This window comes from Aliivibrio fischeri (assembly GCA_038993745.2).
GTDB classification, from domain to species: domain Bacteria; phylum Pseudomonadota; class Gammaproteobacteria; order Enterobacterales; family Vibrionaceae; genus Aliivibrio; species Aliivibrio fischeri_B.
The window spans coordinates 461369-922741 of sequence record CP160630.1; the positions used below are offsets into that span (position 1 = coordinate 461369).

The 461373-nt window shown below is 37.1% G+C and carries 394 protein-coding genes, 6 tRNA genes, 3 rRNA genes and 31 pseudogenes (2 of these 434 only partly in view); 165 read left to right on the forward strand and 269 right to left on the reverse strand.

Annotation, left to right across the window (positions count from 1 at the left end; genetic code table 11):
* From AAFX60_016105 to deoD, 4 genes and pseudogenes are all read right to left on the reverse strand, one after another.
* Positions 1–140, reverse strand: the start of a protein-coding gene (locus AAFX60_016105) for a hypothetical protein (GenBank protein XDF79921.1). It extends 529 nt beyond the left edge of the window; only the first 140 of its 669 coding nucleotides appear in the window; it begins with the start codon at positions 138–140; the stop codon falls past the left edge of the window.
* Between the two features lie 121 nt (positions 141–261).
* Positions 262–1240 (reverse strand): annotated as a pseudogene (locus AAFX60_016110) (sugar-binding transcriptional regulator).
* Between the two features lie 8 nt (positions 1241–1248).
* Positions 1249–2717 (reverse strand): annotated as a pseudogene (locus AAFX60_016115) (lactate dehydrogenase).
* Between the two features lie 57 nt (positions 2718–2774).
* Positions 2775–3539, reverse strand: coding sequence for a purine-nucleoside phosphorylase (gene deoD, locus AAFX60_016120; GenBank protein XDF79922.1), 765 nt, complete (start codon positions 3537–3539; stop codon positions 2775–2777).
* A 278-nt stretch (positions 3540–3817) separates the two neighbouring features.
* Here deoD and AAFX60_016125 point away from each other — a divergent pair, with 278 nt between their 5' ends.
* The gene (locus tag AAFX60_016125; GenBank protein ID XDF79923.1) at positions 3818–4480 is read left to right on the forward strand and encodes a TrkA family potassium uptake protein; all 663 of its coding nucleotides are present in this window, start codon (positions 3818–3820) and stop codon (positions 4478–4480) included.
* Positions 4477–5840 (forward strand): annotated as a pseudogene (locus AAFX60_016130) (TrkH family potassium uptake protein). The gene AAFX60_016125 and the pseudogene AAFX60_016130 overlap by 4 nt, the downstream one beginning before the upstream one ends.
* Before the next feature lie 233 nt (positions 5841–6073).
* Here the strand turns inward: AAFX60_016130 and AAFX60_016135 are convergent.
* Genes AAFX60_016135 through AAFX60_016145 form a run of 3 tightly spaced genes read right to left on the reverse strand, consistent with a single transcriptional unit; the run spans position 6074 to position 8287 of the window.
* On the reverse strand, positions 6074–7147 hold the full coding sequence (locus AAFX60_016135; GenBank protein ID XDF79924.1) for a mechanosensitive ion channel family protein: 1074 nt from the start codon (positions 7145–7147) through the stop codon (positions 6074–6076).
* An 18-nt stretch (positions 7148–7165) separates the two neighbouring features.
* Positions 7166–7816 carry a cytochrome b/b6 domain-containing protein gene (locus tag AAFX60_016140; GenBank protein XDF79925.1) on the reverse strand — a complete coding sequence of 217 codons (651 nt, stop codon included), beginning with the start codon at positions 7814–7816 and terminating at the stop codon, positions 7166–7168.
* Positions 7817–7831: 15 nt separating this feature from the next.
* Positions 7832–8287: a cytochrome c gene (locus tag AAFX60_016145; protein ID XDF79926.1), complete on the reverse strand. Its 456-nt coding sequence runs from the start codon at positions 8285–8287 to the stop codon at positions 7832–7834.
* A gap of 195 nt (positions 8288–8482) precedes the next feature.
* Between AAFX60_016145 and AAFX60_016150 the strand changes: the two genes are divergently transcribed.
* Complete coding sequence (locus AAFX60_016150) at positions 8483–9010, forward strand: NUDIX hydrolase (GenBank protein XDF79927.1); 528 nt, start codon at positions 8483–8485, stop codon at positions 9008–9010.
* Positions 9000–9221, forward strand: coding sequence for a DUF3820 family protein (locus tag AAFX60_016155; protein XDF79928.1), 222 nt, complete (start codon positions 9000–9002; stop codon positions 9219–9221). Before AAFX60_016150 ends, AAFX60_016155 begins: the two co-directional genes overlap by 11 nt.
* A 118-nt stretch (positions 9222–9339) precedes the next feature.
* Here AAFX60_016155 and AAFX60_016160 read toward each other — a convergent pair whose 3' ends face one another.
* Positions 9340–9618 carry a hypothetical protein gene (locus AAFX60_016160; GenBank protein XDF79929.1) on the reverse strand — a complete coding sequence of 93 codons (279 nt, stop codon included), beginning with the start codon at positions 9616–9618 and terminating at the stop codon, positions 9340–9342.
* Positions 9619–9869: 251 nt separating this feature from the next.
* On the opposite strand from AAFX60_016160, the gene AAFX60_016165 reads away from it, so the two are divergent.
* On the forward strand, positions 9870–10778 hold the full coding sequence (locus AAFX60_016165) for an aldo/keto reductase family oxidoreductase (GenBank protein XDF79930.1): 909 nt from the start codon (positions 9870–9872) through the stop codon (positions 10776–10778).
* 83 nt (positions 10779–10861) lie between these two features.
* On the opposite strand, the gene pyrC is transcribed toward AAFX60_016165, so the two are convergent.
* Positions 10862–11890, reverse strand: coding sequence for a dihydroorotase (gene pyrC / locus AAFX60_016170; GenBank protein XDF79931.1), 1029 nt, complete (start codon positions 11888–11890; stop codon positions 10862–10864).
* A gap of 283 nt (positions 11891–12173) precedes the next feature.
* Between pyrC and AAFX60_016175 the strand changes: the two genes are divergently transcribed.
* The 4 genes from AAFX60_016175 to AAFX60_016190 all read left to right on the forward strand — a co-directional run bounded on the left by AAFX60_016175 (position 12174) and on the right by AAFX60_016190 (position 16516).
* Positions 12174–12371, forward strand: coding sequence for a ribosome alternative rescue factor ArfA (locus tag AAFX60_016175; GenBank protein XDF79932.1), 198 nt, complete (start codon positions 12174–12176; stop codon positions 12369–12371).
* Between the two features lie 151 nt (positions 12372–12522).
* Positions 12523–12597: transfer RNA gene (locus tag AAFX60_016180), tRNA-Gly, on the forward strand.
* A gap of 163 nt (positions 12598–12760) precedes the next feature.
* Positions 12761–15091, forward strand: coding sequence for an AAA family ATPase (locus AAFX60_016185; protein XDF79933.1), 2331 nt, complete (start codon positions 12761–12763; stop codon positions 15089–15091).
* A gap of 195 nt (positions 15092–15286) precedes the next feature.
* Positions 15287–16516 carry a hypothetical protein gene (locus AAFX60_016190; protein XDF79934.1) on the forward strand — a complete coding sequence of 410 codons (1230 nt, stop codon included), beginning with the start codon at positions 15287–15289 and terminating at the stop codon, positions 16514–16516.
* Between the two features lie 74 nt (positions 16517–16590).
* Here AAFX60_016190 and AAFX60_016195 read toward each other — a convergent pair whose 3' ends face one another.
* The 3 genes from AAFX60_016195 to AAFX60_016205 form a co-directional block, all read right to left on the reverse strand.
* Complete coding sequence (locus tag AAFX60_016195) at positions 16591–16932, reverse strand: DOPA 4,5-dioxygenase family protein (GenBank protein XDF79935.1); 342 nt, start codon at positions 16930–16932, stop codon at positions 16591–16593.
* 82 nt (positions 16933–17014) lie between these two features.
* Positions 17015–18046 carry an L-threonine 3-dehydrogenase gene (gene tdh / locus AAFX60_016200; GenBank protein ID XDF79936.1) on the reverse strand — a complete coding sequence of 344 codons (1032 nt, stop codon included), beginning with the start codon at positions 18044–18046 and terminating at the stop codon, positions 17015–17017.
* Positions 18046–19242 (reverse strand): glycine C-acetyltransferase, encoded by a 1197-nt coding sequence (locus AAFX60_016205; protein XDF79937.1) that lies wholly within the window; start codon positions 19240–19242, stop codon positions 18046–18048. The genes tdh and AAFX60_016205 overlap by 1 nt, the downstream gene beginning before the upstream one ends.
* A gap of 122 nt (positions 19243–19364) precedes the next feature.
* Here AAFX60_016205 and AAFX60_016210 point away from each other — a divergent pair, with 122 nt between their 5' ends.
* The 10 genes from AAFX60_016210 (at position 19365) to AAFX60_016255 (ending at position 27856) form a co-directional block, all read left to right on the forward strand.
* On the forward strand, positions 19365–20300 hold the full coding sequence (locus AAFX60_016210; GenBank protein ID XDF79938.1) for a LysR family transcriptional regulator: 936 nt from the start codon (positions 19365–19367) through the stop codon (positions 20298–20300).
* On the forward strand, positions 20284–20664 hold the full coding sequence (locus tag AAFX60_016215) for an AAA family ATPase (GenBank protein XDF79939.1): 381 nt from the start codon (positions 20284–20286) through the stop codon (positions 20662–20664). The genes AAFX60_016210 and AAFX60_016215 overlap by 17 nt, the downstream gene beginning before the upstream one ends.
* Before the next feature lie 418 nt (positions 20665–21082).
* A 16S ribosomal RNA gene (locus AAFX60_016220) occupies positions 21083–22630 on the forward strand.
* A gap of 87 nt (positions 22631–22717) precedes the next feature.
* Positions 22718–22793: transfer RNA gene (locus AAFX60_016225), tRNA-Glu, on the forward strand.
* 2 nt (positions 22794–22795) lie between these two features.
* Positions 22796–22871: transfer RNA gene (locus tag AAFX60_016230), tRNA-Lys, on the forward strand.
* 61 nt (positions 22872–22932) lie between these two features.
* Positions 22933–23008, forward strand: a tRNA-Val gene (locus tag AAFX60_016235).
* Between the two features lie 447 nt (positions 23009–23455).
* Positions 23456–26341, forward strand: a 23S ribosomal RNA gene (locus tag AAFX60_016240).
* 131 nt (positions 26342–26472) lie between these two features.
* Positions 26473–26588: ribosomal RNA gene (rrf, locus tag AAFX60_016245) — 5S ribosomal RNA — on the forward strand.
* The 16S, 23S and 5S rRNA genes sit together here with 4 tRNA genes alongside, the layout of an rRNA operon.
* A gap of 63 nt (positions 26589–26651) precedes the next feature.
* Positions 26652–26728: transfer RNA gene (locus AAFX60_016250), tRNA-Trp, on the forward strand.
* A 207-nt stretch (positions 26729–26935) separates the two neighbouring features.
* Positions 26936–27856: a manganese-dependent inorganic pyrophosphatase gene (locus AAFX60_016255; GenBank protein ID XDF79940.1), complete on the forward strand. Its 921-nt coding sequence runs from the start codon at positions 26936–26938 to the stop codon at positions 27854–27856.
* A 62-nt stretch (positions 27857–27918) separates the two neighbouring features.
* On the opposite strand, the gene AAFX60_016260 is transcribed toward AAFX60_016255, so the two are convergent.
* Together AAFX60_016260 and AAFX60_016265 are read right to left on the reverse strand one after the other, a co-directional pair.
* On the reverse strand, positions 27919–28071 hold the full coding sequence (locus AAFX60_016260) for a nonsense-mediated mRNA decay protein NMD3 family protein (protein XDF79941.1): 153 nt from the start codon (positions 28069–28071) through the stop codon (positions 27919–27921).
* A gap of 258 nt (positions 28072–28329) precedes the next feature.
* Positions 28330–28854, reverse strand: a complete 525-nt coding sequence (locus tag AAFX60_016265) for a DUF2062 domain-containing protein (protein ID XDF79942.1) — start codon at positions 28852–28854, stop codon at positions 28330–28332.
* A 6-nt stretch (positions 28855–28860) separates the two neighbouring features.
* Here AAFX60_016265 and AAFX60_016270 point away from each other — a divergent pair, with 6 nt between their 5' ends.
* The 6 genes from AAFX60_016270 to kdsB are packed head-to-tail and all read left to right on the forward strand — an operon-like array spanning position 28861 to position 34862.
* Positions 28861–30207 (forward strand): ComEC/Rec2 family competence protein, encoded by a 1347-nt coding sequence (locus AAFX60_016270; protein XDF79943.1) that lies wholly within the window; start codon positions 28861–28863, stop codon positions 30205–30207.
* A complete protein-coding gene (locus tag AAFX60_016275; protein XDF79944.1) occupies positions 30177–31163 on the forward strand; it encodes a DNA internalization-related competence protein ComEC/Rec2 in 987 nt (328 codons plus the stop codon). The genes AAFX60_016270 and AAFX60_016275 overlap by 31 nt, the downstream gene beginning before the upstream one ends.
* Positions 31164–31197: 34 nt before the next feature.
* Positions 31198–32946, forward strand: a complete 1749-nt coding sequence (msbA, locus tag AAFX60_016280; protein XDF79945.1) for a lipid A ABC transporter ATP-binding protein/permease MsbA — start codon at positions 31198–31200, stop codon at positions 32944–32946.
* On the forward strand, positions 32946–33932 hold the full coding sequence (gene lpxK / locus AAFX60_016285; protein ID XDF79946.1) for a tetraacyldisaccharide 4'-kinase: 987 nt from the start codon (positions 32946–32948) through the stop codon (positions 33930–33932). Before msbA ends, lpxK begins: the two co-directional genes overlap by 1 nt.
* 1 nt (position 33933) lies before the next feature.
* Positions 33934–34131: a Trm112 family protein gene (locus AAFX60_016290; GenBank protein XDF79947.1), complete on the forward strand. Its 198-nt coding sequence runs from the start codon at positions 33934–33936 to the stop codon at positions 34129–34131.
* Positions 34113–34862, forward strand: coding sequence for a 3-deoxy-manno-octulosonate cytidylyltransferase (gene kdsB, locus AAFX60_016295; GenBank protein XDF79948.1), 750 nt, complete (start codon positions 34113–34115; stop codon positions 34860–34862). The genes AAFX60_016290 and kdsB overlap by 19 nt, the downstream gene beginning before the upstream one ends.
* 68 nt (positions 34863–34930) lie before the next feature.
* Here kdsB and elyC read toward each other — a convergent pair whose 3' ends face one another.
* Positions 34931–35794, reverse strand: a complete 864-nt coding sequence (elyC, locus tag AAFX60_016300) for an envelope biogenesis factor ElyC (GenBank protein XDF79949.1) — start codon at positions 35792–35794, stop codon at positions 34931–34933.
* Positions 35795–35929: 135 nt separating this feature from the next.
* Here elyC and cmoM point away from each other — a divergent pair, with 135 nt between their 5' ends.
* The 5 genes and pseudogenes from cmoM to AAFX60_016325 all read left to right on the forward strand — a co-directional run bounded on the left by cmoM (position 35930) and on the right by AAFX60_016325 (position 43988).
* Positions 35930–36709, forward strand: coding sequence for a tRNA uridine 5-oxyacetic acid(34) methyltransferase CmoM (gene cmoM, locus AAFX60_016305; protein XDF79950.1), 780 nt, complete (start codon positions 35930–35932; stop codon positions 36707–36709).
* 25 nt (positions 36710–36734) lie between these two features.
* The gene (gene mukF / locus AAFX60_016310; protein ID XDF79951.1) at positions 36735–38072 is read left to right on the forward strand and encodes a chromosome partition protein MukF; all 1338 of its coding nucleotides are present in this window, start codon (positions 36735–36737) and stop codon (positions 38070–38072) included.
* Positions 38053–38790 (forward strand): chromosome partition protein MukE, encoded by a 738-nt coding sequence (gene mukE, locus AAFX60_016315; protein ID XDF79952.1) that lies wholly within the window; start codon positions 38053–38055, stop codon positions 38788–38790. The genes mukF and mukE overlap by 20 nt, the downstream gene beginning before the upstream one ends.
* On the forward strand, positions 38787–43259 hold the full coding sequence (gene mukB / locus AAFX60_016320; GenBank protein ID XDF79953.1) for a chromosome partition protein MukB: 4473 nt from the start codon (positions 38787–38789) through the stop codon (positions 43257–43259). The genes mukE and mukB overlap by 4 nt, the downstream gene beginning before the upstream one ends.
* A 112-nt stretch (positions 43260–43371) precedes the next feature.
* Positions 43372–43988 (forward strand): annotated as a pseudogene (locus tag AAFX60_016325) (DNA-J related domain-containing protein).
* Positions 43989–43994: 6 nt separating this feature from the next.
* Here AAFX60_016325 and AAFX60_016330 read toward each other — a convergent pair.
* The gene (locus tag AAFX60_016330) at positions 43995–45344 is read right to left on the reverse strand and encodes a HAMP domain-containing sensor histidine kinase (GenBank protein ID XDF79954.1); all 1350 of its coding nucleotides are present in this window, start codon (positions 45342–45344) and stop codon (positions 43995–43997) included.
* Positions 45325–46002, reverse strand: coding sequence for a response regulator transcription factor (locus tag AAFX60_016335; GenBank protein ID XDF79955.1), 678 nt, complete (start codon positions 46000–46002; stop codon positions 45325–45327). The genes AAFX60_016330 and AAFX60_016335 overlap by 20 nt, the downstream gene beginning before the upstream one ends.
* Positions 46003–46242: 240 nt before the next feature.
* On the opposite strand from AAFX60_016335, the gene AAFX60_016340 reads away from it, so the two are divergent.
* The gene (locus AAFX60_016340; protein ID XDF79956.1) at positions 46243–46644 is read left to right on the forward strand and encodes a hypothetical protein; all 402 of its coding nucleotides are present in this window, start codon (positions 46243–46245) and stop codon (positions 46642–46644) included.
* Positions 46645–46718: 74 nt separating this feature from the next.
* Here the strand turns inward: AAFX60_016340 and nagE are convergent, their stop codons facing one another.
* Together nagE and AAFX60_016350 are read right to left on the reverse strand one after the other, a co-directional pair.
* The gene (gene nagE / locus AAFX60_016345) at positions 46719–48176 is read right to left on the reverse strand and encodes an N-acetylglucosamine-specific PTS transporter subunit IIBC (GenBank protein ID XDF79957.1); all 1458 of its coding nucleotides are present in this window, start codon (positions 48174–48176) and stop codon (positions 46719–46721) included.
* A gap of 155 nt (positions 48177–48331) precedes the next feature.
* On the reverse strand, positions 48332–49516 hold the full coding sequence (locus tag AAFX60_016350; protein ID XDF79958.1) for an NnrS family protein: 1185 nt from the start codon (positions 49514–49516) through the stop codon (positions 48332–48334).
* Between the two features lie 200 nt (positions 49517–49716).
* Between AAFX60_016350 and AAFX60_016355 the strand changes: the two genes are divergently transcribed.
* Positions 49717–50571: an alpha/beta hydrolase gene (locus AAFX60_016355; protein XDF79959.1), complete on the forward strand. Its 855-nt coding sequence runs from the start codon at positions 49717–49719 to the stop codon at positions 50569–50571.
* A gap of 90 nt (positions 50572–50661) precedes the next feature.
* Here AAFX60_016355 and AAFX60_016360 read toward each other — a convergent pair whose 3' ends face one another.
* Entirely contained in the window at positions 50662–51687 is a 1026-nt protein-coding gene (locus AAFX60_016360) for an acyltransferase family protein (protein ID XDF79960.1), read from the reverse strand.
* A 222-nt stretch (positions 51688–51909) separates the two neighbouring features.
* Between AAFX60_016360 and AAFX60_016365 the strand changes: the two genes are divergently transcribed.
* From AAFX60_016365 to AAFX60_016385, 5 genes and pseudogenes are all read left to right on the forward strand, one after another.
* Positions 51910–52296, forward strand: a complete 387-nt coding sequence (locus tag AAFX60_016365) for a hypothetical protein (protein ID XDF79961.1) — start codon at positions 51910–51912, stop codon at positions 52294–52296.
* 252 nt (positions 52297–52548) lie between these two features.
* On the forward strand, positions 52549–53805 hold the full coding sequence (locus tag AAFX60_016370; protein XDF79962.1) for a TolC family protein: 1257 nt from the start codon (positions 52549–52551) through the stop codon (positions 53803–53805).
* A gap of 10 nt (positions 53806–53815) precedes the next feature.
* Complete coding sequence (locus AAFX60_016375; GenBank protein ID XDF79963.1) at positions 53816–55312, forward strand: efflux RND transporter periplasmic adaptor subunit; 1497 nt, start codon at positions 53816–53818, stop codon at positions 55310–55312.
* A pseudogene (locus AAFX60_016380) lies at positions 55281–58399 on the forward strand (efflux RND transporter permease subunit). The gene AAFX60_016375 and the pseudogene AAFX60_016380 overlap by 32 nt, the downstream one beginning before the upstream one ends.
* A gap of 98 nt (positions 58400–58497) precedes the next feature.
* On the forward strand, positions 58498–59064 hold the full coding sequence (locus AAFX60_016385; GenBank protein ID XDF79964.1) for a copper-binding protein: 567 nt from the start codon (positions 58498–58500) through the stop codon (positions 59062–59064).
* Between the two features lie 77 nt (positions 59065–59141).
* Here AAFX60_016385 and AAFX60_016390 read toward each other — a convergent pair whose 3' ends face one another.
* The 8 genes and pseudogenes from AAFX60_016390 to hutC form a co-directional block, all read right to left on the reverse strand.
* Positions 59142–60770 (reverse strand): methyl-accepting chemotaxis protein, encoded by a 1629-nt coding sequence (locus AAFX60_016390; protein ID XDF79965.1) that lies wholly within the window; start codon positions 60768–60770, stop codon positions 59142–59144.
* Between the two features lie 218 nt (positions 60771–60988).
* Positions 60989–62617, reverse strand: a complete 1629-nt coding sequence (locus tag AAFX60_016395; protein XDF79966.1) for a methyl-accepting chemotaxis protein — start codon at positions 62615–62617, stop codon at positions 60989–60991.
* Between the two features lie 183 nt (positions 62618–62800).
* Positions 62801–63046 (reverse strand): DUF2164 domain-containing protein, encoded by a 246-nt coding sequence (locus tag AAFX60_016400; protein XDF79967.1) that lies wholly within the window; start codon positions 63044–63046, stop codon positions 62801–62803.
* A gap of 110 nt (positions 63047–63156) precedes the next feature.
* Positions 63157–64687 (reverse strand): annotated as a pseudogene (gene hutH / locus AAFX60_016405) (histidine ammonia-lyase).
* 41 nt (positions 64688–64728) lie between these two features.
* Positions 64729–66423 (reverse strand): urocanate hydratase, encoded by a 1695-nt coding sequence (gene hutU / locus AAFX60_016410; GenBank protein XDF79968.1) that lies wholly within the window; start codon positions 66421–66423, stop codon positions 64729–64731.
* An 18-nt stretch (positions 66424–66441) separates the two neighbouring features.
* The gene (gene hutG / locus AAFX60_016415; protein ID XDF79969.1) at positions 66442–67479 is read right to left on the reverse strand and encodes a formimidoylglutamase; all 1038 of its coding nucleotides are present in this window, start codon (positions 67477–67479) and stop codon (positions 66442–66444) included.
* A pseudogene (gene hutI, locus AAFX60_016420) lies at positions 67469–68694 on the reverse strand (imidazolonepropionase). The gene hutG and the pseudogene hutI overlap by 11 nt, the downstream one beginning before the upstream one ends.
* A 183-nt stretch (positions 68695–68877) precedes the next feature.
* Positions 68878–69579 (reverse strand): histidine utilization repressor, encoded by a 702-nt coding sequence (gene hutC / locus AAFX60_016425; protein ID XDF79970.1) that lies wholly within the window; start codon positions 69577–69579, stop codon positions 68878–68880.
* A 160-nt stretch (positions 69580–69739) separates the two neighbouring features.
* Between hutC and AAFX60_016430 the strand changes: the two genes are divergently transcribed.
* Positions 69740–70360: a class I SAM-dependent methyltransferase gene (locus AAFX60_016430; GenBank protein XDF79971.1), complete on the forward strand. Its 621-nt coding sequence runs from the start codon at positions 69740–69742 to the stop codon at positions 70358–70360.
* A 67-nt stretch (positions 70361–70427) separates the two neighbouring features.
* Here the strand turns inward: AAFX60_016430 and AAFX60_016435 are convergent, their stop codons facing one another.
* The 5 genes from AAFX60_016435 to AAFX60_016455 form a co-directional block, all read right to left on the reverse strand.
* Complete coding sequence (locus AAFX60_016435) at positions 70428–70901, reverse strand: FKBP-type peptidyl-prolyl cis-trans isomerase (protein ID XDF79972.1); 474 nt, start codon at positions 70899–70901, stop codon at positions 70428–70430.
* A gap of 24 nt (positions 70902–70925) precedes the next feature.
* Positions 70926–71549 (reverse strand): thiol:disulfide interchange protein DsbA/DsbL, encoded by a 624-nt coding sequence (locus AAFX60_016440; protein ID XDF79973.1) that lies wholly within the window; start codon positions 71547–71549, stop codon positions 70926–70928.
* Positions 71550–71667: 118 nt separating this feature from the next.
* Positions 71668–72558: a peptidoglycan binding protein CsiV gene (locus AAFX60_016445; protein ID XDF79974.1), complete on the reverse strand. Its 891-nt coding sequence runs from the start codon at positions 72556–72558 to the stop codon at positions 71668–71670.
* An 89-nt stretch (positions 72559–72647) separates the two neighbouring features.
* Positions 72648–76103, reverse strand: a complete 3456-nt coding sequence (mfd, locus tag AAFX60_016450) for a transcription-repair coupling factor (protein XDF79975.1) — start codon at positions 76101–76103, stop codon at positions 72648–72650.
* A 15-nt stretch (positions 76104–76118) separates the two neighbouring features.
* The gene (locus AAFX60_016455; protein XDF79976.1) at positions 76119–76688 is read right to left on the reverse strand and encodes a PilZ domain-containing protein; all 570 of its coding nucleotides are present in this window, start codon (positions 76686–76688) and stop codon (positions 76119–76121) included.
* A 167-nt stretch (positions 76689–76855) separates the two neighbouring features.
* On the opposite strand from AAFX60_016455, the gene lolC reads away from it, so the two are divergent.
* From lolC to gnd, 9 genes are all read left to right on the forward strand, one after another.
* The gene (lolC, locus tag AAFX60_016460; GenBank protein XDF79977.1) at positions 76856–78064 is read left to right on the forward strand and encodes a lipoprotein-releasing ABC transporter permease subunit LolC; all 1209 of its coding nucleotides are present in this window, start codon (positions 76856–76858) and stop codon (positions 78062–78064) included.
* Positions 78057–78773: a lipoprotein-releasing ABC transporter ATP-binding protein LolD gene (lolD, locus tag AAFX60_016465; GenBank protein ID XDF79978.1), complete on the forward strand. Its 717-nt coding sequence runs from the start codon at positions 78057–78059 to the stop codon at positions 78771–78773. The genes lolC and lolD overlap by 8 nt, the downstream gene beginning before the upstream one ends.
* Positions 78773–80017, forward strand: a complete 1245-nt coding sequence (gene lolE / locus AAFX60_016470) for a lipoprotein-releasing ABC transporter permease subunit LolE (protein XDF79979.1) — start codon at positions 78773–78775, stop codon at positions 80015–80017. The genes lolD and lolE overlap by 1 nt, the downstream gene beginning before the upstream one ends.
* A 164-nt stretch (positions 80018–80181) precedes the next feature.
* The gene (locus AAFX60_016475) at positions 80182–81531 is read left to right on the forward strand and encodes a hypothetical protein (protein ID XDF79980.1); all 1350 of its coding nucleotides are present in this window, start codon (positions 80182–80184) and stop codon (positions 81529–81531) included.
* Positions 81531–82844: a glycosyltransferase gene (locus AAFX60_016480; GenBank protein ID XDF79981.1), complete on the forward strand. Its 1314-nt coding sequence runs from the start codon at positions 81531–81533 to the stop codon at positions 82842–82844. Before AAFX60_016475 ends, AAFX60_016480 begins: the two co-directional genes overlap by 1 nt.
* Before the next feature lie 5 nt (positions 82845–82849).
* The gene (locus tag AAFX60_016485) at positions 82850–83851 is read left to right on the forward strand and encodes an HlyD family efflux transporter periplasmic adaptor subunit (protein ID XDF79982.1); all 1002 of its coding nucleotides are present in this window, start codon (positions 82850–82852) and stop codon (positions 83849–83851) included.
* 181 nt (positions 83852–84032) lie between these two features.
* A complete protein-coding gene (gene zwf, locus AAFX60_016490) occupies positions 84033–85535 on the forward strand; it encodes a glucose-6-phosphate dehydrogenase (protein XDF79983.1) in 1503 nt (500 codons plus the stop codon).
* A complete protein-coding gene (pgl, locus tag AAFX60_016495) occupies positions 85532–86254 on the forward strand; it encodes a 6-phosphogluconolactonase (protein ID XDF79984.1) in 723 nt (240 codons plus the stop codon). Before zwf ends, pgl begins: the two co-directional genes overlap by 4 nt.
* 36 nt (positions 86255–86290) lie before the next feature.
* The gene (gnd, locus tag AAFX60_016500; protein ID XDF79985.1) at positions 86291–87739 is read left to right on the forward strand and encodes a decarboxylating NADP(+)-dependent phosphogluconate dehydrogenase; all 1449 of its coding nucleotides are present in this window, start codon (positions 86291–86293) and stop codon (positions 87737–87739) included.
* Between the two features lie 73 nt (positions 87740–87812).
* Here gnd and AAFX60_016505 read toward each other — a convergent pair whose 3' ends face one another.
* Positions 87813–88478: a DedA family protein gene (locus tag AAFX60_016505; protein XDF79986.1), complete on the reverse strand. Its 666-nt coding sequence runs from the start codon at positions 88476–88478 to the stop codon at positions 87813–87815.
* Between the two features lie 623 nt (positions 88479–89101).
* Here AAFX60_016505 and AAFX60_016510 point away from each other — a divergent pair.
* From AAFX60_016510 to AAFX60_016560, 11 genes and pseudogenes are all read left to right on the forward strand, one after another.
* On the forward strand, positions 89102–89236 hold the full coding sequence (locus AAFX60_016510; protein ID XDF79987.1) for a hypothetical protein: 135 nt from the start codon (positions 89102–89104) through the stop codon (positions 89234–89236).
* The gene (locus tag AAFX60_016515; protein XDF79988.1) at positions 89233–89724 is read left to right on the forward strand and encodes an outer membrane beta-barrel protein; all 492 of its coding nucleotides are present in this window, start codon (positions 89233–89235) and stop codon (positions 89722–89724) included. Before AAFX60_016510 ends, AAFX60_016515 begins: the two co-directional genes overlap by 4 nt.
* A gap of 310 nt (positions 89725–90034) precedes the next feature.
* Positions 90035–90644 (forward strand): annotated as a pseudogene (tcpP, locus tag AAFX60_016520) (toxin-coregulated pilus transcriptional regulator TcpP).
* Positions 90641–91030, forward strand: a complete 390-nt coding sequence (gene tcpH, locus AAFX60_016525) for a toxin-coregulated pilus protein TcpH (GenBank protein XDF79989.1) — start codon at positions 90641–90643, stop codon at positions 91028–91030. Before tcpP ends, tcpH begins: the two are co-directional and overlap by 4 nt.
* A 52-nt stretch (positions 91031–91082) precedes the next feature.
* Positions 91083–92573, forward strand: a complete 1491-nt coding sequence (locus tag AAFX60_016530; GenBank protein XDF79990.1) for an EAL domain-containing protein — start codon at positions 91083–91085, stop codon at positions 92571–92573.
* A 196-nt stretch (positions 92574–92769) separates the two neighbouring features.
* Entirely contained in the window at positions 92770–94116 is a 1347-nt protein-coding gene (locus AAFX60_016535) for a sensor domain-containing diguanylate cyclase (GenBank protein ID XDF79991.1), read from the forward strand.
* Positions 94117–94234: 118 nt separating this feature from the next.
* Positions 94235–95587 (forward strand): diguanylate cyclase, encoded by a 1353-nt coding sequence (locus AAFX60_016540; protein ID XDF79992.1) that lies wholly within the window; start codon positions 94235–94237, stop codon positions 95585–95587.
* Positions 95587–96900: a glycosyltransferase gene (locus tag AAFX60_016545; GenBank protein XDF79993.1), complete on the forward strand. Its 1314-nt coding sequence runs from the start codon at positions 95587–95589 to the stop codon at positions 96898–96900. Before AAFX60_016540 ends, AAFX60_016545 begins: the two co-directional genes overlap by 1 nt.
* A 5-nt stretch (positions 96901–96905) precedes the next feature.
* The gene (locus tag AAFX60_016550; protein ID XDF79994.1) at positions 96906–97949 is read left to right on the forward strand and encodes an HlyD family efflux transporter periplasmic adaptor subunit; all 1044 of its coding nucleotides are present in this window, start codon (positions 96906–96908) and stop codon (positions 97947–97949) included.
* A 68-nt stretch (positions 97950–98017) separates the two neighbouring features.
* Positions 98018–98257 carry a hypothetical protein gene (locus AAFX60_016555; GenBank protein ID XDF79995.1) on the forward strand — a complete coding sequence of 80 codons (240 nt, stop codon included), beginning with the start codon at positions 98018–98020 and terminating at the stop codon, positions 98255–98257.
* 74 nt (positions 98258–98331) lie between these two features.
* Positions 98332–99960: a methyl-accepting chemotaxis protein gene (locus AAFX60_016560; GenBank protein XDF79996.1), complete on the forward strand. Its 1629-nt coding sequence runs from the start codon at positions 98332–98334 to the stop codon at positions 99958–99960.
* A 58-nt stretch (positions 99961–100018) separates the two neighbouring features.
* Here AAFX60_016560 and gltS (AAFX60_016565) read toward each other — a convergent pair whose 3' ends face one another.
* The 8 genes from gltS (AAFX60_016565) to AAFX60_016600 all read right to left on the reverse strand — a co-directional run bounded on the left by gltS (AAFX60_016565) (position 100019) and on the right by AAFX60_016600 (position 109712).
* Positions 100019–101242, reverse strand: a complete 1224-nt coding sequence (gene gltS, locus AAFX60_016565) for a sodium/glutamate symporter (protein ID XDF79997.1) — start codon at positions 101240–101242, stop codon at positions 100019–100021.
* Positions 101243–101397: 155 nt separating this feature from the next.
* Positions 101398–102495, reverse strand: coding sequence for a rod shape-determining protein RodA (rodA, locus tag AAFX60_016570; protein XDF79998.1), 1098 nt, complete (start codon positions 102493–102495; stop codon positions 101398–101400).
* 186 nt (positions 102496–102681) lie between these two features.
* Entirely contained in the window at positions 102682–104388 is a 1707-nt protein-coding gene (locus AAFX60_016575) for a pseudouridine synthase (protein XDF79999.1), read from the reverse strand.
* Positions 104389–104392: 4 nt separating this feature from the next.
* Complete coding sequence (locus tag AAFX60_016580; GenBank protein ID XDF80000.1) at positions 104393–106093, reverse strand: pseudouridine synthase; 1701 nt, start codon at positions 106091–106093, stop codon at positions 104393–104395.
* Positions 106094–106228: 135 nt separating this feature from the next.
* Positions 106229–106465: an RNA-binding protein gene (locus AAFX60_016585; GenBank protein ID XDF80001.1), complete on the reverse strand. Its 237-nt coding sequence runs from the start codon at positions 106463–106465 to the stop codon at positions 106229–106231.
* Positions 106466–106610: 145 nt separating this feature from the next.
* Positions 106611–107534 (reverse strand): porin, encoded by a 924-nt coding sequence (locus AAFX60_016590; protein ID XDF80002.1) that lies wholly within the window; start codon positions 107532–107534, stop codon positions 106611–106613.
* Between the two features lie 173 nt (positions 107535–107707).
* Positions 107708–108574: a (2Fe-2S)-binding protein gene (locus AAFX60_016595; protein XDF80003.1), complete on the reverse strand. Its 867-nt coding sequence runs from the start codon at positions 108572–108574 to the stop codon at positions 107708–107710.
* Positions 108575–108608: 34 nt separating this feature from the next.
* Entirely contained in the window at positions 108609–109712 is a 1104-nt protein-coding gene (locus AAFX60_016600) for an anhydro-N-acetylmuramic acid kinase (protein ID XDF80004.1), read from the reverse strand.
* Between the two features lie 172 nt (positions 109713–109884).
* On the opposite strand from AAFX60_016600, the gene nagZ reads away from it, so the two are divergent.
* Complete coding sequence (gene nagZ / locus AAFX60_016605; GenBank protein XDF80005.1) at positions 109885–110880, forward strand: beta-N-acetylhexosaminidase; 996 nt, start codon at positions 109885–109887, stop codon at positions 110878–110880.
* Positions 110881–110960: 80 nt separating this feature from the next.
* Here nagZ and pyk read toward each other — a convergent pair whose 3' ends face one another.
* Together pyk and queE are read right to left on the reverse strand one after the other, a co-directional pair.
* Positions 110961–112406, reverse strand: a complete 1446-nt coding sequence (gene pyk, locus AAFX60_016610) for a pyruvate kinase (protein XDF80006.1) — start codon at positions 112404–112406, stop codon at positions 110961–110963.
* Between the two features lie 101 nt (positions 112407–112507).
* Positions 112508–113188, reverse strand: coding sequence for a 7-carboxy-7-deazaguanine synthase QueE (gene queE / locus AAFX60_016615; protein XDF80007.1), 681 nt, complete (start codon positions 113186–113188; stop codon positions 112508–112510).
* A 183-nt stretch (positions 113189–113371) separates the two neighbouring features.
* Here queE and AAFX60_016620 point away from each other — a divergent pair, with 183 nt between their 5' ends.
* Positions 113372–114586: an ROK family protein gene (locus AAFX60_016620; protein XDF80008.1), complete on the forward strand. Its 1215-nt coding sequence runs from the start codon at positions 113372–113374 to the stop codon at positions 114584–114586.
* A gap of 77 nt (positions 114587–114663) precedes the next feature.
* Here the strand turns inward: AAFX60_016620 and ltaE are convergent, their stop codons facing one another.
* Positions 114664–115668 (reverse strand): low-specificity L-threonine aldolase, encoded by a 1005-nt coding sequence (ltaE, locus tag AAFX60_016625; protein ID XDF80009.1) that lies wholly within the window; start codon positions 115666–115668, stop codon positions 114664–114666.
* 282 nt (positions 115669–115950) lie between these two features.
* On the opposite strand from ltaE, the gene AAFX60_016630 reads away from it, so the two are divergent.
* Entirely contained in the window at positions 115951–117600 is a 1650-nt protein-coding gene (locus AAFX60_016630; protein ID XDF80010.1) for an ATPase RavA domain-containing protein, read from the forward strand.
* A gap of 18 nt (positions 117601–117618) precedes the next feature.
* Entirely contained in the window at positions 117619–119067 is a 1449-nt protein-coding gene (gene viaA, locus AAFX60_016635) for an ATPase RavA stimulator ViaA (protein XDF80011.1), read from the forward strand.
* Here viaA and AAFX60_016640 read toward each other — a convergent pair whose 3' ends face one another.
* Positions 119068–119310, reverse strand: a complete 243-nt coding sequence (locus AAFX60_016640; protein ID XDF80012.1) for a DUF2960 domain-containing protein — start codon at positions 119308–119310, stop codon at positions 119068–119070.
* A gap of 43 nt (positions 119311–119353) precedes the next feature.
* Positions 119354–119791: a DUF3069 domain-containing protein gene (locus AAFX60_016645; protein ID XDF80013.1), complete on the reverse strand. Its 438-nt coding sequence runs from the start codon at positions 119789–119791 to the stop codon at positions 119354–119356.
* Between the two features lie 208 nt (positions 119792–119999).
* Between AAFX60_016645 and AAFX60_016650 the strand changes: the two genes are divergently transcribed.
* Complete coding sequence (locus AAFX60_016650) at positions 120000–120626, forward strand: OmpA family protein (protein XDF80014.1); 627 nt, start codon at positions 120000–120002, stop codon at positions 120624–120626.
* 53 nt (positions 120627–120679) lie between these two features.
* On the opposite strand, the gene AAFX60_016655 is transcribed toward AAFX60_016650, so the two are convergent.
* A complete protein-coding gene (locus AAFX60_016655) occupies positions 120680–121150 on the reverse strand; it encodes a CreA family protein (protein ID XDF80015.1) in 471 nt (156 codons plus the stop codon).
* A gap of 415 nt (positions 121151–121565) precedes the next feature.
* Here AAFX60_016655 and AAFX60_016660 point away from each other — a divergent pair, with 415 nt between their 5' ends.
* Genes AAFX60_016660 through AAFX60_016670 form a run of 3 tightly spaced genes read left to right on the forward strand, consistent with a single transcriptional unit; the run spans position 121566 to position 124283 of the window.
* The gene (locus AAFX60_016660) at positions 121566–121988 is read left to right on the forward strand and encodes a DUF3010 family protein (GenBank protein XDF80016.1); all 423 of its coding nucleotides are present in this window, start codon (positions 121566–121568) and stop codon (positions 121986–121988) included.
* Positions 121989–122029: 41 nt separating this feature from the next.
* Positions 122030–122515, forward strand: coding sequence for a hypothetical protein (locus tag AAFX60_016665; protein XDF80017.1), 486 nt, complete (start codon positions 122030–122032; stop codon positions 122513–122515).
* A gap of 22 nt (positions 122516–122537) precedes the next feature.
* Positions 122538–124283: an HD domain-containing phosphohydrolase gene (locus AAFX60_016670; protein XDF80018.1), complete on the forward strand. Its 1746-nt coding sequence runs from the start codon at positions 122538–122540 to the stop codon at positions 124281–124283.
* 95 nt (positions 124284–124378) lie between these two features.
* On the opposite strand, the gene gltS (AAFX60_016675) is transcribed toward AAFX60_016670, so the two are convergent.
* The 3 genes from gltS (AAFX60_016675) to AAFX60_016685 form a co-directional block, all read right to left on the reverse strand.
* Complete coding sequence (gene gltS / locus AAFX60_016675) at positions 124379–125602, reverse strand: sodium/glutamate symporter (protein ID XDF80019.1); 1224 nt, start codon at positions 125600–125602, stop codon at positions 124379–124381.
* 220 nt (positions 125603–125822) lie between these two features.
* The gene (locus AAFX60_016680) at positions 125823–126818 is read right to left on the reverse strand and encodes a Solitary outer membrane autotransporter beta-barrel domain (protein ID XDF80020.1); all 996 of its coding nucleotides are present in this window, start codon (positions 126816–126818) and stop codon (positions 125823–125825) included.
* A gap of 176 nt (positions 126819–126994) precedes the next feature.
* Positions 126995–128821, reverse strand: a complete 1827-nt coding sequence (locus AAFX60_016685) for an ABC transporter ATP-binding protein (GenBank protein XDF80021.1) — start codon at positions 128819–128821, stop codon at positions 126995–126997.
* 190 nt (positions 128822–129011) lie between these two features.
* On the opposite strand from AAFX60_016685, the gene AAFX60_016690 reads away from it, so the two are divergent.
* The gene (locus AAFX60_016690) at positions 129012–129983 is read left to right on the forward strand and encodes a GTP-binding protein (protein XDF80022.1); all 972 of its coding nucleotides are present in this window, start codon (positions 129012–129014) and stop codon (positions 129981–129983) included.
* A gap of 54 nt (positions 129984–130037) precedes the next feature.
* On the opposite strand, the gene ylqF is transcribed toward AAFX60_016690, so the two are convergent.
* The 5 genes and pseudogenes from ylqF to AAFX60_016715 form a co-directional block, all read right to left on the reverse strand.
* Positions 130038–130973, reverse strand: a complete 936-nt coding sequence (gene ylqF / locus AAFX60_016695) for a ribosome biogenesis GTPase YlqF (protein ID XDF80023.1) — start codon at positions 130971–130973, stop codon at positions 130038–130040.
* 144 nt (positions 130974–131117) lie between these two features.
* A pseudogene (locus tag AAFX60_016700) lies at positions 131118–131566 on the reverse strand (hypothetical protein).
* A 12-nt stretch (positions 131567–131578) separates the two neighbouring features.
* Positions 131579–133689: pseudogene (locus tag AAFX60_016705) on the reverse strand (LruC domain-containing protein).
* 417 nt (positions 133690–134106) lie between these two features.
* Positions 134107–134907, reverse strand: coding sequence for an EAL domain-containing protein (locus AAFX60_016710; GenBank protein ID XDF80024.1), 801 nt, complete (start codon positions 134905–134907; stop codon positions 134107–134109).
* Between the two features lie 150 nt (positions 134908–135057).
* Entirely contained in the window at positions 135058–135885 is an 828-nt protein-coding gene (locus tag AAFX60_016715) for a DUF2797 domain-containing protein (protein XDF80025.1), read from the reverse strand.
* 145 nt (positions 135886–136030) lie between these two features.
* On the opposite strand from AAFX60_016715, the gene AAFX60_016720 reads away from it, so the two are divergent.
* Positions 136031–137413: a DEAD/DEAH box helicase gene (locus AAFX60_016720; GenBank protein ID XDF80026.1), complete on the forward strand. Its 1383-nt coding sequence runs from the start codon at positions 136031–136033 to the stop codon at positions 137411–137413.
* Between the two features lie 143 nt (positions 137414–137556).
* Here AAFX60_016720 and AAFX60_016725 read toward each other — a convergent pair whose 3' ends face one another.
* The 3 genes from AAFX60_016725 to AAFX60_016735 form a co-directional block, all read right to left on the reverse strand.
* Positions 137557–137838, reverse strand: coding sequence for a pyrimidine/purine nucleoside phosphorylase (locus AAFX60_016725; protein XDF80027.1), 282 nt, complete (start codon positions 137836–137838; stop codon positions 137557–137559).
* A gap of 61 nt (positions 137839–137899) precedes the next feature.
* Positions 137900–138712: a phosphate ABC transporter substrate-binding protein gene (locus tag AAFX60_016730; protein XDF80028.1), complete on the reverse strand. Its 813-nt coding sequence runs from the start codon at positions 138710–138712 to the stop codon at positions 137900–137902.
* A gap of 62 nt (positions 138713–138774) precedes the next feature.
* Positions 138775–139575 (reverse strand): AraC family transcriptional regulator, encoded by an 801-nt coding sequence (locus AAFX60_016735; GenBank protein XDF80029.1) that lies wholly within the window; start codon positions 139573–139575, stop codon positions 138775–138777.
* A gap of 126 nt (positions 139576–139701) precedes the next feature.
* On the opposite strand from AAFX60_016735, the gene AAFX60_016740 reads away from it, so the two are divergent.
* Positions 139702–141414 carry an SgrR family transcriptional regulator gene (locus AAFX60_016740; protein XDF80030.1) on the forward strand — a complete coding sequence of 571 codons (1713 nt, stop codon included), beginning with the start codon at positions 139702–139704 and terminating at the stop codon, positions 141412–141414.
* A 47-nt stretch (positions 141415–141461) separates the two neighbouring features.
* On the opposite strand, the gene AAFX60_016745 is transcribed toward AAFX60_016740, so the two are convergent.
* Positions 141462–142427 carry a coproporphyrinogen III oxidase gene (locus AAFX60_016745; GenBank protein ID XDF80031.1) on the reverse strand — a complete coding sequence of 322 codons (966 nt, stop codon included), beginning with the start codon at positions 142425–142427 and terminating at the stop codon, positions 141462–141464.
* Between the two features lie 102 nt (positions 142428–142529).
* Between AAFX60_016745 and AAFX60_016750 the strand changes: the two genes are divergently transcribed.
* The 7 genes from AAFX60_016750 to mog all read left to right on the forward strand — a co-directional run bounded on the left by AAFX60_016750 (position 142530) and on the right by mog (position 148045).
* On the forward strand, positions 142530–142781 hold the full coding sequence (locus AAFX60_016750) for a hypothetical protein (protein XDF80032.1): 252 nt from the start codon (positions 142530–142532) through the stop codon (positions 142779–142781).
* A gap of 131 nt (positions 142782–142912) precedes the next feature.
* Positions 142913–144358 carry a sensor histidine kinase VxrA gene (gene vxrA, locus AAFX60_016755; GenBank protein ID XDF80033.1) on the forward strand — a complete coding sequence of 482 codons (1446 nt, stop codon included), beginning with the start codon at positions 142913–142915 and terminating at the stop codon, positions 144356–144358.
* A complete protein-coding gene (locus AAFX60_016760) occupies positions 144333–144989 on the forward strand; it encodes a response regulator transcription factor (GenBank protein XDF80034.1) in 657 nt (218 codons plus the stop codon). Before vxrA ends, AAFX60_016760 begins: the two co-directional genes overlap by 26 nt.
* A 76-nt stretch (positions 144990–145065) precedes the next feature.
* On the forward strand, positions 145066–145902 hold the full coding sequence (locus AAFX60_016765) for a DUF2861 family protein (GenBank protein XDF80035.1): 837 nt from the start codon (positions 145066–145068) through the stop codon (positions 145900–145902).
* Positions 145899–146063 (forward strand): YoaH family protein, encoded by a 165-nt coding sequence (locus AAFX60_016770; GenBank protein ID XDF80150.1) that lies wholly within the window; start codon positions 145899–145901, stop codon positions 146061–146063. The genes AAFX60_016765 and AAFX60_016770 overlap by 4 nt, the downstream gene beginning before the upstream one ends.
* 167 nt (positions 146064–146230) lie before the next feature.
* Positions 146231–147430 (forward strand): conjugal transfer protein TraF, encoded by a 1200-nt coding sequence (locus tag AAFX60_016775; GenBank protein ID XDF80036.1) that lies wholly within the window; start codon positions 146231–146233, stop codon positions 147428–147430.
* A gap of 78 nt (positions 147431–147508) precedes the next feature.
* Positions 147509–148045 (forward strand): molybdopterin adenylyltransferase, encoded by a 537-nt coding sequence (gene mog, locus AAFX60_016780; protein XDF80037.1) that lies wholly within the window; start codon positions 147509–147511, stop codon positions 148043–148045.
* A 31-nt stretch (positions 148046–148076) separates the two neighbouring features.
* On the opposite strand, the gene AAFX60_016785 is transcribed toward mog, so the two are convergent.
* Positions 148077–148301: a hypothetical protein gene (locus tag AAFX60_016785; protein ID XDF80038.1), complete on the reverse strand. Its 225-nt coding sequence runs from the start codon at positions 148299–148301 to the stop codon at positions 148077–148079.
* A gap of 316 nt (positions 148302–148617) precedes the next feature.
* On the opposite strand from AAFX60_016785, the gene AAFX60_016790 reads away from it, so the two are divergent.
* Positions 148618–150579 (forward strand): diguanylate cyclase, encoded by a 1962-nt coding sequence (locus AAFX60_016790; GenBank protein ID XDF80039.1) that lies wholly within the window; start codon positions 148618–148620, stop codon positions 150577–150579.
* 290 nt (positions 150580–150869) lie between these two features.
* On the opposite strand, the gene AAFX60_016795 is transcribed toward AAFX60_016790, so the two are convergent.
* A complete protein-coding gene (locus AAFX60_016795) occupies positions 150870–153548 on the reverse strand; it encodes a bifunctional acetate--CoA ligase family protein/GNAT family N-acetyltransferase (GenBank protein ID XDF80040.1) in 2679 nt (892 codons plus the stop codon).
* A 224-nt stretch (positions 153549–153772) separates the two neighbouring features.
* On the opposite strand from AAFX60_016795, the gene AAFX60_016800 reads away from it, so the two are divergent.
* Positions 153773–154339, forward strand: a complete 567-nt coding sequence (locus AAFX60_016800) for an SPOR domain-containing protein (protein XDF80041.1) — start codon at positions 153773–153775, stop codon at positions 154337–154339.
* Between the two features lie 51 nt (positions 154340–154390).
* Positions 154391–155383 (forward strand): D-alanine--D-alanine ligase, encoded by a 993-nt coding sequence (locus AAFX60_016805; protein XDF80042.1) that lies wholly within the window; start codon positions 154391–154393, stop codon positions 155381–155383.
* Between the two features lie 30 nt (positions 155384–155413).
* Here the strand turns inward: AAFX60_016805 and AAFX60_016810 are convergent, their stop codons facing one another.
* Positions 155414–156328: a tyrosine-type recombinase/integrase gene (locus AAFX60_016810; protein XDF80043.1), complete on the reverse strand. Its 915-nt coding sequence runs from the start codon at positions 156326–156328 to the stop codon at positions 155414–155416.
* A 143-nt stretch (positions 156329–156471) separates the two neighbouring features.
* Here AAFX60_016810 and AAFX60_016815 point away from each other — a divergent pair, with 143 nt between their 5' ends.
* The 3 genes from AAFX60_016815 to AAFX60_016825 all read left to right on the forward strand — a co-directional run bounded on the left by AAFX60_016815 (position 156472) and on the right by AAFX60_016825 (position 157842).
* Positions 156472–156822, forward strand: coding sequence for a DUF3319 domain-containing protein (locus AAFX60_016815; GenBank protein ID XDF80044.1), 351 nt, complete (start codon positions 156472–156474; stop codon positions 156820–156822).
* A 39-nt stretch (positions 156823–156861) separates the two neighbouring features.
* A complete protein-coding gene (gene yciH / locus AAFX60_016820; GenBank protein ID XDF80045.1) occupies positions 156862–157173 on the forward strand; it encodes a stress response translation initiation inhibitor YciH in 312 nt (103 codons plus the stop codon).
* A 390-nt stretch (positions 157174–157563) separates the two neighbouring features.
* On the forward strand, positions 157564–157842 hold the full coding sequence (locus AAFX60_016825; GenBank protein XDF80046.1) for a hypothetical protein: 279 nt from the start codon (positions 157564–157566) through the stop codon (positions 157840–157842).
* Positions 157843–157894: 52 nt separating this feature from the next.
* Here the strand turns inward: AAFX60_016825 and AAFX60_016830 are convergent, their stop codons facing one another.
* Positions 157895–158044 (reverse strand): hypothetical protein, encoded by a 150-nt coding sequence (locus AAFX60_016830; protein ID XDF80047.1) that lies wholly within the window; start codon positions 158042–158044, stop codon positions 157895–157897.
* A gap of 291 nt (positions 158045–158335) precedes the next feature.
* Between AAFX60_016830 and AAFX60_016835 the strand changes: the two genes are divergently transcribed.
* Entirely contained in the window at positions 158336–158902 is a 567-nt protein-coding gene (locus tag AAFX60_016835; protein XDF80048.1) for a PhnA domain-containing protein, read from the forward strand.
* Between the two features lie 75 nt (positions 158903–158977).
* Here AAFX60_016835 and AAFX60_016840 read toward each other — a convergent pair whose 3' ends face one another.
* The 10 genes and pseudogenes from AAFX60_016840 to AAFX60_016885 form a co-directional block, all read right to left on the reverse strand.
* Positions 158978–159556, reverse strand: a complete 579-nt coding sequence (locus AAFX60_016840) for a hypothetical protein (GenBank protein ID XDF80049.1) — start codon at positions 159554–159556, stop codon at positions 158978–158980.
* A 212-nt stretch (positions 159557–159768) separates the two neighbouring features.
* Complete coding sequence (gene pntB / locus AAFX60_016845; GenBank protein ID XDF80050.1) at positions 159769–161145, reverse strand: Re/Si-specific NAD(P)(+) transhydrogenase subunit beta; 1377 nt, start codon at positions 161143–161145, stop codon at positions 159769–159771.
* 11 nt (positions 161146–161156) lie between these two features.
* Positions 161157–162713, reverse strand: a complete 1557-nt coding sequence (gene pntA / locus AAFX60_016850; GenBank protein XDF80051.1) for a Re/Si-specific NAD(P)(+) transhydrogenase subunit alpha — start codon at positions 162711–162713, stop codon at positions 161157–161159.
* A 258-nt stretch (positions 162714–162971) separates the two neighbouring features.
* Positions 162972–163247, reverse strand: coding sequence for an HlyU family transcriptional regulator (locus tag AAFX60_016855; protein XDF80052.1), 276 nt, complete (start codon positions 163245–163247; stop codon positions 162972–162974).
* Between the two features lie 79 nt (positions 163248–163326).
* Positions 163327–163881 carry an OmpA family protein gene (locus AAFX60_016860; GenBank protein ID XDF80053.1) on the reverse strand — a complete coding sequence of 185 codons (555 nt, stop codon included), beginning with the start codon at positions 163879–163881 and terminating at the stop codon, positions 163327–163329.
* 109 nt (positions 163882–163990) lie between these two features.
* Positions 163991–165114: pseudogene (locus tag AAFX60_016865) on the reverse strand (ABC transporter permease).
* Between the two features lie 3 nt (positions 165115–165117).
* Positions 165118–166241: pseudogene (locus AAFX60_016870) on the reverse strand (ABC transporter permease).
* A gap of 19 nt (positions 166242–166260) precedes the next feature.
* The gene (locus AAFX60_016875; GenBank protein ID XDF80054.1) at positions 166261–167244 is read right to left on the reverse strand and encodes an efflux RND transporter periplasmic adaptor subunit; all 984 of its coding nucleotides are present in this window, start codon (positions 167242–167244) and stop codon (positions 166261–166263) included.
* 4 nt (positions 167245–167248) lie between these two features.
* On the reverse strand, positions 167249–168607 hold the full coding sequence (locus AAFX60_016880; protein ID XDF80055.1) for a TolC family protein: 1359 nt from the start codon (positions 168605–168607) through the stop codon (positions 167249–167251).
* A gap of 95 nt (positions 168608–168702) precedes the next feature.
* The gene (locus tag AAFX60_016885; GenBank protein ID XDF80056.1) at positions 168703–169164 is read right to left on the reverse strand and encodes a TetR/AcrR family transcriptional regulator; all 462 of its coding nucleotides are present in this window, start codon (positions 169162–169164) and stop codon (positions 168703–168705) included.
* A gap of 457 nt (positions 169165–169621) precedes the next feature.
* Between AAFX60_016885 and AAFX60_016890 the strand changes: the two genes are divergently transcribed.
* A complete protein-coding gene (locus tag AAFX60_016890; GenBank protein XDF80057.1) occupies positions 169622–169918 on the forward strand; it encodes a YfcZ/YiiS family protein in 297 nt (98 codons plus the stop codon).
* A gap of 69 nt (positions 169919–169987) precedes the next feature.
* On the opposite strand, the gene AAFX60_016895 is transcribed toward AAFX60_016890, so the two are convergent.
* Positions 169988–170194 carry a cold-shock protein gene (locus tag AAFX60_016895; protein ID XDF80058.1) on the reverse strand — a complete coding sequence of 69 codons (207 nt, stop codon included), beginning with the start codon at positions 170192–170194 and terminating at the stop codon, positions 169988–169990.
* Positions 170195–170391: 197 nt separating this feature from the next.
* Between AAFX60_016895 and AAFX60_016900 the strand changes: the two genes are divergently transcribed.
* On the forward strand, positions 170392–171006 hold the full coding sequence (locus AAFX60_016900) for a hypothetical protein (protein XDF80059.1): 615 nt from the start codon (positions 170392–170394) through the stop codon (positions 171004–171006).
* A 39-nt stretch (positions 171007–171045) separates the two neighbouring features.
* Positions 171046–171969, forward strand: coding sequence for a LysR family transcriptional regulator (locus AAFX60_016905; protein XDF80060.1), 924 nt, complete (start codon positions 171046–171048; stop codon positions 171967–171969).
* Between the two features lies 1 nt (position 171970).
* Here AAFX60_016905 and AAFX60_016910 read toward each other — a convergent pair whose 3' ends face one another.
* Positions 171971–173098, reverse strand: a complete 1128-nt coding sequence (locus AAFX60_016910) for a 1-acyl-sn-glycerol-3-phosphate acyltransferase (GenBank protein ID XDF80061.1) — start codon at positions 173096–173098, stop codon at positions 171971–171973.
* A 180-nt stretch (positions 173099–173278) separates the two neighbouring features.
* Here AAFX60_016910 and AAFX60_016915 point away from each other — a divergent pair, with 180 nt between their 5' ends.
* Positions 173279–173899 (forward strand): hypothetical protein, encoded by a 621-nt coding sequence (locus AAFX60_016915; protein XDF80062.1) that lies wholly within the window; start codon positions 173279–173281, stop codon positions 173897–173899.
* A gap of 36 nt (positions 173900–173935) precedes the next feature.
* On the opposite strand, the gene AAFX60_016920 is transcribed toward AAFX60_016915, so the two are convergent.
* A complete protein-coding gene (locus AAFX60_016920; GenBank protein ID XDF80063.1) occupies positions 173936–174433 on the reverse strand; it encodes a hypothetical protein in 498 nt (165 codons plus the stop codon).
* An 18-nt stretch (positions 174434–174451) separates the two neighbouring features.
* Entirely contained in the window at positions 174452–174964 is a 513-nt protein-coding gene (locus AAFX60_016925; protein XDF80064.1) for a nicotinate-nicotinamide nucleotide adenylyltransferase, read from the reverse strand.
* A 154-nt stretch (positions 174965–175118) separates the two neighbouring features.
* Between AAFX60_016925 and nadE the strand changes: the two genes are divergently transcribed.
* Entirely contained in the window at positions 175119–175949 is an 831-nt protein-coding gene (gene nadE, locus AAFX60_016930; GenBank protein XDF80065.1) for an ammonia-dependent NAD(+) synthetase, read from the forward strand.
* Here the strand turns inward: nadE and AAFX60_016935 are convergent.
* Both AAFX60_016935 and AAFX60_016940 read right to left on the reverse strand, forming a co-directional pair.
* Positions 175946–176230, reverse strand: coding sequence for a GIY-YIG nuclease family protein (locus AAFX60_016935; GenBank protein XDF80066.1), 285 nt, complete (start codon positions 176228–176230; stop codon positions 175946–175948). The genes nadE and AAFX60_016935 overlap by 4 nt on opposite strands.
* Positions 176230–176883, reverse strand: coding sequence for a DUF480 domain-containing protein (locus tag AAFX60_016940; protein ID XDF80067.1), 654 nt, complete (start codon positions 176881–176883; stop codon positions 176230–176232). The genes AAFX60_016935 and AAFX60_016940 overlap by 1 nt, the downstream gene beginning before the upstream one ends.
* A 151-nt stretch (positions 176884–177034) precedes the next feature.
* On the opposite strand from AAFX60_016940, the gene AAFX60_016945 reads away from it, so the two are divergent.
* Together AAFX60_016945 and AAFX60_016950 are read left to right on the forward strand one after the other, a co-directional pair.
* On the forward strand, positions 177035–177454 hold the full coding sequence (locus tag AAFX60_016945; protein XDF80068.1) for a polymer-forming cytoskeletal protein: 420 nt from the start codon (positions 177035–177037) through the stop codon (positions 177452–177454).
* 99 nt (positions 177455–177553) lie between these two features.
* Entirely contained in the window at positions 177554–177862 is a 309-nt protein-coding gene (locus tag AAFX60_016950) for a DUF496 family protein (GenBank protein XDF80069.1), read from the forward strand.
* 64 nt (positions 177863–177926) lie between these two features.
* On the opposite strand, the gene AAFX60_016955 is transcribed toward AAFX60_016950, so the two are convergent.
* The 4 genes from AAFX60_016955 to AAFX60_016970 form a co-directional block, all read right to left on the reverse strand.
* Positions 177927–178370 (reverse strand): PAS domain-containing protein, encoded by a 444-nt coding sequence (locus AAFX60_016955; GenBank protein ID XDF80070.1) that lies wholly within the window; start codon positions 178368–178370, stop codon positions 177927–177929.
* Positions 178370–179374, reverse strand: coding sequence for a response regulator (locus tag AAFX60_016960; GenBank protein XDF80071.1), 1005 nt, complete (start codon positions 179372–179374; stop codon positions 178370–178372). Before AAFX60_016960 ends, AAFX60_016955 begins: the two co-directional genes overlap by 1 nt.
* Positions 179375–179509: 135 nt before the next feature.
* Positions 179510–179875 (reverse strand): NADH:ubiquinone oxidoreductase, encoded by a 366-nt coding sequence (locus AAFX60_016965; protein ID XDF80072.1) that lies wholly within the window; start codon positions 179873–179875, stop codon positions 179510–179512.
* Between the two features lie 325 nt (positions 179876–180200).
* Positions 180201–180752, reverse strand: a complete 552-nt coding sequence (locus tag AAFX60_016970) for a DUF3332 domain-containing protein (GenBank protein ID XDF80073.1) — start codon at positions 180750–180752, stop codon at positions 180201–180203.
* A 315-nt stretch (positions 180753–181067) separates the two neighbouring features.
* On the opposite strand from AAFX60_016970, the gene AAFX60_016975 reads away from it, so the two are divergent.
* From AAFX60_016975 to AAFX60_016985, 3 genes and pseudogenes are all read left to right on the forward strand, one after another.
* Complete coding sequence (locus AAFX60_016975) at positions 181068–182306, forward strand: OFA family MFS transporter (GenBank protein ID XDF80074.1); 1239 nt, start codon at positions 181068–181070, stop codon at positions 182304–182306.
* Between the two features lie 109 nt (positions 182307–182415).
* Positions 182416–184769, forward strand: a pseudogene (locus AAFX60_016980) (fatty acid cis/trans isomerase).
* 67 nt (positions 184770–184836) lie between these two features.
* Positions 184837–185463, forward strand: coding sequence for a hypothetical protein (locus AAFX60_016985; GenBank protein ID XDF80075.1), 627 nt, complete (start codon positions 184837–184839; stop codon positions 185461–185463).
* A 5-nt stretch (positions 185464–185468) separates the two neighbouring features.
* Here the strand turns inward: AAFX60_016985 and AAFX60_016990 are convergent, their stop codons facing one another.
* From AAFX60_016990 to AAFX60_017000, 3 genes are all read right to left on the reverse strand, one after another.
* The gene (locus AAFX60_016990) at positions 185469–185843 is read right to left on the reverse strand and encodes a hypothetical protein (GenBank protein XDF80076.1); all 375 of its coding nucleotides are present in this window, start codon (positions 185841–185843) and stop codon (positions 185469–185471) included.
* Between the two features lie 192 nt (positions 185844–186035).
* A complete protein-coding gene (locus AAFX60_016995; protein XDF80151.1) occupies positions 186036–187451 on the reverse strand; it encodes an FAD-dependent oxidoreductase in 1416 nt (471 codons plus the stop codon).
* A 165-nt stretch (positions 187452–187616) separates the two neighbouring features.
* On the reverse strand, positions 187617–187850 hold the full coding sequence (locus AAFX60_017000) for a hypothetical protein (GenBank protein XDF80077.1): 234 nt from the start codon (positions 187848–187850) through the stop codon (positions 187617–187619).
* A gap of 164 nt (positions 187851–188014) precedes the next feature.
* On the opposite strand from AAFX60_017000, the gene AAFX60_017005 reads away from it, so the two are divergent.
* Positions 188015–189661: an ABC-ATPase domain-containing protein gene (locus AAFX60_017005; GenBank protein ID XDF80078.1), complete on the forward strand. Its 1647-nt coding sequence runs from the start codon at positions 188015–188017 to the stop codon at positions 189659–189661.
* A gap of 274 nt (positions 189662–189935) precedes the next feature.
* Positions 189936–191303, forward strand: a complete 1368-nt coding sequence (locus AAFX60_017010; protein XDF80079.1) for a YjiH family protein — start codon at positions 189936–189938, stop codon at positions 191301–191303.
* A gap of 397 nt (positions 191304–191700) precedes the next feature.
* On the opposite strand, the gene AAFX60_017015 is transcribed toward AAFX60_017010, so the two are convergent.
* Positions 191701–191955: a DUF3297 family protein gene (locus AAFX60_017015; protein ID XDF80080.1), complete on the reverse strand. Its 255-nt coding sequence runs from the start codon at positions 191953–191955 to the stop codon at positions 191701–191703.
* 198 nt (positions 191956–192153) lie between these two features.
* On the opposite strand from AAFX60_017015, the gene AAFX60_017020 reads away from it, so the two are divergent.
* Positions 192154–192381: a PAS factor family protein gene (locus AAFX60_017020; protein XDF80081.1), complete on the forward strand. Its 228-nt coding sequence runs from the start codon at positions 192154–192156 to the stop codon at positions 192379–192381.
* A gap of 71 nt (positions 192382–192452) precedes the next feature.
* Here the strand turns inward: AAFX60_017020 and AAFX60_017025 are convergent, their stop codons facing one another.
* The 6 genes and pseudogenes from AAFX60_017025 to AAFX60_017050 form a co-directional block, all read right to left on the reverse strand.
* On the reverse strand, positions 192453–192983 hold the full coding sequence (locus AAFX60_017025; GenBank protein ID XDF80082.1) for a beta/gamma crystallin-related protein: 531 nt from the start codon (positions 192981–192983) through the stop codon (positions 192453–192455).
* Positions 192984–193178: 195 nt separating this feature from the next.
* The gene (locus AAFX60_017030; protein XDF80083.1) at positions 193179–193754 is read right to left on the reverse strand and encodes a hypothetical protein; all 576 of its coding nucleotides are present in this window, start codon (positions 193752–193754) and stop codon (positions 193179–193181) included.
* A gap of 1080 nt (positions 193755–194834) precedes the next feature.
* Positions 194835–195528 (reverse strand): annotated as a pseudogene (locus AAFX60_017035) (aspartate/glutamate racemase family protein).
* A 134-nt stretch (positions 195529–195662) separates the two neighbouring features.
* Positions 195663–196112 (reverse strand): YHS domain-containing (seleno)protein, encoded by a 450-nt coding sequence (locus AAFX60_017040; protein ID XDF80084.1) that lies wholly within the window; start codon positions 196110–196112, stop codon positions 195663–195665.
* Positions 196113–196268: 156 nt separating this feature from the next.
* Positions 196269–196607 carry a GNAT family N-acetyltransferase gene (locus AAFX60_017045; protein ID XDF80085.1) on the reverse strand — a complete coding sequence of 113 codons (339 nt, stop codon included), beginning with the start codon at positions 196605–196607 and terminating at the stop codon, positions 196269–196271.
* A gap of 432 nt (positions 196608–197039) precedes the next feature.
* Positions 197040–197402, reverse strand: coding sequence for a hypothetical protein (locus tag AAFX60_017050; GenBank protein ID XDF80086.1), 363 nt, complete (start codon positions 197400–197402; stop codon positions 197040–197042).
* A 222-nt stretch (positions 197403–197624) separates the two neighbouring features.
* Here AAFX60_017050 and AAFX60_017055 point away from each other — a divergent pair, with 222 nt between their 5' ends.
* Together AAFX60_017055 and AAFX60_017060 are read left to right on the forward strand one after the other, a co-directional pair.
* Positions 197625–197897: a DUF1778 domain-containing protein gene (locus AAFX60_017055; GenBank protein ID XDF80087.1), complete on the forward strand. Its 273-nt coding sequence runs from the start codon at positions 197625–197627 to the stop codon at positions 197895–197897.
* A complete protein-coding gene (locus AAFX60_017060; GenBank protein XDF80152.1) occupies positions 197894–198400 on the forward strand; it encodes a GNAT family N-acetyltransferase in 507 nt (168 codons plus the stop codon). The genes AAFX60_017055 and AAFX60_017060 overlap by 4 nt, the downstream gene beginning before the upstream one ends.
* 52 nt (positions 198401–198452) lie before the next feature.
* On the opposite strand, the gene AAFX60_017065 is transcribed toward AAFX60_017060, so the two are convergent.
* The 9 genes from AAFX60_017065 to AAFX60_017105 all read right to left on the reverse strand — a co-directional run bounded on the left by AAFX60_017065 (position 198453) and on the right by AAFX60_017105 (position 206433).
* The gene (locus tag AAFX60_017065) at positions 198453–199181 is read right to left on the reverse strand and encodes a class I SAM-dependent methyltransferase (protein ID XDF80088.1); all 729 of its coding nucleotides are present in this window, start codon (positions 199179–199181) and stop codon (positions 198453–198455) included.
* Positions 199182–199404: 223 nt separating this feature from the next.
* Positions 199405–199875 (reverse strand): hypothetical protein, encoded by a 471-nt coding sequence (locus AAFX60_017070; protein ID XDF80089.1) that lies wholly within the window; start codon positions 199873–199875, stop codon positions 199405–199407.
* Between the two features lie 138 nt (positions 199876–200013).
* Positions 200014–200478, reverse strand: a complete 465-nt coding sequence (locus AAFX60_017075; GenBank protein ID XDF80090.1) for an ASCH domain-containing protein — start codon at positions 200476–200478, stop codon at positions 200014–200016.
* 143 nt (positions 200479–200621) lie between these two features.
* Entirely contained in the window at positions 200622–202055 is a 1434-nt protein-coding gene (locus AAFX60_017080; protein XDF80091.1) for a hypothetical protein, read from the reverse strand.
* A gap of 332 nt (positions 202056–202387) precedes the next feature.
* Positions 202388–202939 carry a class IV adenylate cyclase gene (cyaB, locus tag AAFX60_017085; GenBank protein XDF80092.1) on the reverse strand — a complete coding sequence of 184 codons (552 nt, stop codon included), beginning with the start codon at positions 202937–202939 and terminating at the stop codon, positions 202388–202390.
* Positions 202940–203157: 218 nt separating this feature from the next.
* Complete coding sequence (locus AAFX60_017090; protein XDF80093.1) at positions 203158–203829, reverse strand: DUF2726 domain-containing protein; 672 nt, start codon at positions 203827–203829, stop codon at positions 203158–203160.
* A 233-nt stretch (positions 203830–204062) separates the two neighbouring features.
* Positions 204063–204692: a LysE family transporter gene (locus AAFX60_017095; protein ID XDF80094.1), complete on the reverse strand. Its 630-nt coding sequence runs from the start codon at positions 204690–204692 to the stop codon at positions 204063–204065.
* Between the two features lie 161 nt (positions 204693–204853).
* Positions 204854–205681 (reverse strand): hypothetical protein, encoded by an 828-nt coding sequence (locus tag AAFX60_017100; protein ID XDF80095.1) that lies wholly within the window; start codon positions 205679–205681, stop codon positions 204854–204856.
* Between the two features lie 146 nt (positions 205682–205827).
* Positions 205828–206433 carry a DUF6680 family protein gene (locus AAFX60_017105; GenBank protein ID XDF80096.1) on the reverse strand — a complete coding sequence of 202 codons (606 nt, stop codon included), beginning with the start codon at positions 206431–206433 and terminating at the stop codon, positions 205828–205830.
* Positions 206434–206714: 281 nt separating this feature from the next.
* On the opposite strand from AAFX60_017105, the gene AAFX60_017110 reads away from it, so the two are divergent.
* Both AAFX60_017110 and AAFX60_017115 read left to right on the forward strand, forming a co-directional pair.
* Positions 206715–207089 carry a hypothetical protein gene (locus tag AAFX60_017110; protein XDF80097.1) on the forward strand — a complete coding sequence of 125 codons (375 nt, stop codon included), beginning with the start codon at positions 206715–206717 and terminating at the stop codon, positions 207087–207089.
* Positions 207080–207388 carry a hypothetical protein gene (locus AAFX60_017115; GenBank protein XDF80098.1) on the forward strand — a complete coding sequence of 103 codons (309 nt, stop codon included), beginning with the start codon at positions 207080–207082 and terminating at the stop codon, positions 207386–207388. The genes AAFX60_017110 and AAFX60_017115 overlap by 10 nt, the downstream gene beginning before the upstream one ends.
* Before the next feature lie 161 nt (positions 207389–207549).
* Here AAFX60_017115 and AAFX60_017120 read toward each other — a convergent pair whose 3' ends face one another.
* The 3 genes from AAFX60_017120 to AAFX60_017130 all read right to left on the reverse strand — a co-directional run bounded on the left by AAFX60_017120 (position 207550) and on the right by AAFX60_017130 (position 210197).
* A complete protein-coding gene (locus tag AAFX60_017120; protein XDF80099.1) occupies positions 207550–207963 on the reverse strand; it encodes a hypothetical protein in 414 nt (137 codons plus the stop codon).
* A complete protein-coding gene (locus AAFX60_017125) occupies positions 207950–208831 on the reverse strand; it encodes a hypothetical protein (protein XDF80100.1) in 882 nt (293 codons plus the stop codon). Before AAFX60_017125 ends, AAFX60_017120 begins: the two co-directional genes overlap by 14 nt.
* Positions 208832–208997: 166 nt before the next feature.
* On the reverse strand, positions 208998–210197 hold the full coding sequence (locus tag AAFX60_017130; GenBank protein XDF80101.1) for a DUF3644 domain-containing protein: 1200 nt from the start codon (positions 210195–210197) through the stop codon (positions 208998–209000).
* 827 nt (positions 210198–211024) lie between these two features.
* Between AAFX60_017130 and AAFX60_017135 the strand changes: the two genes are divergently transcribed.
* Entirely contained in the window at positions 211025–211897 is an 873-nt protein-coding gene (locus tag AAFX60_017135; protein XDF80102.1) for a hypothetical protein, read from the forward strand.
* Positions 211898–212064: 167 nt separating this feature from the next.
* On the opposite strand, the gene AAFX60_017140 is transcribed toward AAFX60_017135, so the two are convergent.
* From AAFX60_017140 to AAFX60_017390, 51 genes and pseudogenes are all read right to left on the reverse strand, one after another.
* Positions 212065–212271 (reverse strand): hypothetical protein, encoded by a 207-nt coding sequence (locus tag AAFX60_017140; GenBank protein ID XDF80103.1) that lies wholly within the window; start codon positions 212269–212271, stop codon positions 212065–212067.
* Between the two features lie 292 nt (positions 212272–212563).
* Positions 212564–213373 carry a hypothetical protein gene (locus tag AAFX60_017145; protein XDF80104.1) on the reverse strand — a complete coding sequence of 270 codons (810 nt, stop codon included), beginning with the start codon at positions 213371–213373 and terminating at the stop codon, positions 212564–212566.
* Positions 213374–213514: 141 nt separating this feature from the next.
* A complete protein-coding gene (locus AAFX60_017150; protein XDF80105.1) occupies positions 213515–213955 on the reverse strand; it encodes a hypothetical protein in 441 nt (146 codons plus the stop codon).
* Positions 213931–214509 (reverse strand): DUF262 domain-containing protein, encoded by a 579-nt coding sequence (locus tag AAFX60_017155; GenBank protein XDF80106.1) that lies wholly within the window; start codon positions 214507–214509, stop codon positions 213931–213933. The genes AAFX60_017150 and AAFX60_017155 overlap by 25 nt, the downstream gene beginning before the upstream one ends.
* Positions 214506–215135, reverse strand: coding sequence for a hypothetical protein (locus AAFX60_017160; protein XDF80107.1), 630 nt, complete (start codon positions 215133–215135; stop codon positions 214506–214508). Before AAFX60_017160 ends, AAFX60_017155 begins: the two co-directional genes overlap by 4 nt.
* A 141-nt stretch (positions 215136–215276) precedes the next feature.
* The gene (locus AAFX60_017165; protein ID XDF80108.1) at positions 215277–216062 is read right to left on the reverse strand and encodes a hypothetical protein; all 786 of its coding nucleotides are present in this window, start codon (positions 216060–216062) and stop codon (positions 215277–215279) included.
* A 155-nt stretch (positions 216063–216217) separates the two neighbouring features.
* A complete protein-coding gene (locus AAFX60_017170) occupies positions 216218–216733 on the reverse strand; it encodes a ClbS/DfsB family four-helix bundle protein (GenBank protein ID XDF80109.1) in 516 nt (171 codons plus the stop codon).
* Between the two features lie 133 nt (positions 216734–216866).
* On the reverse strand, positions 216867–217406 hold the full coding sequence (locus AAFX60_017175) for a hypothetical protein (GenBank protein ID XDF80110.1): 540 nt from the start codon (positions 217404–217406) through the stop codon (positions 216867–216869).
* 172 nt (positions 217407–217578) lie between these two features.
* Positions 217579–218022, reverse strand: a complete 444-nt coding sequence (locus AAFX60_017180) for a hypothetical protein (GenBank protein ID XDF80111.1) — start codon at positions 218020–218022, stop codon at positions 217579–217581.
* 265 nt (positions 218023–218287) lie between these two features.
* On the reverse strand, positions 218288–218740 hold the full coding sequence (locus tag AAFX60_017185) for a GNAT family N-acetyltransferase (GenBank protein ID XDF80112.1): 453 nt from the start codon (positions 218738–218740) through the stop codon (positions 218288–218290).
* A 146-nt stretch (positions 218741–218886) separates the two neighbouring features.
* Entirely contained in the window at positions 218887–219510 is a 624-nt protein-coding gene (locus AAFX60_017190; GenBank protein ID XDF80113.1) for a hypothetical protein, read from the reverse strand.
* Between the two features lie 144 nt (positions 219511–219654).
* Positions 219655–220161 (reverse strand): hypothetical protein, encoded by a 507-nt coding sequence (locus AAFX60_017195; protein ID XDF80114.1) that lies wholly within the window; start codon positions 220159–220161, stop codon positions 219655–219657.
* A gap of 156 nt (positions 220162–220317) precedes the next feature.
* Positions 220318–220782, reverse strand: a complete 465-nt coding sequence (locus tag AAFX60_017200) for an ASCH domain-containing protein (protein ID XDF80115.1) — start codon at positions 220780–220782, stop codon at positions 220318–220320.
* Positions 220783–221523: 741 nt separating this feature from the next.
* Positions 221524–222141 (reverse strand): hypothetical protein, encoded by a 618-nt coding sequence (locus tag AAFX60_017205; protein XDF80116.1) that lies wholly within the window; start codon positions 222139–222141, stop codon positions 221524–221526.
* A gap of 139 nt (positions 222142–222280) precedes the next feature.
* Positions 222281–223132 (reverse strand): DUF2971 domain-containing protein, encoded by an 852-nt coding sequence (locus AAFX60_017210; protein ID XDF80117.1) that lies wholly within the window; start codon positions 223130–223132, stop codon positions 222281–222283.
* 157 nt (positions 223133–223289) lie between these two features.
* Positions 223290–224111 (reverse strand): hypothetical protein, encoded by an 822-nt coding sequence (locus tag AAFX60_017215; protein XDF80118.1) that lies wholly within the window; start codon positions 224109–224111, stop codon positions 223290–223292.
* 137 nt (positions 224112–224248) lie between these two features.
* Positions 224249–224953 (reverse strand): aspartate/glutamate racemase family protein, encoded by a 705-nt coding sequence (locus tag AAFX60_017220; GenBank protein XDF80119.1) that lies wholly within the window; start codon positions 224951–224953, stop codon positions 224249–224251.
* A 146-nt stretch (positions 224954–225099) separates the two neighbouring features.
* Positions 225100–225963: a DUF2806 domain-containing protein gene (locus AAFX60_017225; GenBank protein XDF80120.1), complete on the reverse strand. Its 864-nt coding sequence runs from the start codon at positions 225961–225963 to the stop codon at positions 225100–225102.
* Between the two features lie 163 nt (positions 225964–226126).
* On the reverse strand, positions 226127–226750 hold the full coding sequence (locus AAFX60_017230; GenBank protein ID XDF80121.1) for a hypothetical protein: 624 nt from the start codon (positions 226748–226750) through the stop codon (positions 226127–226129).
* A gap of 134 nt (positions 226751–226884) precedes the next feature.
* Positions 226885–227253, reverse strand: a complete 369-nt coding sequence (locus AAFX60_017235) for a molecular chaperone DnaJ (protein XDF80122.1) — start codon at positions 227251–227253, stop codon at positions 226885–226887.
* Positions 227254–227396: 143 nt separating this feature from the next.
* Positions 227397–227885 (reverse strand): hypothetical protein, encoded by a 489-nt coding sequence (locus AAFX60_017240; GenBank protein ID XDF80123.1) that lies wholly within the window; start codon positions 227883–227885, stop codon positions 227397–227399.
* Between the two features lie 834 nt (positions 227886–228719).
* The gene (locus AAFX60_017245) at positions 228720–228893 is read right to left on the reverse strand and encodes a hypothetical protein (GenBank protein XDF80124.1); all 174 of its coding nucleotides are present in this window, start codon (positions 228891–228893) and stop codon (positions 228720–228722) included.
* Between the two features lie 35 nt (positions 228894–228928).
* Entirely contained in the window at positions 228929–229198 is a 270-nt protein-coding gene (locus tag AAFX60_017250; protein ID XDF80125.1) for a hypothetical protein, read from the reverse strand.
* A 186-nt stretch (positions 229199–229384) separates the two neighbouring features.
* A complete protein-coding gene (locus AAFX60_017255; GenBank protein ID XDF80126.1) occupies positions 229385–229708 on the reverse strand; it encodes a hypothetical protein in 324 nt (107 codons plus the stop codon).
* Complete coding sequence (locus AAFX60_017260) at positions 229701–230012, reverse strand: DUF6864 domain-containing function (GenBank protein XDF80127.1); 312 nt, start codon at positions 230010–230012, stop codon at positions 229701–229703. Before AAFX60_017260 ends, AAFX60_017255 begins: the two co-directional genes overlap by 8 nt.
* A gap of 225 nt (positions 230013–230237) precedes the next feature.
* Positions 230238–230865: pseudogene (locus AAFX60_017265) on the reverse strand (LysE family transporter).
* 272 nt (positions 230866–231137) lie between these two features.
* Complete coding sequence (locus AAFX60_017270; GenBank protein XDF80128.1) at positions 231138–231851, reverse strand: hypothetical protein; 714 nt, start codon at positions 231849–231851, stop codon at positions 231138–231140.
* Positions 231852–231994: 143 nt separating this feature from the next.
* On the reverse strand, positions 231995–232459 hold the full coding sequence (locus AAFX60_017275) for an ASCH domain-containing protein (protein ID XDF80129.1): 465 nt from the start codon (positions 232457–232459) through the stop codon (positions 231995–231997).
* A 145-nt stretch (positions 232460–232604) separates the two neighbouring features.
* On the reverse strand, positions 232605–233375 hold the full coding sequence (locus AAFX60_017280; GenBank protein ID XDF80130.1) for a hypothetical protein: 771 nt from the start codon (positions 233373–233375) through the stop codon (positions 232605–232607).
* A 928-nt stretch (positions 233376–234303) separates the two neighbouring features.
* The gene (locus tag AAFX60_017285) at positions 234304–235098 is read right to left on the reverse strand and encodes a hypothetical protein (protein ID XDF80131.1); all 795 of its coding nucleotides are present in this window, start codon (positions 235096–235098) and stop codon (positions 234304–234306) included.
* 719 nt (positions 235099–235817) lie between these two features.
* Entirely contained in the window at positions 235818–236429 is a 612-nt protein-coding gene (locus tag AAFX60_017290) for a hypothetical protein (GenBank protein XDF80132.1), read from the reverse strand.
* A gap of 132 nt (positions 236430–236561) precedes the next feature.
* Positions 236562–237266: an aspartate/glutamate racemase family protein gene (locus AAFX60_017295; protein ID XDF80133.1), complete on the reverse strand. Its 705-nt coding sequence runs from the start codon at positions 237264–237266 to the stop codon at positions 236562–236564.
* Positions 237267–237421: 155 nt separating this feature from the next.
* Complete coding sequence (locus AAFX60_017300) at positions 237422–237868, reverse strand: GyrI-like domain-containing protein (GenBank protein ID XDF80134.1); 447 nt, start codon at positions 237866–237868, stop codon at positions 237422–237424.
* A 133-nt stretch (positions 237869–238001) separates the two neighbouring features.
* Positions 238002–238658, reverse strand: a complete 657-nt coding sequence (locus tag AAFX60_017305; protein XDF80135.1) for a hypothetical protein — start codon at positions 238656–238658, stop codon at positions 238002–238004.
* 162 nt (positions 238659–238820) lie between these two features.
* Entirely contained in the window at positions 238821–239267 is a 447-nt protein-coding gene (locus tag AAFX60_017310; GenBank protein ID XDF80136.1) for a GyrI-like domain-containing protein, read from the reverse strand.
* Between the two features lie 150 nt (positions 239268–239417).
* Positions 239418–239828, reverse strand: a complete 411-nt coding sequence (locus AAFX60_017315) for a VOC family protein (GenBank protein ID XDF80137.1) — start codon at positions 239826–239828, stop codon at positions 239418–239420.
* Positions 239829–240037: 209 nt separating this feature from the next.
* Positions 240038–240390: pseudogene (locus AAFX60_017320) on the reverse strand (tRNA-binding protein).
* Positions 240391–240776: 386 nt separating this feature from the next.
* Complete coding sequence (locus AAFX60_017325; GenBank protein XDF80138.1) at positions 240777–240944, reverse strand: hypothetical protein; 168 nt, start codon at positions 240942–240944, stop codon at positions 240777–240779.
* 683 nt (positions 240945–241627) lie between these two features.
* Complete coding sequence (locus AAFX60_017330) at positions 241628–241933, reverse strand: DUF4145 domain-containing protein (GenBank protein ID XDF80139.1); 306 nt, start codon at positions 241931–241933, stop codon at positions 241628–241630.
* A gap of 70 nt (positions 241934–242003) precedes the next feature.
* Positions 242004–242303 carry a hypothetical protein gene (locus tag AAFX60_017335; protein ID XDF80140.1) on the reverse strand — a complete coding sequence of 100 codons (300 nt, stop codon included), beginning with the start codon at positions 242301–242303 and terminating at the stop codon, positions 242004–242006.
* A 147-nt stretch (positions 242304–242450) separates the two neighbouring features.
* Positions 242451–243323: a hypothetical protein gene (locus AAFX60_017340; protein ID XDF80141.1), complete on the reverse strand. Its 873-nt coding sequence runs from the start codon at positions 243321–243323 to the stop codon at positions 242451–242453.
* A gap of 180 nt (positions 243324–243503) precedes the next feature.
* Positions 243504–244049 (reverse strand): AAA family ATPase, encoded by a 546-nt coding sequence (locus tag AAFX60_017345; GenBank protein ID XDF80142.1) that lies wholly within the window; start codon positions 244047–244049, stop codon positions 243504–243506.
* Between the two features lie 179 nt (positions 244050–244228).
* On the reverse strand, positions 244229–244435 hold the full coding sequence (locus AAFX60_017350; GenBank protein XDF80143.1) for a hypothetical protein: 207 nt from the start codon (positions 244433–244435) through the stop codon (positions 244229–244231).
* A 295-nt stretch (positions 244436–244730) separates the two neighbouring features.
* Positions 244731–245231, reverse strand: a complete 501-nt coding sequence (locus tag AAFX60_017355; protein XDF80144.1) for a cold shock domain-containing protein — start codon at positions 245229–245231, stop codon at positions 244731–244733.
* 139 nt (positions 245232–245370) lie between these two features.
* Positions 245371–245799, reverse strand: a complete 429-nt coding sequence (locus tag AAFX60_017360; GenBank protein XDF80145.1) for a hypothetical protein — start codon at positions 245797–245799, stop codon at positions 245371–245373.
* Positions 245796–246230 carry a hypothetical protein gene (locus tag AAFX60_017365; GenBank protein XDF80146.1) on the reverse strand — a complete coding sequence of 145 codons (435 nt, stop codon included), beginning with the start codon at positions 246228–246230 and terminating at the stop codon, positions 245796–245798. The genes AAFX60_017360 and AAFX60_017365 overlap by 4 nt, the downstream gene beginning before the upstream one ends.
* Before the next feature lie 188 nt (positions 246231–246418).
* Complete coding sequence (locus AAFX60_017370; protein XDF80147.1) at positions 246419–246934, reverse strand: hypothetical protein; 516 nt, start codon at positions 246932–246934, stop codon at positions 246419–246421.
* 757 nt (positions 246935–247691) lie between these two features.
* Positions 247692–248156: an ASCH domain-containing protein gene (locus tag AAFX60_017375; protein XDF80148.1), complete on the reverse strand. Its 465-nt coding sequence runs from the start codon at positions 248154–248156 to the stop codon at positions 247692–247694.
* Between the two features lie 102 nt (positions 248157–248258).
* Positions 248259–248813, reverse strand: coding sequence for a hypothetical protein (locus tag AAFX60_017380; GenBank protein ID XDF78961.1), 555 nt, complete (start codon positions 248811–248813; stop codon positions 248259–248261).
* Positions 248814–248956: 143 nt separating this feature from the next.
* Complete coding sequence (locus AAFX60_017385; protein ID XDF78962.1) at positions 248957–249640, reverse strand: hypothetical protein; 684 nt, start codon at positions 249638–249640, stop codon at positions 248957–248959.
* 139 nt (positions 249641–249779) lie between these two features.
* A complete protein-coding gene (locus AAFX60_017390; protein XDF78963.1) occupies positions 249780–250280 on the reverse strand; it encodes a hypothetical protein in 501 nt (166 codons plus the stop codon).
* Positions 250281–250557: 277 nt separating this feature from the next.
* On the opposite strand from AAFX60_017390, the gene AAFX60_017395 reads away from it, so the two are divergent.
* On the forward strand, positions 250558–252294 hold the full coding sequence (locus tag AAFX60_017395; GenBank protein ID XDF78964.1) for an NACHT domain-containing protein: 1737 nt from the start codon (positions 250558–250560) through the stop codon (positions 252292–252294).
* A 295-nt stretch (positions 252295–252589) separates the two neighbouring features.
* Positions 252590–253573, forward strand: coding sequence for an integron integrase (locus AAFX60_017400; GenBank protein XDF78965.1), 984 nt, complete (start codon positions 252590–252592; stop codon positions 253571–253573).
* 6 nt (positions 253574–253579) lie between these two features.
* On the opposite strand, the gene AAFX60_017405 is transcribed toward AAFX60_017400, so the two are convergent.
* The 3 genes from AAFX60_017405 to AAFX60_017415 are packed head-to-tail and all read right to left on the reverse strand — an operon-like array spanning position 253580 to position 255028.
* A complete protein-coding gene (locus AAFX60_017405; GenBank protein ID XDF78966.1) occupies positions 253580–253753 on the reverse strand; it encodes a hypothetical protein in 174 nt (57 codons plus the stop codon).
* A 2-nt stretch (positions 253754–253755) separates the two neighbouring features.
* Entirely contained in the window at positions 253756–254580 is an 825-nt protein-coding gene (locus AAFX60_017410) for an HDOD domain-containing protein (GenBank protein ID XDF78967.1), read from the reverse strand.
* 22 nt (positions 254581–254602) lie between these two features.
* Positions 254603–255028 carry a hotdog fold thioesterase gene (locus AAFX60_017415; protein XDF78968.1) on the reverse strand — a complete coding sequence of 142 codons (426 nt, stop codon included), beginning with the start codon at positions 255026–255028 and terminating at the stop codon, positions 254603–254605.
* Positions 255029–255172: 144 nt separating this feature from the next.
* Here AAFX60_017415 and AAFX60_017420 point away from each other — a divergent pair, with 144 nt between their 5' ends.
* Positions 255173–255877, forward strand: a complete 705-nt coding sequence (locus AAFX60_017420) for a DUF445 family protein (protein XDF78969.1) — start codon at positions 255173–255175, stop codon at positions 255875–255877.
* A gap of 101 nt (positions 255878–255978) precedes the next feature.
* Here the strand turns inward: AAFX60_017420 and AAFX60_017425 are convergent, their stop codons facing one another.
* The 9 genes from AAFX60_017425 to AAFX60_017465 form a co-directional block, all read right to left on the reverse strand.
* Positions 255979–256179 carry a restriction endonuclease subunit S gene (locus AAFX60_017425; protein ID XDF78970.1) on the reverse strand — a complete coding sequence of 67 codons (201 nt, stop codon included), beginning with the start codon at positions 256177–256179 and terminating at the stop codon, positions 255979–255981.
* A gap of 214 nt (positions 256180–256393) precedes the next feature.
* Positions 256394–256735, reverse strand: coding sequence for a MarR family winged helix-turn-helix transcriptional regulator (locus tag AAFX60_017430; GenBank protein XDF78971.1), 342 nt, complete (start codon positions 256733–256735; stop codon positions 256394–256396).
* A 372-nt stretch (positions 256736–257107) separates the two neighbouring features.
* On the reverse strand, positions 257108–257263 hold the full coding sequence (locus AAFX60_017435; protein ID XDF78972.1) for a hypothetical protein: 156 nt from the start codon (positions 257261–257263) through the stop codon (positions 257108–257110).
* A 417-nt stretch (positions 257264–257680) separates the two neighbouring features.
* A complete protein-coding gene (locus AAFX60_017440; protein ID XDF78973.1) occupies positions 257681–258178 on the reverse strand; it encodes a hypothetical protein in 498 nt (165 codons plus the stop codon).
* Positions 258179–258740: 562 nt separating this feature from the next.
* Positions 258741–260675: a TonB-dependent receptor gene (locus AAFX60_017445; protein ID XDF80153.1), complete on the reverse strand. Its 1935-nt coding sequence runs from the start codon at positions 260673–260675 to the stop codon at positions 258741–258743.
* A gap of 5 nt (positions 260676–260680) precedes the next feature.
* Positions 260681–260878 (reverse strand): hypothetical protein, encoded by a 198-nt coding sequence (locus AAFX60_017450; protein XDF78974.1) that lies wholly within the window; start codon positions 260876–260878, stop codon positions 260681–260683.
* Positions 260875–261894: a putative transporter gene (locus AAFX60_017455; GenBank protein ID XDF78975.1), complete on the reverse strand. Its 1020-nt coding sequence runs from the start codon at positions 261892–261894 to the stop codon at positions 260875–260877. The genes AAFX60_017450 and AAFX60_017455 overlap by 4 nt, the downstream gene beginning before the upstream one ends.
* A gap of 43 nt (positions 261895–261937) precedes the next feature.
* Complete coding sequence (locus AAFX60_017460; GenBank protein ID XDF78976.1) at positions 261938–262081, reverse strand: hypothetical protein; 144 nt, start codon at positions 262079–262081, stop codon at positions 261938–261940.
* 45 nt (positions 262082–262126) lie between these two features.
* The gene (locus AAFX60_017465; GenBank protein XDF78977.1) at positions 262127–262675 is read right to left on the reverse strand and encodes a porin family protein; all 549 of its coding nucleotides are present in this window, start codon (positions 262673–262675) and stop codon (positions 262127–262129) included.
* 1146 nt (positions 262676–263821) lie between these two features.
* On the opposite strand from AAFX60_017465, the gene AAFX60_017470 reads away from it, so the two are divergent.
* Entirely contained in the window at positions 263822–264472 is a 651-nt protein-coding gene (locus AAFX60_017470) for a helix-turn-helix domain-containing protein (GenBank protein XDF78978.1), read from the forward strand.
* 296 nt (positions 264473–264768) lie between these two features.
* Here the strand turns inward: AAFX60_017470 and AAFX60_017475 are convergent, their stop codons facing one another.
* Entirely contained in the window at positions 264769–266682 is a 1914-nt protein-coding gene (locus AAFX60_017475; protein XDF78979.1) for a methyl-accepting chemotaxis protein, read from the reverse strand.
* A 192-nt stretch (positions 266683–266874) separates the two neighbouring features.
* Here AAFX60_017475 and AAFX60_017480 point away from each other — a divergent pair, with 192 nt between their 5' ends.
* The 8 genes and pseudogenes from AAFX60_017480 to tkt all read left to right on the forward strand — a co-directional run bounded on the left by AAFX60_017480 (position 266875) and on the right by tkt (position 277515).
* Positions 266875–267831 carry a MoxR family ATPase gene (locus AAFX60_017480; protein XDF78980.1) on the forward strand — a complete coding sequence of 319 codons (957 nt, stop codon included), beginning with the start codon at positions 266875–266877 and terminating at the stop codon, positions 267829–267831.
* A gap of 48 nt (positions 267832–267879) precedes the next feature.
* A pseudogene (locus tag AAFX60_017485) lies at positions 267880–268838 on the forward strand (DUF58 domain-containing protein).
* Positions 268838–269371, forward strand: a complete 534-nt coding sequence (locus tag AAFX60_017490; GenBank protein XDF78981.1) for a DUF4381 domain-containing protein — start codon at positions 268838–268840, stop codon at positions 269369–269371. Before AAFX60_017485 ends, AAFX60_017490 begins: the two are co-directional and overlap by 1 nt.
* Positions 269364–270329, forward strand: coding sequence for a VWA domain-containing protein (locus AAFX60_017495; GenBank protein XDF78982.1), 966 nt, complete (start codon positions 269364–269366; stop codon positions 270327–270329). Before AAFX60_017490 ends, AAFX60_017495 begins: the two co-directional genes overlap by 8 nt.
* The gene (locus AAFX60_017500; protein XDF78983.1) at positions 270322–272229 is read left to right on the forward strand and encodes a VWA domain-containing protein; all 1908 of its coding nucleotides are present in this window, start codon (positions 270322–270324) and stop codon (positions 272227–272229) included. Before AAFX60_017495 ends, AAFX60_017500 begins: the two co-directional genes overlap by 8 nt.
* Before the next feature lie 5 nt (positions 272230–272234).
* On the forward strand, positions 272235–273896 hold the full coding sequence (locus AAFX60_017505) for a BatD family protein (protein XDF78984.1): 1662 nt from the start codon (positions 272235–272237) through the stop codon (positions 273894–273896).
* A gap of 362 nt (positions 273897–274258) precedes the next feature.
* Positions 274259–275209, forward strand: coding sequence for a transaldolase (gene tal, locus AAFX60_017510; GenBank protein XDF78985.1), 951 nt, complete (start codon positions 274259–274261; stop codon positions 275207–275209).
* Between the two features lie 314 nt (positions 275210–275523).
* Positions 275524–277515, forward strand: a complete 1992-nt coding sequence (gene tkt, locus AAFX60_017515; GenBank protein ID XDF78986.1) for a transketolase — start codon at positions 275524–275526, stop codon at positions 277513–277515.
* A 102-nt stretch (positions 277516–277617) separates the two neighbouring features.
* On the opposite strand, the gene AAFX60_017520 is transcribed toward tkt, so the two are convergent.
* Both AAFX60_017520 and AAFX60_017525 read right to left on the reverse strand, forming a co-directional pair.
* Entirely contained in the window at positions 277618–278565 is a 948-nt protein-coding gene (locus AAFX60_017520) for a Kdo(2)-lipid IV(A) acyltransferase (protein ID XDF78987.1), read from the reverse strand.
* Positions 278566–278773: 208 nt separating this feature from the next.
* Positions 278774–279556, reverse strand: coding sequence for an XRE family transcriptional regulator (locus tag AAFX60_017525; GenBank protein XDF78988.1), 783 nt, complete (start codon positions 279554–279556; stop codon positions 278774–278776).
* Positions 279557–279804: 248 nt separating this feature from the next.
* Here AAFX60_017525 and AAFX60_017530 point away from each other — a divergent pair, with 248 nt between their 5' ends.
* Together AAFX60_017530 and AAFX60_017535 are read left to right on the forward strand one after the other, a co-directional pair.
* Positions 279805–280665 carry a hypothetical protein gene (locus tag AAFX60_017530; protein ID XDF78989.1) on the forward strand — a complete coding sequence of 287 codons (861 nt, stop codon included), beginning with the start codon at positions 279805–279807 and terminating at the stop codon, positions 280663–280665.
* Between the two features lie 32 nt (positions 280666–280697).
* Entirely contained in the window at positions 280698–284789 is a 4092-nt protein-coding gene (locus AAFX60_017535; GenBank protein ID XDF78990.1) for a zinc-dependent metalloprotease, read from the forward strand.
* Positions 284790–284849: 60 nt separating this feature from the next.
* Here AAFX60_017535 and AAFX60_017540 read toward each other — a convergent pair whose 3' ends face one another.
* Positions 284850–285506, reverse strand: coding sequence for an NAD(P)H-dependent oxidoreductase (locus AAFX60_017540; GenBank protein ID XDF78991.1), 657 nt, complete (start codon positions 285504–285506; stop codon positions 284850–284852).
* Between the two features lie 89 nt (positions 285507–285595).
* Positions 285596–286909 carry a GGDEF domain-containing protein gene (locus tag AAFX60_017545; protein XDF78992.1) on the reverse strand — a complete coding sequence of 438 codons (1314 nt, stop codon included), beginning with the start codon at positions 286907–286909 and terminating at the stop codon, positions 285596–285598.
* 321 nt (positions 286910–287230) lie between these two features.
* Here AAFX60_017545 and AAFX60_017550 point away from each other — a divergent pair, with 321 nt between their 5' ends.
* From AAFX60_017550 to AAFX60_017560, 3 genes are all read left to right on the forward strand, one after another.
* A complete protein-coding gene (locus AAFX60_017550) occupies positions 287231–287428 on the forward strand; it encodes a hypothetical protein (GenBank protein ID XDF78993.1) in 198 nt (65 codons plus the stop codon).
* 192 nt (positions 287429–287620) lie between these two features.
* Entirely contained in the window at positions 287621–288148 is a 528-nt protein-coding gene (locus tag AAFX60_017555; protein ID XDF78994.1) for a CatB-related O-acetyltransferase, read from the forward strand.
* Positions 288149–288168: 20 nt separating this feature from the next.
* The gene (locus AAFX60_017560; GenBank protein ID XDF78995.1) at positions 288169–288330 is read left to right on the forward strand and encodes a hypothetical protein; all 162 of its coding nucleotides are present in this window, start codon (positions 288169–288171) and stop codon (positions 288328–288330) included.
* 75 nt (positions 288331–288405) lie between these two features.
* Here AAFX60_017560 and AAFX60_017565 read toward each other — a convergent pair whose 3' ends face one another.
* Positions 288406–289449: a GMP reductase gene (locus AAFX60_017565; protein ID XDF78996.1), complete on the reverse strand. Its 1044-nt coding sequence runs from the start codon at positions 289447–289449 to the stop codon at positions 288406–288408.
* 460 nt (positions 289450–289909) lie between these two features.
* On the opposite strand from AAFX60_017565, the gene AAFX60_017570 reads away from it, so the two are divergent.
* Positions 289910–291214 carry an inosine/guanosine kinase gene (locus tag AAFX60_017570; protein XDF78997.1) on the forward strand — a complete coding sequence of 435 codons (1305 nt, stop codon included), beginning with the start codon at positions 289910–289912 and terminating at the stop codon, positions 291212–291214.
* Between the two features lie 76 nt (positions 291215–291290).
* Here AAFX60_017570 and ppiC read toward each other — a convergent pair whose 3' ends face one another.
* On the reverse strand, positions 291291–291569 hold the full coding sequence (gene ppiC, locus AAFX60_017575) for a peptidylprolyl isomerase PpiC (GenBank protein ID XDF78998.1): 279 nt from the start codon (positions 291567–291569) through the stop codon (positions 291291–291293).
* A gap of 140 nt (positions 291570–291709) precedes the next feature.
* Here ppiC and AAFX60_017580 point away from each other — a divergent pair.
* Positions 291710–292605: pseudogene (locus AAFX60_017580) on the forward strand (chemotaxis protein).
* A 102-nt stretch (positions 292606–292707) separates the two neighbouring features.
* Here AAFX60_017580 and AAFX60_017585 read toward each other — a convergent pair.
* The 3 genes and pseudogenes from AAFX60_017585 to AAFX60_017595 form a co-directional block, all read right to left on the reverse strand.
* Positions 292708–293391 carry a MaoC family dehydratase gene (locus tag AAFX60_017585; GenBank protein ID XDF78999.1) on the reverse strand — a complete coding sequence of 228 codons (684 nt, stop codon included), beginning with the start codon at positions 293389–293391 and terminating at the stop codon, positions 292708–292710.
* A 414-nt stretch (positions 293392–293805) separates the two neighbouring features.
* Positions 293806–294923: pseudogene (gene gcvT, locus AAFX60_017590) on the reverse strand (glycine cleavage system aminomethyltransferase GcvT).
* A 65-nt stretch (positions 294924–294988) separates the two neighbouring features.
* Complete coding sequence (locus AAFX60_017595; GenBank protein ID XDF80154.1) at positions 294989–295597, reverse strand: XRE family transcriptional regulator; 609 nt, start codon at positions 295595–295597, stop codon at positions 294989–294991.
* A 315-nt stretch (positions 295598–295912) separates the two neighbouring features.
* Here AAFX60_017595 and gcvH point away from each other — a divergent pair, with 315 nt between their 5' ends.
* The 3 genes and pseudogenes from gcvH (at position 295913) to AAFX60_017610 (ending at position 301629) form a co-directional block, all read left to right on the forward strand.
* The gene (gene gcvH / locus AAFX60_017600; GenBank protein ID XDF79000.1) at positions 295913–296293 is read left to right on the forward strand and encodes a glycine cleavage system protein GcvH; all 381 of its coding nucleotides are present in this window, start codon (positions 295913–295915) and stop codon (positions 296291–296293) included.
* A 23-nt stretch (positions 296294–296316) separates the two neighbouring features.
* Positions 296317–299183, forward strand: a pseudogene (gene gcvP, locus AAFX60_017605) (aminomethyl-transferring glycine dehydrogenase).
* 412 nt (positions 299184–299595) lie between these two features.
* Complete coding sequence (locus AAFX60_017610; GenBank protein XDF79001.1) at positions 299596–301629, forward strand: EAL domain-containing protein; 2034 nt, start codon at positions 299596–299598, stop codon at positions 301627–301629.
* Between the two features lie 88 nt (positions 301630–301717).
* On the opposite strand, the gene AAFX60_017615 is transcribed toward AAFX60_017610, so the two are convergent.
* Both AAFX60_017615 and AAFX60_017620 read right to left on the reverse strand, forming a co-directional pair.
* Entirely contained in the window at positions 301718–302590 is an 873-nt protein-coding gene (locus AAFX60_017615) for a DMT family transporter (GenBank protein ID XDF79002.1), read from the reverse strand.
* 81 nt (positions 302591–302671) lie between these two features.
* Positions 302672–303529 (reverse strand): AraC family transcriptional regulator, encoded by an 858-nt coding sequence (locus AAFX60_017620; protein XDF79003.1) that lies wholly within the window; start codon positions 303527–303529, stop codon positions 302672–302674.
* A gap of 300 nt (positions 303530–303829) precedes the next feature.
* Between AAFX60_017620 and AAFX60_017625 the strand changes: the two genes are divergently transcribed.
* Both AAFX60_017625 and manA read left to right on the forward strand, forming a co-directional pair.
* Complete coding sequence (locus AAFX60_017625; GenBank protein ID XDF79004.1) at positions 303830–305731, forward strand: fructose-specific PTS transporter subunit EIIC; 1902 nt, start codon at positions 303830–303832, stop codon at positions 305729–305731.
* 71 nt (positions 305732–305802) lie between these two features.
* A pseudogene (gene manA, locus AAFX60_017630) lies at positions 305803–306998 on the forward strand (mannose-6-phosphate isomerase, class I).
* Between the two features lie 116 nt (positions 306999–307114).
* On the opposite strand, the gene AAFX60_017635 reads toward manA, so the two are convergent.
* Together AAFX60_017635 and AAFX60_017640 are read right to left on the reverse strand one after the other, a co-directional pair.
* The gene (locus AAFX60_017635; GenBank protein XDF79005.1) at positions 307115–307900 is read right to left on the reverse strand and encodes a PTS sugar transporter subunit IIA; all 786 of its coding nucleotides are present in this window, start codon (positions 307898–307900) and stop codon (positions 307115–307117) included.
* A pseudogene (locus tag AAFX60_017640) lies at positions 307900–308198 on the reverse strand (PTS fructose transporter subunit IIB). Before AAFX60_017640 ends, AAFX60_017635 begins: the two are co-directional and overlap by 1 nt.
* 204 nt (positions 308199–308402) lie before the next feature.
* Here AAFX60_017640 and AAFX60_017645 point away from each other — a divergent pair.
* Complete coding sequence (locus AAFX60_017645; protein XDF79006.1) at positions 308403–310298, forward strand: fructose-specific PTS transporter subunit EIIC; 1896 nt, start codon at positions 308403–308405, stop codon at positions 310296–310298.
* Between the two features lie 52 nt (positions 310299–310350).
* Here the strand turns inward: AAFX60_017645 and AAFX60_017650 are convergent, their stop codons facing one another.
* Together AAFX60_017650 and AAFX60_017655 are read right to left on the reverse strand one after the other, a co-directional pair.
* Entirely contained in the window at positions 310351–311169 is an 819-nt protein-coding gene (locus tag AAFX60_017650; protein ID XDF79007.1) for a hypothetical protein, read from the reverse strand.
* A 193-nt stretch (positions 311170–311362) separates the two neighbouring features.
* Positions 311363–312640 (reverse strand): patatin-like phospholipase family protein, encoded by a 1278-nt coding sequence (locus AAFX60_017655; protein ID XDF79008.1) that lies wholly within the window; start codon positions 312638–312640, stop codon positions 311363–311365.
* Positions 312641–312916: 276 nt separating this feature from the next.
* Between AAFX60_017655 and AAFX60_017660 the strand changes: the two genes are divergently transcribed.
* The 8 genes from AAFX60_017660 to AAFX60_017695 are packed head-to-tail and all read left to right on the forward strand — an operon-like array spanning position 312917 to position 320452.
* On the forward strand, positions 312917–313519 hold the full coding sequence (locus AAFX60_017660; protein ID XDF79009.1) for a hypothetical protein: 603 nt from the start codon (positions 312917–312919) through the stop codon (positions 313517–313519).
* A 9-nt stretch (positions 313520–313528) separates the two neighbouring features.
* Positions 313529–314986: a type VI secretion system-associated FHA domain protein TagH gene (gene tagH / locus AAFX60_017665; GenBank protein ID XDF79010.1), complete on the forward strand. Its 1458-nt coding sequence runs from the start codon at positions 313529–313531 to the stop codon at positions 314984–314986.
* Position 314987: 1 nt separating this feature from the next.
* Complete coding sequence (tssJ, locus tag AAFX60_017670) at positions 314988–315488, forward strand: type VI secretion system lipoprotein TssJ (protein XDF79011.1); 501 nt, start codon at positions 314988–314990, stop codon at positions 315486–315488.
* Positions 315489–315499: 11 nt separating this feature from the next.
* On the forward strand, positions 315500–316825 hold the full coding sequence (tssK, locus tag AAFX60_017675; GenBank protein XDF79012.1) for a type VI secretion system baseplate subunit TssK: 1326 nt from the start codon (positions 315500–315502) through the stop codon (positions 316823–316825).
* Complete coding sequence (gene icmH / locus AAFX60_017680; GenBank protein ID XDF79013.1) at positions 316822–317613, forward strand: type IVB secretion system protein IcmH/DotU; 792 nt, start codon at positions 316822–316824, stop codon at positions 317611–317613. The genes tssK and icmH overlap by 4 nt, the downstream gene beginning before the upstream one ends.
* A 40-nt stretch (positions 317614–317653) precedes the next feature.
* Positions 317654–319168 carry a PAAR-like domain-containing protein gene (locus AAFX60_017685; protein ID XDF79014.1) on the forward strand — a complete coding sequence of 505 codons (1515 nt, stop codon included), beginning with the start codon at positions 317654–317656 and terminating at the stop codon, positions 319166–319168.
* Between the two features lie 2 nt (positions 319169–319170).
* Positions 319171–319932: an AHH domain-containing protein gene (locus AAFX60_017690; protein ID XDF79015.1), complete on the forward strand. Its 762-nt coding sequence runs from the start codon at positions 319171–319173 to the stop codon at positions 319930–319932.
* The gene (locus AAFX60_017695; protein ID XDF79016.1) at positions 319925–320452 is read left to right on the forward strand and encodes a hypothetical protein; all 528 of its coding nucleotides are present in this window, start codon (positions 319925–319927) and stop codon (positions 320450–320452) included. The genes AAFX60_017690 and AAFX60_017695 overlap by 8 nt, the downstream gene beginning before the upstream one ends.
* A gap of 1 nt (position 320453) precedes the next feature.
* Here AAFX60_017695 and AAFX60_017700 read toward each other — a convergent pair whose 3' ends face one another.
* Positions 320454–320906: a hypothetical protein gene (locus AAFX60_017700; GenBank protein XDF79017.1), complete on the reverse strand. Its 453-nt coding sequence runs from the start codon at positions 320904–320906 to the stop codon at positions 320454–320456.
* Positions 320907–321007: 101 nt separating this feature from the next.
* On the opposite strand from AAFX60_017700, the gene AAFX60_017705 reads away from it, so the two are divergent.
* Both AAFX60_017705 and AAFX60_017710 read left to right on the forward strand, forming a co-directional pair.
* Entirely contained in the window at positions 321008–321499 is a 492-nt protein-coding gene (locus AAFX60_017705) for a hypothetical protein (protein ID XDF79018.1), read from the forward strand.
* A 209-nt stretch (positions 321500–321708) separates the two neighbouring features.
* Positions 321709–322137 carry a hypothetical protein gene (locus tag AAFX60_017710; protein XDF79019.1) on the forward strand — a complete coding sequence of 143 codons (429 nt, stop codon included), beginning with the start codon at positions 321709–321711 and terminating at the stop codon, positions 322135–322137.
* 90 nt (positions 322138–322227) lie between these two features.
* Here the strand turns inward: AAFX60_017710 and AAFX60_017715 are convergent, their stop codons facing one another.
* Positions 322228–330969, reverse strand: coding sequence for an Ig-like domain-containing protein (locus AAFX60_017715; GenBank protein XDF79020.1), 8742 nt, complete (start codon positions 330967–330969; stop codon positions 322228–322230).
* A gap of 246 nt (positions 330970–331215) precedes the next feature.
* Between AAFX60_017715 and AAFX60_017720 the strand changes: the two genes are divergently transcribed.
* The 5 genes and pseudogenes from AAFX60_017720 to AAFX60_017740 all read left to right on the forward strand — a co-directional run bounded on the left by AAFX60_017720 (position 331216) and on the right by AAFX60_017740 (position 337604).
* Positions 331216–332145: a peptidoglycan DD-metalloendopeptidase family protein gene (locus AAFX60_017720; GenBank protein ID XDF79021.1), complete on the forward strand. Its 930-nt coding sequence runs from the start codon at positions 331216–331218 to the stop codon at positions 332143–332145.
* Between the two features lie 235 nt (positions 332146–332380).
* A complete protein-coding gene (locus AAFX60_017725) occupies positions 332381–332965 on the forward strand; it encodes a type VI secretion system ImpA family N-terminal domain-containing protein (GenBank protein XDF79022.1) in 585 nt (194 codons plus the stop codon).
* 152 nt (positions 332966–333117) lie between these two features.
* The gene (locus tag AAFX60_017730; GenBank protein ID XDF79023.1) at positions 333118–333687 is read left to right on the forward strand and encodes a hypothetical protein; all 570 of its coding nucleotides are present in this window, start codon (positions 333118–333120) and stop codon (positions 333685–333687) included.
* A 34-nt stretch (positions 333688–333721) separates the two neighbouring features.
* On the forward strand, positions 333722–337120 hold the full coding sequence (tssM, locus tag AAFX60_017735) for a type VI secretion system membrane subunit TssM (protein XDF79024.1): 3399 nt from the start codon (positions 333722–333724) through the stop codon (positions 337118–337120).
* A 35-nt stretch (positions 337121–337155) separates the two neighbouring features.
* Positions 337156–337604 (forward strand): annotated as a pseudogene (locus AAFX60_017740) (Lrp/AsnC family transcriptional regulator).
* A gap of 71 nt (positions 337605–337675) precedes the next feature.
* Here AAFX60_017740 and tssG read toward each other — a convergent pair.
* The 13 genes from tssG to AAFX60_017805 all read right to left on the reverse strand — a co-directional run bounded on the left by tssG (position 337676) and on the right by AAFX60_017805 (position 353036).
* Positions 337676–338674 (reverse strand): type VI secretion system baseplate subunit TssG, encoded by a 999-nt coding sequence (gene tssG / locus AAFX60_017745; GenBank protein XDF79025.1) that lies wholly within the window; start codon positions 338672–338674, stop codon positions 337676–337678.
* Positions 338671–340419: a type VI secretion system baseplate subunit TssF gene (gene tssF, locus AAFX60_017750; GenBank protein XDF79026.1), complete on the reverse strand. Its 1749-nt coding sequence runs from the start codon at positions 340417–340419 to the stop codon at positions 338671–338673. Before tssF ends, tssG begins: the two co-directional genes overlap by 4 nt.
* Before the next feature lie 12 nt (positions 340420–340431).
* Positions 340432–340842: a type VI secretion system baseplate subunit TssE gene (gene tssE / locus AAFX60_017755; GenBank protein XDF79027.1), complete on the reverse strand. Its 411-nt coding sequence runs from the start codon at positions 340840–340842 to the stop codon at positions 340432–340434.
* A 59-nt stretch (positions 340843–340901) separates the two neighbouring features.
* Positions 340902–342380 carry a type VI secretion system contractile sheath large subunit gene (gene tssC / locus AAFX60_017760; GenBank protein ID XDF79028.1) on the reverse strand — a complete coding sequence of 493 codons (1479 nt, stop codon included), beginning with the start codon at positions 342378–342380 and terminating at the stop codon, positions 340902–340904.
* An 8-nt stretch (positions 342381–342388) separates the two neighbouring features.
* Positions 342389–342898, reverse strand: coding sequence for a type VI secretion system contractile sheath small subunit (tssB, locus tag AAFX60_017765; GenBank protein XDF79029.1), 510 nt, complete (start codon positions 342896–342898; stop codon positions 342389–342391).
* Positions 342899–342956: 58 nt separating this feature from the next.
* A complete protein-coding gene (gene tssA / locus AAFX60_017770; protein ID XDF79030.1) occupies positions 342957–344516 on the reverse strand; it encodes a type VI secretion system protein TssA in 1560 nt (519 codons plus the stop codon).
* A gap of 1 nt (position 344517) precedes the next feature.
* Positions 344518–346503: a protein kinase gene (locus tag AAFX60_017775; protein XDF79031.1), complete on the reverse strand. Its 1986-nt coding sequence runs from the start codon at positions 346501–346503 to the stop codon at positions 344518–344520.
* Between the two features lie 153 nt (positions 346504–346656).
* Positions 346657–347598, reverse strand: coding sequence for a hypothetical protein (locus AAFX60_017780; GenBank protein XDF79032.1), 942 nt, complete (start codon positions 347596–347598; stop codon positions 346657–346659).
* Positions 347598–348575 carry a DUF2169 domain-containing protein gene (locus AAFX60_017785; GenBank protein ID XDF79033.1) on the reverse strand — a complete coding sequence of 326 codons (978 nt, stop codon included), beginning with the start codon at positions 348573–348575 and terminating at the stop codon, positions 347598–347600. The genes AAFX60_017780 and AAFX60_017785 overlap by 1 nt, the downstream gene beginning before the upstream one ends.
* Complete coding sequence (locus AAFX60_017790) at positions 348556–349881, reverse strand: hypothetical protein (protein XDF79034.1); 1326 nt, start codon at positions 349879–349881, stop codon at positions 348556–348558. Before AAFX60_017790 ends, AAFX60_017785 begins: the two co-directional genes overlap by 20 nt.
* An 8-nt stretch (positions 349882–349889) precedes the next feature.
* Entirely contained in the window at positions 349890–350384 is a 495-nt protein-coding gene (locus AAFX60_017795) for a hypothetical protein (GenBank protein ID XDF79035.1), read from the reverse strand.
* The gene (tssI, locus tag AAFX60_017800) at positions 350371–352449 is read right to left on the reverse strand and encodes a type VI secretion system tip protein TssI/VgrG (protein ID XDF79036.1); all 2079 of its coding nucleotides are present in this window, start codon (positions 352447–352449) and stop codon (positions 350371–350373) included. The genes AAFX60_017795 and tssI overlap by 14 nt, the downstream gene beginning before the upstream one ends.
* A 68-nt stretch (positions 352450–352517) precedes the next feature.
* Positions 352518–353036, reverse strand: a complete 519-nt coding sequence (locus AAFX60_017805; GenBank protein ID XDF79037.1) for an Hcp family type VI secretion system effector — start codon at positions 353034–353036, stop codon at positions 352518–352520.
* 464 nt (positions 353037–353500) lie between these two features.
* Here AAFX60_017805 and tssH point away from each other — a divergent pair, with 464 nt between their 5' ends.
* The 3 genes from tssH to AAFX60_017820 are packed head-to-tail and all read left to right on the forward strand — an operon-like array spanning position 353501 to position 358259.
* A complete protein-coding gene (tssH, locus tag AAFX60_017810; protein XDF79038.1) occupies positions 353501–356167 on the forward strand; it encodes a type VI secretion system ATPase TssH in 2667 nt (888 codons plus the stop codon).
* Positions 356154–357758 carry a sigma-54-dependent Fis family transcriptional regulator gene (locus AAFX60_017815; GenBank protein ID XDF79039.1) on the forward strand — a complete coding sequence of 535 codons (1605 nt, stop codon included), beginning with the start codon at positions 356154–356156 and terminating at the stop codon, positions 357756–357758. The genes tssH and AAFX60_017815 overlap by 14 nt, the downstream gene beginning before the upstream one ends.
* The gene (locus AAFX60_017820; protein ID XDF79040.1) at positions 357759–358259 is read left to right on the forward strand and encodes a hypothetical protein; all 501 of its coding nucleotides are present in this window, start codon (positions 357759–357761) and stop codon (positions 358257–358259) included.
* 65 nt (positions 358260–358324) lie between these two features.
* Here AAFX60_017820 and AAFX60_017825 read toward each other — a convergent pair whose 3' ends face one another.
* Genes AAFX60_017825 through AAFX60_017845 form a run of 5 tightly spaced genes read right to left on the reverse strand, consistent with a single transcriptional unit; the run spans position 358325 to position 366050 of the window.
* Positions 358325–363067: an OmpA family protein gene (locus AAFX60_017825; protein ID XDF79041.1), complete on the reverse strand. Its 4743-nt coding sequence runs from the start codon at positions 363065–363067 to the stop codon at positions 358325–358327.
* Positions 363031–363258, reverse strand: a complete 228-nt coding sequence (locus AAFX60_017830; GenBank protein ID XDF79042.1) for a hypothetical protein — start codon at positions 363256–363258, stop codon at positions 363031–363033. The genes AAFX60_017825 and AAFX60_017830 overlap by 37 nt, the downstream gene beginning before the upstream one ends.
* On the reverse strand, positions 363258–364001 hold the full coding sequence (locus tag AAFX60_017835; protein XDF79043.1) for a hypothetical protein: 744 nt from the start codon (positions 363999–364001) through the stop codon (positions 363258–363260). Before AAFX60_017835 ends, AAFX60_017830 begins: the two co-directional genes overlap by 1 nt.
* Positions 363965–364348, reverse strand: a complete 384-nt coding sequence (locus tag AAFX60_017840; protein XDF79044.1) for a hypothetical protein — start codon at positions 364346–364348, stop codon at positions 363965–363967. The genes AAFX60_017835 and AAFX60_017840 overlap by 37 nt, the downstream gene beginning before the upstream one ends.
* Before the next feature lie 4 nt (positions 364349–364352).
* On the reverse strand, positions 364353–366050 hold the full coding sequence (locus AAFX60_017845; GenBank protein ID XDF79045.1) for a hypothetical protein: 1698 nt from the start codon (positions 366048–366050) through the stop codon (positions 364353–364355).
* 895 nt (positions 366051–366945) lie between these two features.
* On the opposite strand from AAFX60_017845, the gene AAFX60_017850 reads away from it, so the two are divergent.
* Positions 366946–370305 (forward strand): Ig-like domain-containing protein, encoded by a 3360-nt coding sequence (locus tag AAFX60_017850; GenBank protein XDF79046.1) that lies wholly within the window; start codon positions 366946–366948, stop codon positions 370303–370305.
* A gap of 230 nt (positions 370306–370535) precedes the next feature.
* Here the strand turns inward: AAFX60_017850 and AAFX60_017855 are convergent.
* From AAFX60_017855 to AAFX60_017875, 5 genes and pseudogenes are all read right to left on the reverse strand, one after another.
* Positions 370536–370610: transfer RNA gene (locus AAFX60_017855), tRNA-Gly, on the reverse strand.
* 197 nt (positions 370611–370807) lie between these two features.
* A complete protein-coding gene (locus AAFX60_017860; GenBank protein ID XDF79047.1) occupies positions 370808–375541 on the reverse strand; it encodes an OmpA family protein in 4734 nt (1577 codons plus the stop codon).
* Positions 375538–376752, reverse strand: a complete 1215-nt coding sequence (locus AAFX60_017865; GenBank protein ID XDF79048.1) for a hypothetical protein — start codon at positions 376750–376752, stop codon at positions 375538–375540. Before AAFX60_017865 ends, AAFX60_017860 begins: the two co-directional genes overlap by 4 nt.
* A gap of 7 nt (positions 376753–376759) precedes the next feature.
* Positions 376760–378484, reverse strand: coding sequence for a hypothetical protein (locus AAFX60_017870; protein ID XDF79049.1), 1725 nt, complete (start codon positions 378482–378484; stop codon positions 376760–376762).
* Positions 378485–378735: 251 nt separating this feature from the next.
* Positions 378736–380276 (reverse strand): annotated as a pseudogene (locus tag AAFX60_017875) (Na+/H+ antiporter NhaC family protein).
* Positions 380277–380606: 330 nt separating this feature from the next.
* Between AAFX60_017875 and AAFX60_017880 the strand changes: the two are divergent.
* A complete protein-coding gene (locus AAFX60_017880) occupies positions 380607–381077 on the forward strand; it encodes a hypothetical protein (protein XDF79050.1) in 471 nt (156 codons plus the stop codon).
* 64 nt (positions 381078–381141) lie between these two features.
* Here AAFX60_017880 and AAFX60_017885 read toward each other — a convergent pair whose 3' ends face one another.
* The 5 genes and pseudogenes from AAFX60_017885 to AAFX60_017905 all read right to left on the reverse strand — a co-directional run bounded on the left by AAFX60_017885 (position 381142) and on the right by AAFX60_017905 (position 385042).
* Positions 381142–382119 carry a Gfo/Idh/MocA family oxidoreductase gene (locus tag AAFX60_017885; GenBank protein XDF79051.1) on the reverse strand — a complete coding sequence of 326 codons (978 nt, stop codon included), beginning with the start codon at positions 382117–382119 and terminating at the stop codon, positions 381142–381144.
* Positions 382120–382149: 30 nt separating this feature from the next.
* Positions 382150–382497: a HopJ type III effector protein gene (locus AAFX60_017890; GenBank protein ID XDF79052.1), complete on the reverse strand. Its 348-nt coding sequence runs from the start codon at positions 382495–382497 to the stop codon at positions 382150–382152.
* A 76-nt stretch (positions 382498–382573) separates the two neighbouring features.
* Positions 382574–382851: pseudogene (locus AAFX60_017895) on the reverse strand (GNAT family N-acetyltransferase).
* Between the two features lie 40 nt (positions 382852–382891).
* A complete protein-coding gene (locus tag AAFX60_017900) occupies positions 382892–384070 on the reverse strand; it encodes an MFS transporter (protein ID XDF79053.1) in 1179 nt (392 codons plus the stop codon).
* An 84-nt stretch (positions 384071–384154) separates the two neighbouring features.
* Positions 384155–385042, reverse strand: a complete 888-nt coding sequence (locus AAFX60_017905) for a LysR family transcriptional regulator (GenBank protein ID XDF79054.1) — start codon at positions 385040–385042, stop codon at positions 384155–384157.
* Between the two features lie 144 nt (positions 385043–385186).
* On the opposite strand from AAFX60_017905, the gene AAFX60_017910 reads away from it, so the two are divergent.
* Positions 385187–386818 carry an alpha-glucosidase gene (locus AAFX60_017910; protein XDF79055.1) on the forward strand — a complete coding sequence of 544 codons (1632 nt, stop codon included), beginning with the start codon at positions 385187–385189 and terminating at the stop codon, positions 386816–386818.
* 69 nt (positions 386819–386887) lie between these two features.
* Here AAFX60_017910 and AAFX60_017915 read toward each other — a convergent pair whose 3' ends face one another.
* The 7 genes and pseudogenes from AAFX60_017915 to AAFX60_017945 all read right to left on the reverse strand — a co-directional run bounded on the left by AAFX60_017915 (position 386888) and on the right by AAFX60_017945 (position 393378).
* Positions 386888–387691 carry a LytTR family DNA-binding domain-containing protein gene (locus AAFX60_017915; GenBank protein XDF79056.1) on the reverse strand — a complete coding sequence of 268 codons (804 nt, stop codon included), beginning with the start codon at positions 387689–387691 and terminating at the stop codon, positions 386888–386890.
* Positions 387688–388740, reverse strand: a complete 1053-nt coding sequence (locus AAFX60_017920; protein XDF79057.1) for a histidine kinase — start codon at positions 388738–388740, stop codon at positions 387688–387690. Before AAFX60_017920 ends, AAFX60_017915 begins: the two co-directional genes overlap by 4 nt.
* A complete protein-coding gene (locus AAFX60_017925; protein ID XDF79058.1) occupies positions 388740–389996 on the reverse strand; it encodes a hypothetical protein in 1257 nt (418 codons plus the stop codon). The genes AAFX60_017920 and AAFX60_017925 overlap by 1 nt, the downstream gene beginning before the upstream one ends.
* 2 nt (positions 389997–389998) lie before the next feature.
* Positions 389999–390718, reverse strand: coding sequence for an outer membrane lipoprotein-sorting protein (locus AAFX60_017930; protein XDF80155.1), 720 nt, complete (start codon positions 390716–390718; stop codon positions 389999–390001).
* A gap of 70 nt (positions 390719–390788) precedes the next feature.
* Positions 390789–392056: pseudogene (locus AAFX60_017935) on the reverse strand (ABC transporter permease).
* Positions 392044–392727: an ABC transporter ATP-binding protein gene (locus AAFX60_017940; protein ID XDF80156.1), complete on the reverse strand. Its 684-nt coding sequence runs from the start codon at positions 392725–392727 to the stop codon at positions 392044–392046. The pseudogene AAFX60_017935 and the gene AAFX60_017940 overlap by 13 nt, the downstream one beginning before the upstream one ends.
* A gap of 9 nt (positions 392728–392736) precedes the next feature.
* On the reverse strand, positions 392737–393378 hold the full coding sequence (locus tag AAFX60_017945) for a hypothetical protein (protein XDF79059.1): 642 nt from the start codon (positions 393376–393378) through the stop codon (positions 392737–392739).
* 185 nt (positions 393379–393563) lie between these two features.
* Between AAFX60_017945 and AAFX60_017950 the strand changes: the two genes are divergently transcribed.
* Positions 393564–394058, forward strand: coding sequence for a GNAT family N-acetyltransferase (locus tag AAFX60_017950; protein XDF79060.1), 495 nt, complete (start codon positions 393564–393566; stop codon positions 394056–394058).
* Positions 394059–394134: 76 nt separating this feature from the next.
* On the opposite strand, the gene AAFX60_017955 is transcribed toward AAFX60_017950, so the two are convergent.
* From AAFX60_017955 to AAFX60_017970, 4 genes are all read right to left on the reverse strand, one after another.
* The gene (locus AAFX60_017955) at positions 394135–394404 is read right to left on the reverse strand and encodes a DksA/TraR family C4-type zinc finger protein (GenBank protein XDF79061.1); all 270 of its coding nucleotides are present in this window, start codon (positions 394402–394404) and stop codon (positions 394135–394137) included.
* Between the two features lie 183 nt (positions 394405–394587).
* Positions 394588–395592, reverse strand: coding sequence for a glycosyl transferase family protein (locus AAFX60_017960; GenBank protein XDF79062.1), 1005 nt, complete (start codon positions 395590–395592; stop codon positions 394588–394590).
* A 122-nt stretch (positions 395593–395714) separates the two neighbouring features.
* Positions 395715–396740 (reverse strand): DUF2955 domain-containing protein, encoded by a 1026-nt coding sequence (locus AAFX60_017965; protein XDF79063.1) that lies wholly within the window; start codon positions 396738–396740, stop codon positions 395715–395717.
* A 12-nt stretch (positions 396741–396752) separates the two neighbouring features.
* The gene (locus AAFX60_017970) at positions 396753–397820 is read right to left on the reverse strand and encodes an HlyD family secretion protein (protein ID XDF79064.1); all 1068 of its coding nucleotides are present in this window, start codon (positions 397818–397820) and stop codon (positions 396753–396755) included.
* Between the two features lie 114 nt (positions 397821–397934).
* Between AAFX60_017970 and AAFX60_017975 the strand changes: the two genes are divergently transcribed.
* Positions 397935–398822: a LysR family transcriptional regulator gene (locus tag AAFX60_017975; GenBank protein XDF79065.1), complete on the forward strand. Its 888-nt coding sequence runs from the start codon at positions 397935–397937 to the stop codon at positions 398820–398822.
* A 330-nt stretch (positions 398823–399152) separates the two neighbouring features.
* Here the strand turns inward: AAFX60_017975 and bioD are convergent, their stop codons facing one another.
* The 4 genes from bioD to bioB are packed head-to-tail and all read right to left on the reverse strand — an operon-like array spanning position 399153 to position 402840.
* Positions 399153–399821 carry a dethiobiotin synthase gene (bioD, locus tag AAFX60_017980; protein ID XDF80157.1) on the reverse strand — a complete coding sequence of 223 codons (669 nt, stop codon included), beginning with the start codon at positions 399819–399821 and terminating at the stop codon, positions 399153–399155.
* Between the two features lie 3 nt (positions 399822–399824).
* Positions 399825–400646 (reverse strand): malonyl-ACP O-methyltransferase BioC, encoded by an 822-nt coding sequence (gene bioC, locus AAFX60_017985; protein ID XDF79066.1) that lies wholly within the window; start codon positions 400644–400646, stop codon positions 399825–399827.
* A 6-nt stretch (positions 400647–400652) separates the two neighbouring features.
* Positions 400653–401804 (reverse strand): 8-amino-7-oxononanoate synthase, encoded by a 1152-nt coding sequence (gene bioF, locus AAFX60_017990; GenBank protein XDF79067.1) that lies wholly within the window; start codon positions 401802–401804, stop codon positions 400653–400655.
* The gene (gene bioB / locus AAFX60_017995; GenBank protein XDF79068.1) at positions 401788–402840 is read right to left on the reverse strand and encodes a biotin synthase BioB; all 1053 of its coding nucleotides are present in this window, start codon (positions 402838–402840) and stop codon (positions 401788–401790) included. The genes bioF and bioB overlap by 17 nt, the downstream gene beginning before the upstream one ends.
* Positions 402841–402968: 128 nt before the next feature.
* On the opposite strand from bioB, the gene bioA reads away from it, so the two are divergent.
* Positions 402969–404249, forward strand: coding sequence for an adenosylmethionine--8-amino-7-oxononanoate transaminase (gene bioA, locus AAFX60_018000; GenBank protein ID XDF79069.1), 1281 nt, complete (start codon positions 402969–402971; stop codon positions 404247–404249).
* Positions 404250–404324: 75 nt separating this feature from the next.
* On the opposite strand, the gene AAFX60_018005 is transcribed toward bioA, so the two are convergent.
* The 3 genes from AAFX60_018005 to tyrR all read right to left on the reverse strand — a co-directional run bounded on the left by AAFX60_018005 (position 404325) and on the right by tyrR (position 406794).
* Complete coding sequence (locus AAFX60_018005; protein XDF79070.1) at positions 404325–404534, reverse strand: hypothetical protein; 210 nt, start codon at positions 404532–404534, stop codon at positions 404325–404327.
* 143 nt (positions 404535–404677) lie between these two features.
* A complete protein-coding gene (gene rimJ, locus AAFX60_018010; GenBank protein ID XDF79071.1) occupies positions 404678–405235 on the reverse strand; it encodes a ribosomal protein S5-alanine N-acetyltransferase in 558 nt (185 codons plus the stop codon).
* Between the two features lie 11 nt (positions 405236–405246).
* On the reverse strand, positions 405247–406794 hold the full coding sequence (gene tyrR, locus AAFX60_018015) for a transcriptional regulator TyrR (protein XDF79072.1): 1548 nt from the start codon (positions 406792–406794) through the stop codon (positions 405247–405249).
* Positions 406795–406932: 138 nt separating this feature from the next.
* Here tyrR and AAFX60_018020 point away from each other — a divergent pair, with 138 nt between their 5' ends.
* The 3 genes from AAFX60_018020 to AAFX60_018030 are packed head-to-tail and all read left to right on the forward strand — an operon-like array spanning position 406933 to position 411210.
* Positions 406933–407877, forward strand: coding sequence for a DUF523 and DUF1722 domain-containing protein (locus AAFX60_018020; GenBank protein ID XDF79073.1), 945 nt, complete (start codon positions 406933–406935; stop codon positions 407875–407877).
* Positions 407867–409306 carry a deoxyribodipyrimidine photo-lyase gene (phrB, locus tag AAFX60_018025; GenBank protein XDF79074.1) on the forward strand — a complete coding sequence of 480 codons (1440 nt, stop codon included), beginning with the start codon at positions 407867–407869 and terminating at the stop codon, positions 409304–409306. The genes AAFX60_018020 and phrB overlap by 11 nt, the downstream gene beginning before the upstream one ends.
* A 50-nt stretch (positions 409307–409356) precedes the next feature.
* Positions 409357–411210 (forward strand): alkaline phosphatase family protein, encoded by a 1854-nt coding sequence (locus AAFX60_018030; GenBank protein XDF79075.1) that lies wholly within the window; start codon positions 409357–409359, stop codon positions 411208–411210.
* Between the two features lie 25 nt (positions 411211–411235).
* Here AAFX60_018030 and AAFX60_018035 read toward each other — a convergent pair whose 3' ends face one another.
* Positions 411236–411373: a hypothetical protein gene (locus tag AAFX60_018035; protein ID XDF79076.1), complete on the reverse strand. Its 138-nt coding sequence runs from the start codon at positions 411371–411373 to the stop codon at positions 411236–411238.
* A 192-nt stretch (positions 411374–411565) separates the two neighbouring features.
* Between AAFX60_018035 and AAFX60_018040 the strand changes: the two are divergent.
* Positions 411566–412512, forward strand: a pseudogene (locus AAFX60_018040) (ChaN family lipoprotein).
* A 70-nt stretch (positions 412513–412582) separates the two neighbouring features.
* Here AAFX60_018040 and AAFX60_018045 read toward each other — a convergent pair.
* The 9 genes from AAFX60_018045 to AAFX60_018085 form a co-directional block, all read right to left on the reverse strand.
* A complete protein-coding gene (locus AAFX60_018045; GenBank protein XDF79077.1) occupies positions 412583–413005 on the reverse strand; it encodes a DUF3833 domain-containing protein in 423 nt (140 codons plus the stop codon).
* Between the two features lie 94 nt (positions 413006–413099).
* The gene (locus AAFX60_018050; protein XDF79078.1) at positions 413100–414119 is read right to left on the reverse strand and encodes a DUF2878 family protein; all 1020 of its coding nucleotides are present in this window, start codon (positions 414117–414119) and stop codon (positions 413100–413102) included.
* An 85-nt stretch (positions 414120–414204) separates the two neighbouring features.
* Positions 414205–415461: a cyclopropane-fatty-acyl-phospholipid synthase family protein gene (locus AAFX60_018055; protein ID XDF79079.1), complete on the reverse strand. Its 1257-nt coding sequence runs from the start codon at positions 415459–415461 to the stop codon at positions 414205–414207.
* Between the two features lie 8 nt (positions 415462–415469).
* A complete protein-coding gene (locus tag AAFX60_018060) occupies positions 415470–416222 on the reverse strand; it encodes a DUF1365 domain-containing protein (GenBank protein XDF79080.1) in 753 nt (250 codons plus the stop codon).
* Positions 416219–417478, reverse strand: coding sequence for an FAD-dependent oxidoreductase (locus AAFX60_018065; protein ID XDF79081.1), 1260 nt, complete (start codon positions 417476–417478; stop codon positions 416219–416221). Before AAFX60_018065 ends, AAFX60_018060 begins: the two co-directional genes overlap by 4 nt.
* Positions 417475–418215 (reverse strand): SDR family NAD(P)-dependent oxidoreductase, encoded by a 741-nt coding sequence (locus tag AAFX60_018070; protein XDF79082.1) that lies wholly within the window; start codon positions 418213–418215, stop codon positions 417475–417477. Before AAFX60_018070 ends, AAFX60_018065 begins: the two co-directional genes overlap by 4 nt.
* Positions 418212–418652 (reverse strand): nuclear transport factor 2 family protein, encoded by a 441-nt coding sequence (locus AAFX60_018075; GenBank protein XDF79083.1) that lies wholly within the window; start codon positions 418650–418652, stop codon positions 418212–418214. The genes AAFX60_018070 and AAFX60_018075 overlap by 4 nt, the downstream gene beginning before the upstream one ends.
* A 102-nt stretch (positions 418653–418754) precedes the next feature.
* The gene (locus AAFX60_018080) at positions 418755–419438 is read right to left on the reverse strand and encodes a ChrR family anti-sigma-E factor (GenBank protein XDF79084.1); all 684 of its coding nucleotides are present in this window, start codon (positions 419436–419438) and stop codon (positions 418755–418757) included.
* Positions 419431–420042, reverse strand: coding sequence for a sigma-70 family RNA polymerase sigma factor (locus AAFX60_018085; protein XDF79085.1), 612 nt, complete (start codon positions 420040–420042; stop codon positions 419431–419433). Before AAFX60_018085 ends, AAFX60_018080 begins: the two co-directional genes overlap by 8 nt.
* Positions 420043–420263: 221 nt before the next feature.
* On the opposite strand from AAFX60_018085, the gene AAFX60_018090 reads away from it, so the two are divergent.
* Positions 420264–420590 (forward strand): cytochrome c, encoded by a 327-nt coding sequence (locus tag AAFX60_018090; GenBank protein ID XDF79086.1) that lies wholly within the window; start codon positions 420264–420266, stop codon positions 420588–420590.
* Here AAFX60_018090 and AAFX60_018095 read toward each other — a convergent pair.
* From AAFX60_018095 to AAFX60_018105, 3 genes and pseudogenes are all read right to left on the reverse strand, one after another.
* Positions 420557–421788, reverse strand: a pseudogene (locus AAFX60_018095) (cysteine desulfurase-like protein). The gene AAFX60_018090 and the pseudogene AAFX60_018095 overlap by 34 nt on opposite strands.
* Complete coding sequence (locus AAFX60_018100) at positions 421772–422428, reverse strand: 2OG-Fe dioxygenase family protein (GenBank protein ID XDF79087.1); 657 nt, start codon at positions 422426–422428, stop codon at positions 421772–421774. The pseudogene AAFX60_018095 and the gene AAFX60_018100 overlap by 17 nt, the downstream one beginning before the upstream one ends.
* A 229-nt stretch (positions 422429–422657) precedes the next feature.
* Positions 422658–423859 (reverse strand): annotated as a pseudogene (locus tag AAFX60_018105) (multidrug effflux MFS transporter).
* Positions 423860–423937: 78 nt separating this feature from the next.
* Here AAFX60_018105 and AAFX60_018110 point away from each other — a divergent pair.
* Both AAFX60_018110 and AAFX60_018115 read left to right on the forward strand, forming a co-directional pair.
* The gene (locus AAFX60_018110; GenBank protein XDF79088.1) at positions 423938–424810 is read left to right on the forward strand and encodes a LysR family transcriptional regulator; all 873 of its coding nucleotides are present in this window, start codon (positions 423938–423940) and stop codon (positions 424808–424810) included.
* Between the two features lie 94 nt (positions 424811–424904).
* Positions 424905–425525, forward strand: coding sequence for a LysE family translocator (locus AAFX60_018115; protein XDF79089.1), 621 nt, complete (start codon positions 424905–424907; stop codon positions 425523–425525).
* Between the two features lie 32 nt (positions 425526–425557).
* On the opposite strand, the gene AAFX60_018120 is transcribed toward AAFX60_018115, so the two are convergent.
* Entirely contained in the window at positions 425558–425737 is a 180-nt protein-coding gene (locus AAFX60_018120) for a hypothetical protein (protein XDF79090.1), read from the reverse strand.
* A gap of 143 nt (positions 425738–425880) precedes the next feature.
* Here AAFX60_018120 and AAFX60_018125 point away from each other — a divergent pair.
* Positions 425881–426626, forward strand: a pseudogene (locus AAFX60_018125) (phosphatase).
* A 57-nt stretch (positions 426627–426683) separates the two neighbouring features.
* Here the strand turns inward: AAFX60_018125 and AAFX60_018130 are convergent.
* The 14 genes from AAFX60_018130 to AAFX60_018195 form a co-directional block, all read right to left on the reverse strand.
* A complete protein-coding gene (locus AAFX60_018130; protein ID XDF79091.1) occupies positions 426684–427856 on the reverse strand; it encodes a hypothetical protein in 1173 nt (390 codons plus the stop codon).
* Entirely contained in the window at positions 427853–428473 is a 621-nt protein-coding gene (locus AAFX60_018135; protein ID XDF79092.1) for an energy transducer TonB, read from the reverse strand. The genes AAFX60_018130 and AAFX60_018135 overlap by 4 nt, the downstream gene beginning before the upstream one ends.
* Positions 428473–428877 carry a biopolymer transporter ExbD gene (locus AAFX60_018140; protein ID XDF79093.1) on the reverse strand — a complete coding sequence of 135 codons (405 nt, stop codon included), beginning with the start codon at positions 428875–428877 and terminating at the stop codon, positions 428473–428475. Before AAFX60_018140 ends, AAFX60_018135 begins: the two co-directional genes overlap by 1 nt.
* The gene (locus AAFX60_018145) at positions 428874–429407 is read right to left on the reverse strand and encodes a MotA/TolQ/ExbB proton channel family protein (GenBank protein ID XDF79094.1); all 534 of its coding nucleotides are present in this window, start codon (positions 429405–429407) and stop codon (positions 428874–428876) included. Before AAFX60_018145 ends, AAFX60_018140 begins: the two co-directional genes overlap by 4 nt.
* Positions 429407–430759 carry a MotA/TolQ/ExbB proton channel family protein gene (locus tag AAFX60_018150; GenBank protein XDF79095.1) on the reverse strand — a complete coding sequence of 451 codons (1353 nt, stop codon included), beginning with the start codon at positions 430757–430759 and terminating at the stop codon, positions 429407–429409. Before AAFX60_018150 ends, AAFX60_018145 begins: the two co-directional genes overlap by 1 nt.
* Before the next feature lies 1 nt (position 430760).
* Positions 430761–431522, reverse strand: a complete 762-nt coding sequence (locus AAFX60_018155; GenBank protein ID XDF79096.1) for a DUF3450 domain-containing protein — start codon at positions 431520–431522, stop codon at positions 430761–430763.
* Between the two features lie 72 nt (positions 431523–431594).
* On the reverse strand, positions 431595–433610 hold the full coding sequence (gene fhuB, locus AAFX60_018160; protein ID XDF79097.1) for a Fe(3+)-hydroxamate ABC transporter permease FhuB: 2016 nt from the start codon (positions 433608–433610) through the stop codon (positions 431595–431597).
* A gap of 2 nt (positions 433611–433612) precedes the next feature.
* Positions 433613–434557, reverse strand: coding sequence for an iron-siderophore ABC transporter substrate-binding protein (locus tag AAFX60_018165; protein ID XDF79098.1), 945 nt, complete (start codon positions 434555–434557; stop codon positions 433613–433615).
* On the reverse strand, positions 434551–435318 hold the full coding sequence (locus tag AAFX60_018170) for an ABC transporter ATP-binding protein (GenBank protein ID XDF79099.1): 768 nt from the start codon (positions 435316–435318) through the stop codon (positions 434551–434553). The genes AAFX60_018165 and AAFX60_018170 overlap by 7 nt, the downstream gene beginning before the upstream one ends.
* Positions 435319–435431: 113 nt before the next feature.
* Positions 435432–437555, reverse strand: a complete 2124-nt coding sequence (locus AAFX60_018175) for a TonB-dependent siderophore receptor (GenBank protein ID XDF79100.1) — start codon at positions 437553–437555, stop codon at positions 435432–435434.
* A gap of 144 nt (positions 437556–437699) precedes the next feature.
* Entirely contained in the window at positions 437700–438599 is a 900-nt protein-coding gene (locus AAFX60_018180; GenBank protein XDF79101.1) for an AraC family transcriptional regulator, read from the reverse strand.
* A gap of 140 nt (positions 438600–438739) precedes the next feature.
* Complete coding sequence (locus AAFX60_018185; GenBank protein XDF79102.1) at positions 438740–440350, reverse strand: PTS transporter subunit EIIC; 1611 nt, start codon at positions 440348–440350, stop codon at positions 438740–438742.
* Between the two features lie 293 nt (positions 440351–440643).
* Positions 440644–442239, reverse strand: coding sequence for an ABC-F family ATPase (locus AAFX60_018190; GenBank protein ID XDF79103.1), 1596 nt, complete (start codon positions 442237–442239; stop codon positions 440644–440646).
* A gap of 97 nt (positions 442240–442336) precedes the next feature.
* On the reverse strand, positions 442337–443119 hold the full coding sequence (locus tag AAFX60_018195; GenBank protein ID XDF79104.1) for a helix-turn-helix transcriptional regulator: 783 nt from the start codon (positions 443117–443119) through the stop codon (positions 442337–442339).
* Positions 443120–443217: 98 nt separating this feature from the next.
* Between AAFX60_018195 and AAFX60_018200 the strand changes: the two genes are divergently transcribed.
* A complete protein-coding gene (locus AAFX60_018200) occupies positions 443218–444336 on the forward strand; it encodes a multidrug effflux MFS transporter (protein ID XDF79105.1) in 1119 nt (372 codons plus the stop codon).
* Positions 444337–444402: 66 nt separating this feature from the next.
* Here the strand turns inward: AAFX60_018200 and AAFX60_018205 are convergent, their stop codons facing one another.
* The 3 genes from AAFX60_018205 to AAFX60_018215 all read right to left on the reverse strand — a co-directional run bounded on the left by AAFX60_018205 (position 444403) and on the right by AAFX60_018215 (position 446344).
* Positions 444403–444807, reverse strand: coding sequence for a hypothetical protein (locus AAFX60_018205; GenBank protein XDF79106.1), 405 nt, complete (start codon positions 444805–444807; stop codon positions 444403–444405).
* A gap of 229 nt (positions 444808–445036) precedes the next feature.
* Positions 445037–445522 (reverse strand): VOC family protein, encoded by a 486-nt coding sequence (locus AAFX60_018210; GenBank protein XDF79107.1) that lies wholly within the window; start codon positions 445520–445522, stop codon positions 445037–445039.
* Positions 445523–445687: 165 nt separating this feature from the next.
* A complete protein-coding gene (locus tag AAFX60_018215) occupies positions 445688–446344 on the reverse strand; it encodes a CatB-related O-acetyltransferase (protein XDF79108.1) in 657 nt (218 codons plus the stop codon).
* An 89-nt stretch (positions 446345–446433) separates the two neighbouring features.
* Between AAFX60_018215 and AAFX60_018220 the strand changes: the two genes are divergently transcribed.
* Positions 446434–447342: a LysR family transcriptional regulator gene (locus AAFX60_018220; protein XDF79109.1), complete on the forward strand. Its 909-nt coding sequence runs from the start codon at positions 446434–446436 to the stop codon at positions 447340–447342.
* Between the two features lie 256 nt (positions 447343–447598).
* Here the strand turns inward: AAFX60_018220 and AAFX60_018225 are convergent, their stop codons facing one another.
* A complete protein-coding gene (locus AAFX60_018225) occupies positions 447599–448792 on the reverse strand; it encodes an acetate/propionate family kinase (GenBank protein XDF80158.1) in 1194 nt (397 codons plus the stop codon).
* Positions 448793–449101: 309 nt separating this feature from the next.
* On the opposite strand from AAFX60_018225, the gene AAFX60_018230 reads away from it, so the two are divergent.
* Positions 449102–450097 (forward strand): response regulator, encoded by a 996-nt coding sequence (locus AAFX60_018230; protein XDF79110.1) that lies wholly within the window; start codon positions 449102–449104, stop codon positions 450095–450097.
* Entirely contained in the window at positions 450097–451059 is a 963-nt protein-coding gene (locus tag AAFX60_018235) for a diguanylate cyclase (GenBank protein XDF79111.1), read from the forward strand. The genes AAFX60_018230 and AAFX60_018235 overlap by 1 nt, the downstream gene beginning before the upstream one ends.
* A 214-nt stretch (positions 451060–451273) precedes the next feature.
* Here the strand turns inward: AAFX60_018235 and malG are convergent, their stop codons facing one another.
* The 3 genes and pseudogenes from malG to malE all read right to left on the reverse strand — a co-directional run bounded on the left by malG (position 451274) and on the right by malE (position 455111).
* The gene (gene malG / locus AAFX60_018240) at positions 451274–452164 is read right to left on the reverse strand and encodes a maltose ABC transporter permease MalG (protein ID XDF79112.1); all 891 of its coding nucleotides are present in this window, start codon (positions 452162–452164) and stop codon (positions 451274–451276) included.
* A 68-nt stretch (positions 452165–452232) separates the two neighbouring features.
* A pseudogene (malF, locus tag AAFX60_018245) lies at positions 452233–453776 on the reverse strand (maltose ABC transporter permease MalF).
* Between the two features lie 150 nt (positions 453777–453926).
* On the reverse strand, positions 453927–455111 hold the full coding sequence (gene malE / locus AAFX60_018250) for a maltose/maltodextrin ABC transporter substrate-binding protein MalE (protein XDF79113.1): 1185 nt from the start codon (positions 455109–455111) through the stop codon (positions 453927–453929).
* A 408-nt stretch (positions 455112–455519) separates the two neighbouring features.
* Here malE and malK point away from each other — a divergent pair, with 408 nt between their 5' ends.
* Together malK and glgX are read left to right on the forward strand one after the other, a co-directional pair.
* Entirely contained in the window at positions 455520–456629 is a 1110-nt protein-coding gene (gene malK / locus AAFX60_018255; GenBank protein ID XDF79114.1) for a maltose/maltodextrin ABC transporter ATP-binding protein MalK, read from the forward strand.
* A gap of 111 nt (positions 456630–456740) precedes the next feature.
* Complete coding sequence (gene glgX / locus AAFX60_018260) at positions 456741–458696, forward strand: glycogen debranching protein GlgX (protein XDF79115.1); 1956 nt, start codon at positions 456741–456743, stop codon at positions 458694–458696.
* 359 nt (positions 458697–459055) lie between these two features.
* Here glgX and AAFX60_018265 read toward each other — a convergent pair whose 3' ends face one another.
* A complete protein-coding gene (locus AAFX60_018265; GenBank protein ID XDF79116.1) occupies positions 459056–459997 on the reverse strand; it encodes a chemotaxis protein CheV in 942 nt (313 codons plus the stop codon).
* Between the two features lie 192 nt (positions 459998–460189).
* Between AAFX60_018265 and sstT the strand changes: the two genes are divergently transcribed.
* Positions 460190–461373, forward strand: the 5' portion of a protein-coding gene (gene sstT / locus AAFX60_018270; protein XDF79117.1) for a serine/threonine transporter SstT. Its footprint extends 58 nt past the window's final position; only the first 1184 of its 1242 coding nucleotides appear in the window; it begins with the start codon at positions 460190–460192; its stop codon lies off the right edge, out of view.

Sequence of the window (461373 nt, forward strand, 5' to 3'; positions counted from 1 at the left end):
TATTTGAAGTGCATTTGTTCTGCACGAACTAATAACGTTTCCGCTTCAGATTTAATTTTATCAGCGTTATCTATACAAGATTCTAATTGTGACTCTAATAGCTTAAGAGCGGAAATAATGGTTCTTTTTGATTGGTTCACAGTGGTATTCCTTACTTCATGACATCAATATAATCTTGCTAATCTATTGATGTCACGAACTAAATTATAGAACTGCGATCGTGCTACGGTATGTTATATTGTGAAAGGGAATAAGTGTGGGTTACTCTTCATTTTCCGCTAAATTCAATAAAGCCATGGCACAACTTACGCTGGTAGCAAGTACGTCTATAACGCCTGTGCGTAAAGCTCCCATAATTGATAAGGCTTTACGACTTTCGCTGGCCATTGCCACAACATTTGGAATTTGACGTAGGTCTTCCATTTCAAGACCAATAACACGGCTCGCATAAGAGTGTCTGCGTCCGTACCATCAAGTTTGAAGAAATCAAAACCGCCAATATCACCCACGATGCCATCGTTTAATCGGGCTTCAACAAATTCTTTAGGTGTGAAGAACCCGAGTTTGACCATATGGCTATTTTCGTCCATATCACCAATACCAACTAAGGCAAATTCCGCTTTTCTAGCTTGGCTTAATGTTTCTTTGATGGTGGCATGCTCCATAAATGCTGATCGTAAGCTTGGGTCATTTACATAAGCTGGCGCGTATAAGGTTTCGCTGCTTCCACCGTATTTTTTGGCTAGACGACGGCAGATATGGTCAGCATTAATAATATCACCGCTGCGATGGGTTCCACCAATCGCTGATACGAAGCGTGCATTACGCTGCGTAACAATGCCTGCATGATCTGCTACTGCTGCAACATTTTGGCCTTGACCAACCGCAACAGCCATTCCTTCTTGTAAGTTATTGTTAAGGTATGAACTTACAAGTGCTGCAACTTGCTTTCGTTGTTCATTTGTATTGGTTGGTCTAACGAAATTAATGCACGTTTTAGGTTAAATTTTTCAACCAGTTTCTGTTCAAGCTGAACACTGTATACAGGGTGAAATTTTACGGTTATTTCAACAATGCCTTCTTCTCGCGCCTTTCTTAGCATGCGACCAACTTTCGCTCGAGATAAACCAAACTTTTTGGATATTTCTTCCTGAGTTGCGCCTTCTTGATAATAAAGAATCGCAATTTCAGTCAACATATCTGTGTTTTCTGTTTGATCTTGAGAGGGTGACATCGTCATAACTTGTCCTAACTTAATAATTCTGCAAGTGTAATTGGTTTTGATATTAACCCTAACTTTTGTGCCGGAGTTATGCCTAGTTTATCTTGATGACATAAATTATGCCAAGCTCTAAAAATATCTAATAGAGGAAGTAGGCTTGCAGGACGTAGTTTGCGTCTTGGTTCATTAACCAAATTGGTAAATTGGTTATAGAAACGAGTTTGATATTCATTAGCAACGGTCGCGGATGCTCGTTTTAGCCAATACGCTTCATTATGTTCTGCACCATTTAAATGGCATATGCCTTTATGTTGTCCGTTGATTTCGGTAAATGCCCAGCGATCACGCCACCAACCAACCAAATGTATATCGATCTTATCACCGCTTTCTTCAGTAGGAAACGCAATATCTTGAGTCACATAGAGTAGGTCGATGCTATTCTCTTTGATTCGTTCTAAAAAGATAGACATAGCGGCAGAACGAAGCATAGGTTCTTGCGGCATATAGATTTCAATAGAGTCACAATGTGAGAATGCTTTTTGAATTTCTAAAAAATGCGCATGCGAAGTATAAGGAGGACGAATTATCGCTCCTTTAGAAGGGTAATTGAGAGAGACGTAATTACCCAGCGGATCTTCAACGTTCGCACGCGCTAAAATTTCTTGATATTTATGATCAACACGTTTGAAAATGGATTTTGAGCCAATGGCTGGTTGTGAATTGGCTTCATTAACAAACGTATTTGATAAATATTGTGCGTTTTCTTGGAAAGGGTCGTGATCCAACAGTGTGCCAGGTTCATCGGTTTCCGAGTAATTGATATGTTGTGCAATGACATATCCAGAGGTTACTTCTGCGCTGGCATACCAAAACACGCCATTATTGCTCAGTGGTTGCAGTGGGGTGGCATTAGAGGCAAGTTGGATACTTGTTCTATCATGCTGAAGTCTTGAGTCAAATAATGACATATGACGACGGCAACGACTGGCAATTTGATTGATATGATCGTAAAAGGTTTTAGGATTTATATGTAAACGACGGCAAATTTCACGAACGGAATAACCAGTAAATAAAAAGCCTAAAAGCTTTTGTTGAATAAGACTCTTTTGGTTTTCACCAGACCATTTATCTACAAAGGTAGACGCACAAGATTTGCAGCGATAACGTTGTCTATCACCACTGTAACCAAATGCATGATATAGCTCGCGATGGGTTAATACATCGAAACCAAAATGTTCGCATTCTGAGTTATTACAAGAGGGTAAGGAGTGTGATTGAACTTGTTGTTGACGTGCAAGTTCGTTCAATACCTCTTGGTTATTGATTAAGGAGGAAAAGCACCACATTTCCGGCAAACTAATGCAGGTCGCTTAGGGTTCGTACGTTGAACTAAATAATGTTGTTCATCGCTATCACCAAAATTGTCACACGCCAATGTTTTACAAAAATTGAGTTGTAACCCTTTAGCAGCCAACGGCAGTTTTTCAGTCGGCACTAGACTCCCCTTATGGATTTTATGGCGCCAGTATTGATGACTGGCGCAAACATCTGATTACAGTTTAATTGCAGTTTCTAATGCAACTGTCATCATGTCATTAAATGATTTTTGACGGTCTTCAGAGCTTAATTTCTCACCACGTTTAATGTGATCAGAAACAGTAAGGATAGTCAGTGCTTTTGCTCCTAGGTCAGCTGCCACACCATAAATGCCTGCCGCTTCCATATCAACACCAAGGATGCCTAATTTTTCCATTTTGTCGAATAGATCAGCTTCTGGTGAGTAGAAAAGGTCAGCAGAGAATACATTACCAACTTTAACCGGAACATTAAGCTCACGAGCTTGACCAACAGCTGTCTCTAGTAGACCAAAATCAGCAATTGCAGCGAAGTCATGATTGTTAAAGCGGATACGGTTAACTTTAGAGTCAGTTGATGCACCCATACCGATAACAACATCCATCAGTTTAACGTCATCGTGTACCGCACCACAGCTACCTACACGAATTACGTTTTTAACACCATATTCAGCGATTAACTCGTGAACATAGATACAACATGAAGGGATACCCATACCGTGGCCCATTACAGATATTTTTTTACCTTTGTAAGTACCTGTGTAACCGAACATATTACGTACGTCACATACTTGCTTTACGTCTTCTAGGAAGTTTTCAGCAATGAACTTTGCACGAAGAGGGTCACCAGGCATTAGAACTGTTTCTGCGAAATCACCAGCTTGAGCATTAATGTGTGGGTAGCCATAATAAGGTCTCCAGTTTACAAATAAAAATTGAGTGTAACTAAAATTGTTGAACATTCCTGTTCGATATGTGGCTATTTTAGGCCTATATTTTAAGGTGTCATGAGATTGGTGTCACATTTTCTACCTGATTCTACATTATTTCCATAATTGATAACTAATTTTGTTGAAACTTAAGGGGCAATCGCATTCTTTTCGGCTATCTTAGTTTTAATACTTGGAATGGTTTTCTTATAACCGATCCTTAATTAGATTGAACTTATGGCGTTCGAGGAGGATGATGCTCTTGAAGGGTAATTCCCCTTAGTGTCATTAATAGTAAAGTGAGTAAATTGATGAAAGCAGAAAATAAACAATATGCAGTAATTGGATTAGGTCGCTTTGGACTTACGGTGTGCGAAGAGTTGCATCAGTATGGCTCTCAGGTTTTAGCAATTGATATAAATGAAGAGCGTGTTAAGAAGGCAATGGACTTTGTCTCTACCGCTATTGTTGCTAACTGTGCAAGTGAAGAAACAGTTGCAGAGCTTAAACTTGATGACTATGACATGGTTATGGTTGCAATTGGTTCAGATATTAATGCCAGTATATTAACCACCTTAGTATTGAAAGAAGCTGGTGTTAAGACTGTTTGGGTTAAGGCTAATGATAAGTTTCATGCCAAAATCTTAACAAAAATAGGGGCAGACCATATTATTATGCCAGAGCGAGATATGGGGATTCGGGTTGCACGTAAAATGCTAGACAGACGTGTGTTTGAATTCCATGAACTCGGTAGTGGACTGGCTATGACTGAGATTGTTATCGGTGGTCAAAATATGGGTAAATCATTAGGGCAATTGGATTTTTGTCAAATGTCCGATGTAAAGGTACTTGCGATAAAACGCGGACCAGAAATTGAAACAGCACCAGATTGGAGTAAAGAATTAGAGATTGGCGATATTTTGATTATCGTTGGACCTGAAGTTCAATTAGCTAAAAAAATTAGAACGTTATGAGTTATTTACCTAAAAGAGGGTTATATCCTCTTCAGCATAATAATGAAGAGAAAGGGTGGTCTGAACCAAAGATTATCCTTTCTTCATTTTTGGCTATTCTATTACCATCTGCATTGCTTTTAACTTTGCCTGTATTTTCCGTTACAGGCTTAAGCTTTATGGATGCGTTGTTTACAGCAACATCCGCCATCAGTGTAACGGGCTTAGGTGTGGTAGATACGGGAACCCATTTCACCACTAGTGGCAAAATTGTCTTAATGTTTTTAATGCAGATAGGTGGATTAGGTCAAATGACTTTATCTGCTGTTCTACTGTATATATTCGGTTTAAGGTTGAGTTTACGTCAACAAGCCTTAGCAAAAGAGGCATTAGGACAAGAAAAGAAAGTTAATTTAAGAAAGTTGATTAAAGGCATTATTTGTTTTGCTTTAATTGCAGAATTGATTGGAATGATAGTGCTTTCCTTTCGTTGGGTACCAGAGTTTGGTATTGCGGAAGGCTTGTTCTACGCTGCGTTTCATTCTGTGTCAGCATTTAACAATGCTGGATTTTCACTTTTCTCTGATAGTTTGATGGGTTATGTTGGAGATCCCCTTGTCATTTTCACGCTCTCATTATTATTTATTGGTGGTGGTTTAGGTTTCACTGTCATTGTTGATCTGGTTAAAAATGGCTCAAAAGGATTTAAACGTCTACAGCTACACACTAAGATAATGTTAATTGCAACGCCAACATTGTTATTAGTCGGGACGTTGTTCTTTTATATTTTAGAATATCAAAATCCTAATACACTGGGTGCATTATCCAGTGGCGATAAATGGTTAGCTGCATTTTTTCAATCGGCAAGTGCTCGAACTGCGGGTTTCAACAGTGTTGATTTAACACAGTTCACTCAACCAGCCTTGTTAATTATGATCATATTAATGTTGATTGGTGCAGGTTCAACATCGACTGGTGGTGGTCTAAAAGTGTCAACAATTACTGTTGCCGCAGTCGCTACATGGACATTTTTACGTCAAAAGAAAAATGTGGTGATGTTTAAGAGAACCATTGGTTGGCCAATAGTAACTAAATCGTTAGCCATTATCGTTGTTAGTGGTTCACTATTATCAATAGCTATGTTTTCCCTAATGCTCACTGAAAAAGCAGGGTTTGATAAAGTCATGTTTGAAGTTATTTCTGCTTTTGCTACTGTGGGATTAACAGCGGTTTAACTGCAGAGTTATCTGAGCCTGGTAAGTTCATTATGGTCATTGTTATGATTATAGGTCGTATCGGTCCCTTAACTTTAGCTTACATGCTTGCAAGACCTGAAGTGTCGAGGGTGAAATATCCTGAAGAGAATGTATTGACGGGGTAATAATACCAATCCACATAAATATTTGATCATTCTTGCTTGTTAAAATCGATTATATCTGCGTTATAAATTTTGCAATTAGAGCCACTAGTTACTGCAATTTATGCCTTGCTTTAATCGATTTTTCCTACGCAATTATCTCATCAACTACTTATCCGGATTGGTATAGTTCAATCCATAAAAGAAAAGGCATACAAAATAGTGTATGCCTTTTTTATGTTTTTCAGATCGTATTTTTATTCAGAAGGGATCTGTTCAACTTTTAGAGTTTGTGTAGGGAAGGCTATTTCAGCATTATTTTGAGCAATAATATCCCCAATTTTTATCAGTACGTCTTGTTTTACTTTATGGTATTCAATCCAATTGACCGTTTTAGTAAAGGTATAAACTAATAAGTCCAAAGACGAAGGACCAAAACCGTTAAAATTCACAATGAGTGTCTGGTTACTATCGATATCATTATGCTCTTGTAACATCGTTTTTATTTCATCAACAATGCGCTCAATGCTATGAATATCATCATATCTAATGCCAATATCCTCTTTAATTCGACGATTAAGCATGCGTGATGGGTTTTCTACGACAATATTGCTAAATACTGAGTTAGGGACATAAAGAGGGCGCTTATCAAAGGTTCTTATTACCGTCATACGCCAACCAATTCTTTCAACCGTTCCTTCTAAAGAACGATCAGGAGAGCGAATCCAATCACCAACTTTGAATGGGCGGTCAAAATAAATCATCATCCCACCGAAGAAATTCGAGAGAAGATCTTTAGCAGCTAGACCGACGACTAACCCACCAACACCACCAAAAGTGAGTAGGCCTGATAAACTCAGTCCAACCCCTTGCATTAAAGAGAGAACGCCCAAGGTGATAAAAATAAGGCGTACTACTTTGCCAAGAGCTAAAACAGTGGTTTCGTCATGTTTAGGGTTCGTTAAAAACTGTTTTTCAATTAAGCTTGTTAACCTTAATGCAGACCAAATAAAACCCCATATTAAAATAAATACTTGTAACTCAGGAAGCCATGTCGAACTGAAATGAGTCTGAGTTGACAGTAAAATCTTAAGTGAAGCAGTTGCAGGCCAAAGCCAAATAACAAGAGTTACAGGAGCGGAGATAGCGGTAATGACAGCATCGTCCCAAGGTAGTTGAGTTTTTGCTGCAATATGATGAAGGCGTTTAATGATTACTCGCCAAGATAGCCAAAGAAATGCACTAAATAGAGTGATCACGATAATATTTTGTGCCCAATCGTGATCTTTAAACTCTAAAAGCGTATTCCACCAATCAAGGAAACGTGTCATTGAAAGTTCTCTTTTATTCTAAAAGAGGTAGCTTATCACTTCATCAGCCCAAATAAAGTAGATAAACACAGATATGACAGCAAAAATGCTCCAAGCTTTAAACGGATGTTTCATTTTTGGTTCTGTTTCATCTAAATCTACTTTCCCTGTAAACATAGGAAGTATTAAATTAACGCCTTTTAATCGATATAAGATAACTGCAATTACATGAACAGCAGTAAAACCTAATATTAAATCAAAATTTAGGTGATGGATCCTAGTAAGAAAGCCACTTGTATCATAACTAACAAGATAAGCTAATGGACCTTCAGAAAGAATATCATCATTGCTAAATAACCCTGTCACTAATTGCACTAATAATAGAAGCAATAATGCCAATACCATGTAACCACCTGCAGGATTATGGCCTTTTGAGTAGTGCAAACCATTGGTATGTGAGGTTTTCAGATAGGTAATAACAGTTTGTGGAGAGCCTAGAAAGTGAGAAAATCGAGCTGTATCACTTCCAATAAAGCCCCAAAGGATTCTTGTTAAGAGTAGGGCCATTAAAAGATAAGCTAGAGTGAAATGTAACTCCATTAGCCCTTCTTCAGCGGTATACCATAAAGAGCCAAGTATAACGACTTGGCTCCAGTGGTAAATTCGGACAAAACCATCCCAAATTTTCACGTGTTAGTCTCCAGATTAACGTGCTTTGTAATCAGAGTGGCAAGCTTTACAGTTTTTCACTGTTTTCCCAAAAGCTTTACGAATCGCCGCTTTATCACCTTTATCTGAAATTTCTGCAAGTGCAGCTGCGTCTTCTTGGAATTGAGCTAAACGAGCTTCAAAATCAGGGAAATTAACCCATACTTTTGGAAGTGCATTTGTTTTTCCCTTATCTGAGCCTTCTACGTAAAAAGCATCAAGAGTCATTAGCGAAAGTTGTGAGAGTTGATTTGCTCTTTTAGCAAAAATAACATCACTCCAATCTGTCTTTCCTTTGACCATATCACCCATTTCACTTACGTTACCAGCGATCATTGTGAATGCAGCTTGACGGTATGCAATGGCTTTATCTGCTTCATTAAAAGTATGCGCAAAAACGGAAGTAGATGCTAAAAGTGATGATGCAATAACCAGTGATTGAAATTTTTTCATATTGAGCTGTCCTTGAATTGTAATTATTTTTCGCATTTATTATATAAAATGATGCATAAAAGAAGTAGATGAATATCACGACATTTACATAATCTTTACATTATCTCATTAAGTAGAAATTAATTGTTAGCTGCATCTGGAAACAAATTGCGTATAATGACATTGTATTTTTCAAATTAGGTTTATCAGTTTTTTATGCGAATTTTAAATATTACAACGCATCCAGATTTAGAGCGTTTAGATAACCATAAAATTCTTCATCGTAATGCAACTCGCGGAATTATTTTAAAAGGCGAAGAGATCCTTCTTTTATACACTGAGCGTTATCAAGATTATTCATTACCTGGTGGTGGATTAGATGACGGCGAAGATGTTATTGCTGGTTTAGTTAGAGAGATCGAAGAAGAGACAGGTGCAAAAAACATCTCAAATATCGAACCATTTGGTATGTATGAAGAATTTCGCCCTTGGTATAAACATGAGTGCAATGTGTTGCATATGATTTCTTATTGTTACACTTGCGAATGTGATAGAGAGTTAGGTGAAACTAACTACGAAAGTTACGAAATCAGAAATGGTATGAAGCCTGTATGGATTAATATTCATGAGGCGATCGCTCATAACGAAGACATTATTTCAAATAGTGATAAAAAAGGAATGAGCATTGAGCGAGAAACGTTTCTTTTGCATTTGATTGCTAAAGAGTGTTTGAATGTTGAATAAAGAACAAATCATTAAACTTACTCAAGTGACCATGCCATTTGGAAAGTATTCAGGAAGAGTGTTAATCGATTTACCTGAAGAATATTTATTATGGTTTGAGCGTAAAGATGGCTTTCCAAAAGGAGAGTTGGGTGAGTTAATGGCTTTAAGTCTCGCGATGAAAATCGAAGGGCTTGATGAAGTTATTCGACCATTAAAATATCGTCGTTAACTTTAGATGGTTCAATTAACATAATGATGTTTGTTAATTGAACCTCTAGATTTCAATCATAGTCTCAATGGTTATTTGAATTGAGATTCCCCTTTTTTTGCTCGTTGAAAATCTTCCGTTAATTCTTCTTGGGGGCATCATTCAATAAGTAGCTTAGTGCAGAACAAAAGCTATTTGTTTCATCATAGACCTCACGAGAGCGATCAATATGACGTTCAGCGGTTCTACGTACTTGTGGATCATTCTGAGGGTTGCTGTATTGGACTTGTTGGTCAAACACGGCTTTAACATATTTTTGCTTACAGATATCTTCATTCTCAGGTGTCGCAACGATATCCGCAAAAGCGTAAGAAGAAGTTAGCCCCATTAATAAGGCGTAAAAAAAGTGTTTTTTCATTATGTTATTGACCTTATTCTTAATTACGAGTGGATTTTACGGATAGCGTACATTGAGTGCAATCTTTATCATTAATAAATTGATTTTGGTTTAAAAAAGTCGTTCAGACATTTTGCCAATCGGTATAAATTTAATTTATTGATGAACTTATTAACTCACTATGTTGATAATTCGACTTCTATCACTGCAAATTTTCTATTGCTACATACTATATACAGCGTTAATAAATTTAGTATACGGTAGAGAATAATATGATTAATAAAACGACAATCGCACCACAAGGACCGCAATTTTCAGAACTTGTTCAAGGGTATTGGCGTCTTGGGGATTGGGGAATGACTCCGCAAGAAAGATTGCGTTTTTTAAAACAGCATATTGAACTTGGGATCACGACTGTTGACCATGCTGACATTTATGGTGGATACCAATGTGAGACTTTATTTGGTGAAGCATTAGCGTTAGAGCCATCATTGCGCGATAGCATGGAGATCGTGACTAAATGCGATATTAATTTATGTACGCCAGATTTCCCGAATCGAAAGATTAATCATTATGATACATCAAAAGCACACATTCTTAATTCGGTAAATAACTCTTTAACACGTTTAAATATTACCGAAATTGATGTGCTATTAATTCATCGATTGGATGTATTAATGAACGCTGATGAAGTAGCTGATACGTTTAATCAGTTACAAAAAGAAGGGAAGGTTAAACACTTTGGTGTTTCAAACTTTACACCAAGTCATTTTGATCTGCTTCAATCCCGATTAGATAAACCATTAGTGACTAACCAAGTAGAGATTAATCCACTTAATTTTGAAGTAGCGCATGATGGCACACTAGATCAACTTCAAATGAATCGAATTAAACCAATGGCTTGGTCATGCTTAGCGGGTGGTGAGATTTTCTTTGGACAATCAGAGCAAGCAATACGTGTACGTAATGTGCTTGAAGAGTTAAAAGAAGAGGTTGGAGCACAAAGTATTGATCAAGTTATTTATGCTTGGGTTCGAAAATTACCATCAAGTCCACTACCAATTATTGGCTCTGGTAACATTGAGCGTGTGAAAGCGGCTGTTGATGCAATGAATATAGAACTTACTCGTGAACAATGGTATCGAGTGTGGGTTGAATCAAAAGGTCACGGTGTGCCGTAGAGCTCTTCTGTGATTAAGTAAGAAACAAAAATGGGATGCAATTTGGCATCCCATTTTTATTGTTAGCTTATTTTATCTATGACTTACTTTACTAGCCACTCAACAGCTTCACCAGCACGAATTGGTACAACAAAGTCATTTCCAAATGCCATTGTCTCTGGTGCAATCCACGCTTCTTTTACAAGCGTTATTGTGTCAGTGTTGCGAGGTAGGTTATAAAAATCTGGACCATTAAAGCTTGCGAATGCTTCTAGGTTTTCTAACTTACCTTCGTTTTCAAATACTTCTGCATAAAGCTCGATTGAAGCGTGGGCAGTATATGAACCAGCACAACCACAAGCCGCTTCTTTTTTGTCTTTTGCATGAGGTGCTGAATCAGTACCTAAGAAAAATTTAGGATTACCGCTTGTTGCAGCTTCCACTAGAGCTTGTTGGTGTGTATTGCGTTTTAAAATTGGTAAACAGTAGAAGTGAGGTTTAATACCACCAACTAACATGTGGTTACGGTTAAACAATAAGTGATGCGCTGTAATGGTTGCAGCAACGTTTGGACCTGCGTTTTTAACAAAATCTGCAGCATCTTTAGTTGTGATGTGCTCAAGTACAATTTTTAGCTCAGGAAAATCATTAACGATAGGCGCTAAAACTGTATCAAGGAAAGTCTTTTCACGATCGAAGATATCAACATCATGAGTTGTTACTTCCCCATGAATAAGTAAAAGCATGCCTTCTTCTTGCATCGTTTTTAGAATAGGGTAAACGTTTTTAACGTCGCTTACACCAGAGTCTGAGTTTGTTGTAGCACCCGCTGGATACAGTTTTGCTGCTACGATATGTCCAGTCGCTTTCGCTTTTCGGATCTCTTCTGATGTTGTCTTTTCTGTTAGATAAAGAGACATAAGAGGAGCAAAAGAATCAGATTTGTTTTCAGCCTGAATGCGTTCACGGTAACTTAATGCTTGTTCGGTAGTTGTTACAGGTGGTACAAGGTTTGGCATGATTAAAGCTCTGCCGTTGTAACGACCAGAGTCACGAACTGTGTCAGTTAACACATCACCATCACGTAAGTGTAAATGCCAATCATCAGGACGAGTAATTGTTAAAGTTGTCATTTGCTGCTCCACCAGTAAAAGAATAATTAAGGAGCCTAAATAATGAAGTTAATCGTTTGCTTAGGCGGTAGGATTCTAAAGCAAAATAAAAGAGAACGATAGAAAAAGTTATAATTTACAACAAAGAAGACACAATAATACGTAAGAAAAAATGAATAGATTACTTTTCGTTTTAAAAATATGTACTGGCTAAATAGAAATGTCTGCTAAGGAATATTATTGACGAAAGCTCTTAAAATAAACACAATCGCTGTGTTTTTATACAAAATAGAAAGAATCTTTTATGAAAAATAAAGCTAAATTAAGGCTAACTGCCACAGATGAACTGGAGCATGGTAGAGGCCAAATTAAAGATAATGCATTAAAAGCTGTCGTAACTAGCCAATTATTTAGAACTCGAATAGTAAAAGCGAAAAAAGGAAAGGGCAGCTATTCACGAAAAGGGAGAGGAGGTAAAGAGCTCTATTCAAAAGCAGCATAAAAATGTTGAGTTTGAATAGGGCTTTTTTTGTGATCAATATTGTGTTTTTTTAGTCGATGAGGTTAAAGAACCATCAATCAATGAGTTAAGTGTAAAAAAGTGCTTTACCTCTGCGCTCAGTATGGCATTATCTATCTCGTTCCAACGATGTGCGTACATCGTATAATGGCTATTACCTCAGCCTTCCAAGCTGATGATGCGGGTTCGATTCCCGCTGTACGCTCCAAATTCTATAAAAAAAGCTCTCGTATTAACGAGAGCTTTTTTATGCCTGTAATTTATACAAATATTAAAATTGTTTCTTTTTCAAATATTTAAGAGTCGATCACTAAATCTAGTTCATTTTCTATCTATACTGATGAAAATCACTGAAATTAAGAGGTCGCCTTATGTCTACTTCACCTCTCTCTTACAAACTAGCATACCGTCCAGCAGCTCTGGATGACGAGCTGTGTAAATCCACTAAAAACATAACTCCAATTGATGAAATTGTCGGACAAGATAGAGCGCAACAAGCGGTTGAGTTTGCGATGTCAATTCCTGACCGTGGTTATAATATCTATGCTGTCGGCCAAAATGGTTTAGGTAAAAGAACCATGGTGTTGCGTTATTTGAAGCGCCACAAACCTGTTGGAAATGGTATGTATGATTGGTGCTATGTTACTAATTTTGATGATACTCGTCGGCCTAAAGTACTTAAATTACCTATGGGTACAGGGACTGAATTTAAAAAAGAAATTGAAAAAATCACGTTAAAGTTAGTGAAGGCCATTCCATTGGCTTTTGATAATGAGCTGTATTACACCCGAACTGGTACATTGAAAAATCAGTTAACGGATCAACAAGAGTCTTTACTTGCCACTTTAACTAAAGAAGCAAAAGGGAAAGGGATCAGCCTTGCAGTAACAACACAAGGTGAGTATCAATTTATTGCTTTAAATGGTGAAGAACTACATACAGAAGAAACGTTTGAAGCCTTAGATCGACAAGAGCAACGAAGTCTCGAATCATCCATTGATGAGCTTGAAATTAAACTTCGTAGTTTGGTTCGTCAATTAACAGAGTGGGAAGATAAATATTCAGCGAAGATTGAAAAGCTGAATGAAGATGTTATTTCTCAGGTGTTAACGGTTAATTTTGAAACGATCAAAACTAAATATAAAGACTCAAAAGTCATTATCCAGCATTTAAAGGATATGGAAAAAGACATCATTGAGAATTTTGATATCTTTATTCAAGAAGGTAACGAAGAGACCGAGCTGGCTTATGCATCATTAGAGAAAAAGCTACCACGTCGATACCAAATTAACTTATTAGTGAATCAAGATAATGAGCAATTTCCATTAATCGTTGAAGAAAGCCCTAGTTATCACAACTTATTTGGTTATATTGAAAATGCGACCTATAAAGGAACGGTTTTCACTGATTTTTCATTGATTCGTCCAGGCAGTTTGCACAAAGCAAATGGTGGAGTGTTATTAATGGATGCGGTAAAAGTGCTAGAGCGGCCTTATGTTTGGGATGGACTTAAACGAGCATTGAGAGCACAAAATTTAAATTTAAGCTCGCTAGAAAAAGAAGTGACATTATCTGGAACTGTTTCGTTGGAGCCTGAGCCTATTCCACTTAATGTGAAAATTATTCTATTTGGTGACCATCAAACGTACCAGTTGCTACAACATTACGATTCAGAGTTTAGTGAATTGTTTAAAGTCACGGCCGATTTTGAAGACGACATGCCAAGAACGGCGGCATCGGAATTCCATTATGCTCAATTTATTTCGAGTATTGTGCAAGATGGCAAGTTATTGCAATGTGACAAGAGAGCGATTGAACGAATTATTGAATACAGTTCACGTCAATCGGGTGATCAAAATAGACTGTCCTTGCATTCAGAAGACATCTCGAATTTATTGAAAGAGACTAACTACATAGCAAGAGCGGCAAACTCAAATATGATCCGCTTAAAACATGTAGAACAAGCGCTTTCCAATAAAGAACATCGTGTAAATCGTGTTCAAGATGGTGTTATGCAAAGCTTCAAAAATGGCACGACATTAATGCAAACCGGAGGTGCTGTCATAGGGCAGATTAATGCGTTGTCTGTATTAAGCACATCTAACCATCAGTTTGGTATGCCAAACCGCATCACAGCAATAACTTCATTCGGTAAAGGTGAAGTGTTTGATATTGAAAGAAAAGTTGAACTCGGAGGGAGTATTCACTCTAAAGGAGTATTCATATTAAGCGCTTACTTAGCTTCATTGTTTGGTAAAAATAAAGCAATACCATTAAAAACCTATATTACGTTTGAGCAATCCTACGGTGGTGTTGATGGTGATAGTGCATCGATGGCTGAGTTTTGTTCTATTATTTCTGCTTATTCAGATATTGCTGCTCGACAAGACTTAGCAATTACCGGTTCTATGAATCAATTTGGTGAGGCACAGCCAATAGGCGGAGTAAATGAAAAGATTGAGGGATTTTATGAAGTTTGCAAAATTAAAGGGCTTAATAAAAACCAAGGGGTAATCATTCCTGAATCAAATGTTCAAAATTTAATGCTGAGCGCTGAAATTGTTCAAGCAATTGAGAAAGGAGAATTTTCAATTTGGCCAGTGAAACACGTAAGTGAAGCTGTTGTATTATTTACTGGAATGCAACTTGAAAATAATGAACAAACAGGCATTTATGATTTAATTAAACAAAAATTAGCCTAGTAGTTGTTAAAGATATTATAAAAATGTACAGGTGTGTTCTGTACATTTTTTTTATATGTTATTTGTAAATTGAAATTATAGTTCAGACGGTGATATAATGAACGGTATGGATAACAATATAGTTAATGGCTTTTCTAACACAATAGCCATTGGTTAATCATGCATCTTGTTTTCAATTAATGTAATGAGGATTTTATGTATCACCCTCTCTCTCCTAATCTTGATTTAGGCTCTTTTCTGTTGGTTCGAGGAAAAAAGACATATATAGAAGAGAACTTATTGCTGCGAGTTAAGCCAATCGATATTGATGGAACGGAATATTGGGTTCCTATCGGTATTAACTGGAATAGTGGTCAATCGACTAAACGCAGAAGAATGGAGTTTGCACAGGTACGATTTGCTCGTAAGGGACAGCCTTATTACAGTAAAGCTTATTATGCTGATTTCGATAACGAAGATGACGACTTAGAAGCTCGTTCTGAGGCTATTATTGAAGCTGCATGGTCTATCGCTGAACTTGTAGAACAAAATGAATATGAAACGGCAGATGATGCACGAAAAACAAAGACGTTTACTGCTAAGTCTGTTTATGAAGGATTACATCCAAATATTCAATTAAAAGTGTCTATGGTAAATGGAACGCCTTACATTAATAGCCATTTTGAGCGTCATGAAAGTAAACGTTGTTATCGTTCACATAACTTCTCGCGTAGCTTATACAGTTTAAATTTTGATGATTTGGCATTGTTCTTGTCTGATTTGAATGCGATAGGAAAAGAAATTGATGCTTTCCTACAAACTAAAGATGCGGATATAAAGAAATTTAAACCAAGTAAGAAGTTGGTGACCGTTCCATTATCAAAATTTGCAATGCGTAATATTGCGGATCAACTCGTTCAGAAATCAATGGACGGGTGTAGAAAAGAATTTGATAAAACGTGGTTTGAATTTAAAAGAAAACCAAAACAAATTCAAATGATTGAAGCAGAAGATAAATCATCTTTTACTGTAAAGAAAGAACATACAAAAATCGGTACTGTAATTAAGTTAGATAAGTTTAAGGCTTGTACTCATCCTACACATGTTTTAAGAAAAGTTGCCTTAATGAAAGCGAATTATAATTGGGCTAATTTTAAAACCGAAAGAAAAGAAGAATCAGCAAAAGGTAAGTATTTTAAAATTGCTCATCCTTCATCAGGTATCGTGGGTGTGGTGGTTAAGAAGACGGATAATGAGACCATTTTTAAAGGTATTATTGGTCAGACACCAAGAAACAGTTATAAATTTAAAACATTTTCGACTAATTCAATGACTGAAAAACAAGCTTTTATCGCCGCGAAACAGGCATTTATTGAAGTAATTGAAAATGAATCATGGTCTGATTATAAATTAACAAAAGAATTTAATTTATATCAAGCGAGTTAATAAATCTTAATTTAAGATAACCTAAAAAATAGAAGCTCCTTAGTTTTATCTTAAAACGAGAGGAGCTTTATTTTTTACTTTTTTGTGAATATGCTTATATCAAGCTTAAGAGGTGTTCCAAGCCAAACGGCTGATTGAGTGTGGTCAAGATATTCATCATCAGTTAATGGGTGAATAAGAATACTTAATCCATTTTGATGCAGAGTTAAATACGCAAGTACTTCATCATAATTTTCTTGTTTAAATGAAACTTGACGACTCCATACAGGATGCGGTCCTACTGGTTTTTTATTAATGCGTCCTAATTCATAACCATACTCTTTATGTACGCTTTCGGTTAATGCGATGGCATAGTCAATATTACTTTCGTCAAAGTAAACATGGATATGATAACCATGGATATCTAATTGCGGCATGTGAAATAGTTCTCTAAAAATGAAAATAAAAAAGGCCAAACCGAAGTTTAGCCTTATTATAGTTCATTTTAAATGAGAATGATTATTCCCAATCTAGAATAACTTTACCAGACATACCAGAGCGCATCATATCGAAGCCTGCTTGGAAGTCATCAATCTTATAGTGGTGCGTGATAATTGGTGTTAGATCTAAGCCTGATTGAATTAAGCTTGCCATCTTATACCAAGTTTCAAACATCTCGCGTCCGTAAATGCCTTTGATGACTAAGCCTTTAAAGATAACTTGGTTCCAATCAACAGTCATGTCTGATGGTGGAATACCTAGAAGAGATATTTTACCGCCATGGTTCATGTTAGTTAGCATGCTATTAAATGCTGATGGATTACCAGACATTTCCAAACCGACATCAAAGCCTTCTGTCATGCCAAGCTCAGACATCACATCTTCAAGCTTCTCGTTCATTACGTTTACGGCACGAGTTACGCCCATTTTCTTAGCAAGATCTAAGCGGTATTCATTCACATCAGTAATCACGACGTGACGTGCACCAACATGTTTTGCAACAGCCGCCGCCATGATGCCAATAGGACCAGCACCCGTGATTAGAACGTCTTCACCAACTAAATCAAATGATAGAGCAGTGTGAACTGCGTTTCCAAATGGGTCAAAGATTGATGCTAAGTCATCTGAAATGCCAGCAGGGATCTTAAATGCATTGAAAGCAGGAATCACTAGGTATTCAGAAAAAGCACCAGTACGGTTTACACCTACGCCTGTTGTATTACGACAAAGGTGAGTACGGCCGCCACGACAGTTACGACAATGACCACAAGTTATGTGACCTTCACCTGAAACGCGGTCTCCAATTTCAAAACCACGCACTTCTTGACCAATACCAACAACTTCACCTACATACTCGTGACCAACAACCATAGGTACTGGAATTGTTTTTTGTGACCATTCGTCCCAGTTGTAGATATGTACATCGGTACCACAGATGGCAGTTTTCTTAATGCGGATAAGAAGATCGTTATGACCCATCTCAGGTTTTTCAACCTCAGTTAGCCAGATACCTTCTTCAGGTTTTAATTTTGAAAGCGCTTTAATTTTCATTATTTAATGATCTCCATGTCTTTACCTACTTCGATAAAGGCATCAATTGCACGATCTAGCTGTTCACGAGTGTGAGCAGCGGACATTTGTGTACGAATACGAGCTTGGCCTTTTGGTACTACTGGGAAAGAGAATGCAATAACATAAATCCCTTTTTCTAGTGCACGTTCAGCAAACTCAACAGCGATTTTTGCATCTCCAAGCATGATTGGAATAATTGCGTGATCAGCACCGCCCATAGTAAAGCCTGCTGCTTCCATACGTGTACGGAAATGCGCTGAGTTCTCCCATAATTTAGAACGCAGGTCACCTGATTCAGCCAGAAGATCTAAAACACGAATAGATGCAGATACAATGGCCGGAGCAACAGAGTTTGAGAATAGGTAAGGGCGAGAACGCTGACGAAGCCAGTCAATCACTTCTTTTTTACCTGAAGTGTAGCCGCCTGATGCGCCACCCATTGCTTTACCAAGTGTGCCTGTGATGATATCGATACGGTCGATTACATCGTGATACTCATGAGTACCAGCACCGTTTTCACCCATAAAGCCAACTGCGTGAGAGTCATCAACCATCACAAGGGCGTCGTATTTATCTGCTAAGTCACAGATTGCAGGAAGGTTTGCAACAACGCCATCCATTGAGAACACACCATCAGTTACGATAAGCGTATGACGAGCGCCAGCTTCTTTTGCTGCAATTAATTGCTCTTCAAGTTCAGTCATGTTGTTGTTTGCGTAGCGGAAACGCATTGCTTTACATAGACGCACACCATCAATGATTGATGCGTGGTTTAGTGCATCTGAGATAATCGCATCTTCTGCACCTAGAATGGTTTCAAACAAACCAGCATTTGCATCAAAACATGATGTGTAAAGAATAGTGTCTTCTTTACCTAAGAAAGTAGATAGCTTTTGTTCTAATTCTTTATGTGAATCTTGAGTACCACAAATAAAACGAACTGATGCCATACCAAAGCCATGCTCATCCATTCCATCTTTTGCTGCTTCAATAAGAGCAGGGTGGTTAGCTAAACCTAAGTAGTTATTTGCACAGAAATTTAGTACTTCTTGGCCAGTAGAAATAGAAACTGATGCTTTTTGAGCTGAAGTAATAATACGTTCTGATTTATATAAACCTTCGTTTTTTACTTCTTCAATTTGGTTTTGAATCTGTGTGTAGAATGCAGAAGACATTGCGGTTCCTTTTTTTAGTTATGTTTGTTGCACGTAAAAGTGTAATCAAAATCCGATAAATAGATTCTAATTCAAATCAATTACGACTATTATCCCTAAAAATGGAAAAGCATTAGTGAATCATGGTCACAAATAAACTTATTACTTTATTACCGGATTTAGCGACGTTTATTGTTGTTGTAAATGAAGGGAGTTTTACCGCTGCAGCAAAGAAGCTAGGTGTTACTCCATCTGCATTGAGTAAATTAATTACTCGGTTAGAGAATGCACTTTCAGTAAAGTTGTTTGAACGAACGACTCGTAGTTTACTGATCACTGAATCAGGAAAAAAAATATATCAGCAATCAGTCATCATGGTTGAAGCTGCGCAACAGGCTGTTGATATTTCAAGCTCTGAACATACAGTTCCTTCAGGAAGTTTAACTGTTGCAGCCCCAAAAGCATTTTTAACTATCGTACTTCAGCCGTTGATTACTCCTTTTTTAACTAAATACCCAAAGATTCAATTAAAACTTAGAGCATCAGATGGTGATATCGATATGATTGCTCAAGGTATTGATGTGGTATTTAGGCTGACAGATAAGCCGACTGAAGGCTTGGTTATGAAAGAAATAGGTAAAGTTAATTTAAGCCTATGTGCAAGTCCTACTTATTTAGAAGAGAGAGGGATTCCTCATCTTCCGCAAGAGTTAGCCAATCATGACTGCTTATTTTTAGGTGAAACAACAACGGACCATATTTGGGAATTTGTTAAAGGCACAGAAAGTCATGTCATTGCAGTAAGCGGTAGATATGCCGTGAATCATTCGCAAATGAGGTTAAATGGTGTAAAGGATGGCTTTGGTATTGGGATTTTCCCAGACTTTGTTATAAAAGAAGCATTAGCGAATAATGAAGTCATATCTGTTTTATCTGATTGGCAAATTAAAGGGAATTACCACGGTGTTATCGCAATGCAATACGCACAAAATAAATACATACCATCAAGGTTGAAAGTATTTACTGAGTTTGTAAAAGAAAACTTGATGAAATCAAAGGTAAATGATGAAAGAACTTGAGTTACGTTTACTAAGAGGGCTACCTGGCAGTGGTAAAACGACATTAGCTCAGTCTTTAGGTTTGATCCATATTGAAGCTGATCAGTTTTTTATGAATGAAGCAGGAGAATACTGTTTTGATGGAAAGTTATTAGGGTCTGCGCATCAATGGTGTCAATCTCAATGTGAATATCACCTTTATCATAATAGAAGTGTCGTGGTTGCAAATACATTTGTTAAACACTGGGAAATTGATGTGTATAGAAAAATAGCTCAAAAATTTGGAGCTAAGATTAAGATAGATGTCTGTAAGGGGAAATTTAAAAGTATTCACAATGTTCCTGAGCAAGTGATTAGCCGGATGAAACGCGAATGGGAAGAATAAATATTATTCGAATTGATGATTTTCAAAACAAGATGTTTGTTTTTTGAACGCTTAAAAGTTTTTTTGAAAAAAATACTTGCAACAAAAATCGAAATCTCTATACTTCGCTTCCGTTGACACAGCAAAGCTTTCTTAGAAAGAGTTGAGGTTCAACAAAGAAGTGAAACATTGACGCGAACGGAGTTTTAAAAAGTTACTTGTAACTTACTTTTAGTAATTTAAATGACACTTCACGCAAAATTAAGCAACGCTTAGTTTTGAGCTCTTTAATAATTTGACCTTAGCAATCTGTGTGGACACTTATGAGTTGGTAGTCACAATAGCTTTACTCATTATTGAGTGAGCAACTATCAATGAACTGAGTGAATACACAAATTAATTTATGTAACAATCAGTATTAATCATTGAGTCAAAACTTTAATTGAAGAGTTTGATCATGGCTCAGATTGAACGCTGGCGGCAGGCCTAACACATGCAAGTCGAGCGGAAACGACTTAACTGAACCTTCGGGGAACGTTAAGGGCGTCGAGCGGCGGACGGGTGAGTAATGCCTGGGAATATGCCTTAGTGTGGGGGATAACTATTGGAAACGATAGCTAATACCGCATAATGTCTTCGGACCAAAGAGGGGACCTTCGGGCCTCTCGCGCTAAGATTAGCCCAGGTGAGATTAGCTAGTTGGTGAGGTAAGAGCTCACCAAGGCGACGATCTCTAGCTGGTCTGAGAGGATGATCAGCCACACTGGAACTGAGACACGGTCCAGACTCCTACGGGAGGCAGCAGTGGGGAATATTGCACAATGGGCGAAAGCCTGATGCAGCCATGCCGCGTGTATGAAGAAGGCCTTCGGGTTGTAAAGTACTTTCAGTAGGGAGGAAGGTGTTGTAGTTAATAGCTGCAGCATTTGACGTTACCTACAGAAGAAGCACCGGCTAACTCCGTGCCAGCAGCCGCGGTAATACGGAGGGTGCGAGCGTTAATCGGAATTACTGGGCGTAAAGCGCATGCAGGTGGTTCATTAAGTCAGATGTGAAAGCCCGGGGCTCAACCTCGGAACCGCATTTGAAACTGGTGAACTAGAGTGCTGTAGAGGGGGTAGAATTTCAGGTGTAGCGGTGAAATGCGTAGAGATCTGAAGGAATACCAGTGGCGAAGGCGGCCCCCTGGACAGACACTGACACTCAGATGCGAAAGCGTGGGGAGCAAACAGGATTAGATACCCTGGTAGTCCACGCCGTAAACGATGTCTACTTGGAGGTTGTTCCCTTGAGGAGTGGCTTTCGGAGCTAACGCGTTAAGTAGACCGCCTGGGGAGTACGGTCGCAAGATTAAAACTCAAATGAATTGACGGGGCCCGCACAAGCGGTGGAGCATGTGGTTTAATTCGATGCAACGCGAAGAACCTTACCTACTCTTGACATCCAGAGAATTTGCTAGAGATAGCTTAGTGCCTTCGGGAGCTCTGAGACAGGTGCTGCATGGCTGTCGTCAGCTCGTGTTGTGAAATGTTGGGTTAAGTCCCGCAACGAGCGCAACCCTTATCCTTGTTTGCCAGCACGTAATGGTGGGAACTCCAGGGAGACTGCCGGTGATAAACCGGAGGAAGGTGGGGACGACGTCAAGTCATCATGGCCCTTACGAGTAGGGCTACACACGTGCTACAATGGCGCATACAGAGGGCTGCAAGCTAGCGATAGTGAGCGAATCCCAAAAAGTGCGTCGTAGTCCGGATTGGAGTCTGCAACTCGACTCCATGAAGTCGGAATCGCTAGTAATCGTAGATCAGAATGCTACGGTGAATACGTTCCCGGCCTTGTACACACCGCCCGTCACACCATGGGAGTGGGCTGCAAAAGAAGTGGGTAGTTTAACCTTCGGAGGACGCTCACCACTTTGTGGTTCATGACTGGGGTGAAGTCGTAACAAGGTAGCCCTAGGGGAACCTGGGGCTGGATCACCTCCTTAAACGATAGATTACGATTTATGAGTGTTCACACAGATTGCAAGGTTGAAAAGTAAAGAGATTTAGAAGGTGCCCAACACCTTCGCAGTGTCCCGTTCGTCTAGAGGCCTAGGACACCGCCCTTTCACGGCGGTAACAGGGGTTCGACTCCCCTACGGGATACCATTGGGTCGTTAGCTCAGTTGGTAGAGCAGTTGACTTTTAATCAATTGGTCGCAGGTTCGAATCCTGCACGACCCACCATTCTTTCCACAGAGAATGGGTTTATTCCTGATAGAGTCAGGAATAAGTTGAAATACTATGTGGGCGATTAGCTCAGTTGGGAGAGCACCTCCCTTACAAGGAGGGGGTCACTGGTTCGAGCCCGGTATCGCCCACCATTTCATATGGATATACTCTTTAAATATTTTTGGAAGGATTCCAAACCAGTTCAAGAAATTGACCCTGGTTAGGATTTTTGCCGTCTGAGAATGATTAAAAAGTATTTTATCACTACAAAAGTAGTGACGTTATACTGCTCTTTAACAATTTGGAAAGCTGACTGATTCAGCTTAATCACAGCTCAGGCTGAGATTAAGTTAAATCAAAATTTAAAAGTTCTTAATATCCTTTATTTTACTCTGTAAAACGAAGAACAACACATTCAAGTGTTCTTGGTATTATTTTGTTTCTACTTTTAAAGTAGAAATAAAGAGCGAATCCGGCGAAAAATCAGAACTCCCTATCTTTTATACAGAGATAGCGACGAGTTCAACCTTGGTTGCTGTTTTGTCTTCACTTTCAAAAGTGAAAGCAAATGGTCCATACGAAACCTCTTGGGGTTGTATGGTTAAGTGACTAAGCGTACACGGTGGATGCCTTGGCAGTCAGAGGCGATGAAAGACGTATTAACTTGCGATAAGCCCAGATTAGGTAGTAAAAACCATTTGAGTCTGGGATTTCTGAATGGGGAAACCCACATGCATAAGCATGTATCGCTACGTGAATACATAGCGTAGCGAGGCGAACCGGGAGAACTGAAACATCTAAGTACCCGAGGAAGAGAAATCAACCGAGATCCCGAAAGTAGCGGCGAGCGAAATTGGGTTAGCCCTTAAGCTTTTAATGAGACAGGTGAAGGCTCTGGAAAGTGCCGCGATACAGGGTGATAGCCCCGTAACCGACATCTCATCATCAGTGAAAACGAGTAAGGCGGGACACGTGATATCCTGTCTGAATATGGGGGGACCATCCTCCAAGGCTAAATACTACTGACTGACCGATAGTGAACCAGTACCGTGAGGGAAAGGCGAAAAGAACCCCTGTGAGGGGAGTGAAATAGAACCTGAAACCGTGTACGTACAAGCAGTAGGAGCACCTTCGTGGTGTGACTGCGTACCTTTTGTATAATGGGTCAGCGACTTATATTCAGTGGCAAGGTTAACCGTTTAGGGGAGCCGTAGGGAAACCGAGTCTTAACTGGGCGTTCAGTCTCTGGATATAGACCCGAAACCAGGTGATCTAGCCATGGGCAGGTTGAAGATTGAGTAACATCAATTGGAGGACCGAACCGACTAATGTTGAAAAATTAGCGGATGACTTGTGGCTAGGGGTGAAAGGCCAATCAAACCTGGAGATAGCTGGTTCTCCCCGAAATCTATTTAGGTAGAGCCTCGGACGAATACTACTGGGGGTAGAGCACTGTTAAGGCTAGGGGGTCATCCCGACTTACCAACCCTTTGCAAACTCCGAATACCAGTAAGTACTATCCGGGAGACACACGGCGGGTGCTAACGTCCGTCGTGGAGAGGGAAACAACCCAGACCGCCAGCTAAGGTCCCAAAGTTATAGTTAAGTGGGAAACGATGTGGGAAGGCTCAGACAGCCAGGATGTTGGCTTAGAAGCAGCCATCATTTAAAGAAAGCGTAATAGCTCACTGGTCGAGTCGGCCTGCGCGGAAGATGTAACGGGGCTAAACTATACACCGAAGCTGCGGCAATACAGTTTACTGTATTGGGTAGGGGAGCGTTCTGTAAGCGGTTGAAGGTGCGTTGTAAAGCGTGCTGGACGTATCAGAAGTGCGAATGCTGACATGAGTAACGATAAAGCGGGTGAAAAACCCGCTCGCCGGAAGACCAAGGGTTCCTGTCCAACGTTAATCGGGGCAGGGTAAGTCGACCCCTAAGGCGAGGCCGAAAGGCGTAGTCGATGGGAAACGGGTTAATATTCCCGTACTTCTTACAATTGCGATGGGGGGACGGAGAAGGCTAGGTGGGCTTGGCGACGGTCGTCCAAGTTCAAGTATGTAGGCTGTGATCTTAGGCAAATCCGGGATCACACTAGGCTGAGATACGATGTCGAGCTACTACGGTAGTGAAGCCATTGATGCCATGCTTCCAGGAAAAGCCTCTAAGCTTCAGATTGTAAGGAATCGTACCCCAAACCGACACAGGTGGTCGAGTAGAGAATACTAAGGCGCTTGAGAGAACTCGGGTGAAGGAACTAGGCAAAATGGTACCGTAACTTCGGAGAAGGTACGCTCCTAGCGGTGATGAGACTTGCTCTCTAAGCTGCCGGGAGTCGCAGATACCAGGTGGCTGCAACTGTTTATTAAAAACATAGCACTGTGCTAAATCGTAAGATGACGTATACGGTGTGACGCCTGCCCGGTGCTTGAAGGTTAATTGATGGGTTAGACTTCGGTCGAAGCTCTTGATCGAAGCCCAAGTAAACGGCGGCCGTAACTATAACGGTCCTAAGGTAGCGAAATTCCTTGTCGGGTAAGTTCCGACCTGCACGAATGGCGTAATGATGGCCACGCTGTCTCCACCCGAGACTCAGTGAAATTGAAATCGCTGTGAAGATGCAGTGTACCCGCGGCTAGACGGAAAGACCCCGTGAACCTTTACTACAGCTTGGCACTGAACATTGACCCTACATGTGTAGGATAGGTGGAGCCTTTGAAGCACGTACGCCAGTATGTGTGGAGGCAATCTTGAAATACCACCCTTGTATGCTTGATGTTCTAACGTTGGCCCCTTATCGGGTTGCGGACAGTGCCTGGTGGGTAGTTTGACTGGGGCGGTCTCCTCCCAAAGAGTAACGGAGGAGCACGAAGGTGGGCTAATCACGGTTGGACATCGTGAGGTTAGTGCAATGGCATAAGCCCGCTTGACTGCGAGAATGACAATTCGAGCAGGTGCGAAAGCAGGTCATAGTGATCCGGTGGTTCTGAATGGAAGGGCCATCGCTCAACGGATAAAAGGTACTCCGGGGATAACAGGCTGATACCGCCCAAGAGTTCATATCGACGGCGGTGTTTGGCACCTCGATGTCGGCTCATCACATCCTGGGGCTGAAGTCGGTCCCAAGGGTATGGCTGTTCGCCATTTAAAGTGGTACGCGAGCTGGGTTTAGAACGTCGTGAGACAGTTCGGTCCCTATCTGCCGTGGGCGTTGGATGATTGAAGGGGGCTGCTCCTAGTACGAGAGGACCGGAGTGGACGAACCTCTGGTGTTCGGGTTGTCACGCCAGTGGCATTGCCCGGTAGCTAAGTTCGGAATCGATAAACGCTGAAAGCATCTAAGCGTGAAGCGAGCCCTGAGATGAGTCATCCCTGATACTTTAAGTATCCTAAAGGGTTGTTGGAGACTACGACGTAGATAGGTCAGGTGTGTAAGTGCTGCGAGGCATTGAGCTAACTGATACTAATTGCCCGTGAGGCTTAACCATACAACACCCAAGGGGTTTTAACGGATTCGTTAACCAAGACACAATATTGAATGTGATTAAGAATTAGTTTTAAATTAGAACAGTTTTCCAGATTATTATTAATCATTAGTATGATTAATAAACAAATTTTGCTTGGCGACCATAGCGTTATGGACCCACCTGATCCCATGCCGAACTCAGAAGTGAAACGTAATAGCGCCGATGGTAGTGTGGGGTTTCCCCATGTGAGAGTAGGACATCGCCAGGCTTTAATTCTTCTTATTTTTAATTAAATAAGAGTTAGACAAAGTTAAGTCTTTAAAAAAACTACAGGGGTGTAGCTCCAATTGGCAGAGCAGCGGATTCCAAATCCGCGTGTTGGGAGTTCGAATCTCTCCACCCCTGCCATATTTAGAAAAGGCTTATATCGAAAGGTATGAGCCTTTTTGCTATCTGATATTTAAGAAAAGAGCCTTTTTACTTTCTACGACTTAAGAAAAGGGAGTGAGTTTGCTTGAATATGAAAGCAGATGTACATCGAAAGTTATTAGCTTTTTCTTTTAAAATGCCTCCAATTTGTTAGAATATCGCGCATATTTAAAGGAGAGTAATACAATGTCAATGTATGTAGTGGGCCATAAGGTTCCAGATTCAGATTCAATTTGTGGTGCGATTGCACTAGCTTACTTAAAAAATCAGATTGGTGAAGCAGCGATTCCTACTCGTTTAGGTGAAGTATCTCCTGAGACTGCATTTATCCTAGAAAAATTTGGCCTTGAAACGCCAGAATTAAAAACAAGTTACGCTGGTGAAGAAGTGTACATTGTTGACCATTCAGAGTTAACTCAAGCACCTGACGATATTGCAGAAGCAACTATCGTAGGTATTGTTGATCACCATAAACTAGGTGACTTAACTACTTCAACTCCTCTTGAGTGCTGGATTCGTCCTGTTGGTTGTAGTAACACAGTTATTAAGATGATGTATGATTTTTACAATGTAGAAATTCCACAAAACATTGCTGGTATCATGTTATGTGCAATTTTAAGTGACACTGTAATTTTCAAATCACCAACATGTACAACGGCTGATATCAAGTGTGTTGAAGCACTAGCTGAAATTGCTGGTGTTGAAGATTTCAAAGCACTAGGCATGGAAATGTTTAAAGTAAAATCAGCAGTAGAAGGTACACCAGTACGTGATCTTGTTATGCGTGATTTTAAAGATTTCAACATGAATGGCGATCTTGTTGGTATTGGCCAATTAGAAGTGATCGATCTTTCTGTATTTGATGAAATTAAAGAAGAGTTAGAAGCTGATATCGCAGCAATGAAAGCTGAAGGTAACCGCCACACTATGATTCTTCTATTAACAGATATCATGAAAGAAGGCTCAGAAATGTTAGTTATCAGTGATAACGAAGAACTAACAGAAAAAGCATATGGTAAAGCGTCTGTAAATGGCCGTGTATGGCTTGATGGTGTTCTAAGCCGTAAGAAACAAGTTGTTCCTCAACTACAAGAAGTATTTGCTTAATCTTTAAATATTAAGTAATAGATAAAAGCCCATGCAAATATGTATGGGCTTTTTTATTGTCTTTAAACCGCTTCTTCTAATTCTAGTTTTCGTTTATCTAGAAAGATCCCATCCTTTTTTATCACACCGCATTCAGAACAGATAATGGTCTCTTGGCTATCAGAAATGAGTAGTTCATTTGATAGACATACTGGGCATTCTTGTACTTCATTCATAAATGTTCCCCTTAGCAAGTGTTGTTGTTGTTGAGCATTAATAGATCTTATTTAGTTTGTATAGTTAGTTTCTCTTAATGGAAGATGAGATTAAATACCAAAAATGAGATTGTTCGATTATTGAGATGCGAATCAATGAAATCATTATAAATTAAAGATGGCTAAGTATTGATTTTATGAAAGGGGATTTTTGTGAACTGACAGCAAAGATTTACTGCCAGTATATGGAGATATTAAAAAAGGGTATTAATTAAATGCCTATCGAGATAGTTTGATTCGTAAAGTTCGCTTTTGCCAACTTCTAACTACCGAGTAGCGCCAAAGTCCACGAATACCAAAGTAACCGATTAGAGCGGATGAAATACCACAAATAGCGCACCCTAATAAGAATGGAGGACCAATCGTCGACATCTGAGAGCCAATAAACTCCCAAGAAAGCTCAAAATGGAAATGTTGAGCAGGAGTTGATAAAACCCATGCACCAAGCTTATAAGCACCATAAAAAAGTACCGGCATAGTTACAGGATTACTAACCCAAACTAGAGCAATAGAAAGGGGAAGGTTGACACTACATAGAATTGCTAAGCCTGCTGCCATGATCATTTGACTAGGAAGAGGAACGAAAGCCATAAATAATCCGACAGCAAACGCGCCTGCTGCTGAGCGACGATTTAAGCACCATAAGTTTGGATTGTATAAAACATTACCAAATATTTTTAAGGCTTTTTGGCGCTTAATGGTTTCGTGGTTTGGTAAAAAACGTTTAATGAGTTTTCTTGGCATTAGTTTATGCTTCTGTTAAATGACATACGTATAAAGATCGTTGTCGTAATTCTTATTCTTTTTTCATCGACTTTTTGGCCGATAAACCTGCCGTCGTCTGTATTTTTTTTGTGTATTATTAGCTATTTAGCAGCTTTAAAATATTCCCAATTAAAAGTGATACAAGGTATCTTTTTGGGATTAATCATCACATCCTTACACATAACTTACTATCAAAACTTAAATAAAAGTCTTTATAGTCAAGGACATGATATTACCATCAAAGGTGAAATTCAAAGTCTAATTGCATTTAAAGAAACGACATCTTCAATTTTAGTACAAGTTACTGAGTTTAATAGTAATAAGTTTTTACCTAATTTTTCCCCGCTAGTAAGGCTGTCGATTCGAGATTTTAAAAAGCAACTGACTGATGATGCATCCATTCTCTTTAAGCAAGGTGAGGTATGGCAGTTTGATGTTTCGTTGAGACCACCGATAGGACGTCATAATGAAGTTGGATATAAACTGGAAGGGTATGCATTATCAAAAGGCATACATGCCTATGGGAAAATAAAGGCAGCAACACGCTTAATGCCTTCAACATCTTATCGAAGTAATTTGTTTATAGAGTCTTATAACAAGACAATTAGTTATGATTATCAATCATTGTTATTGGCACTAACATTTGGATATAAAGGAGATATTGCTGCGAGTGAGTGGCAAATTTTACGTAACTCAGGGTTAGCTCATCTTATTGCGATATCAGGTTTGCATATTGGTTTTGTTTATGGAATCGGATGGTTTGTAGGAAGAGGTTTTAGATCATTAAATCCTACGCATTATCATGTTTGGCTACCTGTTTTATTTGGAGGTATTTTTGCGACAACTTATGCGTGGTTAGCTGATTTTTCATTACCAACCATTCGAGCATTAATTGCGTGTTTTTTAGTTTCAATATTATTGATATTACGTATTAAATGGCCAAAACATCTCTTTTTCTTATGGTGTTTACTGCTTTGCTTAGTTATAAACCCATTTTCATCATTATCGATGAGTTTTTGGCTTTCTTTTTGTGCGGTCAGTGTTGTTCTATTTTCTTTGTATATCTATCAAAAAATAGGAACAGATAAATTAAATGGAAGAGTAAAAAAAGTAACCCAAGTTGTTTTTATTCAATTTGGTTTATTTACGTTGTTGATTCCTATCCAAGGGTATTTTTTCTCAGGAATAAGTTATCTATCTCCATTCATCAACTTGATAGCCGTTCCGTGGGTGAGTTTATTTACGGTTCCTCTTAGTCTTGTGGCTGTCGCATTTGATATGCTGAGTTTACCAATTAGCTCGTGGTTCTGGAAAGGGCTAATGGTTCATTAAAGCCGATTTGGTGGTTAGCTAAACAAGCAGAGCATTCTTGGCTTTTGCTTCCTACTGTATTTAATCAAGTCATTATTTTTATTCTTATATTGTTAATGCTTAAACTTTTTATGCCACTTAAAGCATTAGTTAATCCATTATTTATACTACTCATCTCTGCGGCTTTTATAAGGCCAGATAAGAAATGGCAAGTTGATTTTTTAGATGTTGGCCATGGCTTGGCTGTGCTTATTGAAGCTAACGATAAAACGATTATTTACGATACTGGGATGAAGTGGAGTAACGGAAGTATTGCTGAGAGTGTTATAGAGCCAATTTTGCATCGTCGAGGGATACAATCGATCACCGGTTTAATTTTAAGTCATCTAGATAATGATCATGCTGGAGGTAAGGATTATTTAATCGAGCGATTTACACCAAATTGGGTTCGTACTAGTGAGGTAAGTGACATAACAATGCCTTGCATTCAAGGTGAAAAATGGCGAGAAGGAAGTATAGAGTTTGAGGTTTTATGGCCACCAAAATTGGTGAAAAGAGCTTATAATCCACATTCTTGTGTGATTAAACTTGATATTGATAAATGGACATTTTTATTAACTGGGGACATTGATGCTATTTCAGAAATGTTGATATTAAATCAAAATGATTTTGGCTCTGTGGATGTTCTCTTAGTTCCACACCATGGTTCCACAACATCGTCAACAGATCGTTGGGTTAATGCAATGAAGAATAAAACAGCAATTGTATCAACAGGGCGGTTTAGCCCATGGAATTTACCTAGTAAACAAATAAAACAAAAATACAGCGAAAATAATATAACTTGGTTAGATACTGCTCAATCTGGTCAAATAAGCCTTTATGTAATTAATGATAAATTACACATTAATAGGTATTCAGAAGTGAATCAGAACGTTTGGTACAGAAAGCTATTTGGCGATAACTTAAATTCAGAGTAGAATAAAGGTAATTGTATATGAAGAATAAGTACTTATGACTATTGAAAAAGACGAATCTACATGGGCAACATTCAAACGTTTATGGCCGCATATTTCTCTGTATAAAGCGGGACTAGGCGTTGCTGTTGTCGCTCTTGTGATTAATGCCTTAAGTGATACCTACATGATCTCTTTACTAAAACCACTTTTAGATGAAGGTTTTGGTAGTGCAGATTCTGACTTCTTGAAGAAAATGCCATTTATTATTTTAGCTATGATGTTTATTCGTGGTCTAAGTGGTTTTGTTTCTGGTTATTGTATGAGTTGGGTTGCGAGTAACGTTGTTATGCGTATTCGTCGCCAGATTTTTAACCATTTTATGCATATGCCTGTCAGTTATTTTGATCAAGAATCAACAGGACGTTTACTTTCTCGAATTACCTATGATTCAGAGCAAGTAGCAGCGGCAACGAGTAAAGCGCTGGTTAATATTGTACGTGAATCTGCGAGCATTATTGGTTTATTAGGTCTGATGTTTTGGAACAGTTGGCAGCTTTCATTGGTATTAGTGGTTATTGCTCCAGTTGTTGCGTTCGCTATTAGCAATGTTTCTAAACGCTTTAGAAAGATCAGTAAAAATATGCAAACGGCGATGGGCTCTTTAACAGCAACGTCTGAGCAAATGCTAAAGGGACATAAAGTAGTACTTAGCTACGGTGGCCAAAAAGTTGAATCTGAGCGCTTTGATAACATCAGTAACCACATGCGTCAGCAAAACATGAAAATGGTTGTTGCTCAAGGTTTAGCTAACCCGATTATTCAAATGATTGCGTCGTTTGCTTTAGTTACAGTGCTTTATTTAGCAAGTGTTGATTCAATTAAAGAGACATTGACTCCAGGTACTTTCACTGTTGTTTTCTCTGCAATGTTTGGTTTATTACGTCCATTGAAGGGATTAACAAGTGTTACCTCTGATTTCCAACGTGGTATGGCAGCATGTCAGACTTTGTTCGAATTAATGGATATGGATAAAGAAAAAGACGACGGTACGATTGAAAAAGACACAGTAAAGGGTGACATTAAAGTTGATAATGTGACTTTTACTTATCCAACAGCAGACGGCCCAGCACTACGTAATGTTAGCTTTGATTTACCTGCGGGTAAGACAATTGCTTTAGTTGGTCGTTCTGGCTCAGGCAAGAGTACTATCGCGAACTTATTTACTCGTTTCTATGATGTTGATTCTGGTGAAATAAGTCTTGATGGCGATAAGATTGAAGATTACCGCTTACCAAACTTACGTAAGCACTTTGCTTTAGTATCTCAAAATGTTCATTTATTTAATGATACGGTTGCAAATAATATTGCCTATGCATCTGAAGGTAAGTTTACCCGTTTAGAAATAGAGAAAGCAGCAGAGCTTGCTTACGCTTCTGACTTTATTAATAAGATGGATGACGGTTTTGACACCATGATTGGTGAAAATGGCGCAAGTTTATCTGGTGGCCAACGTCAGCGTATTGCGATTGCTCGAGCATTATTACAAAACGCACCAGTATTAATTCTTGATGAGGCGACATCTGCACTTGATACCGAATCTGAAAAAGCGATTCAATCTGCACTAGATGAACTGCAAAAAGACAAAACAGTATTGGTTATTGCTCACCGCTTATCAACAATTGAAGATGCCGATCAGATCTTAGTTGTGGATGAGGGTGAAGTGGTTGAACGTGGTAATCATGCTGAACTTATCGCTCATGATGGAGCTTATGCTCAATTACATCGTATTCAGTTTGGTGATTAATGATTGAAAAAATTTGGTTTGATAACCATTTTTTAGGAAAGCTATTGTGGCCATTATTGTGGCCACTTAGTTGCCTATTCAAATGGATAGCCACAAAACGAAAATCAGATTACCAAAGTGGTAAGAAACAAAGCTACCGTTCTTCGGTTCCTGTTGTCGTTGTTGGTAATATTACCGCTGGCGGTAATGGTAAGACGCCAGTTGTAGTGTGGCTTGTTGAGCAGCTGCAATCAAAAGGGTACAAAGTAGGTGTTGCCTCTCGTGGTTACGGTGGTAAAGCGCCGCATTATCCTTATTTATTAACAGAAACGACAACGCCAGATATTTCAGGTGATGAGCCGGTCTTAATTAAACAACGTACTAAAGCAGAAGTTGCTGTTGCCCCAGTTCGCAGTGAAGCAGTTAAAATGCTTGAACAGCAAGGCGTTGATTTTATTATTACTGATGATGGCCTACAGCACTATGCACTTCAACGAGACATAGAGTTTATTGTTATTGATGGAAAGCGTCGTTTTGGTAATCAGCGTTATATTCCTCTAGGCCCATTAAGAGAGGGAGTAGAGCGTCTATCTAGTGTTGATTTCTTAATTTGTAATGGTGGAGAGCCTCAAGAAAATGAGGTATCAATGCGACTTCAACCAAGTGAAGCGATTAATTTAGTCACTGGTGAAAGACGCAGTGTTTCATCGTTATCAAATTTAGTTGCTTTTGCTGGAATAGGGCATCCTCCACGATTTTTTGAGACTCTTAATCAGCTGAAAGCGAATGTGGTTCATACCCAAGGTTTTGAAGATCATAAAGCGTTTGAACCAACAGAAATTGAACAACTAATGCAGTATGGCGAGCAGTTAATCATGACAGAAAAAGATGCAGTTAAATGCCAGTCTTTTGCTCAATCGTCATGGTGGTACTTGCCTGTTGATGCGACCTTCCCAGAAGAAAAAGCACAACAAATATTAAATAAAATTATTGAGGTAAAAGAATAATATGGATTATCGTCTTCTTGAAATCGTAGCTTGCCCGGTATGTAAAGGAAAATTGAACTACGATAAAGATAAGCAAGAGCTTATTTGTAAAATTGATCGTCTTGCTTACCCAATTAAAGATGGCATTCCTGTAATGCTTGAGCCTGAAGCTCGTCGTATGACAATGGAAGAGGTTGAATCATGTCGTTCACAGTCATAATTCCTGCACGTTACCAATCAACTCGTTTACCGGGTAAACCGTTAGCTGACATTTGTGGTAAGCCGATGATTCAATGGGTTTACGAACAAGCATCAAAGGCAGGGGCAGACCGTGTGATCATCGCAACGGATGACAGCCGTATTGAAGCTGTAGTGAAAGGTTTTGGTGGTGATGTATGCATGACGTCACCAAACCACGAATCAGGTACAGAACGTCTTGCTGAAGTGATCGAAAAATGCGGAATTTCAGCTGATGAGATCGTTGTAAATGTACAAGGTGATGAACCACTAATTCCACCTAGTATTATTCAGCAAGTGGCTCAAAACTTGTCAGATTCAGTAGCACCAATGGCAACATTGGCTGTAACTATTGATGAAGAAGACGATGTGTTTAATCCTAATGCCGTTAAAGTTGTTACGGATGCCGAAGGCTATGCGTTGTATTTTAGTCGCGCTTCTATCCCGTGGGATCGCGATGCTTTTGCTCAAGGTGAGACGCTTACTGCAAACCCTTTACTTCGTCATATTGGTATTTATGCGTATCGTGCTGGCTTTATTAATACATACATTAATTGGCAACCAAGTGTTCTTGAGAAAATTGAATGCTTAGAGCAACTCCGTGTTCTTTGGTATGGTGAAAAAATTCACGTTGCAGTAGCAAAAGAAGCGCCTGCGGCAGGAGTTGATACACCAGAAGATTTAGAGAAAGTACGCACGATTCTATCTAAGTAGTATCAATTTTATATAAAAAAAGCACATACCGTTTTAAACAGTATGTGCTTTTTTATTTATATACGTTTTTATTTTTCGTCAGATAAAGGTAGGGAATCTTTTAATTCGTCTACTTTTTCCATGACATCTTCGATTTCCAGTTTAGGCGTCTCTTGAGCTTGTTGCTCTTTCTTCATCACTAAATCTTTTAGCTGCATAAACCAACGACCCATTTGCTCATACCAGAAACGTTCACTTTGCTCTAAATATTTTGCTTTAGGTGCGTACTTATCCCAAGGTTGTTTAACTTCTGAATGTGCAAGGTAATTGGTTGGAGCTGGTACAGGGTCCATACCTAGCTGATGGAATTCAGACATCGCTCTTGGCATATGACTCGCAGAAGTAACCAATACAAGTGTACTTTTACCTACCGAATTGAAGGTTTGAATGGCTTCTTCGTGTGTGTCTCGTGCGCTTTCTAACAGTAAAATATCTGATTTCTGGACACCTAAAGACAGAGCAACGCGAGCCATCATACGCGCGTGACTTACCGTTGTTCCACCGTTATAACCTGAAAGAATCATTTTAGAACCAGGATACATACGATATATACGGATCCCTTCAGTTAATCTCATTACTGCTGCTCTCGACAGCTCTGAAATAGGAGATATTTCGTCATCTACAACGTGACCATTACCAAGAACAAGTACGTACTCAACTGGCGTCTCTGGCGCAATAAACGAAGGATAAATTCGTTCAGTCGATTTTAATAATGGTGTTGTGATTGGTTGAAAAGAGAGCAGAAAAATACCCAAAAGAGATAAAGTTAATAAAAAAGAGGCAAATCCTTTCCTTTTTGAAAACCATAAAATCAATAATCCAATAAACCCAATTAGGAGAAAACCAGGTAGGGGCATTAACATGGATGATAAAAACTTCTTTAACTCAAACATATTTTTTAACTATTACCGCTGATATAGAATGAAAAATCACCACTTGAGAACAAAAAACAGCGTCATGCTGTTACTTCCTTGAGCTCTTATGCGACAATGCATGTTTCCAATAGATAATATCATAACTTAACCACTGTGAATAAAGACCGTAATTTCGACGACATCGCCCACAAATTTGCGAAGAACATTTATGGTTCCGACAAGGGCGGGATCCGTCAAACAATTATATGGCAAGATATGGAAACTATCTTAGCTGAAAATAATGCAAAATCTGAGCCACTTACCGTTTTAGATGCCGGTGGTGGAATTGGACAAGTTTCTCAGCAAATTGCAAAACGTGGTCATTCAGTTACGTTATGTGATATTTCTTCAGAAATGCTGAAATTAGCCAAAGAAGCGGTCGAAGATAACGGTTTATTACCGCAATATCAATTTATTCATACTGCTGTACAACAAATTGAACAGTATAATGTCGGGGAGGTTGATATTCTTCTTTTCCATGCGGTTATGGAATGGTTGGATAATCCAAAAGAAGCACTAGATATTCTTTTAAAACAAGTAAAACCGGGTGGATATGCGTCCATCATGTTTTATAACCATCACGGCCTTGTGCTCAAAAATGTGATTTGTGGCAATATTCCTCATGTTTTAGATGGTATGCCTCATCGAAAAAGGTTTAAGTTACAACCTCAAAAAGGTCTAATGCCTAATGACGTGTATCAGTGGATTGAAGATGCAGGTTATGAAATTAAAGGAAAATCAGGCATTCGTTCATTTCATGATTACATTGGTAATATGGAATACATGGGCGATTACCAAATAGAAGACGTACTAAAGCTCGAAGAGCAGTTATGCCGTCAAGAACCTTATCTCTCTCTTGGCCGTTATATTCACGTATGGGCGAAGAGAAAATAATAATGATGTACACAAAGGATACACAATGAGTGAGTTTTCTAATGCTGTTACAGACCAAACTGTTGATGAACTGGTTGGTTGGGTAAAACAGCACGATTTCTCATTGAATTTGCCAACTGAGCGTTTGGCATTTTTGTTGGCCATTGCTGTTCTCAGTAATGAAAGATTTGATGATGAGCTAGGTGAAGGCGAACTTCACGATGCGTTTGGAATCATCAGTGGGTTATTTGGACAATCCAGTGACACCATTGCTTTTCGTGCGAACAATGCAATCAATGAATTAGTAAAACAACGTTTAATTAGCCGCTTTAGTGGTGAAAGTACTGATGGAATGAACATCTATCGTCTTACGCCATTAGCTATCGGGATCACTGATTATTATGTGCGCCACCGTCAATTCTCTAAATTGAAGCTTTCTATTCAATTGGCGATGGTTGCAGAAGAGATCCAAAAAGCATCAGAAGCAGCCGAAAAGGGCGGTGAAGCAAAACACTGGCGTAAAAATGTTTATGGTGTTCTGAAATATTCCGTTGGTGAGATCTTTGATCGTATCGATTTAAACCAACGTGTGATGGATGAACAACAGCAATCGGTAAAAGAAGAAATTGCGGAGCTGTTAAACCAAAATTGGCGTGAAGCGATTTCTAGCTGTGAAAAATTGCTTGATGAAACATCAGGTAATTTACGTGAACTGCAAGATTCATTGCAGGCTGCGGGCGATCAGCTGCAAACAGAACTGTTGAATATTCAAGAAATTGTTTACGGTAATGAAGAGCTCGAGTTTATTGACGCTCTGTTGTATTCATTACAAATGAAGTTAGACCGTATTGTAAGTTGGGGTCAGCAAGCGATTGATCTTTGGATCGGTTATGACCGACATGTTCATAAGTTTATCCGTACCGCAATTGATATGGATAAGAACCGAGCATTTAGCCAACGCTTACGTGATTCTGTTAAAGGTTACTTTGATGCACCTTGGTTACTGACTTACGCTGATGCTGCTCGTCTTCGTGACATGCGTGATGAAGCACTAATACTGCGTGATGATGAAGTAACCGGTATTGTTCCAGATGAAATGGAATACGAAGAATTAAGTGTGATCACAGATATTCTTGCAGAGCGTGTAGCAGAGATGCTTCAACACCATAAAGATACGGGTGAAGCAATTGAGTTAGGTACGATTCTTAAGAATTACCTATCAACATACCCACATTCTCAGCACTTTGATCTTGCCCGTCTTGTGGTAGATCAAGCGGTGCGCCTCGGTTATTCAGAAGCCGATTTCCAAGCCGTTCAACCTGATTGGCAGTCTATTAACGAATTCGGTGCGAAGGTACAAGCAAATGTCATTGACAAATATTGAAGAATTTATGCCTGAGAAGTTAGCAAAAGCGATTGCTAATCCATTATTCCCAGAGCTAGACAGTTTATTACGTTCTGGTCGTCATGTTGCCAGTGAAGATTTAGATAATCACGCATTGTTATGTGAGTTTGAACATGAGCTAGGCCTGTTTTACCAACGTTATAACGCTGAACTGGTAAAGGCTCCAGAGGGCTTTTTCTACCTACGTCCACGTTCAACGTCTTTCATTGCACGTAGCGTTTTAGCTGAAATTGATATGCTTGTTGGTAAAGTATTGTGTTTCTTATACCTAAGTCCTGAGCGTTTGGCTCACGAAGGTATCTTTACTAATCAAGAGCTATTCGATGAGCTATTGGTATTAGCTGATGAACAAAAGCTAATGAAGCTAGTAACAAATCGTGCTTCTGGTTCTGACTTAGATAAAGAAAAGCTGTTTGATAAAGTAAGAACCTCTCTTCGTCGTTTAAAACGTCTAGGAATGATTATCCCTGTTGGTGAACAAGGTAAATTCCGTATCAGTGAAGCGGTTTTCCGTTTCGGTGCAGATGTACGTACAAGCGATGATATGAAAGAAGCGCAATTACGTTTAATCCGTGATGGTGAAGCGGTGGTTGTTCATCAAGAAGAAGCGAGTCAATCTAGCTTAGATCTTGATGCAGATAGCAATGAAAAACCGGCTGAAGAGCAACATGAATTAGAATTGGAAGGTGATCTATGAGTATGATTGAACGTGGTAAATATCAATCACTCACCATGGTTAACTGGAACGGCTTTTTTGCCCGTACTTTTGACATTGATAATCTAGTAACTACACTTTCTGGTGGTAACGGTGCTGGTAAGTCGACCACAATGGCGGCGTTTATTACTACGCTTATTCCTGACCAGTCATTACTGCATTTCCGTAACACAACAGAAGCGGGTAGCTCTCAAGCTTCTCGTGATAAAGGTCTACACGGTAAATTAAAACCGGGTGCATGTTATGCAGCGCTAGATATTGTTAACTCTCGTAAGCAACGTGTACTTTTTGCAGTTAAATTACAGCAAGTAGCAGGTCGTGATAAGAAAGTTGATATCAAACCATTCATCGTTGTTGGTCTACCAAGCCATGTAAAACCAACAGACTTAATGATTGAATCGGTTTCTGAAAATCAAGCTCGTGTTCGTCAAATCAATGACGTAAAAGAGATAGTTTCACAGTACGAAGGTGTTCAATTTAAAGCGTTTAATTCTGTAACGGATTATCACGCTCAAATGTTTGATTATGGTGTATTACCGAAGAAACTTCGTAACACAAGCGATCGTTCTAAGTTCTATCGTTTAATCGAAGCCTCTTTATACGGTGGTATCTCAAGTGCGATCACGCGTTCACTGCGTGATTACTTATTGCCACAAAATGGTGGTGTTAAGAAAGCCTTCCAAGATATGGAAGCAGCACTACGTGAAAACCGTATGACATTAGAAGCGATTAAGACGACTCAGTCTGATCGTGATTTATTCAAACATTTAATCACAGAATCAACGAATTACGTTGCTTCAGATTACATGCGTCATGCTAATGATCGCCGTAAGAAAGTTGAGCAAACATTAACGCATCGTGTTGAGTTAATGAATGCGCAACGCAGCTTAGTGGATCTATCATCTGTATTAAATAATATGCAGAGTGAATTAGAGCTTCTTACTGAATCAGAATCAGGCCTTGAGCAAGATTACCAAGCAGCGTCAGATCATCTTCAATTAGTACAAACTGCGGTTCGTCAACAAGAGAAGATTGAGCGTTACTCTGAAGATCTAGAAGAGCTAACAGAGCGTCTAGAAGAACAAGTGATGGTGGTGGAAGAAGCCGCAGAACAACTTGCAATGGCTGAAGAGCAAGCACTATTAACGGAAGAAGAAGTTGATAGTCTTAAAACACAGCTTGCTGATTACCAACAAGCGTTGGATATGCAGCAAACTCGTGCACTTCAATACCAACAAGCGGTTAAAGCACTTGAAAAAGCGCAGCAATTAACAGCAAATGAGTCGTTAACTCAAGATAATGCCATTGATCTTCAAAGCGAATTAAAAGCAAAAGAAGAACTTCAAACTACCGCATTACTTGCGATTAAACATAAGTTGGATCTTTCTTCTGCGGCAGTTCAACAGTTTGAACGCGGCTTAGCATTAGTAACTTCGATTGCAGGTCATGTTGAGCGTAATGAAGCATCAGATAAGGCAAAAGCTTTAATTGAACAAGCTCGCCAGTTCAACAATATTGCAGAGCGTGCAGAACAACTTAAAGCACAGTATAAAGATCTTGAGCGTGCGGTTCGACTGCAACGTCAAGCTCAAGAACTTGCGGAAGAATATGCAAAACGTTTCAATATCACGATTGATTCTGAAATGGTTCTTGAAGAAGAGCAAGCACGTCATGAAGAGATGCTTGAAACGGTTCAAGAACAGCAAGAAAATATCGTTGATAAACGTTCAGAGCTAAAACGCCAAGAACAACAACATCGTTCAGAAGCACACCGTTTAGAGTCTATTGCACCTAAATGGATTGCAGCAAATGACGCTCTACACAAACTGAATGAGCAGTGTGGTGTTGAACTGGAAGATAGCCAAATGGTTATCAGCCAAATGCAAGAAACGCTAGAAAATGAGCGTGTATTATCGACAAACAAAGATCGTCTAGCTGCTCGTAAAGAAGAACTAGAGTCTGAAATTGAGCGCTTAGCTGCCCCTGGTGGTAGTGGTGATGCACGTCTTAAAGGTCTTGCTGATACATTAGGTGGTGTACTGCTTTCTGAGATTTACGATGACATTACATTAAGTGATGCGCCATACTTCAGTTCACTTTACGGTCCAGCTCGTCACGCGATCGTTGTTTCTGATTTATCAGGTATCAAAGATAAACTGGTTGATCTTGAAGATTGTCCGGATGATCTTTACATCATCGAAGGCGATATTGACGCGTTTGATGATAGCGTATTTGATGCTGAAGAGATGGAAAATGCAGTTTGCGTTCACTTAAATGATCGTCAAATGCGTTACTCTCGCTTCCCTGAATTACCATTATTTGGTCGTGCAGCCCGTGAACAGCGTTTAGAAACATTACGTGAAGAGCGTGAGATTGCAGTTGAAGAACACGCAAAAGCGGCGTTTGATTCACAAAAATTACAGCGTCTGTACCAAAGCTTTAATGGTTTTGTATCAACACACCTTGCTGTGGCATTTGATGCGGATCCAGAAGTTGAATTAAAACAAGCTCGTGAACAACTAGCACAAGTTAGCCGTCAGTTAACAGAATTAGTGGCGACAGAGCAGCAGCATAAATCACAAATTTCAGCGTCTAAAGAAGCGTTATCTCAACTTGCTAAGATCGCACCTCATATCAATGTGCTTGAAGATGAAACCATCACAGAGCGTTTTGAAGAGATCAGTGTTCAAGTTGAACAAGTATCAGAAGCAGAAAGTTTCTTACGTCAAAATGGTAAAGCCATTGCAGAACTAGAAACACTACAACGTGCATTAGAAGTAGACCCTGAGCAATTTGATGCCTTAAAAGCAGAGCATGAGCAAATTGATGCACAGTTACAAAGCTTAAAAGCACAATTATTTGCTATTTCTGATTTAGTAGAACGTCGTCATCACTTTGGTTATGAGGATGCCGTTGCACTACTGAATAAGAGCAGCGAACTGAATGAACAACTTAAAGCGAAATTAGTACAAGCAGAACAAGCACGTACTAAAGCGAAAGAGCAGCAGAAACAAGCTCAATCTCAAGCAAACCAATACAATCAAGTAATGGCATCGCTTAAGAGTTCGCATCAAGCAAAACAAGAAACGGTTCAAGAGTTTAAACGTGAACTTCAAGAACTTGGTGTTCATGCTGATCACAGTGCATTAGAGCGTGCTGAAGTTCGTAAGAGTGAGCTAAATGAGCGTCTACACAGCTCTCGTGGTCGTAAGAGTGAGCTAGAAAAAGGCATCACGTCAAATGAACTTGAGATTAAAGGTCTAGTTAAGCAATCACGCAAAGTTGAAAAACTGTACAAAGACTTACGTACTTTTGTTGTTAATGCAAAAGCGGGCTGGTGTTCAGTTCTACGCTTAGCTCGTGAGAACGATGTTGAACGTCGTCTACATAAACGTGAACTTGCGTACTTAAGTGCTGAAGAATTACGTTCAATGTCGGATAAATCGTTAGGTGCGCTTCGTCTAGCAGTTGCAGATAACGAAGACCTACGTGATTCACTGCGTGCTTCTGAAGACACAAGTAAGCCAGAGCGTAAAGTTCTGTTCTACATTGCTGTATACCAACATCTTCGTGAGCGTATTCGTCAAGATATCATCCACACTGATGATCCAGTTGAAGCAATTGAAGAGATGGAAACTGAGCTTGGTCGTCTGACTGAAGAGCTGACATCTCGTGAAAACCGTTTAGCACTAAGCTCTGAAAGTGTTGCGAACATTATTCGTAAGACTATTCAACGTGAGCAAAACCGTATTCGTATGTTGAACCAAGGTTTATCACAAATTGGTTTTGGTCAAGTAACGGGTGTTCGTCTAAACGTAGGTATTCGTGAAACTCACGCAACACTACTAGCGGGTCTGTGTGAGCATCAAGCACAACACCAAGATCTATTTGGTAATGCTCGTTTAACCTTCTCTGAAGCGATTGCGAAATTGTTCCAACGTATTAACCCGCATATCGATGTTGGTCAACGTTCACCACAAACCTTAGGTGAAGAGTTACTGGATTACCGTAACTACCTTGAACTAAACATTGAAGTAAACCGTGGTGCAGATGGTTGGCTACAAGCAGAGTCAGGCGCTCTATCAACAGGTGAAGCGATTGGTACTGGTCAAGCGATCCTACTAATGGTTATTCAAAGCTGGGAAGAAGAGTCTCGTCGTCTTCGTAGTAAAGATATTATGCCTTGTCGTCTATTATTCTTGGATGAAGCGGCGCGTCTAGATGGTAAGTCTATCGCTACGCTATTTGAATTGTGTGACCGTTTGGACATGCAACTTCTTATTGCGGCACCAGAAAACATCAGTCCAGAGAAGGGGACAACCTACAAACTGGTTCGTAAGATCTTTAAAGATCGCGAGCACGTTCATGTGGTTGGTCTTAAAGGTTTTGGACAAGAGTCAGCAGCAAGCCGTACTCAACAAACGCTAGAAGAAGCAGAGATAGCAGAATAAGCGTTAAATAACGTTAATAAGTGAATGGCAGTCAGAAATGGCTGCCATTTTTTTTGGAAAGATAATTGCATAGCTTCTACCGTTAACTTTAAATAATAAAAAGGATGAAAAATTGACAGAAAACACAAACATAGATAACGCTAATGGTGAATTTGAAAACCCATTAGTGTGGTCATTATTTGAGGTGTTGCAAGAGTCAAAACAAGTATGGAAAGTGCATACGTTATCAACTCATCTGATGGAAAAGGGATTACTTAATCATTTAGATGAAAATCCTGAGAAAGACTTATTTAAACGCAATTTTTTGATCATGAATGCACTTTATCAATTGCAAAGTGAGCTGTATCCAGAGCAATGGTTACAAGTAGAATCCATGAATATTTTGTTGTTTCAAGTTTCAAAAACAACAGAAGCGGAATGTGTTATAGATAAAACACATCCTTTGCGTGAATACTATTTAGATTGGTCAAATTACCAAGCGAATGAAGATGAAGTAAAACGATTATTAAATGAGTTTTGGAGCAGTTATCGACGTTATCTTGGTGGAATAGTATTAAAACGATGGATCGCCACCAAGCATTAAAGTTATTTGGCTTATCAGAAAGTGCAACGTCAAAGGAAATCCGTAGGCAGTGGCGAAAACTAGGAATGAAGCACCACCCAGACAGAGAAACCGGTGATGCTAATACTTTTAGAATAATGTGCGAAGCGTGGAATATATTGAGATAGAGGTTGTTATAACTCAGGTTCTAATTTTTCTTGGAACAGCAATCGAGCTCTTAATCCTGGATAATTATCACTTAAACTGATCTGTCCATCGTGTAGTTTCATGACCGTATTAACTAATGCGAGTCCTAAACCAAAACCATGTTGAGTGCGACTCGGGTCTAATCTAACTAATTGACCTAAGGCGCGCTCTCTATCTTCCGGTTTTATGCCTCTACCATTATCAGCAACCACCACACCAAAACAATCGACAATAACTTCGATAACGCCACCTTCATGAGTGTACTTAATGGCGTTATCAATAATGTTGAATACGGCACGGAAAATAAGGCTAGGATTAGCGTAAAGTAAACAAGGCATTTCTTCTGTGAAATGAAGAGTTTGTTTTTTATCCGCTACTGTAGGCTCTGCAAATTCAATGGCATCACGTACAATTTTACTTAAATCGCACATTTCTTTATTGATAGGAGTACCTCCATTTTCAAGATGATATAGCTCCATCATGCCATTGAAGGTTTCAAGTAATAAAGAAAAGTCAGACTGTATATTATCTAATTGTTCGGTGTGTTGTTGAGAAAGAGACTCGTCATAGAGCAGATCTTCTATTCTTAATTTTATTCGCCCCATAGGGGTTCTGAGATCATGAGCAATATCGACAGTTAATGATTTTAACTTAGACTCACTTTGCTCCATTTGCTCAAGCATCGAATTTAAATGAAGAGCCAGTAAATCGAATTCGTTCATATCAGGACCGACTTTTAACCGTACATTACGCTCACCAAGCATCACTCGATTCATTGTTGCATTAACGAGGTTAAGGCGCTTTAGAATGTAGACAGCAATGAGAATTGCGATTAAACACAGGGCAATAAAAGGAAAGAACGTTCCCCAAATTACCGATGAATCTAATTGCTTCTTAAAGCTCTGATAGCGATTTTGGTCAATACCAACGACAAGTTCCGAACCATCAGGCAGATTTATTTTGGTTGCCCGCATATCTGGAAGGTCAGTATTTGTAGAAGATTGTTTTATTTGTGCAATAACAGGATAAGCCGTTGCTGCAGTATTCGTTGGTGTTGGCGATGCATGATGAACGAATTGATAAATGTATCGGCTATCACCTTGAGTATTATTAATATTTTGTTGAATGGCATCGACACCCTCTGTATCGACAATCGCTTGTAGTTGCGCCGTTTCAGCTCTAAGCCATTCATCAAGGTTGTGGTTATACAGTTGAACAGAAGTTGAATAGAGTTGGTAAATAATCAACCCCATAACTAAAAATAACCCGATAGCAAACCATATTAATAATTTTAAAATGGAGGAACGGTAAAGCTCATCACGTTGTTCTAAGAACATAACCAGCTCCACGTACGGTTTCGATGAGATCCACTGCTCCAGAGTTATCTAATTTTTTGCGTAACTTAGCAATATGAACATCAATAACATTGGTTTTTGGATCAAAGTGATAATCCCATGCAGCTTCAAATAATCGCATTCGAGAAACCACTTCATCAGCATTTTCCGCAAGATAACGTAATAAAATAAACTCTTTATTTTGTAATGGAACAATGTTGTCATTGATCGTGACTTTTTGCGAACGTAAATTGATGTTTAAATTCTTAATTTTCAGTTCGTTAGAAGCACTTTCAATCGGTCTATTTCGACGTAATATGATATTGATACGAGCTAATAGCTCAGCTAAAGCAAAAGGTTTGGTTAGGTAATCGTCACTACCTGCAGTAAGTCCTTCAACCCTTTGATCGACGCTATCTAATGCACTAAGAATAAGCACAGGGGTATTATTTCCTGTAGCACGAATTGCTGATAGGATTTTTAACCCATCAAGATTAGGTAGCATGCGGTCAAGAATGATTAATTGATAATCACAACTTATCGCCATCATTAAACCTTCTTTGCCGTCATCAGAACTATCAACAATGAAGCCTTCTTGTTCTAGCGCTTTTGTCACAAAATCTCGAGTTGTTTGGTCGTCTTCAATAACCAATATCTTCATAACTTACTCTCTTATTTAGAGATTTTATTATAACAAGAAAAAAGTGTTGATTCACAATTATAGAAAAAACTAAGTAATGACTCTCAATTCTAAGGACTAGAAATAATACGACTTTCAATTTTTGCGTAAATATAAGCAAAAATGAACATTTAACTCTAGTGCGATATTAATCGATTGTTTATAAAACCTATGGCTATTGAGTAAGTTAAAAATAATCTTATATCGTGGTGGAGAAATAATATGAGTAATTATTTTGACGATTTTCCTGAAGAGAATCCGAAAAATGGGGTAGGGAAACAATTCAATTTTGAATTAGCGCAGTATTTTCGTGAACAACAAGAATCTAGTGATGAAGCGACATCAGAAATAATAACACTAGAAGAAGCGAGCAAGGCGTTAATTGAGCAAGAAGAACGTGAGCAAAGAGAATTAAAGCTCGAGTTTTTATCAAGAATTGAAGAATGTCCACACTGTAATGAGACAGAATTAAATATCTACCATTTTACGAGAGAATTATTTAGGTATGAATGCCAATGCTGTGGGATTTATGGCAATGGAATAAATGAAGCTGAAGCGTATCAAGCTATGTTACTGGCTATTGAAGAGGGCTTTGATTGGCGGAAACATCAGGTTGCATTGTAAAGATAAAGAGCCTTAACGGGGGAACATTAAGGCTCTGAGTTTACAACATAATATCTGGTACGAATATTATGAAGTTAAGCGTTCAAAATTGCCTTCATTTCTGCTGCAACTTTGTCTACTTTTCCTAAGCCAATAATGACTTGTAAACCACCTTTACCCATTGGAACAACACCTGCTGCGCCAAGAGCTTTTAATTTTTCACTGTCAGCAAGACCTGAGTCTTTAACTGTTAGGCGTAAGCGAGTAATACAGTTATCTACTTCAACGATGTTATCTGCACCACCAATCGCTTCGATATACGCATTTGTTACTTCAGTGATGTTCTCTGTTTGCTCATCTTTGTTCATGTCTTCGCCACGACCTGGAGTTAGGAAGTTAAATTTCTTAATCGCAAATCTAAAGATAGTGTAGTAAAGAACAAAGAATACAAGACCTTGTGGGATCAACATGTACCATTTCACTGCTAGTGGGTTTTGACTTGAAAGAACAAAGTCAACTAAACCTGCAGAGAAACCAAATCCTGCCATCCATTGCATACTTGCTGCGATAAATAGAGAGATGCCCGTTAAGATTGCATGAATTAAGTATAACCAAGGTGCAAGGAACATGAAGCTAAACTCTAGAGGTTCAGTGATACCTGTAAAGAATGAAGCCATTGCAGCTGCAAGCATGATAGAGAATACCGCAGCTTTGTTACGCTTTTCAGCACAGTGGTAAATAGCAAGTGCAGCGCCTGGAAGACCAAACATCATGATAGGGAAGAAACCAGCTTGGTACATACCTGTTTGACCTGGAATACCAGTACCATTAGCAATAGATTGTGCGCCACCTAAGAAGTTTGGAATATCGTTAATACCAACAACATCAAACCAGAATACAGGGTAAAGCGCATGGTGCATACCAACAGTTAGCATTAAGCGGTTAAAGAAACCAAATAGGCCAGCGCCAACAGCTCCCATAGATTGAAGTTGTGTACCAAAAGCGATCAATGCATCAAAAATAGCAGGCCATACGTACAGAAGAACGAATGATAAAGCCATACCTGCAATTGAAGTAAGGATCGGAACCAGACGTTTACCACTGAAGAAAGCTAATGCTTTAGGTAGTTCAACTGTCGAGTATTTGTTGTAAATTTCAGCTGAAATAATACCAACGATAATACCAACAAATTGGTTATTGATTTTGCCAAATGCAGCAGGAACTTGATCTAATGGAATATTTTCAAGTTGAGCCACTACAGCAGGAGAAAGAAGGGTTGTTACTACGGTAAAACAAATGAAACCAGCTAATGCTGCAGAACCGTTTTTATCTTTACTTAAACCAAATGCCACACCAATAGCAAAAAGCATTGGCATTACATCAATAATAGCACCACCTGATTTGATTAAGAAAGCAGCAAAAACACTGTTTGCACCCCAACCAGTTGGATCCATCCAGTAACCAACACCCATTAATATTGCAGCAGCAGGAAGCGTAGCGACGGGAACCATCAACGCTTTACCGACTTTTTGCATGTAACCTAATACACTCATATCGTATTCCTCAAAAATTAATCTATTATTTTTTAAACTAAGAGAAGAATACAAAAGGGTGGATTAACAAAAGATTGTGCCAACATTAACTTTAGTTAATGTTGGCACTTTAAGAATTAAAATGTGAGTGAGATCTAATTAATTCGAGGAGTAAATTAACCTGGATGACCATCTACGCGTTTTGAGCATAGCATAGGCGCAAAATGCCAAATGAATAATCCAAATGCAATTGTCCAAAGAACGGCAGTAATGTTGATTATATCGAGCATATATTCTGGAAATGCAATCACTCCAAATGAGCGAATAAATGCCGCTAAAATGATAGCACTATAAGCAACCCACATTGACGGACCTTTATAGATCTCACGCCCAGTATGACCCATAGTAACTCGAGCAATCATTGCGAGAATAACACCGCCTAAGGCACCAATTGCAAATAAATGAATTCCGGTATGAGATGTAAAGTAATCAGTGCTTAATCCACGTAACAATAAACTCAGCGGGATACATAAATAGCCAGCGTGAAGAGACCAAACAAGCGGCTCACTTAATGTTTTATATCCTTTCCAACGTATCATTCTGATTAATTGAGCAATGCCTGCAATGATCATTAAATATGGACTTACTTGTTCTGACGTTAGAGGGAAAAAGCTCAAAATAAAGAGCATAGCTAATGGGATATTACATAACGCATCTAACCAAAGAATTGGTTGTGCCTTTTCAAACTGAAAACGACGGGCTGTGAAGAAAGGAATAACGCGCGCGCCCATTACAGAAAGTAATAAAGTAAACCACCAAAGCATAGATTCCCAAACTGCAGCAGAAGTGAAAGGAGGCATTCCCTTGATCGTTGCATAACTAGCAAAGTTGGCTGCGATAGCCACTAAAAATAATGGAATGAAAAAGAAGTTTCTCACACCTTTTGTTTTGATTACACGGAAACCTACTTCATAGGCAATAGCTAGTATAAATAGGGCCTCTATGCTTGATGTTAGCCATAGTGGAGCCGGAGTCCAAAATAAAACTCTTGGTAATAACCATAATAAGACAATGAACCCGAGACGTTTATTGGATGTACCTTTAACTCCAGTCCAGTTTTGAACCGCACTTAAAACAAAGCCGGCAACAATAGCCATAGAAAAACCAAACAACATTTCGTGAACATGCCACCACAGTGCAGGAACTTGTAGGTAAGCCGGTTGACCCGTTTGGAAAGCCCAAACCCAAATTACGACGGCGATAATTGCATAAATGCTGCCTAGTAAGAAGAAAGGACGAAAGCCTAAGCGTAGGATCGGTGGGATCTTTTCTTCAATGGTTTTATCAGTAATATTTATCATAATTTGTTCTCAATTTTTAGTGACAAAACAAGTATAACGCAAAGGGAAAATAATAACATGTATTTTTTATGCATGTTTAAGTTGGATCATTCTTGTCCCTTTGTGATTGTTGTTTAAATGTTAATTAATTGGAGCAATAACTCGACTTTACTAAATCATCAGTTAAGATGAATCCATAAAAGCAATAAATGGAATAATGTATGAGTCAGAAGATTTACTTTGGTACTGAAAACAAATTCAGTGTTAAGCGCAGCGCTTTGAATGTCGTTACTCGTTTGCATCATTTGCTAATTCCAAGTCATGCAAAGAAAATGGGAAGGAAATTATTACTGACACCAGTAAGAACAAAGCCGAAAAACACTGAGCCAAATGGATTAATTAAAAGTAAATTAACCTCTACCGAAGGAACTCTTAGTTTATATAAGCTGGGGCAAGGTCCTATTTGGGTATTGGCTCATGGTTGGTCAGGTAATTCGAGTCAATTTTATCCATTGATGGAATACATTGCATCGAAGGGGTTTACAGCCATTGCGTTTGATCATCCTGCTCATGGTGAGAGTGAAGGAAAACACGCTCATTTACCTGCATTTATTGAGGGCTTAAATGCGGTATTGGACTCTTGTGATGAAGTTGCAGGTGTCATTGCACATAGTATGGGGACATCAGCGGTATTGGAATGTCGTCATTATCAATTGGAACAGACCCCATTGTTATTGATTGCGCCGGTATTAAATTATACCGAAAACTTGTTTAGTAGCATTGAGCGTTCAGGCTATTCAATGAAGCTGTTTACAGCCATCGTTGGGGATATTGAGGAGCAGTATCAGAGAACCATCGACAGTTTTAATCCGTATCAACGATTACAACAAAGAGAAACTCAAACAATTATCGTACATGATAAAGAAGATCGTTTTTCTAGTTTTGAGCTTTCAAAAGCGGCAACAGAACATATTGAACAAGTAATTTTATACCCAACAATCGGTTTAGGTCATGGGCGTGTAATGGCAAGTGAAGAGGCTAAAAAAGCGTTTGATGAGTTATCTAAGTCGAATTAAGCTTTTATGATTTTTGCTTCAGTTATTCGTAAATAATAGGCTGAATAAAAAAGCCGATGCATAAAAAAACAATATGCACCGGCTTTTTTATTATCGGAATAACATTTGTTTGAATGGTGTTTTATCCATGATTAAAACAAATAAGGTAGATGCTGTTGCTGTACCAAATACAATGACAAAATCTCGCATTGCTAATGTTATTCCCATCATTCCGGTAATATTTAAGAACACGACCACAAATAGCAAATGGCAAACGTAAATGCCAAGAACATGTTTACTTAACGTGAAAGTGATAGGGTGATGGCCAAGTTGTGGTTTAGATAATAAAAGAAAAAACACGCCAATTCCCATTAATGGAGTGCCAATTAAAAAGTCATGCAAGTTAAAAGGTACATCAAACTGAGTTAACCAATACGCCTCACTAAAATGAATAGCAAAACCAACCAGTAATAAGATCAAAGCGTTAGTTGATGAAAGCGTAATCTCTTTTCTTCGTAATTCAAATCCGATGACCACCATTAAGGTACTAAAGAAAGGGCCATTTCGAGTAAAAAATGGAGTCCAAACTTCAGTGAGTGTTTGATAGCTACCACCAGCAAGACCGTATACATATAAGATCACAGCGACAGGAACAATCCATGTCGTTTTTTTAAAGTGAATTAATAACCCAATAATTGAAACGGCGATAATGAGTGCAGGAATAAACCATAAATGTACCATGCCACCTTCAAATAAAGCGTTTAATGGATTCTGAGTTAACCAATTCCAATATCCAGTGCGCTCTGCTAGATACCCATTTTCAGCGACTTTTCTCCAATGAAAAGGCAAAGCTAAACTCAATGCGCTCCATACAATCCATATTTTAAATAAAGGAGCACAGTAAGATTGGATCGTTTTTAAAGGAGTATGCGTCAATTTAGGTTGGATAAAATAACCAGATAAAATGAAAAAGAAAGGAACCGCAAAACGGGTCAGCTGGTTAAATATATTGCCGAAAACTGGGAAATCATCCATTAGTAGATAAGTCATGAAAACTTGTGAGTGTAAAGCGATGATCGCGAACATAGCAAGAAGGCGTCCTAACTCTAAGCTAGCGATTTTATTTGTATTTTCCATTATGAATACCATTAAATTTTTCGACAATCTACCAATCTGTTTTTTAATAAAATATGAGATAGATTAATTTTGTAGAGGTTGAGCAGAAGATGTTTACGAAATTGAGATTGCTTTCACATATAAGGTTTACTTTTAAAAATGAAATTATTTGATAAACGCATTGACCTTCCCCTAAGTGGAGGCTTTAGTATGGGTTCAATTCTTTAATGTAGAGTGTTATTTGTGATTACTTCTTTTTCTAAATGGTTAGTGACAAGCGTTACGCTGATGGCATTAGTGCTATCTAGTGTTGCGTATAGCTACCCAATGAAAATGGAAGTGACAAACACTGATATGCAGCATCATGCAAGTATGGCATCTGATTGCCATTCAACACAAAGTGATACTGTAGAGTGTAATATGGGCTCTATGAAAATGAGTATTGATCATCATTGTTCAGGTAAAGGGGAAACTTGTTGTAAGACGGCGTGCGTCACTTCAATCTGCGCTTTACCTTCAAATTTATATGCTTATATTCATTCAGCAGAATCAGTAATTAATTACATCCAATATAATGAACAGCCTCGTTCATTTGTTTCTTCCTCTTTGTTTCGACCTCCTATTCTTTAATTCCAATGAATACCAATCTCAGTAAATAGTTTACTTCGTTAATTCTGAACGCTTGCTTACTGTGGTTGATATAAAACTCATTAAATCAATTAGCTAAATAGTTTTTCCTTTCTATTTAACGGTTTAATTATGGTGATGATCTGTAGATAGATTGCGCCATTATTGGAATGATCTTATGAAAAATTACCACTTATACGTTTTAAAAAAGCGTGGTTAGTTTCTGCTATCTCTATAGTTCTATCACATCAAGTGATGGCAGAAGAACAATTAACACAATTGATAGAACAAGCATTGTCTTCTGATGCAAGCAGAGAGCAGATATACGCACAATCTCAAGCAATGCGAGCAACAGGTATTGCAAATTCAACTCTAGCGGATCCCACTCTCAAAGTAGGATTTGGCGGTTTACCTGTTGATAGCTTCAAGTTCGATGAAGATCCAATGACGAATATATCCGTTGGATTAATGCAGAAATTTGGTCGTGGCTCAAGTTTGGACCTACAACAAAAGCAAATGGGGCAACAAGCAGATGTATTAGCAATGCAAGTTCAAGTTCGTGAATTAGAGGTTGCCAATGCAATTAGTCAGTTGTGGATTGAACTTGGATTTTTACAAAAAGCAGAAGCGATCTTACATGAAAATCGTCGTTTACTGACTGAAATGGAATCGTATATCAATACTAATTACTCTATCGGTAAAAGTGAAAGCCAAGACTTATTGCAAGCGCAATTACAACTCACTCGTTTAGATGAAAAAGTGCAGACCAATAAGCAATCACAAGAGCGAATTTATGCACAGCTATCAGAGTGGTTACCGAATTTACCTCAGCAGCAATTAGATAAAATCAGGTCACTTAACTGGGATTATTTAGAGCAAATTTTGGAGAGAAATGCTCATAGTTCTACTGATTTTTATGAGTTATTAAAAACCAACCCAACAATAAAAATGAGTGAATTAGCAATTGTTGCGACAAAAACAAAAGTCGATATTGCTGATGAATCTTATTCGCCTCAATTTGGTGTAGAAGTGATGTATGCCTATCGTCAAGCTAATGGTATGGGTGGTCAACCCGCATCAGATTTAGTTAGTGCTTATGTCACTATGGATATCCCTTTATTTACAGACAAGCGCCAAGATCAGAATTATGCAGCAGCTCAATATCAAGTTGGCTCTGCGAAATCACAGCGTGATGTGTTACTGCGTCAAATGAACGCAAAAGTGAACGCATTATTAGTGGATAAAAGTAATTTGGAACAGCGTCTTTCTCGTTACAACGAAACGTTATTGCCTCAATCAAAAGAGAGAACGAAAGCGGTCGAGCGCGGTTATGAGAATAATACCGCTCAATTTAATGACGTCATTATAGCCTCTAATGATGAGTTAAGTTTAGAACTAGAAAAACAACGTTTAATGAGTGATTTAGATAAAACAAACAGTAACTTAGCATTTTATCTTAATGGGTTTGATTACCACATATCAGCACCACAACTAGCACCATCTGAGAATTAAGGAAGAAAATATGAAGTCATTTAAAATCGCCGTACTTTCAGTTGTTATTGGTGGTGTAATTGGTGCTGGAAGCATGAATTTCTATTCAGCACATTCAATGAATATGATGCCGAAGAATCAGGATACACCATCAGTAAGTTCGAGTAATGAACCTTTGTATTGGGTGGCTCCAATGGATGCAAATTATCGTCGTGATAAACCGGGTAAGTCACCTATGGGAATGGATTTAGTTCCAGTGTATGCCGATGATGCTCAAGGTGAGAAAGCACCGGTAGGAACCGTGACGATTGATCCAAGCGTTGTTAATAATCTTGGTGTGAAAAGTGCGTTTGTAGAGAAATCAATTCTCTCTCCAAATATAGATACTGTCGGTTACATTGCTTTTGATGAAAGTAAATTATGGCAAGTCAACGTACGAGCGGCGGGTTGGGTTGAGAAATTGAATATCAACGCGATTGGCGAGCGGGTAAATAAAGGTGATGTACTATTTACACTTTATTCACCGGAGTTAGTTAAAGCACAAGAAGAGTTGTTGAATGCCTATCGAACAGGTCGTAAAGGTTTGGTTAAAGGTGCGAGAGAACGTTTGTATTCATTAGGTGTTGATAAAGTCCAAGTTAACTCTATTGTTAGGTCTGGGAAGGCTAATAAAAACATAGAGATAAAAGCAAGTTCTAATGGTGTGATCGCGAGTTTAAATATCCGAGAGGGAGGCTATTTGTCACCTTCACAAATCGTGATAACCGCTGGTCCACTTGAAGATATATGGGTTGATGCTGAGGTATTTGAACGTCAAGCTCATTGGTTATCTTCGGGAAATAAAGCGGTGATGACACTGGATGCGATCCCAGGAAAAATGTGGGAAGGCGAAGTGGATTATGTTTATCCCATTCTAGATCCAAAAACTCGTACTATGCGTATGCGCTTGAAGTTTGATAATCAAGATGGCGCATTAAAACCAAATATGTTTGCCAATATAACAATACAACCAAAAACCAAAGAAGAAGTGTTAACCATTCCTCGCCAGTCTGTTATCCGTTCAGGTGGTATGACACGAGTGGTATTAGATGAAGGAAATGGTAAGTATCGTTCTGCTCGAATAGTGATTGGACGAGAAGCAGGCAATAAAGCAGAAGTCGTTAAGGGACTGAAAGAAAACGATAAAGTAGTTACATCTGCTCAATTCTTATTAGATTCAGAATCAAGTAAAACCGCAGAACTAAGCCGAATTAATGGCCCAGAAAACAGTATTTGGATCTCTGGTGATATTACGATGTTAATGGCTGATTTTGGCATGGTTACTTTTGAGCATAAAGCCGTTTCACAATGGGATTGGAAAGCAGGAGAAATGAACTTCTCGGTTGAAAATAACATTGACCTTTCTGCTTTTCATGAAGGTGAAGCTGTTCATTTTTTAGTGCAAAAAGACAATGATGAATTCAAATTACTAGAAATTGAAAAAGAAGGGAAGCATTATGATCCCCGCAATTATACGTTGGTCTATTAAAAATCGATTTTTAGTTTTAGTTGCTACTTTTGCCCTTGTTGTTGCTGGAATTTACAGTGTAAAGAATACGCCTGTTGATGCTTTGCCGGATCTTTCAGATGTTCAAGTGATCATCAAAACAAGTTATCCAGGGCAAGCACCACAAGTGGTGGAAGATCAAGTGACTTATCCTTTAACGACGGCCATGTTAGCCGTACCCGGAGCAGAGACGGTTCGAGGTTATTCCTTCTTTGGTGATTCTTACGTATATATCATTTTTAACGATGATACAGACATGTACTGGGCACGTTCGCGTGTTTTAGAGTATCTAAGTCAAGTTGCACCTAAGTTACCAGCAGAAGCAAAACCGACATTAGGCCCAGATGCAACCGGTGTTGGTTGGGTGTATAGCTATGTATTACAAGATAAAACCGGTCAGCATGATCTTGCTGAATTGCGCAGTTTGCAAGATTGGTTTTTAAAATATGAATTACAAACGGTTGATGGTGTATCAGAAGTTGCTACGGTAGGCGGAATGGTAAAGCAATATCAGGTTGAAATTGATCCTGATAAGTTAAGAGCTTACAACTTAACCTTACAACAGGTTAATAAAGCCATTAAAGAGGGAAATCAAGAAACGGAGCATCCGTTATTGAAGTGGCAGAAGCTGAACATATGGTACGTACATCAGGTTACTTAAGTAGTATTGAAGATATCCAATCTTTGCCACTAAAAGTAACAGATAAAGGTACGCCTCTGTTATTAGGTGATATTGCTGATATTAATTTGGGCCCACAAATGCGTCGAGGGATCTCTGAGTTTAATGGAGAAGGGGAAGCCGTTGGTGGTGTGATTGTGATGCGATTTGGTGAGAATGCCAGCGAAGTTATTGCTAACGTGAAAGAAAAGTTAGCTCAACTTCAAAAAGGGTTGCCAGATGGCGTTGAAATAAAAGCCACTTACGATCGTTCCACATTAATCGATCACGCCGTGAAGAACCTTTGGGAGAAATTAGCTGAAGAGTTCATTGTTGTTGCTATTGTTTGTGCTCTGTTCTTATTCCACATACGGTCTTCATTGGTCATCGCATTAAGTTTACCCGTTGGGATCTTGAGTGCTTTTATTGTGATGCATTGGCAAGGTATTAACGCCAACATCATGTCCTTAGGTGGTATTGCGATAGCCATAGGGGCGATGGTTGATGGTGCGATTGTAATGATTGAAAACGTACATAAGCATATAGAAAAAACACCATTAACGGATAAAAATCGTTGGCAAGTGATTGGTAAAGCGGCAGAAGAAGTCGGTCCTCCGCTATTTTTCTCATTACTTATCATAACCTTAAGTTTTGTGCCTGTCTTTGCTCTTGAAGGGCAAGAAGGAAAAATGTTTTCTCCATTAGCCTTTACTAAAACCTTTGCGATGGCGGCATCTGCTGGCTTAGCTATTACGTTGGTACCCGTATTAATGGGCTATTTTGTACGAGGAAAGATCTTACCTGAGCATAAGAACCCAATTAATAAAACATTGGTTTCATTATATCGACCGTTACTTAATGTGAGCTTGCGTTTCCCTAAAACGATGTTACTTGTTGCTATGGTACTGATGGGCTCCGCTTATTACCCAATATCTAAGATGGGAAGTGAATTTATTCCTCCATTAGATGAAGGTGATTTAATGTATATGCCAACGACGTATCCTGGTATATCCATTGGTAAAGCGCGTGAATTATTACAGCAAACCAATAAGTTAATTAAAACGGTACCAGAGGTAGATACGGTATGGGGAAAAATAGGTCGAGCAGAGACAGCGACCGATCCTGCACCGTTAACCATGATAGAGACGGTGATTCAGTTCAAACCTAAAGATGAGTGGCGTGACGGCGTCACAACTGAATCAATTAAAAACGAACTAGATCAATTGATTCAATTTCCCGGAATTACAAATGCATGGGTAATGCCGATTAAAACTCGCATCGATATGTTGGCGACAGGGATTAAAACACCAATAGGAATAAAAATCGCAGGGCCAGATCTTAATGTTATTGAAAAGATAGGGGCAGAGTTAGAGCCTATTTTAAATAACATTCAAGGAACGACTTCTGTTTATGCAGAGCGTGTTGCTGGTGGTCGCTATGTCACTATTGATATTAAACGCCGTCAAGCTGCTCGATATGGATTAAATATTAAAGATATTCAGCAGGTTATATCAACAGCCGTTGGTGGAATGAATGTTGGTGAAACCATTGAGGGCCTAGAGCGTTATCCAATTAACGTTCGGTACCCGCAATCGTATCGAGACTCAGTCGTTAAATTACAAAACTTACCTCTTATCACATCAAGTGGTGCTCGAATTGCTCTAGGTGATGTAGCGGAGATCCGTTATGAAGATGGGCCACCTATGATCAAAACTGAAAATGCACGTCCAAATGGCTGGGTATTCGTTGATATTGATGGAAGAGATCTTGGTTCATATGTTCATGAAGCACAGCAAGCAGTACATGACCAACTGGATCTTCCTGCCGGTTATTCTCTTGGATGGTCAGGGCAGTATGAATACATGGAGCGTGCTAAAGAGCGTTTGACCACAGTCGTCCCGATTACGATAGGCATCATTATGCTGCTTTTATATTTGAGTTTTAGACGATTTGGTGAGGTGTTAATTATCATGGGGACATTACCGTTAGCAATGGTTGGTGGGCTCTGGTTAATGCATTTGCTTAATTTTAACTTCTCGATAGCGGTGGGTGTTGGGTTTATTGCATTAGCGGGTGTTGCTGTTGAAATCGGCGTGATCATGCTGGTTTATTTGAATCAGGCATGGCATGAAAAACAGATCACAGCACAAGAGCAAAACAACATATTAACTCAACAAGATTTAACTCATGCGATTGAAGATGGCGCTGGTTTACGTGTGCGTCCTGTGATGATGACGGTACTAACCGTGATTATCGGTTTAATCCCAATTATGTATGGCTCAGGTACTGGTTCTGAAGTGATGCAACGAATAGCAGCTCCAATGATTGGAGGTATGGCGTCAGCTTTATTATTAACGCTACTTGTATTGCCCGCGGTATTTAAATTATGGAAACAATCTCAGTGTAAATAAGGTTTATACCATTTTTATTGGTGCTCAAACCATTTATTAATGGCCTACGAAATAAGTAGTAAGCCATATATTAATTAAGAAATGAAAAGGAAAATAATATGAAAAAGACAGTATTAGCAATTGCATTAACACTTGTTGCAAGTTCAGCAATGGCAGAGATGGACCACAGTAAAATGGATCATGGTTCAATGGATATGGAAGGGATGGACATGAGTCAAATGGATCATTCAAAAATGAATATGAAAGACATGGATATGAGTAAGATGGAAGGCATGTCTATGAAGGATATGAATGCGGTAGGTATGCCAGCAACAGGTATGAAACCAGATAAAGTAGTACATGTAATTTTATCTGATGATATGAAAATTACCTTTAAGAAAGAAGTGAATATTGAACCAAATGATATTGTACAATTTGTGATCATGAATACAGGTAAAATTGACCATGAATTTGCTATTGGTAATGAAGCTGAACAATTAGAACATCGTGAGATGATGAAGAAAATGTCTTCTGGTCATGCGCATGATAGCGGCAGTGCAGTAACTGTAAAACCGGGTAAAGCAAAACAAATTATTTGGCATTTTCATGGTGATAAGAATGTGGAATTTGCCTGTAATATGCCAGGACACGCAGAAGCGGGCATGGTAAAGAAAATTACATTGTAATACCAATGTAAACAACTAGATGATATGAAAAAGCGCTAAGGAGGGTGGCCTTAGCGCTTTCTTTCATTAAGAGAACACTATAACTTAAAGAATGACAGTTGTTGTTTCTGCTCTTCAGCTAATCGAGACAGTTCTGAACTTGCAATGGCACTTTGGCTGATGCCTGTGACGTTTTGGTTCACTAATTCAGACATATTAACGACGTTACGGTTAATGTCTTGAGTTACTTGCGATTGCTCTTCAGCAGCTGTAGCAACTTGAGTGTTCATGTCGTTAATGGCATTGATTGATTCAGTAATACCAATTAATGCATCGCCAGCTTTTGCCGTTAGTTCTTTATTTAACTCCAGCATATCAAGGCTAGTTTGCATACTTTCATTAGCCAAACCAGATTGCTCTTGAAGGGCTTCAATAATGGTTTGGATCTCTTGAGTTGAAGATTGCGTACGTGCAGCAAGTAAACGAACTTCATCTGCTACCACAGCAAAACCACGACCAGATTCACCAGCACGTGCCGCTTCAATTGCCGCATTCAAGGCAAGTAGGTTAGTTTGCTCTGAGACGCTACGGATCACTTCAATAACGTTATTAATTTGCTCAGATTGCTCTTTTAGGCGATTAACAACGACTGCAGCATCCGTTAGTGCAACCGCCATTTTTTCGCTTGCATCCGTACTTTGAGTAAATACATCTAAACCTGCTTTGGCTAAATCACTGGTGTTTTGAGCAGTTTTATCTGCCGCTAATGCATTATCACTTACGTTATTTGCTGTGCTTGATAGCTCGTTTACCGCAGAAGCAACTTGTTCAATTTCACACAACTCTTTTTGAGAGTTAAGCTCAGCTTCATTCATTACGGCTGCAAGCTCAGTCGATGCTGAAGCCACGCTTTGGTTGATGTTGTGAAGTTCTTCAATGGTTGCTTGAAGTTGAATAGCAGTGGTGTTGATGTCTTGGCTTAATTGAGCAATTTCGTTCTCGCCATCAATATCAGTACGAACCGTTAAGTTACCTTCTGCTAATTTACGGATAACCAATTGAAGTTTTTGGATCGGGTGAACGATCAAGCCTGATAGCCACCAAGATGTGACTAATGAAATAACAAAAACAATAAGAACAGTGATAATTGCATTGTGTTGAACTTGCGTGTTTCTTTCTGTGCTTTTGTTTATTTCATTGGTAGAGGTATCATTAATTTTTGCAGATAGCGTATTAATTGATTCCGCCATAATATTCCCTAACTTGCTGTATTGAGCAATTAGTGAATGGTAATCTTCGCCAGTTGTTATTCCTTGCTCTTTTTGTTCTTGAAAGTTAAGAATCTTTTTAGAGAAATCTAAATAGTCATGAACCGCTTTTTTAACTATTGCAGCGTCAGAGCTGAAGGTTTTATGAGCAGAGATTTCAACAAGAAGTTCGTTTAGGATCTTCTCATTTTGGCTTAAACTCTTTAAGAAATCGATTCTACGTTCGTGATCATAGATGGCATAAACAGCGCTGATACGCATTGGGTACATATGATCATCAATTTTTGCCAATTGATCTTTGTAGAAAATAAATGAAGTCGTATTACTATTTAGAATATCTTGCTCTTTATCAAGGCTTACTGACGTATACCAAAGAGAAAAGAACAAAGCCAATGCTGTAAATAATACTGGCAGTAAAACTTGAACGCGAATAGACGTATTTTTAAGTGAAAATTGCATTTTCAGCCTCTGTAATTCGAAAAAATATCGTTAGATATGTCTCATTATTAGAATTTTCTCGAAATATAGACCTTTGTCACATTCTTGTCGATTGAAATTGTAACTAAATGTGTATTTTTAATTGATCTAGATTAATTGAATGCAAATTCATTTTCTATAGATACAAAAAAGCAGCAAGAGATTAACCTTGCTGCTTTAATTCATTATGGGTGCTTACATTACAACTTGAAGAATGATAACTGTTCTTTTTGTTGTTCAGCCAGCTTTGATAGTTCATTACTTGCACTTGCGCTTTGGCTGATGCCTGTAACATTCTGATTGACTAATTCAGACATGTTTACCACGTTGCGGTTAATGTCTTGAGTTACTTGAGATTGTTCTTCAGCAGCTGTTGCAACTTGCGTATTCATATCATTGATCGATGCAATTGAATTGGTAATTTGAAGTAGGGCATCACCAGCTTTCGCTGTTAGTTCTTTATTTAATTCCAATTTATCTAAGCTTGACTCCATGCTTGCATTAGCAAGATTAGATTGCTCTTGAAGTGATTCAATAATCGTTTGAATTTCTTGGGTTGAATCTTGCGTACGAGCTGCAAGCATACGAACTTCATCAGCAACAACCGCAAAACCTCGACCAGATTCACCAGCACGAGCAGCTTCAATTGCCGCATTCAATGCGAGTAGGTTAGTTTGATCAGACACGCCACGAATAACTTCAACGACATTGTTTATCTGCTCAGACTGTTCTTTCAGGCGATTAACGACCACTGCCGCGTCTGTTAGCGCTGAACCCATTTCTTCACTTGCTTTATTACTTTGAGTAAAGATATCTAATCCATTATGAGCCAATTCATTTGTTTCACGTGCGGTTTTATCTGCCGCTAATGCATTGTCACTTACGTTATTAGCTGTACTTGATAGTTCATTAACAGCAGAAGCGACTTGTTCGATTTCACTTAGTTCTTGTTGTGAGTTGTTTTCCGCTTCAGTCATCACAGCCGCTAGTTCTGTTGAGGCTGCTGCAACATCTTCACTTATGCGTGATAATGCTTCTACTGTGGTTTGTAGTTGAGATGCTGTGGTATTAATGTCTTTGCTTAATGTTGCAATCTCATTATCGCCATCGGCATTAGCTCGTACCGTTAAATCACCTTCAGCTAAGCGACGGATAATTAATTGAATTTGTTGAATTGGATTAACAATTAAGCCTGAAAGCCACCATGCAGTGATCATCGAAATAATAAAGACAGCTAAAATAGTTAAACCTGCTGTGGTCTTCACTTGAGTGTTTTTCTCATAGCTTTCTTTCATTGCAATATCAGAAAACTCATTCACACGTTGAGAAAGAGCATTGATAGAAGAAACCATACTATTACCAATATTACGGTATTGCGAGATAAGCGCATCGTAACTTTGAGAAACAGCCTGACCACTTTCTTTTTTATTCAGATACTCAATAACCTTATGGGAAAACTGAACGTAGTTATTGATATTAGTACGAACTAGACTAACTTCTTTAGCGAATGTTTTTCTTGCTTCTAGTTCATCCAATAATACATTGATATCATCTACTTTATTTCGTAATTCATTCGTGAAGTTTGCACGACGATCCGTATCATAAATGGCATAAACAGCACTGATACGTAGGGGATAGATTTCATCATCAACTTTTGCAAGTTGGTCTTTATAGAAGACGAAAGAGTCAGTATTGCTAGCAATAATATCTTGTTCTTCCTCAAGTGTAGAGGCGGTGAAACCTAAAGAAATGAACAGAGCTAGTGCGGTGAGTACAACGGGTAGTAAAACTTGAATACGTATAGACGTATTTTTTAATGAAAATTGCATTAAAGCCTCTTAAATTTGAGAAAATGATTGTAAATTTACATTTATTTTGCATTTTCTCGAATTTTAGACTTTTGTCACACTTTTGTCGATGGCAAATGTAACAATTTATGGGCTTTTTTGTCTTTAGGTTAGCTTTTACTGGTTAACCTGCTGTTTAAATAAGAGTTCTTTATTTATATTTATTTAGTTTTCCGCCATTTCAATTTCATATATTTCATCAGCAATATCTTGAGTTTTACGTTCAATAATAGCTTGAGCATCGGCTAATCCCTGATTATAAAAGACAGGTCCTGTTTGCTTAATAATGAAATCTAATAAGAACTCCCCATCAAATTGACCTAATTCATGATCAAGTTCTTGTTCAAAATAGCGCTGAAATTGTTGGATTAATTCGTCACGTTTGTTCTTAGGAATATCAATCGTTGGCATTGTACTTCCTTGATTTATTGAATGTATTGATATTGTACTGATAAAAAGTGAAGACTCAAATTGGGAAAGAATACCCTTAGAGATAGTATTATCTCCAAGGGTATGAGTTTTTATATACTAGGAAGTAAGGTATCGGGCATTAAATGATTATATACGGCTTCTTTTAATAACGAGTTGGCTTTTGCGATATCTGGTGCGAAGTAACGATCTTTATCATAAAAATCAACACGTTCACGTAGCAGTTCTTTTGCTTTTTCTATTCTATTTGAGCTTTTGTTTGGCGCTCTAAAATCGAGACCTTGAGCTGCGGCTAATAGTTCAACGGCCAAAATACCACGTGTGTTTTCTGCCATATCGTCTAATCGACGTCCTGCAAATGTCGCCATAGAGACATGATCTTCTTGGTTTGCTGAAGTTGGTAAACTATCAATTGAGGCGGGTGTGCTAGCGTCTTGTTTTCACTAGCTAATGCTGCAGCGGTTACTTGTGCAATCATAAAGCCAGAGTTTACACCACCATTATCCACCAAAAATGGAGGTAATTTGCTTAATCCACTGTCAATTAAAAGCGCCATTCTACGCTCTGATAAACTGCCTATTTCTGAAATGGCTAAAGCAAGATTATCTGCGGCCATGGCGACTGGTTCTGCATGAAAATTACCACCAGAAATAATGTCGCCATCATCCGCAAAGACAAGCGGATTGTCAGAGACTGAATTGGCTTCAATCTCTAATATATCAGCAGAGTTTCGGATCTGCTGTAAACAAGCTCCCATTACCTGTGGTTGGCATCGAAGTGAATAGGGGTCTTGTACTCGTTCACAACATTGGTGAGACAGGCCTATGTCACTGCTTTGACCTAAAAGGTGTCGATAAGCAAGTGCGGCATCCATTTGGCTGCGATGACCACGTACACGATGAATTCGTGGATCAAATGGTTTACGACTACCAAGAGCGGCTTCTACAGACATGGCACCACAGACAGTGGCTGAAGCGTAAAGGTCTTCAGCCGCAAATAAACCTTCAAGTGCAAATGCTGTAGAGGCTTGGGTGCCATTAAGTAGGGCTAGTCCTTCTTTTGGTGCCAGTGTTATTGGAGTTAACCCAGCTATTTCTAATGCTGTTTTTCCTGTGATTACTTCACCTCGATAGCGAGCCTCACCTTCTCCTAATAGAACGGTACTCATGTGAGCTAATGGGGCAAGATCCCCAGAAGCCCCAACAGACCCTTTTTGGGGATGCACGGATAGACTTCTGAATTGACTAATTGTATTAAAGCGTCAATAACTAAAGGGCGAATACCTGAATAACCTCTAGCAAGACTATTTATTTTGAGTACCATCATCAAGCGAACAGTCGCATCATCCATAAACTCACTAATACCAGCTGCATGAGAAAGTACAATACTTCGCTGTAGTGTTTCTAAATCTTTTTCAGCAATACGCGTATTAGCGAGTAAACCAAACCCTGTATTAATACCGTAAACGGTTTTACCTTCTTCTATGACTTGAGCGACAACATCTGCACTGATGAGCATATCAGGCAGAGCGCTAGGGTCTAACGACAATTTTGTAGGGTGACGGCTAACTTCACGTAATTGTTTTAGTGATAATTTACCTGGAATAATTTCTAATGAATACATAGTTTTCTTCTCATTATAGTTTTATTTTTATTAGTATTAATTTATTTGTTAGGTATGGATAACATAGGTAAATCTAGGTTTTGTTCTTTTGCACAATTGATCGCTATACCATAACCTGCATCAGCATGTCGCATTACGCCAGTTGCTGGGTCATTATGTAATACTCGACTGACACGTTCAGTTGTCTCATCAGTTCCATCACATACGATGACCATGCCTGAATGTTGTGAGAAACCCATGCCTACGCCTCCACCGTGATGTAAGGATACCCACGTTGCTCCTGAGGCAGTATTGAGCAGGGCGTTTAATAATGGCCAATCGGAAACAGCATCAGAACCATCCATCATATCTTCGGTCTCACGGTTTGGGCTGGCGACAGAGCCGGAGTCAAGATGATCACGACCAATGACGATAGGAGCTTTTAACTCTCCATTTTTTACCATCTCATTGAATGCTTTACCGAGACGAGCACGATCTTTTAGTCCAACCCAGCAGATACGTGCAGGTAACCCTTGAAATTGAATGCGTTCACGTGCCATGTCTAACCAATTGTGAAGGTGTGGATTATCAGGGATCAGTTCTTTTACTTTTTGGTCGGTTTTGTAAATATCTTCAGGATCACCAGATAGAGCTGCCCAGCGAAATGGTCCTATACCTTCACAAAATAGAGGACGAATATAAGCTGGGACGAATCCAGGGAAATCAAAGGCATTAGTGATGCCTTCTTCAAAAGCCATTTGTCGAATATTGTTGCCATAATCTACCGTTGCTGAGCCTGATTTTTGAAGAGATAGCATTGCCTCTACTTGAACAGCCATTGATTGTTTTGCTGCATTCACTACATTGATTTCATCTTTTAAGCGCATTTTTGCTGCGTGATCCATTGACCACCCTTGAGGTAAATAACCATTAAGAGGGTCGTGAGCAGATGTTTGGTCAGTGGTAATGTCAGGAACAATTCCACGTTTTACAATTTCAGCATAGACATCAGCAGCATTACCTAATAAACCAACAGAAATAGGAGAGCTAGAACGTTTTGCTTCTTCAATGATAGAGAGGGCTTCACTGAGTGTTGTCGCTTTACGGTCTACATAGCCTGTACGGAGACGGTAATCGATACGAGATTCATCACACTCAACCGCTAGCATTGAGAAGCCAGCCATGGTTGCAGCAAGAGGTTGAGCACCTCCCATACCGCCAAGCCCACCAGTTAGGATCCAGCGACCTTGTGTATCACCATTAAAATGCTGCTTTGCCATTGCAATAAAAGTTTCGTAAGTTCCTTGAACAATACCTTGTGACCCAATGTAGATCCAACTGCCTGCCGTCATTTGACCGTACATCATCAAACCTTGCTTATCGAGTTCATTAAAATGTGCCCAATTAGCCCAATGAGGGACTAAATTGGAATTAGCGATTAATACTCGTGGTGCGTTAGTGTGAGTTTTAAATACTCCAACGGGTTTACCTGATTGCACCATTAAGGTTTCATCATCTTCTAGACGAGTTAACACTTCGATGATTTTATCGTAGCATTGCCAGTTTCGTGCAGCACGACCAATACCGCCATAAACGACCAAAGCGTGGGGATGTTCTGCGACGTCAGGATGTAAATTATTCATGAGCATTCGAAGTGGGGCTTCTGTTAACCATGATTTAGCCGTTAACTCGATTCCTGTCGGTGCAATGATAGTACGAGACTCATCCAGTCTAGGGTTAGATGATGTTTGTGTCATTATTGCTTCTCCTTGCTATTACATATTTGATTTCATACCGTGAGCGATGGTCCAAACGAGCCGAGCAACTAAACGTGCCGTTTGATTATCAATATCAAAGGTAGGATTAAACTCAGCGAGATCCGCCAGTAGTAATTTGGATTCACCGTGTTGGTTTTTAGCTTTTAAAATATCGGGTAACAGTGATTCTATAATGTCTAATGAAACACCACGCACTGCAGGAGCGCTAACACCCGGTGCGCATGACGCTGGAAATACGTCGATATCGATAGTGAGATAAAGAAAGTCGTTTTGTTCAATGAATTCGGAAAGAGCCTGTTTAATTTGAGGTAAATTTAATAGGTTCATTTCAATATCATCAAAATGAAGCACACCTAACTGTTTTGCTTTGTGATAAAGAGCTTGAGTATTACTGCCTTTATTTAGACCTAAACAGGCATAGTGGAAAGGCCAATGTTGAACATGACAAAATTCTGATATTTGATGGAATGGGGTTCCAGAGCTACCGTATTGTTTACTTGATTGAGACGCTGAACTTGATGGTGATTGCGGTAAGTTCCTCAAATCAAAATGTGCATCGAAATTAATGATACCAATACGTGGTGGAATAATGGGTGATGTTAAAACAGCTCTGTTTTGTAAATAACGAGCAATGCCTTGAAATGATCCCCACGCCACTTCATGACCACCTCCGAGAACAATAACTTGATGCCTATTGGCTAAGGCTGATTTTATTTTGATCCCAAGTTGCTTTTGAGCTAATTCAAGGTCGCCATCATTACACTGAATATCTCCTCCATCATAAACATCGCTTTGATGGTGCCAAGCTAAATTAGCTAATGCACGGCGAATGACCTGAGGAGCGGCATAAGCTCCCTTACGCCCTTTATTACGAATAACGCCTTCATCAGAGGCAAAGCCTAATAGCATTATGCCATCTTGGTTTGTACTGTTTGCCGCTTTTACTTTTTGATGCCATCGTAAACCAAGTTCACCATCTTCATGATCCACTCTTCCCAACCAGCTTGTCATATTGACCGATGTATTATTTTTCATGAAAGATCTCTCCATCGACAACCCTAGCTATTAGGTCAGGTACTCCTAATCGATAGGAAAGTTCAGCGGGTGACTCCAACTGCCAAATGGCAAAATCAGCCTCCATACCAACCGCTATTTTTCCTCTGAGATGTTGTAACCCAAGTGCTTGAGCTGCATGACAAGTGACACCTCGTAATGACTCTTCTGGCGTTAATTTAAATAAGGTACAGGCCATGTTCATTATTGTTCGCAATGACGCAATAGGAGAGGTTCCGGGGTTAAAATCCGTCGCAATGGCCATTGGTACCTTATATTGCCTTAATAAAGGAATTGGGGGGAGTTTGCTTTCTTTTAGATAATAGAAGGCTCCGGGAAGTAGAGTTGCTACGGTATTATTTTTTGCTAATGCTTTAACACCATTTTCATCAAGGTATTCGATGTGATCAACAGAGTCTGCTCCCATAGAGGCCGCTAATGCACTCCTTCAAGGTTAGATAATTGCTCTGTATGTCCTTTAATTCGTAATCCATGATTTAGTGCTGCACGAAAAACACGTTCACATTGTTTGGGTGAAAATCCAATGCCTTCGCAAAAAACATCAACATGATTGGCAAGATTCAATTTAACCACTTGAGGAATGATGCTATCGCAAATTAAATCAATATATTCATCGGAGCGGTTTTTGTATTCAGGAGGGACAGCATGAGCAGCAAGAAGAGTGGTTGATACCTTCATATCAGGTAATTCTGATATACGTTTAGCTACCTTGAGCATTTTTATTTCATCATCAAGAGTTAGACCATAACCTGATTTGATCTCAATCGTAGTGACACCGTCACGTTTGAGTCCTTCTAGGCGCTGTACCGCTAGGTGATAAAGCTCATCTTCACTTGCTTCACGTGTTGCTTGAACGGTAGATAAAATTCCGCCACCTTGTTTTGCTATCTCTTCATAAGGTATGCCTTGCAAACGTTGTTCGAATTCATTTGCACGATTTCCTGCAAAAATGAGATGTGTATGGCAGTCAATAAAGCCGGGAGTAACTAATGCGTGTGCACAATCAATAATATCTGGGTGGCCATGTAAAATAGAAGGGCAGGGTTCACCAACATATTCAACTTTCCCGTTTCTTACTCCAATCATGGCATCTTTCAGCACTTGGTAGCCACCAGAATCCGTCTGCTGTTTATCTACCATAGAAACAAGATGTAAATTAATAAAAACTCTGTCCATACGTCATGTCCATTTTTATCTGGTTATCGTGATAAAAAACTATATGTATATACAAATAAATAGTCTGTTTTTGATGAAAAGACAAGATGGGATGTAATGAAGTTGTGATCAAAAGTACAATTATTAACCATTGCACTTTTATAATTGTGAGGAGGGAAATCGATGAAGTGTGAGCTTAGAAAATTATACTTTACTGCGAGACGTCAATTTATATCTGTCACCTGGATGATATAAAAGTGCAATGCTAACTAATTTGTCTTCACTCCAAGTTCGACGATTCAGTAATAAGCAGGGCGTTTTATTATCCATATGCAAAAGTTCGGAGACGTGTTCATTTGGAATGATTGCCTCCACAGAATGTTCTATATCACTTAAAGGGCAAATCTGAACCAAATATTCATTCGGCGTTTGATTTGTAAAATCTTGTTTTAAATAATCTTTTACAAATAACGGATTAACCCATCGGTCTTCTAATTGAATGGGAACATCATTTTCGTAATGAACGATTTGAGTAAAATAAATCGAAGTATCATTACGAACTCCAATTTTTAAAGCAATATCATCTTTAGCTATTACTTCTTCTTTTTTAATTACTTTACTACTGTAATGGTGACCACGTTGGTGTACTTCTGTTGCTATATTACGAATTTCCATCAGAGGAGATTCAGCTTTTTTATGACAAACAAAGGTGCCTAAGCGCGGTGTTCGCTCTAATAAGCCTTCATTTACAAGCTCTTTAATGGCTTTGTTTGCTGTCATACGACTGACTGAAAATTCATTAGCAAGATCTATCTCTGTTGGTATTTTATAGCCAATAGGCCAAGTTCTTGTTTGAATTTTTTCATTAAGATATTGCTTTATCAGTAAGTAACGAGGTTGGCTCATAGTGTTCTACTTTTAAATTGACTATACAAATAAAAGCAATTTTTTGAATAACTTTCAAGTTAAATTGTTATTTATTAGATCAGAGTAAGTTAGATGAAATCATTTCATACTCAGAGTAAACTGTGCCTGAAACCAATTCAAAATGATTAGAGCATTATCAATGCATTTATTAGACAGATTAACCATTCGTCTTTTTCATGATGAAAGACAGAAGCAGTTTTCAGGTGATCATGCGAGAAGTTTGGGGTGGAGTTCTACTGAATCTCAATTTTTGCGTTTTAAAACGATGACGCAAGCAATCAACTTTGAGCAAAAAACGGTGTTGGATTTGGGCTGTGGTTACGGTGATTTTAAAACATTTTTAGATATGAGTTGTTGTATTAAGAGCTATACCGGTGTTGATCAACAGAGCAGTTTTATCAAGCAGGCGAAATCATTATTTAAGCACCATACAAATTGTGAGTTTATTAAAGCCGATTTTTCTGCAACGACTTTACCAAAGGCCGATATCGTTGTTGCAAGTGGATCTTTAAATTATCGAGCTAGAAATAAAACTTATCATGCAAAAGTGATTAAAGAGATGTATGAGAGAGCGGAAGAGGCCGTTATTTTTAACTTATTGAATAGTGAACACTTTAAATCATCGAATTTATTAGAAGCGCATGACCCACAGCAGGTGTTGAAATACTGTTTAAGCTTTTGTCCAGACAGTGAATTAATAACCGATTATGCAGATGAAGATTTCACAATCGTAATGCGGCATACCAATAGTAGTAAATAACCAATACAAAAATGGCTAATCGAAGTGATTAGCCATTTTATTTTTATCTTATTGAGATGAATTTGGATTATTTAAAATCGAGTAGCTCAACATCGAAAATAAGAACTGAACCTGGTTGGATAGAGCCAGCTGAGCGATTACCGTAAGCTAAATCGCTAGGGATAAAGAAACGCATCTTTTGGCCAACAACCATTAATTGAACACCTTCAGTCCAACCTTTGATCACTTGATTTAAACCGAATTCAATCGGCTCGCCACGCTCAACAGAGCTATCAAACACTTTACCGTCGATAGTTGTTCCATGGTAGTGAACTTTCACTTTACTTTTCGCTGTAGGGTGCTCAGTACCTGTACCTTCTTCAAGTACAAGATATTGAAGACCAGAAGCTGTAGTTTGAACACCTTCTTTCGTCGCATTTTCAGCAAGAAATGCGTTGCCAAGTTCAATATTTGCTTTAGCCGCTTTTGGGTTATTCACAAAATGTTGAAACAGCATATAACCTAAAACGATTACAGCTAGTGTGATAATGATTTTAGACACATTATTTCCTTATATTTAAATCAATTATTTTTCTAATAGGTAACGGATTGTATCAGCGATTTGCTTAGGATCGTCATGACCACCGATTAATACGTTGTATTTTCCATTAACAACAAACGTCGGTACAGAGCTAATACCTGATTTTTCAGATAGCATTTTAGCTTTATCTACTTTCTTAATTAGAGTATCACGTTGCTCTTCATTGAAATCGTATGGACTTACTAGGCCGCGTGAAGTGAAGGCTTTAGAGTAAGCTTCTTGCTGTTCTGTTAATGTTGTACCTTCGCCCATTTGGGTTGCTGCGAATAAATCTTCCATGAATGCGTGATCGGGTGCGCCATCTACTTGCATTTCAGCTGCATAGTAAAACATTGATGCGATGTGTGCTGATTGGTTAAAAGTAATGTGCATTTTACCAATGTCGGTTCCAGCTTCTTGGCTGATTACTGGTAAAAAGTTTTCCATATTACGGCAGTGACCACAAGAAAGAGCGAATACTTCAGTAACTGGAGCCATGCCATCATTTTCTAATGATGTTGATAAAACTTCGTATTGTACGCCTTCTTTTGGATCGTTATTGTCGCTACACGCTGTTAAGAAAAGAGCAGAAGAAAGGATCAGTAACAGTGGTTTGATAAAGGATTTCATAAGAATTCTCATAGTTTATGATTTCGAATGAAAATAGCATGAAATGAAGAAAGTAGAAATGAAATAGGACAACAAATGTTGTCCTATTTTGGTAAATATGTGTAAAGATTTTATATAATTAGACTTTACGCACTTGGATAATCATACCCATAAGAGGGTGGTCGATATAGTGAGTTTCTCCACTACGCATCTGACGTTTCTCTTTCATACGGTAAGATTTAAGAAATTCTTTAATCTCTGTATCTGGGGTTACATCTTCAAGGTGACCAAGTTGAATGTTTTCATTCATTGGTTGAGTTGGTTCTAATTCTGTTGCTGTTACTTCAACGGCTTCTTCGTTGTTTTCATCATTTGTAACAACATCTGTTGATTCTTCAACTACCGCTTCTTTTTCCTCAGGCGTATTTACAATAAATTCATGTTTACCTGGAACTTTAAGATCTAGCTCTGTTTTTACGTATAAATAATGTTGTACGTAAACTTGCATTGTTCCATCAAGTTCTAGAATTGGACCTGATTGAACCGTTGGCGTTTCTGGCGCTAGGTTTTCATCACCTTCAACAAGTGCTGGTGTCGGTGCTGGAGCGTCTAAAGGCACTAAAGATAAGTCTGCTTTAGCATCAGCAATGGTTCGGCCATCCGCAACAAAACGATCTGAGAAATCTTGACCTGCTTGGATATGGAAAATAGGAGAACGAGAAGAGCCTGAATCTCCTTGACGCCAAGCTACATGCACTAATGGTTTAAAACCAGCATGATTCTGAAGTTTTTGATAAACGTCATTTAGCTTGTATTGCGAAATTAAAAAAGCACCATTTTTGCTCATCATAGCTTTGTCGCGATATGAGAAAGCGCGATCCAAATTAATTGGATCCAAAACATCAGGCCAAGCCTCTTGATAAGATGATGGTTCTACATTGCGTTTAAAAATAATAACTTCAATATCAAATTGGCGAGCAAAAGAAGGCCAACTTGCTAGTAAAATCAACGCGTAAATTATTTTTTTCATTCATACTCCGGTGAAAAAGGGCTCTAAAGCTTCAATCATCCATAACTGAAGCTAAAAATTTGGTTTTTCTTATAATTTAAACTTAATAACTAGATTCTATTTTCGTTGAACAGTTTGAGCAAGTCCATTACGTATTTAATTCGTGTTTGTCTCTCTGTTAAGTCTTTTATAAATTTGACTTTGGTTGGGCCATCTAGAGCAAATCCCGTAGGGTCTTTCTGTAATAATGACACAAGGAACATAGGGTTTATGTCAGCAGTAGGTTCAAATTCAATGTAACCACCATTACCATGTGCTTCTAATTTCTTCACTTTTAATGAAGCGGCTAACATTTTCACTTCTGAGCTGATCAATAATGTTTGCGTTGCTTCTGGTAGAGTGCCGAATCGGTCAATGATTTCTACTTTTAGCTCATCTAATTCACCGTTGCTCGATACACTTGCAATACGTTTATATAGAGATAGACGAGTATTAACATCTGGTATGTAATCTTCTGGAATTAATGACGGCAAACGTAGTTCAACTTCGGTTTGTTCACGTAGTAGATCATCTAAAGAGGGCTCTTTACCTTCTTTTAATGCTTCAACGGCTTGCTCTAACATTTCCATATAAAGCGTAAAGCCAACGGATTGAATTTGACCACTTTGACCGTCACCCAACAATTCTCCTGCACCACGAATTTCTAAATCGTGTGTTGCTAAGGTAAAGCCTGCACCTAGATCTTCAAGTGAAGCAATAGCATCTAAACGCTTTCTTGCATCTTTGCTTAACGCTTTAGGATGCGGTGTTAATAAATAAGCATACGCTTGGTGATGCGAACGACCAACACGGCCTCGTAATTGGTGTAGTTGTGCTAAACCTAGTTTGTCAGCTCTATCCATAATAATGGTGTTGGCTGTTGGTACATCAATACCGGTTTCAATAATGGTGGTACAAACCAACACATTAAAGCGTTGATGGTAAAAATCTCCCATGATTTTTTCTAGCTCGCGTTCACGCATTTGGCCATGAGCTAACGTAACACGAGCTTCTGGGATCAATTTTTCGATCTCTTCTGCTGCGTTTTGAATCGTATCTACGTTGTTATGAAGTACATAAACTTGGCCACCACGCTTAATTTCGCGCAGGATGGCTTCTTTAATAACATCATCGGCTTTTTCACGAACAAACGTTTTAATAGCTAAGCGTCGAGCCGGTGGTGTAGCAATGATGGAAAGATCACGCATACCGCTCATTGCCATATTCAAAGTTCTTGGAATTGGTGTTGCTGTTAGCGTTAAAATATCAACGTCGGCACGCATGGCTTTTACTTTCTCTTTCTGACGCACACCAAAGCGGTGTTCTTCATCAACAATAAGTAAGCCTAAATCATCAAATTTGATGCTGTCTTGCAGCAATTTGTGCGTGCCGATCAGAATATCTACTTTACCTTCAGCGGTTGCTGCTAGGATTTCTTTTTGCTCTTTGGCCGATTTAAAGCGAGAAAGCACTTCAACACGAATAGGGAAATTCGCAAAACGATCTCGGAAGTTTTCAAAGTGTTGCTGAGCAAGCAAGGTTGTCGGAACTAATACGGCAACTTGTTTTTCATTGTGTGTAGCTAAGAAAGCAGCACGCATGGCAACTTCTGTTTTACCAAAGCCTACATCACCACACACAAGGCGATCCATGGCTTTAGCTTGGCACATATCCGATAATACGGCATTAATCGCGATATCTTGATCGTGTGTCTCTTCAAATGGGAAACTCGCTTTAAAATCAGCATAAGCTTCACGATCCTGTTTGAAGGCAAAACCGGGTTTAATGGCGCGTTTTGCGTATACATCTAATAGTTCAGCAGCAACATCACGCACTTTTTCTGCGGCTTTGCGACGTGCTTTGGTCCACGCTTCCCCACCTAATTTATGAATAGGAGCGGTTTCATCAGCTCCGGCTGAATAGCGACTGATGAGGTTTAATGAAGAAACAGGAACGTACAATTTGGCTTGGTCTTGGTACTCAAGCATCATGTATTCTGCTGGCATATCACCAACATCTAGAGTTTGAAGCCCCATGTAACGACCAATACCGTGGTCTAAATGAACAACAGGTTGTCCAATTTTTAGCTCAGCAAGGTTGCGAATAATGGTGTCGCTGCTAGCAGATTGCTTATCACCACGACGACGGCGTTGTATGACACGCTCACCCAATAAATCACTTTCACAGATGAAAGCAACGCACGGATCTTGAAGAATAAAACCACGTTCGGCAGAGCCGATAACCAAGGTCGCTTTGTTTTTATGCGACATGGCTTCTTTCATGGTTTCACAAATTGTAGGTTTGAGCTTAATGCGAGCTAATAGTTCTAATAATGCTTCACGGCGACCTTCTGATTCAACAGAGAAGATAACTTGTCCACTGAATTTCTCGTAAAATTGACGAAATTGAGCAAACGGTTCTTTGTTTTGATGCTGAATTGCAATTTCAGGTAGCTCAAGCAGATCGGGATTAAAACGACCTGCTTTTTCTTTCTCTGGTTCTTTAGAGAGTTTTACGCGCGGATACTGCTTAAATAAAGCAAACATATCGGCGGTATTTAGCCAAAGTTCATTAACAGGAAGAAGAGGGCGAAGCGGATCAACTCGACGTTGATCATATCGATATTCAGCATCGGCTAAGAAATCGTCGGCTGCCTTTTCAATGTCACCAATAGTAACCAATAATGTGTTGTCTGGTAGGTAATCAAATAAGGTTTCTGTCTCATCAAAAAATAATGGTTGCCAATATTCGACACCAGCAGGCCATGCACCTTTACTGATTTGTTGATATACCGATTCTGGTTCACGTCGAGCATCAAAGCGTTGACGCCAACGAATACGGAAATCTTCTATTGCTTCATCATCGGTTGGAAATTCATGAGCTGGCAGTAGGTTGATCGATTTAACTTCTTCAATCGTGCGTTGATTTTCAGGATCAAATTGACGGATCGAATCAATTTCATCATCAAAAAAGTCGATTCTAAATGGGTGACCATTCCCCATTGGGAAAAGATCAATAATGGAACCACGGCTTGCATATTCACCATGACTCATTACTTGATCGACATGTAGGTATCCAGACTTTTCTAATTGCAGCTTTAATTTGTCGAATGATAGACGATCACCAACATTAACCACTAACGCATGTTTGTGTAGAAAAGATTGAGGAGACTGACGTTGCAGTAATGTGCTTACTGGAACGATAAGAGTCCCATTCTTCTGTTGTGGAAGATGATAAAGACGTGATAGACGGTCTGAAATGATATCCTGATGCGGAGAAAAACTGTCATAAGGCAAGGTTTCCCAATCAGGAAAGACATCAACTGCATTTTGAGAAAATTGGTTAATTTCATTTTGTAAACGAAATGCCAATTGAGGCTCAGTAACGGCAACGATGATAGGCCCTTGGTGCTGCTGCTCGATCTCGGCAATCGCGAGAGCAAGAGAAGAACCCGTAAGATTACCAACAGAGCGGGTATCATTTGCTTTTGTTGGTAATGAAAGTGACAGTAAATTTTTAATAGGCATCAGGATATTCAATTATTAAGTTAAGTTTCTTTCTTGCGCACGAAGTTTTAATACTTTCTGCTGTTGGAAAAGCGCCGCTTTTATCAATAAGTCTTGATCGATATCTCGTAGCAGTTGATACGCCATTTCAATAATAAAGCCGTTTTCTGTCTCAGTACACTGAGTCACCGTTGCATAGCAATAAATGGCTGAAGGCGGGTGCTCTAAAAACAGTTTAACTTTGGCCATTTGACCTATGGTTAACGCGGTATCAGTCTCGTAAGTAAATTTACTTGCACCAAAAGTTAAGGTTTTATGGCGATACATCGCTTCGTCTTGTTGAATTAACAAGTAAGAAAGAAGTAGATTAAGTTTTTGATTTTGATTATTTAAATAGTTAGCTAGACGCTTTCCATCGTCTTGTTTTAAAAATGACAATTCACTTTCTGATACGTCGTCTAAAGCGCTGCATTCTTGAGCTACACGAAATGGAGCGGGGATTTCTCGCTCAAACGTTTCCATGTTTGGTAGTGGAGTATCAACAGCAAGTGGTTCTACATTGATGGTTAAATCATAGTGAACCGAAAAATATTCATCGTGCGACATAAGCGTCCCTCTATTTATTATTCATTAATTATGGCGAAGTCACTGAATATCAGCAAGTGTTTAATCTTTTTGAATGAGAGGAAGAAGTGTAAAAAAGGAATAAATACCAGTATTTTACGTGATAGACTATAGGATTATAGCTTGTATATGCGCGATTGAGAGAATTTATGTTTCATCCAGTATCAGTATTTATAGGATTACGATATTTAAGAGGTCGTTCTGGCGATAGATTTAGTCGCTTTATCTCTTATATGTCCACAGCAGGTATCACCATAGGCGTGCTTTCTTTGGTGACAGTATTGTCTGTGATGAATGGTTTTGAAGGCCAATTAAAAGACCGTATTTTGGGGGTATTACCTCAAGCGGTTATCTCTAGTACGGATAATCAAATTACGCCATTAGATGACGAGCGTGAGTATGCAACAAGTTTACCTCATGTGACTCAAGTTACGCCTGTTGTACGTGGTGAAGCCATCATTCAAAGTGCTCGTGGGTTAAGTGCGGGAATGCTGGTTGGTATTGACCCGAATGAATACGATCCTATTGCTTATGAATTAATATCAGGAAATGTTCGTCAACTTGCAGCAGGTGAATACGGCATTTTCTTAGGGTCGAAATTAGCACGAGAGTTAAGTGTGCGTTATGGCGACACCGTTCGTATTATGGTGACCAATGCGAGTCAATATACACCGTTAGGGCGTATTCCTAGCCAACGCAATTTTAAAGTTGTTGGGGTATTTAATACCGGTTCTGATGTTGATGGTCAGCTGATGGTTGCTAATATTCAAGATACCGCTCGTTTAATGAAGCTGAAAAAAGGCAATATAACGGGTTGGCGTTTATTTTTTGAAGACCCATTTCAAGTGACCGAATTAGCGAAAATGCCATTAGAGCACGAGATGACATGGAGTGATTGGCGTGATCAACGTGGTGAGTTATTCCAAGCAGTAAAAATGGAAAAAAACATGATGGGATTGATGCTAGGGTTAATCGTCGCTATTGCGGCATTTAATATTATCTCAGCACTGATTATGGTCGTGATGGAGAAACAAGCAGAAGTCGCTATTTTAAAAACTCAAGGCATGACGAGTAATCAGGTGTTGGCTATCTTTATGGTGCAAGGCGCAAGCAGTGGCGTTATTGGAGCGATTGTTGGCGGTACCTTAGGGGCTCTTTTTGCTAGCAATATTAACGTGATTCTTTCTACTTTAGGCTTGTCACTATTTACTGTAGGTGGCTCATTACCAGCAGAGGTTGAACCATTACAGGTCTGTGTAGTCATTATCCTAGCAATTTTATTAAGTTTATTAGCGACCGTATTCCCATCTTATCGAGCAGCAGTCGTACAACCAGCAGAGGCATTAAGATATGAGTAATCCATTATTAGTTTGTCAGGGTATCCGTAAGGTTTACCAAGAAGGCGCGATGGAAACTGAAGTGCTTAAAGGCGTGGACTTCCAAATTAATGAAAGTGAGTTAGTGGCGATTGTTGGCTCATCAGGTTCTGGTAAAAGTACACTGCTTCATATCTTAGGCGCGTTGGATGAACCAACGGCAGGTACGGTGCATTTCCAAGAGAATGAACTGACGAAGTTGAGTGCTAATAAACAAGCTAAAATTCGTAATCAGCATATTGGTTTTGTTTATCAATTTCACCATCTGCTTGCTGATTTTAGTGCACTAGAAAACGTAGCGATGCCATTACTTATTGGTGGAGTAAATAAGAAAGAAGCTGCGAAACGTGCCACTGAATTACTGGAAAAAGTAGGGTTAGCCCACCGTATTGAACACCGCCCGTCAGAGTTGTCTGGTGGTGAGCGTCAGCGTGTTGCGATTGCTAGAGCCTTGGTGAATAAGCCGGCTTTAGTATTAGCGGATGAACCAACAGGTAATCTAGATCATAAAACGGCATTAGATATTTATAATTTAATGCGTGAGCTTAACCAAGAATCAGGCACGGCGTTTTTGGTTGTCACTCACGATAATGAATTAGCCGCAAAATTAGATAAGCAACTAAGTATGCAAGATGGTCGCTTTATCACAGAAACGGTACGTTCAAGTTTAGTTCAAGAGATGGAGGCGTAATGTTTTCACCGCTTTCTCTTTTTATCGGTAGTCGTTTTGCACGAGCGAAGCAACGAAACAAAATGGTGTCGTTCATTTCAATCTCGTCTACGTTAGGTATTGCGATTGGCGTAGCCGTAATTATCATTGGTTTATCTGCCATGAATGGCTTTGAGCGTGAGTTGCAAAATCGTGTTTTGTCCGTTATTCCACACGCTGAGCTTGAGGGCGTAAAAAAACCGGTGACTGATTGGCAATCTATGATGATCCAAGCTAAAAAACACCCAAAAGTTACTGGGGCGGCACCTTATGTTCGTTTTACCGCTTTATTAGAAAGAGGCAGTAAATTAAAAGCAGTAGAAGTAAGGGGTGTTGAACCTTTACTTGAAAATTCTGTATCTAAATTACCTGAGTATATTGATAAAGCTGCTTGGAATGCGTTTGAAGCCAATAAACAAAGTGTGATTTTAGGTAAAGGCGTAGCGGATACACTTAATGTGAAAGTTGGGGATTGGATAACCGCAATGATCCCTGATGAGAATGCAGATAGGCAATTACGCTCTCCAAAACGCCAACGTTTACAAGTGGTAGGTTTACTTTCTCTTGGTGGGCAAGTTGACCATGGCTTAGCTATTGTTCCTCTTAGGGATGCACAGCAATACATTAACTTAGGTGACAGTGTCACAGGTGTATCATTACAAGTAAGCAGTGTACTTAATGCTCAAGATATTGTACGTGAAGTGGGTGGTACATTAAGTGAATACGTGTATTTACGCAGTTGGATTCAAAAATACGGTTATCTGTATCGTGATATTCAATTAGTACGCTCCATTATGTATTTAGTCATGGTGCTCGTTATTGGGGTGGCGTGTTTTAATATTGTATCCACTCTCATGATGGCGGTAAAAGATCGCGCTGGAGATATCGCGATTCTTCGTACCATGGGGGCTAACGATGGCCTGATTAAACGGATATTTGTTTGCCAAGGGATTTTCTCTGGCGTAACAGGAAGTATCGCAGGTTCTGTTTTAGGATCGGTAGTGGCATTGAATTTGACCCCAATGATTAAAGCGCTTGAATCTCTTATTGGTCATCAGTTTTTATCTGGGGATATCTATTTTGTTGATTTTCTGCCGTCGCAATTGGTGTGGAGTGATGTGGCGATTGTCACATGTACTGCGATTTTATTAAGTAGCATTGCCACTTGGTATCCTGCTCGTAGAGCGAGTCGATTGCAACCCGCTGCAGTATTAAGCTCAAAATAAAATATAAGTTTTTAGTAAGACAAAGCCCTTAGATATATTCTGAGGGCTTTTTTTATGTGATTTAAAAATTCCTAACTATACTTATAGGATATTAAAACTAGATATATAAGCAATAAGGAAAGGCATTATAGAATTTAGTTAATTCATATTGATAGAGGTTAGATATGGATATACATGATAATAATCGTATTTCAATGTATGTTATTGGAAATGATATTCCAATTAATTGTCAGGACCTTGATTTTATATATGTTAATAATTTAGATGAATTAACATTAGATTCTCCTTCAGTAATAATTTTAGCTTTAGAGCCTAAAAAACAGAATCAAGCATTACTCTCCTTACATCAAGATTTTCCACTTTGGAATAGCCAAGTCTATGTTTTACAAGAGAGTACATTGACTGAATACCTATCTGATGGCATTTTTGATCCCTTCAAAATTACAGCGCAATGGAAACAGCATCAAAGTAAATTATCTTTAATTGAAGAAGAACCAACAGACAAACTACTGGCGTGGTTATGGCTTGGGTTGGATCGACGTTTATTGCCTTTATGCCAAAGTGAGAAAAGAGAACTATATTATTATCCATTATTACATTGTTATTTTGGTGAGGATTATGAGCCTTATCATTATTTTCAATTAGAGGAAAAAAGAGGGTATTTAGAAAAGCTTAATACCGTAGATAAAATAAGATTATGCTCATCTTGTCATAGCGGACATTTAAATTACATCGAGACTTGCCCCGACTGTAAAAGTACAAACATCGAAGAAATATTATCTCTGCATTGTTTCACTTGTGGTCATGTGGGTAAAGAGCAACGTTTTGTTAAACAAGATAAACTGCAGTGCCCAAATTGTTTTACTAAGTTACGTCATATTGGTGTTGATTATGATAGGCCGTTGGAGCGCTATCAATGTCGAGATTGTCAGTTATCATTTTCAGAATCGGTAGTGAGAGTTCGATGTCTTTCTTGTTTCCATATGAATGAAACCAGTGAGTTAATAGCAAGGCCAATTAATCAATTTAAAGTGGGTGAGCAGGTTAAAGGTCTTATGATGTATGGTCGTCGACCGATAGAGCAAGCGCTCTCACTTAACGGTTTAATTGACCAAAATTCATTTCATAATTTGTTGGTATGGATAAATAAGTTAGCAATAAGACATGAACAGCACCATTTATTATTAGGGGTTCAATTATCCGGAATTGATAGCTACTCAAAAGAGTTTGGTGAGATAAAGCGGATACAGTTAATCGATGAAATATCATCTCATTTTAATGGGTTGCTGAGAGATACAGACATTTGCTGTCAATACAATTCAGAGTTGATGTTACTTCTTATGCCAATGACACCAAGAAGTTCGCATAAAATTATTGAAGATAAAATCGCCAATATTGCCAGTGATATTGAGTCTGAACTGGTGACTCTTCATTTGTACATCTGGGAATTGCCTGACCCTTCATTGAGTAATAGTGCCTCAGTATGGTTAGCTGATTTGCTTAAGGATATATGATGGCTGAATTTCAATATATTCTTTATTTAATAACCGGTACGTTGACGACATATTGGGAGTTAATGCTAACTTTTTTGCCTATATTATTGCTTGTTGAAGTCCCGCTTTTATTGCTCATTTTTATTGGTATTTTGCATTGGTCATGGGGAGCGAATGAAGTCAGGAAACATGAACATCCATCAATCAGTTTTATTGTTACCTGTTATGCAGAAGGTAAAGAGATAGAAAAAACCATTGCTACTTTGGTTGAGCAAATCTATCCAAACCACATTGAAATCTTAGTTGTGATTGATGGTGCTAAAGAGAATAAAGAGACGTATAGAACAGCTATATCTTTGATTAAAAAATACAAAAATATACCGAATAAGACCATTAAAATTCTTCCTAAATGGCAACGTGGTGGACGTGTATCGACTCTTAATGCCGGGCTATCAGAAGCAAAATATGAATTGGTTATCAATGTGGATGGAGACACCTCTTTTGATAACAATATGGCGCTTAAAATGGCGCGAACATTTGCAAATCCTAATGTTATTGCTTGTGGAGGTGCGTTAAGGGTAAGAAATCGAGAGAGCAGTTTCTGGACAAAAATGCAGTCACTCGAATATATGATGTCGATGCAGAGCAGTAAAACAGGAATGGCAACATGGGGCTTATTGAATAATATTTCTGGTGCATTTGGTGGTTTTAGGCGTTCAGTATTGAAACAGGTCGGTGGCTGGAATACACATACAGCAGAAGATCTTGATTTAACGATTCGTTTAAAACAATACAAAAAACGATACCCAGGAACTCGGCTTAACTTTTCCCCTAGAGCGATTGGACATACTGATGTACCAGATACATTTAAAGGTTTAATGAGCCAAAGATTACGTTGGGATGGCGATCTTCTGTTTGTGTATTTACGAAAACATAAACATGGGTTACGCCCAAAATTGTATGGATGGGGAAGTTTTGGTTACACCTTAGTTTATGGTGTTTTACAAGCTGTATTATTACCGGTATTAATGACACTGTTTAATTTTTATATATTTATATTTTATCCAACAACAGTGGTTCTCGCAGTCCTAAGCTGTTTATACGTCATTTATTTGGTATTCATTGCCATGACCTTTCTTATCTATCTCAGCTTGATTTCCGAACGGATCCAAGAAGACCGTGAAATGCTTTTATGGTTATTGATATATCCATTCTATGCATTGTTTATGCGGTTTGTTACTGCATTTGCCATGATAAATGAAATTGTTAGACGAAGTCATGAGGAGTCAAGCATGGCTCCATGGTGGGTACTCAAACGTGGTAAGAGGTTTTAACGATTATGGATGTTAAATTTCATTTAGAAAAAAAGAATAAACCGACCTCAGACAACGGTATGAAAGTGTTGTATGGAATGGAAAAACGTGGAGCGTATCGTTTTCGATGGTATCTGATACTGGCTATTATTCTTAGTCCTATATTTTTTATGATTTACACCTTTGCAAAACAACATTTATTTACTGTAGCTCCTGGAATAATCACCACAGGGCCTGTGATCATCACAGCATCTCAAAATGGAACAGTAAAGTTAATTGATGTGAAAGACAGTGAATTTGTTTTGGAAGATCAATTGCTAATGGAATTAGATGCGCCCATTTTAGAGCAAGAAATTGAATTTATAGAAAATGAATTAGAGCAATTATACCAAGAGCAAACGCAAAAAATTACAGAAGATTTTGGTCCGTATATTAGTGCGATTGGAGCTGCAAAGCTTAATTTAAAAAAGATAACGAAAATCAAAGTCAATTATGATCAATACGCAAAAGAGGGGAAAGTATCCCAAGTGGATTATGCCGCAATTGTTGGTATTTATAACACCGCACAAAATAATCTTACTAATGCTTATATTGCATTGAATCAAGCTGAAATCGCACAAAAGCAACGCCTATTGGCTGGCGGTGTTGCTCAAGTTACTCGTGAATTAAACCAAGCATTAACAACGAAAAAAAATCAACTTGATGCATTGTCAATTAGAGCTCCGTATATGGGATTGGTGATTGATATTAATGCCTTGAAAGGACAACAAATTAGCATTGGGGATCCACTGGTCACTGTATCACCAGATGTTGCTCCTTATGTCATTAGTTATTTAGACCCTAAGCACATTGAAAAAGCAAAACTAGGAGCATTAGTAACGGTTAAACTTCCTAATGGTAAAAAAGTAGAGGCGAGAGTGTCATCTGCCATAGGTTTAACCTCAAAACTTCCTATTCAGTTAGCAAAACCTTTTGAAGGTGCTAAAGCTTTACTCAAGGTTAAAATTACATTTTTAGGGGGTTATTAGAAAAAGAGTGGGTAGAAGGCATGCCGGTAGAGGTGTATTTTTAGTATTTTTATTAAGTTAGTATAATTAATGAACAACGTTAGTTTTTACCTATCAATACAATAACTAAAACTGATTAGTAATAAAGAGAAGTTGTTCTTATTATACAGAGATACTTTGCTGTGTATCGGATAGAAAAATAATGACAATTTCGGACAACAATACCATCGTAATTTTTGGCGCTTCGGGCGATCTCACTTATCGAAAGTTGATCCCGGCTTTATATCATTTGTATGCCAGTAACCAACTTCCTTCTACGTTTTCCATTTTAGGTGTAAGCCGAACTCAATATGATGACGAGTCATATAGAGAAAAAATGAAACAATCATTAAGAGAGTTAGAGAAAACGGAACCTGAAATTTTAGATGCGTTTTGTCATCATTTGCATTACCAAGCACTGAACACATCAGATGTTGATGAATATTCAAAATTGGTGTGTAAATTAGACCAGCTTGCTGATAAATACCAATTAGAACAACAAAATACACTTTTTTACTTGGCAACACCGCCAAGTCTTTATGGTGTGATCCCTTCGTGTTTAGCCGCTCATGGATTAAATGATGAATCTAATGGCTGGAAACGTTTAATCATCGAAAAACCATTTGGTTATGATTTGGCGTCAGCGCTAGAACTTGGTAAACAAATTCATCAATATTTTGAAGAGCATCAAATATATCGTATTGACCATTATCTTGGTAAAGAAACCGTTCAAAACTTATTAGTACTGCGTTTTTCAAATGTAATGTTTGAACCTCTGTGGAACCGTAATTTTATTGATTATGTTGAGATCACAGGCTCTGAGTTTCTTGGAGTAGAAGAGCGTGGTGGTTACTATGATGGCTCAGGGGCAATGCGTGATATGTTCCAAAACCATTTGTTACAAGTATTGGCAATGGTTGGAATGGAATCGCCTTCAGCAATTAATGCAGATTCGATGCGTGATGAGATTGCTAAAGTATTACAAAGCCTACAGCCTCTGACAGAACAAGATCTACGTAATAACCTTGTATTAGGTCAATATACTGAATCTGAAGTAAGAGGGCAGTTTTTACCAAGTTATCGTGATGAACATGGTGTGGCAGATGACTCTCGTACTGAAACTTATGTTGGCTTAAAAATGTTTATCAATAACTGGCGATGGAATGGGGTTCCATTTTATGTCCGTACTGGTAAACGTCTTCCAACCCGTGTAACAGAAGTTGTTGTTCATTTTAAAAAGACGCCGCATCCAGCGTTTGCAGAAAATGCTCCTGAAAATAAATTAGTGATCCGCATTCAGCCTGATGAAGGTATTCAAATGCGTTTCGGCTTGAAAGAGCCAGGTTCAGGCTTTAATGTGAAAGATGTATCAATGGACTTCCATTATCAATCACTGGCAGAAACGCAAATGCTGACAGCTTATGAACGTTTGTTATTAGATGCGTTAAATGGAGATGCTACGTTATTTGCACGAAGTGATGCTGTAAATGCATGTTGGAAATTTGTTCAACCGATACTCGATTTTAAACAAGACCCACAAGCCTTATTTGGCTATGCATGTGGCACTTGGGGACCAAAAGAAGCCGATCAATTATTGGAACGTGATAATAGAAAGTGGCGTTTTCCTTGTAAGAACTTAACAGATACGGATTACTGTGAATTATGATTAACCATAAAATATTTGAAACACCACAAGATGTAGTGACAACGCTAGCGGATGAGCTAAAGCAATTAGGTGAGCAAGGAAAACCTGTTCACATTTCATTATCCGGTGGTAGCACACCAAAGATGCTTTTTTCACTTTTAGCATCAGAGGCTTATGCTAAAAATATTCAATGGAATAATCTTCATTTTTGGTGGGGGGATGAGCGTTGCGTTACTCCTACTGATCCTGAGAGTAATTATGGAGAAGCAAATGAATTATTGTTCTCTCGTATCGATATTCCGTTAGAAAATATTCATCGTATTGAAGGCGAAAATGAACCTTTGGAAGAAGTGAATCGCTTCTCTAATGAGATGAGAGAATTGATTCCGTTAGAAAATGGAATCCCAGTTTTTGATTGGATTTTATTAGGCGTAGGAGCAGATGGTCATACTGCATCATTATTTCCTAATAAGACAGATTATAACGATACAAACTTAGCCGTTATTGCGACTCACCCAGAGTCAGGTCAACAAAGAGTATCGAAGACAGCAAAAGTATTAGAAGCAGCTAAACGTATTAGCTATCTAGTGTTAGGTAGTGGTAAAGCTGAAATTGTTCAAGAAATTCATACTAAACCAGTTAATGAGTTGCCATACCCGGCAGCAAAAATTCACTCAGCATTGGGTGAAACTGAATGGTTTTTAGATATAGATGCAGCGGCTCGCATTATTAATAAATAGAAGTTCGAGCATAACGCAAATTTTTGGAGTAAAGATATGAAAGGCGATATTGGCGTAATTGGTCTTGCAGTAATGGGCCAGAACCTAATTCTAAATATGAACGATCACGGTTATAAAGTGGTAGCACATAACCGAACTGCTGAAAAAGTAGATGAGTTCTTACAAGGTCCTGCAAAAGGGACAAATATTGTTGGTGCATATTCGCTTCAAGAGTTAGTCGATAAATTAGAATCACCACGCAAAATTATGTTAATGGTACGAGCTGGTGATGTTGTTGATTCATTTATCGACAAGTTGGTTCCTTTATTAGATAAAGGCGACATCATCATTGATGGTGGTAATACAAATTTCCCAGATACTAACCGTCGTGTTGCTGCGCTGAAAGAGAAAGGAATTCACTTTATTGGTTCTGGTGTTTCTGGTGGTGAAGAAGGCGCACGCTTTGGTCCTTCGATTATGCCTGGCGGTTCACCAGAAGCATGGCCATTTGTTAAACCAATTTTTCAAGCAATCTCAGCAAAAACTGAAAATGATGAGCCTTGTTGTGATTGGGTTGGTAACGATGGTGCTGGCCACTTTGTAAAAATGGTTCATAACGGCATTGAATATGGCGATATGCAGCTTATCACCGAAGCATACCAGTTCATGAAAGACGGCCTTGGTATGACGCATGATGAAATGCAGTCTGTTTTTATTGAGTGGAACAAAACCGAGCTAAATAGTTACTTAGTAGAAATCACTTCAGACATCTTAGGTTATAAAGATACAGATGGTGAACCATTAGTAGAAAAAATTCTTGATACTGCTGGCCAAAAAGGCACAGGTAAGTGGACAGGAATTAATGCATTAGATATGGGGATCCCATTAACGCTAATTACAGAATCTGTATTTGCACGCTGTTTATCATCATTAAAAGATCAACGTGTAGAGGCTGAAGAGTTATTTGGTAAGAAAGAATCAATTGTTGAAGGTGATAAACAAGTTTGGATAGAAGCATTACGCCAAGCACTTTTAGCATCGAAAATCATCTCATATGCACAAGGCTTTATGTTGATGCGTGAAGCGTCAAACGAGAATGGTTGGGATCTAAATTACGGTAACGTGGCATTGATGTGGCGTGGTGGTTGTATTATCCGTTCTGCATTCTTAAGTAATATTCGTGATGCGTACGATATTGATCCTGAACTTTCCTTTTTAGGTTCAGATAGCTACTTCAAAGGTATTCTAGAAAATAGTATGTCTGCATGGAGAAAAGTAGCAGCAAAATCAATGGAAGTAGGGATCCCAATGCCATCAATGACATCAGCATTGACTTTCCTTGATGGTTATACAACCGCTCGTCTTCCTGCAAACTTACTGCAAGCACAACGTGATTATTTTGGTGCTCATACTTACGAGCGTGTAGATAAACCAAAAGGTGAGTTTTTCCATACGAATTGGACAGGTAAAGGCGGTGATGTATCATCGACAACGTATAACTCGTAGCTGTTACCTTTCATCGATAAAATAAAAAAGCCCCTAACTTGTATGAGTTAGGGGCTTTTTATATCGAATTAATTTAACAGATTTTTTTACGACGGTATTTTTTTAAACAGTAACCACTGATAAAACTACATACTGCAATCGCCAGTGTGATGACTGGTGCTGCCATTAGTGCCATGGTGATATATTTCGACAGCTTTTCCGGTAAAAATGATAATGAATAACCGAAACCAGTTAGTAATAAAATCCAAATAATAGCGCTCATCCAAGCAAAATAATGGAAGCGAGCTGCTTGTTGCATTCGTAGTCCCATCATTAACGGTAAAAGAGGGCGAACAACAGGAATAAAACGAGCTACAAAAAGAGCAATTAGCCCATGTTTAGTTAACAAAGAGTCAACTGTCTGTAATCTGTGTGGTGGAACTGCATTAATCCATTTCTGAATTGTTGGAAATTTATGTAACCAACGACCTTGTATAAAAGCCAATTGACTACCAATTGCCGCGGCCATGATAAGACCGGCAACAATTACAGGGTAGCTAATTACATTAGCAGCAGCTAGAGAACCTGCAAGAATAACAACACTATCGCAAGGTAGTGGTGCAGCTGGAATAAAAGCACTTTCTAACCAAATAAATAGAATCAAACAAAAGTAGATCATCGTCATACTTGCTGGGTTTTGTAGAATTGTGAAATCTTGTTGCCATAAAGCCGTTAGAATCGAAATAAATGAATCAAACATCGCCATTCTCCAGACGAAAATTAAGCCGAAACTTGTTGTGACAGATAGGTCGAGAGTAAGGTAAGTGATAGATAAAGTCACTAAGAATTTTCACTGTCATAAAAAGTTCACATAAGGTAGATAAACTAGATGATTCAACAAGTTGGGTCAACATTTCCTTACAAATGTGCGTAAATTGTTACCAATAGATAGTAGGTTTACATTTTTGGTGAAGCGATAGAGACACTTATCGAAAATTAACTGTTTTTATATTTTCGTTTTTAGAAATAAAATTAATGACAATTATTATATGTAATGCAATGTTGCATATAATATCAAAAAATATATTTTTATATAAACACTGGTAGTCTCCTAAGCTATTGTATTTAATGGTTTTTATTGTGTTGGTGATTATTCTTCAACTGTTCCCTCTAATTCAAACAATATAATTAACTAAGTAATTACGTATAATTTGATTGATTATTCGTATGGAGTATATTTCTCTCACCTAACTAAACCAATTAATCAAATCAATAATAATAGATTTATTGTTAGTTAGATTTTGTTTCATATAACCATGTTTACTTCAAATTAATGAAGAGAGCATTAAGTAGTGTTAATCATTAACTACCGGAAATAAAAAGATGAAAAAAATATATTTAGCTGCGTTTGTATTTGGTGTTTTTTCTGTATCGTCTTCAGCTGAAATGATGCCTTATGTTGGGGAAATATTGGTATTGGTGGTATTACTTCACCAGATGCTGATATTGACAATATGAACTATTCTCAAGAATCAGGAAAGTTTGCTTGGAGCTTGAATACTGGTCTATTATTTAATTCAAAAATGAATAATAAATTTCAATACGGTGCAGAAGTGAGTTATTCGACTTATGCAACAAATGAAAATCGTTTTGAAAATTTGAAGTTTGACTATGATGGCTACAACATTGCTGCATTAGGTGTAGCAAAGTACAACTTCAATAATAAGTGGAGTATTTTTGGTAAAGCGGGTGCAGCTTATACAGTTCAAGAGCTAACAAGTAATGTAAACGTTTTTAATAAAAAAGAATCGAAAGTATTGCCAAAAATCGGTTTAGGTGCATCGTATAACATTACAGATAACTTTGCGATTAACGCTAGCTTCGAGCATATCTTTGGTGATGACTTAGCCGAGTTTACGAATAAACCAAATAACCATCAATTGTCGGACTATACAAATGTAGGATCGGTAAGTACCATGTATATTGGTATGGGTTATTCATTCTAATTATTTATAGTCTTATTTTTTAAGTTTAGATTTTACCTTGTAAATAAGACGTAAACTAATTAACAATGAAGTAGGGTATTGCCTATTTCTGTTATGAAATAGGCTGCTCTATATTTGCTCAAAAATTAAGTATAAACAGCATTTCTGTATTACGTTTGTTCTTTTTGTGTTTATACTTTGTTTTTTATTGGTTTTGGTTTTGAACAAAGTTAACGAATATAGATAAGTTGGTCTCAATATATTGACAATAAAGATGAATAGGTTTATTTATGACTTGTATTTAATTCGATAACTGTTAAGTCAGGATGATATGGTTTTTAAACTCAATGAAATCTATTGGGATCCAGCAACAAAAAAATTGTACGATACGCTAGAAGATGCAGTTAATGGTAATAACGAATATGGTTCAACAACGCCTTTAGTTTCTGCAATTCTGACTTTGTTAATAAAAGAACATCCTTCTATTTGTAAAAATGAACATATTAAAGATGCTCTTTGGGGACTCAGTGGATATCAAATGAAAGCATTCCTCAGTTAATTAAAAGAACAAGAGTATCAATAAAAGATACGAATAGACATGTTATCGAAAATGTAAAAGGCAATGGTTATAAAATAAACAATGTAGAAGAGATTAGAATAAATTCAAATAGCATACAATGCACAGAGAAAAAAAGTCACATTCTAAACTAAAAGAAACATCTATTTTTTTATTTTCAATCATCATTTTCATTTTATCTAGTTCAGCATTAATCTTTTGTATAGAAAAACATGTGTTTTACGATCTAATTCCTTTAGAAGAGATAAAAAAAGTCAAAGATTTTGATTTAATTAAAATCTCTGAAGATAAGTTTTTAATTAAGACTAAAGACCAAGAGTGTGAATTGAACCTTAAAAATAAAATTGCTCGATGTAAAATATGAAAAGTCAAATATCGAAAACATTAATTGTTTTTTCTGTAATTAATTTACTCATAATAATAATATGGCATAAATTTTATCGAGTCGATTTAGTTGGAACAATAACAATAAATGAAAAACAAGTTAACTATGTAAAGTATGAAAAGTATTTAGATTCTGTCAATGTAGTTAATACTAAGTATAGTGATGATATAGCTGTTCCTGCAACAAGTACCGCAACAAAGTATTTTGTCGATTATAATTTATCTCAAGGTAAATTATATGCATATGATGGAACAAATTATTATATTTTAAATATATATTCATTAGGGGACTCTTGTTTTGTAACTCTTCAAGCAGGAAGTGGTAGTCTCAAAAAAATTGGTTTTTCTTGCAAATACAATAATTAATTTATTTTCAATAATTTGATTGTTATTTATAGAGTGTGTTTAGGGTACATAATTGAATTCAACAATTTCTTTCTTATATCAACCAAAAGTACAGAATGGAAGTATTATCAGTGTTGAAGCTTTACTAAGAGTTCCTGGTGTTACAAATATTGAGAGCTATGTTTCGATGGTAACAAATAAACCTTTGTTTGATTATACAATAATAAGGAAAGTATTATCAGATAGAAGGGAATATCACGAAAACATTGGTTACTCTTTCCCTGTATCTATAAACATTTCGATACAGAGTTTAGAATCAGATTATTTTATTAATAAAACATCTAAGTTATTGAAAAATGAACCTAATGTAACGTTGGAGATAACTGAAAATGACAGTTATTTATCTTTAGAACGTGTTAAAGAATCGATGGGAATACTTAAATCATTAGGTGTTAAGTTTTCTTTAGATGACTTTGGTAAAGGCTTTTCAGATATTGAACAAGTATTGTCATTAGACCTTGATGAAATCAAAGTGGATGGTTCTTTAGTTAATGATATTGAAAACAATTTTTATAAGTTTAGGCATTTAAAATATACGCTAGATGAATTAGAAGATATCAGTAACTTTAATATTGTTATTGAGCGGGTTGAGAATAAAAAACAAGTTAACTTAATTGAATCCCTTGGAAAAAAAGTATCATACCAAGGATACTTTTTTTATAAACCAATGAATTTATTTGACTTAACAATCGCGACACCAGAACCGCATAAAGAAGAAAAACATGAACCTAAGTTATTGTTAGAAAAATTGATTTATGAGTTGATCAAAACAGATAATGATAATAAGTGCGCACAGTTAGTTAATGATATTCACTCTGTAGATATATTTAATAATCTTGGTTCTAAGGTTTGTGACAGTTTAACTATAACAGAAGTAAAAAAAAGCATACTAAAAAAATACAATAAGATAGCGCTTAACCCGAATAGTCCTGAAAATTTGTTTTTCAAATCATATCTTAATTGTATGAGTCGCTTAGTCATAATCCGAGATTCTGAAGGTAATGCTTTATTCAATAATCAAGCCCATATTAATTTTATGAATGTGGACTTGGTAGGAATGCCTCTAGAAAGCATTTATGAAAAATTTGAACAATACGAAGGCTGTATTGCAATAGATAAGGAGTTGATTGAATCAAAATCCAACTTCTTAGCGGTAAGAGAAGTTGTCGACTTTGATGGGCAAACTAAATCGTATTATACGTTTAGGCAGAAAATTAACCATTATGGAAAAACACTAATAATTACGATTGTTTATGATGAAGATGATAGAGATTCGTTTCCTAGGGATGCCTTAACAGATTGTTTTGATAGAACCATTTTGAACAGCTACTACATGAATCAATTTAACATGGTTGCTTTCATTGATATGGATGGGTTTAAAAAGATTAATGATAACTTCAGTCATAAGCTAGGTGACGACTGTTTAAGCAAATTTGTTATGTATTTAAAACATGAATTAAGAAAGGAAGACCTTATCATTAGATACGGTGGTGATGAATTTTGATTTTTACTCAATGGGATGACCGACATACATTTGAAAGTCGCTTAAATCTGATAAGGAATAAAGTCGAAAAGCTGTTTAAATCAAACAACATAGACTTGTCATTTTCATATGGCATTGAAGATTTATCAAAAGGTATGGAAATTGCGATTAACTGTGCGGATGAAAAAATGTATGCTGACAAAAGCAGAAAATTACAGTGAGTTCTATTAGATATAAAGCATTAAGACTAAAAAGAATCGGCATTGTAGTGATGCTATCGTTTATTTATATGAGTGTCGGGTATTTTATTTTTGATTTAAGTAATAACCTTACTGAAGAAAGAAATAAGACGAATATGCGACACTTATTGAAAAAATATGAAAGTGAAATTTTAATAAAAGTAAATGAATACTTAACTTTATCAAAGGTTTATAAGTATATGCTTTTTAAGAATGATTCTTTTATATCAAAAAACGACTTCACTTCAATATCTAAGAACTTAATCGAAAAAAACAAAGTAATTAAGAGTTTACAATTAGCGCCTAATGGTACAGTGACATATGCATATCCTGAGAAAGGAAATGAAAACGTGTATATTGATTTGTTTGCAGATAAAAAAAGAAGGGGAGATGCTATTTATGCCAGAGATAATAGAGTAAGTATCATGTCTGAACCACTTGAGCTATTTCAAGGTGGGATTGGACTAATAATTCGGACTCCTATTTTTGTCGGCAAGGATTTTAATACATTTTGGGGTTTTAGCATCGTTATACTTAAGGTAAATGATTTTTTAAATACTTTATCATTACCTGAGTTATGTGATGGTGGATATAACTATAAACTGAGTGTTATACAAAAAAATAGCAATAACAAAATTGTTATTAGTGAATCATCATCTGATGACTTAGTAAATGCAGTTGAACATGAATTTAGTGTTCTTAATCAAAATTGGCTGATATCAGTGGGTTCTCCAGGTAAATGGATTAATGAATTAGAATATACCTACAAAACGTATATTTTAGTTTTCTTTGTCTTTGCTTTATCACTTATAACCTACATGTTTTACCGGTTGTTGATAAAAAAAGAAAAAATGTATGAACTGTCTTATATTGATTCCTTAACAGGCCTTTATAATCGAAGGGCATTTGATAAAGATGCTAAAAAGAGTTTTAAGAGTTCAATTTTGTTTTTCTGTGATTTAAATGGTTTTAAAAAGATCAATGATATTTATGGTCATGAAGTCGGAGACCAACTACTCATTGAAGTATCTAAAAGGATGCGCTCTTTTATCGATAGTAAAGGAACTATATATAGATTAGGCGGTGATGAATTTTCAATACTCTTAAATAAGAATGAAAATGTTGATGTTCATGTATTTATTAATGAGTTATTTGAAATGATATCTGAGTCTTTATCAATTAGTGATGTTGTAATAAATATAGGCATTAGTACAGGTTACAGTGTTTATCCAGTTGATGGCTTAATTCTAGAGGATTTAATCCGTATAGCTGATAAAAGAATGTATCAAGCAAAGTTTCAATATAAAAATAGAAATAAAGTATAAATCTAAAGTTCTTTTTCTTATTTATCTTATATAGATGGTCATTTCATTTTTGGAGTGACTATTTTTTATCAAACGTTAATACCAATTATTTTTGGTTTGCTGCACAAATGGTTATTTTATGAAGATGGAAAGTTCAGTGTCTATTCCTGTTTATGTTATCGGTGAATCTAAATCAGTGTATGGAAGTGATATTAATATAATTCATGTTAAGAGTGCTGATGCTCTTTTATTACACGAGCCAGCTATTTGTATTGTGTCATTACCACCTGAAGAACAAGATAGAACATTAGAATATCTGCATTCTAAATTACAGCTATGGAATTGGCATGTATATGTATTAAAAGCGAGTAAGTTAAGCTCTCATCTTTCCGATGGAGTATGGACACCGACTAATGTGGCTGAACAGTGGATGCTACATAAAGCGAAGTTAGCTCTGATAAAAGATGAACCTCTGGATAAACTTCTTGCTTGGCTTTGGTTAGGTACTGAAAGGTGTTTAAAACCATTGTGTGATAGCAGTAAAAAAGAACTTTATCACTACCCTCTGATTACTGCGTACATTGGTTATAAAAATGCGTCCAATAATTATCTTCAATTAGAAACTAAAAGAGGTTTTCTAAAGAAAGAGTATACAGTGGATCGAATTCGATTATGTCCATCGTGCAATAGCGGCCATCAAAACTATATTGAAACATGTCCATCATGTAAGAGTGTCGATATAGAAGAGATGGTTTCTCTACATTGTTTTACTTGCGGGCATGTAGGGAAACAAGACCACTTTATGCAACGTGGGAAATTAGAGTGTCCTACTTGTTTAACACAGTTGCGTCATATTGGAGTGGATTACGACAGGCCGCTTGAAAGCTATAAGTGTTTAGATTGTGATTATAGTTTTTCAGAATCGGTTGCTCGTGTTCGTTGTTTGTCTTGTACCGACAGTAATGAGATTGATGATTTAATCACCCGTCATATAAGTACCTATAAAGCAGGCGATCAAGTAAAAAACTTAATGATGTATGGTCATCAATCTTTTCATCAAGAGTTGACGTTAAAAGGACTTATTGACGAGGATTCGTTTGATAATTTGCTTGTATGGATAAATAAATTGGCAATCCGTCATCAACACTCACATATTTTATTAGGTATAAAGCTCGCAGGTATTGAAGAATATTCTGCTCAATTTGGTGAAACTAAATTGATGCAATTGATTGACCAGATATCAAATGATCTTAACTCAATACTGCGTGATACCGATATTTGCTGCCAGTATCGATCAGATATGATCCTATTATTGATGCCGATGACTCCAATTGACTCATTACCGGTGTTGCAAAAGAAGATTGAACTTATTGCTGGAAAAATTGAGTCAGAGTTAGTGCTTCTGAATGTTCATATATGGTCTTTGCCTAATGTATCCCTTCAGGATGATGCTGCAAAGTGGTTAGTTGATGAGCTTGGTACTATTGAGTAATGAGTGAATTTGAATACATTTTTTACTCAATAATAGGGATGATAAGTGAAGATACAGAATTAATATTTATATTATTTCCAATCATGATCTTAATCGAAATGCCTCTATTTATTTTAGTTGCGAGCGGTGTTTTGCGTTGGTCTGTTAACTTATCAGAACTAGAAGCAACGTCATGTCCTTCAATTAGTTTTATTATTACTTGTTATGGAGAAGGGGAAGCCATTAGTGAAACGATCGATACACTTGTTGAGCAGGTTTATCCTAATAAGATAGAAATTTTAGTTGTAGTGGATGGTGCCAAACAAAATGCAGAGACTTATCAAGCAGCCTTATACGGTGCTAAAAAACATCAGCATAAGCAAATGCGGACAGTTAAAGTCATCGCTAAATGGCAAAGAGGTGGCCGTGTATCTACATTAAATGCTGGTTTATCGGAAGCAAAAAATGATTTAGTCATTAATGTTGATGGAGATACTTCATTTGACAACAACATGGCATGGGAAATGGCTAAGCAGTTTTCAGATCCAAACGTTTTAGCCTCTGGAGGTGCACTTCGTGTCCGAAATTGGGATGCTAATTTATTAACCAGAATGCAATCCCTTGAATATATGATGTCCATGCAGACGGGTAAAACCGGAATGAGTAATTGGGGAGTCTTAAACAATATTTCTGGTGCTTTTGGTGCATTTCGGATTGAAGTGATTAAACGAGTTGGTGGTTGGGATACTCATACGGCTGAAGATCTCGATTTAACCATGCGATTAAAACAATATAAAGGACGGCATCCAAATAGTCGTTTAGCATTTACTCCTCATTCTGTTGGCCATACTGATGCTCCAGATACGTTAAAAATATTGTTAATGCAGCGGTTACGATGGGATGGCGATTTACTTTTTCTCTTTTTAAGAAAACATAAACAGGGACTAAGCCCGAGTTTATTAGGTTGGGGCAACTTTGTTTATACATTAGTTTATGGTGTGATTCAAAACGTGGTTCTACCGTTATTAATGGCATTGTTTAGTTTATATGTTTGTTTAAGTTATCCAATTACATTTGTACTCTCAATGCTTTTGTTTATTTATCTCATATACATAACATTTATTGTTTTAACTTTTTCAATTTACATTGGTCTTGTTTCAGAAAGACCTAAAGAAGATATTAAATTATCAATATGGTTACCTCTTTATCCTATATATGCATTTTTTATGAGATTAATAACTGCATTTTCAATGGTGAATGAAATAACCAGAAGAAGTCATGAGGAGTCAAGCATGGCACCTTGGTGGGTACTTAAACGTGGAAAAAGATTTTAAATATTATGAAAGTAAAATTTCACTTAGAAAAAGATAAGCAACCAACATCTGATAATGGAATGAAAATTATATACGGAAGTGCTAAGAGAGGCGGATATCGATTTCGTTGGTATTGTATTTTAGCATTAGTGTTAAGTCCTATATTAATAATGGCATACGTTTTTTTTCAACAATATATACTTACTTTAGCTCCAGGGATTATTACAACAAGTCCAGTAGTGATAACCGCTCCTCAAGACAGTATGGTTACAGCTATAAATGTCAAAGAGGGGAATGAAATTTCCTATGGTCGAAATGTTTTAGAGTTAAATGATCCTGTATTAGATTCAGATATTCAGTTTATTAAAACAGAGTTAACTAATTTAAATAAAAGGAAGTCTAAAGTACAACATGATCTAAAGTCTTATTTGTTAGCAATTAGAAATGCGAAAGATAATTTAGAAAGCATAAAGAAAATAAAACTGAATTATGACAAGTTCATTAAAGAAGGGAAAGTATCACAAGTTGATTATGCCAATATCATTGGTATGTACAATAGTGCGCAAAATACGTTAACTAGTGCGGACATAGGATACCAAAAGGCACTATTAGACAGTGTGCAAGTTGAATTAGCTGGTGGTATTGCTCAAGTAGTTCGTTCATTAAATCAAGAGTTAGTTACTAAGTTAAGTCAGAAAAAACTACTAAGTATTCATTCTCCATATGACGGAAATATCTTAGAAATTAATACGGTAGTAGGACAAAGAATAAAAAAGGCTGATGTATTAGCGACGATTGCATCTAAGGCTGATCCATTTGTCATAGCGTACTTAGAACCTAAATTTATTGAAAAGGCGAAAGAAGGTAGTGTCGTTACCGTCATACTTCCAAATCGTGAAAGATTAAAGGGTAACGTATCTTTAGCTATCGAAACCACAACTAAATTACCAGCTCAGTTGGCTAAACCGTTTGAGGGACCAAAATCGTTGTTAAAAGTTAAAGTCACATTAAAGAAAAAAATAACTAAAGAGCAATGGGTAGAGGGGATGCCAGTACAAGTTTCTTTTTAATATAACTATAAGGTTAATAAAATAAGAGGAAGCGACGATACATTTTATTTATAGATAGAGGTTAGAAAATGAAAGTAGATTATATTTACTTAACAAATAAAATTTTAGATTCATGTGAATTTTTAAGGTTCGCAATAGAGAAAGATAATGAATTATTTAAAAATAACAAAGAGACAATATTAAAATTAATAAGTCTTAATGATTGGCTTATTAGTGAGTTATCAAACTCTAATCTTAAAGATGAACAGCGTGAATTAATGCTACAAAATTGTTTAACTCTTAGTGAAATACTAAAGAAGTTAGATTAGCTCTATAAAATAAAAACACTTACTATTATAAATTAGAATCTTAATATTCTATTAGGATTATGGACGCGTGTAATATGAAAAACATTTCATTGAGAAATAAAATACTCTTCCTAGTAGCATTTAATGCAACAGGTTTATTTGTGGCTCTTAATATTATTTATATGAACTATGTAGATAATGATAAGACTGAACAATTTCTATTTAGACAGGTAATTCAATCGTCAGAAATTTTTGATAATTTCGAAAAGAAACTAATTTCGTTAAGAAGAACAGATTTAGCTTTGATATCTATTCGATTTGAAGATGAAGAAGAGGTAACAGCAAGAGATAAGTTAATCTATGACATTAATTCATTATTAAATTCATATAGTGAGTTTGATTTAGATGTGATAAAAAAAGAGAAAACACAATTAGCAACGCTAAACAATGAAATTAACGCATATGTTAATTACATCAACGATATTAGAGATCGTCGATTATCAGAGCCAAGAGCGAAACTAGTTGGTGATAGCCTCGGATTATATGAAGAAATTAATAATAATATTAGTTACTTATCTAATAAGATAAATATCTTCCTTGAAGAATACAGACAGACATCTAAACAAGACCGATTGAACACACTGTATTTTGCAATATTTGTTATTGTATCGATAACACTGGTATCAATCTTAAGTGGTCTATACATCTCAAAAGATTTAAATCGACGTATCGCGTTAATTAACTCATCATTAGATCAGTTTATTTCGTTAGATTTAAGAAGTGGGAAAGTGTGTAGCTTCATTGATAGTAACGATTTTATTAATGACGAAATCGGTAGCATTATGATGTCTATTCGCTCTTTCAGATTAAAAATTGTGACAGTAATTAATGCAGTTAAAGAGAGTATTGAGGTTAGTAATGATGCATTTAGTTTGATGAATGAGCAGTCTAAAGAAAACGAGAAGGCCATTGTTCAACAGCTTAACTCTGTTGATATGCTTGCAACAGCGATCAATGAAATGCAATGCGCATCAGGTGAGATTACAAATAATATCAATAACTCCGCGAACTTTACTTCTGACGCATCTAAAGAGTGTAATCAAACTAAGCAAATGGTTTCTAATACCTCAGAAGTGATTAATCTAGCTTCAAGTGAGATTGATGAATGTAATGCCTTGATTGCGGAATTACGTAACGATAGTAATAAAATTTCAAGTGTTTTAGATATGATCAGTAATATTGCAGATCAAACAAACTTATTAGCACTAAACGCTGCAATTGAAGCGGCAAGAGCTGGGGAGCAAGGAAGAGGTTTTGCGGTAGTTGCTGATGAAGTTCGTGTATTAGCGCAAAAAACACAACACTCTACGATTGAGATTAATAATATCATTTCAAACTTACAGGCTAAAACTCATGATGTAAGTGAAAAAATGGAGTTGAGTCAGACAACGATTAAAGAGTGTGTAGAACAGTCGACAATTTCTCGAAATAATATTGAAATTGTAGATAACAACTTAAACTCAATTTCAGATATGAGCCACCAAATATCCACAGCAAGTGAAGAGCAGAGCTGTGTTATTGAAGAAATTAACGGAAATGCGATTAATGTGAGAGACATGTCTCAAGTGTGTATGGATGTATCGAGTGTGATTTCTGAACAAGTTAAGAACATGAATAAGAGCATTTCTAATTTGTCGAAAAACGTAGAGCAGTTTAAATTGTAGTGATGAAGATAAAGCTATAAGGCGTGGTGCCTTATAGCTTTTTTATTTACCGATTTATTTATCCAATAAAGCTAATATAAGCTTGTAAGATAATTAAGTTCGTAATATCAATGAAGAATGCACCTACAATAGGAACCACCATGAAAGCTTGAGGTGAAGGTCCAAAGCGAGATACTAAAGAACCCATGTTCATTACTGCTGTTGGCGTAGCTCCAAGTCCAAATCCACAATGTCCTCCAACCATGACTGCAGCATCATAATTTGAACCCATGACTCTAAAAGTAATGAAATAAGAGAACAGGGCTAAAACAATCGTTTGAATCGTTAAGATAATTAAAAATGGAATCGCAAGATCAAAGATATTCCATAGTTTTAAACTCATTAGCGCCATTGCTAAAAATAGAGACAAAGAAACGGTCCCAAGGATATCTACGGTTTCATTATCTATCTTTTTAACTTTTGTTACTTCACAAATATTAGTAATGAAAACACCAATAAATAACGCATAAACAAAATCAGGAATTTTAAGCCAAGCAATATCGAAACTGTTTACAAAATTACTTAAATGCTTAGAGCCGGTAACACAGATAAGTAAGATGAATAAGATTTCAATGACTTTTTTGGCTGTCACTTTGTCTTCTTCACGTTCGTTATAGGTAATCAACTCAGGAAAACGGTCATGAGTATTTGTACCTGCGCCGTATTCAGATTCTAATTTATGTTTTTGAATTAATCGTTGTGCGATAGGGCTACCAATTAAACCACCCATAATCAGACCAAATGTAGCTGACGCCATTGCAAGTTCAAGCGTATTTAATTGATAAGCATCAGCAAAGGTTTGTGACCAAGCTGCACCTGTACCGTGTCCGCCAGATAAAGTGATAGAACCTGCAATTAAGCCTAACAGCGGATCTAAACCCATAGCAGAGGCAAGCCCAACACCTACGGCATTTTGTATGATGATATAAAACGATGCGACAGCTAAAAATAGAAAGACTTTAGTGCCACCTTTAAGCAATTGAGTGTAATTTGCTGCAAGACCAACGGTACTAAAAAACATTAGCATGAAGGTATTTTGAAGTGGCAGAGAAAACTCAAGGCTAATTCCTTGAAAATGCAAAGCCGTAATTGCAAAGGCGACAATTAATCCCCCAACGATAGGTTCAGGGATATTATATTTTTTGAAAAGGTCAATTTTTGAGTTGATGAAATGACCCAGAAAAAGCACAGCGATTGCTATTAGAAACGATTCTAATGCGCCGATTGATAGTGAGTTTGTCATAATAGCTCGAAATAAATATATCAAACCAAGAGGTGTGACGGGAAAGATCGAGATTATGCCAAGTTATTGATAATGTCACTATAAATATTCACTGTCATAAAAAGTTCATAATTCAAATGAGTGAATAATGAACGACTTATGACAGTAAAAAAGCATTAGAGTCTATCTGGACGGTTTGGCTTGTATGGTTTGTATAAACACAATGACATGACAATACCAAAGCAAATACCTTGGGTTATCATTGCCGTACCACCATAACTGAAGAAAGGCAGTGGGCTACCCATAACTGGAAGTAAACCACTTACCATACCCATATTAATGAAAGCATATAAGAAAAAGCTTAATGCAAAGGTACTACTTACCAAACGAGTAAAGGTGCTTTCACTTTGATAAGCTAACCAAATTACTCGTCCAGTGATAAATAAATACAGTGATAGCAGTAGAGCACAGCCAAAAAATCCCCATTCTTCTGCATAAGTAGAAAAAATGAAGTCAGTATGACTTTCTGGAATGAACCCGAGGTGTCCTTGTGTCGCATTCATCCAGCCTTTACCACGTATCCCGCCAGAGCCAATAGCGATTAAAGATTGAATAATTTGGTAACCTGCTCCAAGGGGATCCGACTCAGGGTCAAGAAACTGAGTAACACGCTTCTTCTGATACGCCTCCATAACAAAGATCCACAAAAGCGGGACGGCAGTCGCAACGGTTGCTAGAAAAGAGCCGATGATTTTCCAACTCATACCGGCAAAATACAGGACAAACAGGGCATATATAACAGTAAAAATGGCACCATCAAGGTCGGGTTGAATAAAAATCAAACCGGCAGGCACAGCAGTTACAAGTAAACAAACCCCTATTTTTTTTAAATCAGGGCGTGTGGCTTCTGCTGCTAATATCCAAGCAACCATAAGAGGAATTGCAACTTTGACTAATTCGGAAGGTTGAAATCGAATTGGACCTATGACTAACCAACGTTGTGAACCGTTAGTGCTATCACCAGCAATAATTACTCCAATGAGAAGAACAACAGCTAACCCATATAGAAAGGGGGCCGAGCGTTGATAGTGCATAGGGGATATGCCCGACATCACGACGATACAACCAACAGCGATCATTGCTCGTATTAAGTGGCGCTCTAACATAGGCTCACTAAAACCACTTGCGCTCCAAACGGTTAAAGAGCCAAGCACAATTAATACTAAAATTGCAGCAAGTAAAGCGTAGTCTATTCGTGGTTTGTAGTCATACATAATGTTAATTCATCAGACAAAGTGAAAATGCACTGTGTTTGCGGTGTTGATAAGGAGACCTAAATTAACCTCTTTATAAATAAATGCAATATATTAATGCCGTAATGAAAGGGATAACCCAACATTTCGCTTAATGATGGGTTATTTTATGCAGTTAGGAGACAAAAATAGGTAAAATATGACGGGTTAAAAATCTTCAGGGCACGAGAATTCAACCGTCTCATTGGTTGTCGGGTGTTTGAATTTTAAATATCCAGCATGTAAATGCAGCCTATCTGCTTTAAAACCATACAAATCATCACCCACAATAGGGGTATTTAATCCCGCTTGATGAGCGCAATGAACACGCAATTGATGCGTTCGCCCCGTATGTGGGTAAAGATGCACTTTGGTTCGTTTGCCTTCTTGAGCTATGAGTTGGTAGTGTGTTTTTGCTTTACGGCCACTTTTATGGCTGACCATTTGGCGAGGACGATCTTCCATATCACCTGTTAACGGTAAATTAATCGTCCCATTATCGGTATCAATATTACCTTCAAGTAATGCGGTATAACGCTTTTCAACCGTACGTTCGATAAATTGTTTTTGAACCTGTTTATTCGATTCAGCAGTTAATGTAAGAACCAATAAACCAGAAGTTGACATATCTAAACGATGAACAATCAATGGTCCTGTTGCGTTAGGGTAACGAGCTTGAATACGAGCATGAACAGAATCTGAAATGTATTTTCCAGATACGGATAAAAACTCGGCGGGCTTATTGACGACAACAAGCACATCGTCTTCATATACGATCTCTAATTCTTTACCATAAGACGGAGTTTGCTCTAATGGGCTGTCGTCTGTGCTTATTCCTTCAAGCATGTGCTCTAGAATTTCAAAGCATTTACTTTGGCATACCGGATAAAGGTTTTTATGCTGGCGAATTTGATCATAAGGAGACGCTCCCCACCAAAATTCTCCTAAGGCTAAAGGCGTATAACCCAATGTAAATGCAGCTTGTAAAAGTTTAGGGCAGTTTTGTTCACTGGAATTGGTAATAGGCTCTTGTTTCAGTTGGTCTGAATCACTGTGCTTAAATAAGTCAAATAGGCTTTTAGTTACGCCACTTGAATTAAGAAATTGGGTTGTTTTTAACGTATCAATATGACGTTGTTGTACCAAATTATCATACGTTAATTCCGCTTGTGAAATGCGATACTCATTTTCTTTGAGTTGAGTAGAGAGCGTCAAAAGCGTGTTTTGCCAATCTTGCTTTAATTGTTTAAATGCTCTTTTTTCTCGACTGCTTTGGTTTCCAAGCTCAGAGATAAGAGCACTTAAATCATCAGGAGTCAGAGGAGATAGAGTGTTTGACTCTGCCTCTGCACGTTGTTGCTTACGTTGCTTTTTAGCGTCCGTCATAGCCTGTTGAAACTGTGTGATTTCATGTTCAGCTTGCTGTTGATTAGCGGACAGTTTTTCTTTTAGCTCAATAAACTCGGGGTCATTTTTTAATTGATGAATATGACTTTTTAGATGTTGTAACTCTGTTCTTTGTTGAGCACAAAGAGAATCGTGATTCGTTTTATCAAAAATAGCATCAACAAAAAAATCAGGCGTGTGATCTAATTCAGGTCGTTTATCTGCTTCTTGAGCAGCAAAAGAAGCAAGATAACCAATCTCGCCATCTTGGTTTTTAACTACCAATACACCAAACATTTTTCCGTTAACGGTAAAGTCGTGTTGCCACTCATTTTGAGTATCTAAATAGAGTTGCAGATCATCCATTGCTAATCTTGCTAATGGATGAGGTGCATAATAATACGGGAACGTAAAATGTTGAGGCAGAGCAATACCGTCAATGTCACCGGATAAACGAATAAATTTGTGGGTTAATGTATTGTTAGACATGACATTAAAATTCCGCTTCGACATTAAATTCCATCGGTTCTTTAGTGATAGGATGAACTAACGACAAATAACCTGCATGCAGATGCAAGCGATTTGCCTTTTTTCCATATAAACCATCACCGGTGATTGGCATATTTAAACCAAGATAATGAGCACAATGCACTCTAAGTTGATGCGTTCGACCTGTTTTAGGGTAAAGATAGACTTTGGTTTTATTCTCTTTACGCTCAATTACTTGGTAGGTGGTTTCCGCTGGTTTCCCATGCTCAAAACACACTAATTGTCGAGGGCGATCATATAAATCACCACGCATAGGCAAAGTAATCAGCCCTTCATCTTGTTCTAAAACGCCATCAAGTAGAGCTGTGTAGCGCTTTTCTACCGTTCGATTAATAAATTGCTGTTGTAAGCGTTTGTGTGCTTTTGGCGTAAGGCCTAAAACCAGTAATCCTGATGTCGCCATGTCCAAGCGATGAATGATTAACCCGCCAGTTGCATCGGGGTAACGTTGCTGTATGCGTGCATAAACCGAATCCTGAATGTTTTTACCTGGAACAGATAAGAAGTCAGCTGGTTTATTGACAACAACCATAAATTCATCTTCATAGACGATTTCAAGATCTTTCCCTTCTGCTGGGTTGATAAGCAGTGGGTTCTCATCCATTTCTATTCCATCAAGCATATGACCTAAAATTGGCTGGCATTTACTCTGACATGACGCATAGAATTTTTTATGTTGGCGGATTTCAGATTTTGGGGCAATGCCCCACCAAAATTCCGCCAGTGCAAGTGGTGTGAAACCATGTGCAAAGGCATATTGAAGTAATTTAGGTGCAGCGCATTCGCCAGAACCGGCTGGTGGGATCTGGTTTGGTGTATCTTTGAAAATATCGTTAAGATCTTTCTCAATACCATGCGTATTTAAAAACTTGTATTGCTGAAATAATTTCTTTTGTAATCCGTTAGATAGATTTTTTCGCTTGGTTTTTAATTCATTAAGTGCGTCTTCTAACTCATTAAGTTGGCATTGAAGGGCGTTTAATTTTTCGTCCCAAATGAGTTTAATATCACGTAAGGTATTTTTTTCTTTAACGCTTTCTTTGCCAAGTACAACTTTGAGTTGTTCTAATTCTTCTGCACTTTTTTGAGTACCATCTTGAGCTGTGATTTCAGCCGCTGCTCGTTGTGCTTTACGAGATTTTCGCCCTTCAATCATTACTTGGCGTTGCATTTCTATCTGTTGAAGTGAGGCATTAGTTTCGGATTGGATAGAGGTCGTTAAGTGAGATAATTGCGGATTAGCTTCGAGTTGTTTAATTGTTGCATTGATCTCTGTAATTTCTGCAAGTTCTGTTTTGAAAAAACCGTCTTCTTCCAGCATATCAAATACAGGTGGTACAAAATGAGGGAGATGATTACTGTCAGCAATTTTGCCTGAGAAAGCGGATAAATAGCCAATTTCCCCCGTTGGTGCTTTCACTAATAATACGCCAAACATTTTACCAATCGCATTGCTTTTATCACCAGATAGGCCGAAATTATGATGCCATTCTTGTTGTGTTTCTAAGTGACGTTGTAACTCTTCTGCTGCAAGTTCACATAAAGGATGTGGTTCATAACAAAAAGGGAAAGTGAATTTTTCAGGAAGTGTATAACCGTCGATAGACTGAGTAAATGAAGTAAAACAAGGATTGGAGATAGGCATAATAGTTTTATATTTGAAAGCAAATGAATAGGGGTAAAGAAGAGTGCGTGGTTAGATATTATATCAAACCACAGCAATACCAATGACCATTAATGGATGAATAGCGATTGATGGTCATTGATAAAAAGCAAATGATTATTCAGCTGCTTTTACGCGGATTTTAAGTTTACCAAACTTTTTGCCATCTTCAGCGGCGATTGCTGCTAATGCTTCTTCTTCGTCAAGCATTTCAACAAAACCAAATCCTTTTGATTCACCTGTAATTTCGTCTAATACTATTTTGCAGTATTTAAATTCTCCGTGCTTTTTAAACATTTCACGTAGTTCAAATTCAGACATAGTACGAGGAAGATTGCGAACAAGTAATTTCATGATTAACCATATAATAGTGATTTAAGAGTACGTTATAGCAGAAATTCGGTTCTGGGTATATGCAAAATAGAAAATCCGAAATAGCGATTAAACCATTTCGGATTTGGTTTTAGCCCTCCACCCAGAGTGCTAAAATTCATAAAACTTAGAAATCGTAGCGTAGACCAAATTGAATTTGATCATCTAAATCATCAATTTGTTCAAATTTGTATCCTGCATATGTGCGGAAACTTTTGTTTAGCTTGTAGATAGCTTCAATAGCAACGTTGTTTTCAGTGTCTTTGCTATCAACTTCTTGGTAGTTATAAACGCCTTGAAACACCCATTTATCCATTTTATAAGCGGCGGCGAGTTCGTAACCGGCAGCATCGATCTTGTCAATTTCACCTGTTGTGAATAAACCTGAAACCATGAACGCATCAAGTGTGTAGCGAAGGGCAAGGTTAATTTGGTCGGCATCTAGCCCAGCTTGTTCACCAGAGGTATAACCTAAACCCAAATCTAAGCCAATTGGTAGGGCATACATGCCAGATAGGCCAAAGCTATCACTTTTCTTAGTATTACTTGCAATGTAGTTTGCTTGCACGGTTAGAGCATCGAATTCACCAGAGTATACAAAGTTATTCTCACGTTTATCTTTGTTACCATCCGTTAAGTCTGCAGCATCACCACCAAAAGTGGCTAAAATATCAGTATAATCAGTAAGCATTACTTGTGCAGAATCTTGTTGTCCGTATGAGAAATTGCCAAAGGCAGTACTTAGACCAGCAAATAGATAACGGGTATTCACTAGATTGTTTTTTCCATCAGCAATTTCGACTTCATAAGTACCAAACGCACCTAAATCTTCATTAATTTTGGTTTTACCTTTTAAATTAATGCGTGCACGGCTCTTATCTTGAAATGAGCTCTCGGTTGCTGATTCATTATTATCAGAAATATTTGCACGTGCTTCGGCTCTGCCACCAACTTTTAATTGAGTGTCATCTTGATCGTAAACCGTTGCTGCTAAAAGAGGAGTTGATACAAAAGATGAAACGATAGCCGTTGATAGTAGTAATTTTTTCATTAGATTCCATACCTTTAAATTAACCAAAACACCCCGTTTTGGCCTAGTTATTTGCTTGGGATCTAAGATAGAAAACTCATATTAAAGATTGATGTAAGTTTTATTTAGTATTTATAAAACTAATGTGTCATCTGTGTGACAACGTTGAGATGACACATTAGTAGGAGAAAGGATTATGAAGGGATACGTTTACTGTTTTTCTTGATTCGTTCTTCATCAGATAACAGGTGACAGGTTGCGCATTTTTTCTTGCCGTCGATTTTATATTTTAAACAACAAGTTTCACGCTGAACGTACAAAATGGCTCGTTCTTTTTTCTCTGCTACATGAATATGCGCAAGATCTTTCCCTATATCAGGCATGATATTAGATAACCATTGCTGTGCATTAGGGAGTATTTGTTTTGCAAGATCCGCAGAAAGTCCTTTTTCGGTTAAGCGCATAAAGAAGACACTGACAGCCAGTGAAATGCTTCCCCAAAATGGACGGTGTTTTAATCGTTCTTTTTCAAATAATACACTTAAACCACCTCCAATTTGCTGAATGAGGTGAGTAAAAGCGTCATCCAGTTGTTCGTGACTTGCTACTACCGTTGATTGTGAACTTGATGCTAACGGGTCACTCTCTAAGCAAACAAAATGACAATTATTATTGATTTGTAAGGACTTTATTTTTTCTCCGTTAGGAGTCGAAATGAAAATATCATTAAATTGAATAACAGGAACTCGGTTAAACTTTAAACGAAGCGCCACCAAACTGGTGAAGAATTGGTTGTTAAACGATTTTAGCCACATAGAGGCTGCAACATTATGATTAACTTCTGTTTTCTTTGAAAATAACTTAATAGCCTGAGTTAAGTTAGCGGATAACCAAGTATTAAGAGGCTGGTGCTTATCATCCAGTTTGTCTTGGTTTGTGGCTTTAAGTTTAAAATTATCGTCAGCATCATGCAGCCACGCCAATTGGTCTTTTAAAGAATGGCATGATTCTGATGATTTTTTGTTGCGCCAAAGTGGCTGTAGTTGAGCTGAAATATGCATAATATAAGCAAGTTCTTAATTGTTTTTATTAGTTTTAATTAGCCGGGTAGATTACACCTAAACTCGCATAACGAGAAGCACCTGTCACATCAGGTTCATTACTTGGCAAGCCATGAATTCTTTGATGAGCAAGCCATGCAAAGGCCATTGCTTCCATATTGTCACTATCTACATTGTAGTCGTTAGTGGTGGAAACTGCCCAATTAGGTAAATGATATTGCAGCCGTTCCATTAAAAACTGGTTATGAGCTCCGCCACCACAGACTAATAGCTTAGTGTCATTGCCAACTTGGAATCGGATCACTTGATCAACAATAGTTGTCACGGTGAATTCTAATAGCGTTGCTTGAACATCTTGTGGTTGATACGGTTTATTTTCGATGTATTGTGCAAACCAATCTAAATTAAACAGCTCTCGTCCGGTGCTTTTCGGGTATGGGCGCGCAAAATAATCGTGTGTTTTTAGCTGGTTGAGCAGCTCATCTATAATTTGACCAGAACGAGCCCATGCGCCATCTTTATCGTAACTTTCCCCTTTATGCTCAGTAATCCATGAATCCATCAACATATTGCCAGGGCCTGTGTCATAACCAATAACAGGAGAGTCTTTTTGTAAAATAGAGATATTAGAGATACCGCCAATATTTAGAATTACATTGGTGCTCTCTGGCTTTCCAAATAAAGTGTTATGAAAAGCAGGAACTAAAGGTGCTCCTTGGCCTCCTAATGCCATGTCTTTTCTACGAAAATCGGCAACCGTATCAATCCCTGTTTTTGCAGCAATAATATTGCTATCACCAAGTTGCATAGTGAAAGGGTATTCTGCATCAGGTGAGTGAAACACCGTTTGACCATGACTGCCAATCGCTGTGATGTCAGAGGAGGCAATATTTAAAGTATTTAGTAAATGCAGAGTTGCGTCGGCAAAAAGATGACCAAGACGATGGTCTATTTCACCAATCACTTTTAAGTTGGTTTGTTGTCCTGTGCATACAGCAAGTAAATCCGCTTTTAGTTGTGGATCCATAGGATAATCAGCATAACCAAGTAGATTGATTGTTGTACCGTTAGTCTCAACGATGACAGCATCCACACCATCCAAACTGGTTCCAGACATTAAGCCAATGTATTTTTCCATGTATATACTCCATAACTACGGATTTATTAACGGTTTTATTGTGCCATAAAGTCATAAGATTATATCTATATTACTCACACTATTGACATAAAATTGCCATATATGAGATTTCAAAATGATAACGAGCATGATACTTTAAGCTTATAAAAATTAAGATGATTTGGAGAATGCTATGGGCCCGTTATGGCTAGATGTTGAAGGGTATGAAATTGATGCAGAAGAGTGTGAGTTACTTCAGCACCCAACTGTTGGGGGATTGATTTTATTTGCTCGAAATTATCATGATCCAAAACAGTTAGCGGCACTGACTGCATCCATTCGTAAAGCAGCAGGTCGACCAATTCTTATCGGTGTCGATCAGGAAGGTGGACGTGTTCAGCGCTTTAGAGATGAGTTTACTCTTATTCCACCAGCACAAGCCTATGCTGAAATGGATAACGGACTTGAACTGGCTAAAACGGCTGGTTGGTTATTATGTGCAGAGCTAGTCGCTCATGATATTGACCTTACTTTTGCTCCAGTTTTAGATAATGGGTTTGATTGTAAAGCTATTGGTAATCGTGCTTTTGGCGATGATATTAATACGATTGTTAAGTACAGCACAGCATTCATGCAAGGTATGAAATCGGCAGGAACCTCAACGACTGGTAAACATTTCCCAGGTCATGGTGGTGTTATTGCTGATTCGCATCTAGAAACACCTTACGATAATCGTAATAATATTTTTGAGCTTGATATGGCAATCTTTAAAGCTCAAATTGAAGCGGGAATTTTAGATGCAATGATGCCTGCTCATGTTATTTATCCTGAATACGATTCATCACCAGCAAGTGGATCATCATATTGGTTAAAAGACGTGCTTCGTAAGCAACTTAACTTCAATGGTTTAGTCTTTTCAGATGATCTAAGTATGGAAGGGGCAACTATCATGGGTGGCCCAGCAGAGCGCTCTCAACAAGCGTTAGATGCTGGCTGTGATATGCTATTGATGTGTAATAACCGTAAGTCAGCGGTAGAAGTATTGGATAATCTTGCTATTCAGTCAGTAGCCAAAGCGGATGCATTATTAAAAACACAGCATTTTGATAGAAAAACATTGCTAGGCACAAGAGAGTGGAAAGAAGCGAATGAGCTTATCACTCGTGCTTATGATGGTTGGAAATCATAACCAAATATCGTTATTTGAATGAAATAAAAAAGCCCCGATGTTGATTTAACTGCGGGGCTTTTATTTTATGCGATGTTTAATTACTCAACAGTAATAATACGCATACAGTTTGTTGAACCAACGATGTCCATAACGTCACCTTGAGTGATGATTACTTGGTCGCCAGTTGATAGTAAACCTTTAGATTTTAGCGTGTTGATTGCAGCATAAGTTGATGGAAGACCTGAATCTGCTTTCTCATCAAAGAATACTGGAGTCACACCACGGTAAAGCGCTGCACGGTTTAGCGTACCTTCGTTGCGAGATAGAGCAAAGATAGGTAGACCAGAGCTTAGACGAGACATCATAAGTGGAGTACGACCAGACTCTGTAAGTGTGATCATCGCAGTGATGCCTTCCATGTGGTTTGCTGCATACATAGTAGACATTGCGATTGTTTCTTCTGGTGTCGTGAAGCGACGGTCTAAACGGTGGTTAGATACGTTAACTGTAGGTACTTTTTCAGCACCCATACAAACGCCAGCCATTGAAGTTACTGTTTCAACAGGGAAGTCACCAGCCGCTGTTTCAGCAGAAAGCATTACCGCATCTGTACCATCAAGAACGGCGTTAGCAACGTCCATTACTTCAGCACGAGTAGGCATTGGGCTAGAAATCATTGATTCCATCATTTGTGTTGCAGTAATAACCGTACGGTTAAGGCTACGAGCACGACGGATCAGTTGCTTTTGAACACCAACTAGCTCTGGATCGCCAATTTCAACACCTAGGTCACCACGTGCAACCATAACAACATCAGATGCAAGGATGATGTCATCCAGTGCTTCTTCAGACGCTACCGTTTCAGCACGTTCAACTTTAGCAACTAATTGCGCTTCAAGACCTGCATCACGAGCTAGACGACGAGCGTAGTTCATGTCTTCGCCGTTACGTGGGAAAGAAACCGCTAGGTAATCAACTTTCATTGCAGCAGCTGTAATGATGTCAGCTTTGTCTTTTTCAGTTAGTGCGTCAGCAGAAAGGCCACCACCTTGTTTGTTGATGCCTTTATTGTTTGATAGAGGACCAGCAACTGTTACTTCTGTGTGTACTTTGTTGCCTTCAACAGCAGTTACACGAAGTTGTACACGACCGTCATCAAGAAGAAGAACGTCGCCAGTAGTTACATCTTGAGGTAGTTCTTTGTAATCAAGGCCAACAGAGTCTTGATTACCTTCACCTTTAGGTAAATCGCTATCTAGTGTGAATTTATCACCAATAGCTAATTGGATTTTACCTTCTTTAAACGTAGAAACACGGATTTTAGGACCTTGTAAGTCACCTAGAATAGCGACGTGAGTGCCAAGTTTTGCTGCGATTTCACGAACTTTGCGTGTACGCTCAATGTGATCTTCTGGGCTACCGTGAGAGAAGTTCATACGAACAACGTTTGCACCAGCGGCAATGATTTTTTCTAGGTTATTATCACGATCTGTTGCAGGGCCAAGAGTGGTAACGATTTTTGTTCTACGTAGTCTGTTAGACATATAATCTCCAAAGTGGATGTTGTTTTATTTTTCCTATGCTTAAACATATATCGGCAATAGTGACAATACCATGACTCAAACAGGGTAAATGTAAAAAATTCTCACGCAATCGCTAAATATTTGTGCGTTTGAATAGAAAGTCGCCAATTTCTTTTGATACACGTTTCAATACAAAGTTCGGTAGCTCTTGGTTTTTGGCTAATTGGTTGAAGAGCGATAGTGACATCTTCGAGTAACTCAACACCTTCTAATAATGCATCAAGTTGCTCAATATCTTTTGTTGTACCAACTGGGTGTTTAATCTCATTTGCACGAGATAGGGCGACTGGCAGAACAGGTAATTTGCCTTTCATGTTGATTTTTGGTGACACTGTCACCCAAGTATTCTCTGAAGCAAGAATAGGGTAAGTACCACTGGTTTCTATTTGGCAGCGATAACCGTGCAGCTCTAGTTCTTGAGTTAATGAAGTTAGATCATACATACATGGTTCACCACCAGTAATCACCATGTGCTTTGCGGTATAACCTTGATTTTCCAACATTTCAATTATTTGAGTGCTCGACAGTTCTGTCCAACTAGGGGTATCTTCCGTTTTTGCTAAAATGGTCTGTAAATCTGTTTTATCACTTAATTCAATATCCCAAGTTTGCTTTGTATCACACCAAGAACAACCAACAGGGCAACCTTGTAAGCGTAAAAATATAGATGGAACACCGGTAAATGTTCCTTCGCCTTGAATGGTCTCGAATAACTCGTTAATTTTAAATAATGGTGCTGACATAATTATTTTACTCAAATAAAAAACTATAAAATTTGGCGTTAAAATTCGTTGTGAAGTCGCATTTTTCGTAAATATTTCATAATCTTCGTGATAGATATCACGTAGGCAAATACTTAAGCTTCACAATTTGTTCGCAAAGTAAAAAAATTCAATTAATTGATATATTTTTTACTGGAGATACGTATGTACGTGGCCCAACCCGGACACATTGATCATTTAAAACAAGTAAATGCGGGCCGGGTGTATAAGTTAATTGATCAACTTGGCCCTATCTCGCGAATCGATCTTTCTAAAGAGAGTAATCTAGCGCCGGCTAGTATTACCAAAATCACACGCGAACTTCTTGACGCACACCTTATCAAAGAAACTCAAGTACAAGAAGCAAATAGTCGTGGTAGACCGGCAATTGGCCTTGAAGTGGATAATGAAGGCTGGCAATTCTTATCTCTTCGATTAGGTCGTGGCTACTTAACTATCGCTTTGCACAGTCTTGGTGGAGAGCAGATCATTGAAGAAAGACAGTTAATCAAAGAGATTGAGCAAGATGAGCTACTTGCTAAATTATTAAATGAAATTAACGTGTTCTTTCAAAAGCATTCTAAGATTTTGGGACGAATTACTAGCATTGCGGTGTCATTACCGGGATTAGTGATTTCTTCACAAGGTCTGATCATTCAAATGCCTCACTATAATGTGAAAAATTTACCTTTGGGCCCTAAGATCTACGAATCTACAGGCTTACCAGTATTTATAGGGAATGATACAAGAAGTTGGGCATTAGCAGAAAAGCTGTTTGGTAATTCAAAAAATATCGATAATTCTATTTTAGTGTCCATTCATCATGGTGTTGGTGCTGGCATCATTATGAATGGTGAAGTGCTGCAAGGTAGAACAGGTAATATCGGTGAAATGGGGCACATCAAGATCAATAAATTGGGTGCACGTTGTCATTGTGGTAATGCTGGCTGTTTAGAGACTGTTGCGAGTGCAAAGGCGATTCGTGATCAAGTAAAAAACTTGATTAATAATGGTCATCAAACCGTCTTGAAAGATCAGACGATTACGATTGAAAACATTTGTCTTGCCGCAAACCAAGGTGATGTATTAGCAAAACAAGTCATTACTGAGCTTGGACATAATTTGGGTGAAGCCATAGCTATTATGGTCAATCTATTTAACCCAGAAATGATATTGATAGGTGGGGAAATTAACCTTTCGAAAGACATTTTGTACCCAATCATCATGGATTCTATTCAAAACCAAGTATTGCCACTATATGCAAAAGACACGCAATTGGTTGAGAGTCGCTTTTATACTCAAGCAACCATGCCAGGAGCTGCACTGGTTAAGCAAGCAATGTGTGATGGTTCATTGCTAATGAAGGTGATAGAAGGTTAACACTTCACCGTAAAGTAATAAAAAAGAGCAGCGAATTTGGCTGCTCTTTTCTTTTTATATTGATGGAACGGATAAGATTAGTTCTGTTTTAAGAACTCAATTAAGGTATCAATATTTTGTTTTGTGATGTCTTTATGAGTCACAAAGCGAATAGGGTTGCCAGCAGAAAGTAAAATATCCTGTTCAAGTGCTTTATCGCAAATTGTTTTGATATCTACTTTGTTGTCTAATTTAGCAAAAACAATATTAGTTTGAATATGCTCAACATTCACTGAAAATCCATTTACCGTATTTAACTGTTCAGCTAAATATTTAGCATTGGTATGGTCTACGGCCAGTTGCGGCACTTGCTCGGTTAATGCGAGTTTTCCAGCAGCAGCAAGAATGCCCGTTTGACGCATACCGCCCCCCAGCATCTTTCTAATACGGCGAGCTTTTTTGATGTATTCTTTTGTGCCAAGTAGCAAAGAACCAATTGGTGCTGATAGGCCTTTTGATAAACAAATCGTCATACTATCAAAATGTTGAGAAATCTCTTTTATATCAACATCTAACGCAACTGCGGCATTATAGACGCGAGCACCATCTAAATGCAGAGCAAGTTGATGTTTGTTCACAAATTCTCGAGCTTGAGCTAGGTAGCTTAACGGAAGAACCTTGCCATTAATGGTGTTTTCTAAGCTCAATAGTTTGGTTCTAGCAAAATGGAAGTCATCCGCTTTTATTGCAGCAGCCAGTTTTTCAAAGCATAAAGTACCATCAGGATTATTTTCAATTGGCTGGGGTTGGATTGACCCTAATACCGCTGCGCCACCAGCTTCATATTTATAGTTATGGGCTTGTTGGCCACACAAATACTCATCGCCACGTTCACAGTGAGACATAAGCCCTAATAGGTTTGCTTGTGTTCCTGATGAAGTGAACATTGCCGCTTCAAAACCATGGCGCTCAGCAGCCCATTGTTCTAATTCGTTTGTGGTTGGATCATCTCCATAAACATCATCACCAACCAGAGCATTAGCGATAGCTTCACGCATATTTGGTGTTGGGCGAGTAACCGTATCAGAGCGAAAATCAATCATGGTATATCCTTTACTGCACTTATTTTTATATAGATAGATAACCTAGCACACAGCTTGTATCCATGAAAACAATGTTATTTGGGTTTTACAAAAAAATAACGAGTATGGTGATTTATATATTAAGAAGAGTGCAATTTATTACCTCTAAAGTAGAGGGATTCGACTAATTGATGAGTGTATATGGTTATTAATCAAACAATTGAGGCAATATGTAACTATAACGACTCTGAAATTTACATTATACTCAAGAGAAAGCAGTTATCTTAAGTGTAAGGGAATGTAATGCAAGGAACCTCAACGAGAACAAGCGCTGCACGTGCGCTGCTATCTGAACGAATTCAAAAACTCACTACCGCATTATCTGATGGTGTGTATGAACGTGAAGATACAATGCGACTATGCTTACTTGCCGCTTTGTCTGGTGAAAGCGTATTTTTATTAGGTCCTCCAGGTATTGCAAAAAGCTTAATAGCAAAACGATTAATTAAAGCGTTTGATAACAGCCGTTATTTTGAATATCTAATGACACGCTTTTCGACACCAGAAGAAGTGTTTGGTCCTCTCTCAATTCAAGAATTAAAAGATAACGGTAAATACGTTCGATTAACTCAAGGTTACTTACCTGATGCTCAAGTTGTTTTCTTAGATGAAATTTGGAAAGCAGGTCCCGCAATTCTTAATACACTACTGACCGTTGTAAATGAAAAAACATTTAAAAACGGTAATGAAATTTCTCCTGTCCCAATGCGACTTCTTATTTCGGCATCAAACGAATTACCCGATGAAGACAGCGGCTTAGATGCACTCTATGACCGAATGTTAGTACGCGTATTTGTTAACCGTATTCAAAATAAAAATAACTTTAAATCCATGTTGATGACAGGGACGATTCAAGAAACAGAAATCGATCCATCATTAGTTGTAACGGACAGCGAGTACCATCAATGGCAAAAAGAATTGGATGGATTAACCTTATCCGATCAAGTCTTTGAAAAGCTATTTGAATTAAAGACCATGCTTGAACAAAACAATACGGCTTATGATGAAGATCTGTATGTATCTGATCGACGCTGGAAAAAGTCCGTTAAATTACTAAAAGCATCCGCTTTCTTTAGTGGCCGTGATGAAATTAATCCGATGGATTTGTTGTTATTACAAGATTGTTTATGGACGACACCTGAGAACAGAGAACAAGTACGTGAAAGTATTCGAGTCTTTGCATCAGAAAAAGCGTTTGATCAACAAGCGGTATTGATGAATATCGATATGATCTTAACGGATATGGCGGAAATGGAAGCGGAGATCTTGGCAAAGCACAGTGTTGAATTGCATATGGAAACGGCCGGTAACCGCTTAATGAAAAAAGAAAGCTATGAGTTCGATTTTCAAAAGGGCAAACGCTTTAGTGTTGGCAACGCGCATCAATTAATAAAATTAGTGATGCTTCAATCTAATATGTCAGTATCAGAAGGTGAAAAGGGCGATAGCCGCTGGGTTTATGTTAACCCTGATGACATCGAAAAACAGATGAAAGAAGGTAAGGCATCGGTATATGGTTATGTAAACCAGAACCCAAGTCTGTGTATGCTTAATTTTGAATTAGATGCTGATTCCAGATTAGTAATCAAAGATATCGCAAATCGTTCTGTTCTTGTCGGTATGGTCGGTCATAATGATCCAACTGAAAGTCAATTTGATGCGTGGGCAGAGCAAGTTTCTGTAAATCAAAAGAAATTAGACGAAGCTGAACATCAATTACTAAAAAGCCGAACACAATTTCACGCAGCGCTACCACATAACTTTATTGAAGAAAGCTTACCTTCAGTGATTGAAAACAGTCTACAGTTATTAACTCAGCGTATTGAGGGATGCAAAACTCAATTTAATAACTCTAGTCGACGCGTAATGAAATTTAGCGATTATTATTCTTAATAAGTAATAGGGACAAATATGTTAGGTGCTGATGCCTTAAACTTGGTCATGATGGTAGCAGAATCAGGGATGATTGATTCTTCGATCGCTGAGGTCCTTTCACGTCCACAATTTCTGACCGCTGCTAAATCAAACCCTAATATAAAACCAACTATTAAGAATCATATTTTGAAATGGCGTGGCAAAGTTAAGCATAAAATGACCAAAGTATGCGAAACTGAGCGTATTCAAGATGAACTGGCTTTATATCAGGATGTGATTCATTGGAGCGAGAACGAGTTTTATCAACGCATTGATGAGATCGTATCTAAGCTAAAGTGGCACTCTGCATTTTACGTTGAAGCAAAACAATTGGCTAATGATAACAAAGGGTTAATGAACCCTATGTTCCCTAGGTTCTTTTGTGAACGTTGGTATCAAAGTTTATCGGATGCAATAAAAAAAGCGCAGTTAAGTGAATTAAAAGAAGATAAAGAAAAACTCCTTGCTGATTTGTATCGACGAATTGAAACACTAAAAACCATGGAGTCTGTTACTGCTGAGGGTGATGAAGCTCAAATCGGTAAACTGTGGGATATGGCATCAGCAAAACTGACCAAATCTAATGTAGATATCATGAAACTACATGCGCGGTTTCTGAAGAAAAATAAAGGGTTACAAGACATCGCCTCTAAGCTTGGACGTATGGCCAATGAAGCTGAACATAGTGATAAATCACAAGCTATGGCTGAAGAAGTCAAAGTGGTGGAAGAGAAGAGTGATTTTGTAACTGACGATATTGTTGGTGTTCATGAAGGCGATGATTTAAGTCGTCTACTTCCTAATGAAACTTTATTTTTATCGCATCCAGAACTTGAAGTTATTTTTTATCAGCACCTTATTGATAAACGTTTAATGAACTATCGCATGCAGGGGGCTGATCGAAAGTTACGCAAAGTCACAACTCAATCGAGAGCTGCAAGTAATGCGCTTATTGAAAAAGGGCCGTTTGTTGTTTGTGTAGATGCATCAGGTTCTATGAGTGGATTCCCAGAGCAATGTGCAAAAGCGTTAGCTTATGGATTAATGCAGATCGCATTGGCAGAAGAGCGAGATTGTTATGTCATTCTGTTTTCGACTCAGCAAATCACATATGAATTAAGTAAACAGGATGGCTTGAAAGAAGTCGCTGATTTCTTATCGTATAAATTTCATGGTGGTACAGATTTAGAGCCCGTGCTGGAAAAATCAATTCAATTGATGCATGAGGATAAATATAAAAACGCAGATTTAGTGGTATTGTCTGATTTTATTGCACCGACACATTCAGAAAAGATAGATGCAATGGTAGGGGATTTGAAAAAACATCAGAACCGATTTCATGCGGTGTGTTTATCAAAATATGGAAATCCAGCATTAATGGCGATGTTTGACCACACATGGGCATATCATCCATCAATGCTAGGGAGACTAACGCAAATTCGCTAATTAGTCTTCTTTCACGAAACGTACTTTTGAAAAGCCAAGCTTTGTAAAGTAGCTGTGACGGAAATCTTTAACCGCACCAGGGTTATTTGAGGCCATTTCAACTTGCTTCAACATAGTATCGAAATCTGAGATATCAATACCTTCAGCAGCCGCTGCAGCTTCAAATGGGCCGTGAAATTCACGAAAAGAGAAAGGGATCTCTTTTGTTTCAGACTTGTAAGTATAACGAACGATACGAGCCATTATTTCTCCGAAAAAGGATGGCGCTAAAGCCATCCAATATTAATTATTTTTTGAAGATTTCAGCAAGTTCACGTTTCATGATTGGATCACGACGTGCTTTTTTGATTTGCTTAACTAGATCTTTCACACAGTTGTGTAAAACTTGATCAAGAAGTTGTGAACGGTATTCAGCTTGAGCATCTTCGTCCATGTTTTCTGGTAGGTCTAAGTTTTCGAACTCAGCCATGAAATCATAACCAGCGTAGCTTTGGCTTAGAGAAACTAATGCGTGGAATTGCTCAAAGTTATCTAGAACTTTTTGAGCACTAGCTGGCATTGCATCCCAAGATTCACGAACTGCGATTTCAGCTACTTCGTGCACAGAAACAAGCATGTGCCACATTTCTTCAGGAACGTTTTCAAATTCGATAACTTTTTTAAGTTCAGGAGAGATCGTTTCTAGATCGATAGCTTCTTTTTGTGTGTTTTCAACTTCAGACATGGGAATTTCTCGTCATATAAAAAGGAAATGGTAACTAGACCATCAGAAATGTCAATTTTATTCATTCCTATAAGGGACATTTGATAAGAAATCGTGGTTTTAATAAGCGAAAAGCAGGAATCAACATCACATTTATCACCGTTTTTCATTAAAGAAACGATTATAAACGTCGATATCAAGAGTAGGAATTATATTACTCGGATTGATCATGCTAAGACTTTTACCATTATTTGCTTCATTACTATTTGTAGGGTGTGCACCACAAGGAAGTAGTTTATTAGATACCGCACCAAAGACGAAAGAAGATACACCGTTCCCTGATTTTGAAAATCCTGAAACGGCACCTGTTGAAGAGATGGAAACATCAGAAATGACACGTGCATTAACTGGACCTAATGGTGAGTTAAAAGACGATGACATGCGCCAAGTCGCTCAACAATTAACAAATATGGGTATTCAATATCACAAAGTAGGTAATGACCAACTGGTGATAAGCATTCAAGAAAAAGTGCATTTTTCTAGCGCTAAAGCTGAATTAACGCCACTAGCACGTTCACTACTTAATAAACTGATTGTTGTTATGGCGAGTAAACCAGAGCTAGCTCTAGTACTTGATGGTCATACGGATGTGACTGGTGATCCGATTAAGAATCAGAACTTATCTGAACAACGTTCAAACGAAGTACGTCGCTATTTACTAGCGAATAAACTAAATGCGAGTCAATTATACTCTCGAGGTTTTGGTGAATATCTACCGTTATGTGATAACGATACGATCCTAGGTCGTAAATGTAATCGAAGAGTGGAAATTACCATCTTAAAAATTCACTGGTAACAGTATAAAAAATGGCCCTCATTATTGAGGGCCATTTTGTAGATATTTATAAATTAGTTAGCAGTAACTGGTTGTTCAACGTAAGCTTTTGTTCCCCACAATGGCACAGTTGATAAACTATGCTTAAAGCTACCTTCTGTTTCTTTTGTTGTGTATGACAAGTACAGTAATGTTTGGTTTTCAGCATCGTAAATACGTCTAACTTTCATTGATTTAAAGAAGATACTTTTAGATTGCTTGAAAACAACCTCACCAGATTTACTTCTGTCAATTTGAGCGATCATTTCAGGCGTGATTTCACCTGTTTGACGACATGAGATAGAGCTGTCACTTGGATCCGAAAGGCTTAAATTTGCTTCAACTGATGCGATGTGGCAAGTAACACCAGGGATCTTTTCATCATCCAAGTTTGAAATTTTGATGTCTTTCATAGTGAACATACCTAGTGATACATCACCAACTTCGTTATCAGAACAAGCGCTAAGCAATGTTGTGATAGCAAGTGCAAAAATGATTTTTTTCATTAAAGATTCTCTGATTTTAAACGATATAAAAGAGTGTAGCATAAACGTGATTTGATTTAAGCTCTGACGTTATACTAAAAAAATAAGCCATGTCATCACTTTAGCATAAGTAAACGATCTTATGCATAAAGACCTTAATTGGATTTTTGAAATCAGGTGATATGTATTAATATGCGTCGGATAAAATATATGAGTGGAGAAATAACTTGAAAAAACAAATAATTACTGTCGTTTTAATGGCTCTTCTATTGACGGCTTGTAGCTCTCCATCCCAACCTCGCATGTGCGTTCCTGATTTTTGTAATATATGGGGCCAATGATTCTGGCCTGATTATTTTTATCTTCGATTCAACGTATCAATTTCATTAATTTAAGCCTATAATCAACCGGTTCAAGACATTGTTAGGATTTTAGAATGAAAGTATGTGGCGTAGAGCTTAAAGGTAATGAAGCAATCATCTGTTTAGTTAATAAATCAGATGGCATGATCGACTTACCTGATTGTCGAGTAGCTAAATTTGATATTGTTGAGCCATCTAAAACGGAATCAATCCGTGATTTTCAATTTAAATTTAAAAAATTAATGCAAGATTACCAAGTTGAAACGGTTGTTATTAAAGAACGTTTAATGAAAGGTAAATTTGCAGGTGGTGCTGTTGGCTTTAAATTAGAAGCTGCAATTCAACTAATTGAAGATGTTGAAGTTGAAGTACTTAGCGCTGCAGATCAAAAAGCAAGCCTGAAACGCGCACCAGAAATGATCCGCGTAAAAGAAGTTGGTTTAAAAGGTTACCAACAAGATGCCTACGAAACAGGTTATGCATTTTTAAACTTTTAATTTAAATAAAGGATGGGGTACCATCCTTTTTTGTAGGTGATATGAGTAGCGAAATTTTTAATAAGAATAAGCTAACTTGGTTAGCAGAGCAGGTGAATGTGGATTTCCCAACACCTGAAAGCCTTAGAGGCAGAGATATCTATCTAAATCAAAGTGCATGTGTACCAAGTAAGCTTGAGTTTGTTAATTCAAACATTCCTGATGGTGTATTTGTTTTACCTGTTACAGAGCATAGGCTTACCATTCGTTGGGCAATGATTGTTGCAAAACAATGGGATCAAGAATATGACGATGTTCTTGAGTTTTTGACTCAAATCGAATTGTCAGAAGAATATCAGTTATTTGTTGCTTTAAATGGAATGATGCCAATCGCTGCGTGTTTATCGCAAGTTGTTGATGGCGAATTATTTATTTCAGATATTGTTATTACGGATAATACCCTTGATGTTGATGGATTCTTAGGATCTGTAATGGAGCAGCAATCAAGTTTACATGGGACTACTTTTACAACTTGTATTAAAGCCTAATACATCTTCAGAGTCTTGAAACATGCGTCATTACCTATCTCTAGTTTGTGGTTTTATTTTCTTATTTGCACCAATGAGTTTGTTTGCTCATGAAATGAAACCACTAAACATACTTGTGTTGCATTCATATAGCCCATCTTATGAATGGACAATGAATATACAACAGGGAATTTCAGAATCCATTGCTAAAGTTGATCGAAATGTTCGACTTTCTGTTGAGTACATGGATTCTAAGCGTGTAAACGGTAACGACTACAAAGCGCAATATCTAACTTATTTGAAGCACAAATATTCGGAAGGCTACTTTGATGCGATCATTGCCTCGGATGATAACGCACTTAATTTCTTAATTAAAAACGCAAACAAAACTTTTCCAAAGCTACCTATCGTTGCTGTAGGTATCAATAATCTGTCAATCGATTTAGCTGAGATTGAAGATAGAACAACCGTTTACTATGAACGTGACCATATCGTAAAAAATTTAAAGCTCTCCCAGTCACTTTTTCCTGAAAGAAAAACAGTATATTTGTTTAGTGATAATAGCTTAACTTCCCAGCTTGTAAGAAAACAATTCATAGAAGACGCTAAGGTATTTCCCAACCTAACGATTAAAATCATTGATGATTTATCTTTAAAAGAAGCAGAGCAGTTCTTGGCAAAGGCGGGTGATGATTCGGTCGCTTTCTTAACTCATTTTAATACTGAGTTAAAAAAAGGGAATTACTATGACTATGGGGCGATAGCTTCAGTGTTATCTAAGGAAAGCAACATACCGATTTTTGTATTTTGGGAGCATTATATTGGTTATGGTGTGTTAGGTGGTTATGTTAACCGCTCTTACGCTTTAGGGATCCAATCCATTTTATCTCTATCAAATAAACTTCATTTTACTGTTAACGAAAAGGTATCAGCGTATCCTGTGGCGTGGGAAGGTTATGTTTTTGATTATGGAATTGTAGATAAATTCAATATAGATAGAGACGATTTGCCTTACGCTTCGAGCATTGTTAATGAGCCTGAATCATACTTATATAAAAACAGAAATATTATATCCGTAACGGCTCTGCTGATTATCATGATGCTAGGGATCATAGTTACTCAGTACATTGCGATTTTACGTAAAAAAGAATTAGACGAAAATAAAACACATATTCTTAAATTACAAAAGAAGACACTGAACGTCCAAAAAGAGATGATCAACGTCCTTGGTGAAGCAATTGAGACTCGTTCTGGTGAAACGGGAAATCACGTAAAGCGTGTGGCAAAAATGTCTTCTTTGCTTGGGCGTTTATATGAGTTACCAAAATCAGAATATCAATTGCTTGAAGTTATTAGCCCTATGCATGATGTTGGAAAGATAGGGATCCCTGAAGCTATTTTAGATAAACCCGGCAAGTTAACACCAGAAGAAAGAACCATTATCGAGACCCATACTATTATGGGATACAAATTATTGATGTCTGGTGATGGCGAAATAATGCAATCAGCAGCTCGAATTGCACTAGAACACCATGAAAGATGGGATGGGAAAGGGTACCCAAATCAGTTAAAGGGTGAAGAAATTCATATTTTCGCAAGAATAACAGCCATTGTTGATGTCTTTGATGCTCTTATGAGTAAACGTTGTTATAAAGAAGCGTGGCCATTGGAAAGGGTTATTGACCTGTTTAAACAAGAACGAGGTCAACAATTTGACCCAAACTTATCTCAATTATTTCTCGATAACATATACAGTTTTATTGATATTCGACTTGAATATCCAGATTAATAACATCAATAAAGCCTGAGTTATTAAAAGTTAATCTATTAATATAAAAAAAGCCCTAACTCTATGAGAGGTAGGGCTTTTTTCTTGGTTTTTTCTTATCCGATAAAACTGATGTAAGTTTGTAAAATGATTAAATTTACAATATCAATAAAGAAAGCACCAACAATTGGAACGACCATAAATGCTTGTGGAGAAGGGCCGAAGCGAGAAACTAATGAGCCCATGTTCATTACTGCAGTCGGTGTAGCACCAAGACCAAAACCACAATGACCACCAGCCATTACAGCCGCATCATAATTTGAACCCATTACTTTGAAGGTTACAAAGTATGAGAATAAAGCAAGTACCACTGTTTGAATTGAAAGAATGATAAGTAATGGAATCGCTAAATCAAAGATATTCCACAGCTTAAGACTCATCAAAGCCATTGCTAAAAACAGTGCCAATGAAACAGTACCTAAAATATCGACAGTTTCTGTGTCGATTTTATGTACTTTAGTGACTTCGGTAATATTTGTAATGAATACACCAATGAATAGAGCGTATACAAAATCAGGTATTTTTAACCATGCGATGTCAAATGTTGCAATGAAGTCACCAAGATGGCCTGCACCAACCACACAAAGCAGTAATACAAATAATGTCTCGATTACTTTTTTTGCTGTTACTTTTTCTTCTTCACGCTCATTGTAGGTAACAACTTCAGGGAAGCGTGAATGTGTATCAATGCCAGTGCCGTATTCTGATTCTAAATTATGCTTATGAATTAATTTTTGTGCGATAGGGCTACCAATTAATCCACCCATGATTAAACCAAATGTAGCTGAAGCCATTGCAAGCTCAAGCGTATTTAAATGGTATGTCTCAGCAAATGTATGTGACCAAGCTGCACCTGTACCATGACCGCCAGATAGTGTAATTGAACCTGCGATTAAACCCATTAGAGGGTCAAGTCCCATTAAGCTAGCAAGGCTGACGCCAATACCATTTTGAATAATGATATAAACAGAAGCTACAGCAAGGAAGATAAATACTTTACTTCCGCCTTTAATTAATTGTTTATAGTTTGCAGCAAGTCCTACTGTACTAAAGAACATCAACATGAATGTGCTTTGTAATGGTAGTGAGAACTTTAAGTTAATCCCTTGGAAATGTAGGATCGTAATGAAAAAAGCTACGATTAATCCACCTACAATTGGCTCTGGGATATTGTATTTTTTGAATAGTACGACTTTTGAATTGATCAAGTGGCCGAGGAATAACACGGCAATTGCAATTAAAAATGATTCAAGCGCACCAATAGATAGAGTGTGTGACATAGTACTCCTAAGTTGAAATATCTAATTTATAGTTTCGTCCACAATTTTAAATTATGCGAAAATAAATGAAGAATACATGTATTTTAATGCATTCTTAATCTAGATATTGTCTGATTTCAGGGACTGATAGTATCATTTTTATTAATAGAGTTGGGTTAGCGCATGGTAAAACATATGAATGCACTGTTAATATTGAAAATAAGTATGAAAAATTTGGTTGCTATTCATCGTAAAAAAGTACAATGCTGCCGCCGCGTAGGGCGCTACCCACGTTAAATGTGAAGCCGATTCCAACATTATCAACTAAAGAAATCCACTTTCTCGTATCGATTAACCATGCAATATTGAACTCATAATAAAAGTCTGTTCCGAGTGGTTCATTTGCGTCTCCACCAAGATCAACTCGTTTGGCTTTTAGGTATAAAACTTGTGCTAAACGATTCCAATGTGCCATGTTATATCGCAGTTGAATACTGTTTACGAAACGCCAAACCTCAGGATTTGCATCAGAGCTGTAATCTGATGAGCCACCAAAACCTTGTCCATAAGCATAGTGGTAACTATTGTTAAAACGCCATTCACCCCAATCGGTTTCTTTTTTATATTGGAAGGTAATTTTGGGTTCAATAATGAACGCATTACTTGATACGTTGTAGTACAAACCGTCTAAAACGGGAGCGAAACTCTGACTGAAATCAGAATTGTAAGTATGAGTGTTTCTATAATGCATTAAATGAAACGCATTACCGACAGAAATGGTCCAATTCTCATAGAAATCGTAGTTTTGCGCGTATTCCGCATATAAACCAAATATTTCATCTAAATCAGAATCAGGGGAGCTTTTATCTTTGAACTCGACATCAATATCTGTATTAACATATGAAGCTCTTACTGTGATTTCATGTGACCAACGAGAGTCAGGATCTTCAGTGAGTTCAAAAGTATAAGGTAAAGAATATACCGTCATTTGGTTACGCAGCTGAATGGAATCATTGCTGCCTAAGCCATTATCAGGGTTATTTTCATCTTTAGATAAATAGCGGTTTGGGTTGAAGTCAGCAATACCAAAAGTGATCATATTACTGTCTGATAAAACTAATGATGTTGCGAAGGCTTCTTCAAATTGGCTTGCAGGAGTAAAGTTACGAGCTTCAGCTTTATTGTATGCTAAATAAAGCAATATCATAACAAGCAGTGAAGGACGTAGCCTTATCATTCGTTTATAACCTTATATCGTTAATTTATAAATATCTAGATACAATTTAGTTCAAAATCAAGTATTAATCTACTTTAAATCAGTATCTTAAATGATAATCGAGATAAAATTATTCCAGGTAAGATAAACACGCTACATGAACGTTAGCAGCGTGTTTATTTATCTTAGAACTTATGTTATTCGCTAATGAACCCACCTGTTTGATGGTTCCAAAGTTGAGCGTAAATGCCACCTAATGCAACGAGCTCTTTATGTGTGCCTTGCTCAACAACTTGACCTTTATCCATTACTAATAAGCGATCCATTGCAGCAATAGTAGATAGACGGTGTGCAATAGCAATAACGGTTTTGCCTTGCATTAGTTCATCAAGACTATCTTGGATCGCTGCTTCAACTTCAGAATCTAATGCTGAAGTTGCTTCATCTAAAATAAGTAAAGGTGCATCTTTTAATAATACACGTGAAATAGCGATACGTTGGCGTTGGCCACCAGATAATTTCACACCACGCTCACCAACTTGCGCATCATAGCCTTTGCTACCAAAAGAATCCGTTAAGGTTTCAATGAACTCGTGAGCTTGCGCTTGTTTAGTTGCTGCGAATAGATCTTCATCCGTAGCATCTGGACGGCCATACTTTATATTATCGCGAATAGAACGATGAAGTAGGGAGGTATCTTGGCTTACCATACCAATTTGACTTCTTAATGAGTCCTGCGTGACATCTCTAATATCTTGACCGTCAATAGATATCGAACCTGACTCAACATCATGAAAACGGAGTAGTAGATTAACAAGTGTTGATTTACCTGCACCTGAACGGCCAACTAAACCAATTTTTTCACCGGGTTTAATTTCCAGGTTCAAATCATTAATCACGCTCTTATTTTCACCATAGTTAAAGTTCACACTGTCAAACTTAATGGTTCCTTTAGACACATTAAGCTCTGAAGCATTTTCTTTATCTGTGATTTCAATAGGCTTAGAGAGGGTGTTAATACCATCAGTAACCGTTCCAAGGTTTTCAAATAGTGAGCTAATTTCCCACATTATCCAGTGTGACATGCCATTTACACGAAGAGCTAAACTAATAGCAATAGCGATAGCACCAACACTGAGAACGTTATCTAACCAAAGGGTAATAGATACAGCTGCAATTGAGAAAACCAATAAGTAGTTAATGATTTCAACAGAAATATTGATGCCTGTAGCTAAACGCATTTGCTTGTGAACTGTGCCTAAAAACTCTTCCATACCTTCTTCAGCGTATTGAGTCTCACGCTTACTGTGGCTAAAGAGTTTCACTGTGTTGATGTTGGTGTAACTATCAACCACACGTCCTGTCATTGTTGAACGGGCATCAGCTTGTTGTTCTGAAATGGCTTTTAGTTTAGGTACAAAGTGAAATTGAATTGCTACATAAGCTGCAAACCAAACTAGCATTGGCAGCATTAAGCGCCAATCCGCTTGGCCAACCATCACAACCATGGAAGTAAAGTAAACAGAGACATAAACCAATACATCTAATAGCTTCATTACCGTTTCACGAACGGCTAAAGCGGTTTGCATTACTTTTGTTGCAATACGACCAGCAAAGTCATCTGAGTAAAATGAAACACTTTGTTTTAATAAGTAACGGTGTGCTTGCCAACGAATTGCCATTGGGTAGTTACCTAATAACGTTTGGTGTGTCAGCAAAGAATGTATAAATAAAAGGATAGGAACAATAACAACAATTAAAAAACCAAGTAGCAGTAATGTTTGTCCTTCTTGAGCTAAAAAGGTTTCTCTATCATGAGTTGATAGCCAATCAACTAGCTGTCCCATAAAGCCAAATAATGACACTTCGATCATGGCAATAACGGCACTTAATAATGACATGCTAATTAATGGAACTTCGAACCCTTTAGTATAATGACGACAAAAAGCGTATAGGCCTTTTGGGGGCTGATTTGGCTCTTGTTCTGGAAAAGCAGTGGTTAACCGCTCAAAGAATTTAAACATAACGAAACCTTAAATAATGAGCTAACTTTCGACGAAATGACGGTTATTTCTACATATTGTTAACATAACCTAAATCAAGTGCTTATTGTAATGTTTTTCTAAGATAAGTAGAGCTGTTTATTAAAAAAATTAGTAGGTTGAGACTCAGTAGAGGTATCATGAAAAAATACCATCACAACAGAGTAAGAAAATGAAAAAAATACCAACGAATATTATTACGGGTTTTCTAGGTGTAGGAAAAACCACCACCATCTTACAACTACTAAAAAACAAACCAGAGAATGAATCTTGGGCTGTATTAGTAAATGAATTTGGTGAAGTTGGCATTGATGGAGCTTTTCTTGCTGAAGGCGGTGCCATGGTGAAAGAAGTTCCTGGTGGCTGTATGTGCTGTACTGCTGGCCTTCCTATGTCTGTTGGTATTAACGCGTTACTGAGACAAAAACCAGACCGTTTAATTATTGAACCAACAGGGTTAGGGCACCCTAAAAAGATCATTGCTATTTTACAATCAGAAAACTATGAAAAGTATATCGATTTGAAAGCAACGATTGGCCTTGTTGACCCACGAAACCTATCTGATGAAAAGTATGTATCTAATCAAAACTTTAATGATCAATTGGGTATTTCTGATGTTGTTGTTGCAACTAAGATGGACATGGTCTCAGATTACGATGAGTGCTTATTCGACTCATGGGCAAAAGAGCTATCAACGCAGCCTAAAACGACAAAGATAAATCATGGTGATCTACCACAATCTTGGTTAGATGAAGATCGTACTATTGAGTTAACGATTGAAGAACATCATCATCACCATGCTGAACAAGATATTGTAGAGATGGCATTAGAACCAGGACAAAAATTTTGTCGTAAAGAGAATAAAGGCCAAGGCTATGTAAGTTGCGGATGGTTTTTTGGTGCAGAGTCCGTATTTGATTTTGAAGAGTTGTTTTCAATGCTATCTGATTTGAATGCAGAACGAATTAAAGCGGTAATGAATACTGATAAAGGTTGTTATGCATTTAATGTGGCTAACCGTGTTGTCTCAGTTAATCAATTAAGTATTGAAGGTATGGAGTCGAAACTTGAAGTTATCGATACTCAATTGCTTCCATGGGATCAGTTAGAAACGATTTTATTAAGTTTGATCATCGAAAAATAAGTTATAAAAAATGGGGAGCGAAGTGCTCCCCATTTGTATTTTTGCCATTGAGTATTAGCGTTTATTTTTCAGGTAACGCTTACGACGCTCTTCTTTTTTCTTCGCTTTTTCTTCTTCTTTACGAGCGGCATCAATTTCAACTTGAATTAACTCTTCTGTGATCATTTCTGGTAATTCAAGAGTCACTTGACCTAGAACACCTGAACGTAATTCATGAAGTAAAATCTCAGACGCTTTGTAAAGGTTGATTCGACCACCAGCTTGTAAGCAACCACGGCTGCGACCAATCGCTTCCATTAGTTCTAAATCATTGTCTGGTAGTTCATCTAATTTGTAACGCTCTTTTAAACGCTCTGGGTATTGTTTCGCAAGATACTCAACGGTGTAGAATGCAACTTCGTCATATTCCATTGCTGTATCTTTTACTGCACCAGTTGCCGCTAGACGGAATCCACTGTGTGGGTTTTCAACTTTTGGCCATAAAATTCCTGGAGTATCAGAAAGTACGACACCATTTTGAAGATTAATACGTTGTTGACGGCGAGTAACCGCTGGTTGGTTACCTGTTACAGCAATTGTACGACCGGCTAAAGTATTAATGATGGTTGATTTCCCAACATTAGGAATACCCATGATCATAGTACGAACGTTTTTGCCCATTGCCTCTCTGTGAGGAACAAGCTTACGGCATACTTCCATGATTTTATGAATTTCTTCAGGGTTTTCGGTTGTAACCGCCATTGCGGTTACGCCTTGCTCTTTTTCTAAATGCTCAATCCAAAGTTGAGTCACTTCTGGATCCGATAAATCACGCTTATTGAGTACTTTTACACACGGTTTGTCTTTACGAATAGAAGAGATAAGCGGATTTTCACTACTAAAAGGAATACGGGCGTCAAGAACTTCAATGATAACATCGATTTTTGGCACAACTTCTTCAATCTCTTTACGAGCTTTGTGCATGTGTCCCGGGAACCATTGGATGGACATGGCGTGAATCCTTTAAAAAACGAAAAGAGTTATTTTAACGGTAAAGTGGAAAGTGTAAAGAGCTCCTTGTATTGCTTGGTGATTTAGTATGAAAAAAAACGGCCTAAATAGGCCGTTTAAATTAATGCTTAGGGTTGATGATGTTTATAAAGTTGCAACAACAGTATTATCAACGATATCTATCATTTGTTTTATTTCACTGCCTAGTGCTGAAGGGTACCAAATTTCCACCCAAACCTTATCGACGTGGTTTGGAAGCATCATACTGCTTTTAAATTCGGTACTGTCATTCATTGGGGTTAGAATGATTTGAGATGTATAGTCTACGGCACCTTCATTAAATTCAGTGTAGATAGACATAAAACCTCGATCACTTTGAGAGCTTGCAACAGAAAGGTCGAAAGTGACTTCTCGCTCTGTTGAGAATGTAAAGCCTTCTGGCACCGACAACTCACTTGTTTTAATACCACTTTCTTTTTTAGGTACATCTGCCGCTGCAGGTGCTGCTCCCCCGATGTACCAGATGACGAATCACTACATGCAGAAAGAAAAGTAATGATGGCGATACTTAGTAATATATTAATTCGTTTCATAAATCCTCCTTGTTAGTCAGCAGTTGACCAAGTATTACTAGCTGTAGGGTTAAGGTACCAAGTTGTTTTTTCTGTACCGCCTGATGTTGCCCATTCAGCGAAGTCTGGGTAAGCATCACCAATATCAATATATTCTGATGGATGATTCCAAGGTGATGAAATTAATATCCCCATGGAAGATTTCCGGTTGTACGGTAGTATTTACTTGTTGCAGGGTCTGAATCATCCTGAGCAATACCATAGAAACTGCTCACCAATGTCCCTCTACTTGTCGGTGGGAAATCCGCTGTGTGAATTTCTAAATCTGTCCCTGGCGCTGTAGAGAAGCTATCACCGTGATACAAGCCATAGCCTGCAGCAAAGATGAATGGGTCAGCACCATTTAGAGGCAATAGTGAACTTACACTAGGCTCACTACCATCATTGAAAGGAAGTGAGATACTAAATGTCATCTGCTCTGATTCAAGTGATGCACTACATGATGGATTTGTACGGTGGAATTTACACTCTTCGTTAATGATTATGTCTTCTCGTAGATTTAATGAGGCAACAACAACCAAGTCTCCACCAGGAGAGGCGATAGATTTGTCTTTGCCAGTAAATGGTGAAATATTCGCTCGAGTCACGCCATTTTTTTCTAAACGAGCCAACGATAGGTTTATATCCGATTCAGAGAAACCATTCAGTTTCCAACCTAGACCGTTACCATAAGATGCGCCGTATGCCATGATGGTCCCAGTGATATCAAATCGTAATACTTCACCATCTTTACTCACAATAGTAGTTCGGTAATAGGCAACCACATCATTTAAGTCAAAATCACCAATTTCAGGCCAGTTATCCTCAAATGCTGCAGTATAATAACCAGAATGCTGAATTGTTGTTCCCGGGTCAGTAACGTCAAATACATAGTCTTCGACCTCACCATCACCAACGTAACCCGAGCTTGGTATATTAGGGTTGCTTGATAAACGGAAACGAGTTTGTACAGAACCTATAGTTGCGCTATCGCTGACTCTAATTGGAACGATTTGTACGCCACTCACAACTGGGTGGTTTGTTAAAATTTGTTCCCCTTCATCAAATGAACCGTTCATATCCCAATCAGCCCATGCTTGTAAATAACCACTGCCACTGGCATTTACATTAATTAAGGCGTCTAAGCCTTTTTCTAAACTGGTCAAGATAGTGATACCGTCATCGTCGTTACCGTCAACATCAAGATCATCACCATTTGATGCAATCCCTGGTTGGCCATCGGTATCTGCATCGACGCTACTACCTAAGTAAAGGGTACTTGTCATAGCATGCTCTGCACCGTTATTTGATTTTAAAGTGTTGTAACTATCTGGAGCATCACCAAAATCAGATTCATCAGAGCTTCCAATTGGTGGAGTAAAGTCATCAAGATCCCAGTTACCATCAAAAGCAGAAAAAATTGGGTTTGGCAAAGGGCTGTTGCTAGCGGTAACGGTTTCAAATTGAAGAGTCACAATAGACGTGTTTTTATAGGTGAATTTTACAGCACCTGAAGTGTCGGTTTCATTATAGTTTGTGCCAGGACCTGTGAATAAAACAGAAAGACCATCAGGACTTTCTTCTGCTGTTAGACTTGCTCCAGCAGAACCGGTTTGATAGCTGAAAAACCCTTCGTTTTTATATACACGAACTTGCTCTGATTGTACTGGCTCACCATCGATATCGTAACCAATCATCTCAAATTCAGGGATAGTATAAGGGATTGAAAAAGTACCAGATAATCCATCGGTTCCATCAAAAAATTCAAAAGTATAAATAAGACCAGCAGGGCCTGGAGAGTTTGTTTGGTAGAGGAAACCAATATCTCCACTAGGTTGTGTTGAACCTTCTTTATAATTAGGTGTGTGGTATAGGAAAGTGGCATCACCAATAATTCGGCTGCTTATCTTCGCATCAATAGTTTTACCGTTATGAACACCAACATTTAGGAAGTGCATAACAGGGCCATCATATGAGGGACCAAAACTATTATTTAAATTTGTGTCTTCAATATGATTTGAAAAGTCCAAATCGACGACGGTTGCATGAATAGGAATGCTCGTAGTAGCGAGAGCAATAATTGGTATTAGTTGTTTGTATTTCATAATAAGCCTCTATTCTGTTTGAATGAGATTCATGTGATCTCAGCAAAATGTATAGATGTAGCATCTGAAACTACGGAATAAATAAAACAACTGGTTTGAGCATAAATACGTTCATTTAACTGTAAAAACACCATACTAATTAGTTGTATTCGCTAATCGTTCTAAGCATTGTTTTATTCAGTTCTTTGAATCTAGCAATATGCATACCATCAATTGTAAATAAAATAAGTTTTATTTATCTTGTTGATTAATAATGTTTTTATTTGATTTGTTGTACTCGGTGGGAAAATGGTAATTCAGAAGGATAATGCTATATTCAAAATAAGAATCAATATGAGAATCTGTTTTGAAAATGTTATTGGTATTCAAAGTAACTGATTAATGTATCACTAGTCAGTTACTTATAAATGTGAAAATTTACGCGGCTTGGTGATTTTGTTCGTGTAATGGAAGTGGTTTCCCAAGTAAAAAACCTTGGAAATAACCAATGTTTAATTTTTTCATTAGCTCATATTGATGAGGTGTTTCAACGCCTTCAACAATAGTTAATGCCTCTTGTTTTTTTGCGATAGAAAGGGCAGATAACAGAGGGGCTTTGACGCCAGCTTCATACTTTAATAAGAGCTCTCTATCGATTTTAATTACGTTTGGATTTAATTGTGAAACTCTATGTGCAGAAGAGGCTTCCGATCCATAATCGTCAATAGCAACAAAAAAATCGTGTTTTTTGATCATTTCAATAGCATTAATTAGCCTTTTTTCATCTTGATAATGAAATTCTACTAATTCAAATACGATGTTTTGTGGAGATAGGTTTAAAGCACTGATCCGTGACTCTAATAGCATTGCATTTATATCAGGTAAATGACTGGTATAAAGAAGGACTGCGGATTCAGGTAAAACATTTAAAAACAGCTTGCAACCTAATGGCGCAAAGGTAGAAAAATTCCGAATATGAATAACACGGCTTAAGCGCTCGATATTTAGTATCTGTTCTAAAGTGCGAGATAAGTCCGAAAAGAAAAGGTCGGGTCTGATTGGTTGATCATTTGAGTCTTGAATTCTAAGTAATGCTTCATAACCAAAAATATTCATTTGTTTATCAAATATTGGTTGGAAAACACTTCTCAAAATGAAGCCGTCATATTGAGCGCAATATGAACCTGCGTCATCAATGAATAAATGAGTTTGAAACTCGTCCTGTGTTGCCAATAGCATTCGTAACTCCTTATACGTTCCAGTATTGATATCTGAATCAATTAAATTAAGCAAATGAACGAAAAGGAAAAATCGAGTGAAATCACAGATTAAGTGTTTCAAAGTTAAGAAATTAGAAGCCCATTTACATCATAAATGGGCTTTTATTAGTTACGCTGTCACGGTAACTTCGTAAGAGCCAAATTTACGGATATTGATAACACCTGTATCAAACAGTAGGTATTGACCTTTAATGCCATTAAGAACGCCTGTGACTTCAGGGTTTTTATCAAAGTTATGGCTGACGATTTTTGTCGGGAACTCATTAACAGGAAACGCGATATCAAGAATGTGCTCGTCTAATAATTCAACAGAATCGTCACCATGCTCAGCTTGAATCTTTGCAATTGCCGTTTCAACTTGAGGCAATAGTTCTAAAGCCGCTTCTTTTAAAGGAAGTGGATCACCGTTACCTTTTAATAGCGTGCGCCAATTGGTTTTATCTGCAATGAGTTTTGCTAACTCAATCTCAACTAGGCCTGAAATTAAGCGGTTTTTCACTTTAGCGATAGGCAAACCTTGAGTTGCGCCTTGATCAATCCAGCGTGTAGGAATTTGAGTGTGACGGGTAATGCCGACTTTCATACTCGATGTATTTGAAAGATAAACATAGTGATCAACAAAACAATTATCTTCACCCCATTGAGGCTCACGACATGTACCTTCTGAGAAATGGCATGTTTCAGGTTTCATTATGCACATATCGCAACTTGCTAGCTTTTTCATACATACAAAGCAATGACCTTGGGAGTAGCTTTTTTTGGTTTTCTTGCCGCATGAGCAACAAAAGATATTACCTGTATGAGTAAGAGTTAGCGTTTTACCGATTAAAGGGTTTAAGCTGATTTCTTCATCTCCGACAGGTAGACGATATTGGACGGTTCCTTCAGATAAAGAAGAACGCATTTTTGCTAATGTTCCAGTAATTTGAATGCTCATGAACTTTCTACTTTTATTTTTATAAATGAATGTTTATTAGAATAAAACCATTGTAACAAAGTCATGAGAGAGTGTAAGAGTTCAAATGAAGATTTATATGCAAGGATAAACGACAATTATGATATACTCGTCACATTAGACCAGAATGACTGGTTATTTATCAATAATACTCGAAATTGGAGTGCAGCTTTTGCAATTTAAAGATTTAGGTTTAGATAATCGCCTATTAAAAAATCTCGCTCACCAGAACATTAAAACACCAACTGAAATTCAACGTAAAGCTGTTCCTGTTGCTATTGCAGGTAAAGATGTTCTTGCGTCGTCAAAAACAGGTTCAGGTAAAACACTGGCATTCGTTTTACCAATGCTTCACAAATCACTGAAAACAAAATCTTTCTCAAAGAATGATCCTCGAGCAGTGATTCTTGCGCCTACACGTGAATTAGCAAAACAAGTATACAGTCATTTACGTGCAATGCTTGGTGGCTTAACTTATGACGCGACATTGATTACAGGCGGTGAGAACTTTAATGACCAAGTGAATGCATTACGCAAGCACCCTAAGTTCATTGTTGCCACTCCAGGACGTTTAGCTGACCACCTTGAGCATCAATCTCTGTACCTTGATGGTTTAGAAACACTGATACTTGATGAAGCTGACCGTATGTTAGATCTTGGTTTTGCAGAGCATTTGCAAAAGATTCATAAAGCAGCAAGTCACCGTCGTCGTCAAACATTAATGTTCTCAGCAACGCTTGATCACGATGCAGTGAATAAGTTCGCAGGTAACATGCTAGATAATCCAAAGCGTATCTCTGTAGGTTTATCGAATGATGAGCACAAAGACATTACGCAACGTTTCTACTTATGTGATCATTTAGATCACAAACAAGCGATCTTAAACAAAATCATTGAGACTGAAGATTACTTCCAAATCATGATTTTCACAGCAACACGCTCCGATACTGATCGTTTAACTAAACTATTAAACGAAGAAAACTTAAAAGCAGTAGCGCTAAGTGGTGATATGAACCAAACCGCTCGTAATAACATTATGAGTCAGTTTGAACGTCGTGTTCACAAAATCTTAGTAACAACCGATGTTGCTTCTCGTGGTTTAGACTTAACAAGCGTAACGCACGTAATTAACTTTGATATGCCTAAGCATATGGAAGAGTATGTTCACCGTGTTGGTCGTACAGGCCGTGCAGGTAAGAAAGGTACTGCGATTTCTCTTGTTGGTCCAAAAGACTGGGAAAGCTTTAAGCGTGTAGAAACCTTCTTACAGCAAGATTTGTCTTTCTCTGTATTTGAAGAATTAAAAGGCAAATTTAAAGGATTGAAACCGAAACATAAACGTACGTTTGTGAAAAAAGGCGATCCTAAGAAATTTAAAGCGAAGGGTAATCAAAACAAACCTAAAGCGCCTAAGAAACGTGATAACTCGTTCCATACAAATGTGGCGGTTGGCGATCAGGTATTTATGCCGAAGAAAAAGCCAAAGCAAATTGTGGTTGATGACGAGTAAGCTATCTAGTTTACTTTTATAGAGTAAATCAGAAATAAAAAATGACAAGGGAGCGAACTTCCTTGTCATTTTTTTAAACTATAAACGAGTAATAGTGTGAAATCAGTATTGTGATTTAATACTAATTTGGTTAGTTACTCGTATTACAAATACTCACATAAATACGCAGTTTCGATTTCTACTTTTACTTCGAATGAAGAGTTACCTTCAACTGAGAAATCTTCACCAGAAGAGAAAGTAACCCAGTCAGCATCTGTTGAGCGTTTAATGGTAAGAGCACCAGTAATAACACTCATTTTTTCAGCAGCAGCTGTGCCAAAAGTGTAGTTACCCGGTAACATTACACCTACAGAAATCGCGTTACTGTTTTGTTCAAATCCAATAGATTTTACTTTATCTTCAAAATAGCTATTTACGGTTAACATGTGACATCCTTGAAATTAAAATCGAGTAAACAATATGTTATTCGACCATTATTTTCAATAGTTACTTGATATAACCAAGTGATTGAATGGTTTTAGTTGCTTCTGGTGAAGCAATGTAATTCATAAACTCTGTCGATTCTTTAGATACTTTTTGGTTCTTGTATACAAATAAGAAAGGGTGAGAAAGAGAGTATTTATTTTCCATAATAGCTTCTTGACTTGGTAGTACGTTATCTACTTTTAGTACTCGGAGTTGAGCAAGATCACCAAGTGTTCCAGCAGATACATAGCCAATAGCATAAGGGTTGCGTGAAACAATGCTCTTAACCATACCCGTACCATTAACAACAAGAGCGTTATCGCTAATATCTGATACAGTGAATGAGTTGATTTCTTGTGTTAAACCAAAGTGTTTTTCAAACGAGAAGCGAGAGCCTGAAGCAATTTCACGTGAAATTACAGAGATCTTACGATCGGTGCCACCCAATTCTTTCCAGTTTTTAATATCACCGTGATAGATTTTCCAGATGTTCTCTGTAGATAATTCAGTAATTGGGTTGTCAGGGTGGACAACAATTGCGATGGCATCATAAGCGATAAGGGTTGAACTTAATGTCTCTTTTTCTTTGTCTGTTAACTCACGAGAACTGATAGCAAGATTTACTGTGTCATCAACCAGTAGTTTAATGCCTGCACTTGAACCAATACTTTGCAAATCAACAAGTGGTTTATTGTCTTTATTGTATTCATCAATAAAGGGTTCTAATAGTGTAGAAACAGATGTAGAACCTGCAATTACTGTATTTGCAGCAAAAGTTGAGGAGCTAAAAAGTAACGCTGTAAATATGGTGGTGTAACTAAACGCTTTGAACATGATCTAAATCCATAATGAAAAAAAAGCATCATAGTCGGGAAGTGTTACACCATTGTGACAAATTAACCTTGAAGTGAATCACGAAATTCTTTGGGGGTGATCCCTTTTACGGACTTAAAACTCGTACTAAAGTGAGCCGCTGTTTTAAAACCTGTGTCATAGGCGATTTCAGTGATGGTTTTTCGAGTCAATCTAAGTTGCGTAGCCGCATAATTAATTCGTTTAACTTTAACCAAATGAGCAAAAGAAAGTTGATCTGATTGAAGTTTGCGTTTTAATGTTGATGCAGACATCCCTAATTTGGGAGCAACCATATCAATGGTTAAATCTGCTGATATATGCTCTTCTACGTATCTTATAAGTTGCTGAGAGGTCGTTAATACCGATATTTTTTGGATAACAGGAATAAGACATGGCTGTTTATTTACCATTTCACTAAGCAGTGCTAGGGTCAAAAACTCTAGAGTGTCGCTGTTGTCGTTATTAGCTAATTGTTCCTTTAGCAATTCGAGTAGTTTGACTACTGACGTATCGTTAGCAGTAAAGATGAAGGTATCTGAATTACATGGTGTATGAGCAGGGGCATTACTGTAGGACAAAAACTTTTGAAATAAGGCAACGTCGATAACAACAGATTGTGCTTTAAAATTATTGTTCTCATTTGTCATTTTTATTTTTGAAATATCGCCAGAGCTGTATAACAAAAAATCACCAGTATTAAGGGTAATATCGTCACCTGTTCTATCTCGGTAATGAAATTGACCAGAAGTTACAATGAAAATACCATTACGCTCAACAGGGTAGCGATCTGACTTTCTTCTGGTATGAGTATTAAACTCGTGTAACTGGACTGGAGACATCATGATTTCCCTCTATTATCATTGAAAAATAGTGTAAACTTACTTATTGAAAAATCAAGAGTATTAGTTTGAAGTCTTGAAAAATGAATAGAAAATTAAGACTTACTTCAACCTACAGAATGGAATTATATGGGTAGCCCACGATTACGAAAGCAATTTGAAAAACTATATGGTCATTATCACCTATCGTCAGAAGGTGTTCAAATTGACGATATTGCTGATCTGCTGTGCTGTACACGCCGTAATACCCGCATGGTTCTTAAAAAAATGTCTGAAGAAAAATGGATTGATTGGATCCCTGCGGTTGGTCGAGGCAAGAGTTCTGTTCTTGAATTCTTATCTACGCCTGATACGGTCTATCTCTCCCTTGCTCGACGTAATATTGAAGAAGGTAAACTAGACGTCGCACTTGATATTTTGGATGGTAACCAAGATGCACTACTGGATTTGATCCATAAAGTATTGGGTGTATCTCATGAAAAGGGCAAACAAGTTGTTAAACTGCCATATTACCGCCAACTGAATCTGTTAAAACCATCGTTAGCTATTCGTCGTTCAGAGCAGCATTTAATGCAGCAAATTTTCAATGGGCTTACTCAGTGGAATAAAAATGGTGAAGTTGAAGGGGACATTGCCCACCATTGGGAAATGCTTTCACCTACACATTGGCGTTTTTATTTAAGACCAAGTATCTATTTTCATGATGGAAAGCCACTTACCTTTGAAGACATTAAAGAAACGTTTAATCATTTAAAAAATAATTATGTGTTTAGTCATATTGAAGAGATAGTTAGCCCAAACTTAAACATAATCGATTTTGTGTTGAATAAAGACGACTATTACTTTGATTCAAAATTAGCTCAATTTAACGCTAAGTTAGTTCCAACGACCAGTCATGATAATCAAGAACAACAGCGTTTACCCATTGGAAGTGGCCCTTATAAAGTCGCTGAAAATACAGATAAAAAATTAATCTTAGTTGCCAATGAGCAGTATTTTGGTTATCGACCGCTTATCGATTCTGTGGAAGTATGGACATTACCTGAGATTGCACCTATTCAACTCAAGTTGGGGTTGGAAGTGTACGAAGGAAATGAACAATCTCTTGATTCATATGGTGAAACTGTTGATGTCGATCGTGGTTGTAGCTACTTATTATTTAATCGGAAAAATGGCATCGCAAAAGATCAAAATTGGTTAAGTTATCTATTAAATACGATCACCCCGTTATTCTTATTGAATGAGCTTCAAAACTCATCTATGAATGGTATTGGACTGTTTAACGCATATGGATTATTACCTGGTTTTCAGCATTGTTTAAATCGAAATATAGCGCCATTTGAACTACCAGAAAGAGGGAGTGTCGTTCACTTAGGTTTTGAGAATGAACATCCACTATACCCATTACTAGGGAAGATCATAAAGCAGCGATTAGATAAAGATGGGATCATTTTAAAGATACATCAATTTGATACCCTAGATTTACTTGATTTAGATAAGGCTGCCACCATTGATATTTGGCTACGAGGTATGAGCTTGGGGACTCAATGTCCTGAAGCGTTACTATCGTGGTTATTTGCCTTTGATGAAATTGAACGTGCAATGCCTGAGAACGATTTTAAAACTGTGTCTGATATGATTGAAAAATGGCAATCAACGTCACAGTGTCACTTTCCAGTAAACGATATTTGTCGATTTTTAGTTGATTGTGGCCAAATTAATCCATTATTTCATGGCTGGATGGGAATAAGTGAAGACACAAATAACAGCATTCAAAATGCTTCATGCAATGGATTAGGTTGGTTTGATTTTGAGAAGGTTTGGATTAAGCCAACTTTATAATAAGAATGCTTACCACCACGATTTAATGCGTGGTGGCACTATGCATGTTATTTCTTGTAAAATGCGCGAATGGCTTGAGCTAGGTTAGCCTTAACTTCTTTTGTTATTGAACACGTATTTTCACAAGGAAGCGCTGCTAATAAGTCTGAAACTAATCGGTCTGTTGGTTGAGGTGTTAAAGCTTGCCATTCTTCAAGTAATGTACGGTTGATATGTGAAGGTAGAGAACCCAGTGTTCCGACATCATTTTGATCGTGAACTAATAAGCCTGCCGTGGTTCCTTTGTCTAAGGTCAATACCTGATAGAAATAAAGAGTGTGGTAATTCAATTGAGTTTGTTTTTGTTCTTTGGTTATTTCACTTGTTTTCAATAAGTGTGAGCTAAGAATATGCACATAAGTATCAATCACTTTCGTTGCGAATTGTTTTGTAAATAGCTCACCATTTTCGCCTTCTGGATTAAATCCTTCCAAATAAAAATGACTAACACCTCTGCGTTTTTTTAATGCTGGGATATCGAAATAGTGATTACCAGCCTTAGTCCCTTCTAAGTAGTACGATTTTGCTGCAACTTTTACTGTTTGATCGAAGTATTCTTTGTCTTCTTTATCAAAGTGAGAAGGGTTCAAATCAGCCATGATTCGCCAATAACTAGTACCATCTTTTAATTCCGTCAAACTAAAATGCATATGAATCGATGGTGCGAGGGGGTTATTAGGGTGGATAATGGTAGAAAGAGCAGTAGCGCTGTTATAATGTTTGCTAACATCGTCTTCGTATTGAATTTGTGAAACATTGATGGATGCTCGATTAAATATTCCACCATCAATGGCTTCAAAGCGCTCGCCACCACCATGACTTCCATTATCTCTTAGCCATTCTACGGTTTTAAATTCAGTTGATTGTGATGTTAGACTGCTTGCTTTTAAAAGCTCAGATTTAAAATAAGATTGAATACTTCTGAGCAGTTGTAATGCACTTTGAGCATCGGGGTTTTTAGCATAAATCCGCATAAAAAGACCTTAATAAACCAAGTAATATAGAAAAGGTTAAACACTTATTAATTGAGTGTAAAATAAAGCCTTTGTATATAGCAACCTATGAAATGGAAAGAAATGGCGAAACCAAATAAGAAAGGTCCCACAAAAACCATTATGATCTTTTGTGCAAAATGTAGGACACCTTTATATAAATATAGAAAAGGTGGTAAAGGGGCTCTAGTGAAATGTTTTGTTGAGAGGATAGTTGAAGATCATACGGATAAAAAATGTGAATGCCCCAACTGTCAATCAATCTTTGCTAGAGATACCCTTATTAGAGGAACTCCCGCATATAAAATGATAGGTGGTAAAGTCATGGCAAAGTAAGACTTTGTCAATTTAAGCCCACTTTGAAGAAAAGATGAACAGTTGTAAAAATAAACTATTCGTATTCATTTGGAACTATAATATACTGATAACTTATGCTTTATTATATTTTTTTCTCTTAGGAGTTTACGTTGCTCAATAAGCGCTTTCTATTCTCGACTTTATTGCTATTAAGCTTCTCATCTCATGCAGATAGCTTAGCAACAAAGATCGATAACTTTAAAAAAGCGTTTAAAAAGCAACAAGCTGTCGAAATATATGACATTCGCTTAATACAAAAAGAATATCCTACCGTATTATTGTCACCTGATACTTTGTTACCTCAGACGGCTTCATACCCATTTAAGCAATTACAAAGACTGTACCATAGTGCGCAAACATGTACGGGACCGTGGCCTGTAAGTCCATTAGTGGGTGAGCCTCTTGTTTTGATCCGTGCAATGTGTCGAGGTATAAAATTACCAACAAGTTGGTTTGCACGATCAGGAATGATTCACCCTGGTGGTGGCTCTTATGCATATCGATATGTTCAATTACACCCAGATGCAAAAGCGCATTTGTCGCCGTATATGCATATAAAAGAAAGAGCTGTCGCTAGTGAAGGAACATTATTGCATCATTTACAAATGATGGATGATACAGCAATTAGAGCCATCATTAGTGGTTCAGATACTATCATTGCTGACGATTTATTGTGGCTACGTAAAGGCAGTCGTTATTATTTATACCCAACAGAGTTAAAGAATAAGTATTTAGAAAATTACCAACTTGAAGCGACCTTATTTAAGCAAGGGGCAAATTGCTATGTAAGAAATGGTAATGTGTGTTGGCAAGATCAAACAGACTCCAAGACATTGTCTTATATTGTATTGTTTTTGGTGTTCATTAATGTCTGTTTGGCGATAGGTTGGGGTATCTCTCAGTGGAACGGTAAACGTAGAGAGATGAGAAGTCGAATGTTAGTCTTACAAATTCTAACACACGAATTGAGAACGCCAATCGCAAGTTTGGGATTAACCGTTGAAGGGTTTCGACGACAGTTTGAAGCATTGCCGGAATCCTTGTACGATGAATTTAGACGTTTATGTGAAGATTCAAGACGTTTACGTCAATTAGCTGAAGCAAGTAAAGATTATTTACAATCGGATGATAAAGGGTTCTCAACAGATTGGATACCGTCTGTTGAAGAATGGCTCAGCTATCGTTGTTTGGAGTATACTCAACCAGTTGAATTTAAGATAAATAAAGATGCCTCAATAAAAGTTAATTTATATTGGTTAGGCAATTGTATAGATAATTTAGTTAGTAATGCTCATAAATACGGTGTACCACCAGTTATTTTGAACGTTACTGTAGAACAGAAAAAATTAAGAATTGAAGTCATTGATGGCGGACAATTAACAAAACGTGATTGGAAAGAATTAAAAACACCTTTTGTTAGCAAAGCAGGATTAGGCCTTGGTCTAACTATTGTTGAGTCAATGATTAAAAGAATGGGCGGAACCATGACTCTTCAGGGGCCACCAACGACATTTATATTGGAGATACCTTGTGAAACAGACAATCCTACTTGTTGAAGACGATAAAAATTTAGCGGACGGACTGATTGTCAGCTTAGAAGAAGCGGGTTATCGCTGTTTACATTCTGAAAATGCGGCAAATGTATCTGGTCTTTGGAGCGAAGCTGATATTGTAATTCTTGACCGTCAGCTACCTGAAGGCGATTCATTAACTTGGTTAAGCCAATGGAAACAAATAAAAGATGTACCAGTTATTTTATTAACTGCACTTGTTTCTGTTAGAGACAAAGTAACGGGTTTAGACTCAGGTGCTAATGACTATTTAACTAAGCCTTTTGCTGAAGCGGAATTACTGGCTCGTCTACGTGCACACTTACGTTCACCAGAAACCGATGAAGTAAAATCTAAATTGGTAGTGGGTAACCTAGCCATTGATACTTCTACTCGTGATGTGGTTAATTCAGGTGAGAACGTTACATTAACTCGAACTGAGTTTGATCTTTTACTTTTCTTAGCATCAAACCTTGGAAAAGTGTTTACTCGTGATGAGCTCTTAGACCAAGTTTGGGGTTACAACCATTTTCCTACAACACGTACGGTAGATACCCATATTCTTCAGTTACGTCAAAAGATTGTTGGAATAGAAATTGAAACATTGCGTGGCGTTGGCTACAAAATGAAAGCGTAATTTTATTATGTTTATGCGTAAGTTTTTCGTTTTTTGCTCATTAGTTTGTGCATCATACACATCTTTTGCAAATTCGGTGGATTGGTTCAATGAGCAATCCGCATTGTATACTGCGCATAAGCAATTTTTAGAGGGTCATGCAAGAAAAGGCTTTGCCACTTCAATAGAAGTTTTGCAGAACTCGGCTAATGAGAATATCACCAATAATATAGATAAATTACTTAGCTCTGCCATTTCAGTAAACTGTGGGAGAGATTTATCTAATAAAGTAATACCGAACTGGTTAAAATCAGTAAGTGTACAACGTGTTATTATTCAAAGCCCGGGAAGGTTGCATCATCGATTAATTGTTAAGTTTGATACGAAAAAACCTATATCAAGTCTTTCATTTATTAAATGGCCACAAGAAGAGCAGCTCACTAACCCGTCAATTAAAACGACACCGACACAAGATGAAAGAATCACGCAATACACTTATGCCAGTGAGTCTTTGAATAATCGAATTCAAAATGGACTGTATAAGCTGATAATTATTGCGGATGATAAAGAAAAAACACAATGGGAATCATGGGTTGTTTTAACGACACCAAAAACAGAAATGCAAGTGGCGTGGCAAGGCAAAGATAAATGGAAAACGACACAAACAGGTTTACTTAAATCGAATTGTCCATTACCTGAAATGGCTGTTGGTATTTATGACCATCAAGATAATGAGTATATAAAGTTATGGGAACAGACCTACGAAGAGAAGTTTCCTAAATCATTACCTTCGACAAATGTGTTACCAGGCAGCTATATTTTAAGTGTGTCGTTTAATCATAAAAGGTTTCAAGGACCGATTTCCATCCAAGAAATTCAGGCAATAACCAAAGTAATGAATTTTGGTTCAGATGAAAATACAGAGAGTAAATAATGTTAGATTTACCAACATTAACCCATGAAGAACAGCAACAAGCAGTAGAGAAAATCCAAGAACTGATGCGCCAAGGCGTTGGTAGTGGAGAGGCCATTAAAATTATTTCAGACCAAATTAGAGCTGAAATTGCAGAAAAAGAGAAAAAAAACTCTAATTAATTACTATTTTAAAGCCGAGCTAATCCCTCGGCTTTTTCTTTATGTATTAATATTAAAACCAAATTTCAAAAAGACATCATTAGTATCAATATTTTGATTTATTTCATTAAAGTTAACTTTTTCTATGTCGATAAGTAGGGAAGTGATTTTTTTAATGGGTTAATCAAATGAAACAGTGGATAAAAATTGGCTTACTTTCGTGTGCGACGGTAGCTTCTTCTCAAGTATCAGCAACAAATTTCAGCGTTGATGGTCGAATTGATGCTATGGGTGGCGCTGGTACTGCAGCCGCTGACTATCTTACTGGTGTTTTTTATAATCCAGCTTTAGTTGCAATATATAGCCGTAAAGATGATGCGGGTCTTTTGTTACCAAGTGCCGGTCTACAAGTCATGGATCAAGGCGGTATGGTTGATGATGTTGACCAAGTACAGAAAGGTTTTAGTAAACTCGCTAATAGCGATCCTTCAGGTGCTGCTGATATTGAAAATGGTCTAAGAAATTTAAATGGTGATGCTCTGAGCTTTAGTATGGGAGCTGGGATGGCTGTAGCTATTCCTAACCGTTATTTATCAATGGCATTTTATGGCAAAACTTCAGTTGAGGGCATTACGTTACCTGATGTTGATGCGCTTGGTTTACCGGCAGATCCAACTAAACCACTTCAACTTGCAGATACTACTGCGGTAGGTACTGTTGCTTTAGGCTTAGCAGAAGCTGGTGTTGCCTTTGCGGGTTACACAAATTTCCTAGGACAAAATATCACTATTGGTGTAACACCAAAAATTCAAAGTTACTTAACGTATACCTATGTAGAAGCTGTAAACAATTTTGACTTTAAAGACTTTGATAAAAATAAAACAACAGATAACTCATTTAATGTAGATGTTGGTGCAGTATGGTTTTACGGTCCTTGGCGTTTTGCAGCAGCAGGTAAAAACCTGATTAAAAATGAAATTGAAACCAAAGAAATCACTGTTAATTTTGCTGATAGTCAAAATCATGGTCGTAGTTACGGTAGCAAAACATATAAATATAACTATGAACTTACCCCGACTTACACTGCGGGCGTAGCATTCATGACTAACTACTTTATTGTTACTGCAGATTTAGACTTAAATGAGCAAGAGCGTTTTGTTGGTTTAGATGATAATGTTCAAATGTTCAGAGCGGGTGCAGAAATCGACTTACTGTACCAAATTCAGCTACGTGGTGGATTCAAGAAAGATCTTGCGGGTACTTATGATGACGCATTTACCGCAGGTATTGGTTTCTCGCCACTTAACATGTTCCATTTTGACTTAGCAGCGATCTATTCAGTAGATTCAACCTATGGTGTATCTGTGAACATGGCTTACGAATACTAGATAAAACGCCTTTTTAGTAGAAAAATGAGTAACCGCTTGTAATAATAGTGGTTACCTTACTTTAAAAAGATACAGATTATGACTCAAAAAGCGAAAATCGGCATTGTAACCGTAAGTGATCGTGCAAGTGTTGGTATTTATGAAGATATTTCAGGACCAGCTATTATTGAAACACTAAACGATTATCTAACATCTGAGTGGGAACCTGTGTATGTGGTTATTCCAGATGAGCAGGATGTAATTGAAAAAACACTGATTGAATTAGCTGATGAAAAAAACTGTTGTTTAGTTGTTACGACAGGTGGTACAGGTCCAGCCAAGCGTGATGTCACTCCAGAAGCAACTGAAGCTGTATGTGACCGTATGATGCCAGGTTTTGGTGAATTAATGCGTGCAGAATCATTAAAGTTTGTGCCAACAGCTATTTTATCTCGTCAAACTGCGGGTTTACGTAAAGATTCATTAATTGTAAATCTACCTGGTAAACCAAAATCAATTCGTGAATGTTTAGATGCGGTTTTTCCTGCAATTCCATATTGTATCGATCTAATGGAAGGGCCATTTCTTGAGTGTAATGAAGAAGTGATTAAACCATTTAGACCAAAAGCAAAATAATCAATAAAAAGCCAACGTAACTGTTGGCTTTTTAACATCCTTTTTCTTTCCTTAATTTCTTTAGTGCCTTTTTTTCTTTTAATCTCTCTTTGTATTCCTTTCCCTCACTAAAGCTAAGTAGCTTATTCACATGAGTTAATGTTCTATTTAATGTCTCACAACGTTTTGGTTGATGTTCTTTGTAGTATTTTTGAACTGATTTTGCTGATGATGGAAAAGAGCATAAAACAGTTAAAAAGATAATGAGAGTTCGCATACGATCACCTTATAAAATAAGAACTAGTATATAAGAAAGCGGCATAAAGTAAGTTTTCGTATCAAAAATTTCGAATGAAAAGAAATATTCAAGTTGTGAATGGTAATTAATAAAGTTATAAGTGTTACTTAGATCACTTTGTCGATGATTTGTTTGCAATTGCTGAACCGTATAGAGTATTTTTAGTTATACTCACCAAATACGATTAAGTTATATCTATTAATAATTTAATTAATAAAATCCTAAAGATTTATATTCAATTAAATATCTTAGTTTCTAAAATAATTAAATTGGTTTATGAGGAGAGTTAACGCGGATGAAGTGGATAGAAAATGCATCATTGCGCCAGCGTTTATCTTTACCAATAATCATATTTGCACTGAGTTTATTCGTTATGTTTCATGGTTATAACTATGTAAGCACGTATAAAACGGAAAAAGATAATTTAATTAATCGTATTAAGATTTTATCGATTGGAGTCAGTCTTAACCTAAAACCAGCTTTAATTTTAGATGATAAAGAAACTGCCAGTAAAATTTTAGATGCGTTTAGTGCAGACGAAGCAATATTACAGGCTGTCGTGATGGACAATGACGGTCAAATATTTATCGAATATAAAAACACAACCCAATTATCACATGCACCTAATGCCGAATTAAAACAACAAATGTTAATCGATGGGTATGCTATAGGTGACCATTTTATTTATGTGTCTATTCCGTTTGCTTTAAATCCTCAAGAAATAGCACAAATGAATCTGATTGTTTCAAAAGACATACTAGAAGAAACTCGAGATACCGCATTAAAGATGTTTATCTTTATGCTTCTGTTTTTTGTTATTTGTGGCTACTTCATTATATCCAAAATACAAAAGTGGGTTATTACTCCTGTCAGTAGCTTGAATCATGCAATGCAAGGGATCATTACGAGAGGAGTGTTCGATGAGCGCCCACAGGTTGTTACACAAGATGAATTAGGTGATTTGACCGCTTCATTTAATAAAATGACAAGTAAACTTGAAGAACGTCAGCAATTAAGTTATGTATTAAAAAAAGTGGAGCATGAGAGAGATTTTGGTGAGCAAATTATCACTGCTGTCCAACATGCACTTTTTGTTATTGATAAAAAAGGGCTTATTATTTTAAGTAATGAAGCATCGAAAGTGATGTTTCCTAGTTTGTCGATTAATTTACTTGAAAGTCGTAATTTACTGGATGTAATACAACCAAGTAATGAAGAAGATTTATTGGAGATTATCGATAACCGTAAAGAAGTGGATGATTTACTTATTCAGACATGTGATAGCAAGACACTACAAATCACATCAAGAGTGTTATCGAATCAAAATCAAGTATTACTTTCAATGGTTGATGTAACTGAAGCATTAAGAAGTCGTACTCAACAGAAATTGGCGGCAAATGTGTTTAAAAATAGCCAAGATGGTGTGTTGATATACGACTCGGATGGAAAGCTAACACTGATGAATCCTGCATTTACCGATATCTTTGGCTATCAAATGAGTGAGTTAAGTAATATACCCATGTTAACGTTATTCGATGGTCATCATTTCACAACATCGACGAGTTTGATTACAGAGTCAATTCAGCGTTTTGGACAATGGCATGGGGAAGTTTTAGAAAAAGATAAATACGGTGCGGAGCTTCCTTTGTATGTTAAGGCAAGTAAGATAATTGATACTGAACAATATGGCCAAAATAGCTATATATTTATATTTACTAACTTATCTGATGTTAAAGAAAAAGAGAGACTGGATCATTTAGCACATCATGACGTATTAACAGGTCTGCCTAATAGAGCAAAATTTTATCAAGCAGCGAATGACACAATATTGCTGAAAGAAGGGAGCATAGGGCAGATGGGACTTTGCTACCTTGATCTTGATGGTTTTAAACAAATTAATGACACTTATGGGCATGATGCTGGTGATGAAGTGTTAAGAGTGGTTGCAAAGCGCTTAGAACATGCGGTAAGAGCGAATGATTTGGCATCGCGTTTAGCTGGTGATGAGTTTGTGCTATTTATTAATCCGGTTGCAAATAGAGAGCAACTGATAGAGTTAGCTGATAGGGTTATTTATTCGATACAAGCCCCCATTTCATATAAAGGTACTTTATTGTCGGTTAATGTCAGCATAGGTATTACAGTCTCGGATTATAATGATGGTAAAGATGTAGATGCATTGTTAAAAGAATCAGACAAGGCCATGTATGAGGCAAAATTAACAGGCAAAGGAAAGTATATGTTTCACAAAATTTGACAAAAGTTTTACAAAATTGAGTTATATCTATTTAATTAATGCCATATGATGTTATATTAATCAGGTCTTTTAATTTTCAACACGAAATAAGGTAAGTTTAATGGAAATTTTATTATTGGTTGCATTTGTTATCGCTGGTGCAATTATGGTAAAGAAAGAAAAAGCAGAGCAATCTAAGTAATATAGATATCCCTTTTATAAAACAATTTTTGTATCTATATTAAACCAAGATAAATCAAGTGTTTATCTTGGTTTTTTTATGCCTCATGAAGTATTTACTATGTTTGGTTTTACAGTTCCAAAAACATATCAACAACACCATCGCTCATTTGAATATCTACTGAGAAGCCTAGATGTTGTGCAAGCCCGATCATTCCGTGGTTTGCTGGCATTGTCATTCCCGTCATTACTTTAATACCAATACTTTGGCAATAACGAATAATTTTCTCCATTAAGATTTTTCCTAAGCCTAGACCTTTTAGATCGGATCTAACTAACACGGCAAATTCAGTGTTTGTATGATTCGGATCGGAAAGAGCTCGAACAACAGCAATAATAATTTCTTGACCATCTATTTGTTTGGTTGCAACGAACGCCATTTCTCGGTCGTAATCAATCTGCGTAAAATTGGCAAGGGCTTCGTGATTAAACTCACCAACTTCTGAGAAGAAACGTTTATATAAATCATCATGCGATACTTGAGAAATAAAAGAAGCATGTTTGGGTTCATCTTCAGGAAGAATAGGGCGAAGTAAAACAGAGCTGCCATCTTTAAGCTGTGCAAATTCTTCTAATTCATTAGGATAAGGTCTGATTGCTAATCGCTTATGAATATCTCCGTTAAAATGTTGTACTTTCATTGAAGAATCTATAATCGTGAGATCCATACCAGAAACAAGAAGTGGGTGTATATCAAGTTCAACAATCTCAGGACAATCAAGTATCATTTGTGACAAGCGAACGAGAAAAGCACTTAAATCAAATAAACTCATTTTGTTAGGAGAGTTGCGGTTATGAATGATATTTTCTTTAATCGCATGCTTAATTAGGTTTTCAGCCAATGCCATATTCAAAGGTGGCAAGGCTACCGCTGCATTATTATTAAGATCCCACTCAGATCCACCTTCACCCAATAAGATCACAGGACCAAAGACAGGATCTTGGCAGACCTTTATTCTTAGTTCTTGTGATCCTGCTCTTGCTGCCATCTTTTGAACACTTAATCCTGAAATTCGTGCGGATGGATAGCTTAATGAAACTCGGTCGAGTATTGATTGTGCAGCGGTTATCACTTCTTCATTGGTGTTTAAGTTTAATACGACACCTTGTATGTCAGATTTATGTGGAATGTCGGGTGATCGCAATTTTACTGCGACAGGATAACCGATCTTGTCTGCGACATAGCCGGTTTCAACTGGATCTTCTGTTATCCATGTGTCCAATGTTTTGAAACCATAGCAAGAGTAAAGAGCTTGGGTTTCATGCGTATCTAATTCAGTAAGGTTATGCGTAACACAGTTTTCTAACCATTCACGAGCCATTTGTGCGTCATGTTTACTAATGTGACCTGATGACACTGGAGTTTCTATCAATAAACCTTGGTTTCTATGATATTCAACCAGATGCAAAAATGCAGATACAGAGCTTTCAGGTGTTCTATATGTTGGTATTCCGGCTTGCGTAAAGAGTAATCGAGCTTCTTTTGAAGAGGTTTCTCCTGACCAGTTCGTTAATATGGTAAATTTAGCTTTGCGTTTATGGTTTTGAATTAAGCTTATTAATTTTTCAGCGGTTCTTGTTGCGTTTGAAACCGCTGATGGGCTGTGCATAATGAGTATGGCATCGCAATCATCACTGTCTAGCAGGGCATTAACCGCATCACAGTAACGTACGTCATTGGCATCACCCCCGATATCAATAGGATTAGCATGGGACCAGTTTTCTGGTAGTGTCTTATTTAACTTTTGGATTAGTGATTCACTAAACTCAGCTAATTTGCCACCTTGCTGCATGAGACTATCAACTGCCATTATTGCTGGGCCGCCACCATTAGTCACAATTGCTAATCGATGACCTCTAAATGGGATAGGGTGTGCAAGTGTTTCTACAGCAGCGAAGAGCTCGTGAGTATTAGATACTCTAAGCATTCCAGCCCGTCTGATTGCAGAATCGTAAACCGCATCCAAGCTCAATTGACCATTGGTATGTAACTGAGCCGCTTTACTTCCAGCGACAGAACGACCACTTTTTACAACCAAAATACGTCGATTACGAGCTGCTGCACGAGCGGCAGACATGAATTGACGAGCATCTTTAATTGAATCGATATATAAAAGTATGGCTTCTGTTTTTGAATCAGTACAAAGGGTATCTAGCAATTCACTGAAATCAATATCAAGCCCATCACCTAGTGAAACAAAAGCTGAAAACCCGATGTTTTTTTCATTTGCCCAATCTAAAATTGTCGTACATACAGCAGCTGATTGAGATATAAAAGCAATGTTTCCTTTGTTGGCGTTTATTGGTGAAAATGATGCGTTTAAATTAATCCAAGGAAGGATAATACCTAAACTGTTTGGCCCTAAGATCCTCATGTTATATTTTGCCGCAATACGTTTTGCTTCATAAGGCAAAGGCTCACCAATGCCATTACAATACAAATTCATGTCAGAAGATAAAATGATAGCGCAACGAACGCCTTTCTTTCCTAACTCTTCAATAATGGCGATGTTCTTTTTTGCTTCTGTACATAAAATGGCAAAATCAGGTGTAATAGGTAATTCAGAAATTTGTTTATATGCCAAGATGCCACAAACGGATTTATAACTTGGATGAACAGGCATTATTGGTCCATCAAACCCACCTTCTAATAAGTTACGCATCACAATATGTCCGGCTCTATCAGGGTGAATAGAAGCACCAATAACAGCAATGGATTCCGGGCGTAGTAATTGTTTTAAATCTGGCATATAAACGTCCTTTATTCCTTTATATAAGAATAAGATAGCTGACTAGAATAGATTTGACGCTGTTAAAAGCAAATAAACGAAGACCAGCGCACAAAATAACCAAAAAAATCAAGTATTGAGCACAAAGATATGAGTAATTTGGTACTTCATTAGCTAAAGACTTGATTGTCAGTACTATCGGGTGCAGAATTACGACAACAGCATGACAATTATTGTGAATTAAAATGAAAAGAATCATTCCTATTACGTTAACCGCACTGCTAGCAGGATGTACAAGCAGTTCGTATACCACAAACATTACTACTGATTCATCTGAAGAGGTGTATCAAGTTTCTCAGCCGATTGAGCAAGAAGAAACCACTTTTGAAGAAACAGAGGTTGTTGCTGTATCTGAAGCTGAAGTAGAAAAACCTGTTGTAAAATTAACACCAGAAGAAGCGGCTTCCCCTGAAGCAACAGACGCTGCTGTTAAGATTTTACCACCAACAGAAAAGCAGCAAGATATGCATAACCGCTATGGTTATACACTTCAAATTCTGGCTCTAAGTCGTAAGACTGATCTTTCTACTTACGCTGCTAAACTTTCTGGTGAGCAGCCTGTGTGGATGAACCGTAAAACAGTAAATAATATGCCTTGGTATACAATTTTATACGGTGATTACGCAACACCTGCAGAAGCACGTGCTGCAATTAAACAACTTCCTGCTGACATTCAAGCGTACGGCCCGTTTGTAAGAAGTATTAATAGCATTAAACAATCAGATAACCCTGAATTACATAAGTTAAATTAATCATAATCGGTGCATCTAAATATGCACCGATTGCTTTTTATAGTGAAAATTATGACTCATATCCTTTTACTTTGTGGCGGTGGCGGCACTGAACACGAAGTTTCATTAGTTTCTTCAAAATATATCTCTCAACAACTTTCTGAACTTGATGCATTTGAAATTACGCATCTTGAGATTAAAGATGAAGGTTGGTTTCATATTGAATCTGGCTTGAAGTACGAACTACGTTCAGACAAAACATTATTAAGCGGTGAGACAGTTAGCTCTCCAGTAGATTACGTTGTTCCGTGTATTCATGGTTACCCTGGTGAAACCGGCGATATTCAATCTATGCTAGATATGCTTAGTATTCCTTATTTAGGATGTGACGCTGAATCAAGTACAAATAGCTTCAATAAGATCACATCTAAACTTTGGTATGATGCGCTTGGTATCCCAAATACACCGTACTTATTCTTAACTGAGAATAATGAAGAAACTCATCAGTCAGCATTAGCGGCATTTAAGCAATGGGGCGGACTATTTGTAAAAGCTGCATGTCAGGGGTCTTCAGTTGGTTGTTACAAGGTAACGTCAGAAGCTGAATTATCAAAAGCAATTAATGATGCATTTGGTTATTCACAACAAGTACTTGTTGAAAAAGCAGTTAAACCTCGTGAGCTTGAAGTTGCAGCATACGAAATCGATGGTCAACTATTTACGACGGCTCCAGGTGAAGTAACGGCACCAGACGGCGCTTTCTACACTTATGATGAGAAATACGGTAGCGGTAGCCATTCAACAACATCTTTAGATGCACAGAATCTTACTGAAGAGCAAGTTAAGTTAATCGATCAATACAGTCGTAAAGTGTTCACTCAAATGAAACTTAAAGATCTTTCTCGTATTGATTTCTTCCTAACGGATGACAATGAAATTTACTTAAATGAAGTGAATACATTCCCAGGAATGACGCCAATTTCTATGTTCCCTAAATTATTAGAACATAATGGCGATTGTTTCAAAACCTTCTTACAAAAAGCAGTACTTAACGCGATTAAGTAAGTTTGGTTTAAATGAAAAAGGCCTGATAATTCAGGCTTTTTTTGTTTTAAATACAGACTTTTGTCTCTCAGAACGTTCCGTATTACCAATATATTGGTTTGGCATTGCAGGACTTACCCAACGACCCATTTCTTGTATCTCGTGAATAGAATAACCACGCTGTGCGAGTTCTTTTGTTGCACCTACACGTGCAGATAAACCTGAAAAGTTTATTTCAAGGTTCAATAACTCATTTGCTCTACGAAATATACGGTATATAGAAGAATCATTTAAACCGTTAACTGCCACATTTTGATGTCTATCTATAGCTCTAAATAAATGACCATCATGGATATTTGAATGTTGAAGCCATCTATTGAGTAACTCGGTTGTTTCTTCTGAAATAGCGTAATAATTCTGATGGATTTGTACCAAGCATGAATTTGTTTCGTCGTTAAAACAAATATCGTCAAGTTGTAAGTCTCGAAGTTCTCCGCGCTTTAGTAGTAATTCAAACATTAAATACCAAATGGCAAGATCACGAATGTCTTTGAGTTCAACTGAGTTGAATAATTGATGTTTGAGTTCATCAAGCATATCAGAGGAAATACCTTCCGTTTGTTTATTATCATTGACCTTATCGACTCTTATTTTTCCTAGTGCAGACTTTACCTGAATGGATTGTGTTGGGTCTTTATACTCAAATGCCGTATGAATATGAGATATCGAAATCAGTGCACGTTTTATCGAAGCAAGCTTTTTCACTTTTGCTTGTTTTTCTATGAAGATGCGTATAGCCGTTGTAGAGGCGGGTAGAGCAATAACATTATTCAACTGGCAAAATTCGACAAAATTATTCCAATCATTTTTAAATGAAATAAGACTGTTATTTGAGTATTGCTTTGTTAAACACGCTGCTAGTGTATCGATATCTAATTGTGCTGATAAAAAGTGTTTTTTGTTCATTCTGGTGCACCATAACTTACGCCTTTAATTAATATAACACAGTTTCATATTTGAGGTAAGATCACGAAAAACAAAGAATTAACTAGTATTTAGAGAAGATTTATTTAACCCTTAACTTATGTTGAAACACGAAGAGAAAACCTATGAAGAAGACATTATACAAAGGATTCTTTATTGAAAACAAAACAGGAATTCCAGATGATTGGAAGGTTTTGATAAGAACTCATGTGTTACACGGTCACTTAAGTGCGGTAAAGAAAAGCATTGATTGGTGGAATGAAACCGGCACGATTATCGATCCAAAAGAATTTGGTGATATGGGTGAATCAGCGCTTAATGAAAAGCGTAGTCAATTTAAATCCGAAGAATACAAAGGATTTACCATTAAGAATGATACCGGTGAACCTAAGACTTGGTACTGCTTATATCAAGGTAAATTAGCAAAAGGCTCGTTAACTGCAATTAAAAGCTTTTTGGATAAACATGAAAAATAAATTACAATCTTAATATCTTTAAAAAATCCGAGATTAATTATGTCTTTAGTATATTCAACAGATGTTGGCCGAATCAAACAAGAAGTACCAAAAGCAGAACGTCCAAAAGGCGACGGCATTGTTCGTATTCAACGTGAAACCAAAGGACGCAAAGGTAAAGGCGTTTGCGTTGTAACGGGTTTGGATATGGAAGATACTCAACTTAAGTTACTTGCAGCTCAGCTTAAAAAAGTATGTGGCTGTGGCGGTTCTGTAAAAGATGGCGACATTGAAATTCAGGGCGATAACCGTGAAAAGATTAGAGACTTTCTAACGAAACAAGGCCACACAGTTAAATTAGCTGGTGGCTAATAGAACGTTGTTAGAGTTAAGCTAATAATCAAACGATGAATACGAAGTATTATTGAATGATTATTAGCTATTTTATGGTAAATAACCTTATGGTTAAATACGTTGAGAAAGCATTAAGAACAAAGGGGAGAATTCGTAATAATATACTATCCATTACTAAATACCATTTAACATAAGATATATAATGCGCACTAAGGTATATTGTTACTACAGGGTAATTTATAGCTTCTGTCAGTGTTGAAACTCTGAATTTTATGTTTATTCTAACCTTCGTATTATGTATCAGCCTTCACATAATTTAAAAATTGGCGAGATTATTTTGTCGCTTCTTCCAATACTAATTAAGCAACAACAATCATTCGTACGTAAATAATTATATGAGGTACACAAATGAAAAAATTACTTTTTACAATGCTGTTATTGATGTTTTCTAGTTATTCCTTTAGTGAACAAGAATCTGTGACTGTTCCAACTCAAGGGATTAGTACTATTTCACCAACGTTAACAGAGCCAATTGAAATGCCTTCCTGCTTAAAACAAGGCAAGGAAAATTTACAAGGATTTGAACGTTCAAAAAAAACTGAGCATATGTCAGATGAAGAATTTTCAAGATCATGCAGTCTTTGGCCATGTGAACTCTGTTGCTATGCTGCATGTACTGGGTGTTAGCTAGTTACTAAGAGCCAGTTTCGTACTGGCTCTATTTTATATTGAAATAATTTTAGTGGTGATCTCCACAATCTGAGTCATGAAGCAGATTAAAATGTGGCATAGATATATCCATTCTATGGCCTAGATGTCCATTAAATGCGTAAGCGGTTCCAACTGATAATGCAAAAACGGCAGCAATTATTACGATTATTTTTTTCATTATTTATTCCTTTTTTATGCAGATTTGACGTTTCATATTCATTATCCACGGTATTTTTCTGCATAAAAACGTATTTACTTTGCTTTACATAAGAATGAGATTTTTTACCAACAATGCCCATTTTTAACCGCTTTTACCCATCTGGTTCACCTAATTGAAAACCACTGTTTACGTATAGGATACTTAAACCAAAAGAAATGAGAAAAATTACAGTATTCTCACCGCAATCCTTTTTCTTGTGGTATAAACTTGCCATAATATAAACATCACTAAACAAACAGGCACTATTTTATGAGCATTGCAAAAACTCTATTAACTCGTTGCGATTCTAAATGTGAACTATGTGGTTCAACTAACTCACTAGCTCCATTTGCAGTTCCGCCTAAAACAGATATCACGGTTGATAACTGTGTAATGATTTGTGATACATGTACAGCACAAATCGAAGACGCTGATAAAATGGATGTTAACCACTGGCGTTGTTTAAACGACTCTATGTGGAGCCAAGTACCAACTGTTCAAGTTATTTCTTACGTTCTTTTAAGCAAACTTGCTTCTGAATCTTGGGCTCAAGATGCGCTTGATATGATGTACGTTGAAGAAGACGTTAAAGAATGGGCTGAGAAAGCACTTCTTTCTGACGGTGAAAAACCACGTGATGTTAACGGCGTTGAACTTAAAAAAGGTGACGACGTAACAGTAATTAAAGACCTACCAGTTAAAGGTACTAACCAAGTAATCAAGCAAGGTACAGTTATCCGTGGTATCAGCCTTGGTGACGATCCTCGTTTAGTTTCTGGTAAAGCTAACGGCGGTCAATCTATGTATGTAATCGCTGAGTTCTGTCGTAAAAAGTAATTGATTAATTACTAAAGTGACATAAAAAAGACGCGAATATGCGTCTTTTTTTATGTCTGTATATTATTGAAATAGCTAGTCCCTACTCCATTCATACACGTCACTCTGTCCTTTTCCTTTAAAGAAATTAGAATGTTGTTGTATAAACTGATCTTTCTTTAATTCATCAATTGGCCACTCAGAAAAGTTTTCTTTTAGCTCAAATTTATCTGATTTGATTTGTACTGATGTAAGTTGATTTGCGGTACGTCTAAATAGATAACCTCGGCCATTTTTCTCACATTGGAAATTGATCTGTTCTTGCGGAGTTTGATTTAACTTTAGCTTAGCAGGAAAAAATGAACCAGATAGACACGAGTCTTCATACGTCACTATGATTTCTAGCTTATTGGTATAAGTAATATTTACCACAGTAGTGAGTTTTGAACTGGTATCCACGCGTCTAAATAACAGCTGCTTAGTGTCTTTAGTGCGTGTGGTTTGAATTCCATTAGAAAACGGTTCGTAGTACATCCATGACCATTCCCAATCCATGTCTCGTGATGCGTAATTAAGTTGAGATGATGAGTGTTGCCATAAAGCAAATAAAACAGCGCAGACACCTAAAATGAGCGCAACAGAGAAAGCTTTGAAAAAAGAAGTGACTGAAAACATGATGGATACTGATTAATGAACGATCTTGAGAGTTTACCATATGGAAGATATGGGAACTAACATATTCATTAAAATGCATGAATAGTCAAATGCCTTTGTATAACCCCGGCAATTTTTCTAACTAACTGAATTTTTATGCTTATTAATATATTACAGATACAAAAAAGCCGAGACATTACATCTCGGCTTATCGACTCTATCAGATTAACATATTAGATATGTTTGCTGATTTCCACACAACTTTCTTTAGCGTCACCGAAAAGCATTTCAGTATTTTCTTTAAAGAACAGTGGGTTTTGAACACCAGCATAACCTGTGTTCATAGAACGTTTGAATACGATTACGTTTTTCGCATTCCATACTTCTAGAACTGGCATACCAGCGATTGGGCTGTTTGGATCTTCCATTGCTGCAGGGTTAACTGTATCGTTAGCACCAATAACTAGAACTGTATCTGTTTCAGATAAGTCATCGTTGATCTCGTCCATTTCTAGAACGATATCATAAGGTACTTTAGCTTCTGCAAGAAGAACATTCATGTGACCCGGTAAACGACCTGCAACAGGGTGGATACCAAAGCGCACTTCAACACCTTGAGCACGAAGTTTTTCAGTGATTTCGTGAACTGGGTACTGAGCTTGAGCTACTGCCATGCCGTATCCTGGAGTGATAACAACAGACTTAGAGTTTTTAAGCATTTCTGCTACTTCTTCAGCGGTTGTTTCACGATGCTCACCCTGCTCTTCATCACCAGATGAAGCAACAACGTCTTGACCGAAGCCACCAGCAATTACGCTGATGAAAGAACGGTTCATTGCTTTACACATGATGTAAGACAGAATTGCACCTGATGAACCTACTAATGCACCAGTAACAATCAGTAGATCGTTTGATAGCATGAAACCTGCCGCTGCCGCTGCCCAACCAGAGTATGAGTTAAGCATTGAAACAACTACTGGCATATCCGCACCACCGATTGAAGCAACCAAGTGATAACCGAATGCAAATGCGATCAGTGTTACTAGAATAAGTGCGAACATGCTGCCTTCAACACTTACGAAGTGGTAAAGAAGACCTGCAGATACAACTAATGCTAGTAAGTTCAGCTTATGGCGGTGAGGTAATTGAAGTGCAGATGAGTTAATCACTCCACGTAGTTTACCGAATGCAACTAAAGAACCTGTGAAAGTAACCGCACCAATGAAGACGCCTAAGAATACCTCTACAAGGTGGATATTTAGCATAGCACCAACAAGAACACCGTGGTCGATGTAACTGTTGAAACCAACAAGAACCGCAGCCATACCAACAAAGCTGTGAAGAATTGCCACAAGTTCTGGCATTTCAGTCATTTCAACTTTTTTCGCATAGTAAAGACCAATCGCGCCACCCATAGCCATTGCTACGATGATCCAGCCTGTCCCTGTTGAATCAGGGCCAAAGATGGTTGCGATAAGTGCGATAGCCATACCAGTAATACCGTAGTAGTTACCGCTACGAGCTGTCTCTTGTTTAGACAGACCTGCTAAACTCATGATAAATAGAACGGCAGATACAATATACGCTGCTTGAACTAATCCTGCTGACATTGTCCTACTCCTTATTTATCTTTACGGAACATTTCAAGCATACGCTTGGTTACAGCGAAACCGCCAAATATATTAATACTTGCGATAAGAACTGCGATAAATGCTAAAAATGAAACGACACCATTACCCTGACCCACTTGCAGTAATGCTCCTACAATGATGATGCCTGAGATAGCGTTTGTTACTGACATTAGTGGTGTATGAAGTGAATGACTTACATTCCATACCACGTAATAACCAACCACACACGCAAGTACGAATACAGTAAAGTGTGCTAAGAATGCTGCTGGAGCGACAGATGCAACCCAACCGAATGCTGCAATACCAGCACCGATCATTGCAAATTTCTTAATTGGTGATGTTGGCTCTTCAACTTTTGGCTCAACCTTAGCTTTTGGCGCTGCTTTCGCTTGTGGTTGTGCTGACACTTGAATTGGTGGCGCAGGCCAAGTTACTTCACCTTCTTTAACAACTGTTACACCACGAAGAACAACGTCTTCAAAATCGATGTTGATGTTGCCATCTTTTTCTTTACATAAAAGTTTTAGAAGGTTTACTAGGTTTGTGCCGTATAGCTGAGATGATTGAGTTGGTAGACGACCAACCATATCAGTATAACCAACGATCTTAACGCCATTTTCTGTTACGAAAACTTCGTCTTTTACTGTGTATTCACAGTTACCGCCGTTTGCTGCCGCTAAATCGACAATAACACTGCCCGCTTTCATGCTATCAACCATTTCTTTGGTGATTAGCTTCGGCGCTGGACGACCTGGGATAAGCGCTGTTGTGATGATGATATCAACGTCTTTAGCTTGAGCCGCATATAGCTCTTCTGCTTTTTTGTTGAACTCATCAGACATTTCTTTAGCGTAGCCATCACCTGAGCCAGAGTTTTCTTTGAAATCAACTTCAAGGAATTCTGCACCCATTGATTGCACTTGTTCTTTTACTTCTGGACGAACGTCAAATGCACGAACGATTGCACCAAGGCTACCAGCAGCACCGATAGCAGCAAGACCTGCAACACCAGCACCAGCAACAAGTACTTTAGCCGGTGGAACTTTACCAGCCGCTGTAATTTGACCGGTAAAGAAGCGGCCAAATTCATGCGCAGCTTCAACTACAGCACGGTAACCTGCAATGTTTGCCATTGAACTTAGGGCATCAAGCGCCTGAGCACGAGAAATACGAGGAACCGAATCCATAGCAAGAACGTTAATGTTCTTTGTTGCTAACTTCGCTAGTAGTTCTTCATTTTGTGCAGGCCAAATAAAGCTGATTAAGCTTGCGCCATCTTGAATTAAATCGAACTCATCAACACCCGTTGCTTCATTTACTTGAGGTGCATTTACTTTCAGAATCAGTTCTGATTTCCATACATCATCTGTTGAAACAACAGTTGCGCCAGCTTGTTCAAAAGCTGAATCATCAAAGCTCGCTAAGATACCAGCGTTTGATTCTACAGCAACTGTAAAACCAAGCTTGATAAGCTGCTCAACCGTTTTAGGCGTTGCAGCAACACGGGTTTCACCCGCGAAGACTTCTCTAGGTACACCAATTTGCATAGTAATTCCTTGACTATTGGCATGAATTTATCAGTTAGTTTTATCCAAGCTAACCGATTAATTCAAGTGTTTTGTAATAAAATGACATATTTTCATTACTTAAAATTTTATACGACCTTATTCTCACCGCTATTTAGTAAAAAAACAACATTTTGGTGACAAAAAAGAGGTCAAACCACTAATTGTTACTTATTGATTTTCAAGAATAAGTCGAAAAAACAATCAAATTGTTTATTTTTTAATATCAATCTAGTTACATTATTTAAATAATGAATCACCAAGTTGATCGATCAGTACTTTTGCTTTACTTACCATGAGTTCATCGGCGTTGGCTTTTGATGAGATAACATCGGAGCGAATAAAGCGATGTTCTTTTATTTCGCCGTTGATTTCTTTGGTGAGTTTTCCAGCAATTCGAAATTGCGAACCATCAGGTTCTGAGTTTGGATAGATGAGAAAAGATTTGTACTCAACTGGTTCAACAGTAGGTTCAGTTGCAGTTGATGAGCCAAATAGACGTGAAAAAAGCCCCATTTCATTTTCCTTTTTGAAATAAGGCTTATTATACATGAGAGAGTTAATTATTAAGTAGATCGATTCTAATAAACTGAGATTATTCTTCGTCAAAGAGCTCAGTGATTGGCGTTATTCTGATCTCAATACGGCGGTTCTTTTTGCGCCCTTCTGCATTTATGTTAGTAGCAATGGGCTCTGATTCACCAAAACCATAGGTATTAATTCGATTTCCATCAACACCATTTTCTTCTAGTAAAGCCAGAACAGAATCAGCACGTTGATTTGAGAGAGACATATTGAATTTTTTACTGCCACGGCTATCAGTATGACCAGCTATAAATACTTCTGACTCTGGTTTATCATTCAGTAATTTAGCTAACTGTGATAGTACAAGTTTGCTCTCATTTTTTATTTCTATACTGCCCGAATCGAAGCTCTTATCACCATTTAGTAAAATGATAATCTCTTCATTTGTTTGAGCAACACTGCCAATATCTTCTGTAACAAATTGCTGTAGCTGTTCATTGTGGTAATCAACAAATGACGCAACGGTTGGTGTTTCTGCAATATCTGCCATTTCATCATCTGATGTGCTCTGGCACCCCATTAATAAACTTGCTGATATGATAATTCCAAGTAGCTGTTTTTTCATTATAAGTATCCCTAGTCCAAACTAAGAACAATTTATCAAACTTCTTATACAGTTACTCACTCAGTAAAAATGAAATCGAGTCACTTCATTTACTTTTGAAATTATGATGTTACTCAGTATCACCTTTGAGATTGTTTTTATTTCGAGTAACGAAAAATAGAAAAGCATAAAGGATACACAGTGCGTATAGACCACTTAAATTCGTTAATACACCGCTTAACCCTGCCCCTTGCTGATTCAGTTTTAAAAATCCGTTAATGGCAAAACCACTAGGCAATAGATGCATGATATCGGTAATAATACTTGGCACCATTTCTGCTGGCCAAATAAAGCCTGCACTAAACACAATTGGCATAGAGCTAAACAAAACAAGTAATAAAATACTTTCAGATGTTGGAAGTACCTTACCAAGGAATAAGCCAAGTAAAATCACAGACGATATGAATGGCACCAATAAAACCAGTATTTCTAATGGTGTGCCAAATCGACTGATAGAATAAAAATCAAAGAAATAACCAAAATACAAACACGCTAGTAATAATTCGGTAAAGAGGAATATTCCAAATCTAACGATCAGATGTGTGACTGTATTTTCATTAGCTGATGATTGTTTTTGTCTTACCCCTACAGCCATTAGTAAGGTTTGCTGAAGAATAAGCACAAATACCGCCGGAACGACATATTGAACATACCCATGTAATGGTTAAATACAGGAATGTAATTGGATTGGAATGGCCTAAATGAATGAATAGCCGCATTCATCGGTGTACCATCTATAGCTAAGTGAGCAATTCGATATTCTGCTGAAATAGTTCCACCAGCGGTCATTAATCCTTCCACGATGGTACCGTAAATCAAGAAATAAGAGGCGTCACCAGCATAACCAACCGTTGGCGCTTCTCCTAATTGAAGCTTTTTTGAAAACTCTGATGGGATAACTAAAAAACCGGTTATCTCATTGTTTAAAAATTGACTTTTAGCCTGCTCAATACTGTTTGCTTGTTCCACCACATTAACTTGTTGTGAGGTATTGACCATTCGAGCAAACTTTCTACTTAGTTCCGATTTATCGAGATCCACCACTGAGATCTTTTGCTCTTCAGGGCTTTGATGCTGATACGGTAATGGATACAAGAAGGCATAGAAAAGTACACCACCAATCATTGCTAGTACAATCGTAGTGTTACTGAATATGGCTTTTGCTTCTTTTTGAATAAGTAGAAATAGCGACATAATTTATTTCTTTAGCTTAAGAGAAAGTAATAACAAAGGAAGAGTAAATAAAGTCAGCACCCCAATGTTAGGAAATGCACTAACTAAAGAATCTCCGTAATTTGATAATTCAATTTGAGCTCGAACAAAATGGCTTGCTGGTAAAATAGAATGCCAAAACGTTGCTAATGAGTTCATATCAGTTACGGGAAATGTTACCCCTAAAAATGCAAAACTCGGCGCAGTATAAGCACCTGAAATGCTCATTGCTTTTACAATGTCATTTGTACCATAGCCAATGGCAATACCTAGACTGATGCAAGCAAAGCTCATCAAACTCATGTTTAAAATAAATGCAGTGATTGAACCATTAAATGGAAATCCAATTACACCGTATAAAAAATAAAACAGCACAGCGCCTAGCATCATCGCTATGCAAAAATAAACCAAGGTAAAGTTGAAAATACTTAAGCGATCTTGTTTATCAAACCACTCACGAAGCGAGTTACATCCTGTTCGTACCGATTCGTTTTGCATAGCCCAAAGCATGCCAACAATAACCGCCATTTGCCAAATAGCAGGTAAGATGGCAGAAACAAGGAATTGATTATAATTACTACCAAGGTTAAACAATGGTGTAACCTGTACCTTAATCGGAACGGCTGAATTAATGGCCTGAGTCCAGGTGGTTTCTTTAATGCTTAATTGTTTAATTACTGACAGTTTGGCTTGTGCTGTCATGTCTGTTTGCATTAATGCCGAGTTTATTTGCTTAGCGATAAGAATGAACTGGCCATTGTAAAAACCTGTTATTTTGGGGCTTTTACCTAGCATTACGTTCTTTTCAAAATCATGAGGATAATAATATAGCCATAATTATCACCTTTGGTTAATGCGAGGTTGGCTTTTTCTTTATCCGGTTGAATACTTTTAACTGAAAGTGTTGGTGTTGCATCGTAATCACGGATCATCATTCTTGACAAATGAGATTGATCGAGATCGACGACATCAATGGGTAATTCTCTAACTACATTTGAAGAGAATATCCACCAAATCACAAGCGAGATAAGTAGCGGTAAAACAAAAGTTACCGCCATAACCCAAGGGCTTGTAAAGTATGACCGCCAATATGTTTTGATTGATATCATCGTATTTTGCACTTGATTCTTATTTACTTTCAACCGTAACGATGGCACTCATACCAACTCGAAGATCGGAAATAGGATTAACTGGGTGCGCTTCTATTTCAAAAGTTTTAAGATCAAAGCCCTGACTATTATCAGTTGCACGCCATGTAGCATAATCACCTAAAACGGAAACATGAGTGATTTTGAAATCTTCAGTGCGATCAAGTGCAGGAAGGTATACTTTTAATATCTCGCCTTTTGTGTAATTTTTTAGCTTGTCTTCACGAACATGAAATAGAGCCCATGCTTCATTCATATCAATGACACTAACAACAGGAAATCCTTGAGGAGCGATTTCGCCTTCATTTAATAAAACTTGTGACACTTCACCTTGATACCAGCTGTCAATTTTTGTATCAGCTACATAGGCTTCAACTTCTGCAACTGAACCCATGGCCATTTTTACTTTTTCGTTAGCTGCACGCTTGGTCTCAGTACGAGCACCCTCTTTAGCCATTTGATACATTTGGTATGCAGCACTTTCTGTGTATTTGGCTGCTTGCCATTGCGTATAGGTTTCGTCTTTTTTCTGCTCAGCAACAACACCATCTTTATATAAGTTATTTACACGAGCATAAGTTTTTTCAAGTAGTTGACTAGCCGCTTTTGCTTTACGCCATTGATCTCTTGCTGCGGCAACTTGTTGAGTTCTTGCCCCTTGTTCTGCTTCTTCTGCTAATGCGCTAGCTGCGGCTTCACCGGCTTTTGCTTGTGCTAATTTAGCTTCAATTTCAGGGCTATAAAGTGAAAATACCGCTTGGCCTTTTTCAATCATATCGCCCTTTTTAACGTAAATGTTTTCGATACGTCCAGGGACTTTAGATGAAATATTGTATTGTTCCGCTTCAATTTGACCTTGCAATAATTCAGGGCGTGGTTGATAAGCAGACCAAAAGCTGTAGCCAATCCATCCAATAACAACCGATAAAGTAACAATGCTAATAATTTTTTTTGAGTTACTCATATATTTACCCTTGTCTTGCCTGTAGTTGATATTGTACAAAAGTGTCTGTTTGATTACTTAGTGCTAATAATTTAACTAAAGAAATCACATAATTAAATGAAGCTAAAGAACGTTGAGTCTTAATGCTAGCAAGATAAAGTTCAGCATCGACCACATCTAGAGAAGTAGATAGCCCTTGTTTGAAGGCTTTCTCACGAAGTTGTACATTTTCTTTGGCTAATTCTAAGCTTGAAGCCAAACCGTTATATTCATCAATCGCTTGGAGTGCTTCTCGATATGTCTTTTCAACCAATAACGCAAGGTCTTGTTTAGCTTGGGTTTTTAAGTATTTAACCTGTTGAATCGCACTGTGTGCTGCAACCACTTTGTCTGAGCGACCTTTGTTATCCAGTAATGGGACATTAACTCCTACACCAACAAGCCAATCAGGTGTTATTTCTGCTGATAAACTGTCGCCTTCATACAGATTATAGTTACCATATAAGTAGACGTCGGGGTAATAACGCCCCTTTTCTGCTTTAACTAAGCTTTCTGCTTGTAATTCTTTGGCATCTAAGAGCGCTAAGCCCGGATAAGTATCGAGGGTGCTATCCACAAATGCATTTAACTGTGGCAGTGATTTGTTTATAAATAATTGAGTTTCTGGGGTTACGGTTTCTGTTGTTTGTAACATACTAACCAATGCTGCATTAGCGATGTCGTAATCTTGCTGAGCTTTTCGTAAATCAACTTTGGCTTTATCATAAGAAGCATCAGCCTGTAGACGCTCTACTTTCGCAATTTGACCTTGCTGTTGTAGTTTAATCGCATTATCTCGATGTTTTGCTAAGCCTTGCTCTACTTCACTATAAGTATTAACCACTTCTTTCGCTAATACGGTACTAAAGTAATACTTTGCCAAATCTTCATAAGACGCTTGTTGCTTCATTAATAGTTGGCTACGAGCTTCTGCTGTTTTTCCTTCTGCTGCACTTTCAGCTGCAGAAATCCGACCGCCAGTAAAAATTGGCCAAATGGCTCGAATGGAACTGGTAAAAATATCTCGTTCAGAAAGCGTTGATGTTAGATTAGGAAGCAAAAATGGAATAGATGCATTCGTACTGTTCCATACTTGTTCAGCAGAAACCGTTACATCATCATCAAGATAAGTGTAATTTGCGCTTAAGGTGATTGAAGGAAGGTTTAAATCAGACGTTCCTGATGCCAACGACTCTTGTCTCTGTACATTCATTCGTTCAGCAGCAATACCGTTGTGATTATTTAATACATTTTTCCAAGCGGAATCGAAATCAACAGACTTAGCCTGTACTGATATTGATAGTAATGTAGTAATTAAGATTGAGACACGTGTCATTTTTAGCATAAACCCTCCGTTAAATAGAGTATATACTCTAAATAAACCTAGATGCAAAAAAAAGCTTATCTATAAGATAAGCCTTTTAATACATTTAATCAGATTTATTTTGCCATTCGGATAAGAGATAGACCTATTAACCACTCTAGATCTTTACGACTCTCTTCGCCATATAGATCTTCAACCATGCTATATAGACGCTCAATACCGTTATGTGCAAATTCATGTGCATTTGCTGATGTTACAATATGGTGGAACAAAAGACGTAAAATAGCTCGGAATTGTTCGTCTTCTAGGGATGAAATCCAGCTATCAATAAATTGTTGTTTGTCACCTTGCATATCAAGGCGCTCAGCAAAAAGACGGAAAATACGACCATCTAACGCTGCTGTAAAATCCGTTTTCTTTGGAAAATGATGGCTAATGCCGGTTCTAGAAACACCAGTCTGTTGACTTAGTGTTGTGTACGACATTTTGTCATAGCCTAAGCGTAATAGTTGATCAATAACCGCATCCATGATTTTCTGGATGGTGATTTCAGTATCTTCTTTACTTCTTTTTGGCATAATAAAGCTCTTCTAAGTGGTTAGTCCATTAAGAAATCAATCATAAAAATGTACTAATAATGCAATCTAGTAGATTTGTAAGATTCAAATCCTTTTATAATTTATTTTTATCGTGTATTACTTTCTAAACATCATATAACAACTTGTCCGTTAAATTCGTTCTCAAAAGTAAGAAATAAAAAATGTAACGTAAATACGAAGTTGTGGCCTAAAAAGCGTTTAGAGTCTAGTTTGCGGTATACAGTATTGAATTACAACAAACGCCTGCTGATTCTTACAAAAATTTGTCATATAGGTTCGTTTTTTGAGAAATTCATCCCAAGTTAAGTAACTGTGCGTAATTCTTTGTTCAGATGTTATCTTTTATGCAACTAGATATTCAATATGATAAAAATGGTAGAGTTCTGATAAAAAGCAGCATAGTATTACCCTACTACTACTATTGAGGATACAAGCAATGAGTTCTGAAGTTGAACAAAACGTACCATGTGAAGCATGTGGTTGTAGTGCAGAAATGGGTTTTGTGATTAAAGAAGGTGATGATGTTGCTGAAGTAAGCATCTTCGCTGACAATAAAGTATTATTAGAATCTGAATTTTCTAACTACTTAGCATTGGCTAAAGAAGTATGTGCAGACGTTGAGCACAGTATTGTAATTACCGAAGATGAAAAAGAATTGCATGCTCGTCTTAAGTTTTCATGCAGTGCAGAAAAACTAATTTATGAATTAAAAACACGTTCTCTACGTCGTTAACTTTTGTTCAAAATGAAAAAAAGGCCCTAACTAGTTACCTAGAGGGCCTTTTTTATTAATTCTGTATTATTAAAGAGCTACGATATTAGCTGCTTGCGGGCCTTTTTGACCTTGCTCAACATCGAAAGACACTGCTTGGCCTTCTTTTAACGTTTTGAAGCCTTCTGATTGAATTTGGCTAAAGTGAGCGAACACATCAGGTCCATTCTCTTGAGCAATAAAACCAAAACCTTTTTCTTCGTTAAACCATTTAACAGTACCAGTTGCTTTAGCCATGATGTTTCCTTAAACCTTAAAAATTTGAGTTTACTAGTGACACATTTGTCGCTTCGGTATCCATTACCGAATTTCACTATAACAAAAGTAGTTTCATAAATGAAACGTAAAATAAGGACCTATATCACTGATTTGAGATTAAACTTATTTGCAAATTTGTCGATAATATAGGAAGAGATTCATTTACCGTGAAAATTATGTCTAAATTCAATTACCTGCTAACTGGCCTTATTGGCTGTGTATTTTTAAGTAATCCAGTTTATGCAGAAAAGCTAAATAAGCACCGTTTAATTAATCATATTGATAGTTATGGAAATATTACGCTTAGAAACACAGATTATACAGAGTTACCTGATGACCTTGTTCTTAAAGGTAATTTGAATCTTGCGAACAGCCAAATAAAAAAACTACCAAAAGGTCTTATTGTTAAAGGTAACTTAAATTTAGCTAACACCGTGATTAAGTCAATTCCTAGAGGCACTAAGGTTGAGGGTTACCTAAACTTAGCTGGTACGACTGAACTAAAACGTTACCCTCGTGGTATTAAAGTGGCAGGCTTTATTAATTTTGCTGGTTCTGGCGTGACCGAATTACCACAACGATTAACGGTTAATGGTGACTTAAGTGTAATTAGAACTCCCCTTACTCAATTACCGAAACAGCTAACTGTTACAGGTAATCTATATTTAGGTTATTCAAAAATCACAACGCTTCCTGATGATTTAGTTGTAAAAGGCAACATTTATTTAGGTGGTCAACAAATTACTGAATTCCCAGAAACCATAAAAGTTGATGGTTATATTTTTAAGTAGCATTACAATAAGCTCATAAAAAATATTATGGGCAGTATTATGTTAGACAACCTACACGAGATGGTCATTTTTGCTACCGTAGCAAATGAATTAAATTTTACTCGAGCAGCAGAAAAGCTTGGGATATCTAAATCTCATGTATCCAAACAAGTTAAAGCGTTAGAAACGCGATTAGATTGCCAACTGGTTCAACGTAATAATCGCTCTGTTTCCATTACGGAGTTAGGCAGCCAGTATGCGGAGTATTGTCAAAAATTAATCGATATTGCTTATGAAGCTGATGCTCTACTTGATGCCCATCACGGTAGGATCTCTGGTGTATTTAAAGTTGGGATTGCTCAATCGTTTGGCAACAGCCACATTATTCATGCTCTAGCTGAATTCCAAGCACAGTTTCCTGAAATTGAACTCGAAGTGAGTCTTTTTGATCATAAACCAAAACTACTTGAAGATGGTTTAGATTGCTGGATTGCAATTCATGATGATTTACCAGAAGGTATGGTCGCAAGAAAAATAGCCGATTGTCGATTTGTTGTTGCGGCTTCTCCTGGTTACATTGAACAACATGGCTGTCCTACACGTCCTGCTGAATTGGTAAAACATAAATGCATTACCTATCAAAGTAACGAACGAAGATTTAATGATTGGGAGTTCACCCGCGATGGTGTACACCAAGTAGTTAATGTTCAAAGTAACTTTAAAATTGATAATGCTTCTGCCATTTTAGACGCAACAAAAGCCGGTGCAGGTATCGCATACTTAGCAAGCTATTTATTAGAAAATGAATTTGATAATGGCAGTTTAGTTCGATTATTAAAAGAATGGCAGGCAGATATGAAGTTACCGATTTATGCGGTATACCCAAGGAGACAGCATTTGCCTCCTAAGGTAAGAACCTTTATTGACTTCTTATCCCAACAAGTTGGTAATCCTCCTCATTGGGATAAAAAGCTATTTAACTGATTTATAAGCTAGGTTCAGTTTTGCTTTTCTGTGCGTTATTAACCGGATTAGCGTAAAGCGCACGTAGATAAGGCTTTTCTTCTTCTGTTAATTGAGCGAGTTTTTCATTCAACTCGTTGATTACGCCTTGATTAACATCATTTGATTCAACATTTGCAGCAGCGTAATTGATTGGGAATAAGTGGTAGTTTTGTGTGATTTGCTTATCCATCTCGACCGCTAATTCATCTGCATTTTCAGGTGCGTTAGTTACAACGTCACCAAAATGAATGTGGATGCGTTTTTTATTGCCGATGATACCTTTAATAATGCTATCGATATCCTCAAACTCGCCTTTTTCATAAGAGCCTTGAGTTGCTAATGCATTCAGCTCTTTCGCCTTTTGAAGATCCAGTGGATCATTTTCGTATGAAATCGATACGGGAACAATATTTAAACCGTTCATGTAATCAGCGAAACTTTCTTTACGCTTACGCCCTTCTACATGAAACATTTTTAAAATAGCTGGGTCTGTAAAATCATTACCGTCTTTCGCTCGACCTTCTTTTTGGGCAATCCAAATTGAATTATTGGTTTCTAGCGAATGTTTGATGTATGAAGATAATAAGCCTAATGCTTGAAGCATTTGACGTGGTGCTTTTGCTGAGCGTTTAACAATAAAACTTTTATTCAGTTTCATTAACTCAGTACTGCACGCTTTCTTTAATAGGTTGTCACCAATAGCAATACGTACCGTCTGCATTTTGTTGTTGTATAAAACCCAGTTCATTAATGCTGGATCCATTGCAATATCACGGTGATTAGATACGAACAAGTAAGATTGTTCTGGATCTAATTTATCAAGACCTGAATGAGTAATACCACCTGTTGTGGTTTTGATGGTTTTATTCAAATACTTTGCAACATTAATTTGCACATCTTCAACTGTTTTGATTTTTGATAATGTGCTACGTAATTTGTAACGTAGTAATGGAGCAAGAAGCCAAAACAAAAACTTAGATGCTGATGGAAATTTGTAGTGAAGAATGGCTGTTATAAATTCATCATCAGAAATTAATCGCTCAATAGCCGCAGGCACTTCGTTGTCGTTATATGGACGAATTTCTTGATAGATATCTTGTGTGGTCATGTTTGGACTTCTGGTTACCGAAAATGGAATAAGCGCATATTCTACTTGATTTTTATGTCGTTGTACGTGATCAATTTCAGAGGTCGTACCATTGGGGCTCAAATCAATGATAAAGCATGAGAATGCATTGATTTTTTAATGGAAACCAGTAAAGTTACGCACTTCAATTTAGAGGTCGATATGAAAAACGCTATTACATTTGAGTCAGACACACTTACTACGCTTTTTTACACTGCTCGTAAGAAGAAAAATCATTACGAACTGGTTTCGGTTGAATCTGGCGCAATGCTAATTCGTCTTGGCAAGTGGGAATATTTAGTTGAAGCCGGAGAGATGTTTTGGCTGCCGTTCGACTCTTTAATCTCAGAAACCGTGGTTCCTAATTCGACCATTTCTAGAATTTGTTTTTCTATAAGAACTCGTGAAAACTTGCCACACCAAGGCGGCTATCTTTACTCGACACCATTGCTTTGTGCTGCTTTAAATAAGCTTCAAACGAAAACTATCAGTAACGAAGCACAGCAACGTCTATTATCGGTGATTCAGGATGAGATCTTGGATTCGACTTGTCACACATCACTTTCTGATAAATCCAGTGCGATAACGCATTATGTTGCAGAATTAGCGAAAAGTGCTGCTCCTTCGCAAGTAAATTTATCTGCCGATATGATGATGCTATTAAAAGTTCGTGAAGCTGACAAAATGAGAAAATCAGGCGGTAAAATGGATGTTATTGCGGAAAGACTGTTTGAGGGTAACGTTCAATTAATGGAGCAGGCTTTTACTATTTTAAGTGAGTAACACCCTGCTCTAATAAGGTCTTTATGAATTTGATGGTTACTGAAAAGGCACTTCAAATTGCATAAAGACCTGATCATCCGCTTTATCGTGCCAGCGATAATCAATACGAAATCGTGCGCTTTTGCCTTTTTTCTCGCCACCAAACGCTAAACTCAACTGTAAACCGTGGCTTTCAAGCCATTCGCCATAAGATTCAAACTCTTCAATTTTTTTATCGTAATACTCTTCTGGTTGCCAAACGGTAAATCCAACAGCACTATCACTTAAATAACCTGTTAGTAATGGGTCATCACCAGTACTGTATGCCCAGTTCTCCCAGAAGGTAGGCTCTTCAAACACTTCACTTTCAATTCTATTGGTCATACTAGTTAGTTGATTAATGAACTGATTTACTTCAAACAGTGGGATTAAACATGATGAGGTTGAAGAGTAAATTTCACGAGAATAACTATCGTAACTTTCCTGAAAACAAGTGGCCTTATTCCCTGCACTCACATTTAAAGGCAGTAAGAAAAGCAGACTAAGTAAACTCACTTGTTTCTTCATTTATTGTTACTCGTATAATCGATGTTTCTTTATATAATCCGCAACATGCGGTGTTGTTAAGTGGCTAATTTCCATATTGTCACCAATTGCATTCCTTATGTCTGTGCTGCGGATCGCAACTGTTTCAGGACATGCCATGACAGACCAACGTTTTACTATTTCGTCTGACTTATGAAACTTAGCAAATTGTAATAGGTTGTCGGGTCCTATTATGAAAGTTATATCGGCGTTTTTTTCATTTTCTTGAAGTCTATTTAGCAGTGAAAATGTAGTTACGCTCTGATCTGGAATGTAAATCTCTTTTTCTAATGTCGAGATTTCGACATTTTTGATAATTAAATCTTTAGCAAATTCATTCAACATTTCTACACGAGTATCAAATGAAAGCATGGTTTTTCCCCAAGCATGGGCAATACTCGGTACGAGTAATACTCTATCAAAATGCCCAAGACGCTCGATAACGCTTTTATGACCAAGAGATGGCGGATTAAACGCGCTTCCAAATACAGCAATCTTCATACAAACTTCCTATCAATTTGATTATAAACAGCATAAGTGAAAATTTTGTCAAAGGCTATGCCATGTATCATTTCTCTATTATTAATTACATTATTTCAGTATTATTAATCAACATTAATCGTAAATAAGACTCGAATGAGCAAAGGAATGAGTAATGCAGCAGCAAATTGTTGAAGAAATGAAAGTAAAGGTGTCAATTGACCCTGTTGAAGAGATCAAAAAACGTGTGGACTTTATTAAAGGTAAATTGCTTGAAGCTCACTGTAAATCGTTAATTCTTGGTATCAGTGGTGGTGTTGATTCGACAACTTGTGGTCGTTTAGCTCAACTTGCCGTAAACGAACTTAACCTTGAGACTCAAAGTTCTGATTATCAATTTATCGCAGTTCGTCTTCCTTATGGTATCCAACAAGATGAAGATGAAGCACAACTAGCACTCCAATTTATTCAACCGACCCACTCTATTAGTATTAATATTAAAGACGGTGTTGATGGTCTACATTCAGCTAATCACATCGCACTTAAAGATACGGGTTTATTGCCAACCGACAGCGTAAAAATCGATTTTGTAAAAGGTAATGTTAAGGCTCGTGCTCGTATGATTGCTCAATACGAAGTTGCAGGCTATGTCGGTGGTTTGGTATTAGGCACTGATCACTCTGCTGAAAATATTACGGGCTTTTATACTAAATTTGGTGATGGTGCGTGTGACTTAGCGCCTTTGTTTGGTTTAAATAAACGCCAAGTTCGTGAGGTTGCAGCGCAATTAGGTGCACCAGAGCAGTTAGTTAAAAAAGTACCAACTGCGGATTTAGAAGAGTTAGCACCACAGAAAGCGGACGAAGATGCTTTATCTGTTAGCTATGATCAAATTGATGACTTTTTGGAAGGTAAAAAAATTGATGCTGATGCAGAAGCTCGATTAATTAAAATCTACCAAATGTCTCAGCATAAACGTAAGCCTATCCCAACTATTTATGATTAATCATTAATAGTTGGTAATGGTATTTGATTAATGACTAAGGCTTCTTTTGAGGCTTTAGTCATCTTTTTTATACGATATTCGTATTTTAAAGCAATGGATTTATTTTCAACGTCGTGTTGCCAAACTAAGGTCAAAGGCCCTTTTCCTTTAAGGTATTTTGCCCCTTTCCCATTTTGATGCATTTTAAAGCGTCGTTCTAAATTATTAGTAATGCCGCAATACAAGCTACCTACCCGAGTTCTTATCAGGTAGATAAACCATGTGTTCTTTTTTTCAGTCATTATTTATCAAGTAAATTGTTGATAAGTTTCTTTAGTTCTTCTACTTCGAGTTTTAAATCAGCTACATCTGATTCGAGTGCCACAATACGTTCATTATCATGTGATTCTGAAGGTGCCTGTTGAACCGTTGCTGTTGCTTGACTGACTTCCCCACAGAATAAATGAGCAAAACGTGCTTCTCTTTTTCCTGGTTCTTTTGCTAATTTGATAACTTTAGGGCTGTGTTCATCTGCAGAAAGACCATTTAATACGTTTTCAACTTGAGCTACGTTATCAAATTCACATAAGCGCTGTGTTCTAGTACGAAGTTCGCCTGGTGTTTGCGGGCCACGTAAAAACAAAACACATAAAACAGCGAGTTCTTGCTTAGAGAGTTTAAGACTACCAAATTCGGTATTACAGAAACGGTGTTGGTATTTCGCTACACGTGAATTACCTCGTGTTTCATCAGTAATGATACGTTCTTGGATCAGTGCATTCACACTGTCTAGGACATCAGAATCCGCTAGTGATGTTACAGGGTCACGATTACTTTTTTGATTACAGGCAGTTGTTAATGCATTGAGAGTTAATGGATATTGCTCTGGTGTTGTGATTTCTTTTTCAATTAAACAGCCGATAATACGGATCTCAGTCTCGCTAAATATTCTCATTTTATCTTTTCCTTGCTTATAACCGCCTAAAATGACGTAAGTGTGAGCTAAGCGGTTAAAATATGTTATTAACTAATCAATTAGTAGATACGCTATATTCTATTCATGATAGTATTCTTAAGTTAAATTAATATCAATTGGAGAAACACTCATGGGCCTTTTTAGTAGTCGGTCTACCTCGGCATCTTTATCTATCGTTGCAAAAGGTTGCCGTATCATCGGTAATCTAGAATCAGAACAAAGCATCCAAATTGATGGCTATGTTCAAGGTAATATTGCAACTGAAGCTGAAGTGATTGTTACTCCTACTGGGAGAGTTCAGGGCGATATCAAAGCGGGATTAGTTTTGATTAATGGTTTGGTTGAAGGAACTTGCCAAGGTGGCGAAGTGAATATTCAAGCTAAAGGTAAATTTAAGGGAACCATGCAAACTCAGCATCTTACTATCGATAAAGGTGGTTTGTTAATTGGTGAAAACCTTGAAGTTGTTGAAGTTGAAAATGTAACTAAGATTTCTCCAAACAGAGACCTAGACAAAGAAGCAAGTGAAGATAGCTCAAAATCTGCGTAATACCATCTTTTTAACACTGTATTGATCTTGTTATTGTTTTCGCTATCGCATTTATGATTTAATCAAGATAGAAGCTATTAAATATTATAGGAAATTGAAATGAACAACGTTTTTGAAATCATCAACCAAGCTCGTCGTAAAAACAAACTGAAGCGTGAACTTCAAGACAACCAAAAGAAAATTCGTGATAACCAAAAGCGTGTAACGCTTCTAGAAAACATGCTTGATTACATTCACCCTACTATGACTACAGCTGAAGTTATTGCAGTTGTTGAAAACATGAAAGCTGACTACGAAGACCGTGTTGATGATCACATCATCAAAAGTGCTGAAATCTCTAAATCTCGTCGTGATATCAGCCGTAAGATCCGTGAACTTACAGAAGCTGATAAAAAAGCGAACAAATAATCGCTTATTTATGATGAAAAAAGGAGGCTAAATTTGCCTCCTTTTTTTTGTTTATACTTAGATATTATTTTTGGTTTAATCGCTCAGCCAAAGCTTCTGCAGTTACGTCTTCAACCGCTAGAAACATTGATTTGATTTCTCCAGTTGTACTTCGCATTGGATTCAATGTGACATTCTGATACATAAACTCACTTTGTTGAGTAATTGGTCGAACATTACGACAACGAAACAAGTACGGCTTTTGACGCCAAGTAATAAAACTTCTTGTTCCTAGTTCAAATACAGGTTTTGTTTTGGCCTTAAACCAAGCTTCGTTTATTTCTGGAAATAAATCGAACAATGATTTTGTCATCACATCATGGGCTTGCTTTCCACTATGATGCGTCATGAATCCATTCCATAAGTGCACATTAAATTCTTTATCGACTACGATTAGTCCGATATCGACGTTTTGCACCATATCGACCATCCAATGAAACTGTTCAAATTCAGCTGGGATCCCATTCATTATTCGTCATCCAATAGGTAAGCAAGTTTGTTGTCTAAAATTGGTAATGATTCATCAACTATCATTAATAGCATATCGCATTTAATTTGTGTGCCATCAATGTTATAGCTCACTTCAAAAGCCATGATACGGTTGAATGTCCCTTTGGTTGATTCAACAACACTATCTATAGAAATATGCTGACCAAGCAGTACTGGTGCACTTTGGAAAAAACGCACTTCTGCTTGCTCCCCAATCCCTTTAAGGAAAGCTCCGACCAAAATGTTTGAAACATCCATCAATAGCTCAAGCTCTAAACTTGCATCGTCACTTTCAGGGTAATCCATTAAGCTCAACAAATCGGATACGCTTGAATCACTTAATAAAATCAAAGCTTCACCAGCGATACCCTCACCACTAAACCCTTGGCACACACCTGACATATGTTCATTCGTCGCTAAGTGGCGTAATGTCATTTGTAATTCACTCATTTCGAATAAATTGACGTTTGGAAGTGGCATGTGCACAAATACATCAAAGTGTCTTGCTAATGAATCTGCTGCTCGCCCTATTGCTACGTTTGCCACCTCAAGATAAACATCTCGACGTCGCAACTGAATTGGTTGAACCGACTGCACTTGATAGCTTGCAGGTTTTTCTGGTTGAATACCAATATTATGTAATGTTGAGATTAAGGTCGCTTTATCTAATGGTTTTTTGATGAAGGCTTTTGCACCCAGTTCAGCAACTCGTTGTTGTGCTTTAGGTTGTATATCACCAGAAACAACAACGGTAGAAATGGCAATGTTACGTTTTTGAATTTCTTCAAGCGTACCGTAGCCATCTAACTCAGGCATGGTTAAATCAAGAAAAAGAATATCAAAGGTATTGGCTTCTAATTTATGAATAGCGTCCCAACCATGTTGAGCAAACTCGATATTTGCTCCCCATGATACAGGTATTACACGGGATAGTTGTTTACGAGCCAGAGCGGAATCGTCACAGATTAAGATGGAAATGGCCATCTATTTGAACCTTAATTAATAAATCTATTACTGCACTATAGCAAGGATTATAGGCCATGAATACGGTAAAGAATATATAAGACATGAAAAAGGAGCCTTAAAAGCTCCTTTGTCGTCAGTTACTTGATACTTTATTTAGGCTGTTCTCAAGTACTTCTTTAGTAATGGCTTCGAGATTTTTGCATCTTTAATCTTAAACCAAAGGTAAGTTGCAACAATGGAAAAGAATAAATATGAAACAGCAAAAATAAACGGTGATGAGATTAACTCTGCGTTCATACCAATGATCACGCCCGTTATGGTTACTGTAATTTTTGCGAATAAGCCTAAAACCAGCATTAACATTGCAAGTTGAGGATACTTGGTCGTTCGAAATGCAAACCAGTGACAGCACCCTACCGCTAATGTAGCAATACTTAAGCCTAAAATGAAAGAATGAAAATGCTCAGCAGCTGCAACACCACCGATAGTTGATATTAAAAAAATTAGAAGTAATTTCATAAACACCTCAAATGAAAAATTGGAGCATCCTTTCAAATTTGAAATCTTTGTTTCCGCTGCATTCTATCGCTTTTAATTTAAAATTCAAGTATGTAAAAAATGGATAATTGTTACATAGATGTTTCATTAATAGTGAATTGAAATGAACAACAAACCATAGATGCGATAGCTAATAGAAAAGTCTTATTATTGATGCATCATATGTTAATGAATGGTTAATTTTGATTAATTTAATAAGAGGAATATATTTATAAAATATTTGAAATGAGGCATAAAAAAAGCACCCTATTTCTAGGATGCTTTTAAAAAATAGATAAAACGCAGATTAAGCTTGAGTTGCTGCTACGTAGTTTTCTAATTCTGAAATTTGTACTGTAGTGATGTGTTTACCGTCTAGGTAGAATGCAACACTATCATCTACTTTTTCGCCACGAAGTACTTGTTGAGTACCATCTAGTAATGCAACGTGCATTTCAAGCGTGTTTGCATCGATTTGTTCAACAGCTGTGCTCTTAACGTTGTTGTTAACTTGTAAAGGTGCAACTGGTGCTTTTGTCATTGATGCGTCGATTTTGTCGTTAACTTTAAATACAGCACCGCCAACATCTTTATCTACGATCGCAGGGCTCTTACCTGTGATGATGTTTTTACCAGTCCAGAATTCGATTGAGTTAAAGATAAATAAGTCAGCTGCTGCTGAAATACCATAAACAGGAGCAAGTAGAATATAAAGTCCAGCACGGCCGTAACGGTTATCAACTGCTTTTAAGTTACCAAAAGTAACAAGTTGAGTAACACCCATTTGACCCATACAACCAGTTAAAGTAGTCACGCCTAGCGCCACTGCTACAGCTATTTTCATCTTTTTAAAGTTCATAATATTCTCTATTTATTAGTGTTGTTGTTAACGCACCGCATATTATCAAGTAATTATTTGTAAAAACAGACCCAACATCAATATTTTACAAAAAACTGACAGAATAATGCCGCATGATCGTCAAATATATGACGTCAATAAAAGTGAAATATTAGATTGAAAAAATGTGGTGTAATTTTCATACAACCTATTCCAATAAATAAAAAGTGCTGATAAACTCCGCGCAGTTTTACGTGACACGTGTCATATTTCTAAAAACAGCAGTTAATTATTCAAGAATTAATTGTAATAAACTTTCAACTCACTGAGAAAACGATGAAAAATATCGATAAAGCAATGCGTATCCTGCTAGCAGGCTTTTGCATTAACCTATGTTTAGGAATTCTTTACGCATGGAGCGTATTTAATAAAGCACTTGTAACTGATATGGGATGGACTGCGTCTCAAGCGTCTCAACCTTATGCGACTGCAACGATCACTTTTTCAATCTGTCTTTTAGTTGCCGGTATTCTTCAAGACCGCATGGGTCCTCGCTTAATTCTTATTTTCGGTACGGTTCTAGTTGGTCTAGGTATGATCGCTTCAAGCTTTGCTGAAACTGTATTCATGCTTAACATCACTTTCGGTATCATGACTGGTGCTGGTATTGGTTTTGGTTATGCATGTTTAGCTCCGTCTGCAATGAAATGGTTCCACCCTTCTAAGAAAGGTATGGTAAACGGCTTAATTGCTGCTGGTTTTGGTTTAGCTGCTATCTATTTAGCGCCTGTAACATCAGCGCTTATCTCTATGTATGGTATTCAAACAAGCTTTTTAGTTCTTGGTGTAGCCATTCTTATTATCGCTGTTCCTTTAGCGACAACGATCAATAACCCACCAGAAGGTTACCAACCAGAAGAGCCTAAAGTTAAAGCTGGTAAAGCGCCAGTAACAACTCGTAAGCCAATGGATCTAAACTGGAAAGCAATGCTTAAAACACCACAGTTTTACTCATTATGGATCATGTATGCGTTTGCAGCGTCAGCTGGTCTTATGATCATTGGTAACATCACAACAATTGCAAGCATGCAAGCAAACCTACCGAATGCGGTTTACTTAGCTTCTCTACTTGCTGTATTCAATTCAGGCGGTCGTGTTGCTGCTGGTATGCTTTCTGATAAGATCGGTGGTGTTAAAACATTACTTATCGCATTTGTGCTTCAAGGTGCGAACATGGCTCTATTTAGCATGTACGACAATGAAGTAATGCTAATCATCGGTACAGCTGTTGCTGCTGTTGGTTACGGTACACTGTTAGCCGTATTCCCATCACTTACTGCTGAGTTCTACGGTCTGAAAAACTACGGTACTAACTACGGTGTTCTATACACTTCATGGGGTATTGGTGGTGCTATCGGTGCTGCAGTTGTTGGTTTCTCAATGACTCAAGGTGGCGACTATGCTCTAGCGTACACCATCTCTGCTGCGATGGTTGGTGTTGCAATTATTCTAGCTCTAGTTACTAAGCCTATCTCTGAAGAGAAAGCACAACAACTAAGCCCTGCTACAGTTTAATATTATTCAATAAAATCAAAGCCCGTTTGCAATTGTAAACGGGCTTTTTTTGTTTTTTTCCTCTTTTATTATTACAATATAACTTATCTTGAATTTATTGGATTTGCCTATGTTCTCTAAACGCTCATTATTAATTGCCTTTGTTGTTATTTTCTCCGGTTGTGCCACGTACGCCACATATAACTACGATCAATTGTTTGGAGAGGAGCAAGTTCAAGAACGTATTCACGAATATAAGTCACCAGAGAGTATTGATTACCTTGATGATGTGAAACCTCTTATCGATAAACGCTGTGTGGTATGTCACGCCTGCTATGATGCGCCCTGTCAATTAAAAATGTCTTCAGCGGAAGGTATCGATCGTGGCGCGCATAAATCGAAAATTTATGAAGGAACACGTTTAGTTGCTGCAAATCCTACTCGCTTATTTGAGGATGCTCAAACGACGCAAGAATGGCGTGATATTGGCTTCTCTCCTGTACTTAATGAACGTGACCAAAATGAAATTGCAAACACCGAAGCTGGTGTTATGGCACGCATGCTGACTTTAAAACAGACAAATCCACTTGCTAAAGAGAAACAATTAACAGGTTATGATTTTTCTATCGATCGTGACCAACAATGCCCTACGATCGAAGAAATGTCTGATTATGAGAGTCAATATCCAAGCTGGGGTATGCCTTATGGAATGCCTGAGTTATCTAATTCAGAACACGATTTACTAATGAATTGGCTAGAGCAAGGCGCTCATATGAGTGATATTGCTCCGCTTTCGGATTCTGATATTGCAAATGTTGAAAAATGGGAAACCTTTTTCAATGGTAATTCATTAAAAGAACAACTTACCGCTCGTTACCTATACGAACACTTATTTTTAAATCATTTATATTTTACAAAAGATCCTAATACGTTACGCTTCTTTAAAGTTGTACGCTCGGCAACGCCTCCAGGTGAACCTTTATCACTTATCGCAACACGTCGCCCATATGATGATCCGGGTGTAGAACGTGTTTATTATCGTGTAGTTCCTGTCAGAAGTAGCATTGTTGATAAAACACATATGCCCTACTTACTTGATCAAGAACGTTTTGAAAAATGGACTAAGTGGTTTGTTACTGCAGATTATCAAGTAACATCGCTACCAAGTTACTCAACTGAAATTGCCGCTAATCCTCTAGTTACTTTTGTGGATCTACCCGTTCACTCGCGTTACAGCTATTTATTGGATGAAGCACAAGATACAATTCAAGGCTTTATTAAAGGTCCGGTTTGTCGTGGTCAACTTGCTCTTAATGTGATTAATGATCATTTTTGGGTTTTCTTTGTCGATCCAGACAAAACCGATAGTCCCGATGTGGTGAAGTTCTATCGTGAACAAAAAGAGAATCTTGCTTTACCTGCAGAGTTAGACAGTACAACAGTGCCAATTACAAGTTGGATTCAATATTCTCGAAATCAAGCAAGATATTTAGAAGCAAAAAATACGTATCTAAATAGTATCTTTTCTAATGGTCAGCACTTAACTCTCGATCTAATTTGGAATGGTAATCAAACTAATGATAATGCGGCATTAACTATCTACCGTCATTTTGATAGTGCTTCAGTTATTAAAGGATTAAATGGACCTACTCCAAAAACAGCTTGGGTAATTGATTATGCATTATTAGAGCGTATTCATTACCTATTGGTTGCTGGTTTTGATGTGTATGGTAATTTCGGCCATCAATTGATGACTCGTATGTACATGGATTTCTTAAGAATGGAAGGTGAAAGTAACTTTTTAGCTTTATTACCTAAGAAAATGCGTAAGGCTGAATTTGAAAGCTGGTATCAAGATCCATCACCTCAACTAAGTCGTTTCTTACAGCGTGATGTACAGCCATTTGAGCAGCCAACACAAATAAAATATATTTCTGATAATCCAAAAGATGAACTCTTTACTAAATTAAGAAAACGCATGGGTAGTGGTTTATCAACCGTTACAATGTAACTAATTCTGAGTTGGATAAATCGTCTCACATTGCTTTAAATAGTATTGATCGCATTCAAGGCGATGGACTGCAATACTTACCTCAAATCATGACGGTTAAAGTTGTGTCTAATAAAGGAAAAAGTGAATTTTTCACCCTATTAAATACAAGTGCGCATAAGAACATTTCTTCTTTATTTAATGAAGAAGGAAATCGTATTCCTAAACTTGACCGCTTGTCTATCCTATACGGTGTTGTAGGTAGTTACCCTGCTGCCTTTTTAGAAATTGAAGAATCTAAATTACCTGATTTTGTTAAACAATTAAGCAAAGTGGGTTCTGAAGAAGATTACGTCGCATTACTTGATGGCTATGCAATTAGACGCAGCTCAAATAAATTCTGGGCTTATAGTGACGAGTTAACAGAATGGTATAAAATGAAATATCCAATCGAAGCAGGTCTTTTAGATTACAATCGATTTGAAAATAGATAATTCTTATTTTTGAATATTGAAAAGTGAGTGTACACAGGAGACACTCACCTTTTTAGGGGTATTTTACTTGTTGGAACAAATATTTATACAATGCCTTCATGCATTTAGTGATGATTACAAAACCATTTGTAAGCATCATTACCCTACTATTCATAATCGCGGAATGTCACCATCACATCTAAGTTCTGCTTTTCATCGTCGACTAAAAGCGATCGTCCAAGCACAAGGTTACTCTTGTGAAATAACCCTTTTCTCGCATGATACAGAACATCAATTGTATGTTTTTTCATTACTGATTAATGATGAACGTATATGGATGATCTACCCTCAGTTTTTAAATGCAAAAACAGAAGCCAAAACACAAATATATGCGGCTATAGAAGAACTTAAGAAAAGTGATGCTTTATTATTGAATGACCACTTAATGGTATTGTGTGATCATTGGTTTGATAGAACAAGAAGCAGTAAAGAGTTGTATTTCTGGTGGACAGGCAAAATGCCTGAAGACAACGCGATGTATACTCACCAAGGCATTCATAACTTAATATCTGAAACCACACTCGATAAGCAATTAAATAACTTAAGCATGACATGTTTGAATCGCTCTATATATCATCCATTAGAGTCGAATCAACAACATGTCTTACTTAAATACTTTTTATGTTTTAGCCTTTTTCGTTATATTCATAACTAATGGCTTTACCCAAGACTTTCTTCACTATCCTTACTTGGATGCTCTATGTGAATAACCCCTTTACAGCCTAAATTTTCTATCTGCGTTTTATGTAGTTGAGTACTTAAATAAAAGCCGTATTGGTAAAGCGTTTCACCTTTTACTGATTTTATTTCTTTTCTATACACAATATCGCCAATCATTGCAGGAAATGAACGAATTCTCAGTTCACAACTGCCTTCTTGTAATTTACGTTCACTTGTAAAACCAAACCCTTTTTTAGATACATCCATTAATTTAACGCTAACAAAAGGCATCAATCTATGTGCCCAAAATATTTTAGCATTAACAGATTTTTTACACTCAAATCTGGGCCAACGGCGCTTTAATAAAAATTCCACATCTCACCTTGAGTTTGTCTTTATGCGCTTATTCTCAACAAAAACCGAGGATATTTCAACAAGATTATCAGTAAAATTATCATGAATGATACACTGTATAATGGATTATTTTTGATTTTGGTAAGATTATACAAACCATATATGTAAACAGCTTTTTATATTCATCGATATGAATGACTAAACATTCGTTCTTTAGTACGTTTGTGCAAGCTCAACTGGATACCCTCTTTCTATAGCAAACTGTTCGGCTAAATGACAAACATCATCATTAGATGGTTGAGTAAGTGTATTAATTTCTGTGCTTAATTTTATTGTTTGCGCAATTTGTTTTGCGCATTCAATAGCAGATGAGGCTTTTACTATCTCTGCTCTAAAATAACCATGGCCATCATAATTAATCGTCGCAGCTCTTAGTGTTATATCATCACCTGGAATTTGTTGAGCACCATATAACGGTTTTCCTGCTGTGGATGCAGTTTCAAACGAAGCAATAAATTGTGATAGATGCTTAATGGCTTTTTCGGTTCGCTCTTGCTGAATACTTTCTTTCCAACCATTCGTAATTTTATTGATGAATTTTTCTGGTAACTGTGGCTGAGAAGATAGCTCTGAAGAACGAGATAGCCCATCTTTAAATAAGGTAATTTCTTCTGTCATACCGTGTAATTGAAAATAACCATTAGGGTATGGAGTTAACTGTGCCATTCCTTTTGGAGTGCCTCTTTCTCCATGAAATATTACTTCTGGCCATTTTCCAAAAAAGTCACTATTCCAATGAGTCACATAAGCAGCTTTGAATTCAACCAACCTTTTGGTTTGCTGTTGTGCAAGATCATCTATGATACCGGTGCGAAATCCTGCACAATTGATGACATAATCAAAGTTACAATTGGTGACGGTGTCACTTTTTGAAATACTTAAAAACCAATTGCCATTATCTTGCTTATTTAATTTTTCAACTCGACTTAAAAGATGCAAATTTACATTGGATTGTTCACTGAGAACTAATTGAGCAGTTGATGCCATTCTAAATACACTTAGCCCATACTCTTGCACAATGACTACTGGGTATTTTATTTGCTCTAAATCTGTGGTTTTAGCGAATGGGATCATCCACTCTGTCATTGAGCGAGGTTGACTTGTTGGCTCAAGTTTTGCGATTTCAAATAATTCTTGTTTTGTAAACGTCGTGAAATAATCTTCTGGTCTACCAAATACTTCATTCTTTTTAGATTGTTCAATGAGTTGCTGATAGTGCTTTTGCAATAAATTTAAACGCGGTAAAAGATCGCTCGCTTCAGCTCTATCGTCTTTAGGTACTGCGATAATTGTCGGTCTAATATTTAATGAATGAGGGAAAAATTGAGCGGTTTGAATTGACTCTGTTAATAAAGCGATACATTGCTCATCAGAGATCTCACGGTACAAATTACCGCCGGCGTGTAAATGACAAATAGGTGGACCATTAACTAAACTGGTTCCTTGTTCAAAAAGATCAATTTCAATATCAAATTTTGACAGATACATTGCAATTGTTGAGCCTGCAACGCCACCACCAATGATGGCTACTTTCTTTTTTGAAGGTTTTTGTCCATTATTTTCCACAATCCAAGCAATATTTATATTAACCTGGCTATTTTACTTTGCGTCACAAAAAAATAATAGAATAGAGAAAGAAAAAGCTTGATCTATATGTATTGTACTTATAATTCAATAAGTTAAACTGTTATTCAAACAGTTACCCACAGAAATTGTGGATAACTGTGGGTAACTTTAACCCCACAAGGTTAATTTAATAATTCTGATAGCAACACCTAAGATAAGTAGGCTAATCCCAATTCGATACCACTTATATTCATTAACAGACATTTCAATTCGTTTTACAAACAGCATAACGGCACCACTTATGTCTGATGTTCTTCGAGAATACTGGGTTATTGAGACTAATATGCACACCATACCAATCAACATAAATAGATACTGTGCTATATCAATGAGAAATTCCATATTTACGCTCCTTACTGTGTTCTATGTAACTATCTCTTTTTTCATTGATTAAAGTAAATTAGCAAATAGTCTTATATATTTTCAGTATGCTGTTATAAAGAGGTACTTATTCATCCTTGTATTTTGTTATACTGCTCACAACTTTATTAGATTATGTGAATGTAATGGAACAGCTTGAAGCCAAACTAAAAAAATTAGAAAAACGAAACTACCGTAGTTATACCTCTATTAAAGGGGAATACGATTTTACCGACTTCACTCTGTATATCGATAATGTTCAATCTGATCCTTATGCACCACCAACACGTATTCGTGCAAAACGTGCATGGTCGCTAACCCATCTTCAATGGCTTCAAGAAACGTCACTTGATTATCAACGTGCTGCTCGTGATTTTTTAGCTCGCCACTTTAGTGAGTTATTAGAAAAAGATGCAACGCTTTCAATTGCGTTATCTGGTCAGACGGTTTTAGACCATACTTCAGTCATTTTTGATGATGAAGGTATCGAACTTCGTTACAACATTAATTTACCAGCTGATGGTCGTGAGATTTTAGCGAAAAAAGCGATTAATATTTTAACTTTCCATATGCCAAAATATGTACGCCGTACACTTTTAGCTCGCGAGCTTCCTATAGAAGAGTTAAAAGAACATTGTAAAGTTATCGTTGACCAAGTTGCTCTTCGTCGTCAGCTTTCTGAGCACGGCTTAGTTGCTTTTGTTGCTAATGGCAGTATTTTACCTCGAATTGCTGGTAATAATGATCGTCCAATGAAGGATGCGATTGCATTTCAAAGCCCTGAGTCGTTAGAAGTCGAGCTAATGACGCCTAACCGTGGCCCTGTAAAAGGCATGGGAATTCCAAAAGGCATCACGTTAATTGTGGGTGGTGGTTTCCATGGTAAATCAACACTATTGAATGCATTAGAACGCTCTATTTATGATCATATCCCTGGCGATGGTCGTGAATATATCGTAACAGAAGAATCTACAACAAAAATTCAAGCAGAAGATGGACGTTGTGTTCATAATTTGAATTTATCGAACTACATTAACCATTTACCTATGGGTAAAGACACAACATGCTTCTCAACTCAAGATGCATCAGGTTCTACATCACAAGCAGCATGGCTTCAAGAGTCACTAGAAGCTCAGGCTAAAACTCTTTTAATTGATGAAGATACGTCTGCAACCAATTTCATGATCCGTGATGAACGAATGCAAGCATTAGTAAATAATGGTGCAGAACCCATTACCCCTCTTGTCGATCGCATTGGTCAGTTACGTGATGAAATGGGTGTTTCTACAATTCTTGTTATGGGTGGCTCTGGTGATTACCTTGATGTTGCAGACACGGTTATCCAAATGCATGACTACCAAGCAGTTGATGTTACTTCAAAAGCGAAAGAAGTGGTTGTTTCACACCCTACTACGCGTGTGCGTGAAGGCTCGGACAATTTGCTACCAACCGAGATGCGTCAATTAAACCGTTCTTCCCTTCAAGCGATTCTTCAAGAAGGCAAGTTCCGTATTCAAGCGAAAAACAAAGATTCGTTACGTTTTGGTCGTGAATATATTGATATTACCGCTATCTCTCAACTTCAGTCTTCAGCGCAAGTTCATGCTATTGGTTGGATGTGGTTTCAGTTATCACAAACTCCAGGTTGGGAATCGAACCCTGTTGAGTTTATTGCTCAGCAACTTCATGATAATTGGTATGAAATGATGCCAAAGCACGGTGATTTAGCTAAACCGCGTGTTATTGAAGTAATGGCGGCACTTAATCGTATGCGTGTAGCTGAATTTAAATAGCAAATCACAACTTTTATAAAGCCTCCTTCTATAGGGGGCTTTTTTGTATACAATGCTTTTCTTTTAACAAATAACAATCAATTTGATTACAAATTAAACATTCAATAATGATTATCTACTGAATAAAAGTGAATAATTACTTTTTTTTAATGAATAGTATTCCACTTCATTAGAAAACAGTGTAATCTCCACTTTATTGAATGAATACGGAAATTTAGTGAATAATAATGCTAAGGAATAGCAGTTTATTAACTAGTGGTAATTTGAGAGATTTATGCAAAATTCAAGTGAGAGTGTACCAATGAGCAAGAAGAAGAATCTTCTAATGTTCCTTATCCCGTCATTAATCGGCTTGTTCCTTTTTATGGCACCAATAACCTATAACGGTGATATTACTATCCCAGTTGCCGTTTTAGCTAAATCAATTCAAGCTTTATTCGGTGAGCACCTAGTAGCTATGGTTACTGGCATCACTATGTTTATGGCAGTAGTAACTATCTTGTTTAAATTATTTAAACCAAGTTTTATTACCAGCAATGAATTCCTATTTGGTCTATTGAACCCAAGCCCACTTTGGTTCGTCGTTCGCCTAATTGGTGGTGCAGCGGCAGCAATGGTATTTTTTCGATTCGGTCCTGAAGCTATTTGGGAACCAAATACTGGTGGTTTAGTATTAAACGATTTACTTCCTGTTCTTTTTTCTGTATTCATTTTTGCAGGCTTATTATTACCTCTTCTTCTTAATTTTGGTTTACTTGAATTATTTGGTGCTTTGTTAAGTAAAGTGATGCGTCCAGTTTTCAATTTACCAGGTCGTTCAGCTATTGACTGTATGGCATCGTGGTTAGGTGATGGCTCTGTTGGTATTCTTTTAACAAGCAAACAATATGAAGGTAAGTTTTATACTCAGCGTGAAGCTGCTGTTGTTGGTACGACTTTCTCTGCAGTATCAATTACTTTCAGCCTTGTTGTTATTGCTCAAGTTGAACTAGAAAGTTATTTCTTACCATTTTATTTAACAGTATGTCTTGCTGGTGTTGTGGCTGCGATTATCATCCCTCGCCTACCACCATTAAGTCGCAAAAAAGATCTGTTCATTGATGGTACCGAACGTGATGCCGATGCTGAATTAATCCCAGAAGGATACACAACATTTTCTTGGGGTTTAGAGCAAGCGATGAACAAAGCCGCTAAAGTAACTTCTATTAGAGGCGTATTTGGTGAAGGCGTTAAGAATGCAGTAGATATGGTGTTTGGTGTATTACCTGTGGTAATGGCATTAGGTACTGTCGCTCTTGTTATTGCTGAATATACTTCTGTTTTCACTGTACTTGGTCAACCGTTTATTCCGTTCCTTGAATTACTAGGTGTTCCTGAAGCGGCTGCTGCATCTCAAACGATTGTTGTTGGTTTTGCTGATATGTTTATTCCATCAATCTTAGCGGCATCAATCGATAGTGAAATGACTCGTTTTGTGATTGCTGCAATGTCAGTTACACAGTTAATTTATATGTCTGAAGTTGGTGCTTTATTACTTGGTAGTAAGATCCCTGTAAACATTTTTGAACTGTTTGCTATCTTCATCTTACGTACTATTATCACACTTCCAGTAATTGCAGGTATGGCACATTTAATTTTCTAATTAAACGTCACTCTCACCTATTTAAAGCGATCTCTTATGAGGTCGCTTTTTTTTGACTTAAATACTCATAGAAGACAAATGATAATATTGGTGTGAATAATAATGAGAAAATGAAAGCTATTGGGCCTGAACGCTCATAGCTTTTAGCTATAACGGCGACCCCTAATGATAATGAAATATATATCCATAAAGAGAAGTAAATCATATAAGACCAACATGTTACACAATAAAAACAATGCTAGCGTTATATATCTTCTATACCATTAGTGATACTTGATTTGGTAAAATGTGCTGAATTATCAGCAATTATAGGATTTAACAAATTATGTTAGATTATTAGATAAAAAAAGGCTTAGTAATAAACCTAAGCCTTTCAATACTTATAATAAGTAAATGCTTATTTATAAAAAGCTTCAACTGTGCCTTTTAATTTAATTAGCATTGGTTGTCCACGACGATCAAGTGCTTTAGGTGAAGGGATCTTAACCCAACCTTCGCTGATGCAATATTCTTCAACATCAAAACGCTCTTTACCATTTAAACGAATACCAATGTGATGCTCAAAGCATTCAGCAACGTGGTGTGGGCTACGAGGATTGCCAGAAAGGTGGTCTGGTAAAGTTGGTTGAGTTTTAGCGTCGTTCATGTTCATGACCTATAAAATAAAAGTGCGTCATTGTAGTCAATCTAAGACTAAGTCACAAGTGCTCTTCATCAATATCATTTATGATACTTACCTAGCGGAGTTAATTTTTATTATTTCGTGTTCTAGCTGTTTTGTGATGGGCATCCTTAAATCTTTTTCCTATACTAGTCATAATATTAGATGAACAATATGGAGATAATGCAAATGGATACAACGTCACTCATCTATAACACTCTCACAAATTTAGCAACTGCAGAGCCGACTCAATGCGCTCAAATTCGACAAAAACTGTATGATGAACTTAATTTATCATTTGATAAAAAGTTTGCATTATATTCAAGTGTGCTTGGTCCGGTGAGCGCAGGAAGGATTGACGATCTTAATGATGCAGTTAATAAAGCTCGTGCTATTCTAGAAGATAAAAATTATTGATGCTGTAATACGTCATTCTAGCCTTTTAATTAAGGCTAGAAATCCGTTTGTAAATAATGAGGCTTGTCTTGTTAAAAAGTGCTCAGTATTTTTATCGAGCTAATTTTATTATCAAACCCTTTCGCATTCCCTTCCCCACTTTTACGAGTATAAAAACCACCAGTATAGTTTTTACCTTCATAAAAACGAACAGTCCAACCTGATGGGATATCATAAGAAGACATTCTATCGTCAAAATTGTAATCACTTAAATCAGGTTCATTATGCTCAATACTTATCGATGACCCCATTTGATTACTGTGACTGTAAATCTCCATGCTCTTATTTGTGTTTGATTCTAAACCAAGCATGATTGTTGATTGGTTGCATTTCGCTTCGCGAGACTTACAAAAAATACTATCTTCACCTTGAGATTTTTCACAGCGTCGTTGTACTTTATAACGTGCAATATCCTCTGTTATTCCTGCTTCTGCAAAAATGTCTTGGAACGGTTGAAGAGTACAGATGTATATCCGGCTCTCGTTATCAGAATCAAAATTAAATCCAGCATAAGAAGCTGAACTCAAACCTAAAAGAGTGGTTAAAATGATTATTTTTTTCATGATTACTATCTACCACAGCAAATACATTGCCATCATAAAGCACCCAAAAAGCCACCAAAAAACTGATGGGAAGATTATCGTAACGCAAGATATATTAGAACAATATGACTGAATTTCAAACGGTTATATTATTAATTATTCGATAACCTAGAGATGCATCAACATTACTTCTCTGTGAATTAAATACTCTTTTTGTTAAATTGGTCTTGTCATAATTAATGGGTTTGAATTTAGTGTTTCGCAGTCTTTGTATAAATCAGCAGATAATTGGCGAAAAGCCGCTTGTTTAATATATGATGTTTTAAAGGCAATCATTGCTTCTTCTATCTTATTAGAATATATAGGGGTAATAGACACATTATTCCACTGATAATTAACATCGGTAACGTACACATTTAACGCATCATAAGGTAATTGAAATACTAATGTTTGATTGCAAGGAGTAAAGGTTCCCAAAGGCGTCCCACTTGCATCTTGTGCTTTAGTGGACGTAATAGCGATAAAACTCCCCGCTTTAGCTGACCCTACAATATACCGTCTATCTTTTGTATATTGATAAGACAAAGAGGAAAACCAATCTTCTTTAAAAACCGCATTTTCAAAGTCAATTTTACCTAATGACAATTTGATATCATAAATACTCGTAATGTTACCTATAACAAAGTTCACATTATGTAATTCTGTTTCTTTTTCAGTTACCACTTCGGTTTTCGTCGTTGAACATCCACTTAGGGCCAAGATCAGGGCTAAATTAAACATCCTTGCTAACATGTAAGCACCTTATACGTATAAAAGCTTATTGATTTAAATTAATTAAATCTTATAACATTGCTAAATACCTAACAGGTATAAAAATGTGAACTGATTCGAATATATTCAATAACACGGTAACCCCGAACAGCTCTCTTAACTATAAAAAAAGGGACTCAATGACTCGAATGAGTCCCAAATCTGTAATATCCATTTACAGTAATACTTATAAATAAGGAGTAAATACACCTTATCACTATGTCATTTATTAACCAACTATTAAATAAAACAGGTTTTCCTCCTTAATTTACTTATTTCAGGTTGTTTAGGGAATTATGAAATTTGTCCTGAAATAACAAATAGTATTTCAAGCAAGCTAGATACAATCAAATCAAAAAATACATAGAAAAGTTCATCATTGATATAAGTAGTCATTTAATTACCTCGCCTTTAGTTATCATGTTGGAGATTATTAGAAAATCACGGAAATACAACTTCAGTAACTGTAAAATATTACAGTCTTAATGATTTTAATATTTGTATTAGTACCTAATTTCAGGGGGTAGCATACTGATATTAAAGATTATTACAACTCTTACTTGATGCTTTTATACTGTTATTATTTAATAAGTTTCTTGTTACTTATTTGCATTTAAAGAAAGGGGTAAATCTATTATTGGAAACTATAAATATTTGCATTAATCATTGACATTACACTAAGGGGAGAGTTTAAAGTTAACTCAAATATACAAATTGATTAATGAGGTAACTTATGGGATGTTGTAATAAAACACCAAATGGTGGAGCCCCTCTAGGGTTATTATTAAAAGTAATTTTTTGGATTGGACTTTTTATATTTTTGATCGCTTTATGGCAGTAAGCTTAATGAGTTCAATCGTAATGATTGTTCACATATACTAAAAACTAAAACGCAAAAACAACTTATAGAATCAAGTAATTTTTCTATGAAAATAGTGACATATGAAATTGAAAAAATTCATATTTACGACGATTCGGTCATAGTCAAAATTGACGTATTAAAACGATAAACACCCGGCAAAATGAGATTGTCGAGTGTAGCAAATCGTGTTGATGCATTTGTTATATTGCCATATCTGAAATTGCTAATTGAACAGCTTGAGCTGCATGAATTTCAGTTGTGTCGTATAATGGGACTTCTGTATGCGCTTGCTGAATAAGTAGAGCTATTTCAGTACAACCTAAAATAACAGCTTCAGCGCCCTGCTCATGCAAACTTTTAACGATACTTAAATACTTTTCTCTTGAGTCAGAGTTAATAACGCCTCTGCACAATTCATCGTAAATAATGTTATGAACAGTCGTACGATCATTCTCTTCTGGTACAACAACTTCAATACCAAATTTTTCGACCAAGCGACTTTTATAGAAATCCTGCTCCATAGTAAAACGAGTACCAAGCAGCCCAACTTTTTTAATGCCATCAATAACCAATTTATTAGCTGTTGCATCGGCAATATGAAGAATTGGGATTGATATGCTACTTTCAATTTCAGGCGCAACTTTATGCATTGTGTTAGTACAAATAAGTAGGAAATCAGCTCCACCAGCTTCAACCGATTTTGCAGCTTCTGAAAGTATTAATGCAGTTTCATCCCACTTACCTTGATGTTGTAACTTTTCGATGTCATCAAAATTTACGCTGTATAGGCAGATTTTCGCAGAATTAAGGCCACCAAGTTCATCTTTTATGCCTTCATTAATAACTTGCAGTGGATTCCCAACTCATGCCACCTAACATTCCAATTGTTTTCATCTTGTACTTCATTCCTTAAAAGTAATATAACGCGTATATAATACGTTTTCTGCCATGCAAACTTACCACTAAATACGGTAAACACAAAGGAATTAGAATGCAGCAAAACCTGTTAATTCATTTGTTATGTGACTTTATTCCATTAGTAATTTAGGCCAATTTACATCAGCTTTAACAACATTACCTTTGATGTCTTTTCTCCAAGTCTTTTGGACTGATTTACTATAATTAAGGTACAGTTTACCTTCAAAAATATCCCAAGCATTAGGGTCTATTTTTGCTGTATAACCTTCACTCACGGCCCACGCGCAGTAACCACCATATTGAGGTGCATATATTGTAGGATTAGATACAAATAGTTTAAGATTGTTTTGTGAAGAAAAGTACCATTTTGAACCATTCCATTTGTAAGTAATATTTTTGTTACCTTTTATAGCTTGGCTTTCTGTAAAGTATGCGACGGGATCATACCCTTTGATAGCTTTACCGAAAAAGTCACTGTTTACAGGCTCAACTGAAAAAGCAGGTGTGAGTAAACCTAACCATAAAAAGAATGTAAATATTAATTTTGTATAATGACTCATATTAACTCCCTGATTTAACGAATAGATAAACTAAATAAAAATTTTAGGAATTACATAACGGCTAACAACATTTGACCATTTTAATGTGAGGAACACCTGTTACTTTAGCTATATAAGAATTCCCTATCGTTTCAAAGCCAATTTTTTCATACATTACTACTGCATGTAATCTAGCATGTAAAAACACTTCTTCAGCTTCTTTTCCAAAGCTAAATTTACTAACTCTGATAAAATTCTAGTCCCTAAACCCTTACCTTGCATTTTGGGTTGTACAACCATCTGGGATATTTTAAAAATACCTTTTGCAATTTCACTTAACCGACCATACGCATATAACTCGCTCTTCTCAACGATAGCTACATGAGTACTATTTTCTTCCAAATCATCAATTAGAATTTCTTTTGGTAATCCTGGTTCGCGAAAAAATAAATCGTATCGTAAATTTAAGACTTGTTGATATATATCATCCGTACTTTGTAAGTTGATAATTTCCATTTTTCCTCCTTTTTCATAACACCGGTCAACTTATAATGATAATCATACTCGAAATTAAAAGCGCCGAATGTTGTAAATAGCGTGTTGATGGCTTTGTTATATGCACTGCTTAACTAAACTGCTAGCTAATTGTTTAGTCTCTGATAAGTTTTGATACCAGTTATTAAAAACCAATTGAAATTCAGTAAAAGTCATAGTACCAAAATCATAAAATTTGTATCGATTTAATACATCGATCACTTTATCTCTATTAATTAATTGAGACGTAAATCTGACTGCTGTTACATGAGCTGTACTAAGTCTATATCTGCTATCAATCGTGGTGTGTAATAAAGATTCTTGATATCTATTTCTCAATTTATTTCGTAACTCATTTAAACCTTCTCCAATAGGAAATCCTTGAATTAAAATGCAAGATGTTGATATTGTTATTCATTCAAATTTAATACTTATCGATTCTGTGTCTTGCATGCATTGTTTGAAAATTTGAACATATGAAAAGGTATCGATATCAGCCAGTTGGAATCCAGATATGCAGCTAATAATAGAGAGAATAGTTAAATGTAATTCTTCTTCAGGATAGTAATATTGCTTAGGTTCGACTTTCTTTAATTCACATAAGAATTCAGTTATTTTTCGGCTAACTTTACTCTCATTATTTTGTAGATAAGTTAAAGCCGTGATACCTCTTCGAGTATCGTTAGGGTCACTAATTAACTTATCAATATTGCACTGTCCGCTTTCTATTTTTGAATACGAAGAATCCCACATTTCATCATAAATTCTCTTTAGCACAGAATTGACCTCACTAAATTAACGTATAAGCTTGTATAGCACCTTTACTTACTATGCAGGTTAGGCTCAAATTGGTAAACCCAAAGAAATCTAGAATGCCGAGTGTAGCAAATCCAGTTGACGCATTTGTTAATTATGTGCCAAAGTGACACGGAACTTGTCAGCGTATAATAATTAAACTACAATTTATTTGTGCTACTTTGACACTGAATGGAGATTATTATGGCAACTGCATTACCTCGTATTACAGCACGTGTAGATATTGATACACAAGAACTACTATCTCAAGCTGCGGCTATTGCTGGTATGTCTAGTATTAACTCATTTGTGCTTAGTGCGGCTGTAGAAAAAGCTAAAACTATTATGGAACGTGAACGTGCTCTACAACTAAGTCAGCAAGATTCTATGACGTTAATGACTGCGTTAGACCAACCAGGTAAACCAAATAGCAATTTACAAAAAGCAGCTTCACGTTATATGGATAAAACTCAATAATGAATACTGTCCAATTAGAAAAAGCTAAACATGACCGAAGTCGTTTTGATTGTGGCATTACCGCATTCAATAATTACTTAAAAGTTATGGCAAGCCAACAAGCTAAGAAAGACAATACTCGTACCTTTGTTCTTGAAGATAAACAATGTCCTGAACATATTATTGGTTATTACACATTAACCATGACACCTATTGATATTCAGGATTTACCTTCTAAATTACAAAAGAAACATCACAGTGTAACTTCTGGTGGTTTAATTGCCCGCTTAGCCGTCGACCATAGATACAAAGGTCAAGATTTCGGTGAGTGGCTTTTGATTGATGCGCTTAGAAAACTATTAATGGCAAGTGAAACAGTGGCCTTCCCTGTTGTCATTGTTGATGCAAAAGATGGCGCTGAATATTTCTATGAAAAATACGGTTTTACCGCATTCAAAGACGCTGATAACAAACTGTTTATTACAATTGCAGACATTAGAGCTAGTATCGGTGAATTAATTTAAACCGAGAAGCAGTTAACGCCGCAATAACACGTTTGCTACTATGCAATTATACTCAAAATTGACGCCTTAAAACGAGATACACCCGACACCTGAGATGCCGAGTGTAGTAAATTGTGTTGATGCATTTGTTATATTTTTTACCTGAGAACAACGCAACACATCCTATCATTTCCACTTTTACATCCGTAAAGTGCTCGTTTAACGATGCCACTAATGATTTTAAGTCATCGTTATAGTTACTAAATATTCCTTTTTTATTGTAAACACCCATCAATTTTTTAGCGAAAAAGTTTAGTTTTGTATCCTTGCCCAAAATTGTACTACCAAACAAAACCCCACCATCATTCAGATGTTCTTTTAGATGCTTAAACATAATACCCTTATCAATCAAATTTCCAGGTAAACAATGAAGCAAGTAATTAACACTAATTGAGTCAAATTTATCGATATTTAACTCAAGAGGCTCAAGTACGTCCCCGCAGTAAACCTCAGGTTGGAAATGATTTATTGCTTTTGAAGTTGTATCAAGACTATTTTGATTTAAATCTAGCAAAGCGATACGTTTTGTTGATTGAGGTAGATAATTCTTGAGGTAATAACCTGAGCCAACACCAACATCTAAATGATTAGATGAAACTAACATTGAAAATTGTTCGCTAATAAATCTAGTTGGGCATTTCCAAAAATAGTTATTTGAGACTCCTAAAACCCAGAAATCATATATTGAGAGTACTTTCTTCGAGTAGACAGCTTGTCCAGCAACTGTGGATTCTTTATTCATTTTTAATTTCATATAGTTATAAATTATCAAACTTCAATTTATACTAAAAAATAAAGATAGCAAATCTTACCAGAGATAAAAAATATAACGCCTGCATAACACGTTTGCTACCAGGCAGATTAAACTCAAATTTACCACTTGATACGGTAAACCCAAAGAAACCTAGAATGCCGAATGTAGCAAATCGTGTTGATGCATTTGTTATAAAAATATCTTCTCACAACTACATACTTTCTTTAATTACAAGTAAAAGAGAATATAAATCACCCAATTGCTTTTTACGAGTATGCATAGAATCCGGTGTTAATTCATAGCCCTTTTCTACTTCTATACGTTCATCTAGCATATGAAGTAATTGTTGATAACTAGTACTCTCCAAATTATGAGCAATTTCATTACGTATCTTATTTAATACGTATACTTTTTTGAAAAGCCCACAATATACATTAGGATTAAACAAGTTTACAACCAACTTACGTTTACTTGAAAATGAATTATTTATCATTTTATTACTGATACTTGGTGATTTGAAAATTATTTCACCTAATAGCCTTTCAATACACAAATGCATTTTCAATATGTATATTTCAGTCACACCATTTAACTCAGGTTCGGTATGCCTTACCATTCCATAAGTGTTTAATAACATATTGTTTTTATAGTGAATATTTTCGTTCAAATGAAAGAGTTTCATATCTTACTTCATTAAGTTTATCGGATTTTTATAACGCCGCAATAACACGTGCGAACACCTTACTTTCCAAACCAATTATACTTCAAACCACAAACGCCGAGTGTAATTAGCATCGTGTTGATTGCTTTGTTATATTGCCTATTGATAAACAACATGAAATCGTTCCAATACAAGAACCATGTCCTCACTAGGCTTAATATTTAACTCTGAACATTCAGCAGCAAAGAAACGCCAATGAGCTTCACGCCACCATTTTAATGAACGGTCGCCCTCGCCTTCTGCATGAGCAAACTCAGCCGTAACTTCGTTATATTTACACGTTTCAACTGAATCTATTTCAATGATACAAATTGGGTTCCCATTCCAATCAACGACCACTTGTAAATGACCAACAGTTGGCATTGGTTCTTCACCAGATTCATACCAAACATTTAAGCTACAAGTTGCTGTCTTTTGACCAATTCGGATTAATTCTGCACATAAATTGGCATTATGCTCATCAGCGCAGAAATAGTCAGAACTGAATGATTGATATTTTTTACGCTCAGTTTCAGAAAGTGAACTTAGGTACTTATTCAAGTAGATTTGAGACTGTTCTTCCATGAAATCCTCTTAATTATTTTCGCAATATAACGCCTGCATAACACGTTTGCTACTATGCAAATTAAGCTCAAATTTACCACTTAATACAGTGAACTCAAAGAAACCTAGAATGCCGAATGTAGCAAATCGTGTTGATGCATTTGTTATGTTTCTGAATCAGGACCTTTTGTTAGCTTAAAACAAACAGGATCGTATTTATTTCCATAGCTAAAACGTAATTCTTGGATTTCTGAATGGTAAGTTATATTTTCTGGAAAACATTCCAGAACAATATTTGGATAACGATCTAAAATACTTGAAAGTTTATTTTCGCACCAGTTTAACACTTTGATATGTAAAGCTCGCCATGATTTTCCATACACCCCTTCACTAACCGGCTCCAGCCCTAGAACAAATAAAATATAAACCAACATTTCAACAGAATCGACATTCGGATTTTTTTCAATTTCCTTGATCTTATCGTAAATTAAATTATTAACTTTTGACAAAACAATGCAATCCTCATCCCGAATAAAACCGCTAGTACGGTAAAGCTCATCCCACACTATTCTTTTTTGAATAAACTTCCTGACTTTATAATCTGAGCTGATATTAGAGGCATATGTTATTGCTTCGAATAGCAAGCATGAGAGAAAATCGTCTACATAACGCTTACTAACTCCATTAACATTAATGGCACATGTTAATTTTGAAGTAGAATTAAAGAAGTTAGAAAGCTCCTGCATTGTTTTAAAAGAATCATGCCTATAGTTTAATTCATTACTACTATCGATATATTTTAAACTGTGAAAAATAGACTGAACTGTAAACTTTGGCCAATGAAGAAAACTGGTACTTTCATCTACGTCACTACTCTCAAGAAATGCTTTAATAGACATATTAAGCAAAAATAGGTAAGCTCGCCACTTTTCGTAATCTTGATCTGCATCATTAATATCTGGAGTTAGCAAAAAACTATAATTGTTAACTATTTTATAGTTATCATAGATACCACTACAAATTGGTTTAAATATACTAAAATAACTAGAAGAAAATTCGTTACTTTCACGATAAATAAATGATTCTCGATTATCAAGTGCACAGGTAATGAAATTCATAGACAATAGGCCCAAATCCATATTGAATTTTTCTTTTTCATTAGCTAATTCATATATCTTGCTAAAAAGTATTGGATGCTTATCAAGCATAATCCTACATATAAGTTTATCTGAAATTAGAGCTATAAGTGTATTAGCATATTTTTCTTCAATTTTTATATTCTGCTTGTCTATTTCTGATGCTAACTCTACTACCTCTTTGATTGAGTATAATATTTCATCTAGCATTACTGATATACTATCAGCATTTCTAGATATAAATATATTACCGACATAACCAACATATTTTTCTGCATTACGCCTACCAAATCGCGGAGGTTTAATAAATGCAAACCTTGCCCATAAAACAAAAACACTAAGATAAGTAAAAGCAAGGATTATCTGCAAGTCTTCAAATGTTACCGGACTGTCTTTTATAACCGGAAATCCTTTTAAGAGCCAGATTTCCATCATCAAACAAAAAATGCCAATAAAAGACATGACATAAAAACTACTTTTATGTAAATTAAATGGTGCTATATAACCTAAACTTATAACGAATATCAATTATATTCCAAGCTAATACCATTATAGCAAGACTAGCTAAGTATTCAGAAAACCCAAAAAACTTACCCGCTTCCGCATTGATCGTTTCAAAACATATATTATAAAAACAATTATCCACAAGTATTTAACCTCCCAGTTCAGACCGAAACATAACGCCTGCATAACACGTTTACTACTATGCGATTATACTTAATATTGACGCCTTAAAACGAGAAACACCCGACAACCTGAGATGCCGAGTGTAGTAAATCGTGTTGATGCATTTGTTATACCGTAAGACTTTCTGAGTACATTTTTCGGTATGAACGATGTTCTAAGTCCGTAGAACTTAGACCAAACTTACTTGCTAAAATAATCAGTTCAAACCGATAACTTTCAAGTAGGCTCTCATCGTCAGTCATTATGGCAAATTCAGCAAAATCACCTAACCCACTAAGAGTATCGACAGTAATATGAAATTCACCAACAAAGTAAATACTACGCGTTTTCTTCATGGCTAAAACAACATCATAGCCCATTGTATTAAGCATACTTTTCGCTTTATTGGCATCGGTGATATTCGTTGCTTCACAACGGTCAGCCTCTGGCCCTTTAACTATCCAAAGCTTAATTCCGGACGGTTCCATTTCACGAATACAAAGACTTTTATTTTCAGCCAAAAGTACTTGTTCAGGAGTATCAAAGTAACAATCTGATTCTAAGTTATCTTCAAGCATGACTTCATACGTCATTGAATTCAATATAGTTAAAAACTGAGATTTAGACTTCAACCTATATTTCAATTCAACTTCAAACTTACCTTCAAAATGTTCTGACATCGCATCACTACTTACTTAAAATGATAAAGAAGGCTAGATTAGCATGATAATTCACTTATTTCAGTTAACTACATTCGATTACGGTATAACGCCTGCATAACACGTTTGCTACTATGCAGACCAAACTGAATTTTACTGCCTTAATCACTGAACTAAAGACAAAATGACAACGCCGAGTGTAGCAAATCGTGTTGATGCATTTGTTATAAGCGTAGTGATTATTCAGATATTTTCTGTTCGATATGCCTACATGTTGGAAATGAACTACAACCCCAAAATTCATTGCCAACTGATTTACCCTTTTTAGCCACTTTAAGAACCATATTCGATGAACATTTAGGGCACTGTTTATCGGTGGAATCAAGTTCAAAACTAGGCATTTCAGGTTCAGCATTTGATAAAACACTTTGTAAACTGAGTCTGATACTTTCGATACTATAAGCTTGTTTAGCTGGTATACGAATAAGTGGGAAATAAGCCGATTCACAAGCGCTCTCTAAAAACTGGTCTCTAGACTTTCGTTTAGCATTATTATGAGAACTGTCGTCTAATTCGATTGCACAGATAACTGACAAGTCATCTTGATTACACAAAACAAAATCAAAGTGCTTAGCTGATATTTTATTAAACGCGATCTGCCATGCTGATTTTGTCATTCCTTTTTCAGGCGCAATAACATCAGCAACTCGAACTTTACCAAAAACTAGCACATTATCAGTAGCAACGGTTTGTTGTAGTACACCAAAAAATGAACGTTCTGCGGGAGTAAATAATGCCCCGAGTTGACGATAAGAATGTTCACTTTTAGTCGATGATTGGCTTAATTTAAGCTTAGTAATAAAAAACAAAACCAGAACAAAAATCAAAGCTATTATGATTAGAATTTCCACGATATCTCCATTAATTCAACCTTTTACTTCCATATCTTGGCCTAGTTTAAAATAACCAAGAAACCGCTGTAATTACCATTTCAATTTAAGCTTATAACGCCTGCATAACACGTTTGCTACCATGCAAATTAAACCCAAATTTACCACTTAACACGGTAAACTGAAAGAAACCTAGAATGCCGAATGTAGCAAATCGTGTTGATGCATTTGTTATATGCAAACAACCATTCTTACTATGAGGTCATTACTTTAATGCCAAAAATGGTAAACAATCCACCAGTGACATAATCCATAAACCCAGAGATGCGAGCATAAACGCTTTTAACTGATTCATGGGAAAACGCCGTAGCTAAGAATAAGTGCCAACTAAGCGTAATTGAAGCCATTGTTAGCATGATTGCTAATATCATCGTTGAACTCATGTTTTCAGGCATGGAAACACTGAATAAACTGACGACAAAGAAACCCGTTTTCGGATTTAAAATACTGGTGATAAAAGCTGAAATGAAAACCTTTCTTTTCGATGGTGATATCGTTTTATTGATTTCGGTTGACTCACCTAACCTTTTTATTTTTCGAGTTAGATAAATCTGACGCATTCCCAAATACAATAAATAACCGCCACCTACCATTTTCATTAAACCAAATAATTGAGGAAAATGAGAAAAGAGAATAACTAAGCCAGAGCCACCAAAAAACGACCACAGTAACGTCGCACAACTAACACCGAAAGCAGAAAAAGCCGCAATTTTACGGTCGTAATTAAGTGCAGTGTTAATCGTTAAAAGTACATTAGCACCAGGAGTCGCAACAGCTAACATCCAAATTAAAGCCACATGAAGAAGAACCAATAAATATTCCATTACCTACCATTCCAATAAATTAAGCAGTGAGCTTAAAAAAGCATATAACGCTTGCATAACACGTTTATTACCATGCAAACCAACCGAATTTAACCGCACTAATCACAAAACTAAAGGCAAACCCAGAACGCCGAGTGTAATAAATCGTGTTGATGCATTTGTTAGGCATATGCCAACCCACTATCAGTTTTTAGCTTGTATAAAACTCTAATGCCGCCTTTTCTAGTTTTCTCTTCACTAAATTCAAACAATTCTGTTTTAAGCATCAATGACTTTAATGATTTATGTTCCGTACTTTTACGAAGTGATTCCCACTCTTCGGGTTCATATTTTTTTAATAAATAACTAGCTGAATGCAATAAAGTCCAACCATCCTTTCTAGCTGTTTCCTTTGCAATTTTAGTAAGCATAAGTACCAAACTATTTAACCGTAAAACTTGAATTATTAGCTCTTGCTTATAGGCATCTGAAGAAATAAATTCCGACATTGTTTTTTTACCGTCTGCTAATGCTTTAATAAAAGACTGAGTCGCATTGATTTCTGAACGTATATGCTCACATTGTATATCTAGCCTTTTGCTAATGTGTTCACAGCTATCAATCGATTTTAAATCAAGCTCAAGAAGTAAATGATGAACTAATTTATTCCTTTCTTGAACTAATTTGGATAATGATTCTTTTTTATTTAAATAAAAATCCTCATTATCAATCCAAAATTTGAAAGATATATAAGGTTCTTCATGGTCATCAGCACTTCTTATACTTTCGTTTTGACTCTTATTCTCTATAAACTGTCCAACTAATTGCCCCATCGTTTGTCTACTTATGGAAGCTTTTTTAAATTCAATAATATCTTGCAGTTCACTTATACGGCCATCAATTTCCCGAAATGTAAGAACATACTTCAATAACCCTTCAAGCTGTTGAAATAAAATGATATTTCGACCTATTTTCCTTTGTACTTCACTAATTAAATCGGTTAATAGCATATTTACTCCATGTGCCTAACGCCTGCATAACACGTTTACTACTATGCAATTATACTTAATATTGACGCCTTAAAACGAGAAACACTCGGCAAACTGAGATTGCCGAGTGTAGTAAATCGTGTTGATGCATTTGTTATGTCCGTTATTTAAAGTGGTTCTGCTTTTTTTTCGTCAACTGATTCATTACCTTGCAATGGTGGTAAATTAACGACGTACATTGGCAGAGGTCGTTCACCTGAAACCACCTTCTCAATGCCCGTAAGAACGTTTAATTGGCTTTGCTCATAATCTCCATGCGCCTTAGGTCTATAACAATCACGTTCTAACTGTACTTTATCGTAGTCATAAGATAAACACTGTGACATTGCATATATAAGCTCAACGAATAGTTCATCATTTTTCTTAAACCAAGGTTCAAGTGAATCATATTCTGATTGACGATTTAAATGGCTATTATACATTTTCCAAGCATGAGTTACGGCTTGCTCTTTCTTCGTTTGATACTTTGTCCTTATGATTGGTAAAACTCGTCCATAGAATTCAATATCTATCATATTCAGTGATTGTACATGTTCCTTATGTAATCGTTCAGCACGAGTAGACATCAAAGTTCGAAAAATTCGCATTCGCCTTTCACGTTTTTCACTCAGGCTTTCAACAAGTTTCTGAGCCTGAACGGCCAAAATCGGCCCTAAAACAACCGCTGCCGTCATGATGATATCTTTATTATCCATATTGATGGATTCAAACATTTCTTATACTCCAAACTCATTTTAATCGATGAGAACATAACGCCTGCATAACACGTTTGCTACTATGCAATCATACCTAAAATTGATGCCTTAAAACGAGAAACACCCGACAACCTAAGATGCCGAGTGTAGTAAATCGTGTTGATGCATTTGTTATGTGCGTACGATACATGAAATTTAGTAAAAATGCATAGAAAAACAATCAGTTTACCTATTGTTTGATTGAAGATAAAAAACTATGATTTAACACAGTATTAAACATTAGTCATCGGGATATATTCATGCTAATTGCTAGGTTTTACTTCGTTACATTTTTAGCTATCGCTTTTTTGGGTTCGTGGACAACAAGCGCAGATCCTGGTTCAGCATTAGATATGCCGCCGCCATTAATAGCTGGCATATCATCAGTAGTATTTATTTTCATGACAATAGCCCTTTTTAGCCAAAGTTTAAACACTAACCTCTTAAAAGATTATCAATTGAAAATAATATCTTTCAGCTATTTTGCTGTCTCATTCTATTCTTGGATTGCTCCTATTTATAAATACTGGGATCAAGCTGCTTTTGAGATCTGGGGTTGGGGATTACTAATTCTGATATTTATCGATTTAGGTGCAAGTATTACAATATTAAAAGGAAATAGAAAATGTCATTAGCTAACCTTAAACAGTTTAGCCCTCTGTCATCTTTAATTAGCTTGGCGTATAAAGAATTTCAAAATAAACAAAGCTCAGATAAGTTTTATCGAGCTAATGTACCATTAATAAAATTGGCCATTGAAGAAGGATTTACTTTACAGGATAAAATGCTTCGTGATTCAGTTGACGCATTAGAAAGTCTAGCCCCATTTGGAGCAAGAAGAAGTAACTTTGAAAGACGTTACTTAATCGACGAAAGAACTATTTTAGACCTACCAAATGATCCAGACAAATTAGCATATGGGTATTGGTGGTAATAAATATTAAGACCGTAATTTCGCGGTCTTAATTGCACATAACGCCTGCATAACACGTTTACTACTAAGCAATTATACTTAATATTGACACCCTAAAACGAGAAACACCCGACAACCTGAGATGCCGAGTGTAGTAAATCGTGTTGATGCATTTGTTATAACTACGCTTTTGATGATGCTGATTCTATATGGTTTACAGCTGCACCTAATACAAAATGACAAAAAGTAGCCATTATAAATAATGTAAATTGAGTTTTACCTAAACCATCACTTGGTATTACCAACATTAAAATATTAATAACCACATTAACGACTAACCCAAATGCGACCAAGATCGTTAAATAAAAACTAATTGCTGATGTTTTTTTGGGTCTATGTGTTTTAGCTAATGCTGTAGCTAATTTAACAATAAGCTGTCCATAAACAATTGTTGCAGCAATCCCCCAATCAGGAAGCATGTAAAAACTACCCACAGCTCCTTGAGCATTCCGCACAATAAGAATTATGATAAATGGTAATATAACAAAAACATAATCAGCTATTAATGCCAACATGTTACCGCTAGTATTTTTCACGATCTTTTTGCGCCTCTTGAATGAGAAACTGCACCTCTTTACCTTTAATTACTTTCTCAACATGCAAGACTTTATAATTTCTATTTGTAAATGATTTTGCATTTTTAAGTTTACAAGCGTCATAGCTAATAAAAGCGATTAAAGCATCACCTGGGTCCAAATGCCCTAACTCACATTTTTGATAGCGTGATAACCATTCTTTATGCTCAATTGATGCAGAAAAGACAGTATTTCTTTCTACACTTTTAAAGTCCCATTGTGAATCACCTAGAAATTCAGGTTTCTTAACTAGCAATGTTTCTGTTCTTTTGACCGTCGTCGAATGCTCCACAAACAAATCATCGACATCTTTATCAAACCTAACTTTTGTATTCAAATAAACAACATTTGAGCTTGCTGGCGTTTGGATATCGATAGTTTCACCATCAACTAATAATTCAGATGCTTGACACAATTTTTTAATATCTTTTGCATATTGATACCTATCAATATTAATTTGATTTGGAAATTCAACTTTATCCTGAGTCATCAAATCATCTTCAATTTTACAAACTGACTTATCAATACTTTCTTCAGAATCAAATTCATCAAGCCCAACCATCGAATTAGCTATTAGGCGTGGAATAGAGCCAATTGCTTCAGCAATTAGTTTTATTTTTGAGCCACATTTGATTACGCTTTTTAATGAACCAGTCTCAACAGCAGAAAGTTCATAAGTAAAATTTAGATCTGCATCTACGGCTTTACCTACTGTATAGGTTAGTGATTCAAATGCGGAGACATACGCAGCCATAGCTAAAAAGACGCGTTCTGGCTTCCCTACGCAAGGCTTGTAATCCAGCCTTATTTCAAATGACTCTTCGTACAATTTATACTCCTAATGACAAATTAAAAAAGTAGTTATAACGCCTGCATAACACGTTTACTACTATGCAATTATACTTAAAATTGACGCCCTAAAACGAGAAACACCCGACAACCTGAGATGCCGAGTGTAGTAAATCGTGTTGATGCATTTGTTAACAAGCAATTATCTACCTAGCTTTATAAGCTATTAAAGCTTGCTGCAACCAAGAATCTTGTTCCTTGATATTTTTAATCACCCAATTAATGAATTTAGCTGAATACCTGTGAATATCAGTATAATTATGATACTCAGAATTATTATTTGCTTTAATTTTATGTTTATAACAGATAGCTTGAAAAGAGTGTTGATTTAATACTACCTTTGATTGCTCTCTATTCATTTGTTCAATAGCAGCCTTTGTTGTAAAAGGATGCGTTGTATTTAAATCTTTAGCTTGAGTGATAATAACTGCTTGTTGACCATTATCACCCACACTCAGAGTTAAATCGGCCTGACTTGGATTTTTTGTTAAAGCTAATTTATAGTCAATTGAGATAGAGTATTTATCTGAGCCAATCTCTTTACTTGTACTTTCAAATTGCTTTAAAAAGTTAGTAACCTCTACAGCTGTTATATCACCATATGATTCTTTTATGATACCGATTTCAGGATCAGGGCCATCTAACACCAAACTTAACATGCCAACACTCTGGCCAGCTAAAGGAGAATTCCCCATTTGATTTCGATAACGTTCTTGATAATTTAAAACGTTGGCTTGAAATAATCTTGAAAGTTGAGGCTGTAATTCTGGAATCAGAAGGTGTGTCGCATGATCTCGTAGCTGTATTAGTGTCTCTATATTTAATTTTACAGGATCATTATTTTGCAACCTCAATGGTAAAGAATCAGATATCGAAATACTTTTCCCATTTTTATAAAATACTTTCTCCTCACCTAAAGCTTCCAAAATCTCAGCTTTCAAAAATAACTCCCAAGCGTTTACCATCATAATAGTAAATGCCTCAATCCTATTACATAGGCTAGGTCGGTTATACATTTCTAAAGCTAATGTAAATGCATCTAAACTTCTTTTTATCAACTTCTGATACATTTTCTCATTTGGCGATAATTTACGCGCAGAAGTACTTTGTGACATTAAGCGAATAAATTCATCATTAGAAACTTTAGAAAGTCCTTCTGATACCCATCCTCCATGTTCAGATTTAAAAATATAGGAACCTTTTAATTTCTCACTTATATATTTCCCAACACTTTTAGGGTTGTAACCTGTTGCTATTGCCGCATCTTGATATGTAAAGCTTTGCGCTTTATCTTCTTGTTCTCGAAAAAAGTCGAGCAAAAGTATTCTTTTATCTTTTCTAGCCATAATCAATATACCCTACTATTGCTTGTTAACGCCTGCATAACACGTTTGCTACCATGCAGATTAAGCTCAAATTTACCACTTAACACGGTAAACTCAAAGAAACCTAGAATGCCGAATGTAGCAAATCGTGTTGATGCATTTGTTATACGTGTCTACTTTAGTTTGAATAAGCACATATACAAAACTTAATATAACTTACAGCTCATCACAGATAAAACAGTACAAGAGGTATGAACAAAAAAAGAGCTCGATGACTGGAATCGAGCCCTGAACGTGAAATGCTTGTCTACAGCAACACAAAATTAGTGAGGAGTTCTAGTTTATTACTGGAATCACTCCCAACCAACTGTAAAATAAGACAGGTTTGTTTTTAATGCTCCATCCTTTTAATAAAGTAAAACTCTCAATATCTCTGCACAAAAAAAAGGACTCATTGGCTAGAATTGAGTCCCAGAAGTGAAATGCTTGTCTACAGCCACACATAAATAAGTAGTGACTACGATTTTATTACATTGAAATTGCCTTACTAACTGTAAAATCAGGTAGGTTACTATTAAATATTTACAATTTGGACGTCGTTGATTTCGTATAACGCCTGCATAACACGTTTGCTACTATACAGACCTAGCTGAATTTTAACGCCTTAATCACTGAAACTAAAGGCAAACTGACAACGCCGAGTGTAGCAAATCGTGTTGATGCATTTGTTATACAATCATTTTGCGACAGACTTAACATTAATATTCATTGACACAATAGATGAACGAGAGCACTGTATGCAAACACATGCATGTACATAAAAACAGCGTTAAAAATGGAGATAAAACATGAAAAAAAATAATATTATAGATAACAGTGAGAACCCTACTAAATCTACAAAGCTAGAAAGAATAAGATATTGTATTTTCTTCGGTTCATTTTATGTCTATTTATCTGGAGCTTTATATTTCTATGGCTATATGGGAAAGCTAGGGTTTAAAGGAGCCTCTCTTGACAGTATATTCTCACCTCTAGTATTTTCTCAATATTTTTTCAGTGAAATTTTCACTAAAGCATTTATCATTCAAGGTGCTAACCTTTTATTGTTTCCTTTAGACAATTCTTTAATTATCACTTCTTTATTAATATTATTCGCTATTGCTATTAAATTAAAAGTTCTAGATAAACTATCATTAAAAATGACTTCTATTGCAAATAACTTAAAGAACCCAGAAAAGTCATTTATTCAAAGAAACCCAATTATAAGCGCATTTTTAGCATTTCCAGTTGTATATTTAGGGCAAGCAGCAAGTTTCATTTTATTTCTTTTCTTATCTATATTTATAATGCTACCACTTTACATTCCATATAATGCTGGTGCAATTTCAGCAAAAAACATGACCGAAACAAATAATGGCATGGTGTGTAATGGATTTAATTGGAATGAAGATAAATATAAAAATGAAGACATTATCTTGAGTTGCGAGCGAATTAGAGTAAATAAGAATGGGGACAATATATCAGGTACTGTTATCCATTCAGATTCAAAATACTTGTACGTAAACACAAATCATTTGTTATTACGAGTTAAAGATGAAAATGTTGTCACATGTACAAATAAGCAACGAAATCAGATGAAAAAAGAAGCAACAATAGAAAACCTTGGTGAGAACTCATTCAAAAATTGTAATGAATTATACTTAGCTATGGACTCAAAATAATGCTTGTATAACGCCTGCATAACACGTTTGCTACGATACAGGCCTAGCTGAATTTTAACGCCTTAATCACTGAAACTAAAGGTAAACTGACAACGCCGAGTGTAGCAAGTCGTGTTGATGCATTTGTTATGCGTATTATTCGATGGTGAATATTACGACTAAACGGACTATATCAGTCCGAATTTTTTCATTGCATTCTTTACAACCAAGATTTTTTCTTCTGGGCATGGATATTTTCTCTCCGTTGATGATAGACGATTGGGAGCTTGTTTCATTTTAATCCCATTCAATTCTTTTATATGAGCTATCCAACAACTTTTAACTGAAAAGTTATATTTTCTTTTCACGTATTCCTGTACTTTTTTATAAGTCATATTCCCATTTCCAAATTTAATGAATGCATCCAATTAAAGTAGCATGGTGATAAAAATAATACTTTGATGCAGAAATAAAATGCATAGCTCACTATTTGAAGTCTGTGCGATTACTCAAAAAAATATATCGCTAAGAATGATAGAAAATGAAATGTTACCGAAACGCATAACGCCTGCATAACACGTTTGCTACCATGCAGATTAAACTTAAATTTACCACTTAATGCGGTAAACCCAAAGAAATCTAGAATGCCGAATGTAGCAAATCGTGTTGATGCATTTGTTATATTTTTTAACAGAACCATTGCTGCAGTTTCTGATTTGGTTGAATTCCCTCGATGTCCCCCATTAAAACTATAGCGTCAGAGTTTAGTCCATTTAATGAAGGGCCAAATAATCCACGAATAGCACCAGAACGATGTAAGACGACATAAAATCGGTCATGAAACTTCAGTTTGGGCGAATAATCCTTAAGAGTGATATTTTTATAATTTTTTTTCAAAAACCTATGAAGTAACGTTCTTGAGTTCTTAGTTCCCCGTTTAGGTGATGGCGTCATTCGCAATATAAATGAATCATCCTTGCTCAACCCTAATGCACTAAGATAATCCAATAAGTTGTGATATCCGCCATCTTTACCATCCTCACTAACATCAGAATATATATAGGGGTCTGTCAATATAATCTCTCTGGGCATGTCAGAATTTGGGTGAGTCTGTTTAACTAAATTTAAGAAACTATCTTTCGGTGGTTTAGCTTTCGGTCCTCCGGCTGCAACTTGTAAATTTAACAAACCTGAACCATCTGATTGAATACTTTGACTAGAAGTTTTCATTGGACAATTAGGAGCCCTACATTCTTGCCCTTGTTGGGGGATATAAACCTCGTTATCTAACTCATTACGAATCCATTCATGTAAAGCTTCAATAATCGACTCAGGATCGTAAAATCTATGCCATATAAAAGGATATTCATGAAGTACTCGATCATATTTAATGATATCGAAAGGTGATTTGAATAACTCAGGTAACTCTTTTTTCAACTCTTCTACATCTGACTTTCTAGCTTTTAAACCTAACGAAAACCTTATAAACCAACTCATATTAATGGAACTCCGAATAAAAATATAACGCCTGCATAACACGTTTACTACTATGCAATTATACTTAAAATTGACACCTTAAAACGAGAAACACCCGACAACCTGAGATGCCGAGTGTAGTAAATCGTGTTGATGCATTTGTTATGTAATTATGGTACGGATGACTTCAGCTCTTTCTATACGCCTTGAACGACTAGAGCTACCTTGTATTGCTGCATGATGATATTTTGCCTGAGCCTCTTCAAGCTTGTCAGAATCTATTTTACCTTCTAAAGAAGAATAAAAAGATTTTAGAATTCTCTCAAGTTTTACGATATCAGGTGATATATCTTTTGATACATACTGCTTATCCAGTTCAATAAATAACGTAAAAAAGTCTGCTTTATTCCAAACTCTAGATTTTTTGTCAAAACTTAAAGATTCTATTAGTCTAAAGTTTTTCTGTATTCGACTGTTAATTTCTTCTTCTTCGTCAAAAACATCATTATAAGTAGAGAGAAATTGTTCGAGCTTACTAGAAGCATTGAAGTATCCAGTTAACATGGTTGAAACTAAAGTTAAGCAATATCGTAAATCTTGCATTCTGCGAATATCATTCGCAGTAAAAAAATTGACATTATTAAAAAAATCGTCTTCTGACATTTTTTCACCAAAAGTTTTAAATGCCCCCCAAATCTAGCATTATCGATTTCCATTGCATTAAGTGAATAACTGGTTGCATTAATCTTTTGAAAGATATCTTTGATATCTTCAATTGGTAAGTCACCTAAATCGCGAGCCACAACATCGTATTGAAGAAACGCTTTCTTCGCTTCATCTGACAATTCACTATACTTAGGCATATTATCAAGAAGCTCAATTTCATCACTTTCTTTAAAATAGTGATGAAGCGTCGTAATTCGCTGTTGCCCATCAACCAAATATTCTGTTGCAATACCAGTAGTTGCATCAACGTCGCCTGCTGCTAAGTATATTTCTGGGAATGGGTAACCTTGTAAAACAGTATCGATAAAAGCGACTTTTTCCTTATTAGTCCACACTAATCTGCGTTGAAAGTCAGGACGAGCAATCAAAGAACCATTATCAAGACCTACGATTAGTTCTCGTAGTTTTTTATTAGTTGCAACTGTTTTCATTCTTCTAACTCCAAGAAAGTTTTACATTCATTAATCGATTTTAATTGATAGGCTTCAACAAATTGCCAGTCTGCATATAAACCAGCTGCAATTGTTAAATCTCCATACTTACCAGAAGCTGTTAGCTTAGAGAAATATGAAAACCACTCTTTGCGCACTTGAAATTTACCAGGTGACGATGGTAGCTGATCTGGTCTCATCCAACCTTCAAACATATTTTGTTTAAATTGTTTGCCTTTATACCATGAAGGATTCTCCCTACTATATGTATAAACTTGACGCCAATAATCATTAAAAAGCGATGGCGACACTATAGCAATATCCAGATCGGATTCATCTCCAAAAGCTCTAAATCTTGGTTTAGTTTCTTTTAATTCTTTAGTTTCTGAGTCAAATACCTTCTTTTCAGATAAACTGAAACCTAATTTACCTGAGCCAACCAAAAAAACGCAACTTGGATGAACTTTAAAATGAGATGCAATCTCTTCTTTAAGCTCATAATATAAAACACTATCTAACCAAAAGCTGTCACCAAAAATTATATGCTTACGCAAAAACATTTCAGAGTCAGTGGAAAGAAGCTCCTTTTTTATCAAATCCAACTTCCCTTCTATGTTGTTTTCCATATATCTCCCTTTTCTATGAATTACATAACGCCTGCATAACACGTTTACTACTAAGCAATTATACTTAATATTGACGCCTTAAAACGAGAAACACCCGACAACCTGAGATGCCGAGTGTAGTAAATCGTGTTGATGCGATTGTTAGCTGCGTACTCTAGTGGCTTGAGCTTCATAAGCATCGATGAAATCTATATTCATCTGACTTAACGTTTGAACCGATTTTTTATCATTGATTAAAACTACATTTTTATTATTTTTCAAAAATGATTTGATTTTAGATTTTTTAAAGCCAATTTTCATTTCTTGCTTAAATATAGGTATATAAAACATTAAAGCGCCGATAATAACTAGTCTCATAACAAAGCTATCATCTGCTTGAACCACGACCGATATTCGTACGTGAAACGGATTTAACTCTCCTTGACTAGTCACTGTATAATTATTATCTTGAAAACCTTGAATTTCAGAGCTATTTAATATTCTTGGTTTAACCAAACCAATCATTAGAAAACAATCTTGAGAACACAATGATGCATCATTATCAAGAATATAAGATATATACTTATCAAATAGTTCTGGATGTGAACTAGCTGAGCGAGTCGAATTAAAAGAAATTTTTAGTAACCATCTTAGTAAAAGATGGAAATCATATGACAAATCAATACTCGATTTGACAAAATTTTCGACCATAATTCCATTACTAGTTACAAATTTCTGGGCATAATCATCGAGTTCCCCTAACTTAACATTATTACATTCCCCACATACATCTTTTACAATCATTTCAGAAGGTATCATTTTACCGGCTTTTTCATTCCAACCAATATGCTTACCTAATTTTTCCTTTTGAAATTTATACATAAAATTAGGAATTACATGTTCCCTAGTAAGCTTATCATCATTTTTACAATAGGCACAAATAGCCATAAAATCCTCGTATATATAAAAGCAGCTAACGCCTGCATAACACGTTTGCTACTATGCAGATTAAACTTAAATTTACCACTAAACACGGTAAACCCAAAGAGACCTAGAATGCCGAATGTAGCAAATCGTGTTGATGCATTTGTTATGTGAATTGCCTAATTGATCCCATGAGCCTTTTTAAAGCGTCTTACTTTTGTTCTCATATTTTTCATTGGTGACGATGTATTAAATTGGATCATTCGTCCTAACGTCCATTGCTCATACCACAGGATTTCATATAAAGCATAATTATCAAGGCTATTAATTAGTTCTAAAACTTCTTTAGTTGTCGATTTAAACTCAAGCTGTAAATCAACGAAATCCCAGTCTTTATAATGAGCTTGGAAGCTTTGAGCTAATTCACCTAGTTGATTCCATTTATAACCGGTTTCAGGGAAATCTACAGGCTTTCCATTTGATTTTAGTTGATACCATTTAAGAACAAGCTTACCCCAACCTATTAAATATGAAAGAGTATCGCAAACACTAACTTTTGTATTTTTTACGTTTCCTTCAATTTCCAAATCACGAGATAACTCCGATGGAATAGATTGATAATCAACCAATAATTTAGATGAAATAGAGCTAATCGCATCAACTAACTCATCTTTATTTTTTGGGACTGAGGACATTTTAGACTCCATTCACATAACGCCTGCATAACACGTTTACTACTATGCAATTATACTTAATATTGACGCCTTAAAACGAGAAACACCCGACAATCTGAGATGCCGAGTGTAGTAAATCGTGTTGATGCGATTGTTATGTTTTGGTTTGAATAAGTTTAGATAACATTGCTTCTGCAACTTGATCACCAAAAGTTGACATACATTCTGGACCGTCATAGATAATTTCACCGTCTGCATGTTCACGAATGAACATATTCAATGTCAACGCACTATTATGAGCTGTTTCAAAAAATGGAACCGGTTGTTGTTCAAAATGAATGTCATGATGTACTACCCACTTATTACGAAACAAAACCATTTCTTCTCGATATTCGTTAAATTCGGCGAGACTTAGCTTTGTTGATTTAAGCAGTGAATCTATAAATTTCTGATGATATTCCTCTGGTATTAACTTCTTCCAATGCCCCTCATCTTTCCACGAACCAAACAATTTACACCAACTTGTTACTGCATCACAAAGTAACACATTGTGGATATGTGTATATGGACACAAGCCACCAAACTCACGATCTAACTCTTGGCACTTATGTTCAAGAGCAAGAAAACAGGAGTGCGACCGAAAAAATGAGTGTAAGACCGTCAACCGACCATGTAACTCTTTGACATTATTCATTTTCACCTCGTAAAAACATAACGCCTGCATAACACGTTTACTACTATGCAATTATACTTGAAATTGACGCCCTAAAACGAGAAACACCCGGCAATCTGAGATGCCGAGTGTAGTAAATCGTGTTGATGCATTTGTTATGCCGAAACTATAAGCTTACATAATTAACTAAGTGTTATTGACCTAGAGAGTTAGTAATATCGTAAACTCTACGATTAGACTCTATCGCATAAACTCTACCACCAAGAGCTTTACATTCTAAATCGCTTTTTCCTTTCCAATTTACACCTGTTCCGTACATTACAGGTCGAACAATTCGCCAAGGCCAAAACCCAAAGCGTTGACCACCTTGAAAATTAACAACTGTATTTGCACCTGCTCTATCGGCATTCTCAAGTAACTTTGGCATAACTCGACTTACTGAGCCATAAGTTCCTCTAGCTGCTTTTAAAGGTTTAATATGTTTATATTCAATATTTGGACTACTATCAAAAACACATTTAGTTCTCATGTTTTTAGCGTAATGTGCAGAGACTGAACTCCCTTCCTGTAATGTACTTAAATCAGCAGAACAACCAGAGAGTAAAATACAACCTATAATAACTAAAACTTTATTCATAACGCTCGTTCATTTATTTTATAAAGTCTTGTAAACTATCACTTAAATACAAAGTTGTTCAGTTCTAAACTTACGCAACTACTATAAACATTCTCTTATATGACATTGATTCAGTTTCCATTCAGGTTGAGCGGCATAACGCCGCAATAACACGTTTATTACTACGACGGCTTAGCTGAATTTTACTGCCTTAAACATCAAAACCAAAGACAAACCTACAATGCCGAATGTAATAAATCGTGTTGATTGCTTTGTTAAATGCGATTTAAAGTAATCTACAAACTAACCGCAACATATCTTTGTGCTGAATACCATTTTCATAGATGTCTTCATCATAATTATCGAGAAAGAAATCTTTTACGATTGAGTCAACTCGAAACCCATGCCGTTGATAAAACGACAATTGATAGCCAAAAGTTCCCGTTCCTAGCTCTACGTTACTGTAGCCATTCAAAGCTAATTCGTTTAATACAAATTTGAGGAGATTTGAGCCAATACCTTTTTGTTGATATTCCGGAGCTATCGCAATATTGTAGATTTCGACCACAGAAGAACTAAGCTGCTTACTAATACAAATACCGACTATTTCATGATTTTTAAAAGCACCGAAACAGTCAGAACTATTCAGATACTTATTAATACATTCTTGAGATGGATCTGCTTCAAGTAATAATTTCATTGGGGCTAAACCTGATGATATTTTTTTAAACTCAATCAAACCATTTTCCTCTCAAAGTCTTTGAAGCATTTAACGCCTGCATAACACGTTTGCTACCATGCAGATTAAGCCTAAATTTACCACTCAACACGGTAAACAAAAAGAAACTAGAATGCCGAATGTAGCAAATCGTGTTGATGCACTTGTTATGAATCTATTTTATGGTTTAAATTATTCGCATCTTCGAATACTTTTGTCTTTTCAATAAATACATCTTCTATATAACGTGAATAATCAGTACTGAATACTTGAGGTTCTTTGATTACAATAGCATTAAGTTCTACATCCGTTTTCTCTGGAGTAATAATAACTTTAAAAATAAGATCATAATATGATACCTGAAATTTAGAGTTACCTTTTATGTAACCACTAATGGAAAATAGTGCTGGAATACTAAAATGATTAAGTGTTTTAATCACACCATTTTCAGATAAGTTAAATGTTGATATGTGTTCAGTAACAAACGCTGAAAAAACGTCATCGTCAAAAGTAAAGTTAGGAGATCCCAATGAAATTGACTTCATATCTAAATCATTTGGCAAATTAATAGTTACACTATGAAGTAATGAATCTTTAGATACTGGAATTAAAGAGATCTTCGACTTTACTTTTTCCATTTTCAAAACGATAACACGCTCAGAGTTATACGAATTTAAAGAAAGCTGATAAGCCTTTTCACTAATATTGTTAGCATGCAAAGATACAAAAACCGCAATAACTGACAACGCAACAGAAACAACTGTTACAATTTTATTGAAATTCAAATACATTTCCTTTTAATTTAGACTCATAACGCCTGCATAACACGTTTATTACTATGTAAACCAACCTGAATTTAGCCGCCTTAATCACAAAACCAAAGGCAAACCCAGAACGTCGAGTGTAATAAATCGTGTTGATGCATTTGTTATGTGCTATTTTACGTGCTGATTTATTAATTTTTCCAATTTTAATTGCGCCGCTTCAAACCAAATATGAAGCTCTTCATTAGCTTCTATATAAGGGTGGTCGCTAGGAATCGTATCTCCACTTTCGAGCTTGGGTTCACTTAATTCATCCATACCTAAACTAATGATATTTGTAGATATTGTCGTATCTATCTTTGACTTACGAAAATATAGACTACATAAAGTGTCAATCCTGATTCCAAGCCCTACAAACTTTTCAATAAGCTTTTCATCATAATTCTTACCTAGATTGAGCGAGCGATTTACCTCGGCACCTAACGAGTAAAACTCATGTACCGATCCTGTAAGCTCTTCTAGCTTTTCTATAACCCTTTCTTTTCTATCTCGTTTCCTAATAAACCATTGGTTTAATAATAAGAGTGTAACAGCAAGAGTTGTCGAGATAGCGACAGTAAACAACTTTGCTTGTTCTGTAGGTTCAGAAAACACTATAGAAAACCATTCAAATATCATCAAAATTCCTTGTATACTGAGATAGCACATAACGCCGCAATAACACGTTTATTACTATGACGACTTAGCTGAATTTTACCGCCTTAAACACCTAAACCAAAGACAAACCTACAACGCCGAATGTAATAAATCGTGTTGATTGCTTTGTTATATTGCCTATTGATAAACGACATGAAATCGTTCCAATACAAGAACCATGTCCTCACTAGGCTTAATATTTAACTCTGAACATTCAGCAACAAAGAAACGCCAATGAGCTTCACGCCACCATTTTAATGAACGGTCGCCCTCGCCTTCTGCATGAGCAAATTCAGCCGTAACTTCGTTATATTTACACGTTTCAACTGAATCAATTTCAATGATACAAATTGGTTTCCTATCCCAATCAACGACCACTTGTAAGTGACCAACGGTTGGCATTGGTTCTTCACCAGATTCATACCAAACATTTAAGCTACAAGTTGCTGTCTTTTGACCAATTCGGATTAATTTAGCACATAGATTGGCATTATGCTCATCAGCACAGAAATAGTTTGAACTGAATGATTGATATTTTTTACGCTCAGTTTCAGAAAGTGAGCTTAGGTACTTATTCAAGTAGATTTGAGACTGTTCTTCCATGAAATCCTCTTAATTATTTTCGCAATATAACGCTTGCATAACACGTTTATTACCATGCAAACCAACCTGAATTTAACCGCCTTAATCACGAAACCCAAGACAAACTCAGAACGCCGAGTGTAATAAATCGTGTTGATGCGATTGTTGTGCGGACTATCTTTCGGCTTAGCTAGCTTGGTAAAGAACTGCTCCGCCAAGATTTTCTAAGCCTTGATTTTAATTTACCGATGCCAATTAAGCGAACAAAATGTTCTTAAATTGCGAGATGAAGTAAATGGAAAACAGATACATTTTTTACACCATTTGAACGGTTTGGTTTCAGCAGATTTTGAGCTGATAAACCAAATATCCTAACCACAATTGGGATTGAAAATGCGGCGAGGAAAACACGGATGCAGGCTAAAATGAGGCAATACCAAAGAACCATTGAAGCGTAAAAATGCCTCTGAAACGCCTGAATTTAGGCCGACAATGCTTAATTGCCGAACCTGATGAAACAAATACTAAAAGGCAACAAAAAAAGAGGATTTGTGATAGCTAAATAGCGCTTACAAAAGTCTCGTTTCTATTGATGAACCGTGCAAAAAATTTCGGACTCAGTACGCATAACGCCTGCATAACACGTTTGCTACTGTGCAGATTAAGCTCAAATTTACCACTTAACACGGTAAACTCAAAGAAACCTAGAATGCCGAGTGTAGCAAATCGTGTTGATGCATTTGTTAGGCGAATGCCTAAAAGTTATAAGCCACTCTTCGTAATTATTTGAGCTAAAGCTGCACCTAAATTTGTTGTTTCATAGCTAACTTTTAATTCATTATTTAACGCATTAAGCTTGAAGTCTCTCCTTAACAAACCAAGATTTGCTAATTCTTCATAATGTTCTTTTCCACGCTTATGAGATTGAGTAAGATCAAAAGGTTTAGCTTTGTGTGAATAGCAAGATAACAACGGTTTAATTAAAGCAGGGGAAAATATATCAATTGCGTAAATTACACGTTCAAATATATCAAGTGTAATAATACCATTATTTAATGAGATAAAAGCTTCAGCTAGCCACCTTGGTTTATCGATACTATTTGCATTATCAATAATCAGAGACATATTGATACTAATCGTATCCAATTTTTTTATATCCTTGATATCCAATGGTTTATTATTAATACCATTGGTTTTTAAATGATTTAAAAAAGACTCTAATTTTTTAGAAAACAAGGCATTAGAAACATCTTTTTTCAAACGAAAAGCAGTAACAATATTACCAATTAAAGGCAATTCACCAAGAATACTGTCTTCCAAGAGAAGTGATAATACACTGTCAGTATTTTCAGAAACCAAATCTATCACGTTCTTTTTCATAATTTATCCACTTAATTCGCCTAACGCCTGCATAACACGTTTGCTACGATACAGTCTTAGCTGAATTTTAACGCCTTAATCACTGAAACTAAAAGCAAACTGACAACGCCGAGTGTAGCAAATCGTGTTGATGCATTTGTTAGCACGATTCATATTGAGTGCTCCAATGCTCGCTAGTTTCATCCATAGCTTCAATATCTAACCCAATATACTCTTGATGCCGAATAGATTGATAAAATTCAATATTGCGCCCTGAAAAAAATTCTCTTACCTGTTTTTTAACATTTGCTGGAGTCCTAATACCAAAAGAAATGCTTTTTATTGCGTTAGAATTATAGCTAAGCAATGAATTTCCTGACTCTGGGACTAAAAGTCTCCATTCTTTTTCATAAGCCCAATCATTTGATTTTGTTGCCATTAAAGAAATAATATAGTCAATTAACAAACCTACGTCTGCGCCCATATTAGAACGGACATAATGTAAATATGCATTACGAGTTAGATCTTTCTCATCACAGTACTTAACTTGTAATAAAGTAGTTTTCTGAGATATGTTTTTTATTTTTAATAACTCTTCCGCTTTATAGCCAATACAAATACCTCTATGTTCATCGCCATAATGAGACCACATTGTTGAGTTTATATTTGTTTCTGATAAAGAATAGATACCAATTTTAGCAGCTAAATTATTAAAACAGCGTACAAAAGCCTCAACATTATCGCAAAGGATTGCAGATGGCTTACCCTCTACATACAGTTTATCTTTTTCTTTAAATTTGAAATTATATCCTTGAGTTAACCAATAACTAACGAAGCTATCTAATTCAGAAAAGAACTCATTTTCAGAAATACTTTTGATAACAGGTACCAATTGTGCATCAAAAGGATCATTTAATTGGTTAGGTACTGGTAACCAAAAATTTTGATTATATAAACCCAATATTGTATATTTTTCGAAATCTCGATATTTATAAAGAATTTTAGAAGTCACGTTGTTCCCCAATTGTGCTAACGCCTGCATAACACGTTTACTACTATGCAATTATACTTAATATTGGCGCCTTAAAACGAGAAACACCCGACAACACTGAGATGCCGAGTGTAGTAAATCGTGTTGATGCATTTGTTAAACCTATTTATAACGAGATTTAACTTGCAGCCTTATCTTTAACTCTTAATTGTTCAGAATGTTTAATGATTTGAGCAGCTTCTTTCAAGCGTTCTTCACTGACTCCTTTCCCTGATAGAAAGTTATGTATTTCTTCAAGCAATTTTCCCTCAATTTCTTCGAGTAAATAAAAAGCACCTTCAATTTGATACTCTTCAATAAATTTTTTTTGATGAGGTAATACTTTAATTATTAAATTAACTAATTCATCTGATTTAGTTAACTTTTCTTCCAAGCCTAACTCAAATATTTTAGCCAATACTACATAATGTAGAACAATTGATTGGTATGCCGAAAAATATGCCCATATAGTTTCAGAAATGAAAGGCCTTAAATTTGCTGATTGTGATGCTCCTAATTTTTCCATATCAACATTTTGACCAATGAGTTTGAAGAAGCTCTGCATATTCAAATCGCTTTTAATGGTTTTAGAAACTTCCCCAATTTTAACTCGAGACATCATAGTTGAAACAACTTTAGCAGGAGAAAGTGCTACATATGATTGCCATAATTGATCTACAGCTTCTAACTGACGCTCAAAAAGTAACGATTTCCTGTGTGCTAATCCAGAAAGAGCAGATTCACGAATTGTAGCGATCTCATTCTCTCGTTTTTGAATCTCGTTTTGTAGACGCTGTTCTACTGTCCGATGGGAAGCTTTAATTTTTTCTAATTTTTCATCATATTCATGTTTAATTGCATTAGTCAGTCTTGTTACAAATAAATTTTTACTTAAAAATAAAGCCAAACCTAGACCACCAGTTGTAGCCAACGATGGAATCCACTCTATAAATCCTAACACTAAACTCTCCTAAATAGGTTTAACGCCTGCATAACACGTTTACTACTATGCAATTATACTTAAAATTTACGCCTTAAAACGAGAAACACCCGGCAAACTGGGATTGCCGAGTGTAGTAAATCGTGTTGATGCATTTGTTATATTGCCATATCTGAAATCGCTAATTGAACAGCTTGAGCCGCATGAATTTCAGTTGTGTCGTATAATGGAACTTCTGTATGTGCTTGCTGAATAAGTAGAGCTATTTCAGTACAACCTAAAATAACAGCTTCAGCGCCCTGCTCATGCAAACTTTTAACGATACTTAAATACTTTTCTCTTGAGTCAGAGTTAATAACACCTCTGCACAATTCGTCGTAAATAATGTTATGAACAGTCGTACGATAATTCTCTTCTGGTACAACAACTTCAATACCAAATTTTTCGACCAAACGACTTTTATAGAAATCCTGCTCCATTGTAAAACGAGTACCAAGCAGCCCAACTTTTTTAATACCATCAATAACCAATTTATTAGCTGTTGCATCAGCAATATGAAGGATTGGGATTGATATGTTACGTTCAATTTCAGGAGCAACTTTATGCATTGTGTTAGTGCAAATAATTAGGAAATCAGCACCACCAGCTTCAACCGATTTTGCAGCCTCAGCAAGAATTAATGCAGTTTCATCCCACTTACCCTGATGTTGTAACTTTTCGATTTCATCAAAGTTTACGCTGTATAGGCAGATTTTCGCAGAATTAAGGCCACCAAGTTCGGTTTTTACACCTTCATTAATAGCTTTGTAATAACTTGCGGTAGATTCCCAACTCATACCACCTAACATCCCAATTGTTTTCATTTTGAACTCCATACCTTAAAAAGCAATATAACGTCTGCATAACACGTTTGCTACGATACAGACTTAGCTGAATTTTACTGCCTTAATCACTAAAACCAAAGGCAAACTGACAACGCCGAGTGTAGCAAATCGTGTTGATGCATTTGTTATGCAGTATGATCAATGAAATTCAAACCTTCCCATACTTTAATTATTGAATCGTAAAATTCTTCATTGATATTACTCTGACACAACTGCGATAGCTCATGTCCTAAAGGAGTTAATACCGCACCACCAATATCTAAAACATACCCACAATCTTCTTTTACTGTTTCAGGCAATAATAACGATACCGTTCTATCATGATAAGTAACCTTAGGTGCTTTTGGTAAAGCAGTAATTTGAAAACTACCCGAACTAAAGCTTAGTAAGCCAATACTTTCCATGTGAACTAAATCGCTATATGTAAGCCCTGTACCAAAATGGTTTCCATTATTAAGATCATTAATTACTATGTATGACTTATCATGCAAATATATAATAAAACCACATAATTCTGAAAATTGCTGTGCTTCCTTTTTACTCATTGTAGAGATAAAATCAACTGTTCTTTTAGAAAACCGCCCCTCAACCTCTGCTTCTTGCGATAATAAACTTGACCATAAATATTGCATATCCTTATCCGATACACTCGAACATTTATCAAAAAAATAAGCTAACCAATCTTCATCAATATTTTCTGGCTTAGCATTTTTAGGTAAAACATCTAATGTTTTACGAATTATATTTTCGTAATTAAGTTGCTTCCTTTCTTCTTGATTAATAACTCGAGCAAGAGTTCTAGATTGAAGCTCACCAATTTCAACATCAGTTTTTGCTTCGATAATACGCGCTTTAGACTCAGCTTTAGCTTGCTTAACTATAGCGTGGGGCTTATATAATATCCCTGCAGCCCCAGAGATTTTTTCTACTAATGTATTTGCAGCTTTGCCAAACTCACCTAAATCGATATTAATTAATGAACCTTCCAAAGTACAATTTCCTTTTACTATTACTATTAATAACTAAAAATACTGCATAACGCCTGCATAACACGTTTACTACTATGCAATTATACTTAATATTGACGCCTTAAAACGAGAAACACCCGACAACCTGAGATGCCGAGTGTAGTAAATCGTGTTGATGCATTTGTTATATTTTTATTTTGTTGTTATCAATTGATATATATTGTTGCTGGATATAAATCACCTCTTCAGTTTCGGGATTGTATCCAGCACAGTTTCTAGAACCACAATATAAAAAAGTTAACTCACCTTTATATTGCGATGATTTCATAATTGTAGATTTCCCTTCGGAGATCCTTACTCTCAATTCATTGGCTTGCTCCATCCCTGACTTTTCATAGACAATCAAAACAAATAGGAAGCCTATAACTACTAAAAATACTCCAACCGACTTACTAAATACGGCTTTAATACTTAATTCTCTTTTTGATAGTTTTTTGGTCGGTAAATTAATTTTCTTCTTTAGTCTCACCAACCGGCGTCCATGTGAAAAACTTTTTTTAATATAATAGAAAATAAAGAAGCACCAGTTTGAATAAAAAAAACCAAACAAAAGAATAAAAGCCGAAAGATAAATTGCATTTTCCAAGCTAGTTATCATTCCATGATAAATGACTTGATGGAAGTTACGGTCGAGTAAATCACTATCTAAACCTAATGTATAAAAGTAACCATAAGTAAAAGCGGTGCTTACACAATAAAAGTAAGCCGTAAGAAAAGCTACAATCCCTGCGCTATCAATAAACTTCATACATTCCTCTTAAAAATATAACGCCTGCATAACACGTTTGCTACTATGCAGATTAAGCTCAAATTTACCACTTAACACGGTAAACTCAAAGAAACCTAGAATGCCGAATGTAGCAAATCGTGTTGATGCATTTGTTATGTGTTTTTGTTGGCATTACTAAAGTAAAAAGTGATTATACTTCCGATTAAAGTTCCTGAAAATGCAAGGAAAGTAGAGAAATGTTCGCTATTAATCAAACCTAAAATAAATGTGAAAATTAATAGCGTGAATACGATACCAATTGCCAATAGTGGTTTTGTTCTTTTGTTTAGTCGCTCAGTTAAAGGTTCTGACATACCAAGACCGCCACAAGTACCACAGGCAAGACCTTTATATACTTTGCTAACCTTTAAATCATGGTATTTAATGCAAGCAACGCAACTATTACCCTCGCTGCCAGTTGTACAAGTTCCTGTTTCATTACAATGCTTACAAAGATGTAGATTAGCTGTGATATTATCCATTTCAATTCACTCTGAATTTATGACCAAATTACTAAATCGAACACATAACGCCGCAATAACACGTGCGAACACCTTACTTTCCAAACCAATTATACTTCAAACCACAAACGCCGAGTGTAATTAGCATCGTGTTGATTGCTTTGTTAAGTTTTTGCTTTCGTTGTACTAATCTCACTACTTTGCTTGAGTGATTTATATAGATCCGTTTCAGAAAAAAACAACCCGAGCGAAAATGCAGTCATCAAGGCACCAATAAGACCACCCCAAATAGACCATGGTACATGTTGATATAGCCATTTAAGAGTAACTTTGCTGGGGTATTCAATATCAGCAGTTGATTTATTTTTCAGTGGTTCTATTTCTAAAGTAGGCTTAAGTTCTAACTTTTTTATCGCTTGGTTTACCACACCAATACACTCACCTAAAGCATCATGATGAGAACGCCCCATTCGATAAGCAGACTTAACATGATCAGACCAAAAGATAAATTTCTCACACAAAGACTTATCAAATTCTAAAAGAGGAGAAATTTCATCTGACCAAGGTAAAAACTCATCATGATTAGAAAATGCTAATAAATCACCTCGAGTTTTTTGTAATTTCTTAAGCTCAGATAACAGATTGTCATTCATATATCACCATACTCTCCTAAAAAACTTAACGCCGCAATAACACGTGCGAACGACCGACTTTCAAAGCCAATTATACTCCAAACCACAAACGCCGAGTGTAATTAGCATCGTGTTGATTGCTTTGTTACACGATCTTTGTCAACGCTTTGCTTTAATTTCTAAAGAACTGATTTACCAATATTTTCTATTAAACGATTTTAATTAGACTGGCTCAATTAAGCGAGCAAAATATCCAATCAACAGCAATAACTGTGAAACGAAACAACCCTTTTTCTAACACCATTTGAACGATTTGGTTTCAGCAAGTTTTGAGCTGATAAACCAAATATCTTTGCCACAATTGGGATTGAAAATGCTACGAGCAAAGCACGAATGCAGGATAAAATGAGGCAACACAAAAGAACCATTGAAGCGTAAAAATGCCTCTGAAACGCATGAAGTTAGGCCGACAATAGTCAATTGCCGAACCTGTGAAATGAAAATTAAAATGAAACAAAGAAGAAGGAAAACCACCCTATTTTCACATCTAAAAATCGAATGGTTCTATCGCCGAACTGAGCCAAAAAGCTGCAATCTTTAGTTCGTGTAACGCCTGCATAACACGTTTGCTACTATACAGACCAAGCTGAATTTTACTGCCTTAATCACTGAAACTAAAGGCAAACTGACAACGCCGAGTGTAGCAAATCGTGTTGATGCATTTGTTATAACCATCTGAGGGTGTTACTGAAACCGTAACTACTTACCTTCAACATTATAATCACTACCTTGATCATCTTATTTCCAGCAGGTCATTTTCTTTGGAACTTATAACAATAACGTAATTGATTAAAATTAATCCAATACCAAAATACCAAAATACCAAAATTGTAAGCTAGGTAACACCGTTGAAACAGATCCAACAAGTAAACCAGAACCAAGCCCAATTAAGGTGCGAGTAACGCTGCCACGAAACTGTAACCATACGACCTTAAACACAAAACCCAACGATGAAATGAAAAATGTCATGCGTTGGGAATCATTCTTAAATTGTTTGTTATAACTCAGAACTTGTAGGCTACTTTTTTCACAACAATATTAGTTTGTTGCGTTTTAAAATTACTGTCGTATGGAAATGATTGTTCTATCTCAGATATTACAAATTTCTCATTATTTCCTTTAGGAGGATTTATCCAAGCGGCATCAATCTGATGACTCAAATACACTCCTACACTAATCCCCGAGAAAGGTTGTTCACTATGTACCTCGAACACACTTTCATTCATCAAGCTATCTTCATGAATTACTAATACATACTTACTAACTTTAACCATTGCACAATCCTCTAAAATAAAACACTGAGGATACGTACAGTTACAAGGTTGGTCAATATGCATTGAGTTATAACGCCTGCATAACACGTTTACTACTACGCAATTATACTTAAAATTAACACCCTAAAACGAGAAACACCCGACAACCTGAGATGCCGAGTGTAGTAAATCGTGTTGATGCATTTGTTAACTGTCTTTTTGCTTCCCTTTTCCGATTGCATATCCGATATATGTAGTTACGATTGGTAAAATTAATTGCCAGAACTTAAAGATTCCATCAAAGCTAGAACTCTCTTTTGCCATAAAAATGAAACCAGAAATAATAACTAAGATAGTCACAATAAAGACTAAAAAATTAGGCGAAAATAACTTTTCCATCAATTTATCTTTCGAAGCAACATTGACCTTATGAGTTTCTGAATGAAGATCAAACAAGGCTTTTACTTGCTCTGGATTTGCATTTATTCCTGTTTTAGGAATTGGCGGCAACTCAATTCCTGTTTTACCCATTAGTTATCTCCTTAACATAAAAACTATATGTTAGGTTGTATGCTTGATTATCACCCATAATCTCCACATGAAATGCTCCATATAACTCCTTTCCATCTATGTGACCAATTTTTTGAGGTGAAGCATGGCTATAACCACCTTTAGGAGGATTTGTGAATATGAAAGCTAATGTATAATCATTTTCTATATTATTACGCAATCCCTCACCTCCATTCTCAATAATTTCAATACGGAAAATAACCTCTAATCTATTTGGTTCTTGAGATAGAACAAATAAGGTTTGCTCCATATTTGGAACAAACAAGGTTCCTTACTTATAAACCTCAAATTCATTATTTAATATTTTCAACTTTATATCCTAAAAAAATTATAACGAGTACCAAAGACAGTTAACGCCTGCATAACACGTTTGCTGCCATACCGATTAAGTCAAAATTTACCACTTAACACGGTAAACTCAAAGAAGCCTAGAATGCCGAGTGTAGCAAATCGTGTTGATGCATTTGTTATATGCAAACAACCATTCTTACTATGAGGTCATTACTTTGATGCCAAAAATAGTAAACAATCCTCCTGTGACATAATCCATGACCCAGAAATACGAGCATAAGCACTTTTAGCTGATTCATGAGAAAACGCCGTAGCTAAAAATAAATGCCAACTAAGCGTAATTGAGGCATTGTTAGCATGATTGCAAATATCATCGTTGTACTCATGTTTTCAGGCATAGAAACACTGAATAAACTAACGACGAAGAAACCCGTTTTTGGATTTAAAATACTGGTGATAAAAGCTGAAATAAAAACCTTTCTTTTCGATGGTGATATCGTTTGATTGATTTCAGTTAACTCACCTAATCTCTTTATTTTTCGAGTTAGATAAATCTGACGCATTCCCAAATATAATAAATAACTGCCACCTACCACTTTCATTAAACCAAATAATTGAGGGAAATGAGAAAAGAGAATAACTAAGCCTGAGCCACCAAAAAACGACCACAGTAACGTCGCACAACTAACACCGAAAGCAGAAAAAGCCGCAATTTTACGGTCGTAATTAAGTGCAGTGTTGATCGTTAAAAGGACATTAGCACCAGGCGTCGCAACAGCTAGCATCCAAATTAAAGCCACATGAATAAGAACCAATAAATATTCCATTATCTACAATCCAATAAAATAGCCCTTGAGCTTAAAATGCATATAACGCTTGCATAACACGTTTATTACCATGCAAACCAACCGAATTTAACCGCACTAATCACAAAACTAAAGGCAAACCCAGAACGCCGAGTGTAATAAATCGTGTTGATGCATTTGTTAGGCATATGCCAACCCACTATCAGTTTTTAGCTTGTATAAAACTCTAATGCCGCCTTTTCTAGTTTTCTCTTCACTAAATTCAAACAATTCTGTTTTAAGCATCAATGACTTTAATGATTTATGTTCCGTACTTTTACGAAGTGATTCCCACTCTTCGGGTTCATATTTTTTAATAAATAACTAGCTGAATGCAATAAAGTCCAACCATCCTTTCTAGCTGTTTCCTTTGCAATTTTAGTAAGCATAAGTACCAAACTATTTAACCGTAAAACTTGAATTATTAGCTCTTGCTTATAGGCATCTGAAGAAATAAATTCCGACATTGTTTTTTTACCGTCTGCTAATGCTTTAATAAAAGACTGAGTCGCATTGATTTCTGAACGTATATGCTCACATTGTATATCTAGCCTTTTGCTAATGTGTTCACAGCTATCAATCGATTTTAAATCAAGCTCAAGAAGTAAATGATGAACTAATTTATTCCTTTCTTGAACTAATTTGGATAATGATTCTTTTTTATTTAAATAAAAATCCTCATTATCAATCCAAAATTTGAAAGATATATAAGGTTCTTCATGGTCATCAGCACTTCTTATACTTTCGTTTTGACTCTTATTCTCTATAAACTGTCCAACTAATTGCCCCATCGTTTGTCTACTTATGGAAGCTTTTTTAAATTCAATAATATCTTGCAGTTCACTTATACGGCCATCAATTTCCCGAAATGTAAGAACATACTTCAATAACCCTTCAAGCTGTTGAAATAAAATGATATTTCGACCTATTTTCCTTTGTACTTCACTAATTAAATCGGTTAATAGCATATTTACTCCATGTGCCTAACGCCGCAATAACACGTTTATTACTACAACGACTTAACTGAATTTTACTGCCTTAAACACCGAAACCAAAGACAAACCTACAATGCCGAATGTAATAAATCGTGTTGATTGCTTTGTTATATTGCCTATTGATAAACGACATGAAATCGTTCCAATACAAGAACCATGTCCTCACTAGGCTTAATATTTAACTCTGAACATTCAGCAGCAAAGAAACGCCAATGGGCTTCACGCCACCATTTTAATGAACGGTCGCCCTCGCCTTCTGCATGAGCAAATTCAGCGGTTACTTCGTTATATTTACACGTTTCAACTGAATCAATTTCAATGATACAAATTGGTTTCCCATTCCAATCAACGACCACTTGTAAGTGACCAACGGTTGGCATTGGTTCTTCACCAGATTCATACCAAACATTTAAGCTACAAGTTGCTGTCTTTTGACCAATTCGGATTAATTCAGCACATAAATTAGCATTATGCTCATCGGCACAGAAATAGTCTGAACTGAATGATTGATACTTTTCACGCTCAATTTCAGAAAGTGAGCTTAGGTACTTATTCAAGTAGATTTGAGACTGTTCTTCCATGAAATCCTCTTAATTATTTTCGCAATATAACGCCTGCATAACACGTTTGCTACGATACAGACTTAACTGAATTTTACTGCTTTAATCACTGAAACTAAAGGCAAACTGACAACGCCGAATGTAGCAAATCGTGTTGATGCATTTGTTATAAGTATTTTTTAGAAAGAAATTCTTCTTCATTTAATTCCCACTTATTCTCAGTATTCTTACTTAATTTTACTAAATATTTCAATGACGGATAATTATTGGAATCATCATTTGCGTAACGGCGCCCACTAAGAATCAAAGCTCCATTTGAGTAGCCAATAACTTCATCAATGCAACGTAGAGTTGTATCAAACACGTGTTCAGCGCTATCCACAAACAAGCTTCCAAAGTGACTTTCAGCAACTTCACACATAGCTGGTCCCCAAGTACCTGAACCACAATTATGCCCCACATCCCCCTCCCAAATCACAATGTAACGTTTTTCATAATCATCACTAGTATAAATAGGAACAATATTAAATCCCCACGCGGTTCCAATAGCTAATGCGTACGCTGCTGCTACCTCTAAGACTTTCCTATTAATAGGATTCGATTCCTCTCTTAGAATAATGGCATAATCGCTAAACAGCCCAGTCAATGGTTCGAATTTTGGAATTTTGTTATCAATAATTAATTTAGAGTATTCCTCGGTAGCTTTTAGAAAGTTTAAAAGTGGGACTAATTTTTCTTTTGGAGTTGTATCTCTTCTTAATTGCTGCTTTATTTTTTCTTGACAAGTTTTTATTTCGTGGTCAGGAACATCTCTATCACTAGTGTCGATAATATACTTACTGGTAAATTTAGGAACACTCCAACATAAAACTGATAATATCTCTTTTATTTCTCGTTTTATGTTTTGGCTCTCAATTTTTTTTATGATTTTTTCCATTTTGTACCTATTTGTCCCTGCGAGTAATGATAAATTTTATCTTGTCTAATCTAGACATAACTTAATTATAAAGGAAAATATTATGGCAAAAGGTAATACTCCAGTAAATGGACCAAGTAAAACAGGTAACCCATCAGGTTCTGGCCGCGGTAATAACCCACCAAAGTCTAAGTAAGATTTATTTTAGGAGGGGCTCCCTCCTAATTTTCTTTTATTAATACTCGATTAGCCACCAAATACTTATAACGCTTGCATAACACGTGCTGACGACTAGCTTTACCAAACCAATTACACTTCAAACCAAAAACGCCGAATGTAATAAGCATCGTGTTGATGCGATTGTTGTGCGTGCTTACTTTAGGCTTGGCTAGCTTGGTAAAGAACTGCCCTGCCAATATTTTCTAAGCCTAGATTCTAATTTACCGATGCCAATTAAGCGAACAAAATGTTCTTAAATTGCGAGATAAAGTGAATGGAAAACAGATACATTTCTTACACCATTTGAACGGCTTGGTTTCAGCAGATTTGGAACTGATAAACCAAATATCCTAACAACAATTGGGATTGAAAGTGCTACGAGGAAAACACTGATGCAAACTAAAATGAGGCATAACCAAAGAACAATTGAAGCGTAAAATAGCTTCTGAAACGCCTGAACTTAGGGAAATAAGGGCTAATTTGCCGAACCTGATGAAATGAAAACCAAAAGGCAACAAAGAAGAAATTTACGCTTACTAAGCCGAAACTACAAAAGCCGCGATCCTTTTGATGAACCGTGCAAAAAATTTCGGACTCAGTACGCACAACGCCTGCATAACACGTTTGCTACTATGCAAATTAAACCTAAATTTACCACTTAATACAGTAAACCAAAGAAACCTAGAATGCCGAATGTAGCAAATCGTGTTGATGCATTTGTTATGCAACATCATCGCCTCTCACGAAACTGATGTAATTCATATACTAAACTACTTAGTCCTTTTAATTTGGTACACATACATTCAACTTTGTTTTCGAGTTCTTGACTATAGTAATACTGACGGTCCTCTCGTAACTTGAAGCTATTAGCTAATTCATAGTAATTATTTTCAATTAAGAAGTTCTTATAAAAATATATGATATCCATAATCTCACTTTGCACATTTTGAATATGAAAATCATAAGAACGATATTCTTGCTGATAGGTTTGATGGTGGTTGTCGATATTAATGATTTTTTCAAACACAAACTTGTCTACATAATAAACATCTACAGACAAGCTACCTAATCCCAAATCAAACTCATAAAATAAATCATAGATAAAGTCGATAAATTGCTTTATTCGCGCAGACTCAGCTTGATGGAATAGTGCATCATTTGCATTGTTCGATCGCTTTCCTATTCGAGCATTTGCACTTAATTCTGCTTGAGACTTCCAACCATTAATATGTTCAACGCTATAATTAAATTCGTCATTATCAATTAAAACCGAGCAAGAATGACAAAGCCATATTCCATTAGATATATTTTTTCTTTGACTAGTTGTCAGCTTTGGATCGTATCTCGCACCTCCAAGTGCTGCTGCTGTTATATGCGCAGCGACTCCGATTTTAGCAGCTTTGTTTGTACAACCTATTTTAGCTCCTGCTGTTGCAACACCACATTTTGGATTTGAACAACGATAACCAACTCTTTCTGCTAATGTCCTTTTTGTTGATTCGGTAAAATCGTCTCTATTACTCATGCTGTACCCTTTATCATGTTGCATAACGCTTGCATAACACGTTTATTACCATGCAAACCGACCTGAATTTAACCGCCTTAATCACAAAACTAAAGATAAACCCAGAACGCCGAGTGTAATAAATCGTGTTGATGCGATTGTTGTGCGGACTCTCTTTCGGCTTGGCTAGCTTGGTAAAGAACTGCTCTGCCAAGATTTTCTAAGCTCTGATTTTAATTTACCGATGCCGATTAAGCGAACAAAATGTTCTTAAATTGCGAGATAAAGTAAATGGAAAACAGATACATTTTTTACACCATTTGAACGGCTTGGTTTCAGCAAATTTGGAACTAAAAAACCAAATACCCTCACCACAACTAGGATTGAAAATGCGGCGAGAAAAACACGGATGCAGGCTAAAATGAGGCAACACCAAAGAACCATTGAAGCGTAAAATAGCCTCTGAAACGCCTGAATTTAGGCCGACAATGCTTAATTGCCGAACCTGATGAAAAGAACACTAAAAGGCAACAAAGAAGAGGATTTGCGATATCTAAATAGCGTTTAAAAAAGTCTCGTTTCTATTGATGCACCGTGCAAAAAATTTCGGACTCAGTACGCACAACGCCTGCACAACACGTTTGCTACGATACAGATCTAGCTGAATTTTAACGCCTTAATCACTGAAACTAAAGGCAAACTGACAACGCCGAGTGTAGCAAATCGTGTTGATGCATTTGTTATAAGTAAATTTTCCCATCATCATCCCTATCATGAAAATTTACCAAATAATCATAATAATTACGAAATTGCTCAAACCGCAGACCCCGATTAATTGCCATATTATAAAAGCGCTGTGGTTCTGGACGATATATAGTTTTTATTTTCTGCATTCGTTCAGGAACAATACCACCAAATTTTTCATATCCTGAATTATACGTATATAAATACTTTCTATCGACTGCAAAACCTCGTTTAGCTATATACATATCCATTTGATTTTCTGCTGAATCAGGATCAATATAAAACCATTCAGAATCCCGTCCAGAAGATAAGTGTTGCAAGGGTTTTCCAAAACCACTTCTACTATGCAAATTAGCCTCCATATCACCCAATTCTTCTTTTGATACACCAAATGTACACTTAGAAAGCTCATATGCAGCAAATGGCATTATAAATGGATTATATGTTTTACCTTGGGATATTCTTACAACCGGATCTTGAATTGACGTTAATCCAATTTTCGACATTCCCATATCACGTATATCAATAGCAATATATACCCATCCGTAACATAGCCTTGGGAATTGAGCATAATATGAATTTTGGCTAGCTGAATCACAATCGTACATTTTACCTCCTTTACTTATAACGCCTGCATAACACGTTTGCTACTATGCAGATTAAACCTAAATTTGCCACTTAACTCGGTAAACTAAAGAAACCTATAACGCGGAATGTAGCAAGTCGTGTTGATGCATTTGTTATATTGCCATATCTGAAATCGCTAATTCTACAGCTTGAGCCGCATGAATTTCAGTTGTGTCGTATAATGGAACTTCTGTATGTGATTGCTGAATAAGTAGAGCTATTTCAGTGCAACCTAAAATAACAGCTTCAACGCCCTGCTCATGCAAACTTTTAACGATACTTAAATACTTTTCTCTTGAGTCAGAGTTAATAACACCTCTGCACAATTCATCATAAATAATGTTATGAACAGTCGTACGATCATTCTCTTCTGGTACAACAACTTCAATACCAAATTTTTCGACCAAACGACTTTTATAGAAATCCTGCTCCATAGTAAAACGAGTACCAAGCAGCCCAACTTTTTTAATGCCATCAATAACCAATTTATTAGCTGTTGCATCGGCAATATGAAGAATTGGGATTGATATGCTACTTTCAATTTCAGAAGCTACTTTATGCATTGTGTTAGTACAAATAAGTAGGAAATCAGCACCACCAGCTTCAACCGATTTTGCAGCCTCTGAAAGTATTAATGCAGTTTCATCCCACTTACCTTGATGTTGTAACTTTTCGATGTCATCAAAATTTACGCTGTATAGGCAGATTTTCGCAGAATTAAGTCCACCAAGTTCAGTTTTTACACCTTCATTAATAGCTTTGTAATAACTTGCGGTAGATTCCCAACTCATACCACCTAACATCCCAATTGTTTTCATTTTGTACTCCATACCTTAAAAAGCAATATAACGCTTGCATAACACGTTTGCTGCCATACAGGCTTAGCTGAATTTTAACGCCTTAATCACTGAAACTAAAGGCAAACTGACAACGCCGAGTGTAGCAAATCGTGTTGATGCATTTGTTATGTAAATTACTTCAGCGCGATATAAACACTGACTTTATTCGCATTCTCATAATGCTCAAAATCTGTAGAGTAAGCCCTAGCATGCTCACAATTTGAAGAGCTAAAATATGCCCAAACAGACTTCCAAGCGTTTATTACAGCTTCTGGAAATTCGCCTTCCGATTCAAATTTTAAGTATTGGCCAGCAACTATTTCAACGGAGGTTAAAGCGACTTCTGATGAAGATACTTCATTTGAACCCATAAGAATGTCAAAGTCCCCTGTTACGTCAGATTCATAGTTATAATAAACACTGTACGCACGAGCACCCGACTTATAATCATTACCTACATTTGAATCGACAAACTGTACGTGTTGTGGGATTTTCGCTGTATCTGGATTCATTTCGAGCTCATTACACGTTCTGATGTGCAGCCCCTGAACAATAAAACTCTCTACCTGTACAATTTCCATTTTTGACTCCATTTACATAACGCCTGCATAACACGTTTGCTACTATGCAGATCAAGCCTAAATTTACCACTAAACACGGTAAACCCAAAGAAACCTAGAATACCGAATGTAGCAAATCGTGTTGATGCATTTGTTATGTATTCAAACCACTCAATAAAATCCTAGCTTTTTCTTGAATATTACTCGATGATTGTATGAAAGGTTTAAGTAATTCACTATAATTTTTCATATGCTCGGAACTAATAGTAGATGGTAAATCATTATTCATTTTCTTTTCCGATAATTCTTGTAAACCTTTAGCTAACCAAATTTTATAATTCCTAACAGCACTGCTTAATTCTAGGTGTTCCGCATCAAATTCTGGTAAATATAAGCCTTGAATCAATTCAGCTTTAATCCACATTTGATCATCATATTCATTTTTAGAACCAAAATATTTCTCTTCCATTTCTTTATGAAGAACGTCTTTTATCCCCATAGCCAACAGTACATATTGCTCTAGTTTCTCTCTGCGTAATTGATCGTTTTCTTTTTTTTTCCAATACTCGTATTCAAAATCATTTTTAATTTTTTCAGTTACACTCGCTGTAAGCTCTGTTTGCTTTCGAATAATATTTAGACTATCTTCAATAGCAAGGAACTTTGCTTTTTCGGAATATAAGCTTTTGAAAAGAGCTACTAATGAAACTATACATAAAAACAAAATAAGATATATAACATAATATTCTAAATTCACCAAAAATGGTTTATTTATCAAATCATTAGCCAATCCATCTACTACATTTTTCATTTTACCACACTCAATCTTACTATATGGACCGAACACATAACGCTTGCATAACACGTTTATTACTATGCAAACCAACCTGAATTAATCGCCTTAATCACGAAACCCAAGGCAAACCCAGAACGCCGAGTGTAATAAATTGTGTTGATGCGATTGTTATGTAAATTACTTCAGCGCAATATAAACACTGACTTTATTCACATTCTCATAATGCTCAAAATCTGTAGAGTAAGCCCTAGCATGCTCACAATTTGAAGAGCTAAAATATGCCCAAACAGACTTCCAAGCGTTTATTACAGCTTCTGGAAATTCGCCTTCCGATTCAAATTTTAAGTATTGGCCAGCAACTATTTCAACGGAGGTTAAAGCGACTTCTGATGAAGATACTTCATTTGAACCCATAAGAATGTCAAAGTCCCCTGTTACGTCAGATTCATAGTTATAATAAACACTGTACGCACGAGCACCCGATTTATAATCAATACCTACATTTGAATCGACAAACTGTACGTGTTGTGGGATTTTCGCTGTATCTGGATTAATTTCGAGCTCATTACACGTTCTGATGTGCAGCCCCTGAACAATAAAACTCTTTACCTGTACAATTTCCATTTTTGACTCCATTTACATAACGCCTGCATAACACGTTTGCTACTATACAGACCTAGCTGAATTTTAACGCCTTAATCACTGAAACTAAAGGCAAACTGACAACACCGAGTGTAGCAAATCGTGTTGATGCATTTGTTATATGCTATAGACTTAGTTAGCTTGATTTAACTGCAATAAGTCCCATTTTGTACCGTATAAGTCTTTAAATACAACAACTGTGCCGTATTCTTCAACGCGTGGCTCTTCAGTAAACTCAACACCTTGAGCTTTCATAAACTCATAGTCACGCCAGAAATCATTAGTTTGAAGAAATAAGAAAACACGACCGCCAGCTTGATTACCAACTGATTTTAATTGGTCATCATTACTTGCTTGAGCCAATAGTAAATTTGTTCCTGTTGAATTAGGTGGAGATATTTGAACCCAACGTTTACCACCGCCTAAATCCGTATCTTCGACAAGTTCAAATTGTAGTTTTTTAGTATAAAATTCAATTGCATCATCATAGTTTTCAACAACTAAGGCAATATTACCAATTCTTTGTTCGATAGGCTTATTCATTCGTGGCTCACTACAGTTCAAAAATAGAATTCTACCCTATTTAGCTCATAAACTCATTTTTGCATATAACGCCTGCATAACACGTTTGCTGCCATGCAGATTAAACTCAAATTTACCACTTAACACAGTAAACTCAAAGAAACCTAGAATGCCGAATGTAGCAAATCGTGTTGATGCATTTGTTATGGCTTAGAATCTACGACAAGAATCTAACCTGCTCTACTACCATTTGGCATTGGAGTTTCTGGCATAGCCAAACAAGGAGTTAATTTATCTGCATAACCAATATCAAACAGCATACCTTGAGATATTTCACCAGCCATCTTCTGCTCAGGTAAATTAACAACAAATAGAGCCTGCTTACCTTCAATTTCAGATGGATTTTCACGTTCTTGCTTAATACCAGCAAGAATCGAACGTTCATGGTCACCAAAGTCTACGGTCAACTTCATTAATTTATTGGATTTCTTAACATCAGAGACAGCTGTAATCGTCCCACTCGTATATCTAATTTTTCAAAGTCACCGAATGCGATAAGTTCTTTAATTGGTGCATATTCCATTTTAATTCTCTTTAATTTATTTTTGAGCCATAACGCTTGCATAACACGTTTACTACTATGCAATCATACTTAAAATTGACGCCTTACAACGAGAAACACCCGACAACCTAGGATGCCGAGTGTAGTAAATCGTGTTGATGCATTTGTTATGTGCTTATTTTAGAGTCACATATTTACTTAACTTAATTCCTTTACTAATTTCAGCTCCATATGATTCATTAATTTTTGCAGCCTTATACCGCTTTACAAGAAACATTCAAATCTCGTATCTCATGTGCATATTGAATTGAAAAAAGATGGATCATCGCAACCGACTCATTGAGTGGTGCATTGTTATACATGTCAGATAACCTGTCACCCAATTCATTTAACGTCATAATAATCCCTTAATCTTTATATTTATCGTAAGTTTTCGGCTCAAATTTTCGTGCTACTTCCAATGATTCTTGAAATTCAGCTTCAGCAAATTCATCTATTAAACGACCAGATTGAACTTCTTTTCTTCGTTTTGAGCGATTCTTAAGTATCGATTCAATAATTGATAAAAATTTCATAAAACCTCCTTGTGCACATAACGCCTGCATAACACGTTTGCTATCATGCAGATTAAGCCCCAATTTACCACTTAATACGGTAAACCAAAAGAAACCTAGAATGCCGAGTGTAGCAAATCGTGTTGATGCATTTGTTATACGTATCTACTTTAGTTTGAATAAGCACATATACAAAACTTAAAATAAATTACAGCTCATCACAGCTAAAACAACACAAGAGGTATGAATAAAAAAAGAGCTCGATGACTGGAATCGAGCCCTGAACGTGAAACGCCTATACACAGCAACACAAAATTAGTGAGGAGTTCTAGTCTATTACTGGAATCACTCTAAACCAACTGTAAAATAAGACAGGTTTCTTTTTAACGCTACATTCCTCAGCACAAAAAAAGGGACTCATTGGCTAAAATTGAGTCCCAGACATGAAATGCTTGTCTACAGCAACACATAAGTAAGGAGTGACTACGATTTTATTACATTGACACTGTCTTACTAACTGTAAAATCAGGTAGGTTACTATTAAATATTTATAATTTGGACGTCATTGATTTCGTATAACGCCTGCATAACACGTTTACTACTATGCAATTATACTTAATATTGACGCCTTAAAACGAGAAACATCCGACAACCTGAGGTGCCGAGTGTAGTAAATCGTGTTGATGCATTTGTTATAAGCAAATTCATTGAATATTTAAAGTTTTCATTTGCTCTGCTTTTAGATGTAATTCAAATTTAGCTTCATACAAATGAACTAGTAAAGCTTCTAAAAGATCTAAGGCGAATGCTAGAGTTGCTTTATCTGGGCTTATAAGTCGATGAGCAGCGTCATCACCAATAAATTTGATACTTTTTAATCCCTCAATAATACTTTCAGGAATACCGGCAACTTCTTGCAACTTTTCAATTTTTTTATCAAATTTCCAAACTTGCTGGTCAGATATACCTTGGTCAATACACACTGCTTCTAATAATGAACGTATTGACATTGCTGTTGGGACACCTAAACCAACTTGAAAAGCTTTAATTATATCGTTATAAACACTGTTAAGTTTCGCATTAATGTGTAAAACCTTTTGGGTTTCTTATATTCCAATTCCTTTCGGGACTAAAAATAGACCCATATATTTTATCATTATTAGCGTCATACATTCCTGAATGTGTATACCGCTCTTCCAAACATGCAGTATCACACCCACGACACACCCAGAACAAAAAATCAGACTCTTCGTACCAACGAAGATAGTTTTCACCTTCGATATCTACTTCATCATACTCATGCTTTGAATGCGAAAATTTAAGCTCATGATTTGTTTTACAGCCACACGTATTGCAGTGAATTTTTTCAATTTCTAACACAATGTTTCCTTTTTGCTTATAACGCCTGCATAACACGTTTGCTACTATACAGACTTAGCTAAATTTTACCGCCTTACTCACTGAAACTAAAGGCAAACTGACAACGCCGAGTGTAGCAAATCGTGTTGATGCATTTGTTATGTGATTCTAAAATGGCATGCTTTCCATCTGACTCTTGAGATCATCTTCAGTTAAATCAGGAAGCGATTCAAACCATTGAACTATATCTTTGATTTCTTGACTTTCCTTTCTCAAGTTATCCATAAACATCTTATATTTCTGAGGATGAAGTTCTTGAACATTATCAGATTGTCCTTCATATAAAAAACCTGAAAAGGGAGCGTTCATTCCAAACTTACGATCCAAATCAAAGCCGTTTAGCAATATTGGGTTACTTAAAACAACGATTACCGAGATTTCTTCAACAGTTTTAATAAAAAAATGAACTGCTTGATCGCAAGCATTTTTATCAAAGCCATAGTAACCTATACCATTAATTGACGCCCGTGACGGTGATATTTTATCTATACCATTATCGGTTCCTTTAACATGAATAACATCACATAGTTCCCAATATAATTGCAGAACATTATCTTCCCATTGGCATTCTTGGTTACACAGTAAGAACTCTTCTTTTACAAGTAACCCTTTAACTGCGCGTTTAAAATTAGGCGTACCTCTCTTTGAATTGAGCCATTCATTACCCTTTTCTTTTTCTACATTGTCTAATACAAAATAAGATCCTGTTATGATTAATTCAAGAGCTCTTCTCAAGCAATCATAAACACTTTTATATTGGCACATAAGCATTAAAGATAAAGAACGATCTAATTCTCTCGCCGCTTCTATCCATGGAAATATATCAACTTTAGATAGGTGATCACTACGAGCTTGAGGAGCATCCATTAGTTCATAATTACAAAAGTCTCTTGCTAAAATCAACTTTTCACTTTGTATAAATTCATCATGTAGATACTTCGAACTAATGGACATTGAATTTGATAGATCAGCAAGTAACACTTTTGTCTTGCTTTAAAATGCTCATTAGGCAGATCAAATAAGCTCATTTATTTCTCCAATCACATAACGCCTGCATAACACGTTTGCTACCATGCAAATTAAGCTCAAATTTACCACTTAATACGGTAAACTCAAAGAAACCTAGAATGCCGAATGTAGCAAATCGTGTTGATGCATTTGTTAGCTGTTTTCTAATTTGGCCAAAATAAACTTAACCCTTTCGTCTACTGTACCAAAAGGAACCTCAACTAACTCATAACCTGATTTTTCGTAAGCAACGATAATTTCATTATAAAAATTTATCGCAACATTAAAGTCTTCTCTCCGCTCATTGTCATTAGTAAAAATATCTTTCCAAGGTGGAAAAATAAAAACCTTCGAATGATATTTAAAATTAGTAATTTTTGAAACAAGTACATCACTTATTTTAACTTTCTCAAGGTTAAAAAAAGCAAGCACATCAACAATACTTCTATCAAAAAATACTATGTTATTTTTACTTTGATTCTTGAGGTAAGAAGCGATTCCATATCTTAACACTAAGTTATCAAAAGCTTGTTTATTAGCCCAAGGTAATGCATCTCCCTTTTGCTCTAGTTGATTCCGAATGATTTTACGTCCAGCTTCTTCAGAGCAAAAAAAATTTCTTGCTTTTAACGCGTTAATAACAGTTGTTTTCCCAGAGCTAGGACCACCAGTAAGGATTATAAAATTATCTTGATTCAAATCTTCCTCCTTGAAACAGCTAACGCCTGCATAACACGTTTGCTACGATACAGGCCTAGCTGAATTTTAACGCCTTAATCACTGAAACTAAAGGTAAACTGACAACGCCGAGTGTAGCAAGTCGTGTTGATGCATTTGTTATGCGTATTATTCGATGGTGAATATTACGACTAAACGGACTATATCAGTCCGAATTTTTTCATTGCATTCTTTACAACCAAGATTTTTTCTTCTGGGCATGGATATTTTCTCTCCGTTGATGATAGACGATTGGGAGCTTGTTTCATTTTAATCCCATTCAATTCTTTTATATGAGCTATCCAACAACTTTTAACTGAAAAGTTATATTTTCTTTTCACGTATTCCTGTACTTTTTTATAAGTCATATTCCCATTTCCAAATTTAATGAATGCATCCAATTAAAGTAGCATGGTGATAAAAATAATACTTTGATGCAGAAATAAAATGCATAGCTCACTATTTGAAGTCTGTGCGATTACTCAAAAAAATATATCGCTAAGAATGATAGAAAATGAAATGTTACCGAAACGCATAACGCCTGCATAACACGTTTGCTACCATGCAGATTAAACTTAAATTTACCACTTAATGCGGTAAACCCAAAGAAATCTAGAATGCCGAATGTAGCAAATCGTGTTGATGCATTTGTTATATTGCCTACTAAAAATTACAGTGCTGACTTTCACAAGGTACACCATCGCCATCTCCATCCATTTTTGTATTTGGACAATTAGCAATGTAGAACTTAGCTTCGTCACATGACCTCATTTCGCTACAGTAAGTTTTTCCATCACAGCTAAACCCCATATTTTCATATGCAGGCGTTGTAATAAGTAAAGGTGCTGAGTCGTTTTTAGATACGTTACTTTTTGACAAAAATTGATAGCCAAGTATGCCGATTGTGATAACAGCCAACACCAAAATTTTTGTTACGAAAGAGCTTCTAGATTTAGATGGTTGAACACCGATTAGTGAAATAGATTTAGCATTCGTTTTATCATTTTTATATTCAATTAAAAATGCTACCTCATCACCAACTTGTGGCCGACGGTAACCTTTTTTAAATTGAGAGATGTGAGCGAATATATTACCTGACGCATTGTCACTTTGAATAAACCCAAAACCACGATCATCAACCCATTTTATGATTTTACCTTTCATACCTTTCCTTTTCACTGGCAATATAACGCCTGCATAACACGTTTGCTACCATGCAGAATAAGTTCAAATTTACCACTTAATATGGTAAAACCAAAGAAACCTAGAATGCCGAATGTAGCAAATCGTGTTGATGCATTTGTTAGAACAATTCTTCTACGACTCGCTCAATACTTCTATCAACATAACCTACAAAGAAGAATTTATGATATTCGCACAAGTGATTTAACTCATCATTGTCTAGAGGAAACAATCTAATAAACTTACTGTCTTTTGCTACCTCTTTTGAACTACCAATATACTCGCAAGAATCACTTATGAGACTTACGCCAAAGAAAATATTTCCATAAACGGCATGAGGGACAACAAAGAGATTATGTGAAACCCTAAAAAGATAATGAGTTTCAAGTTGCTCGTTTTGAACAGCATGAAAGCTAAATATTTTTCGTTCTTCAAGGTAGTCATCAAAACTTAAAAAAAATGACGTAAACTTACTTGTCCCTCTAGGTCTTTCAATTGGAAAAATCAATTTTCTGAAAGATAATTCTATAAAGTCATATACTAGACTCATTTTATAGTCCTTGTAACTCGGTTTGAATTCAATAAATCCTGAGCAACTCTTGACTGCCATTTGTGTTGCAGGTTTATATTATATTTTTCTTTTCCCACTATTGGAGACTGAATAACATCGAAAAAATCGTAAACAAAGTTTCTAGGACCGTTTCCCGACATTGCCTTTATTTTTTCTCTCTCTAATTGTGCGTAATGTAAATCGAATACTTCCTGATGCAATTTCCTACAATCAGGATATCTCACTATCAGTTCAACTACTGAAACACTTTCATCTTTATCACAGTTCCAAGAAGCCTTTGAAGCAACCCATATATCTGGAGTAGTGTAAAAACCTTTACCTAATTCACCGCCACCTAAAGTCCAATCTAGATCACCCACATGAATAGCGTTGATAGCACTTGCTGTCGAGCCATGATAGTTCTTTTTCAAGTAATTCTCCTAACTAATTTGAATGGTTCTAACGCCTGCATAACACGTTTACTGCCAAGCAATTATACTTAAAATTGACGCCTTAAAACGAGAAACACCCGACAACCTGAGATGCCGAGTGTAGTAAATCGTGTTGATGCATTTGTTATGTGGCTAAATTGCATCACCGCCGTAATTATTCCATACCTTCATAAAACAATAGCACTCATGTTGATATTAAAATCACCATTATCAATATGTACGGTGTCATTAGAGTTCATAAATTGTTTTTTTACAAAGTTTTCACCAGCGGCTGTTGCTGGTGTTGCTGACAATTCATAATTTCCCGAAGGAGTTGTACTACAGTATGTTGACATTTTTATATTTTGATTATTTATTTTCCATACTTTTTCTTTTACATATGTGTTCTCTGCAACTTTTTCATAATCACTCTGTGTACACGTATTTAACCAATTTTTTCCTTCACCATATTGAACAAAAAAATAGATTCTCTGTTGATTGTTTTTTGAAAGCGAAACTAGTCCCCCCACCGTAAAAGCTGTTGTTTCGCCTTTATCATTTTTACCATATGCAGATACATCAGCAGAATTTTCGTTGAAAATTAATGATTTCCCCCAATCACTTCTATGCCATTCTAATTCAGATAACGCCGATGTTGAAAAAGTGCATATAGCCAACATACAAATAAATTTACCAAACTTCATATTACCCCCAATTCAAATATGGTTAAATTATACATACTCTATATTTTTCTTCACCATTGAGTTTAATGATTCGTTTAAATGGCCACATAACGCCGCAATAACACGTGCGAACGACCAACTCGACCAAACCAATTATACTTCAAACTACAAACGCCGAGTGTAATTAGCATCGTGTTGATTGCTTTGTTACACGATCTTTGTCAACGCTTCCATTAACTTGATAAAGAATTGATTTACCAAGATTTACTGTAAATTGAGTTTAATTAGACTGGCTCAATTAAGCGAGCAAAATATCATTTCAACAGCAATAACTGTGAAACGAAACAATCCCTTTTTCTTACACCATTTGTACGATTTGATTTCAGCAAGTTTGGAGCTGATAAACCAAATATCCTTGCCACAATTGGGATTGAAAATGTGGCAAGCAAAACACTGATACAGGATAAAATGAGGCAAAACCATGAACAATTGAAGCGTGAATTAGTTTCTGAAATCCATGAACTTTTGGCAATAATAGTCAATTGCCGAACCTGATGATACAAATATTAAAAGGCAACAAAGAAAAAGGAAATCCACCCTACTTTCACGCCTAAAAAACTAACGGTTCAATAACTGAACTGAGCCAAAAAACTGCGTTCTTAGAGTTCGTGTAACGCCGCAATAACACGTGCGAACACCTTACTTTCCAAACCAATTATACTTCAAACCACAAACGCCGAGTGTAATTAGCATCGTGTTGATTGCTTTGTTATATTGCCTATTGATAAACAACATGAAATCGTTCCAATACAAGAACCATGTCCTCACTAGGCTTAATATTTAACTCTGAACATTCAGCAGCAAAGAAACGCCAATGAGCTTCACGCCACCATTTTAATGAACGGTCGCCCTCGCCTTCTGCATGAGCAAACTCAGCCGTAACTTCGTTATATTTACACGTTTCAACTGAATCTATTTCAATGATACAAATTGGGTTCCCATTCCAATCAACGACCACTTGTAAATGACCAACAGTTGGCATTGGTTCTTCACCAGATTCATACCAAACATTTAAGCTACAAGTTGCTGTCTTTTGACCAATTCGGATTAATTCTGCACATAAATTGGCATTATGCTCATCAGCGCAGAAATAGTCAGAACTGAATGATTGATATTTTTTACGCTCAGTTTCAGAAAGTGAACTTAGGTACTTATTCAAGTAGATTTGAGACTGTTCTTCCATGAAATCCTCTTAATTATTTTCGCAATATAACGCCGCAATAACACGTGCGAACGATTTACTTTCCAAACCAATTATACCTCAAACCACAAACACCGAGTGTAATTAGCATCGTGTTGATTGCTTTGTTATGCCCAATTGTTGAGGGTAATTACTTAATTTGGTCTGTAAATGATTCAAAGATTCAATTACTTCTGTTTTTCTTTCGATAAATGCATACAAACCAACTTTTGCATTAGATGTTCTAATATAATCAAAACATACACGACCAAAGTTATCCTCGTTACTTTCAAAGTTAATAAGATCAGGTGTTAATTCTGGCGTATACATTAAAATTAGAAGTCTCAATTTCATTTTCAGTTCTAAAATATCCTTTAAACTTTTATCAGAAGCTTTTGCTATAACTTTCATTCGTTCTAACGGAATATCATTAAAATCAGACTCTTTAATCAAGTTATCTTTTATCAAGATCATTCTAATCTGAAGTAAAATCTCGAAAATCTCTTCAACCTTCTTTAGCTTTTCTTGTCTAATTATCGAGTTTTGTTCATTTCTATGATCAGCTCTCGTACGAAAAAACAAACAAAATTGACTGAAAATAACCGCAAAAAAAGCAATTAATGCAGCTATGATTTCTTTCCACTCTTTGAGTTCACCCATTCTATTTCTCACTACTATTTAAGGGCATAACGCTTGCATAACACGTTTATTACTATGCCAATCAACCTGAATTAACCGCCTTAATCACGAAACCCAAGGCAAACCCAGAACGCCGAGTGTAATAAATCGTGTTGATGCATTTGTTAACAGAACAATAAATTATAATTTCGACGCGCTTTTAAATATTCATTTAATACAGATTGTTGTTTTTGATGTAATTCTTCTGGTGAATCATAGAAATAATAACGACTTGGTTCATTACTTAACTGAGCAAGTTCTCTATCATGCTGACTTCCTATCGTTTCTCTATATAAATAGTAAAAATTACTCGGTAACTTAATATAGAAAACTTCGCCACTTGTTAAAAAAATTCCTATATGACATTTAGGCATTTTTACCGGCTTTATAATATTACCTTCGTCGTTATACGGAAGAAATTTTTTGTATTGCATTTCAATACTATCAAGTTCGATTTCAATTTTCCTTGAATCACTATTTGGAAATAATTTTAATTTTTCGACATCAAACTCATCATTTTCAAAATACCATCGAATTAAATCGCCCCAATAACCACTATCGTATTCATCTTTAATTGAAAAAAGACCTTTAACGACTAAATTAACCTTTTCAATTTCAACGTAGACATGGCCACGATTTAATATCGTTAGCTCAATATTATTATTAAAACAACATTTCATTCTTATCAATAATTTAGCTTTGCGTGCTGATGTTGATAAATAGAGAGATGTCGCGACAGCTAAAAATGTTGCTATTCCAGCTACCCACGTACCAATCATTGCCCAAAATGCGATTTGACTATCAGCCATTAATTACCCTCAAATTGTTCTGTTAACGCCTGCATAACACGTTTGCTACCATGCAAATTAAGCTCAAATTTACCACTTAACACGGTAAACTTAAAGAAACCTAGAATGCCGAATGTAGCAAATCGTGTTGATGCATTTGTTATATTTTTTTCTGAAAGGCACAAGAAACGGACTCACTTACTGCTGCAAAATCATCTAATTTTCGATTATCTTGTTGAATTCCAATAACCCCCTTATCTAGAGTAACAGGTTCTGGTTCTGGCATTGCCTCAAACTTCAATATTATACCTGTGGTGATAAAACCACCTGTTAGCGCAGAGCCAACAATAGATACCATCTGACCAAACCAACTTACATAGCTACTTATTGCTGTTTTTAGATGCTCTCCTGCAGTTTTCACTGCTTCACTATTACTTTCTGAGTCTATATTAATAAACAATAAGTCTTTAACTTCCAAGCTTGCGATAGAGAAAAATGCCGTAACAAAGCCAATATATATACCAGTATGTATAAGGCGATTTGATTTTGGCATTTTACGTATTCTACGATTGAACAAGATTAATTTAAGAATCATAATCACAGCGAAAAGCCATATAAGGAAATAAACTGGGATTTTTGTTAGTGCTTCTTCAATGTCCATAACCATCCTAAATAAAAATATAACGCCTGCATAACACGTTTGCTACCATGCAGACCTAGCTGAATTTTAACGCCTTAATCACTGAAACTAAAGGCAAACTGACAACGCCGAGTGTAGCAAATCGTGTTGATGCATTTGTTATATTTACAATTTATCCCATACACTTTCAATACATCACTTAGTTTCCAACTAAATTCTTCTTTTAAAGGATATACTGTAGACTCAACTTGTTGATTTGTATAAGATACATATCCTTGATTATAAATGAAAAATAAATATGAATAGTTTAATAACAGCTGTTGGTATCGGAGTAATTGCTGAAACGTTCAAACAACTTACCACCAAAGTGTTTGAGAAAGATTGGCCAATATTTACAGATCAAGGAAAACGTATATCAAACCAGTTTTTCGATCCCATTATTAGAGAACAATACATAGAAAAAATTCTATATAATCAATTACACTTCCGAACATTATCTAGCCCAGAAAGCGATGTTTATATCGATAATGTTTATTACCCGATTAGAATGAAATATTCCACATATTCTGGCCAACCTTTAGAATATACAATTGATGACGATTTTAAAATTGAGTATATGGGAATACTCAATATCATTGGACTTGCAGGTCAAGGCAAAAGCACTGTTATGCGTAAGTTTATTCTTGAGGAGTCTCGACGTGCCAAACGAATGCCTATTTTCTTAGAATTAAAGAGAGTAAAAGCTGGAGATATATTAACTTCTATAATGGATATGCTAAAAGCAATCGGAATAAAAATTACTTATAAAGATCTAGAATTTTTACTAATGAGTAAAAAAATAGTTTTGATTTTAGATGGTTTTGATGAAATTCACCCTGATCTACAAATAGACACTTTAGATAGCATAAACTCAATACATATCCGATTAAAATGCCCCATAGTTATAACATCAAGACCTGGTTCACACGCATGTAATTGCGCTGGTGTATTAAATGCAAATTTACAGTTTTTGAATAAAAATGAAGTTATTCATTTATTAAAAAAACTAGCTAAACCTGAAGAGCATAAAGGCTTAGTTCGAATTATTAAAAACAACCCTAGTTTGATTGAGGCAATTCAAACTCCTATTCTTGTTAGTTTATTCTACGTTTGTTATCCACATTGGGATGAAATCCCAACGAATACACAACAATTTTATTCTAAATTGTTTAGTACGTTATATACTAGACACGATGAACTAAAAAATACACCTCGCTATCATAAAGCTAAACTAGACTCTATAGATGCTGTTAATGCTTTTTCTACAATCTGTTTTGAAGGAATTAAAAATGCAGAGTATGAATTTGGTGAAGAAAGACTTTTAGAAATAGCTAAAATAAGCGTACAAAAACTAAATCTACAAGCAAGTGCACAAAACGTTATTAAGGATATTGTTGAGATTACAAATTTAATAAAAAAGGATGGGTTTGATAAGTTTGTATTTCTCCATAAATCAATACAAGAATACCATGCAGCTAGATACATACAAAAACTAGTTATAAATGAAAAAATTGATATTTATACTGATATTTATAATAAAATTGAAAGTTCCATTTATGACAATGTCATATTATTTTTAAAGAACATTGATAATGTGAACTATAGACACTACCTTTTAGAATACGCCTATAAAAAGAATAAACTTAATCTTTTGTTTATAAAGGATAGAACTTACACATTAAAAATAATTAACTTACTTTTAAAAAACACATTAATATACATAGATAGATGGAAAACAATAAAAATAGAATATATTGGGGAAAACATTCATCTAACAAAGATAGAAAAAATAGCAGAAATACTATCAATACCTATCACTCCACTTAAAATAATAATTGACAAGGAAATAATTAAAAAAAACAGTTTATCAATTAGTCAAGATAGGAAAATAAGTGTTTTAGAAATTATAAGTAATGACGAAGATTTAAGGAGCATACTTTTAAAAGCAATTAACACTCAATTCATTGAACCTATAATTCGTGCTTGGAAATTGTAAATATAACATTTAATTATACCCACCACATTCGTAATCTCTACTGAATATATTTCTGTACGTATAAACTCAACATTCTATTTCAAAACCAATAACCTAACACCTAAAACCACTAAAACTTCAAAAGAATTATACGTAATTGATTCGTATATCTCACTTTTAGCCTCACATGCATGTAACTGATTAAACTGACAATTCCATTAAAATTTAATCTAACCTTCAAATATACGAACCCAAATTGAAACTCTAGTGAGGTGACTTACACTCAATACACTATTAACCACTACGAACAAAGCAAATGGATATCCCATTAGATCTTAAACCAGATTCACAACGCTTCACCGATCAACTTCGAATTTTCATTCGAACACGTGCGCTAGCCTATAATACAGAGAAACAATACATATATTGGATAAGTTGCTTTATTCGTCATAACAACTACACATCAAAAGACGAAATTAACGCCTTTGATATACCAGCCTACCTTGAGCACTTAGTCGTAAAACAAAACGTATCGCCAAATACCCAAAAAACCGCATTAAACGCACTCATATTTTTATGTCGCGAATACCTACAACAACCTGTCGATAATCTTGAATTTAAACGTTCTAAAAAAGCCACTAAATTACCAACTGTATTTACTCATGGTGAAGCCATCTCCGTTATAAATGAACTTAACCACCCCACTAAGCTGATTGCACAACTTATGTATGGAAGCGGTTTACGAATAAACGAAGCATTAAGGCTAAGAGTAGATGACATCGATCTTATCCATAAAACCATCACCATAAGAAACGGGAAAGGTAATAAAGACAGGACTACTGTACTACCCGAGATCATCATTTCAGAGCTGAAAACGCAACTCGCGTTTGTAAAACAACAACATAAAATGGATGCAATAAATGGGGATGATGAAGTCTATCTACCTAATGCCATTGCAAAAAAATACCCTCACAGAGCAAAAAGTTATGGTTGGCAATATGTGTTTCCTTCAAAACAGATCAGTAAAGATCCACGTTCAGGTCAGCGTCGTCGGCACCACATGTTAGATAGAAGCGTTCAAAAACAAGTAACTAATGCAATAAAAAAACTTAAGATAGATAAGAAAGCCAGCAGTCATACATTCAGGCATAGCTTTGCGACACGAATTTTAGAACGGGGTGGAGACCTAAGGACAATACAAGAATTATTGGGTCATTCTGATATCAAAACGACCCAAATTTATACTCACGTAATAGGTTTACACTTCTCAGGAACGAAAAGCCCATTAGACTTTGATTAACAATAATTACATTTCATATTGGCGATGTTTTAGTGAATAGAAAATAGCTCTAATCGCTTTCGCCAAAAAGAAAACAGCAACAACAACAAAAAGCTTACTAACAATAAAGCCCGGAGTTAAATAAGAAACAATCGCACAAAAAGCGCCAATTAAGGCCGATAACATCCACTCTTTTTGCATGATTACACAACTAATCGAGCCATTTCGACACCCGAACCTCTTACTTCATCAATGTGCTCAATCACATTCTCATTCACAAATAAAATATCCACTTCGATCTGCTCAGAAAGCCATACTTTTTTAGCATCACGTGTTTCAAGTTTATCCCACTCACGATTAATCGCATTCGCCAAACGAACCGTTGCTGCCAGTGGAGAATAAATGTTATCAACTTTTGGTTCGTATTGTTCAGAAATAGCAAAAACCAATTCTTTAGAGAAACTCCAACTCTCAGCCAATTTAGCTCCTAAAACAGCACTGTCCGTATTGATAGTTGAACGTTGTGCACTAACTTTCGAGCTACCCGCTTCCATTTTCTCAAAGATCTCAGGAACTTTATCTGCCATAACGGTATAAATCATCAAATCACCGATGTTATGCAGCATACCCGCAGTAAAAGCGTCATTAGAGTTAACTGAACAACTTTCACCAATAGCCTTACTTAATACCGCAACTTCAAAAGTTTCTTGCCAAAAATTTTCTAGATCTATCACTTCTACATAAGGAAAAGCACTGACAAGCGAAGAAGCAATAATCAGAGTTTTAAGCGGCTCAAGACCTAAGCGTACAACCGCTTGGTTAACTGATGATACGCTCTTACCACGCGAGAAATGCGCAGAGTTAGCCAAACGTAATACACGACCACTCACCACTTGCTCAAGTGAAATTGTTTTTGATAAATCTTGCAACTCAACGTCAGGATCATTTACCAATTCCATCATTTCACGGATCACTTTCGGAATTTTTGGTAACTCGTGAGCATGACTTAAAATTTCATTTTGTTCCATATTCTTTCTCCACAACAAGTCGCTACTTTTTCTTTTTCATCACAGCCACAGTAAAGCGGCTTGTGCAGACTAAGCGGTCTCGTTGATCTTTAATATCAATCACCCAAACGTGGGTGGTTGCACCTAAATGTAAAGGCTTGGCCGTGGCGAAAACAGTTCCTTCACGTACAGCTCTAATATGGTTGGCATTTATCTCTAGACCAACACAATATTTTGATTCATCAACACACCAGTTTGCCGCGATAGAAGCAACAGACTCAGCTAATGCTACTGATGCTCCACCATGAAGCATGCCTAATGGTTGGTGAACCGTCGAAGTCACAGGCATAGATGCAGTAATCGAATTATCATCATATGCACAATATTCAATGCTTAACGCTTCCATCAAGGTATTACGAGACGTCGTGTTTAAGACAGTTAAATCCATCTCACGTTTCCAAATACTCATTTTCACTCCCAATGTAATCGTTAATATATATATCGACAGTTTACACTCAACCTGTACGTTGAAAAACATATTTTCGCTTGTTGAACGCTTTTACTAACTGATAAACTTCACAAAAATATTTGGTTTAACTCATGTAGGATAACTATGTTAAATAAAAGCATGATTACTAACTTGATTTCGTTAATCTTGTTAGGTGTTGGTTATTACACGCAACAAAATACACTCTATTATATTGGTCTATTTGCTTTCTCTGGAGCATTAACAAACTGGCTTGCTATTCACATGCTGTTTGAAAAGGTTCCAGGTCTTTATGGTTCAGGGGTTATTCCTGCACGCTTTGAAGAGTTTAAAGCCAGCATTAAGCGTTTGATGATGGATCAATTTTTCACCAAAGCAAACGTAGATAAGTTTTTATCGAATGAGATGAGCTCTGCCACTAACATTAATCTAGGGCCTGTGATTGATAAGATCGACCTTTCACCAGCTTTTGATTCTTTGGTTGAAGTGATCATGAACTCTCAATTTGGTGGCATGCTTGCGATGTTTGGTGGTCAAGAAGCAATTGATCCAATGCGTGAACCGTTTATTGAAAAAATGAAAGCATCAATTACTGAGATCAGTCAGCAAGAGCAGTTTAAACAAGCACTAAAAGAAGAGCTTGAAGCGCCAGAAATGATGGAAGACATTCAATCGACGATTGAGGATATTATTGACCAACGCCTAAATGAACTTACCCCTAAGATGGTGAAAGAAATGGTTCAGGATATGATCAAAAATCACCTGGGGTGGCTTGTAGTTTGGGGTGGTATTTTCGGCGGTGTTATCGGAATGCTTTCTACGCTAATTTAATCCATACCAAGCTCTAAGATACCCAGATTTAAATACCAATGCCTTAGATACAAAAATGCCAGCATTTATACGCTGGCATTTTTTATGGATTCAATCTCAAATTAATGGATTGGTGCGCTATCGTCAGCACTGAATTTACCAAAGTGTGCTTCAAGCACTTCTGGTGTTAACTCACCCGCTTCTTCAAGACGTTTTAGCTCAGCAACAATGGCTTTTTGCTCTTCAATTGATGGCAACGCTTCTTCTGGTTTATCAGCTTCTTGTTGAACCATTTCTTGAAGTTCTTTTTCAAAATCACTCATGATTATTTTCTCAATTCATAAAAACAATTAGAGGGATTCTACAAGAGAATAGAAACCAATTGCAATGATTGAGTATAAGTTAATGATAATTAAATGATTTATATCAGACACTGAAGTGTGTGTATTTATATGCACAATTTATTTTACAATGACTTGAAGCCAATCGGCTTGTTTTGAGGAGAAAAAACCGCCGATAATGGCAGTTTTTTGTATTTTATTTAAACCCTTTATTGAGAATTTCAACTAAATCACGGCCCTTTTCTGTCAGCTCTAAGTATTTAGTTCTATGGTCACTAGGCTCATATACCCAGCAACAAATATCGTAACCTTTTCTATTTGGCCCAGCTCTGTCCGTTAGAACTCGGCAATGACGACTAGCGGAGGCTTGGGAAATTCCGAACTTCTCACATAAATGATTAGCAGATACGGTAAGCGGCAAAGTAGACATAACTTCTAAAAATGCAACCATTTGCATAGGATGAATTTCATCATGAACCAATTCTCTAAATGTCATGATGTTATCTGTAAAGGTTTTTATTTTTGTTTCTGAGATCATTGCCTTAACTCTTTTAAAAACGGATGTTTAAATTATACACAGCCATTAATGAGAATGATATGCATTAGCGAAGACGGATCACTTACAACTAAACATACGTACAAAAAACCGCCGGTAATGGCGGTTTAGTCTATAAAACATATATTATTTTGGATCACCGAAAGGCATTAAGATGAAATAATCAACCATGATAGGCATCGCATAAATTACGTGCCGCAAAAATTATAATTTAGAGGTATTATCGAAACAATTGTGAATGCTAATAACGAATACCCTACAAACTGCCACTTATACAAATTCACCATTCCGATGAAATAAAGAAACAACGACAAAAGAACTATGAACGCCCAAAAACCAAAATCAAGCACAGCGTTATTCTGCGGTTTTTGCATTCTGTTTTAACTTATCTAATGCTTCGCCAACGGTAACAGAAATAAACTCCTTAGAATCATCGGACAATGGTTCTTTGGTTTCCATTAATTGATTAATTACAGCCAATTTCGTTTCTATCGATAAATTATTATTCATGTCACTCCCCTCTAAATAAGAATCATTCGTATACATTCACAAAAGCCACGCAAATTTATGTTATATAAAATAAAATTATAAGTATTATTTATGCGATCAATGATTCCACAATTGATCATTTATATATTTTCATAACAATGTTACCCGTGCGAACTGGTTACAGTTCATCCTAAAAAAGGATTGTTATAAAAAAAGATTACATATAATGAAACATTATGCTTCGATAAGTTAAATTAAACACAACATAAAGTACAATTTTTAAATCAAGCCATACATATATGTTACGAAATCCTATAAGAACCCATTTAACTAAAAATACTAGAAACCATGATATATCTAATGAAAATATCATCATGTCCACTGTTATTAGGAACAACGCTTATAATTTCAGTCATATTCCTAACTTATATTTAAGCTTCATTTCATTTCTTTTACTTTTTCGTATTGACTATTCAATATCTGCATAAGTTCTTTACTACCACCAAAATCGGGATGAAATACTTTTGCAAGTAGCTTATACCTTGTACGAATATTTTTTTGATTCACTTTACAGTCGAAATCAAAAAAAGAAATACCTAAGCAGCTAGAATAAACCGTTTCATTATGTAGGCGAACAAACTTTGCGGCCCCACTTAGCGCTTCTGTCGCATCTTGGGCCATTTCTAAAGCCTCTTTACGTTCAAGCGTAAGCGTTTCTATTCTCTTACGTAACTTATATTCATTCCCAGCGAGTGAACGTATGGTTTCATTTGCTCTATCCAATTCAGCATTAACAAAAGTGAAGTCAGAAAAACTAACACGGCACCGTTTTCGATTCCGAGTTAGCAATAACAGAGCTACGGTTACCATTAAGACCACCACATAAAGCACACAACTATGTAAAAGAAAATTAATATATTCATTTGAAACAGTCATAGATTAAGCCCTCATACCATTAAAATTACACAAATGCTTTCTAGCCTCTTCTTGTATTCTCTTTTTGTTAAGAACCTCTATAGTATTCTTTAATACTTCCATAACTCTTCTAGGGAACAAATCACATACCTTGCTAAACATCGTCATACCTCTTTAGATGTTTCTATTTCTTTTCTAATCCATTCAACATTCTCACTCCTTTGAACGTATTGTGTTATCAATTCACAAACCTAAATGTATTCACTTTTTAATTTTAGAAAGCTTTGATTTCTTAGCCATATATGATCTATCTCAGTACAATTCGTACCTATAAAATCATATACAGAGCTTTTAATACTCCTATATCGCACTCTTGATAAAGACCGTACCTAATTCAAATCGGCCACCTAATTTGTACTAAAGTTGTTGGTTATTTGATCTACCTTGTTTTTATTGAAAACTATATAGTTCTTTACTATATTTCGATACATACAATAAATCTGCGTAAATACGGGGTCTGTTATTGGTGCCACAACGCCCTTTTTGGGTTGGGCCAGTTGTTCAGGGCGTAGTGGGCTTTTTCTTAGAACTCGTATTGTGCTGATAGCATATAGTTACGGCCCTCGCCGATACTCATACCAGAGTAATCACCACTTGTTTCATACTCTTTATCAAATACGTTGTTAATCTTAGCTCTGAATGAAAGCTCATCACCTGAATCCATAGGCATACGATAAATAGCACCTACATCCGCCAAGGTGTAAGCCGATTTCTTTGGCTCATCATTAGCGCTATTACCGTAACGCGAACCAATGTAATAAACACCAGCATTCAGATCGATATGGTCTGTTAACTCATAATTAGCCCATGCGTTAGCCGTCCATTCTGGAACGTCTGCTATTTTCTTACCGTCATACTTCGGCTGGCCGTCATATTCAGCAATTAAGTACTGCGCACCAGCCTTAACAGTTAATAACTCTGTCACACGACCCGTGATTGTTGTATCAATACCTGTATTAATCTGTTTGCCGCCCTGCTCTGTTTTCTTGGTGATAGCTGGATTACTTGGATCACGATACTTTCTATCAGTAACTGAAATGTTTTCTTTCACTATCTGGAATAAAGACGTTTCAAATATAGCTCTGTTATCCATGAACTCCTGTTTATAACCAATCTCATATAAATGGCCTAGCTCTGGTTCACGTTCCATTCCATCGTTCGCATCGCTTGAGCTACTAATAGGCGTTTGAGGAACAAACGATTGTGAGTAACTAGCGTATATTGTTGAGTCAGCGGATGGATGGAACATAATCGCAGCACTTGGCAAAACGTTGAAATATTCAGTATCTTTGCCTTTGCCGTCTCTCTTATCATTCTTAGAACGATATTTGATGTAGTAATCGGCACGAGCACCAGCCAGAATTTGCCAGTAGTCATTAAACGTTATCAAATCTTGTACATATAAGCCTGTTTGGAAATTAGAATAAACGTTAGAACTTGGCTTACCTGATTTACTTGGATCAAATCCGTAAATTGGTGTCGCAGGGTTAGTACTTGCGGCCTGCTTAACACCACCGTATAAACTGTTACGTGAATACTCATGATCTACAAAGTTGGTGCCAACAAGCAACTTATGCTCAATTGAACCTGTATTAAAGTCACCCGTTAGATCCATAGTACCTGTATGAACATCATAACTATTATCACGCTTACCAGTATTAAACTCGTACTTACCTGTTTGAGCACTATCTTTCATTGGTCTAATGCTTGAAGTCTTAGCAGTATTAGCCATATTCAACTTGTGATAGCTTGCCGTTAACTTCCAGTCATTATCAAAGTGGTGCGTTAGCTTAACGCCAATGCTTTCCTCTTCTTTCTCATTGGTTGACCAAGGTGTATTAAGAATTAAATCACGGTCGCCAATAATGTTGCCGTCTTCATCAAAGTAAGCGCCACTATCTTGGTGCCCTTTTTGCGTCTTGTAATCATAAGATAGCGATAACATCGTGTCGTCTGTCAGATCATAATCAAGCATGATTGCCAATAAATCACGGCGTGTAGTTGGATGAACGCCATTAACGTAGTGTCTAAAGTTATCTTTTGATTGTTTTGAGGCAATTACACGATAACGTAAATCGTCCGTTGCGGAACCTGTAGTATCCACCACTGAACGCGAAAAGTTATTACTACCAACATCTTGAGAAATCATAGTGCGGCGCTGGTATTCAGGCTCTTTTGTTACCATGTTCACCAATCCTGCTGGTGAACCTTTACCATAAAGAAGACCTGACGGGCCTTTTAGCACTTCAATTCGCTCATACATTTCTACAGGTTCTTGAATAAGGGAATATTTCTGCTCACCATTACGCAAATAACCATCGTTAGTAGTTAACTGGAAACCGCGAATATAAAAGTTTTCGTGTCCGTCGCTTTCATAAGTAGAAACAGTTGAGGCATCGTTCTTAAGCGCTTTATCAAGTGAGGTCGCCTGTAAATCATCAAGTAACTTTCTATCAATGCTATTTACAGAACGTGGGTCTCAAGCGGTGCAATATCCATTTTAGTCGCAGTGCTTACGGATTCAGTTTTATAATCTGGGCGTGTACCTACAACCTCAATGGCTTCAAACGTAGAAACATTATCTGTATCAGCAAAAGATTTAACGGGCGATAATGACGCAGCAATAGCAATAGCAAGAGTGGTTAATTTAGTTTTGGTCATATTTTTTTGCCTTTTAAGGTTAAATTCGAGTTTTCTTCTAAAGAGAAAATTTCTATTTGCATTTCAAAAGCGCGTAGGCGCTTGTAAATTGACATTAACTCGACACAGCTCGACCATCGGCGGATTAGGAACCTTAAGGAACTCTCAACCTTTGAGTATGATGAAGTGATTTGCTTCAACACTCCCAAGGTAATCGCCGCTTGTAATATTGTTGGACTCATAAAAATGTAAACGGTAAGTTCCGAATACTTGCTATATGCACTTGAACAGCTATCAAACCAAAGATAAGCACGATACATACTAAAATAGTTGTGGCGCACATCATCAAACAGTTCTTTTAAGCCTTTCGGTGTAGCTCGGCTTTCATCATCTTCCCCTAAAACTAATTCTTTCCTGAATGCCGCCTCTACTTTTTGGTTGTTGTATTCATAAGCTGGTAATTTCCTACCAATGAACATTAAAAACGCGATTCCACCGAATGAGGAAACAACGGCAACGATAACCATTGAATGTTCAACCTCACCAAAGAACGGGATCACCTTTACGTGCTTGGATAGTTCCCACAACAACGGGATAAACGTCGCTAGTGTCATGAAATTCCTAAGAATGCTTATTCCTAAGTCTTCAACCAGCTTTGCAAACCTCATTGTGTCTTCTTGTATCCTCTGACTTGCTCCTTCGATTTGACGAATTAAAGGCCAGTGCTTTGTATAGTGCTCGTTCATGGCGCAACGCCACCTAAAGATCCAGTGCCTTACGAAGTAATCAACCACCACAGAAATAACGACGTACATAGTTGTGATCTTAAAAAAATCAAAAATAACATTTCTAAAATCAACAAACTTGACGGCATTGGGAGAAACTAACGCCTCTTGGATAAGATCATAAAAATGACCGTTCCAGTAGTTAAGTTCCACATCAATACCGACTCTGAACCAATTAACAGCAACCACCGCAGTAGTGCCGTACATTGACCAAAAGAACCATTTTCTATTTAAAAAGAAACAACGAAACATAAGCGATAACCTCAATTAATAAAGTTACCTTTTATTGCTTTTATTAGTTTTTAATAATCACTGGTTCCATACGAAATAAACGATTATCCCATTGCTGGTAATCACTGACCTTTGAATCAGACGTATAAGCCACCGCACAACTGAGCAAGGCCAATGTCATAAGAGCTATAATTAAGGCAACTTTCATTTTAAAAACTCCGTGTATATAAATTGATAGTAAAGATTTATGGACTTAGAACTTAACGCCAAGCATTAAGCTGGAAATAGTAGAATCAACGTAGTAATCATCTGCTATTTCTATATCAGCTCTCTTAATATCAATAGAAAGAGTCACTTTATCGTTAAACTCGGCACGGATACCAAGCCCTTTAGCGAAGCTGATAACTGAAAAATCGTGACGCTGCCAATAATCTGTATAACCAAGAATATTATTCTCAATACCAACCATTACATACGGCTTTACGCTTACAGCATTGTTAAGGTCAAATCTATAACCAAACTCAGGGTAAGCGCCAAAGGTGCCAATCTCACCAGTAACACCTGTCGCCAGCAATTCGTGACGAGCATAACGTGCAGAGATCCCCACTATCTTATTTATCTCTTTATGAACACCGATAGCGAAACCATTGCCATTAGCACTAGCGTCGTCATGAGACGAAAATCCCACACGGCCCACCATAACAGTAACGTCGTTTCGTGTAGCTGGTTCTTCCTCAGCTGAAAATGCTGGTGAAGATATGAATAATGCTAACGCCAACGGCGCTAATTTAGATTTGTACATGGTCATACCTTATTACTTTTTGACTCTTGTCCATCAAGTATCATCAATTTAGTTGTGTACTTGTGGGTTAGTGTTGCTCTAATGAGTGCGGAGATCATTTGCCTGTCTCTAATCCACCACTTATTTAATAAATCACGGCTATAGCGAGACTTTTCAGCTAAGTCAGATATAGACAAATCAAGTTTCTTAAGATGATTAGCTAAACTAACTTTCTTAAAAGTCGTTACCTCATAGCTGTTATCCATCGCACATCATTAACCCGAACAGTGCGAATACTATTGTTAAATGACACGAATAGCAACAACAAACTCAAGTTTGAACAAAAAAAGAACCCAATCGACACGCGATATATAAAATAAGCATCGATCGAGTCATCACTGTGAGATATAAGAAAATCCATTACGAAATGCTATTTACTTTAAATTCAAAAGATAATTGTTGCGGATAGTGTCCATCATCCTGTTAATCGTCCCCCATTTCGTACGGCAATGTATCAAAGTGTTTAGGTGCATCAGGTCCATAAGATATAATCACATTAACGACGGCATAATTTAGATCTCAACATCATGCTGATTTAAAACCTTTTAAGAACTCGATCTAAAAATATGACGTTCTTTACTGCAATAACCCTTAATACAAATTCATGACATAGTTGAGCCTCAATGATAAGGCAAGCTCCGTCCTTGCTTGTAAATGCTACTTTACATAGGCTCAGTGAAGTATAGCGATTTGTAACCAAGCACATCACGGTAAAGAATTTCTACGGTATCGAGTAAAATTTCTATTTTTGTACTTCCCTTCACTATACTTTTTAGTTATGTGCACCGTGTAAGAAAGCCGATTTCCAGAGGACAGAAATTTCTTTTCGATTTTGTGCCACATAAAAAAGCACAAACTAAATAGATGATCTTTTACTAGCCATCAAAAATTTACTCAACTGAAAAATAAAATGGCTACTTCAGAGCAAAAATCACTGTTCAGATCACTAAATGATGATAATAAATTATCTGGGTGATGTGCTTATGAACAGAACGATTAGAAATGACACGATTGATTCAGTGTCCTGTTTGATGATGCAAGTAGATGCTGTAGAATTAGGCAGTAAAACAAGACAAAAATTTTAATAAAACTGTATAAGGTTCGACCATGAAGCAAAAGTCTATACTCGCTCGTAATATCGAACAGCGAAAATATGATCTAGGAATCACTACTAACATTGAAGTAGCACGTAAATCAGGTGTTAGCCGAGCGGTCATTACAAATATTGGACTACACCCAAATAAAAGTATCATGTTGGACAGTGCTGTACTTCTAGCTAAGGCTCTTGATTGTCGGCTTGAATGGTTAGCAACTGGTGAGGGGCCTATTAACCTTGATGATGTAGAAAGACACAACCGTTTACGTTACGGGGCCGTTGTAATTCGTACGTCAGAGCTTGAATCATCGACACCAGAAGAACTTTTAAAGGAACTTTATGACGATCAAAGCCGTGAACGAGTTCCGTGCCCTGCTGGTAATAGTTTTACAACATTCATTGTTAGATTGAATCAAGATATTGGAAAATATGCTGCAGGTGGAATGATGTATTTCGACTATGAAAAAACACCAATAACAGGATCTGTTGTTCTGGCTAAGACTGCGAAAGATGCAGCACCAGAAATAATGGAATACACAAAAGCACACAATAGATCGTTCTTAAAATCGTTAAGTGAAGATTTACCAGCGGAATTAAAATTTATAGAAATTACAGAAGAAATGGCAATCATTTCAACTTTAACGGCTTACGCTATCACTTAATAAGCATACAAAAGTTTAGCCACCACAAAGCCCCGTTTCTAAGGGGCCTTCTTTTTCATCTCACGGAACTGAAACTGATAAAAAATCTTTTTTAATATTGAATGTAGTTCACTTTATTGCACTGAACTATTATCGCATGCTCCGTTCAGATTAAACCGCACAAATGAATTTAAAAAAACGTAACCTTTAGAATGCTTATGGATTAGTATGAACAATATGAAAAATGAATACTGCAATTAAAACTGTTTCGGGGTTCTACAAGAGAACCCCTCAAAAGGTAAACCTAAAGCCGTCTGTTAGACTTTAAAAGCACCAACTAATTGATCTAATCGTTGTGAAAGTGCGTTCAATTGCTGGCTTGAATCTGCAAGCTCTTGTGCTGTGGCGGTGGTTAACTCATTAATACCATTAATCTCTTCGATGTTTTGGTTAATCGTATAAACCACAGTAGATTGCTCTTCTGTTGCCGTTGCTACTTGCGTATTCATATCAGAAATATCTGTGATACTTTTTGCAATACCCGCTAACACTTGTGTTGCACTGTCTGCAGATTCCACACCGCGAGCCGTTACACTGTGACTTGCTTCCATCGCATCCACCGCATTTTTCGCTTCGTTTTGCAGTTGATCAATCATCTTCTGGATTTCATCCGTCGATTCTGATGTACGACTTGCTAATTGACGAACTTCATCTGCAACCACAGCAAAACCACGACCATGATCACCAGCTCGCGCGGCTTCAATAGCTGCGTTTAACGCAAGTAAGTTGGTTTGTTCTGAAATACCACGAATAACATCAAGGATAGAGCCAATGTCTTGTGTTGTACCCGCTAATTGCTCCACCACATGGCTAACTTGAACTAAATCGCCTTCAAGTTGGGTAATTGCATCACGAGAATCAATCACAGTTTGACGACCATCTTGAGTGCTTGCTTCAGCTTTACTTGCTGATTGTGCCGCATTCGCCGCATTGGATGCAATTTCGTTAATCGTACTGCCCATTTGGTTAATAGCCGTTACTACTTGAAGCGTTTGGTCACGCTGCATTTCACTGTTATCACGTGTTGATGTCGCTTTTAATGCTACGTTTTCGGCAGTAGTGTGTAATACATGGCCAGTTTCAACCACTTCAGAAACCGTATTGTGAATTTTCTCTACAAAGCTATTAAAGCCTTTTGAAAGTTCTGTGATCTCATCATTCCCTTTCACTTCGATACGATGCGTTAAATCACCTTCTCCCTCACCAAGCTCTTTAAAGCGATGCGCAAGTTCGTTCAGTTTATTGGTGATTGAGCCTGCACCCCAAATAGCTAAAGAGACAAATACCGCAATAATCACCACAATCCACATAATGATATCTTGGGTAGAGGCATGCAAACTTTCAAACACTTCAGAAACCGGCACTTCAGCAACAATAAACCACTCCATTGAAGGAATGTAATGCGAAGCAATAAAGATCTCTTGGCCACCTTTTTCCATGCGGCTTAAGTTAAAGTTTTTCTTTGTCAGTAATACCGATGCTTCGGCAGAGCCAACCACATCTTTAATGGTTTGCTTGCCCATAATCGCTTTGTTTTTATGGATTTTGATATTACCGTCACCATCCATTAAATAAACAAAACCCGTTTGTTCAATTCTAAATCCATTTAACAAAGCAACCATATCATCTAATGATTTAGATAAACCAGCCATTGAAACGCCATTTAGCTGTTGGAAATTAACAAACAGTTTTACTTCACCGTTTTGCTCAGTAAATACATTCAACATACGCTCAGGGCCACTTTGTGTGAACCCAAAAAACCAACCGTCTTGTTGTTTGTTTAGTTGACGTAAAAAGCCATCCTGATTCCAATAATTTGCTGTTTGACGGTTAGCAACGGATGCATCATTCAGATTATGTTGTTGTTTTAATTTATTTAATTGACCAATAAGAACATCTTGGTCTTCAGGAGAGATGTAAGGATCAGAAATAGCATCGATAATGAAAGGGTTATTAGACATTTGCTCAGCAGCAGCAGAAAGTACAGCCACCTCTTTATCTACTTCTCCACCAATTTGGTCGAGAATGGTAGGAAGCTCAAGCGTGGTTAGCCTTTCATCTAAAGTTTCGTACGCTTTTTTTTGGGCGACAATACCCACAAGAGAAGTTGAAGCAATGATAGCGATAACGATACCGGCGACGAGTTTCTGTTTTATTGTTAGATTAATCATAATTTTTCCACAGCTAAAATAGACCCTTCATATAACGGCGGTACATTTCATAACTTTAATAAATAATTAGAAAAACATTCATTAATTAAATAGTTGAATAATTTCGAACTAAACCCAATCTTATTAGGAACTAATGTGGCTTTATTGAGTCACAGACAATAATTACTAAACAATCCAGACATTGGGTGAACTATGCCAGCGTTAAAAATTCAACAATTACAAACTTACCTTGAATCTCAAGTCATTGGTCAACCAGATTTAGTAAAGCAGTTATTAATTGCCCTACTTGCAGATGGTCATATTTTAGTTGAAGGTCCTCCGGGTCTTGCAAAAACGCGTGCAGTTAAAATTTTGGCAGACTCTATTGAGGGAGATTTCCACCGTATTCAATTCACTCCTGACTTATTGCCATCAGACTTAACCGGTACCGATATTTACCGTCAAGAGACCGGTGAATTTACGTTCCAACCGGGTCCAATTTTCAACTCATTAGTATTGGCTGATGAGATCAACCGTGCGCCAGCCAAAGTCCAAGCGGCGATGCTAGAAGCCATGGCTGAAAAACAAATCACAGCGGGTCGAAATACCTATCAACTGCCTGAGCTATTCTTAGTCATGGCAACGCAAAACCCGATTGAACAAGAAGGGACTTACCCACTACCAGAAGCGCAGCTTGATCGTTTCTTAATGCATTTGGATGTGGATTACCCTGGCGCACAAGACGAACTAGCCATTCTTCGTTTAAATCGTGGTGAAGCATTAGGTGAACAAGCACAAAGACCACAACCATTAGCGCAAAGTGAGATTTTCAGTGCTCGTAAAGAAGTGTTATCTATTTACATGGCCCCTGAAATCGAGCAATACATTATTCGTATTACAATGGCGACACGTAAGCCTGCGCAATACTGCCAAGAGTTAGCAAACCAACTTGAGATGGGTGTTAGTCCACGAGCGACATTAGCGTTAGATCGTTGTGCTCGTGCACACGCATGGTTAGCAGGTCGTGATTACGTAAGCCCTGAAGATGTTCAAGCTATGGCTTATCCTGTATTACGTCACCGACTGCTATTAAGCTTCCAAGCGCAAGCAGAAGGCACAACGGCAAATAAAGTCATTGAGCGTTTATTACAAATGGTAGCGGCGTCTTAATTTAATCAAGACACATTGCTAAACGTTAATTCGACATAAGCAGATATTGTGAAGAAAACAAATACACTAACACTGCCACCACACAGCAATGGCGTTACCTTGTCACTTAATGAGTTGGTTCACTACAAGAACCACTCATTACAGTGGTTACCGCCAGCACAATCTGTATGGTCAAAAATGAATGGCAGTCATCAAAGCCGTCAAAAAGGCCGTGGCATGGATTTTTCTGAAGTACGCCAGTATCAACCGGGGATGACATTCGCTCTATTGATTGGCGTGTCACTGCACGTACAGGAAAACCACATACCAAGCTCTACAGTGAAGAACGAGAACAACCAACCATGCTTTTTGTGGATGTCAGTGACACCATGCGTTTTGGTTCACAGCTTCTATTCAAATCCGCTCAAGCGGCGCATTTTGCCAGTTTGCTCAGTTGGATAACCTTAGCTGAAAAAGATCGCGTTGGTGGGATCATCTTTGATGGTAAATCCACACTCGATTGTAAGCCCTCTTCTCGTCAAAAAGTGGTCTTACAATTTCTTCAAAAGATCATTGAGCGTCATAACACCACGTCATCAAATACAGAGCAAACGACAACGCAACAAACGGATTCTTTTGTTAAAGGCTTACAGCAGCTACAACGCTTGTGTCCAAAAGGCAGTGAAATCGTCATCATCAGTGATTTCTACGCACTTACGGACGATTGCAAAGCGATATTCAGTCAATTAAGCAAACACAATCGCATTCAGTTTGTGATGATAAACGATCCATTAGAGCAAGGGGTGACCCGTTTTAATGGCGTAGAGCATGTCTCTGATAACAAACGTTCGGCATGGTTAGATTTCTCCTCTCTTTCCACTAAAAATGCCTTACAACAACAGGCTAACCTGCATAAAGCGTATGTACAAAACATGGCGATGCAATTGGGCATTCATTTACATACCCTATCGTCAGGTTTTCCTTTATTAAACCAATTAACCACAGCACAGGATAAAGGAAATAATTAATGTCTTTATCTTCAACAGCAGCACCAAATGCTGCATCACCGTCCGCCCCATTGCCTTTAGCGGATTTACATTTACCAGAAGCACCAAGCTTCTCGCTGTCATGGCAAGGTTACGGATTAATTTTTCTTATTATTGCTTGTATTGCTCTTATTGTTTGGGCTTTTATGGCTTACAGAAAAAAACGACGCCTTCAACGGGTCGCTTTATCGGAATTAGCGAAATTAAAGCCAGAACAGACTCGTGATGTAGCAAAACTATTAAAACAAGCTGCATTGAGTCATTTCTCTCGTCAGCAAATTGCAGCACTGCATGGACTCGCTTGGTGGAATTTTATTGAACAAAAGCTTCCGACTAAAAAACAAGCCAATGTTCACTTTGCTACTCGCTCAGAAATGCTCGAGAAAGCCTTATACGGCAAAGTGCCTTTATCTGAAACCAATCAGAAACGCTTTTATGATGATGTGCGTTACTGGTTGATTCATGCATTGCCTGCAAAACAAAAAAAAGCAGTGCAAGGAGCAAAACATGATTGAATTTATGTGGTGGTGGGCATGGTTTTTATTGCCAATCCCATTGGTGATCTATTTCTTAATGCCAGAAAAAGAAGCTGGCGAAGCGATTCATTTGCCTCGTTTGCCCGATCAAGGTGAATACAAACAACCAAATAAACGCATTAATATTGGCTTATTATCATTGGCTTGGCTTTTATTGATAGCGGCACTTGCACGTCCTGTCTGGTATGGCGAACCTGTGGATATTCAGCCAGAACACAGAGACATGATGCTGGTGGTGGATTTATCCGGCTCTATGGCAGAAGAAGACATGAAAACCAGTAATGGTGATTTTGTTGACCGCTTAACCGCTGTTAAGCAAGTGGTGTCCGATTTTATTGACCAACGTAAAGGCGACCGCCTTGGCTTAGTGCTGTTTGGTGATCACGCTTATCTTCAAACGCCCCTTACCTTTGATAGAAACACAGTACGTGAACAATTAGATCGTACCGTTCTTCGTTTAGTAGGGCAAATGACAGCAATGGGTGAAGGTTTAGGACTGGCAACCAAAACCTTTATTGAAAGTAATGCACCACAAAGAACCATTATTTTATTAAGTGATGGCGCTAATACGGCAGGTGTACTAGAGCCATTACAAGCGGCACAACTGGCAAAAGATAATCATGCCAAGATTTACACCGTTGGTATTGGCGCTGGTGAAATGCAAGTACGTGGATTCTTTGGAAAACAAACGGTAAATACCGCTCGTGATCTGGATGAAGATACCTTAACTAAGATTGCGACAATGACTGGTGGACAATATTTCCGTGCTCGTAACGCCGATGAACTTGCAGAAATTTATCAAACTATTGATGCATTAGAGCCTGTGACTCAAGCAACACAAACTTGGCGTCCCCATGAAGAGTGGTTCCGTTACCCACTAATGGGCTATTTGTTTGTTCTTTTCATTATTGTTGGAGTAAGAAAACGCCATGGCTAATTTTACTTTTCTCTATCCGATGTGGTTTTTAGCCCTCATACCATTAGTGGCTTTGATTGTTATTCAACGCAAAAACCAACATCACGGTGGCTTAATCGCCCCACACATAGCAAAACAACTTGGCATGGTTCAAAAAAAGAACGGCCATGGTTTTTTATACGGACTCAGCGTTATTTGGTTTTGTGTGACAACAGCACTTGCCGGACCAAGTTTTGGCTATAAAGAAACACCGAGTTTTCAGCTTTCTGGTGCTCGAATTCTTGTCATGGATATGTCTCGCTCTTTGTATGCGACGGATCTTAAACCTAACCGTTTAACTCAAGCAAAATACAAAGCTAAAGATCTTCTGCCTTACTGGAAAGAAGGCATGACAGGGTTAGTGGCTTATGCCAACAGCAGTTATTTAGTGAGTCCGTTAACAGGTGACAGCAAAACGTTAGATAATCTCATTACTAACCTATCTCCTGAAATCATGCCTTATAAAGGGAAAGGAAGTAATTTATCGGCAGCGATCAATCAAAGTATTGAGATGATGAAAAAATCTGGCCATCAACAAGGTGATATCGTTGTATTAACTGACGGTATTTCTTCATCACAACTTGAAAAAGTCACTGCACTAATTGATGGTACCAAGTGGCGTATTAGTTTATTGGGTGTCGGAACCACTAATGGCGCACCTATCGAGCTGCCTAATGGCCAATTATTAACGGACAACACGGGTAAAACGGTCGTCGCAAAACTCAATCCACAACCATTACAGCAAATAGCGACGGAAACGCATGGTGTGGCGCAGCTTATCCAATCGGATAACAGCGACATTGATGCTATCGTTCGGTTAACAAAAACACCTTTAGAACAAGTAACAAAAAACAGCGATACACAAGTAAACAGCCGTGCAAACCACGGATACTGGTTACTCTTCCCTATTGTATTGCTTTCACTATTTGCTTTTCGAAAAGGAATGATTTTAGCTTTATTGCTTGTATTGTTACCTATAGATAAGTCCATGGCGAATACGTTGTTATCAAACGATTACAACGCTCACCAACAATATGAGCAAAAAGAATATCAAGCGGCCAGTGAACAATTCCAATCCAAACAATGGAAAGGAGCGGCTCAATATAAAGCGGGAGATTATAAAGGCGCTATTGAAAGCTTAACTGGCCTTAGTGATGTTCAATCGCAATATAATCTTGCGAATGCATTAGCACAAAATGGACAACTTGAAGACGCTAAAGCCCAATATGAGTCTTTATTACAAGCTCATCCCGACATGAAGGATGCTAAAACCAATTTAGATATCGTGAATAAAGCGCTAGAGCAACAGCAACAGCAAAACGATAAGAATAAGCAATCGGATAAAAACAAAGACAATAAAGAGCAAGATCAGAATAAAGATAAGCAAGATAACAAAGACGGATCTGATCAATCTTCAAATTCTAAAGACTCGCAATCTCAAGATTCACAGCAGAATCAGCAGAATCAGCAGAATCAGCAGAATCAGCAGAATCAGCAGAATCAGCAGAATCAGCAGAATCAGCAGAAGGATAAATCACAATCTGAGAGCAAGTCAAAATCAGATAAACAAGAAAAATCCGATGCTTCTTCTCAAGAGCAGAAACAACAAGCTCAAGATAAAAAGCAGCAAGAACAGAAAGAGAAAGAAAAATCAGCACAAGCAAGCGATAAGCAAAAAGAGCAAAGCGACGCTGACAAAGAGAAGAAACAAGCTCAAATGCAGTCTCAACAAGGTCAAATTGATAGCGATGCAAAAACAACGGATCCACGTTTACAAAAACTAGAGCAATCAGGTGCTAAAGAAGACGAACTGCTTCGTGCCCTACTCTATTTACAAGCTCAACAACAAGAGCCACCACAAGCTTCTGAGAACGAATGGTAATACCGATGAAAAGACACTTAAACTACCAATCTTCAATAATGAAAACATCACTGATGAAGAAAATACTATTACTGCTTACCCTGACTATCAGCGGAATTTCGTACGCCAACGCCCAAGCGATTGCAACCGTTAGCAAAAACAACATAACCGAAAACGAAGTTATTCAACTAATGGTGTCAGTAGATAAAAGTGCAGACCAAAGTAAGTTTGATATTAGCCAGCTCGGACCGGATTTTCGTTCAGGCCAAGTCAGCTTTGGTAGCTCTCGTTCATTAGTTAATGGCGATTACAGTGTTCAAAGCCAATGGACCGTATCGATTGCACCAACCAAAATGGGGATATTAACCATTCCAAGTATGGAGGTTGCAGGTGAACAAACAAACCCAATCAACATTCGGGTAAATAAAGACGCAACGGCACCAAAAAGCAGCGATATTATCAAAGTCAGCGGTGAGTTAAGTAAAAACGAATTGTACGAAGGTGAAACGGCACAATTTAATGCCAAAATAGCCATCTTTGCTGATATTCGTCGTTTAAAAGATCCAAATATCATTACTCCTCAAGGAAACGGTGTTGAATTTTCTCCTATTGGTGAAAGTAAACAATATCAAACGGTTATTGATGGTTTACAAGCAACTGTGGTTGAACAGGTATTTAGTCTAAGCGCAAACAAAGCAGGTAAATTAACCTTTGATGGCTTGGCTTTTACGGGGGGATTAATACAAACCGATCGTTACGGTCGTAGCACCAAGTTAATTCCATTAAACATAAACCCAAAACAATACTCAATTAATGTATTAACTAAACCATCTGATTACAAAGGAACATGGTTACCAACCAGTGATTTGAAACTAGGTCAGCAATGGCTCGTTGATGGCAAAGTCCTAACCAACACAGAGGTTGAAGCTGGCACAGCCATTACTCGCCAAATCACCCTAATGATGGCTGATGTCCCACCAGAAAAATTACCATCTATCGATATTAGTTATCCAAAATTAGTTCGTATGTACGACGAAAAGCCGACCATTGGTAAAGACAGCCAAGGGAATAGTGTGATGACCATTAAACAAGTGATCATTCCACATACATCGGGCCAAGTTGAATTGCCAGCGGTATCGATTCAATGGTGGAACAGCAAAACGCACAAAGCAGAAGTCGCAAAATTAGATTCATTAACGCTAACCGTGACACCAAACAGCCAAAAAAGCGAACAAATGATCGAGCAACAAACAAATGAGCAATCGAAAACCGTAATAAAACGAGAAGTTGATCACGGTATTTGGCCTTATACCACCCTAGGTTTTGCTATTTTATGGCTATTAACACTTATTGCTTGGTATAAAGCGCGAAACAGTGTGAACAAAGAAACATTAGCGGTTACATCGAATCACGGCATATCAAACAGTGATATTTCTGTATTAATTACGGCACTTAAATCAGACAATACCATACTTGCACATCAGATCATTCAAGACCATTCTGATGACTGGAAAGCAAAAGGAATCGATACAGATAAAGTCAAAGTGCTCATTGAAAAATTAAGCCATGCTAAATACTCAAACAAATCAGAAAACACTGATAAAGAAAGGCTTATTAAAGAGATAACTCAACAATTAAAGGTGAGTAAAAAATCAAAAACAAGCCCAACTGAACTTGAAGCATTATAGGCTTTAACTGCATAAATGAATTTAAGGCTGGCTATGTGTCAGCCTTTTTTATGTCTCACCACACCTCAGCACTTCCACTCTTTCTTAATCTCATCCAGATAAGTACTTTCTTCGTATTTTTAATTAACTTTTTTAATTTTTCACTAATGGTTTGCGCAAACGATCACGCTCAAATATTCAGATAAAAATGGATGTATCTTCACACAATGTTCGATTTACCATTGACTTATTCGACAGAAAGCTCAATTATCACCTTATCAAATGTTCACTACCATCGCATTTGCTCAAACAAGCACAGATGGAAGCGAGACGGACTTTAAAAGAATGTGCTAAATCGCATATGACAAGTAAGGGTAAGTAGTATGACAACTAAACTAGAACAACTTCGTAAACTAACAACAGTAGTAGCTGACACAGGTGACATTGAAGCAATCGCAAAGTACACGCCTGAAGATGCAACAACGAACCCTTCTCTAATTCTAAAAGCGGCAGAAATTACTGAATACGCACCACTAATCGATGCGTCGATTGAATACGCTAAAGCGCAAAGCAACGACAAAGCACAGCAAGTTCAAGATACTTGCGACATGCTTGCAGTTAACATCGGTAAAGAAATTCTTAAAGTCGTACCTGGGCGTATCTCAACAGAAGTAGATGCTCGTCTTTCTTACGATACTGAAGGCAGTGTGGCAAAAGCGCGTCAACTGATCAAAATGTACAACGATGCAGGCATTACTAATGACCGTATCCTTATCAAACTGGCTTCTACTTGGGAAGGCATCCGTGCTGCAGAGATCCTAGAAAAAGAAGGCATCAACTGTAACCTAACTCTTCTATTCTCTTTTGCTCAAGCTCGCGCATGTGCTGAAGCTGGTGTTTACCTGATTTCTCCATTTGTTGGTCGTATCATGGACTGGTACAAAGCGAAAGAAGGTCGTGACTTTGAGCCAAGCGAAGATCCAGGTGTTGTTTCAGTTACTGGTATTTACAACTACTACAAAGAACACGGCTACAACACAGTTGTGATGGGTGCAAGCTTCCGTAACATTGGTGAAATCCTTGAATTAGCAGGCTGTGACCGCCTAACAATTAGCCCTAACCTACTTCAAGAACTTGAAGAAGCAACAGGTGAAGTGGTTGAGAAACTGGTTGATACAAACGGCAACAAAGCCCGTCCTGCAGCAATGACTCACGCAGAGTTCCTATGGGATCATAACCAAGACGCAATGGCAGTTGAGAAACTGGCTGAAGGTATCCGTAACTTTGCGGTTGACCAAGGTAAGTTAGAAGCAATGATTGCTGCTAAGCTTTAATTTCTAGGTTTTAGATCGGTCGGCAAGCTCCCTTGCAGAATTCAGGGGAGTTTGTGTTTATACCAATGCAAGTAATTAGATGACCTATTTATTACGCAGGAACATCACTTAAGAGTAAGGCAAAAAATCTTATAAGTAGTTAGTCTACAATAATAATTTTTAACGCAACTATTGAGTTATTTAACCAGTAATAATAATCAGATAATTAATGGAATTGGTATTAGTTCAGAAGTCACCACAAACACCTCTGAACTCTTTAAGCGAAGCGATCTGAACCCTGCTCTATTCCTTTTTTAATATTCGAGTTAAACATTATGAACCGTAAACATCTAGCAAATGCAATCCGTGCTCTAAGCATGGACGGCGTACAACAAGCAAATTCTGGCCACCCTGGCGCACCTATGGGCATGGCTGATATCGCTGAAGTTCTTTGGCGTTCTCATTTAAATCACAACCCAGCAAACCCAGAGTGGGCAGACCGCGACCGTTTCATTCTTTCAAACGGTCACGGCTCTATGCTAATTTATTCTCTGCTTCACCTTTCAGGTTATGAGTTATCAATTGATGACCTTAAAAGCTTCCGTCAACTTCACTCTAAAACTCCGGGTCACCCAGAGTATGGATATGCGCCAGGCGTAGAAACAACTACAGGTCCTCTAGGTCAAGGTATTACCAATGCTGTTGGTATGGCGATGGCTGAAAAAGCATTAGCGGCACAATTCAACAAAGAAGGCCACGATATCGTTGACCACTTCACTTATACGTTTATGGGTGATGGCTGTCTGATGGAAGGTATTTCTCACGAAGCGTGTTCACTTGCTGGTACATTAGGCCTAGGCAAATTAATCGCATTCTGGGATGACAACGGTATCTCTATCGATGGTGAAGTTGAAGGTTGGTTCTCTGATGACACGCCTAAACGCTTTGAAGCTTACGGCTGGCACGTAATTCCTGCTGTTGATGGTCATGATTCAGATGCTATCAATGCAGCAATTGAAGCGGCTAAAGCCGATCCTCGCCCTACTCTTATTTGTACGAAAACTATTATCGGTTTTGGTTCTCCGAACAAACAAGGTACACACGACTGTCACGGTGCTCCACTAGGCGCTGACGAAATTAAAGCAGCAAAAGCACAATTAGGTTGGGAGCACGGCGCATTTGAAATTCCGCAAGAAGTTTACGCAGAATGGGACGCGAAAGAAACAGGCGCAGCTAAGGAAGCGTCGTGGAACGAGAAATTTGCAGCTTATGAAGCAGCATACCCAGAACTTGCAGCCGAATTTACTCGCCGCGTAAACGGTGATTTACCAAAAGAGTGGGAAGAAAAAGCATCAGCAATCATTGCTGATCTTCAAGCTAACCCTGCAAACATCGCATCACGTAAAGCGTCTCAAAACGCATTAGAAGCATTTGGTGCTATGTTACCTGAATTCATGGGCGGCTCTGCTGACCTTGCACCTTCTAACCTAACAATGTGGTCTGGTTCTAAGTCTCTAGAAACAAATGACTTCTCTGGTAACTACATTCACTACGGTGTTCGTGAATTTGGTATGACAGCAATCATGAATGGTATTGCTCTGCACGGTGGTTTCGTACCATACGGCGCAACGTTCCTAATGTTCATGGAATACGCTCGTAACGCAATGCGTATGGCTGCACTAATGAAAGTGCAAAACATCCAAGTTTACACGCACGACTCTATAGGTCTTGGCGAAGATGGTCCAACTCACCAACCAGTTGAGCAAATCGCTTCTCTACGTCTAATGCCTAACATGAGCACATGGCGTCCATGTGACCAAGTTGAATCTGCTGTAGCATGGAAACTAGCTATCGAGCGTAAAGATGGTCCATCTGCACTTATCTTCTCTCGTCAAAACCTTGCACAACAAGAACGTGATGCAGAGCAATTAGCGAACATCGCTAAAGGTGGCTATATCCTTAAAGATTGTGAAGGTCAACCAGAGTTAATCATTATTGCAACGGGTTCAGAAGTTGAACTAGCAGTTGAAGCAGCAGCACAACTGACAGCAGAAGGTAAAGCGGTACGTGTTGTTTCAATGCCATCAACAGATGCATTTGATAAGCAAGGCGAAGCATACCGTGAAGCTGTACTTCCATCAGCGGTAACTAAACGTATCGCAATTGAAGCGGGTATTGCTGATTTCTGGTACAAGTACGTTGGTTTCGGTGGCAAGATCATCGGCATGACAACATTTGGTGAGTCAGCACCTGCTGATGAGCTATTCAAAATTTTTGGTTTCACTACTGAAAACGTAGTAAACACAGCAAAAGAATTGTTAGCTTAATAACAAACGCTTTTATAAACAGAACACCTTAATAAACAAAAGCCTCGCTAATTCAGCGAGGCTTTTTTATATTGAGAAATAGTTTTGAATTAAATACAACTTTTATGCGTATCGATTCATCTCTTCTGAGTCTTCTGGTAACGTTTTGAAGCGTTTATGTAGCCACATCCATTGCGATGGTTCTTTCTCAATTAAACGCTCAATCTCTCTATTTAGTACATTTGCAGCTGTAACAGCATCACGGCGTGGAATATCATCACTAATGTCATCCCCTATTTCTAAAGTATAGTGATTGTCAGTACGTATACTGGTACCCGACATAACAGCACACTTTGTCATATCAATTAAGAAACTGGAACCCGTAGTTGTTGCCGCTTCTTGAACAGCAAAAAATGGAACAAACACTGAGTTACGGCGGCCATAGTCATGATCAGGCAAATACCACAAACGATTTCCAGACTTAAGAACCTTAATCATGCTTTTAACATCATGACGGTCAATCATCTTATGACCTTTACGCGTACGTCCGCGATGTTGAATAAATTCATACACAGGATTGCTATTAGCACGATACACGCCATAACCGGGAGCAAAAAGACTAAAGATTCGAGCTGTCATTTCAAGATTTAAAAAATGACAACACAGCACTAATACGCCTTTAACTTCTTGCTCTTTTTCTAATATTTTCTCTTGGCCAATAATGGATATATGACGCTTAACACGCCAATCAGGCCAAAACCAAGCCATACCAGTTTCAATTAATGCTAACCCAGTATTCTTAAAGTTTTCATTCACTAATCGTTCAATTTTTGTTTGTGAATAATGAGGAAAACACAATGCTAGATTTTTTCGAGCAACGTTCGCACGCTTTTTTAAGCAAAATTTAGATAAACATCCGATTCCATTCCCTATTCTTTTAAGAACAACGAACGGAAGTACATTAACCAATACAGCAAGAAAAGAAAAAGATAGCCATACAAGCCAGTACTTTGGAGACAACAGCGCCCATGTAAATTTAGGACTTGGAACTGTTTTCATTTTTTCACCCATCAAAACTAAGACACCTGTCTCAGAAATATAATTAAAGTGAAATTTTAGTTGAAAAGTTTAATAAGCTCAATCAAGTTTGATTAAATTATTTTCAAAAATATCAATTACCTTGATTGAGGCTTATTTATTATAAATAGTTACGTTTTGAATCATTATTTAATTCTACAAATTAGAACTGTGTCGAATAACTTATAAAATACAGTATTAATTATAATACTTCATCACTATTAATTGTTTCATAAAGTTCTTTTAACAAACCTGATTCAATATTAATCAAACCATCAGATAAATGTATATAATTACCTTCAGTTACATTTAGCAATATATTTTTTCTGATATCTTCACTTTCTTTTGATTCTTTATTTTGAAAATGAAAATGTTGTATTTTCTCATAAACCATTTCTGAAACCTGATCAATTTGTTCTTGCGTTAAACAAACTCGAGACATTCCTACTACTGGTCTTTTTGCTTGTGATAATACTTCAAGCCTTAATTTCTCGGTAAACAACGTATCTAATTTAGAACCTTCAAAAAAGGTATAATAAGGAGGAGTAAGAAAGCATGGTGAACCATCACTTTTCAGTTCAACCAACCCCATAATTTCCAATGCTCTCAGATAGATATATACACTCTGTTCATTCAGATGGTTCTCATTAGCCACCTCTTGTACATCCCTTCCTTTGACGTGAACTTCATAGAAAAAATCATACAAATAAGGGTGGTTATAAAAGATTTCGTCAAGAACTTCGGTTCTCGTTCCTTCTTCTTTATTGTGAATATCACGTGCGATTTGTGAAAGTTCTTCTAGATTGGTATTTAATACGGTTGCATATTCCATTAATTTATCAATACCAATTGAATTACTATGAAAATGTCTTTTTAATGTCGAAATAGGTACATTTACTTTTAATGACAATTCATTATAAGTAAGATCACTTTCTTTTAATTTAACTCGTAATGCATTTAATAATAAACTAGCACAAAATCCCATAACGACTTCCTTGATGTTATTTCTTATTTTTTCAATTTACTTTATATCATTCTAAATTACTAGTTCGGTTTCATTTTTTGGAGTGAAGCAACTCATAAATTAAAACCCTCTTAGTTATAAAACTGTAATCATTGCACCACTTTCGCGCAAAGGTTACAAATATGTAACAACGTCAATTTAATGACAAATAATAATAACAACGTCAGTTATCGCTCATGATGAGCACTTTATCGACATGGAAGTCATATATGCGGACAAAACTATTAAAACAGTCAGCACTATCGAGCTTCATTTTTTGTACTTCAGCACTAGTTCATGATGCTTTTGCTGAAGATACGAACAAGGAAGAAATACCTGCTGAATCCACAGAGATAGAACAAGACTCAAATTTAAAATGGAGCGGATCATTAAGCCTTGGGTATGACAGTAATCTTTACTCAGCTTCTGATTATCGCTCAAGCCGTGCTATTTCATTTCATGGTTCACTTCATTTGGCATTTTGGGAGCACTACTCTCTTTATTCCAATACAGGTGGTTACCGTACATTACAAAATGCTGAAGGATTCTATTCTACAGATACTGTTGTTGGTCTATCGCGCTCATCACTGCTCACTTTTGGTGATACAGGACGTATGTCTATCAGTGGGCAATTTTCAATCCCAACATCACAAGCGTCTCAAGATAGTTTTCTTAATACCGCTTTTCGTATACAGACCCCATTTACTTTCAAGTTAGCGGACGTTGGTTTCCTTATTGCACCTCGTGTGCGTAAAAACTTTCACCAGTACACTACCTCACCATCAGGCAACGTAAATATATCGTGGGGATTATCTTTATTATTAGGTGCAAATTATAACTATGGCGATGCTTTCTTCTCAGTATCGGCATTAGGAGGAACCTCTATCAACTATAACGGCCGCTGGGCAGATGGTTACAGCTATGGTGGTAACGTCAGCGCTGGTTATAACCTTTTAGAGGACCTTTCTATTTCATTAACACTGGCTTCTTCCGGTGTATATACAGATGCAGCACAAGGAACATTAGGCAGCTTTGATCTTTTTGATGAAGCAAAAGCAACCTATTCGCTTGGCATGACTTATTCATTTTAGGGATAAAATAATAAAAACAGGATGTGAACAATATGACATATAAAAAGCTTACATTAGCTGCAGCGGTAACCGTTGCACTCACTGGTTGTGCACCAGAAGAACAAGAATATGACACTCTTGATAAAGACCTTACTGAAGTTAAAGTACAAGATTTACGTGTTGAAGGCCGCTGGTTTTATGCTCCAACTACCGGAGCTGCACCTCGCTTTGCTGTAACTCAATTTCCTTTTTTACAAGGTATGGGACGTTATGTTGAGCTTTGCTTTTCAGATGAAGGCTTAGAAGTTCGTGGCTATGACAATAATAACCCTGATCTTTTACTGCCAAAAGATAAAAATGGTTTCTGTTTACCGCAAGATGAAAGCAATATCGGCTCTGATGACCAAGTTAACTTTCCTCATGTTATGACCATCCCTGGTAGTTATGCGAAATACCAATGTCGTGAAGATAACTACGGAGATTGTACTAACGTCGAAGAAAAAGATTCAGATCCAAACCTTGGCAACACCACTTTTAGAAACAATACCCACTTTACGCCAAGCCCTGAATCAACATTAGTGAGTGATTTAAACTGGGACGAACTCTATGGCACTAAAGATGGATTAACACCACAAGGATCACCAGAAGTGATCTCTTGGGAGTTTGACCCTAAAAAAGGCGTATTAAACTTCGAACTTGAACAAACATTTAAGATTAATTTTTCTAAATTATCACGTTATATGGATTGGTCAGCAATGGAAGAAGAGTTGGCTAAAGGCTCATTTAAGTCTCGCTTCTATTACTCCCTTGTACATGAAAGTCACATAGCATCAGAAAATTATCAACCTGTCTTATATCCTGTTAATGATGAAAACGATATCGGTTTCTTTACCACAACAACAAAAGTAAGAGATCCAATCACTAACAAATACGATGCTGTCACTTATTTGAACCGTTTTAATCCAGCTCAAGGATCAATCAAATATTACTTATCAGATAACTTTTTTGAAGAGAAGAATAAGCTTTTCTTAGACTCGACGATCAAGACCGTTAATAAAATGAACGAAACTCTTCGTTTACTTGAACCAAACTCAAACAAACCTATGATTGAGATTGTCAATAAATCAGAAGGAATGGGAATTCATCCGGGTGATCTTCGCTATAACGTCATTAATCTCGTCGATGAACCGCTTGATAACGGGTTACTTGGTTATGGCCCATCTATTGCGCACCCGAGAACTGGTGAGATCATTAAAGCACACGTAAACCAATATTCTGGTGTTGCACGCCGTGGTGTTCCATTTTATTGGGATAATATGGCGCGACTGTATAACCGTGGACAACTTGAGATGAATGGTTTAGCTGCGGAAGAGTCAGCATCTGCACAATCAAGATCAGAACTTCAAACTAATAGAGCTGTCTCTGAATCGCTTTACGCCAATCACAATCAACATGCTCATAATACAACCTCCATTTCAATTAATGAAGAAACGGCGATTGAATTTTTAGCCCAACAAAGCTTAAAACAAAAATTGGCGCAAGGTCCAACGATATTGAAACCTGTCAATGATGACATGAATCTTGAAGATATTGTTCGAGCAGAAGAGGAGCGTCTTGCATTTTGGAGCGAAAATAATGCCTACCCTATTGAAGCGTCATGGGTGTCGTCTTCAAGTAAAGCCGTTATTGATAACTTACCTCTTGTTGACGAAGGTTACTTCACGAATATTACGGATCCAGAAACCGGTATTGTTACTAAAACGCTAAAACCATGGGCTTTACTGCCAGACAATCTTCAGACGGTTGCAGCAGATGCCATCACCGTAACAACCTATGCGAACACTTTAGTTCATGAAATTGGTCATAATGTAGGTTTACGTCATAACTTTAAAGGCTCAAATGACATTGATAACTACTTATCAAAAACACAATCTAAACTACTTGGCTTAAGCAACGTTCCAGCGTACAGCTCAACAATGGATTACGCACCAAGTATGCTTGATGAAATCCCAACTTGGGGTCTATATGACTTAGCTGCATTTAAATTTGCATACGCTCGTAAACTTGAACTTGTTGAAGCATCACCGATGAGCGCTGAACAACGCGCGTCTGAAGGTGGTGAAGCTGCATATGCTAACTCTTTCTACAGTCAATACGGTGCAACCGCTGAAAATGAATCTCTTATGGTTTGTACAGAGCAATCACAAGTACTTGATGATCAAGGTCAAGCAACTGGACAATCAAACTACACCTGTGATTTCTCTCGTTTAGATACTGCGGCACTAAATGGCAATCCACTTGCTGAACATGGTGTACTTTACTACCTAGATGACATACTCGGTTTCACTCGTAAGTCTTATGCTTTCTGTACCGATGGTAATGTTTCTGGCAATAGTGATTGTAACCGTTTTGATGAAGGGACAAACCTACAAGAAATCGCTACTTACAAATGGCAGCAATACTTAGACAGCTACGACTCACGAAATGCTGGGCTATATAATGATGGGCTTTATAATTCTAATTACCCATCTTATATTATTCGTCGCTTCCGTGAAATGAACACAATACGTGACATGATTGAAGACAATGAGCGTGTCGACCAACTATTTCACGATTATGGTGACGCATCACCTGCAAATAAGCCGACCGAATTTTTACAAATGGTTGCAGCCAATCCGAGTACCTGTGTTTATTCAGAAGATAGAAATGAAAGAGCTGGTAACTCGTGGTTATGTGATTATGCCTTTGGTGCGAAAAAAGCTTCTGAATTTTTCTTAGATGTATTACGTACACCAGAAACGCAATGTATTATTACTGACCGTTCGGGAACTATGCGCAGTATTTCTCTTGGTGAAGCATTAACCGCACAAAGTTATACTATTCCAAGTGAATACGATATTACTCGTGCAGATTGTTTCGATGAGGTTGCTACTCCTATTCTTGAATCTTTGTATGGAGCAACTGAAATTCATGCCAAATCAATTAACTCTAAGTTCTTAAACTCGGTAGGTTCGTTTGACCCATCAAACCCGTATTCAAATGCAGTTTCTGTATTAGGTATGTGGCCAGATAAAGGATTAGCAAGTTACCAATTGGCTCGTCGTTTCTCTTTCCGTTACACAGATGAAACTGCGTTTGCTTCTTTACTCGACTTACCTGGGGTTAAAGCCGAATACGATGCCATTATGGCGCACATTGTTGCAAAAGAACCACTAGCCAATGCCGTTGAGTTTGTTGATAGAGCTGGTGCACCTTATGAACCAACCATCGATGTTAACTTACACGTTTCACAACTGGTAGAAGCACTACCACCAATGCCACGCGGTATCGAATCATTCTATGGTTTAACTCGCACAGGTAGAACCGATATGTCGAGCATGATTGTGTATATGGGTACTCGACAAATGCTGACTTCTGATTATAAATTTGCAGAAACAGCCCTACAGCAACGTAACAGCTTAACAAAACAGCTTGATCAATATGGTTTGCTTGGCGGTGATGGATTAACGGTTTCAATTGGAGGCATTAATTACACCATCACTAAGGACAATACACTAGCGAATCGTGTTGCTTCAAAACTGTTTACAAGTGAAGGTTACACAGCAAAAATTGCGCTAGATAATACGTCAGCTGAAACATTAACGAATATTCTTAATGCATGGCAACCAGTAGCAGGATTTAAATCATCGTTCCATACGCCAATTCTTGCCCTTGATGCACCATTTATTGAATTGATTATTAATTCATATAAAGCACAAATTGCCTCTGGTGAAATTGATTTAAGCAATGGTATGAACAACCAGATCTTTAATGCAGTTATTAACGGGGTTCTATCACAACCTGATGTTACTTATAACCCAGAAACAGGTACCGTTACATCAAATACAGGTAAAGAGCACAGTATAAGCAATGTAATTTCTATCATTGATTATACAATAGCATACGTAAATGCAGGACTTGAACCAACACTTCTTACGGCAAGCTATGCCCTATACGACGGCTTTACTGGAGCAGAAGAGACCAATCAGTTTGCTTGGACGCTCACATTAGAAATGATTAAAGCCTATCAATCGGGTGATTATACAAACATGGTTGGCGAACATTACGAAGCACTTCGTAAACTCCCAGTTCACAAAATTTATTAACCTCCCCCAATAAAAAAGCCAGCATAACCGCTGGCTTGTCTTCATCTTAAACACTAAGAACTAAAGAATGGTAATTACATCTTCAAATGCTTTGCGGGATTTAGGTAAAGAAGCATTGTAATCCTCACTTGGATGATGATAACCAATGGCTAAAGCAACATGACATTCATACCCTTTTAATTCATCAGCAAAAATTTCACTGAGTAATTCAGGATCAATCCCTTCCATTGTTGTTGAATCAATGTTCAGTCTAGCTAATGTATGCAAAGCATTACCAAGAGCTAAATAAGCTTGAGGTTTCGTCCATGCTTTATGCTCACCATTTTCATCGCAGTTCAATTCTACAAACTTAAACGAAGCAAAAGCAGCTTCTTTTTGCTCTTCAGTAATACGCTTGTCAGCAACCGCTTTAGATAAAACCACATCATAATCATCTCGTGTATACGAAAGCTTATTTGCAAATAAAATCACATGAGAACACGCTTTGATGTGAGGTTGATTAAACTGGTGCATATTTGCAAATGAATCATGCATACGTTGCTTTGCTTCATCAGACTCAATCACAATGAACTTCCAAGGCTGTGAGTTAATTGAAGAAGCAGATAAACGCAGAGCCTCAAGTAAAACCGCTAAATCTTCTTGAGATACTTTCTTTGATGGGTCATATTTTTTTGATGTATAACGATTTTCAAGATCATGAATAATTGGATGCGTCATAATAATAAACCTTACTTGTTGAAATTTTAATCCACAGACATTCTTGTCTGCACAACTTATGATGTCAACAAGCAAGGCACACTCAATATTTAATTTGCCATAGTGACACGGTTTCGTCCGTTATTCTTAGATTGATACAGAGCAGCATCGGCACGTTTGTATGCATCTGAAAACGTCGTATCATCATCTACAACACCACCGATTGATACTGTTACCTGTAGATCTGCAATTAACTCTTTTTCTATCTCTGATCGTATTCTTTCGGCTTTTTCTTCTGAATTCGTAACGCTAACCGAGTCCAACAAAATGATAAACTCCTCTCCCCCCCAACGAATACAATAATCTTGATTACTTCTTACTGAGGCTAAAATACGTTGCGCAATTTGTTGAATAACTTCATCACCTTTCTTATGGCCATAGGTATCGTTAATTTGTTTGAAGTTGTCTATATCAATAATCAACAATGAAAATGCCTTCATTTTTTTCATGCGTTTTTCATAAAAGTCACGACGATAAAATCCTGTCATCGTGTCATACTGCAACAGAAACTTACTACGCTTTACATTATAACCAATTGCAAACAAAACTAAGGTAATGAATAACGAAGGAAAAATTATTTTCTTTATTAAATCAACAAGGTTTATCCCTAATGTAAATGGGTCTAACTCAGAACATGGGAGATAAGCCGATTTTTGATATAAATTATTTTTGTTTTGACTGTTCACAACCATATTTTTGATTTTGTTATAGTGCTCTATTCTCTCATGTAAAAGTGATGCTTTAATATCAACGACTAACAGTGCATCTAAGTGTCGTTTATTATAGATAGGATAATATATCGAGCGAATATTCTCACTCGTACCATCTTCTATGTATTTTTCCGTCAACTTCAGGTTACAACCATAAAAAGATTGATAGGTTTGTTTTAAATTTTCATTATCTACAATGTGTGAGATAACGTTATCTTCCTCTATCTTCTCATAAAATTGCTCATAACTATCTCTGATCGGATCTAAATGAAAATAACTCGATGGGTTCTGGAAGACAGCGATTGTCCATAAATTATCACCAATGAGTTTCTCTAACTCAGTTCGTAATTTACTTATCCCTTCAGATAAAACCTTAACTTCTGTATCTCGAGTAACAACAACAGTGACATCATTCCTAAAATAACGCCCTTCATCTAATGTGATAGCTGTTGCATTATTATAGTAAGATGAGAAACGTCGACTTATCGAATAGACACTTTTGTAGTCATCTACAATTTCACGCTCTAATCGATTCACTGAAATGATATTGAAGAAGAAATAGCAAATTAAACAGACGCAAAAGATCAAAGTCCACATTTTCAAAATAATAAAAATATAGCTTTTTAACTGTGGCAACATTAATCGTCTTAGCATCGTCATTCTTTGAGTAGTAAAAGGTGCGAAATATATAGCAACAATAAAAGGAATCAATCTTTGTTTTTTATAAAGTGAGACATTGTCTCCAATTAGAGAAAGCCTAACATAACCACCCACAAAAACATTCCTTTAATTTATAGAAATATAAAATTCATTCATTAAAACAACAATTAAACACAAAACTTACAACATAAGTTAAAATTCTCATCGAAACATCACGATACAAAAAAGCGTATTTTTTGTGATCTAAGTTGTCATTTCAGCTGAAAATGTATGCTAGGGTTTTAATGTATTGTTATCAAAAGGAGAGAAGTAATTATGAAACCTGAATTTGTTTATCAAGTACCAGCGGAATTTGGTGCTACAGGTTTGGCAACAGCAGAAAAAGAAGCAGAAGCTTTGTATTCTGAGTTACTAGGTAAAGGCGCAAGAAACATGACAGAAGTGAAAATAGAATTGAAAGATTCTAATGTCATTGGCAGCTGGGTTATTGATGGCGAAAGATACTTCATGTAACTAATATAACTGTAGCAAAATGGACCTATTGTTTGATAGGTTCATCCATTTTTTTAAAAGCTCACATCGAATACCACTACACCCCCTATTGTTCCTTCATCGCTCACATTTCATATGTTTTTTATAATTTTATTTTAACAATGCCATTATTCATAATATAATGTGAAGCATCTCGCATAATTGACTTTATATATGTTTAAACGTGTAACTTTTGGTTTCAGAATAAGAAAACAACTTAAAAACAATAGAGTAACTCTTCCTCCAAGGTTATCTCTATTCCAAAGAGTTAGGCTACCATCCTCGTTAAAAATAGAAGAAAACGTTGCGTTTCGTGCCGGCTATTTATTATGGAGCATGGGGGCATACTCATATAGTTATAGTCAACTTGAAAGAAATACAATCGTTGGACGTTACTGCTCAATCGCGAAAGATGTGACAATTTTAGGCTACCAACACCCTCTACATCGTTTTACGACAAGTACTGTAACCTATTCTAATGATGAGTTTGCATTATCTGGTTTACAACAAGGGTCATTAAAAGAAAATAAAGACTACGTTCCACAACCCATCATCATTAAGAATGACGTTTGGATTGGAGCTAACGTAGTACTCAAACCAGGCATTACAATTGGTAATGGCGCTGTTATTGCCGCTAATGCAGTCGTAACTAAAGATGTTCCTGATTACGCCATTGTTGGCGGATCCCAAGTAAACTTATAAAGTACCGTTTCAAAGAAGAAGTGATTAACGACTTATTAGATATAAAATGGTGGGAATATGACTTTTTAGACTTCCAATCTATCCCATTAGACTCTGATATTAATGACTTTATTCGAGATTTTAAACAGTTAGTCGATAGTAATAGCATCAAAAAATACCATCCAAAAACGTTTACCATATAATTTTATTCTACCTACACAAAAGAGGGCCGCAAACTGCGACCCTAACTTATTCGTTATTTCATTAAAAGTGAGTTATCACTCTTTACCGAAAACGTTGTTCTCTTGCTCTTGTACTCGGATGAAAGTAGTACGCTTAGTTAGCTCTTTAAGCTTTGCTGCGCCTACGTATGTACAAGTTGAACGTACACCACCAAGGATGTCAGAAATCGTATTATGAACTGAACCACGGAATGGTAATAGAACAGTTTTACCTTCAGCAGCACGGTACTTAGCAACACCACCAGAGTGCTTGTCCATCGCACTTTGTGAAGACATTCCGTAGAACTTCATGAACGTCTTACCATCTTGTTCGATAACTTCACCGCCTGACTCTTCGTGACCAGCTAGCATACCACCAAGCATGACGAAATCAGCACCGCCGCCGAACGCTTTAGAAACGTCACCAGCACACGAACAACCGCCATCACCGATGATACGACCACCAAGACCGTGAGCAGCATCAGCACATTCGATAATTGCAGAAAGTTGTGGGTAACCAACACCTGTTTTAACACGTGTAGTACATACAGAGCCTGGGCCAATACCTACTTTAACAATATCTGCACCAGCAAGGATAAGCTCTTCAACCATATCACCAGTTACAACGTTACCCGCAGAAATCACTTTATCAGGGAATTCAGCACGCACTTTTTCAACATATTGAACTAGGTGTTCAGAGTAACCATTCGCGATATCAATACAAATAAAGATTAAATCATCAGTTAATGCCATGATGTCTTTAGTTTTTTGGAAATCAGCTTCTGAAGTACCAGTAGAAACCATTGCGTTTTTAAGAACAGAAGCATCGTTCTCTTTAATAAACTCAGCCCAATCAGCAACAGTGTAGTGCTTATGTACAGCCGTCATTACACCATGCTCAGATAATGCTTTCGCCATTGCAAAGCTACCTACAGAATCCATGTTAGCTGCAATTACAGGTGTACCAGACCATTGACGTCCGCTATGTTTGAATGTAAAATCGCGGGTTAATTCAACCTGAGAGCGACTTTTCAGCGTTGAACGCTTAGGACGAAACAGTACATCTTTGAAGCCTAACTTTAATTCTTGTTCGATACGCATGATAAATTCCTCGTCTTATCGATAAGGCTCTACTATCTCTTGTTGCCTTTGGCAGAAGGCAGTTAACAAACCAAGATAGCAGGCACAAAAAAACCGGGGCGCTGGCAGGCGCTCCGGTTTTCAGTATTATAGGCCCAGAAACCTTTTTAGCAAGTCTGATAATTCAATTTTTTTTGTGATATCATCGATTAAAGTGCAAACAAAAACCACGAAATAGTTAATTTCACTACTCCGCACTAAAATTTAGATTATTACCCTGCAAATCATCACCCTCCTAGAGTTTTATAAAAAAGTAGAATTAGCTAAGATACGTAATTTAATGTCCAAAAGTAAACGTTTGCTATTCCTAGCCAAAGGCTGACTTGATCAACTTCTCATTTTTTTACTATTTTCATGAATAGATATCGAATTTAATGTGATATACTTACGGAAAATTCACTCATTAACTGATCTTTAATACATGAAGTTTCCTGGCCAACGTAAGTCTAAACACTATTTTCCAGTTCACACTCGCGATCCTCTAGTGAATCAAATCAACCAAACGCCTAAACTTGAACGCACTCATCTTATCGGTGTTGGTCAAACAATCGTAGATATCGAAGCAAAAGTAGACGATGACTTTCTAAACCGTCATCAATTAAGTAAAGGTCATTCATTAGTTCTTGAAGAATCAAAAGCAGAAGCTTTATATAAAGAACTATTTGAAAGAAACTTGATCAGTCATGAGTATCCTGGCGATACTATTGGTAATACACTTCATAACTATTCTGTCCTTGCTGATAGCAAATCTATTCTTTTAGGTGTTATGAGTGAAGATATCAAAATTGGTTCTTACGCTTACCGTTACTTATGTAACACAACAAGCCGTATGGACTTAGACTACCTGCAACCAGTTCAAGGTCCTATTGGCCGTTGTTACACGTTAATTTCTGAAGATGGTGAACGTACGTTTGCGATCAATGAAGGCGACATGAACCAACTGTGCCCTACTCATGTTCCAGAGCATATTTTCGAAAAAGCATCAGCATTAGTGATTTCTTCTTACCTTGTTCGTGGTAAAGAAGGTGATCCTATGATGGATGCAGTGCGTAAAGCTATCGATTGTGCAAAATCTCATAACGTTCCTGTCGTTCTTACTTTAGGTACTAAATACGTTATCGAAGGCAAAGCAGAATGGTGGCAAACTTTCTTGAAAGAAAACGTAACTGTTGTTGCGATGAATGAAGAGGAAGCAGAAGCATTAACTGGTGAAAAAGATCCTCTACTAGCGGCAGATAAAGCTTTAGAATGGGTTGACTTAGTACTTTGTACCGCTGGCCCTATCGGCCTATACATGGCTGGTTTCACAGAAGAAAGTATTAAGCGTGAAACAAGCAAACCACTTCTTCCTGGTAACATTCCTGAGTTTAACCGCTTTGAATACAGTCGTCCGATGGTTAAAGCACTATGTAAAAAACCAATTAAAGTATCTTCTCACATTGCACCGTATATGGGTGGCCCTGTTGAGATCAAAAATACGAATGGTGCTGGTGATGCCGCATTATCTGCTCTTTTACATGATATGGCAGCGAACTATTATCATAAAGAAAATGTACCAAATTCAAGCAAACATGACGCAGAGTATTTGACCTATTCTTCTTTCTCTCAAATTTGTAAATACTCTAACCGTGCAAGTTACGAAGTATTAACTCAACACTCTCCACGTTTATCTAAATCAATGCCTGAACGTGAAGATTGTTTAGAAGAAGCTTACTGGGAGCGTTAAGTCCTATTAGCATCTGGTTCATAAAAAAATCCGACGGTTAAACGTCGGATTTTTTGTATTTATAATTCAATTTTAATTAAGTGCGGTATAGAACCTTAACAACATGCCAACCGAACTTTGTTTTTACTAAATGTGGAACTAAAGTTTCGCCGCTAAAACACACTTTATCAAACTGAGGTACCATTTGACCTTTCTTGAATTCACCTAAGTCACCGCCTCTTTTACCAGAAGGACAGCTTGAATATTTCTTTGCTAGTACGTGAAATTTAGCGCCTTTTTTAAGCTGTTGGATAATATCTTCTGCTTGTTCTTTATGCTTAACAAGAATATGTAGAGCCGCTGCAGTATTCGCCATGAATGCCTCAATTTATTTAAATAACGATTTAGCGTAATTATATCGTTTATGTCACCATAATTGATAGTCTCACCTTTAAAAACCGTCTCAAAAAAACTACAATCTCATTTATAAAAGTAAAATCTAAAAGGCTATCACTTATGAAAAGCAAGGCGAATCAATCGCAAGGTATGCTGCTATTCAAACTCACACTAAACCAAAGGTTTGCTATTGGCACCTTGAAAGTTCGTGAGATCGTACCTTTCCAGCCTCTCACATCTATCCCCTATTCTCATCATCATGTTTTAGGTACCGCAACCATAAGAAATATGGCGATACCAATTATTGATATGGCAGCAGCGGTTGGATTTCGTCCATTACAAAAAGAAGAACTTGATAGCTGTTATATTATCATCACTGATTGCATGCGTACTGTTGTTGGGTTCGCAATCAGATCTATCGATAAAATAATAGAATGTGATTGGAAAGCAATTGAAGCCTCTCCACCAACCGCTGGTTCTAATGTTTTTGTTACTGGTATTACACGAGTTGAAGATAAAATCGTTCAATTACTCGATGTTGAGCTGTTACTATCAAAAATCTATCCAGAAGATACTTCTAATTTATATCCTATCTTGGCGGACGTTGAGAGGGAGAAACTAAAACCGCTAAACATACTATTAGTTGATGACTCTTTTGTTGCACGTAAACAGCTTTCAACTGCACTCGACAGTATTAATATCCCTTATGATGTTGCAACAAACGGTTTAGATGCTTATGAAATACTAAAAAAGCATCTGATGAAGGTAAACCATATAATATCGTTGTTAGTGATATTGAAATGCCGGGATTAGATGGATACGAATTGGCTTTTGAGATTCAAAATGACAATCGATTAAAAGATGCTTATGTCATTCTTCATACCTCACTTTCAAGTGAGATCTGTGTAGAGCAAGCACACCAAGTCGGTGCTCACGAAGCCCTAACAAAATTTGAAGCAACGGAATTAGTTCAAGCAATGCTTCGTGGTGCAAACCACAACAACCGAGCGGCTTAATTAACCTGCGCATACAAAAATAACTTACACATGCAAAAAACCGCATTACCCTAGGATAATGCGGTTTTTTTATATTTTTGTTTATTACTTAAAATTAAAGAATTAAAAGTACAGACGAATTACCGATACGGCTACACACCCAGGGCGGCGACACTTTTCGATTTCAACTTTAACTTCTGTCTCAATCTCTAAGCCACGCTTTATTGGTGTCACTGACATCAGTGTACTTCTTGCTCGAATACGCTTACCCGCTTTAACTGGATATGGAAAACGCACTTTATTTAAACCGTAGTTAACAGTCATTTTTGCTGTTGGGAACAGTAAGTTATCACTACCAACGTTATCTGTTAGTTTTGACAACATAGAAAGTGTAAGAAAGCCGTGTGCGATAGTGGTTTTAAAAGGTGATTCTGCCGCTGCTCTCTCAGGATCGGTATGAATCCACTGCGGATCCTCCGTCACTGCACCAAAACTGTTAATTCGCTCTTGATCCATTAGTGACCAATCACCTACATGAATTTCTTCACCTAAACGAGCAGTTAGCTCTTCAAAAACGTTTTGTGTTTCTAAGTTCATTTCAATTGGCTCAGGTTGAACAACTTCTTGCGACTGTCCATTTGCAGCACGCTTATGTTCTTTAACCCACGAAATAATGTGAATATTGTTGGCTTTATTTAAAAACTCAATCCAGTAATCATAAATGGTTGGTGACATCCAGTCTTTCAACTCGAACGGATGTTTCGCAAGATATTCACGCTTATGCTTTAGAAAATCGACAACCTTCATAGAGAAACCTTATTTGATATCTAATCGTAAAAACAATGCTTAATAGCCAGATTCCGTAATTGTGTTACACATCACGTTTTTTTGCAAATTAATTCCTAGCTTACACTTGTTCGCTATAATGCACTTTATTGTTTTAAAACAGACCATTATCGATAATGAACACTGTTCAAAAAAAATTAATAATGAGAAGTAATGCTCATTTTTTTGCAAAAACGACTTAAATAAACACCTAAATACACACTAAATTAAAGTCTATTTTAGTGTCTCTTTCATACTAATATTGAGTTTTCACTCTCATTTTTGATAAATTGTATAAATATTTTTACGGTATATATTTCAAATTTCTATAAAACAAAAAAGCCTCTATTTAATAATAGAGGCTCGTATGCTTGTTAACTTTGATTGATAAGTGAGCTATCCGCGATAATAACGCTGAGGAACAAATGGCATCTTCTTAACCGTCATTGGAAGTTTCTTTCCTCTTACATCAGCAAATACTTCAGTGCCAAGGCTCGCGAGATCGGTTCGTACATATGCCATTGATACAGGCTTCCCTGCTGTTGGCCCGCTGTACCACTCGTTACAATGCCAATTTCATTATCATCCGCATCATAAAGCTTACATCCTTCACGCACAGGCGCTTTAGTTTGCCCAACAAGACCGACACGTTTTCGATTTACATCTTTTGTTTCAATCTGCTTTAAAATAACATCAGCACCTGGGAAACCAGCGGCACGTTCACCATCAGCACGACGGTTTTTACTTATTGCCCATAAAAGACTAGCTTCTACTGGTGTCGTTGTCGTATCTAAATCATGTCCATACAGACACAAACCACATTCTAAGCGTAATGAGTCACGAGCACCTAAACCTATCCACTCCACTTCTTCAAATGAGGTTAAAGTCTCTGCTAATTCTGCTGCTTTATCATTTGGTACTGATATTTCATATCCATCCTCTCCAGTATAACCAGAGCGGCTGATATAACATTCAATGCCACTGATCTCTACTACTGCCGTATCCATAAATAACATATTAGAAACTGAAGGTTGAAGTCGTGACAATACGTCGGCAGCTTGTGGACCTTGAAGAGCCAATAAAGCTCGATCTTCAATAACTTCTATTTCAACATCAGTAGGTAAATTAGCTACTAAGTGCGCAATATCTTGTTCTTTACACGCTGCATTTACTACGACAAACAGATGATCACCAAAGTTGGCTACCATCAAATCATCCATAATGCCGCCATTATCATTAGTAAAAAATGCATATCGCTGTTTGTGAGAAGGGAGATCGATAATATCTACAGGAACCAAAGCTTCTAATGCCGCGGCTGCATTTTTTCCTTTAAGTCTAAGTTGTCCCATGTGCGATACATCAAATAAACCAGCGGCATTACGAGTATGAAGGTGCTCTTTTTTTACACCTAGTGGATACTGCACTGGCATTTCATATCCTGCAAATGGCACCATCTTTGCGCCAGCTGCTACATGAATTTCGTAAAGTGCCGTTTTATGTAATTGTTCTGACATTCTTCTATCTCCATTTGCCGATGTATGGCTGAATTTGTCGTTATAAAAAGTGTTGAGCTATGTTTCTATTTTGCTGTCACCCAAAGAATTTGAGCATCTTCTTTACTGATTGATATTAATACGTGTCCCATACTTGCGTCGTAATAAACGCTATCTCCAACCATCAAATTTACTGGTTCATAAAATTCACTGTAAAAACATACTTCCCCCTCAAGAACTAATAAAAACTCTTCACCATCGTGACGAACCCATTCTGCATACGCATCAAAATCTCTAGCTCGAATTCGACTTTTAAAAGGCACCATTTTTTTATTAGATAATTGAGTGGCAAGTAACTCATGTTCATACGTCGCCGTTGGGTGAGGTTTACCTTGCTCAGCTAAAGTAATATCACGTCTACCTGCCGCCCCTTTTGTTTTAGGCGGTTCAAAAATTTGTGGGATATCAATATCCAAGCCTGTCGCTAACTTTTGCAATGCTTGAAATGTTGGTGATATTTGCTCGTTTTCTATTTTTGATAAGGTTGAGCGTGCTAACCCCGTCCTTTTACTCGCCTCTTCCAGCGTTAAACCGAGTTGAATCCGTATATCTTTTAATCTTTGCCCAAGATCAAGTGGAGCAATCGGTTGCTCTTCGTTATTTTTCTCAACTTTAACGATTTTTGCTTCCTGCATGTTTATTTTTTCTGCGCTCACATAGCGCTCCTTGTGCTCATTAATCATTCAAATTGCGCTATTAATATTCACTTTACTGGAGAAAATTGCGAGATAAAAGGAAACAACAATGTCTAAATAGTGCGCTAGGTAGCAAAAAAGGAAACAAAGTTTCTTATTGGAAACTTCATCGTTGAATGTTGCATTTCACACTTGTATGTTTATCGAATGTAATGTGATGGCTGTTATTAATACAAATAACACTCTATTTGGTTTTATTTAATACAATTTCGCTTAATGCTATTTGCTTAATGCAATTCAATCTGGAGAAGTATCATGGAAAAAGATCTTAAATTCACAACAAGCCACGAATGGGTACGTGACAATGGCGATGGCACAGTAACGGTTGGTATCTCTGATCACGCTCAACGTCTACTTGGTGACGTTGTTTTTGTGGACTTACCTGAAGTGGATGACGAAGTAACTGCCGGTGAAGGATTCTCTTTAGTTGAATCAGTAAAAGCCGCATCTGATATTTATTCTCCAGTTACTGGTGTGATTGTTGAAATCAATGAAGAGCTAGAAGACAGTCCAGAGCTGGTAAACGAAGAACCATACGAAAGCGGTTGGATTGCTCGCATTAAGCTTTCTGACTCATCTGAGCTAGAGAGTCTTATCCCAAGTGACACCTATCTTGAAAGCCTAGACGAAGAATAAAAATCATAAAAAGGATTAAGATAATGAGTCAGCTTCTTCAACAATTAGGCACGGATAATGAGTTTATCCGTCGCCATAATGGACCTGCTTCTTCTGAACATCAGCATATGCTCAACACTATTGGTGCTGAAACGTTACAACAATTAATTGAAGAGACCGTTCCAAGCTCAATTCGTTTACCTCAGCCAATGCAACTCCCTCATGGTCTATCAGAAAATGCCATGCTTGCTGAGTTAAAACAGATCGCTCAACAAAATACACTCAATACCAGTTATATCGGTCAAGGGTATTACAACACTCATACACCTAATGTAATCTTACGTAATGTTCTGGAAAACCCGGGTGGTATACCGCTTATACTCCTTACCAACCTGAAATTTCTCAAGGTCGCTTAGAAGCGTTATTAAACTATCAACAAATGGTGATGGATTTAACCGGACTTGAGATTGCTAACGCTTCCCTGCTTGATGAAGCAACAGCAGCAGCAGAAGCTATGACCCTATGTAAGCGCGGCGGAAAAAGCAAAAGCACTATTTTCTTCGTTGCTGATGATGTTCACCCACAAACATTAGCGGTTATTAAAACTCGTGCAAAGTTCATCGGTTTTGATGTCGTTGTTGATAATGAATCAAATCTTGATTCTCATGATGTGTTTGGTGCCCTACTGCAATACCCGGGAACAACTGGTGAAGTAAAAGATCTTACTGATCTTATTTCTCAAGCTCACACCAAAAAAACACTCGTTGTTGTTGCAACCGATCTGTTAGCGTCTGTGCTACTTAAACCTGTTGGTGAGATGGGGGCAGATATTGCGATTGGTAGTGCGCAGCGCTTCGGTGTGCCAATGGGGTACGGTGGCCCTCACGCCGCATTTATGGCGACACGTGAAAAATTAAAACGCTCAATGCCGGGCCGTGTCATTGGTGTCTCTATTGATTCAAAAGGCAATCAAGCACTTCGTATGGCAATGCAAACTCGTGAGCAGCATATTCGACGTGAGAAAGCGACATCGAATATTTGTACCGCTCAAGCATTACTGGCGAACATGGCTTCTTTTTATGCCGTATATCATGGTCCAGAAGGGTTGAAAACCATTGCTCGTCGTGTCCACCACTTTACGGCTATTGTGGCAAAAGCATTACAAACAGCAGGTTTTGAACTAGAGCATCAACATTTCTTTGATACCTTAACGGTTAAGACTGAACAGCAAACAGATATTTTGTACACTAAAGCGTTGGCTTCAAGTATTAACCTTCGCAAATTTGATACGAAATTAGGGATCAGTTTTGATGAAACAACTACGGTTTCGGATCTGGTTACTCTATTAGCGGTATTTGGTATCGATAATGCGGAATGTGAAACCTTATCTGCAGAAGTAGAGAAAGATGAATTTGCTGCCATACCTAAACATTGTCAACGAACGTCTTCCTTCTTAACTCATCCAGTATTTAATACATACCATAGTGAAACACAAATGCTACGTTATTTGAAAAAACTGGAAAACAAAGACTTCTCTTTAACTCATGGCATGATCCCACTAGGCTCTTGTACCATGAAATTAAACGCCGTTGCAGAAATGCTGCCTGTTACATGGCCAGAGTTTGGTGGTATTCACCCATTCGCACCACTAAACCAAGCTGCGGGTTATACAACACTAGCAACATCTCTAAAATCCATGTTATGTGAAATCACAGGTTATGATGAATTTTCATTGCAGCCAAACTCGGGCGCTTCTGGTGAATACGCAGGTCTAATTGCGATTCAGCGTTACCATGAGAGCCGTGGTGACGCTCACCGTAATGTTTGCTTGATCCCAAGCTCTGCACACGGTACTAACCCTGCCACTGCATCTATGGTATCGATGAAAGTTGTCGTAGTTAAATGCGATGAAAACGGCAATATCGATATGATCGATTTAGCTGAGAAAATTGAAAAGCATCAAGAGAATCTATCAAGCATCATGATCACTTACCCTTCTACGCATGGCGTATATGAAGAGCAAGTACGTGAAGTGTGCGATATGGTACATGCAGCTGGTGGTCAAGTGTATCTTGATGGTGCCAATATGAATGCGCAAGTTGGTTTAACAAGCCCAGGTTTCATCGGCTCAGATGTATCTCACTTAAACCTACACAAAACTTTCTGTATTCCACACGGTGGTGGTGGTCCAGGTATGGGTCCTATTGGGGTTAAATCACACCTTGCGCCTTTCCTTCCGGGTCACACTGAAAACGGCGTTCAAGGAACGGATTATGCTGTTTCAGCTGCGGATTTAGGCAGTGCCTCTATCTTACCAATATCATGGGCATACATTGCTATGATGGGTGAAATGGGTCTGACTGAAGCGACAAAAATGGCGATATTAAATGCCAACTACGTAATGGAACGTCTACGCCCTCACTACCCTGTGTTATACCGTGGTACCAATGGTCGTATTGCACACGAATGTATTATTGATATTCGTCCATTAAAAGAGACGACAGGCATCAGTGAAGAAGACATTGCAAAACGATTAATGGACTTTGGTTTCCATGCTCCAACCATGTCATTCCCAGTTGCTGGAACCTTAATGGTTGAGCCAACGGAATCTGAAGACCTAGCTGAACTGGATCGTTTCTGTGACGCGATGATCGCGATTCGTGAAGAGATGAATAAGGTTGAACAAGGTGAATGGCCATTAGACAACAACCCACTGGTTAATGCACCACACACACAAGTCGATTTGATGTCTGATAGCTGGGAACATCCATATACTCGTGAAGTAGCATGCTTCCCATCATCACAATCAAAAGATTCTAAGTACTGGCCTACCGTCAACCGTGTAGACAATGTGTATGGTGATCGTAATTTAATCTGTTCATGCCCAAGCATTGAGAATTACGAAGAGTAACACTCACCACTAACAACCTATCTATATAAAATAGACAAGCATATGTTTGTCTATTTTTTTATCTAAAAAATGAATAATTCCTTTTCCTTTTGTTACGGTGAAATAACCGTAATCATGATGTAACTCACTAATTTATAAACAAAAGATTTTATTTTTAAAAATAATGATAATGAGCACAAATTAATACTAGCAAGATGGTAACCTGTATGTCAGAATCCATCGCTTTTTTATGCTTGTTTATTAAGATGTTACATACAATTTATCTATTGATAGCATGATTTATCATTGTTGAAACCGTTAGCTTACGGGCCTTTTCAATATCTCGACAATGTAATCAATTATTGGAATTTCTCATTTGAAAATAGCTTTAAATCTTAATTTTGTTAGTAGTGCGCTATCAGGGTTAACCTCTGTGTTTAAACGTAAAAATTCGCAGTCTTCATCACGCTCTTACGTTTATGATTTATCCGCAATTGCATTACTTCTTTTACCTCTAACGTTATCGAACGCAACCGCTGTTCTACTCGGGCATTTATTTAACTTTTTTGAATTTAAAGAACTTTCAAATCTCCTTTTTCATTTATCGAATTTATTAATTAACATCTACCCACTCTCTTTTTGTGTTATTGCAGGGTATTACTTATCGCATAAAACGACCTTTAGTAGCGCAACGTTTATCATCTACGCTTTAGCTCTGTTTTATCTGCTTTCAATAGAGAACGGAAGTTTATCTACGCCTTTCTATTTTCCGAATAATCCACTACTTGCTCTCTTAAGTGCTCTGATCACATTCATGTATTGCACTCGCTTTAATCTACAGCAACTAGAACCACAGGCTTTGGATTTTTCTTCTCGTTTGTTTAAGCACGTATTTCACTTTTTTACTTTTATTAGTGCCGCCTTTTTATTGTCTAAATTGATGATGAAAGTCATTAATTACATGACGGCCTTAATCGGCAACATGAGTGCTGACCCTTTAACCTTTACTGGTGGGCTAATCTATCAAACCATTCTTGGGTTATTAGGCGCGATTGGCATTAATGGCCACAACATGTTATTTGCCGTTAAACAGACCATCTATTCTGAAACTCAACAAAATATGGCGGATTGGGCAGCAGGAGAAGCAACGTTAAATATCATAAACCAAGGATTTTATGATGCGTTTATGTCAATGGGTGGCTCTGGGAACTCCATCAGTTTATTGCTTTGTATTCTTCTATTTTCAAAAGAAAAAAATCATATTATGTTGGCTCTCGCAGCCTTCCCACTAGTCATGTTTAATATCAATGAGGTTTTGCTGTTTGGCTTACCAATCATCTTTAATCCATTACTGATCGTCCCATTTGTTGCGTTACCATTAATCAGTTTTTTAATTACTTATTTAGCTATCTTTTCAGGGGCAATATCTCCAGTCGTTAATATCGTTAACTGGATGACTCCACCATTATTTAGTGGTTATGTTGCAATGGGAGAAAGCATAGAAGGTTCAATATTACAGCTTGTTATTATCATTGTAGGTATTTTTGTATATCGTCCTTTTTATCTTGCATTTGCAGGGAAATACGCACTCAATCACCCTGCGGTACTGAGTAATACGAATATAGAACAGTCTATTTTTAAAAGCCTATTAGATAACGTTAGAAGCTCAGCAGCGACGAGCTTAAAGCATTCTTCAACCCAGCAACGCTTATCACGAATGCTGCACGAAAATGGCTTTGTAATGCATTATCAATTACTTCAGTCTGTTATTGAAAAAGACGTTATCTCTTTTGAGGCATTATTACGCTATCAAGATCGTGAAGGCAATTTATGCCCGCCTACCTTTATTAGCGATTTCCAACTGCTTAATATGATGCCAACACTGGATAAATTGGTTATTGATAAAGTCTTAACTGATATGCAGAAAATGGATCTCAACGAAGACCGACGTGTTGCTATCAATATTTCTGTCGCTTCCATTGAAGAACATGGTTTTGCAGAACACGTAATCGATCGTCTAAAGTTCTTTTCAATTCCACCACATTGGCTAGAAATTGAGATAACAGAAGAAGCTATTTTAAGTGATAACCATAATCTGCTGAGTACATTAGAGATCTTAAAGTCCCATGGAATTAAAATCGCTATGGATGATTTTGGAACCGGTTATGCTTCGTTCCCACATCTACTAAAATACCCATTTGATAAAATTAAGTTAGACCGCTCTTTGTTATTAGATGCTTCTACAACCAAAGGTAAACAGTTATACCAATTAATCGCTCAAATGGGTGATGTAGCAAATTGTGAAGTGGTAGCAGAAGGTGTTGAAACAGAAGATGAATTTAAATTTGTTGCCGAGTGTGGTGTTGATAAAGTACAAGGCTTTTTGATTGCAAGACCACAACCGCTTTCTGAAGCGCTAAAATTAATAAAGCGCAACGATCAGATTGATACCAATCGTAATAAATAACGAGTCATTTTAGCTGGTTAAAAGACTTGATAACTGCGTTAGAGTTTTTGATTGTAGAGTAAAGGGCTATTCCTCATAGTCCCTTTTACTACCACATAACTAACACAGCAGCGATTGCTATCAATATCAACGCTAATATATCTTTTCTTTTTATCCCCTCTTTTAACCAAAAGAAAGAAATCAACATAGTAAAAAAAACTTCAACTTGGCCCAAGGTTTTTACTAATGGCACCGTTTGTAATGACATGGCACTAAACCAACCAAGTGATCCTATAAAGCTAGCTATACTGGTCATAACAACCAATTTAGGCTTTATAAACATCGCCTTAAGTGTATTGAAATCCCTGATTAAAAGATAAGAAACAAGCGCAATAGTTTGAAATAAAATCACCAAGAATAAAACCCAAGCAGCACGATGTGGAAATGGCAGTGATAAGGTTAAACTCGCCTCTCTTATCCACAATGACGTTAACGCAAAACAGGTACTGCACGCCAAACCTATGATTGCCGTTTTGAATGAAATACTACGAAGGCCATCAGGACAACTTAATAAGAAGACAGCAACCGCGCCTATTGCCACCCCTAACCAGCCAAATAATGATAAAGACGTGCCAAAGAATAAAACACCAAGAAAAGCAGACACAGGAGCTTCACTCTTTGCGAGTCCGGCTCCAATGGCAAAGTTTTTCTGTTTAAACAATACCACCATCAAGCCTGTGGCGATGATCTGCATTACTGATGCGCCAATAATGAAAAAATACGAATAAGCCGTAAAGCTTGGTAAATTAACAGGCTCAAAGTAATAAAGAAGCCACAGATATATTGCTGCTAATGGACCGGCCCACAAAAATCGTGACAGTGTCACACCTGTCACGTTCAATTCTTTACTTAATCGACTTTGAAACGCATTCCGCCATGATTGGCTAAACGCTGCAAGTAACGTAAATAATACCCAACTCACACATCATCCTTTATGAATCACTTCCTTTCTTCACATGATACATAAGTGAGCCTCTATAGATAGTCGTTGTGAGTGATTATTTTATACTTTTACCATTGCTCTATAATCAGAAGGGGTATAACTGGTTTTATTCTTAAATACACGATAAAAATAGTTCACATCTTGAAAGCCACAACGTGTTGCTACCTCAGTTAAACGGAAGGTGTATTTCTTTAGCATAAACTTAGCGCGTTCAATTCTCACCCATGTTATATAATCAGCCAATGTCATATGTCCTTGTTGTCTAAACATACGCGATAAATGGTTTGGTGAAATATTAAAACGATTCGCAATCGTGGTTCTATCTATGCTTTTATGGAAGTTCTCTTGAATATAAATGCAGATACCTTGATACAGGTCCTCACTACGCTTTTTAGGTGACACCGCTTCACTTGGCTCACCTAGCATGGATTTACTGTAACTGAGTAAAGCAAGAAGCAGATATTCGTCGATCTGTTTTTTATTTGGTTCGCGGGCTAACGCATTTAGTGCTTCTAAAATATTATCAATTGCATGACCTGTGCGAGTCTGAATACTGTACTTTTGTACGTCGTAAAACCCCTCCTCCCCTTTACGCTTACTCACTAAGCTAAAGCCGACTTGTCTGCGACCAAAGAGCAAACTAAGTACAGAGCAATCCTCACTCCAATCTGGCTTATTCCAGCAGTTCGGTGGGATATACAAGGCGTCACCAGCCATGACTTTAACTTCAGTAATACCAAATTCGGGATCTTCTATTTGGTTTCGGTATTCACCACTAATCACCAATTCTAGACGAGGAAAGTTTACCTGATAACAACATGCAGGAGGCGTTACTTTATCTCCAGCAAACCAGATCTGATTAAAGCTTTCTCTCTCAGCCAACAAGGCCTCTAAAACGGTATTAAATACTAAATCCATGATAACCACTTTACGAAAATAACCGCATTTTTATCCACTTTAATAATCAAGTGCATGATTACTATTGATAAAAATCACAATGAGAAACACACTAAACAATCATGTAACTCTTTATTTATTAAATATTTTTTTGACTTGTATATTATAGATATTTCGTTTTATAAAAATAAGAGCTGAATCACACTTGCTGACAGATGTTACAATAATCCAGTAAATGTCTTTCTCGCACACTTACACAAAGCCCTTATTCCATTCAAACTGTCCCTACATAAGTAACCCATCATTAACAGGGAATATTTCATGATTACTGACTTAATCAATGAACAACTCATTTGTTTAAACCTGAAAGCTCAAACTAAAGACGACGTTTTTTCTGAAATGGCTGAACACTTGTTCCAACAAGGCCGTATCAGTGATAAACAACAATTTTTAGCGGATATCTACGCTCGTGAAGAGTTAGGAAATACCGGATTTGAAGAAGGCGTTGCCCTTCCTCATGCTAAAAGTGCGGCGGTTATTTCTCCTGCTGTAATGATTGGTGTTAGCAAAGAAGGCATCGAATACGGTGCTGAAGATGGTCTTCCATCTCGCCTATTCTTCATGATCGCCTCACCAGCAAATGGTGCAGATCACCACATTGAAGTACTTGCAGAACTATCATCTAAGTTAATCGAAGACGGCTTTATTGAGAAATTCTTAAACACGACTTCTTCAAAAATGGCACTTGAATTACTGCTTCAAAAAACTGACGAAGCAGAAGCTGTTGAAGCGAATAAAGGGTTCTTGATTGGCGTTACAGGTTGCCCTGCAGGTATTGCACATACTTACCTTGCATCTGAAGCGCTTGAGAAAGGTGCTGCTGAATTAGGTTATCAAATCAAAGTAGAAACCAATGGCTCTATTGGTGTTAAAAATAGCCCAACAGCCGAAGAAATCGAAAAAGCAGAAGCGATCATCGTGGCTTGTGATAAGCAAGTGGATCTGAATCGTTTTGCTGGTAAGAAATTAATTCAAACTGGCGTAAAAGCGCCAATTAAAGATGCGAAAGGGTTAATTACTCAATCACTTTCTCAACCACCTTTTGTGGCTGATAACTCTAATGTATCGTCTGAAACAAAAGACAAAGCATCACAAACTCGTTCTGATCTATACCGTTACCTAATGAATGGCGTATCTCACATGATCCCATTCGTTGTTACTGGTGGTCTATTGATCGCACTGGCTCTAGCGCTTGGTGGTCAACCAACAGAAAGTGGAATGGCAATTCCTCCTGGTAGCCTATGGAATAAAGTGCTTGATGTTGGTGTGGTTGCCTTTACTTTAATGATCCCTGTTTTAGCCGGTTACATTGCTTACGCTATTGCTGATCGCCCTGCTCTGGCTCCTGGCTTGATTGGCGGTTGGATTGCAAACAATGGTTCATTCTACGGTGCCGAAGCAGGTACTGGTTTCATTGGTGCTATCATCGCTGGTTTATTAGTGGGTTACTTCGTTAAATTTGTTGCTAACATTAACTACAACAAATTTATTCAACCGCTTGTTCCTATTATGATTGCTCCTATTGCAGGCTCTCTATTTATCTCAGGTCTGTTTATCTTTGTTATTGGTGCGCCAATCGCAAGCTTAATGGATTCATTAACTGCGCTGCTTACTACAATGAGTACAGGTAACGTTGTATTACTTGGTATCGTACTGGGTGGTATGGCAGGCTTTGATATGGGTGGTCCATTCAACAAAGTAGCCTTCCTATTCTCTGTAGGTATGATTGCAAGTGGTCAAACTCAATTTATGGGTGCAATGGCGTGTGCGATTCCTGTTGCTCCACTAGGTATGTCTTTAGCAACCGTTATTGGTCGTAAATTCAATATCTTTGAAGAATCTGAAACCGAAGCGGGTAAAGCGGCTGGTGCAATGGGCTTAGTAGGTATCTCTGAAGGTGCGATTCCATTTGCAGCTCAAGATCCACTGTCTGTTATCCCTGCGAACATGCTTGGTTCAATCACTGCTGCAGTAATGGCTTTCTCATTTGGTATTACAAACAGTGTTGCTCACGGTGGTCCAGTTGTTGCGCTTCTTGGTGCAATGAACAAACCAGTACTAGCAATTGCATGTATGGCAGCAGGTACTGTTGTGACTGCTCTAGTTTGTGTATCACTTAAAAAGATGCGCCAGAACAAAAATTCTGCTCCTGTAGCTGCTTAATTGCTCTGACACTATTGACGACAATCCCCCTGTCGTTGATAGTGTCTTTCTAGTTTTATGACGAGTACATTATGAACGCATTAAAACCTCAAACTTTTTACCCAATGACCAACGTAATTCAAGATTATGCTTGGGGAAGTCACACTTCAATCGAAGCCTTATTTGATATAAAAAACAACACAGGTAAACCTCAAGCTGAACTTTGGATGGGTGCTCATCCTAATGGTTGTTCTGCGGTTACTGTTAATGGCGACTCTATTCTTCTATCTGATTTAATCAATCAAGATAAAGAGGCTTTTTTATCAAAAACAACAGCTGATGCCTTTGGTGAATTACCGTACCTTTTTAAAGTACTAGCAGCAGAAAAAGCCCTTTCTATTCAAGTTCACCCAAATAAACAACAAGCGGTTGATGGGTTTGAAAAAGAAGAAAAAACAGGCATTGCCCTAACGGCTTTCAATCGTAACTACAAAGATAACAACCATAAACCTGAATTGGTTTACGCATTAACTGACTATAAAGCGATGAACGGCTTTAGAGATTATCAAGAAATCGTCTCTTTGTTCTCTGCAATGCAGCTTCCAACTATCGCATCTTATGTTCATGAATTAGCTCAAGAACCAAATTCAAACGGTTTACAACGTTTCTTTAAAGCGATTCTTTCTTTAGAAAATGAAACCAAAGAGCGTGCTGTTGCTGAGTTACTTGATTACGCATCAAGCAGCACTGATGAGCTATTTGTACTGCTTCAAGATCTTGCGATTCAATACCGAATGACGTGGGTTTATTTGCTCCACTTATGCTTAATGTTATTACATTAAAACCGGGAGAAGCTATGTTCCTAAGCGCATGTACACCGCACGCTTATATTCATGGAACAGGGTTAGAAATCATGGCAAACTCTGACAACGTATTACGTGCAGGGTTAACACCTAAATACATGGATATTGATGAATTAATGTCTTGCACTGAGTTTGTAAGCCAACCTCTTTCATCATTACTTACTCAACCAAATACGGTTGATGGTGGTATGAGCTACCCTATCCCTGTTAATGACTTTAAATTCTCAGTATTTACCGCAACAGATGCGTTAACGCTAGAAACCAACAGCGCAGAGATCTTATTCGCTATTGATAGTGATTTAACTTTAACTCACGAAAATGGTGATTCGGTAACAGTAGCAAAAGGACACTCTGTTTTTGTTCCAGCTTATGCAAAACGTTACTCGTTAACCAGCAGTGGTAACGTAGCGAGAGCGTATAATTAAAGGGTCTAGGGTCTAGGGTCTAGGGTCTAGGGTCTAGGGTCTAGGGTCTAGCAGAATGCTGGCTTAGCGTTGTCGTTAAGTCAGCTTTTTTATGCCCGCAATATTCATTATTGTCGTTACAATAATTGACACATTGCATATAAGATTAAAGCTTGAAGTCCTTTAGGCTGCCTTGTGTGTACCAATCTTTGACTGAAATCCTCAGATAATAAACTTCGCGTTAAATACGTTGCAGCCATGATCATCTCTTTGGTTGGCTTTTCAGGAAGCACCAAAGCAATAATGACATTCACATCACCCATCTTGGATGCCCAATCAACTGGGTAATCACTGCGAATAATGGCGATTGTCGGTTTTTCTACATAAGGGGAAATAACATGTGGTAGCGCGATCTGTTTTGCCATTGCTGTCGATGAACGCTCTTCACGCTTTATCAATGCAAGCAATAGCTCATCAGATTCTTTTGGATAAATAAGTTGAGATAAACCTTTTAGGATTTCAAACTTTGACAGCACGGCTTGCGCTTTTACGTAGTGGAAATCCACCTCACACTGAGGGGTTAATTGAGGGTAAGTATTGGTAATAGTTTCTGAGAAATCACACAATTTATCTGAAGCAACAAAATCAAACGTCGACGACAATAAATCCGTTAAAACAAAATTGGCCCACTCCGCATCCATACCCACGGTGATTAATTGACAAAAATCACCAGGACACAAACCGACTTGAAGTAATCCCAATGAACTTTCAGCGTTTGTGCTTCTATTTTGAGTAATATTATCGATATAAACCAAACTCTTAAACTTTTTAGCAAGACGGGTTAATTGACTTGCAACTTGAGGTGGCAAGCCCTGATCTTTTACAAAAAAAGTAATTCGGTAATCGATAGTATTAAGCTCCATTAGAAAAGGTGTTTTTTCAGTATACCTTCAACATCCGTTAATATGGTTTCAATTGGGAATTGTTTTGAATTAATTCCTAAAAAACGGTTTTTATCTTCAATCTCGATATCCGATGCAATAATAACCAAATCTGCACTGACGATATCAACGGGTGTCAGTACATTTTCTACCCCATTGCACCTTGTGTTTCCACTTTAATTGAGACACCTAACTTTGCTGCCGCTTTTTTCAATACATCCGCAGCCATATAAGTATGTGCGATTCCTGTAGGGCAAGCGGTAACTGCTACAATTTTCATTATTAACTCTTTTCTTATTACAATTTAAATGTTCGATATATATCTGTTATTTATGATAAATTGCTTTATATAAATGAATAAGGATGAAACTCACACTTTACTAATTAGGTTACAATAATCTAGTAAATGTATTTTTTATCCAGTTATAAAAAACCAAAGATCAACTAAGATTACGCCCTATTACCGGTAGATAATGGAATTGTTATGGATATCACCTCTCTTATAAACGCCAATGTTATCTGTTTAGACCTTAAATCCACATCGAAAGAAGATATCCTTCAAGAGATGGTTCAAATTTTAAATGATGCCGGAAAACTCTCTAATAAAACGCAATTCTTAGCCGATGTATGGGCCCGTGAAGAGATAGGCAACACAGGTTTTGAGGATGGTATTGCTATTCCTCACGCAAAAAGCTCTGCCGTACTCACCCCTTCTGTCGCTATTGGGATCAGTCGCACCGGTATTGATTATGGTGCTGAAGACGGTGAGCCTTCTGATATCTTTTTTATGCTCGCCTCAACTGATGGTGATGATAACCAACACATTGAAGCCCTAGCACAGATCTCCAGTCGTTTAATTGAAGATGGTTTTACCAACAAGCTCAAAAAAGCCGACTCAAAAGAAGAAATACTCGATCTTTTTACGGATATTATTCAACCAAATACTGAATCAACCGACATTGAAAACACTCCAGCTCCAACAGAGAAAAGTGAGTTAACGCGTAAACTAGGCCGCACCAAAGAACATTTATTATTTGGTACATCGCACATGATCCCATTCATTGTTGCAGGTGGTGTATTACTTTCCTTATCTGTGATGATCTCAGGTCAAGGGGCCGTACCAACAGAAGGTATTTTGGCTGATATCGCTCAAATGGGCATCGCAGGGTTAACGCTATTTACTGCGGTATTAGGTGGTTATATCGCCTACTCTATTGCAGATAAACCAGGACTCGCTCCTGGCATGATAGGTTCATGGATTGCAGTTCAACAATACAATACTGGTTTTTTAGGTGCGATCATCATCGGATTTTTTGCAGGCTTTGTGGTTCGCAGTTTAAAGAAAATTAAACTACCTGAAAGCATGACTTCATTAGGTTCTATCTTTATTTATCCCCTTATTGGTACCTTCCTCACTTGTGCTGCTGTAATGTGGGTGATTGGTGCCCCTATATCTAATGCCATGGCGGCGTTAAACGATTGGCTCGCTAGCATGGCTGGCTCAGGAAAAATCGCTTTAGGTGCAATTCTAGGTGCGATGGCCGCTTTTGATATGGGTGGACCAATTAATAAAGTGGCAACCTTATTTGCTCAAACTCAAGTGAACACTCAGCCATGGTTAATGGGCGGTGTTGGCATCGCTATTTGTACTCCACCACTGGGAATGGCACTGGCGACGTTCTTATCTCCAAAGAAATTTAAACGTGATGAGCGAGAAGCCGGTAAAGCAGCTGGTATTATGGGAATGATAGGCATAACAGAAGGTGCGATTCCATTTGCTGCTGCCGATCCCGCTCGTGTTATCCCTGCGATTGTGGCTGGTGGCATTGTCGGTAATATTACCGGATTTGTATTTAATGTATTAAACCATGCTCCTTGGGGTGGATGGATTGTATTACCTGTTGTCGATGGCAAAATTGGCTACATTATAGGAACGCTTTTGGGTGCATTCACCACCGCCGCTATTGTTATTTTACTTAAGAAAAACGCGGTAGAAGATGATGAACATACGCAACAAGAATTCACTTTTGAATCCGTTAAAAATGAAGGTGAAGCCGACGTATTAGCAGTCACGGCTTGCCCATCAGGAGTTGCTCATACTTTTCTTGCAGCTAAAAGTTTAGAAAAAGCGGCTCATAAACTCGGTATTAAAATCAAAGTAGAGACCCAAGGCGCAGATGGTATTAATAACCGTATTACCCCTCTTGATATAAAAAACGCAAAACTGGTCATTTTTGCTCATGATGTGGCAATTAAAGAACCTCTCCGTTTTAAAGGAATGCGGACACTGGATATTGCCACCAAAGATGCCATGTACAGTGCAGAGCAACTGCTCAATGATAATTTAACGAAACATCACAAACGTTTTTCAAGAGCGTAAACTCAGTCAGGGTTGATTGTAATATCTTAATCAACCCTGACCTTAAAACCGCTTATTCCACATTTCCAACAATCAGATACACAGAATCTAAACCATTTTCTGCTCGTCCATAAGACAGAATAATCGGTCCAATAGGCGTGTCTATTCCTCCAAACAATGAACCAGAGAAAATAAGCGGTGCGGAGCTAATGTCTGTTGATTTCATTGACCATAAACCCCCGTATTCTGCTGAAGCCCCCAAATAAACCGCTGTTTTAAACATACCTAAATCATTCTCAAACCAACGGTATCGATAAGTTAAGCGTCCATAAACTTTATTTGCACCAATCAAGCTATTTCGTGGCAAGCCTGATAAGTGATTAAACCCGCCAAGCTCAATCGGATTAACTGGAACCAAGTAATCATCACTGTTCGTTATGCCATATTCCGCACTACCAATGAAAGTGTGTCTTGCAATGCTTCTGGCAAATAGCGCTTCTGCTGTAAATTCATCAATGTATTGTTCTGAATGATCAGAGCCTTCTACATCACGGCTATTTACCTTATCGAACGCATATAGGTAACGTGCATTTATTAACGAACCATGCGTTGGCAATGAAATACTGTCTAAACTATCAAAATTGTATTCGAGCGTTGCACCTAAGCGTTCATATTCCGTTCTTCCATACGCGGACAGTCCGGTTAATTCATGGCTTCCTCTTGCATATAAGATCCCTGTTTTTAACTGCTGATCTTTTGTTGCTTCTACACCAAACAAAGCATCGACGGTAAAATCTCGAAGATTAACAGGATAAAAGCTCATGCTGCTGTTTGGCTCTTTATCTTCTAAACTGCTTGTTGAAATTGAGCGTTTTTTATCGCTATACATCATGTTTGATTGCACAAAGAAATGATGATTCAGATAAAAAGGATAATGGATGGTCGCATCAAATATCTTATCCGTACCTAATTCAACATTTGTACGTAATTCAGCACCATAATCGTTTAAATCGGTAAAATTAATTGAAGCACCAAGACCATATTGACTGTGCGTATCAAAATCCTCTTCTAAGAAAAACGAAAATTTAAGTAATTGGGCCCCACTCTTTCTCTTTGGCGGTCACTTTCAATACATTTTCATTGTTATCTTCTTCAACTAAATAAGTGATGGTTTCAAAACGATTAGTTGCATATAGAGCGTGAATTTTATCTTCAATATAATCACTGCTAAGCAATGTTCCTTGCTCAAACTGAATAAAACGCTCTAGTTTGTCGCTCTCATAATGACTTCGATTTTCAACTTCCACTTTATCAATGATTGCACCTTGAGCTAAACGAACGTTAGCTGATTGCTGCTTTATCTTGTTTTGGTATTGAGCATATTCATTTGGAGCAACCGCTAAAGATTGCAGACGTGATTTCAGCGTCATTACAGTATCGTAACCCTCTTGATACGCTCTTGGCATGCTTGAGAAATCCGTCGTTTCAATATCACCAACTCGAGGCTGCAATAAAATATCTTTACCTGTTAAAAACTCCGCTTGCTCTTGAGTACTGCGTTTAACCATAAAATTAGTTAATTGAGATGCCACATCAAATAACGAGCCTATCTGCTCTTTAGTCATATAATTTGAGCTAATATCCACCGCGATAACAATATCTGCCCCCATCTCTTTTGCTAGCTCAACGGGCATATTATTGGTTACGCCGCCATCGATAAGCAGCCTATCCTCAAACTCATAAGGTGGTAAGGCGCCGGGAACCGACATACTTGCCATCATGGCATCAACTAAAAGACCATGGTCGATAACCACCTCTTCCATTGAAACAATATCAGTCGCAACTGAACGGTAGCGAATAGGGAAATCATCAAACGATGCAACGGACACGGGATTACCAGAAGTTTCACGTAAAATCTTAAGCATATTCTGTCCTTGAATCGCTGACTTTGGTGATTTTACTCCCTCTTTTCTGATTCCTAGCGATGGATTTATTGCAAATCTGTCTTCGTACTTTTTATCTCGAATGTTTTTCTCTTCTCTGCCAACCTCATCTTGATAGCCACTGTACCAATCTACGGTATGCAAATACGCTTCAATATCAGAGGCCGATTTCCCTGTTGCATAAAGCCCACCGACATACGCCCCCATACTGGTTCCTGTAATAATATCTATGGGTATATTTAACTCTTCAAGCGCTTTTAATACGCCAATATGTGCCGCCCCTTTTGCACCACCACCAGCAAGTACCAAAGCAATTTTAGGGCGAGATGGTTCTTTTATTGGCTCTGCATATAAATACGGTGTAAAGAGAAATGTAGCTAAAAAAACAAACCATAAGTTCAAGCGAAAAACATGACGCATAATCACCATCCAGATAAGAATAATCATTAATTTTCATAAGAATATCAGGTTTAAAAAAGCAGAATTTGATCGGCGTAACGCTATTAGATTAACGCTCTTCTATAAACAAACTGTCACTTTCATTTTCACTGAATTACCTGTCATTTTGACTATTGAAATAGTGATTCCGTGTGTTTTTTTATAAGCGCGAGTTATTGTATTGAAATAAACAATTAAGTTGATATTTTGGCAAGCTAAATAAAATAGAACAAAAATATTTTGCTAGAGGATTAACAAATGGCTAAGCCAATCCAACTGGGTTTTATGGCTTTAATTATGGCTTGTTCTTTACCAGCATTTGCTAAAGGTGAACGCTACGGTATTGCTGCCAATTTTAAAACGATAGAATCTACTGAGTACGAACAAGGAATGAGTGGCGAACTCAGCACAATCAGTTATGGCCTAGTTCATACAAGACCGATAGATGAAAATAACAATCGTTGGCGTTGGTTATTTGGTTTCAACTACCTTTCAGATTACATTGAAGCACCAAAAAATGGAGTGTATCAAGAAGTCACTAATTATGAATTCCGTATTGTTCCTCAATATGCACTTGGTAATTGGTGGGCATTTACACCCTATGTAGGTGCCGGATTATCATTGGGTTACAGCCAATATGGAAATCGATGGAAAGTAGATAACGAAGGCTACAAATACGGAAATCAATTAGAAGACATTGATCAGTTTGAAGTAGGTGCGGTTTTATCATTTGGCACCGTTATTAAGCTAGGAAGTAATCCCGATGCTCACTTGCAGATTATTCCACAAGCTTCTTACATTCAACCAATTTATAACGATGGCCTAGGTGGCCTTGAATTATCTGTATCTTTGTTATTCTAAGGACGTCTTGTGCATTTAAACCAACTCACCCTGTTTATCACCAAATCGCCGGAAGAATATACGGGCAGTAAACATATTGAAATGCCAGAAAGTGGTGGTTCATTAGGTCGTAATCCAAGTAATACGGTGAGTTTAGTCGATCATAACCGCTTTATTTCTGGCTCGCATTGCTTAATTAGTATTTACGGTGATACCTATTACCTAAGTGATGTTAGTACTAATGGCACGTTAGTTAACGGAAATAAGTTATTAAAAAATCAGCCAATTTCACTTTATGATGGTGATACGATTGTTCTTGGTCGATACGAAATATCTGTTGGATTAGAAAAGTTATCCAACTCAATAAACATTGCAGCAGATATTTCAGAAGAAACTGATTCAACAGACCCGTTAGTTAATCTTGCTGAATACACTCCAGATGAAGAACAAGATAAAGGTAATATTGCAGATCTGTTTAAAGAAACGCGTATCGATAAAGTTGATAGCAGTGATCCTGTTGCTCATTTAAATTTCATTACCCAAACCAATAATGATGAGCATTTATTGCACGGAAACGAAAAAAAACACGAACAAAAAATCAATGAACCAATCCATACTCGTCAATTACTCGATGATAGTGATAGCGTACATTCAGAATTTGATATTCCAAATTTAATTCCAGAAGATTGGTTTTCTGATGACTTTTCTAATTCTTTGAATTCAACTCAGTCGATTAATGAAGAGACTAGCTCAGCACATTTTATTCCTGATCCTATAGTGCAGCCCGCTGTAGAACTTACACCTGAACCAGTGGTTTCACCTGTTTCTGAGCAACAGTCATGGGAAGATGTAACACAAACAATTCAAACATCAAGCTCAACGATTGAATCAACAAATGATGATTTCATTGCTGCATCTTCAACGTCGATGGATGTGTACCCATCACAATCAATAGAAACGTCATTTAACTCAAAAATGAGTGATGATGCTGCATCTGCTTTTTACAAAGGTTTAGGGATGTCAGCTTCGCAAATAGAGCAGACAGATGAGCAATTCTTCCAACAAATGGGGAATTGTTTACGCTTATGTATCAACAACCTACAGAAAGAGCTTTCTGAATTAAAAGCGATAAAAAATAATGAACAAGACGATTCAATGACCAATATCGTTGAACTCATGCTGTCTTTAAATCATCAACAACTTCTATCACCTAACGAATTAATAGAACAGATATTAGATGAACTAGACAATCATAAATTAAACATGACTCACGCAACCAATGACGTCATCAACAATAAGTTACTAATGCTGCATCCTGAAAAATTTGCTCAAGACGTGCGCTCACAATCTCGTTTTAAAGCAAGCGGTAAATTATGGAAAGAATATATCGAGTTTTATCAAAACCATAATAACGAAAGGATTGATATATCAAGCTCAGTCGTTCAACAAAAAATCAAAGAGCAATACACAAAAAGATTAAAGGCTTAACATGCGAAAATTACTCACGTTTTCTCTTATTTTTTTATTATCTGGCTGCACTATGTGGGATCAGTTTAAAGAATCAACAGGAATTACCCCTGAAACCTCTTCTATCGAGTTAATTATTACAGCAGATAAAGTATTAAATGTTCGTGAAGGTGGACAATCATCCCCCGTAATATTGAGGATTCATGAACTAAACTCCCCTGTTCTTTTTCGTAACCTTGATTTCTTTGCGTTATTTGAAAATGACAAAGATGCACTTGGTGATGAGTATATAAAACGATACGAATACCAAATTCAGCCTGGGGATGTAGTACATGAGACTCTGGTATTAGACCCAGCGACTCGAGCTATCGGTTTCTCTGTAGCATTTAGAGACATAAACGGATCATCTTGGCGTAAAGTCGAGTTAATCGAAGAAAAAAGCGAATACTTCTTAAAGCTAAACCTGAAAGAAAGTGAACTTAGCTCCAACAATACTCGCGGTATTGAGCAAATATATTTTTAAGGATATCAATAATGTCATTATATAACCCTGTCGTTTGGCAAGATGGAATGTTCATGAAACCGCAACATTTCCAGCAACTAGATCGCTTTCAAGGTAAACAAAGTGGAATGCTAAGTGGGTTTGAATCACCTCTTCACTGGGGCATAAAACGCATTGAAATTAATACCGAGTTACTGGCTTTAGGAAAAATTGGTATCACACACGCAGAAGGTATTTTACAAGATAGAACCCCTTTTGATTTGCCACTGCACGCCTCTTTACCAGAGGTAAAAGATGTCGATGCATCCGTTGCGAATAAAGTGCTGTACCTATGTTGTCCATTGCCTTCTGAACGTTCAGAATTATTTGGTACAAGTAAAGATGGTGCTCGCTATTCTATACACACACAGGATGCAGTAGACGCGTGTTATGACAGTGAAGAAATTGCCAATATTACCATTGGTAAACTGAATTTTTGTTTAATGTATGAAGATGAAGATAAGAGTGCTTACACCTCTATTCCAATCTTAAAAATTTCAGAAGTAAAACCAGATGGCAGTATTATTCTTGATAATGCTTACATTCCTACATGTATTGATATCAACGCATCTACGGTATTAAAGAAATTTACTACTGAATTTGCCTCTATGCTTCGTCATCGTGCTGAATCCATTGTGCAGCGCTTAGGTGTTGTTGATCAGCAAGGTGTTTCATCGGTGTCTGATTTCATGCTACTTCAAGCATTAAACCGTTACGAACCTTTATTCTGGCACTTTGCCAACATTGAAGGTGTACACCCTGAAGCGTTTTATCGTGTTTTATTGCAAGCAGAAGGGGAATTAGCAACCCTATGTTCGTCGTCACGCCGACCACAAGAGTTCGTTCCTTATAATCACGGTAATTTAACGAGTTGTTTATCAACCATCTTACATAACTCAAAAGTGACCTTAAGCGTAATGTCAGAACAACGCGCTATTCCTCTTCCTCTTAAAGAGCAAGGTTATGGTATTCGTATTGCGCCAATTTCAGACAGAAGTATTGTTGAATCGACTACCTTTATCTTGGCAGTTAAAGCTGATGTTACTCTTGATATACTACATACTCAATTTGTATCTCAAACTAAGATTGGCTCTATCGATAACATTCGTGAACTTATCAATCTACAACTGCCAGGTATCAATATTAAACCTATGCCGGTGGTTCCTCGTGCATTGCCATATCACGCGGGTTACACCTACTTTGAGTTAGACAAATCAAGCGAAGAATGGACTGCACTAAATAAAGCCGCAGCTATTGCCGTTCATGTTGCTGGTGATTTTGCAAACTTATCTCTACAGCTTTGGGCCGTTAGACTATGAGTTATGTTGAAGACGACGTAACAGTTGTACTTTTTCAACCTGAACCGGGCAAACCCATGGAGGTTATGCCCGCCCCTGATTTATCTCGCAATATTTCAGTCAGTGAATTGGATATTTCATCTATGGGGATCAATCCATTAGTTGACCAATTCTCATGGCTTATTGCGAGTTTATCTTGTATGTCTTCCATTCCATGGCTTGATGATCCTATGCCTTTTCGTGAGCAAGTAGCTCGTGAAATACGTAAAGGTGAACGTATGCTCAACGAAATGGAAGTCGACCGTGCATCTATTCTGGTTATCCGTTATTGCTTATGTGCTGCAATGGATGAATCGGTATGCCGCCAAGAATGGGGAGCCAACAGTAACTGGAGCCAGAACAGCTTATTGTCTGAATTTCATAATGAAACCTCAGGTGGCGATAAGTTTTTTGTCATTTTAGATAGATTAAAAGCAGACCCTCGCAAGTATCGCCATGTGATTGAATTCCTATATTTACTCCTACAACTTGGTTTTAAAGGTAAATATGGTCGAGCTGAGCGTGGTGCCGAAAGTTTGACAGATATCGGCAACACTATCTACCGTTTGGTTCGTGACGAGCGTCTTGCTGAACAAGAGAAAGTAGCATTAGTTGATGTCAAATCTAAGTACTTAAAAAAACCATTAAAACGCGTACTGCCTCCAAAGTTGATCCTTGGCGTCAGTGCTTTACTATTTGCGGCCATGTATGCCGCTACGTATCTCGTTATTGATGTTCGATTTCAAAAGTTACTGTCTCTTTATCAGTAGGTTTTCTGCATTTCGACATTATAAAAAAGGTCATTAAATTATGGGCGTTACTGTTGCGGCAAATGGATTAAGTGTGGTTCATCAAGGCTCTGGAGGCGAAGCTAATGCTACCCTGCCTGATGTGTGCTTAACGAAGGTAGGTAAACCTATTGTACCTATCCCTTATGGAAATAATGCTAAATCCGCTGACTTAGCTAAAGGCACAACCACTATCACAATGGACGGTGGGAACCCTGTTGCAATTAAAGGAAGCACGTTTTCAAAAAGTACTGGTGATGCCGGTGGTGATAAAAAAGGCGTAGCCTCTGGCACCATTGAAGCTGAAGCCGAATTTATTTCCGCCTCTCCTACCGTTAAATTTGAAGGTAAGGGTGTTTGTCGTTTATCTGACCAAATGACAATGAACAAAGCCAATACCATGTGTTTAGGTGGTGCGCAGAATCCTTCTGTGTCACTAACTCTTGAAGAAGAAGGCACTTATACCGTTGACTTATTCCTTTCTTATTCTGATGGAGATCCTGTTCAAGGTGCGACTTACAAATTAGTCGATCAAACTGGTGCTATTTTTGAAGGTAATTTAGACACTAAAGGTAAAGCAAGTATTAGTGGTATTGCACCAGGGGAATTTGATATTGAATATGGTGAAGATTCACGAGAATTTACACCCAATATTCCTACAAAAGAAAACCCTAACTACAACCCCAATGCCTCCGCACAAATGCTCATTGATGAAACTAAGCGTGGAGAGATTGGTTTTTGGGAAAGCTCATGGCGAAAAACCGCTGGTGCAGCAAGTTGGATATGGGGTGTCATTCTTGGTGATTTTAATGATGACGCAACAGTAGAACAAATCATTGCAAATACAGCCATTACCATGCTCCCTGTTGTTGACCAAGCCGCGGATGTTCGTGACATGGTTGCCAACACAATGACTCTACTTAATGAAGAAGAAAGAGATAAACCTGAAAACTGGTTAGCACTTTCTTTGACACTGATAGGCTGTATTCCAGTTTTTGGAAGTGCTGTTAAGGGGACATGTAAAATTGCACTGAAATCAGGTAAGGCAACATCCAAAGACGATCTATTAGCAATAATGAGAGCGATGGGTAAAGGCGATCCTGAAAAGTTTTTACGCACACTTGATTGGGCTGATTATGCAAAACAAACAAGCCAAATAATTTCAGATGTGCTTCAACCTTGTGTAGAAGTAGCTACTGAACTAGCCTCTTACGCAAACCGAATGGGTGCAGACGAACTAAGTAACTACTTCTTAAAGCTAGCAAACGAAGTCAATATTATAGATAAAATCGTACCCAATAAACTTAAAGAAGCAATGACTGAATTTGATGAGCTATTCAAGAGAATTTTAGGTCAATCTGATCATGTTTATCCAGCAAAGACTAAGCATCGTACAGGAAAGACCTCTCAATCTGGTCGAAGTGAAGATAAAGCAAACGAGGAAAAAGATCGTAAACCGGGGCGTTGTGAAATTTGCAACAAAGAACTAGGCAAAAATAACTATAATTGTATTGGGCACAAATTTATTAAGGCATAAGTATGGGAAACTGGCGAAATTTAACAAAAGCAGATCTGACTAGACATGATGACTCTGCTAAAGGTTTTAGAAAATATAGTGGTACATGGGCTCCCGTATGCGAAATGTTTGGAGGAAAATTTCTTAATCATCCATGGTTCGAACCATTCAGATATGACCTTAATGAGAATAAACAAGGTGTAAATAAATTTACACCTCATCATATTATTTCAGTATCATCAATAAAACACTTAAATAAACATTATAAAAAAATATTAAACAAGTCATTTTATAGTGTGAATCATCCAAAAAATTTATTATTACTACCAAATAAAGCAAGCATAGCATGTGAACTAAAAGTTCCAATCCATGAAAGCAGTCATACAGGATGGAATACTATAGACAAGGCTATTCCTTCTGAAAATATTGATAAAATAAGAACGAATAACAACAAACGTGAAGGGGTAGCCGTTGGTTATCATTTTTATGTTAATGGCAAGTTAAGAAAAGAAATAAAAAAACTCATTAAAAGGTGTCACAACTATGAACGCAAAGAATTTGTAAACGCGTTCGATAACTTGTCGAAAACCTTAAGCTCTGAAATAACCTCTGGGCGCTTAAAACTTGGCTCTCATACTGATGATTATTTAGAAACAGGAAAAGGTTGTGGTTGTCAAGAATGCAATGGTTCAAGAAAGCATGGAATATATTTAAATCCTAAAAAAACAAGAAACAAAGCTATTACTATGGGAAGACTTAAAACGGCTTATGAAATTTATGAATAAAAAATTTTTTACTATTAATGAGAATTATAACACGACTAGTTTCCACTTTCTTGAAAGTGATATTCGAACATATGAATTAACATATGATAAAATAACATCATTTCAAAATACCTTAAAGATACAAGCAACTGATACTATTAATCTAAAAGAACTAAAAAGTATATATAGATATGCAGATGGCCTTCTAATCAATGCAGACATTGCTAACACTATTGCAGCTCTTGATTGTTACATGACATCACTCTATCCAGTTATTCTATATGATGAAATCAATAAAGTTGAAAATTATTTCTATCTAAAAATCTATGACATAAAAAATTGTATTAATTTTGAAAAATCACATTATTTAAATGAAGGTAATATATTTTCATTCGAAAAAATTGAACTTAACCCCAACAGTATTAGAGAGTTAGATAGAGTATTCTTTGCTGATGATGAATACTCTATTATTATCGATGAACTTATATTTAATATTATATGTGATGAGGATATAGAAATTAGCGTGGTAACTTTATCATAAATCAATCCATCTTATTTACTTCTTCAAAAAAAACAGAAATAGGAAAATCCGTATTAATATTTTGAGTTAAAGTAAAAGCAAATGCCTTACAGAAGGAACCTTCAATGTGATAATAATATTCCACATCTCCTTCTGTATATAATAACTCTGAATCAGATAACGTAACGTTGATAAAATCTTCAAAAGAAAACTGAAAGAGCACTTTTATATGATAAAAGTATTCACTCTCAATAACTTTTGATTCAACAACGCTAAATTGGTCAGTTAAAAAACCTTCAATAATATCTTGCGCAATATATTTATTAGTGTTTTTATCTGTAGGAATTAATCGAATAGAAGGTGAAATTGATAATTCTCCCTTATGTAACGCAATTAGTTCTTCATCTATTTCAAACTCTTGTATAGATGCTTTTACTATATCAGATTTAAAAGTAATAAAAATATTTTTTGACATGTTTGTTTCGCCTTTAATTATTTCTTAATTATTTTATAATATCACTAAAAAACATAACTTCAATAAGTTGCAACAAATTTCCCGTTTATTAAGGAACAATAATGACTAGAAAATACTACATACTTACTAAGGAGCTCTTCAAAGACTTCCCATTCCAACAAACACCAAAACCAATTGTACCTGTCGAGCCAGATTTATTGTTAGAAATGACATTCTCTCCAAAACTTTTCATTATCAATGATATTGCTAATAAAGTAGAAAATCTAGTTCAACATGGGGTTGAATGGCTGGATGCGTGTGTAGATTGTTCGCCTAGCCAACCTACTGATGAACAAATTAAAGTATTCGAAAACTTTCGTATGCCTTATATTCATCAAACTTACCGTTTGACGAATGAAGAAAAACAATACGGCAAGTTAAATTGGTTAGATTTAAACTCAGTTGATTTAGATTTTTCTCGTTTAAATAATATTCCTCTTGAAGAGCGTTTAATCTTCAAGCTTGAAGAAGATTTTGGCTATGTGTTTATTCATGAAAGTGTTATTGAATTACTAAAAAAACACGTAAAAGACGTCTGGGTTCGTGACGTATAAAAACGAGTAATAGACCAAGTCTTTTTGAACACTATAAACACCAGCTCTCTTGCTGGTGTTTTTCCATCGGCCCACATTAACTTCTTTCCCCTACCTCCGACGACAAACACAAAAAACCTATTACTTTAGTTATTTTAACTATCATTTCAGTGAGATTAAAAATCACGAATCGAATAGAATCGGCGCACAATAAATTTTATAAAAATTCTATGGCTATTCAATTTACTTCAATCGTCGAGAGCGGACGATTCAAAGACAGAAAATTTGCTCGCTTGGTGCTAAATACAATCCTTTTAATCATTGTACTTATGGTGATGACTTTAGAAATCTTAGATGATTATGATATCTTAGATATATTCAATGATATTCAAGATAATATCATTGCCTTTACAACATTGTGCTATATGAGTGCACTGTATTCCTATGGCTATCAACTTCCATTATTTAAGCATCAGTGGCAAGTATTCTTAATTTTGTATTTAACGCTTGCTCAAGCAGTTTACGTATTAGGTTATCTTACGTATACACAATATGACCAACACTCTATTATTTACTTACTTAGCTATGGTTTATTCTGGAGTTTTTTTTATGGTTATCTGATTTATACAATAAATAATCTTAAAAATGACATTAAATAATCATCATTATTAATGACGATTTCTCATGTATAAAAAAAACGCCAGTGAAGTATTTATTCATTGGCGTTTTTTATTACGTCTAACTAATTACTATGCAGCCTTTCTTGTTAACCAATCATCACGATACACATAAGCAACACTATCATTTAAAGGCACGGTTCTACTTACTGTTGCTGCATTTACACCAGAAGCATTTGTACCGTCAACTGTAATAGTTATATCAGCATTTCTCCAACCTGAAATATCTTTTGCCCTACTCATCCAAGAACCATCAGACTGTATTTGGACAGTTTGGCTGAAATTTTTAAATAATTGATCAGACTCTACATATATATCAATACTGTCACCTTCAGCAAACCCCATACTTGTCCCTGTAATTATGAAATTATTTGAATGGTCTGTTCCTATAACATCATCTCCAGCTATCAAATCTAATATAATCTCAGGAGTTACAGCAACTTGCTCACTATGCACATTACCTTGATTACCAATCGCATTTTCATAACCAGCAGAAACGATTAATTCTTTATAACTTTCAACACCAACATTTAAAGAAGAGATAGTACCTATCCACTCCGTAGCTGGTGCTGTTACAGAACTAAAATCAATTGGTTGCCCTAAAGACGCTACAACATTAGATACATTTTCACTAAATCTAATCGTAACTTGAACACTACTATTATTTAAGGGTGTTGTTGGTGTTATTACAACACTTGAAACTGTAGGTTTTGCTTTATTCAACGTTACAGTACCAGAGACAGATGCCGCCGCAATGCTATGTTGATTAGTTCCGGTTACTTCCACGGTAATTGTACCATCAAGCCAAGAGCTCATATCTAATGCTGACGTAGTCCAGTTTCCACTACCATCAATAGTTACAGATTCTGAAGGAATAGCGGTGCTATCTGCAGAATTACTAAAAGATAGTGTTAAATTATCACCTGAACTAAAACGAGTCGAACTACCCGTTATAACCACATTCGCAGCTTCACTTTCATTAATAAGTCCATCCGAGATTGTATTAATTGCAATTGAAGGTGTTAAATATAAAATCCCACTAGTATCAGCATCCCCCACATTACCATTAGTATCCACATAGCCCGTAACAGTTAATGAAAGCTGAGCATTTAGAGTAGCAGGGACGTCAACTGTACCAATCCATTTTGCCGTACTTACGCCTTCTGTCCACGTAACAGCATTAGCACCTAAATGAGCCGAAGCATTTGTTACGTTCGTAGAAAAATCAACAGTGACTTTCACTGTATCTCCATTATTTGCATGAACTGGATCGAACACAACGTCTGAGACTGAAGGTAACAACCCAAGCACATTAACCTCTTTAGATGCTCCAATACCTGGCATAGTAATCGTACTTGTATAACTGCCATCAGCTACAGAAATAATGACAGATTTATTTTGACCTTTTGGTGCGGTATATACAGCAGTCCAAACTTTTGCTGGTCCTGCAGCCCAACCGCTGAAGTCTAGAGCTCCTGTAGCCCCTGAGTCACTCGCCACTACCGTTACATCATCTTTAGTAAAACCAATTACATCTTCTGTAAAAGTAAATGTAATGGTTGATTGTGCCTCTGAACCTAAATCATTTGCACTACTTGTAATACTGAGTGACGGTGTTGTCGCTGCCGTAACCTTCATAGCACCTGTATTACTTGTCTCTTGACTAATATAATCTTCCGCAATCACTGTCGCCGTGTAGTCACCAGCAGGAACCAAATAATGGAAAATAAATGGTTCTGTAGGATCGGTCGGTTTTGTTACCGATTGCGGTGTATATGTTTGCGAACCAGTTTTCAATGTTGATGTAACACGGTTTTCATTTAAATTCGCATCACTCACCATTGATTTAACATTGTACTGGTAATAACCACTGCTAGGTACAAATGTCATTTGCTCGCCTTGTACTGCACCAACCATTGGAGCTACAAAATCTACATAGCTATTAGCACCTGCATCACCGAAAGTCATACCTTTGTAAATGAAAGTAGTAATGTCACGTCCAATATTATCAGTTGCTGTTAAAATTAATGTGTATTGACCTTGCTGACCGTCATTAAATGTAAATTGACCGCTCGCAGTATCACCAATAAATGAGCCAGTTACAGGAATCTCCCCTTTGTTATTTACTAGTTTTAACGTGTAATTCGACATCGTAATTGAATTGGCCGATGTAGCTTTAATCGTTAAATCTTGTAATCGTTCTTTCAGAGCAATTTTATTACCCTGCAATTCTGAATTACCGATAAAATCCAATGTCAATTCAGGCTTACTCAAATCGAGGGTGATTTGCTTAGTACTCTTTAAACCAACATTATCTGTAGCTGAAATTATAGCATTTAAGGAATCAAGTCCTTCAATTTGACTCTCATCTAAATCGATAAAGGTAAAATCAGACGTTTTCTCTTCTTTAAAGTTAATATCTTTAATTTCATAGATAACTTCTCTTAATCCACTACCTGAAATATTATCGTATAGATCAAAAGTAGCACGGATCTTATCAGCTATTGGCGATTGACTTAATTGATATGTATCTTCAATTGTTGGAGCTTCATTATCAAGAAGCACAGTCAGAGAATCCTTAGCAGTTTTACCCCATACATCTTTTGCAAGTAACTTGATAACCACATTATCTTTTGCATAATCATCTGGAAGTAGACCTTTAAATGTAGAACATGTAGCTGTGGCATCATCTGCACATACTATAAAATCAGAAAAATGCTTATCAGGGTCATTACTAAATGTATAGTCAGTATCAGCTAATGAAACGACCACATCTTCCAATCTTGACTCGTCAAATAACTTAACTTTAAAAGCAAATTCTATCGACTTTCCATCAATATACTGGTTATCAACTAAACTCGTCACATCTGCTTCAAAGTCTCCTGTTGGAATAATCAACTGTAATATACTCTTATCAATTGGCGTTATCTGAATAGCATTGCCCGCTTTATCTTTGACACCATTTGCCTTAACAAAGTGCGTTGTTTCAATACCATTGATAAATTGATTATAATTTTCCTTATAGGTACAACGAACAAGAGAATCATCACTTGTTGATCTCTCACAGCCTAAGGGACTAAATGTATTACCATTTTTTTCTAACGTCGGTTGTTTTGTTAAGTCAATGTTTGAGTCTACGTCAATATAGTCAATATTAAGCTGTAGTTTTTTAATGTTAGATGAATCAACAGTAACATCTGCTGCTTTTAATCGATAACCACTAGCTTGATCTTTAATATATGGGGCAACAACATCAGCCATTTTAAAGCTAAACTTCTGTACTTTCTCTGCATTATTAGCACCAATTGTTCGAGTAATAAGCACTGGGTTGTCTAAAAAGTTTTTATCTACCGTAATATTACAAATCGGCGTTGTTGGTTCATTATATTTCGCGTAATACAAAGTATCGATTGGTGGTGTATCATTGGTATAATTCTCACGAACCCAACACTCTAATGACTTTAATCCACCATCATTTACTTTCTTAAACTGAACATTCACATCTTTATTTGATATATGCGATGTAAAATCAATTGGGTAAGTAATAGCTAACTCAACCCCTTCAGTTTGAACCATTAAAGAGCGAGAAATGTTAGCTTTAAGCAACTCGTTTTCATTATTTGCTTTTGTATTATTTGTTGCAGAGATAGATATAGCATAAGTACCATCAACATTAGGTTTAATTAATGATTCCCATACCGTTGTATCACCGACTTCTGATTGTTTTGTAAAATTTAGTGTAGTACTTCCCGTTGTACCTTGTAATTGATAGCTGCTAACAATTGATGCAATACCACTTTTATCTTCAAGCGTTAAAATCAGTTTTACGTCCTTTTTCAACGTAGCAATATCGCTAGGAACCGTTGTGTCATCATCAGCATAAACCATGGCTAAACTTGCAACAGGTGCAGTTTCATTTACTTTTACATTAAAAATTTCCGAATTTGTATTTCCTCTAATATCTTGAGCTTCCACTTTAAGATTTGCATCAGTAGGAGAATCCAATAGGATATCATTAGGATGATCAGGTTTAGGTTTACTACCAGGGTCACCTACAGGTGGCGTTGAACCAGTATAAACCCAAAACTTTACGGTATCTCGGTTAACACCTGTAGACGAAGTGTCGCCGATTAGACTTAAATCTAGTGCATTTAAATTAAATACAAAATTAGATCGATAATATTCAGAAGGTGAGTAGTTAGTTAATGATAGCGTTGGCCCTTCAATATCGAATTGCATACCAATTTTATTTGTAAAACGCGTAAACCCAAATTGATCTTGAGCCTTCACTACAAGATCGACTAAATTAGAATTTGGCGCTAATACGATACGATCTGTATCAACATTTCGTAATACGATAGAAAATGGATTCTCTGGCGTAACTACAGCAGTATTTTCTTGAATAGCAATACGACTACCATCTGTTTTTTCCTGATATACAGAGACACTTTCAATGTCGGAATCATCAGTAATTTGCGCAATATTGATATTAAAATTACGTCCCATAACATGGCTGCCATTCGACACTTTATCTGTTAACGATGGATTTGCTAAAAGAATACTAGGCCCTTCTTTATCTACTTTAAAAGTATGTGTACCCTCTCCTGTATTACTTGGATATGCATCATTTATAGCGGTAATTTTAAATTGATTATTAACTCCATGCGTAAAATGCTCAGCAACTAACTGAATTTGATAATTTGGTGCAACACCAGTTAGATAAGCAGGATAATCCGAACATACTTCACCATCTGCAACGGAACATTTAACAACATCAATCCAACTCGCACCCGGTCTATTTAATTTTACTTGAATATCCTTTGGTGCACTTAACGATCCCCATTCAATAATACTATTAGGGTTCCATTCTTCGTTACCACCGATAAACTTATCTTCTGCTCCTGTGGTTACTTCTGGCTTTGAAGAATCAATATTAAGTACGTATTTAGGTGCTGTAATATCTTGAGCTTTTACCTTATTACCAAGTTCATCTTCGCCTTCTAGTGCAAATGACCACTCACCATCATCAAGATCCACTGTTTTTTCAGAAGCATCAGAACATACAGAACTTTTACATAATGAAACAACAATTTGATTTGTCGAATTAACATAAAAATCATCTTTAGTTAGTGTTTGTTTTACTAACCCTTTAGATAAAACGATTTGTCTAACGTCAGGTTTATCACCGACAACATCTGTCACTGTAAAGTTTAAATTCTGTTTGCTGTTTAAATTTAAATATGTATTTTGATCATAATCAGGTAAAGCCGAAAACGGAGGTTCATACACAAATGTCGGAGCGCTGTTATCAATGATATACATAGTTGAATAAGGGGCACTTGAGTATCCATAGTCGTTACCATGAGAGTCTGCTGCCTTAACATCCATATTAAACGAAGCAATACCTGAATAAGTTGGATTTAATGTATTAAAATCAAAATTATATCTTTGAGTAAACTGATTATTTCTACTGTCTTCTTTATAAATAATGCCAGAAATGCTACTTACAGCTCCACTTTGGTTTACCCAAGACGCATCAAAAACAGGAAGTCGAGTGGTGTCATTGATCCCTGATGGATCTTCCAACAGTAATTCAGAGCCCACGATTCCAGCAACGTACCATTGATTATTTTTTTGAATTTGACGACCACTAGTAGGTGTTAATGTCACAGAAGGAGGTTGCGTATCAATAGAAGAACCAGAGTCACTAAACAAGGCACTGCCATCTAAATATGGATTAGCCGTTGCATAATTATCTGCATAAGCAAGCGCAATTGAATCCGATATAGAAAGATCATCAGTTAAATATTTAAAATAGATATTTGCTAAATCAGAACGGTAGGTATTTTCACTAAAATTATAGCCACCTAAACTGATCCCGCCATTTTTACCGGTACCATTTGGTTTCCCGTCAAATGAAAAATCATCATAAAAAGACTTAGCGAATGATACACTATCATCAATGGCACTCTTATCTGAAAGAATAACTAAAGACTCCAACAGGTATCTATGTTGATATGGCAAACTTGGATTCGATGGTGTATGAGCTTCTATCTCTTCATTTGTAGCATACGCTGTTAAAATTGGGTTAAATCCAAAGAAACTGTCTCCTTCAGTTAGCATCTTATTTACTTTAGCTAGAATTTCTTTAGCCTTTTCTTTGCTCTTATTTGGTTCTTTTTCCCATAAATAGTCAAAAAAACCACTCTGATACACTGCTAATTCTGTTATGTATACATTTTGTCCTTCATTAACCAACACATGAGCCGAAAAACCTGAATCAGAATCCAAATAAGCAACTTGTTGCTCTTTTCGAGACCATTTGTTGTGTATGGTTGAATCTAGTTTACTAGAAAGTGAAACTTTTATAACTTCGCCAATGTACTCAGAATTAATAGAACAACCAGCAACATCCAAAGCCATAATATTAGGATCACTAATTAATGATTTTTGTTCAGTTGTACATGTTGCAATTAGCTGTGTTGACCCATTATCCGCATAAACTTCAAAACTCGCAGTTGCATTAATAAATGGGGTAACAACTTTTATTTCAGGTAAGTTGAATGTCGTTCTAAATGACATCGTTTGTTTCGCCGAAACGTTTCCAGAGCCATCGGTAGTTGTTAGCGTTATTTCTTGTACATGATTTTCTCCGACAGAACGGAAACCATTACCAAAGATCTCCTTTGTATACGGAATATAATATATAACTTCTTTCGCATAACCATTTTCGTCGAAGTTAATTGTCTCATGAGGAATCGTATTAGAATCAGCACTTGTGACAGCATTACTCTCAGAAGGAGAACTTTGCCCGTCTTCCGTTGCTTTGTAATCAACACGCAAAATTAACTTTTCAGCGGAAGTGCCTAAATTTTCACCAGAAACAGCCCCTTCAATAGGATCAGAAACTTTAACTTTTATGTACGGGATTTTATTTATATTTAAAATTGCTGGATCAAAATTTTCATAATCAACCGTAGAATGGCTAATTAATAAACCATCCTTTGCATATCGATATGGGATATTTAAGAATTTATTAGCAAGATCAATAGTAGAAAATGAACTGGAACTATAGGATTCAATGAGCTCTTGTCGAACATTGTTTACCACTTGAATAAAACTCATCGGTGTATCGGGATATGATATAGCTTGGTTAGGTTTAGTTGTATCAGAAAGAACATTATGAATAGTTTCACTTCTGTTCCCATTTTCATCAGTAACAATTAAAGAAAACTTAGATAAGGCGTTTGAGAAAAGTTCTTTTCCAAAACTTTCTTGGAACGTACATTCATAACCATGCTCAGCAGGGCGCTCATGACAAGTGACAGGTTGAGGTTCACCATTATTAAAACTAACAGTGAATTCACTCATTTTTGAAGAATCCTCTTTCACAAACCCTTCAAGTAAATAATCATGTCCTAAACTTGGGTTAAAAGTGGTGGCAGATTCAATTTCAATCACTGGAGCGAAGTTATCCCATTTAAAAGGAATTTCGTAAGGTGTTGTATTTTCATTTCCAACAATATCTTCAGCGTACACAACCAGTTTTGCATCTGTGATAGTCTCACTAATTGCATCTAGTTTAATAGTATCGATCAAGATAGATGCTTTATTTTCACGTGCACCTTCAATAAAAGTATCGGTGTTAATGTTGCAGTAACCATCGCCGAAACCAACTTCAGGACATGCGAATTCAGTTGACCAACCAAGATCATCTTGATACTGCAGAGAAACTCTTAATGATTTAGTACCTACATTATCTTTCACTAAAAGATCTAATGAGTCTAATCGAACTAAAACATCCTTATCACTTCGTTCAACCGTTGGTTCAGTATCATCAATAGGGACTTCAGTTCTCGGAGGGAAAACTGTCATGGTCTCAGGTGTTGTACCTAGCTTATTTACCTTACTTGCAAACGGTTTATAATCATTAGGATTCGTACCAGAAACATTAAGCCTATTATTGTTAACTGTAATCAATATATATTGCGAAAGAATATTAGTATATGTCTCGACTGATACAGACTCTTTACCAAAAGAAATCTTTTTGTCTAATCCACTAATATTATCCGTTTCATAACCATCCAATTGACCATCAGCACTAATATCTCGGTACATGATGTCACTTAGTGTAAATGAAGTATAAATACTACTGCTATCAGACGCTGGATATTTTTTAATTAAATCACTTGAAAAAACTGAATATGCGGTAAGGTATGCTCCATATTGATGCCCAGCGGTAACGTAAGCACTTTGCCCTCCTTTAACAATATCAATTGGTTCAACAGTAATGACATCAAAACCATACATGCTGCTAATAGTTGAATTGGCACTATCAATTGCACCTTCAGCGTTCATTCCTAATTTGTGAATTTTATAATCAGCAAGCCCTTTAGATATTAAAGATAACGGAGTCAACATTATTCGATTCGCTTTATTTTCATAAAAATACGCTGTCGATTCAAACTTAAGTGTCTTACCATCACCTTCATAAACAACTTCTCCTGTGGCAGGATCAGTATAGGCACCACCAAAAGCTTGAAGAAGTACAGGCATAGAACCACTATTCACCTCCATGGAGTAATCTCCTTTAGATGAGGTTCGTGTTTCTCCTAACTTTTTACCAATAGCTCCATTAGCATATTCCCATAGTACAACTCGCGCACCAGCAATTGGAGCATCAAATAAAATCCCTGATACTGATGTCGTTTCTCGTTTAGGTGGAGAAGTATCTTTACTTTCACCACCACATGATGAAATTAATAGAATTAAGCCTAGCCCAGCACACAGTTTTAAAAATGAAAATATACGCATAAATATATAAAAGCGAGTTGTAGTTATAAGACTGCATGCATTATATTTATTAGTAAATAAATGACAACGTGACACATAAACCATACAAATAGTAAAAATAACTATAAAGATAGTTATTTTTACTATTGCACGTTCATTAATTAAACCTTAATAACAAAAACGACCGTCATATTATCCAATACACACCCACTTCATAATTAAAATAAATAGTGTAGAATGCCTTCATTTTCCAGTTAAGATCAAAAGATGAAGTTGAAATACCTTACTTTTATTAGTATCAATCTTGCATTTATTATTTTATCTATTTCTCTATTATATTTTTCATCTAATCATTCAGACGTTACAAATGTCTCCCAAATTTCCACTTCATCTCAAAAAAACGTTTCCGATAAGGAAAAACAAAAATCTGATAATCTGGTTATAAATGGAACAATAAACGACTCATTTTTTAGCTCTGCACTAAATGCAGGGTTAACAAGTAAACAGATATTTTCTTTTACAGAAGCATTACATAATAGCGTTAACTTTATTGATGGTATTGAAGATGGCACACCATACTCAATTGTTTTAGATAAAGACACATCTCATATCCGTTCATTTTTCTACACAGAAAACAATCGACTCCACACGATCCAACTTGCAAACAATGGTTTATACTACAATGAGTTAGGTGTTAACTTATCTTCTAGTAAACTCATTTTACCAACTGGTAACCTATTTCGAATTAGTTCTCATTTCTCTAAAAAACGTAAACACCCTGTCGTTGGTATTGTTCAAGCACATGTAGGTACTGATTACGCAACACCAATAGGGACTCCTGTGATGTCTGTTTCTAAGGGGATTGTTTCTAGATCAGAATACCACCCTCTTGCCGGCAATTTTATAACGATTAAGCATAATAATGGCATCACAACACGATACCTCCACCTTAATGATAGATACGTAAATAAAGGAGACCATGTATATAAAGGAGAGATAATAGGAAAGACAGGCAATTCAGGCAGAACAACAGGACCTCACTTACATTTTGAATATATTGTTAACAATATTCCACAAGATTTCACAAAACTACATAATAATATAGAAATGCCACTTAATAATAAAAATCAGAAAAAACTATTAAAATGCATAAACTTATCTAAAACACTAATAACAAAAATATTAAAAGAAGCATGATCTTGATTCCAAATATTAGAACAAATTAATATAGGCGCCATGAATGTTTATACAATTTATCATTTTTGGCACACCTGTCTTAACTTGCGCAAGATCACAATTAGAGTAAATGACTAGTAAATACTGCTTTTTTTATGGGATTTTTTATATTTAGGAGTACAATCACGCCATATTATAAATAGAGGTAAAAAATATAAACCTCAATAAATATAGAATGCTAGGTTTAAAGTTTAATATGAATCTTTCTGATTTTGCGCGACGTCCTATATCTAAAGAAACACCTTCAGGTATAAACCCTAACTCATTGGATAATTTTTCTGAAATTAAACGTGAAGTTAACAAATTGAATACGGTTACTTCTAAGATATCTTGGAAAAATGTTTTCAAACTATCAAGAAACATTTTAGAAACAGAAAGTAAAGATATTAGATGTGCTTGTTATTATACTGTTTCAGCAACCCATATTGATGGATTAAAAGGGTTAGTTAACGGTTTAAACGCTTTATTAGATATCTGCGTTATTTATTGGCATTCAGGATACCCTGATGTAAATAAAACTACAGCTCGAATGGGTGCATTTGAGTGGTTAACTGAACATGTCATAAAAAAGCAGAAAACATTAAAAGTATCCCCTACTGATCTAGTACTTATCGAAACTGGGCACAAATTAACATTAAAAATAGAAGAAGAACTCCGTTCTCATTATGGCAATAAAAGCCCTTCACTTGGAGTAATTAGACGTATATTTTCTCAGTGGATTGAAGAAATCCAAACAACAAATTTGACCTTAGAAGAACAACGTCTCAAAAAGAAGCTATAGAAAAACAGAGCAATTCAGGTATTAACGTTAATGTTTCTCTCCCACCAAGAGATGATGGTAAAAAGGCAGTTCAAGTTCAGTCTATTAGTCATGCCGAAAAAGATAAAAATATAAAGCCAATTGTAACAATTTCGCTGGCGTTTATCTTTATCTTGACATTATTGTTCGGGCACTTTTTCTACGCTGACAATCAGAAAAGTACGGTACTTATTAATATCCAAAAATCAGACTTAACAACCATTAATCCTTTGATATCTCAACTAGAAAATAAAGATGATGCTGTTAAACAATACGTAAAGACTGCACTAATAGAACAAGCTTTACATTTAAATAAAAACTGGGAAATCACCTCAACAAAAGTCAATAAAATTAATGAATTAGCTACGTTAAATCACAATTTAAAAAAATTATACCCTGACTCTGCAGCTGTCAAAAAATTAGAACATGAATTCAATCAGCAGCGTGCTAATTTTGAAAATGAATACAGTGATATTCATCGACGTTTTCTTAAATCAAGGACGATATTTGCCAATGCAAAAAATCATAATTCAGACGAAAATATTGTTAAAGCATACAGTTACAGTAATTCACTCTTCCCTTTATTAGGAAGAATTGAATACGCTGAAAAACAAAACTCATTAGAAGAGCTAAATCGCACTCAATATTTACTTAATGTTTATCAACACAAATTGAATACAATACGAAAAAACATTCAGCAGTAAGTTGGCTTAAATTTAAACAATATAAAAAATAATTATGATTAAAAATACTTTGGCTAGAACACCTTTCATTTTATCGACAGTAATTTCAGCATTTTTTGCATTACTTTTAGTTGGTGTATATTACTTATGGTTCAATCAAGCAGACCTACGTTTATTATGGGGGATGCTTGGTGTCATTTTTTCCATCTACGCTATTTTTAACCTGACTCTTTACATAAAAAAACGTAAAAGCAAAAGCCATCAAAATATCGAAACAGAAGAAGATACACTATCTATGGTTTTAAAACCTCTGCTTAATAAAGCAGGAAAGAAACCAGTGTATCTTGTTCTTGGTAATAAAGGATCAGGTAAAAATCAATTCTTGAATGTTTCAAACGCCATTAAACCAATGGATAAAGTGAAAAACGTTAAAAATGATTTCTTTGAATGGTCAGAATCCGATTCAGCTGTATACATCAAGCCTAACCATCGACTAACTTTTCAAGAAATATCGAGTAATGATAGTTTGCTGTGGGATGCTTTAATTAATGAAGTGATCAAACATAAACCTCGTAAGCCTTTTGCGGGCTGTATGTTATTAATTGATTTTGAATTTTTAATCGTACATGACGATGAACAAACTGATTACACATTAAATGCCCTACTCCAAAGACTGGAATCTATAAAAGAAACGACAGGTGCAACATTACCTCTGTATCTTATTATGACCAAGTTAGATAAATTGGAAGGTTTTAAAGAATACATTCACTTCAGCCCTCTTAAATCGAGCGTTGAGTTTTTAGCTATTCCACTAAAAGACGCGAAAGGTGCCATTTTAGATTATTTCCGTGACAGCTATAAAAACATAGTGAAAGTAATGGAATCTAATGCCCTTGACTCATCGTCGTACACTAACAATCCTGATGAAAAACAGACAATTTTAGCTTTTCCTAAACAATTTGAACTATGTGAGAAAGAAATATCTCGCATTATCGAGCGTTTGAATGAATTAAATCAAGGTACCTACTCCGTTGATATTCGTGAAGTGTTTTTTAGCTCTAGTTTACAAGGTGGCCGAAAATATAACCTATTAGCTAAAAGTTGTAGCAACTATTTCAATTTACCGATTATTGCATCTGAGCATGGCCAATTAACTGAAACGCCTTATTTTACCCGCTTCTTAGTAGACGCAAAGGTATTACCTGAGTCTGATTATTCTGCTGAAAACCAGCATTACCTAAAGCGTATTCAACAACATAGCCGTATCGCTTTTACTGCTTCAGCTATATTGCTTACTAGTGGCGGATATTTCTTATTCCAAGCACTTGATAGTAACTTACGAGTTATTAACCAATTAATTCAAGTTGAAGATACAGATCTTGCTGATTACCACAGCAAAGATTTTACTGCCAAATTAATCAATGCTCAAAAGGCCATTTCACCAACTTATTCAGCATGGTTAAGCGGTAATCGCGCTTTAGATGAAGAAATGTTGACCATGAACGTTAGCCGTTTAGAGCCTACAACAAAAATTGCATACAATGCCCTAATTGCGCAAATAGATGAATTTTTAATGCCTGTTATTTCTGAAGGTTATGAGAACTTATTAACTAAAAATCAAAATTCAGTATCTACGTCATTGCCCTTGTTAAAAGGATATTTGATGCTGAACGATCCAAGCAAACGTGATATTCCCTATTTAAAGCAACAGACCTTTGATGTGTTATCAACACTAAGTAATGACTCTGTTACAGTTGAAAATACCATGAATTACCTTGATGCGTACTTCAGAACTCAATTTGCTCCTATTGATATAAATATGGATCTCGTTCGTGCTACCCGTCGTAGTCTATTGGCAAAATCAAATGTTGATTTAGTCTATGCTCAAATTTTAGATCAAGCGAAAAGCATTGATTTAGATACGTTAGACATTCAAAGAGCCGTTGGTTTTGATTTTACTAATATATTTGAAAAACCAACTACCGAAAGTAACTTACAAATCAGCAAGGTATATACTGCATCTGGTTTTAGTTCATTCTATCGTCCGCACATTGATCTTTTGTCAAAACGTGTTATCGCGGATAACTGGGTACTTGGTTTATCTCAACATATAATCCCTACTGATGATGAGCAAAAAGATTTTAAAAGTGATGTGCGTAAAAAATACACTGATGACTACATCAACTATTGGCGTAATGCACTAAGTGAATTAAAGATTAAAAACTTTTCAAACATTTACGACTTGAATAATGCAATCGACCTAATTTCTGGTCCATCATCTCCGATGACAACCGTATTAAAACAGCTGTATTCGAATACACAGTTTTCTTCAACGGCTGACATCACTTCTTTGATGGATGCAAAAAAAGATCTAAAGGGTGCTTTAGAAACAGCTACAGATGCAGTTAAAGAGATTATAGAACCTGATTACGTTTTAATGTCTCGTGTAGAGCAAGCCTTTACTTTGCTTAACCAGCTACAAATTAGTGAAACAAAAAACTCTCCTACACCATGGGATGATATTGTTGCTTCATTAAACCAAGTAAGAACGTATGTAAAAGACATTGCTGATTCCCCCAATGTCCATCAAGCGGCACTCGACGCTGCTAGAGCTCGAATGAATAGAGCAGAAGCAGACCCATTAGTGCGCTTGAAACAAATTGCACAGAAATCGCCAGAGCCCGTAAGAAGCTGGCTGTTAGATATAGTGAATCAAACATGGTCAGTCATGATTGTTGAGGCCACTAAAGGTATCCAAACACGTTGGTATAGTGAAGTTTATAGTATTTTTAAGGCAACGGGGTTAAATCGTTACCCATTCAATACCTCAGCTACCGAAGAAATATCTCTTGAAGATTTTGAACAATTATTTGCGACAGGTGGAGTACTCGATGTCTTTATTAAGGATAACTTAGCACCATTTTACGACATTAATTTGTGGACAGCTAAACGCGTTGATGGGCAGATAATGTACTTATCCCCTCAATTTTTAGTTCAATTAAAAAACTACAATATTATTCGTAACACGATGATCAACAAAAGCACAAATAAAGTATTTATTCCTTTTAATGCAAAGGTCATCGACTTAGATTCAAGTGCCATTAGAGCTAATATTAACTTTGGCAGCACAATAATGAGCTACTACCATGGACCAAGTAAGGTACAAGAACTTCAATGGCCACCAAAAGGCGGTGATTTTGAAGTTAAATTTACCCTACAAGACGTAACTGATGAAGGTAAGCAACACACCTTATCTAAAAATGGTCAATGGGCTATATATCGCCTACTAGGCGAATCAACCTTATCTGACATTACAAATACAAATTTTGTAAGTCATATAAATGTGTCAGGACGTGACATCAGCATGCTATTTACGCCTTTGACACAAAATAACCCTTTTACTTTCGCTGAGCTTGCAAACTTTAAGCTGCCAGAAGTAATCAACAAAAAATAAGTATAAAAATACCACCCATAAAGGCAGGGAACAACATGTCAAACATGAATCTACAAGGCTTGGATAAATTAGATAGAAGAATTATCTCTAATCTATTATCAAACGGTAGAGAGTCTATTGCGAATCTTTCGCGTAACGTAGGTTTATCTCGAACAGCGGTTGCTGAACGTATAAACCGACTTGAGAAAACGGGATCATTAAAGGATATACAGCGCAAATCCGCATGGGAAATAAAGATGAAAATGCATCATCTTATTTACTTATCTCATGTAATAAAGGACAAAAAGACAGTGTTTCTGATGGATTAAAAGAAATTCCAGAAGTGAAGATGACGAGTATTGTTGGAGGAACTTACGATATTATCTGTTTAATTGAAGCGCCCGATTTACACCGAATTCATTACTTATGTAGCGAAATCGAATCGTTATCGGGCATAAAAGAAGTGAAAAATACCATCGTGTTGCACCAGCCAGTGTGTCGATAAGCTTTTCCACTATTTAACAAGGTTTAGGAAGCGATGAATAAGCGCCAACTTATTGATCGTTTTCTACACCTTTAGTTACTGCCTACTATTTTAATTTTCGTCTCCTCCCCTTTTGTCGTTCCTAACCAAAATGTTTGTCCAAGCTCATTTCCTAAGCCATCACCTAATTGATTTATAGGTAAAGACTTATTTCGTACAGTTAGTTTTAAATCCCACGCCATCGGATCACACAAAATAAACTTCATTAGTCCAATTAACGTTTCATGTAACGCACCACCAGGCAAAAATTTCACATAGGTATCGAAATCAATATCATCAATACACAGATTAAACTTGCCAGTTAAATCCGCCATACTCTGTCCTAAATGGAAGTCACCACCCAATTGACAATTCTTTCGATTAAGACAATTACGTTGAGAAGCCGCAATAGTAATTCGTCTGTATACCCATTCTTCTATGTATACATTTGAAAGCGAAAAGTAATGGGAAACGATACCAGAAACAAGTTTTGGTGAACGTGTACGCGTCGAAAGTTGATTAACATAGGAAAGTAATTTCGCTCTGTCTAAATCGACCTCACTACTTTCTTGAATTACGCTAGATAATCCAACTAAATGTAATAACCTACCTGAGAACGGATCCTTAGCATCACTCTTATATTGAATATGATACCGATATTTTTTCCATACTCGATAAAGCATACTGATGTATCTGTGATGGAAAAAATCAAAAAACTCTTTTACTGGATTATCATCAGGATCTCTTCCTGCTAACTTTTCCGTATACGAAGCTGGTAATGGTGAACTTACACCATGAAGTCCCATAAAGTTAACTTCTATTTGTGTATAGACAGCATCGTTACGTTCAAATTCAGAAATAAATTCTATATCACTTTTAGGGAAGCTAAGTTTTGGAGATACGCTAAATTGAATGTACTCATTCTTTACGTATTGGTTCTCACCAATAGCTTTATATTCAATACCAGGTAAATTTTGATAGTGTTTTTCAAGTAAAGACACCGCTTGAAAGAAACTATAATCGCATGGTTTGTTAACAATATATTGAATCATAATATAGTTTGCTGCCCACTTAAACTTGGCCAGTCATACATTTCCCCAGTATGTTCATCTATCACTTCAAGTTCAGTAAATGAGTTGATGCTGGAATACAAACGAATAAATTCATTTAAAATACTCGCAAGTAAATACATATCCCCTTCATTAACAAAATAAGATGAATTCATTCCCACTTTAAATTTCACACCTCGAATCGCAACACCTCTAAATACACGATCTGTAGGTGACATCGTGGCCGATTTAATACCGTCTAAACGATGAATTGAAGCTCTATGTGCTTGCCTATCTACACGCGATTGATAATCATAGGTTGATAATAAAACCTTGAGTACGTCAATATTTGCTAATGATAAGTAGTTGAGAGACATGTTTGCAATCAACTGCCATTGAAGTTCACCATTAACTTGTGGGCTAACGGATTGAGTAGGTTTCGTTATATTTGTAAACGTCGCATAAGTCGGTGATTTGTGTGTTGTATAAATAATATCGCCAACAGATAAACGCTCTGCCAAGTCAGCATTGCTACACACTAACTTCATTAATACTGTTTCTGATCCTAGTTCAGAGACTTGATTATTATGTGAATGAAATGAAATATAACGCTCTAACCCTCGCCCATTAACGCGCTCACTAACTTTTGTTTTATAAAAATCACGCTTGTCTCTTTGATTTATTTGATGCTCGAAAGATTCAAATTCAATTAATTTCTTACGACAACGCTCTGCCTTACTCCAGCTTTCAACACTCTCAACAGAATACACTTCATAATGCTCTTGATTTGCGCTTTGTGGGCGCACTTTGTATTCATTTAGTTGATGATCGAGTCGAATAGGGTCACCATCTTTTTCAAATAAATTAACACTAGGCGTACAATGTAATTTAAAATGTTTATTTTTAACAATAACTTCTGACGGAAGTGCTCTAGAAAACGCAAAAGAGATCTTAACTGTACTTCTTTGCGGGATACCACTTAACCATTCAAGTCCTTTTAAATCAAAAAACATAAATTTATCAGGCAAGGAAAAATATTCTTGCAGCAAGCGATATCCTGAGAAAGAGTTTTTACTGTATGGCAATATCCCTTCGTCATCTCCAAAACCAACAGGAACGACTTGGTCTGCACGCAAACGGTGCTTATATCCACCACCAACATCTAATTCCACATATTCTAAATAACGAAAAAGCCATAAATATAAGCTACGTGTAATATGCTGCTCACCATGTAAGTGAAATCGTAATGTATCTAATTTAATTCTTGATAGCTCTAAACCATTGTTCGCTGCAATCGTCAAATGTAGAGATGAGTTAGTTCTACTGTTGTTCTGCTCTATTTGTTGAATAGATAACGGGTATAAAGCAACATCATAGCAAGTTCGAAACTGACATTGAGTCCCTTCCACTTGCTCACTTGCCATCTCTGCACCACGTTCAACAATAATTTTTTCAGTCACACTACCTGAATGAGGAACCAATTCACTAATGCACATTGAAGGCACAGATCGCATGTAATGTGGCCAAAGAAGAGAAATAAGTGATTGGGTTAATTCTGGCAATTCATCATCAATTTTTTCACGAACACGACCAGTTAAAAAAGCAAAGCCTTCTAATAAACGTTCAACATCAGGATCAAATGTACCTTCAGATAAAAAGTGCGTCAGTTTAGGGTGATATTTTGCGAATTCACTGCCCGCTTCTTTTAGATAAGTAAGCTCATCTTGAAAATATTTGCTATTGCTCACTATTAACTCCTACTACACATTAAATTGACCGTCGACGCCCATAAAGATATTAATCGCCATTGGGACTTTACCACCGTTATGAATCACTTCCCCACCGATCCCAAAGCCAAGTTGAAGTGGGTTATTGTTATCATGACGATAGTGAACCTCAACGTTACGCATTCTTGGTTCAAACTTTTCAATCGATGCTTTAATGTTCTGTTGAATATTACGAACTAAATTGGTGTTATTGGATAACACATCATTAAAATCAGGTAATCCGTAATCGTTATCTATCATCGCATTTCCAGCATGAGTATTAAGTAAATCAGCAAGGTGAAGATGAATAGATTCAATCAAATGTTTATGTGAAACGACTTTTTCGTAACAATTTTTAGGCTCACCTAATTCGATTCGCTCAAGTAATCGATAACCTTTTTCCATAGTTTCTTCTTAAAAAAATAAGCGATCAGAAATCTGATCGCTTATAAATGCACTGTAAATTAGTTTTGATCTAATTTTCCAACTAAAGATAAATCAAAACTTGCACCCATGTACTTAAAGTGTGGACGAACTGACATTGATACTTTGTACCAACCTGGATCGCCTTCAACTTCAGATACTTCGACTTTTGCAGCACGTAAAGGTCGGCGACCACGTACTTCTGCTGGTGGATTCTCTTGATCAGAAACGTATTGACGGATCCATTTGTTTAGCTCGATTTCTAAGTCAGAACGCTCTTTCCATGAACCAATCTGTTCACGTTGAAGTACTTTAATGTAATGTGCTAAACGGTTAATAATGAACATATAAGGTAATTGAATACCTAATTTGTAGTTCATTTCAGCTTGCTGACCTTCTGGCGTATTCGGGAATACTTTTGCTTTTTGTACCGAGTTTGCAGAGAAGAATGCTGCATTATCAGAACCTTTACGCATAGTAAGCGCAATAAAGCCCTCTTCTGCTAACTCGTATTCACGACGATCAGAAATTAAAATCTCTGTTGGGATCTTAGTTTCAATTTGTCCCATTGACTCGTAATTATATACTGGAAGATCAGATACTGTACCACCACTTTGTGGACCAATGATATTTGGACACCAACGATACTTAGCAAAAGATTCACTGATCTTAGATGCCATTGCGTAAGCTGAGTTACCCCATAAGTAGTTATCATGGCCATCTTTTACGTGTTCATTATAATCAAATGCTTTGATTGGATTATCTTCTACTGAGTAAGGAGTACGAAGCATCATACGTGAAGTACAAAGACCAACATAACGTGCATCTTCATGTTCACGGAACCCACGCCATTTCGTGTATTGTGGACCTTCAAATACTGACTTAAGATCTTTTAAATTTGGTAATTCTTCATAGCTATCTAGCCCAAAGAATTTAGCCGACGCTGATGTAATAAATGGGGCATGTGACATTGCACCAACATTAGCCATGTATTCCATTAGTTTAATATCAGGAGATGACGCTGACATTTGGAAATCACAGATAACCGCGCCAACAGGTTTACCACCAAATTGACCGTATTCACGAGTATAAATTTGCTTATAAAGGCCCGATTTAACAACTTCTGGAGCATCTTCAAAATCATCTAATACTTCGTCTTTCTTCGCTGAAATCAATTCAATCTGAATGTTTTCACGGAAGTCAGTATGATCGACCAAGTACTTTAGACCACGCCATGTTGATTCAATAGCTTGTACTTCTTTGTTATGCAAAATTGCATCAACTTGTTTTGATAGTTTCTGATCGATTTCAGAAATCATCAAATCAACTAGCGACTGATCAACTTTATCTGATGTATTTGTACTTAGTAACTCACCAATAAACGCTTCTACGCCGCGCTTAGCGACATCAAAACCTTCATCACTTGGTTTTAAACGAGTTTCATTAAGAATACTATCTAGTAATGAACCAGACTCAACGAGTGCTGCTTCTTGCTCTGGAGCTTGTGCTTCTGCTGTCATAATACCCTCTATTCAGCCTTAGCTTCTTCTTTAGCCGAACCAATATTTAGCTCTTCTAATAATTTTTGTCGTGCTTCTTCATCTTGAAGTACTGCTGCAATCTTTTTACGGAATGCAGGAACGTTACCTAATGGACCTTTTAAAGCAACTAACGCTTCACGTAATTCAAGTAGACCATTCAGCTCTGGTACACTTTTTGCGATAGCTTCTGGCGAAAAATCTTTCATGCTGTTAAACGTTAAATCAACGCCTAACTGTGCGCCTTCTTCATCGCTAAGTTTGTTATCGACATTCACTTTAACGTTCGGAGAATAACCTTCCATAACATCATTAAAGTTATCTTTATCGATATTAATAGGAGTACGGTCTTCAATTGGAGTCTCATCAGTACGAGCTGTAAAATCACCAACAACCATCATACTTAATGGTAGTTCAACGTCTTCTTGTACATCCCCTGTTGCAGGAACATAACGGATATTAATTCGCTCTTTAGGAGCAACCGAGCCATCGCGTGACATAATTCATCCTTATTTCTTTGATTATTTTGATACCAATGTTCTTAATAATTTAATTAATCTAGTTGGTATTATTAATTGATAGCCACTGTTGGTACTTTTCAGGCATGTGCTCTTTTATGGGATACATTTCTGATAAGACTTCGTTCACCAACAAGTCAAGCTGATTACATAAATGAGGTTCCCAATTGCTAAGATTTATTTCTTCCTTAATCGACCACATTTTTTCAATATATGGTAAACAAAGAGGTAATAAGCCAACAAAGCGGTACGCCTTAACTAATTTATAATGGAGCATCCATTGGCCTCGTCCTGATGGATCACTAGCCAAATTTTGAGCAATACGTGATACGTACTCCCCTAAATTTTCTAACGTTACTTCACCCTCAACTAAGCTATCGTCTTCTGTGTAGTCAACAGATACAGAAGCAACGGCTACGGGTACACTCGCTGTGTTCGAAGAAAGCCATTTCAATGTATCTTCATCAGCAAATGGTATTGAATTGGCAAAAGTTAATAATTCAATGCCCTCAAGTTGAGAAATAAAGTGCTGAGTCTCTTGTTTAACTGCTTCTGCTGCTTCGTGATGATCCAAATTAGTAAGCATTTGAAACATCAAATAGTGGCCAGTTAACCAAAATGGTGCATCGGTTAACGTTCTTTCTAAACGCTTAATCACCTCTGCTTCTGTTTCTTGTTTGGCTTTATCTCTATATTCGCTTAACTGATCTTGCGATACCGCAAGGCTTAGTGGTGTTTTTTTATCATTATCATGTGGAGGTAATTCATCCACTTCGCACCATGTACAGTTACGGTGTAATCGATAAGCTAATGGCGTTGATATATCAGAATGCAACATAAACTCAGCAACCTTTTTTAAGGTTCGTTTAGAAGCACTTGGAGAAGTAAAATCCGTATCAATATCTACTTCTTGATTAACTGTATTAACCGTTCTAGGAGCTTGAGTAACTGCTTGTACTGGTGTTTTAACTTCAGTAACCGTCGATGTTGTTTCTTCTACAAGTGGTTCAGGTTCACACACCGTATTTCTTGAAGTGTCTGTATTTGTTTCACCTGCACCAACAACTCGTTGTGATATTCCATTTAATACAGATGTGATCAAATAGAATTTAACTTCAGAATCTGGAAATACTTCATAATATTGATCGCTAATTTCATTAATTTTTTGCAAATATGAAGTAACATTCTCCCAATTAGTCGTCGAACTATCGAGTTTTGGAAGTGCTGTTTCTAATTGCGCAACAAACCATTCCATTGCACCATCACGAGCACGCTTTCTTTGTGGATATAAATCAGTGCCAAACAAAACTAAATTTTGCTTTAGCAGATTCAGTCCTTCCTCTAAACCTTCAAATCCATTGCGCTCAATTAATGCTCGAATCAAGTAGCAAATAGCTTTTAAATCTTTACTATAAGTGGTCAGTACTTCAATAGCATTTGTCTCTACCACTTTCCAATCGACGGTTTCACCAAACAAAGAACCAAACTTTTTAATTTCCAGTTCCATTAATTCATAACAAAACTCGTACTTTGATTCTTCACCAGTAGGCGAAGCTTCAGATATCGGTTTCAATAACAGTTCAACATTCAAACTTGTCATATTAGATAGTGACCTTTTTTTGATAAGCGTTTAATGCTTTTTCAATCGCTAACGCACCATCCGCTGGTGTGTCTTGTTGAAAACTTTTATCTAATGAGTCTTTAGCAATTTTTTTAAGTAAGTCAGATACTTCTTTAAAACGTGCAGGTGCAACACCATGAAGATCCTCTAACGCAGTCGTTAACTTGTCACTCTCAAAGACCATTTCACCTGTTACGGTACCAAATAAAACGTATTCACTGCGTTTGACAATCAATTCCGCTTTTTTAGAACTCAATTCAACGGTATCACCATACAATTTTATGGCTTCGTTAATCTCATCAATCGCTTTACTGTAAAAATGCGTTTTAGCATGTTCATCAACCGAACTAATAACTTGATTTAATACTTGTTTAGGTAAAACATAAGCATAGTAATATGAGTTTGCTTGGCTTTTAATCCAAGATTTACGCATATATTCCTCTACTCCTTTGCTGTCTCCTAACATCACATTTTTAGCTAGCGCTTCATCTTCTAGCATCGAAGAATAATTGTATTTTTGATGTTCTAATTTAAGATTATTTACGCTTGCCATTAATTTTGTTAATCGTCGATCTACAGATGATGATAAAACAACATTGCGATCCAGGTAATCACGCAAGATAATCATATCTTTATGAATCGAATCTAGTTCCGTAAATTGATTCACTTGGCTCAAACGCTCTTTTTTTAGCTCTTCTTGTTCTTGCCCATACCAAATACGTAACTGGCTGTTTTGAACATCAACCGCTTCACGATAGGGAGCTAGCGATACAACATCAGATGAGTTGTTATCTAATGCATTTTCAATTTCCCATGGGGGCTGAGATAAAAAAGTAGCAGCTTGAGCTGGTTTTATTCGAGATGACGTATCAGATAAAGAAACAGCATTATTATCAGCTACCGTAAAAGCAAAGCTTTTTAATAAAACAGTAAATGTAATCAAGCACAAACACGCAGCTAAGCTCGCTTCCAAATATTTGAATCGCCCTAAACGAAAAACATCATACTTACTACTTTTTCTCAGCACTAAATCTGCATTTCTTAACTGAGTAAACAAAGGCGCATTGTGACTTCCTTGCATTACATTGATATCAATGTGAGCAAGCGCTTGAGCAAATGAAATAGGTGTTAAGCCATGCGTTCTTGGCTTTGTCACAACTAAACGAAGTAAATTCCATACTGTTTTAGGAATTGTATGCGGACGCTTACGCTGCTGTAAGAGGGATTTCCAGTCGTTATTATCTGAATAGCCGTTAAATAAAGCACAAGCTAACAATGCCATTGAATAAACATCGTCTTGTGGCACCGCTTTTCCTGATTCTATATATTTAGGTGAAGCATACGAAAGACTAGCTTCGTTATATTCTTTTGAATCATTAATATATTGAGCAGCACCAAAATCAATCAGTTTAATACTGTCATCTTCACAAATAATTATATTAGATGGTTTGATATCTAAATGACAAATACCTTTAGTGTGAATGTATTCTAATGCTCCAGCTAATTGATAAATTAACCATGCAATGTGATCATGACGAAAACTTTTATATTTATGGCGAGTCAGCTTTTCAGCTACAGATTCCCCTTCGGCCCATTTATACATAAAATATGGGCGATCAAACTCATTACCTAGTTTAATGAAATCAATTATACTCGGGTGTTGAGCAACTTCTAAATGCGTCGCTTCTGCAACGAACATATCTTGAATATGTTCAGGTTGCTCTGAATTCAATACTTTACAACAGATCTGCTTTTCAGGTTCATCTTTCTTTGCTAAGCGGTATAACGTTGTTTTCTGATTATGGGACTCAATAGTTTCTAATACATCAAACTGTGAAAATAAGACATGCTCTAGCCTTGGCTTTAATTTATTCGCCAATGTTTGTTCATTCTTTTTTTTCTTTTCGATCGCTTTAACAACTAACTGATTAATAAAGTCGTTAGTTGATCCCTGCAATTCAGACACTGAATACTCTTTATAGCCACTTATTTAATTGGTACACAATATTAATAAGTATGGGTGTTATTTTTCAATGCTATAAAACAAAACGAACACTTTCTCTAGACATTTAGTTAAAGTGACTACGCAAATAGAAAAAATAACACCATGCTCTTCTTTTTATTTTTCTCTATTTAATATAAACAAAGAACGAGTATTATTTTGATCAAATAAAAAAGCAGTAGATAATACACCTACGGTGCTTAAATGGTTCATGGTTGCTAGTGTTGCAATACCTGAACCACCTCCAATCGTTCCCCAAAACTCATTAGTTAAAGTCACTTGTTGAGCATAAGGGATCACTTCGCTTCTTGCTCCAATAGCAAAACCATAATCTTCCGTATGTGCACGTTCATTTGTCATGTCGCTATAAATAGGCCCTAAATTATCATGATGTTTACTTGCCGCACGAATCAATCGAGCACAACCTCTTCTGTCACTCGAGTGCCAATCAAATTGTGAATACACGATTTTACTTTGTGGTATCAACTTTAGTGTATCAAGCACATTCCGTTTAGTTAACACCATGCCAGCACCTCCCTCACTAGGTAATACTCCCCATGGATTAGTCCCTGACATTGCATCTTTAGAAGAAATCAATGCTTCTTTTTTGTCATATAGACTATCAATAGCAATACACATGATTGCATCTGGTTCAGCTAAACTATTTAAGCATTCTTGTAAAAAAGCATTCCCGCTATTTTGACTGAATTTTATATTAGATAAATAATCTGAAAAGTCGCTCTCATCAATCCAATTACGCAAATCATGTTCTGAGATTTCTTGGGGAACCGATAATAATAATGGTAAGGGTTTTAATGATATATGTAGTCTATCTAATAGCGGTGTAATTAATACATTTAGTGTTTCTTGTACCTTAGCCATTAGACACGTCTGATCAACAAATTCTAAAGACGCTACAGTATATTTTTCATTGCCGTCTTCATAAGTTGCAAAACGATCAATATCGGCTCGGGCAATTGCAATGGCTAACTCTGTATTCATTCCTGTTGGAACAACAATATCAGAGTCTAAAATATATTGATGTTGATATATACTCATTAAGACAATTCCACTAGATATGATGACGTCAACAAATGCTCTCTATTTTGGCAAGGAAACGCCGCTGTATATGTCGCCTCAATACGTTTATTTTCAGTATCAATCCATAATGTATACATCGGCATATTTATTTTTTCTTCTTTGCCATTAAAGACCGCAACCGCTTGAAATTTTTCGCTTGGGATCCGAAAAGACAGTGCATCATTATGACAAAACCCACTCACCATTAATCGCTCACCACCTTGTAAATAGCCATTACATTGCTGATCTTGCGGTGCCGATTGATAAAAACGAGCATCAAAATCTAAAGGCCAAACTGGACGTCTTTCTTCAAACCATTTTTCATCAAACGTTCCAGCCCATTTAGCTCTGTCATGAAAAAATGGAGGCATAGGACCAAATCCTGCCACTTTTACTTTTTTACTGCTTGCTTGCCAATTTTGATCTGGATAAAAAATAGAAGGAACCTTTGCTTTTAAAAGTTCAGCATTAGTCTCTGCGGCACCACCACCAATTCTGTTTCGCTCATCGCCACCAATAGCATTTGAATAATCAATATCACGCTCAATAAATGGCTGCGTCGTAGATACTGTAATACTGCCACTATGATCAACCCAATGCCTCTCACCCACAACTTTAAGAGTTTTATCGATATGTTCATCGATCAATACACGACATAATTGACTATGTACTGGTTTCTTCGCGTAACTGCGAGCCTTCCCGTAAATTAATACATCTGTGTTTTTTTTATAAATAGGAAAGTCATGGTCAGCAACCATTGCAGAAAAGCCAGGTTCACCAAGATAAATTGGATCATCATTTAGCTCGAGATTATCGACTTCTTCGCTCCAACTACCATCTAAAAAAGTCCAAGCTCTTTTCATACTCAGAATCCAAACTTCATGACCTTCTGAATCACGTTGAAAACGCCCCTTTAGAGTAAATGGTGACTCAGAATCAATATCCCACAGTTGCATGCTTACCTCTTAAATTAAATCGCTCTCTCACTAATGGAATCGATTGAATATTATCAAAAAGGCCTTCCTGATCTTGTAAAGACAATTGAGGATGCCAATAAAAATGCACTCGGCTCATAATACATAGCTCTCGCCATAACCACTCACGTAAACTGGATGACAACTCAGAGCTTTTCATTGCTTTGATTGAAGCATCAAAGGTTAATTTCTGCCCCATTCGAAACGGAACTGGTTTAACAACCTCAATTTGTTCTTGCCATTCAACAATTTCATGCAATGCATCTTGCCATTCAATGGTATTACCTAATTTTGAAGGTAAAAATGGAAACTCTTCTCCATAAACAAGAAATAAACCTTCACACCAAAGCTGCGCATCCACTTCATCTAATTGCATAAGATGCTCGATAATCAACGGCACTAGTTCAGTATCCCCACTTAAAATAAAATGGATAACCGCTTGTTCTTTTTCTATATCAAATAGTGAAAATTCTTTAAGCGTTAATAGCTTTGAATACGTATTTGCTGTTTCTGATGAGATTGTATCAACGGAATATTGTTGCCTAAACCACGTTGCTCTATCTTCTTTTAATATCAAGTTTTCAAATAATAAATCATCAACATTCGTTAATTCTTGAAGCCATTCAATACTACTACCTACATTCATCAAAGCTAAATAAGAATGAAGCATCTTTTCTGGTAATTTTTTATCTTCAAGCCAATGCTTAATTAATGAAACACTAACACTTTGATTTATTACTAAACAACGATAATAAAGCTCTCGCTTACTCGCGCCACCTTCAATAAAGCGAGCTAATAATTTATGAATATGATTAGAATTCGAACGAAGAATTAGAGACATTGCTAACTCAGGATCTAGCTGATCAATAATACCGATCCCTAACAGAGCTAGCTCATCATTTTCATGTTGACTCTCGATATTCTTACTTAAGCACAACCATGCTAAAACTTCCGGATACTCACTATAAACAACATAAACAAAGCCACGGTGAATACGCAATAATGCAATAAATACTTTTTCAATTCCACTAAGTTGAGTGTCTAAAAGTGTAAGATAATCAATCTCTTTAGCTGGATATCCATTTTGATGAAAACGATATTGTTGTTTAATATAAAACGATGCAGTCTCTGCAGCTAAAATGGCTTTTGTATAAAGAAAATTAACCATATTTTCGGAAAAAGAACTCAATTGCTCTTGCGCTAATGCGATATCAGCCATTGCTTGCTGTTTATCTGCATCTGTCAGAGTTTTTTTTACATCATCAACTAAATAGCGGTATCGATTCATATATCATCCTAATTAACTGCAATGGTAGAACCTTGAATTTTTTGCGCTTTTTCTGCTTGTGAAGTAATGTATTTCGCTTGAGTTGTCACTCTTCCATCACGACCGCTATATTTGGTTTGCGTCGCACCACTTCTTACTATCAATTCATTTTCAGCTTCAATAATCAATGATTTTGCTCTTAATATGACAGGCTGATCATCATCGAGTAACGAGAAAAAGATATCAGTTAAAACAGGCAATGTAATATCACCATTTAAAAACTCAATACGACAAGTTAAGCCACTTTCAATAGCGAATTCCAATTCCGATTTACGAAATAAACGACCAATTTTAGCCAAAGCAGTGCTGCCCGTAGCTAAACCATCAAACTCAACGTAAATACGGTCAGACATTGTTGGATGTAAAGATATCACTTTCCCAAAACGAGGAACGCAAGCTAATGATTCAGCTTGCGAATTTTCGTCTATGGTACCAGTAACTTCTATTGAATTAGTTAACTGCAACCTTACCACCTTTCACTGTTACGGTACTTGAACCTTCAATAGTAATCGCATTACCTGCTAATTTAATAGTGCCGTCACTGCTCATGACTAAAGAAGAACTTCCTGTTTGCAATACAATTTTACTGCCACTAATAATTTGCGTTGCGCCATCAGTCTTATAAGATGTATTTCCTTGGACAGAAACCGTTAAATTTCCTCCAACGGTTTGATTATCATCGGCAGAAATATCACTATTACGAGATGCCCCAACCGACAAATTACTATTTTCTGTTACGCTCAAGTCATCATTTTTACCAATACTTGTTGTACGGTTGTCACCAATATCTAATGTTGAATTATTGGTTACTGATTGCGTTTCATTTGCATTGTATTTAACCGTTACATCTTGTTCGACCGTTTCAGTAAACGTACTATTAACCGTTGTTGTTTTATGTCCTTCAATCGTTTCTTTGTGATCGCCTTTCACTTCATTGGTTTGATGACGTTCGACAATTAAAAACTCATCTTGACCAATAGTTCTATAGCGATTATTCAAGACTTTGGTCGACATGTCTTTTTGTGCGTGAATATAAACTTCTTCTTGGTTAGCTTCATCTTCAAAGCTTAACTCGTTATACCCTGTTCCTTTATGAGTTTGAGTTCTAAAGGTTGTGCGTGTTTTATTTTCAGGTAAAGAATATGGCGGGTAATGAAGCCCGTTATATACCGCACCTGTAACTAATGGACGGTCAGGATCCCCCTCTAAAAAAGCAACGACTACTTCATGACCAATTCTTGGTAAATATACAGCGCCCCATGTCGGAGCTGCCATTGACTGACTAACACGGATCCAACAACTTGAATGCTCATCACTTTGGCCATAACGATCCCAATGAAATTGCACTTTGATACGCCCAAGCTTATCAGTATAAATTTCTTCACCAGCTGGGCCAACAACAACAGCGGTTTGCGGGCCATCAACAACAGGAGCTGCAATCTTAGGTGCCTTAAATTCAATATCACGCGGTAAACAACTAAACTGATTTTGATATGTGGTTGGCATTTCATTGGCTTCATCTTCATGAACTTGAGGATCATAACCACTGTGCGTTACCGTCAAAATTGTATAATCTCGATTAAGCCCTCTTCTTGGGTGTTTATCTAAAATAAAACTGTACCCCGGAATTAATCGCATTACATTACTTGCAGCTTCAATCTGATAATTATCAACAATACTTTCAGCCATCAGCTCATCAGCACGAACCAAACCTTGAGACGGCTCGATATAACGTCCAGGATAATCAAAAAAAGCTAAGTCAGTATCAATTAGGCCCGAGCTTTCCATTTTTTGAGGAATTCGTGGCTGTTCATAATTATAATCAGTATGAGTTACATGGCCGGTACGTACTCGATTAATTGATTCTAAATCAAAGATATGTTCTCTATCCGCATTGCCACCACCATCAGCTTGGTAGATAACAGGGCCAACATATGAAGAATTTAACGGAGTATTTTCCAACTCTGCAATAGCGTCATTTTTATCAACAATAACCATTGTGTGATTAGCTGCTGTATGTTCAAAGTAGTACCATAGGCCGTGCTCAGCCAACAAACGCTGTACAAAATGACTATCACTTTCTCGATATTGTAAAACGTATTCTTTTGTCTGATATAAAGCCGAAATATCAAATCGATAATCAGTTACTGCTGCACCATCTAATACTTCAGTAACAATATCAACCACTGATTTTTCTTGGAAAATACGACAATCTTGACGTTGCGTTAAAAACCACAACTGCGGTACTAACGTAATTTGATAACGTGAAAAACGACGTCCTTCACCTAAATAACGAACTTCATTCACGACACCATGAAACTGACGTGCAGTTCCAACACCTTGACCAAATATACTTAATAATGCAGGTTTTCTGATCAATTCATCAAACGTAATATCTGCATCAAGTGAAAGTAATGATAAGCTGACATGAAACGGTTTAGACAGCTCCTCAACTACATTAAAGCTCTCGACACGAAATTCGTGTTCTGTGCCAAGAACTTCAAACTTAAATTCTATATCGCTAACCATATCTTTTACCTGATACTAATATGCAAAATAGGGCCAACAATGTGCCCCTTGTATTAATTACGAAACGATTACGCTTCGCGTGGTGTACGCCAGTCGTCGTTACCCGCAGTACCACATGTTTCATGAGTCACTTCAATTGCACGGTAAGTAAACTTAAGCACTTCTTCAGTTACGCGATCAGCCATTGCAGCATCTTGACAGTGAGCCATGCGAGTTTGCATATCAACTAGTAGTGCATCAATCAGTTTAATTGTGTAGTAATGCTCTTGCTTACCTGAAGTCGACGTACGGTAGAAGTTGATGCTACATTCAGGCAGTTTTTCACCAGATACAAGAGCATTGAATAGTAATGGAGAACAACGGTCTTGTTGTTTAGTTACAACTACAGGACGGTGTACACGTTGACCAGTTGGTTGACCACTTTGAGGATCACGTGGAACAGTTAAAACATGGTCAAGTTCTTGAACAAGGAATTCATCAACGTGTGCTTCTTGCCATACGTTACCAACTGAATCTGCTGAATAAGCATCTTTAGTAATATCGCCTTGAGTTTCACCTTTAATTGACATATATGCTGGAGTTGGCATGCTATTATCCTTTCATTAATAATTATTTAAATTTGTTTAAGTTTACCAAATCGTTTATCACTACGATTGTAATTGAGATATTGCAACTGGCATGCCAATTTTTAAACCCTTTAAATTCAAAAAGTTACAAACCTCAATCTATTTACGCCCAATTTATTGAAACAATTTATTGTTTATTTTTCCAATAAATTGGATAGAAGAAAACATTCTATCTTCAAATAAACATAATGATAGGTGATATAAATATCAAATAAGAAAAAAGTCATAATGACATGTATTTTAGTTATTATAACTACAATAAAAATCACAATAACTACACTGTATAAATAATAACGTTAATAATAGATTTAATTATCTATATTTCATCTAAAACTAGGCCTTATAAATAGGCTTTCAAAAAAAGTTTATTTTATATTTAGTATAATCAGCCAAATTTTTACTCTGGCTAATGATTGAAACTAACTATGATAAATATAAATCTCTCTTCTTTAATACAACGTCTACACCCTATTACAAAGGTAGCTCTTGAAGATGCAGCTGCATTAGCTGTTTCTGAACGTGCATCTGAAGTACAAATCGAACACTTTTTATTAAGCTTGCTTGAACGCCCAAATAGCGATTTTGACCAACTACTCGCTCATTTTGAATGTTCTGAAAATTTATTGCGCCAAGCAATCAAATCAACGCTAGAAAACAGTCATAAAAGCAATGGTGGCAAACCAGTATTTTCAGCAATGCTAATTGAATGGTTACAAGAAGCATGGTTAGTTTCATCACTTGACTTATCAGAAACTCAAATTCGCTCTGGTGCATTACTGCTTACATTAATTAGCAATCCATTAAGATATGGTCAACATGGTTACTCTTCTCTGTTGGAGAACATCAATCCAGAAACTCTGAAACGTAACTTTGCTGAATTAACATCACGTTCAATTGAATCTCAAGTCGCTACATCAGAACAAACTCATGCTCGCGAAGATGGCTCAGCATTAAGTAAATTCACGACAGACTTTACAGGCAAAGCACGTAAAGGGGAAATTGACCCTGTATTCTGTCGTGACCAAGAAATTCGACAAATCATTGATATCCTAGCGCGTCGACGTAAAAACAACCCTATCGCGGTTGGTGAACCAGGCGTTGGTAAAACAGCCGTAGTTGAAGGTTTAGCACTTAAAATTGTTCAAGGCGAAGTTCCTGATTGCTTAAAAGGTGTTGAGCTTTACGGTTTAGACATGGGATTACTTCAAGCAGGCGCAAGTGTAAAAGGTGAATTTGAAAAACGTCTAAACGCTGTGCTAGACGAAGTTAAGAATTCTCCAACCCCAATTATTCTCTTTATTGATGAAGCGCATACGCTTGTTGGTGGCGGTAATCAAGCTGGTGGTAGTGATGCCGCTAACTTATTAAAACCTGCGCTTGCTCGCGGTGAAGTAAAAACCATTGCAGCAACAACTTGGTCAGAGTATAAAAAATATTTTGAAAAAGACCCTGCTTTAGCACGTCGATTCCAATTAGTTAAACTGGATGAGCCATCAACTGAACAAGCAGCTTTAATCATTCGTGGCCTGCGCGCTGTTTATGAAAAATCGCACAATGTTTATGTTCGTGATGATGCAATAACTGCTGCAGCAACCCTATCGGACCGTTATATTTCTGGTCGCCAACTACCAGATAAAGCCATTGATGTATTAGATACAGCATGTGCTCGTGTAAACATCAGTTTAAACGCCATTCCAGCACCAATCGAAACTTTACAACAAGAAATTGCAGCTCTAGAGCGTGAACTTGACGCATTAGAACGAGATCAGTTACAGCAAACAGGTGATCGCCATGCCCTTGCTGCAATTCCTGAATTAAAAGCTCGTATGGATGAAGCGCTGGAAGAACAATCAATACTTCAACATCAGTGGAAAAAAGAGCAAGCTCTAATTAATGAAATGATTGAGCTACGTGCACACTTGCATGACCTAACATTAGGTACACCTTCTACTGAAGAAGTTGATGATGAAAATAACCAAGACAAACCTGCATGCTCTCAGTTTACAGAAGAAGAAACGCGTCAAGCAATTCATACTTGTAACGAACAACTAGAGGCTGCTCGTGGTAATAGCCCTCTTGTTCACTTCGAGGTAGGTCCTGATGAAATCAGTCATGTTATTTCAGATTGGACAGGCATTCCTATGGGCAAAATGCTACAAGATGAAGCAGAAACAACGTTAAATCTAGTATCGTCATTAACTGAAAGCATCAAAGGTCAACCTTATGCTATTGAAGCTTTAGCTGAAGGATTACAAACAGCGAAAGCTGGATTGGTTAATCCAGATGCGCCAACCGGTGTATTCTTACTTGTTGGCCCAAGTGGTGTTGGTAAAACTGAAACCGCACGAGCAATTGCAGATCAAATGTTTGGTGGCGAACGCTTCATGACGACCATTAACATGTCAGAATTCCAAGAAAAACATACGGTTTCACGTTTAATTGGTTCACCTCCAGGTTATGTAGGTTATGGCGAAGGTGGCATGTTAACGGAAGCTGTGCGTCAACGTCCTTATTCTGTTGTTCTACTGGATGAAGTTGAAAAAGCAGATCCAGAAGTATTGAATTTATTCTACCAAGTATTCGATAAAGGCACATTAAATGACGGTGAAGGTCGAACTATCGACTTTAAGAACACCTTAATCATTATGACAAGTAACCTTGCAACTCATGAAATTGAATCTTTAGTACAACAATCGAAAGATATCGATGCAAATATTGTTGCAGAGGCCATTCGCCCGACGTTAAACAACCACTTTAAGCCAGCGTTATTAGCTCGTATGAACGTATTACCGTTCTTACCTCTAAATGATGAAGCAATGACTGATATCATCATTCATAAGCTTAATAAAGTATCTAAACGCTTAGAGAAGCACCATAAGTTAACCTTAAGCTATAACGATGAGCTAGTGTCATTCATTCTTGCTAATTGTCGCCTTGCGGAAACTGGTGCTCGTAATATTGATGCTGTAATTAACCGTCAGCTATTACCTCAACTTTCAACTCAATTATTAGCACACGATAAAGATGATACACATACTCAAATCGTGATTTCAATTGATGAGCAAGGAACACTAGGTTATGTCTTTAGCTAAGTCAGACAGCCTAAATAATGCTCTACTTGCGATCAGCCAATCTTTGGCTGATCGCAGCCAATTAGCGTTGACACTCGACGCTATTTTGGCCGCAGCTCGTCAATTGACGTTTGCAGATCATGGTATTATTTATGTATTAGATCAAACAGGGCAAGCTTTACTTCCAAGTGTTGTACATCATAATGAACATATTTTGGCAGACCATCCATGGCAACCGCTTACCCTAGAGAGTATTGATGAAACAGACCCGTTTAGTTTTGCAATTCAAAACGGCGAAGTGGTTCTTATCAATGATCTTTACCAATATAACGGCTACCAATGTGATGAAATTTACCAAAATGAATCTATTTTAAATCGTAAGAGTAAAAATCTTCTTGCATGGCCACTGATTGATAATGAAAAAAATACCGTTGGCTTATTAGTATTATTTGATCTAAATGTGATTAATGATGAAGCAAGCTTAACCTGCTTTTGTCAAATGGCTGCCACCAATATTCGCCAAGCAGTATGGCTTGAAAAATATGGTTACATGATTAAAGAGCTATCTGAAGATAATGCAAGTTTAACTCGTGAAAATAATCAATTAAAACAACGTAAACAAAGCAAATATAATGGGCCAATTGCCGAAAGTGAAGTAATGATAAATGCTTTAGCACGTTTAAATAAAGTGCTACTACTTCCTGTCGACGTCCTTATCCGCGGAGAAACAGGAGTTGGTAAAGAAGTTATAGCTAAATATATTCATGAGAACTCTAATCGATCTAAACAGGCTTTAATTGTTCAGAACTGTGCAGCGATTCCAGAGCAACTACTAGAATCTGAACTATTTGGACATAAAAAAGGGGCGTTTACCGGTGCTGATAAAGATAAAATAGGATTATTTGAAGCGGCTGATGGCGGCACACTTTTCTTAGATGAAATTGGCGATATGCCTCTTTTATTACAAGCTAAATTATTACGTGTTTTACAAGAACGTAAATTCAGACCTATTGGCAGTAATAAAGAAATTTCAGTTGATGTTCGAGTGTTAGCAGCAACGCATGCAAATTTACTGAGTAAAATCAAAAAAAATGAATTTAGAGCGGATTTATTCTACCGTTTAAATGTATTTCCGATTACTATTCCGCCACTAAGGGAAAGACAAGAAGATATTATTCCTTTATCCGAGCATTTCATTAAATTAATTAGTGAAAGCATGAATATAGAACCACCAGTACTCAATCAACAAGTTCGTAAGCACCTACTTGAATATTCATATCCAGGTAATGTGCGTGAATTAAAAAATATAGTCGAACGTTCCGTCTTTTTATCGGATTTTGAAACCATTTCCTCTATTGAATTTGGAGAAAATGAAATAATTCAAGATACCGAAATAAAACCTGAGATAAACACGAATATCAATGAAAACAGTTTACCAGAAATGAGTTCATTGAAGAACATTGTCGGCAACTACGAAAAAAACGTATTAATTGATTGTTTAAATGCCTGTAATTGGCAAACAAAACGCGTGGCTGAGCATCTTGCTTTACCATTAAGTACCCTTAACCACAAAATGAAAAAACATAATATTTCATCTGAACAGATACTTTAAATGAAACCATACTTACTATTATTACCAGCAGCGCTTATTGTTACTGGTTGTTCCAATCAAACATCAGTTCCTGACCCATTGGCTCCTTATAAAAATGTGCACATTATAGGAAACAAAAAACAAAGTATTGGTTCATTTAACTACTTATCTAAAGATGTCGATGGGCATACAGATAAACAAGTGATTGTTTATTTTAACGAGATCCCTTTCACTAGCACGTTCAATTTATGTGCAGATAAAGGTGTCTATATTGCTAACTGCAAAAGTACAGTAAGTATATTCCCAAGTAAAAACAAAGGTGTTATTTTCAACTACGATTTAAATTTTTATAATGGTAGCTACCCCGCAAGAGTTGGCAGTATGAATATACTACTACCAAGTACAACCACTCGTAAAATGGATAACCTAACCCAATACACGTCGGCAAAATTCAGTGAAGAGCAATTCTTAGAAAGTGAAACACTAGAAGAAGCTACATTTATTTTGATGCCGTCATCTTAATTCATGTAATTCACTCTTTTTCTATCGACAAAAAAACCGCCCGAAGGCGGTTTTTTATTAAGAAATCAACTTATACCTTGTTCAGATGGTGCAGATCGAGTTTCAGTTTTATCTTTTATCCAACCTTTCAACCATTTTTTCTGTTCTTCTTTACCTTTTTTCTGCAAAGATTCCCATTTTGTTTGAGCCGATATATTGACCTTATCTAATTTATTTCCTACTTGAGTCCAAGGTAAATTCCCCTCATAAAAACTCTTACTTTCTGGTAATGCTATTGATAATGGAGAACCTGATAAATATTTACTTTCAACCTTATCAATACCTTCTTGGTATAAGCCAAAAAGACGTAATTCAGAAGAATAAATTTCACCGGTGTCATCATCTAGTATCGGTCCAAACGGTCTTAATCCTTTTACCTTTTTGCCTGTTGGGGATATATAGTCTAAATCGAATTTCATGATATAAACTTTTCTAGTTCGCGTCCCTACATGCAGCATTGATTGTGGCGCACCTTTAACTCTTTCAAACACTTGAGAAGCAAAATTTACAAAGGATTGCTTCTCTTCAGTTTGAGCATCAAATTCAACATAATTAGAGTCTATATCTTTATAGGTATTGCCTTTCGAATATTTCACTATATTTTCAAGCTCATAATTAATGTCCATAACATGGAAAACAGAACTAAAATAACTTGGCCCTTTTCCCTTTGAGTCAGCCTTTCCAATAATTGAATCCTGTTCCTCAATACTTAACTTTAGCTGCATAGTGATTTTATCAAGATTGAAACCAATACTCTTATAATCTTCACTATTATCTTTATCTGCTAATAAAGCCACATAAATCGATGCTGATTGCTCTTTACCCCAATTAAATTGTTGCGAATTTATTGGTTTTTGCTTATCAAACCACTCAAATTTATTTCCTATATTTAGTGCAGCAAGCGGGGTGACATGCCCTTCTATATATGGTTTTTTACCAGCACCTTTAGTACTTTCATTCGCTTTAACAAAGCTTTCAACGAGCAAATCAGCTTCATTAATTACCGCACTTTGATTACCTAATCCATCAAAGAGATATAACGGTTTAGTTGATGTATCAACACTCCCATCACTATGACATTGAAGCCCATAGGTATTATTATCATCAATGCCATACTTCATGTGTGAAGCAATATTTTTCATTTGCTTGATTTCAGAAAGCGTTTGTCCCATCGAACCGATAGTTTTCATCTCAATACCTTTTGAACTAGGTATTTCAATTGAGGTATCGAGTATCAATAAATTATTATTAAGCTTAAAGAAATATGACAGCGCTTTATATTTATCGTCTTTTTTCCATGAATCAAAGCTTTCCCACTGCGAATAACCAGAAAACAAAGGCTTAAGACCGGGAATTTCATACTCACCGAACCAATAAGTGGGTTCAAACTCAACAGCAGTTAACGTTTGTGTTCCTTCTTTATCCGCAACATAGTTATCACCTAATTGTTGTGTGTAATATGAAATCAGCTCATTATCTGAAGTCCCACACACAGTTAAATCAGACACTTCTTTTGCCGATAACAAAACTTGATATTGAGGGCCATTAACATCAAGCCAACCGCGATCACAACCATAACTTAATGTTGCTTTAAAGAACTTCTTCGCATCTTCTGAAGCGTTTTTAGTTAATACGACTTGTAATTTAACACGAGTAAATGGTGTGATACGGTTCGTTTTACCTTCTTCTTTCCACTTTGAATAAGGAGTCCATGATTTGTCATCATCTCGGTCTTTAAGTACCAATAAACGACTAAAACCAATATCATCAGATTTCACGTCTTGAGCTTTATTGTCAAACAACTTAGCAAAATCCACAAAACCACTCTCTTTATCATCCATATACAAACTGGTCTGCACTGGAAATCCAGTCGTAAACTTACCTTGAATTTTAGCTCGCTTAGCCAAATGTTTTGTTCGTGAATATTCTGAATGGTAAGAATATTCATTCACTTGTTGCCCATAAAAATAATTAGCGCCCGACGATGACTTACTGACGTTATCATTTCTCACTTGGTTCAACCAATTCTGAGCCATGGTGTTATAAGAAGATAAAGGTGCTTCCCAATTATCATTAAGAATATACGTCTCTATATAGTCTTGAACTCGATCGCTTGTGAGTTCTTTTTTATAGTCACTATTTGAACTGCTACCTAATGAAATTCTGGCAAGTAATTCAATTAAACCATTTAATGCTAATGCTCGAAGCAAGAAGCGTTTTTGTAACTCACGAGATGTTTTTTGTGCCTTTAAAAATTCAACTATTTTATTTTTATCAGTATATCTTTTACTTACAATGTCTTCTTGCAAGCCGCGATACAGCTGCAATACCTCAATGTGAATCTTACCTAGCTGATTTAACTCATTAATATTCTTATATTTAGCTTTAAAATCCTTGTAAGCCCCTTCAGTTAACATTGAATCTAAAAAGCTTAATCCGCTATCAGCAATACTGGCTCCTTCTTTTATCAATAGAACCCCAGCTGCAACTGGAGCAATAGGTGTTAACATTGCTACACCCATTAAAGAATTGAATACCGCTGATACTTGCTCTTTTTGATTATTATCTAATCCTAAATCAAAAGCTTGCTTGGCTTGACGAATTTTTTCTAAATCAATCATACCAGTCCGACTCGGCGGCAAAGCTAACGAATAAAGAGGTGGCAATAAACTGATTTCAACACGTCTATCAATAGCTAATGCTGAGTCATCCCCTGTTTCACTCATATCTACTTTGGCATTGTCAGCACTCATAGGTTGAGTGTTGCCATGTGACAAAGTAATAATACGTTCAGATAATGTTTTATCATCGGCTTTAATTATTATCGCGTTTTTAATTTCATCAGCACGATTAAATGCAACGAGGTTATTTGCCTTATTACTGCCTATTCGTCCAGCATGACCTTCAATTTGAATTCGATAATCTGGATGTGCTTTTAATAATTCAGCAATTCTTTCACAAACCATATCAATATCACTTCGTAATGTCGTACCGGTATTCGGTAGTTCCCACGAATTGAACTTAAAATTGATATGAATAATTACTTGCGAATTTTTTGACACAATACGAGCTATTTGCTCTTTGCCTTTATTATTCAGAATCGATGTTGCATCAAGAAGTTGTTGGGCCCAATCAGCCTCGGCTTTTACCATCACAATTTTTTGCAAATAGTCTGTAGCGGCACTATCAAAGTTATCTTGTTCTTTGGCCGACTGTTTCTCCAACTTACCTTGTTTATCTACCAGTTGATAAAAATCATACATACTGCCAATACTATCTACAATAGGTAAGCCTTTAGCCAGTTTTGTATAAGCTCTTCCTTCAAACCAGCTTGCAGCAAGGTTTCGAGTACTAACAGATGCTCCTTGGTTTTGAAAGTTTTCTTTCATTTCTTTTAGCGCATTCTGCATAAACGGTTTATTAATAACACTTTTACGAACCATTCTTTCTATAGTTTGCGTGGTTGTTAAATTAAATCGTTGTACTCTTTCAGTTACCTTAACCGCTTTTGTAAACGCATTACGAGCCTCTTTAACTGATTGCAGCCCAAATAAAAAACTCGCTCCTGCAGTAAGTGGCTCAGGTAAAACACCCTCAACGGTTAATTTACCCCAAATATTTTTTGCCACACTGGTCGCAATTTGCTGGCTAGATAAATCACCAAACACACCAATGCCTTTTGTCGCAAAACCTTGAGCGTAAGATTGCGCTGTCTTTTGCACTGCGGATGCAACACCAAGCGTGGCTATACCAGTGCCTTTTAACGCCACTGTATTTCCTTGCTGTGTCATAAAATCAGAATAGCTAGGTAATGCCGTTGGGTATTGATAAATTAAACACTCTTCAAGAGAGATCAAATCACCACACACCATAGCCAACTTACCAAAACCGCTTATTGGTTTAAAAGTGACTTTTTCATGCAGTTCATAAGTATAAACGTCTTGTACCGTTTTGCTGTCAGGATGCTCAATACTAGCTTCAAATTTTAGTTGCCCTTGCTTTACTGAATCAGGAAAAGTAACTTCTATACCTTCATCTAAAATTGCTTTCTGTCGCTCTAAATATTCTTCGACCCAAAAACGCGTACGAAGCAGAAAATAACCATCATCAATCAATTTAGGATCAAAATTAAACACGACACTAGGTGTTATTTTCTTATAATCTTCTGGGTTACTTGTTTTATCATCACTTGGATCAGGTTTAGTGACAAAACTCGTGGCCAAGACTTTTTCTACTTCACCTGAATTGTCTTGTTTTGATTTCACTTTAATAAGAGAAACTTCTGCTCCCACATACAAATCACTGCTGAACACCACCCCAAGCGAGTGAAAAACAGGAGTAATGATGCCTTGAATCTCTTTTACTTCACTCGCTATAATTTTGTCATACCAAGCATTGTAATCATTCTGTTGATCTGTCAGCGGTTTACCGGGTTCTTTTTCATAAGGTTCAGCTAACTGGCTAACTTTGATTTTACTGATAGTAAATTCAATTAATTTGGAATATTTTTCTTCAACTTTTAATTTATTGGAATAAATATCTTTTAGTGAATCGTTTAACGCTTTAACACTGGTGTGTGTTTCAGCCAGTTGTCCAATCACATTCAATGGCGGAAACATTAATGAATATGGTTTATCTAAATTTAATTCACTAACAGTTAATGGCTGCTTATGACGCAAAAAGGTTTGTTTTTTTGCTACGGCTTCAGGTGCTGTATTCTCATCAAAATAACCTAGCTGACACAATAAACCGTCTTTGTTCGTGCCCATAATACAGGGCTTTCAGTATCATCAACCAAAACAGGTGTGAAAGGAATTGGGCGTATATTGTGTAAATCATCCTCAGTTAAATCAGATGATTGATGCCAAGTTCTAAATTCTTTTTTCCGTCCGTTATCATGCAGATCAAAATATGCTCCTAACAGATAAACACTATGGTCATAAGTTTTTAAAGCAGACATTAGTTATTCCCCTTAAACCACAGACCATTGTTCGCTAATCCATTATATAAAATTGCATCTCCTGATAGCGCACCGTAATAGAATGCGCGCCATGACCACACACGGTCTCCAACACGATCAACAATTCTAACTTTAGCAAAGCTATCTAGTGCACTAAAATGAGCGTCTTTCCCTAAAATTTGAGCAGGCGTATAGTCTGTTGTCATCTGCTTTACAGTTCCTTTTTCTATATCAAAAAAGAATCCAAAAGAAGGGTTAGATCCCCATGCATAACGACCTTCAGGATCAATTGAAGTTACATCTAATGAACGTTCATCCATTGACAGTGAACGATCGACACCAATCCAGTTGAGCTCGTCATTGGTATTCGCATTTTCAACCAAAACGCCAAAATCTAAAACAGTCGTTCGCTTTCCACCAAAGTTCACTGCTGTGGTTCTTACATCGAAATCAACCTCACTAATCTCACCCGTCTCAGAATCCCAACGAGAATAACGATTACGATATCTTTCATGATACAAATAGCGACTGTCTTCAGACCAAAGCATATCAAGTGGCGAAGTCGTATTCTGTATAACTGTCACCTTACCCGTTTTTAAATCATACACACCTTTCTGACCACCTGAACCTGCCCAAGCAACGTAACGATTATTTGGTGAACGAGCTAAATTACGAATAGATGCAAAACCAATGGTGGCATCCGTCACTAAACGTAAATCAGTACCATCGTTTTCATGCTCCAAATTTTAAGCCCGCTCTCATATTCATCTTTTGAGCTTGAGTTAGCCCACGCAAATTGAAAACGCGGTAAATCGTATGAGCTGGCATCATTAAGGTCTTCTTTTGGCCACTCTTTGGCTTTTTCAATAAAGTAACGTGGGAAATCTTGATACATTACTTTTAAATCTTTTTTTGTTGTGAATTGAATATCACCACTGCTTTCCATTGTGTAATAGTTATTCTCACCCACATAAGTACGATCTGGGTGTTGCTCTGCTCTTAATTGAGCTGCTTCTGCTGCCACACTTTCAGGGTCATTACACCCCATTAGAGTGATACTAAATAGTGCAAGTAATAGTATTTTTTTCATTGTTCTAGCCTATTAATTCTGAAATTTTAATTTTTGTTTTCAAAACGGATAATTCGTATTCTGTTGTCCCTAAATCAGCACTTGCGCCGCGAATAATATCCACTTCTTCAACTTCTTTTGGCCAACCAGAAAAAGGGAGATTTAAGAAACCTTCATCGTCAGCTTTTGCTTGTCTGAAATAAACTTTCTGTGACCATTCTTGCTCTTCATTTCTTAACATCATGAAATCATCAGGCTGGTCTGTTGTTCTGCAAATTCGGTAGCGTAATGTGATTTGATTTTTTGGTGGCATAACAGCGATTGCAGCAATATTGCTATCATTCTGCTCATTAATAATATGAGCCCCAAATGAACTACTTTTTGCTAAAGGAAGTGCATATATATGTTCTCCTTCAAACGCTTGTTGCTGACTATAAACCGACATTTCATCAATAGACACTGCGATATTCGCATAATTAGCTTCTAGCGAACTTATTTCTGAATCGGATAATGAGGTTTGGCTGTAATACACATAACAATCAGCCTGAACTTCACCTAACAATTTATAAGGCAACCATACATGAGGCATTGGATAACTCATCGCTTGGCGTTCGTTAGAAGCACTGTTTTTTATTGGACTTTCAAAAGTAGTAAGAAGAATTTCATTGTGATCAAAGTCCACAAATTTCAATTCAACTTCTTCTGCAACTAAATTAAATACTCTTGATTGTTCACATACATCCAACTCACCTGAAAATACTTTTTGGCCTTCTTGATATAATTCAAATTTTTCAAAGGACATATTGGCTTCAGGGAAAAATTCAGATGCATTAATATTCACATGTCGTGTTGGCAGAGGTTCTTGTCTTTCATGCTGTATATCAAGATCACAAAAGTAACCATTGGAATCAATCGTAATTTCTCGCCATACTTTTCCATTCCAAATTACATAAAAATAACCAGTTTGATGTAAAGAATACTCTTCACCTAACTTCTTCATTGGTACAACAGGCACCAATACCGTATCCCACTCATCCATTTCAGTCTCTTTATCAACAGGCTGAATATTTTCTGCAAGCAGAAGTTTTAATGGTTGTGGAGTACCATTCATTGGAATAGTGAGATAAAGGTTTCTCAGCTCTGGTTCTAAATCTTTAAATGTCGCAATACTACGATGTGAAGCATGAATATCGGCTCTTGGTTTCGCTATTTTCTCTTTTTGCTCACCTGATTTAGCCAATAAAAGTGACGCCGCATTATTTGGCCACTGACCTGCAAACTCAATAGAAATCTTGTGTTCTGGCGATGGCTCAACGGGTGTAAATAACAGATTACGAACCAAAGGCACATCATCAGTAACAGGTTTATAATTTGCTTTAACAAACTTAGCAGGTTGAGTTGTTTCAACTCTATCTATTTGCTTCTTCAGTTGTGGATATTGTGCAAGCTGGGTATCACTTACCCCCGTTTTTCTTATCGTTGTAGATACAGCGATCCACTCAGCTTTTGTTAACTTTTGGTTTAAAGAAAATAGCAGTGATTGTACGCTCTTACTTGCGGAGATAGACAAAGATTGGCGTAGTTGCACAGGTAATTGATTGATGATGCTCTGTGAATTTTTCCCACGCGAAAGCAACCTAACGTATTCATCAGGCGTAAGGATATATTCAAGCTCTTTGTGTGATAAAGAAGAGCTGGGAATAAGCTTGCAGTTAAAATGCATGTAGGTCTCCACAACCATAAACAAAAATACAGTAATTGGTTGTAGTGATAATTAAGCTGATAAGGCTTAGGTATAACGATTTGGTGAGGCGATTTTACTTATTTTTCCTCTATCATTCAATTCACTCACACGAATTAATTCACATCCAATTAATCATATGAAATTTATGTGATCTTAAGTCAGGTATTCATCTATTTTTATTTTATATAAGCCAACGACAATAGACCGTAACAATACTTTATGTTTTGTTTATTCACACACTATGCTTTTAAATCTAATACCAACATATAAAAAACGTAATTTTGTTAACAAGCTCAAGACACCCTAGTTTAAAAATACAAATGATATGAAAAAATAAAACAAATAATTTACATAAAAATTAATGGAAGCACTTACAACGCAATCAAAAGATAAGTTACCCTTATCATTTTTGAAATATAAGTTTACCAATCAGAATTAAAATAAACCCACCCATAGATTTGACATTAAAAAATCACCTCTTTTAAAAAGTCAAAATAACAACAAAAAACTGACTTTTATGTCAAAAAAACAGACAACTAACATATTGCAGTCGCAATTCCAAGAATTACTTTCGAAGCAAGATCACACTTTGAAAAACTCTTGATATCCTTAAAAATTCTTCTGGTTAGAATGCTCGAAAATTCAATTCAGCTATTAATTTGATATTAATAAATGAATTTTGCGTGGTTCGATTCGAGGTTTTTGCCTAATTATAGTGGTTTAGGAATTAACCTTTTCGTAACAGAATGAACTCCTTTTAAACGGTTCATTCAATCATAGGCAAGGAAGCGAATGATGATGAAATCTATCCATCGCACACCTTTATAATTAATAAATTTATCTAGATAAGATAAATAAAAAAGAAGAAAAAGCAGTGATAAAATTAAATAAAATAACAGCCGCTATTACTAGCGTCATGTTCAGCGGATATTTATACGCCGCTGATGCAAGTGCAACTTCTAACATTGTTACTTTTGTTCCTGGTGAAACAAAAGTTCAAAATGGAGATATGGTTTCTTTCAATGGCGACTGTTTTATTGCTAAAAATAACCCAGGTGTTTGGGAATCTCCTACCGCGGATTCATGGTTTTGGGATGTTGCTGAATGTTCAGGTGAACCAAATCCAGGTCCGGGTCCAAATCCAGGACCAAACCCGACTCCAGATCCTGATTTAGGCGATATTATTCCGTTTATTCCAGGTAAAACTCAAGTTGAGAATGGCGATGTAGTTTCATACGAAAACCAATGTTTCATTGCTCAAAACAACCCAGGTGTTTGGGAAACACCAAGTGCAAGTTCTTGGTTCTGGACGCTAACAGAATGTTCTGACGAACCGGTAAATCCTGAGCCAGAAGTGACTGAACTGTCTATCCTTGCTCCAACGGCTGGACAAGTGTTAACCGCTAATGAAGCTATCTCAATCAATGCACATGTTGATGGTAACTTAGCTGCTAAAGTTGAATTTTGGGCGAACAATACCAAGCTTTCTGAAAAAACAGTAAACCAAAACAACACTCAATACTCTCAAACTTGGACGCCAAGTGAAGAAGGTAATGCGACGATTAACGTATTTGTTTTCGATAAAAATAACCAAAAGATCGAGCAAAAGTCAGTATCAGTTACTGTAAAAGCAGAAGTAACTGAAGATTTCGTTGCGCCTGTAGTTAAGTTTGTTACTCCAGCTAATGGTTCAACAATCAACGTTACTGAGAGCCTTTCAATTTCAGTGAATGCAACAGATGCTGATAACGATTTAGCGACACTGGTTGTTAAAGCAAACAACAAAGAAATCTGTTCATTTGACGCAGCAAATACAGACACATTTGCGTGTGACTGGCAACCAACTCAAGCTGGTAATGTAACTCTGAATGCTATCGCTACTGATGCACAAGATCTTTCTTCTACAGCAACAGTAAAAATCACTGTTGAAGAAGATGTGGTAGAGCCACCAGTAGAGCCGCCTGTAACTCCAGGTGACTTATGTAAAGACTTTAATGTTTATCCTGATTGGACTCGTGGTGATCACGCAACAGGTGGTGACATTATGGTTCATGATAACATCGCTTACTCAGCAATCTACTGGACTAAAACCATTCCAGGTAGTGATGACTCATGGGCTCTTCATCTAAATTGTGATGGTACTGAACCGGGCACTGCTCCGCTTCTTTCTCTACCAAACCCAATGGATCCAGTACGTCTAGAAGTTGCTGGCTGGCCAAATACATTAGTTGTTGCGAGCCCTGCTACTTCAGCACCAACGACATTAACGATCCAAGCAAGTAACAGTGCTGATTTAGCTGATTTCGATAAACTAACAAGCACATTTGTATCTATCATTAATGCTGCTGCACAAGCGGGTTCAGCATCTATTATCATCAACTCTGATGTTCTTGATAAGGCGACTCGTGATAATGCGTTATCTTCAAGCAGTATTTCTGTTAAAGAAGCACTAACACAAGCGATGGATATCACTGGTAATAAGATTGATATTGATGACATCAACGCTCTAAGCAATGATTTAAAAGGTTGGGCAAACGCTCATCACCTAATCATCTCTACTCTTGCGCCAGAAGCAAGCTACGGCTGGTCTCTAAGCATTGGTGACTTTGCTTTTGATACGCACTCAGGTAGACAATCTGTTTGGGATGAGGCGTCTAGTTTCTCTGCGGACTTACTGAATAAATTAGAGCTTTATAAAGCTGAACTAGCAACAAAAGCTGACTTTATTGCGTTCACAAAATCAAACACGACTGAAGCGTTATCAAGTGACCAATGGCACAATGCTTTGGAATACGTTAAGCAAGTTTCTGATTACGTGAAAACACCGGTAATGCTAAACAACATCCCAACAGATCAAGCTTCTGCTTACTTCATGGGTGACAAGTCTAGCAAACCACAAATCCGTAAAGCAGCATTCAGCAACGTGTTCGCAATTCTGTTTGATAAAAACACGGCTGAACTAACAGCTAAAATTGAACGCTACCAAGATGCTAAAATGCCACTGTACTACGTTGGTAAAACAACAGAAAACGGCAAACTAACGGTTATTGATGAACTAAATAATCAATTAGCAAATGCTGAAGACGCAATGAACAACACTGCATTCTTGTATGAAACGCCTCAATCACAATGGATTCCGTCTACGGTTTACAAGTGGGCAGACTTCATGGAAGGCTTGAATGCAATGCATAACATTGGTGTTGCAGGTAACAAGTTCTGGCTATTAGATGAAAACGTTGATGATGCTACAAACATCAAATATGCAAAAGTAGCGATTGCTGCGTTCCTAGCTCAAAGTATGCAAGAAACCATTCGTTACAATGCGTGTGATGAGAATAACTGGTCTGAAATCAAATACGGTGCTCCTGCTGATTACCCAATGTCTGCAAGCTGTGGTCAACTTGGTCAAAAATACGCAGATTACGGTGTTAACCCTATTTCAGGTTTAGATCACGCTTACTCTTGTCCTCGTGATGACAAAATGGAAGTAAGTGCCCTAACCCATGCGAAATGGTACGGTGCTCCAGCTCCTGTATTTGCTGCACCTGATGCTGTTCTTGAAGAGCGTGGTTTACTTGTAAACGGAAGTGTGGGTCGTTGGACAAACAACGGTCACTGTAATGATGTACCAACGGCTGTAGATACGTCTAAGCAAGTATGGGAACGTGATACATGTAAAACTTACGTTGATCAAAAAGCGGGTAGCTTTATTTGGGATGGCAGCAGCCAAGAAAGCGTTCAAGGTTGTGGCTGGTGGGGCCGTGGTGTAATTCAAACTACAGGTCGTCAAAACTTCGGTACACTTAACCACTACTTAGGCCGTTCACACGTTGATCCTGAGACAATTGGTAAAACAATTGATGGTGTTGTTGTTGAAGCGCCACCAGAGAACCCGCTATACGCTGAACTGGATTTCTGTTCAAACCCAGGCTTAATTTGTAGCTCTGAAGAGAACAAAGAAATCAAGTGGATTGCTGGTCTATTCTACTGGGTTACATCAGTACAAGCGTACCCTGATGAGTCTGGTCAATACGGTAACTGGAACTACCACAACGAGCTTAAGAAGTATGTTGATGGTGGTATGAAAGGTACTGAGTTTATCGATGATGTATCTGGTATCGTAAACCGTGGTTGTCCTGATTTAGTGTGTTCTACTGGTGAAGTACATAACGTTAAAGAACGTCGTGCTAACTTTAAACTGGTACTAGAGCAATTAGGCCTTAACCCACAATAATTTGGTTAAGCTAACTAGGTAATTAATTATCTAATACAGTTAAATGAATAAGAACCCTGCTTTTCGAAGTGGGGTTCTTTTTTTGTAATAAACAAAGTAAGAATGAAGTGGACAAATCAGAAGTGGTTTTATAAAAATGACAGATACGAAAAAACACGCAATAAAGCGTTTAATTTTAAATAATTGGGAGTTTAAAACTAGAACAATCTCTAAGAAGGGGAAGCAAGAGATGGAGCGTACAGCGGGAATCGAACCCGCATCATCAGCTTGGAAGGCTGAGGTAATAGCCATTATACGATGTACGCACATCGTTGGAACGAGATAGATAATGCCATACTGAGCGCTGAGGTAAAGCACTTTTTTACACTTAACTAATTGATTGCATGATATTTAAGCATAATATGCAAATTTTAATCTCTTCACACCATACGATAGGTATAAATAGTAAGCACCGTCAGCCTATTTGTTGCTAGTTTATCTGAACGATGCTTACTTTTTTACATTACAAAAATTGCTTAGACTTTAATTCAATGGCGGTCGGTTGTTTCTCTATCCATTTTTTTATTCGCTGTATGCGTTGTTTTTCATCTAACCCATCCCACTCACTAGCAATATCTCCACTGACTCCCTGTTTACCCTTAGCTCCAGGTTCCATCCATGGCATGGTTTGATCATTTAACTGACTATGATTCAATGTCGGCATGGCTAACTTTAATGTTTTACCATCTAAAGACACGCCAGATTCTGTATTAAGCTGCTTAAGCTCAGTTACGTTTAAATTAAACAAGTGCTCCTTACTTTGTACAATGTCACCAAATGGACGTAACCCCGACGCATTAATCCCTGTTGGCGTCATATACTTAAGGTTAAAGCTGATCACATGCACTGCGTATGCTTTCTTCTTATCCAATGAAGAAGAGCTATTATTTAATTCATGGATAGACAGATTTAAAAAGGTACTGATTTTATCAGTTAATGTCTCTTTACTTTCTTTATCTATTGAAAGATTCCAAGCACCATTATGACAAATCTCCCCAACATAATTGAGTGTTGATTGATAAATTGGCCCACCCACTTTTTTGACATTAGCGTTTTTATTCAAATAACTTTCAGTATAAGAGGACGAATTTTCAGTATGATTACTCGCTTGGTGATAATGGTACGATGTTTTTTCTTCCTCTGACACATAACCTGCTGTTTGTAATTGCACCATGGCGTCTACGCTTTTCCAATCCACCTTTAAGGTTTCATATTCGTCTTTATGGCTCTCACCGCAAACCAATATATGCAATGTCTCTAATTCATCCGCTTTATCCCATGAAAAACCACCTATTGTTTGCTTTTCATTCTTGGGTTTAGCTAAGTAGCATTTGTTTTTGTAATCAACTCCTACCGCTTGATAAAGTACTTTATCGATGACATTTATAGAAACGCTTTCACCAACAGTCTGTGAATAAGTAAACTCTTCAACCTCTAATAATCGTCCTTCAGAAATAAAGTTAAGGGTTTGTGTCGAACCACTACTGCTGTCTTCCAGTATGACTTTATGGCTATTTTCACTGCGCACACCAATGTGAATTTCATCATTATTATTCTCATCAAACAATATGGCTTGATGATGCTTACTGTTCGGTTTTTGCAATTGCAGTTCGTAACGCATATGTCTAAAACCACCACTAGATACATATTCTTCAAAAGCGCTCTCTTTCACATTCAGTATTTTTTGCAACCCTAGCCAATGTATAGCATACAAGGATTCAACTCGCAGCTTACTTACTATCGGTTTTAAACCATAAATTCGTTGGTTACCAAAATAATAGAAAGGTTCAAATTCAATCGCAGTTAACGCTTTTTCTTGACCAAATACAGCCTTTAATTTCTCATCTTGATAGGTAAAATCAGACAATGCCATTGGTTTAAATAATACGCTGAATTTTGGCCCTTCAATATTTGCACCATCAACTCGTTGATAGCCTATTTCATAAGGGAATACAGATTTATCTTCGCCACTTAAAACAATTTGTATTTTTAAACGGTGGAATGGCGATAAGCGATTAATCTTAACTCTTTGATTTTCTTTCTTCCATTTTGAATACTCAACCCACTCTTTACCTTCTTGATCTGAGACTAATACTCGTTGAAGAGCTATCTCATCTAAATCAATGGCTGGCGGTAATGGAGAAAAGTTTTGTGCAAATTCTTCAAATAAATTGTTTCTTTCTTTGTTTTCACTTGGTAGTTCATACAATAATCCCTGAACAGGAAATGCACGGCTAAACTTTCCGCTCACTGTTCCTTTATCTTGTGGCGCTTGATATTGCAGATAATTGAATGCAGGAACCGGTGTAGGTAAGGTTTGATAATGTAGGGTGATATCTTGCTTCTGTTTCTGTTTGCACTGATTGATCCAATCGGTCCCTAAATCATTACTTTTAATCGTATTGACTGACCATGAATCATTTTGCAGATACTTTTCGATATAGCCCTTAATATCGTATTTATCTAACGTTAAATTTAAATTTTCACCTGATTGCATCTTCTGGTTTTCACTATGAGCGTAAAGCAAAACCATCATCAATCCGTTAAAAGCCAGTGCTCGTAATTGATAACGCTTTAGTATTTCATTTTTAGTTTCATCTTTAGTTAAATACGCGGTTAAGCTCTCATAACTCGTGAGTTTTGTTTCTAACTTACTGTCCCACTGTCTTAACTGACTTAATAATTCCATTTGTATTTTGGCTAAATCAGCAAGATCGTCTTTCGCCCCTTCTGTTTTGACAATGGTTTCATAAGCGTAATCAAAAAGCATTTCATCTAAGAAAGCCAAACCAGATTGAACAATATTAGAACCTTCCTTTATTAATAACATACCTCTTGCTGCGGGCCCTATAACAGGAATAAAACAAGCAACTCCTACGAGTGATTCTAACAACGCAAGTTGGGCAGCTAATATTGCATCATCCTCTTTTTGCATTGCATTTAGCGTAATTAGACGAGAACGTTCTAGCACCCCTATTCCACTTCTACTTGGTGCATACACAATATCAAGAACCTTTAAGTAAGCTTTTATCTTTACTCTGCGGTTTACTTTTAATTTAAGATTATCTGATGAAACTTCTCGTCCTGTGGCCTCTACTAATGGCTGAGTTTCACCAAAGGCAATCACCGTTATTTTTTCTTGAAGTTTTTTAGGGAATAGATCAGCAACATTTTGTGCCCGTTGCTGCGATAAATTCATATTATATTGATTGGTGCCGACCTGACAGGTGTGGCCTTCAATAACGATATGAACATCAGGTTGCTTCTCTAAGAAAGAGACAATATCTGCAATACCTTGACGAACCATTGATGTATCTGCGGTTTTCTTATCAAACTCAAAAACCACTTCAATCCCAGAGCCGTAGTCGTCATTAAACAAGGTCTTATTTTTAATCGTTAATTGCTCAAAAGCCTGTTTATTTTCTTTATTTATTTCTAATTGCGTTTCCGTCCAAACTGGAATATGTTTCAAATATTCACTAGCAACCTCAGCCATATTGCCACGCGCTTTTTCTGCTTTTTTCTTTTGCTCAGCAATTTCTTTTCCGTGATTAAAAAGCGCGGCAATATTATTTAATGTATCAACGGCGACTAACCCTCGCCCAGCCAAATCAGCACCTTGCAGCCATGTTTTTGATAATCGACCAACTGCGGCTTTGTATTTTCCATCTTTAAATTCTTGGTTAGCCTTAGCGAGATATTCGGTAAATTGAGCATACTTCTCTTTATCAAAAATGGTGGATTTAAATAATGCCGATGCACCAAATTCAGCACGATAAGTCGCACTACCAGCTTGTAATGCGGTTAGCTCTTTTAATTTACCAAGCCCTTCTCCCATTGATTGCAAGCCAAATAAAATTTCTCCCGTGGCTTGCATTGCTGTTGGTAAATTCTTATTTTTTATTTCTTCCCAATACAGCTTGGCAATATTATTTACCATTGCAGTTGGGCCATTATCTAGCTGTGGCGTTAAGCCATCCGCCAATAAATCCATACCAAGCATCATGCTTACTTTGTTAGCTCCGGTTAATACCGCAAGGCTCGTTAAAGCAGGGCTTTCAAGGGCTTTTGTATTGGTTGCTTTTCCTTTTAAATGCGCAGTGAGATGCGAAAGATATTGTGGAAACTGGCAGATTAAAGATTCTTCAAGGGAAATCATATCCCCACACACAATGGCCATTTTTCCTAATGGTGTGTGATTATCAAAACGTATGTATTCTCGGAGTTCGTATTGGTAGCTTGTAATACCATCAAGATCGACGATCTTTGTAATATTTGCATTAGTGATATATTCCGGAATACCACCATCAAAATTATCTGGGTGAAAATTTACTCGAATACTGTAATACCCTTCTTGGAAGGATTCAGGGTTAACATTGATAAGTGCACTTGGGAAATCATCAGTACCCTCTTCAGGAAAAGCTACAGGGATATCACTTGCTATAGTTTCCCAGTTTGAACTTCCTTCTTTTGATATAAATTTCGATACACTAATTCTTGCATTGATATACACTTTTGAAGAAAAAACGACACTGCATATCGCTTGTGATGGCAATAAAAACCCTTTTAAAGACTCTCCCTTTTTAGATACCTCTTCATGCCATTGGTTATACTCTTTTTGCTCCTGAGATAATGACCCATTTAATGAGGGTTCAAATGGCTTAGCGAGTTGATCTACCCCTATCTCAGTTAAAGCAAATGTCACGTCACTATCTTTGTCTACCATAGAGGAATAACGGTATAACTCTTTTGCTATCTCTATGGGCGTGGTTTTGCTAATGGCCAAGCGACTTAAAATAGCTAACGGCGGAAAACACAATGAATACTGGTCATCATCTAAATGGTTGACCACACTTTTATGCTGAAGGTATTCAAAATCGCCACTTTCTTCAATCGTTTGTACGCCAGTATCAAGTGCATGGATCAGCCCATGTTTATCTGTTCCCCAAATGCCATTGGTTTCTTGATCTTCTACTCGTTCGCTTAATTCTTTTATATTGGCAATTAAGGGAGTAAAAGGAACAGGGCGAATGTTATCTACACCATTATTTTTTCTATCATTTCCAAGAGTTACGATTTTTGGATTTGAATGCCAATCCTGATAAACATATCGACCTAGTTTTTCATCATTTTCCCCATAAAAATGCGTAGAAAATAAATAAATCCCTTCAGCTAGCGCCGTTTTATTACTCATCATTTACCCTCCTTGATAAATGCACCATTATTTGCAAAACCGTTGTATAACCAAGACAGTGTTGCGGAATGGCCTGAGCAGATTTGTCCCCAATGCTGAGTTTGAGCAAATAACTTTTTATCTTTTGTTAATTTATATTGCCTTGCACTGCCTGCTGAAGCCGAACGAACATATTCGGCATTAAGTCCTAATACATCAAAAAATCGGTATTGGCTTTTTCTCTTACGATCAATTGTTTCTACCAATACATCTCGTGTTTCTGTATTAATGAGCACTCTATATTTTGTCGTTTCTCCCCAGACATACTTACCTTCAGGACTAATCGATTTATTTTTCCATTTAAATTCTGAGCTGTATTTTGAACCTTGCATAAATCGTTCATAATTTGCGTCAGTTTTTTGGGGATAACCTATACCATATAGTCTTTTATCCGTTTTTTCGTCATACACAATGACAGCAAAATCAGAGACCACATACCGCTTTCCACCGTATATCACCCCAACTTCTGAGAAATGAAATTCATCGTCCATTTGAGTGGTTTTGCCTGTAGCAAGTTCGTATTTCCAATATTTGGCTCTGTCTTCAAAATATAAATAGCTACTGTCTTCTGCCCAGAGAAATTGAGAATGGCCTCTGTCTGTACCTAAAACTGTCGACTCTTGGGTTTCTAAATCAAAAATAACTTTTTCAACGTTATTACTCCAAGCTAAGTAGCGATTATTAGGTGACCGACGCATCATTTTAACCGTTACCGCTCTGTTATGTGGCCTTGGCGGAACAACATCTAAAAAATCAGTCACTAATCGTAAATCGGTGCCATCTGTTTTTATGCTCCAAATTTTGTCTCTCGCTTCATAAATCGCTTTCTCATCTGATGAGGCATTAGTAAATTCACCATTGTCCCACCTAAAATCCACTCTCGGTAAGTCATACGAATCCGCATTTGATAAATCTTCTCTTGGCCACTCTTTGGCGCTGTTCACCACAAAGCAAGGCTTCATTATTCCCGGAATTGTGCCATTGGCTTCTTTCATTAAGATATAATTGTCTTTAGTGACATAAACACGGTTATCATCCCACTCTTGCTTGTTAAGCAATTCGACGTCAGTTTTTGGTGGTTCGACGGCTGTACTTAACGTTGAGAATTCGTCTTGGTTGCATCCGTTTAGGAAAATAAGCGCAGATAATGCTGTCCATAGGTATTTTGAATTCATGGTGTCCCTACACTAATTCACTGATTGCAATGTCTTGGTAAATGATGATTGGCGGTTGCTCAGGGTGATACTCATTCCCTTTGTTTACTCGTTTTAACGTGACGGTTTTAACCTCACTTGGCCACCCCGTAAATCGAATAGATTGATAGCCATCATCCAGTGCTGAGGCTTGACCTAAGTACACCTTTTGTGACCATTTGTACTCTGTATTAAATAACTCAAAGTAGTCATCAGGTTCATCGACTGTAGGATGTTGACAATAAGCAAAAACAATCTCATCTTGTGGTGATGATATAAGTAAAGCTGCAATACCTTGCTCGCTTTGCTTTTCAATTGACGCTGGTAAAGCCTGACTTGAAAGTGACGATTGAAGTGCAATAACAGACGCTCTATCATCATTAAATTGTTGTAATTCAGTATAGCTATCAAGCCCTTCTATACGCTGTGCCATGGTCTCTGGATTACTGGCTAACTCAGATAATTGATCATCAGTCAGCTGAGGCAAACTATGATATGCATAAAGGGTTTGAGGTTGACCTGCGATTTTGTAAGGTCCCCAAATATGTGGTAATGCGTGCCCAGAAACGGGGCGTATTTCACTTTGTTTTGAGCCAAATAAACTCTCTGTCGTTTCTAACTCGATTGAATAATGAGTTGGAGTTTGAGGCAACTCAATAATGACTTTATCTTCCGTTAAATCAAAAACTCTTGCTTGCCCATAAACATCAAGCACGCCACTAAAAACCGTTTTTCCATTTTGTTTTACATCAAAAGGTTCATCTGAAAAATAACAGCCGTATTCTGGATGTGTTAAGGCAATATCTACATATCGATTAGCTACTTTTTCACCAGAATTGGATTTGTTCTCACTCGTTAAATCGATATCCATAAACAGGTAATCTTTAGTGATTTTTAGTTCTCGCCAAACGTTATTATTCCACACTATATAAATATAACCGGATGGGTAAAGAGAAGCCTCTTGAGGAAGAAAATCACTATTTTTTGCTTTAAAAGGCACCATAGGCACTAACACATTATCCCACTCTGCCATTTCTGTTTCTTTGGTTACAGGAGGTAATGATTCGCTCAGTAACAGGTTTATCTCTTTGGCTGAGTTCATACTTGGTAACGTCAAATACAGTGCTCGATTTCTATCATCTAAAGACGTAAATTCGACGAGACTCCGGTGTCCATTTTTGTTGTCTTTTTTTGGCTTTACTGTCTTTTCATTGATGTTTTTTAATTTTGAAATCGAGATTGATGCCGCGTTATTAGGCCATTGCCCTGCAAACTCGATGACGATTTTATTATCATTCTTTTTTTCAGAAATAAGAGTAATGGATGAGGCGTTTGAACTTGAACGAAGTAAGGTCGGTTTTACTTTTAAACGAGAACGAGTAACCGAGGGGTTAACCACTTTATCAATACGTTTTTTTAGACCACTTCCTTGAGCTAAATGCAGAGTATCTATACTTCTATGTTGGTTCATTAACGATAATGCAGCCCACTCCCCCTGTTCAACTAATTGACGAATACGACTGACGGTTTGAAATACCCCTTGTGAATCACTAATTGCAGAATGACGCTGTAAATTAATAGGTAACGACGCTTTTAATGAAGATAGATCAGTAAAACGATTAAGATGATCCAGTAATTCATTGGGAGTGAGTATATACGGCAAATCTTTTTGGGTAAGTAGGCGACCGGGGATAAGTTTAAATTGGCAGAGCATCTGCATCTCCACATTCAGTGTATTGAAAATATCTAAAAATAAATTGCCTGCTATATAAATATGAACAGAGAACTCAGTCAAACCCTATTGCCCTTCACACTTATCTTCCTAGGTCGACGTCTCTTGTTTTTGTAAATATCCAACCTCTTAATTACATTCTTAGCTTTATACTCCGCTCTTCATGAATGAATGTGAAACAAAAAACGGCCCAATTAAGGACCGTTTCATTGCTGTCATCTTTAGGTAAACGTCTAGCCTAGCTGATTTCCAGCCACCAATTTGCTTTTATTGAACATATTCTCTGGAGTTAATTTAGCGAGTGTTACTACCAATGTAACCTGCGCTATTAACGCTAATATGAAAATAAGTGGGTTATCAAAAATGCCTGCAATTAGAAAGCTGACAAGTGCGATTCCACCATTTAATAATGCATAAGGGAGTTGTGTCTTAAAGTGTTCAAACTGATCACATCCTGCTCCTGTTGAAGATAAGATCGTTGTTTCAGAAATTGGTGAACAGTGATCGCCAAACAAACCACCAGAAAGTACAGCACCAATACATACAAACATCGGCGCATCAATTGCGATAGCTGTCGGAATAACCAAATGCATCATAATCGCAAATGTTCCCCATGACGATCCCGTAGCAAATGAAATGATCGCTGCCAGTAAAAAAGATACCGCAGGCACTAACCAATATGGAAAGCCGTTTTGAGCTTGCTCTGCAATATAAGCTGCCGCACCTAACTCTTTACCCACTGAGCTCAGAGTCCATGCAAGAATAAGGATGATTGCAACTTGCATCATGTTACCCATTCCTTTCATGTACACAGAAATACCATCCGATAGACTTCTTACCTTATTCATTGCCATTAAAATAATTAGTGTAAATGCGGCAAAGAAGTAAGCGGTAGACAAAGCAGAACGAAACACTGAACCAGAGACTTTTTCAAATGGGAAACCTAGAGGTGCAAGCATAAATACCAAAACAGCTCCCATCACCAATAGCGGTGCCCATACAAACGAGGCTTTTGCATTTTTATGCGTGAATATTTCTTTTGAAATATCAGACGACGCATGAAGTTCGCCCTTACTTGCTATCGCTTCAGCTTTTGCCATTGGACCAAAATCCAATTTCTTTAATGCGACAAGTGGAACAATCGCTATCGCTAAAATTGCGTAGAATTGATATGGAATTGCGCCTAAAAATGCATCCCAATCTGTAATATCAGTGACATTTAATGCAGTAAATTCTTTCTGAATTAACCCCATGATATACACACCCCAACCAATGAATGGAATTAAAATAGCCACAGGTGATGAGGTTGAATCAATAATGAAGGCCAGTTTTTGACGAGAGATTTTTAATTTATCGAAAAGAGGACGAAAAACTGGACCAACAATTAATGGCGTACCTAAATCAGAGAAGAAAATGATGATCCCCCTAGCCATGCCGAGGTTTGTGCCTGAAATTTACTTTTGACCCAAAGCGTTACTTTTTCTGCAAATGCAAGGCCACCACCCGACTTTTCCATTAGCGCAACAAACCCACCAATGAAAACCAGCAATACAATCACTCCGGCATTATAGCTATCTGTTAGTTGAGGAGAGATATAACTTTTAACCATAACACCAAATGTTTCAAACGGGTCAAGCGTGGTAAACAAACCGTTTAGCATTGCTACTCCACTCAAAACACCCGCAAAAAGACCAACCACCACATTACGCGTCGTTAACGAGATAATCAGCGTTATAGCAATGGGGATAAGGGAAGTAATGTCTGTCTGTTCCATAGTAACGTTCCTTTTTATACTGCAAAAGAGTAAATACTTATTCAATTAAATTGACTATATATTTCACAATCACAAATGTATAGTTTTTTATTCACTTTTTATGAGTTTAAATTCATACATGTATCGAGAGTCTCATTTTAGAAACCACAAGACATTCACCAAAAAGCATTTCAAGTAAAAACCATTTACAAAACATATAAACGAAGGGTCGCCGATACTTTATTTTATAAAAGTGCTTGATTAGCAGCAATTTTAAGCTTTCACCTCTTTTCTATTAGCTACAGATATTCTTCAATCATTCATAAGCTGCTTAATTAAGAGAGCAAGGATATGCCTAGATTAATTACGTTAATGATTATCTTATGTTTAGCATTTAATAGTTATGCAAAGGAAACCATTTGGACAGATGACAATATTCATTTCAATTCTCTAATCTATGCTCAAAATTCTGATGATGCCTTCATCCAATCCGTAGTAACTTACGATTGCAAAAAAATTGAAATTTCGGTGGGATTTAATGAAGCGCCTCAATCATCTTTAACGGCAGTGATTAATAACAAAACGATCAGACTCAATAAATTTGGGGTCAATTATTATGGATATGCCGTATACAAACCAAAAAGTGAAACGGCAGAAGAATTGTTATTAGATCAATTTAGACAAGAAGCACCGATTCATTTAGTCGATGCTCTTGGAGATAGCTATTACTTCACTACTCAATATTACTCTCAAGCAATGAAACATAGACTCACCGCATGCTTAAAAAATAGAGATAAGTATTCACTGCAAGAAAGCAGTTAATATCTTTAAATAGCAAAGCCGAATGCATAATACATTCGGCTTTGTTACTACTATAAAATAAAAATTAATTATCAGCCGGAAAAACCACACCTGTTTGCTTACGGATTTCTGTGGTTACTTTTGATATAAGCAATGAACGCTCAACCGCTTGCATATCCATTTGATTCGATTCAACTTGCTCAGCAAATTTAAACGCTTCATAAAACATTGGGTTGGCGCTTTGTTCAAGGGTTAAGTCTTCTGTATCTCCACCACGGTTTATTTTCGTTACTTTTTGGCCAATAGAGATCATCTCAGCTAAGATCGCCCCCTCTTCACCTTGGATCTCACTAGGTACATAAGAATCACTGGTCTTAGAGTGCATAACAACAACATCAAAGCCATCATAACCACAAATGATACTGCCGTTACCATCAACACCTGAATCTAGTAGATGCGCCTGTGCTTGAATGAATGTTGGCTCACCAAATAGCTCAACCATAGAACCCACACAATAAAAACCGATGTCCATAATCGAGCCATTAGAAAACTCTGGATTAAAAGTATTTGGGTTTTCACCATTAAGGTATTTAGGGTAACGAGAAGAATACTGACAATAAGTGATGTGCGCTTTTCTAATCGCCCCTAAACTTGGCAAGTGCGACTTAATTTGCTGAAAGTTAGGTAAGTATGGCGACATAAAGGCTTCAAACAGCACCACGTTATTCTCTTGTGCGGTTTGATAAGCGAGTTGTGCTTCTTGGTAATTTGAAGCGATTGGCTTTTCACAGATAACGTGTTTGCCCTGCTTCATCATCTTAATAGATTGTGGAGCATGAAATGAATTCGGACTTGCGATGTACACCGCATCTACTTCATCACACGCCGCTAATTTATCTAAACAATCAAAGGTTAAATTGACGCTAAATTTATCTGCAAATGCTTTAGCTTGTTCAAGTGAGCGTGAATACACTGCAGATAGTTGATATTTACCACTTTCTAGTGCAGCCGCTAAAAATCGTTCTGTGATCCAGTTAGTTCCAATAACAGCAAGTTTTATCATGATCCTATCTCTTTATTGATTTTATTTTGTTTATTTCGCTTGAAGTGCCTGAGCTTTAAATTGAACACCCGCCCAACCAGTTACCATAAAATTGCGAATGTTTTGATGATCATCTCCTTGTGGATTTTCTAATACATCCTGACGATAATATTGCCCAAAACACGCTAATGTTTGATCTACACTGAGTTGATTTAATAAAGCGAAAGCAAAAATCTTACATGAGCCATTATTTTGATCAGCCAAATTAACCGTATTACCATTCGCAAATTCTGTTGGCGTAAAGTCATAGTGAGACTCAATCACGGCCATGGTTTCTGTAAATTCAATCAATTCAGGCTGTGTGCTTAGTTTTACAATAAATGCGTTTAACGTCATCATGACTTCCTTTTATCAACTGGTTTCTATCTAAATCCAATACAAAAAAACCTAGATAGACGTTCTACCTAGGTTTCAATTATTTCGCTAATACATCTTGCCACTGCGGATTTTTATTCATGTAATGAACCACATAAGAGCAGACAGGCACAATCAATAAATTGGATGTTCTCATCTCATGTAAGAGCGACTCCATCATTACTTTGCCGTAGCCTTTTCCTTGTAGCTCATCAGGGATCCGCGTGCTTATTACATCGAGAATATTGCCTTTCTTTCGTAATACACTTTAGCAACTGCCTCTCCCTCAAGTGCTATGTGATAACACTTATTATCAGGATCATGAGTTATCATATTCATGCCTACATTCCCTCTTCCTTCTTAAGTACAACTACTTTAATCAGTTCCACTTAAAAATGCGAGTTTCGTTTCCTTCTTGTGGTGCTTCTGGGATATTTAACGACAATAAGAATGAAATAAAGGCCATTCCAGCACCTACGTAAAACACAGCGGCAGGTGATACAAGCCATATCAAGCCAAAGCTAACAGGGATAACCACAGCTGCAATATGGTTGATAGTAAAGGCCACACCCGCCGTTGATGCCATATCAGCAGGATCGGCAATTTTTTGAAAATAGGTTTTAATCGCTAATGCTAAAGCAAAAAACAGATGGTCGATAATGTATAGTGCTGCCGCCATTTCTGAGGTTTGTACCAATGCATAGCCAACAAAAACAAAAATCAGACCAATGTATTCAAACATCAGTGCTTTGCGCTCACCAACAACACCAATCCAACGTCCAATCTTTTTAGCAAATAACCAGTTAAATACGTAGTTGGCTAAAAACAATAACGTGATTTCAGAAGCCGAATAACCGAACTTCTCAACCATTAAGAAGCCAGCAAACACCATAAAGATCTGACGACGAGCACCACTCATAAAGGTTAATGCGTAGTACAACCAATAACGTTTACGTAGTACCAATTTCTTAGTTTGTTGTGTTTCGGTTTCAAAGTTTGGAAACGATAACCACATAAAGATCGTCACAATTAATGCAATTGAACCTGCAATCAGATAGATCCATTTAAATTCTAATTGCACTAATTCAAGCAATACCCACAGCACGCCATAAGTACATAAAGAAGCCAACGCACCGATAGAGATAAGTTTACCTAGCATCTCTGGTGCTTCTTCTTTGGTTAACCATTGCAGCGATAGAGACTGTTTTAAGGTTTCAAAATAGTGGAAACCTACCGACATCAATAATGTTGTGCATAATAAGCCATACACACTTGGGAAGAAGCCAGTAATCGCAACACCTACCGCCAACATCACCAAAGAGAGGATCATGAACTTCTGCTCACGAATAAAAAGAAGAACGAATACAGCGGTAAATGCAAGAAAGCCTGGGATCTCACGCACACTTTGTAATAAACCAATGTCCGCACCAGTAAAGGCGGCTTTTTCGATAACAAAGTTATTTAAAAGTGCATTCCATGTAGAGAAAGCAATAGGAACAACAATAGATATTAAAATCAAAAACGTTTTGGGATTTCTCCACTGAGCTAAGCTCGACATGATAGTGACTCTTATTAATATTTAGATTTACACACTGTAACATATTTCGTTGAAACATCGTCTTAGCGCATGGCGATCTTTACTTTATTTACCTTTTAATAATGAGACTAAGTACTGAATACTTTCTGATACTTGTTCTGTTTTGGTATAAATCCCAACACTGCCTGATTTTTCTGATCCTTGTGGAAGCGTCACAATTCCCAACTCCGCCATTTTTTCTTTAACTTGATCGGTATAAGGCATGATCGCATCACTGGTTTTTAGCATATCAATACTGGCTTTTAAGGAGTTAAGTTCATACACAACTCCTGTTTTTTGCTGTTTAAGATTGAACGCTTCCATACCTTCATCATTCAAAATCTTCGTGTGTCTGATGTGATCAGGAGTAACTTTTATTAAAGGGTAATTATCCAACTCATTTGATGTTAGATCATTTGATAACAATGGATGCCCTTCCCTTACAAACCACGCTTCTTGTTCGATAAATAAAGGCATAAACAATACACGATGTCTTGGATCGATATTTTCGATTTCATGACCGATAAAAAGATCAATATCACCATTGAGTAATTGATTTAGCATAGAGAGACCATTACCAAACTCGATATACATTGAGTTATTTGGATGCTGCTCCACAAATTGTTTAATTACTTCAGAGGCAAAACACTCCCACCACGCCTCACCAATTCCTAACTTTATCTTACCCTGACTTCTGGCTTTCATGTCGGTCAGTTGATGCATCATTTGACTGTGTTTTTCAAACAAATCTTGTACATAACGATAATAGAGCCAGCCAGAGCTTGTCAGTTCAACCCCTTTGGATTTTCGATGAAACAAAATCACATCTAAGTTTTCTTCTAGTTTCTTAATTGCTGTCGTTAATGTCGGTTGACTAATAAACAGTTTTTCAGAAGCGCCTTTAATGCTGCCTTGACGAGCCACTTCGTAAAAATAGCGTGATGATTTATCCATAATAAACACTCAGTAATTATTCTGACTTCACAATACCCATGATATAAATTTTTTCTATATCAGAGTTCAAATTATCAATTATTCATCACCGTTTTTTTTCGCTATATTGCGTTTAATTTCTTTTAGTTAGTGGAATAAAAAAATATGGAAAAGCGTTGGTGGCATAACAGTGTTGTATATCAAATTTACCCTCGTAGCTTCTGTGACTCAAATAATGATGGTATTGGTGATCTACAAGGTATTATTAGTAAACTGGATTACTTGCAAGGTCTTGGAATTGATGTCATTTGGCTTTCTCCTGTTTATCAATCTCCAATGGATGATAACGGTTACGATATCTCTGATTATCAAGCGATTGCGGCTGAATTTGGCACCATGGAAGACATGAAGCGTTTAATGCAGCAAGCTGAAGATCGCGGCATTAAAGTGGTAATGGATTTAGTGGTTAACCACACATCGGACGAACACGCTTGGTTTGTTGAAGCAAAAAGCGATAAAAATAGTCAATATCGTGATTTTTATATCTGGCGTGATGCGGATGAAAACGGCGAAGCACCCAGTGACATTGGATCCATTTTTGGTGGTTCAGCATGGCAATGGGATGAAGAGAATCAACAATACTATTTTCACTTATTCTCTAAACGCCAACCAGATTTAAACTGGGAGAACCCAGAAGTTCACCAAAAAGTATTTGATATGATGAACTGGTGGATTGACCAAGGTATTGGTGGCTTCCGTTTAGATGTTATCGATTTAATTGGCAAAGAAGTCGACAAAAAAATTACGGGTGATGGTGAGCGTTTGCATCCGCTTCTTCAAAAAATGAATCAAGCGACATTCGGTGATAAAGATTTGCTTACGGTGGGCGAAACATGGGGAGCAACACCTAAAAGTGCTCAACTTTATAGTGATCCAGCTCGTAATGAGCTATCAATGGTGTTCCAGTTTGAGCACATTACCCTGCTTTGGGAAGATGGCGATAAATGGAAGCCTAAGCCGCTTGATCTCGCCTTATTTAAGCAAGTGATGACCAAATGGCAAGTAGAGCTAAACAATAAGGGTTGGAACTCGCTATTTTGGAATAACCACGATTTACCTCGAGTTGTCTCTAAATACGGTTGTGATGGTCAATATCGTGTTGAGTCGGCAAAAATGCTGGCAACCACTCTGCATATGATGAAAGGCACGCCTTATATTTTCCAAGGTGAAGAGATCGGCATGACGAACGTCGCATTCGATACGTTAGAAGAGTACAAAGACATTGAAACGTTGAACTTCTATCGAGTAAAAACCGAATCAGGTGTAAGTCATGAGAGCATGATGAAAGGGATCCATGCCAATAGCCGTGACAATGCACGCACACCAATGCACTGGGATAACTCTGATAATGCAGGATTTACTCAAGGTACACCTTGGATCAAACTGAACCCGAATTACCCTGAGATCAACGTTGCCGCAGCGCTAGAAGATAAAAATTCAATCTTCTATCACTATCAAAAACTGATCGCCCTAAGAAAACAGAACCCAGTGATTGTCTACGGTGATTTTATTCCTCTGTTTGAAACGCACTCTGCCGTGTTTGCTTATGAGCGTAAAGATGCAGACCAACACTTAGTCGTGCTAAATAACTTTAGTGCAGAGCCACAAACATTAGCATTGCCTGAGCATATTGCTAACCGCTCTGTGGAGTGCTTAATCAGTAATCTTGAGCCAACAACACAATTAGGTTCAGATCTGACGTTAGCACCTTATCAAAGCTTGGTTTTAGCGCTTTAAACCTATATTTTGAACTGCCTACTAGCGCCCTATTACTTTCATTGGTATAGGGCGTTATTTTTTGCTTTATCACATCCCTTTAAACAAACTTTGAGCGCTTCTGCTTACGGGTAATTTCACACCACCAATGTGAACACACAAATGCCCAAGTAAATCCTTTTTCACTTTTTCTATTTGAGCAACATTCACGAGACTTGAACGGTGAATTTGCCAAAAATGATCTGGATTGATCTTTTGTTGTAACTCTTTTAGCGAACTGCGAATAAGGTACTCCGTTATATCGATATCATTTTGCTTGGCATAAACCGAAACGTATTTATCCTCCGCTTTAAAATACAAAACATCTGAAACAGAAATTAAATGTAGATCTTCACCTTTGTACGCTTTAATCCAACATAAATATTCTGGTTGTTGTTGTGCAGACAGTTGCTGTATCTGAGCAAAAAGATCACTCAATACATCTTGATTTTGTTTAGGCGCTGAGTGTTTATCTTGCTGAGTTAACCTTTGTTTTAGTTTTTCACAGGTGGCTTCAAGTCTGGTTTCAGAGATGGGTTTTAACACATAATCAATCGCATTGGTTTCAAACGCTTTTACCGCAAATTCATCGTAAGCGGTAATGAAGACAATTAACGGCGCTACGGTACTTTTTTGTAATTTTGCTGCCAATGCCATGCCATCTAATTCTGGCATTTTTATATCTAAAAAAGCGATATCCGGTTGGTGTTGCTCTATTGCATCAAGCGCTTCTTTACCGTTAGCACATACCGCTACAATATCTAAATCAAACCAAAGATCGGATAACATTTTTTCTAAATGAAAGCGTAATAATGGCTCATCATCGGCAATAATGGCGGTAATGGATTGACTCATGAATACTCCCTATTTAATTGAAGTAATTTATCCAATGGAATTGTCAGCTCTGCATTTACACCACCGTCTTTATTTTCTGTAATGCGAACTGAAGCACTGCCATCGAACAAATCATGCAATCGCTGTTTGATATTATTTAAGCTCATTCCATGTCCTTTACTCGGTGATACTGACTTCAATCCAATGCCATTATCAGAGATGACAACAAAAAACTGGTTATTCTCTTGCTTAAACTGAATCATAAGGTGCCTTCCCTGCGCACTCGGCTCTATACCGTGAGTAATGGCATTTTCAACCAGAGGCTGAATTAACAAAGGTGGCAAAGAAATAGGCTCAACTATCTGTTTATCAATCTCATACGTTAAACGCTCCCCTAAGCGGATCTGTTGAATCGATAAATAGGCATTTAATAGCTCAATTTCTTGCTCAATGGTAATTAATGGATTTCGGTTTGTTTTTAACGATCCTCGAAGTAAATCCGCCAGCTTCTCTAGCATCAATTTTGCTTTGTTGCTGTCTAACTCAATTAACGCGCTGATATTCGCTAAGGTATTAAATAAAAAATGTGGCTCAATTTGACTTTGAAGCTGACTTAACTGGCTTAATACTAGCGCCTTTTCTTGCTCTAACTGTTTACGCTTAGAGAGTGCCAACGCTTGCTCTGCTAACATGGTTTTCTCGGCTACGTGAAAGTAATAGAAACAGATAGCGGTAAAGATCAACCCTAATAATACAATGGGTTGAAGTGCTTCTAAGGTGGCGAAATCCTCATATTTATTTAGCCATAATGATGCGTGAAACGTACCTAATGTGATAGAAAGCACCATAGCTAATACGGTGGAATAGGCTTTTTTTAAAGTGGGAAAATTATTCTCTAAGACAAATGAGCATAAAACGGCACTGTAGCCATAACCTAAACTAATAGTGATATGCTCATAAAATGGTGATGGCCAAATATTGCTCGTCATCATGGCAATAACTGTACAAAACAGCGTAGTAATCAGCAAACTTTTCACTAATTGCAGTATCGTTTCTTTTCGCTCACTCATTAGAATCGTCCTTTTATATTCAGTAATAGCATATGCTTATCGGATAAATTTGCATACGCTGAGTCGCTTTTTCCTGTCAAAAAACGCGCGGCAAGTTCCATTTCTACACTTGAATCACCTGAATCATGAAGCAAATAATTTAGCCATTGTGTTGCTATCACTCCGTTATCTTCTGGTGAGTAAAGCACATCAAATGTTGGGGTAAATTGACTTAACCATAAGATATCTTTACTCCACTGCCACCTTGTCCATGCGTTAGGATCTAAGCTCCAATGAAACATCATGTTATGTTGAACCATATTGACATGATTAAAACCTTGTTGATATGACGGTGTTGCTACAGTAAACGCATTATTCCACTCGTTTTTACTCCATGCTCGACTGTCATACCAATACTCTAAAACGACACTACTACCGATTTCATTTGCCCAAGTTAACCCTACTAGCGCTTGATAGGCATTCTCTTCTTTTTCTAAAGTGACAAGATAACGTGTGATACTTAGCTGCTGATAAGAAAGATACTTGGATTGATACACTGCCGAGCCATGAAACTCCCACGCGGTATCTAGCACAGTAACAACACTGGCACCTAATAACCCTTGTCGAACATCATCATAATAAGCAACCCATTGGTATTCTGTATCTCCCACTAACGCATAACGTCTTATGCCAATTCCTTGCTGTTCACTTTGCTCTTCTAACTCACTTCCTTCTTGTTGCGTCCATGATGAATCGGTATAAATTAACGACCATTCACCTTGATCATCAAAATAAGAGACCGAAGCGACACCTGCCCCTTCCTCTACCTGTATACCAACAGGGTTTCGACGATAAGGGGTAAAAATATCCAGCGGGCGATAACCATAACCAACACCCCAATCGACTCTTACTTTACCCAACTGTAAATCCAATGGAATATCGGCAATATCAATGCTGCTTTGCCAAAATAATTCACTGACAATCAGCTCACCTTCTGCACTTTTATCTTCTGATTGATTGCTAGATTGGGAATAAAGATCATTACCTTTAAGAGCCACCACCGCATTCCAGTTCTGATAACCGATTTGAACATCCAGTAATCCATTAAACGACTCTTGGTGTTCATTGTCTGTCATTGGAGAAAAAACCGTCTCTCGCTGTTGAACCGTTTCGGCACTCAGCATCCAATCCCACTCGAAAGTCATCTCAGAGGCTTGAGCGCTTAAAGAAGCCGCCCAAGCACTACAATATACTAGCCGTTCTAGCCAAGGTTTCATGATCACAAATCCAACTGTTTGGTGCGTGACAGATAAGCAGGGTTATAATATTTATCGGCAATCTCTGTTGATGTAATTTCTTTATATTCAATCACCGTTTTTTGATTGGTTTGAATTTGATCGTTTAACACCATTGAAATCACTTTGGTTTCGCCTTCCCTTACCCCTTTAATAAACCACGCTTCTTTGGCCATTTTTCCTGAACGCAAATACAAATCGGCTTTAATCGGAAAACCCGTTCCTTGCTCTAACCATAAATCGATAGTGAAATAACTCGCGCCTTTTGTTGTCGCTTTTAGTTTAATCTTCTCAGTTTGAATCGCTTGACCATCGGTTAGCTCGAACGTTGTCGATTCAACCCACTCACCTTGATAATCCTCACTCCACGTTAACGTTGAAATGTCACCCACAGAGGCTTCACCGAGTAACTTTTGCATCGGTGTAATGCGGATTGGTCGGCGACTTTTCGGCATGAGTAACCAATAGTTATCCCCTAGCATCAGCATCTTTTGTCCGGCTTCCACTTGAGAATTAAACAACACCAAAGATTCTCGATCTTCTCGTGTGTATACCGTGTATTGGCGAGTTTTATCTAGCTCGTCATTTTTGTATAGCTTAACCTCAGAAACCACTTTTGCTGAACTTTCACCTAAGCGAAAATCATCGGCCTTTTTCACCAGTTGTTTAACTTGAACCTCGGTTAGGCTGTTTGTATTATCCATATGTTGCGTTGTTGCGATTGCGGTCGATTGGAAGCCAACAAGCACGAACAGAATAAATAAGTGAGATAATTTAGACATAAATAAGCGCCTCTGTAATGGGTTTTTTCACGCCTTTTTTGGCAGATAAGTACGCTGCCAGTAAACAAATACACACAACACCAACGCCTGCATAAGCCACTAATTCAAATGAGAAATAAATATTCAGTGGGTAACCGTCCGTTCTTCCCGAGGTGGTGGCATCTGCACATCAATCACTAACAGCAGTATTGTCGTTAAGGCTGTCATTACTGCACCAAGCATCACACCTATTACCGCAAGCAAGCCCGCTTCTCGTAAGAATGAGTGAATGATCTCGTTAGGATAGCTGCCTAATGCGGATAACGTGCCGATCTCACGCGTTCTTTCTGTTACGGACATCGTCATGGTATTAAATAACGCCACAAATACCACTAGCCCCATAACAAAGCCCATCACACCAAAGATAAGATCATATAAATCTTTCACTTTGTTGTAGAAAAAAGCATGCTCTTGCCATGGAGTGATTTCAACGTCGTAATCAAGTGGCATCGTTTCTAACTCTTGATCTAATCGCTGGTGTAACTCGGCTGTTTTCTCAGTATCAAATAAAAAGACCGATAAGGTGCTTACTTTCTCTGATAACAGTAACTCTTGTGCAGAATCAATATGAATATAAAGCTGACGTTTATCTAACTCGGGAACCCCCGTTGAATAGGTGCCATGCACTTTAAAATCAAACGCGTTAAGTGCCCCTTCGCTGGTGGTTGCCAGTAAAGTTACCCAATCACCCACACTGACGTTGAGGTTTCTCGCTAAATCCACCCCAAGCATAATTTCAGGCTCCATGACATCGTATCGACTTGAGGTAATGTCGGTTAACGTTTTGCCCGATCTCATATCTAAAAATGGGCCCTTCATATCGAACTCTCGATCGTTCACCCCAGTTCCCATGAAAATCGTCGATTTTACGCCATTAGAAATTAGCCCTGTAAAATCAATTCGAGGTTGTACGCCTCTTACTTCATCGTATTTCATCATGGTGCGAATTAATTCTGATGTCTCTGATAATCCATTACTTAATGGCATCTCTTCATCACTTTCAAAATAACCTGGTTGACTTAATGTAAGATGACCCGTATCTCTTGCTGTGGATTCTTTTAATGAGTCATAAGTATATAAACCAAACCCACCCGCACTGGTCAATGCAAATACGGCAATCGTAATAATTAAGATAGAAAGTGCGCTACGACGGCCGTTTCGCAATAAATTCAACCACGCTAAACGCAGAGAATAAGGTAATAGTGAGATTAACTTGCCCATGACACGGCCTCCTTGCTGATGGTTCCATCCAATAAGTTAATGCAAGTATCACAATGTTGCGCCATTCGATAATCATGCGTTGCAACAATAAAGGTGGTGCCAATTTCCTTCCCGAGCGCTTTCATAATATCAATCACGGTCTCTGCGGTTTGGCTATCTAAACTGGCTGTTGGTTCATCCGCAATAACCAAACTTGGTTTATGAACTAAAGCACGTGCAATGGCGACACGTTGCTGTTGTCCACCAGAAAGGTTATCAGGTCGATGGTGAATAACATCGCCTAGTCCCACTTTTTCTAACATCTCAGTGGCTAAGATCCTTTGCTCTTTACTGCTGTATCCATTTAACACTAGTGGGTATGCTACGTTCTCTAATGCGGTCATCACGGGGACTAAATTAAAACGCTGAAACACAAAGCCCAGTTGGTGACGTCGTAACTTAGCGGCTTCAATAGGGTCTTTAGGGTAAAACTCACCATCCATTTTAATTTCTCCCTGATAATCCATATCAAGTAAGCCTAAAATGTTTAATAAGGTACTTTTTCCTGAACCGGATGGCCCGCATAACGCCACCATGCTGCCTTTTATGATAAAACCATCGACTTGTTTCAAAGCCTCCACACGCTGTGAACCGAGCTGATAAGTTTTTTCTATTCCTTTAAAACTGATCATCATTATCTCCTAATTACTTGCAGTAATAAGCGATTGAGCGTTAAGGGATTCTGGATGGGTGTTATCTTGTTTTAGCATCACAGCGAGCCACTCTTCGGCTTGCGCTGTGTCTTCTGCTCTAAGTGCTGCTTGTACTGCGTATCCGTATATCCAAGCCGTCGCTTCATAAGGCTGCTGTTGGAATGTTGGCTCTGAAAGTAGAGCTAAATAGAGATCATAACCACGCTCAAAGTGATTAAACATATCAGGAAGTTGTGAATAGGTTGCTGCCGCTAGGGCACGAGTAAGATAAGACTCAGGCAAACCAGAAACTATCGTCTGTTCTTCAATTGGTGCATTTTCTGTCGCGAGTAAATTTAACCCTTTCCCTATTTTCGCTAGTCCTTGCTCAACGTATTTCATTGCGGTCCATGGCATCATGGCATCTCGACCTTTTAGGGTTTCTGCACTTCCTAAATAGACAAGTGTCAGTGGTGTTGCTCCATCTGTTTGAATCAATTCCTCAAAACGATCATAAGCCTGCTCGACAAGCTGTTCATTTCCGGCTGCCGCTTGGTTATATACAGAAATGTCTTCATCCGTTAACGCCGCTTGAGTTGAAAACGTCATGACACTTATTAATAAACTTACCATTGCTGTTATTCGTTTCATCTGTCTGTCCTTAATTAAATGATCCTGTTTGATGTTCACAGGTTAACTAAGACAAAAACAAAAAAACGTTGAATGCGACGAACGGTAAATAGAGAGGATGAATGGTAATAATGAGTTTAAATACTTGTCATCGATACCTATTCTGGTTAAGTTTAACGCTTACTAATTAAACAAGGATACGTGTAATGGAAATAGTGATTCGCCGAACAGAAGTAAAAGACGTTGATGGGTTGTGTGAATTATACAGCCAACCTCAAGCTCAGGCGCAAACTCTCCAACTCCCTATTCCATCACGTGCTCTCTGGGAAAAACGACTCTCAGCAATACCTGACAATGTTTACAGCTATGTTGCCCTTATTGATGGGAAAATTGTAGGGAATATTGGCTTTGAACACGTAACACGCCCAAGAACCCAACATGTTGCGCACTTTGGTATGGGGGTTCATGATGACTATCACGGTCGTGGTGTTGGAAGTAAATTATTAGAAACGGTGTTAGATCTTGCTGACAACTGGCTCAATGTGAGACGCATTGAAATTGATGCGTTTGTCGATAATCACGCAGCTCTAAGGCTATATAAAAAATTCGGGTTTGTTATTGAAGGAGAAGCTATTGATTCTGCGTTTAGAAATGGTGAATTCATCAACACCTATTATTTGGCTCGCATTAATCGTAACTAACTTCTCTCTTCTTTTTGGTAGTAAACTTAATTAAACGTGGCGGTCTGTTTCTGAATATTAGGAGCAACCGCCATACTTAGCGTAATTGACTGTCTTTACTTGCTCTGCGGTTATAAGCACTGAATGCTTTTTCACGCGCATCTTCTTTTGCCTGACATTCAACACACAACTCTACACCTGGTATTATGTTTCGTCGTGCTTCTGGAATTAATTCCCCACACTCTAAACAATAATTCGTATCATTGTGCTCATGATGAAGATGCGAACGAGCACGGTTAATTGCATCAATTACAGTGGCATCTATTTGTTCTTGAACGCCACCATCTCTTGTAAATCCATTAGCCATAATGGTCTCCAGTTAATGAAATAACGACTAGGAGAGCATTATCTATTATTTACAGTACTCTGATAATAGCGCCAAATGTGAATTACTATTACATTTGTGTAATAAACAAAATTAAGGGGATATTAAAAAAGCCGCAAAATTAACTTACGGCTTTCATTCATAGCTAGAACATTAAATGTGTCGTTAAGCGATAGTTTTTACATACTCTTCCCAATATTGAGTAGCAACCTTAATCGCCTCTTCTCTTGGGTAGTTTTCTGCTCGTTTATTTGCCCACAATACATTAGCCACATTAAAAATAACGGTGTTCGCCATTAACTGTAATTGTTCTGATTTAGTACCTAACAAACAAGATTGAGGGACTGGTAAGTCATTAATTAGAGCTTCTTCCCAATACAGTTCTTCACACTCTCCTTTTGATGCACACCATAGAGACTGGCTAACTTTAGGGTTAAATTCAGATTCTCCACCCATACCTTTAAAACACAATGCTAATTCAGAGCAGTCATCAGTTGCTTGTTGTAAGCGAGATTCCGCTTCACCATGCAGTTGTGGTAAGCCTGGGTGGAAGCTTCCACGTAATGAAATTGGCGCTGATGCTGGGTTTAGCATACGTGCACAGGTATTCGCAGGGGTACGTAAACCATATTCATGTTGCCATAACAGCATGGTTTCTACTTGCGGTGCATAAACCGATAGAGGCAAATAAGCGATATTGCCTTCATCTAGTGCTTTTTGTGTCTCTGCAATACTTGTGCAACTTGGAATATTTAACTTATCAATTACTTGAGATACGTGCTCTCGAGTGCTGCCCAGCTGTAAGTGACCATGAATTAACACTCTATAGCCTTTGTTCGCAAGAATTTGTGCTGCGTACAACTGCCACGAAGGTCCTTGAACCTGACGCTTGCCTGCAAAACACGCCCAATCAATATCAACATTAAGATCTTTTAATTCAGGAGTCTGAACATTACGAACAAATTCACGAATAGCCGTGGTAAAGCCACTTATCTCATCAACCGTTTCATTCTGAACTCGGATAAGCATCATCAACATCGCCATTTTATCATTGCTAATGTCGCCAGAAAGATACTCTTTCATTACTTGATAAGCTTGTTCAAACGTCAATGGTTTGCGGCTGCGTTCGCCACGCCCTACGGTTCTAATGCATTCTATAATTGAGCTCATGACTGTCCTTGTATTTTCTTTATAATTTTCAACTACACAGACGTTATCACATAAACAAAAAAAGCCAAGAAATTCATAATAATCTACAAACCTCTTGGCTATTTTCTTAATCATTCAATGTCTTAATGCACTTTCTCTTCTCGCTCGACACCTCGAAAGAAAATAGGAAACAACTTAATTAATCGATAACAGATCCAAATTAAAATACTTGTGACAATAACAGCAACAACAATAGACGACACTCGATATAAAATAGAGAAGAATGCGTCTTTTTGTCCCGGAATGGCACCTGTAATAGGTATTGTTAATGCTGCCATCGCAGAGAACCCAATTCCTTTAATCGCAGGATTTTCACTGGCTAACCATTTACAAAAGTAACCTGATGCAATCGCAAAACTTAATATATATAAGATTGGATTATCGTATAAATCATATAACACTAACTGAATAGCCATGGCTGCCACACAACCAGCTAACGTTCCTACAATTCGGATACGAGCCATCATCAATGATCCTACTAATGTCATTGGCGAAAGCATAATTAGCATCGACGCTTGAGCGGATAGTGAATCATTTAAATTTGCGATTTCGAAAATCAAAAACACAATCATGGCGACCATCCACCCCAAAGCAGTTTGCTCTAGCATGTCTCTTGGATCTTTACTTTGCCCTTCTACTTTCAAGATTGGAGTGTGCGCTTCAATTGGATCAGGAAACAAATAAAAAGCCATGGCGCAAATTGGCACCATCATAATGGCAGCAACCCATACCCCAATAATAAAGTTCTCTAAATCAAAAGTTGGATATGACCCAAAATTCAACAAAATTGAACCTACCAATAGCCCTGTGTATCCGAATAGATAACTGGCTTTATAATGCATGGCGTGACATTTAAAAAGCAGCATAATACCAACGGCAACGGTCATCAGTAATGGGTATGGCTGTAAAAAGCCAACGATCAATGACACTTGAATCCCTACCCAAAAAATACTGATTAACAGCTGTATGAACATCTGGGCATTCCAGCGGTTCAAATTAGATAAAATAAACAATGGGAACAAGGTACCAAACATACCATTCGACCAGCCAAATACCGTGCACATGGCAAATCCAACAACACAACCAAACCAAATTCGTAATGCTTTCATGTAAGCCTCACACTAATAAATGTAATGTAAATAGCTGATCATGGTAATTAAACTATGGCCAATGTAATCAATCACACTGTTTCCTGAAGTGTAAATAATTACGGTTGCACGCGAACCAACAAATAATCTCGGAGACAATGGTTCATCGCTTGTTAAATTAACGCGTACACGTTGTGCATCTCGCACCCAACGATTACTGACTTCAACACTACTTAATTGACCATTGGCTTTTTGTTGTGCAGAAGCAACACCATAATCACGACTCTCTACAATTAATGGAAATACCTCGCCAGGCATCGCATCGTAAGCGACCTCTGCTCTCATTCCTTTAACCATTTCTGAAGTCGCTTTCTCACGGTAATCGGCAGAAACCCACAGGGAATCCGTTGGGATAAAAGTCAATAATGGCTGGTTAGCATTTGCGAACACACCTACATGCAATTGCATATTGGTAATGATCCCTTCATTCTGAGCAACCACTTGCGTATGCTCTAAATCTAACTCTGCTTGTTTCAAGCTATTTTTCGCTGATAACACAGCACTGCTTTGCCCATTACCTTTGCCTAACTTCACTTCAAGAGCATGAACTTTCTGTTTTGCTGCCATTAAGTTCGCCGCCGCTTGATCTCGTTTAGTTAGTGCTGAATCTAAACCTGAAGCTGAAACTGCGCCAGAATTCGCTAAACGCTTAATACGATGATATTCACGGTTGGCATTATTCGATGTCACTTGTGTTGTCTTTACATTTGATCGTGCAGCCTCTATATCTGCAACTAATGATGCTTCTTGTTCTTTTGCTTGCGCTAACGCTATCTTCGCTTTTTGCACAGCAAGTAGATATTTTTCATCATCAATTTTAAATAACAACTCCCCCTTCTTAACCAACTGATTATTTGTATGGTTAACTTCAACAATACGGCCTGACACCTCAGGAGAAATTTGAACAACAAACCCTTGGACTTTGCTTTGAGTCGTTAATGGTGTGAGTCTATCCGCCATCACTAAATAAGCGGTAACGATAAGAAACAATACAATTAGAATTCGCATCCATTGTTTAAATTTTTGTTCTGCAGCTTGCATATATATTCTCGATAAAATCAAAATTGACGTGATCTAGCTCTCATTATAAGGCGTGATTTCAAAACGAATAGATGGCAAAATAGAACACATAAGACCTATAAATAGGACAATAACGTGTACGAAAACCGTAAATCTTTGCCTTCATTTGATGATATTTATCTTTTTGTCCTTGTCGTAAGGCACAAAGGGATAAGTGCTGCTGCACAATTCTCAGGCCTACAACGCTCGAAAGTCAGCCGTCGGTTACAAGAATTAGAAAAGGCGTTAGGTCATCAATTATTAATCAGAACCACTAGATCAATTGAGTTAACCAAACAAGGAGAATGGTTATATCAACAAGCATCAAACCCAATTAACACCTTAGTTGACGCAAGTTTATTGATGAGAGATCACCATGTAACACCAAGAGGAACATTAAGAGTAGCAATACCTCCTGCTCTTGGTATGACAGAAGTATTCTCTACTCTTATTGAAAAATACATAGAAGAAAACACTGAGGTTAAATTAGAAATTGAGCATCACGTTCAATCATTAGACTTACGCAGAAGCAATATAGATTTGCAAATATTGCCAAGTTATATCGAGCCATTGCATAACGATTACATCCAACAACGTTTAATTCAAATCCCATATAGCATGGTTGCGTCTCCAAATTATTTACGTGTTAATGGTCACCCAGATAACGTTACTCAGTTGGATCAATTCCATTTATTAGCAAGTCGATATAATAAAAGTTTATTGCCTCAAGGATTAAATTATCAGCTATTTAGTGATGATCTGAATTTATTACAAAAATTAGCAATATCAGGAAAAGGAATCGCTTTACTGCCATCTATTCTAATTGAAGAAGATATTAAGCAAGGGTTGCTTGTTGAAGTATTACCCAGAAAATCATTTACCGATTTAACTATTACTCTAATTTATCCAACACCGCATTATTTACCTGAAAAAACACGAGCAATGGTAAATTTATTCAGAGCCACCTTCTCAGATTTACCTTAAAAATCAGTAAAATAACTGATAACCACTCAAATATTAGCATTTTAAATAGAATCGAAAATTAAAATGCTATGTTCTAGATTTTCGAGCAATATATTATTAACCACATGAATAGGACGGGTTAGCAAAAACGGAAATAAATGTCCATAAATGCTACAACCTTTGTCTCAAAAATACGATTTTTTTGACAGTTTGTCAGAAAGATAACCAAATTTAGGGCACGTTATTTTTTATTATAACTACTCAACTAGCCCAAGTGAGCCCTAAATATAAAGCCAATATCATCAAATGATATTGGCTTTATTCTTTTTACTTAAACAGTAAACTAAATAATTAATTATCTAGAGCTTCAAGATGAATGTACTTACCCATATTTTTGCGTTTTACACTTGGCATGTATGGAATTTCACCTAATTTTGGTGCAGGCATTTTATCTTCTAACATCTTAATGATTTCAGCGTAGTTTTCTGTACCTGGGTTTACTCGGTTAGCTACCCAACCAATAATATCTAAACCATCATGTTGAATCGCTTCAGCAGTTAGCATTGCATGACTTAAACAACCGAGTTTAATCCCAACAACCAATACCACTGGCAATTTTTCTTGCTGTACCCATGTTGATAAACAATCATCTTTAGATACAGGAACACGCCATCCACCAGCACCTTCAACTAAAACAACATCTGATTTCTCTTTTAATGAAGCTAAACCTTCAGATAATACGGAGTAATCAATAACCACATTTTCTGCTTCTGCTGCAATATGTGGTGACGCTGGCATTAATAACGCATATGGGTTTACTTCTTCATAGCGTAATTCAACATTGGCTACAGCACGTAAATGGATTGCATCAGAGTTTTGAACGCCTTCGCCTTTGTCTTCTGAGCCTGCTGCTACTGGTTTATAAGCAGCAGTTCGTAAACCTTTCATGTTTAACGCATCTAAAATCGCTTTTGAAGCAACGGTTTTACCCACATCTGTATCTGTTCCTGCAATAAAAATGCATCAATCATTACTTATAACTCCGTAGCCTACCTGATATGTAGCAGGTAAGTGGTTTAATTCACTTCTAAATATTTGATACGCTTCTTCCACTGCTAATAGCTTTTCTTTGCTCAATAATCCTGAGCTGCGACCATTAGGTAAATGCGTTGCTCCAATTCCTTTTAAATCTTTCATTAAAGCAAGAGCGGAAGAATACGTCATCTCGACAGACGTGCAGTGTAGTGTAAAGTTGTTGCATTCAGATTGCGCTAACGCAATTTTTACCATAGATGGCGTAATAAAATCGTTAACATGTTGATATAAATCAACCTTTGACCATGCCTTTTTCAATTCAAACAGTGAGCCATCTAACAAAGTTGAGAAAATAACCTTGCTTTTATTATGGCTAATTCGTTTCATTTCTCTTAATGGGACCGATAAATCTTGGCACCATTGCAGCGCTAAACTGGATACGACACCATCAAATTCATCATCCATGAACGGAAGATCTTCAGCATCACCTTGAATATAGGTAATATTGTGATCACCACATCGTTCTTTCGCTTTCTCTAACATGACAGACGATAAATCAAACGCTACGACGCATGCTCCCCGTTTTAACAAGGCTTCGCAACAATAACCAGTCCCACACCCCACATCTAAAATTCGTAGCCCAGTTAGATCGGTTGGTAAATAAGACAAAAGCGTATCTGCCACTTGGCGTTGAAATTCTGCTGAACGATCATAGGTATGCGCCGCTTTACTAAATGCAGCTTGAATCGCTTGTTTTTCTTTATTTGATGTTGAATTAAACATATCGATGGCAACTGCTGGATTCACCATAACACCTCATCCTAATTCGTTTATCGCTTGTGTCAGCGCTGAAATATCTGCTGATGAATGATTGGCACTTAAGGTCACTCTTATTCGAGCTGAACCGACTGGAACCGTTGGTGGACGAATTGCTGTTGTCCATAACCCTCGCTCTTTTAACAAATCAGCGAGTATCATCGCATCGGTTGCTTCACCTATGATAATAGGCTTAATTGGCGTTGGTGTTTTTTCTGCACCCACAAAATTCATTAATTCAGACTCAAATTGTTGATTTAATTCTTTGAGTTTGTCACGTCGCCATTCTTGTTGTTGGATCATCAATAAGGCATGAGATAACGCATGAGCTTGAGCAGGCGGCATTGCCGTAGAATAAACATGATGACGTGCAAATTGCGATAAATAATCACCACACTCTTGATTGCAAAGCACAGCCGCACCAGACAATCCGAACCCTTTTCCGAAAGTAACAATTAATATATCCGGCGTTATCGAATAAACATCACAACAGCCTTTACCATTACTACCTAACACTCCACACCCATGGGCATCATCCACCATTAGCCAAGCATCATTTTCCTTAGTGAGGGTTGCAATATCGGCTAATGGAGAAAGATCCCCATCCATACTAAATACGCCTTCCGTCACCACCAATGTTGGCTCATCTGATGAACGCTTTAACAAACTATTTAAGTGGTCAACATCATTGTGTTTAAAGCGTTTCATCACTGCGGGAGATAACATTCCCGCTTCCATTAGTGAGGCATGATTCAATTTATCTTGTAATAAGGTGTCACCCTTTTCTAATAATGAAAAGAGTACCGCTTGATTGGCACTAAAACCTGAATTAAACAAAATCGCACAATCAAAGCCAAGCCATTCTGCCAACTGAGATTCTAAATTGGCATGCGGCTTTGAGTAACCAGTGACTAATGGAGAGGCGCCACTGCCACTTCCGTATAAAGATAGTCCCTCTTGCCACGCTTCCATCAACTCTTTGCTACTCGCCAAGCCTAAATAATCATTTCCAGAAAAATTCAAATAGCTTTTTCCATCAACAACTAATGTGGCCTGATTTCCTTGCGACACCACTCGACGTGAGCGATTTAGCCCTGCTTGCTTACGTTGATTAAGCGCAGAGCGAATACGTTGATTAAACGCTTGCTTCATAGAACAAGTCATCTTTATTTGGACGAGCTGCAACACGTTCTGCCACTCTATCAAGCAATTCATGCTCTTGAATTTGATCAGGTTTTTGCGCTACTTGCTCACTGTTCACACCCAATTTTTTGAAAAGTTGCATGTCTGTGTCTTCATCTGGATTTGGCGTAGTTAGCAACTTACATCCATAAAAAACCGAATTGGCACCAGCCATAAAGCATAATGCTTGCATTTGCTCATTCATGCTTTCGCGTCCTGCAGAAAGACGTACAGCAGATTCAGGCATCATGATGCGAGCAACGGCGATCAAACGAATGAAATCAAATGGATCAACGTCTTCAGCGTCTTCTAATGGGGTTCCTTTTACTTTTACCAACATATTCACAGGAACAGATTCTGGATGTTGAGGTAGATTCGCTAATTCAACAAATAGACCAGCACGATCACTTGCACTTTCCCCCATACCAATGATGCCACCAGAACAAATTTTCATCCCAGCATCACGAACGTGAGATAGCGTATCTAAACGATCTTGATAAGTTCGAGTGGTAATAATATTGCCGTAAAATTCAGGAGAAGTATCGAGGTTATGGTTATAGTAATCTAAGCCTGCTTCGGATAATTCACCGGCTTGCTCGGCGGTGATCATGCCTAGCGTCATACATGTCTCAAGGCCCATTTCTTTCACGCCTTTAATCATGTCCAATAGATATGGCATATCACGTTCTTTTGGGTTCTTCCAAGCAGCCCCCATACAAAAACGAGTCGAACCTGAATTTTTTGCTTTTTTCGCAGCGTCTAAAACACTCTCCACTTCCATTAAACGTTCACGATCAACATCAGTGCGGTAGTGAGCACTCTGCGGGCAATACTTACAGTCTTCAGGACAGGCTCCTGTTTTAATTGAAAGTAGTGTGCTCACCTGTACATGATTAGCTTGTTGATATTTTCTATGTACTAATTGAGCCTCAAAGATCAAATCCATAAACGGTTTATCCATCAAGGTTTGTACTTCAGCTACGGTCCAGTTATGTCTCACTTCCACGTGTAAATTCCTTTATTATTTTATGGCTCAACAACCATGTAATGACTGTTTTTATACTTGGCTAGTCTACGGTTAAACGATACACTGTCAACCTAAAGAAAAGAATAAAGTTTACAATTGGTGAATAAATGAGCATTAACGTCGATTTGGATTTTGACCGTCAACACATCTGGCACCCATATACTTCAACATTAAACCCACTGGCTTGCTATCCTGTCACTCATGCAAAAGGGGTTAATATTTATCTAGAAAATGGGACCAAACTTGTTGATGGCATGTCGTCATGGTGGTCTACCATACATGGATACTGCCACCCTCACCTGAATCAAGCATTAAAAGATCAAACCGACAAAATGGCACACGTGATGTTCGGAGGCATTACTCATCAACCTGCTGTTGAACTTTGTAAGAAACTGGTCGAACTCAGTCCATCTCGATTAGAACAAGTATTTTTAGCCGATTCAGGTTCAGTAGCCGTTGAAGTCAGTTTAAAAATGGCACTTCAATATTGGCACGCGAAAGATCAGCCTAGATCTAAATTCTTAACCGTGCGTCATGGTTATCACGGTGATACCTTCGCTGCCATGTCAGTAACCGATCCTGACAATTCCATGCATGGACTTTATAAAGGCTTTTTACCTGAGCATCTGTTTGTTGAATCACCAAGCAGTAAGTTCGGTGGAGTGTGGAACCCTGATGATATCCTTCCGTTAGAAGCCATGTTAGCAGAGCGACACAATGACATTGCAGCAATGATCCTTGAACCCATTGTTCAGGGCGCTGGCGGGATGCGCTTATACCATCCCCAATATCTGAAAGAAGTACGCCGCTTGTGTGATAAATATGGCTTACTTTTGATTTTAGATGAGATAGCAACAGGTTTCGGCCGAACAGGAAAGTTATTTGCTTGCGAGCATGCCGAGATTGAACCCGATATTATGTGTATTGGTAAAGCACTCACTGGGGGCTACATGACGCTTTCAGCAACACTCACCAGTAAAGTGGTTGCAGACACGGTATGCAGTGGTGATGCGGGATGTTTTATGCATGGTCCTACATTTATGGGCAACCCACTTGCTTGTGCCGTTGCCAATGCCAGCCTAGAACTAATCCAACAAAATCATTGGCAAACTCAAACCAAACAGATAGAAACCTGCTTTTCTGAATTATTACCTCAACTTAAAAAACATAACGTTGTAGCAGATGTTAGATGGCTAGGCGCTATTGGTGTAGTAGAGCTAACCACGCCCGTTGATATGGAGAAAATTCAAGCACATTTTGTTGAACAAGGGGTTTGGATAAGGCCATTTGGGAAACTCATTTATATGATGCCTCCATTCATTTCTCAACCTGAGCACATTACTAAGCTTGTTAACTCTATTGATAGTGCCCTAGAAACTCTGTTCTAATAATAAAAAAACCGATGCCTTTACAATAAAGGTATCGGTTTTTTAGACGCACAAATTCAACGTCGATATTTGCCGTTATTTAACTTTAGGCTCATTAGTAAAATCATCTTCTACTAACTTATAAATAATAAAGATAGCGAGCTCGAGTAATGCAGTAAGAATCAAGCTCATGATCACGTAGCGTTCAGCAAAAACACCAATACCGTGTAAGATTGTTGATTGAATAACAAACGCGCCAACTACGCCTAAAATCAACAGCTGTAAAAATTTAATAAACTTCAGCATTTAAATTCCTTCTTTATCATTATCTTAAATAATTGAAATCAACCTTTATAGAGTACACCAAAATAGTGATGACATAATGATTAATTTCAATAAGATGCTTTATCTTGTCCTTTAGAAGCGACTTTTCTTACTTTTATGACGTATTACTCTGGCTTCCAATCATCATTAATTTTAGACGTTAAGATGTGATCTTCCCATGCACCATTAATATATAAGTACTTTTTCGCTTCACCTTCTTTAACAAAACCAAGTGCAGCAAGTACTTTTGCGCTCTTTTCGTTACGTGGAATATAAGCGGCCATGATTCGATGTAAATTTTGAGCTTTAAACATCCAATCAATAGTGACATTCACCGCTCGTCTCATGATCCCTTTTCCTTGATACTCTGAATCCAAAGAATAGCCAACATGCCCAGCATGAAAAGGAAAACGAGTGATATTACTGTAACTCACCGTCCCTATTATCTTATGCTCGTTTTTATCAACCACCACAAAATAAAAGGCCAAGTTATGTTTATGCAATTCCACAAGCTGCAATAAACGCTGCTTCCAGCCTTCAGGTGTAAAAAAAGCGTGGCTTCGTTTAGGCTCCCACGGAGCAAGATGATGACGATTACGCATAAAATAGTTGGCAATCGTCACTGCGTCACTGCTTTTTATTAAACGAACTTGGTAATGCTCAAACTCAAAACTTACATCCATGTCGTTTCTCTCTATTTTTTACCAATTCCATAATCACGCAATTTATTTGCAATTGCAGTATGTGATACACCTAAACGCTTGGCTAACTTACGACTCGATGGAAATTCATTATATAAACTAGATAAAATACTCGACTCATAAGATTTCATGATTTCATCCAGTGAACCATCAGTATTAATATTAAGACTTCTTGGCGCATTTTTATCAACAATTGGAAGCATAAAATGAGAGGTAGATAGTTGATTTCTATCCATTTGCGTTAATGCTTTTAATGTTGTGCTTCTAAGCTGGCGTACATTACCCGGCCATGTGTAACTGGCTAAATAATCGTATACTTCTTCGTCTATGCTTGGCTTAACAATTCCTAGCTCTTTACTTAGTTGCGCTACAAAAAAATCAAACAAGGTTGCCACATCAGAAATACGATCACGCAATGGCGGTATCTCTAAAAACAGCACGTTTAGACGGTAATACAAATCTTCACGGAATAAGCCTTGCTCTACCAACTCAAGTAGCTCTTTTTTACTTGCACCGATAATACCGACATCAACATGGATCTCTTTTTCTTCACCTACTCGACGGAAATTACCATCTTGAATAAAGCGTAAAAGTTTAATTTGAAGTAGCGGACTCATCTCACTGATTTCATCAAAGAAAACCGTACCACCATCAGCTTGTTCAATGATGCCTTTCTTACCTTCTGGCATATTAGGGAACGCACCTGGTGCATAACCGAACAACTCTGTTTCAGCCACATCATCAGGCATCGCTGCACAGTTCACCACCATAAAAGCCTTACCTGAACGGATAGATGCATTATGACATGCGCGAGCCAACATCTCTTTACCCGTTCCTGTCTCACCTTGGATCAATAATGATTGATCAATGTCAGACAGTTTTTTAGCTTGAGAAATAAGTTGTTTATATTTAGTTGATGAACCGACAAAGTGCTCAAAACCTAAATTTGATGATTCAGGTATAAATGGGCGTGCGTTTTGCGCCTCGATAGCGGGTTTGATAATGACAACTGCACTGGTCAAAATTGAGGTGTTACTGTCATCTGTAATGTAAACTGGCATGATCTCCATGATGTAGTTCATGCCATCAATCAACATAGGTTCACGTTGTCGAATACGAGATTCTTCTAACCATAATTGAACATTAAAATCTGGCAATAAAACCGTTGCTGATTGGCCAATAAGCGACGTTTTATCCAATTTAAAAAGTGACACTACCGCATCATTAATTGTATCTATCTTGCCTTTTAAATTGATAGAGAAAACAGGGTCTGGCAAGGTACTTAATACGGCTAATAGTTCAGTATTTCGACGTTCACTTGGTAAAAATTGAATTTTTCTGACATCCATCACACCATCAAGTCGACGAATTTTCGCCATTAATTGACTAAACTCATCGAAATCGATTTCTGGGAAGTTAAGATAGATTAAGCCTGACTTATCAATTTCAATGTCACGTAAATCAATATGTTGAGAAGCTAAAATATCTAATAACTCGCGAGTAAGACCTAAGCGATCCTTGCATTGCACTTCAAGACGCACAAAAATTCCTCAATAATAAGGGTGTCAAAATATGTTTACACCAGTTTGCGTGAGAGAAAAAAAAGAGTCAAGAAAGAAGTGATCTAAAAACTGTTTTAATTCGTTATACTTTTTAGTACATGGATGGGGGAAATTATCATGACTATTAATGTTGGCATCAGTTCTTGTGTTATCGGAGAAAGTGTTCGTTTTGATGGCGGGCACAAGAGCAATAAATTCGCATCAAAAGTATTATCACCATATTTTAATTACATACCAATCTGCCCAGAAGTAGGAAGCGGTATGTCTGTACCACGACCAACCATCAGATTAATGACAAACGATGAACGCATCGCCTTAGTTGATTCTAAGGATTCAAGTATTGATTACACGGATTCCATGCTTGAATTCTCAAATAAAACCGTTGATGCCCTGATGGATGCAGATCTATGTGGTTACATTGTCTGTGCCAATTCACCAAGTTGTGGCATGGAACGCGTTAAAGTTTACAGTAAGAACAATGCCACTAAAAATGGCGTTGGCTTGTATACCGGAACGCTAATGAAAAAAATGCCGTGGTTACCTGTTGAAGAAGACGGTCGATTAAATGATCCCGTTTTAAAAGAAAACTTCATTACACGTGTTTTTTGCTTACACGATTTATATCAGTCTATGGATGGACAACCTACCGCAGGAAAAATTGTCGCTTTCCATTCTCGTTATAAATACACATTAATGTCCCACTCTACTGTCGGCTATAAAAACCTTGGTAAATTGGTGGCTCGTGTTGCTGAATACGATATTCACGAATTTTTCAATCTATACCGAACTCAGTTAATGCAGACTATGAGTATTCGAGCTACCCGTAAAAATAACACCAACGTATTAATGCACTTACAAGGTTATTTCAAGAAAGATTTAGATTCACCTCAGAAGCAGGCTTTAGCTGAGCTCATTCAAGAGTATAATCAAGGTTTATTGCCTTTGTTGTCTCCTATCACTTTGATTAAACACCATTTAAGTATGCACAATAATGATTACTTAAAACAACAATCTTTCTTAAACCCTTACCCACAAGAGCTAAGATTACGCTATGGATTATAAACACAACTTACAATGTGTTTGGTTCCGACACGATTTGCGAACCATTGATAACCCAGCATTACAGGCTGCTATTGAGAATCAGCAGCCTACTTTTGCTCTATTTATTTATTCTGAATCTCAATGGAAAAAACACAATAAAGCGCCGATTCAAATCGATTTAATCAAAAGGCGGTTAGTGGAATTAAAAAATGAATTAGAGCAACTCAATATTCCATTAATCATTATTTCTAGCCCTTTATTTTCAGAGATACCAGCGAAGATAACTGCGCTATTTAGTGAACTCAGTGTTAATGCATTATTTGCAAACAAAGAATACGAGCATGATGAACGACTTCGTGATACTCAAGTATACGAATCATTACTCAATACAAACTGCTATTTTTTCGACGCCAAATGCATACTACCCGTTGGTACTATCATTAACCGAACTCAACAGCCTTATAAAGTATTCACGCCATTTAAAAAAGCGTGGAAAGCCTCGTTTTATCAACAACAGCCACACATTACCAAAACCGGGAGATCCGTTCTGTGTGACCCCAAATTGATTAAAAAGCTATTCCTAAATAATGATGACTCTTTTGCTTTTTCATCTTCAAATGAAAGTGGAAGTTGGCCGGTTTCGACAAAAGCAATTATTGATATATTACGTCAATTTTGCCGTCAAAAAGTAAGCCAATACCATAACAATCGAGATTATCTCGAGATACAAGGCACAAGTCAGTTATCCCCTTATTTGGCCATCGGCGCTATATCAGCAAAGCAATGTGCGTTGCGTTTGCACCTAGAAGCGAATTATGAATTAAATCAAGGAGAGGACATTTGGCTTGATGAGTTAATATGGCGTGAATTTTATACGCACCTACTTCATTTTTATCCTAATTTATCAAAAAATCAGGCATTTCTTTCTTATGATAAATACATTGAGTGGGATAACAACCTAGACAATTTTGAACGCTGGTGTAAAGGTGAAACAGGCTTCCCGATTGTTGATGCAGCAATGAAACAGTTAAATACCACAGGTTGGATGCATAACCGATTACGCATGATCACCGCCAGTTTTCTAGTTAAAGATTTACACATTGATTGGCGTTGGGGCGAACAATACTTTATGTCAAAGTTAATTGATGGTGATTTTGCATCGAACAATGGTGGTTGGCAATGGTGTGCGTCTGTTGGATGTGACAGTTCTCCTTACTTTCGTATCTTTAACCCAATAACTCAGGGAAAAAAATTTGATGCGGATTGCATCTTTATTAAACATTGGCTTCCTGAATTAAAAGCGCTGAGCAACAAGGAAATTCACCATCCTAATCCTGCACCGTTATTGAAATCGGGTAACTATCCTGATCAAATTGTTGATCACGCTCAGCAAAGAATCAAAGTTGTCGAGGTTTATAAGCAAGCAAAACAACTGGATATTGCAAGTTAACCACGCTTGAGTATGATTAATACATCTATTACTAAGAGATGTATTAATCGATGCCTTTACCTTTTGTTCTTGCAGGTCCTATTGTTCGAAAATCCTCAGAAAGTGAAATTAATTTGTGGATTTCAACATCTCAACAATTAACAGGGAAAGTACTCATTACTGTTAAAGGGCATCAGCAATGCTTCGATATAACCCCATCGCAAGGCATCCAATTAGGAACCAACGCATGGGTTTATCTTTTACATTGCCAAGCTACATTCCCTGCAAACGAAGCTATCTCTTACGATATTGATACTCAATATGGATTGCTCTCAAAACTATTACCTCATGCTCTGTATGATAATGAATCTTCATTTACACTCATCATCAAAAATACAGCCGACTACGTGTTACATGGCTCGTGCCGCAACCCACACTATGCAAGTAAAGACAGTTTAGTTATTGCTAATCAGCAGCATCAAGCGCAGCAACCAGAAGAAAGAGCAAGCCTATTGATGATGAGTGGTGACCAAATCTATGCCGATGATGTGGCAGGACCAATGCTTTACGCTATCCAGCAAGTGATACCTAAACTGGGTTTATTTGAAGAAACCTTGCCCCACTCTGAAATACAAAATTGCTCAGAGCTCTTTGTGCACCCTCATAATTTGTATCATAGAGATAAAATCCTACCTCATTACGTAGAGAAGAATAATTTTTTATCTCGCTGCAATTTGTATCGCTCTCGTCCAATATTCAGTTCGACTAAGCATGAAAATCATTTAATAAGTATCTCTGAGTTCTTTGTTATGTACTTATTAGTATGGTCTCCAACGCTTTGGGAAACGATTTCTTTACCAGAAAAACACCCTAATTTAGAGGGTAAATGGCAAAAGATGTGGCAACAAGAGAAACAACAAATTGATCTTTTTGTCGATGGACTAACTGATGCGCAGCAATTATTTGCGCACATACCGACTTATATGATTTTTGATGACCATGATGTTACTGATGATTGGAATCTAACCATTGGTTGGGAGAATGCCGTAAACGGCCACCCACTTGCATCTCAAGTCATTGGTAATGGATTAATTAGCTACTTTCTCTGTCAGGGTTGGGGAAATAACCCAGAGCAGTTTGATGCTGAGTTTTTAGATGCATTTAGAGATCTTTTTTCTCAATATAACAATGAACAACATCAAAAATTAATTTGGACTCTAACTCGCTTTGAACAATGGCATTACTCAATTCATACTACTCCGAAAGTTGTGGTTCTAGATACTCGTACTCGTCGTTGGCGATCAGAATCAAATACCAATAAGCCTTCTGGATTAATGGATTGGGAGGCTTTACTCGATTTACAACACGAGTTAATTGATCAAGAGTCGATCATTATTGTGTCAGCGGCACCCATTTTTGGGGTTAAATTTATTGAAGCATTACAAAAAACCATGACATTGCTAGGTCAACCTTTGGTTATTGATGCTGAAAACTGGATGGCACACCCAGGCTCTGCAAATACCTTGCTGAGTATTTTAACTCACCCTAAAACACCCCAAAACTTTGTTATTCTATCTGGCGATGTGCACTACTCATTTGCCTACGATATTAATGTACGTCACAGCAAATCAAGCCCTGATATTTACCAAATTACGTGCAGTGGATTCAAAAATGAATTCCCTAATGCTCTCTTACGTTTTTGTGATTTTATGGACCGTATTCTTTATAGTCCGCACTCACCTTTAAACTGGTTTACAAAACGAAAAAATCTATTGGTGTCAAAGCGAGATCCATCAACATCAAATCAGCATAAGTTGATTAATCAAAGTGCGATTGGAGAGTTAAAGTTAGATGATAAAGGCAAGCCAACACAGATATCCATTCTGACTGCAGAAGGAAAATCTATCTCGTTCTTGCCTAAATAAACGCTAGAAAACTAGCTTGGGGAAATTAATCGTTGAGTGTTGCGTCTAAGTCGCACTCAACTTCCATTGAATTATGGAAATACAGACCGGCTTCAATTGCATCTAGCCATTCTAATTCCATCTCTTCACGATATTTTATTTTATCGAGATAATTATTACTCATCTATCATTTCCTTATTTGAGTATATGAGTGTTCTGATTATACAAACCTGCTATGACATTACTGTGACAGAGTTAAAACTACCATTCTGTAAATTTTAAATTCATCACACACATTGAGAATGATTCTTATTTATATTGATAATCATTTCCATTTAACCTAAGCTATAGGTTTGTTATCTAATGAATTCTTATTATGAAATCCACACCACTACTGTCACTTATTTCATTACTGCTTTTGTCAGGATGTAGTCAAAACATTCACCAAAAGGCTGACGTTGAACCTTCTGTAGAGAGCTTTTACGATTACCAACTGCTTTCACCTAGTAGTGACGTCATTACGCTTACCTCTCTACCTGATGAAATACGCAATGCTGATGTTGTTTTAATTGGTGAATGGCACACACATGCCGGTGTTCATCGTTTCCAAACGGATTTATTTAAACAATTAGCACAGGAAAACCCAAATTTAGCGTTATCAATGGAACAATTTACCCGTGATAAACAAGACATTCTCACTCAATATCTCTCAGGGGAAATTGGTGAACAGACCTTAATGAAAGAAGCGAACGCTTGGCCAAATTATGAAAGTGATTACCGTCCGTTAGTTGAATTAGCCAAATTTTATCAACGTGATGTTATTGCATCAAACGCGCCAAAACCGATTGTAAAATGTATCGGTCAGCAAGGTATTGGTTATCTCGACAAACTCAATGACACCGAGCGTACATGGCTTGCCGCTAACATAGATACAGCTGATTCTGCATATAAAACGAAATTCTTTAATTCAATGCACCATGGAGATGAATCTCAAACCAAAAAACAGTATGCCGCTCAAATAACATGGGACGCAACTATGGCTGAAAGCATTGTTAACTACATCGGTCAGCACCCAAATTCACAAGTCGTGCATATTGCTGGTAAATTCCATATTGAAAACGGATTAGGGACCGCAGCGCAGATTCTAAAACTTAATCCAAACCTGAACGTGGTTGTGGTGACACCAACTGAAGCGATAAGCCCAGAGAGTAAAGATTATCAATTAAAGGTATTAACACCGCCTAAGCGTTTCGTTAAAAAAGAGAACATGATGAACGCTTATAAAGATCTAAAAACCGTAACAAAGATCTGGTGTGTAAATAATAATAAAAAAAACCACCTACCTTTGACGGGGGAGTAAAAAGGTAAGTGGTTTTGGTATTTTTTAAGTGCGCTATTTTCGGATAACAAGTATGACTTCCCCGACTTGTATTCCCCATTTATAAATGGCAGTTTGATTGATCACCACAGACTCTGATATTTGATAAATCCAATCATCAAATTCAACTTCATACTGTGAATCATCCACCTCCAATACCATGGCATATTTCCAATGTAGCGCATTACCTGCACTCTCTCCGGTGGCTTGTTCAAGAATGTCATTGGCTTTTCCTGTATAGGTTTGGTTACCTAAATCTTGAATAACCCAAGTGCGATTTTGTTTTTCGCCATCGTTAAATAAAAACTGTTCATCTAACGTTAATGTGTTTTCTTTCCAACTGGCTTGCAAATCAACCGTGAATGTTCTTACTACTTTGCCATCAAATCCTTTTACTATTCCCTCTGCTTTTAAGTCACCTTGAAAAAACGCTTTCATTGAAAATGACGGGTTACTTCAGCGTAATCACTAACCTCTTGAGATGAACACCCCATTAAAACGAAACTGAGCAGCACAAAAATAAGCTTTTTCATTACTCGGCTCCTATCAGTTCTAATCGCAGGTCGGGATACGTTGTTTTTTCTGACACCCAAATATCCAAGAACAGCTGTGAGAAATCGGAATTTGCGATGCTTCCTATGGGTTTATTGTTTAAAAAGAATTCGTTGGTTCCGTTTTCATCAATAGTAAATACAAGTTTATCTTCTGGTTTCACATCAGGAAAAACGTTCTCTAATTGCTCTAACCAACTATTTAAGTCTGGATGGTTGATGGCTTGTTTTTGCCATTGCTCTTTTGTCGCTTTTATTAAGTTTTCTTTGGATATATTACGGTAATACTCGATTTCTAAGGCCTGTGGGTATTCACCATAAGTAAATTGACCTGATGAAGTAAAAAGTTGTGCCTGATAAACTGAAATGAGATACCAAGTTAATTCCGATTTACCGCTACTTTCTAACCCAGATAATGGCGCGGATTGAACACTACTTGTTATTAACAACCCCGCTAGAATGAGCATGTTGATTTGCTTCGCCATGTGAACTCCCCTTTCCTGTATTCTTTGATTTATTCGTTTCTGAATAATAATAAATACGGGTAAATTGACAGCCCAGATCACCGCAACAGCAAATAAAGTGATATTTAATGAATAGACAAACTCAACGCCGCCAAGTCGTTGTCCTGCGAGATAGTTTAAAGGCCCCGCAATGGCACCAAATAAAGAGATAGCGACGATATGAAAACGGCTTAACCACTTCAAACTGTGATTTAAAGCAATAGAGAAGTGAGCCCAAATCATAATTAACCAAATAGGAATAATGACGTTATTGGCAAAAGCAAAGATATCGATTAACGATAAGAAGGAATCACTAATAACACCAATAATACCAATAACCGTGATCATCATGGCATCTTGTTTTCGACTTGGTGATACCCACAAATGGATCAATACAGAAAGTAATAAAAAAGGAATGGCTTGCTGCTTGTAAATGATGGCAGCAAGCCAGGCAAGCTGAAACCACACGGCATTAATCAGAGGGAAATAACGTTGCATGGCAGCCTCCTAAACAATAATTTGCAAACATCAATCTATAAAAATCACTTGCAAAAAACTTTACTAACAATCTATATCAATGGACTTAAACAACACCATGTTGTGGTTTTGCGGCAACAAGGTGAACAGTACTGATTTTTCTTTCAAGAAATCCACCCTCGCAATAACATAAATAGAATTTCCAAAGACGAATAAAGTCATCACCATATCCCATATCTTTTAACTCACCGGCAGATTTATCAAAACGTTGATACCAATGATTCAATGTTTTGGCGTAATCCAACCCAATATCATGCAATGAAGTGATCACCATATCCGTGTTCTCAGCCACTTTATTTGCCATGACACTCACTGAAGGTAAACACCCACCAGGGAAAATGTATCGCTGAATAAAATCAACACTCTTACGGTATTTGTCATAGCGTTGGTCAGAGATGGTAATTGCTTGAATAAGCATCTTTCCTTCCGGCTTTAAATGCTGGCTACACACATCAAAGAAAGTGCTTAAATATTCGTGTCCTACTGCTTCTATCATTTCAATCGACACTAACTTGTCGTATTGACCTTCTAACGTACGGTAATCTTGTTTTAACAAGGTAATTGAATCTTCCAAACCCAACTGTTTCACTCGCTGCTCGGCATACTCGTATTGAGCGTCTGATATGGTTGTGGTTGTGACTTTTACACCATAATTCTGTGCAGCATAAATGGCTAATGCTCCCCAGCCTGTTCCGATCTCAAGAAGGGTTTCACCGGGTTTTAGCTCCAAACGCTCACAAATGGTTTGTAATTTAAATAACTGAGCCTCTTCCAAATTGGCTTCTTGATGTGGATAAATGGCACTTGAATACAGCATTTCTTTATCAAGGAATGTTTTATACATTTCATTCCCTAAATCATAATGAGCCAGTATGTTTTTCTTTGAACCATGCTCGGTATTCTTATTGCGTTTATGGTTTAACAAGTCGAAAAATTGAATAATTTTACTAAAACTGTTTTCAACTCTATCTAACACGCCCTGCTCACGACCTAACACTTGAATCACTTTGGTTAAGTTCGGACTTGTCCACCATCCAGCAACATAAGCTTCGCTGGCACCGATACCACCACCGAATAAAATTTTTCGATACGCTTGCGTATTATGAATCTCCACAACGGCTTCTAACGTTGCATCTGGATTTCCTAAAGTGACTTGGCCAATTTGATCGTAAATGGTTAAAGATGCTTGAGACATTTTACCTAAATAGTCAATTAACACCTTTCTTGCCAGACCATCAATCCAACTTACAGGTTCTACTTGTTGATTTTCTATCGAAACAGAATTGATTTGATTATTAGACATGGTTCCCCCTACTTTTCTGGATGAGGCACAAACGGTATTCGTTTTAAGCATAATTTCAGTGCCTGCCAGTAAATTCCATATACTATCTTTACGGTCATCATCGGAATTGAGATCACTTGTTGTTTAATATTTTTTGAATTAAATGGCTTTCTTGTCATCGAAATGGTCGCATCAAAGATTTTTTCTTGGTTTTTATCCAGACCACGATTTTCTAAATGCAATGAGAGGTGTTTATTGGGGGCTTTAACGAACCAATGATATTTCATCTCTAAGTTTAAAAATGGCGAGACATGAAAAGCTTTATCAATGATTTTATCGGAATCCATTTCGATTAAATAATAATGGGTTTGATTCCATGGCGTATTACTCACTTCCGCTAACAAATAAGTCAATTGGTCATTTTTGTCGTAACAATAATACAAATTAATTGGACTAAAATAGACGCCAAAACAGCGTACTTGGCCAACAAATAAAACTCGTGTTTGAAGTGATAAACCACCAAGCTCTTCCACTTTATCCCACACCGCTTGTTTTAACGGTTGCTCTGCCTTACCAAGATAATCTGAACGGCGAAATGACAACGGTGAAAAGCGATTTTTCCTAAACCACCCAACGGACTCTGTTTGCTCTAACTCATCAAGATCTAAAGCAATAAAAAACATTTCATAGCTAAAACTGTGCTCACGAGTTTGAAAACGGCGATGTCTAACATCACCGTGATAAATACAGGAATGGATCAAATCTGCTTGATGCACACTCATAAACTTATCCCAAAGCGTTGGCACACATCTAACGCACTTCTTACTCCATCTTCATGGAATCCGTTGTACCAATAAGCACCAGCAAAGTGTGTATGATTATGTCCACACACTTCTTCTCTACGTTGCTGAGCTTCTAATGTATCTAAATTAAATACTGGATGATCGTATTTATACATTCCTAATATTTTGTCTTTATGAATAAGCGGTGAATTATTCAACGTCACGCAAAAGGTGGTTTCTTTGGTTTCTAGACCTTGAAGAATATTCATATTATAGGTCACGCTAGAAGGACGATTTTTGTCGGTCACATCCAAATGATAATTCCATGCTGCCCATGCTCGCTTTTGCATAGGTAACAAGCTTTCATCCGTATGCAGCACCACTTCATTCTCTTGATAAGTCAGTTTAGACAGAACTTCTTTTTCTTGCTCTGAAATATCCGTTAGCATCGCTAGCGATTGGTCACTATGACAAGCTAAAATCACCTCATCAAATTCATGCTCATGCTGATTATCAATGGTTAATGTCACTCCATTATCATGACGAACCACACCAGTAACTGGACTGTTAAGATGGATATTATCTTTAAATGACTCAATCAAAGGGGCGATATAAGAATACGAACCATTAGGAATAACATACCATTGTGGACGATTTGCTATGTCCAATAACCCATGATTATGGAAAAAACGAACAAAGAAATGCAACGGGAAGCTTTTCATATCTTGCAGGCTAGATGACCAAATTGCGGCTCCCATCGGTAAGATATAATGCTCAGCAAAATAGGTACTGTAACCATCTTCGTGCAGCATATCACCCAAGGTACAGTCAGCATCAATATGCTCTTTATGCCATAAAGCTTTACATTGTTTATTAAAACGTAGAATTTCGCTAATCAATGAGAGAAATTTAGTATTAAAAATATTTGAACGTTGAGCAAATAACGTATTTAAATTATGTCCATTATATTCCAAACCTGAGATCACGTTTTTTACACTAAAACTCATTTCTGTTTCTTGCCCAGATAAGCCAAGTTGAGTTAACAGCTCAATAAAATTTGGATAAGTTCTATTATTAAAAACGATAAATCCAGTATCAATATCCCACTCTTTTCCTTCTGCTTTTACTGTTTTTGTTGCAGTATGCCCACCAATGTAATCATTGGCTTCAAATACAGTAACTTGATGCTCTCGACTTAATAAATGTGCACAAACTAAGCCCGAAATACCTGTTCCAACTACGGCAATTTTTTTCATTTTCGTTTCATCCTTAAAGCCATCCATTGCCAAATACACGAAGGAAGTGCCCCCATCAAGATGAGAAAACGAGTAAAAGGAAATGGAAAATGAATGTGTTGTTTATTGTTATTAATTCCATTAATAATGTGATCTGCGGCTTTATCCGGCTCTATCAACATTGGCATGGGGAAATCATTTTTATCTGTTAATGGTGTTTTTACAAAACCAGGGGCGATAACACTGATGGTTAATCTTTCTTTTGGTATATCCAATTGCAGTGATTGCGCTAAATAATGAATAGCAGCCTTACTTGCTCCGTAAGCTTCAGCACGTTGAAAGGGAACAAAAGCAGCACTTGATCCCATTAATGCAAGATGACCTTTTTGTTTCATTTTAGGAAGTAACGCTTGCAAGCAATAACCTATAGATATCACATTAGTATTGATAACTCGCTCAAATAGCTCAGCGTCAAATCCCATTGCATCATCAATGTATTCACAGGTGCCAGCATTAAGAATCGCAATATCTAAAGACTCAACCTCGGTAAGTACATCTATAATTGCATCATGGTGATTCATATCAAATACAATTTTAACTAACTTATCACTCTTCTCTGCATCAATAAGCGACGATGATTTTAGGTACGCTTGGAAATTACGACCACACGCATATACTTTGTCACCTGCTTGTAGGTATTTTTCAACTAAAGAAAGTCCAATTCCGGAAGTGGCTCCTGTGATTAATACATTTCTCATGCTTGCACCCTCTTTTTAATGAACTTAACCATAGGGCCAATAAGAGGCAAATGCTCGTAAACCATTTGTCCCATATCAAGAAAATCTCTGTGATAAAAAACTTTATCATTGAATTTAATATGAGAGACACCTTCAACACTGATGCTTTTACCTTTACCTATTTTTGGATGTTTATAATTCATTGTCCAAAAAAGCGTCGCTTCACCTTGTGTTAAATTAATATCTTCAATTACATGATGGATGGTAAATTTACATTCAATAAGATTCGTGTACAGATGCGTGAAGTAGTCGGTTAGTTCATCAATTCCATTAATTTCGTGAACAGCATCAATGAACTGAACATCATAAGAATAGATTTCTGAGAGATGATGCAGTGTATGTTTGTTTAGCCCGCCGTATAAAGCGATAAATTTTTGAATAAAGCCAGAATGATCCATATCTGTACTTCCTTTTATCTTAGTCATACACCTATATACGCTTAGTGAAATATAAAAGATCACATCCTGTGATCTTTTATATTCATTATTTAAGTATGGTTGCTAATACAATAAATTTCCAATTGGATTGAATAACTTACTTAACCCTTGTTTAAAGTATAGTGGTGCATTTTGAACCGTGTAACACAAGCAACCTTCTGACGTTTTAGGGCTGTGACTATTTGATGCGTCTAGCCAAATAAAATCCCCTTTTTGATAATGACCGGATTCATCTTCAAAGCTGCCATCGAGTAATAGGGTTAACTCAAATCCTTTGTGAGTATGATGAGGAATTTCACCACCGGGCTTAATATGAAGCAAGTTAGAACGAGTGTCTTGTTCCTCATTTAAACGAGTTCGACTCACTGCACCTAAATGGTTCCATTTTAAGTTGTCGTATCGATGTAAAATGTAAGGAAGCTGGTATTCTTTATCATCAATAAATAATGTGTATACAGGCTCTGGGGCTAAATGAGTAGGCTCTATTTCTAATGCCATGATATTAGCTAGCATGGAGTCGAAACCATCACTGTCACTTGCTTTCTCATTGGCTTCTTTTTCTTCTTTACTGGCTGTTGAATCCCATGTTTTGCTCGCAAGACGATTGGTAATAGCATCAAGTTTCTTTTGACACTGTGAACATAATTCACAGTGTAACGAAATAGCCACCGCTAATGATTCGGGTAAATCACCATTTGCATGAGAACTCAAAAGCTCATCTTTGGGATGGTAAGTGATCTTATTCATGCTCATACTCCTGACGCAATTTAGTTAACGCTAAGCGTAATCGAGATTTTATCGTTCCTATTGGCTCTGCAAGCTGTTCAGATAACTCTTGCTGAGTTAGCCCTTGCACATATAGTCCTTCAATAACAATTCGTTGAGGTAATGGCAATAGCATAAGTGCTTTTTCAAGGTTCTTATTCTCGAGGAAATCGACCGAATTGGTTTCAACTTGTTTGTCGTATAGTGGCCACAAATCCTCACTAATTGTATCTTCTTTATTAGTTTGAATTTTTCTTAACATATCGAAACTATGGTTACGCATAATAGTAAAAATCCAACCTGAGGCATTGCCTTTGCTACGGTTGAATAATGTGGCTTTTCGCCAAACTAACGTCATAGTTTCTTGAACTAAGTCCATTGCTAGACTTTGATCATTAAATCGTTTTAAACCATACATTTTGATCTTAGGAGCAAACCACTTAAAAAGCTCAGCGAATGCAACTTTATCTTGCGTCTCACCGACTTTTCTTAACCAAGAATCTATTTGAACCGAACTGTCTTTGTCACTGTTCGGTCTATCTGCAATGCTCACTCGAGTGACAACCTCTACCTGTTGAATATGCATATTGACTCCCTCTATTTTCTATCTATTACGAGAGAGAGAATAAAAAAGATCACTATAAAATATAAAACATCTTATTTTGAGCATAGTTGAATGATCACAAAATCAGAAAAAACTGAAAAAGTAATAATATAAATAAGTTAGCAAGTTAAATGTACTTACAATTAATCAGTTGAATTATAGTCAAATTAAATAATAATGAATTTTTTTAACCGTGATTTTCTATGAAAAAATTCATTCTGCTTCTTCTAATTTCATTTTCTGCATCTGTATACAGCTATGAATATGGTGATCCAGTAAAAGGAAAAGTAAAAGCGCCTAGTTGTATTTTCTGCCATGGTGAAACAGGTAAGGCAAGCAATAGTGCGTACCCTAATTTGGATATGCAAAATGAAATGTATCTATATTTATCGATGAAATCCTATCAAAACGATGAAAGGAAAGGCCCTCTAGCACAAATGATGAAGGCCCAATTACAACGATTAAATGATCAAGACTTAAGAGACATTGCCGCTTTCTATGCAAATGCATCTAAAAGCAAAAATAAATAATCAATTTCTTCTATGGTGTTGTAATGCATAAAACCAATGCGGACAACACCTCCTCGCTCATAAAAACCTAGCTGTTTAATTAAACCAATCGCATAAAAATGTCCGCTCCACACACACACATTATATTCAGCTAATACTTTTGCTATCTCTTCAGGCTTTATGCCATCAATACGAAGTGCAAATGTCGGGGTACGCTCAAACAATTTGTTCTTATCATTAATGCCATATAAATGTATCCACGGACGTACCGCAAGTTTATTTAAAAAATGCTGTGTTAATTCATCTTCATGTATTTGGTATTGATCAAAGCTCTTTTTCAACCTATCCCTTAAAGAAAGAGACTTTCTTCCCCATTGAGCCAGATATTCAACAGCACTGGTTAAACCGGCTAAAGCTTCAAAACTTTGAGTACCAGTCTCAAAACGACCAGGTCCAACATTTGTCGCAGGCTCAACTTTATAGGGGGATAATGCATACATCCATTTTGGTGAAACATAAGCAATGCCTACATGAGGCCCAAAAAATTTATATGCCGAACAGGCTAAAAAGTCACACCCAAGCGCTTGCACATCGATAAGATGATGAGGGGCATAATGAACAGCATCCACATAAACCATAGCGTTCACATTATGTGCTGCTTCAACAATTGATTTCACATCAACAATTGAACCTGTGGTATTAGAAGCATAAGTGGTTGCGACTAATTTCGTTTTTTCTGTTAACAATGAATAAAAGTGTTCCATATCCAAAGTACAGTCATCTTCTTTAATTCTTACTTGATGAACAATCACCCCTTTATCTTCTGCAGCTTGCTGCCAACTTGATACGTTTGAATAGTGATCAAGTGCCGTGACAATAATCTCATCCCCTCTTTTCCACTCTCGGCTAATGGCACGACTCAGCTGAAAAGTAAGTGAGGTCATGTTAGGGCCAAATATGATGTTTTCTTCGCTCTTCGCATTGAGCAATGCCGCACATGAAAGTCGAGCTTGATTTAATACATTATTTGTATTTTTACTGAAAAAAAAGTGTCCGCCCAAATTTGAATTGGAAAAACCAAGATAGCGAGACATGGAATCAATCACACTTTGAGGTACTTGTGAGCCACCCGGTCCATCAAAAAAATAACGGGTTTATTGTCTACCTCTTGCGTTAAAGAAAGAAACTGTGTTCTAACGTTATTAGGAGTGAAATTCATCAACATTATCCTTAGCGGTTAAAACAAAAACGTCCATATGCCCTTCTTTCTGCTGATCAATTAAACGGATTGGTTTACCGTTGTGCCAAAGTTTTCTATCGTCAACAAGGGCCACATCACCATCGGCTAAGATCTTCTTAAAGAATGGGGTTTCATCAGAATTTTCATAAACCAATAACTCTCCACCGTCTATATTGGAGCGATCAATACCAATAATGGCAATGTGGTCGAAACCATCTTGGTGCACACCTTCTGGCGCTATTTCAGTTTCATCATATATCGCAGCAATGCGCATTTGATGAATTTCAATTTCTTGTCCATTTGGAAGATCATTTAAATCCATAAAGATCTGGCACATTTCTAACATACCGTCACTATGTAAAATACCTGACTCTATGGCTTCAAACTCACGAAGAACATCACCTTGAAAATGATTTATATCTTCGCTTTGAACAAAATTATGCTTATTAGTTTCGATGATTTTTTCATTAACAATGCGGATAACTGAATACCGTCGTAAACGATAATTACCATCTGCATGGGTTGTTTTAGGAAGACCAGAAAAGGAAGGTGCAAGTTGATGAACAGCATCATGACTCAAATGAGTAAGCTGTAATGACATTTCGTGTGAGTGATACATAATGCCTCCTGCATAATATATTTAACAATTAAGTTACACTTTATTATTTACGCAGAAATTCTGATAAATCAAACTAAACAGTTATTTCATTCACTCAAATATACAAAATCAATATATAAATTCAGCATTGACAATTTATTTAGTTATTAACTCCAAGAATAAATAACCTAAAGATGAAATAACAACATCCTTCACTAAATTAACGCTAAGGTTATGATTTAAAAGACATTTATTTTGGCTGTGCCTGCTTATTCCACAATAAGACCAATAGCATACTTATGGTTATCACTAAATAAAATATGCCTAAATTTACTTGGTCCGTTACCCAGTTTTTTACTAAATAGCCACCTAAAAGACCGGAAAGACACATTTGAACTGAGCCTGACAACGCGGAAATAGTTCCTACTTTATGTGTATGGGGTGCAAGTAATAAATTGATCGATAATGGAAAGCTGATCCCTTGTGCTATTGCAAGTAAAGTAAACGCAAAAACCAGTGAAAAAATGGACGTTGAAGCGAAAAGTAACCATAAACCTGAGATAGTCATAATCACTAACGCTAAGCTCATTAATTGATTTATCGAGCATCGTTTATTTAAGCTATTAAGCAAAAAACTTCCCATCATAAGTCCAGCAGATGGAATAATCATGGTTTGACCATATTCTGCAGCAGTTAGTCCAAATCCATCTTGTAGTAAAAATGGTAAAAGAGACACGGAAACCAAACTTGCAAGATAACTCACCCAATTTAATCCTGCACTAGAGATAATTTGAGGATTTTTAATCAACGCAGTGTAATCTCGTAATGTCTGAGTAATACTGAACTTTTGAGGGGCGTAAGGTAACGTCTCAGGCAATATGAAGTAACCAATAATCAATATACATATTAGATATATCAGTACAAACCCAAAACCCACTGCCAACTAAAGTGCCATGCAATCCATCCTCCAATAACAGGTGCAAGAATAGGTAAAATAGATGCAGTAATCGATATGTAAGACATAGCTTTAGTTAGGTGGTAACCACTATAACTATCTCGTAAAACACTCCGCCCTAATACAGATGCACTACCAGCACCCAACCCTTGTAATAAGCGACCTAAGACTAATGCCGTAAAATTATCGGTCATTGTGAAGCAAAGCAAGGTGCCAACTAAATACACACCCTGGCCCAATATAAAAATAGGACGTCTTCCTAACGCATCAGATAATGGGCCATAAAATAGCTGTGAGCCACCAAACCCGACCAAAAATAAAGTCACAAGTAACTGAACATCAGCTGAAGATATACCCAGTTCTTGGCTAATAAGTGGCAAAGAAGGCAAATAGATACTTACACCAACTTGCCCCGTAGCAATGATCATCATAGCTAAAAGCAAAGGTGTTTTATTTAATCGGCTTAGCGACAATGTATCTGTATTATTCGTATTCATAATGTTAGTTTACATTGACCCTATATAAATGATAATAGACTATATAGGAATCACATTAATTCCTAACAGGACCGAATTATGGATTGGATTGAGAGTGTAAAAAGCTATATTAAAGTCGTTGAAGAAGGCAGTTTTAATGCAGCAGCCTACCAACTAAATACTTCAGGTTCAGCAATTAGTAAACGTATTAATTGGCTTGAAGAGCGTGTTGGAGTTCAACTCTTAACACGAACCACACGTTCTGTTCATCAAACAGAAGCTGGTCTACTTTTTTATCAACGTGCAAGGTTACAGTTAGATCAATGGCAACATTTAGTTGATGAAACACGGGCTATAAACCAAACTCCAGCAGGCCTATTAAAAATCGGCGCAACGCTTGCAGTTGGATCCAAATTTATCATTAAATATCTTGATGAATTCTTAGCCACTTATCCAAAAATCAAAGTTCAACTAATTACGACTCTTCCAGGGCAAGTTCCTGAGCATAATGTCGATGTTTTTATCAGCCGTGAGTTAGAGCAACTCAATACGTTTAGCTACAAAGCCACGCATTTATTTGAGCATCACTCTGGTTTTTTCGCTTCTAAAGATTATCTCGATAAATATGGGACACCAAATAACATTAATGAACTGAAAGCACACAATATGCTCATTTGGGGTGAACGACCAATTAAAGAAATTAAGTTAGCAAACAATAAAAGAGTTACGTTACGTGGTAACTTTGCAACTACCAACCCTGAAGCATTATTCCATGCAGCAAAGCGAGGTATGGGGATATTATTAACCAGCCAGCAAATGGTTATAGATGATCTTCAATCTGGTGCATTAGTTCCTATTCTTCCAGAGATCACCACCGACCATACCAGAGTGAATGCTTATTACCCTACTTTGGATTATGAACATACGAGAACTCAATTATTCATTAAATATCTAAAAACTAAATTAAGTTGAACTTACATCACATTATTAACCAAAAGGATGTATTGCATTAGATTATAAATTCCGTACTCTGTGCCTTTACCTTTGTTGATTAAGTTGTAAGTAAATGAATACGGCAATTCTTTGGGCGTTCATTCCCACTTTCTTTTTTGTATCTGTAACTCCAGGTATGTGTATGACCTTAGCACTAAGCCTTGGAATGAGTATTGGATATAAACGTACACTTTGGATGATGATTGGAGAACTGATTGGTGTCGCACTTGTTGCTGTATCTGCCGTATTAGGCGTTGCTGCAATTATGCTGAATTATCCGTGGTTATTTACAATTTTTAAAGCCATTGGAGCGAGTTATCTAGCTTATATAGGTATACAAATGTGGCGCTCTAAGGGAAAACTCGCTATGTCAGGTGAGCAAACCGAAGTCGTGAAAGGTAAAGATTGGGATTTAGTTGTTCAGGGGTTTGTTACAGCGATTGCAAATCCGAAAGGTTGGGCATTTATGATATCTTTATTACCACCGTTTATTGATGGCAATCATGCAATTGCACCACAATTACTAGCTTTGGTCTCAATTATCTTGATGTGTGAATTTCTGTGTATGACACTTTATGCGGTTGGCGGGAAAGGGTTAAAACGTGTTCTTGGACAATCAAATAACGTCAAAATCATGAATAGAATTGCCGGTAGCTTGATGATTGGTGTTTCAGTATGGTTATTCATGAGCTAAGTTTGATTTACACTCAATAATACAAATCGATGCTAGTTCTTCATCACTAGAGCTAGCATATCCAACTCTTCATCAGTAAGAATTGCATTATCTACTCGTTCACTATCTGCTGTTTTTTCTTTCAGTTTTTGACTTACCATTGACTGAAGATTGCGCAGTTGTTGTATACTTAAACTGTTCAATTCAATTTTTACGCTTTCTTGATGATTCATAAATATTCCCATTCATTTTTCATTAATCATTGACAATATTAATAGTAGTTTCCTTTTCCCTACACATTGTCAGACAAATGTAAAAGATAAAAGTTGCAAAAATAAGTTAAACTGATCGCACTATTGTTATATGGAGGAAACAAATGCGCATTAAAGTAGATACACACACCCATACTTATGCTAGTGGCCACGCATACAGTACAATAATAGAAAATGCATTTGCTGCATCGCAACTCGGTCTACCTATGTTCTGTACAACCGACCACGCCTCTTCCATGCCTGGCGCACCCATTACTGGTTTTTTAATAACCAACGAGTTCTTCCTAGGTTTATACATAACGTTGCGATCGTTCGTGGCTGTGAAGCGAATATTTGCAATGATGGTGAAATCGATATACCACCTTCAGTTGACTCTCATCTCGATTGGGTCATTGCTAGCTTTCATGAGCCTGTATTTCCATCTAAAGATAGCCTAGTACACACTCAAGCATTGATCAAAGTAATACGTTCAAATCGAGTAGATGCTCTGGGACATTTAGGAAATCCAAATTTTGATTTTGATTTTGAGGCGGTTATTGCTTGTGCAGCAGAATATAATGTTGCTATAGAACTAAATAACACCTCACTAAAAGGGGAAACTAGAATTGGAAGTATTGATCGCTGTTATGAAATAGCTAAAGTCGCAAAAAGACTAGGCGCATACGTAACAACTGGCAGTGATGCGCACTTCTGTGAGGACATTGGTAAATTTAGTAAAGTTGAACAACTTATTGATGATATTGATTTTCCACTGGATAAAGTGATTACCCATACACCTAAACAATTTTTAGACTTCTTGGCGCTTAGAGGAAGAGCTCCAATTGAAGAATTTAAAAAATTAATGGTTTAAATAAATTAATCAGGAAAGTGTATTAGCACTTTCCTGACTTAAACTTAATTTAGCATACTAAGAATCTTCACTCACTTTTCTTAGATTTGATAGATAATTAACCCAGCCTTTTGTTTCATTTGTACTAGTAATATCATTGGCTTTTTTCGCCTTAATTAAGCTTTCTTCGATACGATTCAACTTATAGTATGCTTTTGCTTGTGCAAGTAAAACCGCTTGTTTTTTCTTAGGGTCCCTCACTTTAGCTAATGAAGCCAAAGCCAATTGGTACTCTTTTTGTTGAAGCAATAACTGAGCTTCTTGCCAATAATATCGTGGAGAAACTTTAGCCGCTTTCCCCCAATAAAAGATTGATTGCTGCCATTCTTTTGCTTGTTGCCAATACACAGCTTGTTCAACCAATAAATCAACATCTGTATTTGCTTTTGATAAACGCTTCAACGTAATAGCAGCTTGCTCTGGAATACTTTGCTTTGCATATAGCTGAGCTAATAACATAATATCTTGCTCAGGCAAGGGGAAGCCTTTTCTATCTGCTAATACCAAAACACTTAATGCTTGTTTTGTTTGATGTAACTGTAAATGTGCAGTCACAAGTTGACGCCACCATGTCAATTTTTCTGGTTCAAGTACAATGAGTCGCTCTAAAGTTGGGATCACAGATTTCCATTGTTTTAATTGCACTTGAGAGCCAAATTTTAGTGATAAAGGCGTTAACGAATCTGGTTGGCGATAAGATTCATATCGCTGAATCGCTTTTAGTGTAGAGCTAAATTCTGAGAGCTGATAATGAATTTGAGCTATTCTAAGCCAGAGTTCATTTCCTTTTTCATTCTTAGGTATAGATTTAACTAACTGATAGTAATGAGGGAGTGCTTTTTTATATTGTTGATCCATTAATAAAAGATCAGCAAGCATTCTCTCCGTTACCCATGCTTGAGTATCTTTTAGTTCTCCGCTGGATACTGCGTAGTCTAAATTTTTTATCGCTAACGATTTTTGGTTATTTTCCCAATAAAAAACGCCAAGCATACGCGCAACAAACGCTTTATCATAAGCTTTCGATGTATTGACACCATCAAGCACTTCTATTGCTTCATTTAACTTTTCTTGCTGTTGTAAGCTTTGTGCTCTTTGCACTTTATTAGCTGTATATTTGCTTAATTCAGCCGAATGTACATTCACAGCCCACGCAACTAACATGCTCATTAGTACTAATTTCTTCATCATTCGGCTAATTTAAACTCCAATCTTACGGTTTGGTTTTGCTGAATAATCGCTTTTCCTTCGACCAACTTAGGCTGATATTTCCACTGTTTTAACGCACGCATCGCATCACGATCAAATAGTCGTTTTGGCTTTGCTTCTTGTACAGAAATCGCAAATGGCTTCCCTGTTTCATCAATAGAGAATGACATAATCACATAACCTTCAATACGTCGTTTTAAAGCACGGCTTGGATATTTAGGTTCAACTCGATACAAAGGCATCGCTTGCTGATTTGTTTTAAAACTTCCAAATGTTGGGGCGCTAATTTTTAAACCATTAATTGCGGTATCTAAGCCAGATGAAGACATTGGTGTCACAGGCATCACTGAAGAAACTTCAGATTGAGACTGTGAAAACTTTGCTTCTGGCGGCTGCTCTAATGGTTTAGGCTGCTCTGGTACAGAACGTTGGCGACGCTGTATCTCACTTTCCGGTTCAACCATCATCATGGTAAAGCTTAACTGTTCACTTGCCTCTGGCTTTGCTTGATTACCATTATCAACCATCCATGCCATTAAAGAAAACAAAGCAATACTAATGGCAACAGCAATTGGCAACGCCATTAATAACCTAAACATTATCGCTTCTCCGCTGCTAATGCGATTTGCTTAACACCAGCACCTTTTGCAGCATCCATTACTTTTACAACCGTTCCGTTATAAGCATGTTCGTCAGCTTGAATCACTAATGAGGCTTCAGGTTGCTCTAATAGCAAATGTTCAAGAGTGGCTTGCACACGCTCTACATCTACTACTCTCTTATCGATATAAATGTCATTTGATGAATTAATCGCAACAAATATGCCTGCGTCTTTCTGGCTAACCACATTCGATGCTTCTGGTCGATTTACCTCAACCCCTGATTCACGTACAAACGAACTGGTTACAATGAAAAAGATCAACATAATAAATACGATATCCAGCATGGAAGTAAGATCGATTTGTGCTTCTTCTGTTTTTGTATCACGTCTTCCGAGTCTCATTTCGGACTCCTTAATGATTTTTCAAGTTTTAATTCACGTAAACGGCAGGTCTTTGAAAGTCGAGCGTGAACAAATAAGCCAGCTAGTGCTGCAACCATTCCAGCCATTGTAGGCAATGTCGCTAAAGAAATACCCGATGCCATTAGCTTAGGCTGGCTACTGCCTAATGTTGCCATCACATCAAACACGGAAATCATTCCTGTTACTGTGCCTAATAATCCAAGCATTGGGCAAATTGACACTAACCATTTAATAAAATTCAAATGCTGATTAAGTTCTATATGCGCTTGATTTAGCCAACTATCTCGAATTGCATGGGCATGCCAAGAATCATGCTCTTCACGTTGATGCCATTGCGAGATCCATAATTGACGTCGCTTTGGAAAGTAAAAAAACAAGTAAATTACTCGCTCAACGACAAACAACCAACATACAATGACAACAGCAGCAAGCCACCACAGAATGTGTCCGCCCTGCTCCATAAACTGCATTAAGGTATCAAGCCAATTATGTAGCCATGACACTACCATTAGATCTCATTTCCTACAGTCGATTTTGCTTGTTGTTTTTCAGCTTGAATCGCCACTAAACCAATACCTTGTTTCTCTAAAATACTACGAACATTTTCAGCTTGAGTGCTTAAGATATTGTGTGCAAACAGTAAGGGCATTGCTGCGACTAAACCAAGAACTGTGGTAACAAGTGCCATGGATATTCCGCCAGCCATCACTTTAGGGTCACCATTACCAAACTGAGTAATCACTTGGAAAGTTTCAATCATACCTGTTACGGTTCCTAATAGACCTAACATCGGTGCTAGTGCTGCAAGTAGCTTGAGCATTGAAAGTCCTTTTTCAAGTCCTTGCTGTTCATCGACTATCGCTTCTAATAGTCGTAACTCAAGAGACTCTACATTACGATGCTTTTCTTCATCATAAACAGATAAAATTCTTCCTAATGGGTTATCTGTAGGGGTTTCGGGTGTCTTTAACTGTTTTTTGATTTGCTGCTGTACAAGAGCAAGTTTACTTCCTCTAAATATCGCAATAATTAAGCCGATAACAAGTAAGGTAAGAATAATCTGACCAACGACACCACCTGCTTGTAATCTCTCAAATAAACTTGGCGTTAGTGTCAATTGATCTAGCATAAAACCTCTTGAAGGATCGACAATCATAGTCTCGACATTTCCTTCTGACAGCTCAGATAGAGAGTTTAGCCTTGGGCCATTTTCAGGTTGTTTGCTGTAATAAGTGGCATCTTGACGTTTACCATCCCAATGTAAATAACCTTGCTCAGAGATTAAGCCAATAGAACCAATACGGTACGCTAATTGTGGAGAGATATTCCCTTCTCCATCAATCACCTTTACCTCTGTTTCTTTTAATTCAGCACTTGCTTGGATCTGCTCATCCATACTTAGCCATAGATCCGTTAACTGAGGTAACGTAGGTAATGTTTTTGCAGCAACGATGCTTGTGACCGCCTGCGAATATTGCGTGCTATCCGCTCCAGTAACACTGGTTTGGTTTTCACTTTCTAATTCTTTTGCCGCTTGTCTAACCACGCCAAATAGCTCACCTAAGCTCCCTGTATCTAAGCGTAGTTTTTCTTCTTGTTTAGCTAATTCACCTTCATTTTTACTGAAAGTTTTAGCTAGCATATCGATTTGATTTTGAACCTTGCGTTTACGCTCTTCTAGCGCTTTCTTTTGAGCTAAGTATTCTTTCTCTGTTAATTTAAAACCAGACTCTCTTTGAGCATTATGTGTTGCTTGTTCTTTATTATGGGTCTGTGCACTCTTTGTTAACTCACTTTGAGCACTCGCAGTAAACGAAAGACTTAATAAACCGATGCAAAGAAGTTTTACTACATAATTCATTTTATTTCTTCTCCGCAATATTTAGTGATACAGGTAAAGTAAGCAAACTTGGGGCGATTTCTTTATTTGCGACCGCATAAGCTTTATCTAACTCAGAATTCAACGAGGAATCTAATAAGATCCACGCTTTTGCTTTCTGATCCCAAGTCCAATATTTATCTTGGTTAAAGTTACGCGCAATTAAGGATATGCGGCCTAAATAAAGGATATTTGCTTGAATTTTCTTACCATTATCAAAAGAAATTTCTCCCTGATAAACTCCAAGCTTGGTCCCATAATCTAGCTCGATTTGATACGCCTCTAAAATACGACGATATTTCTCAGCATCGCTCACATTCGCAATGGTCATCACTGTTTCTAACTTTTCAATACGCTGATAACGTTGTTCTGCACGAAGTGGCTTGTCATTTTTAACCGTATTTTTCAAACCATCGATCATTTTATACATCAAAGGCACAACACCTTGTCTTGTTTGCTCAATGTCTGAAATTTGTTGATTAATGTTCTTTAATTCACGATGCTGATCATCAACTAACGCGGTTAAATGCTTACGATAAACATCTAAATTTTTTAACTCATCTTCTAGTTGTTCAATATCAGCTTGATATGACAGTGTATTATCCGCACTCTTATTGATACGCGTTTGGCTTTGAGAAGCTTCGGTATTTGTTTTATTTTGAATTACTTGAGCCGAGCTTAAATCACTCGCGTTCGCAACTACCGTTTGGGTTATTGCTATCAACAGCAATGCTTTTTTCATCATAATCAAATTCTTTATTAAAAATAGTTTAGCTACTACCTTTACAGGTTAGCCATGAGTGAACTCTATAAGTCCTTAATATTTAGAACGCTGCCCTTTTATCAGCAAACCAATAAAATACAGCCCTCCGATCACTGAAACTAATGTTCCGGCAGCTATTTGGGATGGAAACAAAATATGCTGACCGAACCAATCCGCAATAATCATTAATAATGCTCCAATCAATGCCGCAACAATGATTTGTTCTTTGGCTTTTTTAGCTCCTAAAATAACCGCCATATGAGGAGCCAATAAGCCAATAAAAGCAACAGGGCCCATGGTAGCAGTAACCGCACCACAAAGTAATGCAACACAAATAAGCAATGCGATAAAACTCTTAGTTACGCTTAATCCTCTCGCTTGTGCGAACAATCGTCCTGCTGAAATTAACGTTAACCAGCGATGTGTCAGCAAAGCAAATATCAGTAATAAAACGATACAAACAAACAATATCAACGCTGATTGCGCCGATACTCGATACGTAGAACCTGCAAGCCAATTAAGCAAAATGTATGAATCTTCATTCCCCTTGGCTAATGAGAACTGAACTAACGCATCAATTAAGGCTGTTAATGCTATCCCTGTTAAAATCAGCATAGAGGGAGCATACCCATGTCGTTTACCTAAAATTAGTAGCAAAACTAAAACCGTTAAACTTCCACAAAAGGCAACTAATGGTGCAGCCTCAAAAATATTAAATCCTAAGAAAACACTACCACCAATCAGTGCAAAAGTGGCTCCCGCAGAAATTCCCAAAATATCAGGGCTCGCTAACGGATTATAAATCAGTCTTTGCAACAGCACTCCAGCAACCGCTAAACCAGAGCCTGCAGATAATGCAGTTAATAATCTTGGCCACTTCAACTCCCAACTAAATTCACTTGGAATAAGAACTGTCCATGGATGAAGTGTTTGAGTCGAATCTTTTGTTACTATCACGGCCAAAAATAACACCACAATTAAACCAAAGCCCAACGAAGGAATGAGCCATATTGGTAATATTGATTTTCCTTTTGGCAAGCTAATCGACAATTGATCTTGTGAACTCATGGTTCGACGTGTAAACCAAATCAATGCGGGTGCTCCAATCAACGCTGCCGCTGTTCCGCTTGGTACAATATCAGTTGTGTATTGGCTGATAATACTAGCTAAAAGATCAGTACCAACTAAAAGAGTTACCCCTAATAACAAACTAAAAAACAATTCATCTCTTGGGGTTCTTGCTCCTAGATGACGAGCAATATTCGGGGCTAATAATCCGATAAAACTAATTACCCCCACAGTTGTTATTGACGAAGCGACTAACCACAAGCCTAAGGCAAACAGTCCAAAGAAAGCAGGGATAACATTTAAACCACGAGCGGCAGCACCTACATTACCTAATCGTAGTAACGCAAGAATTCTTGGGGCAAAAACAAATATAAGTAGAGAAACAGAAAGCTTAGGAAGTAACCATTGCACTTGCTCCCATCCATTTTGAGCTAAATCACCAGCTCCCCAAATAAACAAATTCTTCGCATACTGATCATTTAGTAAAATAATTGCCGTCGCTACTGCACCCAGGAAAATATTAACTGCCATACCAGAAAGTACAATTGGTAGCCCAGATAAATTATTAACTCCGGCGATCGCAACAACCAATGCAAAAGTAATTAAGGCACCAAATAATGCAGCTATTGAAGCATAATCTGCAACATAGTCAGCAAACCATACATTCATTACAACGAGCGCTAACCATGCACCAGAAGCCGTACCTAACGTCATTGGCGACACAAGTGAGTTTTGAGTTAATTGTTGCATCAAACTACCCACTAAGCCCAACATCCCTCCAATTAAAATAGCCATTACCAAACGTGGTAATTGTGATTCAATAAAAATTATCTTACCAAAATCATCTAATGAAGAAGGGTTACTAATGACTTGTAGTATCGCATCAATTTGTTGAGGCAAACTCAACGTTGTATTCCATCGAAATGACATCCACACAACAAGAAATAGCGAAATAAAAGCCAATAAGTATCTAATGGGAGTGGTAATAAATGAATTAGGCATAATTACTTAACACTATTGCTCAACATTTTTGATTGAGGTGCTATCTCTAGCAAACTTTTAGCCAGTGCCTTTGCAGTATATTTAATCGACATTGCCCCACCATAACTCCAAACAGGTTCAACACTGCTAACCTTATTTGCTTTAACGAAAGGCATCGCATTCCAAATTACTGATTTATCTAATTTGCTTTCTTCATTAAAAGGCTCGATATACAACGCTATACCATCATTCACTTTTCTGAGTTCAGGTAATCGAATTTGAGTTACTCCCCATTGAGTACTCTTTTGAGGAATCGCACTTTCAAATCCAAGCAAATTTAAAGCATATTGAGCGGTTGAATTATCACCATAAAGATAAACAGAAGTCATATTTGCAAAACGAAACAAAGCTACTTTTGGCATTTTGGTTCCGTAAGCTTCGGCAAGTTGTTGCTTTAGTTGCGCTATCTCAACATCCATTTCAACTAATTTTTTCTGTGCTTCAGCTTCTTTTCCTAATACGACAGCAATAGCTTTAAAGTTATTAACTGCCATCAAACTATTATCATGATTTTCTGAATAAGTGTGAAAATACAAAACAGGTGCTATTTTTTCTAATTGAGGAATTAAATCCGCTTGAGGTGAAGCGACCAAAATAACATCTGGGTTTACTGCTGCAATCTTTTCAAAGTTAGGTTCTGCACGCATACCTACATCTTGCACATCACTTGGTATATCAGGTTGCACAACCCATTCTTTATATCCGGCAATATCGCTTACTGCCACAGGAGTAACACCAAGCTCTAGAACTTGTTCTGCGATATCCCAATTTAACGCGACGACTCTTTTAGGCACAGATTCTAAAACTTGCTCTCCTCTACTGTCTTGCACCACAAACTGAGCCATTGCCATGTGACTAAACAAAACAATAAAAAGAGAGGCAATAGTGGAAGTGAGATTTTTCAACATACGATAGCTACTTTATGGTTGTATTCAGGATGGTCGATAAGTTTGATAGATGTGGCATATAAATCGGACAATAGTGTCTCATCAAGTAAATGATGAGCTTTACCATGAAACGCAATGTCTCCACTTTTTAAGGCAATGATATCGGTGGCATAACGCAAAGTTAAATTTAAATCATGCAGAATAACAATGATGCCTTTTCCTGCTTTTTGATTCAAATCGCTCAGTAATTCCATTAATTGGTATTGATGATGGATATCCAAGGCTGACGTTGGCTCATCCAAAATTAAAATATCCGATTGCTGAGCAAGTAACATTGCAACCCAAGCGCGCTGTCTTTCTCCACCAGATAATTGATCCGCTAAAGTATTACGAAATTCGTTTACACCAGTTTTAAGCATTGAGTCTTCAATAATTACTGCATCATCTTTATTAAAACGACCAAGTACGCCACGCCAAGGATATCGACCTAAACGCACTAGCTCTTCAACATTAAGCCCTGCTACTTCAGGTAACTTTTGGGGCAGAAATGCCACTTTTTTAGCAAACTCTTTAGCGTTTAATGCCGTTAATTTTTGTTGGTTTAGCATGACTTCTCCTTCTTCAGGAGCAAATTGGTTCGCCAACAAATTAACCAATGTCGATTTCCCTGAGCCATTGTGTCCAAGAACAACGGTCAATGCATTTGGATCTATGGTTAGATCTTCCACATTCAAAATAACTCGTTCTTCTCTAACGACTTTAACATCTTTTAATTGATACATGCTTTCTTCTTCAATAAGCTTAGCTAATACTTATATTGTTCTCTGTTAAATAAAATGCAGAAAAGAAGTACGCAAGATCCACGTACTTCTCTCTATTTTTAAATCAACTTCACTTAGAAGTTATAATTAATGCTCAGTTCAACGGTTTGTTCTGCACCGTACCAACAGTTTGCTGAATCGTAACAGCTGTAATATTCAGTATTAAACAAGTTAGTCGCACTCAATTGAGCCGTTGCCCCTGTTAATGATTCACTGATCCCATCAAGCTCATAACCAATAGAAACATCAGCAAGCGTATAATCTGGTACTTTGTCCGTATTGGCTGCATCCATTTCCATTTCACCTACATAGCGTAAGCCACCACTGATACGCGTTCCAGTTAAGATACCATCATAAATGTAGTAGTTAGACCATAAGCTCGCCGCATGTGTTGGCACATAGATAGGTGTTTTACCTTCCAGATCATCATCTTTAGTAATTTCCATATCAATGTAAGTATAATTTACAGACATATCCCAACTATCTGTTATTAACCACTGACCTTGTAATTCTAAACCTTGTGATTTAACTTCACCTAGCTGCACTTGTTTTTGAAAGTCATCAGGATCTGCCATTAGCATATTTGATTTAACAATATTAAATACTGAAGCGGACGCCGTTTTTGTATAATCCGTCGAAGAGTATTTCACACCAATTTCAAGCTGCTCTGCCAATTCAGGATCATATGATTTCCCTTCTGAGCCTGCGACTGGTTCAAAGCTTGTCGCGTAACTAATAAACGGTGAAAAGCCACTTTCTAACTCATATAACGCCCCAACACGATATGAAAAATTATCAGTATTAGTTTCAGTTAATGAGCCATTATAATCATTAGAACCTTTAAATGAATCATAACGACCACCAGCAATTAAGATTAAACGATCAATTCGAATTTGATCTTGAGCATAAAATCCTAGCTGTTCAACTTTTACTTTATCCAAATACGCAGTACCAGAAAGACTATTTCGATCAATCATGTCATTGTTGGGACTAAAGATATTAAATCCTTTAACCTCTCCAAAGTCAGTATATATTGAATCACCATCCAGTTTTTGATAATCAATACCGAACAATAAATTATGTTCAACATTTCCAGCCATCACTCGACCTGATAACTGGTTATCAATGGTATAGCCCGTTGAGCTTTCATCAGTACTATAAGCATAACGAGTTAACTCACCAGTTGAGGGGTTAAAACCAGCTTCTACATGGTACGTATTTTCTTGGTACAACGACGCATTCATATAACGGAAATTTTGTAAGAACGACCAATTATTATTGAATTCATGGTTGATCTTATAGCCAGCCATAAAGAATTCACGTTCAAACGTACTCCAATTTTTATCACCTACAAATGTAGACGGATCTGTACTTCCATTTGGGTTATCGTAAATCATGCCTGAAGCTGGCATTGCAGAGTTCATTCCCATTGACGGGTCATTTTGATAATACATATTGAAGTTAATTAATGTACGATCACTAACTTGCCAATCAACCGACGGAGCTATTACATAACGCTCTTCTTCTGTGTAATCAACTTGACCGTCTTTTTGACGTGCTAATGCAATAAAACGATATGAAAAATCACTGTCACCAAATTGACCAGTTGTATCAATAGATGCTTCCACTAAATTACCAGTACCCGTCGCAACTTTTACGTCTGTACTTTTTTCTTTTTGTGGTGTTTTAGCAATCATGTTTACCATGCCACCAGGTGGCATAGAACCGTACAAAACTGACGTTGGACCTTTAAAAACTTCAATTTGCTGAATCGCAATTGGATCAATTTGTGGCTGTAAATTCCATCCATTTAAATATTGCAGAACCAAACCATCATAATAACTTTGGTTTACATCAAAGCCTCGAATGTTAAACGTATCGTACATCGTCACCGCACCACCCTTTTGTTCAGTGGTTACGCCAGGTACATAACGTAATGCTTCATTCAAAGATTTAACACTGCGTTGTTCTAATACTTCACCATCAAGTACAGTGATCCCTTGAGGGGTTTCTTCTGGTTCTAAAGATGTTTTGGTTGCTGTATTACGGTAGGCTTGACCAAATATTGAAATGGTTTCAACATCATCAGAAGCACTATCATCATTAGCCATTGCTGAAATAGGAAATAGAAAAGATGAAGCAATTGCTGTTGCCAAAAGAGTGACATTAAATTTTGAATATTCTGTAGATACGTTCATTATAATCCTGCTTACAACGCTTAAATCAAAATGCAAATGAGAATGATTCTCTTGCGCAAGAGTATAATGATTTATCCCTAATGAAAGTTAACAATTTGGTGCATGAAGAAAATTATTTATTGATAAATTGATTTATAATAAAAATCATAAACTGCGGATAGGCAACCAATATTCGACATCAATTATCCCTTGAGTCGTATCTGATCGATAAATTTCCAGATCAAAGCCCTCGATACCTTGATGGCCTGATGTCGGTAACCATTCAGATATAAGCCATTCAACAGATTTAGAAAAATCTTGTGCTGCACCTTTAAAGGGCAAAACAGCATACTCTTGTTCTGGAATCGTGATTATTTGTAAATCAGCTTTATGCAGGTTCAACTCATCAGTAGAAAGAGCGTCACAACTAATACCAGCCCAATAAAGTAAAGAGTCAGCATTCTCTTCACGAGTATCAATAACCGCATATTTCTGCTCTGGAATAGATGATAAACACGTAATATACGTATCTAATGCATTCCACACCGAAGGGACTTTTTCGATAAAATCTGGAGTGTCAGATAAAATACCTTGTACCCTTGTGCTTAATCCGAGCACTTTGAAACTGGGTTTATATTCAAGACGAACACGATAAAAATGTGAGTTAAGTAATGGGTCTGCATTTACTTGCTTTAAAAATGGTTTTTGAATCCCTATTTTTTTCGCTTGCTTTTGATATTCACGTGGTGATTTATGAAAGTACTGTTTAAATGCACGACTAAACGCAATTTCAGAAGTAAATCCATAAGAATAAGCGATATCTAGCATACGCTTTTTTTTATCCAGAACCTCCAATGCAGACATACTTAGACGTTGTTCTCGAACATATTGTGCAACATTCATACCTGTGTAATTCTGAAACACTCTTTGTAATTGCCATCTAGACCAACAACTCATTTCTGCTAAAATTTCGACAGTTAATGGCTTATCTATATTTTGGTGGATAAATACCAAAATATTCTCAATTCGATTAAACGATTTATCTATTTCAAAATCGGTCGACATATAAAACTCCAAACACATTAACTCTATATAGCTTACATTGTGTTCTATGGCTTATCAAAAACATAACCGAGAAAATAGTAAAATAAAAAACGGGAGACCCATTTGGATCTTCCGCTTTAAAAGTGAATCAAATAATACAGTTACAAATTGTACTTATCGAGAATCTGATTCTTATATATCTCCGCTTGTGTGCCGTAAATAATTTGAACACCATTACCAGAGCGGATTACCCCTTTTGCTTGTAGTGAACGCCAAACCTCGTCAGAAGCGACAATATCCGTGTCTTTTACTGTGACTCTCAAACGAGTAATACATGCATCAAGGCTCTCAATATTGTTAATGCCTCCGAGTTCCTTCACGATATCGTCAATTAATTCTGATGATTTGTTCTTTTTATAGCTGTCTCTTGTTTGCAGTTTATTATCGGCATCATTTCGCCCTGGAGTTGAATAATTGAACTTACGGATCATAAAGCTAAAGATAAAGTAATAAACCAGTGAATAAATTGGTCCTAAAATCAGAATCCATTGATAATCCGTTTTCTCTGTACCTTGTAATAGACCAAAGAAGGTAAAATCAATCAGACCTCTTGAGAAGGTAATGCCTACCGCCACATCTAGCATGTGCATTAACATGTAAGATAACCCCTCAAGTACGGCATGAATCGCATACAGTGCAGGAGCAACAAATAAGAAGGTAAACTCTAATGGCTCAGTAATACCAGTTAAAAATGACGTTAGCGCTGCCGAAATTAAAATACCTTTAACCACCTTTTTATTTTTGTTATCGGCACAACGATACATAGCAAAAGCTGCAGCAGGCAAACCAAACATCATAGGTAAAAAGCCACCTGTCATTGTTCGAGTTGCTTCAGAGCTAAAATGCGTTACTGTTGGATCAGCTAATTGTGCAAAGAATATTTTCTGACCACCAGAAACCATTTGCCCTGCCACTTCTTGTACCCCTCCTAGCTCGGTGTACCAAAACAGAGGATAAATCGCATGATGTAAGCCAAATACATTAAGAATACGCATTCCAGAGCCATAGAAAAATGTACCTATGTATCCCATAGCGGAGAATGCCTCACCTGCTGCAACAATGCTTTTAAAGATAGTTGGCCAAATAATCGGAAACAAAAATGCCAAAGGAATAAAGTAAAGCATTGTCATTACTGGAACTAAGCGGTTTCCACTAAAAAATGCCAAATAATCTGGTAACTGTTTATTTGAGTATTTATTCGTTAAATATGCTGCTAATAAACCACAGATGATCCCACCAAACACTCCAGTTTGTAAGGTAAACATTCCTAATTCATGCGTATAAAGAGATGACAGACCTACTGCTTCTACTGGGTCATATCCCAAAGCAATGAGTCCATCGACCGTTGTCGTTTCAGGCGTTAATCCTTGAAAACCTAATATTGTTCCAATAACGGTGTGAAATAATAAAAAACCAATCACTGCAGAAATTGCAGCTGTTTCTTTGTTTTTGTTTGCCATTCCGATTGCAACACCAACAGCAAATAAGAGCGGTAAATTCATAAAAACAAACAAACCGGCTTTGAAACACAGAATCAAAAATTGATTAGCCGCAGTACCGGGCTGTAAAAAGGTTAGATTATATGTATCAATCAGTGGTCCACTGGTAAACGCCCCACCAACACCCAGTAAAATACCAGCCATCGGCAACACTGCTATTGGTAGCATAAATGCTCGACCAATCCTTTGTAGCATTGAAAATATGTTTTCCATTTTTATCTCCAGTTAACAAATAGACCTAACCAATAACCAATCTGATTTTTATTTCATTAAATAAATTATTATGAAGTTATACTCCAAAAGATAACATTACGGAGTTTAACTTCAAGATGTAAAAGTTGTAATGTAGATCTACTTCAATGAATTTTTGATAAAACGAAAATTAAGTGTGATTTAGAGCGGATTAAATCGAGATGTGAGCATTTTTCGATAATGCCGAATTTAAAACAAAAAAAATGGAAGCGATGAGTCGCTTCCATTTAATTTTATTAAAGGGAAATCAGGAATTAACCTTTAAGACCTTGTTTCTTTAGGTATTCTTCGTATGTACCGTGGAAATCGTTCACGCCATCTTTTGTGATTTCGATGATGCGTGTTGCAATTGAAGATACGAACTGACGGTCATGAGATACAAACATTAATGTACCTTTGTAGTTCTCTAGAGCCAAGTTCAATGCTTCAATTGATTCCATATCCATGTGGTTTGTTGGTTCATCCATAAGAAGGATGTTTGGCTTTTGCATGATCAGCTTACCAAATAACATACGGCCTTGCTCACCACCAGAAATCACTTTAACTGATTTCTTAATGTCGTTTTGAGAGAAAAGCATACGACCAAGAATACCACGAACCACTTGCTCGTCATCGCCTTCTTGTTTCCATTGACCCATCCAATCTAACAGGTTTAGATCTTCTGCAAAATCATGGCTGTGATCTTGAGCATAGAAACCAATATTGTTGTTTTCAGACCATTTGATCATGCCTGACATTGGTTCCATTGCACCAGCTAACGTGTTTAAGAACGTTGATTTACCGATACCATTCTCACCGATGATCGCAATGCGCTCACCTACTTCAACCATTAGATTTACATCATTAATTAAGATGTTTTCGCCATAACCTTGCTTTAGACCTTCAACTTCTAATGCATTACGGAATAGCTCTTTCTCTTGGTCAAAACGAATAAACGGAGATTGACGGCTTGACGCTTTAACTTCATCAAGCTGAATCTTGTCTAGTTGTTTTTGACGAGATGTAGCTTGTTTTGCTTTTGATGCGTTTGCAGAGAAGCGGCTTACGAACGTTTGAAGTTCTGCCATTTGTGCTTTCTTCTTCGCATTATCAGCAAGTAAACGTTCACGAGCTTGCTCTGCTGCTGTCATGTACTCATCGTAGTTACCGTGGAACAGACGAAGTTCACCGTAATCTAAGTCAGCCATGTGTGTACATACTGAGTTTAAGAAATGACGGTCGTGCGAGATGATGATCATTGTACAGTTACGAGCAAGAAGAACGTCTTCTAACCACGCAATAGTGTGCATGTCCAAGTTGTTCGTTGGTTCGTCAAGAAGCATGATGTCAGGTTCTGCAAATAGAACTTGTGCTAAAAGAACACGAACTTTAAGACCAGGAGCAACCTCACTCATTAAACCGAAGTGCTGTGATTCTGGAATACCAAGACCTAATAGAAGTTCACCCGCACGAGCTTCAGCAGAGTAACCATCCATTTCAGCGAATTCAGTTTCTAAATCACCAACACGCATACCATCTTCGTCAGACATTTCTGGTAGTGCATAAATGCGATCACGCTCTTCTTTGATTTTCCATAATTCTTTGTGACCCATAATCACAGTATCAACAACTGTGTATGATTCAAAAGCGAATTGATCTTGGCCTAATTTTGCCATGCGCTCATTTGGATCCGTAGAAACCGTACCCGCAGATTGCTCTAACTCTCCACCTAAGATTTTCATAAAGGTAGATTTACCACAGCCATTCGCGCCGATTAAACCGTAACGGTTACCGTTACCAAATTTGATAGAAATATTTTCAAACAGTGGCTTATCGCCAAATTGCATTGTGATGTTAGCAGTCGTTAGCACAGTACATTCCAATTAGTGATCAATGAGACATAAAAAAGCTGGTACAAAAACCAGCTTTTCAAATTTAGGGGGAGTATAGCAGCATTTGTGATTTCCATCACTTTTTATTCTGTTTCTGCTTAATAAACGCTAGAGGTGTCTGCCCTACTTGCTTTTTAAAGAAGGAAATAAATGCACTGTCTGATGAAAAATCAAGCTGAAATGCAACATCACTTACTTGCGTATTCTCACACAGTAATTCGATTGATTTTAACACTCTCCATTGTTGCTTCCATTCCTGATATGACATTCCAGTTTCTTTTTTAAATAATCGAGTAATCGTTTTACTGCTCGCTCCTATCTTTTTAGACAGTGTTTGAAGATCTGGAGCGAGAAAATCCGGTTTCTTTACCTGCTCACTAAATGTGATTAAACGTTTTTCTGTCGGTAAAGGTAAGCTAAACGGTTGTTGATGTGCTTCATAAAAAGATTCCCAAAAGAGTGCAGTTGTGTGTAACGTTTCTGATTTGGGTTTATCCCATGCCCACATTGCCATCTTATTAATTAACGCTCTAAGTAATTCGTCTACCTCGATCATCATAATGTCTTCAGGACATGGGAACTTATCACAATCAAAATACAATGATCGGTATGCTACAACATTGGTCATAAAAGCTCGGTGAGGTGTATTAGCTGGTATCCAAACGGCTTTTGTGGGTGGCAAAACACACATTGAATGAGATAAAGCAAAACTCATACAGCCTTCAGGAGCATACAGTAACTGCCCTTTCTGATGATAATGCATACCTGAATCATGCCGACCTACATCAGCAGCAATACCAATCACATCCGCAGGCAATCTATCTGCATCAAATTTAGTTTCATCTGAAATAATAGCCATAATGTCCGAATCTTATTGTTTTTGATTTTAATGTTGTTAATAGAACAATCGTAATTAGAAATATACTGTTTGCCAAGTTAATTCACACGAGACACACAATGAACACAAAACCTTCACTCTGGCTTATGGTACTTCTTTTGATGTTTCCTCAAATAGTTGAAACCATTTACAGCCCAACACTTGGCTCAATAGCTGAGTCATTTGCCGTAAATTATTCACAGGCTTCACAAACCATTTCAATTTACTTTTCAGCTTTTGCTTTTGGTGTCGTGGTATGGGGAATATTAGCGGATAAATTAGGTCGCAGGCCCACCATGCTACTCGGGTTAGCCATTTACAGTTTAGCCGCCTTATCTGCTGTGCTAACAGACAGTTTTATTTATCTGATGATCGCTCGTGCTGTTAGTGCATTTGGTATAGCAGTAGGCTCAGTAATCACACAAACCATGCTACGTGATGTATTTAATACCAAAGAGCTCAGTAAAGTATTCAGTTTTATGGGAATGGGGATTTCTATTAGTCCCGTTTTAGGGATGCTACTTGGTGGTCAACTTACGCAATTCGGTGGATATCATTATGTATTTATTGCTTTATTTATTATGGCTCTAGTACTAGTTGCATATAACCTCGTGGCTTTACCTGAAACTCAAAAAACAAAGCAGCCTCTAGAACTAAAACGACTCGGGCTAAAAATGCTAAGAGATATCAATATCTGGCGTTCTGGTTGCCTTGTCGCTTTATTTAATATTGCTTTGTTTTCATATTACCAATTGGGAGCTTTTAAATTCGAGCAGTTAGGACTGTCCTCACAAGAGTTTGGTTATAGCGGGATCGTGTTAGGTCTAGGTACATTTATAGGGAGTTATTTAAATAAGTATCTTATTTCTAAACAAGTTTCATTACTGCGTTTATTGCAACTATCTGCCCTCTTATTGATTTCAGGTGGAGCATTAGTCACTTATTTAATCGATTCAATCTTGTTTTTACTGCCTATGATCTTAGTTGTTATGTCTTTTGGTATCGCCATTCCAAATATTCTTAGTGTGGCATTAATTGACTATAAACAACAAGCAGGTAGTGCTGGGGCTCTGTTTGGACTTATGTATTACTTAATGATAGGTGCAGGGCTTAGCTTGGCAGGCTCAGTTCAACACCTTGGCATTGTTTTACTGATGTGTGGAGTTATCTCATCTCTGCTTGTAGCTTTTAAAAAATAATAACATGCTCGCTCTTACATTAAATGAGCGAGCATATCTAATTTAGTGAATAGATTTAATATCTTATCAACGACTTACACGATAACCAATTAATGAAGGAACTTCACAATCCATGGTTTCTATATAGATATTTCGCTCTCTCCACATCACTTCCATATCATATAAACAAAATGAATATTGTTTAGGATCAATCACCCATTTATGTTTAATTTTTACTGATACAGATGTAAATAATTCATTATCATTTCCCCACCATACTAAAACTAAATACTTATAGTTATCACCATCATGATAAATAGCAAACGCGGCGGTTTCTCGCCAATTAATCTCTGATTGAGACTTAACTGTAGCAAGTCGTTTATTAAACATTGAGATATTAATTGGTTTATTTGTCGCTGATATTGTATAAATTTTAATTCCATCAATATCTATCCAATGCACATCACTTTCTATTGTTCTCGGTTGGTACATGACTCATCCCTAGCCTGTAAATAAAAGATATAAAACAGTTGTCATTATTATAGGTTATTGAAATATAATAGGATGACCAATCTATATTGTGTATAAATTAGCCACTAAAACCTTTGCAATGCGATCAACTACTCTTTTATCTGAGCTTTTATTGCAACAAATACTTCTAATAAAAATACAGTACATAAAAAAGGCCTAAACCGAAGTCTAAGCCTTAATCATCTTAATTTTACTCGTACTCAGCAGAATACGTTTCTTTATACGTATGAGAATAAAGTTCAAATAAGTTGCCAAATGGGTCTTCTAAATACACCATTTGTGATGTGTTGTTATCATCTTCTGGGTGGTAACGCATAATATCCATTCGTACTTTACCGCCAAACTCTTCAGTACGAGCGATCACGCCGTGGAAGTCATCTGTTTGAAGACAGAAATGGAAGATACCGATTCGCGAGAAATCAACTTCGTGACGTTCTTGGCACTCTTTCATTTCAAATAACTCAAAACCAATGCCGTCTTTCGTTAATAAGTGCGCAATATTGAAACCTTTAAAGCCTTCACCAAATACAGCAATACACATTCTGCCAATTGCGGTTTCACGCTCTTCTTCAACTTTTGTGTTACCCATTACCACTTCAAGACCAAGCGCTTTTGTGTAAAACTCTACCGCTTTGTCCATATCGCCAACCATGATGCCTACGTGATTCATTTTCATAATTTACCTCAAATTCAGTTTTATAATTCGTTGTTCGTTTCGATGAGGTAATAATAGTAAACTCATTGGATAATATAAAATTATCAATATTTATCATTTTAATAATTTATTGTTATAAAAAAAGTAAAGACTCAAACTAAATCAGAGCCTTTAAACTAATATCAATTAAGAGCGTACATTCTTCATGAAATACCGCTCTAATTCTTCAATTTGACCACTACATAGAATCTCCACTGCATTTTTAATGTGTTGCAGTGGCCAATCCCACCACTTTATGACTAATAATGTTTGAATTAGATTTTCATCAAATCGTTTTTTAACCACCACATTATTTCCTACCACAACGGAATAAGGTGCCACATTTTTAGTAATAACGGCTCTAGCTCCAATGATTGCACCATCTCCAATATGAACGCCAGGCATAATCATTGCCTCACTACCAATCCATACATCGTTACCCACAATGGTATCGCCAGATCTTTGAAAGCCATCTTTCACACCTTCGCCAAACTCTTTTTTTGAAAATGGAAATGTTGATATCCAATCGGCTCTATGTCCTTGATTGCCAGCCATCATAAATGTTGCCCCTGATGCAATAGAGCAAAATTTACCTATTCGGAGTTTATCAATCTCTCCAAACTGTCCGCTCTCCCACATCTCTTGTGTAGAAGCATCTCCTAATAAGTAACGAACAGCTTGCTCCTCAAAGGTCTTAGAATGATAAAACCCCGAATAATAGCTATAATCTCCAACTTCAATATTTGGGTTCTTAACCTGTTCTTTGAGGTTTTGACCCTCAAGCCAACTATTAAACGCTTCCATTTATTCTTTCTCTTAAATTAATCTTGCTGAAAGTATAATCAGTCTCTATTATTTCCAGTAGAGACCATTTAGATAAACAGAATTACCATATGGAAATAAAGTGGCTTAACTATGTCCCTATTTATGTCGCCTTATGTGAAGAAAAAAGCATTGCTGGAGCAGCGAAAAGATTAAAGTGCTCGAATGCACACATAAGTAGACAACTACAACAATTAGAAAGCATTTTATCTGTTCAACTCATTCACAGAACAACGCGACAATTCAATCTTACTTATGATGGAATTAAGTTTTACAAACAAGCAAAGCATCTACTAGACAGTGCCGAAACCATCAACGCAAAATTATTATCACCAGAAAGCATGGCTGGCAAATTACGTATTGCTGCTTCTGCGTCATTTGGTTCGATATTACTAACAGAGCCCCTCGCTAAGTTCTGTCGAACATACCCGAAAATAGATATTGAAGTTATTTTTACAGAAAGTCCTCTGGATCTTATCGAGTCTGGTTTTGATGTAGCTTTTTATCTGACTAATTCCCCACCGGAAGGTTATGTAGGTCATTATTTTCGCTCATTGCAGTGCAAACCCTTTGCTCATATAAATTATATGCAGAACCAAGGGGAAATTACCCACCCTTCACACCTAAATAAGTTAAACCATATTCTTTATAAAAATACGGATTTCACATTAAATAATTGGACATTTAATAAGATAGAATCAAAAGAGAATATAGCGATTAATCTTGAAGGATCTTTTAGCGTTAATTTGGTTGCATCTATGGTAGACGCAATGCTAAATGAGTGCGGTGTTGCTATGTTGGATGAGTTAGCGTTGTCTAAATTATCACCAACAAAAAGAAATGAAATCGTTCAATTAATCCCAAGTTGGGAAACACAACCAATACTCCCTTTATATCTTCTCTATCCTAAAAGAAAACATTTACCTCAACGAACAAAACTATTCGTTGATTTCTTTCGAGATTACTTAGGTAATATTTAATAAAAGCAATATGTTACCAACCAATCAACCTTCTGAAAAACAAAAAGCGAGCCATCATAGCTCGCTTTTGAAAATTCTGTATATTATACCAATCGTAGTAAATAACTGATCGCTCTAGCTTGTTAAAAGGCTCGATAACTACGTTAGAATTTTTGATTGTAGAGTAACTACTTATCGAAAAATTCTGCCTTATTCTCAAGCCTTTTTCCTTCGCTATTTCTAATCACTTACTCACTGTGATTGGTATTAGAAGAAATTACAGCAATTCAACCGATTGTTGAGCAATTACGAATTCTTCATTGGTTGGGATAACCATAGCAACAGCGTTCAGCATTTCTGATTTAGCAATAATGCCATCAGCGCCAAAACGAGCACCTTCGTTACCTGCAACATCTTCAACAAAACCAAGAATCTTAAGGTTATTTAAGATCTCACGACGGATTGGTAATGAGTTCTCACCGATACCACCAGTGAAAATGATGCCATCTAAAGAATCTAATGCAGCTAGGTAAGAAGCCACGTACTTAGCAACACGGTATGTAAACACTTGGAATGCTAGTGTCGCACCTTCGTGTCCCTCTTCCATTGCTTCAAGGATACCACGAGCATCACTTGTTAGACCGGACACACCTAGGAAGCCAGACTCTTTGTTTAGAGAGTTAAACACTTGCTCTTGTGACCAACCTTTCTTAAGTAGGTATTCAATGATACCTGGGTCTAAGTCACCACAACGTGTACCCATCATTAGACCTGAAAGCGGAGTGAAGCCCATTGATGTGTCTACACTGTTACCGTCTTTAATTGCACAAACTGATGCGCCATTACCTAGGTGAACAGAAATAAAGTTCGACTCTTCAATCGGTTTATTGATCATTTTTGCAGCTTCACGGCTTACAAAGTAGTGACTTGTACCGTGGAAACCATAACGACGAACACCAAAATCAGTATATAACTCTTTAGCAATAGCACCAGTGTATGCACGCTTAGGCATAGTTTGGTGGAACGCTGTGTCAAATACCGCAAATTGAGGGAGAGAAGGGAAGGCTTCAACAGCAGCACGAATGCCAATAGCGCCAGCTGGGTTATGAAGAGGAGCTAAGTCAGATAGACTTTCAATTTCTTTTGTTACTTCTTCATTAATACGAACTGTCTTAGTAAATTTTTCACCGCCGTGAACGATACGGTGACCGATAGCAACGATACCATCAGTAAAACCTAACTCTTCTGTTAGACCTACTAATTTACCAATAGCTATCTTATGGTGGTTTTCATTACCTTCAATGGCAATTTCTGTTTTCTGTCCTTGATACTTCCAGCTCATACGAGCATCTTCAAGGCCAAAACACTCACCTAACCCGCTTAATACTGCATCACCAGAAACAGAATCGATTACAGCAAACTTAAGTGAAGAGCTGCCTGAATTGATAACTAATACGTATTCGTTGTTCATCATTATTCTCTTTTATAGATATGTAGGTTGCACATTAGAGTCGTGCCTTTTGTTGCTACAACCCATTATTCAACTATTTTTTAATGATTCAACTTTTGTTTTAGCACCTATCTACATTTTTGTCATAAACATGTCTTAGATCAATTTTTGAGAAATTATTTTTTAACTATGTAAACGTTTTCTTTAAATAAATTTTACAAACATTCTGTTAACTAGCTCGTACTTGAATTATTCAATATAGGATATTTATTGATTTGTAACTAACATCACTTAGGATGATGTAACGACTGTAATTAACTAAAAATAATAATGAAAATATTAATTTGCGATGATTCAAAAATCGCTCGGAAATCATTAGCTCGTAATATAAAAAACACCAGTGAAGTTAATGTTTTCTATGCTGAAAATGGTAAAGAAGGATTACAAACTTTATCTGAGCATGGCATTGATGTTCTCTTTCTTGACCTTACCATGCCTATCATGGATGGCTTTGAAGTATTGGCTTCTTTACCGGTAAATTCTTATCAAACTCATATCATTGTTGTCTCTGCTGATATACAAGAAAAAGCCAGACAACGATGCTATGAGCTTGGTGCAAAAGAGTTTATTGAAAAACCATTTAGCAATGACGTTATTCAACAAGTATTTAAAAAATATCAAATACCATTACTCAACACCGCTGCAACTTCTCAATCAAAGAGAGCAAAAAACAGTTCATCCATTGACATTATCTCCAGTATTAAAGAAATCAGTAACGTTGCTCTTGGTGCCAGCGCTGCTCTTATTTCTGAACAATTTGATCGCTTCATTGATATGCCTCTACCCAATGTCGCTACATTGCATCGTTCTGAATTAAAAATGGTTCTTCAAGATATTATTAATAACTCTGAGTACCGAGCTATCTCTCAACGTTTTGTTGGATATGGGATCAACGGAGAGGCGCTTGTTTGTTTACATGGTGATAATTTAAAAGAATTACTTAGCGTTAATGACAGCGGTAAAAATACAACGACCAATGAAGCCATTCTTGATATCGCTAACCTACTTGTCTCTGCTTTTCTCTTATCTTTTAGCAAACAATTGGACATCGCCATTTCTTTACGCCAACCCAGCGTTTTAAATAGTGATCAATTAAAAACAGCACTCAAAGATAACCATCAGTTTTTAGGGGAATATGAGAAAGATATTTTTACTATTGAGTTTGTTTATTCTGCAGAAAGTATGGATTTAAAATGTGATGTTATCTTCTTAATGGATAACGATTCTTTGTCTGCCATTAAATCAATTTTAGAGAGTGTTTTATAATGAATTCTGATATGAGTGATTTTCATTGGGCCATGCAGATCATTGGTGATTTAGATGCAGGCTTAATTGTGGTAGATAAAAATTTTAAGGTGTGTGCTTGGAACAACTTTATGCAATCTTACAGCGGCATTACCGCTGAGAAAATTCTTAACCATAATCTATTTGAAGTAGTTCCTGATTTACCAAAATCTTGGTTAGTTAAAAAAGTCATGACCTCCTTTAGTTTAAATACTCGTGGTTTCTCCTGTTGGGAAGATAGGCCTTATCTATTTAAATTTAAGAACTTTACGCCTATTTCGAATGGATTAACCGAGATGCGCCAAAACATTACGTTTTCTCCTCTAACAGACGTAAATGGTAACGTTTCACACATCAGTTTGATCATTCATGACGTTACCGAAATTGCAAAAAACACATTACACCTAGAAAATTCCAACCACCAGCTTTCTACGTTAAGTAAAATCGATGGCTTAACACAGCTTTATAATCGTGCTTATTGGGAATCATGCTTAAAGAAAGAATTTAATGAAGCAAGAGCGGCGGAAAGAGTGTCATCCATTGTGATGTTTGATATTGACCACTTTAAGAAGGTCAATGATAACTTTGGGCATACTGTAGGTGATGATGTGATTCGTGATGCCGCTGAACTGTTAAGAAAAACCTCTCGTAACACAGATATTTGTGGGCGATATGGTGGTGAAGAGTTTACCGTTATTCTGCCATATACAAACGCTGAGCAAGCTTTCTATTTCACTGAGCGTTTACGTAAACGCATTGAAAACAGCACCATTTCAACTGAAAATGAAGAGATTCATTATCGAGTTAGTTTAGGTATTTGTGAGCTATCAAACGAACATCCTGATCACTTATCGTGGCTAGAAGCGGCTGATAAAGCACTTTACTATTCAAAAGAGAATGGACGAAATCAATCTAACGTGTTTTGCACTACCTTAATGCCATAAATCACTTCTATCCATTTTATCTAGACAGAAAAAAACCGAAGTGATAATACTTCGGTTCTGATTACAACAAGTAAAGTCGCTTCCTGCAACACTTACCCAGCTATGCGTAATGCCAATATTGCGCTGAACACTTTACCGATCGGCGACCAAACCATCATAAAGCTCTTCACGCAGTGGACCCTGCCCAAAAATGTACGGGTCCGTATAATTATCGTTATCCTTTTACACCACCGGCTGTCAAACCACCTACGAGGAACTTCTGAGCTAGTAAGAAAACCAATGTAATAGGTAATGCTGATAATACTGCAGCGGCCGCAAAATCACCCCATAAGTAGTTCTGAGGGTATAAATATTGTTGCATACCAACTGCTAATGTGTATGAGTTTACATCAGAAAGTAGTAAAGATGCTACAGGAACCTCAGTAATTACACCAATAAATGACAAAATAAACACAACAGCCAAAATTGGAACAGATAATGGCAGTAAAACAAGACGGAAAGCTTGCCAAGGCGTAGCACCATCTAATGCGGCCGCTTCTTCTAACGAACCATCAATCGTTTCAAAGTACCCTTTAATCGTCCATACGTGCAGTGCGATCCCACCAAGATAGGCGAAGATCAAGCCACCATGCGTATTTAAGCCTAAGAATGGTATGTACTGACCTAACTTATCAAATAAGGCATACAGAGCAACCAGAGCCAATACCGCAGGGAACATTTGGAAGATCATCATACCTTTTAGTAGTGTTTCTTTACCTTTAAAACGCAGACGGGCAAAGGCATAAGCACTGGTGGTTGATAAAGCAACAATTAATACAGAACTGATTGCTGCAATTTTAACTGAGTTCCATAACCAAGTTAACACAGGGAATGGAGGCTGAGTGGTTGACCCATCAGCATGCTCAACGGCAATACCTAGTGCAAGTTTCCAGTGCTCTAATGATGGGCTTTCTGGAATAATACTGCCTGTTGCAAAGTTACCTTCACGGAATGAAATCGTAATAACCATCAATAATGGGAAAATGATCATTGCTAAGAAAATCCACATTGCAATGTGTGTTGCCCAAACGCGATATTTTAAGTTTTTTCCTTGAACCATTGGCATATCAATGAATCCTTATTTTTTGAAGTTAAGTAGCTAAATATCACTTTAGATAAATAGCTACTCAAACATTAATTATTTGATAATTTTGTAAAACGTAGGTTCAGTAGTGCCAGACCACCTACTAGTAAGAAGATCAACGTCGCTATCGCACTTGCCAGACCAAAGTCTTGACCACCACTACCTTCAAACGCAATTCGGTAGGTATAACTTACTAATAAGTCCGTATAACCGCAGGCTCTGTTGTACCTATCATGTTTGGACCACCTTTAGTTAATAAGGCAATCATTACAAAGTTATTAAAGTTAAAAGCAAATGCTGCAATTAATAATGGTGTTAATGGTTTCACCATCATAGGAACCGTGATCTTCAAGAAGTTTTGAAGTGGTCCAGCACCATCAATGGCTGATGCTTCATACAAATCTTCAGGTATAGACTTCAATAGCCCCATACATAAGATCATCATGTATGGAAAACCTAACCAAGTATTTACAATCAATACCATCACTTTTGCAGTGAACGGATCAGAGAACCAATTTGGTTGAATACCAAACATGCTGTCTAATAGCATATTGATCTCACCAAAACTTTGGTTAAACAAGCCTCGGAAAATCAAGATTGAGATGAACGCTGGTACCGCATAAGGGAGTATTAACAATAAACGATAAACGGCACGTCCCTTTAACTCTTCCCATTGTACAACTGCGGCAAGCACTAGGCCGATCGCAAGCGTAAATACAACAGTACAAGTTGCAAAAATTACTGTCCAAATAAAGATACTAATGAAAGGCTCTTTGATGCCGTCATCTTTCCAAATACGCTCAAAGTTTGCGCCACCAACATTAACGATAAAGCCAGGAGAAATTGGGTCACCAACAAAGACATCGTTATCATCTACTTCTTGATAAAAACCCGTATCGTGATTTGCTTTAAAATACGTTTCTGTTTTGTTGTTATAGAGCGTTTCGCCATCTTCTTGCATAACAAACAGTGGACCAACCGCCGCAAACTTACGTAACCCACTCATTTGGATCTCTTCACCTGATGGTAAAGAAAGCGTGATAAGGTTTAGATTTGGGCGCTTAGCAATGATCTGCTTAATTGTTGCTTTTTTGCCTTTAACAGAATCCACAGGAGCTAATTCCAATTTACGCTCAACGGCCTCTGCTAAATTAAAGGTTTCTGTTGCAAATAATTGTCCAGAGTCTTTAATCGTTAACGCATAACCATTCCCTTGATTCATTAACTGAAAACTATAACTTTTTCCGCTTTGGTATGTTTTCGTTAAATGCACAGCTTGTGCTCGTTCAAGAGTGACTTGGTTCGTTGCACTGTAGTTTGTAAATGCTAAACCAACCGTATAAACCAATGGGAAAATAATGAATAAAATCATCCCTGCGATACCCGGATAGGTATAACGGTGAGCGTAATTCTTTTTACTACCAAACACATAAACTGCAAGTGCCGTTAATACGAGTGTTAACATTGCAAATGCAGTTTCACCACGAGAATACATAAGAACACAAACGTAACCATTCAGTGCTGCTACGGCAGATAAAATCCCCCATTTCAGTACAGATTTATAATTCGTTTGAGAAGCAACTGCTGTTGTCATAAGCTTCAAGACCTTTTAAAAATACCAACCTAGTAAGCCCACTTAGATAAAATAGGCTTACTCATGAGGATATTAAAGAAGAGATAATTCGTTATTATTAGGAGAGAAGCGAATCTCCTCTCCTAATTGTATGACTTGACTAATAAGGTGTTATTTAGTCATGCGCTTTTCAGCAGCAGCTAGTGCATCAGTCACCATTTGACGACCGTCAACAACGTTACCTAATGCTTCTTCCATGCTGTACCAGAAAGTAGTGAATTGAGGAATGTTTGGCATGATTTCACCATTCATTGCGTTATTCATTGTCGCAGCAATACGAGAATCGGTATCAAGTTGCTTTTGGAATGAATTTAAAGCCACAGCACCTAGAGGTTTATCGTCATTTAAGCTTTTCAGACCTTCATCCGTTAACAAGTAACTTTCAAAAAACTCAACGGCTAAATCTTTGTTTGGAGATACTGCACTGATACCACCAACCCATACACCAACGAATGGTTTAGATGCCTGACCATGGAATTTAGGCAGTGTCGTTACGCCATAATCAATGCCCGCTTTTTCGATGTTTGCCCAGCCCCAAGGACCGTTGATCATCATACCCACATTGCCTTTAACAAATTCAGACTCAGCAACTGAGTAATCCATATCTGCCGAAATGGTTTTGTCTTTCACCATAGTTTCGATGAACGTCATTGCATCTTGAACGCCTTTTTGGTTTACACCAGCGTTTTTAATGTCGTAACCTTCAGCGATTTTCTTAAAGGCATATCCGCCATCTGCTGCTAGTAGAGGCCAAGTGAAATAAGCGCCACCACGAAGTGGCCACATGATCGCTTTTTGGCCATTCTTCATCATATCCTTATCTAAAGCAGGAATTTCTTCCCAGTTTTTAGGTGGATTTTTGATAAGAGCTTTATTGTAAATAAGAGATACAGATTCAATCGCTACAGGGTAAGCAATTGTTTTGCCTTTGTATTCTACTGCATCCCATGCAAAATCAACGATTTCAGACTTCAACTCTTCTGAAGGCTTAATTTCCGCTAATAGACCCGCTTCCGCAAAACCACCAAAACGGTCGTGTGCGTAAAAAATCATGTCAGGACCATCGCCTGCAGCTGCTACTTGTGCAAATTTTTCTTCTGCTTTGTCTGGGAACGATACGGTTACTTTAATTCCTGTATCTTCTTCAAAGCGTTTACCTACTTCAGCCATACCTTCGTAAGCTTTATCACCCGTAACCCAAATCGTTAATTGACCTTCTTCAATTGCAGCAGAAGCGTTAATAGAACCAAGAGCTGCCATTGTGCATAGTGCGACAGTACTGAGGACTTTTTTCATTGTGAATCCTTCCTTTTATAATTAATGAATCATCGGTAGGGTTGAAGTTAAAGTAGATGATGATTCAATTCTCAAGGTGTATTTTCATCAATTCATCACTCTTATTCATCCTCCTACTCTCTACGCCTTTTTAGTAGCCAACCAAAAGCGTGATCTCCATCTTGATATGTGTAGTGTAAGTTCACAAAACCAAGTTGAAATGAGATCGCGTTCACATTGAAATTTAAAAAAACTTTGAACTCCATCTAATTAGTTTAAAAACGTGATCCAAGTACTCCTCCCCCCTACTCCCCCAGAAAAAAAACAGAGGAGGAGGATGACTCAACCCATGTTTTGCTTAAGAATGTAGTCATAAAGCCAATTCCATTGGTAACGAATTTTTAAAATTGAATAATGAGGATGGACACAATGACGAGTGTCACTTTACGCAACGTTTGCAAATCCTACGGCGACGTTAAGATCTCGAAAAATGTAGACTTAGATATCAACTCTGGTGAGTTTGTTGTATTTGTTGGCCCATCTGGCTGTGGTAAATCTACATTATTACGCTGTATTGCAGGCTTAGAAGACATTACCTCAGGCGATCTATACATGGGTGATAAACGCATGAATGATGTTGAACCGTCTAAACGAGGTGTCGGCATGGTCTTCCAATCTTATGCTCTATACCCTCACCTTAACCTATTCGATAACATGTCTTTTGGCCTTAAATTGGCAAAAGCGGATAAAAATGAAATCAAAAAACGTGTTGATCACGCAGCCGATATTCTGCAACTAGGTCACTTATTAGAACGCCAACCAAAAGCGTTATCAGGTGGTCAACGTCAACGTGTTGCCATTGGACGTACTTTGGTTTCTCAACCTGACGTGTTCCTTTTAGATGAGCCTTTATCTAACCTTGATGCAGCACTACGTGTTCAAATGCGTATTGAAATTGCAAAGCTGCATAAGAAGCTAGGCTGCACCATGATCTACGTAACCCATGATCAGGTTGAAGCAATGACAATGGCAGAGAAAATTGTCGTATTAGATGGTGGTTATGTATCACAAGTCGGTGCGCCTCTTGAGCTATACCACTACCCGAAAAACCGTTTTGTTGCTGGCTTTATTGGCTCTCCAAAAATGAATTTTGTTAGCGTCTTTATTGAAGAAGTTGAGAAGAACCAAGTTAAAGTTCAATTTAAAAATGGGGCTTCATTCTGGATCCCAGTTGATGGTTCAAACGTAAAACGTGGCGAACGTATGTCTTTAGGTATTCGTCCTGAGCATTTAGTCCCTGCTGAAAATGGCGATGCGGTCATCGATGGTGATATTTTAGTCGTCGAAAAATTGGGATATGAAACACAAATCTACTTAACAATAGAAGATGGTGATGCGGATATGATATACCGTGTTCCTGATACTGCTCTAGTAAAAGCGGGAGAACGGTTCTCCGTTGGTATACCAGCACATCGTTGCCATTTATTCCATAACGATGGAAAAGCATGCCAAAGACTCTATAAAGAAGCTGGCGTATAACAAAAACAAAAAAAAAAAAGAGCCCAACAATGTATTGGGCTTTTGTTGTTTTATGCCAATACTATACTTAATAAACTAATAGTAAATTGGTGTTAGTATGAGAGGAATATTGTGAACACACATCAAGCTTTTCCCTTCCCTTTAGGGGCAACGTTAACAAATACTGGATGTAATTTTGCTGTTCATCATGATTCAGCATTCCCTTTATCTCTTATTATCTTCAAAGAAGATGGTAGCTATACCGAGCACTCCTTTACTGAAGAGTATGGCACAATAAAATACACACACCTTACAGGGATAAAAGAAGGTGCCGTGTATGGGTTTAAAATCATTAAGAATGAAGAAGATCTTTTATTGCTTGATCCTTACACTAAAGCTTTAAAAAACATTCCCAATTATCAAGTTCCATATACAGCAAAACAAAGTTGGCCCCTAGCGCAAGCTATCGTTGTTAACGACAATTTTGATTGGCAAAGTACCACAATGCCAATGATTCCTCGCTCTGAAACCATTTTACTTGAAACCCATGTGAAGGGATTTACGCTTTTAAACCCTAATATCGACGAAAATGTTCGTGGTACATACCTAGGTTTGGTCGATCCAGCAACGATTGCTCATATAAAAGAGCAAGGGATTACGAGTATTCAACTTCTCCCTATTGCTGCTTGTATGCATGAACCGCACCTACTTGAAATGGGTATGGTAAATTATTGGGGTTATAACTCTCTTTCTTTTATGGCTCCAGACCCTCGATACGCTATTAATGATGCGGTTACTGAATTAAAAACAGCCATTAGAGAGCTACATAAAAACAACATCGAAGTCATTTTAGATGTGGTATATAACCATACGGCTGAGGGTGGAAATGGAGGCTGTACTTTTAATTTAAAAGGCCTAGATCAAGATTATTATTTACATCACAATGGTAATTACACTAACTATACAGGCTGCGGGAATACCTTAGATATCACGCACCAGCCTAGTCTTAATTTAGTGATGGACACATTAAGATATTGGGTTGAGCATTATCATATAGATGGGTTTAGATTTGATTTGGCTGCAACGCTAGGTCGTGAATATGACCAATTTAACCCTAACAATGCTTTTTTTAAAGCCATCGCTCAAGACCCTATCCTAAAGAATACAAAATTGATTGCTGAGCCTTGGGACATTGGCCCTAATGGTTATCAAGTGGGTGAATTTCCAGATGGTTGGAATGAGTGTAGCGATAAATACAGAGACACAACAAAAAGCTTTTGGCGTGGTGAACAAAACTACTTAAAATCCATGGCAACACGTTTAATGGGCTCTCGTGATCTTGTTAGTGCTTCTCGTTGGCCTCACAAATTACCCGTTAACTACGTGAGTTATCATGATGGATTTACCCTTCAAGATTTAGTGAGCTACAAAAATCGTCATAATCACGCTAATGGTGAAAATAATCGTGATGGTCATGGCGATAACCGCTCCGATAACTACGGTGTAGAAGGGCCAACAGACAACCCTAGAATCATTGCGTTACGTGAAAAACAGAAGCGTAATATGATGACTACTCTATTATTTAGTTTTGGAATACCACATCTTCTAGCTGCAGATGCATGCTCGCATACGCAACAGGGTAATAATAATGCTTATTGCCAAGACAGTGAAATTAGCTGGGTTAATTGGAATTTAGATCCAACTGAGCAAGAATTTAAGATCTGGCTTTCTGATATGATTCATGCAAGACAGAAACATATTGTTCCAATCATTAATGCTTTTAGCGGTTCAAAAAGAAGCCATCAAAAAGTCGAGTGGTATACATCTGATGGACGCACCATGACACATAACGATTGGCATGGAGCAAAATCACTGTGCTTACATTTAAATATTTACGATGGTGAAAAAGAGTTGTTAATTATGATTAATCAATCAAACATACCGACTCGATTTGTTCTTCCTAAACTGACTAAACAAGCGAACTGGTCTTTAGTCTGTGATACTCAATATGCCAAAGTAAAACCAAAACCGATTGTTTTTGATTACAGCTTATCTCCTCTTTCTATCGCTGTATTCTGCAACAAATGAAACAAGTAAGCTAAGAATCATACAAGGTATATAATAAAAAAGGAGGCTAATAATAGCCTCCTTTTTAGTAACTAAGCTGAAATCAATCGTCTTGCTTAACCTCAGGTTTTACACGTCCTTTGTGATATGTCCTATACGCTAAAACCGTCAGCGTAATTATTAATTTGGATGTCATCCAGATCATATACGAACAATCTACCTTTATTCAAAATGGTGTGTAAAAGAGAAAGTCTCTTGTTCTTAGTCGCCCCAATGTCATGGAACAGTCAAAATTATATCAAAACACGCCATTCTTGTCACACTGTTACACATAAAAGTAACAATGCGTACATTTTTCTATAAAGGTATCGCTTTTACTGCTAGATAATTTCAGCCAAACGATCTTGCACCACGCCCACAATCAAGTCTGGTTGGAACTTTGAAATAAAGCGGTTACAACCGACCTTTTGCACCATTGCATCATTGAAGCTACCACTTAATGACGTGTTCAATGTGATGAATAAATCATTCATACGGTGATCATTTCGCACTTCATGAGTTAATCGATAACCATCCATCTCTGGCATTTCGGCATCAGTGATCATCAATAATATTTCATCATTAACGTTTTTGCCTTCATCACACCAACTTTTCAATAGATCTAAAGCTTGGCGACCATCACTTCTTTCGATCACTTCAAGTCCTAATTGTTGTAATGTATTTCGAACTTGAGCTCTAGCAGTACTTGAATCATCAACAATAAGTACTTTTCTGCCATGCATGTGAGCAGCTAAGCGTTCATCTAACACGCCTTCTGAAATGGTAATGTCGTAATCAATAATATCCGCCAATACTTTTTCTACATCGATAATCTCAACAATACGTGTTGTATTTGGTTCAACTTCAACTTGAGTAAGCGCAGTTAAAAAATTATTGCGACCTACGGTTTTTGGTGGTGGTTGAATGTCTGCCCACGTTGTATTAATAATGTTCTGTACTTGTCCAACTAAGAAGCCTTGAGTGGTACGGTTATATTCGGTAATAATTAAGTTGGTTTCTTCTTCACTCCCCATCGGTCTCATACCAATGGCACCGCGTAAATCGATAACCGGTACCGACTCACCACGTAAACTTGCTACGCCTGATATATGATGATGTGAACCTGGTAATTTGGTTAATGCAGGAACCTTTAAAATCTCTTTTACTTTAAAAACGTTAATTGCAAAAATCTGAGTGGTATTAAGTTTAAAAAGTAACAATTCCAATCTATTTTCACCCACTAACTGGGTACGTTGATCAACGCTATTTAACATTCCACTCATAGATATAGCTCACTTAAGAATATAGTGCCGTCAAAATAAACGGCGATGATTTTTATAACACTTTAATATATAGGTTATCGGCAGATTTGAGATGTCTTTAACAAGTTAGTGCAAAAAAATAGACAATAATGTTACTATTCTTCGCATAAGCACCAGATAAGGTGTGTGTTGTACTAAATTAAAGGAATTTTTATGTCGCAAGCCCAGCCATTACTCGTTCGTATGATGAATACAAACATCGTTATACAAATTTTAATAGGTATTATCGCAGGTGTGGCTCTCGCTACGTTAGCGCCAAACCTAGCTATCTCTGCAGGACTTTTTGGTGAACTATTTGTTAGTGCATTAAAAGCCGTTGCTCCAATACTTGTATTCATTCTTGTTGCTGCTTCTATCGCTAACCAAAAGCGTGGACAGAACTCAAATATGAAACCAGTTATCGTATTATATCTTGTTGGTACGTTCTGCGCTTCATTAACTGCTGTTGTAATGAGTTTTCTTTTTCCTACCACATTAACTCTTGTTATCGACGCAGCAACCAATACCGCTCCAGAAGGTATTGTTGAAGTCATTAATACCCTATTATTTAAAATCATTGATAACCCAATCAATGCATTAATGACGGGTAACTTTATTGGTATTCTTGGTTGGGCTGTTGCTCTAGGCTTAGGTTTACACTCTGCATCTGATGCGACAAAAAAAATCTTTGTTGATTTATCAAACTGTATCTCTGCAATCGTAACGGTTGTTATTCGCTTTGCACCAATTGGTATCTTTGGTCTTGTATCTCACACGTTTGCTGAAACAGGTTTTGCTGTACTTGCAGGTTACTCTCACCTATTAGCAGTATTACTTGGTTCAATGGCGTTCATCGCTTTAATCGTAAACCCATTAATTGTTTACATCCGTACCCGTCGTAATCCTTACCCATTAGTATTTTTATGTCTACGTGAAAGTGGCGTAACGGCATTCTTCACACGAAGCTCTGCCGCAAACATCCCAGTTAACATGGCATTATGTGAGCGTCTTAACCTACATAAAGATACTTACTCTGTATCTATCCCACTAGGCGCAACCATCAACATGGCAGGTGCTGCTATCACAATCACAGTACTAACGCTTGCTGCAGTAAATACTGCAGGTGTAGAGGTTGACTTAGCAACAGCATTATTACTAAGCCTTGTAGCTGCGGTATCGGCATGTGGTGCATCAGGTGTTGCTGGTGGCTCACTACTACTAATCCCACTAGCTTGTAGCTTATTTGGTATTTCAAACGACATTGCGATGCAAGTTGTTGCTATCGGCTTTATCATTGGTGTTGTACAAGATTCAGCAGAAACGGCTCTAAACAGTTCTACAGATGTACTGTTCACCAC

Excerpts from the sequence above, each read along its gene's own strand:
- deoD (XDF79922.1), bottom strand. The coding sequence starts at position 3,539 with ATGTTCAACAATTTTAGTTACACTCAATTTTTATTTGTAAACTGGAGA.
- AAFX60_016125 (XDF79923.1), top strand. The coding sequence starts at position 3,818 with ATGAAAGCAGAAAATAAACAATATGCAGTAATTGGATTAGGTCGCTTT.
- AAFX60_016135 (XDF79924.1), bottom strand. The coding sequence starts at position 7,147 with ATGACACGTTTCCTTGATTGGTGGAATACGCTTTTAGAGTTTAAAGAT.
- AAFX60_016145 (XDF79926.1), bottom strand. The coding sequence starts at position 8,287 with ATGAAAAAATTTCAATCACTGGTTATTGCATCATCACTTTTAGCATCT.
- AAFX60_016150 (XDF79927.1), top strand. The coding sequence starts at position 8,483 with ATGCGAATTTTAAATATTACAACGCATCCAGATTTAGAGCGTTTAGAT.
- AAFX60_016155 (XDF79928.1), top strand. The coding sequence starts at position 9,000 with ATGTTGAATAAAGAACAAATCATTAAACTTACTCAAGTGACCATGCCA.
- AAFX60_016160 (XDF79929.1), bottom strand. The coding sequence starts at position 9,618 with ATGAAAAAACACTTTTTTTACGCCTTATTAATGGGGCTAACTTCTTCT.
- AAFX60_016165 (XDF79930.1), top strand. The coding sequence starts at position 9,870 with ATGATTAATAAAACGACAATCGCACCACAAGGACCGCAATTTTCAGAA.
- pyrC (XDF79931.1), bottom strand. The coding sequence starts at position 11,890 with ATGACAACTTTAACAATTACTCGTCCTGATGATTGGCATTTACACTTA.
- AAFX60_016175 (XDF79932.1), top strand. The coding sequence starts at position 12,174 with ATGAAAAATAAAGCTAAATTAAGGCTAACTGCCACAGATGAACTGGAG.
- AAFX60_016185 (XDF79933.1), top strand. The coding sequence starts at position 12,761 with ATGTCTACTTCACCTCTCTCTTACAAACTAGCATACCGTCCAGCAGCT.
- AAFX60_016190 (XDF79934.1), top strand. The coding sequence starts at position 15,287 with ATGTATCACCCTCTCTCTCCTAATCTTGATTTAGGCTCTTTTCTGTTG.
- AAFX60_016195 (XDF79935.1), bottom strand. The coding sequence starts at position 16,932 with ATGCCGCAATTAGATATCCATGGTTATCATATCCATGTTTACTTTGAC.
- tdh (XDF79936.1), bottom strand. The coding sequence starts at position 18,046 with ATGAAAATTAAAGCGCTTTCAAAATTAAAACCTGAAGAAGGTATCTGG.
- AAFX60_016205 (XDF79937.1), bottom strand. The coding sequence starts at position 19,242 with ATGTCTTCTGCATTCTACACACAGATTCAAAACCAAATTGAAGAAGTA.
- AAFX60_016210 (XDF79938.1), top strand. The coding sequence starts at position 19,365 with ATGGTCACAAATAAACTTATTACTTTATTACCGGATTTAGCGACGTTT.
- AAFX60_016215 (XDF79939.1), top strand. The coding sequence starts at position 20,284 with ATGATGAAAGAACTTGAGTTACGTTTACTAAGAGGGCTACCTGGCAGT.
- AAFX60_016255 (XDF79940.1), top strand. The coding sequence starts at position 26,936 with ATGTCAATGTATGTAGTGGGCCATAAGGTTCCAGATTCAGATTCAATT.
- AAFX60_016260 (XDF79941.1), bottom strand. The coding sequence starts at position 28,071 with ATGAATGAAGTACAAGAATGCCCAGTATGTCTATCAAATGAACTACTC.
- AAFX60_016265 (XDF79942.1), bottom strand. The coding sequence starts at position 28,854 with ATGCCAAGAAAACTCATTAAACGTTTTTTACCAAACCACGAAACCATT.
- AAFX60_016270 (XDF79943.1), top strand. The coding sequence starts at position 28,861 with ATGCTTCTGTTAAATGACATACGTATAAAGATCGTTGTCGTAATTCTT.
- msbA (XDF79945.1), top strand. The coding sequence starts at position 31,198 with ATGACTATTGAAAAAGACGAATCTACATGGGCAACATTCAAACGTTTA.
- lpxK (XDF79946.1), top strand. The coding sequence starts at position 32,946 with ATGATTGAAAAAATTTGGTTTGATAACCATTTTTTAGGAAAGCTATTG.
- AAFX60_016290 (XDF79947.1), top strand. The coding sequence starts at position 33,934 with ATGGATTATCGTCTTCTTGAAATCGTAGCTTGCCCGGTATGTAAAGGA.
- kdsB (XDF79948.1), top strand. The coding sequence starts at position 34,113 with ATGTCGTTCACAGTCATAATTCCTGCACGTTACCAATCAACTCGTTTA.
- elyC (XDF79949.1), bottom strand. The coding sequence starts at position 35,794 with ATGTTTGAGTTAAAGAAGTTTTTATCATCCATGTTAATGCCCCTACCT.
- mukF (XDF79951.1), top strand. The coding sequence starts at position 36,735 with ATGAGTGAGTTTTCTAATGCTGTTACAGACCAAACTGTTGATGAACTG.
- mukE (XDF79952.1), top strand. The coding sequence starts at position 38,053 with ATGTCATTGACAAATATTGAAGAATTTATGCCTGAGAAGTTAGCAAAA.
- mukB (XDF79953.1), top strand. The coding sequence starts at position 38,787 with ATGAGTATGATTGAACGTGGTAAATATCAATCACTCACCATGGTTAAC.
- AAFX60_016330 (XDF79954.1), bottom strand. The coding sequence starts at position 45,344 with ATGTTCTTAGAACAACGTGATGAGCTTTACCGTTCCTCCATTTTAAAA.
- AAFX60_016335 (XDF79955.1), bottom strand. The coding sequence starts at position 46,002 with ATGAAGATATTGGTTATTGAAGACGACCAAACAACTCGAGATTTTGTG.
- AAFX60_016340 (XDF79956.1), top strand. The coding sequence starts at position 46,243 with ATGAGTAATTATTTTGACGATTTTCCTGAAGAGAATCCGAAAAATGGG.
- nagE (XDF79957.1), bottom strand. The coding sequence starts at position 48,176 with ATGAGTGTATTAGGTTACATGCAAAAAGTCGGTAAAGCGTTGATGGTT.
- AAFX60_016350 (XDF79958.1), bottom strand. The coding sequence starts at position 49,516 with ATGATAAATATTACTGATAAAACCATTGAAGAAAAGATCCCACCGATC.
- AAFX60_016355 (XDF79959.1), top strand. The coding sequence starts at position 49,717 with ATGAGTCAGAAGATTTACTTTGGTACTGAAAACAAATTCAGTGTTAAG.
- AAFX60_016360 (XDF79960.1), bottom strand. The coding sequence starts at position 51,687 with ATGGAAAATACAAATAAAATCGCTAGCTTAGAGTTAGGACGCCTTCTT.
- AAFX60_016370 (XDF79962.1), top strand. The coding sequence starts at position 52,549 with ATGGCAGAAGAACAATTAACACAATTGATAGAACAAGCATTGTCTTCT.
- AAFX60_016375 (XDF79963.1), top strand. The coding sequence starts at position 53,816 with ATGAAGTCATTTAAAATCGCCGTACTTTCAGTTGTTATTGGTGGTGTA.
- AAFX60_016385 (XDF79964.1), top strand. The coding sequence starts at position 58,498 with ATGAAAAAGACAGTATTAGCAATTGCATTAACACTTGTTGCAAGTTCA.
- AAFX60_016390 (XDF79965.1), bottom strand. The coding sequence starts at position 60,770 with ATGCAATTTTCACTTAAAAATACGTCTATTCGCGTTCAAGTTTTACTG.
- AAFX60_016395 (XDF79966.1), bottom strand. The coding sequence starts at position 62,617 with ATGCAATTTTCATTAAAAAATACGTCTATACGTATTCAAGTTTTACTA.
- AAFX60_016400 (XDF79967.1), bottom strand. The coding sequence starts at position 63,046 with ATGCCAACGATTGATATTCCTAAGAACAAACGTGACGAATTAATCCAA.
- hutU (XDF79968.1), bottom strand. The coding sequence starts at position 66,423 with ATGACACAAACATCATCTAACCCTAGACTGGATGAGTCTCGTACTATC.
- hutG (XDF79969.1), bottom strand. The coding sequence starts at position 67,479 with ATGAAAAATAATACATCGGTCAATATGACAAGCTGGTTGGGAAGAGTG.
- hutC (XDF79970.1), bottom strand. The coding sequence starts at position 69,579 with ATGAGCCAACCTCGTTACTTACTGATAAAGCAATATCTTAATGAAAAA.
- AAFX60_016430 (XDF79971.1), top strand. The coding sequence starts at position 69,740 with ATGCATTTATTAGACAGATTAACCATTCGTCTTTTTCATGATGAAAGA.
- AAFX60_016440 (XDF79973.1), bottom strand. The coding sequence starts at position 71,549 with ATGAAATCCTTTATCAAACCACTGTTACTGATCCTTTCTTCTGCTCTT.
- AAFX60_016445 (XDF79974.1), bottom strand. The coding sequence starts at position 72,558 with ATGAAAAAAATAATTTACGCGTTGATTTTACTAGCAAGTTGGCCTTCT.
- mfd (XDF79975.1), bottom strand. The coding sequence starts at position 76,103 with ATGCCTATTAAAAATTTACTGTCACTTTCATTACCAACAAAAGCAAAT.
- AAFX60_016455 (XDF79976.1), bottom strand. The coding sequence starts at position 76,688 with ATGTCGCACGATGAATATTTTTCGGTTCACTATGATTTAACCATCAAT.
- lolC (XDF79977.1), top strand. The coding sequence starts at position 76,856 with ATGTTTCATCCAGTATCAGTATTTATAGGATTACGATATTTAAGAGGT.
- lolD (XDF79978.1), top strand. The coding sequence starts at position 78,057 with ATGAGTAATCCATTATTAGTTTGTCAGGGTATCCGTAAGGTTTACCAA.
- lolE (XDF79979.1), top strand. The coding sequence starts at position 78,773 with ATGTTTTCACCGCTTTCTCTTTTTATCGGTAGTCGTTTTGCACGAGCG.
- AAFX60_016475 (XDF79980.1), top strand. The coding sequence starts at position 80,182 with ATGGATATACATGATAATAATCGTATTTCAATGTATGTTATTGGAAAT.
- AAFX60_016480 (XDF79981.1), top strand. The coding sequence starts at position 81,531 with ATGGCTGAATTTCAATATATTCTTTATTTAATAACCGGTACGTTGACG.
- AAFX60_016485 (XDF79982.1), top strand. The coding sequence starts at position 82,850 with ATGGATGTTAAATTTCATTTAGAAAAAAAGAATAAACCGACCTCAGAC.
- zwf (XDF79983.1), top strand. The coding sequence starts at position 84,033 with ATGACAATTTCGGACAACAATACCATCGTAATTTTTGGCGCTTCGGGC.
- pgl (XDF79984.1), top strand. The coding sequence starts at position 85,532 with ATGATTAACCATAAAATATTTGAAACACCACAAGATGTAGTGACAACG.
- gnd (XDF79985.1), top strand. The coding sequence starts at position 86,291 with ATGAAAGGCGATATTGGCGTAATTGGTCTTGCAGTAATGGGCCAGAAC.
- AAFX60_016505 (XDF79986.1), bottom strand. The coding sequence starts at position 88,478 with ATGTTTGATTCATTTATTTCGATTCTAACGGCTTTATGGCAACAAGAT.
- AAFX60_016510 (XDF79987.1), top strand. The coding sequence starts at position 89,102 with ATGAAAAAAATATATTTAGCTGCGTTTGTATTTGGTGTTTTTTCTGTA.
- AAFX60_016515 (XDF79988.1), top strand. The coding sequence starts at position 89,233 with ATGAACTATTCTCAAGAATCAGGAAAGTTTGCTTGGAGCTTGAATACT.
- tcpH (XDF79989.1), top strand. The coding sequence starts at position 90,641 with ATGAAAAGTCAAATATCGAAAACATTAATTGTTTTTTCTGTAATTAAT.
- AAFX60_016540 (XDF79992.1), top strand. The coding sequence starts at position 94,235 with ATGAAGATGGAAAGTTCAGTGTCTATTCCTGTTTATGTTATCGGTGAA.
- AAFX60_016545 (XDF79993.1), top strand. The coding sequence starts at position 95,587 with ATGAGTGAATTTGAATACATTTTTTACTCAATAATAGGGATGATAAGT.
- AAFX60_016550 (XDF79994.1), top strand. The coding sequence starts at position 96,906 with ATGAAAGTAAAATTTCACTTAGAAAAAGATAAGCAACCAACATCTGAT.
- AAFX60_016555 (XDF79995.1), top strand. The coding sequence starts at position 98,018 with ATGAAAGTAGATTATATTTACTTAACAAATAAAATTTTAGATTCATGT.
- AAFX60_016560 (XDF79996.1), top strand. The coding sequence starts at position 98,332 with ATGAAAAACATTTCATTGAGAAATAAAATACTCTTCCTAGTAGCATTT.
- gltS (XDF79997.1), bottom strand. The coding sequence starts at position 101,242 with ATGACAAACTCACTATCAATCGGCGCATTAGAATCGTTTCTAATAGCA.
- rodA (XDF79998.1), bottom strand. The coding sequence starts at position 102,495 with ATGTATGACTACAAACCACGAATAGACTACGCTTTACTTGCTGCAATT.
- AAFX60_016575 (XDF79999.1), bottom strand. The coding sequence starts at position 104,388 with ATGTCTAACAATACATTAACCCACAAATTTATTCGTTTATCCGGTGAC.
- AAFX60_016580 (XDF80000.1), bottom strand. The coding sequence starts at position 106,093 with ATGCCTATCTCCAATCCTTGTTTTACTTCATTTACTCAGTCTATCGAC.
- AAFX60_016585 (XDF80001.1), bottom strand. The coding sequence starts at position 106,465 with ATGAAATTACTTGTTCGCAATCTTCCTCGTACTATGTCTGAATTTGAA.
- AAFX60_016590 (XDF80002.1), bottom strand. The coding sequence starts at position 107,534 with ATGAAAAAATTACTACTATCAACGGCTATCGTTTCATCTTTTGTATCA.
- AAFX60_016595 (XDF80003.1), bottom strand. The coding sequence starts at position 108,574 with ATGCATATTTCAGCTCAACTACAGCCACTTTGGCGCAACAAAAAATCA.
- AAFX60_016600 (XDF80004.1), bottom strand. The coding sequence starts at position 109,712 with ATGGAAAAATACATTGGCTTAATGTCTGGAACCAGTTTGGATGGTGTG.
- nagZ (XDF80005.1), top strand. The coding sequence starts at position 109,885 with ATGGGCCCGTTATGGCTAGATGTTGAAGGGTATGAAATTGATGCAGAA.
- pyk (XDF80006.1), bottom strand. The coding sequence starts at position 112,406 with ATGTCTAACAGACTACGTAGAACAAAAATCGTTACCACTCTTGGCCCT.
- queE (XDF80007.1), bottom strand. The coding sequence starts at position 113,188 with ATGTCAGCACCATTATTTAAAATTAACGAGTTATTCGAGACCATTCAA.
- AAFX60_016620 (XDF80008.1), top strand. The coding sequence starts at position 113,372 with ATGTACGTGGCCCAACCCGGACACATTGATCATTTAAAACAAGTAAAT.
- ltaE (XDF80009.1), bottom strand. The coding sequence starts at position 115,668 with ATGATTGATTTTCGCTCTGATACGGTTACTCGCCCAACACCAAATATG.
- AAFX60_016630 (XDF80010.1), top strand. The coding sequence starts at position 115,951 with ATGCAAGGAACCTCAACGAGAACAAGCGCTGCACGTGCGCTGCTATCT.
- viaA (XDF80011.1), top strand. The coding sequence starts at position 117,619 with ATGTTAGGTGCTGATGCCTTAAACTTGGTCATGATGGTAGCAGAATCA.
- AAFX60_016640 (XDF80012.1), bottom strand. The coding sequence starts at position 119,310 with ATGGCTCGTATCGTTCGTTATACTTACAAGTCTGAAACAAAAGAGATC.
- AAFX60_016645 (XDF80013.1), bottom strand. The coding sequence starts at position 119,791 with ATGTCTGAAGTTGAAAACACACAAAAAGAAGCTATCGATCTAGAAACG.
- AAFX60_016650 (XDF80014.1), top strand. The coding sequence starts at position 120,000 with ATGCTAAGACTTTTACCATTATTTGCTTCATTACTATTTGTAGGGTGT.
- AAFX60_016655 (XDF80015.1), bottom strand. The coding sequence starts at position 121,150 with ATGAAAAAAATCATTTTTGCACTTGCTATCACAACATTGCTTAGCGCT.
- AAFX60_016660 (XDF80016.1), top strand. The coding sequence starts at position 121,566 with ATGAAAGTATGTGGCGTAGAGCTTAAAGGTAATGAAGCAATCATCTGT.
- AAFX60_016665 (XDF80017.1), top strand. The coding sequence starts at position 122,030 with ATGAGTAGCGAAATTTTTAATAAGAATAAGCTAACTTGGTTAGCAGAG.
- AAFX60_016670 (XDF80018.1), top strand. The coding sequence starts at position 122,538 with ATGCGTCATTACCTATCTCTAGTTTGTGGTTTTATTTTCTTATTTGCA.
- gltS (XDF80019.1), bottom strand. The coding sequence starts at position 125,602 with ATGTCACACACTCTATCTATTGGTGCGCTTGAATCATTTTTAATTGCA.
- AAFX60_016680 (XDF80020.1), bottom strand. The coding sequence starts at position 126,818 with ATGATAAGGCTACGTCCTTCACTGCTTGTTATGATATTGCTTTATTTA.
- AAFX60_016685 (XDF80021.1), bottom strand. The coding sequence starts at position 128,821 with ATGTTTAAATTCTTTGAGCGGTTAACCACTGCTTTTCCAGAACAAGAG.
- AAFX60_016690 (XDF80022.1), top strand. The coding sequence starts at position 129,012 with ATGAAAAAAATACCAACGAATATTATTACGGGTTTTCTAGGTGTAGGA.
- ylqF (XDF80023.1), bottom strand. The coding sequence starts at position 130,973 with ATGTCCATCCAATGGTTCCCGGGACACATGCACAAAGCTCGTAAAGAG.
- AAFX60_016710 (XDF80024.1), bottom strand. The coding sequence starts at position 134,907 with ATGCTATTGGCAACACAGGACGAGTTTCAAACTCATTTATTCATTGAT.
- AAFX60_016715 (XDF80025.1), bottom strand. The coding sequence starts at position 135,885 with ATGAGCATTCAAATTACTGGAACATTAGCAAAAATGCGTTCTTCTTTA.
- AAFX60_016720 (XDF80026.1), top strand. The coding sequence starts at position 136,031 with ATGACTGGTTATTTATCAATAATACTCGAAATTGGAGTGCAGCTTTTG.
- AAFX60_016725 (XDF80027.1), bottom strand. The coding sequence starts at position 137,838 with ATGTTAACCGTAAATAGCTATTTTGAAGATAAAGTAAAATCTATTGGA.
- AAFX60_016730 (XDF80028.1), bottom strand. The coding sequence starts at position 138,712 with ATGTTCAAAGCGTTTAGTTACACCACCATATTTACAGCGTTACTTTTT.
- AAFX60_016735 (XDF80029.1), bottom strand. The coding sequence starts at position 139,575 with ATGATGTCTCCAGTCCAGTTACACGAGTTTAATACTCATACCAGAAGA.
- AAFX60_016740 (XDF80030.1), top strand. The coding sequence starts at position 139,702 with ATGGGTAGCCCACGATTACGAAAGCAATTTGAAAAACTATATGGTCAT.
- AAFX60_016745 (XDF80031.1), bottom strand. The coding sequence starts at position 142,427 with ATGCGGATTTATGCTAAAAACCCCGATGCTCAAAGTGCATTACAACTG.
- AAFX60_016750 (XDF80032.1), top strand. The coding sequence starts at position 142,530 with ATGGCGAAACCAAATAAGAAAGGTCCCACAAAAACCATTATGATCTTT.
- AAFX60_016775 (XDF80036.1), top strand. The coding sequence starts at position 146,231 with ATGAAACAGTGGATAAAAATTGGCTTACTTTCGTGTGCGACGGTAGCT.
- mog (XDF80037.1), top strand. The coding sequence starts at position 147,509 with ATGACTCAAAAAGCGAAAATCGGCATTGTAACCGTAAGTGATCGTGCA.
- AAFX60_016785 (XDF80038.1), bottom strand. The coding sequence starts at position 148,301 with ATGCGAACTCTCATTATCTTTTTAACTGTTTTATGCTCTTTTCCATCA.
- AAFX60_016790 (XDF80039.1), top strand. The coding sequence starts at position 148,618 with ATGAAGTGGATAGAAAATGCATCATTGCGCCAGCGTTTATCTTTACCA.
- AAFX60_016795 (XDF80040.1), bottom strand. The coding sequence starts at position 153,548 with ATGCCAGATTTAAAACAATTACTACGCCCGGAATCCATTGCTGTTATT.
- AAFX60_016800 (XDF80041.1), top strand. The coding sequence starts at position 153,773 with ATGAAAAGAATCATTCCTATTACGTTAACCGCACTGCTAGCAGGATGT.
- AAFX60_016805 (XDF80042.1), top strand. The coding sequence starts at position 154,391 with ATGACTCATATCCTTTTACTTTGTGGCGGTGGCGGCACTGAACACGAA.
- AAFX60_016810 (XDF80043.1), bottom strand. The coding sequence starts at position 156,328 with ATGAACAAAAAACACTTTTTATCAGCACAATTAGATATCGATACACTA.
- AAFX60_016815 (XDF80044.1), top strand. The coding sequence starts at position 156,472 with ATGAAGAAGACATTATACAAAGGATTCTTTATTGAAAACAAAACAGGA.
- yciH (XDF80045.1), top strand. The coding sequence starts at position 156,862 with ATGTCTTTAGTATATTCAACAGATGTTGGCCGAATCAAACAAGAAGTA.
- AAFX60_016825 (XDF80046.1), top strand. The coding sequence starts at position 157,564 with ATGAAAAAATTACTTTTTACAATGCTGTTATTGATGTTTTCTAGTTAT.
- AAFX60_016830 (XDF80047.1), bottom strand. The coding sequence starts at position 158,044 with ATGAAAAAAATAATCGTAATAATTGCTGCCGTTTTTGCATTATCAGTT.
- AAFX60_016835 (XDF80048.1), top strand. The coding sequence starts at position 158,336 with ATGAGCATTGCAAAAACTCTATTAACTCGTTGCGATTCTAAATGTGAA.
- AAFX60_016840 (XDF80049.1), bottom strand. The coding sequence starts at position 159,556 with ATGTTTTCAGTCACTTCTTTTTTCAAAGCTTTCTCTGTTGCGCTCATT.
- pntB (XDF80050.1), bottom strand. The coding sequence starts at position 161,145 with ATGTCAGCAGGATTAGTTCAAGCAGCGTATATTGTATCTGCCGTTCTA.
- pntA (XDF80051.1), bottom strand. The coding sequence starts at position 162,713 with ATGCAAATTGGTGTACCTAGAGAAGTCTTCGCGGGTGAAACCCGTGTT.
- AAFX60_016855 (XDF80052.1), bottom strand. The coding sequence starts at position 163,247 with ATGGGGCTTTTTTCACGTCTATTTGGCTCATCAACTGCAACTGAACCT.
- AAFX60_016860 (XDF80053.1), bottom strand. The coding sequence starts at position 163,881 with ATGAAAAAACAGCTACTTGGAATTATCATATCAGCAAGTTTATTAATG.
- AAFX60_016875 (XDF80054.1), bottom strand. The coding sequence starts at position 167,244 with ATGAGTAACTCAAAAAAAATTATTAGCATTGTTACTTTATCGGTTGTT.
- AAFX60_016880 (XDF80055.1), bottom strand. The coding sequence starts at position 168,607 with ATGCTAAAAATGACACGTGTCTCAATCTTAATTACTACATTACTATCA.
- AAFX60_016885 (XDF80056.1), bottom strand. The coding sequence starts at position 169,164 with ATGCCAAAAAGAAGTAAAGAAGATACTGAAATCACCATCCAGAAAATC.
- AAFX60_016890 (XDF80057.1), top strand. The coding sequence starts at position 169,622 with ATGAGTTCTGAAGTTGAACAAAACGTACCATGTGAAGCATGTGGTTGT.
- AAFX60_016895 (XDF80058.1), bottom strand. The coding sequence starts at position 170,194 with ATGGCTAAAGCAACTGGTACTGTTAAATGGTTTAACGAAGAAAAAGGT.
- AAFX60_016900 (XDF80059.1), top strand. The coding sequence starts at position 170,392 with ATGTCTAAATTCAATTACCTGCTAACTGGCCTTATTGGCTGTGTATTT.
- AAFX60_016905 (XDF80060.1), top strand. The coding sequence starts at position 171,046 with ATGTTAGACAACCTACACGAGATGGTCATTTTTGCTACCGTAGCAAAT.
- AAFX60_016910 (XDF80061.1), bottom strand. The coding sequence starts at position 173,098 with ATGACCACACAAGATATCTATCAAGAAATTCGTCCATATAACGACAAC.
- AAFX60_016915 (XDF80062.1), top strand. The coding sequence starts at position 173,279 with ATGAAAAACGCTATTACATTTGAGTCAGACACACTTACTACGCTTTTT.
- AAFX60_016925 (XDF80064.1), bottom strand. The coding sequence starts at position 174,964 with ATGAAGATTGCTGTATTTGGAAGCGCGTTTAATCCGCCATCTCTTGGT.
- nadE (XDF80065.1), top strand. The coding sequence starts at position 175,119 with ATGCAGCAGCAAATTGTTGAAGAAATGAAAGTAAAGGTGTCAATTGAC.
- AAFX60_016935 (XDF80066.1), bottom strand. The coding sequence starts at position 176,230 with ATGACTGAAAAAAAGAACACATGGTTTATCTACCTGATAAGAACTCGG.
- AAFX60_016940 (XDF80067.1), bottom strand. The coding sequence starts at position 176,883 with ATGAGAATATTTAGCGAGACTGAGATCCGTATTATCGGCTGTTTAATT.
- AAFX60_016945 (XDF80068.1), top strand. The coding sequence starts at position 177,035 with ATGGGCCTTTTTAGTAGTCGGTCTACCTCGGCATCTTTATCTATCGTT.
- AAFX60_016950 (XDF80069.1), top strand. The coding sequence starts at position 177,554 with ATGAACAACGTTTTTGAAATCATCAACCAAGCTCGTCGTAAAAACAAA.
- AAFX60_016955 (XDF80070.1), bottom strand. The coding sequence starts at position 178,370 with ATGAATGGGATCCCAGCTGAATTTGAACAGTTTCATTGGATGGTCGAT.
- AAFX60_016960 (XDF80071.1), bottom strand. The coding sequence starts at position 179,374 with ATGGCCATTTCCATCTTAATCTGTGACGATTCCGCTCTGGCTCGTAAA.
- AAFX60_016965 (XDF80072.1), bottom strand. The coding sequence starts at position 179,875 with ATGAAATTACTTCTAATTTTTTTAATATCAACTATCGGTGGTGTTGCA.
- AAFX60_016970 (XDF80073.1), bottom strand. The coding sequence starts at position 180,752 with ATGAACTTTAAAAAGATGAAAATAGCTGTAGCAGTGGCGCTAGGCGTG.
- AAFX60_016975 (XDF80074.1), top strand. The coding sequence starts at position 181,068 with ATGAAAAATATCGATAAAGCAATGCGTATCCTGCTAGCAGGCTTTTGC.
- AAFX60_017000 (XDF80077.1), bottom strand. The coding sequence starts at position 187,850 with ATGGAATTTCTCATTGATATAGCACAGTATCTATTTATGTTGATTGGT.
- AAFX60_017005 (XDF80078.1), top strand. The coding sequence starts at position 188,015 with ATGGAACAGCTTGAAGCCAAACTAAAAAAATTAGAAAAACGAAACTAC.
- AAFX60_017010 (XDF80079.1), top strand. The coding sequence starts at position 189,936 with ATGCAAAATTCAAGTGAGAGTGTACCAATGAGCAAGAAGAAGAATCTT.
- AAFX60_017015 (XDF80080.1), bottom strand. The coding sequence starts at position 191,955 with ATGAACATGAACGACGCTAAAACTCAACCAACTTTACCAGACCACCTT.
- AAFX60_017020 (XDF80081.1), top strand. The coding sequence starts at position 192,154 with ATGGATACAACGTCACTCATCTATAACACTCTCACAAATTTAGCAACT.
- AAFX60_017025 (XDF80082.1), bottom strand. The coding sequence starts at position 192,983 with ATGAAAAAAATAATCATTTTAACCACTCTTTTAGGTTTGAGTTCAGCT.
- AAFX60_017030 (XDF80083.1), bottom strand. The coding sequence starts at position 193,754 with ATGTTAGCAAGGATGTTTAATTTAGCCCTGATCTTGGCCCTAAGTGGA.
- AAFX60_017040 (XDF80084.1), bottom strand. The coding sequence starts at position 196,112 with ATGAGTCATTATACAAAATTAATATTTACATTCTTTTTATGGTTAGGT.
- AAFX60_017045 (XDF80085.1), bottom strand. The coding sequence starts at position 196,607 with ATGGAAATTATCAACTTACAAAGTACGGATGATATATATCAACAAGTC.
- AAFX60_017055 (XDF80087.1), top strand. The coding sequence starts at position 197,625 with ATGGCAACTGCATTACCTCGTATTACAGCACGTGTAGATATTGATACA.
- AAFX60_017065 (XDF80088.1), bottom strand. The coding sequence starts at position 199,181 with ATGAATAAAGAATCCACAGTTGCTGGACAAGCTGTCTACTCGAAGAAA.
- AAFX60_017070 (XDF80089.1), bottom strand. The coding sequence starts at position 199,875 with ATGAAACTCTTTCATTTGAACGAAAATATTCACTATAAAAACAATATG.
- AAFX60_017075 (XDF80090.1), bottom strand. The coding sequence starts at position 200,478 with ATGGAAGAACAGTCTCAAATCTACTTGAATAAGTACCTAAGTTCACTT.
- AAFX60_017080 (XDF80091.1), bottom strand. The coding sequence starts at position 202,055 with ATGTCTTTTATTGGCATTTTTTGTTTGATGATGGAAATCTGGCTCTTA.
- cyaB (XDF80092.1), bottom strand. The coding sequence starts at position 202,939 with ATGTCAGAACATTTTGAAGGTAAGTTTGAAGTTGAATTGAAATATAGG.
- AAFX60_017095 (XDF80094.1), bottom strand. The coding sequence starts at position 204,692 with ATGGAATATTTATTGGTTCTTCTTCATGTGGCTTTAATTTGGATGTTA.
- AAFX60_017100 (XDF80095.1), bottom strand. The coding sequence starts at position 205,681 with ATGCTATTAACCGATTTAATTAGTGAAGTACAAAGGAAAATAGGTCGA.
- AAFX60_017105 (XDF80096.1), bottom strand. The coding sequence starts at position 206,433 with ATGTTTGAATCCATCAATATGGATAATAAAGATATCATCATGACGGCA.
- AAFX60_017110 (XDF80097.1), top strand. The coding sequence starts at position 206,715 with ATGCTAATTGCTAGGTTTTACTTCGTTACATTTTTAGCTATCGCTTTT.
- AAFX60_017115 (XDF80098.1), top strand. The coding sequence starts at position 207,080 with ATGTCATTAGCTAACCTTAAACAGTTTAGCCCTCTGTCATCTTTAATT.
- AAFX60_017130 (XDF80101.1), bottom strand. The coding sequence starts at position 210,197 with ATGGCTAGAAAAGATAAAAGAATACTTTTGCTCGACTTTTTTCGAGAA.
- AAFX60_017135 (XDF80102.1), top strand. The coding sequence starts at position 211,025 with ATGAAAAAAAATAATATTATAGATAACAGTGAGAACCCTACTAAATCT.
- AAFX60_017140 (XDF80103.1), bottom strand. The coding sequence starts at position 212,271 with ATGACTTATAAAAAAGTACAGGAATACGTGAAAAGAAAATATAACTTT.
- AAFX60_017145 (XDF80104.1), bottom strand. The coding sequence starts at position 213,373 with ATGAGTTGGTTTATAAGGTTTTCGTTAGGTTTAAAAGCTAGAAAGTCA.
- AAFX60_017150 (XDF80105.1), bottom strand. The coding sequence starts at position 213,955 with ATGCAAGATTTACGATATTGCTTAACTTTAGTTTCAACCATGTTAACT.
- AAFX60_017155 (XDF80106.1), bottom strand. The coding sequence starts at position 214,509 with ATGAAAACAGTTGCAACTAATAAAAAACTACGAGAACTAATCGTAGGT.
- AAFX60_017160 (XDF80107.1), bottom strand. The coding sequence starts at position 215,135 with ATGGAAAACAACATAGAAGGGAAGTTGGATTTGATAAAAAAGGAGCTT.
- AAFX60_017165 (XDF80108.1), bottom strand. The coding sequence starts at position 216,062 with ATGGCTATTTGTGCCTATTGTAAAAATGATGATAAGCTTACTAGGGAA.
- AAFX60_017170 (XDF80109.1), bottom strand. The coding sequence starts at position 216,733 with ATGTCCTCAGTCCCAAAAAATAAAGATGAGTTAGTTGATGCGATTAGC.
- AAFX60_017175 (XDF80110.1), bottom strand. The coding sequence starts at position 217,406 with ATGAATAATGTCAAAGAGTTACATGGTCGGTTGACGGTCTTACACTCA.
- AAFX60_017180 (XDF80111.1), bottom strand. The coding sequence starts at position 218,022 with ATGAATAAAGTTTTAGTTATTATAGGTTGTATTTTACTCTCTGGTTGT.
- AAFX60_017190 (XDF80113.1), bottom strand. The coding sequence starts at position 219,510 with ATGTATTTGAATTTCAATAAAATTGTAACAGTTGTTTCTGTTGCGTTG.
- AAFX60_017195 (XDF80114.1), bottom strand. The coding sequence starts at position 220,161 with ATGATATTTGAATGGTTTTCTATAGTGTTTTCTGAACCTACAGAACAA.
- AAFX60_017200 (XDF80115.1), bottom strand. The coding sequence starts at position 220,782 with ATGGAAGAACAGTCTCAAATCTACTTGAATAAGTACCTAAGCTCACTT.
- AAFX60_017205 (XDF80116.1), bottom strand. The coding sequence starts at position 222,141 with ATGAAAAAGAACGTGATAGATTTGGTTTCTGAAAATACTGACAGTGTA.
- AAFX60_017220 (XDF80119.1), bottom strand. The coding sequence starts at position 224,953 with ATGAAAACAATTGGGATGTTAGGTGGTATGAGTTGGGAATCTACCGCA.
- AAFX60_017230 (XDF80121.1), bottom strand. The coding sequence starts at position 226,750 with ATGAAGTTTATTGATAGCGCAGGGATTGTAGCTTTTCTTACGGCTTAC.
- AAFX60_017235 (XDF80122.1), bottom strand. The coding sequence starts at position 227,253 with ATGGATAATATCACAGCTAATCTACATCTTTGTAAGCATTGTAATGAA.
- AAFX60_017240 (XDF80123.1), bottom strand. The coding sequence starts at position 227,885 with ATGAATGACAATCTGTTATCTGAGCTTAAGAAATTACAAAAAACTCGA.
- AAFX60_017245 (XDF80124.1), bottom strand. The coding sequence starts at position 228,893 with ATGACATTTTTCATTTCATCGTTGGGTTTTGTGTTTAAGGTCGTATGG.
- AAFX60_017250 (XDF80125.1), bottom strand. The coding sequence starts at position 229,198 with ATGGTTAAAGTTAGTAAGTATGTATTAGTAATTCATGAAGATAGCTTG.
- AAFX60_017255 (XDF80126.1), bottom strand. The coding sequence starts at position 229,708 with ATGGGTAAAACAGGAATTGAGTTGCCGCCAATTCCTAAAACAGGAATA.
- AAFX60_017270 (XDF80128.1), bottom strand. The coding sequence starts at position 231,851 with ATGCTATTAACCGATTTAATTAGTGAAGTACAAAGGAAAATAGGTCGA.
- AAFX60_017275 (XDF80129.1), bottom strand. The coding sequence starts at position 232,459 with ATGGAAGAACAGTCTCAAATCTACTTGAATAAGTACCTAAGCTCACTT.
- AAFX60_017280 (XDF80130.1), bottom strand. The coding sequence starts at position 233,375 with ATGGAAAAAATCATAAAAAAAATTGAGAGCCAAAACATAAAACGAGAA.
- AAFX60_017285 (XDF80131.1), bottom strand. The coding sequence starts at position 235,098 with ATGAGTAATAGAGACGATTTTACCGAATCAACAAAAAGGACATTAGCA.
- AAFX60_017290 (XDF80132.1), bottom strand. The coding sequence starts at position 236,429 with ATGTACGATTGTGATTCAGCTAGCCAAAATTCATATTATGCTCAATTC.
- AAFX60_017295 (XDF80133.1), bottom strand. The coding sequence starts at position 237,266 with ATGAAAACAATTGGGATGTTAGGTGGTATGAGTTGGGAATCTACCGCA.
- AAFX60_017300 (XDF80134.1), bottom strand. The coding sequence starts at position 237,868 with ATGGAAATTGTACAGGTAGAGAGTTTTATTGTTCAGGGGCTGCACATC.
- AAFX60_017305 (XDF80135.1), bottom strand. The coding sequence starts at position 238,658 with ATGAAAAATGTAGTAGATGGATTGGCTAATGATTTGATAAATAAACCA.
- AAFX60_017310 (XDF80136.1), bottom strand. The coding sequence starts at position 239,267 with ATGGAAATTGTACAGGTAAAGAGTTTTATTGTTCAGGGGCTGCACATC.
- AAFX60_017315 (XDF80137.1), bottom strand. The coding sequence starts at position 239,828 with ATGAATAAGCCTATCGAACAAAGAATTGGTAATATTGCCTTAGTTGTT.
- AAFX60_017325 (XDF80138.1), bottom strand. The coding sequence starts at position 240,944 with ATGAAATTTTTATCAATTATTGAATCGATACTTAAGAATCGCTCAAAA.
- AAFX60_017330 (XDF80139.1), bottom strand. The coding sequence starts at position 241,933 with ATGTCAATACGTTCATTATTAGAAGCAGTGTGTATTGACCAAGGTATA.
- AAFX60_017350 (XDF80143.1), bottom strand. The coding sequence starts at position 244,435 with ATGACTTATAAAAAAGTACAGGAATACGTGAAAAGAAAATATAACTTT.
- AAFX60_017355 (XDF80144.1), bottom strand. The coding sequence starts at position 245,231 with ATGAAAGGTAAAATCATAAAATGGGTTGATGATCGTGGTTTTGGGTTT.
- AAFX60_017360 (XDF80145.1), bottom strand. The coding sequence starts at position 245,799 with ATGAGTCTAGTATATGACTTTATAGAATTATCTTTCAGAAAATTGATT.
- AAFX60_017370 (XDF80147.1), bottom strand. The coding sequence starts at position 246,934 with ATGAAGTTTGGTAAATTTATTTGTATGTTGGCTATATGCACTTTTTCA.
- AAFX60_017375 (XDF80148.1), bottom strand. The coding sequence starts at position 248,156 with ATGGAAGAACAGTCTCAAATCTACTTGAATAAGTACCTAAGTTCACTT.
- AAFX60_017380 (XDF78961.1), bottom strand. The coding sequence starts at position 248,813 with ATGGGTGAACTCAAAGAGTGGAAAGAAATCATAGCTGCATTAATTGCT.
- AAFX60_017385 (XDF78962.1), bottom strand. The coding sequence starts at position 249,640 with ATGGCTGATAGTCAAATCGCATTTTGGGCAATGATTGGTACGTGGGTA.
- AAFX60_017390 (XDF78963.1), bottom strand. The coding sequence starts at position 250,280 with ATGGACATTGAAGAAGCACTAACAAAAATCCCAGTTTATTTCCTTATA.
- AAFX60_017395 (XDF78964.1), top strand. The coding sequence starts at position 250,558 with ATGAATAGTTTAATAACAGCTGTTGGTATCGGAGTAATTGCTGAAACG.
- AAFX60_017400 (XDF78965.1), top strand. The coding sequence starts at position 252,590 with ATGGATATCCCATTAGATCTTAAACCAGATTCACAACGCTTCACCGAT.
- AAFX60_017405 (XDF78966.1), bottom strand. The coding sequence starts at position 253,753 with ATGCAAAAAGAGTGGATGTTATCGGCCTTAATTGGCGCTTTTTGTGCG.
- AAFX60_017410 (XDF78967.1), bottom strand. The coding sequence starts at position 254,580 with ATGGAACAAAATGAAATTTTAAGTCATGCTCACGAGTTACCAAAAATT.
- AAFX60_017415 (XDF78968.1), bottom strand. The coding sequence starts at position 255,028 with ATGAGTATTTGGAAACGTGAGATGGATTTAACTGTCTTAAACACGACG.
- AAFX60_017420 (XDF78969.1), top strand. The coding sequence starts at position 255,173 with ATGTTAAATAAAAGCATGATTACTAACTTGATTTCGTTAATCTTGTTA.
- AAFX60_017425 (XDF78970.1), bottom strand. The coding sequence starts at position 256,179 with ATGAGTGATTTTGAAAAAGAACTTCAAGAAATGGTTCAACAAGAAGCT.
- AAFX60_017430 (XDF78971.1), bottom strand. The coding sequence starts at position 256,735 with ATGATCTCAGAAACAAAAATAAAAACCTTTACAGATAACATCATGACA.
- AAFX60_017435 (XDF78972.1), bottom strand. The coding sequence starts at position 257,263 with ATGAATAATAATTTATCGATAGAAACGAAATTGGCTGTAATTAATCAA.
- AAFX60_017440 (XDF78973.1), bottom strand. The coding sequence starts at position 258,178 with ATGACTGTTTCAAATGAATATATTAATTTTCTTTTACATAGTTGTGTG.
- AAFX60_017450 (XDF78974.1), bottom strand. The coding sequence starts at position 260,878 with ATGACCAAAACTAAATTAACCACTCTTGCTATTGCTATTGCTGCGTCA.
- AAFX60_017455 (XDF78975.1), bottom strand. The coding sequence starts at position 261,894 with ATGTTTCGTTGTTTCTTTTTAAATAGAAAATGGTTCTTTTGGTCAATG.
- AAFX60_017460 (XDF78976.1), bottom strand. The coding sequence starts at position 262,081 with ATGAAAGTTGCCTTAATTATAGCTCTTATGACATTGGCCTTGCTCAGT.
- AAFX60_017465 (XDF78977.1), bottom strand. The coding sequence starts at position 262,675 with ATGTACAAATCTAAATTAGCGCCGTTGGCGTTAGCATTATTCATATCT.
- AAFX60_017470 (XDF78978.1), top strand. The coding sequence starts at position 263,822 with ATGAAGCAAAAGTCTATACTCGCTCGTAATATCGAACAGCGAAAATAT.
- AAFX60_017475 (XDF78979.1), bottom strand. The coding sequence starts at position 266,682 with ATGATTAATCTAACAATAAAACAGAAACTCGTCGCCGGTATCGTTATC.
- AAFX60_017480 (XDF78980.1), top strand. The coding sequence starts at position 266,875 with ATGCCAGCGTTAAAAATTCAACAATTACAAACTTACCTTGAATCTCAA.
- AAFX60_017490 (XDF78981.1), top strand. The coding sequence starts at position 268,838 with ATGTCTTTATCTTCAACAGCAGCACCAAATGCTGCATCACCGTCCGCC.
- AAFX60_017495 (XDF78982.1), top strand. The coding sequence starts at position 269,364 with ATGATTGAATTTATGTGGTGGTGGGCATGGTTTTTATTGCCAATCCCA.
- AAFX60_017500 (XDF78983.1), top strand. The coding sequence starts at position 270,322 with ATGGCTAATTTTACTTTTCTCTATCCGATGTGGTTTTTAGCCCTCATA.
- AAFX60_017505 (XDF78984.1), top strand. The coding sequence starts at position 272,235 with ATGAAAAGACACTTAAACTACCAATCTTCAATAATGAAAACATCACTG.
- tal (XDF78985.1), top strand. The coding sequence starts at position 274,259 with ATGACAACTAAACTAGAACAACTTCGTAAACTAACAACAGTAGTAGCT.
- tkt (XDF78986.1), top strand. The coding sequence starts at position 275,524 with ATGAACCGTAAACATCTAGCAAATGCAATCCGTGCTCTAAGCATGGAC.
- AAFX60_017520 (XDF78987.1), bottom strand. The coding sequence starts at position 278,565 with ATGGGTGAAAAAATGAAAACAGTTCCAAGTCCTAAATTTACATGGGCG.
- AAFX60_017525 (XDF78988.1), bottom strand. The coding sequence starts at position 279,556 with ATGGGATTTTGTGCTAGTTTATTATTAAATGCATTACGAGTTAAATTA.
- AAFX60_017530 (XDF78989.1), top strand. The coding sequence starts at position 279,805 with ATGCGGACAAAACTATTAAAACAGTCAGCACTATCGAGCTTCATTTTT.
- AAFX60_017535 (XDF78990.1), top strand. The coding sequence starts at position 280,698 with ATGACATATAAAAAGCTTACATTAGCTGCAGCGGTAACCGTTGCACTC.
- AAFX60_017540 (XDF78991.1), bottom strand. The coding sequence starts at position 285,506 with ATGACGCATCCAATTATTCATGATCTTGAAAATCGTTATACATCAAAA.
- AAFX60_017545 (XDF78992.1), bottom strand. The coding sequence starts at position 286,909 with ATGCTAAGACGATTAATGTTGCCACAGTTAAAAAGCTATATTTTTATT.
- AAFX60_017550 (XDF78993.1), top strand. The coding sequence starts at position 287,231 with ATGAAACCTGAATTTGTTTATCAAGTACCAGCGGAATTTGGTGCTACA.
- AAFX60_017555 (XDF78994.1), top strand. The coding sequence starts at position 287,621 with ATGTTTAAACGTGTAACTTTTGGTTTCAGAATAAGAAAACAACTTAAA.
- AAFX60_017565 (XDF78996.1), bottom strand. The coding sequence starts at position 289,449 with ATGCGTATCGAACAAGAATTAAAGTTAGGCTTCAAAGATGTACTGTTT.
- AAFX60_017570 (XDF78997.1), top strand. The coding sequence starts at position 289,910 with ATGAAGTTTCCTGGCCAACGTAAGTCTAAACACTATTTTCCAGTTCAC.
- ppiC (XDF78998.1), bottom strand. The coding sequence starts at position 291,569 with ATGGCGAATACTGCAGCGGCTCTACATATTCTTGTTAAGCATAAAGAA.
- AAFX60_017585 (XDF78999.1), bottom strand. The coding sequence starts at position 293,391 with ATGAAGGTTGTCGATTTTCTAAAGCATAAGCGTGAATATCTTGCGAAA.
- AAFX60_017595 (XDF80154.1), bottom strand. The coding sequence starts at position 295,597 with ATGCAGGAAGCAAAAATCGTTAAAGTTGAGAAAAATAACGAAGAGCAA.
- gcvH (XDF79000.1), top strand. The coding sequence starts at position 295,913 with ATGGAAAAAGATCTTAAATTCACAACAAGCCACGAATGGGTACGTGAC.
- AAFX60_017620 (XDF79003.1), bottom strand. The coding sequence starts at position 303,529 with ATGGATTTAGTATTTAATACCGTTTTAGAGGCCTTGTTGGCTGAGAGA.
- AAFX60_017625 (XDF79004.1), top strand. The coding sequence starts at position 303,830 with ATGATTACTGACTTAATCAATGAACAACTCATTTGTTTAAACCTGAAA.
- AAFX60_017635 (XDF79005.1), bottom strand. The coding sequence starts at position 307,900 with ATGGAGCTTAATACTATCGATTACCGAATTACTTTTTTTGTAAAAGAT.
- AAFX60_017645 (XDF79006.1), top strand. The coding sequence starts at position 308,403 with ATGGATATCACCTCTCTTATAAACGCCAATGTTATCTGTTTAGACCTT.
- AAFX60_017650 (XDF79007.1), bottom strand. The coding sequence starts at position 311,169 with ATGATGTATAGCGATAAAAAACGCTCAATTTCAACAAGCAGTTTAGAA.
- AAFX60_017655 (XDF79008.1), bottom strand. The coding sequence starts at position 312,640 with ATGCGTCATGTTTTTCGCTTGAACTTATGGTTTGTTTTTTTAGCTACA.
- AAFX60_017660 (XDF79009.1), top strand. The coding sequence starts at position 312,917 with ATGGCTAAGCCAATCCAACTGGGTTTTATGGCTTTAATTATGGCTTGT.
- tssJ (XDF79011.1), top strand. The coding sequence starts at position 314,988 with ATGCGAAAATTACTCACGTTTTCTCTTATTTTTTTATTATCTGGCTGC.
- tssK (XDF79012.1), top strand. The coding sequence starts at position 315,500 with ATGTCATTATATAACCCTGTCGTTTGGCAAGATGGAATGTTCATGAAA.
- icmH (XDF79013.1), top strand. The coding sequence starts at position 316,822 with ATGAGTTATGTTGAAGACGACGTAACAGTTGTACTTTTTCAACCTGAA.
- AAFX60_017685 (XDF79014.1), top strand. The coding sequence starts at position 317,654 with ATGGGCGTTACTGTTGCGGCAAATGGATTAAGTGTGGTTCATCAAGGC.
- AAFX60_017690 (XDF79015.1), top strand. The coding sequence starts at position 319,171 with ATGGGAAACTGGCGAAATTTAACAAAAGCAGATCTGACTAGACATGAT.
- AAFX60_017695 (XDF79016.1), top strand. The coding sequence starts at position 319,925 with ATGAATAAAAAATTTTTTACTATTAATGAGAATTATAACACGACTAGT.
- AAFX60_017700 (XDF79017.1), bottom strand. The coding sequence starts at position 320,906 with ATGTCAAAAAATATTTTTATTACTTTTAAATCTGATATAGTAAAAGCA.
- AAFX60_017705 (XDF79018.1), top strand. The coding sequence starts at position 321,008 with ATGACTAGAAAATACTACATACTTACTAAGGAGCTCTTCAAAGACTTC.
- AAFX60_017710 (XDF79019.1), top strand. The coding sequence starts at position 321,709 with ATGGCTATTCAATTTACTTCAATCGTCGAGAGCGGACGATTCAAAGAC.
- AAFX60_017715 (XDF79020.1), bottom strand. The coding sequence starts at position 330,969 with ATGCGTATATTTTCATTTTTAAAACTGTGTGCTGGGCTAGGCTTAATT.
- AAFX60_017720 (XDF79021.1), top strand. The coding sequence starts at position 331,216 with ATGAAGTTGAAATACCTTACTTTTATTAGTATCAATCTTGCATTTATT.
- AAFX60_017725 (XDF79022.1), top strand. The coding sequence starts at position 332,381 with ATGAATCTTTCTGATTTTGCGCGACGTCCTATATCTAAAGAAACACCT.
- tssM (XDF79024.1), top strand. The coding sequence starts at position 333,722 with ATGATTAAAAATACTTTGGCTAGAACACCTTTCATTTTATCGACAGTA.
- tssG (XDF79025.1), bottom strand. The coding sequence starts at position 338,674 with ATGATTCAATATATTGTTAACAAACCATGCGATTATAGTTTCTTTCAA.
- tssE (XDF79027.1), bottom strand. The coding sequence starts at position 340,842 with ATGGAAAAAGGTTATCGATTACTTGAGCGAATCGAATTAGGTGAGCCT.
- tssC (XDF79028.1), bottom strand. The coding sequence starts at position 342,380 with ATGACAGCAGAAGCACAAGCTCCAGAGCAAGAAGCAGCACTCGTTGAG.
- tssB (XDF79029.1), bottom strand. The coding sequence starts at position 342,898 with ATGTCACGCGATGGCTCGGTTGCTCCTAAAGAGCGAATTAATATCCGT.
- tssA (XDF79030.1), bottom strand. The coding sequence starts at position 344,516 with ATGACAAGTTTGAATGTTGAACTGTTATTGAAACCGATATCTGAAGCT.
- AAFX60_017780 (XDF79032.1), bottom strand. The coding sequence starts at position 347,598 with ATGAGTATATATCAACATCAATATATTTTAGACTCTGATATTGTTGTT.
- AAFX60_017785 (XDF79033.1), bottom strand. The coding sequence starts at position 348,575 with ATGCAACTGTGGGATATTGATTCTGAGTCACCATTTACTCTAAAGGGG.
- AAFX60_017790 (XDF79034.1), bottom strand. The coding sequence starts at position 349,881 with ATGAATCGATACCGCTATTTAGTTGATGATGTAAAAAAAACTCTGACA.
- tssI (XDF79036.1), bottom strand. The coding sequence starts at position 352,449 with ATGGTTAGCGATATAGAATTTAAGTTTGAAGTTCTTGGCACAGAACAC.
- AAFX60_017805 (XDF79037.1), bottom strand. The coding sequence starts at position 353,036 with ATGCCAACTCCAGCATATATGTCAATTAAAGGTGAAACTCAAGGCGAT.
- tssH (XDF79038.1), top strand. The coding sequence starts at position 353,501 with ATGATAAATATAAATCTCTCTTCTTTAATACAACGTCTACACCCTATT.
- AAFX60_017815 (XDF79039.1), top strand. The coding sequence starts at position 356,154 with ATGTCTTTAGCTAAGTCAGACAGCCTAAATAATGCTCTACTTGCGATC.
- AAFX60_017820 (XDF79040.1), top strand. The coding sequence starts at position 357,759 with ATGAAACCATACTTACTATTATTACCAGCAGCGCTTATTGTTACTGGT.
- AAFX60_017825 (XDF79041.1), bottom strand. The coding sequence starts at position 363,067 with ATGGGCACGAACAAAGACGGTTTATTGTGTCAGCTAGGTTATTTTGAT.
- AAFX60_017830 (XDF79042.1), bottom strand. The coding sequence starts at position 363,258 with ATGTCTGCTTTAAAAACTTATGACCATAGTGTTTATCTGTTAGGAGCA.
- AAFX60_017840 (XDF79044.1), bottom strand. The coding sequence starts at position 364,348 with ATGAAAAAAATACTATTACTTGCACTATTTAGTATCACTCTAATGGGG.
- AAFX60_017845 (XDF79045.1), bottom strand. The coding sequence starts at position 366,050 with ATGCATTTTAACTGCAAGCTTATTCCCAGCTCTTCTTTATCACACAAA.
- AAFX60_017860 (XDF79047.1), bottom strand. The coding sequence starts at position 375,541 with ATGATGAGTAATAAAACGGCGCTAGCTGAAGGGATTTATTTATTTTCT.
- AAFX60_017865 (XDF79048.1), bottom strand. The coding sequence starts at position 376,752 with ATGAATTCAAAATACCTATGGACAGCATTATCTGCGCTTATTTTCCTA.
- AAFX60_017870 (XDF79049.1), bottom strand. The coding sequence starts at position 378,484 with ATGCTCTGCCAATTTAAACTTATCCCCGGTCGCCTACTTACCCAAAAA.
- AAFX60_017880 (XDF79050.1), top strand. The coding sequence starts at position 380,607 with ATGCCTAGATTAATTACGTTAATGATTATCTTATGTTTAGCATTTAAT.
- AAFX60_017885 (XDF79051.1), bottom strand. The coding sequence starts at position 382,119 with ATGATAAAACTTGCTGTTATTGGAACTAACTGGATCACAGAACGATTT.
- AAFX60_017890 (XDF79052.1), bottom strand. The coding sequence starts at position 382,497 with ATGATGACGTTAAACGCATTTATTGTAAAACTAAGCACACAGCCTGAA.
- AAFX60_017900 (XDF79053.1), bottom strand. The coding sequence starts at position 384,070 with ATGTCGAGCTTAGCTCAGTGGAGAAATCCCAAAACGTTTTTGATTTTA.
- AAFX60_017905 (XDF79054.1), bottom strand. The coding sequence starts at position 385,042 with ATGGATAAATCATCACGCTATTTTTACGAAGTGGCTCGTCAAGGCAGC.
- AAFX60_017910 (XDF79055.1), top strand. The coding sequence starts at position 385,187 with ATGGAAAAGCGTTGGTGGCATAACAGTGTTGTATATCAAATTTACCCT.
- AAFX60_017915 (XDF79056.1), bottom strand. The coding sequence starts at position 387,691 with ATGAGTCAATCCATTACCGCCATTATTGCCGATGATGAGCCATTATTA.
- AAFX60_017920 (XDF79057.1), bottom strand. The coding sequence starts at position 388,740 with ATGAGTGAGCGAAAAGAAACGATACTGCAATTAGTGAAAAGTTTGCTG.
- AAFX60_017925 (XDF79058.1), bottom strand. The coding sequence starts at position 389,996 with ATGAAACCTTGGCTAGAACGGCTAGTATATTGTAGTGCTTGGGCGGCT.
- AAFX60_017930 (XDF80155.1), bottom strand. The coding sequence starts at position 390,718 with ATGGATAATACAAACAGCCTAACCGAGGTTCAAGTTAAACAACTGGTG.
- AAFX60_017940 (XDF80156.1), bottom strand. The coding sequence starts at position 392,727 with ATGATCAGTTTTAAAGGAATAGAAAAAACTTATCAGCTCGGTTCACAG.
- AAFX60_017945 (XDF79059.1), bottom strand. The coding sequence starts at position 393,378 with ATGAAACGAATAACAGCAATGGTAAGTTTATTAATAAGTGTCATGACG.
- AAFX60_017950 (XDF79060.1), top strand. The coding sequence starts at position 393,564 with ATGGAAATAGTGATTCGCCGAACAGAAGTAAAAGACGTTGATGGGTTG.
- AAFX60_017955 (XDF79061.1), bottom strand. The coding sequence starts at position 394,404 with ATGGCTAATGGATTTACAAGAGATGGTGGCGTTCAAGAACAAATAGAT.
- AAFX60_017960 (XDF79062.1), bottom strand. The coding sequence starts at position 395,592 with ATGAGCTCAATTATAGAATGCATTAGAACCGTAGGGCGTGGCGAACGC.
- AAFX60_017965 (XDF79063.1), bottom strand. The coding sequence starts at position 396,740 with ATGAAAGCATTACGAATTTGGTTTGGTTGTGTTGTTGGATTTGCCATG.
- AAFX60_017970 (XDF79064.1), bottom strand. The coding sequence starts at position 397,820 with ATGCAAGCTGCAGAACAAAAATTTAAACAATGGATGCGAATTCTAATT.
- bioC (XDF79066.1), bottom strand. The coding sequence starts at position 400,646 with ATGGTGAATCCAGCAGTTGCCATCGATATGTTTAATTCAACATCAAAT.
- bioF (XDF79067.1), bottom strand. The coding sequence starts at position 401,804 with ATGAAGCAAGCGTTTAATCAACGTATTCGCTCTGCGCTTAATCAACGT.
- bioA (XDF79069.1), top strand. The coding sequence starts at position 402,969 with ATGAGCATTAACGTCGATTTGGATTTTGACCGTCAACACATCTGGCAC.
- AAFX60_018005 (XDF79070.1), bottom strand. The coding sequence starts at position 404,534 with ATGCTGAAGTTTATTAAATTTTTACAGCTGTTGATTTTAGGCGTAGTT.
- rimJ (XDF79071.1), bottom strand. The coding sequence starts at position 405,235 with ATGGATGTAAGTTTTGAGTTTGAGCATTACCAAGTTCGTTTAATAAAA.
- AAFX60_018020 (XDF79073.1), top strand. The coding sequence starts at position 406,933 with ATGACTATTAATGTTGGCATCAGTTCTTGTGTTATCGGAGAAAGTGTT.
- phrB (XDF79074.1), top strand. The coding sequence starts at position 407,867 with ATGGATTATAAACACAACTTACAATGTGTTTGGTTCCGACACGATTTG.
- AAFX60_018030 (XDF79075.1), top strand. The coding sequence starts at position 409,357 with ATGCCTTTACCTTTTGTTCTTGCAGGTCCTATTGTTCGAAAATCCTCA.
- AAFX60_018035 (XDF79076.1), bottom strand. The coding sequence starts at position 411,373 with ATGAGTAATAATTATCTCGATAAAATAAAATATCGTGAAGAGATGGAA.
- AAFX60_018045 (XDF79077.1), bottom strand. The coding sequence starts at position 413,005 with ATGAAAGCGTTTTTTCAAGGTGACTTAAAAGCAGAGGGAATAGTAAAA.
- AAFX60_018050 (XDF79078.1), bottom strand. The coding sequence starts at position 414,119 with ATGCAACGTTATTTCCCTCTGATTAATGCCGTGTGGTTTCAGCTTGCC.
- AAFX60_018055 (XDF79079.1), bottom strand. The coding sequence starts at position 415,461 with ATGTCTAATAATCAAATCAATTCTGTTTCGATAGAAAATCAACAAGTA.
- AAFX60_018060 (XDF79080.1), bottom strand. The coding sequence starts at position 416,222 with ATGAGTGTGCATCAAGCAGATTTGATCCATTCCTGTATTTATCACGGT.
- AAFX60_018065 (XDF79081.1), bottom strand. The coding sequence starts at position 417,478 with ATGAAAAAAATTGCCGTAGTTGGAACAGGTATTTCGGGCTTAGTTTGT.
- AAFX60_018070 (XDF79082.1), bottom strand. The coding sequence starts at position 418,215 with ATGAGAAATGTATTAATCACAGGAGCCACTTCCGGAATTGGACTTTCT.
- AAFX60_018075 (XDF79083.1), bottom strand. The coding sequence starts at position 418,652 with ATGGATCATTCTGGCTTTATTCAAAAATTTATCGCTTTATACGGCGGG.
- AAFX60_018080 (XDF79084.1), bottom strand. The coding sequence starts at position 419,438 with ATGAATAAGATCACTTACCATCCCAAAGATGAGCTTTTGAGTTCTCAT.
- AAFX60_018085 (XDF79085.1), bottom strand. The coding sequence starts at position 420,042 with ATGCATATTCAACAGGTAGAGGTTGTCACTCGAGTGAGCATTGCAGAT.
- AAFX60_018090 (XDF79086.1), top strand. The coding sequence starts at position 420,264 with ATGAAAAAATTCATTCTGCTTCTTCTAATTTCATTTTCTGCATCTGTA.
- AAFX60_018100 (XDF79087.1), bottom strand. The coding sequence starts at position 422,428 with ATGTATCACTCACACGAAATGTCATTACAGCTTACTCATTTGAGTCAT.
- AAFX60_018110 (XDF79088.1), top strand. The coding sequence starts at position 423,938 with ATGGATTGGATTGAGAGTGTAAAAAGCTATATTAAAGTCGTTGAAGAA.
- AAFX60_018115 (XDF79089.1), top strand. The coding sequence starts at position 424,905 with ATGAATACGGCAATTCTTTGGGCGTTCATTCCCACTTTCTTTTTTGTA.
- AAFX60_018120 (XDF79090.1), bottom strand. The coding sequence starts at position 425,737 with ATGAATCATCAAGAAAGCGTAAAAATTGAATTGAACAGTTTAAGTATA.
- AAFX60_018130 (XDF79091.1), bottom strand. The coding sequence starts at position 427,856 with ATGATGAAGAAATTAGTACTAATGAGCATGTTAGTTGCGTGGGCTGTG.
- AAFX60_018135 (XDF79092.1), bottom strand. The coding sequence starts at position 428,473 with ATGTTTAGGTTATTAATGGCGTTGCCAATTGCTGTTGCCATTAGTATT.
- AAFX60_018140 (XDF79093.1), bottom strand. The coding sequence starts at position 428,877 with ATGAGACTCGGAAGACGTGATACAAAAACAGAAGAAGCACAAATCGAT.
- AAFX60_018145 (XDF79094.1), bottom strand. The coding sequence starts at position 429,407 with ATGGTAGTGTCATGGCTACATAATTGGCTTGATACCTTAATGCAGTTT.
- AAFX60_018150 (XDF79095.1), bottom strand. The coding sequence starts at position 430,759 with ATGAATTATGTAGTAAAACTTCTTTGCATCGGTTTATTAAGTCTTTCG.
- AAFX60_018155 (XDF79096.1), bottom strand. The coding sequence starts at position 431,522 with ATGATGAAAAAAGCATTGCTGTTGATAGCAATAACCCAAACGGTAGTT.
- fhuB (XDF79097.1), bottom strand. The coding sequence starts at position 433,610 with ATGCCTAATTCATTTATTACCACTCCCATTAGATACTTATTGGCTTTT.
- AAFX60_018165 (XDF79098.1), bottom strand. The coding sequence starts at position 434,557 with ATGTTGAAAAATCTCACTTCCACTATTGCCTCTCTTTTTATTGTTTTG.
- AAFX60_018170 (XDF79099.1), bottom strand. The coding sequence starts at position 435,318 with ATGTATCAATTAAAAGATGTTAAAGTCGTTAGAGAAGAACGAGTTATT.
- AAFX60_018175 (XDF79100.1), bottom strand. The coding sequence starts at position 437,555 with ATGAACGTATCTACAGAATATTCAAAATTTAATGTCACTCTTTTGGCA.
- AAFX60_018180 (XDF79101.1), bottom strand. The coding sequence starts at position 438,599 with ATGTCGACCGATTTTGAAATAGATAAATCGTTTAATCGAATTGAGAAT.
- AAFX60_018185 (XDF79102.1), bottom strand. The coding sequence starts at position 440,350 with ATGGAAAACATATTTTCAATGCTACAAAGGATTGGTCGAGCATTTATG.
- AAFX60_018195 (XDF79104.1), bottom strand. The coding sequence starts at position 443,119 with ATGGCTATTATTTCAGATGAAACTAAATTTGATGCAGATAGATTGCCT.
- AAFX60_018200 (XDF79105.1), top strand. The coding sequence starts at position 443,218 with ATGAACACAAAACCTTCACTCTGGCTTATGGTACTTCTTTTGATGTTT.
- AAFX60_018205 (XDF79106.1), bottom strand. The coding sequence starts at position 444,807 with ATGTACCAACCGAGAACAATAGAAAGTGATGTGCATTGGATAGATATT.
- AAFX60_018210 (XDF79107.1), bottom strand. The coding sequence starts at position 445,522 with ATGAAAATGAATCACGTAGGCATCATGGTTGGCGATATGGACAAAGCG.
- AAFX60_018215 (XDF79108.1), bottom strand. The coding sequence starts at position 446,344 with ATGGAAGCGTTTAATAGTTGGCTTGAGGGTCAAAACCTCAAAGAACAG.
- AAFX60_018220 (XDF79109.1), top strand. The coding sequence starts at position 446,434 with ATGGAAATAAAGTGGCTTAACTATGTCCCTATTTATGTCGCCTTATGT.
- AAFX60_018225 (XDF80158.1), bottom strand. The coding sequence starts at position 448,792 with ATGAACAACGAATACGTATTAGTTATCAATTCAGGCAGCTCTTCACTT.
- AAFX60_018230 (XDF79110.1), top strand. The coding sequence starts at position 449,102 with ATGAAAATATTAATTTGCGATGATTCAAAAATCGCTCGGAAATCATTA.
- AAFX60_018235 (XDF79111.1), top strand. The coding sequence starts at position 450,097 with ATGAATTCTGATATGAGTGATTTTCATTGGGCCATGCAGATCATTGGT.
- malG (XDF79112.1), bottom strand. The coding sequence starts at position 452,164 with ATGCCAATGGTTCAAGGAAAAAACTTAAAATATCGCGTTTGGGCAACA.
- malE (XDF79113.1), bottom strand. The coding sequence starts at position 455,111 with ATGAAAAAAGTCCTCAGTACTGTCGCACTATGCACAATGGCAGCTCTT.
- malK (XDF79114.1), top strand. The coding sequence starts at position 455,520 with ATGACGAGTGTCACTTTACGCAACGTTTGCAAATCCTACGGCGACGTT.
- AAFX60_018265 (XDF79116.1), bottom strand. The coding sequence starts at position 459,997 with ATGAGTGGAATGTTAAATAGCGTTGATCAACGTACCCAGTTAGTGGGT.